General features: G+C 73.7%; 372 protein-coding genes, 10 tRNA genes, 1 other RNA gene, 2 pseudogenes and 1 riboswitch (1 of these 386 only partly in view). Of the genes and pseudogenes, 166 read left to right on the top strand and 219 right to left on the bottom strand.

What is annotated here, in order from left to right; translation table 11 throughout:
* Window positions 1-49: 49 nt before the first annotated feature.
* The 6 genes from ACFVUY_RS03780 to ACFVUY_RS03755 form a co-directional block, all read right to left on the bottom strand.
* The gene (locus ACFVUY_RS03780; protein ID WP_387686206.1) at window positions 50-1,882 is read right to left on the bottom strand and encodes an APC family permease; all 1,833 of its coding nucleotides are present in this window, start codon (window positions 1,880-1,882) and stop codon (window positions 50-52) included.
* A gap of 689 nt (window positions 1,883-2,571) precedes the next feature.
* Window positions 2,572-3,321, bottom strand: coding sequence for a hypothetical protein (locus ACFVUY_RS03775; protein ID WP_387727059.1), 750 nt, complete (start codon window positions 3,319-3,321; stop codon window positions 2,572-2,574).
* Between the two features lie 755 nt (window positions 3,322-4,076).
* Window positions 4,077-4,493, bottom strand: a complete 417-nt coding sequence (locus ACFVUY_RS03770) for an HAD family hydrolase (RefSeq protein WP_387727077.1) — start codon at window positions 4,491-4,493, stop codon at window positions 4,077-4,079.
* A 130-nt stretch (window positions 4,494-4,623) separates the two neighbouring features.
* Window positions 4,624-4,755, bottom strand: a complete 132-nt coding sequence (locus tag ACFVUY_RS03765; RefSeq protein WP_387727057.1) for a hypothetical protein — start codon at window positions 4,753-4,755, stop codon at window positions 4,624-4,626.
* The gene (locus tag ACFVUY_RS03760; RefSeq protein ID WP_387727055.1) at window positions 4,752-5,363 is read right to left on the bottom strand and encodes a GntR family transcriptional regulator; all 612 of its coding nucleotides are present in this window, start codon (window positions 5,361-5,363) and stop codon (window positions 4,752-4,754) included. Before ACFVUY_RS03760 ends, ACFVUY_RS03765 begins: the two co-directional genes overlap by 4 nt.
* Before the next feature lie 568 nt (window positions 5,364-5,931).
* Window positions 5,932-6,012 (bottom strand) — tRNA-Tyr (locus ACFVUY_RS03755).
* A gap of 217 nt (window positions 6,013-6,229) precedes the next feature.
* Here ACFVUY_RS03755 and ACFVUY_RS03750 point away from each other — a divergent pair.
* Entirely contained in the window at window positions 6,230-6,718 is a 489-nt protein-coding gene (locus ACFVUY_RS03750) for a YajQ family cyclic di-GMP-binding protein (protein ID WP_359897561.1), read from the top strand.
* Between the two features lie 150 nt (window positions 6,719-6,868).
* Here the strand turns inward: ACFVUY_RS03750 and ACFVUY_RS03745 are convergent, their stop codons facing one another.
* A complete protein-coding gene (locus ACFVUY_RS03745; protein WP_387727053.1) occupies window positions 6,869-7,429 on the bottom strand; it encodes a TetR/AcrR family transcriptional regulator in 561 nt (186 codons plus the stop codon).
* 125 nt (window positions 7,430-7,554) lie between these two features.
* On the opposite strand from ACFVUY_RS03745, the gene ACFVUY_RS03740 reads away from it, so the two are divergent.
* On the top strand, window positions 7,555-8,154 hold the full coding sequence (locus ACFVUY_RS03740) for a DUF2867 domain-containing protein (RefSeq protein WP_387686194.1): 600 nt from the start codon (window positions 7,555-7,557) through the stop codon (window positions 8,152-8,154).
* A 40-nt stretch (window positions 8,155-8,194) separates the two neighbouring features.
* On the opposite strand, the gene ACFVUY_RS03735 is transcribed toward ACFVUY_RS03740, so the two are convergent.
* Both ACFVUY_RS03735 and ACFVUY_RS03730 read right to left on the bottom strand, forming a co-directional pair.
* On the bottom strand, window positions 8,195-8,689 hold the full coding sequence (locus ACFVUY_RS03735; protein ID WP_387686192.1) for a hypothetical protein: 495 nt from the start codon (window positions 8,687-8,689) through the stop codon (window positions 8,195-8,197).
* A gap of 42 nt (window positions 8,690-8,731) precedes the next feature.
* The gene (locus tag ACFVUY_RS03730) at window positions 8,732-9,388 is read right to left on the bottom strand and encodes a helix-turn-helix domain-containing protein (protein ID WP_359897566.1); all 657 of its coding nucleotides are present in this window, start codon (window positions 9,386-9,388) and stop codon (window positions 8,732-8,734) included.
* A 157-nt stretch (window positions 9,389-9,545) separates the two neighbouring features.
* Between ACFVUY_RS03730 and ACFVUY_RS03725 the strand changes: the two genes are divergently transcribed.
* From ACFVUY_RS03725 to mug, 4 genes are all read left to right on the top strand, one after another.
* Window positions 9,546-10,979 carry an MFS transporter gene (locus tag ACFVUY_RS03725; protein ID WP_387727051.1) on the top strand — a complete coding sequence of 478 codons (1,434 nt, stop codon included), beginning with the start codon at window positions 9,546-9,548 and terminating at the stop codon, window positions 10,977-10,979.
* Window positions 10,980-11,362: 383 nt separating this feature from the next.
* Window positions 11,363-12,526 (top strand): M24 family metallopeptidase, encoded by a 1,164-nt coding sequence (locus ACFVUY_RS03720; RefSeq protein ID WP_387727049.1) that lies wholly within the window; start codon window positions 11,363-11,365, stop codon window positions 12,524-12,526.
* 147 nt (window positions 12,527-12,673) lie between these two features.
* Window positions 12,674-13,846 (top strand): phosphatase PAP2 family protein, encoded by a 1,173-nt coding sequence (locus ACFVUY_RS03715; RefSeq protein ID WP_387727047.1) that lies wholly within the window; start codon window positions 12,674-12,676, stop codon window positions 13,844-13,846.
* 14 nt (window positions 13,847-13,860) lie between these two features.
* Window positions 13,861-14,463 carry a G/U mismatch-specific DNA glycosylase gene (gene mug, locus ACFVUY_RS03710; RefSeq protein ID WP_387727075.1) on the top strand — a complete coding sequence of 201 codons (603 nt, stop codon included), beginning with the start codon at window positions 13,861-13,863 and terminating at the stop codon, window positions 14,461-14,463.
* 48 nt (window positions 14,464-14,511) lie between these two features.
* Here mug and ACFVUY_RS03705 read toward each other — a convergent pair whose 3' ends face one another.
* Window positions 14,512-15,447 carry a LysR family transcriptional regulator gene (locus tag ACFVUY_RS03705; RefSeq protein WP_387727045.1) on the bottom strand — a complete coding sequence of 312 codons (936 nt, stop codon included), beginning with the start codon at window positions 15,445-15,447 and terminating at the stop codon, window positions 14,512-14,514.
* A 135-nt stretch (window positions 15,448-15,582) separates the two neighbouring features.
* On the opposite strand from ACFVUY_RS03705, the gene ACFVUY_RS03700 reads away from it, so the two are divergent.
* A complete protein-coding gene (locus tag ACFVUY_RS03700; protein ID WP_387727043.1) occupies window positions 15,583-16,587 on the top strand; it encodes an NADP-dependent oxidoreductase in 1,005 nt (334 codons plus the stop codon).
* 85 nt (window positions 16,588-16,672) lie between these two features.
* On the opposite strand, the gene ACFVUY_RS03695 is transcribed toward ACFVUY_RS03700, so the two are convergent.
* Window positions 16,673-17,698, bottom strand: a complete 1,026-nt coding sequence (locus tag ACFVUY_RS03695) for a sigma-70 family RNA polymerase sigma factor (protein ID WP_387727041.1) — start codon at window positions 17,696-17,698, stop codon at window positions 16,673-16,675.
* Window positions 17,699-17,772: 74 nt separating this feature from the next.
* Here ACFVUY_RS03695 and ACFVUY_RS03690 point away from each other — a divergent pair, with 74 nt between their 5' ends.
* Window positions 17,773-18,486, top strand: a complete 714-nt coding sequence (locus ACFVUY_RS03690; RefSeq protein WP_387727039.1) for an NAD(P)H-dependent oxidoreductase — start codon at window positions 17,773-17,775, stop codon at window positions 18,484-18,486.
* Between the two features lie 19 nt (window positions 18,487-18,505).
* Here ACFVUY_RS03690 and ACFVUY_RS03685 read toward each other — a convergent pair whose 3' ends face one another.
* The 3 genes from ACFVUY_RS03685 to ACFVUY_RS03675 all read right to left on the bottom strand — a co-directional run bounded on the left by ACFVUY_RS03685 (window position 18,506) and on the right by ACFVUY_RS03675 (window position 20,932).
* The gene (locus tag ACFVUY_RS03685) at window positions 18,506-19,462 is read right to left on the bottom strand and encodes a M48 family metalloprotease (protein ID WP_387686175.1); all 957 of its coding nucleotides are present in this window, start codon (window positions 19,460-19,462) and stop codon (window positions 18,506-18,508) included.
* A 3-nt stretch (window positions 19,463-19,465) separates the two neighbouring features.
* Window positions 19,466-19,891 (bottom strand): BlaI/MecI/CopY family transcriptional regulator, encoded by a 426-nt coding sequence (locus ACFVUY_RS03680; RefSeq protein ID WP_387686173.1) that lies wholly within the window; start codon window positions 19,889-19,891, stop codon window positions 19,466-19,468.
* Window positions 19,892-20,023: 132 nt separating this feature from the next.
* Entirely contained in the window at window positions 20,024-20,932 is a 909-nt protein-coding gene (locus ACFVUY_RS03675) for a DMT family transporter (protein WP_387686170.1), read from the bottom strand.
* On the opposite strand from ACFVUY_RS03675, the gene ACFVUY_RS03670 reads away from it, so the two are divergent.
* Entirely contained in the window at window positions 20,931-22,385 is a 1,455-nt protein-coding gene (locus ACFVUY_RS03670) for a PLP-dependent aminotransferase family protein (protein WP_387686168.1), read from the top strand. The genes ACFVUY_RS03675 and ACFVUY_RS03670 overlap by 2 nt on opposite strands.
* Before the next feature lie 17 nt (window positions 22,386-22,402).
* Here the strand turns inward: ACFVUY_RS03670 and htpX are convergent, their stop codons facing one another.
* The 11 genes from htpX to ACFVUY_RS03615 all read right to left on the bottom strand — a co-directional run bounded on the left by htpX (window position 22,403) and on the right by ACFVUY_RS03615 (window position 33,609).
* Entirely contained in the window at window positions 22,403-23,266 is an 864-nt protein-coding gene (gene htpX / locus ACFVUY_RS03665; RefSeq protein WP_387686166.1) for a zinc metalloprotease HtpX, read from the bottom strand.
* A 188-nt stretch (window positions 23,267-23,454) separates the two neighbouring features.
* Window positions 23,455-24,996 carry an NADH-quinone oxidoreductase subunit N gene (locus tag ACFVUY_RS03660; protein WP_387727037.1) on the bottom strand — a complete coding sequence of 514 codons (1,542 nt, stop codon included), beginning with the start codon at window positions 24,994-24,996 and terminating at the stop codon, window positions 23,455-23,457.
* 56 nt (window positions 24,997-25,052) lie between these two features.
* Entirely contained in the window at window positions 25,053-26,633 is a 1,581-nt protein-coding gene (locus ACFVUY_RS03655) for a NuoM family protein (RefSeq protein ID WP_387727035.1), read from the bottom strand.
* Between the two features lie 53 nt (window positions 26,634-26,686).
* On the bottom strand, window positions 26,687-28,741 hold the full coding sequence (locus ACFVUY_RS03650; protein WP_387727033.1) for an NADH-quinone oxidoreductase subunit L: 2,055 nt from the start codon (window positions 28,739-28,741) through the stop codon (window positions 26,687-26,689).
* Window positions 28,738-29,148, bottom strand: coding sequence for an NADH-quinone oxidoreductase subunit NuoK (gene nuoK / locus ACFVUY_RS03645; RefSeq protein ID WP_387727031.1), 411 nt, complete (start codon window positions 29,146-29,148; stop codon window positions 28,738-28,740). Before nuoK ends, ACFVUY_RS03650 begins: the two co-directional genes overlap by 4 nt.
* Window positions 29,148-29,861, bottom strand: a complete 714-nt coding sequence (locus ACFVUY_RS03640) for an NADH-quinone oxidoreductase subunit J (RefSeq protein WP_387686155.1) — start codon at window positions 29,859-29,861, stop codon at window positions 29,148-29,150. Before ACFVUY_RS03640 ends, nuoK begins: the two co-directional genes overlap by 1 nt.
* The gene (locus ACFVUY_RS03635) at window positions 29,858-30,427 is read right to left on the bottom strand and encodes an NADH-quinone oxidoreductase subunit I (RefSeq protein WP_359897583.1); all 570 of its coding nucleotides are present in this window, start codon (window positions 30,425-30,427) and stop codon (window positions 29,858-29,860) included. The genes ACFVUY_RS03640 and ACFVUY_RS03635 overlap by 4 nt, the downstream gene beginning before the upstream one ends.
* The gene (nuoH, locus tag ACFVUY_RS03630; protein ID WP_380356089.1) at window positions 30,424-31,383 is read right to left on the bottom strand and encodes an NADH-quinone oxidoreductase subunit NuoH; all 960 of its coding nucleotides are present in this window, start codon (window positions 31,381-31,383) and stop codon (window positions 30,424-30,426) included. The genes ACFVUY_RS03635 and nuoH overlap by 4 nt, the downstream gene beginning before the upstream one ends.
* The gene (locus ACFVUY_RS03625) at window positions 31,380-32,495 is read right to left on the bottom strand and encodes an NADH-quinone oxidoreductase subunit C (RefSeq protein ID WP_387727029.1); all 1,116 of its coding nucleotides are present in this window, start codon (window positions 32,493-32,495) and stop codon (window positions 31,380-31,382) included. Before ACFVUY_RS03625 ends, nuoH begins: the two co-directional genes overlap by 4 nt.
* Window positions 32,492-33,202 carry an NADH-quinone oxidoreductase subunit B gene (locus ACFVUY_RS03620; RefSeq protein WP_387686149.1) on the bottom strand — a complete coding sequence of 237 codons (711 nt, stop codon included), beginning with the start codon at window positions 33,200-33,202 and terminating at the stop codon, window positions 32,492-32,494. Before ACFVUY_RS03620 ends, ACFVUY_RS03625 begins: the two co-directional genes overlap by 4 nt.
* On the bottom strand, window positions 33,193-33,609 hold the full coding sequence (locus ACFVUY_RS03615; protein WP_387727027.1) for an NADH-quinone oxidoreductase subunit A: 417 nt from the start codon (window positions 33,607-33,609) through the stop codon (window positions 33,193-33,195). Before ACFVUY_RS03615 ends, ACFVUY_RS03620 begins: the two co-directional genes overlap by 10 nt.
* Before the next feature lie 288 nt (window positions 33,610-33,897).
* On the opposite strand from ACFVUY_RS03615, the gene ACFVUY_RS03610 reads away from it, so the two are divergent.
* On the top strand, window positions 33,898-35,118 hold the full coding sequence (locus ACFVUY_RS03610; RefSeq protein WP_387686145.1) for a sensor histidine kinase: 1,221 nt from the start codon (window positions 33,898-33,900) through the stop codon (window positions 35,116-35,118).
* Window positions 35,119-35,253: 135 nt separating this feature from the next.
* On the opposite strand, the gene ACFVUY_RS03605 is transcribed toward ACFVUY_RS03610, so the two are convergent.
* Window positions 35,254-36,378, bottom strand: a complete 1,125-nt coding sequence (locus ACFVUY_RS03605) for a S1C family serine protease (protein WP_387686371.1) — start codon at window positions 36,376-36,378, stop codon at window positions 35,254-35,256.
* A 196-nt stretch (window positions 36,379-36,574) separates the two neighbouring features.
* Between ACFVUY_RS03605 and galE the strand changes: the two genes are divergently transcribed.
* A complete protein-coding gene (gene galE / locus ACFVUY_RS03600) occupies window positions 36,575-37,561 on the top strand; it encodes a UDP-glucose 4-epimerase GalE (RefSeq protein ID WP_359902884.1) in 987 nt (328 codons plus the stop codon).
* 58 nt (window positions 37,562-37,619) lie between these two features.
* Here the strand turns inward: galE and ACFVUY_RS03595 are convergent, their stop codons facing one another.
* Window positions 37,620-40,007 carry a PQQ-binding-like beta-propeller repeat protein gene (locus tag ACFVUY_RS03595; RefSeq protein WP_387686142.1) on the bottom strand — a complete coding sequence of 796 codons (2,388 nt, stop codon included), beginning with the start codon at window positions 40,005-40,007 and terminating at the stop codon, window positions 37,620-37,622.
* Window positions 40,008-40,455: 448 nt separating this feature from the next.
* On the opposite strand from ACFVUY_RS03595, the gene ACFVUY_RS03590 reads away from it, so the two are divergent.
* On the top strand, window positions 40,456-41,103 hold the full coding sequence (locus ACFVUY_RS03590) for a TetR family transcriptional regulator (RefSeq protein WP_224284690.1): 648 nt from the start codon (window positions 40,456-40,458) through the stop codon (window positions 41,101-41,103).
* A gap of 282 nt (window positions 41,104-41,385) precedes the next feature.
* On the opposite strand, the gene ACFVUY_RS03585 is transcribed toward ACFVUY_RS03590, so the two are convergent.
* The 6 genes from ACFVUY_RS03585 to ACFVUY_RS03560 all read right to left on the bottom strand — a co-directional run bounded on the left by ACFVUY_RS03585 (window position 41,386) and on the right by ACFVUY_RS03560 (window position 47,271).
* Window positions 41,386-42,333: a beta-ketoacyl-ACP synthase III gene (locus ACFVUY_RS03585; protein ID WP_380542063.1), complete on the bottom strand. Its 948-nt coding sequence runs from the start codon at window positions 42,331-42,333 to the stop codon at window positions 41,386-41,388.
* 122 nt (window positions 42,334-42,455) lie between these two features.
* On the bottom strand, window positions 42,456-43,709 hold the full coding sequence (locus ACFVUY_RS03580) for a L,D-transpeptidase family protein (RefSeq protein ID WP_387727025.1): 1,254 nt from the start codon (window positions 43,707-43,709) through the stop codon (window positions 42,456-42,458).
* A 127-nt stretch (window positions 43,710-43,836) separates the two neighbouring features.
* On the bottom strand, window positions 43,837-45,000 hold the full coding sequence (gene mqnE / locus ACFVUY_RS03575; protein WP_359902873.1) for an aminofutalosine synthase MqnE: 1,164 nt from the start codon (window positions 44,998-45,000) through the stop codon (window positions 43,837-43,839).
* Between the two features lie 52 nt (window positions 45,001-45,052).
* The gene (locus tag ACFVUY_RS03570) at window positions 45,053-46,015 is read right to left on the bottom strand and encodes a threonine/serine dehydratase (protein ID WP_387727023.1); all 963 of its coding nucleotides are present in this window, start codon (window positions 46,013-46,015) and stop codon (window positions 45,053-45,055) included.
* A gap of 3 nt (window positions 46,016-46,018) precedes the next feature.
* Window positions 46,019-46,477 (bottom strand): Lrp/AsnC family transcriptional regulator, encoded by a 459-nt coding sequence (locus tag ACFVUY_RS03565; RefSeq protein ID WP_030055719.1) that lies wholly within the window; start codon window positions 46,475-46,477, stop codon window positions 46,019-46,021.
* Between the two features lie 119 nt (window positions 46,478-46,596).
* Window positions 46,597-47,271, bottom strand: a complete 675-nt coding sequence (locus tag ACFVUY_RS03560; protein WP_359902867.1) for a UbiX family flavin prenyltransferase — start codon at window positions 47,269-47,271, stop codon at window positions 46,597-46,599.
* A 91-nt stretch (window positions 47,272-47,362) separates the two neighbouring features.
* Between ACFVUY_RS03560 and ACFVUY_RS03555 the strand changes: the two genes are divergently transcribed.
* The 5 genes from ACFVUY_RS03555 (at window position 47,363) to ACFVUY_RS03535 (ending at window position 51,262) form a co-directional block, all read left to right on the top strand.
* Window positions 47,363-48,106, top strand: coding sequence for a cyclase family protein (locus tag ACFVUY_RS03555; protein WP_359902864.1), 744 nt, complete (start codon window positions 47,363-47,365; stop codon window positions 48,104-48,106).
* Between the two features lie 67 nt (window positions 48,107-48,173).
* Complete coding sequence (locus ACFVUY_RS03550) at window positions 48,174-48,890, top strand: MOSC domain-containing protein (protein ID WP_387727021.1); 717 nt, start codon at window positions 48,174-48,176, stop codon at window positions 48,888-48,890.
* A 109-nt stretch (window positions 48,891-48,999) separates the two neighbouring features.
* Window positions 49,000-49,392: a GntR family transcriptional regulator gene (locus ACFVUY_RS03545; protein WP_387686130.1), complete on the top strand. Its 393-nt coding sequence runs from the start codon at window positions 49,000-49,002 to the stop codon at window positions 49,390-49,392.
* Window positions 49,389-50,273, top strand: coding sequence for an ABC transporter ATP-binding protein (locus ACFVUY_RS03540; protein ID WP_387686127.1), 885 nt, complete (start codon window positions 49,389-49,391; stop codon window positions 50,271-50,273). The genes ACFVUY_RS03545 and ACFVUY_RS03540 overlap by 4 nt, the downstream gene beginning before the upstream one ends.
* Window positions 50,270-51,262: an ABC transporter permease subunit gene (locus ACFVUY_RS03535; RefSeq protein WP_387686125.1), complete on the top strand. Its 993-nt coding sequence runs from the start codon at window positions 50,270-50,272 to the stop codon at window positions 51,260-51,262. The genes ACFVUY_RS03540 and ACFVUY_RS03535 overlap by 4 nt, the downstream gene beginning before the upstream one ends.
* Before the next feature lie 56 nt (window positions 51,263-51,318).
* Here the strand turns inward: ACFVUY_RS03535 and ACFVUY_RS03530 are convergent, their stop codons facing one another.
* Window positions 51,319-52,128 (bottom strand): TetR/AcrR family transcriptional regulator, encoded by an 810-nt coding sequence (locus ACFVUY_RS03530; protein WP_387727019.1) that lies wholly within the window; start codon window positions 52,126-52,128, stop codon window positions 51,319-51,321.
* A 101-nt stretch (window positions 52,129-52,229) separates the two neighbouring features.
* On the opposite strand from ACFVUY_RS03530, the gene ACFVUY_RS03525 reads away from it, so the two are divergent.
* The 3 genes from ACFVUY_RS03525 to ACFVUY_RS03515 all read left to right on the top strand — a co-directional run bounded on the left by ACFVUY_RS03525 (window position 52,230) and on the right by ACFVUY_RS03515 (window position 55,258).
* Entirely contained in the window at window positions 52,230-53,456 is a 1,227-nt protein-coding gene (locus tag ACFVUY_RS03525) for an FAD-dependent oxidoreductase (RefSeq protein ID WP_387727017.1), read from the top strand.
* Between the two features lie 145 nt (window positions 53,457-53,601).
* Window positions 53,602-54,357 (top strand): alpha/beta fold hydrolase, encoded by a 756-nt coding sequence (locus tag ACFVUY_RS03520; RefSeq protein ID WP_387727015.1) that lies wholly within the window; start codon window positions 53,602-53,604, stop codon window positions 54,355-54,357.
* A 106-nt stretch (window positions 54,358-54,463) separates the two neighbouring features.
* Window positions 54,464-55,258: a hypothetical protein gene (locus tag ACFVUY_RS03515; RefSeq protein WP_387727014.1), complete on the top strand. Its 795-nt coding sequence runs from the start codon at window positions 54,464-54,466 to the stop codon at window positions 55,256-55,258.
* 62 nt (window positions 55,259-55,320) lie between these two features.
* On the opposite strand, the gene mqnP is transcribed toward ACFVUY_RS03515, so the two are convergent.
* Window positions 55,321-56,217 carry a menaquinone biosynthesis prenyltransferase MqnP gene (gene mqnP / locus ACFVUY_RS03510; protein WP_387686112.1) on the bottom strand — a complete coding sequence of 299 codons (897 nt, stop codon included), beginning with the start codon at window positions 56,215-56,217 and terminating at the stop codon, window positions 55,321-55,323.
* Window positions 56,214-57,671, bottom strand: a complete 1,458-nt coding sequence (locus ACFVUY_RS03505) for a menaquinone biosynthesis decarboxylase (protein WP_387727013.1) — start codon at window positions 57,669-57,671, stop codon at window positions 56,214-56,216. The genes mqnP and ACFVUY_RS03505 overlap by 4 nt, the downstream gene beginning before the upstream one ends.
* Before the next feature lie 92 nt (window positions 57,672-57,763).
* Between ACFVUY_RS03505 and ACFVUY_RS03500 the strand changes: the two genes are divergently transcribed.
* The 4 genes from ACFVUY_RS03500 to ACFVUY_RS03485 all read left to right on the top strand — a co-directional run bounded on the left by ACFVUY_RS03500 (window position 57,764) and on the right by ACFVUY_RS03485 (window position 61,386).
* Window positions 57,764-58,186, top strand: coding sequence for a PLD nuclease N-terminal domain-containing protein (locus ACFVUY_RS03500; RefSeq protein WP_387727012.1), 423 nt, complete (start codon window positions 57,764-57,766; stop codon window positions 58,184-58,186).
* 452 nt (window positions 58,187-58,638) lie between these two features.
* Complete coding sequence (locus ACFVUY_RS03495; RefSeq protein ID WP_359902830.1) at window positions 58,639-60,240, top strand: acyl-CoA carboxylase subunit beta; 1,602 nt, start codon at window positions 58,639-58,641, stop codon at window positions 60,238-60,240.
* A gap of 104 nt (window positions 60,241-60,344) precedes the next feature.
* Window positions 60,345-60,554: an acyl-CoA carboxylase epsilon subunit gene (locus tag ACFVUY_RS03490; protein WP_359902827.1), complete on the top strand. Its 210-nt coding sequence runs from the start codon at window positions 60,345-60,347 to the stop codon at window positions 60,552-60,554.
* A 220-nt stretch (window positions 60,555-60,774) separates the two neighbouring features.
* Window positions 60,775-61,386, top strand: coding sequence for a ScbR family autoregulator-binding transcription factor (locus ACFVUY_RS03485; RefSeq protein WP_359902825.1), 612 nt, complete (start codon window positions 60,775-60,777; stop codon window positions 61,384-61,386).
* A gap of 74 nt (window positions 61,387-61,460) precedes the next feature.
* Here the strand turns inward: ACFVUY_RS03485 and ACFVUY_RS03480 are convergent, their stop codons facing one another.
* Window positions 61,461-62,105 carry a ScbR family autoregulator-binding transcription factor gene (locus ACFVUY_RS03480; protein WP_387686103.1) on the bottom strand — a complete coding sequence of 215 codons (645 nt, stop codon included), beginning with the start codon at window positions 62,103-62,105 and terminating at the stop codon, window positions 61,461-61,463.
* Window positions 62,106-62,454: 349 nt separating this feature from the next.
* On the opposite strand from ACFVUY_RS03480, the gene ACFVUY_RS03475 reads away from it, so the two are divergent.
* Window positions 62,455-63,588, top strand: coding sequence for a ScbA/BarX family gamma-butyrolactone biosynthesis protein (locus tag ACFVUY_RS03475; RefSeq protein WP_387686100.1), 1,134 nt, complete (start codon window positions 62,455-62,457; stop codon window positions 63,586-63,588).
* A 77-nt stretch (window positions 63,589-63,665) separates the two neighbouring features.
* Here ACFVUY_RS03475 and ACFVUY_RS03470 read toward each other — a convergent pair whose 3' ends face one another.
* From ACFVUY_RS03470 to hemL, 7 genes are all read right to left on the bottom strand, one after another.
* Window positions 63,666-64,052: a hypothetical protein gene (locus ACFVUY_RS03470; RefSeq protein WP_359902817.1), complete on the bottom strand. Its 387-nt coding sequence runs from the start codon at window positions 64,050-64,052 to the stop codon at window positions 63,666-63,668.
* Window positions 64,053-64,190: 138 nt separating this feature from the next.
* Window positions 64,191-65,318 (bottom strand): c-type cytochrome biogenesis protein CcsB, encoded by a 1,128-nt coding sequence (ccsB, locus tag ACFVUY_RS03465; RefSeq protein ID WP_387686097.1) that lies wholly within the window; start codon window positions 65,316-65,318, stop codon window positions 64,191-64,193.
* 3 nt (window positions 65,319-65,321) lie between these two features.
* A complete protein-coding gene (locus ACFVUY_RS03460) occupies window positions 65,322-67,121 on the bottom strand; it encodes a cytochrome c biogenesis protein ResB (RefSeq protein WP_387727011.1) in 1,800 nt (599 codons plus the stop codon).
* 2 nt (window positions 67,122-67,123) lie between these two features.
* On the bottom strand, window positions 67,124-67,894 hold the full coding sequence (locus tag ACFVUY_RS03455; protein ID WP_387686369.1) for a cytochrome c biogenesis CcdA family protein: 771 nt from the start codon (window positions 67,892-67,894) through the stop codon (window positions 67,124-67,126).
* Window positions 67,895-67,896: 2 nt separating this feature from the next.
* Entirely contained in the window at window positions 67,897-68,514 is a 618-nt protein-coding gene (locus ACFVUY_RS03450) for a TlpA disulfide reductase family protein (RefSeq protein WP_359902808.1), read from the bottom strand.
* A gap of 164 nt (window positions 68,515-68,678) precedes the next feature.
* Window positions 68,679-69,329, bottom strand: coding sequence for a histidine phosphatase family protein (locus tag ACFVUY_RS03445; RefSeq protein ID WP_387686367.1), 651 nt, complete (start codon window positions 69,327-69,329; stop codon window positions 68,679-68,681).
* Window positions 69,330-69,403: 74 nt separating this feature from the next.
* Complete coding sequence (hemL, locus tag ACFVUY_RS03440) at window positions 69,404-70,732, bottom strand: glutamate-1-semialdehyde 2,1-aminomutase (protein ID WP_380351288.1); 1,329 nt, start codon at window positions 70,730-70,732, stop codon at window positions 69,404-69,406.
* 439 nt (window positions 70,733-71,171) lie between these two features.
* On the opposite strand from hemL, the gene ACFVUY_RS03435 reads away from it, so the two are divergent.
* On the top strand, window positions 71,172-71,654 hold the full coding sequence (locus tag ACFVUY_RS03435) for a hypothetical protein (RefSeq protein ID WP_078589103.1): 483 nt from the start codon (window positions 71,172-71,174) through the stop codon (window positions 71,652-71,654).
* A gap of 58 nt (window positions 71,655-71,712) precedes the next feature.
* Here the strand turns inward: ACFVUY_RS03435 and ACFVUY_RS03430 are convergent, their stop codons facing one another.
* The 5 genes from ACFVUY_RS03430 to ACFVUY_RS03410 all read right to left on the bottom strand — a co-directional run bounded on the left by ACFVUY_RS03430 (window position 71,713) and on the right by ACFVUY_RS03410 (window position 77,456).
* Window positions 71,713-73,161, bottom strand: coding sequence for a DHA2 family efflux MFS transporter permease subunit (locus ACFVUY_RS03430; RefSeq protein ID WP_387686088.1), 1,449 nt, complete (start codon window positions 73,159-73,161; stop codon window positions 71,713-71,715).
* A gap of 94 nt (window positions 73,162-73,255) precedes the next feature.
* The gene (locus ACFVUY_RS03425) at window positions 73,256-73,747 is read right to left on the bottom strand and encodes a MarR family winged helix-turn-helix transcriptional regulator (protein ID WP_359902797.1); all 492 of its coding nucleotides are present in this window, start codon (window positions 73,745-73,747) and stop codon (window positions 73,256-73,258) included.
* Window positions 73,748-73,810: 63 nt separating this feature from the next.
* Window positions 73,811-75,100 carry a glycosyltransferase family 39 protein gene (locus ACFVUY_RS03420; RefSeq protein WP_387727009.1) on the bottom strand — a complete coding sequence of 430 codons (1,290 nt, stop codon included), beginning with the start codon at window positions 75,098-75,100 and terminating at the stop codon, window positions 73,811-73,813.
* A 199-nt stretch (window positions 75,101-75,299) separates the two neighbouring features.
* Window positions 75,300-76,973 carry an RICIN domain-containing protein gene (locus ACFVUY_RS03415; RefSeq protein ID WP_387727007.1) on the bottom strand — a complete coding sequence of 558 codons (1,674 nt, stop codon included), beginning with the start codon at window positions 76,971-76,973 and terminating at the stop codon, window positions 75,300-75,302.
* Between the two features lie 243 nt (window positions 76,974-77,216).
* Window positions 77,217-77,456 carry a chaplin gene (locus ACFVUY_RS03410; protein ID WP_387686081.1) on the bottom strand — a complete coding sequence of 80 codons (240 nt, stop codon included), beginning with the start codon at window positions 77,454-77,456 and terminating at the stop codon, window positions 77,217-77,219.
* A gap of 496 nt (window positions 77,457-77,952) precedes the next feature.
* Here ACFVUY_RS03410 and ACFVUY_RS03405 point away from each other — a divergent pair, with 496 nt between their 5' ends.
* The 3 genes from ACFVUY_RS03405 to ACFVUY_RS03395 all read left to right on the top strand — a co-directional run bounded on the left by ACFVUY_RS03405 (window position 77,953) and on the right by ACFVUY_RS03395 (window position 79,066).
* Complete coding sequence (locus ACFVUY_RS03405) at window positions 77,953-78,195, top strand: chaplin (RefSeq protein ID WP_359902786.1); 243 nt, start codon at window positions 77,953-77,955, stop codon at window positions 78,193-78,195.
* Between the two features lie 110 nt (window positions 78,196-78,305).
* Entirely contained in the window at window positions 78,306-78,575 is a 270-nt protein-coding gene (locus ACFVUY_RS03400) for a chaplin (protein ID WP_387727005.1), read from the top strand.
* A gap of 113 nt (window positions 78,576-78,688) precedes the next feature.
* A complete protein-coding gene (locus tag ACFVUY_RS03395) occupies window positions 78,689-79,066 on the top strand; it encodes a hypothetical protein (RefSeq protein ID WP_380351282.1) in 378 nt (125 codons plus the stop codon).
* A 72-nt stretch (window positions 79,067-79,138) separates the two neighbouring features.
* On the opposite strand, the gene ACFVUY_RS03390 is transcribed toward ACFVUY_RS03395, so the two are convergent.
* On the bottom strand, window positions 79,139-79,807 hold the full coding sequence (locus ACFVUY_RS03390; protein ID WP_387727003.1) for a hypothetical protein: 669 nt from the start codon (window positions 79,805-79,807) through the stop codon (window positions 79,139-79,141).
* Window positions 79,808-80,106: 299 nt separating this feature from the next.
* On the opposite strand from ACFVUY_RS03390, the gene ACFVUY_RS03385 reads away from it, so the two are divergent.
* From ACFVUY_RS03385 to ACFVUY_RS03375, 3 genes are all read left to right on the top strand, one after another.
* Complete coding sequence (locus ACFVUY_RS03385; RefSeq protein WP_359902775.1) at window positions 80,107-80,451, top strand: rodlet layer protein; 345 nt, start codon at window positions 80,107-80,109, stop codon at window positions 80,449-80,451.
* 85 nt (window positions 80,452-80,536) lie between these two features.
* Window positions 80,537-80,881, top strand: coding sequence for a rodlet layer protein (locus ACFVUY_RS03380; protein WP_359902772.1), 345 nt, complete (start codon window positions 80,537-80,539; stop codon window positions 80,879-80,881).
* A gap of 212 nt (window positions 80,882-81,093) precedes the next feature.
* Entirely contained in the window at window positions 81,094-81,363 is a 270-nt protein-coding gene (locus tag ACFVUY_RS03375; RefSeq protein WP_359902770.1) for a hypothetical protein, read from the top strand.
* 79 nt (window positions 81,364-81,442) lie between these two features.
* On the opposite strand, the gene hemB is transcribed toward ACFVUY_RS03375, so the two are convergent.
* The 7 genes from hemB to ACFVUY_RS03340 form a co-directional block, all read right to left on the bottom strand.
* The gene (hemB, locus tag ACFVUY_RS03370) at window positions 81,443-82,423 is read right to left on the bottom strand and encodes a porphobilinogen synthase (RefSeq protein WP_387727001.1); all 981 of its coding nucleotides are present in this window, start codon (window positions 82,421-82,423) and stop codon (window positions 81,443-81,445) included.
* 68 nt (window positions 82,424-82,491) lie between these two features.
* Complete coding sequence (locus tag ACFVUY_RS03365; RefSeq protein ID WP_387686070.1) at window positions 82,492-84,141, bottom strand: uroporphyrinogen-III synthase; 1,650 nt, start codon at window positions 84,139-84,141, stop codon at window positions 82,492-82,494.
* Window positions 84,138-85,145, bottom strand: coding sequence for a hydroxymethylbilane synthase (hemC, locus tag ACFVUY_RS03360; RefSeq protein ID WP_387686069.1), 1,008 nt, complete (start codon window positions 85,143-85,145; stop codon window positions 84,138-84,140). Before hemC ends, ACFVUY_RS03365 begins: the two co-directional genes overlap by 4 nt.
* Window positions 85,146-85,186: 41 nt before the next feature.
* A complete protein-coding gene (locus tag ACFVUY_RS03355) occupies window positions 85,187-86,551 on the bottom strand; it encodes a glutamyl-tRNA reductase (protein ID WP_387686067.1) in 1,365 nt (454 codons plus the stop codon).
* 25 nt (window positions 86,552-86,576) lie between these two features.
* Window positions 86,577-87,479, bottom strand: coding sequence for a redox-sensing transcriptional repressor Rex (locus tag ACFVUY_RS03350; RefSeq protein ID WP_359902755.1), 903 nt, complete (start codon window positions 87,477-87,479; stop codon window positions 86,577-86,579).
* Window positions 87,480-87,580: 101 nt separating this feature from the next.
* Complete coding sequence (locus ACFVUY_RS03345; protein ID WP_387726999.1) at window positions 87,581-88,336, bottom strand: exonuclease domain-containing protein; 756 nt, start codon at window positions 88,334-88,336, stop codon at window positions 87,581-87,583.
* 173 nt (window positions 88,337-88,509) lie between these two features.
* Window positions 88,510-88,803 carry a glutaredoxin family protein gene (locus ACFVUY_RS03340; protein ID WP_387686064.1) on the bottom strand — a complete coding sequence of 98 codons (294 nt, stop codon included), beginning with the start codon at window positions 88,801-88,803 and terminating at the stop codon, window positions 88,510-88,512.
* Window positions 88,804-88,907: 104 nt separating this feature from the next.
* Between ACFVUY_RS03340 and ACFVUY_RS03335 the strand changes: the two genes are divergently transcribed.
* From ACFVUY_RS03335 to ACFVUY_RS03325, 3 genes are all read left to right on the top strand, one after another.
* Entirely contained in the window at window positions 88,908-89,972 is a 1,065-nt protein-coding gene (locus ACFVUY_RS03335; protein WP_387726997.1) for an HAD family hydrolase, read from the top strand.
* A gap of 675 nt (window positions 89,973-90,647) precedes the next feature.
* Window positions 90,648-91,457: an ECF subfamily RNA polymerase sigma factor, BldN family gene (locus tag ACFVUY_RS03330; RefSeq protein ID WP_387686365.1), complete on the top strand. Its 810-nt coding sequence runs from the start codon at window positions 90,648-90,650 to the stop codon at window positions 91,455-91,457.
* 265 nt (window positions 91,458-91,722) lie between these two features.
* Entirely contained in the window at window positions 91,723-93,012 is a 1,290-nt protein-coding gene (locus tag ACFVUY_RS03325; protein WP_387726995.1) for a DUF5667 domain-containing protein, read from the top strand.
* 160 nt (window positions 93,013-93,172) lie between these two features.
* Here ACFVUY_RS03325 and ACFVUY_RS03320 read toward each other — a convergent pair whose 3' ends face one another.
* From ACFVUY_RS03320 to ACFVUY_RS03300, 5 genes are all read right to left on the bottom strand, one after another.
* Window positions 93,173-94,180 (bottom strand): lysophospholipid acyltransferase family protein, encoded by a 1,008-nt coding sequence (locus ACFVUY_RS03320; RefSeq protein ID WP_387686058.1) that lies wholly within the window; start codon window positions 94,178-94,180, stop codon window positions 93,173-93,175.
* A 7-nt stretch (window positions 94,181-94,187) separates the two neighbouring features.
* The gene (locus ACFVUY_RS03315) at window positions 94,188-95,309 is read right to left on the bottom strand and encodes an NAD-dependent epimerase/dehydratase family protein (RefSeq protein ID WP_387726993.1); all 1,122 of its coding nucleotides are present in this window, start codon (window positions 95,307-95,309) and stop codon (window positions 94,188-94,190) included.
* A 148-nt stretch (window positions 95,310-95,457) separates the two neighbouring features.
* The gene (locus ACFVUY_RS03310) at window positions 95,458-95,556 is read right to left on the bottom strand and encodes a 30S ribosomal protein bS22 (RefSeq protein ID WP_003948845.1); all 99 of its coding nucleotides are present in this window, start codon (window positions 95,554-95,556) and stop codon (window positions 95,458-95,460) included.
* 190 nt (window positions 95,557-95,746) lie between these two features.
* Window positions 95,747-95,956, bottom strand: a complete 210-nt coding sequence (locus ACFVUY_RS03305; protein WP_045699258.1) for a helix-turn-helix domain-containing protein — start codon at window positions 95,954-95,956, stop codon at window positions 95,747-95,749.
* A gap of 214 nt (window positions 95,957-96,170) precedes the next feature.
* On the bottom strand, window positions 96,171-97,367 hold the full coding sequence (locus ACFVUY_RS03300) for an acetoin utilization protein AcuC (protein ID WP_387726991.1): 1,197 nt from the start codon (window positions 97,365-97,367) through the stop codon (window positions 96,171-96,173).
* Window positions 97,368-97,545: 178 nt separating this feature from the next.
* Between ACFVUY_RS03300 and ACFVUY_RS03295 the strand changes: the two genes are divergently transcribed.
* Window positions 97,546-98,067 carry a hypothetical protein gene (locus tag ACFVUY_RS03295; RefSeq protein WP_359902736.1) on the top strand — a complete coding sequence of 174 codons (522 nt, stop codon included), beginning with the start codon at window positions 97,546-97,548 and terminating at the stop codon, window positions 98,065-98,067.
* A gap of 28 nt (window positions 98,068-98,095) precedes the next feature.
* Here ACFVUY_RS03295 and ACFVUY_RS03290 read toward each other — a convergent pair whose 3' ends face one another.
* Both ACFVUY_RS03290 and proC read right to left on the bottom strand, forming a co-directional pair.
* Window positions 98,096-99,322: an MFS transporter gene (locus tag ACFVUY_RS03290; RefSeq protein WP_387726989.1), complete on the bottom strand. Its 1,227-nt coding sequence runs from the start codon at window positions 99,320-99,322 to the stop codon at window positions 98,096-98,098.
* A 115-nt stretch (window positions 99,323-99,437) separates the two neighbouring features.
* On the bottom strand, window positions 99,438-100,265 hold the full coding sequence (proC, locus tag ACFVUY_RS03285; RefSeq protein ID WP_387686051.1) for a pyrroline-5-carboxylate reductase: 828 nt from the start codon (window positions 100,263-100,265) through the stop codon (window positions 99,438-99,440).
* 168 nt (window positions 100,266-100,433) lie between these two features.
* Here proC and ACFVUY_RS03280 point away from each other — a divergent pair, with 168 nt between their 5' ends.
* Entirely contained in the window at window positions 100,434-100,883 is a 450-nt protein-coding gene (locus tag ACFVUY_RS03280) for a hypothetical protein (protein ID WP_359902728.1), read from the top strand.
* A 124-nt stretch (window positions 100,884-101,007) separates the two neighbouring features.
* Window positions 101,008-102,303: a hypothetical protein gene (locus ACFVUY_RS03275; RefSeq protein WP_387726987.1), complete on the top strand. Its 1,296-nt coding sequence runs from the start codon at window positions 101,008-101,010 to the stop codon at window positions 102,301-102,303.
* Between the two features lie 17 nt (window positions 102,304-102,320).
* Here the strand turns inward: ACFVUY_RS03275 and ACFVUY_RS03270 are convergent, their stop codons facing one another.
* The 8 genes from ACFVUY_RS03270 to ACFVUY_RS03235 form a co-directional block, all read right to left on the bottom strand.
* A complete protein-coding gene (locus ACFVUY_RS03270; RefSeq protein ID WP_359902722.1) occupies window positions 102,321-102,851 on the bottom strand; it encodes a hypothetical protein in 531 nt (176 codons plus the stop codon).
* Window positions 102,852-103,006: 155 nt separating this feature from the next.
* Complete coding sequence (ilvD, locus tag ACFVUY_RS03265) at window positions 103,007-104,851, bottom strand: dihydroxy-acid dehydratase (protein WP_387726985.1); 1,845 nt, start codon at window positions 104,849-104,851, stop codon at window positions 103,007-103,009.
* Window positions 104,852-104,991: 140 nt separating this feature from the next.
* Complete coding sequence (locus ACFVUY_RS03260; RefSeq protein WP_387726983.1) at window positions 104,992-105,798, bottom strand: class I SAM-dependent methyltransferase; 807 nt, start codon at window positions 105,796-105,798, stop codon at window positions 104,992-104,994.
* A 46-nt stretch (window positions 105,799-105,844) separates the two neighbouring features.
* Window positions 105,845-106,648, bottom strand: coding sequence for a sugar phosphate isomerase/epimerase family protein (locus ACFVUY_RS03255; RefSeq protein ID WP_380542246.1), 804 nt, complete (start codon window positions 106,646-106,648; stop codon window positions 105,845-105,847).
* Between the two features lie 683 nt (window positions 106,649-107,331).
* Window positions 107,332-108,294 carry a Ppx/GppA family phosphatase gene (locus ACFVUY_RS03250; protein ID WP_387686041.1) on the bottom strand — a complete coding sequence of 321 codons (963 nt, stop codon included), beginning with the start codon at window positions 108,292-108,294 and terminating at the stop codon, window positions 107,332-107,334.
* A 249-nt stretch (window positions 108,295-108,543) separates the two neighbouring features.
* On the bottom strand, window positions 108,544-109,854 hold the full coding sequence (locus ACFVUY_RS03245; protein ID WP_387726981.1) for an SUKH-4 family immunity protein: 1,311 nt from the start codon (window positions 109,852-109,854) through the stop codon (window positions 108,544-108,546).
* A 673-nt stretch (window positions 109,855-110,527) separates the two neighbouring features.
* Complete coding sequence (locus ACFVUY_RS03240; RefSeq protein WP_387726979.1) at window positions 110,528-113,269, bottom strand: toxin glutamine deamidase domain-containing protein; 2,742 nt, start codon at window positions 113,267-113,269, stop codon at window positions 110,528-110,530.
* Window positions 113,270-113,295: 26 nt separating this feature from the next.
* A complete protein-coding gene (locus ACFVUY_RS03235) occupies window positions 113,296-113,799 on the bottom strand; it encodes a hypothetical protein (RefSeq protein WP_387726977.1) in 504 nt (167 codons plus the stop codon).
* 272 nt (window positions 113,800-114,071) lie between these two features.
* Between ACFVUY_RS03235 and ACFVUY_RS03230 the strand changes: the two genes are divergently transcribed.
* Window positions 114,072-114,983, top strand: coding sequence for a hypothetical protein (locus tag ACFVUY_RS03230; protein ID WP_387686033.1), 912 nt, complete (start codon window positions 114,072-114,074; stop codon window positions 114,981-114,983).
* 55 nt (window positions 114,984-115,038) lie between these two features.
* Here ACFVUY_RS03230 and ACFVUY_RS03225 read toward each other — a convergent pair whose 3' ends face one another.
* Window positions 115,039-116,208 (bottom strand): NADH-quinone oxidoreductase subunit D, encoded by a 1,170-nt coding sequence (locus ACFVUY_RS03225; RefSeq protein WP_387726975.1) that lies wholly within the window; start codon window positions 116,206-116,208, stop codon window positions 115,039-115,041.
* Entirely contained in the window at window positions 116,205-117,221 is a 1,017-nt protein-coding gene (locus tag ACFVUY_RS03220; protein WP_387726973.1) for an SAM-dependent methyltransferase, read from the bottom strand. Before ACFVUY_RS03220 ends, ACFVUY_RS03225 begins: the two co-directional genes overlap by 4 nt.
* A 165-nt stretch (window positions 117,222-117,386) precedes the next feature.
* Between ACFVUY_RS03220 and ACFVUY_RS03215 the strand changes: the two genes are divergently transcribed.
* From ACFVUY_RS03215 to ACFVUY_RS03180, 8 genes are all read left to right on the top strand, one after another.
* Window positions 117,387-118,583 (top strand): sensor histidine kinase, encoded by a 1,197-nt coding sequence (locus ACFVUY_RS03215; protein WP_387686362.1) that lies wholly within the window; start codon window positions 117,387-117,389, stop codon window positions 118,581-118,583.
* A gap of 87 nt (window positions 118,584-118,670) precedes the next feature.
* On the top strand, window positions 118,671-119,360 hold the full coding sequence (locus ACFVUY_RS03210) for a response regulator transcription factor (protein WP_359910511.1): 690 nt from the start codon (window positions 118,671-118,673) through the stop codon (window positions 119,358-119,360).
* Between the two features lie 111 nt (window positions 119,361-119,471).
* On the top strand, window positions 119,472-120,449 hold the full coding sequence (locus ACFVUY_RS03205) for a DUF2520 domain-containing protein (protein ID WP_359910508.1): 978 nt from the start codon (window positions 119,472-119,474) through the stop codon (window positions 120,447-120,449).
* Window positions 120,450-121,355, top strand: a complete 906-nt coding sequence (gene panC / locus ACFVUY_RS03200) for a pantoate--beta-alanine ligase (protein ID WP_387726971.1) — start codon at window positions 120,450-120,452, stop codon at window positions 121,353-121,355.
* Between the two features lie 95 nt (window positions 121,356-121,450).
* Window positions 121,451-121,900: an aspartate 1-decarboxylase gene (panD, locus tag ACFVUY_RS03195; RefSeq protein ID WP_387686024.1), complete on the top strand. Its 450-nt coding sequence runs from the start codon at window positions 121,451-121,453 to the stop codon at window positions 121,898-121,900.
* A 15-nt stretch (window positions 121,901-121,915) separates the two neighbouring features.
* Window positions 121,916-123,586 (top strand): L-aspartate oxidase, encoded by a 1,671-nt coding sequence (locus ACFVUY_RS03190; protein WP_387686022.1) that lies wholly within the window; start codon window positions 121,916-121,918, stop codon window positions 123,584-123,586.
* 4 nt (window positions 123,587-123,590) lie between these two features.
* On the top strand, window positions 123,591-124,559 hold the full coding sequence (nadC, locus tag ACFVUY_RS03185) for a carboxylating nicotinate-nucleotide diphosphorylase (RefSeq protein WP_387686020.1): 969 nt from the start codon (window positions 123,591-123,593) through the stop codon (window positions 124,557-124,559).
* Between the two features lie 46 nt (window positions 124,560-124,605).
* Window positions 124,606-125,394, top strand: a complete 789-nt coding sequence (locus tag ACFVUY_RS03180; protein WP_387686018.1) for a type III pantothenate kinase — start codon at window positions 124,606-124,608, stop codon at window positions 125,392-125,394.
* 7 nt (window positions 125,395-125,401) lie between these two features.
* On the opposite strand, the gene ACFVUY_RS03175 is transcribed toward ACFVUY_RS03180, so the two are convergent.
* Together ACFVUY_RS03175 and ACFVUY_RS03170 are read right to left on the bottom strand one after the other, a co-directional pair.
* Window positions 125,402-126,325: a hypothetical protein gene (locus tag ACFVUY_RS03175; RefSeq protein WP_387726969.1), complete on the bottom strand. Its 924-nt coding sequence runs from the start codon at window positions 126,323-126,325 to the stop codon at window positions 125,402-125,404.
* Between the two features lie 85 nt (window positions 126,326-126,410).
* Entirely contained in the window at window positions 126,411-126,965 is a 555-nt protein-coding gene (locus ACFVUY_RS03170; RefSeq protein ID WP_387686014.1) for a SigE family RNA polymerase sigma factor, read from the bottom strand.
* 162 nt (window positions 126,966-127,127) lie between these two features.
* On the opposite strand from ACFVUY_RS03170, the gene ACFVUY_RS03165 reads away from it, so the two are divergent.
* The 8 genes from ACFVUY_RS03165 to ACFVUY_RS03130 all read left to right on the top strand — a co-directional run bounded on the left by ACFVUY_RS03165 (window position 127,128) and on the right by ACFVUY_RS03130 (window position 139,180).
* Entirely contained in the window at window positions 127,128-127,874 is a 747-nt protein-coding gene (locus ACFVUY_RS03165) for a hypothetical protein (RefSeq protein WP_387686012.1), read from the top strand.
* Window positions 127,875-128,158: 284 nt separating this feature from the next.
* Window positions 128,159-129,952 (top strand): hypothetical protein, encoded by a 1,794-nt coding sequence (locus ACFVUY_RS03160; RefSeq protein ID WP_387726967.1) that lies wholly within the window; start codon window positions 128,159-128,161, stop codon window positions 129,950-129,952.
* A gap of 96 nt (window positions 129,953-130,048) precedes the next feature.
* Complete coding sequence (gene lysX, locus ACFVUY_RS03155; RefSeq protein WP_387686008.1) at window positions 130,049-131,605, top strand: bifunctional lysylphosphatidylglycerol synthetase/lysine--tRNA ligase LysX; 1,557 nt, start codon at window positions 130,049-130,051, stop codon at window positions 131,603-131,605.
* A 297-nt stretch (window positions 131,606-131,902) separates the two neighbouring features.
* Entirely contained in the window at window positions 131,903-132,340 is a 438-nt protein-coding gene (locus ACFVUY_RS03150) for a BlaI/MecI/CopY family transcriptional regulator (protein ID WP_387686007.1), read from the top strand.
* Between the two features lie 11 nt (window positions 132,341-132,351).
* Window positions 132,352-132,888, top strand: coding sequence for an amino-acid N-acetyltransferase (locus tag ACFVUY_RS03145; protein ID WP_359910474.1), 537 nt, complete (start codon window positions 132,352-132,354; stop codon window positions 132,886-132,888).
* Between the two features lie 91 nt (window positions 132,889-132,979).
* Window positions 132,980-133,333: an Lsr2 family protein gene (locus ACFVUY_RS03140; protein ID WP_387686004.1), complete on the top strand. Its 354-nt coding sequence runs from the start codon at window positions 132,980-132,982 to the stop codon at window positions 133,331-133,333.
* Between the two features lie 637 nt (window positions 133,334-133,970).
* Entirely contained in the window at window positions 133,971-136,490 is a 2,520-nt protein-coding gene (locus tag ACFVUY_RS03135; protein WP_387686001.1) for an ATP-dependent Clp protease ATP-binding subunit, read from the top strand.
* Window positions 136,491-136,834: 344 nt separating this feature from the next.
* Window positions 136,835-139,180, top strand: coding sequence for an immune inhibitor A domain-containing protein (locus tag ACFVUY_RS03130; RefSeq protein ID WP_387685999.1), 2,346 nt, complete (start codon window positions 136,835-136,837; stop codon window positions 139,178-139,180).
* A 100-nt stretch (window positions 139,181-139,280) separates the two neighbouring features.
* Here the strand turns inward: ACFVUY_RS03130 and ACFVUY_RS03125 are convergent, their stop codons facing one another.
* Window positions 139,281-140,507, bottom strand: coding sequence for a threonine aldolase family protein (locus ACFVUY_RS03125; RefSeq protein WP_387726965.1), 1,227 nt, complete (start codon window positions 140,505-140,507; stop codon window positions 139,281-139,283).
* 357 nt (window positions 140,508-140,864) lie between these two features.
* On the opposite strand from ACFVUY_RS03125, the gene ACFVUY_RS03120 reads away from it, so the two are divergent.
* Complete coding sequence (locus ACFVUY_RS03120; RefSeq protein ID WP_387726963.1) at window positions 140,865-141,890, top strand: M23 family metallopeptidase; 1,026 nt, start codon at window positions 140,865-140,867, stop codon at window positions 141,888-141,890.
* Window positions 141,891-141,905: 15 nt separating this feature from the next.
* On the opposite strand, the gene ACFVUY_RS03115 is transcribed toward ACFVUY_RS03120, so the two are convergent.
* Window positions 141,906-142,538, bottom strand: a complete 633-nt coding sequence (locus ACFVUY_RS03115) for a TetR/AcrR family transcriptional regulator (RefSeq protein WP_387685993.1) — start codon at window positions 142,536-142,538, stop codon at window positions 141,906-141,908.
* A gap of 221 nt (window positions 142,539-142,759) precedes the next feature.
* Here ACFVUY_RS03115 and ACFVUY_RS03110 point away from each other — a divergent pair, with 221 nt between their 5' ends.
* A complete protein-coding gene (locus ACFVUY_RS03110; protein ID WP_387685991.1) occupies window positions 142,760-144,355 on the top strand; it encodes an MDR family MFS transporter in 1,596 nt (531 codons plus the stop codon).
* Window positions 144,356-144,420: 65 nt separating this feature from the next.
* On the opposite strand, the gene ACFVUY_RS03105 is transcribed toward ACFVUY_RS03110, so the two are convergent.
* Window positions 144,421-145,356 carry an A/G-specific adenine glycosylase gene (locus ACFVUY_RS03105; RefSeq protein ID WP_380554610.1) on the bottom strand — a complete coding sequence of 312 codons (936 nt, stop codon included), beginning with the start codon at window positions 145,354-145,356 and terminating at the stop codon, window positions 144,421-144,423.
* 193 nt (window positions 145,357-145,549) lie between these two features.
* On the opposite strand from ACFVUY_RS03105, the gene ACFVUY_RS03100 reads away from it, so the two are divergent.
* Window positions 145,550-146,389 (top strand): hypothetical protein, encoded by an 840-nt coding sequence (locus ACFVUY_RS03100; RefSeq protein WP_387726961.1) that lies wholly within the window; start codon window positions 145,550-145,552, stop codon window positions 146,387-146,389.
* Between the two features lie 188 nt (window positions 146,390-146,577).
* Here the strand turns inward: ACFVUY_RS03100 and disA are convergent, their stop codons facing one another.
* Complete coding sequence (gene disA, locus ACFVUY_RS03095; protein WP_188306273.1) at window positions 146,578-147,636, bottom strand: DNA integrity scanning diadenylate cyclase DisA; 1,059 nt, start codon at window positions 147,634-147,636, stop codon at window positions 146,578-146,580.
* Window positions 147,637-147,836: 200 nt separating this feature from the next.
* Entirely contained in the window at window positions 147,837-149,360 is a 1,524-nt protein-coding gene (gene radA / locus ACFVUY_RS03090) for a DNA repair protein RadA (protein ID WP_359914589.1), read from the bottom strand.
* A gap of 150 nt (window positions 149,361-149,510) precedes the next feature.
* Here radA and ACFVUY_RS03085 point away from each other — a divergent pair, with 150 nt between their 5' ends.
* Complete coding sequence (locus ACFVUY_RS03085; RefSeq protein ID WP_387726959.1) at window positions 149,511-151,535, top strand: sigma-70 family RNA polymerase sigma factor; 2,025 nt, start codon at window positions 149,511-149,513, stop codon at window positions 151,533-151,535.
* A 335-nt stretch (window positions 151,536-151,870) separates the two neighbouring features.
* Here ACFVUY_RS03085 and ACFVUY_RS03080 read toward each other — a convergent pair whose 3' ends face one another.
* Window positions 151,871-153,205: a DUF1254 domain-containing protein gene (locus ACFVUY_RS03080; RefSeq protein WP_387726957.1), complete on the bottom strand. Its 1,335-nt coding sequence runs from the start codon at window positions 153,203-153,205 to the stop codon at window positions 151,871-151,873.
* Window positions 153,206-153,540: 335 nt separating this feature from the next.
* Between ACFVUY_RS03080 and ACFVUY_RS03075 the strand changes: the two genes are divergently transcribed.
* Window positions 153,541-154,581, top strand: coding sequence for an NAD-dependent epimerase/dehydratase family protein (locus ACFVUY_RS03075; RefSeq protein WP_387726955.1), 1,041 nt, complete (start codon window positions 153,541-153,543; stop codon window positions 154,579-154,581).
* A 158-nt stretch (window positions 154,582-154,739) separates the two neighbouring features.
* Here the strand turns inward: ACFVUY_RS03075 and ACFVUY_RS03070 are convergent, their stop codons facing one another.
* Window positions 154,740-155,789 carry a family 2 encapsulin nanocompartment cargo protein polyprenyl transferase gene (locus ACFVUY_RS03070; protein ID WP_387726953.1) on the bottom strand — a complete coding sequence of 350 codons (1,050 nt, stop codon included), beginning with the start codon at window positions 155,787-155,789 and terminating at the stop codon, window positions 154,740-154,742.
* A 230-nt stretch (window positions 155,790-156,019) separates the two neighbouring features.
* Window positions 156,020-157,438 (bottom strand): family 2B encapsulin nanocompartment shell protein, encoded by a 1,419-nt coding sequence (locus tag ACFVUY_RS03065; protein ID WP_387685977.1) that lies wholly within the window; start codon window positions 157,436-157,438, stop codon window positions 156,020-156,022.
* A gap of 330 nt (window positions 157,439-157,768) precedes the next feature.
* Between ACFVUY_RS03065 and ACFVUY_RS03060 the strand changes: the two genes are divergently transcribed.
* Entirely contained in the window at window positions 157,769-158,851 is a 1,083-nt protein-coding gene (locus ACFVUY_RS03060) for an ATP-grasp domain-containing protein (RefSeq protein WP_387726951.1), read from the top strand.
* Between the two features lie 96 nt (window positions 158,852-158,947).
* Here ACFVUY_RS03060 and ACFVUY_RS03055 read toward each other — a convergent pair whose 3' ends face one another.
* From ACFVUY_RS03055 to ACFVUY_RS03045, 3 genes are all read right to left on the bottom strand, one after another.
* Window positions 158,948-159,496: a methylated-DNA--[protein]-cysteine S-methyltransferase gene (locus tag ACFVUY_RS03055; protein ID WP_387685973.1), complete on the bottom strand. Its 549-nt coding sequence runs from the start codon at window positions 159,494-159,496 to the stop codon at window positions 158,948-158,950.
* Window positions 159,497-159,699: 203 nt separating this feature from the next.
* Window positions 159,700-159,933: a hypothetical protein gene (locus ACFVUY_RS03050; RefSeq protein WP_359914569.1), complete on the bottom strand. Its 234-nt coding sequence runs from the start codon at window positions 159,931-159,933 to the stop codon at window positions 159,700-159,702.
* A gap of 168 nt (window positions 159,934-160,101) precedes the next feature.
* A complete protein-coding gene (locus tag ACFVUY_RS03045; protein WP_387726949.1) occupies window positions 160,102-161,394 on the bottom strand; it encodes an MFS transporter in 1,293 nt (430 codons plus the stop codon).
* A gap of 202 nt (window positions 161,395-161,596) precedes the next feature.
* Between ACFVUY_RS03045 and ACFVUY_RS03040 the strand changes: the two genes are divergently transcribed.
* From ACFVUY_RS03040 to ACFVUY_RS03015, 6 genes are all read left to right on the top strand, one after another.
* Window positions 161,597-162,406, top strand: a complete 810-nt coding sequence (locus ACFVUY_RS03040; RefSeq protein WP_387726947.1) for a hypothetical protein — start codon at window positions 161,597-161,599, stop codon at window positions 162,404-162,406.
* A 345-nt stretch (window positions 162,407-162,751) separates the two neighbouring features.
* Entirely contained in the window at window positions 162,752-163,195 is a 444-nt protein-coding gene (locus ACFVUY_RS03035; protein WP_387685964.1) for a sortase-dependent protein, read from the top strand.
* Between the two features lie 82 nt (window positions 163,196-163,277).
* Window positions 163,278-164,021, top strand: a complete 744-nt coding sequence (locus ACFVUY_RS03030; RefSeq protein ID WP_387726945.1) for a class F sortase — start codon at window positions 163,278-163,280, stop codon at window positions 164,019-164,021.
* Window positions 164,022-164,261: 240 nt separating this feature from the next.
* The gene (locus ACFVUY_RS03025; protein ID WP_387726943.1) at window positions 164,262-165,119 is read left to right on the top strand and encodes a hypothetical protein; all 858 of its coding nucleotides are present in this window, start codon (window positions 164,262-164,264) and stop codon (window positions 165,117-165,119) included.
* Window positions 165,116-165,922, top strand: a complete 807-nt coding sequence (locus tag ACFVUY_RS03020; protein WP_387726941.1) for a response regulator — start codon at window positions 165,116-165,118, stop codon at window positions 165,920-165,922. Before ACFVUY_RS03025 ends, ACFVUY_RS03020 begins: the two co-directional genes overlap by 4 nt.
* A complete protein-coding gene (locus ACFVUY_RS03015; protein ID WP_387726939.1) occupies window positions 165,919-167,124 on the top strand; it encodes a sensor histidine kinase in 1,206 nt (401 codons plus the stop codon). Before ACFVUY_RS03020 ends, ACFVUY_RS03015 begins: the two co-directional genes overlap by 4 nt.
* A gap of 63 nt (window positions 167,125-167,187) precedes the next feature.
* Here ACFVUY_RS03015 and ACFVUY_RS03010 read toward each other — a convergent pair.
* A tRNA-Thr gene (locus ACFVUY_RS03010) sits at window positions 167,188-167,261 on the bottom strand.
* Window positions 167,262-167,545: 284 nt separating this feature from the next.
* On the opposite strand from ACFVUY_RS03010, the gene ACFVUY_RS03005 reads away from it, so the two are divergent.
* The 3 genes from ACFVUY_RS03005 to ACFVUY_RS02995 all read left to right on the top strand — a co-directional run bounded on the left by ACFVUY_RS03005 (window position 167,546) and on the right by ACFVUY_RS02995 (window position 170,164).
* On the top strand, window positions 167,546-168,637 hold the full coding sequence (locus tag ACFVUY_RS03005) for a sn-glycerol-3-phosphate ABC transporter ATP-binding protein UgpC (protein ID WP_359915308.1): 1,092 nt from the start codon (window positions 167,546-167,548) through the stop codon (window positions 168,635-168,637).
* Between the two features lie 163 nt (window positions 168,638-168,800).
* Window positions 168,801-169,256: a hypothetical protein gene (locus ACFVUY_RS03000; protein ID WP_387726937.1), complete on the top strand. Its 456-nt coding sequence runs from the start codon at window positions 168,801-168,803 to the stop codon at window positions 169,254-169,256.
* Between the two features lie 107 nt (window positions 169,257-169,363).
* Window positions 169,364-170,164, top strand: a complete 801-nt coding sequence (locus tag ACFVUY_RS02995; protein ID WP_387685914.1) for an NDP-sugar synthase — start codon at window positions 169,364-169,366, stop codon at window positions 170,162-170,164.
* Window positions 170,165-170,359: 195 nt separating this feature from the next.
* On the opposite strand, the gene ACFVUY_RS02990 is transcribed toward ACFVUY_RS02995, so the two are convergent.
* From ACFVUY_RS02990 to ACFVUY_RS02960, 7 genes are all read right to left on the bottom strand, one after another.
* Window positions 170,360-172,021 carry a DoxX family membrane protein gene (locus tag ACFVUY_RS02990; protein WP_387726935.1) on the bottom strand — a complete coding sequence of 554 codons (1,662 nt, stop codon included), beginning with the start codon at window positions 172,019-172,021 and terminating at the stop codon, window positions 170,360-170,362.
* 252 nt (window positions 172,022-172,273) lie between these two features.
* Window positions 172,274-173,266, bottom strand: coding sequence for a 23S rRNA (guanosine(2251)-2'-O)-methyltransferase RlmB (gene rlmB, locus ACFVUY_RS02985; protein WP_387689137.1), 993 nt, complete (start codon window positions 173,264-173,266; stop codon window positions 172,274-172,276).
* 136 nt (window positions 173,267-173,402) lie between these two features.
* On the bottom strand, window positions 173,403-174,797 hold the full coding sequence (gene cysS / locus ACFVUY_RS02980; RefSeq protein WP_387689134.1) for a cysteine--tRNA ligase: 1,395 nt from the start codon (window positions 174,795-174,797) through the stop codon (window positions 173,403-173,405).
* A gap of 94 nt (window positions 174,798-174,891) precedes the next feature.
* Entirely contained in the window at window positions 174,892-175,287 is a 396-nt protein-coding gene (locus ACFVUY_RS02975; RefSeq protein WP_387689131.1) for a PPOX class F420-dependent oxidoreductase, read from the bottom strand.
* A 141-nt stretch (window positions 175,288-175,428) separates the two neighbouring features.
* A complete protein-coding gene (gene ispF / locus ACFVUY_RS02970) occupies window positions 175,429-175,932 on the bottom strand; it encodes a 2-C-methyl-D-erythritol 2,4-cyclodiphosphate synthase (RefSeq protein WP_359913742.1) in 504 nt (167 codons plus the stop codon).
* Window positions 175,922-176,677 (bottom strand): 2-C-methyl-D-erythritol 4-phosphate cytidylyltransferase, encoded by a 756-nt coding sequence (ispD, locus tag ACFVUY_RS02965; protein WP_360343805.1) that lies wholly within the window; start codon window positions 176,675-176,677, stop codon window positions 175,922-175,924. The genes ispF and ispD overlap by 11 nt, the downstream gene beginning before the upstream one ends.
* Before the next feature lie 297 nt (window positions 176,678-176,974).
* The gene (locus ACFVUY_RS02960; protein WP_014136563.1) at window positions 176,975-177,457 is read right to left on the bottom strand and encodes a CarD family transcriptional regulator; all 483 of its coding nucleotides are present in this window, start codon (window positions 177,455-177,457) and stop codon (window positions 176,975-176,977) included.
* A 428-nt stretch (window positions 177,458-177,885) separates the two neighbouring features.
* Here ACFVUY_RS02960 and ACFVUY_RS02955 point away from each other — a divergent pair, with 428 nt between their 5' ends.
* Entirely contained in the window at window positions 177,886-178,539 is a 654-nt protein-coding gene (locus tag ACFVUY_RS02955; protein WP_387726934.1) for a DUF461 domain-containing protein, read from the top strand.
* A 102-nt stretch (window positions 178,540-178,641) separates the two neighbouring features.
* Here ACFVUY_RS02955 and ACFVUY_RS02950 read toward each other — a convergent pair whose 3' ends face one another.
* Window positions 178,642-179,337, bottom strand: a complete 696-nt coding sequence (locus ACFVUY_RS02950; protein ID WP_031069385.1) for a response regulator transcription factor — start codon at window positions 179,335-179,337, stop codon at window positions 178,642-178,644.
* Between the two features lie 2 nt (window positions 179,338-179,339).
* On the bottom strand, window positions 179,340-180,779 hold the full coding sequence (locus tag ACFVUY_RS02945; protein WP_387726932.1) for a sensor histidine kinase: 1,440 nt from the start codon (window positions 180,777-180,779) through the stop codon (window positions 179,340-179,342).
* Between the two features lie 306 nt (window positions 180,780-181,085).
* On the opposite strand from ACFVUY_RS02945, the gene phoU reads away from it, so the two are divergent.
* Together phoU and ACFVUY_RS02935 are read left to right on the top strand one after the other, a co-directional pair.
* Window positions 181,086-181,775, top strand: coding sequence for a phosphate signaling complex protein PhoU (gene phoU, locus ACFVUY_RS02940; RefSeq protein WP_359830323.1), 690 nt, complete (start codon window positions 181,086-181,088; stop codon window positions 181,773-181,775).
* A gap of 169 nt (window positions 181,776-181,944) precedes the next feature.
* Window positions 181,945-182,124, top strand: a complete 180-nt coding sequence (locus ACFVUY_RS02935) for a hypothetical protein (RefSeq protein WP_387689121.1) — start codon at window positions 181,945-181,947, stop codon at window positions 182,122-182,124.
* 109 nt (window positions 182,125-182,233) lie between these two features.
* Here the strand turns inward: ACFVUY_RS02935 and ACFVUY_RS02930 are convergent, their stop codons facing one another.
* Together ACFVUY_RS02930 and ACFVUY_RS02925 are read right to left on the bottom strand one after the other, a co-directional pair.
* The gene (locus tag ACFVUY_RS02930; protein WP_359913730.1) at window positions 182,234-182,830 is read right to left on the bottom strand and encodes a lytic polysaccharide monooxygenase; all 597 of its coding nucleotides are present in this window, start codon (window positions 182,828-182,830) and stop codon (window positions 182,234-182,236) included.
* Between the two features lie 290 nt (window positions 182,831-183,120).
* Window positions 183,121-183,879, bottom strand: a complete 759-nt coding sequence (locus ACFVUY_RS02925; protein ID WP_359913728.1) for a phosphoglyceromutase — start codon at window positions 183,877-183,879, stop codon at window positions 183,121-183,123.
* A 176-nt stretch (window positions 183,880-184,055) separates the two neighbouring features.
* Between ACFVUY_RS02925 and ACFVUY_RS02920 the strand changes: the two genes are divergently transcribed.
* Window positions 184,056-185,318, top strand: a complete 1,263-nt coding sequence (locus tag ACFVUY_RS02920) for an MDR family MFS transporter (protein WP_387726930.1) — start codon at window positions 184,056-184,058, stop codon at window positions 185,316-185,318.
* Between the two features lie 23 nt (window positions 185,319-185,341).
* On the opposite strand, the gene ACFVUY_RS02915 is transcribed toward ACFVUY_RS02920, so the two are convergent.
* Both ACFVUY_RS02915 and mshA read right to left on the bottom strand, forming a co-directional pair.
* The gene (locus ACFVUY_RS02915) at window positions 185,342-185,878 is read right to left on the bottom strand and encodes a YbjN domain-containing protein (RefSeq protein ID WP_387726928.1); all 537 of its coding nucleotides are present in this window, start codon (window positions 185,876-185,878) and stop codon (window positions 185,342-185,344) included.
* Between the two features lie 130 nt (window positions 185,879-186,008).
* Window positions 186,009-187,379: a D-inositol-3-phosphate glycosyltransferase gene (gene mshA / locus ACFVUY_RS02910; RefSeq protein ID WP_380633278.1), complete on the bottom strand. Its 1,371-nt coding sequence runs from the start codon at window positions 187,377-187,379 to the stop codon at window positions 186,009-186,011.
* 217 nt (window positions 187,380-187,596) lie between these two features.
* On the opposite strand from mshA, the gene ACFVUY_RS02905 reads away from it, so the two are divergent.
* Entirely contained in the window at window positions 187,597-188,430 is an 834-nt protein-coding gene (locus ACFVUY_RS02905; RefSeq protein WP_380553414.1) for a class I SAM-dependent methyltransferase, read from the top strand.
* Between the two features lie 253 nt (window positions 188,431-188,683).
* Here the strand turns inward: ACFVUY_RS02905 and ACFVUY_RS02900 are convergent, their stop codons facing one another.
* Window positions 188,684-189,247: an O-acetyl-ADP-ribose deacetylase gene (locus tag ACFVUY_RS02900; protein ID WP_387689112.1), complete on the bottom strand. Its 564-nt coding sequence runs from the start codon at window positions 189,245-189,247 to the stop codon at window positions 188,684-188,686.
* Between the two features lie 240 nt (window positions 189,248-189,487).
* Here ACFVUY_RS02900 and ACFVUY_RS02895 point away from each other — a divergent pair, with 240 nt between their 5' ends.
* Entirely contained in the window at window positions 189,488-190,984 is a 1,497-nt protein-coding gene (locus ACFVUY_RS02895; RefSeq protein ID WP_387689109.1) for a PP2C family protein-serine/threonine phosphatase, read from the top strand.
* 112 nt (window positions 190,985-191,096) lie between these two features.
* Here ACFVUY_RS02895 and ACFVUY_RS02890 read toward each other — a convergent pair whose 3' ends face one another.
* From ACFVUY_RS02890 to ACFVUY_RS02855, 8 genes are all read right to left on the bottom strand, one after another.
* On the bottom strand, window positions 191,097-191,450 hold the full coding sequence (locus ACFVUY_RS02890; RefSeq protein WP_387689106.1) for a DUF2516 family protein: 354 nt from the start codon (window positions 191,448-191,450) through the stop codon (window positions 191,097-191,099).
* Window positions 191,451-191,567: 117 nt separating this feature from the next.
* Window positions 191,568-192,128, bottom strand: coding sequence for a hypothetical protein (locus tag ACFVUY_RS02885; RefSeq protein ID WP_387689103.1), 561 nt, complete (start codon window positions 192,126-192,128; stop codon window positions 191,568-191,570).
* A gap of 2 nt (window positions 192,129-192,130) precedes the next feature.
* Window positions 192,131-192,538, bottom strand: coding sequence for a helix-turn-helix domain-containing protein (locus ACFVUY_RS02880; RefSeq protein ID WP_387689100.1), 408 nt, complete (start codon window positions 192,536-192,538; stop codon window positions 192,131-192,133).
* Between the two features lie 104 nt (window positions 192,539-192,642).
* Window positions 192,643-193,545 (bottom strand): alpha/beta fold hydrolase, encoded by a 903-nt coding sequence (locus ACFVUY_RS02875; protein WP_387726926.1) that lies wholly within the window; start codon window positions 193,543-193,545, stop codon window positions 192,643-192,645.
* 37 nt (window positions 193,546-193,582) lie between these two features.
* A complete protein-coding gene (locus ACFVUY_RS02870; RefSeq protein ID WP_387689094.1) occupies window positions 193,583-194,680 on the bottom strand; it encodes a MerR family transcriptional regulator in 1,098 nt (365 codons plus the stop codon).
* Window positions 194,681-194,714: 34 nt separating this feature from the next.
* A complete protein-coding gene (locus ACFVUY_RS02865) occupies window positions 194,715-195,710 on the bottom strand; it encodes an RNA polymerase sigma-70 factor (protein ID WP_387726924.1) in 996 nt (331 codons plus the stop codon).
* A 33-nt stretch (window positions 195,711-195,743) separates the two neighbouring features.
* A complete protein-coding gene (locus ACFVUY_RS02860; protein ID WP_387689088.1) occupies window positions 195,744-195,947 on the bottom strand; it encodes a hypothetical protein in 204 nt (67 codons plus the stop codon).
* Window positions 195,944-199,192: an SNF2-related protein gene (locus ACFVUY_RS02855; protein WP_387726922.1), complete on the bottom strand. Its 3,249-nt coding sequence runs from the start codon at window positions 199,190-199,192 to the stop codon at window positions 195,944-195,946. Before ACFVUY_RS02855 ends, ACFVUY_RS02860 begins: the two co-directional genes overlap by 4 nt.
* A gap of 183 nt (window positions 199,193-199,375) precedes the next feature.
* On the opposite strand from ACFVUY_RS02855, the gene ACFVUY_RS02850 reads away from it, so the two are divergent.
* Complete coding sequence (locus ACFVUY_RS02850) at window positions 199,376-199,990, top strand: YceI family protein (protein WP_387726920.1); 615 nt, start codon at window positions 199,376-199,378, stop codon at window positions 199,988-199,990.
* 83 nt (window positions 199,991-200,073) lie between these two features.
* Here ACFVUY_RS02850 and ACFVUY_RS02845 read toward each other — a convergent pair whose 3' ends face one another.
* Window positions 200,074-201,054, bottom strand: coding sequence for a LysR family transcriptional regulator (locus ACFVUY_RS02845; protein ID WP_359910417.1), 981 nt, complete (start codon window positions 201,052-201,054; stop codon window positions 200,074-200,076).
* Between the two features lie 114 nt (window positions 201,055-201,168).
* Here ACFVUY_RS02845 and ACFVUY_RS02840 point away from each other — a divergent pair, with 114 nt between their 5' ends.
* Together ACFVUY_RS02840 and ACFVUY_RS02835 are read left to right on the top strand one after the other, a co-directional pair.
* Complete coding sequence (locus tag ACFVUY_RS02840) at window positions 201,169-202,503, top strand: MFS transporter (protein WP_387726917.1); 1,335 nt, start codon at window positions 201,169-201,171, stop codon at window positions 202,501-202,503.
* Window positions 202,504-202,512: 9 nt separating this feature from the next.
* Window positions 202,513-202,992 (top strand): macro domain-containing protein, encoded by a 480-nt coding sequence (locus ACFVUY_RS02835; protein WP_387689074.1) that lies wholly within the window; start codon window positions 202,513-202,515, stop codon window positions 202,990-202,992.
* Window positions 202,993-203,065: 73 nt separating this feature from the next.
* On the opposite strand, the gene ACFVUY_RS02830 is transcribed toward ACFVUY_RS02835, so the two are convergent.
* On the bottom strand, window positions 203,066-203,647 hold the full coding sequence (locus ACFVUY_RS02830; protein ID WP_387689071.1) for a GNAT family N-acetyltransferase: 582 nt from the start codon (window positions 203,645-203,647) through the stop codon (window positions 203,066-203,068).
* Window positions 203,648-203,827: 180 nt separating this feature from the next.
* On the opposite strand from ACFVUY_RS02830, the gene ACFVUY_RS02825 reads away from it, so the two are divergent.
* Window positions 203,828-204,646, top strand: a complete 819-nt coding sequence (locus ACFVUY_RS02825; RefSeq protein WP_380355401.1) for a TetR family transcriptional regulator — start codon at window positions 203,828-203,830, stop codon at window positions 204,644-204,646.
* 61 nt (window positions 204,647-204,707) lie between these two features.
* Here the strand turns inward: ACFVUY_RS02825 and ACFVUY_RS02820 are convergent, their stop codons facing one another.
* Both ACFVUY_RS02820 and ACFVUY_RS02815 read right to left on the bottom strand, forming a co-directional pair.
* Window positions 204,708-205,988 carry a GNAT family N-acetyltransferase gene (locus ACFVUY_RS02820; RefSeq protein WP_387689067.1) on the bottom strand — a complete coding sequence of 427 codons (1,281 nt, stop codon included), beginning with the start codon at window positions 205,986-205,988 and terminating at the stop codon, window positions 204,708-204,710.
* 41 nt (window positions 205,989-206,029) lie between these two features.
* A complete protein-coding gene (locus ACFVUY_RS02815; RefSeq protein WP_387689064.1) occupies window positions 206,030-206,551 on the bottom strand; it encodes a GNAT family N-acetyltransferase in 522 nt (173 codons plus the stop codon).
* A 124-nt stretch (window positions 206,552-206,675) separates the two neighbouring features.
* Here ACFVUY_RS02815 and ACFVUY_RS02810 point away from each other — a divergent pair, with 124 nt between their 5' ends.
* Window positions 206,676-206,999 carry a hypothetical protein gene (locus tag ACFVUY_RS02810; RefSeq protein ID WP_387726915.1) on the top strand — a complete coding sequence of 108 codons (324 nt, stop codon included), beginning with the start codon at window positions 206,676-206,678 and terminating at the stop codon, window positions 206,997-206,999.
* A gap of 176 nt (window positions 207,000-207,175) precedes the next feature.
* Here ACFVUY_RS02810 and ACFVUY_RS02805 read toward each other — a convergent pair whose 3' ends face one another.
* From ACFVUY_RS02805 to ACFVUY_RS02775, 7 genes are all read right to left on the bottom strand, one after another.
* Window positions 207,176-208,453 (bottom strand): C40 family peptidase, encoded by a 1,278-nt coding sequence (locus ACFVUY_RS02805; protein ID WP_387726913.1) that lies wholly within the window; start codon window positions 208,451-208,453, stop codon window positions 207,176-207,178.
* 275 nt (window positions 208,454-208,728) lie between these two features.
* Entirely contained in the window at window positions 208,729-209,802 is a 1,074-nt protein-coding gene (locus ACFVUY_RS02800; protein WP_387689055.1) for a hypothetical protein, read from the bottom strand.
* A 108-nt stretch (window positions 209,803-209,910) separates the two neighbouring features.
* A complete protein-coding gene (locus tag ACFVUY_RS02795) occupies window positions 209,911-211,746 on the bottom strand; it encodes a threonine/serine exporter family protein (RefSeq protein ID WP_387726911.1) in 1,836 nt (611 codons plus the stop codon).
* Between the two features lie 119 nt (window positions 211,747-211,865).
* A complete protein-coding gene (locus ACFVUY_RS02790; RefSeq protein ID WP_387726909.1) occupies window positions 211,866-212,519 on the bottom strand; it encodes a DedA family protein in 654 nt (217 codons plus the stop codon).
* 198 nt (window positions 212,520-212,717) lie between these two features.
* On the bottom strand, window positions 212,718-215,099 hold the full coding sequence (locus ACFVUY_RS02785) for a hypothetical protein (RefSeq protein ID WP_387726907.1): 2,382 nt from the start codon (window positions 215,097-215,099) through the stop codon (window positions 212,718-212,720).
* Window positions 215,100-215,160: 61 nt separating this feature from the next.
* Entirely contained in the window at window positions 215,161-217,065 is a 1,905-nt protein-coding gene (locus ACFVUY_RS02780; protein WP_387726905.1) for an ATP-binding protein, read from the bottom strand.
* A 165-nt stretch (window positions 217,066-217,230) separates the two neighbouring features.
* Complete coding sequence (locus ACFVUY_RS02775; protein WP_387726903.1) at window positions 217,231-218,460, bottom strand: TetR family transcriptional regulator; 1,230 nt, start codon at window positions 218,458-218,460, stop codon at window positions 217,231-217,233.
* Between the two features lie 295 nt (window positions 218,461-218,755).
* On the opposite strand from ACFVUY_RS02775, the gene ACFVUY_RS02770 reads away from it, so the two are divergent.
* Window positions 218,756-219,913: an acyl-CoA dehydrogenase family protein gene (locus tag ACFVUY_RS02770; RefSeq protein WP_387689043.1), complete on the top strand. Its 1,158-nt coding sequence runs from the start codon at window positions 218,756-218,758 to the stop codon at window positions 219,911-219,913.
* A 78-nt stretch (window positions 219,914-219,991) separates the two neighbouring features.
* Here the strand turns inward: ACFVUY_RS02770 and ACFVUY_RS02765 are convergent, their stop codons facing one another.
* On the bottom strand, window positions 219,992-220,258 hold the full coding sequence (locus ACFVUY_RS02765) for a hypothetical protein (protein WP_359910370.1): 267 nt from the start codon (window positions 220,256-220,258) through the stop codon (window positions 219,992-219,994).
* A 131-nt stretch (window positions 220,259-220,389) separates the two neighbouring features.
* Between ACFVUY_RS02765 and ACFVUY_RS02760 the strand changes: the two genes are divergently transcribed.
* Window positions 220,390-220,707, top strand: a complete 318-nt coding sequence (locus ACFVUY_RS02760; protein WP_359825923.1) for a cupin — start codon at window positions 220,390-220,392, stop codon at window positions 220,705-220,707.
* Here ACFVUY_RS02760 and ACFVUY_RS02755 read toward each other — a convergent pair.
* Window positions 220,697-221,356 carry a TetR/AcrR family transcriptional regulator gene (locus tag ACFVUY_RS02755; protein ID WP_387726901.1) on the bottom strand — a complete coding sequence of 220 codons (660 nt, stop codon included), beginning with the start codon at window positions 221,354-221,356 and terminating at the stop codon, window positions 220,697-220,699. The genes ACFVUY_RS02760 and ACFVUY_RS02755 overlap by 11 nt on opposite strands.
* Window positions 221,357-221,469: 113 nt before the next feature.
* On the opposite strand from ACFVUY_RS02755, the gene ACFVUY_RS02750 reads away from it, so the two are divergent.
* From ACFVUY_RS02750 to ACFVUY_RS02725, 6 genes are all read left to right on the top strand, one after another.
* Window positions 221,470-223,032, top strand: a complete 1,563-nt coding sequence (locus tag ACFVUY_RS02750) for an MFS transporter (protein WP_387726899.1) — start codon at window positions 221,470-221,472, stop codon at window positions 223,030-223,032.
* A 287-nt stretch (window positions 223,033-223,319) separates the two neighbouring features.
* Entirely contained in the window at window positions 223,320-223,889 is a 570-nt protein-coding gene (locus ACFVUY_RS02745; RefSeq protein ID WP_387689036.1) for a methyltransferase family protein, read from the top strand.
* Window positions 223,890-224,100: 211 nt separating this feature from the next.
* Entirely contained in the window at window positions 224,101-224,409 is a 309-nt protein-coding gene (tatA, locus tag ACFVUY_RS02740; RefSeq protein WP_359910355.1) for a Sec-independent protein translocase subunit TatA, read from the top strand.
* A gap of 192 nt (window positions 224,410-224,601) precedes the next feature.
* Complete coding sequence (locus ACFVUY_RS02735) at window positions 224,602-225,978, top strand: hypothetical protein (protein ID WP_387726897.1); 1,377 nt, start codon at window positions 224,602-224,604, stop codon at window positions 225,976-225,978.
* A gap of 128 nt (window positions 225,979-226,106) precedes the next feature.
* Window positions 226,107-226,628: an ion channel gene (locus tag ACFVUY_RS02730; RefSeq protein WP_359910349.1), complete on the top strand. Its 522-nt coding sequence runs from the start codon at window positions 226,107-226,109 to the stop codon at window positions 226,626-226,628.
* 325 nt (window positions 226,629-226,953) lie between these two features.
* Window positions 226,954-227,664: a class I SAM-dependent methyltransferase gene (locus ACFVUY_RS02725; protein ID WP_359910346.1), complete on the top strand. Its 711-nt coding sequence runs from the start codon at window positions 226,954-226,956 to the stop codon at window positions 227,662-227,664.
* A gap of 281 nt (window positions 227,665-227,945) precedes the next feature.
* Here ACFVUY_RS02725 and ACFVUY_RS02720 read toward each other — a convergent pair whose 3' ends face one another.
* The 3 genes from ACFVUY_RS02720 to ACFVUY_RS02710 all read right to left on the bottom strand — a co-directional run bounded on the left by ACFVUY_RS02720 (window position 227,946) and on the right by ACFVUY_RS02710 (window position 231,896).
* Window positions 227,946-229,535 carry a protein kinase gene (locus ACFVUY_RS02720; protein ID WP_387689031.1) on the bottom strand — a complete coding sequence of 530 codons (1,590 nt, stop codon included), beginning with the start codon at window positions 229,533-229,535 and terminating at the stop codon, window positions 227,946-227,948.
* Window positions 229,536-229,896: 361 nt separating this feature from the next.
* Window positions 229,897-230,997, bottom strand: a complete 1,101-nt coding sequence (locus ACFVUY_RS02715; RefSeq protein WP_387726895.1) for a hypothetical protein — start codon at window positions 230,995-230,997, stop codon at window positions 229,897-229,899.
* Window positions 230,994-231,896 (bottom strand): RNA polymerase sigma factor, encoded by a 903-nt coding sequence (locus ACFVUY_RS02710; protein WP_387726894.1) that lies wholly within the window; start codon window positions 231,894-231,896, stop codon window positions 230,994-230,996. Before ACFVUY_RS02710 ends, ACFVUY_RS02715 begins: the two co-directional genes overlap by 4 nt.
* A 276-nt stretch (window positions 231,897-232,172) precedes the next feature.
* Here ACFVUY_RS02710 and ACFVUY_RS02705 point away from each other — a divergent pair, with 276 nt between their 5' ends.
* The 4 genes from ACFVUY_RS02705 (at window position 232,173) to ACFVUY_RS02690 (ending at window position 235,735) form a co-directional block, all read left to right on the top strand.
* Entirely contained in the window at window positions 232,173-232,988 is an 816-nt protein-coding gene (locus ACFVUY_RS02705) for a hypothetical protein (protein ID WP_387726892.1), read from the top strand.
* A gap of 158 nt (window positions 232,989-233,146) precedes the next feature.
* A complete protein-coding gene (locus tag ACFVUY_RS02700) occupies window positions 233,147-233,926 on the top strand; it encodes a VC0807 family protein (RefSeq protein WP_387726890.1) in 780 nt (259 codons plus the stop codon).
* A 186-nt stretch (window positions 233,927-234,112) separates the two neighbouring features.
* Window positions 234,113-234,856, top strand: a complete 744-nt coding sequence (locus ACFVUY_RS02695; RefSeq protein ID WP_387726888.1) for a tyrosine-protein phosphatase — start codon at window positions 234,113-234,115, stop codon at window positions 234,854-234,856.
* Between the two features lie 120 nt (window positions 234,857-234,976).
* Window positions 234,977-235,735: a Clp protease N-terminal domain-containing protein gene (locus ACFVUY_RS02690; protein WP_387726886.1), complete on the top strand. Its 759-nt coding sequence runs from the start codon at window positions 234,977-234,979 to the stop codon at window positions 235,733-235,735.
* Between the two features lie 53 nt (window positions 235,736-235,788).
* On the opposite strand, the gene ACFVUY_RS02685 is transcribed toward ACFVUY_RS02690, so the two are convergent.
* Window positions 235,789-236,280, bottom strand: coding sequence for an NUDIX domain-containing protein (locus ACFVUY_RS02685; RefSeq protein WP_387726884.1), 492 nt, complete (start codon window positions 236,278-236,280; stop codon window positions 235,789-235,791).
* A gap of 86 nt (window positions 236,281-236,366) precedes the next feature.
* Here ACFVUY_RS02685 and ACFVUY_RS02680 point away from each other — a divergent pair.
* A pseudogene (locus tag ACFVUY_RS02680) lies at window positions 236,367-236,564 on the top strand (STAS domain-containing protein); the annotation flags it as partial.
* A gap of 45 nt (window positions 236,565-236,609) precedes the next feature.
* On the opposite strand, the gene ACFVUY_RS02675 reads toward ACFVUY_RS02680, so the two are convergent.
* The 3 genes from ACFVUY_RS02675 to ACFVUY_RS02665 all read right to left on the bottom strand — a co-directional run bounded on the left by ACFVUY_RS02675 (window position 236,610) and on the right by ACFVUY_RS02665 (window position 238,584).
* Window positions 236,610-237,653 carry a sigma-70 family RNA polymerase sigma factor gene (locus ACFVUY_RS02675; protein WP_387726882.1) on the bottom strand — a complete coding sequence of 348 codons (1,044 nt, stop codon included), beginning with the start codon at window positions 237,651-237,653 and terminating at the stop codon, window positions 236,610-236,612.
* 197 nt (window positions 237,654-237,850) lie between these two features.
* Entirely contained in the window at window positions 237,851-238,123 is a 273-nt protein-coding gene (locus ACFVUY_RS02670; protein ID WP_387726880.1) for a hypothetical protein, read from the bottom strand.
* Between the two features lie 194 nt (window positions 238,124-238,317).
* Entirely contained in the window at window positions 238,318-238,584 is a 267-nt protein-coding gene (locus ACFVUY_RS02665; protein ID WP_359902101.1) for a UBP-type zinc finger domain-containing protein, read from the bottom strand.
* Between the two features lie 197 nt (window positions 238,585-238,781).
* Here ACFVUY_RS02665 and ACFVUY_RS02660 point away from each other — a divergent pair, with 197 nt between their 5' ends.
* Together ACFVUY_RS02660 and ACFVUY_RS02655 are read left to right on the top strand one after the other, a co-directional pair.
* Window positions 238,782-239,555: an SDR family oxidoreductase gene (locus tag ACFVUY_RS02660; protein ID WP_387726878.1), complete on the top strand. Its 774-nt coding sequence runs from the start codon at window positions 238,782-238,784 to the stop codon at window positions 239,553-239,555.
* Between the two features lie 67 nt (window positions 239,556-239,622).
* Entirely contained in the window at window positions 239,623-242,373 is a 2,751-nt protein-coding gene (locus tag ACFVUY_RS02655) for a lysylphosphatidylglycerol synthase domain-containing protein (protein ID WP_387726876.1), read from the top strand.
* Between the two features lie 133 nt (window positions 242,374-242,506).
* Here ACFVUY_RS02655 and ACFVUY_RS02650 read toward each other — a convergent pair whose 3' ends face one another.
* On the bottom strand, window positions 242,507-242,707 hold the full coding sequence (locus ACFVUY_RS02650; RefSeq protein WP_380541579.1) for a hypothetical protein: 201 nt from the start codon (window positions 242,705-242,707) through the stop codon (window positions 242,507-242,509).
* Window positions 242,708-242,918: 211 nt separating this feature from the next.
* Between ACFVUY_RS02650 and ACFVUY_RS02645 the strand changes: the two genes are divergently transcribed.
* The 3 genes from ACFVUY_RS02645 (at window position 242,919) to ACFVUY_RS02635 (ending at window position 244,814) form a co-directional block, all read left to right on the top strand.
* Entirely contained in the window at window positions 242,919-243,413 is a 495-nt protein-coding gene (locus ACFVUY_RS02645) for a carboxymuconolactone decarboxylase family protein (RefSeq protein WP_387689006.1), read from the top strand.
* Between the two features lie 163 nt (window positions 243,414-243,576).
* A complete protein-coding gene (locus ACFVUY_RS02640) occupies window positions 243,577-244,221 on the top strand; it encodes a methyltransferase (RefSeq protein WP_359902088.1) in 645 nt (214 codons plus the stop codon).
* The gene (locus tag ACFVUY_RS02635; RefSeq protein WP_387726874.1) at window positions 244,218-244,814 is read left to right on the top strand and encodes a TrmH family RNA methyltransferase; all 597 of its coding nucleotides are present in this window, start codon (window positions 244,218-244,220) and stop codon (window positions 244,812-244,814) included. The genes ACFVUY_RS02640 and ACFVUY_RS02635 overlap by 4 nt, the downstream gene beginning before the upstream one ends.
* 166 nt (window positions 244,815-244,980) lie before the next feature.
* On the opposite strand, the gene ACFVUY_RS02630 is transcribed toward ACFVUY_RS02635, so the two are convergent.
* Genes ACFVUY_RS02630 through ACFVUY_RS02620 form a run of 3 tightly spaced genes read right to left on the bottom strand, consistent with a single transcriptional unit; the run spans window position 244,981 to window position 247,951 of the window.
* Window positions 244,981-246,657: an ABC transporter permease gene (locus tag ACFVUY_RS02630; RefSeq protein ID WP_387726872.1), complete on the bottom strand. Its 1,677-nt coding sequence runs from the start codon at window positions 246,655-246,657 to the stop codon at window positions 244,981-244,983.
* On the bottom strand, window positions 246,654-247,556 hold the full coding sequence (locus ACFVUY_RS02625; RefSeq protein ID WP_387689157.1) for an ABC transporter ATP-binding protein: 903 nt from the start codon (window positions 247,554-247,556) through the stop codon (window positions 246,654-246,656). The genes ACFVUY_RS02630 and ACFVUY_RS02625 overlap by 4 nt, the downstream gene beginning before the upstream one ends.
* An 11-nt stretch (window positions 247,557-247,567) precedes the next feature.
* Window positions 247,568-247,951 carry a hypothetical protein gene (locus tag ACFVUY_RS02620; RefSeq protein WP_387726870.1) on the bottom strand — a complete coding sequence of 128 codons (384 nt, stop codon included), beginning with the start codon at window positions 247,949-247,951 and terminating at the stop codon, window positions 247,568-247,570.
* A 239-nt stretch (window positions 247,952-248,190) separates the two neighbouring features.
* Between ACFVUY_RS02620 and ACFVUY_RS02615 the strand changes: the two genes are divergently transcribed.
* Window positions 248,191-249,582 carry a sensor histidine kinase gene (locus ACFVUY_RS02615; RefSeq protein ID WP_387726868.1) on the top strand — a complete coding sequence of 464 codons (1,392 nt, stop codon included), beginning with the start codon at window positions 248,191-248,193 and terminating at the stop codon, window positions 249,580-249,582.
* Window positions 249,546-250,190: a response regulator transcription factor gene (locus ACFVUY_RS02610; RefSeq protein WP_359902074.1), complete on the top strand. Its 645-nt coding sequence runs from the start codon at window positions 249,546-249,548 to the stop codon at window positions 250,188-250,190. The genes ACFVUY_RS02615 and ACFVUY_RS02610 overlap by 37 nt, the downstream gene beginning before the upstream one ends.
* Window positions 250,191-250,565: 375 nt before the next feature.
* Here ACFVUY_RS02610 and ACFVUY_RS02605 read toward each other — a convergent pair whose 3' ends face one another.
* Both ACFVUY_RS02605 and ACFVUY_RS02600 read right to left on the bottom strand, forming a co-directional pair.
* The gene (locus ACFVUY_RS02605) at window positions 250,566-252,689 is read right to left on the bottom strand and encodes an AIPR family protein (protein ID WP_387726866.1); all 2,124 of its coding nucleotides are present in this window, start codon (window positions 252,687-252,689) and stop codon (window positions 250,566-250,568) included.
* Between the two features lie 154 nt (window positions 252,690-252,843).
* Window positions 252,844-253,293 (bottom strand): hypothetical protein, encoded by a 450-nt coding sequence (locus tag ACFVUY_RS02600; protein ID WP_387726865.1) that lies wholly within the window; start codon window positions 253,291-253,293, stop codon window positions 252,844-252,846.
* On the opposite strand from ACFVUY_RS02600, the gene ACFVUY_RS02595 reads away from it, so the two are divergent.
* Entirely contained in the window at window positions 253,250-253,660 is a 411-nt protein-coding gene (locus ACFVUY_RS02595) for a tyrosine-type recombinase/integrase (RefSeq protein ID WP_387726863.1), read from the top strand. The two genes, ACFVUY_RS02600 and ACFVUY_RS02595, sit on opposite strands and share 44 nt — an antisense overlap.
* Before the next feature lie 208 nt (window positions 253,661-253,868).
* Here the strand turns inward: ACFVUY_RS02595 and ACFVUY_RS02590 are convergent.
* The 12 genes from ACFVUY_RS02590 to bldG form a co-directional block, all read right to left on the bottom strand.
* Window positions 253,869-253,942, bottom strand: a tRNA-Thr gene (locus ACFVUY_RS02590).
* Window positions 253,943-254,024: 82 nt separating this feature from the next.
* The gene (leuE, locus tag ACFVUY_RS02585; RefSeq protein ID WP_387688992.1) at window positions 254,025-254,675 is read right to left on the bottom strand and encodes a leucine efflux protein LeuE; all 651 of its coding nucleotides are present in this window, start codon (window positions 254,673-254,675) and stop codon (window positions 254,025-254,027) included.
* 108 nt (window positions 254,676-254,783) lie between these two features.
* Entirely contained in the window at window positions 254,784-256,505 is a 1,722-nt protein-coding gene (locus tag ACFVUY_RS02580) for an alpha/beta hydrolase (RefSeq protein WP_387726861.1), read from the bottom strand.
* 177 nt (window positions 256,506-256,682) lie between these two features.
* Window positions 256,683-257,873, bottom strand: a complete 1,191-nt coding sequence (locus ACFVUY_RS02575; protein WP_387726859.1) for a hypothetical protein — start codon at window positions 257,871-257,873, stop codon at window positions 256,683-256,685.
* 321 nt (window positions 257,874-258,194) lie between these two features.
* Entirely contained in the window at window positions 258,195-259,406 is a 1,212-nt protein-coding gene (locus ACFVUY_RS02570) for a DNA polymerase III subunit delta' (protein ID WP_380541612.1), read from the bottom strand.
* 179 nt (window positions 259,407-259,585) lie between these two features.
* On the bottom strand, window positions 259,586-263,146 hold the full coding sequence (gene tmk / locus ACFVUY_RS02565; protein ID WP_387726857.1) for a dTMP kinase: 3,561 nt from the start codon (window positions 263,144-263,146) through the stop codon (window positions 259,586-259,588).
* Between the two features lie 155 nt (window positions 263,147-263,301).
* The gene (gene topA / locus ACFVUY_RS02560) at window positions 263,302-266,184 is read right to left on the bottom strand and encodes a type I DNA topoisomerase (protein WP_387726855.1); all 2,883 of its coding nucleotides are present in this window, start codon (window positions 266,182-266,184) and stop codon (window positions 263,302-263,304) included.
* 352 nt (window positions 266,185-266,536) lie between these two features.
* Window positions 266,537-266,995 (bottom strand): DUF3592 domain-containing protein, encoded by a 459-nt coding sequence (locus ACFVUY_RS02555; protein WP_387726854.1) that lies wholly within the window; start codon window positions 266,993-266,995, stop codon window positions 266,537-266,539.
* 288 nt (window positions 266,996-267,283) lie between these two features.
* Window positions 267,284-268,816 carry a methyltransferase gene (locus ACFVUY_RS02550; RefSeq protein ID WP_387726852.1) on the bottom strand — a complete coding sequence of 511 codons (1,533 nt, stop codon included), beginning with the start codon at window positions 268,814-268,816 and terminating at the stop codon, window positions 267,284-267,286.
* Window positions 268,817-269,166: 350 nt separating this feature from the next.
* Complete coding sequence (locus tag ACFVUY_RS02545; RefSeq protein WP_387726850.1) at window positions 269,167-269,949, bottom strand: hypothetical protein; 783 nt, start codon at window positions 269,947-269,949, stop codon at window positions 269,167-269,169.
* Window positions 269,950-270,474: 525 nt separating this feature from the next.
* Window positions 270,475-270,894, bottom strand: coding sequence for an ATP-binding protein (locus ACFVUY_RS02540; protein WP_359902044.1), 420 nt, complete (start codon window positions 270,892-270,894; stop codon window positions 270,475-270,477).
* Window positions 270,895-271,053: 159 nt separating this feature from the next.
* Window positions 271,054-271,395, bottom strand: coding sequence for an anti-sigma factor antagonist BldG (gene bldG / locus ACFVUY_RS02535; RefSeq protein ID WP_049659132.1), 342 nt, complete (start codon window positions 271,393-271,395; stop codon window positions 271,054-271,056).
* 222 nt (window positions 271,396-271,617) lie between these two features.
* On the opposite strand from bldG, the gene ACFVUY_RS02530 reads away from it, so the two are divergent.
* Window positions 271,618-274,083, top strand: a complete 2,466-nt coding sequence (locus ACFVUY_RS02530) for a DEAD/DEAH box helicase (RefSeq protein WP_387726848.1) — start codon at window positions 271,618-271,620, stop codon at window positions 274,081-274,083.
* On the opposite strand, the gene ACFVUY_RS02525 is transcribed toward ACFVUY_RS02530, so the two are convergent.
* The 8 genes from ACFVUY_RS02525 to ssd form a co-directional block, all read right to left on the bottom strand.
* Window positions 274,078-274,611 carry an Rv3654c family TadE-like protein gene (locus ACFVUY_RS02525; RefSeq protein ID WP_387726846.1) on the bottom strand — a complete coding sequence of 178 codons (534 nt, stop codon included), beginning with the start codon at window positions 274,609-274,611 and terminating at the stop codon, window positions 274,078-274,080. The genes ACFVUY_RS02530 and ACFVUY_RS02525 overlap by 6 nt on opposite strands.
* The gene (locus ACFVUY_RS02520; protein WP_387726844.1) at window positions 274,599-275,099 is read right to left on the bottom strand and encodes a TadE family type IV pilus minor pilin; all 501 of its coding nucleotides are present in this window, start codon (window positions 275,097-275,099) and stop codon (window positions 274,599-274,601) included. Before ACFVUY_RS02520 ends, ACFVUY_RS02525 begins: the two co-directional genes overlap by 13 nt.
* A 133-nt stretch (window positions 275,100-275,232) precedes the next feature.
* Window positions 275,233-275,505 carry a DUF4244 domain-containing protein gene (locus ACFVUY_RS02515; RefSeq protein WP_387726842.1) on the bottom strand — a complete coding sequence of 91 codons (273 nt, stop codon included), beginning with the start codon at window positions 275,503-275,505 and terminating at the stop codon, window positions 275,233-275,235.
* 53 nt (window positions 275,506-275,558) lie between these two features.
* Window positions 275,559-276,209, bottom strand: coding sequence for a type II secretion protein F (locus tag ACFVUY_RS02510; protein ID WP_387726841.1), 651 nt, complete (start codon window positions 276,207-276,209; stop codon window positions 275,559-275,561).
* A gap of 122 nt (window positions 276,210-276,331) precedes the next feature.
* Window positions 276,332-277,366: a type II secretion system F family protein gene (locus ACFVUY_RS02505; protein ID WP_387726839.1), complete on the bottom strand. Its 1,035-nt coding sequence runs from the start codon at window positions 277,364-277,366 to the stop codon at window positions 276,332-276,334.
* Window positions 277,363-277,509 carry a hypothetical protein gene (locus ACFVUY_RS02500; RefSeq protein WP_387726837.1) on the bottom strand — a complete coding sequence of 49 codons (147 nt, stop codon included), beginning with the start codon at window positions 277,507-277,509 and terminating at the stop codon, window positions 277,363-277,365. Before ACFVUY_RS02500 ends, ACFVUY_RS02505 begins: the two co-directional genes overlap by 4 nt.
* Entirely contained in the window at window positions 277,506-278,843 is a 1,338-nt protein-coding gene (locus tag ACFVUY_RS02495) for a TadA family conjugal transfer-associated ATPase (protein ID WP_387726835.1), read from the bottom strand. The genes ACFVUY_RS02500 and ACFVUY_RS02495 overlap by 4 nt, the downstream gene beginning before the upstream one ends.
* Window positions 278,843-279,967: a septum site-determining protein Ssd gene (ssd, locus tag ACFVUY_RS02490; protein WP_387726833.1), complete on the bottom strand. Its 1,125-nt coding sequence runs from the start codon at window positions 279,965-279,967 to the stop codon at window positions 278,843-278,845. The genes ACFVUY_RS02495 and ssd overlap by 1 nt, the downstream gene beginning before the upstream one ends.
* 807 nt (window positions 279,968-280,774) lie before the next feature.
* Here ssd and ACFVUY_RS02485 point away from each other — a divergent pair.
* Window positions 280,775-281,593, top strand: coding sequence for an HAD-IB family hydrolase (locus ACFVUY_RS02485; protein WP_359902135.1), 819 nt, complete (start codon window positions 280,775-280,777; stop codon window positions 281,591-281,593).
* Between the two features lie 379 nt (window positions 281,594-281,972).
* Here the strand turns inward: ACFVUY_RS02485 and ACFVUY_RS02480 are convergent, their stop codons facing one another.
* Window positions 281,973-282,863, bottom strand: coding sequence for an oxidoreductase (locus tag ACFVUY_RS02480; protein ID WP_387726831.1), 891 nt, complete (start codon window positions 282,861-282,863; stop codon window positions 281,973-281,975).
* A gap of 216 nt (window positions 282,864-283,079) precedes the next feature.
* Here ACFVUY_RS02480 and ACFVUY_RS02475 point away from each other — a divergent pair, with 216 nt between their 5' ends.
* The 7 genes from ACFVUY_RS02475 to ACFVUY_RS02445 all read left to right on the top strand — a co-directional run bounded on the left by ACFVUY_RS02475 (window position 283,080) and on the right by ACFVUY_RS02445 (window position 293,753).
* Entirely contained in the window at window positions 283,080-284,087 is a 1,008-nt protein-coding gene (locus tag ACFVUY_RS02475; RefSeq protein WP_387726829.1) for an ATP-binding protein, read from the top strand.
* 482 nt (window positions 284,088-284,569) lie between these two features.
* On the top strand, window positions 284,570-287,002 hold the full coding sequence (locus ACFVUY_RS02470; RefSeq protein WP_387726827.1) for a SulP family inorganic anion transporter: 2,433 nt from the start codon (window positions 284,570-284,572) through the stop codon (window positions 287,000-287,002).
* 241 nt (window positions 287,003-287,243) lie between these two features.
* Entirely contained in the window at window positions 287,244-289,208 is a 1,965-nt protein-coding gene (acs, locus tag ACFVUY_RS02465; protein ID WP_359902006.1) for an acetate--CoA ligase, read from the top strand.
* Window positions 289,209-289,717: 509 nt separating this feature from the next.
* Window positions 289,718-291,124: a Na+/H+ antiporter NhaA gene (gene nhaA, locus ACFVUY_RS02460; RefSeq protein ID WP_387726825.1), complete on the top strand. Its 1,407-nt coding sequence runs from the start codon at window positions 289,718-289,720 to the stop codon at window positions 291,122-291,124.
* A 434-nt stretch (window positions 291,125-291,558) separates the two neighbouring features.
* Window positions 291,559-292,035, top strand: a complete 477-nt coding sequence (locus tag ACFVUY_RS02455) for a phage holin family protein (RefSeq protein ID WP_387688951.1) — start codon at window positions 291,559-291,561, stop codon at window positions 292,033-292,035.
* Window positions 292,036-292,189: 154 nt separating this feature from the next.
* Complete coding sequence (locus tag ACFVUY_RS02450) at window positions 292,190-293,320, top strand: alpha/beta fold hydrolase (RefSeq protein ID WP_387726823.1); 1,131 nt, start codon at window positions 292,190-292,192, stop codon at window positions 293,318-293,320.
* A gap of 223 nt (window positions 293,321-293,543) precedes the next feature.
* On the top strand, window positions 293,544-293,753 hold the full coding sequence (locus tag ACFVUY_RS02445; RefSeq protein ID WP_359901994.1) for a hypothetical protein: 210 nt from the start codon (window positions 293,544-293,546) through the stop codon (window positions 293,751-293,753).
* 120 nt (window positions 293,754-293,873) lie between these two features.
* On the opposite strand, the gene ACFVUY_RS02440 is transcribed toward ACFVUY_RS02445, so the two are convergent.
* From ACFVUY_RS02440 to nth, 4 genes are all read right to left on the bottom strand, one after another.
* Window positions 293,874-294,575 (bottom strand): metal-dependent hydrolase, encoded by a 702-nt coding sequence (locus tag ACFVUY_RS02440; RefSeq protein ID WP_359901991.1) that lies wholly within the window; start codon window positions 294,573-294,575, stop codon window positions 293,874-293,876.
* Window positions 294,576-294,806: 231 nt separating this feature from the next.
* On the bottom strand, window positions 294,807-295,994 hold the full coding sequence (locus ACFVUY_RS02435; RefSeq protein ID WP_387688946.1) for a MarP family serine protease: 1,188 nt from the start codon (window positions 295,992-295,994) through the stop codon (window positions 294,807-294,809).
* Between the two features lie 46 nt (window positions 295,995-296,040).
* The gene (locus ACFVUY_RS02430) at window positions 296,041-296,814 is read right to left on the bottom strand and encodes an NUDIX hydrolase (RefSeq protein WP_387688944.1); all 774 of its coding nucleotides are present in this window, start codon (window positions 296,812-296,814) and stop codon (window positions 296,041-296,043) included.
* Window positions 296,811-297,689, bottom strand: a complete 879-nt coding sequence (gene nth / locus ACFVUY_RS02425) for an endonuclease III (RefSeq protein ID WP_387726821.1) — start codon at window positions 297,687-297,689, stop codon at window positions 296,811-296,813. The genes ACFVUY_RS02430 and nth overlap by 4 nt, the downstream gene beginning before the upstream one ends.
* A gap of 123 nt (window positions 297,690-297,812) precedes the next feature.
* On the opposite strand from nth, the gene ACFVUY_RS02420 reads away from it, so the two are divergent.
* Window positions 297,813-298,427, top strand: a complete 615-nt coding sequence (locus tag ACFVUY_RS02420) for a response regulator (RefSeq protein WP_387726819.1) — start codon at window positions 297,813-297,815, stop codon at window positions 298,425-298,427.
* 258 nt (window positions 298,428-298,685) lie between these two features.
* Complete coding sequence (locus tag ACFVUY_RS02415) at window positions 298,686-301,214, top strand: FtsX-like permease family protein (protein ID WP_387726817.1); 2,529 nt, start codon at window positions 298,686-298,688, stop codon at window positions 301,212-301,214.
* A gap of 15 nt (window positions 301,215-301,229) precedes the next feature.
* Here the strand turns inward: ACFVUY_RS02415 and ACFVUY_RS02410 are convergent, their stop codons facing one another.
* The 3 genes from ACFVUY_RS02410 to ACFVUY_RS02400 form a co-directional block, all read right to left on the bottom strand.
* Window positions 301,230-302,489, bottom strand: coding sequence for a sensor histidine kinase (locus tag ACFVUY_RS02410; RefSeq protein WP_387726815.1), 1,260 nt, complete (start codon window positions 302,487-302,489; stop codon window positions 301,230-301,232).
* 140 nt (window positions 302,490-302,629) lie between these two features.
* Complete coding sequence (locus ACFVUY_RS02405) at window positions 302,630-303,130, bottom strand: MarR family winged helix-turn-helix transcriptional regulator (protein WP_387688936.1); 501 nt, start codon at window positions 303,128-303,130, stop codon at window positions 302,630-302,632.
* 42 nt (window positions 303,131-303,172) lie between these two features.
* Window positions 303,173-304,966 (bottom strand): FUSC family protein, encoded by a 1,794-nt coding sequence (locus ACFVUY_RS02400; RefSeq protein ID WP_387726813.1) that lies wholly within the window; start codon window positions 304,964-304,966, stop codon window positions 303,173-303,175.
* Between the two features lie 163 nt (window positions 304,967-305,129).
* Between ACFVUY_RS02400 and ACFVUY_RS02395 the strand changes: the two genes are divergently transcribed.
* The 3 genes from ACFVUY_RS02395 (at window position 305,130) to ACFVUY_RS02385 (ending at window position 307,697) form a co-directional block, all read left to right on the top strand.
* Window positions 305,130-305,918, top strand: a complete 789-nt coding sequence (locus tag ACFVUY_RS02395) for an alpha/beta fold hydrolase (RefSeq protein WP_387726811.1) — start codon at window positions 305,130-305,132, stop codon at window positions 305,916-305,918.
* 120 nt (window positions 305,919-306,038) lie between these two features.
* Window positions 306,039-306,656, top strand: coding sequence for an RraA family protein (locus ACFVUY_RS02390; RefSeq protein ID WP_387726809.1), 618 nt, complete (start codon window positions 306,039-306,041; stop codon window positions 306,654-306,656).
* A gap of 366 nt (window positions 306,657-307,022) precedes the next feature.
* Window positions 307,023-307,697 carry a Crp/Fnr family transcriptional regulator gene (locus tag ACFVUY_RS02385; protein WP_030288117.1) on the top strand — a complete coding sequence of 225 codons (675 nt, stop codon included), beginning with the start codon at window positions 307,023-307,025 and terminating at the stop codon, window positions 307,695-307,697.
* Between the two features lie 99 nt (window positions 307,698-307,796).
* Here the strand turns inward: ACFVUY_RS02385 and ACFVUY_RS02380 are convergent, their stop codons facing one another.
* The 5 genes from ACFVUY_RS02380 to ACFVUY_RS02360 form a co-directional block, all read right to left on the bottom strand.
* Complete coding sequence (locus ACFVUY_RS02380) at window positions 307,797-308,630, bottom strand: MBL fold metallo-hydrolase (protein WP_387688928.1); 834 nt, start codon at window positions 308,628-308,630, stop codon at window positions 307,797-307,799.
* A complete protein-coding gene (locus tag ACFVUY_RS02375) occupies window positions 308,627-308,800 on the bottom strand; it encodes a hypothetical protein (RefSeq protein ID WP_387726807.1) in 174 nt (57 codons plus the stop codon). The genes ACFVUY_RS02380 and ACFVUY_RS02375 overlap by 4 nt, the downstream gene beginning before the upstream one ends.
* Window positions 308,801-308,903: 103 nt before the next feature.
* The gene (locus tag ACFVUY_RS02370; RefSeq protein ID WP_387726805.1) at window positions 308,904-309,770 is read right to left on the bottom strand and encodes an NUDIX hydrolase; all 867 of its coding nucleotides are present in this window, start codon (window positions 309,768-309,770) and stop codon (window positions 308,904-308,906) included.
* Between the two features lie 115 nt (window positions 309,771-309,885).
* Complete coding sequence (locus ACFVUY_RS02365; protein ID WP_380541469.1) at window positions 309,886-310,353, bottom strand: RidA family protein; 468 nt, start codon at window positions 310,351-310,353, stop codon at window positions 309,886-309,888.
* Window positions 310,350-310,508, bottom strand: a complete 159-nt coding sequence (locus ACFVUY_RS02360) for a DUF4177 domain-containing protein (RefSeq protein WP_094743074.1) — start codon at window positions 310,506-310,508, stop codon at window positions 310,350-310,352. The genes ACFVUY_RS02365 and ACFVUY_RS02360 overlap by 4 nt, the downstream gene beginning before the upstream one ends.
* Before the next feature lie 244 nt (window positions 310,509-310,752).
* On the opposite strand from ACFVUY_RS02360, the gene ACFVUY_RS02355 reads away from it, so the two are divergent.
* Together ACFVUY_RS02355 and ACFVUY_RS02350 are read left to right on the top strand one after the other, a co-directional pair.
* Entirely contained in the window at window positions 310,753-311,826 is a 1,074-nt protein-coding gene (locus tag ACFVUY_RS02355) for an ArsA-related P-loop ATPase (protein WP_359905701.1), read from the top strand.
* A complete protein-coding gene (locus ACFVUY_RS02350; protein ID WP_359905699.1) occupies window positions 311,823-312,995 on the top strand; it encodes an ArsA family ATPase in 1,173 nt (390 codons plus the stop codon). Before ACFVUY_RS02355 ends, ACFVUY_RS02350 begins: the two co-directional genes overlap by 4 nt.
* A 47-nt stretch (window positions 312,996-313,042) precedes the next feature.
* Here the strand turns inward: ACFVUY_RS02350 and ACFVUY_RS02345 are convergent, their stop codons facing one another.
* Complete coding sequence (locus ACFVUY_RS02345) at window positions 313,043-313,366, bottom strand: WhiB family transcriptional regulator (RefSeq protein WP_030240986.1); 324 nt, start codon at window positions 313,364-313,366, stop codon at window positions 313,043-313,045.
* A gap of 423 nt (window positions 313,367-313,789) precedes the next feature.
* Here ACFVUY_RS02345 and ACFVUY_RS02340 point away from each other — a divergent pair, with 423 nt between their 5' ends.
* Window positions 313,790-316,150: a transglycosylase domain-containing protein gene (locus tag ACFVUY_RS02340; protein WP_387726803.1), complete on the top strand. Its 2,361-nt coding sequence runs from the start codon at window positions 313,790-313,792 to the stop codon at window positions 316,148-316,150.
* Window positions 316,151-316,391: 241 nt separating this feature from the next.
* On the opposite strand, the gene ACFVUY_RS02335 is transcribed toward ACFVUY_RS02340, so the two are convergent.
* Window positions 316,392-316,844 carry a GatB/YqeY domain-containing protein gene (locus ACFVUY_RS02335; protein ID WP_359905693.1) on the bottom strand — a complete coding sequence of 151 codons (453 nt, stop codon included), beginning with the start codon at window positions 316,842-316,844 and terminating at the stop codon, window positions 316,392-316,394.
* Window positions 316,845-317,588: 744 nt separating this feature from the next.
* Here ACFVUY_RS02335 and ACFVUY_RS02330 point away from each other — a divergent pair.
* The 7 genes from ACFVUY_RS02330 (at window position 317,589) to ACFVUY_RS02300 (ending at window position 324,365) form a co-directional block, all read left to right on the top strand.
* Window positions 317,589-318,881: a helix-turn-helix domain-containing protein gene (locus tag ACFVUY_RS02330; protein ID WP_387726801.1), complete on the top strand. Its 1,293-nt coding sequence runs from the start codon at window positions 317,589-317,591 to the stop codon at window positions 318,879-318,881.
* A gap of 207 nt (window positions 318,882-319,088) precedes the next feature.
* Window positions 319,089-319,853 (top strand): CGNR zinc finger domain-containing protein, encoded by a 765-nt coding sequence (locus ACFVUY_RS02325; protein ID WP_387726799.1) that lies wholly within the window; start codon window positions 319,089-319,091, stop codon window positions 319,851-319,853.
* On the top strand, window positions 319,853-320,797 hold the full coding sequence (locus ACFVUY_RS02320; protein ID WP_380358346.1) for a metallophosphoesterase: 945 nt from the start codon (window positions 319,853-319,855) through the stop codon (window positions 320,795-320,797). Before ACFVUY_RS02325 ends, ACFVUY_RS02320 begins: the two co-directional genes overlap by 1 nt.
* A 100-nt stretch (window positions 320,798-320,897) precedes the next feature.
* A tRNA-Pro gene (locus ACFVUY_RS02315) sits at window positions 320,898-320,971 on the top strand.
* Window positions 320,972-321,275: 304 nt separating this feature from the next.
* Entirely contained in the window at window positions 321,276-322,373 is a 1,098-nt protein-coding gene (locus ACFVUY_RS02310) for a DNA cytosine methyltransferase (protein WP_387726797.1), read from the top strand.
* 72 nt (window positions 322,374-322,445) lie between these two features.
* Window positions 322,446-323,309 (top strand): NgoMIV family type II restriction endonuclease, encoded by an 864-nt coding sequence (locus ACFVUY_RS02305; protein ID WP_387726795.1) that lies wholly within the window; start codon window positions 322,446-322,448, stop codon window positions 323,307-323,309.
* Window positions 323,310-323,369: 60 nt separating this feature from the next.
* A complete protein-coding gene (locus tag ACFVUY_RS02300) occupies window positions 323,370-324,365 on the top strand; it encodes a NaeI family type II restriction endonuclease (RefSeq protein WP_387726793.1) in 996 nt (331 codons plus the stop codon).
* A 48-nt stretch (window positions 324,366-324,413) separates the two neighbouring features.
* Here ACFVUY_RS02300 and ACFVUY_RS02295 read toward each other — a convergent pair whose 3' ends face one another.
* Window positions 324,414-327,230 (bottom strand): ATP-binding protein, encoded by a 2,817-nt coding sequence (locus tag ACFVUY_RS02295; RefSeq protein ID WP_387726791.1) that lies wholly within the window; start codon window positions 327,228-327,230, stop codon window positions 324,414-324,416.
* 202 nt (window positions 327,231-327,432) lie between these two features.
* Here ACFVUY_RS02295 and ACFVUY_RS02290 point away from each other — a divergent pair, with 202 nt between their 5' ends.
* The 3 genes from ACFVUY_RS02290 to ACFVUY_RS02280 all read left to right on the top strand — a co-directional run bounded on the left by ACFVUY_RS02290 (window position 327,433) and on the right by ACFVUY_RS02280 (window position 330,693).
* Window positions 327,433-327,810: a nuclear transport factor 2 family protein gene (locus tag ACFVUY_RS02290; RefSeq protein ID WP_387688912.1), complete on the top strand. Its 378-nt coding sequence runs from the start codon at window positions 327,433-327,435 to the stop codon at window positions 327,808-327,810.
* A gap of 352 nt (window positions 327,811-328,162) precedes the next feature.
* On the top strand, window positions 328,163-330,019 hold the full coding sequence (locus ACFVUY_RS02285; RefSeq protein WP_387726789.1) for a S9 family peptidase: 1,857 nt from the start codon (window positions 328,163-328,165) through the stop codon (window positions 330,017-330,019).
* Window positions 330,016-330,693: a hypothetical protein gene (locus tag ACFVUY_RS02280; RefSeq protein WP_387726787.1), complete on the top strand. Its 678-nt coding sequence runs from the start codon at window positions 330,016-330,018 to the stop codon at window positions 330,691-330,693. Before ACFVUY_RS02285 ends, ACFVUY_RS02280 begins: the two co-directional genes overlap by 4 nt.
* Before the next feature lie 27 nt (window positions 330,694-330,720).
* On the opposite strand, the gene ACFVUY_RS02275 is transcribed toward ACFVUY_RS02280, so the two are convergent.
* The 10 genes from ACFVUY_RS02275 to ffs all read right to left on the bottom strand — a co-directional run bounded on the left by ACFVUY_RS02275 (window position 330,721) and on the right by ffs (window position 341,123).
* Entirely contained in the window at window positions 330,721-331,500 is a 780-nt protein-coding gene (locus ACFVUY_RS02275; protein WP_387688906.1) for an SURF1 family protein, read from the bottom strand.
* A gap of 153 nt (window positions 331,501-331,653) precedes the next feature.
* Entirely contained in the window at window positions 331,654-333,045 is a 1,392-nt protein-coding gene (locus ACFVUY_RS02270) for a hypothetical protein (RefSeq protein ID WP_387726785.1), read from the bottom strand.
* The gene (locus ACFVUY_RS02265; RefSeq protein WP_387688902.1) at window positions 333,038-333,676 is read right to left on the bottom strand and encodes a SigE family RNA polymerase sigma factor; all 639 of its coding nucleotides are present in this window, start codon (window positions 333,674-333,676) and stop codon (window positions 333,038-333,040) included. The genes ACFVUY_RS02270 and ACFVUY_RS02265 overlap by 8 nt, the downstream gene beginning before the upstream one ends.
* A gap of 197 nt (window positions 333,677-333,873) precedes the next feature.
* A complete protein-coding gene (locus ACFVUY_RS02260; protein WP_387726783.1) occupies window positions 333,874-335,019 on the bottom strand; it encodes an aspartate-semialdehyde dehydrogenase in 1,146 nt (381 codons plus the stop codon).
* Window positions 335,020-335,065: 46 nt separating this feature from the next.
* Window positions 335,066-336,346 carry an aspartate kinase gene (locus ACFVUY_RS02255; RefSeq protein WP_359905659.1) on the bottom strand — a complete coding sequence of 427 codons (1,281 nt, stop codon included), beginning with the start codon at window positions 336,344-336,346 and terminating at the stop codon, window positions 335,066-335,068.
* Between the two features lie 347 nt (window positions 336,347-336,693).
* The gene (locus ACFVUY_RS02250) at window positions 336,694-337,407 is read right to left on the bottom strand and encodes a DUF5063 domain-containing protein (RefSeq protein ID WP_387688898.1); all 714 of its coding nucleotides are present in this window, start codon (window positions 337,405-337,407) and stop codon (window positions 336,694-336,696) included.
* Window positions 337,400-337,999: a recombination mediator RecR gene (gene recR, locus ACFVUY_RS02245; protein WP_316522617.1), complete on the bottom strand. Its 600-nt coding sequence runs from the start codon at window positions 337,997-337,999 to the stop codon at window positions 337,400-337,402. Before recR ends, ACFVUY_RS02250 begins: the two co-directional genes overlap by 8 nt.
* 269 nt (window positions 338,000-338,268) lie before the next feature.
* Window positions 338,269-338,607 (bottom strand): YbaB/EbfC family nucleoid-associated protein, encoded by a 339-nt coding sequence (locus ACFVUY_RS02240; protein ID WP_359905653.1) that lies wholly within the window; start codon window positions 338,605-338,607, stop codon window positions 338,269-338,271.
* A 177-nt stretch (window positions 338,608-338,784) separates the two neighbouring features.
* Window positions 338,785-340,962, bottom strand: coding sequence for a DNA polymerase III subunit gamma and tau (locus tag ACFVUY_RS02235; RefSeq protein WP_387726781.1), 2,178 nt, complete (start codon window positions 340,960-340,962; stop codon window positions 338,785-338,787).
* A 70-nt stretch (window positions 340,963-341,032) separates the two neighbouring features.
* Window positions 341,033-341,123, bottom strand: an RNA gene (ffs, locus tag ACFVUY_RS02230) — signal recognition particle sRNA small type.
* 110 nt (window positions 341,124-341,233) lie between these two features.
* On the opposite strand from ffs, the gene ACFVUY_RS02225 reads away from it, so the two are divergent.
* Both ACFVUY_RS02225 and ACFVUY_RS02220 read left to right on the top strand, forming a co-directional pair.
* Window positions 341,234-341,318, top strand: a tRNA-Ser gene (locus tag ACFVUY_RS02225).
* Window positions 341,319-341,643: 325 nt separating this feature from the next.
* Window positions 341,644-343,626, top strand: a complete 1,983-nt coding sequence (locus tag ACFVUY_RS02220; protein ID WP_387726779.1) for a protein kinase — start codon at window positions 341,644-341,646, stop codon at window positions 343,624-343,626.
* Between the two features lie 66 nt (window positions 343,627-343,692).
* Here the strand turns inward: ACFVUY_RS02220 and ACFVUY_RS02215 are convergent, their stop codons facing one another.
* Complete coding sequence (locus tag ACFVUY_RS02215) at window positions 343,693-344,397, bottom strand: hypothetical protein (RefSeq protein ID WP_387726777.1); 705 nt, start codon at window positions 344,395-344,397, stop codon at window positions 343,693-343,695.
* A gap of 182 nt (window positions 344,398-344,579) precedes the next feature.
* On the opposite strand from ACFVUY_RS02215, the gene ACFVUY_RS02210 reads away from it, so the two are divergent.
* Window positions 344,580-344,981 (top strand): VOC family protein, encoded by a 402-nt coding sequence (locus ACFVUY_RS02210; RefSeq protein ID WP_387726775.1) that lies wholly within the window; start codon window positions 344,580-344,582, stop codon window positions 344,979-344,981.
* 7 nt (window positions 344,982-344,988) lie between these two features.
* Here ACFVUY_RS02210 and ACFVUY_RS02205 read toward each other — a convergent pair whose 3' ends face one another.
* Together ACFVUY_RS02205 and ACFVUY_RS02200 are read right to left on the bottom strand one after the other, a co-directional pair.
* Window positions 344,989-345,738 (bottom strand): helix-turn-helix domain-containing protein, encoded by a 750-nt coding sequence (locus tag ACFVUY_RS02205; RefSeq protein ID WP_387726773.1) that lies wholly within the window; start codon window positions 345,736-345,738, stop codon window positions 344,989-344,991.
* A 92-nt stretch (window positions 345,739-345,830) separates the two neighbouring features.
* Window positions 345,831-347,345 (bottom strand): MFS transporter, encoded by a 1,515-nt coding sequence (locus tag ACFVUY_RS02200; RefSeq protein WP_387726771.1) that lies wholly within the window; start codon window positions 347,343-347,345, stop codon window positions 345,831-345,833.
* 338 nt (window positions 347,346-347,683) lie between these two features.
* Between ACFVUY_RS02200 and ACFVUY_RS02195 the strand changes: the two genes are divergently transcribed.
* Window positions 347,684-348,448 (top strand): TetR/AcrR family transcriptional regulator, encoded by a 765-nt coding sequence (locus ACFVUY_RS02195; RefSeq protein WP_387726770.1) that lies wholly within the window; start codon window positions 347,684-347,686, stop codon window positions 348,446-348,448.
* Window positions 348,449-348,506: 58 nt separating this feature from the next.
* On the opposite strand, the gene ACFVUY_RS02190 is transcribed toward ACFVUY_RS02195, so the two are convergent.
* Together ACFVUY_RS02190 and ACFVUY_RS02185 are read right to left on the bottom strand one after the other, a co-directional pair.
* Window positions 348,507-349,280: an isocitrate lyase/phosphoenolpyruvate mutase family protein gene (locus ACFVUY_RS02190; protein ID WP_387726768.1), complete on the bottom strand. Its 774-nt coding sequence runs from the start codon at window positions 349,278-349,280 to the stop codon at window positions 348,507-348,509.
* Window positions 349,277-350,824 (bottom strand): hypothetical protein, encoded by a 1,548-nt coding sequence (locus ACFVUY_RS02185; RefSeq protein WP_387726766.1) that lies wholly within the window; start codon window positions 350,822-350,824, stop codon window positions 349,277-349,279. Before ACFVUY_RS02185 ends, ACFVUY_RS02190 begins: the two co-directional genes overlap by 4 nt.
* A gap of 187 nt (window positions 350,825-351,011) precedes the next feature.
* Here ACFVUY_RS02185 and ACFVUY_RS02180 point away from each other — a divergent pair, with 187 nt between their 5' ends.
* Window positions 351,012-351,707 (top strand): ArsR/SmtB family transcription factor, encoded by a 696-nt coding sequence (locus ACFVUY_RS02180; protein ID WP_387726764.1) that lies wholly within the window; start codon window positions 351,012-351,014, stop codon window positions 351,705-351,707.
* Between the two features lie 77 nt (window positions 351,708-351,784).
* On the opposite strand, the gene ACFVUY_RS02175 is transcribed toward ACFVUY_RS02180, so the two are convergent.
* From ACFVUY_RS02175 to ACFVUY_RS02140, 8 genes are all read right to left on the bottom strand, one after another.
* Window positions 351,785-352,288, bottom strand: coding sequence for a DinB family protein (locus tag ACFVUY_RS02175; RefSeq protein WP_387726762.1), 504 nt, complete (start codon window positions 352,286-352,288; stop codon window positions 351,785-351,787).
* A gap of 36 nt (window positions 352,289-352,324) precedes the next feature.
* On the bottom strand, window positions 352,325-353,122 hold the full coding sequence (locus tag ACFVUY_RS02170) for a VOC family protein (RefSeq protein WP_387688866.1): 798 nt from the start codon (window positions 353,120-353,122) through the stop codon (window positions 352,325-352,327).
* Between the two features lie 161 nt (window positions 353,123-353,283).
* Window positions 353,284-355,773, bottom strand: coding sequence for a germacradienol/geosmin synthase (locus ACFVUY_RS02165; protein ID WP_387726760.1), 2,490 nt, complete (start codon window positions 355,771-355,773; stop codon window positions 353,284-353,286).
* Between the two features lie 222 nt (window positions 355,774-355,995).
* Window positions 355,996-357,072 (bottom strand): hypothetical protein, encoded by a 1,077-nt coding sequence (locus ACFVUY_RS02160; RefSeq protein WP_387726758.1) that lies wholly within the window; start codon window positions 357,070-357,072, stop codon window positions 355,996-355,998.
* A gap of 50 nt (window positions 357,073-357,122) precedes the next feature.
* On the bottom strand, window positions 357,123-358,745 hold the full coding sequence (locus tag ACFVUY_RS02155) for a hypothetical protein (protein ID WP_387726756.1): 1,623 nt from the start codon (window positions 358,743-358,745) through the stop codon (window positions 357,123-357,125).
* A 311-nt stretch (window positions 358,746-359,056) separates the two neighbouring features.
* On the bottom strand, window positions 359,057-359,827 hold the full coding sequence (locus tag ACFVUY_RS02150; RefSeq protein WP_387726754.1) for a toll/interleukin-1 receptor domain-containing protein: 771 nt from the start codon (window positions 359,825-359,827) through the stop codon (window positions 359,057-359,059).
* 72 nt (window positions 359,828-359,899) lie between these two features.
* The gene (locus ACFVUY_RS02145) at window positions 359,900-361,219 is read right to left on the bottom strand and encodes a helix-turn-helix domain-containing protein (protein ID WP_387726752.1); all 1,320 of its coding nucleotides are present in this window, start codon (window positions 361,217-361,219) and stop codon (window positions 359,900-359,902) included.
* 266 nt (window positions 361,220-361,485) lie between these two features.
* Window positions 361,486-361,833, bottom strand: coding sequence for a DoxX family protein (locus ACFVUY_RS02140; RefSeq protein ID WP_380551875.1), 348 nt, complete (start codon window positions 361,831-361,833; stop codon window positions 361,486-361,488).
* A gap of 263 nt (window positions 361,834-362,096) precedes the next feature.
* On the opposite strand from ACFVUY_RS02140, the gene ACFVUY_RS02135 reads away from it, so the two are divergent.
* Window positions 362,097-362,741 (top strand): HhH-GPD-type base excision DNA repair protein, encoded by a 645-nt coding sequence (locus tag ACFVUY_RS02135; protein WP_359905604.1) that lies wholly within the window; start codon window positions 362,097-362,099, stop codon window positions 362,739-362,741.
* A 129-nt stretch (window positions 362,742-362,870) separates the two neighbouring features.
* On the opposite strand, the gene ACFVUY_RS02130 is transcribed toward ACFVUY_RS02135, so the two are convergent.
* Entirely contained in the window at window positions 362,871-364,349 is a 1,479-nt protein-coding gene (locus ACFVUY_RS02130; RefSeq protein WP_387726749.1) for an MFS transporter, read from the bottom strand.
* Between the two features lie 112 nt (window positions 364,350-364,461).
* On the opposite strand from ACFVUY_RS02130, the gene ACFVUY_RS02125 reads away from it, so the two are divergent.
* Window positions 364,462-365,487, top strand: coding sequence for a helix-turn-helix transcriptional regulator (locus tag ACFVUY_RS02125; protein ID WP_387726747.1), 1,026 nt, complete (start codon window positions 364,462-364,464; stop codon window positions 365,485-365,487).
* Here the strand turns inward: ACFVUY_RS02125 and ACFVUY_RS02120 are convergent.
* Together ACFVUY_RS02120 and ACFVUY_RS02115 are read right to left on the bottom strand one after the other, a co-directional pair.
* Complete coding sequence (locus ACFVUY_RS02120; protein ID WP_387726746.1) at window positions 365,484-366,380, bottom strand: hypothetical protein; 897 nt, start codon at window positions 366,378-366,380, stop codon at window positions 365,484-365,486. The genes ACFVUY_RS02125 and ACFVUY_RS02120 overlap by 4 nt on opposite strands.
* 3 nt (window positions 366,381-366,383) lie before the next feature.
* Window positions 366,384-366,902, bottom strand: a complete 519-nt coding sequence (locus ACFVUY_RS02115) for a YbhB/YbcL family Raf kinase inhibitor-like protein (protein ID WP_387688854.1) — start codon at window positions 366,900-366,902, stop codon at window positions 366,384-366,386.
* Window positions 366,903-367,012: 110 nt separating this feature from the next.
* On the opposite strand from ACFVUY_RS02115, the gene ACFVUY_RS02110 reads away from it, so the two are divergent.
* The gene (locus tag ACFVUY_RS02110) at window positions 367,013-367,672 is read left to right on the top strand and encodes a rhomboid family intramembrane serine protease (RefSeq protein ID WP_387688852.1); all 660 of its coding nucleotides are present in this window, start codon (window positions 367,013-367,015) and stop codon (window positions 367,670-367,672) included.
* Window positions 367,673-367,773: 101 nt separating this feature from the next.
* Window positions 367,774-368,940, top strand: a complete 1,167-nt coding sequence (locus ACFVUY_RS02105; protein ID WP_387726744.1) for a hypothetical protein — start codon at window positions 367,774-367,776, stop codon at window positions 368,938-368,940.
* Window positions 368,941-369,004: 64 nt separating this feature from the next.
* Here ACFVUY_RS02105 and ACFVUY_RS02100 read toward each other — a convergent pair whose 3' ends face one another.
* The gene (locus tag ACFVUY_RS02100; protein WP_387688848.1) at window positions 369,005-370,573 is read right to left on the bottom strand and encodes a helicase HerA-like domain-containing protein; all 1,569 of its coding nucleotides are present in this window, start codon (window positions 370,571-370,573) and stop codon (window positions 369,005-369,007) included.
* Window positions 370,574-370,765: 192 nt separating this feature from the next.
* On the opposite strand from ACFVUY_RS02100, the gene ACFVUY_RS02095 reads away from it, so the two are divergent.
* Window positions 370,766-371,062, top strand: a complete 297-nt coding sequence (locus ACFVUY_RS02095) for a type II toxin-antitoxin system VapB family antitoxin (RefSeq protein ID WP_030061387.1) — start codon at window positions 370,766-370,768, stop codon at window positions 371,060-371,062.
* 270 nt (window positions 371,063-371,332) lie between these two features.
* Window positions 371,333-372,007, top strand: coding sequence for a LytR C-terminal domain-containing protein (locus ACFVUY_RS02090; RefSeq protein ID WP_387689148.1), 675 nt, complete (start codon window positions 371,333-371,335; stop codon window positions 372,005-372,007).
* A 99-nt stretch (window positions 372,008-372,106) separates the two neighbouring features.
* Here ACFVUY_RS02090 and upp read toward each other — a convergent pair whose 3' ends face one another.
* Entirely contained in the window at window positions 372,107-372,742 is a 636-nt protein-coding gene (upp, locus tag ACFVUY_RS02085) for a uracil phosphoribosyltransferase (RefSeq protein WP_049650159.1), read from the bottom strand.
* Window positions 372,743-372,938: 196 nt separating this feature from the next.
* Between upp and ACFVUY_RS02080 the strand changes: the two genes are divergently transcribed.
* From ACFVUY_RS02080 to ACFVUY_RS02045, 8 genes are all read left to right on the top strand, one after another.
* Complete coding sequence (locus ACFVUY_RS02080) at window positions 372,939-373,142, top strand: hypothetical protein (RefSeq protein WP_387689145.1); 204 nt, start codon at window positions 372,939-372,941, stop codon at window positions 373,140-373,142.
* Between the two features lie 315 nt (window positions 373,143-373,457).
* The gene (locus ACFVUY_RS02075; RefSeq protein WP_387688845.1) at window positions 373,458-374,015 is read left to right on the top strand and encodes a tRNA adenosine deaminase-associated protein; all 558 of its coding nucleotides are present in this window, start codon (window positions 373,458-373,460) and stop codon (window positions 374,013-374,015) included.
* A gap of 50 nt (window positions 374,016-374,065) precedes the next feature.
* Complete coding sequence (gene tadA, locus ACFVUY_RS02070; protein WP_387726742.1) at window positions 374,066-374,593, top strand: tRNA adenosine(34) deaminase TadA; 528 nt, start codon at window positions 374,066-374,068, stop codon at window positions 374,591-374,593.
* A gap of 95 nt (window positions 374,594-374,688) precedes the next feature.
* Window positions 374,689-374,775, top strand: a tRNA-Ser gene (locus ACFVUY_RS02065).
* A 478-nt stretch (window positions 374,776-375,253) separates the two neighbouring features.
* Window positions 375,254-375,394 (top strand): hypothetical protein, encoded by a 141-nt coding sequence (locus ACFVUY_RS02060; RefSeq protein ID WP_359913966.1) that lies wholly within the window; start codon window positions 375,254-375,256, stop codon window positions 375,392-375,394.
* 79 nt (window positions 375,395-375,473) lie between these two features.
* A complete protein-coding gene (locus ACFVUY_RS02055; protein WP_360351558.1) occupies window positions 375,474-375,767 on the top strand; it encodes a Dabb family protein in 294 nt (97 codons plus the stop codon).
* A 255-nt stretch (window positions 375,768-376,022) separates the two neighbouring features.
* On the top strand, window positions 376,023-376,940 hold the full coding sequence (locus ACFVUY_RS02050; protein WP_380358919.1) for an RNA polymerase sigma factor SigF: 918 nt from the start codon (window positions 376,023-376,025) through the stop codon (window positions 376,938-376,940).
* A 144-nt stretch (window positions 376,941-377,084) separates the two neighbouring features.
* Window positions 377,085-377,990 carry an RNA polymerase sigma factor SigF gene (locus ACFVUY_RS02045; RefSeq protein WP_380550902.1) on the top strand — a complete coding sequence of 302 codons (906 nt, stop codon included), beginning with the start codon at window positions 377,085-377,087 and terminating at the stop codon, window positions 377,988-377,990.
* Here the strand turns inward: ACFVUY_RS02045 and ACFVUY_RS02040 are convergent.
* On the bottom strand, window positions 377,977-378,963 hold the full coding sequence (locus ACFVUY_RS02040) for a tyrosine-protein phosphatase (RefSeq protein ID WP_387726740.1): 987 nt from the start codon (window positions 378,961-378,963) through the stop codon (window positions 377,977-377,979). The two genes, ACFVUY_RS02045 and ACFVUY_RS02040, sit on opposite strands and share 14 nt — an antisense overlap.
* Before the next feature lie 353 nt (window positions 378,964-379,316).
* On the opposite strand from ACFVUY_RS02040, the gene ACFVUY_RS02035 reads away from it, so the two are divergent.
* From ACFVUY_RS02035 to ACFVUY_RS02000, 8 genes and pseudogenes are all read left to right on the top strand, one after another.
* Window positions 379,317-381,683 carry a hypothetical protein gene (locus ACFVUY_RS02035; protein ID WP_387726738.1) on the top strand — a complete coding sequence of 789 codons (2,367 nt, stop codon included), beginning with the start codon at window positions 379,317-379,319 and terminating at the stop codon, window positions 381,681-381,683.
* Between the two features lie 114 nt (window positions 381,684-381,797).
* Window positions 381,798-383,315, top strand: a complete 1,518-nt coding sequence (gene pelF / locus ACFVUY_RS02030) for a GT4 family glycosyltransferase PelF (RefSeq protein ID WP_387688836.1) — start codon at window positions 381,798-381,800, stop codon at window positions 383,313-383,315.
* Between the two features lie 100 nt (window positions 383,316-383,415).
* Entirely contained in the window at window positions 383,416-384,942 is a 1,527-nt protein-coding gene (locus ACFVUY_RS02025; RefSeq protein WP_387688834.1) for a hypothetical protein, read from the top strand.
* A 136-nt stretch (window positions 384,943-385,078) separates the two neighbouring features.
* Window positions 385,079-386,071 (top strand): SDR family NAD(P)-dependent oxidoreductase, encoded by a 993-nt coding sequence (locus tag ACFVUY_RS02020; protein WP_380547479.1) that lies wholly within the window; start codon window positions 385,079-385,081, stop codon window positions 386,069-386,071.
* A 75-nt stretch (window positions 386,072-386,146) separates the two neighbouring features.
* Window positions 386,147-386,848 (top strand): annotated as a pseudogene (locus tag ACFVUY_RS02015) (NDP-sugar synthase); the annotation flags it as partial.
* 125 nt (window positions 386,849-386,973) lie between these two features.
* Window positions 386,974-387,891 (top strand): NAD-dependent epimerase/dehydratase family protein, encoded by a 918-nt coding sequence (locus tag ACFVUY_RS02010; protein ID WP_380630565.1) that lies wholly within the window; start codon window positions 386,974-386,976, stop codon window positions 387,889-387,891.
* Complete coding sequence (locus ACFVUY_RS02005; RefSeq protein WP_387688830.1) at window positions 387,888-388,583, top strand: spherulation-specific family 4 protein; 696 nt, start codon at window positions 387,888-387,890, stop codon at window positions 388,581-388,583. The genes ACFVUY_RS02010 and ACFVUY_RS02005 overlap by 4 nt, the downstream gene beginning before the upstream one ends.
* Before the next feature lie 22 nt (window positions 388,584-388,605).
* Window positions 388,606-389,637, top strand: a complete 1,032-nt coding sequence (locus ACFVUY_RS02000; protein WP_387726736.1) for an endo alpha-1,4 polygalactosaminidase — start codon at window positions 388,606-388,608, stop codon at window positions 389,635-389,637.
* A gap of 54 nt (window positions 389,638-389,691) precedes the next feature.
* Here ACFVUY_RS02000 and ACFVUY_RS01995 read toward each other — a convergent pair whose 3' ends face one another.
* Window positions 389,692-389,892, bottom strand: a complete 201-nt coding sequence (locus tag ACFVUY_RS01995) for a hypothetical protein (RefSeq protein WP_359913925.1) — start codon at window positions 389,890-389,892, stop codon at window positions 389,692-389,694.
* Between the two features lie 154 nt (window positions 389,893-390,046).
* Here ACFVUY_RS01995 and ACFVUY_RS01990 point away from each other — a divergent pair, with 154 nt between their 5' ends.
* Entirely contained in the window at window positions 390,047-391,000 is a 954-nt protein-coding gene (locus ACFVUY_RS01990; protein WP_387726734.1) for an aldo/keto reductase, read from the top strand.
* Between the two features lie 99 nt (window positions 391,001-391,099).
* Here the strand turns inward: ACFVUY_RS01990 and ACFVUY_RS01985 are convergent, their stop codons facing one another.
* The 6 genes from ACFVUY_RS01985 to ACFVUY_RS01960 all read right to left on the bottom strand — a co-directional run bounded on the left by ACFVUY_RS01985 (window position 391,100) and on the right by ACFVUY_RS01960 (window position 397,580).
* Entirely contained in the window at window positions 391,100-392,119 is a 1,020-nt protein-coding gene (locus tag ACFVUY_RS01985) for a C40 family peptidase (RefSeq protein ID WP_387726732.1), read from the bottom strand.
* Entirely contained in the window at window positions 392,116-393,327 is a 1,212-nt protein-coding gene (locus ACFVUY_RS01980; RefSeq protein ID WP_387726730.1) for an SPFH domain-containing protein, read from the bottom strand. Before ACFVUY_RS01980 ends, ACFVUY_RS01985 begins: the two co-directional genes overlap by 4 nt.
* A 257-nt stretch (window positions 393,328-393,584) precedes the next feature.
* On the bottom strand, window positions 393,585-396,716 hold the full coding sequence (locus tag ACFVUY_RS01975; RefSeq protein ID WP_387726728.1) for an Ig-like domain-containing protein: 3,132 nt from the start codon (window positions 396,714-396,716) through the stop codon (window positions 393,585-393,587).
* 361 nt (window positions 396,717-397,077) lie between these two features.
* Window positions 397,078-397,153, bottom strand: a tRNA-Arg gene (locus ACFVUY_RS01970).
* A gap of 31 nt (window positions 397,154-397,184) precedes the next feature.
* Window positions 397,185-397,260, bottom strand: a tRNA-Arg gene (locus ACFVUY_RS01965).
* Between the two features lie 226 nt (window positions 397,261-397,486).
* Window positions 397,487-397,580, bottom strand: a tRNA-Ser gene (locus tag ACFVUY_RS01960).
* Window positions 397,581-397,757: 177 nt separating this feature from the next.
* Between ACFVUY_RS01960 and ACFVUY_RS01955 the strand changes: the two genes are divergently transcribed.
* On the top strand, window positions 397,758-401,297 hold the full coding sequence (locus tag ACFVUY_RS01955) for a PAS domain-containing protein (RefSeq protein ID WP_387726726.1): 3,540 nt from the start codon (window positions 397,758-397,760) through the stop codon (window positions 401,295-401,297).
* A gap of 100 nt (window positions 401,298-401,397) precedes the next feature.
* Here ACFVUY_RS01955 and ACFVUY_RS01950 read toward each other — a convergent pair whose 3' ends face one another.
* The 3 genes from ACFVUY_RS01950 to ACFVUY_RS01940 all read right to left on the bottom strand — a co-directional run bounded on the left by ACFVUY_RS01950 (window position 401,398) and on the right by ACFVUY_RS01940 (window position 405,461).
* Window positions 401,398-403,059 carry a long-chain fatty acid--CoA ligase gene (locus ACFVUY_RS01950; protein WP_387688816.1) on the bottom strand — a complete coding sequence of 554 codons (1,662 nt, stop codon included), beginning with the start codon at window positions 403,057-403,059 and terminating at the stop codon, window positions 401,398-401,400.
* 228 nt (window positions 403,060-403,287) lie between these two features.
* The gene (locus ACFVUY_RS01945; RefSeq protein ID WP_387726724.1) at window positions 403,288-404,544 is read right to left on the bottom strand and encodes a hypothetical protein; all 1,257 of its coding nucleotides are present in this window, start codon (window positions 404,542-404,544) and stop codon (window positions 403,288-403,290) included.
* A 44-nt stretch (window positions 404,545-404,588) separates the two neighbouring features.
* Complete coding sequence (locus tag ACFVUY_RS01940; RefSeq protein WP_387726722.1) at window positions 404,589-405,461, bottom strand: DUF1906 domain-containing protein; 873 nt, start codon at window positions 405,459-405,461, stop codon at window positions 404,589-404,591.
* A gap of 152 nt (window positions 405,462-405,613) precedes the next feature.
* Here ACFVUY_RS01940 and ACFVUY_RS01935 point away from each other — a divergent pair, with 152 nt between their 5' ends.
* Window positions 405,614-406,681, top strand: a complete 1,068-nt coding sequence (locus ACFVUY_RS01935; RefSeq protein WP_387726720.1) for a DMT family transporter — start codon at window positions 405,614-405,616, stop codon at window positions 406,679-406,681.
* A gap of 97 nt (window positions 406,682-406,778) precedes the next feature.
* Here the strand turns inward: ACFVUY_RS01935 and ACFVUY_RS01930 are convergent, their stop codons facing one another.
* A complete protein-coding gene (locus ACFVUY_RS01930) occupies window positions 406,779-407,567 on the bottom strand; it encodes a pyridoxal 5'-phosphate synthase (RefSeq protein ID WP_380547511.1) in 789 nt (262 codons plus the stop codon).
* Window positions 407,568-408,033: 466 nt separating this feature from the next.
* On the bottom strand, window positions 408,034-408,363 hold the full coding sequence (locus ACFVUY_RS01925) for a hypothetical protein (RefSeq protein ID WP_387726718.1): 330 nt from the start codon (window positions 408,361-408,363) through the stop codon (window positions 408,034-408,036).
* Between ACFVUY_RS01925 and ACFVUY_RS01920 the strand changes: the two genes are divergently transcribed.
* Window positions 408,362-408,517, top strand: a complete 156-nt coding sequence (locus ACFVUY_RS01920; protein ID WP_387726716.1) for a hypothetical protein — start codon at window positions 408,362-408,364, stop codon at window positions 408,515-408,517. The genes ACFVUY_RS01925 and ACFVUY_RS01920 overlap by 2 nt on opposite strands.
* 304 nt (window positions 408,518-408,821) lie before the next feature.
* Here the strand turns inward: ACFVUY_RS01920 and ACFVUY_RS01915 are convergent, their stop codons facing one another.
* The 5 genes from ACFVUY_RS01915 to ACFVUY_RS01895 all read right to left on the bottom strand — a co-directional run bounded on the left by ACFVUY_RS01915 (window position 408,822) and on the right by ACFVUY_RS01895 (window position 414,571).
* On the bottom strand, window positions 408,822-410,186 hold the full coding sequence (locus tag ACFVUY_RS01915) for an FAD-binding oxidoreductase (protein WP_387726714.1): 1,365 nt from the start codon (window positions 410,184-410,186) through the stop codon (window positions 408,822-408,824).
* A gap of 126 nt (window positions 410,187-410,312) precedes the next feature.
* Entirely contained in the window at window positions 410,313-411,536 is a 1,224-nt protein-coding gene (locus ACFVUY_RS01910) for an MFS transporter (protein WP_387726712.1), read from the bottom strand.
* A gap of 45 nt (window positions 411,537-411,581) precedes the next feature.
* The gene (locus ACFVUY_RS01905) at window positions 411,582-412,409 is read right to left on the bottom strand and encodes a MerR family transcriptional regulator (protein ID WP_387688793.1); all 828 of its coding nucleotides are present in this window, start codon (window positions 412,407-412,409) and stop codon (window positions 411,582-411,584) included.
* A 163-nt stretch (window positions 412,410-412,572) separates the two neighbouring features.
* Window positions 412,573-412,660, bottom strand: a tRNA-Ser gene (locus ACFVUY_RS01900).
* A 63-nt stretch (window positions 412,661-412,723) separates the two neighbouring features.
* Window positions 412,724-414,571, bottom strand: a complete 1,848-nt coding sequence (locus ACFVUY_RS01895) for a S1C family serine protease (protein ID WP_387726710.1) — start codon at window positions 414,569-414,571, stop codon at window positions 412,724-412,726.
* Window positions 414,572-414,815: 244 nt separating this feature from the next.
* Window positions 414,816-414,960, top strand: a riboswitch (TPP riboswitch).
* Between ACFVUY_RS01895 and ACFVUY_RS01890 the strand changes: the two genes are divergently transcribed.
* From ACFVUY_RS01890 to ACFVUY_RS01875, 4 genes are all read left to right on the top strand, one after another.
* Window positions 414,953-416,371 (top strand): purine-cytosine permease family protein, encoded by a 1,419-nt coding sequence (locus ACFVUY_RS01890; protein WP_387726708.1) that lies wholly within the window; start codon window positions 414,953-414,955, stop codon window positions 416,369-416,371. Its footprint overlaps the riboswitch before it by 8 nt.
* A 142-nt stretch (window positions 416,372-416,513) precedes the next feature.
* Complete coding sequence (locus ACFVUY_RS01885) at window positions 416,514-417,338, top strand: glycerophosphodiester phosphodiesterase (RefSeq protein ID WP_387688787.1); 825 nt, start codon at window positions 416,514-416,516, stop codon at window positions 417,336-417,338.
* 347 nt (window positions 417,339-417,685) lie between these two features.
* Window positions 417,686-418,261 (top strand): ATP-binding protein, encoded by a 576-nt coding sequence (locus ACFVUY_RS01880; RefSeq protein WP_387726706.1) that lies wholly within the window; start codon window positions 417,686-417,688, stop codon window positions 418,259-418,261.
* 69 nt (window positions 418,262-418,330) lie between these two features.
* Window positions 418,331-419,314 (top strand): DUF5926 family protein, encoded by a 984-nt coding sequence (locus tag ACFVUY_RS01875; RefSeq protein WP_387688783.1) that lies wholly within the window; start codon window positions 418,331-418,333, stop codon window positions 419,312-419,314.
* A gap of 299 nt (window positions 419,315-419,613) precedes the next feature.
* Here ACFVUY_RS01875 and ACFVUY_RS01870 read toward each other — a convergent pair whose 3' ends face one another.
* Entirely contained in the window at window positions 419,614-420,258 is a 645-nt protein-coding gene (locus ACFVUY_RS01870; RefSeq protein WP_387688781.1) for a bifunctional DNA primase/polymerase, read from the bottom strand.
* 617 nt (window positions 420,259-420,875) lie between these two features.
* Here ACFVUY_RS01870 and ACFVUY_RS01865 point away from each other — a divergent pair.
* Both ACFVUY_RS01865 and ACFVUY_RS01860 read left to right on the top strand, forming a co-directional pair.
* Window positions 420,876-422,327, top strand: coding sequence for a PP2C family protein-serine/threonine phosphatase (locus ACFVUY_RS01865; protein ID WP_387688779.1), 1,452 nt, complete (start codon window positions 420,876-420,878; stop codon window positions 422,325-422,327).
* A gap of 126 nt (window positions 422,328-422,453) precedes the next feature.
* A protein-coding gene (locus ACFVUY_RS01860; protein WP_387726704.1) for an aminopeptidase P family protein crosses the window boundary here: on the top strand, window positions 422,454-423,765 show its 5' portion. 188 nt of this gene lie beyond the right edge of the window; the window shows 1,312 of its 1,500 coding nt (coding positions 1-1,312); it begins with the start codon at window positions 422,454-422,456; its stop codon lies off the right edge, out of view.

Here is a 423,765-nt window from a genome sequence, read left to right as displayed (position 1 = left end):
GCCCCGGACGGCGGTCTGCCGTCCGGGGCCGCTCCGTTCCCGCGCCTCATCACATCCGCATGCGCAGCCGGCAGACCACCGCGTCGGTGTGCCGCCGCAGGGCACGGTCGATCACGGCACCGCGCCGGTTCTGCAGCGCCCGCTGCCACCAGCGGGCCGGCTCCACCTCGGGGATCAGCACGGTCAGCCGGTCGTAGGCGTGCTCCGCCCCCAGCTCGTTGACGAAGTCGGCGATCGGCCGGCCCAGCCGGCGGTGGACGTCCGGGATCTCCACCAGCGGCACGCCCGGACGCCACAGCTCCCAGTCCCGGCGCAGCGCCTCCGCGGCGGCCGGCTCGTGCACCACCGTCACCGCCATCACCTCGTCACCGAGCGAGAGCGCCGCCGACAGGCCGTCCCGGGTCAGCCGGGTGATCGCGGTCACCGGGACGACGACCAGGCTGCGCTGCCTGGTCACCGGGCCGGGCACCCGGCCCAGCTCCAGCCGCTCGCCGATCCGCGCGTAGCTGCGGTGGACCGCCTCGAACAGCACCACCAGCAGCGGCAGCGCCACCACGATGCCCCAGGCGCCCTCGGTGAACTTGGTGCCGGTGACGACCAGCGCCGCGACGCCGGTGAGCAGCGCGCCGAAACCGTTCAGCGCGGCCTTCCACCGCCAGCCGGACGGCCGGTGCAGCAGCCAGTGCCGGACCATGCCGACCTGGCAGACGGTGAAGCCGACGAACACGCCGATGGAGAACAGCGGCACCAGGCTGTTGACGTCCCCGCCGGAGCCGACCAGCAGCGCCGCCGACACCGCGGCCAGGAACAGCACGCCGTACCGGTACACCTGGCGGTCGGCACGCAGCGCGAACACGTGCGGGAGGTGGTTGTCCCGGGCGAGCAGGTCGAGCAGCACCGGCAGCCCGCCGAAGGAGGTGTTGGCGGCGAGCCCGAGCAGCACCACGGTGGCGAACTGGACGACGTAGAAGCCGAACCCGTGGCCGAGCGAGGCGTCGGCGAGCTGGGCGAGCACCGTGACGCCCTCGACCGGCTGGAGGTGGAAGCGGCCGATCAGCACGGCCAGCCCGATCAGCATCACGCCGAGCAGGGCGCCGAGCGCGACCTCGGTGTGCTGGGCGCGCCTGACCCGCGGGGTGCGGAAGGAGGGGACGGCGTTGGCCACCGCCTCCACGCCGGTCAGCGCGGAACAGCCGGCCGCGAAGGCCTTGAGCAGCAGCAGCGCGCCGACGGCGGTGGCGTTCTCGGCGAGCGCCGAGGCGTGGCCCGCGGCGGCCGCGGTGCTGGCCGGGCCGTCCCGGAACAGCCCGACCACGACGATCGCCAGGATGGAGAGCACGAAGACGGCGGTCGGCGCCATGAACCAGCGCGCCGACTCGGCGATCCCGCGCAGGTTCACCGCGGTGACCAGCGCGAGCACGCCCAGGCAGAGCCAGACCCGGTCGTCGTACAGGCCCGGGACGGCCGAGGTGAGCGCGGCGACGCCGGCGGTGACCGAGACCGCGACGTTCAGGACGTAGTCGACGACCAGCGAGGCGGCCGCGGTCAGCGCGGTCCGGCGGCCCAGGTGCGCCTTGGCCACCGCGTAGGAGCCGCCGCCGTCCGGGAAGGCCGCGATCACCTGCCGGTAGGAGGCGACCAGCACCGCCAGCAGCAGGGCGATCGCCGCGGTGACCGGCAGCGTGAAGCCCAGCCCGTACGCCCCGGCGGCGGCGAGCACCAGCACGATCGACTCCGGCCCGTACGCGACCGAGGCCATGGCGTCCAGCGAGAGCGCGGCCAGCCCGCCGAGCGCGCTGAGCCGGTGCCGCTCGTCGCCCGTACCGGTGTCCGGCGGCTCGGGTTCGGCCGTGACGGCCGGGGTGGTGGTGGCGCTGGACATCGGACGGACCTCCGCAGTCGGTAGTTGGTCCGATCCTGCGGTCCGCGCACCCGCCGCCCCGGCGGGCCCTACGCGTTCCTGACGCCGCCACGAGCGCCCTTGACGCGCCCTTGACGCGGCGCCCGCGCCACGCCGGCCCCGTCCGGTGGCTGTTGGCGGGGGTGGGGCGAGCCGTTGTCCCGGCGGTCGCCGGCTGGGAAGACGATCAGCTCTGTCGAAGGACTCCCACCCCCGGCCCCCACTCTGCTGCCTGGCACATGTAATTGCAAGCAATGTGCAATAAGTAGCCCGGCCGGCCCCGCCCCCACGGAACCGCCGGAACACAACGAAGCAGCCCCCGATCCGCGTCTCCGCAGATCGGGGGCTGCTTCTCCACCCTGTGGCTGGTGCAGGGTTCGAACCTGCGCAGCTTGCGCGACCGATTTACAGGCCGCTGGCCAGGCACGTTCTGACCTGCGGGTTCTCGACCCCAGACTGGATCTGGTCCGCCCCTGGTCCAGATCATGGTCGGCGGCCCCAGTCGACGGGCGCGTGCAGGCGGGACAAGGGCGGACTGTTACGAGGTTCCCTACTTCAAACAAGGCTCACCGCACTTGCGGCGTCGGCCGTGCCAGCTTCTGGCGGGCGGGGCACCTGAGGCTCTAGACCCGCTGCGGCCCGGGGCGCACACTCCCGGCTGCCGGCCAGAGCTAGACCGGTGAGCCAAGAGGCGTCGAGGGCAGCTTCAGCCGCGAAAGTTCAACCCAGTACGTGTTTCTCAGCCGCTGATAGTCGAAGTCACTCCCCTGCGGCACCCTCCGTACGGTCAGAAGCCCTTGGCCCTCCAGCTCCTTTCGCGCCTTCGTCCACGTGTCCGGCGAAAGTCCATAGAGGTCTCGCCGATGCCGAGTCACGTATTGCGGTTCCGATTGACCGCCCTGCCTCTCCAGAAGTACAAGCAGGAGGGCCAGGGCCGTTGGCGAGAGGTCGAGCAGCCAACCGTTCTCCCACAGTTCAGCCGGCACACCGACATACCGCCCCAGCGGCCGAACGTAGGGGGCACCGGTTCCTGCCGGATCCAGCAGAGTGATCGCCGGAGGCCCTCCCCATCTCCTTGTGAGCGAGATCAGTCGGGCGTCGGCAAGCCACTTCAAGTTGCTCGTCACCCGTCGAGGGCCACCGTCTTCCGGCAGGCCGAGCAGCCTGCACCACGTCGACCCAGTTGGCGGCCTTTGCAGGTCATATGGGGCACTGGTGGCCATCATCGTGATGCACAGGTAGAGCCGCAGCCTCACCGCACCGCCCCGGCCTCCGTGAACGAGGCGGGCCAGTGGCGGGCGGCCGTCATCCGCCTTGATGAACTCATGAGGGAACGCGACCGACGTCCGCTGCGCCTTCTGGACCGCGCTCTTCAGCCGCGCGCGTGCAACCTCTCTGCGCTCCACCTCTGCTAGATCCACGAAAAGAATCTACCTTCTTGCAGGAGAAACAGGGGTACGGGGGTGCCGGGGGTACTGGGGGTTCTTGGCTTTACTACCCTTTCCGTCGCTAGCGCCAACCTAGCCCTTCACAAAGGCCTGCAGCCTGCTCCACAAGCGCAGATTTGCCCAGTTCCAATCGCATATTCCCCCCTTCACAAAGGCATTACAAGCCGTTTGACCTGCGATTTTACCGATGCAAGGCTGAGAACAGAGGGGGAGGTCGCACCAAGCGACCGCCATCGACACCGGGCCGTGGCAGGGCAGCGCGGCCCAGTTGGGGAGTGACATGAACGCGTTGGACGCATCTCTGCGTGGCCTCTGGTTGGCTGTCATCGCCCTGGGGGCCGCCTTCGCCGCAGTGATCGCGGGCAGCCTCCTCCGCATGGCTGGCGCCGATCTGCCTGCATCAATCTGCGCAGGTGGAGTCGTCTTCATGGGGGGCTGCACCCTGGGGCTCACGGCTCACCGGTTCTTGACCACCCCGAGTCCGACGTCTAGCGACGACAGCCCGGGAGCATGATCCATAGCGCCCCATAGCCGGTCAGCCGCGGTCCCCAAGGGATTGGCAGAGCCGACGAAGACCCCAGCACGAGAATCCCGAGGCCATATCTGGGCCATGTGAGGTCAGCCAGCACCAACCAACGTTGACAACTGACGCCGGCTTTCGAGCTGGTCAGTGGGATGAAGGAGCGCCCGCCCACTGGCCAGCCCGGCGGTTGACCAGAACTTGAACGTCAGGTCAAGGCATCTGAGATGAGCTCCATCGAGTCCACGATCACCACAGCGCCTGCGGCGGCCAGCTTGGCATCCTTCCCCGACTTGTTGGCGTAGCCGATCGTCGGGATGCTGGCGGCCTCAACGTCGCGAGCCGCGTCGCCGATGAAGATGCAGTGCGCCGGCCAGGTGCCTGCGGCGTCCATGGCTTCGACCAGGAGGCGCGGGTTCGGCTTCATGGAAGAGGGGTCACCCGGAGTGCGGCCGAAGACGCCGGCCACGTAGGCGCTGAGGCCATGCTCGGCGAGGTAGACCTCAATAGCCCCGCCTGCATTGTTGCTGACCACGGAGACCAGTCGACCAGAGCGGCCGGCAGCCCACAGAACCGATTCTCCGCCCGGGGTCGGGCGAGCGGCCCGGACAGCTTCAGTCTCCAGCGCGGCCAGCGCTGCGTCCGTGCTCTCAGTGAGGTCGGACCGGGCATCCGAGATCAGCCGGAGCAGGGCGAGCGGGTCGCTCTCCTCCTCCGCCCCGGCCAGGACCGGCTCGCCGGTGGCGAGTCGGTCCTCACGGAGTCGGCGCGCTACCTCCGGGGCGGGCAGGGCCGGCGAAGACCGAGCACACCGGGCCGTCGAAGTCGAGGAGCACGTGCTTCACCGGCCGCAGGACGTCGGCGAGTTGCTGAGACATGGCGGTCATGACTGCCGCTCGTAGGCGATCGTGCTCCACACGCTGTCGAACCACATCTGGGCCTGCTGGACGTACTGCGATCCGAGTGAGGCGTCGTCCGGGCCGGCGGCGTGGTGGAACAGGGTGGTGTCCTTGCCGGTCACGTCGTAGAAGGTGTGGGCGGTGTCGTCGATGGACACGGTGCGCTCGCGGAGCGGGTAGAAGCCGAAGAACGCCTCCGACCGGTTCAGGGTATACAGCTTGAACCGGCTGGACGCCCGGTGGACCTTGACCTCGACGCTCGCCTTCTGGACGAGACCCAGATCGGCCAGCATCTCCACCGAGTGTGCGATGCCGCCGGCGTTCGTCAGGGCGATGTTGCGGGCGTGCTGCCGGAGGGCGGCCTCGTCCTGGAGCTTGTCGAGCGGCTCCTGGAGCGCATCGTGCAGCGTCTCGCTGGAGAACCCGGCGAAGTCGAGGGTCACCTGTTGCTGCTCGAAGGCCGCTTGGAGGTGCGGCCGCAGCCCGACCGGGCGTGAGGTGCGCTCCCGGACGAAGGAGCCGCTCCCCTTCCGGGTCACGATCAGCCCCTCGGTGCGGAGCAGGTCGAGCGCCTTGTCCACCGTGCCACGCGCCACGCCGAAGTGCTTTCGCCAACTCGGGGCCGGAAAGCAGCTTGTCGCCGGGCTCGAACCCTGGCTGCCCGAGCTGGTGAAGCTGCTGCGGGAGCAGATCGAGCTGTACGGCACGGCGCCCGACGGGCGGCTGTCTGGCAGCGGGCCCGCACCGAGGTGCTGTCGCCGGCCGACTGCGCCACGAAGCTCGGCAAGCGGCCGTACGACCTGCGGCACGCCGGGATCTCGCTTGGGCTGAACTCCGGGGTCGACCCGACGGAGGTCGCCCGGCGGGTCGACCCCGGGGCGCAGCGTGGCCGTCCTGCTGCGGGTCTACGCGAAGTGCCTGCACGGCAGCGTCGAGTACGCGAACGAGCTGATCTCGAAGCGGCTCAACCGGAACCGTCCGACGCCGTCGGCTCCGGATCCTGGTCCGCCGCTGGTCCGTATGAGGTGGTCAGCGGTGGGATTCGAGTGGCGCAAAGTGCGACAAGCCACCTGAACGGGGCACTGCAACCACCTAGTTGCAAATAAACGAAGAAGCGGCCCCTCACCTACGTTTCCGCAGGTCAGGGACCGCTTTTCTATCCTGTGGCTGGTGCAGGGTTCGAACCTGCGTAGCTTGCGCGACAGATTTACAGTCTGCTCCCTTTGGCCGCTCGGGCAACCAGCCAGGATCTTTGTTTCCCGGGGTGTTCACCCCGTTCGACTTGGTAAACCATACCCGATGCCGGGGGGTGCTCCGCCACTCGATAGATCACGCAATGATCAAGGAACCGCGGGCGGGCGGTACGGGCGGGGCCGGTGTGGCGCTGGATAGGCTGGGACTCCGGACGCCCGCGAGGGCGGGCCGTGCCAGTGAAGCCAGAGCATCAAGGAGACCAACACCCATGGCCGACTCCAGTTTCGACATCGTCTCGAAGGTCGAGTGGCAGGAGGTCGACAACGCGATCAACCAGACCTCCCGTGAGATCGCCACGCGCTTCGACTTCAAGGGCGTCGGCGGCGAGATCAGCCGCACCGCCGAGAAGATCGAGATGAAGGCGAACGGCGAGGAGCGCGTGCGCGCCATCCTCGACGTCCTGCAGACCAAGTTCATCAAGCGCGGCCTGTCGCTGAAGGCTCTGGACGCCGGCGAGCCGCAGCTGTCCGGCAAGGAGTACAAGATCTTCGCCAACGTCAAGGAGGGCATCACCACGGAGGACGCGAAGAAGGTCGCGAAGATCATCCGTGACGAGGGCCCGAAGGGCGTCAAGGCGCAGGTCCAGGGCGACGAGCTGCGCGTCAGCTCGAAGAGCCGCGACGACCTCCAGGCCGTGCAGGCCCTGCTCAAGGGCAAGGACCTGGACTTCGCGCTCCAGTACGTGAACTACCGCTAGCACCGGCCCCGGCCTGCGGCGACGCAGGCTCCGAGCGGCTGCGGGACACAGCGGGGGCGCGGCACCGGACCTTCTTCGGTGCCGCGCCCCCGTTTTCCGTGCCCGCTTTCCGTGTGCCCGGCCGGCCGTCCGGCCGGCCGGAGACAAGCTCTAGCGCAGGAGCCAATCGCGGGTCAGTTCCATCACCTCGGCGCGGCTGCGGCCCTCGTGGTCGACGGCGAGGAGGTGGTGGCCGATCCGGAGCGAGAAGCTGATCAGGCTGCGGACCTCGACGTCGTCCGGGTCGGGGCAGAACGACGCGTAGAGCGAACGCAGGTAGGCCATCCGGCGGTTGTCCACGCGGCGCAGGCGTTCGGCGACCGCTTCGTCGCGCCGTGCCCAGTCGCGGATCGCCAGGTCGACGGTGGTGCCGGTCACGGGCCCGTCGCCGCTGGTGGCGGCGATCGCGAAGAGTCGCCCGAGCCGGGTCCGGGCGTCGCCGCCCTCGTCCTCGACCTGGGCGATCACTCCCTCGGTGACTTCCCGCTCCCAGGTGTCGAGCATCTCGTCGAGCAGCGCGCCCCGGTTGCGGAAGTATCCGTAGAAGCCGCCCTTGGTGACGCCGAGCGCCTGGGCGAGCGGCTCGACGCGCACCGCCTCCGGGCCGCCGGCCGCGAGCGCCCGCAGTCCCTCCTCGATCCACCGGGCGCGCGGCGTCCGCGTCACGCCCATGCCGGGCCCCTCGCCGCGTCTCGTTCCACTGTGTCGCTCCTCACGCTCACGCCCTTGCGTATACGCCACCGTACACACGGGTCTAGCCTGGATCTATACGGCACCGTACAGACAGGGGCACGCAGATGAGACTCCCCCGCACGGCACACACCTCCCGCCCGTGGCGGATCCACGAGATCGCCCCCGACTTCCGCCTGGAGGACGTGTGGGCCCTGCCGACCCCCGGCGGCCCCGACGATCTCGCCCGCCTGGTCGAGCAGTTCGCCAGCGGCACCGGCGCCCCGATGTCCGCCTCCCCCGTCGTCCGCCTCCTCTTCGCGGCCCGCTGGAAGCTCGGCGCCCTGCTCGGCTGGGACAAGCCCGACGCCGGCCTCGGCACCCGCGTCCCCACCCTCCGCGACCGCCTCCCCGCCGATCTCCGGGACGCCCCGCGCGGCCCCGACACCCGCTCCGCGCCGTTCCGCTCCGTCTACCTGCTCCACGACGAGTGGACCGCCGAGACGGCCAACCGCACCGTCCACGGCATCCTCCACCTCGGCTGGGTCGAGACCGCTCCCGGCAGCGGCGCGTACCGCGCCCAGATGGCCGTCCTGGTCAAGCCCAACGGGCTCCTCGGCCACCTCTACATGGCCGCCATCAAGCCCTTCCGGTACCTCGGCGTCTACCCGGCCCTGCTGCGCTCCATCGGCCGGCGCTGGCAGGCCGACTCACCCACCCCGCACTGACGGCACGGCACGGGCGCGGGCACGGACTGCGGCGGCGGGGTCAGTCGGCCGGCTCCGCCCAGCCGCCGGTGCTGCGGTGCCGGCCCAGGCCGACCGACTCGAACTCGTCCGTCCGGCCCTCCTCGGTACGGGCGCCGATCTGCCGCAGGGCACGGGAGATCGGGGTGCCCTCGGCCGGGGCGGGCTCGAACTCGCCGATGGTGAGCGGGCCGAGGGTGACCGCGCCGTCCACCCAGACGGCCGCGCGCTGGGTGCCGCCGCCACCGAAGTACCGCGCCTCGACGCGGGCGATCGGCCCGGCCTTCGACCAGGCGGCCAGCCGGAGTTCGAAGCCGTCCGCGTACCGGCCGGGCCCGGCCCCGCCGCCGGGCCTGCGCAGGACGCCGTCCCCCTGGAGCGCGGTGAGGACGGCGGAGGTGACCGGGATCAGGGCCAGCCCCTGCGCCAACGGCACCACCCGGGCCGCCGGAACCTCCGCCGCCGCCACCGTCAGCAGCTCCCGTGTTCCTATCAGCGCCTGGAGTTCGTAGGACATGGCGGACATGGTGTCCCACCGCACCGACAGACGACCCGGAATTTATGATTCCGTGCCCGGTCGGAGACCGTAGAGCAGGGTAAAGACGGTCACATCCAGCGCATCCTCGGCCGCACTCGGCCCTTCTTCGTTCAGTTCGTCGAAGATTTCGGCCAGTTGGGATCGCAGCCGGTCCAGTCGGTCCGGGCTGAGCCGCAGCGCGAAGTCCGCGAACAGTCCGGACGGCGGGCCCGAACCACCGGGCGGCCGGCCGAAGTCCAGCCGGCCTTCGGCGATCCTGGCGCGGAAGTCGGACCGCACCCGGTCCATCGCGGCCACGACGGCCTCGTACGCCTCGGAGCGGGCCGGGGAGTCGGCGGTGAACATCTCCGGGGCCAGCCGGATCGCCCCCTGGGCGACCCGGTAGCGGCTCTCCACGATGCCCGAGACCAGCCGGGTGCCGGCCACCAGGACCAGCCCGGCCTTCTCCAACTGCTTGATGTGCCGGTAGAGCTTGGTCTGCGGCTCGTCGAGCGTGGCGGCGAGCTCCTTGGCCGTCAGCGGGCGGTCCTCGGAGGACTGCAGCGCGCCGAGGATGGCCAGGCGCAGCGGGTCGGCCAGGGCCTTGAGCACCGCGACGTCGGACACCTGGCGTTCCTTGACCCAGGTGACGGGCTGCTGCTCGCCGCTGTCGGCGGCCTCCGGTGTGTGCTCGACCACGGGGCCACCCTTCCAGATCGGCCGCTCCGTTCGCAATCACGCCCCGGTGAGCGCTCACCACTGAGCCATCAATCACCCTTGCGAAACCAATGACGCCTACGACATCATTCATGCAGACGTGAATGATTGCGGCAATCGCGAACGATGGGGGCGGGACATGACGGATCAACCGACGACGACAGCGGCGATGGAGCACCCCGGACCGGCCGGCGCCCCGCCGGCCGTGCCCTCGCCGCCCGCGCCTTCCCCGTCCGTTCCTTCGTCGCCCGCACCGCCGCCGCTCGTACCGCCGTCGCCCGCACCGCCGCCGCTCGTACCGCTGCGGCGCAACCTGCGGTTCCAGGCCCTCTGGGCCGGTCAGGCCTCCGCGACCCTCGGCATGGTGATCGGCGACACCGCCTTCCCCCTGCTGGTCCTCGCACTCACCGGTTCCTCCACCTCCGCCGGAGCCTTCGGCGCCGTGCAGATGGCCGCCACCCTGCTGCTGGGCGTCCACGGCGGCGTCGTGGCCGACCGGGTGAACCGCCGCCGGGTACTGATCGCCGCCGACAGCGCCCGGCTGCTCGCCCTCGCCAGCGTCCCGGTGGCCCTGGCGTTCGGCCCGCCGAACCTGGTCCACCTGCTGCTGGTCGCCGCCGTGATCGGCGCGACGATCGCCTACGGCGGCCCGGTCCGGCTGCTCGCGCTGCGCTCGGTGGTCCCGCCGGAGCAGCTCTCCCAGGCCCTGGCCCAGGACGAGGCCCGGATGAGCGGGGCCTCGCTGGCGGGACCGCCACTGGCCGGGTTCCTGTTCGGGCTCGGCCACGCGGTCCCCTTCCTCGGCGCCGCGCTCGCCTCCCTGCTCGCGGTGACCGCCGCCGTCGCGGTGCGCTTCCCCAGCCCGCACGAGTCCGGGGATGCCGACCCGTCCACCGGGAACAGCGCCCTGGCGGGCTTCCGCGTCCTCGCCGCGTCCCCGCTGCTGCGGCCCGCTCTGGCCGTCCTGCTGGTGATCAATCTCGCCGGGACCGCCCTGCTGCTGCCCGTCATGGTGCTGCTGCGCGAGCACGGCACCGGCGGCACCGGGATCGGCCTGGCCCTGGCCGGCGAGGCGGTCGGGGCGCTGGCCGGCACCGCCCTGGTCACCCGGCTGCACCGGCTGGCGGGCCCCGGCGTGCTGCTGCTGGCGGTGGCCTGGAGCGCCGTACCGGTCCCGCTGGCGCCGCTGCTGCCCGGCGGGGCGCCGACCGTCTTCGCCGCGCTGTTCGTGTTCGGCGTGGGCGTCCCGACCCTGCGGGTGATGCTCGACCTGCTGGTCTTCCGCCAGGTGCCGGACGCGCTGCGCGGCCGGGTGATCGCGGCGACCATGACGCTGCTCGCCGCCGGCATGCCCGCCGGGAGCTTCGTCACCGGCCTGCTGCTGGACCGGTCCTCCCCCGCCACCGTGCTGGTCGGGATCAGCGCCCTGCTCGCCGCCGCCCTGCTGGCCGCGACGGCGAGCCGCACGCTGCGGCGCGCCGTGTGGCCCGCTGCCGAGTCCGCCGGATCCGCCGCATCCGCTGAATCCACCAAGTCCACCGAGTCTGCCGAGTCGGCCGACCGGCAGGACTGACGCCCCGGGTCGGCCGCCGCTCACCCGCACGGCCGTCCGCCGCATGCGGCGGGCCCGGCAACCGAGTGAACTGGCCGGGTACGGCCCTCCCCCGAGGGCTTCCCGGGGCGGGCCGCGGACCCACCGCGCCGGACCCCGCGCCGCCCGCGCGACCAGCGCGCGGCCCACGCGGCTCACGCGGCCCACGTCCTGAGCCACTACGGCGCCGCACCGGAGGAGGACCGGAGGAGGAGGACTGGAGGAGGACCGGATGCGTTCCACGGACACGCCCCCGCCCGCCCGCGCCTCGCCGCCCGGAGAGCGTTCCGCAGCGCCGTCCGGATCGCGCCGGTTCCTCCCCGAGAGCTTCGCCAACTCGGCGAGGAAGTGATGGAGTTGACGCGATGGAATCCCAGCAGCGCCCGTCCGGCCCCCGAGGAGGAACCGCCGTGCCCCGCCCCTTCACCGTCGAGGACCACACCGCCCGGATGTCCCGCGCCACCGCCGAGGCGACCGCCGCCGGTCTGGCCGGCCTGGTCGTCGCCCCCGGTCCCGATCTGGCCTACCTGTGCGGCTACTCGCCCACCGCGATCACCGAGCGGCTGACCGCCCTCGTCCTCACCGCCGGAAGCGAACCCGCTCTGGTGGTGCCCAAGTTGGAGCGCCCGGATGCCGAGAAGGCGGTCGGTGCCCCGGCCGTCGGGCTGCTCGACTGGTCCGACGGCGAGGACCCGTTCGCCACCGTCGGCCCGCTGCTCGACCCGGCCGGACGGTACGGCGTCTCCGACAACACCTGGGCACTGCACCTGCTCGGCTTCCAGGCCGCGCTGCCCGGCGTCTCCTTCGTCTCGCTCACCGACTGCCTGCCGATGCTGCGCGCCGTCAAGGACACCGAGGAGCTGGACCGCCTGGCCGCCGCCGGCGGCGCGGCGGACGCCGCCTACCGGGGCATCCTGGAGGTCGAGTTCGCCGGCCGCCGGGAGACCGACGTGGCCGCCGACCTCGGCGCGCTGCTCATCCAGTACGGGCACAGCCAGGTCGACTTCACCGTGGTCGGCTCGGGGCCGAACGGCGCCAACCCGCATCACGAGGCCGGTGACCGGGTCATCCGTACGGGTGACACCGTGGTGCTGGACTTCGGTGGTCTCAAGGACGGCTACGGTTCCGACACCACCCGGACGGTGCATGTCGGCACGGACGTCCCGGACGAGGTGCGCAAGGTGCACGAGCTGGTCCGACTGGCCCAGCAGACCGCCTTCGAGGCGGTGCGCCCCGGGGTAGCCTGCCAGGAGATCGACCGGATCGCCCGCCGGGTGATCACCGAGGGCGGGTACGGCGAGTACTTCATCCACCGCACCGGCCACGGCATCGGCACCACCACGCACGAACCTCCGTACCTGGTCGAGGGCGAGGAACGGCCGCTGGTGCCGGGCATGTGCTTCTCGATCGAGCCGGGGATCTACCTGCCCGGCCGGTTCGGGGTGCGGATCGAGGACATCGTGACCGTCACCCCGGCCGGCGGCCGACGCTTCAACAACACCCCGCACGAGCTGGGCATCGTGGCCTGACCAGCGCCTGACCGTGCGTCGAACCACCTGTCGAACCAACAGTCGAATTCACCTGTCGAACCGGGTGTCGACCGGATCGGACGTTCTTACGATCCAGTCATATTTCACCCAGAGTCCTCCAAGTTTGGGTTGCTAGTTTCGGTGCGCATGACCAAGACCCTCCCCCCGGCCCCGCACGACGCGCGGGCCGGGCAGCCACGCCCGGTGCCTCCGCCCCGCCCACGCGTGACGGGCTGGTCGAGACTCCGGTGGCTGGCCTGGCCGCTCTACCTGACGTGCCTCCTCTGGTTCCTGAGCACCGAGGGCATCCCCGCGGCCAACGACGTGCTGTTCCTCTGGCTCATCGCCGCCCTGCTGACCGCCGCCGTGCACAGCGGGCACGGCCCCCGCGGCTTCCTCCTGGTCCTGCGCGACTGGGTCCCGGTGATGGCCGTGGTGTGGGCGTACTCACTGCTGCGCGGCTACGGCGCCCACACCCCGTGGGCCCCGCACTGGCTGCCCCAGCTGCGCTTCGACGAGGTGCTCGGCCTCGGCGAGACCTGGACCGTCCGGCTCCAGCACGCGCTCTACTCCGCCGGCTCACCGCATTGGTACGACTACGCCGCGGTGGCCGTCTACCTCTCGCACTTCTTCGTGGTCTTCCTGCTGCTCGCGGTGCTCTGGCGGCGCGCGCACCACCGCTTCCGGCAGCTGCTCGCCGCCTACCTGACGCTCACCTTCGCCGGCTTCGCCACCTACCTCCTCTACCCGGCCGACCCGCCGTGGCTGGTGTCCCAGGAGGGCAACCTGCCGCACCTGTCCCGGGTGGTCTGGGAAGTGATCTCGGTGAGCGGGCTGCCGCAGGCCGACTCCCTGCTGGAGAACGGCAGTCAGTTCGCCAACGACGTCGCCGCGATGCCCTCGCTGCACTCCGCCTACCCGGCGATGCTGCTGTTCTTCTTCTGGCCCACCGCCAACCGCTGGCTGCGGGCCGTGCTGGTCGCCTACCCGCTCGCGATGACCTTCACCCTGGTCTACGGCGCGGAGCACTTCATCATCGACGTCTTCGTCGGCTGGGCCTACGCGGCCGTGGTGGTGTTCGGCCTGCGCCGGCTGCGCAACCGCCGGGCGGCCGCCGCGACTTCGGGGCCGACCCAGGCCCAGACCCCGGCCCCGGGCCCGGCGGAGGACACGGCCGAGCGCGCGGTCGAGCCCATCGCCGAGGACGCAGCCGAGGAGATCGTCAGGGACACCGCCGGGCGCGCGGCGAAGGAGGCGAAGGACGCGGCCAAGGACGCGGCGAAGGCCGTGGCCAAGGGCACGGCAGACTTGGCCGGGTGAATCCGAGCGCACCGATGAAGCCCACCGCCGAGCAGCTGCTGGCTGCCAAGGACACCACCATCCCGGACGTCTCCGGTCCCGGGCTGCGGGTGCTGTTCTGCGGCATCAACCCGGGCCTGTGGTCCGGCGCCACCGGTCATCACTTCGCCCGCCCGGGCAACCGCTTCTGGCCGGCCCTGCACCGCTCCGGTTTCACCGGGCGCCAGTACCGCCCGGACGAGCAGCGGGAGTTGCTCGCACTCGGCCTGGGCATCACCAACGTCGCCCCGCGCACCACCGCCAAGGCGGACGAGCTGACCGCCGAGGAGCTGCGCGAGGGCGGCGCCGCGCTGCGCGCACGGGTGCTGCGGCTGCGCCCGCGCGTCCTGGCCGTGCTCGGCATCGGCGCCTACCGGACGGCCTTCGGGCAGCGCCGGGCCGTGCCGGGGCGGCAACCGGAGGGCATCGGCGGCACCGAGGTGTGGGTGCTGCCGAACCCCAGCGGCCTCAACGCCCACTACACCCTGGACGGGCTGGCCGAGGAGTTCCGCAGGCTCCGGGAGGCCGTCGAGGACCGGCCCGTCGAGGACCGGTCCGTCGAGGGCCCAGCCGCCGGAGACCGGTCCATGGAGGCCTGAGCCCGCGGGGCTTGGGCCTCCATGGACCGGGTCCCGCGGGACCCGGCCCTACGGGGCCTGAACCGTCGCGGACCGGCCGGCCGGGGGCCGGGCCGCCGACAGCCCAGCCGGCAGCGGCAGTTCGCGCAGCTCGCGGATCAGCGCCCGGACGGCGGCCGTCCCGGCCAGCTCGGACGTGGTGACGTACCCGACCGAGCGGCTGGGCGGCCGCGGCCCGAGGTCGGTGACGGCGAGGCCGGCCGGGGCGCCGAGCAGGGCGGTCCGGGGCATGATCGCCATGCCGAGGCCCTGGGCGACCAGCGAGAGGGCCACCGTGTCGTCCTCCACGTCCACGGTCGCGGGCGGGATCCAGTCCTGCCGCTGCCACCAGTCCCGGGTGTACGAGCCGCAGTTCTCGTCCCAGTCGACCAGCGGGAGCTCGCGCGGCGCCGGATGGCCGTGCGGGTGCGCGAGCGCGTACGACTCCTCGTACAGCCGCACCGCGACCAGGCCCGGGGCGGGTGGCGGGCCGCCCGCGTCGAGCGTCGCCAGCCCGAGGTCGGCGCGACCGTCGGCGACCTCCCCGGCGGTGCCGCGGCCGAGCTCCCGGACGATCCGGACGTGGGTGCCGAGGCCGGGGTGGCGCTCGGCCAGCCGGGCCAGGACGGGCGGCAGCAGGTGGGCGGCGGCACTGCGGAAGGCGGCGATCCGCAGGGTGCCGGTCAGCGGCCCGTCCGCTCCCGCGCCGCGCACCTCGGGGCCCATCGCGTCCAGCAGCCGCAGGATCCGGCGGGCGTATGCCACCGCTCGCGCGCCGCCCTCGGTGGGGCGCGCGCCGTGGCGCCCCCGGTCGAAGAGCACCGTGCCGAGCTTCCGCTCGCAGGCGCGGACGGCGTGCGAGACGGCGGACTGGGTACTGCCCAGGCGTGCGGCGGCCGCCGTGAAGCTCCGCTCCTCCTCGACGGCGACCAGGGTCCGCAGCTCGTGCGGGGCGAGATCGGTCATGCGGCCGAACCTATCCCGCGATCCATCGATCCTGCTCATGGATGCCGCCGTTCCATCGACCGGCGCCCCTGCCCGGCGGCTCCCGCGCTTCCTACGGTGATCACGTCCGCCCGTCCTCACCCGTCCGGAGCCCTGATGTCCCGCCCCACCACCCGCGCCGTCCACCTGGTCTCCCGCCCCGACGGGGCGCCGACCGCCGCGAACTTCGCCTTCGTCGAGGAGACCGTCCCGGCCCTCGCGGCGGGCGAGGCCCTGGTCGAGAACCTCTACCAGTCCGTCGACCCGTACATGCGCGAGGAGATGGAGGAGGGCGGCTGGGAGCTGCACGCCCCGCTGGAGGGCCGCGCCCTCGGCCGGGTGGTGGAGTCCCGGGCCGACGCCCTGCCGGTCGGGGCACTGGTCCAGCACCGCCAGGCCTGGCGCGCCCACGCGGTGGTCACCGCCGAGCGGGCGAGCCTGCTGCCCGAGCTCGCCGGCGTCCCGCTCAGCTCCCACCTGTCGGTGCTCGGTGGCACCGGCCTGTCCGCCTGGGTCGCGCTGACCAGGATCGCCCGGCTCCAGCCCGGCGAGACGCTCTTCGTTTCGGCGGCCGCCGGCGGCGTCGGCACCGCCGCCGGGCAGCTCGCCCGGCTGCTCGGCGCCGGACGGATCGTCGGCAGCACCGGCTCCGCCGCCAAGGCCGCCCGCCTCACCGAGCGGCTCGGCTTCGACGCCGCCTTCGACTACCACGACGGCCCGATCGCGGACCGCCTGCGCGAGGCAGCCCCCGAGGGGCTGCACGCCTACCTGGACAACGTCGGCGGCGACCACCTGGAGGCCGCCATCGGCGCCCTGCGCGAACACGGCCGGATCGCCTGGTGCGGCGCGGTCGCCCAGTACAACCGGCTCGGGAACCCGCCGGCCGCCCCGCGCAACCTGTTCGACGTGGTCGGGAAGAGCCTGCGGCTGGAGGGCTTCCTGGTCCGCGACCACCTCGACGCCCGGCCGGAGCTGTACGACTTCCTGGTCCCGCACCTGCGCTCGGGCGCCGTCGTCCCGGACGAGACCGTCGTGGACGGCTTCGACCGGGTGGTGGACGCCTTCCTCGGCATGCTGCGCGGCGCCAACACCGGCAAGATGCTGGTCCGGATCGCCCACTGACCCGGCGCCGGCCGGCCCGGCGCGCCCACCGGGCAGGACTCGCCCGGGCGGGACACGGTCCGGCAGCCCCCGCCCGGGCGAGGGCTCACTCCGGCAGGACGGCCAGGTCCAGCGCGGCCAGCCGGGCCGGGTCCGCCACCACCTCGTAGCCGGCCACCCGGCCGTCCGCGACCGCCACCCGCAGCACCAGCCGCAGCCGCCCGTCCGGGGCGATCAGGATGCCGGGCGCCCCGTCCACCAGGGCCACCGCGCCGTAGCGGGCCCGGCGGCCGAAGACCGTGGTCTCCCGGGCGACGGCCCGCGCGCCCCGGGCCACCGGGTCGCGGCCGGGCCCCAGCGCCACCGGATCGGCCCGGCGCACCACGTCGGGAGCCAGCACGGACAGCAGTTCGGCCAGGTCCCCGCCCCGGGCGGCGGCCAGGAAGGCCTCCACCACCCGCCGGTGCCCGGCCAGCGGCTCCGGAGGCAGCGCGGCCGTCCCGCGGACCCGCTGCCGGGCCCGGCTGGCCAGCTTCTTGGCGGCCACCGGGGTCCGTCCGAGGATCGGCCCGATCCGGTCGAAGGGCACCGCGAAGCCGTCGTGCAGCACGAAGGCGACCCGCTCGGCCGGGCCCAGCCGGTCCAGCACCACGAGCAGCGCCCGGCCCACCGACTCGACCAGCAGCGCCTCCCGCTCCGGCTCCGGGCCGCCGCCCGAGCCGTCCGGCAGCGCCTCGTCGGTCGGCTCCTCGCGGCGCGCGGCACGGGCCCGCAGCAGGTCCAGGCAGATCCGGGAGACCACCGTGGTCAGCCAGCCGGGCAGGTTGCCGATCTCCGCCGGATCGGTGCGGACCAGCCGCAACCAGGCTTCCTGCACGGCGTCCTCGGCCTCGCCGGTCGAGCCGAGCATCCGCTGGGCGATCGCCCGCAGCCGGCCGCGCTCGGCCTCGAAGCGCTCGGCGTTCACGCGCTCGGCGTCCGAGCACGCAGCGTTCACCCGCACGGTGGCCGAGCGCACGGCGTCCGAGCGCACGGCCTCGAAGCGTTCGGCCTCCGGGCGTCCCGCCCCCGAGGCCGCTCCCCCGCTCCGCTCCCGCCCGTCCGCCGCCCCCGGCATCGCGTTCCGGTCCATCGGTCACCTTTCCTCGGCGCGGCTCGTCACCGCTATGACGATCCGTCCCCCTCCGAGGTGACCAGGAGACCGCCATGACCTCCACTACGCTGCTCCACCTGGATTCCAGCATCAGCCCGTCCGGTTCGGTGAGCCACGCCCTGACCGCCCGCTTCGCCGACGCCTGGCGCGCCCGCCACGGTGCCCGCGTCCAGCACCGGTACCGCGACCTCGCCGCCGACCCGGTGCCCCCGGTGCGCGCCGCCTACGACGCCCTCGGCCGCCGCACCGAGCGCAAGGGGGTGCTCCCGCTGGACGACATCGGCCGCCTCGCCGAGGGGCCGGACGAGGCGCGGGAGTGGGCGCTCAGCCGTCCGCTGATCGAGGAGCTGCGGGCCGCCGACGTCCTGCTGGTCGGCAGCCCGATGTACAACTACACCGTCTCGGCCGGCCTCAAGTCGTGGATCGACCGGGTCACCTTCCCCGGCGTCCACCACGATCCGGAGACCGGCGAGCCGCTGCTGCGCGACACCCGCGTGGTGGTCGTCGCGGTCCGCGGCGGCGGCTACGGGCCGGGCACGCCGCGTGCCCACTGCGACTTCCAGGTCCCGTACCTGCGGGCGTACTTCGACCGGATCGGGGTGGCGGCGGAGCACCTGCACGTGGTCACCGCCGAGCTCACCCGGGCCGCGGACATCCCGGCGCTGAACGCCTTCCAGCCGCTCGCCGCCGAATCCCTGGCGGCGGCCGAGGCCGCCGTCGACGAGCTGGCCGCGACGCTCCAGAGCCCACCGGCCGCAGCGGGGTGACGCTCCGGAGCCCCGCCGGCTACAGCGGGGTGACGGCCTTGAGCACCACCAGCAGGGCCACGGCGGCGTTGAGCGCGCACAGCGCCGACGCCGCCGTACCGATCGCCGCGACCATCGCCGCCAGGCCCGCCGGGGTCTTCGCCGGCGGCCAGTTGCGGGAGGTCGGCACCGGGCCGAGCAGCGCGGCGACCCGGCGCGGCACCGGGCCGGCCGCCGCGGCCGGGGCGGCGAAGGCCGCGAAGCCGGGGGCCGGGGCGGCGTGCGAGACCAGGGCCGCCCGGGCCACCGCCCGCGCGGTGATCCGGCGGTCCCCCACGGCCTGCGCCGAGTCCTCGTCCGCCCACCGCTCCGCGCTGTACGCCACCGCGTCCTGCAGCGGCCGCAGGAACGGGTTGACGCAGGCGGCGAGCTGGGTGGTCAGCAGGTACCGGTGGTGGCGGTGGCGCAGGTGCGCCCGCTCGTGGGCGAGCAGCGCCTCGCGCTCGTCGGCGGCCAGGCCGGCCAGCATCCCGGTGGAGACCACGACCCGGCCGGGCGAGCCGGGCAGCGCGTAGGCGTACGGGCTCCGGTCCGGCAGCACCGCGAGGTCGCCGGCCGGTCCCGTCCCGACGGGCAGCCCGCTCAGCGCCCGGCGGGCCCGGGCCCGCACCCGCAGGTGCCGCACGAGCGTCCGGGCGCAGGCGAGGACCACCAGGGCCAGCAGCCACATCGCGGCCGTGCCGACCGTCTCGTGGTACGGCAGCGCGGCCCGCACCTCCGGGTCGGACCAGCTGTCCGGCAGCGGGTTGCCGGGGATCTGCGCGGTGCCCACCACGCCGATCAGCCCGAGGCAGAGCGCGCTGCACACCGCCATCACCGCGCTGATCACGGTCATCAGCCGGGCCGCGCCGCGCGGGTGCAGGTGCTGTTCGGTCAGGCGCGCGATCGGGACCGCGGTGAGCGGCAGGACGAGCGGGAGGAAGACGAAGAGGCCCACGGGTCAGCTCTCACGGTCGGGCACTGCCGGATCGGCGGACGCGGCGTCCAGCAGCGCCCGGAGCAGTTCCTCGTCGTGCGGCAGCAGCGCGCTGACGAAACTGGCCAGGACGGCGTCCCGGTCCGCCTCCCCGTCGAGCATCCGGCGCATCCGCAGCGCGGCCAGCCCGGCGGCGTCCGAGGAGGCCTGCCACAGGTAGGAACGCCCGGAGCGGGTCCTGGTCACGGCGCTCTTGGCGTGCAGCCGGGACAGGATGGTCATCACCGTGGTGTAGGCCAGGTCGCCCTCCAGGCGTTCCTGGACCCATCCCGCGGCGGCCGGGCCGGGCGCCTGCTGGAGCACCGCGAGCACCTGCGCCTCCAGCTCCCCCTGACCGCGGCGCCGGGTCGGCGCGTCCCCGGCCGCCGGGGCGTGCCTCTCGTCTGCCATGACGGCCCACTCCCTCCGGATGCCTCGCCCGGACCGACGGGCACGGGTTCATCCTAACGAGCAAGGGGCCGCGCCGAACCGGTCGGAGCGGGGGTTCGGGGACGTACGGCGCGGCCCTGCGGCGCCCGCGGGTCAGGTCCGGGCCCGCTGGGTCACCGCGATGCAGACCAGCACCACCACCGCGGTGACGGGCGCCGCGGCCGGCAGCCGCTCGCCGAGCAGCAGCACCGACCAGACCAGTGTCAGCAGCGGCTGCGCGAGCTGGAGCTGGCTGGCCCTCGGCACCCCGATCGCGGCCATCCCCCGGTACCAGAGCACGAACCCGCCGAGCTGCGAGACCGCCGCCGTGTAGGCCAGCCCGACCAGGGCCTGCGCCCCGAACCGCACCGGCTCGGCGCCCAGCCCGAGCGCCGCGGTCAGCAGCGTCGCGGGCAGGGCGGCGACCACCGCCCAGGCGATCACCTGGGCGCCCGGCAGGTCCCGGGAGAGCCGCCCGCCCTCGGCGTACCCGGCGGCGCAGAGCAGTACCGCCGCGAACAGGTAGAGGTCGGCGACGGTCGGCCGGCCGTGGCTCTGCACCAGGGTGAAGGCGAGCACGGCGGCGGCCCCGGCGAGCGCCGCCGCCCAGAACGCCCCGGACGGCCGGCGGCCGGTGCGCAGCGCCGCGACCGTCGCCGTGGCCAGCGGCAGCACGCCGATGACCACCGCCGAGTGGGCGGTCGAGGAGGTGCGCAGGGCGAGCGTGGTCAGCAGCGGGAAGCCGAGGACGCAGCCGCCGGAGACCACCAGCAGTCCGGGCCAGTGCCGCCGCTGCGGCAGCGGGGCGCGGACGGCCGCCAGGTGGAGGACGGCCAGCAGACCGGCGAGGGCGCCGCGCAGGCCGGTCGCGGACCACGGGCCGAAGCCGGTCAGGGACCACGCGGTGGCCGGGAAGGAGAGCGAGAAGGAGGCCACGGCGAGGGCCGCGAGGGCGGTGCCGGACGTGGGGGCCTGGCGAGGTGCTACCGCCCGAGGCCGGGTAGCGCTATCTTGTGCCGTCATGAACGAGCGTAGCAGTGTGACCGAACTCGCCGACATCCTGCGGCGGGAGGTCGAGCGCTACCCGGAGGGACGGAAGCTGCCCTCCAGCCGGGCGCTGGTGGACCGTCACCAGGTCAGCCCGGTGACGGTCTCCCGGGCCATCGCGGTCCTGGTGGCCGAGGGGCTGGTGGTCTCCCGGCCCGGCGCCGGGGTGTTCCGGGCGGCGGCCTTCGCCGCGGCCCCGGCCGTCCCCGCCGCACCGTCCGGCCGCACCGGCGACCTCTCCTGGCAGCAGATCGCGCTCAGCGCCGACTCCGGCCCGCGCGACCTGCTCGCCGCCCCCGTGTTCGCCACCCTCCGGGTGCCGCCGCCCGACGTCGTCGACCTCAACAGCGGCTACCCGCACGCCTCGCTGCTGCCCGAGCGGCTGCTCGCCGCCGCGCTCGCCCGGGCCGGCCGGCGACCGGGCGCCTGGGACCGCCCGCCCACCGACGGCCTCACCGAACTGCGCGGCTGGTTCGCCCGGGACATCGGCGGCCACGGCGGGCCGATCGGCGTCGGGGACGTCCTGATCACCTCCGGCGGGCAGAGCGGGCTGACCGTCGCCATGCGGGCGCTCGCCGCGCCCGGCTCGCCGGTGCTGGTGGAGTCGCCGACGTACGCGGGCATCCTGGCGGTCGTCCGGGCGGCCGGGCTGCGGCCCGTACCGGTCCCGGTCGACGCCGACGGCCTGCGCACCGACCTGCTGGCGGACGCCTTCGCGGCCACCCGGGCACGGGTCCTCGTCTGCCAGCCGCTGTTCCAGAACCCCACCGGGGCGGTGCTGTCGCCCGAACGGCGGGAGGAGGTGCTGCGGATCGCCCGGGCCGCCGGGGCCTTCGTGGTCGAGGACGACTTCGCCCGGCTGCTGGTCCACGCGGACGCCCCCGCGCTGCCGCGCCCGCTCGCCGCCGACGACCGGGACGGGGTCGTGGTGCACCTGCGCTCGCTGACCAAGGCGGCCTCCCCCAACCTGCGGGTCGGCGCCCTCACCGCGCGCGGACCGGCGCTGGCCCGGCTGCGGGCCACCCAGGTGGTGGACAGCTTCTTCGTGCCCCGGCCGCTCCAGGAGGCCACCCTGGAACTGGTCGCCGACCCCGCCTGGGCCCGTCACCTGCGCACCCTCGGCGCCGAACTGCGCGACCGCCGCACCGCCGCCGTCGCCGCCCTGCACCGCGAGCTGCCCGGCGTCCTCGGCACCCACCGCCCCGGCGGCTACCACCTGTGGCTGCGCTTCCCGGACGGCGTCGACGACACCGCCCTCGCCGCGGCCGCGCTGCGCGCCGGCGTCCAGGTCTCCCCCGGCCGCCCCTACCACCCCGCCGAACCCCCGGCCCCCCACCTGCGCCTCAGCTACGCCGCGGCCGAGAGCCCCGCCCAGGTCGCCGAGGGCGTCCACCGCCTGCGGCTCGCGTACGAGGAGGAGACGGGCTGACCCCGGACGGCGGTGCGCTACCGCCCGTGTCCCGCCATCCGCTCCAGTCGGGCGACCCGCTCGGCCATCGGCGGGTGGGTGGAGAAGAGCTTCGCGCCGGCCTCGCCGGGACGGAAGGGGCTGGCGATCATCATGTGGCTCGCGGTCTGGAGCTGCGGCTCGGGCGGGAGCGGCAGCCGGCGGGTGCCGGCGTCCAGCTTCCGCAGGGCGCTCGCGAGGGCGAGCGGGTCGCCGGTGATCCGGGCGCCGTCGGCGTCGGCCTGGTACTCGCGGGAGCGGCTGACCGCCATCTGGATCAGTCCGGCCGCGAGCGGGCCGAGGATCATGATGGCGAGCATCCCGAACAACCCCGGGCCGTCGTCGTCCTCGCTGCGCCCGAACGGGATCAGCCAGGCGAAGTTGACCAGGAACATCACCACCGAGGCGAGCGCCCCGGCCACCGAGGAGATCAGGATGTCCCGGTTGTAGACGTGGCTCAGCTCGTGCCCGAGCACGCCCCGCAGCTCGCGTTCGTCCAGGATCCGCAGGATGCCCTCGGTGCAGCAGACCGCCGCGTTGCGCGGGTTGCGGCCGGTGGCGAAGGCGTTGGGCGCGGGGGTCGGGGAGATGTAGAGGCGGGGCATCGGCTGGCGGGCGGCGGTGGAGAGCTCGCGGACGATCCGGTACAGCTGGGGCGCCTCGAACTCGCTGACCGGCCGGGCCCGCATGGCCCGCAGCGCGAGCTTGTCGCTGTTCCAGTACGCGTAGGCGTTGGTCCCCAGGGCGACCAGCAGGGCGATCACGAAGCCGGTGCGGCCGAAGAGGCTTCCGATCACCAGGATCAGCGCCGAGAGGCCGCCGAGCAGGACGGCGGTCCTCAGTCCGTTGTGCCGACTGTGCACGTCAGGCCCTCCAGTGGTGCGGTGGGGAAGCCCTTTCTGCCTCGTCCCTCGTGCCCGGTCAACGGGTGGGGCCGAGGGCCTTGTTCCCTTGTGACCCGACACGGTGACCGACGCGACACCGCAGCGCCGCACCACCGGCGCGGCCGCGACGGCCCCGGACCGCACCACCGGGGTGGTCCGGCGCCCGCTCAGAACAGCGAGCCGCCCGCCACCTGGAGGACCAGCTGCGGCGCCACCGAGAGGACCACGGCGGCCGAGGCGGTGAGCCCCAGCGTCGCGGTGAGACCCACCGGCAGACGGCTCCCGAGGGCGGCCTCCCCGAGGGGCTCGTCCCCCGGGGCGAACAGCCGGGCCGTCCACAGCAGGTAGTAGTACAGGGCGATGACCACGTTGACGGCCATCACCACGGCGAGCCAGCCCAGCCCGGCGTCGACCGCCGCGCGGAACACCACGACCTTGCCGAACAGGCCGATCACGCCCGGCGGCAGCCCGGCCAGGCAGAGCAGGAAGAAGGCGAGCGCCAGCGCCGTCCAGCGGTTGCGGGCGAACAGGCCGCGGAAGTCGTCCACGCTGGTCCCGGGCCGGCGGCCGACGGCGGCGACCACCCCGAAGGCGCCGAGGTTCACCACGCCGTAGATCAGCGCGTACGCGGCGGTGGCACCGAGCGGGTCGACGCCGGTCGGCGCGTAGCCGGCCGCGGCAAGCGGAACCAGCAGGTACCCCGCCTGGCCGACCGAGGACCAGGCGAGCAGCCGCACCGCGCTGTACCGGGTGTCGAAGCGCTGGCGCAGCGCGCCGACGTTGCCGGCGGTCATGGTGACGGCGGCCAGCACCGCGAGCACCAGGCCCCAGGTGTGGGCGTACGGGCGGAAGGCGACGGTGGTGGCCAGCGCCAGCCCGGACAGGCCGGCCGCCTTGCCGACCACCGAGAGGTAGCCGGCCACCGGCAGCGGCGCGCCGGTGTAGGTGTCGGGCACCCAGAAGTGGAACGGGACGGCGGCGACCTTGAAGGCGAAGCCGACCAGGGTCAGCACCGCGCCCGCCTCGGCCAGCGGCCTGAGCTGGCCGGGCGCGTGCTCCAGGCCCTGGGCGACGGCGCCGAGGTGCAGGCTGCCGCTCGCCGCGTAGACGAAGCCGACGCCGAGCAGCATCACGGCGGTCGCGGTCACCGAGGAGACGAAGAACTTGAAGGCGGCCTCGGCGCCCCGGCCGTCCCGGCGCAGCGCGACCAGGGCGAAGGCGGGCAGCGAGGCGACCTCCAGGGCGATCACCATGGTGGCGAGGTCGCGGGAGGCGGGCAGCAGCGCGGCGCCGGTGGCGCTGGAGAGCAGCAGGAACCAGTACTCGCCGCGCGGCAGCCGCTCGTCCTCCACCGTGTGCGCCGACAGCAGCGCCGCGATCAGCGCGCCGCCGAGGGCGAGCAGCTGGAACACCAGCGCGAAGTGGTCGGCGACGTACGAGCAGCCGCCGTTGTCGGACCCTCCTGCTACGTTCTGCACACAGAAGGTCGCTCGGGGTGATCCACCGGTGAGGGGGAGGAGTGCGATGAGGGCGAGGGCGAGTCCGGCCGCGGTGAGGCGGCCGAGCCACTTCTTGTGCCGCTCGGGCAGGAACAGGTCCGCGAGCAGCACGGCGAGGGCGGCCACGGCGGCGATCAGCGGCGGTGCGATCGCCACCCAGTCCACGGACTGGATCAGGCTGCCCGGGTTGGCTACGGCGAGGGAGGTCACAGTGTGCTGCCCCGTGGAGTGAGGTCCGAGTGCGGCGGTCTGGGCTGCGAGCACGGTCAGCCACCCCCGAGGAGGTGCTTGACGGCGGGATCGGAGAGGCCGAGCAGCAGCGCGGGCCAGAGGCCGGCGAGCAGCGTCAGCGCGGCCAGCGGCGTCCAGCTGACGGCCTCGTACGGGCGCAGCTCGGCGACCTCGGCCACCGGTGCGGGCTGCTCGGGGTCCCCCATGCAGACGCGCTTGACCACGATCAGGAGGTACGCGGCGGTGAGGAGGGTGCCGAGGCCGGCCAGGACCATGTAGGTGACGAACGCGGGGCGCGACAGGCCGTCGGCCGGGTCGAACGCGCCGAACATGGCGAGCAGCTCGCCCCAGAAGCCGGCCAGGCCGGGCAGGCCGAGGCTGGCGACGGCGGCGAAGGCGAGCAGCACGCCCAGTCGCGGGGCCCGGCCGTACAGGGCTGCGCCGGTGGCCCCGGCGAGGGTGTCGAGGTCGGCCGTGCCGTAGCGGTCCTTGAGCGCGCCGACGACGAAGAACAGCAGGCCGGTGATCAGGCCGTGGGCGATGTTGGCGAACAGCGCGCCGTTGACGCCCACCGGGGTGAGGGAGGCGATGCCGAGCAGCACGAAGCCCATGTGGCCGACGGAGGAGTACGCGATCAGGCGCTTGAGGTCGCCCTTGGCGCCGGGGCGGGAGAGCGCCAGGCAGGCCAGGGAGCCGTAGACGATGCCGACGGCCGCGAAGGCACCCAGGTAGGGGGCCAGCGTGCTGGCGCCGTCCGGCACGACCGGGAGGAGGACGCGGACCAGACCGTAGGTGCCCATCTTCAGCAGCACGCCGGCGAGCAGCACCGAACCCACCGTCGGGGCGGCGGTGTGGGCGTCCGGGAGCCAGCTGTGCAGCGGCCAGGCCGGGGCCTTGACCGCGAGCCCGACCAGGATCGCCAGCGCGGCGACCACCTGGGTGGTGTGGCTCAGGCCGCTGCCGTGCGCGGCGGCCAGGGCCTGCATGTCGAAGGTGCCGGCCTTGCTGCCGATCAGCAGGAAGCCGAGCAACATCACGGCCGAGCCGAGCAGGGTGTAGAGGATGAACCGGTTGGCGGCCGGCACCTTCGCGCCGCTCCCCCAGCGGGCGATCAGGAAGTACATCGGGATCAGCACGATCTCGAAGGCCAGGAAGAAGAGCAGGAGGTCCAGCACCGCGAAGGTGGCGAGCATGCCGACTTCGAGCAGGAGGAACAGCCCGACGAAGGCCTGCGCCGACGGACGTGGCTCATCGGGGGCTCCGCCCCGGGTGTCCCCGCCCGGCAGCCGCTTCTCCGAGTAGAGCGCGCAGAGGAAGGTGAGCAGCGCGGTCAGCACGATCAGCGGCAGCGAGACGCCGTCCACCCCGAGGTGGAGGCGCACGTGCAGGGCCGGGATCCAGGACACGTCGGTGGTGGCCTGCATCCGGGCGGGCTCGTCCTGGTCGAAGCCGGCCGCGAGGGCGACGGTGAGCAGGAACACCGCGCCGGTGACGACGGTGTTCAGCCGCAGTGCCCGCCGGCCGGCCACGGCCCGGTCCGGCCCGAACACCGGCGCCAGGGTGAGTGCGGCGCCGAGCAGCGGCAGCACCAGGAGGGCGATGAGGACTGCGTTCATCGGGGGCTCCCAGCAGCGGTCGAGGGGACGGAGGTGGAGAACAGCAGCACCGGCTACACCGCCACCAGGACGGCCAGCAGGACGACGGCGGCCAGCAGGGCGCTGAGGTAGGTCTGCGCGTTCCCGGTCTGCGCGAGCCGGACGGCCCGGCCGAGCAGGTTGGCGCCGATGCCGCTGCCCTGCACGTAGCCCTCGACGACCTCGCGGTCGAGGAATCGGACCAGCTTGGCGGCGGCGACCACCGGGCGGACGAACAGCGACCGGTACAGCCGGTCGACGCCGAAGCCGTGCCGGGCCGGGCCGAACAGCGGGCCGAGCAGGGTGCGCCCGGGGTCGGCGACGATCACCTCGGTGGCCGGTGCCCCGCCCTGCCCGGGCACCCGGCCGGCCGGTGCCGGGCGGCCGGTGCCCAGCCGGGCGGCCGCCGAGCGCCAGGCGCCGTACGCGGCGAGCGCGCCGACCACGGCGAGCCCGGTGCCGGTGACGGCGGTGACGGCGGAGGGCCGCAGCGAGCCGCCGTCCAGGAGCGCGGGCAGCCAGTCCGAGCGCAGGCCGGCGATGCCGAAGCCCATGGTCGGCACGGCCAGCACCCACAGCGGCCAGCGCATCGCGGGCGGCTCGGCCGTGGCCGGGTCGGCCTCGTCGAGTTCGGGCGAGTACGGCGCGCCGGCCTCGTGGTCGGCCACGACGGTGCCCCGGTCGGCGGCGGGCAGCACCTGCGGTGCGGCCGCGGCGGCCCCGGCCGGGCTGTGGAACGCGACCAGGAACAGCCGGGCCGCGTACGCGGCGGTGAGCAGCGCGGTGAGTCCGGCGGAGATCAGCACGATCCACCCGGCCGCCTGCGGCACCGCCGAGGCCGGGCCGAGGCCGTTGGTCAGCGCCTCGCCGTTGGCGGCGTGCTCGGCGGCGGTGAGCACCGCCTCCTTGCTGAAGAAGCCGGAGAACGGCGGCAGCCCGATCAGGGCGACGAGCGCGATGCCCATCGTCCAGTAGGCGTCGGGGACGCGTTTGCGCAGCCCGGGGATGCGGGACATCGCGGAGATCGAGTTGGTGTGCGCGGCGTGGATCACCACACCGGCGGCCAGGAACAGCAGCGCCTTGAACGCGCCGTGGCTGACCAGGTGGAAGACCGAGGCCTCGCGGTCACCGGAGGCCAGCGCGCCGGCCATGTAGCCGAGCTGGCCGACGGTGGAGTAGGCGAGCACCCGTTTGAGGTCGTCCTGGGCGAGCGCGCAGAGCGCCGAGCCGATCATCGTCACGGCGGCCATCACCGCGAGCACGACCAGCGCCGCGCCCGACAGCAGGAAGACCGGCAGCAGCCGGGCGACCAGGTAGATGCCGGCCGCGACCATGGTGGCGGCGTGGATCAGCGCGGAGACCGGGGTCGGGCCGGCCATCGCGTCCGGGAGCCAGGTGTGCAGCGGGAACTGCGCGCTCTTGCCGGCCACGCCGGCGAGCAGCAGCAGGGCGGTCAGCGTCGGGTGCCCGAGCCGGCCCTCCGACGCGGCCGCCAGCACGTCCGGGATGCGGAAGCTGCCGGCGTCCGCGCCGAGCAGGAAGATCCCGAACAGGAACGGCACGTCACCGAGCTTGGTGACCAGGAAGGCCTTCAACGAGGCCGAGCGGGCGTCCGCCGTCTCCCAGTGGTGGCCGATCAGGAAGTACGAGCACAGGCCCATGACCTCCCAGCCGACCAGCAGCACGATCAGGTCGCCCGAGTAGACCACCAGGAACATCGCCGCGGTGAACAGCGAGACCAGCGCCGCGTAGGACGGGTAGCGCGGGTCCTCCTTGAGGTACGCGGTCGAGTAGACCTGGACGCAGGTGGCGACCAGTCCGACCAGCACCGAGATCAGCGAGCTGTAGCCGTCCAGGTGGAGGGCGAGGGCGATGTCCGGGCCGCCGGTCGGGGTGAGCCGGGTGGCGGCGTCCAGGGTCTGGCCGGTGCCCAGCTGGAGGGCGACCACCAGGGCGAGCACCGCCGAGACGGCGACCGGGACGACGGCCAGCGGCCGGGCCAGCCCGGGCGCCTTCCGGCCGACGGCCAGCGTCGCGGCGGCGCCGAGCGCGGGCAGCGCCGGGACGAGTACGGGAAGGGCGAGGTTCATGCGGCGGCCCGGCCCTTCAGTGCCTCGGCGTCGACCGGCGCCCCGGAGTCGACCGGCGTCTCGGCGTCGACCGGCGTCTCCTCGACGGCGAGCGCCTCGGCCGGGTCGCCGAGCGCGGTGGCCCGGTCGATGTCCGCGGTGCCCCGGGCCCGGAACAGCAGCAGGACGATGGCGAGCCCCAGTCCGATCTCGGCGGCGGCGACGGTGATGGTGAACAGGGTGAGCGCCTGCCCGGCGTGCAGCGAGTCGCGCAGCCAGGCGTCGAAGGCGACCAGGTTGAGGTTGACGGCGTTGAGCATCAGCTCGACGGACATCAGCACCAGGACGGCGTTGCGCCGGGCGAGCACGCCGTACACGCCGACGCTGAACAGCAGCGCGGCGAGGACGGCGGGGTAGGCGAGGTGCATCAGCCCTCCTGCTCAGAGGTCGACTGCTCGGAGGTCGCCTGCTCGGAGGTCGCCGGAGCCGGCTTCGGCGCGGTCGCGGCGACCGTCCCGTTGGACCCGACCGGCCGCCCGGCGCGCAGCCGGCCCGCCCGGGGCGCCGGCACCCGCCGCTTGGAGCCGCGCGACAGCACGATCGCTCCGACCAGCGCCGCCAGCAGCAGCACGGACAGCGCCTCGAAGGGCAGCACCCAGTGCCGGAACAGGCTGGCCCCGGTGACGGCGGCCGAGCCGCCGCCCTGGCCGAGGTCGATCCAGGAGGTCCGGAAGGCGTCGACGACCAGCGTGACCAGGGTCCCGGCCGCGGCCAGCGCCACGACCAGGGCCACCCAGCGGTTTTTGGAGTCGGCGTCCGGCGAGCGCCCGATCGGCGCCTTGGTGAGCATCAGCCCGAACAGCACCAGGACGACCACCGAGCCGAGGTAGATCAGCACCTGCACCCAGGCGATGAACTCGGCCGTGAGCAGCAGGAACTCCACCGCCAGCCCGCCGAGCGCGACCACCAGCCAGAGCGCGGCGTGCACCAGCTGCCTGGTGGTCACCGAGACCACGGCCGAGCCGAGCACGGCGATGCCGACCAGCAGGAAGACGATCTCCTGGCCGGTCGGGGACAGGAACGAACGGGCGGCCGGCTCCAGGGAGCCGGTCGCCGCGAGAAGCGTGGTGGCACCGGTCACGCGTCGTCACCCTTCTCGTCGGTGGCCGATTGCGCGGCCGCCGCGGCGGCCGCGGCCAGCTTGTCCGCCGCCTTGCGCGCGGTGGCGATCTCCTTGGGCTCCTCGGCCGCCGGGTCCAGCGCCGGCGGCGCGGGGACGGTCCACATCCACTCGCGGAGCTTGTCCCGCTCGTGGGTCAGCTCGTGGATGTCGGTCTCCGCGTACTCGAACTCCGGCGACCAGAACAGCGCGTCGAAGGGACAGACCTCGATGCAGATCCCGCAGTACATGCAGAGCGAGAAGTCGATGGCGAAGCGGTCCAGCACGTTGCGGGTGCGGGCCCGGGCGTTCGGCTCGGCGGCCGGCAGCGTCTCCTTGTGGGAGTCGATGTAGATGCACCAGTCCGGGCACTCGCGCGCGCAGAGCATGCACACCGTGCAGTTCTCCTCCAGCAGCGCGATGACGCCGCGCGAGCGCGGCGGCAGCACCGGCTGGACGTCGGGGTACTGCGCGGTGACGCTCTTCCTCGTCATCGTCCGCAGCGTCACGGCCAGGCCCTTGGCGAGGCCGATACCGGGGAAGCTCATGAGATCGCCACCTTGATGATGCCGGTGAGGGCCAGCTGGACCAGCGCGAGCGGGATCAGCACCGTCCACGCGAAGCGCATCAGCTGGTCCTCGCGCAGACGCGGGTAGGTGACCCGCAGCCAGATGACCACGAAGGCCAGCGCGAAGGTCTTGAGGATCATCCAGAGCCAGCCGAGCTGGTCCGGCAGCGGTCCGTGCCAGCCGCCCAGGAAGAGCACCGCGGTCAGCGCGGACACCACCAGGATGCCCACGTACTCGGACAGCAGGAACAGGGCGAACCGCAGACCGGTGTACTCGGTGTACGCGCCGAAGATGATCTCCGAGTCGGCGATCGGCATGTCGAACGGCGGGCGCTGGAGCTCGGCCAGGCCGGCCGTGAAGAAGACGAACGCGCCGATGACCTGCCAGGGCAGCCAGTACCACTCCCAGGCGTCCACGATCCCGGGCAGCGACAGCGTGCCGGCGGCCATCGCCACCGAAGCCGCCGCCAGCACCATCGGCAGCTCGTACGACATCAGCTGCGCGGCCGTGCGCAGGCCTCCGAGCAGCGAGAACTTGTTCGCCGAGGCCCAGCCGGCCATCAGCTTGCCGATCACGCCGACGCCCATCACGGCCAGCACGAAGAACAGGCCGGCGTCGATCGCCTGGCCGACGAAGCCGTTCGGGCCGACCGGGATCGCCAGCAGCACGAAGAGGTACGGCAGCAGCGAGACGGCGGGCGCCAGCTGGAAGATCCGGCGGTCCGCCCCGGCCGGGACGATGTCCTCCTTCTGCGCGAACTTCACGCCGTCCGCGACGAGCTGCGCCCAGCCGTGGAAGCCACCCGCGTACATCGGACCGAGCCGGCCCTGCATGTGCGCCATGACCTTGTGCTCGGTCTGGCCGATGACCAGCGGGAAGACCAGGAAGACGACGAGGGTGGCGACGCAGCGCAGCACCGTGTCGAGCAGGTTCACGCGCCGTCTCCGTCCTGGTCGGCCGCTCCGGCCGAGGTCTCGTCCTTCTGCTCGCCCGGTTCGCCGGGTTCACCCGGCTTCTCGCCCGAGGACTTCTCGTCGTGGGCGGGCACCGGGTTGTGCCAGGGCGCGTCGGAGGACCGGGGCCGTACGGGAGCCGCGGGCTCGGCCGTCGGTTCGCCGGCCGCCTGGCTCGCCGACCCCTCGGACACCGACCGGGTCCGCCGCGGCTTGTCCGTCCGCACCGGCGGGGCGCCCTCGGCGGCGGGAACGGCGGGAACGGCGGGAGCATCGGGAGCCGCAGGAGCATCGGGAGTGGCGGCGGCATCGGCGCCCGCCTGGCTCGCCGACCCCGCGGACACCGACCGGGTCCGTCGCGGCCGGTCCGCCCGCACCGGCGGGGCGCCCTCGGCGGCGGCAGCAGCACCGGCGGCAGCAGCACCGGCACCGGCACCGGCGGCACCGCCGGCCGCGCCCGCCCGGGGCGTCCGCGCCGCCGCGCCCGCCGCCCGCGCACCGCGCGCGGGCCGCTCGGCGACCGGCGGCAGGGTGCCCTTGAGCGGCCCCCACTCGTTCGGGTCCGGCACGCCGGCCGGCTGCATCTTGCGCCGGGCCGGCCCGCCGCCGTGATCGGACTCGCCCGGCTCCTTGGCGCCCGGCCAGTCCTTGGCGACCCGCGCCGCGAGCACGAACTCCTTGCGCAGCGGGTTCCCCTCGAAGCCGTCCGGCAGCAGCAGGGTGGCGAGGTAGGGGTGCCCGGGGAAGTCGATGCCGAACATCTCGTGGGTCTCGCGCTCGTGCCAGGCGGCACCGGCGTAGACGGCGACGGCGGTCGGCAGCGCCGCCTTGTCGCGCGGCACCCGGGTGCGCAGCGCGAGGTGCCGCACGCCCGGGGCCTCGACGGCGGCCAGGTGCGCGACCACGGAGAAGCCCTCGGCGAGCTCGTCGACGGCGCTCAGCCAGTCGAAGAAGCCCAGCCCCAGGACGTCCCGGGCGTTGGTGAGCGCCTCGATCCAGTTCTCGGCCGGGACGTCGACGGTGATCAGCCCGTACGCCTCGGCGCCGGTCGCCCACTCCCCGACCGACGCCGCGCACTGCTCGGCGGAAGTCACGAGACCCCTCCCTCGGTCGAAGAGCCGGCCTGCGCCCCGGTCGGGGATCCGGCCTCGGGAACGTCCCCGGAACCCGTCCCGGTGCCGTGCGAGGGCCCGGTCACCAGCGGACGGCGCAGCGCCGACGCGGGCGCCGCGTAGCGGTCCGGCAGGGACTCGGCGGCGATCTTCTCCTGGAGCTTGAGGATGCCCTGGAGCAGCGCCTCCGGCCGCGGCGGGCAGCCGGGTACGTAGACGTCCACCGGGATGATCTGGTCCACGCCCTTGGTGACCGAGTAGGAGTCCCAGTACGGGCCGCCGGAGTTGGAGCAGGCACCGAAGGAGATGACGTACTTCGGCTCGGGCATCTGCTCGTAGAGGCGCTTGACGGCGGGCGCCATCTTGTCGGTCACCGTCCCGGAGACGATCATCAGATCAGCCTGCCGGGGTCCGGGCGCGAACGGGATGACACCCATCCGGATGAAGTCGTGCTTGGCCATGGACGCGGCGATGAACTCGATCGCACAACAGGCCAGGCCGAAGTTGAAGCACCAGAGGCTGTAGCGGCGGCCCCAGTTGAGCACCACCTTGACCGGGTCCGGCGCGAGCCGGGCCAGCGGGCCGATGCCGCGGCGCTCGACGGCGCCGGGGCGCGCGGGGTCCGGCAGGCCGAGCGGAACGGGACCGCCCTCGGCGCCGCCGTGCGAGTGGGAGTGCGTCACGTCCATTCCAGAACGCCCTTCTTCCAGGCGTAGAGCAGCCCGACCGCGAGGAAGCCGATGAACAGGAACATCTCGATCAGGGTTCCGGCGCCGTACCCGGCGGTGGCGAAGACGGTCGCCCAGGGGAACAGGTAGATCGCGTCCACCGCGAAGATCACGTACAGGAAGGCGTACACGTAGTAGCGGATCTGGGTGTGCGCCCAGTCCTCGCCCACCGGGTCCACTCCGCACTCGTAGGTGAGGAGCTTCTCGGGCGAGTACACCACGGGTCGCAGCAGCCGGTTGGCGGTGAACGCCACGGCGACGAAGAGCACCCCGACGACGGCCAGCAGACCCATCGCGGCGTACGCGTCGAAGTAGCCGCTGCCGACCGCCGGGTCGGCCACGACGGCAGCCGCGTGCTTCCCCTCCATGCCTTCGCCTCCACCTCGGCCGAGAACCCGCCCTAAGGACAGTTCTACGACGTTTACTCTCACGGGCCTAACGATGGCCAAAGCGTGAGTCTAAGGGGACCTCTCCGCTCCGCCCGAAACCTGCTCGGTCCGCAAGACGGCCGGTGGACACCGTGGCGGACCGCCGGCGACCGGGCCCGGGGGTGGGGTTAACCCCCGGCCGGGAAGATGTATCACCCCCATGGCATCCCCCGCCCGCCGTTCGGGAAGCTTGGTCCAGCCGCACGACGAAGAGGGACGGTAGATCCGATGAAGCCGCTGCACCGCGCCGTGGACGCCATCAAGGAGCAGGACGCTCGGATGGAGCGCCCGCCGCTGTACGGCAGGAGGATGTGGCACCAGGTCGGACGACTGCTGCTCAACCTGCCGCTCGGCATCTTCGGCTTCGTACTGGCCGTGGCCACGCTCTCGGTCGGCCTGGGGCTGTCGATCACCGTGATCGGCCTGCCGCTGCTGGCCGGCGGCCTGGCGCTCTCGCGCTCCCTGGGCGCGCTGGGCCGGCGGCGGGCACGGTCGGCCTACGACTCCGGGATCGACGAGCCGCAGCCGGTGGAGCCGCGCCGCCCGGGGTTGGTCGGCTACACCATCGCCCAGCTCACCGACCTGCTGAACTGGCGCTCGGCGCTCTACAACGTACTGATGCTGCCCTGGGGCGTGCTCAGCTTCGCGCTGACCCTGATCTCGGTGATCGCGCTCTGGCCGGTGCTGCCCTGGGTGGTCCGCGGGCTGGCCGCGGTGGACCGCATCCTGATCGAGTCGCTGCTCTTCCCGGGCGCCCTGGCCGAGCGGGTGCGCGAGCTGGAGGACGACCGCGGCACCGTGGTCGACACCGCCGCCGCCGACCTGCGCCGGATCGAGCGCGACCTGCACGACGGGGCCCAGGCCCGGCTGGTCGCGCTGGCGATGGACCTCGGCATGGCCAAGGAGCGGCTGCGCGAGGTGGAGTCCGAGGACGACATGGCGGCCGCCACCAGGATGGTCGACAACGCCCACGGCGAGGTGAAGCTGGCCCTCCAGGAGCTGCGCGACCTGGCCCGCGGCATCCACCCGGCGGTGCTCACCGACCGCGGCCTGGACGCCGCGCTGTCCTCGGTCGCCGCCCGCTGCACCGTCCCCGGCGGGGTCCGGGTGAACGTCGACCTGACCGGACCGGACGGGCAGCCCGAGCGCCCCGACTCGGCGGTCGAGGGCATCGCCTACTTCACCGTCAGCGAGTTGCTGACCAACGTCTCCAAGCACGCCGGCGCCCGCTCCGCCTCGGTCGAGGTCTGGCGCTCGGAGCACCAGCTGATGGTGCTGGTCCAGGACGACGGCAAGGGCGGCGCGGCCCCCTACCCGGGCAGCGGACTGGCCGGGCTGGCCGAGCGGATCCGCGCGGTGGACGGGGTCTTCCTGGTGGAGAGCCCCGAGGGCGGCCCGACCACCGTCACCGTCGAGCTGCCCTGGCGCACCCGCGCCGCCCGCCGCTGAGCGGCCCCTCCCCCGGACACGGCAGGGCGCCGGGACCTCGTCGAGGCGGAGACGAGGTCCCGGCGCCGGTCCGGTACGGCACCCGGCCCGCTGAGCCCTTGCGCGGCGGGCGGCCCGGCGTCCCCGTACCGGGGCTCAGGGCGAGGTCTGGGCGGCTGCCAGCTCGCCGAGGGTGACGTCGGCGGTCTTGGTGGCTCCGTTGCGGGTGTAGGTGACGGTGACCTTGGTGCCCGGGCTGAGCGAGGCGAGCGCGGTGGTGAGCGCGTTCAGCGAGTCCACCTGGGTGTCGCCGATCTTGGTGATGACGTCCCCGGCCTGGAGCCCCGCCGAGGCCGCCGCCCCGCCCGGGGTGACCGTCACGATGACCGCGCCGGAGGGCTGGAACTGCTGGTCGAAGCTGGTCCGGGCGGTGATGCCGAGCGCGGCCCGGCCGGAGTTGGTGACCTTGCCCTGCTTGATCAGCTGGTCGGCGATGTTGGTGATGGTGCTCGCCGGGATGGCGAATCCGATGCCGGGGGCGGCCGCGCCGTTGGTCTGCGGCTCGGTCGCGGCGAGGGTGTTGATGCCGATCACCTTGCTGTCCAGGTCGGCCAGCGCACCGCCGCTGTTGCCCGGGTTGATCGCCGCCGAGGTCTGCACCATGTTGCTGATCGTGGCGCCCGGCGACCCCGGGCCCTGGGGCTCGGAGACGGTCCGCCCGATGGCCGAGACGATGCCCTGGGTGACGCTGCTGGAGAGGCCCAGCGGACTGCCCATGGCGAGGGTGATCTGGCCGATCTGGACCTTGCCCGAATCGCCGAAGCTGGCCGGCTTGAGACCGCTCGGCGGGTTGTTCAGCCGGATCACCGCGAGGTCGGAGTCGGGGTAGCTGGCGACCAGGCCGGCGTCCAGCGCCGTGGTGCTGTTGGCGAGGGTCACCGTGAAGGTGGTCGCGGTGCCGACCACGTGGGCGTTGGTGACGATGTCGCCCTTGTCGTCGTAGACGATCCCGGACCCGAGGCTGTCGCCGGTGGTGATCTGCACCACGGAGGGCAGCACGTTGGCGATCACCGCCTGGTAGGCGTCCTGCAACTGGATCCCGCCGTTCGTCTGGCCGGACGACGAGGCGGCCTGCGGGGAGCCTGCGGCCGGGGACGGACCGGTGGCGGCGACGGTGGACGAGGAGGACGTGCCGCTGCTGCACCCGGCCAGTGCCAGCGCGGCCGCCAGCGCCACCGCGACGGCCCCCGGCAGCCGCCCGCCCGGCGGCTTCGGCCCGATCGGCCGCGGCCCGGCGGGCAGGGGGTTGGCGTGTTCCTTGTGACGGCGCACCTGGCTGCCTCCGATTCGTCACCGCGCCGAACGGGCGCAGGTGTGGACGCACGGAAATCCTGCTCAGCTTTTCACCGTTTTGTCCGCTTTGCGGCCCCGGCTCGCCCGAACGTGGCGATCGAATCCGAACGCCTAGGATCGGCACATGACTTGGTTGATCACCGGCGGTGCCGGATACATCGGCGGACACGTCGTCCGACAGCTGCTCGACGCCGGGGAGCGCGTCGCCGTCCTGGACGACCTCAGCACCGGCGACGCCTCCCGGCTGCCGGCCGGCGTCCCCCTGATCGAGGGCTCCACCCTGGACCGCGCCGCCCTGGACGCCGCGATCCGCGAACACGGCGTCGAGGGCATCCTGCACTTCGCCGCCAAGAAGCAGGTCGGCGAGTCCGTCGAGCAGCCCTTCCTGTACTACCGCGAGAACATGATCGGCCTCCAGACCGTCCTGGAGGCCGCCGCCGAGGGCGGGGTGAAGCGCTTCCTCTTCTCCTCCTCCGCCGCGGTCTACGGCATGCCGGACGTCGACCTGGTCACCGAGTCCACGCCCTGCGCCCCGATGAGCCCGTACGGCGAGACCAAGCTGGCCGGCGAGTGGCTGGTCGCCGCGGCCGGCAAGGCCCACGGCATGTCCACCGTGGCCCTGCGCTACTTCAACGTGGCCGGCGCCGCCTCCCCCGAGCTCTCCGACGCCGGGGTCTTCAACCTGATCCCGATGGTCTTCGAGCGGCTCACCGCCGGCGAGGCCCCGCGGATCTTCGGCGACGACTACCGGACCCCGGACGGCACCTGCGTCCGCGACTTCATCCACGTCTCCGACATCGCCTCGGCGCACGTGGCGGCCGCCAAGCGGATGGCCGCCGACCCGGCCGGCGCGACCTCCCTGGTGCTGAACATCGGCCGCGGCGAGGGCGTCAGCGTCAAGGAGATGCTGGAGGTGATCGGCAAGGTCACCGGCTACGACACCGCCGCCGAGGTGACCCCGCGCCGCGCCGGCGACCCGGCCCGCGTGGTGGCCTCCGCCGACCTGATCCACCGCGAGCTGGGCTGGACCGCCCGTCACGACGTGACGGAGATGGTCTCCTCCGCGTGGGACGGCTGGTGCAGCCGCCACCCCGGGGCCCGCAAGGCCTGAGGCCCGACCCGGCGCCGCCGCTCCGGCGGCGCCGACCCGGCGGTGTCCGCCCCGCGGTTCAGCGGGCGGGCACCGCCGTACCGTAGAAGGCGTCCAGCGCGTACACGCAGCGGTCCTTGGAGCCGACGAAGACCCGGCCGCCGACCGCCACCGGCGAGCCGGTGAGCTCGCCCTTGGTGCCGAGCTCCCAGCGCAGCTGACCGCTCGCCAGGTCCAGGGTGTGCAGCGAGTGGTCCCGGCTGCCCAGGTGCACCAGGCCGTCGGCCACCGCCGGGGAACCGACGATCTCCCCGCGGGCGGTGTAGCGCCAGCGCTCCCGGCCGCCGGCCGCCTCGAAGGCGTACAGCACCTCGCCGTTGCCGACCAGCACCATGCCGTCCGCGACCACCACCGGGTCGGCGCCCTGGCGGCGGCCGGTGACCCCGCGCCAGCGGTCCAGGCCGGTGGCCGCGTCCAGCGCGTAGACCGTGCCCAGGTAGTCGGCCACGTAGACCGCGTCGGCGTCCAGGGCGGGCGGGGTGAACAGCACCACCGGGGCCTCGAAGCGCCAGCGCTCGACCCCGCTGGCCGCGTCCAGCGCGTACACCCGGGTGCCGGCCGACACGTACAACACGCCGCCGCGCTCCACCGGGTGCGAGGGCACGTCCTCGCCGACCGGGAAGGACCAGCGCAGGCCCGCGCCGCGCGGGTCGACGCAGCGCAGCCGCCCGCCGCCGTAGTAGTAGGCGGCGCCGCCCACCAGGACCGGGCCGGACTGCGGGTTCTCGTAGTCCTGCTGGGCGTCGTCCGCGCGCCACAGCTCGGCGCCGTTGGCGGCCGAGCGGAGCTGGACGCCGCCGCCCCTGATGCCGCAGCAGAGCACGCCGTCGGCGGCGGAGAGCGAGTAGACCCAGCCGTCCAGCGAGGTGCGCCAGCGCTCGGTGCCGTCCGCGGCGTCCACGGTGTACAGGTGCGGGCCGTCCGCCGCGTGCACCCGGCCGGCGTCCACCGCGAGCGCCCAGGCGACGTCCCGGGTCTTGTAGCGGCGCTCGCCGGAGGCAATGTCCAGCGCGTGCACCTCGAAGCTGGAGACGAAGAGCGTGCCGTCCGCGACCACCGGGGTGCCCCAGACGTCGTTGGACATCCGGAACCGCCAGGGGCGCCAGCGGGCGACCGGCGCGGGCGGCGGGGTGGGGGCCCGGCGGACCCAGTCGGTCGTGGCCGGGGCGGTGCTCGGGCCGGGCTGCTCGTACTCGGCCCGCGGCCCCGGGCCTATCCGCACCGAGGCACCGGACAGCTGCACCTCGACGGAGCCGCCGGTCGGCGCCCGGTGCCGGTTCGGGGAGGCGATCTTCGCGGTCGGGATCTCGGCGTCCGAGTGCGGGCCCGGCTGCGGCAGGCTGTGCACCGGCCCGGCCGGCGACTGGGCGTGCCGCCCGCCCGGGTTGGTGCGCGGGTCGGCCGGTCCGAGGTGCTGCGGCGGGACGTGGGCGGGCGGGACGTGCGCGGGCGGGCCCTGGGGATGCGGGGGCGGCTGGGCCGGGCCGGCCGGCGGGCGCGACGGCGGGGCGGCCGCACGGCGGCCCCGCTTGCGCTCGATCAGCTCCAGCGCGTTGGCCGGCAGCCACTCCCCGGCCTCGCCGGAGGCGTCGTCCCGCGAGAAGAGGTGCGGGGCCAGCTCGGTCTGGATCTGCGCCGGGGTGGGCCTGCGCTCGGGGGCCTGCTGCATGCAGGCGCGGACCAGGTCCATCAGCTCCGGCGGCATGCCGGTCAGGTCCGGCTCCTCGCGGAGCAGCTGGAACACCGTCTCGACGGGGTTGGAGCCCCGGTAGGGCGGGTGCCCGGTGGCGCAGAAGACCATCAGCGAGCCGAGCGAGAAGACGTCGCTGGCGCCCCGGACGGTACGGCTGTCCCGGGCCTGCTCGGGGGACATGTAGGCGGGGGTGCCGACCGCGACGTTGGTCATGGTGAGCCGGGTGCTGGACACCCCGGCCGCGATGCCGAAGTCGATCACCTTCGGGCCGTCCTCGACCACCAGGACGTTGGAGGGCTTGAGGTCGCGGTGGATCAGCCCGGCCGCGTGGATGGACTGGAGGGCCTCCGCGATGCCGGCGACCAGCCAGCGGGTGGCCTCCACCGGCAGCGGGCCGCAGTCCTCGACCAGGTCCTCCAGCGAGGGGGCCGGAATGTACGCGGTGGCCAGCCAGGGCACCCGGGCGTCCGCGTCCGCGTCCACCACGGCCGCCGTGTAGAAGCCGCCGACCGTCTTGGCCGCCGCGATCTCCCGGGCGAAGCGGACCCGGAACAGCTCGTCCTCGGCCAGCTCACCCCGCACGGTCTTGATGGCCACCCGCCGCCCCGACGCGGAACGCGCCAGGTAGACCAGCCCCATCCCACCCGCGCCGAGCCGCCCCAGCACCTCGAAGGGCCCGATCCGCCTCGGATCGTGCGCCGTCAGCTGGTCCACTCCGCTGCCACCTCCCCGTTGTCCGCACCCGCCGCGTGGTGCCGGACCCGATTCTCCAATGCCGTCCTACGCATATCCAACCTCCCCCATCCCCCGGAACCCGTCGTCCGGGCCCGGACGACGCCCCGGACAGCCCTCTGACCAGCGAGGACGGAACGGCCGGATCCCGACGCCCGCTCCGGGGGCGGCTTGCGCCCGGAGCCCCGGACCGTCCACTTCCGGACGGGACCGCACCCTTCGGCCGTCGTCACGCTCTGTCACCCAACCACCCCTCAGCGGACTCGCCGTCACGCTGTGAGGTCAAAAGCACACGGGGGGGCTTCAACAGGGGCTTCGAAGCCCGGTGAATATCCGTCCGAAGTGGTTCATGCCGCTATACCAACCCCCGTGCGGAGTAATAGTCGCATCACCGAATCGCGCCAAGATCGTGCCACGGTAAGCTGACGGCATGACAGGACAAGTTCGCACCGTCGACGGTCGCGTCGCCGGGCGACGCGGACAGGAGACGCGGCAGAAGCTGCTCGATTGCCTCCGCGAGATGCTCAGCACGTCGCCCTATCGGGACGTCAAGGTCATCGACGTCGCCCGTATGGCGGGTACCTCCCCCGCGACCTTCTACCAGTACTTCCCGGATGTCGAGGGCGCTGTCCTCGAAATCGCCGAGGAAATGGCCAAGGACGCCGACCAGCTCAAAGAGCTGGTGGCCGGAAAGTCCTGGGCAGGGAAGTCCGGACCGACCACTTCGGAAGAACTGGTCGACGGATTCCTCGCCTTCTGGCGCAAGAACGACGCCATTCTCCGAGTGGTCACGCTCGGTGCCGCCGAAGGGGACAAGCGGTTCTTCAAGATCCGCATGACGGTCCTCAACGCGGTCGCCAAGCCACTCGCGGAGGCCGTCAAGGAACTCCAGGCGAAGGGTCAGGCCGACAAGTCGCTCGATCCGAACGCCGTGGCCGGGGCCCTGGTCTCGCTGCTCGCCTCGGCGGCCGAGCACCAGAAGGCCTTCACCTCCTGGGGCGTCAAGGTCAAGGACCTCAAGCCCAACCTCGCTCCCCTGGTGTACCTGGGCGTCACCGGCAAGAAGGCGCCCAAGTAGGACCGTTCTCCGACCCATCATCCGCTCCGCGCGCAGCCCCGGCCTCCTGTCCGGGGAACGACGGACGGCGGCCGTGTCCTCGGGGGAGGTCCGCCGACGTACCGCACGCGCGCCAGACATGCCGGTGGGCGGGCACCCGGGACAGGGTGCCCGCCCACCGGCGTGTCCGGGGTTCGGACGGGGTGCGGCCCCGGGACGGCGTCGTGGTGCCGTCCCGGGGCCCTTGCGGAGCCGTTCAGGGGGCCGTGCGGCGCCGTTCGGCGGCCGCGCGGCGCCGTGGGGTCAGGGGCAGCGCACGACCTGGCCGGCGTAGGCCAGGCCCCCGCCGAAGCCGAAGAGCAGGACCGGGTCGCCGGGCGAGAGCTCGCCGCGCTCGACCAGCTTGGAGAAGGCCAGCGGGATGGAGGCGGCCGAGGTGTTGCCCGAGTGGACCACGTCCCGGGCCACCACGGCGTCCTCGCCGAGCCCCAGCTTGCGGGCGATCGTGTCGATGATCCGCAGGTTGGCCTGGTGCGGGACGAAGCCCTTGAGCTCGGACGGGTCGATCCCGGCCCGCTCGCAGGCCTGGCGGGCCAGCGGGGCGAGCTGGGTGGTGGCCCAGCGGAAGACCGCCTGGCCCTGCTGGCTGATGACCGGGTCCCAGCCGGTGATCACCACGGCGTCGCCCCGCTCCGGCTCGGAGCCCCAGACCACCGGCCCGATGCCGGGCTCGCCGCCCTCCTCCTGGGCCTCGATCACCGCGGCGCCGGCGCCGTCGCCGAAGATCACGCAGGTGGAGCGGTCGGTCCAGTCGAGCGTGTCGGACATCCGCTCGGCGCCGATCACCAGGGCGCGGCGGGCCGAGCCGGCCCGGATCGCGTGGTCGGCGGTGGCCAGGGCGTACGAGAAGCCGGAACAGACCGTGTTGATGTCGTACGCGGCGGGCGAGCGCACGCCCAGCCGGGCGGCCACCGCGGCGGCGGTGTTGGGGCTGCGCTCGATCGCGGTGCAGGTGGCGACCACGACGAGGTCGATCTCCGCGGCGGTCCGGCCGCTGTTGGCGAGGGCCTTCTGCGCGGCCTCGGTGGCGAGGTCGACCAGGCTCTCCTCCTCGGCGATGTGCCGGGTGCGGATGCCCACACGGGTGCGGATCCACTCGTCGTCGGTGTCGACGAGCCCCGCCAGGTCGGCGTTGGAGAGGACCTTGGGGGGCTGGTAGTGCCCGAGTGCCACAATGCGAGAACCGCTCATACTGCCATGGAACCGGGTTACCCGCTGGTCAGCATGGTATGACCGGCGACAGGATCCGCCCCCTCGATCTGTAGGAGGTGGACAAGGGGCCTTGGGGGGCCCGGGTTCCGCGTACGCCGAGGTCAGGCGGCCAGCGCGGCGGTGTCGCCCATCACGATGACCGGGTGGGCCGCCGGGTCCAGGGTGCGGATCAGCTGGGCCATCTTGTCCTCGGGGATCGACACGCACCCGTGGGTCGGCCCGTCGTGGTCCACGTGGAGCCAGATGCCGCCGCCCTTCTTGGAGCCCATCGGGCGGCGCGTGTCGAGCGGGGAGTTGCCGGGGACGCGGTTGTAGTTGATCGCGACCACGTAGTCGAAGGAGCCGGCCAGCTGGTCCCCGAAGAAGCCCGTGCCGGAGACCACGAAGCTCGGGTCCTTGTCGTACGGGAGCTTGCTGCCCGGGTCCGCCTTGCGGCCGCCCGCGTCGGTGAGGTTGAACACACCGATCGGGCTGCGCAGGTCGCCCTCGTTGTGGTCGGTGGTCCAGCCGTTCTTGCCGTTGTGGCCCTGCCAGGTCTCGCCGGCCAGCCAGCGGCCCTCGGAGGTGCGGGTCCAGAGGGTGACGGCGTTCTTGTCGGTGTTCTTGTCCTGGCCGGAGGCGACCACGACCTGGGTGGTCTCGGCGGGTATCTGCGCGGTGAACTTCGCGCCGAGGCCGGGTATCGCGGCGACCGAGCCGTCCGTACGGGTCTGGCTGCGGTCGGCGGCCGGGGCTGCGGCCTGCCGGTCGGAGGCGGCCTGGGCGGCCGCGGGGGCCGAGCCGGGCTGGTCGGGCTTGCTGACGCCCTCCGGGCCGGGGCCGTCGGCGGCGGCGATGCCGGGCTTGGCGCCGTCCTGGCCGACGGCGTACCAGCCGGCGGTGGCGGCGACCAGCAGCGCGGTGCCGGCCATCACGGCCTTGCCGTGACGTTTCTGCTTGGCCTTGCGCCGCCGTCCCCGCGCGGCCGTCCGGCCACCCGCCACGGGCGCGGCGGCGAGCACCACGGGCGCGGGTTCGTGGACGGGCTCGTAGTGGGCGTAGGGCACAGGCTCGTAGCGGGCCTCGGGCACGGCTTCGTGAACGGGCTCGGCCCGGTAGACGGACTCGGCCTCGTAGCCGGGCTCGGCCGGGTACTGGACGGGTTCGGCCTCGTACGGCTGGAACGGCTGCCGGTACGCCTCGTAGTACCCGTCAGGGGCCTGCTCGTACGGCTGGTACCGGTCGTAGTAGGCGTCCTGCTGAACCGGCTGCTGGTACGGCTGGAAGCTCTCGTACTGCTGCTGCGGCATCAGGTCGACCGGCTCCTGCGTCGGCTGGTGCGGCGGGTACGCGGTGGCACGATCAGAACCGGACATGCCGTCGATCCTGCCAAACGCCGTACCCGTTGGTAAACCCGGGCCCCGTGCGGAGGCCGTGAAGACAACCGCCGCCCGGGCCGACGGACGGCCGGGGCGGCGGAGGACTTCGAGGACCGGAACGCCGTCAGAGGCGCATCGCCTGCGGGGACTCACGGCGCATCGGGTCCGGGCCGTCGTACTCGCGGATGACCTCGTAGCGGGTGTTGCGCTCCACCGGGCGGAAGCCGGCGTCGCGGATCAGCCCGAGCAGGTCGTCGCGGCCGAGCTTGTTCGGGGTACCGAAGTTGTCCGCGTCGTGGGTGATCTTGTACTCGACCACCGAACCGTCCATGTCGTCCGCGCCGTGGCTGAGCGCCAGCTGGGCGGTGGCGACGCCGTGCATCACCCAGAAGACCTTGACGTGCGGGACGTTGTCGAAGAGCAGCCGGGAGACCGCGAAGGTCTTCAGCGCCTCGGCGCCGGTGGCCATCTCGGTGCGGGCCATCAGCTTGTTGCGCACGACGCCGTCCTTGGAGTCGTGGAAGTCGTGCTGGTAGCGCAGCGGGATGAAGACCTGGAAGCCGCCGGTCTCGTCCTGGAGCTCGCGCAGCCGCAGCACGTGGTCCACCCGGTGGCGGGGCTCCTCGATGTGGCCGTACAGCATGGTGGCCGGCGTCTTGAGGCCCTTGCTGTGCGCGAGGCGGTGGATCCGCGACCAGTCCTCCCAGTGGGTGTCGTGGTCGACGATGTGCTGGCGGACCTCCCAGTCGAAGATCTCCGCGCCGCCGCCGGTCAGCGACTCCAGGCCGGCGTCGATCAGCTCGTCCATGATCTCGTCGGCGGACAGGCCGCTGATCTTCTCGAACCAGTGGATCTCGGTGGCGGTGAAGGCCTTCAGCGAGACGTTCGGCAGCGCCGCCTTCAGCTCCCGCAGCGAGCGCGGGTAGTAGCGCCACGGCAGGGTCGGGTGCAGGCCGTTCACGATGTGCAGCTCGGTGAGGGACTCGACCTCCATCGCCTTGGCGAGGCGGACGGCCTCCTCGATGCGCATCGTGTACGCGTCCTTCTCGCCCGGCTTGCGCTGGAACGAGCAGTACGCGCAGGACGCGTTGCACACGTTGGTCATGTTGAGGTGGCGGTTGACGTTGAAGTGGACGACGTCGCCGTTCTTCCGCGTCCGCACGTGGTGGGCCAGCCCGCCCAGCCAGGCCAGGTCGTCGCTCTCGTAGAGCGCGATCCCGTCCTCGCGGGTCAGCCGCTCACCCGCGTAGACCTTCGCCTCCAGCTCGCGCTTGAGCCCTGCGTCCATGCGGTGACCCGCCTCCTCCGACATTCGATTCCTTGCCGGAATGAGCGTACGCCTATGCCGAGAGCAGCTCTGCGAGCAGTGTCGGGTCGATGTTGCCGCCGCTGACCACGGCCGCCACCGCCTGGCCCCCGGTCTCGGCGGCGCGGTGGAAGTAGGCGGCCGGGGCGACCGCCCCGGAGGGCTCGGCGACCAGCCGGCCGCGGCGGGCCAGCACGGCCACGGTGGCGCGGATCTCGTCCTCGGTGACGGTGACGATGTCGTCCACGTAGGCGGTGACGTGCTCGAACGGCAGCACGCCGAGCGACGGGGTGCGCAGCCCGTCCGCGATGGTCCGGTAGGTGTCGGCGACCGGCCACTCGACCCGTCGGCCGGCCCGCAGGCTGGCCCGGGCGTCGGCGGCCAGCTCGGGCTCCACGCCGATCACCCGGATGCCGGGGCGGGTGAGCTTGAGCGCGGCCGCCGTCCCGCCGATCAGGCCGCCGCCGCTGACCGGCACCAGGACGGTGTCCAGCTCGGCCGGGGCGTCCTCGGCGATCTCCAGGCCGACCGTGCCCTGGCCCGCGATGATGAACGGGTCGTCGTACGGCGGGACCCAGACGTAGCCGTGCTTCCCGGCCAGCTCGGCGGGCAGGGTGTCCCGCTCCTCCGGCGGGACCAGGATCACCTCGGCGCCGAACGAGCGGGTGGCCTCCACCTTCACCGCGGGCGAGGTGTCCGGCATCACGATCACGGCCTTGATGCCGAGCGTCCGGGCCGCGTACGCCACCGCCTGCGCGTGGTTGCCACTGGACTGGGCGACCACGCCCCGGGCGCGCTCGTCCTCGGTGAGCGCGGCCAGCCGGTTGTAGGCGCCGCGGGTCTTGAACGCCCCGGTCGGCTGGAGGCTCTCGGGCTTCAGCCAGAGCCGCCGTTCCCCCTCGGCCGCCCAGGGGGCGGGAACCAGGGGGGTGCGCACGGCGACCCCCGCGATCCGCTGCCGAGCCGCCCGCAGCTCCTCCAGACCGACCAGCGCCATGCGTCACTCTCCTACAGGAGGAAGTTCACTCACCCGGTTTTCCCACTTCGTGGAGAGTACGACGGTGGTGCGGGTTCGGGCCACGCCCTTCGTGCCCGAGATCCGCTTGACCACCGATTCCAGGCCGGCCACGTCGGCCACCCGGACCTTCAGCATGTACGAGTCGTCACCGGCGATGAACCAGCAGTCCTCGACCTCGTTGAGGTCCTTCAGCCGGAACGCCACGTCCTCGTGGTCCGCGGCGTCGGTGAGCTGAAGGCCGATCAGGGCCGTCACGCCGAAGCCGAGCGAGGCCGGGTTGACCGTCGCCCGGTAGCCGGTGATGACCCCGGCCTGCTCCAGGCGGTTGATCCGGTCCGTGACGCTCGGGCCGGAGAGCCCGACCAGGCGGCCCAACTCGGCGTAGGACGCGCGGCCGTTCTCCCGGAGCGCCTGGATGAGCTGTCTGTCCACCGTGTCCATATACCGTCCGCGTCCTTCCGAACCTCGCCAGACCCACAGATCATTATCCGGATTCAAAGGCGCCCTGCGCCGACCGACCCGGATATCGCAGAGAAGATACTCTCCCGCCCCCGGTCTCCTTACTCCCCCTCAGCCGGAGCGCCGTCGCCGCCGGCCGTCCTGCGGGCGGCCGCGCCCAACTCCCCTTCCCAGCGCAGGTACAGGGAATGCGGCACGTCGACGGCGTCCAGCACCCGCCCGGCCACGAAATCCACGAGCTCGCGCACGGTGGAGCCGCCGGCGTAGAAACCGGGCGAAGCGGGCAGGACGACCGCCCCCTGCGCGTCGAGCTCCACCAAGTGCTTCAACGTCACCCCGTTGAGTGGTGTCTCGCGCACGCAGACGACGAGCGGGCGGCGCTCCTTGAGGGTGACGCTGGCCACGCGCTGCAGCAGGTCCTTGCTCAGGCCGAGCGCGATCCCGGCCACCGCGCCGGTGGTCGCGGGCACCACGAGCATGCCCTTGGCCGGGTAGGAGCCGCTGGACGGGCCGGCCGCGAAGTCCCCGGCGGGCCAGTAGCGGACGTCGTCCAGGCCCCGGTCGCTCCCGAGCCAGGCGGCCAGGTCGGCGCGCCAGTGGGCGTCCCGGAAGGAGATGCCGGTCTCGTCCAGGATGGTGAGCCGGGCGGCGCGGCTGACGATCAGGTCCACCGCCTCGCCGGCGGCCAGCAGCGCGCGGATCACCGAGGCCGCGTACGGCGTCCCCGACGCACCCGAGACCCCGACCACCCACGGCTGACGCTTCGCAGTTCCCATGGGGCAATTCTGACCCGCCTCGACCTGCGCGTTCGGCCCGGGCCGGCCGGGAGGGGGTCCAGGAGCCCCGACCCCTGGAAGGATGGGCCGCATGGCAGCGACCCTCGTCGACCTCACCCATCAGGTGACCACCGCGATGCCCGTCTACCCCGGCGACCCGGCCGTCCTGCTGGAGCCCGCGCTCACCACCGCCACCGCCGGGGTGAACGTGCTGGCCCTGCACCTCGGCTCGCAGTCCGGGACGCACGTGGACGCGCCGTACCACGTGGACGTCACCTGGCCGACCCTGGACGGGCTGCCGCTGGAGCGGTTCACCGGCCCGGCCGTGGTCGCCGACCTGCGCGGGCTGGAGCCCCGGACGGCCGTCACCCCCGAGTTGCTGGCGCCCGCGCTGGAGCGGGCCGCCGAGGGAACCGTCCTGCTGCTGGCCACCGGCTGGGCCCGGCACTGGGGCACCGACGCCTACCTCGCCCACCCCAGCCTGACCCCCGCCGCCGCCGAGGCGATCGTCGCCGCCGGGGTGCGGACGGTCGGGGTGGACGCGCTCAGCGTCGACCCGACCCCCGACCCGGGCCCGGGCGATCCCACGGTGGCCGCCCTGCTCGCCGACCTCACCGACGAGCACGACCACGGCACCGCCGAGGAGCCGACGCTGGCCGCCCACCGGGTGCTGCTGGGGGCGTCCGGCGGCGGGGTGATCGCCGAGAACCTGACCGACCTGCGGCCGCTGCTGGCGGCCCAGGAGGCCGGACTGCCGGTGGAGGTCTCGCTGTTCCCGCTGCGGCTGGTCGCGGCGGACGGCGCACCGGTGCGGGCGGTGGCCCGGCTGGGCTGAACCGGCGGGTGGACTCCCGGGACTTGGTCTAGACCATCCCCCGTCAACGCCAGTACGCTTTCCGGCCATGGCTGAGATCATCGGAGTGATCGAGCGACTCTGGCGCTACCCCGTGAAGTCCACCGGCGGCGAGCGGCTCGACTCCGTCGAGGTGGACGGACGCGGCCTGGCCGGCGACCGCCTCTACGCCGTCCGCGACGCGGCCGGGAAGCTCGGCTCGGGCAAGAACACCCGCCGCTTCCGCCGGATGGACGGCCTGCTCCGCCTCTCCGCCCGGCTCGGCCACCGGATCGACGGCCCCGAACTGTTCGATCCGCTCGGCCGCCCGGTCGACCGGCCGAACGCCTTCCTGCGCGCCTACCTCCAGCGCGAGGACGTCGAACTCGCCCGCGAGGACGCCGTGTCGCACTTCGACCGGCTGCCGGTCAGCGTGCTCAGCACCGCCACCCTGGACTGGGTCCGCGAGGCCGTCCCCTTCGCCGTGATCGACGAGCGCCGGTTCCGCCCCAACATCGTGCTGCGCACCCCGCCCGGCACCCCGCCGTTCGTCGAGGACGCCTGGCTCGGCCGCCAGGCGTCCGGCGAGGCCCCCGGCAGTGCCCGGCTCTCCTTCGTCGCCTCCAGCGAGCGCTGCGCGATGACGGGTGCCCCGCAGCCCGGGCTTCCGCACGCGCCCGAGATCCTCAAGGCCGTCGTGCACGCCCACGACGGGCGGCTGGACGCGCTCGCCGAGGTCGCCGCCCCGGGTCGGCTGCGGGTCGGCGACCGGCTGATCCTGGGCTGACCACGGCCTTTCGCGCACAACCTGCCGATCGTCAACACCTTTCTCCGGTTGACGACTTGACCTTCGCTCGCCCATCCTGTCTTACTGTCATAAGACAGGAGAACAACTAGTGATCGAGTTCGTCCTCGACAGCCGCTCGCGGGTCGCCACCTACATGCAGCTCGTGCTCCAGGTGAAGCAGGCCCTGCGGGTCGGACTGGCCCGGCCCGGCGACCAGCTGCCGAAGGTCCGCGAGGTGGCGCGCGCCCTGGCGATCAACCCCAACACCGTCCTCAAGGCCTACCGGGAACTGGAGTTGGAGGGGCTCGCCGAGGGCCGGCCCGGTGTGGGGACCTTCCTGGTCGGCACACTGGCCGGCCCCGCGCTGGCCAACCAGGCCGAGTTGCGCGAGGACCTGGTGGCCTGGCTGCGCAAGGCCGAGACCGCCGGGCTCACCCACGAGGACATCGCCGCGCTGATCGACACCACGATGCGGGCAACACTCAACAGGGGGAAGACATGACGGAAGTCGCGCTGGAAGCACGCGAATTGGGCAAGCGGTACGGCAAGGCCTGGGCACTGGAGGGCTGCTCGCTCCAGCTCCCGGCCGGACGGATCGCCGCACTGGTCGGCCCGAACGGGGCGGGCAAGTCCACCCTGCTGCACCTGGCCGTCGGACTGCTCGAACCGGACGCCGGCGAGGTCCGGGTGTTCGGCCGCGACCCCCGGCAGGGCGTCGCGGCGCTGGCCGGGATCGGATTCGTCGCCCAGGACACCCCGCTCTACCCGGACTTCACCGGGGACGAGCTGATCACCATGGGCGGCAAGCTCAACCACCACTGGGAGGCCGCCCCCGCCCGCGACCGGCTGACCCGCCTCGGCATCCCCCTCGACAAGCCGGTCGGCCGGCTGTCCGGCGGCCAACGCGCCCAGGTGGCACTGGCCCTGGCGCTCGCCAAGCAGCCCCGACTGCTGCTGCTGGACGAGCCGGTGGCCGCCCTCGACCCTCTGGCCCGGCACGCGTTCATGCAGGAACTGATGGGCGCCGTCGCCGAGAGCGGCACCACCGTGCTGCTCTCCTCGCACCTGCTCGCCGACCTGGAACGGGTCTGCGACCACCTGGTCGTCCTGAACACCGCGCAGGTCCAACTGACGGGTGCGGTGGACGACCTGCTCGCCGAGCACTGCCGGATCACCGGCCCCCGGACCGGCACGGAGTCCGTACCGGGAGTGGCCGCCGTCATCCAGGCCAGCCACACCGAGCGCCAGTCCACCCTGCTGGTGCGCACCGACGGGCCGGTGGACGAGAGCGTCTGGACCGTCCACCCGGTGACCCTGGAGGACCTCGTCCTCGCCTACCTGGGCGCGGGCGACACCCGGTTCTCCCCGGAGGTGGCGGCATGACCTGGCTGATCTGGCGCCAGCACCGCAAGCAACTGTTCTGGACGCTCGCCGCCCTGGCCGCGCTGGCCGCCGTGATGGTGCCCACCGGCCTCGCGATGCGCGGCGCCCTCGACCGCAGCGGCCTCGGCTCCTGCCTCGCCAAGCTCGGCCACGAGAGCCTGCTGACCGGGGCCGGCGGCTGCGAGGGCCTCAACCAGCGCTTCCAGAACCAGTACGGCGGACTCCTCTACGTCGCCGTCCTGTTCGTCCTGCTGCCGGTGCTGGTCGGGCTGTTCTTCGGCGCGCCGCTGGTCGCCCGCGAGGTGGAGAACGGCACCCACCGCCTGGTGTGGACCCAGGGGATCAGCCGGCGGCACTGGGTGCTCGCCAAGTTCGGCCTGGTGGGCGGCGCCGCGGTGCTGCTCGCGGTCGCGTACGCGCTGGGCGTGGCCTGGTGGTTCGGCCCCTTCGCGGCCACCGGCCAGGGCCGGCTGGGCTACCTGAGCTTCGACGTCCAGGGCGTCGCCCCGATCGCGTACACCCTGTTCGCGGTGGCGCTCGGCGTGTACACCGGCACGGCGGCCCGCAAGGTGCTGCCCGCGATGGGGATCTCGCTCGCCGCGTTCGCCGCGGTGCGCGTCCTGGTCGAGACGGCGGTCCGCCCGTACCTCCTCCCCGCGAAGACGGCCTCGTACGCGGCGGAGAGCGGACTGCTCCCCAACCGCTATGCCGGAGACTGGGTCTTCGACCAGGTGGTGCGCAACGGCGCCGGCGAGACCGTGCTGCACGACGGGCAGATCGGCTGCCCGCCGGCCACGGACCCGGGGGCCGCCGACTGCGCCAGGAACATGGCCGAACACGGCTTCGGCGCCGGGCCGTACACCAACGCGATGGAGTACCAGCCCGCCGACCGGTTCTGGACCTTCCAGGGGATCGAGTCGGGGCTGTTCCTGGCCCTGACCGCGCTGCTGGTGTTCCTCGCGGTGCGGCGGATCCGGCGGATCTCCTAGGGCCTGGTGGGCCGGGTGGCCGCGGGCCGGGCGCCGCGGCCTGCCGATCACGGTCCTCATCGGGGGGTGTCGCCGTCGCTCCCGGATGCTGCCGCGGGGACGGCGACCGCCCGCAGGTAGGCGTCGACGAAGATGTCGACGATCTCGTCCATCGAGGGCAGCCCGGCCCCCAGGGCGGGCTCCAGCACCGGCCGCATCAGGACGTGGTTGAGCAGCGGGCCGAGCAGCAGCTGGATCAGCACCGGGGTGGGCAGCGGTCTCAGCCGGCCGGCCCGCACGTGCGGCCGCAGCAGCCGGTCGAGGCTGTCGAGCGTCCGCGGCAGGTTGGCGGCCATCACCCGGGCGGCGGGGCCGTCCGGCCGGCCGAGCAGGTCGGCGAAGACCGCCGGGACGATCCGCGGCTCGTGCGCGAAGGCCGCGGCGAAGGTGGTGTGCAGCGCCCGGACGGTGTCCTCCAGGCGCTCCGGCGGGTCGGCGGCGAGGGCCTCCAGGCCGGGAAGCGCGGAGTGCCGCTCGAAGACGGCGGCGAGCAGGCCGTCCCGCCCCTCGAAGACGGTGTGCAGGCTGGGCAGCGAGCAGTCCGCCCGGTCCGCCACCGCGTCCAGGGTGACCCCGGCCAGGCCCCGCTCGGCCACCAGCAGCGCCGCCGCCTCGATCGCGCGCTCGCGCACCGGCGGCCGTCCGCCCGGGTCGACCCCCGCCTCCCGGACCGCCTCGTCCAGCGCGGCCCGGGAGCCGCCGAGCCGGCGCAGCAGCGTGCTGCGGGAGATCCCGGCCGTCGTGGCGATCGCCGTCAGCGGGACGTCGGCGACGTCCTGGCCCCGCTCCTTCGCCGCCGTGAGGGCGGCCGTCACCAGCTCCTTCATATGGAGCATCGTACTGCTTGACATCTGGAACGGTTCCAGAGACTCTGTAAAGGCAGGTTCCACACGGACAGTGATCGATCGAGCACTGAAAGGGGAGAGCCATGAGCGTCGTGATCTCCGGGGGCGGGCCGGCCGGAATGATGCTGGGCCTGGTGCTGGCACGCGCCGGCGTCGAGGTGACCGTGCTGGAGAAGCACCGGGACTTCCTGCGCGACTTCCGCGGCGACACCGTCCACGCCTCCACCGTGCGGCTGATGGACGAACTCGGCCTCGGACGGAAGTTCGCCGCCCTGCCGCAGAGCCGCCTCGGCAACCTGGTCGTCCGGACGCCCGACGCCGGCCCCGTCGCACTGAGCGCCTACGAGCGGCTGCGGCCCCCGTACAACTACATCGCCATGATCCCGCAGTGGGACCTGCTGAACTTCCTGGTCGAGGAGGCCGGGCGGGAACCCGCCTTCACCCTGCGGATGAACACCGAGGCGACCGGCCTGCTCCGGGACGGCGCCGGCCGGGTGACCGGCGTCCGGTACCGCACCCGGGACGGCGAGGAGGGCGAGCTCCACGCCGACCTCACCGTCGCCGCCGACGGCCGGCACTCCACCCTGCGCCGGGCGGCCGGCCTGGTGCCCGAGGAGTTCCCGGTGCCCTTCGACACCTGGTGGTTCCGGCTGCCCCGGCACACCCACGAGCAGAGCCTGCCGCCCAGCCTCGTCCCCGGCTTCGGCCACGGCGACCTGGCGTTGAGCTTCGCCCGGGCCGACTACTTCCAGATCGCCTACTTCCGCGCCAAGGGCGCCGACCCGCAGCTGCGCGCCGAGGGCATCGAACGGTTCCGCGCCCGGATCGCCGAACTGCTGCCCCAGTACGCCGACCGGGTCGACCAACTGGCCGGCCTCGACGACGTCCACCTGCTCGACGTCAGGCTCAACCGGCTGAACCGCTGGCACCGGGACGGGCTGCTGCTGATCGGCGACGCCGCCCACGCGATGTCCCCGGCCGGCGGGGTGGGCATCAACCTCGCGATCCAGGACGCCGTCGCGGCCGCCACCCTGCTCGCCGGACCGCTGCGGCGCGGACGCCCGACCGTGGCGGCCCTGGCCCGGGTCCAGCACCGCCGGTGGCGGCCGACCGTGATCATGCAGGGGGTGCAGCAGGTCCTGCACCACGTGATGTTCGAACCGGTCCTCACCGGCCGGCAGGCCGGCCCGCCCACCCGGCTGGTGCGGCTCGCCCGGTACGTCCCCGGCTTCCCGCTGCTGCTGTCCCGCCTGATCGCCTTCGGCCCGCTCCCCGAGCACGCCCCGGCCTTCGCCCGGCGCGACGCCTGAGTTCACTCGACCTGCGTTCACTCGACCGGCGAGACCCACGGCGCGGGGCACCGCCCGGCACCGGGACCTCCCGGCGAGCGGCGGCCGCCCGTCCCCCCGCGCACTGTCCGTTCGGGCGGGCGGTTCGCGGGGAACGACCGTTGGCATGACGATCCCTCACCGCTCGACCGGCACCGGCGACCACCACGTCCTGGTCCTGCACGACTGGTTCGGCACCAGCGAGGGCTGGGGCCCGTTCCTCGACTACCTCGACGGCGACGCCTTCAGCTACGCCTTCCTCGACTACCGCGGCTACGGGCAGCGCAAGGACGTCCCCGGCGCGTACACCCTCGCCGAGATCGCCTCCGACGCGCTCGCCCTGGCCGACCAGCTCGGCTGGGACCGCTTCTCGCTGGTGGGCCACTCGATGGGAGGCAAGGCGGCCCAGCAGGTGCTCGCCGAGGCGCCGCTGCGGGTGCGCAAGCTGGTCGGCCTGGCCCCGGTGCCGGCCGGGGCGTACCCCCTGGACGAAGCGGGCGAGGCGCTGTTCTACGGCGCCGCCGAGGACCGGGAGAAGCGCTTCGCCATCCTGGACCTGGTCACCGGACAGCGGGCCGGCCGGGTCTGGCTCGACCGCATGGTCGACCAGTCCCTGCGGCTGTCCACCCCGGAGGCCTTCGGCGGCTACGTCCGCGACTGGGCGACGGCCGACCTCCAGCGCCGGATCGACGGCAACCCGGTGCCGGTCAAGGTGATCGTCGGCGAGCACGACCTCGCCCTCACCGCCGAGGTGATGCGCGGAACCTTCCTCGCCCACTACCCCAACGCCGAGCTGGAGGAGCTCGGCGGCAGCGGGCACTACCCGATGTACGAGGCCCCGGTGGCCCTGGCGATGTCGCTGGAGGGCTTCCTGCACAACTGAGCCGGGGCCGGCGTGCACCTGGATGGACGCGCCGGGTAGACGCTGACGCATGGACCCTAGACCCGCACGCATTGGGCGTCTCATCCTTCTCGCTTACGTTCGACGCATGACAGATGAGCGAGTTGACGGCACGTCCCGGGTGCTGGTGATCGGCGTCTCCGGGGCGGTCGGACGGCACGTCGGGCTGCAGCTCGCGGCCTCCGGAGTACGGGTGCGGACGCTGCCCCCGCGGGACCTGCTCGCCCCGGCGTCGCTGGAGGCGGCGGTGCGGGGCGCCGGGGCCGTCCTGCTGGGGTGGCCGTTCCCGACGGCGGACGGGGCCACGGAGGCGGTGGGCGTGCTGGCCCGGGAGGTCGGGCGGGTGGTGCTCCTGTCGCCGGCCGGCCCCGGCCGGCCGGCGGGCGGGGTCGAGGCGCTGCTCACCGGCAGCGGGGTACGGCACACGGTGCTGCGGGCGCACGGCTTCGCCGCCGCGCTGCAGTGGGCGGAGGAGATCAGGGCCGAGGGCGTGGTGCGGGGCTACGGCGGCGCGGCCGGGCTGAACCCGGTGGACGAGCGGGACATCGCGGCGGTCGCCGTCCGCACCCTGGTCGAGGACGGCCACGACGGGGCCCGGTACATCCTCACCGGCCCGGAGTCACCCACCCAGGCGGAGCAGGTGGAGATCATCGGCGCGGCCGCGGGCCGCCCGGCCACCTGGCATGAGGTCCCCCGCGAGACCGCCCGCCGCCGGCTGTCGGCCACCGGCCGGGCCCCCGCCGCCGTCGACGGCGCCCTGGACCTCGTCCACGCCCGCCTCTCCGCCCCCGAACCGGCCACCACCACGGTCCGGGACGTCACCGGCCACCCCGCCCGCAGCTTCCACGCCTGGGCGACGGACCACGCCGCCCTGTTCCGCTGAACCGGCCCGCCCGGCCCGGCGGTTCAGTAACGCCGGTACATCTCGCGGCGGTTGCCCGGGCGTCAGATCCCGAGGCCGCGGACGGCCAGGTCGACCAGGGCGAAGAAGAACAGCGAGATCCCCACGAAGCTGTTGGTCTGGAAGAACGCCCGGTTGAGCCTGGACAGGTCGTTCGGCTTCACGATGGTGTGCTCGTAGACGAACGCGCCCGCGACGACCACGAGGCCGAGCCAGAAGGCCACGCCGGCGTCCGTCAGGAACCCGAACCAGCCCAGCAGGAGGGTGGTCAGGAGGTGGCACACCCGCGCGCCGCGGATGGCCGCCGGGACGCCGTAGCGCGCGGGCACCGAGCGGACCCCGTTCTCGCGGTCGGACTCGACGTCCTGGCAGGCGTAGATCAGGTCGAAGCCGCCGATCCAGATGCCGACCGCCACACCGAGGACGACCGCGTCCCAGGACCAACTGCCCGTCACCGCCAGCCAGGCGCCGACCGGCCCCATCGCCTGGGCCAGGCCGAGGATCGCCTGCGGGAAGTTCGTGAACCGCTTGCCGTACGGGTAGACCACCATCGGCACCACGGCGATCGGCGCGAGCGCCAGGCAGAGCGGGTTGAGCATCGCGGCCGCGCCGAGGAAGACCACCAGCGCGACGGCCGAGCCGACGTACGCGGTCCTCAACGACACCGCTCCGGTGACGAGTTCACGCGTGGCGGTGCGCGGGTTCCGGGCGTCGATCTCGCGGTCGATGATCCGGTTCGCCGCCATGGCGAAGGTCCGCAGCCCGACCATGCAGACCGTGACGACGAACAGTTCGCCCCAGTGCACCCGCCCGTCGGCGAGGAACATGGCCGTCAGCGCGGCGATGTACGCGAACGGGAGCGCGAAGACCGAGTGCTCGAACGCCACCAGGCGCAGGAACGCCTTGGTGCGCCCGGGGGTCTCGGCGGCGGCCGTGCTCACAGTCCGTACTCCTTCCAGCGGCGCGACACCAGCGCGGCCGTGGCCGGGTCCGAGGAGACCATCTCCGGCCAGCCGCCGTCGCGGGTGTAGCCCTCCTCGGGCAGCTTGCGGGTCGCGTCGATGCCGGCCTTGCCGCCCCAGAACTGCTGGTACGAGGCGTGGTCCAGGTGGTCGACCGGGCCTTCGACCACGGTGAGGTCGCGGCTGTAGTCGACGTTGCCGAAGGCCCGCCAGGCGACTTCCTGGTAGTCGTGCACGTCGCAGTCGGAGTCCACCACGATGATCAGCTTGGTCAGCGACATCATGTGCGCGCCCCAGATCGCGTGCATCGTCTTCTGGGCGTGCTTGGGGTACTTCTTGTCGATCGAGACGATCACGCAGTTGTGGAAGCCGCCGGCCTCGGGCAGGTCGTAGTCCACGATGTCCGGGATGATGATCTTCAGCAGCGGCAGGAAGAACCGCTCGGTGAACTTGCCCAGCGGGCCGTCCTCCGTCGGCGGGCGGCCGACCACGATGGACTGGAGGATCGGGCGGCGGCGCATCGTCACGCAGTCGATCTTCAGCGCCGGGAACGGCTCCTGCGGGGTGTAGAAGCCGGTGTGGTCGCCGAACGGGCCCTCGGGCAGCATCTCGCCGGGCTCCAGCCAGCCCTCCACGACGACCTCGGCGTCGGCCGGGACCTGGAGCGGCACCGTCTTGCAGTCGACCATCCGGACCCGCTCCCCGGCGATGAAGCCCGCGAAGAGGTACTCGTCGATGTCCCCGGGCAGCGGCGCGGTGGCCGCGTAGGTGACGGCCGGCGGGCAGCCGAAGGCGATCGCGACCGGGAGGCGCTCGCCCCGCTTGGCCGCCACCGCGTAGTGGTTGCGGCTGTCCTTGTGGATCTGCCAGTGCATGCCGATGGTGCGGCGGTCGTGCCGCTGGAGCCGGTAGAGGCCCAGGTTGCGGATGCCGTTGTCCGGGTCCTTGGTGTGGGTCAGGCCCAGGTTGAAGAAGGACCCGCCGTCCAGCGGCCAGGTGAACAGGGCGGGCAGCGCGTCCAGGTCGACGTCGTCGCCGGTGAGCACGACCTCCTGCACCGGGGCGTCACCGGGCTTCACGTGCCGGGGCGGGACGTGCGCCATCGAGGCGAGCTTGCCGAAGGCGTCCCGGAAGCCGGTGAAGCCCTGCGGCAGCTCGGGCTTGAGCAGGCCGGCGATCTTCTCGGAGATGTCGTCCGGGCCCTTGAGGCCGAGCGCCTTGGCCAGCCGCCGCTCGGTGCCGAAGACGTTCATCGCCAGCGGCATCGACGAGCCCTTGACGTTCTCGAAGAGCAGGGCCGGGCCCTTGGCCTTCTGCACCCGGTCGACAATCTCGCCGATCTCCAGGTGCGGGTCCACCTCCGCCTTGATGCGCTTGAGGTCGCCCTCGCGGTCGAGGGCCCGGAGAAACGAGCGGAGATCGTCGTATGCCATGCCTGTCAGTATCCGCCACCCGATAGCCTGGCCCGGTCAAGGGCCCCTGGAAGGCGCCCGCCGCCGTCGTCGCCCGGGGGGAGATCCCAGCCGTGCCGAGGATTCTTCTGACCATCGTCCTTCCGCTCGCGCTCTGGGTCTGGGCGTTCGTGGACTGCCTGACCACGCCCGAGGACGAGGTGAAGCACCTGCCCAAGGTGGTCTGGGTGCTGATCGTGCTGCTCTTCCCGCCGCTGGGCCCGATCGCCTGGCTGATCGCCGGCAAGCAGCGCGGCTTCCTGCGGACCGCGCCCGCCGGGGCCGGGCCGGGTTACCCGGCCGAGGACCGCCCGGGCCGTCCCGCCCCGCGCGGCGGGCGCCCGCTGGCTCCGGACGACGACCCCGAGTTCCTCGCCTCGTTGAAGAAGAGCAACAAAGACCACGAGGACATGCTCAAGCAGTGGGAGGCCGACCTGCGCCGCCGCGAGCGCGAGCTGCGCGACGGCGACGAGCCCGAGGACGGCCGCAAGGGCTGATCGGCGCAGGTCCGCCCGCTCGCTCGGACAGCCCACCCCCACCGCGCGGGGTGGGCTGCGGCATTTTTGGCGCTTCCCTACGACTGCGCAACCCCTAACCCGAACGGCGTCCCCCTGCCCGCCGGGCTTGAGCGGACCTTGAGCGGGGCCCAAGAGGACCGGCCTACATTACTGGAAGACGGCCCTGACCTGCGCTTTTCTTCATGCTCAGATCATCGGACCATCATCTGTCCGACAACCCCCGGTATCCAACCGAACACCGAGCGCTCAGTGACCGAACCGACAGCTTCTGTACAGGCCTGACAGCTAAACGAACCCGACCTTGTACGGAATCGACGCCGAAACCAGCGCACGGCCCCTCGTACAGTCATAAGTGAAGAAAGTGATTCGCAGCCGGGGGCACAGCAGACGTTGGCTGTCGGACAGTTCCCTCACCCTTGGAGTGGTTCGAGATGACGGTTGTGCATGAGGCGCCGGTCGACGGCGAGGTCCCCGAGGTCCCGGCCGACGCCCGCGGGCGGGTCGCCGAGCTGCACGAGCTGCGCGAGAAGGTGCGCCGCGGCCCCAGCGACAAGGCCACCGAGGCCCAGCACGCCAAGGGCAAGCTGACCGCTCGCGAGCGCATCGAGCTGCTGCTGGACGAGGGCTCCTTCCAGGAGGTCGAGCCGCTGCGCCGGCACCGCGCCCAGGGCTTCGGCCTGGAGGCCAAGAAGCCGCACACCGACGGCGTGATCGTCGGCTGGGGCACCGTCCACGGGCGCACCGTCTTCACGTACGCGCACGACTTCCGGATCTTCGGCGGCGCGCTGGGCGAGGCCCACGCGCAGAAGATCCACAAGATCATGGACATGGCCATCGCGGCCGGCGCCCCGCTGGTCTCGCTGAACGACGGCGCCGGCGCCCGCATCCAGGAGGGCGTCACCGCCCTGGCCGGCTACGGCGGCATCTTCCAGCGCAACACCAAGGCCTCCGGCGTCATCCCGCAGATCTCGGTGATGCTCGGCCCGTGCGCCGGCGGCGCCGCGTACTCCCCCGCGCTGACCGACTTCGTCTTCATGGTCCGCGAGACCTCGCAGATGTTCATCACCGGCCCGGACGTGGTCCAGGCGGTGACCGGCGAGAAGATCACCCAGAACGGCCTCGGCGGTGCGGACGTGCACGCCGGCGTCTCCGGTGTCGCCCACTTCATCTACGACGACGAGCAGTCCTGCATCGAGGAGGTCCGCTACCTCCTGTCGCTGCTGCCGCAGAACAACCGCGAGATGCCGCCGTCCGTGATGAGCGAGGACCCGGTCGAGCGGCGCAACGACAGCCTGCTGGACCTGGTGCCCGCCGACGGCAACCGCCCGTACGACATGCGCAAGGTCATCGAGGAGATCGTCGACCACGGCGAGTACCTGGAGGTCCACGAGCGCTGGGCCACCAACGTGCTCTGCGTGCTCGCCCGGATCGACGGCCACGTCGTCGGCATCATCGCCAACCAGCCGCAGTCGCTGGCCGGCGTGCTGGACATCAACGCGAGCGAGAAGGCCGCCCGCTTCGTCCAGATGTGCGACGCCTTCAACATCCCGCTGGTCACCCTGCTCGACGTCCCCGGCTTCCTGCCCGGCGTCGACCAGGAGCACGGCGGCATCATCCGGCACGGCGCCAAGCTGCTGTACGCGTACTGCAACGCCACCGTGCCGCGCATCTCGCTGATCCTGCGCAAGGCCTACGGCGGTGCCTACATCGTCATGGACTCCCGCTCCATCGGCGCCGACCTGTCCTACGCCTGGCCCACCAACGAGATCGCCGTCATGGGCGCCGAGGGCGCGGCCAACGTCATCTTCCGGCGCGAGATCAACGCCGCCGAGGACCCGGACGCCATGCGCGCCCAGAAGATCAAGGAATACAAGAACGAGCTGATGCACCCGTACTACGCGGCCGAGCGCGGCCTCGTGGACGACGTCATCGACCCGGCCGAGACCCGCCAGGTGATCTCTTCCGCCCTGGCCATGCTCCGCACCAAGCACGCCGACCTGCCCAGCCGCAAGCACGGCAACCCGCCGATGTAGCGGCGCGCTCCGCCGCACGTGCGCACCGCACGCGCCCCGCAGCAACCGCCCGTACACACCGGGCACCCACCTCAGACCGCAGCAACCGGGGGAGAAACCAGGACATGACCGCTTCCGCCGAACCCCTCGTCCGCATCGTCCGCGGCAGTCTCACCGACGAGGAACTCGCCGCCCTGACCGCCGTCCTCGCCGCGCGCGCCGCCGCCGCGCAGCAGGCCGCCGCCGCCGCGCCGATCGAGCCGATCGCCAACTGGCAGCGCCTGGAGCGCCGCCCGGCGTACTACTCGCCGTTCAGCTGGCAGCAGGCCGCCTGACGGCCCACGGCCCGAGCCGACGGCCGGTCACCCCGCCCGGGTGACCGGCCGTCCGGCATTGCCCGGGGCCGCACCGGAGCGGCCCCCGCCCGGCCGCCCGGGGCCGGAAGGGCCCGCGGAGGGCTCGGTAGGATGCCTACTGGACGGTATGCGTCCGCCGCCCCGTCCGCCCCCATAGGATCGGCCGCTGCCGAGACCAGAACACTCCAGGGAGGCTGCGATGGCCAGGCAGGCCCGCGCACTGGCGACCCGCCAGGCGGTACTCGTCGCCGCGGCCGAGGTGTTCGACGAGCGGGGCTACGCCGCCGCCACGATGTCCGAGATCCTGGACCGGGCCGGCGTCACCAAGGGCGCGCTGTACTTCCACTTCCGCTCCAAGGAGGAGCTGGCGCTCGCCGTCATCGAGGGACAGGGCGTCTTCATCTCCGGCTGGACACCGGCCTCGGACAGCCCGGTGCAGAACCTGATCGACCTCGGCTACGCCTTCGCCCGCGCGCTCCAGACCGACCCGCTGGTGCGCGGCAGCATCCGGCTGACGATCGAGCACGGCAGCTTCACCCAGCCGCAGCTCGCGGCCTACCAGGGCTGGATGGACACGGTCCGCGAACTGCTGGAGCACGCCCGGGAGGCCGGCGACCTCCACCCGGGCGTCGACCTGACCGCGGCCGCCGGGGTGATCACCGGGGCCGTCACCGGCATCCAGCTGAGCTCCCAGGTGCTGGCCGACCGGCAGGACCTGGTCCAGCGGCTGTCCGACCTCTGGACGCTGCTGCTGCCCGGCCTGGTCCAGCCGCACGCGCTCGCCCGGCTGAGCGTCGCCGAGCGCGCCTGAGCCGCCAGGTGCGGCCGGGCCGCCGGGCTCGACCGGCCGCGGCCGCCCCGGGCGGGGCGGCCGCGGCGGCCGGCTCAGACCCGGTAGCCCTCCCGCCGCTCCGCCGCCACCAGGGCCGGCAGCGCCGCCGTCCAGAGCCTGCTCACGGCCTCCGGACCGGGCCGGCCGGTCTCCTCGCCCGCGAGCAGCACCTGGCCGGCCGCCACCGCGGTGAGCAGTTCGGCGGCGGCCCGCCGGTCCACCCCGGGGCACAGCTCGCCGGCCTCGGCGGCCCGGTCCAGCAGCCGGTGGACGACGGCGGTGAGGCTGCGCCAGGCGACATCGGGGGCCACCGGAACGGGCCGGCCCTCCGGCCCCTCCTGGGCACCGTCCCGGCGCGGCCCCGGCCGGCCGAGCCGGACGCCGGCCCGCACCACCACGTCCTCGCGCAGCATCCGGGCCAGCTCGTGCGTGAAGTCGATCAGGCCCTGGAGCGCCGGGCCGTCGGCCCGCAGCGCGCGCAGCGCGGCCGAGCCGACCTCCCGTCCGGAGGCGCAGCGCACCCCGTCGGCGAGGGCCTGCTTGGAAACGAAGTGGAAGTAGAGGGCCCCCTTGCTCACCCCGGCCCGCCGGCTGATGTCGACCAGGCTGGCGGCCTCGAAGCCCACGCGCGCGAAGGTCTCCGCGGCGGCGAGCAGTACGGCCTGCCGGGTCCGCCCAGCCCGTTCCTGCTTGACCACTGGCCCCCTCCGGACTCGGCCGGGCGCGATCCCCGCCCCACCCGGCTGCTGTCGGCGCGGCCCCTGCGGAGGCGGCGCTCGCATGCGGACGGCACCCTCCGAAACCGCATGGTTGGTATCTAATCTAGCGCCTGCTTCGCCCCCGCCGTCCAGCGGGGACGGACCCCCATCGATGGTCCGGGACCCCCTCAACGGGCATTCCCCCAGCCCACGGGGCAGGTAGCGTGATCGGGCCGGAGAATGCGGCCCGGGCACCCCCAGTCGCAAAACACAAACCGGGTGGTATGTATGTTTTGCTCGGACGGCCGTGGCGGCCGCTCCGACCGACACCCTGAAGCGGGGGCCCGTCATGCCATCGATCGTAGAGCCGGACCCGCACGGCCCGTACGCCCGCCCCGGCCCGGGCAGCGGTGGCGGCTTCGACTTCCACGACGGCCCTGCGACCGGCTACGACTTCCACGACCGGACCGTCTCCCGGCACCTGGTGCACCGCGCCTCGGTGTCCGAGGTGTTCCTCACCGGCTGGCAGGCCACCGGCCCGTACGACTTCCTGCTCGGCGCCCAGTGGCCCCGGCTGCACGGCTTCTACCGGCTGCCCGGGGACCGCTACCACGACCCGGTGCTGCTCGCCGAAACGATCCGGCAGACCGGACTGCTGATCGGCCACGCCGGGTTCGGGGTGCCGCGCGGCCACCACTTCGTGATGGAGGACCTCTCCTACGCGCTCCACGAACCCGGACTGCCGGGCCTGGCCGTCACCGCCGGCCCCGCCTCGCTGATGCTGACCGTCGGCTGCGAGGACGTCCGGATGCGGCACGGCGAACTGGTCTCCCTGCGGGTCCGCGTCGACGTCACCCGGGACGGCCGGCCGATCGGCCGCGGCAGCGGCCGGCTGCGGGTGCTCTCCCCCGCCTCGTACGCCCGGCTGCGCGGGCCCGCGCGGCGCACCGCCCCGCCGCTCCTGCCGGCACCCGCCGCACCCGAGCTGGTCGGCCGCGCGCAGCCCGCCGACGTGGTGCTCGGCCCGACCCTGGCCCCGGACACCTGGCTGCTGCGGGCCGACGCCACCCACCCGGTGCTGTTCGACCACGAGCTGGACCACGTGCCCGGCATGCTGGTGCTGGAGGCCGCCCGGCAGGCCGCCCAGCGGCTGCGCCACCCCGAACCGGTGGTGCCGGTCGAGCTGGTGACCTCCTTCGACCGCTACATCGAGCTGGACCGGCCCTGCTTCGTCCGGGCGGTCCCCGAACCGGTCCCCGAACCGACCGCCGGGCCGGCTGCCGGGCCGACCGCGGCGGACGGCCGGCTGGCGGTACGGGTCCAGCTGCTCCAGGACGGCCGGCCGGCGGCCGAGTGCCTGCTGCTCACCGCACCCCTGGACGGGCCGGCCGAGGGCCCGAGGGTGCCGGCCCGGCGGGAGGCCTACGAGGGCCGCCCCGCCGCGCCGGGCCTCGGCGGCACCCGGCTGCCGCTGGCGAGCTGATCCCCCGCCGGGTGGCCGGTCCGCGACGGGCGGCTCGTCCCCGTCAGGGGCTCGTCCCCGTCAGGGGCTCGTCCCCGTCAGGCGGCCACCAGTGCGGCCGGCCGGCCCGCGTGCATCACGCTGAGATTGGTCGCCAGCCGGACCGGGTCCTGGGCCAGCCACAACCGCAGCGCCGCGCCCAGGGCGGCACTGGCCGACTCGACCCGGACGTCGGTGATCTGCGCGATCCGCGCCGCGCCCGGCACCAGCAGGTCGGCCAGCGCGGTCGGCAGCCAGACCGTCAGGGCGCACGGCGCGGGCATGGCCAGCGCCCCCAGCAGCCGGTAGGCGTCCCCCGGTGCGCTGAGCGTGGGGATGATGTCCAGCAGCGCGTCGGACACCACCTCGGACACGTCGCTCCGGTGTCCCTGGGCGAGCCTGCGGAGCAGCATGCGCTCGGCGGCGGTGATTCGGACGGTCAGCATGACCTCGTCGCACTCCATTGCGCGATTTCCTCCTCAATTCCCTCTCGCACCGACCGGCGGCCGGCACGCACTACCCCTGCACATCGGCCCGGCTACCTGTGGGAGAGAGCCGGGCCGGTGGGTCATCGTGTGCCCCGGTCAGATCCCCGCGTAGGAGTGCTTTCCGGTGACGAAGATGTTCACGCCGTAGTAGTTGAAGAGCCAGCAGGCGAACGCCGCCAGCGCCAGGTAGGCGGCCTTGCGGCCCTTCCAGCCGGCCGTCGCGCGGGCGTGCAGGTAGCAGGCGTAGGCGACCCAGGTGATGAACGACCAGGTCTCCTTCGGGTCCCACTCCCAGTACTTGCCCCAGGCCGCCTCGGCCCAGATCGCGCCCGCGATGATGGTGAAGGTCCACAGCGGGAAGACCAGGGCGTTGATCCGGTAGGACAGCTTGTCGAAGGTCGACGCGGCGGGCAGCCGGCGCCAGATCGAGGCCGAGGTGCCCAGCGGACCGGTGGTCAGGCCGGCCGCCATGCGCTTGTCGAACGAGTCCTTGCCGAGGTACAGCAGCGTCGCGATGAACGCCGCGTAGAAGGCGCCGCCGCAGAAGATCGCGGTGGACACGTGGATCGCCAGCCACGGCGAGTGCAGCGCCGGGACGAGCTGCTCGGAGTCGGTGTACAGCACCGTGGTGGCGATGCCGAGGGTCAGCAGCCCCGCGAGGACGACCGGCAGGCCGAGCCAGCGGACGTTCTTCTTCGTGGCCAGCAGCACCAGGTACGCCGCCGTCATGGCGAAGGCGAAGGCGCAGGAGAACTCGTACATGTTGCCCCACGGCCAGCGCGAGACCGAGAGGCCGCGGGCGACGATCCCGCCCGCGTGCAGCGCCGCGCCGAGCACGGTGAGCGAGACGGCGATCCGGCCGGCCAGGTCGGCCCGCTCGTTGCTGCCGGCCGCGCCCGGACCGTCCTCCTCCTCGACGCCGCGCCCGCTGGTGACCACCGTCGCGCCCTCGCCCGCGACCGCGGTGCGGGTGAGTGTGGTGGTGCCGCCGCCGGCCCCCGCCACGGTGACGGTGACCTTCCTGGCCTTCTTCTCGGCCGTGGCGGCGCTCTCGCCGAGGCTGCCGGCCTGGACCTTCGAGCGGACGGCGACGGCGCCCTTGCTGCCGAAAGTCCACTCGATCATGTGGGCGAACATGGCGAGCGTGTAGACCACCATCGCCGAATAGATCAGCTTGTTGGAGAGGTCGGCCAGCTGTGGGTCGACCGCCGAGGCGAGTTGCACCGTCTACTCCTTGGAGTTCTGGTCGGCAGGGACTGCGGGGGCTGAGGCCTCGGCCTCGGGGTCGTGGGGTGTCGCTTCGGACGCGGTGTCGGCTTCCCCGGCGCCGTCCTCGGCGTCCTCATCGGAGGCCGGGGCGTCGTCATCGGAGGCCGGGATGTCGTCCTCGGAGGCCGGGGCGTCGTCCTGGAGGTCGACCGCGAGCTCCGCCAGCTCCTCGGCGATCTTCGCCGACTCGCTGCGGGCCAGGCCGGCCAGCTCGACCTGGGTGCCGCCGCCGGGCAGGGCGACCGCCCGCACCCAGATCCGGCGGCGCTGGATGAACAGCGAGCCGATCAGGCCGAGGATCGCCAGCACGCCGCCGACCAGGGCGATCTCGTTGCCCGGGCGGTGCGTGATGTTGAAGCTGGCCCACTGCTTGTAGCCGTCGAAGGTGATGGAGCCGTAGCCGTCGGGGAGGTTCCAGCCCTCACCCGGCTTGAGCCTGGCCTTGGCCGGCTGGCCGTCCTGGGTCAGCTGGGTGAGCTTGCGGGTGTTGAGCTGGTAGACGTTCTGCGGCAGGCCGGAGTCGGTGCCCAGGTCGCCCGCGAAGGCGTTCAGCACCAGTTCGGGGGCGGCGTCACCGGGGAACAGCGAGACCGGGCCGGTGCCCTCGAAGCTCAGCGGGGCGGTCGGCAGGAAGAACCCGGAGAAGCCCATCTGGGTCTTGTTGCCGTCGGGGCCCACGCCGTAGTCGGAGGCCTTCACCACGCCGGTGGAGGTCAGGTTGCCGTCCTGCGGCAGGAACGGGACGGCGCCCTGGTAGACGATGTCGCCCTTGCCGTTCTTGAGGGTGATCATCGGGGCGTAGCCGTGGCCGATCAGGTAGACCTTGCTGCCGCCGACCTCCAGCGGGTGGTTCACCTCGATCGTCGACTTCTTCAGCGCGGACGGGTCGCCGCCCTCGGAGTACTGGACGTGCGCGGTGAACTGCCGGGCGGCGCCGATCTGGTCGCCCTTCTCCTGGAACTTCGAGGTGAAGCCGTCCAGCTTCAGGTAGAAGGGGTCGAGGTCCTGGCTGCCGTAGAACCGGGTGCCGGTGAAGTCGTCGAGCTGGGTGATGGTGTTGGAGTAGGCCTCGCCCTCGATCATCAGCTTGCCGCCGGTGCCGGCGGCCAGGCTGGACCAGGCGAAGCCGCCGAGCAGCGCGAACAGCGACAGGTGGAACAGCAGGTTGCCGACCTCGCGCAGGTAGCCCTTCTCGGCCGCGACCGCGCCGCCGGACAGGTGGGCGCGGAAGCCGCGCTTGCGCAGCAGCCGGTGCGCGGCGGCGTTCACCTGGTCGGCGTCCGCCTCGGTGCGCCAGACCGCGTGCACCGGCATCCGGGTCAGGTTGCGCGGCGCGGCCGGCGGCCGGGAGCGCAGCACGCCGACGAACTGCCAGGTGCGCGGGACGATGCAGCCGGCCAGCGAGACGAACAGCAGGATGTAGATCGCGGAGAACCAGACCGAGCTGTAGACGTCGAACAGCTGGAGCTTCTCGTAGATCGGCGCGACCGCGGTGTGCTGCGCCTTCCAGGTCTGCACCTTGAACTGGTTCTGCCCGTTCTGCGGGATCAGCGAGCCGGGGATGGCGGCCAGCGACAGCAGGAACAGCAGGATCAGGGCGACCCGCATCGAGGTCAGCTGGCGCCACATCCAGCGGGCCCAGCCGAACGGCCCTATGCCGGTCGGGCCCTCGGACTCGACCGGGGCGGTGCTGAGCCGCTCGGCGGCACTGTCGTCCGGCGCCGGCGGCTGCTCGGTCTCGGTCGTGGTGTTGCTCACGGTCAGATTCCGATCTGGAAGTCGGCGGTCCAGGACTGCAGCTGGCTCATCATCGAGTCCCAGATCCCGGTGACGAGCAGCAGACCGACCGCGACGAGCATGCCGCCGCCGATCCTCATGACGAGCGGGTAGTGCCGCTTGACCCAGCCGAAGGCGCCCAGCGCCCGGCGGAAGGCCACCGCGGCCAGGATGAACGGTACGCCGAGGCCCAGGCAGTAGAAGGTGGTCAGCAGCGCGCCACGCTGGGCGTCGGCCTGGTTGAGGGCCAGGTTCTGCACGGCGGTCAGGGTCGGGCCCATGCACGGGGTCCAGCCGACGCCGAACACCACTCCGAGCATCGGGGCGCCCAGCAGGCCGACCGCCGGGCGGCGGTGCGAGCGGACCTCGCGCATGCTCAGCCCGGGCACCAGGCCCATGAACGCCAGGCCCATCACCACGGTGAGCGAGCCCAGCACGATGCTGATGATCCGCTTGTAGTCCTGGAGTTCCTGGCCGAAGTAGCCGAACAGGGCGCCGGTGGAGACGAACACCGCGGTGAAGCCGAGGATGAACAGCACCACGCCGAGCAGCATCCGGCCGCGCCGCGAACCGCGGGCGTCCGCGAGGTCGGCGGCGGAGAAGCCGGTCACGTACGACAGGTATCCGGGGACCAGCGGCAGCACGCACGGCGAGAAGAACGACGCCAGCCCCGCCACCAGCGCGACCGGGGCGGCGGCCAGCAGCGCGCCGCTCTGGACGGTCGAGGTGGCGTCGGCGAGGTACAGGGGCGGCAGGCTCACTGCTTCTGCTCCGCGACCACCGGCTGGAGGATCGACTCCAGCGCGTCCTCGGTGGTGCCGCCGACGGCGCGGGCGGCCAGCTTGCCGTCCCGGTCGACGATCAGGGTGGTCGGGATGGACTGCGGGTTGAGGCTGCCCTTGGGGAACTTGAGCAGCTGGGTGCCGGCCGGGTCGAAGAGGCTCGGGTAGGTGACGCCCTGCTCCTGCTCGAAGCGGACGGCGTTCTGCTTCTCGGTGTCCCGGGTGTTGATGCCGAGGAACTGGACGCCCTGGTCCTTGTACTTCTCCGAGACGTTCTGGAGGCTCTTGGCCTCGGCCCGGCACGGGCCGCACCAGGAGCCCCAGACGTTCAGCACGACGACCTTGCCCCGGTAGTCGGAGAGCTTGGCCGCGGTGCCCTCCAGCGTCTCGCCGGAGATGTCCGGCGCGTCCCCGCGCTTGCCGGCCTCCGCCTTCGACAGGTTGGTGCCCTTGACCGTGACGAAGCCGACCTGGCCCTCGCCGCCGCCCGACGAGCCCGAGGAGGAGCAGCCGGTGAGGGCGAGCGCAGCGGCGGCGACGGTGGCGGCGGCTGCTGCGGCGACACGGGGACGGGGGCGCGTCATGGCAGACATGTGAAAAGTTTCGCATGGAGTTCCGGGCCGGTTCGCCGGGGTCCTGCCTTGCGCGTCGCACCCACTCTGACCTGCGACGAAATCGGGTCACCCGGCACCTGCCGGGTGACCCGAAGTCATACTTACACGCCGCTTACGGAGGCGGGGCGGCGAAGGCGCGGAGGCTAGGCGCCGAAGCTCTTGCCCACCGGCTTGTCGCCCTTGCGGCCCTTGCCCACCAGGTGCGCGGGCAGCAGGTCGCGGGCCGGCTCGCGGTAGCCGACCGAGACGATCCTGTCGCCCTCGAAGGTGAAGCTGGTCAGCGAGGCCAGCGAGCACTGCCGGTTGCGCGGGTCGTGCCAGAGCCGGCGGCGCTCCACGAAGGAGCGCAGGGTCCAGATCGGCAGCTGGTGGCTGACGCAGACCGCCTCGTGCCCGCGCGCGGCGTCCCGGGCCGCGCCGAGCGCGCCCATCATCCGCACCGCCTGGTCGAGGTACGGCTCGCCCCACGAGGGCTTGAACGGGTTGGTGAGGTACTTCCAGTAGCCCGGGTTCCGCAGCGAACCGTCGCCGACCCCGAAGGTCTTGCCCTCGAAGACGTTCTCCGCCTCGATCAGCCGCCCGTCCGCCGCGACGTCCAGGCCGTGCGCCTCGGCGATCGGCGCGGCGGTCTCCTGGGCCCGCTCCAGCGGGGAGGCCACCACGTGGGTGATGTCCCGGTCGGCCAGGTCCTCGGCGACCCGCTCGGCCATCTTCCGGCCCAGCTCGGACAGGTGGTAGTCCGGCAGGCGCCCGTACAGGACGCCCTCCGGGTTGTGCACCTCGCCGTGCCGCATCACGTGGACGACGGTGATCTCTTTGGCGCTCACTTCTCGACTACTCCTGGGAATCGGGTTCGGGCCGCGACGGGTCAGGCCGTGGCGGCGGCAGCGGCGCGCGCGGCGGCCGGCAGGGCGGCGGCGATCCGCTCGATCGCCCGCTCGTCGTGGGCCGCCGAGACGAACCAGGACTCGAAGGCGGACGGCGGCAGGTAGACGCCCGCGGCCAGCATCGCGTGGAAGAAGGCGGTGAAACGGTACGCCTCCTGGGTCCTGGCCTCGTCGTAGTCGGTGACCGGCGCCTCGGTGAAGAACACCGAGAACATGTTCCCGGCGGTCTGCAGCCGGTGGGCCACGCCCTCCTTCGCGAGCGCGTCGGTGACCAGGCCGGAGACCTCGGCGGCGACCTTGTCCACCGTGGCGTACACCTCGTCGGTGCAGCCGCGCAGCTGGGCCAGGCCGGCCGCGGTGGCGATCGGGTTCCCGGACAGGGTGCCCGCCTGGTAGACCGGGCCGGCCGGGGCCAGGTGCGCCATCACGTCGGCGCGGCCGCCGAAGGCCGCGGCCGGGAAGCCGCCGCCCATGACCTTGCCGAAGGTCAGCAGGTCCGGCGCCCAGCCCTCGTTCGCCGCCTCCAGGCCGTACCAGCCGGCCTTGGAGACGCGGAAGCCGGTCATCACCTCGTCGGAGATGAACAGCGCGCCGTTCTCCCGGCAGAGCCGGGCCAGGCCGCCGTTGAAGCCGGGCAGCGGCGGGACGACGCCCATGTTGCCGGGCGAGGCCTCGGTGATCACGCAGGCGATCTCGCCCGGGTGGGCGGCGAAGGCCTGCTCGACGGCGGCCAGGTCGTTGTACGGCAGCACGATGGTGTCGCCGGCCTGGGCGCCGGTGACGCCCGGGGTGTCCGGCAGGCCGAAGGTGGCCACGCCGGAACCGGCGGCGGCCAGCAGGGCGTCCACGTGACCGTGGTAGCAGCCGGCGAACTTGACCACCTTCGCCCGGCCGGTGAAGCCGCGGGCCAGCCGGATCGCGGACATGGTGGCCTCGGTGCCGGAGGAGACCAGGCGGACCTGCTCGACCGGGGCGACCCGGCCGACGATCTCCTCGGCCAGCTCGACCTCGCCCTGGCCGGGGGTGCCGAAGGAGGTGCCCTTGGAGACGGCCTGCTGGACGGCGTCGATCACCGCGGGGTGCGCGTGGCCGAGGATCATCGGACCCCACGAGCACACCAGGTCGACGTACTCGCGGCCGTCGGCGTCGGTCAGGTAGGGGCCGGTGCCGGACACCATGAAGCGCGGCGTGCCGCCGACCGCGCGGAAGGCGCGCACCGGGGAGTTGACGCCGCCGGGCGTCACCACGGAGGCGCGGTCGAACAGCGACTGGGACTGGGGGGCTTCGTAGGGGTAGCTCACAAAAGACATGGTCTCAAATCGTGTCCTCACGCTCTGCATGTCCGACCCGATCATCTGGAACGATGATCCGGGCACCGTTGTCTGTACGGTTGTCCGTACAGCAGGGGCCGCCGACTGCGCCGGACCGGGGACCAGTCAGACTGTGTACACAGAGTGCACGGGCGTTCCGGTTTGTGTGCAGGGGTGTGGAGAGGACTGCCGCGTACCGCGATTGGGTACGGCGGCGCATGACGGGTAAGGAGCACGTCCGGTGGGCGCCGGATGTGCGGGGGTCTGTCGATTCCGGCGAATTCCGGTGAGGATGGTCCGAGTGTCCGAGGCGCAGGACGGCTACGACGAGGCTGCGGGGGGCTCCCGCAGGCCCGCCGAAACCGCACGCGGGGGTACGGGAGCGGGTACGGGTCGTGGTCGTCGCGGCGGTGAGAGGCGGGGTGAGGGACGCGTGGGGGTGACCTACAAGTACTTCGGGGCCCCGGACCGCGCGACCGCCGCCAGAGTCCCCACCGCCCTCGGCCCGGGCGGACTCGGCCTGGACGCCGGCGAGCTCGGCTCGCTGGGACGGCTCGGCGACCTGATGGAGACCAGCGGCTCCCCCACCGGCCACCTCTCCACCAAGATCAAGCCGGAGACGATGAGCGCCATGGTGCTCACCGGCATCCAGGGCGTGCCGCTGCACCAGGTGCCGCCGCTGGAACTGGTCGTGCTGCACCCCGACTACGCCGTCGTCCAGTTGCCCCACAACGTCGTCGAGCCGTTGCGCAAGGCCGACGAGACGGAGCTCGGCGCCGCCGCCTTCATCTGGTCCACCGTGCCGGACCGGCGCGGGCCGCGGGACGCGTTCGTGATCTACAGCATGCTGCACGAGTGGCAGGACTTCGCCAACCGGCTGCACGAGGCGGGGCACCAGCTGTACTGCCTGGTCTGGCCGTGACGCCCGGCCCCGGCGCGCTGTTCGAACGCGGGCCGGGGCAAAGCGGGTTGGCGGGCCGTCAGTTCTGACGTCCGGTCGGCCGCAGGACGGTGGCGGCGAGCAGCAGGGCCACCGCGAGCAGTCCGGCGGCGACCGCGAAGGCGAGGCGGAAGCCGCCGGCCAGGGCGTCCGCGGCAGGGTGCCCGGCCGCGGTCAGGGCGGCGGTGCGGCCGCTCGCGAGGGTGCCGAGGACGGCGACCCCGAGCGCGCCGCCGACCTGCTGGGTGGTGTTGAACAGGCCGGAGGCGGTGCCCGCGTCCTGCGGTCCGGCGCCCGACATGCCGAGGACCGCGAGCGTGGACAGCACCAGGCCGCCGCCCGCGATCAGCAGCATGGTCGGCAGCAGGTGGACGACGTAGTCGGCGTCGGCGGGCAGCCGGACCAGCAGTCCGAGCGCGGCGAGCAGCATGGCGAGCCCCGCGAGCAGCACGGCGCGCTCGCCGAACCGGGCGCTCAGCCGGGCCGAGAGCAGCAGCGACACCGCGCCGATGGCGGCCGCCGCCGGCAGCATCGCCAGGCCGGTGGCGGCGGCGCCGTAGCCGAGGACCTGCTGCAGGTAGAGCGCGACCATGATCTGGAAGCCGAACATCCCGGAGATGGTCAGCACCTGCACGGCGTTGGCGCCGGAGACGTCGCGCGAGCGGAACATCCGCAGCGGGAGCAGGGGTTGGGCGGCCCGGGCCTGCCGGAGCAGGAAGCCGGCCAGCAGCGCGAGCGAGAGCGCGCCGAGGCCCAGGGTGCGGGCCGACGTCCAGCCGTGCTCGCCGGTGCCGACGATGGTGTAGATGCCGAGCATCAGGGCGGCGGTGATCAGCACGGCGCCGAGCACGTCGGCGCCGGCCCGCAGGCCGGGGCCGCGGTCGGACTCCAGCAGCCGCAGGGAGAGCAGGACGGCGGCCAGGCCGAGCGGCAGGTTGATCAGGAAGATCCAGTGCCAGTTGAGCGCCTGGGTGAGCACCCCGCCGAGGACCTGGCCGATCGAGGCGCCGGCCGCGCCGACGAAGCTGAACGCGCCGATCGCCCGGCCGCGCTCGGCCGGCTCGGGGAAGAGCGTGACGATCATGCCGAGGCTGACGGCGGAGGCCATCGCGCCGCCGACGCCCTGGAGGAAGCGGGCGGCGATCAGCGCCTGCTGCCCGGTGGCGACGGCGCAGAGCAGCGAGGCGGCGGTGAAGAGGGTGAGCCCGGCGACGAACATCCGCCTGCGGCCGATCAGGTCGCCGAGCCGGCCGGCCAGCAGGAGCAGGCCGCCGAAGGCGATCAGGTAGGCGTTGACCGTCCAGGTGAGGCCGGCGGGCGAGAAGTGCAGGTCGCCCTGGATCGCGGGCAGCGCCACGGTGACGATCGAGCCGTCCAGGACGATCATCAGCATTCCCGCGCAGAGCACCGCGAGGGCGAGGGTGCGGGAGCGGGCGGTGGCGGGGGCTGCGGAGGCCGGCGTGGGCGCGGCCGGGGCGTGCGTGGTCATGGCGGTTCTCCCGGTTCGTCGAGTACCGGGTAGGACGCTATCAGATCGTTTTGTTCGGGACTATCTATCTCGGGAGCAGCTTGAGGTCAGGCGGTCAGCCCCGGGAGCGGCGGGCACGGCGGACGGTGCGCTCGACCTCGACCGGCTCCGCGAGATGGCCCTCCACCAGGCGGGTCAGGGCCGAGACGAACACCTCGCGCTCCGGCTGCGGCAGCGCCTCCAGCAGTTCGCGGTGCACCCGGTCGGCGATCGCGGTGCCCTGCACCACGGCCCGCTCGCCCGCCTCGGTGACCGAGACGATCCGGGCCCGCCGGTCGGTCGCGGACGGGCGGCGCTCGGCCAGGCCCGCCTTCTCCAGCTCGTCGACGGTGACCACCATGGTCGTCTTGTCCAGGTCCGCCAGCTCGGCCAGCTGGATCTGGGTGCGTTCGGACTCCTGCGCGTGGAACAGCACGCAGTAGGCGCGCGGGGTGATCCCGAGCTCGGTGAAGGCGGCCGCCATCCGGGTGGCCAGCACGTGGCTCGCGTGGTCCATCAGCCCGGAGATGTCGCGGATCTGGCGCACGGGCGGCGGGGTCGTCGTCATACGTCCGAGGTTAGCAACGGCCCGTCTGCTCCCGGATGATCCCGTAGCCAACCAACGCCGGGTCTACGGGATGCCCAACTCGAACAGCGCATAGCCCGCGTACCAGCCCGCCGCGAGGACCGGCATCCCCAGCAGCCAGGCCAGCGAGGAGAGCCGCACCCGGCGCAGCGCCACCGCCAGGCCGATGCAGAGCGGGAAGGCGGGCAGCAGGTAGCGCGAGATGTTGCCGAAGATCTGGTTGGTGCTCAGCGCGGTGAAGATGGTGAGCCCGGTGTAGATCCACAGCACCAGCGGCGGCCGGGTGCGCCACAGCAGCAGCACCAGCCCGGGCAGGGCGATCAGCAGACCGATCGCGATCAGGTCCGGGACGGGGTTGGCCTGCCAGTAGGTCCAGTGGCCGGTGATCACGTCCCTGATCGTGCGCAGGGTGGAGGAGCCGCCGTCGAAGTAGCGGTTCCAGGCGCCCTGCTGGAGCTTGAAGTAGCCGCCCCAGTCGCCCATCTTCCAGCCGACCCAGGCGACGTAGCCGAGCAGGCCCCAGGGCGTGATCAGCATCGCGGTCAGCGGACGGGCCACCCCGTCGGTGCGGCGGACCAGCGCGACCAGCGCGGCGATCGAGACGGCGGCGATCAGCACGGCGGCGGTCGGCCGGTTGAGGCCCGCCACCAGCGTCAGCACACCGGCCGCGAGCCAGCGGCGGGTCATCACGCAGTAGCAGGCCCAGGCGGACAGCGCGACGAACAGCGAGTCCGAGTAGACCGCCCACTCCACGCCGGAGCCCGGGAACAGGCCCCAGAGCACCGCCGCGATCACGCCCGCCCGGAAGCCGCCGAGCCGCTCGGCGATCGCGAAGATCCCCGCCGCCGCGACCAGCGAGGCCAGCACCGAGACGACGATCCCGGAGCCGTACGGGCCGAGCCCGGTGACCGCGCCGACCAGCCGCATCAGCCAGGGGTAGAGCGGGAAGAAGGCGGCCGAGTTCTCGTAGTAGGTCGCCAGCGGGAAGCCGTGCAGCGGGATCAGCTGCGGGTTGTACCCGTTCTCGGCGATCCGCTGGTACCAGACGCCGTCCCAGGTGCCCAGCACGTCCCAGGGCTTGGCAGCGCCCCCGCGGCCCGGCTGCTTGGTCAGGTAGTCGCCGGTGTGCGAGAGCAGCAGCATGAAGACGGTCACGCCGATGGCCTTGACCGCCGCGTACGCGCCCAGTGCGGGCCCGAAGCGGTCCACCAGCGCCCCGAACCGGCCGGGCTCCCGGCCGGTCCGTTCCTCGGGGGTCTCCGCCGACTCCGCTGCGGGCGCCGCGGGCGCTCCGGACTGGGTGCTGGACGACTCAGTGCTCGATGCCGTGCTCATCTGGTCTGGGTACTCCCCGCCCCGCTCGTGGTCCGCGCGGCTCCGGCGCAACGATTTTCCCGTGAGCCTACGGCACGCCCCCGAACCGAGGCCCCCTGGTGCCCCCGGAGCCCTGTCCGGCGCCGTGCCACCCGTGCCGAAAACCAGGCCGTCGCCGCCCGGTCGGGGGCGGCGACGGCCTGGGCGCGTGCAGGGTGGATCAGCCGTGGACGTAGACGATGCCGAGCTTGGTGAGCTGCCAGAGCTGGTTGGCGGCGCCGGTGTCGGTGGCGAGTTCGACGTACGGGTTGCCCTTGGCGTCGAGGGTGCTGCCGGCGGCCAGGACCTTGCTGCGGTCCTGGGAGTCGGCGATCTTGTAGCGGCCGTCGCCGGCCGGCGTGAACACCCAGTGCTGGTTGCCGCCGCCGTTGCAGCCCCACTGCTGGATCCGGGTGCCGGGGGCGGTGGAGCCGGCGTTGGCGTCCAGGCACATGTTCCGGTTGCCGCTGAAGTCGAGCTCGTAGCTGCCGCCCGCCTTGGCCTCCAGGACGAAGGACTGGTTGAGCCCGCCGGTGGCCGGATAGGTGATCGCGGGCCGCCCGTTGGTGGAGTCGCCGTAGCTGCCGCCGCCGGTGAGGTCGAGCGCGTTGCCGCTGGCGGCGTTGGTCAGCTGGTACCAGGCGCCGTCCTCGGGGACGTCCCCGAACGGCTGTCCGGGCGTGAGCGGCTGGATCGAGGTGGTGTTCTGCTGGTTGAGCGTGCAGTACGCCTGCGCCAGCTCGGTCCGGGCGTAGAACTGGCCGAGGCAGACGCCCTCGCCGCGGTAGCCGGCCACCCGCAGGTGGTACGACTGGCGGATCATGTTCATGCACAGCCCGGGGATGCCGATCTGCGAGTCGCAGCCGTTGCGCACCCACTCGGAGAGGTTGATGACGTCCCCGTTGGAGTACTCGTACGGGGAGGACGTCCACTCCGCGCAGACCTCGTGCCCGAAGGCGACCCGCCGCTGGTCCAGGTACCGGACGCCGGGCACCTGCTCGGCCGCGCCGCGCAGCGCGTCACTGAGTGTCGGCACCACCCAGTTGTGGCCCCAGGCGAGGTCCTCGGGGAAGGCCGGGCAGCCGTCGGCGATCTTGCCGAGGTAGTCGTTGCGCCGGATGTCCGGGGTGATCGGGTTGAAGTACGACTGGTAGACCAGCTGGTACGAGGAGTCGGCGTAGCCGGCCCTGCGCATGGTCTGACGGATGTTCTGGAGCGCCGCGACCACCTTGGGCTGGACGCCCTTGGCGCGTCGGCGGATCTCGTCGCTGCCGATGGTGTCCCGGCAGCCCTGGTCCTTGGGGATCGGGAAGTACTGCGCCAGGCAGTGCATCATGATCCCGCTGAAGTCGAAGTCGTCGTTGGCGCCGATGGTGACGACGACCATCCTGACGTCGTACTTGGCCGCCGTGTCCGCGAGTTTGACGTCCTGCTTGGGCTCGCCGAAGTCGCCGCTGCCGGGACCGGTGACCTTGGCCAGTTCCGGGTCGCTGACCAGGTCGCCGGTCTGGGCGCCGGAGCAGGCCAGGTCGATCGGGGTGACCCCGGGGATGTCGGTGACGAAGATCTCCGACTTGGGGTGGCGGTGGCAGTAGTTGGTGGGGCTGTCCGTCTCCGGGAAGTAGCCGTCGTTGGTGTCGGTACCGGCGCCCTCCCCGGAGATGGCGCTGTCGCCGAGGGCGACGATCGCGGCCGGACGGGTGGCCGCGGGCGCGGCCGGGGCGGGGTCGGCCAGGGCGGCGGGGGCGCCGGCCAGGCCGAGGGTGGCGAGGAGGGCTCCGGTGGCGAGCAGTGCCGCGCACCGGGACGCACCCGTACGCGTTCGCCGTGCCACCGGCAGGGATGACCTGATCACACGCGACTCCTTGCGGGGGTGGGGGACCGCCCTGGCGGGGAGCCGAGCGGTGCGGAGCAAGAGAGGAGCAGGAAAGGTGAGCAGGTCTCGCATTCTAGGTACTGACAAGTAACGCAACAAGACTCGTGACACCGCCGGGAACCGACGGACCGACACGTTCACGGCACAACGAAGAGCCGCCGCCCCGCGCCCCAGGAGGGAGGCGCGGAACGGCGGCTCGCACCGGCCGAACCGGGTGCGGGCTCAGCCCACGTTGGCGCACTTGTTGCCGAACGCCGGGTTCAGCAGGCCGATGATGTCGATGGTGTTGCCGCACAGGTTGACCGGAACGTGCACCGGGACCTGGATCTGGTTGCCGGAGACGACACCGGGGGAACCGGCGGCGACGCCCTGGGCGCCGGAGCTGGCCATCGCGGAACCGGCGCCGGCGGCCACGATGCCCACCACGGCCGCGCCGACGGCGGCGGTCTTCTTGATGCTCATACGAGCCTCCTGACTGTTCGACAGATATGCACGGGGAGTGCGACATCTAGAACGAGACCCCACCGGACCGGTTGCGACGGTCCCGGCACTGTCACCCATCCGGCGCAACGGCGCCGCGGACCGGGCATTCGGGTGATCGGAGGGTCGGACCGTTTCCCCCCGCGCGGTGCCTCGTTCTCCCTCACGGAACCCGGTTTCCACCGGCCCCCGCGCGGCGGGCCTCCCAGAACCCGGCGTCCGGCAACCCGTGCCGGAACGCCCGACCGGAATTCCACCTGGTCGCGCCTTTGTCCGAAGCCTTTCCCGGCCGTGCGGGAATCGTTTCGGGAGGCACCGCGACCCGGCAGCCACGGCCACGCCCGAGCCATGGGCGGAACACGCCGATATGCGCCGACCGAGTGACAATCACGGCAATCCCTGAAGCCTTCGGGTGAGTATTCGCGCTCGCCCGACTCCCGACATTCCCATTCCGTCGGGCAGAAATCGGAGGAATGACATGCGCAACTTCAAGAAGGCCGCCGTCCTGTCCCTGGCCGCCAGCGGCCTGGTGCTCGGTGCCGCCGGCGGTGCGGTCGCCAGCTCGGGCGCCGAGGGCGTCGCCGCCGGTTCCCCCGGCGTGCTCTCCGGCAACCAGATCCAGATCCCGCTGCACATCCCGATCAACCTGTGCGGCAACAGCATCGACATCATCGGCCTGCTGAACCCGGCCTTCGGCAACCAGTGCGCCAACATCGGCTGAACCCGCGGTCGCCGCACCGGCGACAGCCGATTCACCGAGCCCGTGCCGCGCCCCGCAGCGCCGGGGCGCGGCACGCTCCACCCGTGTGTGATCGAGGAGATCAACCCCCCATGCAGAACATGAAGAAGGCCGCCGTCCTCTCCGCCGCCGCTGCCGGCCTGGTGCTGGGCGCGGCGGGCTCCGCCGCCGCCAGCGCGGGCGCCGAGGGCGCGGCCGTCGGTTCCCCCGGTGTCATCTCCGGCAACCAGATCCAGGTCCCGGTGCACGTGCCGATCAACCTGTGCGGCAACTCCATCAACGTGGTCGGCCTGCTGAACCCGGCCTTCGGCAACGCCTGCGCCAACGTGGAGCTGCCCCCGCCGCCCGCGGACGACTGCTGATCCCCGATCGGCACGTGTTCCGGCCGTCCTGCCCCCCGACCAGTCGGCCGGGGGGCAGTTCGGCGTCCCCGGACAGCCGTCCGGGATCCCCGATCCACCGAAGGGTGATCACGATGGTTTCGAAGAAGAACGCGGCCGGACTGGCCGCCGCCGTGGGTGCCGCGGTGCTGCTCGGCGCCGGTTCGGCGCAGGCCGCCACCGCCCCGGGCGAGGCCCCGGCCGGCCCGGCCACGCTGACCAAGACCGACCTCGGCCAGGCGCTGGGCGGGACCACCACCGGCCTCGGCTACGGCATCGCGCCGATCAAGAGCCTGCGGCTGGACCCGTGGGCCAACTCCTCGGCCGACTTCCTCAACAACGGCGCGGCCCTCCAGCCCGACCAGGGCCTGCCCGCCGTCGGCACCGGGACGCTGACCGGCCCGCTGAGCGCCGGCGGCGGCGTCAAGGACCTCCCGCTGGTCGGCGGGCTGACCGGCCTCCTGCCGGGCTGAGCCCCCGGGCTCTCGTCCCGGGCTCTCGTCCCGGGCTCTCGTCCCGGGCGCGGCGCCCGGGTCGGAGCCGGGTCAGAGCTGGGTCAGGCCCGCCAGCCCGGTCGTCTGCACCACGCCGGTGGCGGTCCCGGTGGTGGTCCCGGCCAGGGCGGCCGCCGTGTCGGTGACGGAGAGCCGGCTGTCCTCGCCCCCGAGGCTGGCCTTGGCCCCGGGGACCACCTGCACCGCGCCGGAGATCAGGCGCGGGTCGATCTCGTCCACCTTCAGCCGGCCGTCGGCGAGCTGGCCGGCGCCGTCCTGGGCGAGCGAGAGCGGCTCGCCGAGGGTGAGCCCCGGGGTCTTGGCGTGCAGCGGCGCGGCCGGGGCGTCCAGCAGCACCTTGCCGAGGTCGGCGCCCTGGTCGACCAGCGGGAGCGGCAGATCGGCCTTGGCGCTCGGGCCGACCTTGCCGGTGGTCAGCTGGGGGAGGATCTGCTCCGGGAGCAGCGCGCCGCCGCCGCTGGTGGTGGTCCGGTCGGGCGCCGGCGGCATCACCAGCGAGGTCGGGATGCCGGCCGTGAGCCGGCTGCCCAGCGGGGCGAGCGGGATGTCCGCCGGGACCTGCTGGGTGGCCAGCGCGTCCTCCAGCGCGCCGACCTGGTCGGGGCCGATCGGGGTGGCGGCGCCGGCCGCACCTTGGGAGGCGAGCACACCGGCACCGACCGCCAGCAGCATCGCGCCGGCCCGCTGGGAGAACTTCATGCTTTTCACCGTTCTGCTGTCCGTACTGGGGATCACTGGGAAGGGCTGCGGGGCCGCAACCGGAAAGCGATCTGCTCAACGAGTGACCGGGAGTGCGGATTGCGGCCGTTAACCGGTTCGGAGTAATAATCCGATCGGATTCCCCCCGCCGTCGCGCCTCCGGGACTCTTTTCAAAAATCCCCGTAACCTTCCGTGCCGTCGTTCTTTGATCTGGACGTCAGTGACTGCAGACCGGGTCTGAGCGTTCTCAGCGTTGTACGCACGGAATCCAAAGAGCATTTCAGAGAGGGATCTCGCCATGATCCAGAAGTCCTTCGCCGCCGCCGGCCTGGCCGTCGCCGCGCTGGCCGGTGCCGCCGCGCCCGCCTCCGCCATCGGTGACGCGGACGGCGCCGCCGCCTCCATCGAAGGCAACGGCGGTACCAACTTCACGGGCACGGTCGGGAACAACAGCCCGAACTTCCACTTCCTGGACAACCCGAACATCTGCCTGCCGGAGATCCACAACATCGCGGTCGGCGTGCTCGGCGTGGCCGTCCCGGTCGAGGTCCCGATCGCCAACAACGGCGGCAGGCAGTACTGCACCGTCGGCCAGGGAACCCAGAGCCAGGGCGACGGCGGCGTGTCCCACCTGATCGGCTGATCGGTCGCCGCTCCGCTCTCCCTGCACCACCCTCACGATCCACCTACGAATCGCTCCCCGATTCACCCCGAGAGGAAAACCAGAGATGATCAAGAAGTCCCTCGCCGCCGCCGGCCTGGCCGCCGCCGCCTTCGCGATGTCCGCCGGCTCGGCCTCCGCCATCGTCGACTCGGACGGCGCCGCCACCTCCGTCCAGGGCAACGGCGGCACCAACCACACCGGCACCGCCGGCAACGGCAGCCCGAACAGCCACGTTCTGGACAACCCGAACATCTGCCTGCCGGAGATCCACAACGTCGCCGTCGCCGTCATCGGCATCGCGGTTCCGGTCGAGGTCCCGGTCCTGAACAACCAGCCGAAGCAGATCTGCAACGTCGGCCAGAACACCCAGTCCACGGGCGACGCGGGTGTCTCACACCTGATCGGCTGATCAAGGGGCACAGCACGGTCGGAGGGCCCGGGGAGGAACACCTCCCCGGGCCCTCCGGGCTGTGCGGGCGAAGTGTCCGGCCGGCCGCGCCGCAGCGCGGTCCGGACGGGTGAGCGGCGGGCCGGTCCGGCGCGTGGATCGCCGATCAGGACCGCCGGTTGTGATCACGTGTCAGAGCGCCCGCGGGGCGCTCCCAGAGAGAGGGCAGTTCCATGAAGAGCAAGCTGGCCAAGGCCGCCCTGACCGCCGCCGCCGCACTGGCGCTCGCGGGTGCCGCCACCCCGGCCTTCGCCCACGTCGGCCTGGCCGGCGGCGGCGAGTTCGTCGCCTCCGCCGACCAGCCGTTCGTGGCCGGCGGGGGCTTCGGCGTCGCCCACGCCGGTGACGTCGTCGCCGGAGGCTTCGGCGGCGGTGCCGCCACCTCCACCGACGTGATCGGCGGCGGCGCGGGCTTCGCGCACGCCGGCGACGTGGGCATCTGAGTCCACGGCCCGACAGAAACCCGGAAGGCCGGGTCGCTCCCCCACGGGAGCGGCCCGGCCTTCCGCCGTACGGGGTCCGCTACTTGAGCATCGCGGCGGCTTCGAGGGCCCAGTAGGTGAGGATCTGCTCGGCGCCCGCGCGGCGGATCGAGGTGAGCGTCTCCATGATCATCCGCTCCCGGTCGATCCAGCCGTTCGCGGCGGCCGCCTCGACCATCGCGTACTCGCCGGACACCTGGTACGCGGAGACCGGCACCGGGGAGGCGTCGGCGACCTGGCGCAGGATGTCCAGGTAGGCCATGGCCGGCTTGACCATCACCATGTCCGCGCCCTCGGCGAGGTCCTGCGCCAGCTCGCGCAGCGACTCGCGGGCGTTGGCCGGGTCCTGCTGGTAGGTCTTGCGGTCGCCCTTGAGCGAGGAGCCGACGGCCTCGCGGAACGGGCCGTAGAAGGCCGAGGCGTACTTGGCGGTGTAGGCGAGGATGCCCACGTCCTGGTGCCCGGCCTCGTCCAGCGCCCGCCGGATCACGGCGATCTGGCCGTCCATCATGCCGGACGGGCCGACCAGGTGGACGCCGGCGTCGGCCTGCACCCGGGCCATCTCGGCGTAGCGCTCCAGGGTGGCGTCGTTGTCGACGCTGCCGTCCGCGGCCAGCACGCCGCAGTGGCCGTGGTCCGTGTACTCGTCCAGGCAGAGGTCCGACATGACCACCAGGGAGTCGCCGACCTCGGAGACCACGTCCCGGATCGCCTGCTGGAGGATGCCGTCCGGGTTGGTGCCCTCGCTGCCGATCGCGTCCTGCACCTGCGGGACGCCGAACAGCATGAGGCCGCCCAGGCCCGCCTCGGCCGCCTCCACCGCGGCCTTGCGCAGGGTGTCCCGGGTGTGCTGGACCACGCCCGGCATCGAACTCACCGGGACGGGCTCGCTGACGCCCTCACGGACGAACAGCGGCAGGATCAGCTCCGCCGGGTGCAGCCGGGTCTCGGCCACCAGGCGGCGCATCGCCGGGCTCCGGCGCAGTCGGCGCGGGCGTACGTACGGGAATTCAGCGGACACGGCTTCTCTCTCCGAACGGTTGTGCAGTGCCGGGGGCGACGGTCGGCCGCCCCCGGCCATGAGGGGTGTCAGCGGGCCTTGCGGCGCGAGCCGGGACGACGCTCGCTGGGCCGGTAGACCGGCTCACCGGCGGCCGTCGCGGTGTCGCGGCGCTTGGCCCCGAAGTCTGCCAGCGCCTGGGCCAGCGCGGCCGCCGACGGCGCCGGGGCCATCACGTCGACCCGCAGGCCGTGCTCCTCGGCGGTCTTGGCGGTGGCCGGGCCGATGCAGGCGATGACGGTCACGTTGTGCGGCTTGCCCGCGATGCCGACCAGGTTCCGGACGGTCGAGGACGAGGTGAACAGCACCGCGTCGAAACCGCCGCCCTTGATCGCCTCACGGGTCTCGGCCGGCGGCGGCGAGGCGCGCACCGTCCGGTACGCCGTCACGTCGTCGACCTCCCAGCCGAGCTCGACCAGGCCGGCCACCAGGGTCTCGGTGGCGATGTCGGCGCGCGGCAGCAGCACCCGGTCGATCGGGTCGAAGACCGGGTCGTACGGCGGCCAGTCCTCCAGCAGGCCGGCCGCGGACTGCTCGCCGGAGGGCACCAGGTCCGGCTTCACGCCGAAGTCCACCAGGGCCTGCGCGGTGGTCTCGCCGACCGCCGCGACCTTGATCCCGGCGAACGCGCGGGCGTCCAGGCCGTACTCCTCGAACTTCTCCCGGACGGCGCGCACCGCGTTCACCGAGGTGAAGGCGATCCACTCGTAGCGACCGGTGACCAGGCCCTTGATGGCCCGCTCCATCTGCTGCGGGGTGCGCGGCGGCTCGACCGCGATGGTCGGCACCTCCTGCGGCACCGCGCCGTACGAGCGCAGCTGCTCGGACAGGCCGGTGGCCTGCTCCTTGGTGCGCGGCACGAGGACGTTCCAGCCGAACAGCGGCTTGGTCTCGAACCACGAGTGCGAGGCCCGGTGGGCGACCTGCTCGCCCACCACGGCTATCACCGAGGTGGCCGGGTCGACCGGGGCGGAGACCGGCGAGGGCAGCACCCGGGCGGCCTTCAGGTCGGCCGCGATGCCGGACAGGGTGGAGGTGAAGGTCCGCTGGCGGGTGGTGGTGCCGGAGAGCGTGGCGCTCAGCGCCGACTCCGGCTTGCGGCCGCACGCGACCAGCGCGGTGGCGGTGGCGGGCAGCTGGCCCAGGGTGGTGCGGACCACCAGGGTGGTCTCCGGCGCGCCCAGGTCCACCGGGCTGCCGGCCAGCAGCGCGGCGCCGTCCACGAAACGCACGTCGGTGCCGGACCCGCCGCGCAGCGGGACGCCCGCGTACGCCGGGACGCCGACCGACTGGGCGACGCCCGGGATCACCTCGAACGGGATCCCGTCGCCCGCGCAGCTGAGCATCTCCTCGGCGGCGCAGCCGTCCAGGCCGGGGTCGCCGTCGACGGTGCGGACCACGTGCTTGCCGGAGCGGACGGCCTCGGCGACCAGCTTGGCCAGGTCGAAGTCGGTGCCCTCGGCGGCGGGGGCGTGCACCTGCACGCCGGCCGGACAGTGGCTGCGCACGGCGGCGGCGGTCAGCGGGTCGGCGACCAGCACGTCGGCGGTGGACAGCACCTCGACCGCGCGCAGGGTCAGCAGGCCCGGGTCCCCGGGGCCCGCGCCCAGGAAGGTGCACCGTCCGGTGGCGGGCTGTCCCACCGGGAACAGGGCATCGGTGGCGGTGGTGGGGCTCATCGGGCTCGCTCCCCCATCAGGGCGGCCGCGCCCGCGGCGAGCAGCCGGTCAGCCAGCGCGCGGCCGAGGGCCACCGCCTGCTGCTCGGCGGTCTCGTCGAGGACGATCGGACCGTTGGCGGACATCTTCAGCAGGGCGGTTCCGTCGGGGTCGCCGACCACGCCGTCCAGCCGCAGTTCGTTCTCCCGGCCCCAGGTGGCCAGCGCGGCCACCGGCGCCGAGCAGCCGGCCTCCAGGGTGGCCAGCAGGGCGCGCTCGGCGGCCACGGCGACCCGGGTGGGGGCGTGGTCCAGCGCCGCGAGCGCGGCGGTCAGCCCGGTGTCGGCGGTGGCGCACTCGATCGCGAGCGCGCCCTGGCCGGGGGCGGGGACCATCACCTCGGTGTCGAGGTGCTGGGATATCTCGGCGCTGCGGCCGAGCCGGTTCAGGCCGGCCGTCGCCAGCACCACCGCGTCCAGCTCGCCGCTGGTCACGAAGCCGATCCGGGTGTCCACGTTGCCGCGGATCGCGACGGTCTCCAGCTGCGCGCCGCGGGCGTTGGCCCAGGCGTTCAGCTGCGCCATCCGGCGGGGCGAGCCGGTGCCGATCCGGGCCGGGCGGCCGGCGCCGGCCAGCTTCTCCACCAGCTCCTCCAGGGCCAGGCCCTCGGTCGCGACCAGGGCGTCCCGGACGTCCTCGCGCTCGGGGACGGCGGCCAGCGCCAGCCCCCGGGGGGCGGCGGTGGGCAGGTCCTTGAGCGAGTGCACGGCGAAGTCGATCCGGCCCTCCAGCAGCGCGTCGCGCAGCGCGGAGACGAACACCCCGGTGCCGCCGATCTGCGCCAGCGACTCCCGGGAGGTGTCGCCGTAGGTGGTGATCTCGACCAGCTCGACGGCGCGCCCGGTGACCCTGGTCACCTCGCGGGCCACCATGCCCGACTGCGCCATGGCGAGGGCGCTGCGCCGGGTGCCGAGCCGCAGGGCCGCGGTGGCCGAGGGCTGCTCCGTGATCGGTTGACCATTCATGAGGTGATCGTCCCGGTGGTACTCGTGGGATGGCTGACGGTTCATCTGGTGCCCCCGGCCGAGGGCTGGGGCGCCCCGCCGACGGGCGTGCCCGACACGGCGTGCACGGCCGCCGGGTCGAGGTCGAACAGTTCGCGCAGCGCCTCCGCGTAGGAGGCGCCGCCCGGCTCGGCGGCCAGCTGCTTCACCCGGACGGTCGGGGCGTGCAGCAGCTTGTCGACGACGCGGCGGACGGTCTGGGTGATCTCGGCACGCGAGCGCTCGTCCAGGTCGGGCAGCCGGGAGTCCAGCCGGCCGAGCTCGGCGGCGACCACGTCGGAGGCCATCGAGCGCAGCGCGACCACGGTCGGCGCGATCCGGGCGGCCCGCTGGGCGGCGCCGAAGGCGGTCACCTCGTCGGAGACGATCCGGGTGACCTGGTCGACGTCGCCGGCGCCGGGGCTGGCGGCGTGCGCGTGGGAGAGGCTCTCCAGGTCGACCAGCAGGGCGCCGGGCAGCTCGTGCACGGTGTGGTCGACGTCGCGCGGCATGGCCAGGTCGAGCAGGGCGAGCGGCTCGGACGCCCCGTGGCGGAGCCCCTGGGCGTCCCGCCGGGAGGCGACCGCGGCGGCCACGTCCTCGGCCTTGATCACCACACCGGCCGCGCCGGTGCAGGAGATCACCAGGTCCACCTCGGCGAGCGCCTCCGGCACCTTGGCCAGGTCCAGGACCGAGGCCACGTCCGGACCGAGGATCTCGACCAGCCGCTCGGCGCGGGCCGGGGTCCGGTTGGCGATCAGCAGCTCGGTCACGCCGGAGCGGACCAGGGTGGCGGCGGCCAGCGAGCTCATCGAGCCGGCGCCGACCACCAGCGCGCGCTTGCCGGCGATCTCGCCCGCGCCCGCCGCGACCTGCTCCAGGCCGAAGGTGACCAGCGACTGGCCGGCCTTGTCGATGCCGGTCTCGCTGTGCGCGCGCTTGCCGACCCGCAGGGCCTGCTGGAACAGCTCGTTCAGGCCGCGCCCGGCGGTGTGCTCCTCCTGGGCCTTGGCCAGCGCGTCACGCAGCTGGCCGAGGATCTGGCCCTCGCCGACGACCATCGAGTCCAGGCCGCAGGCCACCGAGAAGAGGTGGTGGACGGCGCGGTCCTCGTAGTGGACGTACAGGTGGGAGGTCAGCTCCTCCAGGTCCACCCCGCTGTGGTGGGCCAGCAGCAGCGACAGCTCGGCGACGCCGGCGTGGAACTTGTCCACGTCCGCGTACAGCTCGATCCGGTTGCAGGTGTTCAGCAGCGCGGCCTCGCCGACCGTCGCGGTGGCGGCCGCGTCGTGCAGCAGCCGGGTCGGTACGTCACCCGTCAGCGCGGCGCGTTCCAGCACCCCGACCGGGGCGGTGCGATGGCTCAGCCCTACGACGAGAAGGCTCATGCCCGCCCCCCACAGCTCTCGGTGTTCATGCGGGCATCACCGCGGAGAGATCCCCGTCGCCGCCCTTGGCGGACTTTCCCTTGGCCTGCTCGGCCTGGTCCTTGGCCGCCGACTCGACGGTGCCCCGGGGCTTGCCGCTGCCGCCGGCCGCGCGGCGCAGCTTGGCGGCGGCCGCCCGGACCGGACCGGGGGCGCGGTCCAGCACCGACTCGGCACGGTCGTCCGGCTCCTCGCCGGCCTTGCGCTGCTCGTGGAAGGCGAGGATCTGGAGCTCGATGGAGAGGTCCACCTTGCGCACGTCCACGCCGTCCGGGACGGTCAGCACGGTCGGGGCGAAGTTCAGGATGCTGGTGACGCCGGCCTCCACCAGCCGGTCGCACACCTGCTGGGCGGCGCCGGGCGGGGTGGTGATCACGCCGATGGAGACGTGCTGGCTCTCGACGATCGACTCCAGCTCGTCCATGTGCCGCACCGGCAGTCCGGCCGCGGTGGAACCGACCACGTTGGGGTCGGCGTCCAACAGGGCGGCCACCCGGAAGCCGCGGGAGGCGAACCCGCCGTAGTTGGCGAGCGCGTGGCCGAGGTTCCCGATGCCGACGATGACGACCGGCCAGTCCTGGGTCAGGCCGAGCTCGCGGGAGATCTGGTAGACGAGGTACTCGACGTCGTAGCCGACGCCGCGGGTGCCGTAGGAGCCGAGGTAGGAGAAGTCCTTGCGCAGCTTGGCCGAGTTCACGCCGGCCGCGGCGGCCAGCTCCTCGGAGGAGACGGTCGGCACCGAGCGCTCGGAGAGCGCGGTGAGGGCCCGCAGATAGAGGGGCAGGCGGGCGACTGTCGCCTCCGGGATGCCCCGGGCACGCGACGGTCGGCGCGCGGCGCCCTGGTCGGGCGTCTGCGAACTGCTCTGTGGTGATCGGCCGATTGCCACGGTGCTCCTGTGGGTGAAGCTGGGCTTTGGCAGCCAGGCTATGCGTTTGTGAACGTGTGCACAAAGATGGTGTCCGTTTTGTCCCTACACAGTGATGCGCATCACGCCATCGACCGCATAGCACCGGCCCGGGTCAGCACGACCTCCGGGGCTCGCGAACCGGGCAGCCAGGGGCCGTACGGGGCCTCCCTGCGCAGCAGCGGGACGCCGGCGCCGGACGAGTGGGAACGGGCCCACCCCAGCCGGGGCCAGGGCACCTCGGCGGCCTCGCGCAGCGGGCCGGTCCAGTCGCCCGGCGGGCAGGACGGGGCACCCAGGCAGTGCCGCAGCAGCTCGGCGGTCACCCGGGCGTCGCCCAGCGCGGTGTGCGCCGGATACCAGCCGAGGTCCGCCGCCTCCGCGCAGGCCGCCAGGCCCTGGCCGCGGGCCTGCGGCAGGTGCGCGCGGGCCAGCAGCATCGTGCACAGCAGCGGCACGGGCGGCAGCGGCACCCCGATCCGGGCGAACTCGCGATCCAGGAAGGCGTGGTCGCAGCTGACGTGGTGACCCACCAGCACCCGGCCGGCCAGCAGCTCCAGCAGCCGCGGGGCGATCTCCCGGAAGCGCGGGGCGCCCTCCACGTCGCACTGGCGTATCCGGTGCACATGGGTCGGACCGACCGGGCCCAGCGGATCCAACAGGGTGGCGAACTCGCCCTCGGGACGCAGCCGCTCGTCGAGCAGCACCACGGCCACCTCGACCACCCGGTGCCGCCACGGGCTGCGGCCGGTCGCCTCCACGTCCACCACGGCGAAGCCCCGGGGGACCGTCCGGGGCTCCGGAGCTCCGGACACCCCGAGGGCAGGACCGGGAAGCATGGCGCACTCCTCGTGTGCTCGGCCCCCCACAGGCGCAAACGCGTTCGATCGTAAGCCGACCAACCCGCCCCGCCCCACGCCGGAACGGCGTGTCTTTGGCAACGATTCGGCGAACCTCCCCCGCCGATCGGCGGGGGGGTCGGTACACGGACGAACGCCCGGTCAGGCCCCGCTCAGCCGCCGAGGGCAGTGCGCAGACGGCGCTCGTCGACCCGCCAGAAGTCGTGCTGGCGACCGTCGATCAGGGTGACCGGAATCTGCTCCCAGTAGCGGCGGTACAGCTCCTCGTCCTGGGTGATGTCCCGCTCCTCGAAGGACGCCCCCAGCTCGCCCGTCACCCGGAGGATCACCTCGCGGGCCTCGTCGCACAGGTGGCAGCCCGGCTTGCCGACCAGGGTCACGGTCCGGTCCGCGGGCTCGGGGTTCTTACGTCGCAGCAGTGGGCTCACCACCCCATTCTCCGCCATGGCACCCGCCCGCCCGGGGGCGCCCGGCACCCGGTGGAGCTGTTCACCTCGCGGGCACGGCTCCGTCACGGTCGCCGCGCGCCCGGCTGGCTATCCTCGGTGACATGGCCGTGCTCAGAAGGCTCACCCAGGCAAGGCGTTCCAGCAGCGAGCGGAGCGCCCTGGCCGGCGAAGCCGCGGCCGAGGCGGCCGAGGCCGCGCTGCGGGCCGAGCCCGGGCCGGGCGGCACCGCGGGGCCGGACGGCACCACCGGAACGGACGGCAGTACCGGAACGGACGACACCACCGGAACCGACGGCAGCACCGGGCCGGACGCGCCGGCCGCCGCGAAGCCCGGCAAGGCCCCCAAGGCCCCCAAGGCCTCGGCCGAGAACCACACCCCGGACCCGGACGACCCCCGCGCCGCCGCCTTCTTCGACTGCGACAACACCATCCTGCGCGGCGCCGCGATCTTCTACCTCGGCGTCGGCCTCTACCGCCGCGGCTTCCTCACCCGCCGCGACATCGCCCGCTTCGCCTGGCAGCAGGCCTGGTTCCGGCTGCACGGCACCGAGGACCCGGACCACATCTCCGACGCCAAGCAGTCCGCCCTCGGCATCGTGGCCGGCAAGCCCACCGCCGACCTGGAGGCGATCTGCGAGGAGATCTTCGAGGAGGTCGTGGCGGACAAGATCTGGCCCGGCACCCGCGCCCTGGTCCAGATGCACCTGGACGCCGGCCAGCGGGTCTGGCTGGTCACCGCCGCCCCGCTGGAGGTGGCCAGGATCATCGCCCGGCGGCTCGGCATGACCGGCGCGCTGGGCACCGTCGCCGAGGCCCGGGACGGCCTGTACACCGGCCGGCTGGTCGGCGACCTGCTGCACGGCCCGGCCAAGGCCGCCGCCGTCCGCGCGCTGGCCCGGCGCGAACGCCTCGACCTCGACCGCTGCGCCGCCTACAGCGACTCGGCCAACGACATCCCGATGCTCTCGCTGGTCGGCCACCCGTACGTGGTGAACCCGGACGGCGCGCTGCGGCGCCACGCCCGGACCCAGGGCTGGCGGGTGCGGGACTTCCGGACCGGGCGCAAGGCGGCCCGGGTGGGGCTGCCGGCCGCGGCCGCGCTCGGGGTGCTGGCCGGCGCGACGGCGGCCGGGGTGGCGCTGAACCGGCGCAGGCGCCGCTCCTGAACCTCCCGCGCCGGGGGCCGCGCGGGCTCCCGAAGGTCGCCGGGGGCGCGCCCGAGGTCCGCCCCAAGACGGTCGGGAGGTCGCCGGCGGGTCGTCCGCGGGTCGTCGGGAAGCCGCCGGAACGCCGTCGGGACGCCGTCCGGACGGGCTCGCCCCGGCGGGTGAGCAGGCGTCAACAAGGCCTCTGACCTGGCCCCTCTTACGGGCGAACTCCCCTGCACCGCCGGGTGGTCCGAGTCACCTGCACGAACCTGTCGCCCGGTGACCGGTTCTGATCGTTCGCCAGGCCGGGAAAGTCAGGGGTTGCCGAGCCCCAAGGCTGGGAAACCGCCCCCCAGGCCGCCGAATTGGTCACCCTGAGCGCCTGTTCGATCACGTTGAGCCGGATGAACGATGACAGCTCCGGTCAGTGTCAGCCGAATATGCACAACAAATGGATCCCAAACGACCACTTCGACCACACGGTGTAGCTGTCATTGCACAAAGCGTTATTCTCTCCTGGATGCACGTCACCACGCGTCCCGCTCGAACGGACGCTTCGGGGAGTGCTCTCCGCGCAGGCGGAGGTGATCCGTCCACAGTTCTGCCTCTGGGAGTCCCGTGTACCCACCCGTCCGGAACGACGCGCCTGCACCCTCCCGCCCGTCGTCCGCGCCCCTGCGCCCCCGCACCGGCCTGCGCGGTCGGCCGACCGCCGAGCGGCAGATCTCCACCGGCCTGACCCTGTTGCGCACCCTGCTCCGCAGCCAGTTCGCCGTCCTGCCCCAACTCGCGCCGGCTGGAGGATCGTTCGTCCAGCCCCAGCCCCAGCCGCCCGGCCCGGCACTGCGCACCACCGCCGCCGGCTCGGCCGGCACCGGCTCGCGCGGCCGCACCGGCAGCACCGGCACCGGCCGGGGCCGCGCCCGGACGGCGCCCAACCCCGGCTACGAGACCGAGCACAACCCGATCATGGAGCTGGTCGAGCGGGCCCAGGCCGGCGAGAGCGAGGCCTTCGGCCGGCTCTACGACCACTACGCGGACACCGTCTACCGCTACATCTACTACCGGGTAGGCAGCCGGGCCACGGCCGAGGACCTCACCAGCGAGACCTTCCTGCGCGCCCTGCGCCGGATCGGCACCTTCACCTGGCAGGGCCGGGACTTCGGCGCCTGGCTGGTCACCATCGCCCGCAACCTGGTCGCCGACCACTTCAAGTCCAGCCGCTTCCGGCTGGAGGTCACCACCGGCGAGATGCTGGACTCCAACGAGTGCGAGCGCAGCCCGGAGGAGTCGGTGCTGGAGTCGCTCTCCAACGCCGCCCTGCTGGACGCCGTGCGCCGGCTCAACCCTCAGCAGCAGGAGTGCGTCACCCTGCGCTTCCTGCAGGGGCTCTCGGTGGCCGAGACGGCCCGGATCATGGGCAAGAACGAGGGCGCCATCAAGACCCTCCAGTACCGCGCCGTCCGCACCCTGGCCCGGCTGCTCCCGCCCGACGCGCGATGAACCGTGCCGAGGACGACCCCGGTGCCATACGGCACGGCCGTCCGTCACCGTTCGCGCCCGGCCGACACGTCAGGGTGAACGGTCGGTCCGATGATCAGCCGTGCGTAACCGACCGCCCGCACCACTCGTTGGCCAACGTGCAAGCCCCCACCAGGCGTACGGTCAAGTCGAATTGCGGCCTATCACCCGATGGAGTGGCTTTGGCCAGCCAGGGCAACCGTCCGGCAGGCCAGGGTGTCGACAACGACGAAGGGAGGTGTGGCCCGTGACGGCAAACGTGCTGGAGCACCGGCGGGCGAAGGCCTTCGCCGAGGCGCTGGAGGCCCACCAGGCAGAGCAACGCGCTGCGGCCAACGCCGAATGGGACAACGCCGCCGCCACCGGCGCCGGTCCGGTCGCGATGGCCGAACTGGTCGGTCTGACCGACGCGCTGGGGGCGCTGCCCGGGCCGGTGCTGGACCGGGAGGTCCGCACGGTCCAACGCGCCCAGCTGATGGCCGCGTTCGAGCAGGCCTTCGCCGGCGGGACGGGCACCCCGGTGCCCCGGCAGCGCCGCCACCGGGCGATCCGGACGGCGCCGCGCGGCCGCTGGAGCCGCCGGTTCGCGATCGGCGGGCTGGTCGCCGGGCTCGCCGTCGGCAGCCTGACCGGCGCCGCCGCGGCCAGCGCCCACGCCCTCCCCGGGGACACGCTGTACGGCCTCAAGCGCGGGTTGGAGGGACTCCGGCTCGACTTCGCCGGTTCCGACTCCGAGCGCGGCGAACTGCTGCTCGACAACGCGGCCACCCGACTCGGCGAGGCCAAGACCCTGGTCGGCCGCACCGGCCCGGCCGGCGGCCTCAGCCCGGCCACCGTCGAACAGGTCCGCCGCGCCCTGGACGACATGCACGCCGACGCCCTCAGGGGCCGCGAGCTGCTGCGCTCGGTCTACCGCAGCAACGGCTCGCTCGACCCGATGCGGGCGCTGGCCGGCTTCGCCCACGACGAGGACGGCCGCTGGAGCGAGCTGCAGGGCCGGCTGCCCGTCCAGCTCACCCAGCAGGCCGACCTGGTGAACCGCCTCTTCGACGACATAAGCGAGGACGTCGCGCCCCTGCGCCTGGTCCTGCCCCCCGCTCAGAGCGGTGGCGCGGCCGGCTCCGGAGCGGGCGACGGCTCCTCCCACTCCACCGACGGCTCCCCGGCCGGCTCCCCCGCGGCCGGATCCGGCACCACGGCCGGCGCCGACCGGGCCCCGGGCTCCGCCGGCAACCGCCCCGGCGCCCCCGAGCACGCCCCGGCCAACCCCGGCTCCGGCGCCTCCGGGACCGGGGGCAAGGGCGGCGTCCTGCCGGACACCCTGCCCAGCAGCGCCCCCGACGCCGTCAACGGCCTGGTCGGCGGCCTCACCAGCGGCCTCACCGGCACCAAGCCCTCGCCGAGCGCCGACGCGGCCCCGCAGCAGGCACCGCAGCAGGCCACCCCCGGCGCCCCGAACGCGGCCCAGCCGCAGGGCGTCGAGGTGCCCCCGCTGCTCCCGGACCTGTTGCCCGGGCTGCGCATCCTGGGCGGCTGACGGCAGGGCGGTGGGGGCCCGGCGGAGTGCGATATCCGCCGGGCCCCCGCCGTACCCGGGTCCTTCCGTGGAGCCCCGGCCCAGCGGAAGGACCCGGGCCTCCTCGGCCGGGCACCCGCCGGAAGGACACCGCCGGCGGAGCACCGTCGGAAAGGCACCGTCAGAAGAACACCGAACGCCGCTGCACCAGCAGCTGGTAGAGGGTGTGCTGGATGGTCTCGCGCACCTCGTCGGCGAGGTCGAAGACCAGCATCGGGTCGTCCGCCGCCTCCGCCGGGTAGCTGTCGGTGGCGATCGGCTCGCCGAAGCGGATCGTCCACTTGGTCGGCAGCGGCAGCACCCCGAGCGGGCCCAGCCACGGGAAGGTCGGGGTGACCGGCACGTACGGCAGGCCCAGCAACCGGGCCAGGGTCTTCACGTTGCCGATCATCGGGTAGGTCTCCTCGGCCCCGACGATCGAGCAGGGCACGATCGGCACCCGCGCCCGCAGAGCCGAGGCGACGAAGCCGCCGCGGCCGAACCGCTGGAGCTTGTAGCGCTCGGAGAACGGCTTGCCGATCCCCTTGAAGCCCTCCGGCCAGACCCCGACGACCTCGCCGCGCTCCAGCAGGGCCTGGGCGTCCTCGTTGCAGGCCAGCGTGTGGCCGGCCTTGCGGGCCAGCTCGTTGACGCCGGGCAGTACGAAGACCAGGTCGGCGGCGAGCATCCGCAGGTGCCGCCGGGCGGGGTGGTGGTCGTGGATGACCACCTGGGTCATCAGGGCGTCCAGCGGGATCGTGCCGGAGTGGTTGGCGACGATCAGCGCGCCGCCCTCGGCCGGGATGTGCTCCACGCCCTGGACGTCGATCCGGAAGTACTTCTCGGCCAGCGGGCGCAGCAGCGAGAGCAGCACCTCCTCGGTGAGCTCCCGGTCGAAGCCGAACTCGTCCACCTCGTAGTCGCCGGTCACCCGGCGGCGCAGGAAGGCCAGCCGCTCGGCGGCACGGCCCTCCCAGCCCTTGCCGAACAGCCCGGTGGCGGCCGGGCCGAGCGGCCCGGACAGCACGCCGCCGACGGCCTCGGCGAGCCGGTCGGCCAGTTTCGGCCCCTCGGGTGAGGTCCAGCTGGGGGCGGACTCGATCGGGATGACCTTGGCCTCGCCCGACGCGTTCTCGGCTGCGGCACTCATCGCGGGTTCAGCTCCTCGGTCGGCGGGGGCGGTTCGGTACGGAGTCCGGTCCGGCGGCCGGCCCTGCGGGGGCGGCCCCTTCCGGGCCGAGCAGGGCCGTCAGCCGGTCGGTGACGGCGGCCAGCCGCTCGGGCGGCAGCAGCCCCGGCCCCTGTGCGGCGGCGAAGTCGGCGAAGGCCTCCGGGGTGCCGAACGCCGGGCGGTAGCCGAAGGTGTCGCGCAGCCGCGCGGTGTCCACCACCCGGCCGTGGGTGAGCAGCCGCAGTTGCTCGGGCGAGACGTCGACCAGCCGGGTCTGCCGGGCCAGCACGGCCATCCAGCTGACCGCGGGCAGCAGCAGCGGCAGGGTGGGCCGGCCCAGCCGGCGGGCGCACTGGGAGAGCAGCAGGACGCCCTCCCCCGCCACGTTGAAGGTCCCGGTGTTGACGGTGCCCGGCGCGGGCTCGTCGGCGGCCCGGCAGAGCACCGCGACGGCGTCGTCCTCGTGCACGAACTGCAGCCGCGGGTCGTAGCCGAGCACGGTCGGCAGCACGGGCAGCGCGAAGTACTCGCTGAGCGGGGTGTCCGCGTCCGGGCCGACGATGTTGGCGAAGCGCAGCACCGTCACCGCGACGTCCGGGCGGCGCCGGGCGAAGCCGCGCACATAGCCCTCGACCTCCGCCGCGTCCTTGGCGAAGCCGCCGCCGGGCGGGTCCTTGGGCTGCATCCGCTCGCTGAACACCGCCGGGTCGCGGGGCGCGGATCCGTAGACGCCGGTGGTGGACTTCACCACCAGCCGGCGCACCCCGGGGGCCTTCTGGCAGGCGCCGAGCAGCTGCATGGTGCCGATCACGTTGGACTCCTTCACCGCGGAGCGGTTGGTGGAGCCCAGGCCGGTGGCGCTGACGCTGAGGTGCACCACGGTGTCCACCCGGTGCTCGGCGAGCACCCGGGAGAGCGCCGGGCGGCGCAGGTCGAGCTGGTGGAAGCGGTACGGGGCGGCCGGACCGGCCGGCTCCTCGGGCGGCAGTCGGGGCGGCTGCACGTCCACGCCGACCACCAGGTCCACGCCCGGCCGGCGGCGGACCTCGGCGACGAAGCGGGCACCGAGATGGCGCGCCACGCCGGTGACGAGTACGACCACGCCCACGGTGCTGCCCCCGTTCCCCGGCCCGAGCGGCCTGCGTGCACCGTACCGCGCCACGCTGCCGGGCCGTGAAATGACACCGCCCGCCCAGGCCACGAGGGGCTGGGCGGGCGGTGGAAGCGCTGGGCGCGCTAGGCGCGGCCGGGGGCGCTTACTTCTTGTTGCGACGCTGAACGCGGGTCCTCTTCAGAAGCTTGCGGTGCTTCTTCTTGGCCATACGCTTGCGACGCTTCTTGATGACAGAGCCCACGGAACAACCCTCGCTCACTGAGACTCTCGCCCGTGAGAGACGGAGTCCATACGACTGACGTGAGGGCCTAGCCTACCGTCCATGGTGCTAAGGCCGTAATCGTGCTCCCCGATACCGGGAAACTCGGGGGAAATCCCCGACGAACGGGTGCGGTGCCCACCGGTGTGGACCCCGCACCCGCGCGCCGCCGCTACGCGCTCTCGAGCCGCACGTAGGACTCCTTGAGGTACTCGTGCACCGCCTGCTGGGGCACCCGGAAGGACCGTCCGACCCGGATGGCCGGCAGCTCTCCGCTGTGCACCAGTCGGTACACCGTCATCTTGGACACCCGCATGACCGCGGCGACCTCCGCCACGGTCAGGAAGACGACTTCCTGAAGGGGGCGCTCGACGGAACTCATGACCATCACCCGACCCTTACCCGTGTGCAAGGCACCGGCTTCCCCTCCGGTGACTCCACCGGCACACGTGTATCCCCAGAGTAGTTATGGGTGGTACCAGTGGGAAGAGGGGAAGTGCAGTCCTCGTACGGTGAGAGATAGGACCGTTGCAGTACGTAGCCGATCGGCCGATGGCACCGCCCGGCGTACGCACGGCCTGACCAGGGCGGCGGGTTCAGGCCAGCAGTCCGTGCTGGGGGAACACCGCCCGCCGGGTGGCGAGGATGGCCTGATCGAGCCGGTCGGCCGGATCGTAACCCGAGTCGAAGTCGCGCCAGGCGGGGCGGGCGCCGTCGGTCATCCGCAGCGGGGCCGGGCGGCGGGTGCGGCGGTAGACCTCGGCGCGCCAGGACTCGGGGGTCTCGGTGGCCGGGTCGACGGGCCGGGCGGCGGCGGTGGCGACCAGGTGGGTCCAGGTGCGCGGGACGACGTCCACCACGGCGTAGCCGCCCCCGCCGGTGGCCACCCAGCGACCGCCGGCGTACTGGTGGGCGAGGTCGTGCAGCGCCTCGGCGATCAGCCGCTGGGCGTCCACGGTGACGGCGAGGTGGGCGAGCGGGTCCTCCAGGTGGGTGTCGGCGCCGTGCTGGGTGACCAGGACCTGTGGCCGGAACGCGTCGAGCAGTTCGGGCACCAGGGCGTGGAAGGCGCGCAGCCAGCCGGCGTCGCCGGTGCCCGCGGGCAGCGGCAGGTTGGCGGCGGAGCCGGGGGCGTCCACGCCACCGGTCTCGATCGACCAGCCGGTCTGCGGGAAGAGCGTGGCTGGGTGCTCGTGCAGCGAGACGGTGAGCACCCGGGGGTCGTTCCAGAAGGCCGCCTGGACGCCGTCGCCGTGGTGGACGTCCACGTCGACGTAGGCGACCCGCTCGGCGCCGAGTTCGAGCAGCCGGGCGATGGCCAGCGCCGGGTCGTTGTAGACGCAGAAGCCGGAGGCCTTGCCGGGCATCGCGTGGTGCAGCCCGCCGCTGAAGTTGACGGCGTGCGGGGTCTCGCCGCGCCAGACCGCCTCGGCGGCGGCCACGGACTGGCCGGCGATCAGTGCCGAGGCCGAGTGGATCGCCGGGAAGGACCAGTTGTCGTCGGTGCCCAGTCCGTGCAGCGGGTCGGAGCGCTCGGGATGGGCGGCGGCGTTCCGGACCGCCTCGACGTACTCCCGGGTGTGCACCAGCCGGAGGGTGGACTCGCCGGCGGGCGGCGCGGAGCGGACGGTCACCCCGGGCCCGGTGCTCAGTCCGAGGGCCTCGACCAGGCGCATGGTGAGGGCCAGCCGGGTCGGGTCCATCGGGTGGCCGGGGCCGAAGTCGTAGGCGGTGACAGCCTCGTCCCAGAAGAGGTGCAGGCCGCAGGGGGTGTCACGCTCGGCTTCGGGCATGGCCTCCACCGTAGCGGGTGGCGGTGGCCGGACCGCCGTCAGGGCGCGCCGGGGCGGCACTCGCGGGAGCTGCCGGGCCCGGGGTGCGCAATGAAACTACGGAAGTTGTGGGGCAGCTGTGGAGGCGGGTGTTGAGGCGGTGCAGACAAACGCTTTGCGACTCCATATCCTCTCCGCCATGAAGCCATTCAGCGTGCAACGCCTTGGGGTAATTCTCGCTGCAATACTGGGTTTTGGCGTCTTCTTCGCCGCCCAGCCGGCCTCCGCCGCGGTCAGCGGCACCACGTTCGCGGTCGACAAGTCGACGGCGAAGGCGGGAGACCAGCTGACCCTGACGCTGTCGCTCACCAACAGTGAGACCAGTCCCATCTACTTCGCCTACGAGGCCGTCCAGCCGACCTGGCCGGCCAACACGCAGGCCGGAGCGTTCACCGTGCTCAGCTGCACCGGTGACACCTCCGACTGCGCGATCAACGGGAACAGCGCCAACTTCCACTTCAACGCGCCGATCGCGCCTGGGGCGACGAAGAGCGTCACGCTCACCGTCAAGATCACCGACACCCCGGCGTGGGGCACCGCGCCGTACACGCTGAACTGGGCGCCGTACGTCTACTACGAGTTCGGCCAGGTCGGCAACGGCACGGCCAAGGACCAGGGCTGGACCTACGGAGTGCCCGAGCTCCAGACCGTGATCAGCTGACCCCACGTCCCGTCGACCGCCCCCGCCGTCACCCGACGGCGGGGGCCCGGGCGGGTTCCGGGGCGGGCTCCGGGGCGAAGCGGTCGGCCAGCGGCAGGACGGCGAGCACCAGCAGCATCGGGGCGAGCAGCGCCCAGCGGTACGAGGCGGCGTCCGCGATCGCCCCGACCAGCGGCGAACCCAGCAGGAACCCCACGTAGTTGAAGAGGTTGAGCCGGGCCACCGCGGCGTCGGAGTCGGCCGGGAAGAGCCGGCCGCCGGCCGCGAACACCTGCGGGATGATCGCGCAGATGCCGAAGCCCAGCACGGTGAAGGCGGCGATGCCCGCCCAGGCGTCGGGCGCGACCGCGGCCAGCCCGAAGCCGAGCGCGGCCAGCGCGGCACCGGCACGGACCACCGGGACGGCGCCGAAGCGCTGCACCGCGCGGTCACCCAGTGCCCGGCCGAGCAGCATCGCGACCATGTAGCCCAGGTAGGAGAGCTTGGCGAGGTCCTCCCGGCTGCCCAGCCCGTCGGTGAGGTACTTGACGCTGTAGTTGGAGACCGAGGCGTCCGCGATGTACGCGAAGGCCATCGCCAGGCAGAGCGGCAGCAGCGGACGCCAGGGGACGGACCGGGCGGCGGCCTCCGCGGCCTCCCGGACGGCGTCGCCGAGTTCGGCCGGGCCGGCGAGCAGGCCGCCGGTCAGCAGGGCGAGCGGGGCGATCACCGCGGCGGCCGTGCCGAACAGCACCGGCAGCCCGAGGTCGTAGTGCGAGCCGAGGCCCGCCAGAGCCGCGCCGAGGATGCCGCCGAGGCTGAACGCCGCATGGAAGCCGATCATGATCGAGCGGCCGTAGCGGTGCTGGAGCCCCACCCCGAGCATGTTCATACTGGCGTCCAGCGCGCCCACCAGCAGCCCGAACGCGCCGAGGGCCAGGGCGAGTTGCCACAGCGTGCCACCCAGTCCGGCGGCCGCCAGGCTGAGGCAGACGGCGGGCTGGACCACCCGCAGCACGGTCCGTGCGCCGGTGCGCTTCACCAGCTGCTCGGAGACGATCGAACCGACCCCGGCCAGAACCGGCACCGCGGCCAGGAAGACCGGCAGCAGCCCGTCGCTCAGCCCGTACCGGTGCTGGATCTCCGGGATGCAGGTGACCAGCAGGGCGAAGGTGACGCCCTGGAGCAGGAAGCTGACGGCGAGCGCCGCCCGCCCGACGCGCAGACCGGGCGCCGTGGCGGACGGGACGGGCCCTGCGGACGGTGCGGCACTCAAGCGGACCTCCAGGCGGACTCCACACGGACCTCGCAGACCTCGCTACCGGCCGGTAGGACGATGTTGGCGAGAGCGTAGGGGGTGCGCCGCGATTACGGGAGGGGTCGCGCAGCGGTCATTTCCCGCCGGAGGCCAACTCCCGGGAACGGTCCCGCGCCGCCTCCAGGGCGCCGAGCAGCGCGGCCCGCACCCCGTGGTTCTCCAGCTCGCGGATCGCCGCGATGGTGGTGCCGGCCGGGGAGGTGACCGCCTCGCGCAGCTTCACCGGGTGCTCGCCGGAGTCGCGCAGCATCACCGAGGCGCCGATCGCGGACTGCACGATCAGGTCGTGCGCCACCTGCCGGGGCAGCCCGAGCAGGATGCCGGCGTCGGTCATCGCCTCGACCAGGAAGTAGAAGTAGGCCGGACCGGAGCCGGAGAGCGCGGTGGCCGCGTCCTGCTGGGACTCGGGCAGCCGCAGCGCCTTGCCGACCGAGCTGAAGATCTCCTCGGCGCGCACCAGGTGCTCCTCCCCCGCGTGCGAACCGGCCGAGATGACGCTCATCCCCTCGTCCACCAGGACCGGGGTGTTGGGCATCACCCGGACCACCGGGGTGCCGGCCGCCAGCCGCTCCTCGAACCAGGCGGTGGGGACGCCGGCCGCGGCCGAGATCACCAGCCGGTCCGCGCCGACGTGCGGGGCCAGCTCCTCCAGCAGGGCGCCCATGTCCTGCGGCTTGACCGCCAGGATCAGGGTGTCGGCGAGCTTGGCGGCCTCGGCGTTGGAGACGGCCACCACGCCGTAGCGGGCCGCGAGTTCGGCCGCCCGCTCCGGGCGGCGGGCGGTCACCAGGACATCGGCCGGATCCTTGCCCGCCCGCAGCAGACCGGAGAGCAGGGCCTCCCCGATCTTGCCGGTGCCCAGGAAGGCGATCTTCTGTCCGCGTGCTGCGCTGCTGCCCATCGTCCGCTCCTTGCCTCGGTACTGCGGCCATCCTCGCACCGCCCACCGGCACACGCGGGGACCGTCCGACCCGTGGTCGCCACGGACCCGAACGACCCTTGCCCCTAGGGAGAGAACTCCGGGGTTTCCCCTATGGCCTCCCGGCTCCGGGGAGCGCACCGTGGAGTCATGGCACACGACGAAATGTCCCGACGTGAGAACCGGCAACTCGCCGTCGCCTCGGCGACCGTGGGCCCGTGGCGGACCGCCGCGGGGGTCGGTGCGGTGGTGGGGGCGACGGCCCTGGGGATCGAGGCGATCTCCGGGAACTGGTCGCTGAGCATGCTGGCCTCACCGGCCGGCTGGGGCCTGTTCTTCTTCTTCCTGGTCGGCACCGTCGGCGGCCAACTGCGGCGCGACACCACCGACCGGCGACTGCGCCGCTGGGCGAACGAGCACCCGTGGCAGTCCGCGCTCCCGGCGGCCGGCGGCCTGCTGGCGCTGAACACGCTGGCCCAGCTGTTCCTCGGCGACGAGGGCCTGTTCGGCGCCTTCTTCCTCTCGCTGCTGCCGGCCGGCCTCCTGCTGGCGATCGCCGGGGTGGTCGGGTCGGTCAAGCAGGCCCGCGGCAAGGGCTGACGGCCACCCGCGACCTGCCCGTTTCCGGACAAACGACACCGCTCCCACGGATCACGCACACGCGTTCACCACGAAGTGTGCCCCCGATCAACGGATCGTCACACCCTGTCGGCATACTGGCGCGATGCCGACAGCCGAAGATCCGCAACCGCGCCCCGAGACGGGCCGCGAGGCGGGCGGGAAGGACCCGTTCGCCGACCTCGTCCTGGACGAGGAATTCGTCCGCGGGGCCACCGTCAAGGAGCAGAGCGGGCGCACCCGCATGCTGTCCGCCCGGTGGAAGCACACCCCGCCGGTCGACCCGGGCGGCCGCCGCTCGGTCAACGACGGCCCGTCCGCGTCCAAGGGCCGGTTCGGGCGCAAGCCGAAGCCCGCCGCGCTCGACCCGTGGGGCAACCCCCGCCCCCGCCCGCGCCGGCGCGGCTGGCGCACACCGGTGCTCGTGGTGCTGACCATCGCGGTGGTGCTCTCCGTCCTGAACGTCGACGGGCTGCGCACATGGTTCTCGGACCACGTCTGGAAGAGCTCCTCCGCCGGCCCGGTGCCCACCGTCGCCCCGGAGACCGCCAGGCCGACCTCGGCACCGCCGGCCACCCCCGACGACCAGCCGACCGTGGACCACCCCTGGAAGGGCTCCCCCGCCGAGGGCTGGCCGAACGGCCCGGAGGCCTTCGTGCTGCCCGAGGCCAAGGCCGTCGGCGTCTTCTCGGCCGACGAGGTCGCCGCCCAGCTCCAGTCGGTCAAGGACTACCTGACGGCCTCCAACCTCGACCCCCGGGTGATCGCGGGGGCCCGTCCGGACGCCGCCCTGGCGATGCTCGACCGCCAGGAACGGGCCAACGCCGTCGCCGCCCTCGACCACCCCGCCAAGGAGACCGACCCGACCAGCTGGTTCACCCGTTTCGACCCGCGCGAGGCCGCCCTGGTGGGCACCACCGTCAAGGTCCAGGGCCGGATCAGCTTCGAGGAGGACGGTGACGGCGGCGTGCTGGTGCACACCGACTTCACCTTCGTCTACCCGCTGCAGCCGGGCCCGGACGCGGAGAAGCTGGCCTCGTCCCGCCGCCGCACCCCGGACACCGCGCCGGGCGGCACCGCCAAGCCGGTCGGCCTGGTCACCCGGACCGCCGCCACCGACAACGGCGACACCTGGACGACCCGCACCATCGTGCGCAAGGTCGACGACGTCCGCTTCTACGACCCGAAGCACTACAAGGTCGACGCGAAGAAGCTGGTGTTCGCCAAGACCCAGTGGGACGCGGGCAACAGCGCCTGCGACGTCTACGACGGCTTCCTGCACCCGCAGTTCCAGCAGTTCACCAGCCACGACCCGGCACCGACCGGCCCGACCACCGACCCGTACGACCGGAGCAAGGACATCGCCCCGGCCGACCAGTGCGGCAGCGTCAGCCGGACCTAGGGTCTCATCGGGAGGCGTCAGCGCTTGCGCTTGGCCCGGCCCGGCGCCTTGGCGTCGGGCCGGCGGCTGCGGCCCGCCTGGCGCTTCTCGTACTGGGCGACGGCCCGCTCGTAGGCGGCCCGCCGGACCGCCTCGCCGGGGGCCTCGACCAGGCTGCGGGCGAAGTAGGCGAGCAGCGATCCGGCCCCGCCGATCAGCCAGACCGCGCCGAGCGACTTCTCCTCGGCCATCCAGCCGGTCAGCTGGTCCTTGCCCTCGGTGAGCACCTTCCAGGTGCGCCGCACGGCCATCATCGAGCAGACCGCGATGGCGGCGGTCAGCAGCCCGTTGAGGAACGTGCCGTTGTCGGAGAGGGCGATGCCCTCGATTCCGAAGCGCAGCAGCAGCACCACGGCGGCGGCCGCGACCAGGGCGCCGATCGACACGGCGACCCGGCGCGGCCAGTAGCCGTTGTCCCGGTTCAGCCAGCTGGTGCCGAACCAGCGGATCGGCTCCGGCTCGGGGGCGCCGACGGGAGTGGGGGCGGGGGTGGGGGGCTGCTCGCTCACGCCGTCGATTATCACCCGACCGCCGCACACGGCGGAGGAGCCGTCCCGGCCGGTGGGACGGCTCCTCCTCGTTCCGTGCGGGCCCGGCCTCGTTCCGTGCGGGCCCTGTGCCGTTCTGTACGGGCCCGGTGCCGTTTCGTGCGGGCCCGGCCGGGTCAGCCGAGCTTGGACACGTCGCGGACGGCGCCCTTGTCGGCGGAGGTGGCCATCGCGGCGTAGGCGCGCAGGGCCTGGCTGACCTGCCGGTCGCGGTTCTTCGGCCGGTAGCCGCCCGCGGCCTCCAGGGCCCGGCGGCGCTCCGCCAGGACCTCCTCCGGGACCTCCAGGGAGATCCGGCGGCCGGGGATGTCGATGGCGATGGTGTCGCCGTCCTCGACCAGCGCGATGGTGCCGCCGGACGCCGCCTCCGGGGAGGCGTGGCCGATGGACAGGCCCGAGGTGCCGCCGGAGAAGCGGCCGTCGGTGACCAGCGCGCAGGCCTTGCCCAGACCCCGGCCCTTGAGGAAGGAGGTCGGGTAGAGCATCTCCTGCATGCCCGGGCCGCCCTTGGGGCCCTCGTAGCGGATGACGACGACGTCGCCCTCCTTGACCCGCTTGGCGAGGATCGCCTCGACCGCGTCCTCCTGGGACTCGACCACGACGGCCGGGCCGCTGAAGGTCCAGATCGACTCGTCCACGCCGGCGGTCTTCACGATGCAGCCGTCCTCGGCGAGGTTGCCGTACAGCACGGCCAGGCCGCCCTCGACCGAGTAGGCGTGCTCGACGCTGCGGATGCAGCCCTTGGCGGAGTCGGTGTCCAGCGACTCCCAGCGCTCGGACTGCGAGAAGGCCTCGGCGGAGCGGACGCAGCCGGGGGCGGCGTGCCACAGCTCGACGGCCTCCGCGGAGGGCGAACCGCCGCGCACGTCCCAGGTCTTGAGCCACTCGGCGAGCGAGTCGGCGTGCACGGTGTGGACGTCCTCGTTGAGCAGCCCGCCCCGGTACAGCTCGCCGAGGATGGCCGGGATGCCGCCGGCCCGGTGCACGTCCTCCATGTAGTACGAGCCGTTCGGCGCGACCTTGGACAGGCAGGGCACCTTGCGGGAGATCGCGTCGATGGCCCGCTGGTCGAAGTCCAGCTCGGCCTCCTGGGCGGCGGCGAGCAGGTGCAGGATGGTGTTGGTCGAGCCGCCCATGGCGATGTCCAGGGCCATGGCGTTCTCGAAGGCGGCGCGGGTGGCGATCGCCCGGGGCAGCACCGAGGCGTCGTCCTGGCCGTAGTGGCGGTTGGTGATCTCGACGACGGTCCGGCCGGCGTTCTCGTAGAGGGCGCGGCGGGCGGTGTGGGTGGCGAGCACCGAACCGTTGCCCGGCAGCGAGAGGCCGATCGCCTCGGTCAGGCAGTTCATCGAGTTGGCGGTGAACATGCCGGAGCACGAACCGCAGGTGGGACAGGCGTTCTCCTCGATGATCGCGATGTCCTCGTCGGAGACGTTCTCGTTGACCGCCTGGGAGATCGCGTCGACCAGGTCGAGCTTGCGCACGGTGCCGTCGACCAGGGTGGCCTTGCCGGCCTCCATCGGGCCGCCGGAGACGAACACGGTCGGGATGTTCAGGCGCAGCGCGGCCATCAGCATGCCCGGGGTGATCTTGTCGCAGTTCGAGATGCAGATCAGGGCGTCGGCGCAGTGCGCGTTCACCATGTACTCGACCGAGTCGGCGATCAGGTCCCGCGAGGGCAGCGAGTAGAGCATGCCGCCGTGGCCCATCGCGATGCCGTCGTCCACGGCGATCGTGTTGAACTCGCGCGGGATGCCGCCCGCCTGCTTGATCGCCTCGGAGACGATCCGGCCGACCGGCTGGAGGTGGGTGTGCCCGGGCACGAACTCGGTGAAGGAGTTGGCGACCGCGATGATCGGCTTGCCGAAGTCCTCGCGGGCTACGCCGGCCGCCCGGAGAAGCGCCCGGGCGCCTGCCATGTTGCGACCGTGGGTGACCGTACGGGACCTCAGCTCGGGCACTGTGCTCCACTCCTTCGGGGCTCTCGCGGGCACCCCGCTGCTGGGAGGGTCCGGGGGCCGCTGTGGGTACCGAGCCTACGCCCGCCGTCCGGCCGGCGGACGCTCCGTCCGCGATGCGGGCAGGCGGCGGGCCTCCCCGGTCAGTCCCGCCTGACGGCCACGGTGAGGTCCAGGACGTACGGCTCGACCACCTGCCCGTCCGGGAACTCGGCCAGCAGCGCCGCGCGCTCGGCGGCGAGCAGCGGTTCGCGCCGCTCCGGGGCCAGCGAGGCGAAGTAGGAGCGCGAGGTGAGGTTGTCGACCACCTGCTCGACCGGCACCTGCCGCTGCCAGCGCAGCTCGGCACGGGAGACCTCCAGCCCGGCGGCGGCGAAGGGCGCCGTCAGCTCGGCGATCCGGCGGTAGCCGTGGTACCGGCCCGACAGCGCCGCCCACAGCCGCTCGTCCCGGGCGCGCACCCACGGGACGCTCTCGTCGAAGACGTTCCACCAGGCCGCGACGGCGCCGCCCGGCCGCAGCACCCGCAGCACCTCGGGGACGGACTTCTCGGGGTGCGTCCAGTGGAAGGCCTGGGCGTAGGTGACCAGGTCGGCGGAACCGTCGTGGAACGGCAGGTCGTCGCCGACGCCGCGGACCAGCGGCAGGTCCGGCGACACGGCCTGGAACTGCGCGGCCATCCCGGCGGAGGGCTCGACCGCGACGACGTCCGCGCCGCGGGCGGCCAGCAGACGGGTGGCGATGCCGGTGCCGGCGCCGACGTCCAGAACCCGGGCGCCCTTGAGCCCGCGACCCCAGAGCCGCTCCAGCTCGTCGAACAGCCCCTCCGGGTAGCCAGGGCGGCCGCGGTCGTACGCGGCGGCCACTGCGCCGAAGCTCCCGGCCAGCTCGCGGAAGTTGCGGACCTCACTGAAGCCGCCGGCCTCGCCGGCGTTCTGATCGTTCGTCACTTCTCCCCCTCGACAGGGCGGTTCGCGCCCGATCCGGCCGGACGGCTCAGCGTACGCGCGAGGGGGTGGCCAGGTGCAAGCGGGTAAAAGCGAGGGCCTCGGCCAGATCGGCCTCGCGTTCGGCGGGGGAGGCCGAGCGCCGGGTGTTGACCTCCAGCACCACGTGGCCGTCGAAACCGGTGCGGGCGAGGTGCTCCAGCAGCTCGGCGCAGGGCTGCTTGCCGCGGCCGGGGATCAGGTGCTCGTCCTTGCCGGAACCGCTGCCGTCGGCCAGGTGGACGTGGGCGAGCCGGTCGCCCATCCGCTCGACCATCGCGAAGGTGTCGATCCGGGAGGTGGCGGCGTGCGAGAGGTCGATCGTGAAGTGCCGGTAGTCCTCGTCGGTGACGTCCCAGCCCGGCGCGTACGCGAGCATCTCGCGGTCGCGGTAGCGCCACGGGTACATGTTCTCGACGGCGAAGCGGACGTCCGTCTCGCCCGCCATCCGGTTGATGCCCTCGACGAACTCCTTGGCGTACTGGCGCTGCCAGCGGAACGGCGGGTGGACGACCACCGCGCTCGCGCCCAGCTTCTCGGCCGCCGCCCGGGCCCGGACCAGCTTGGTCCACGGGTCGGTGGTCCACACCCGCTGGGTGATCAACAGGCACGGCGCGTGCACGGCCAGGATGGGCAGCCGGTGGGCGTCGGAGAGCCGGCGCAGGGCGTCGATGTCCTGGCTGACCGGGTCGTTCCAGACCATCACCTCGACCCCGTCGTAGCCGAGCTTGGCGGCCAGCTCGAAGGCCACGGCGGTGCTCGCCGGATACACCGAGGCGGTGGACAGCACCACCTTGGTGTCGGGGATGTGCAGGGCCGGGTGCCGCGGCAGCACCAGCCGGTCGGTGGTGCGCAGCAGCGGCGGGCGGGCGGCGTCGCGTTTGGCGGCCTTGACCGAGCGGACGGACTGGACGGCGGCCTTGGCGGCGCCGGCGGCCCGGGCGGTGCGGGTCTCCTTCGGGACGGGCTTCGCGGCGGCTCTGTTCGGGGTGGTCCTCCCGGTGGCGGACTGCTGCGCGGTGTGCTGCTGTGCGGTGCGCTTCCGTTCGGTGGCTGTCTTCGCCGTGTCCGCCGTGTCCGCTGTGTTCGCCGTCTTCGCCGGACCTGCCGCGGTCGGCTTCGCGGTCTTCGCCGCTGCCGTCTTCGCGGTGCGCTGGGCGGCCTTGACGGCCTTCGCGGCCTGCTTGGCGGCATGGGCGGCGGTGGCGCCCGTGACCGCCTTGCCGAGCCGGCGGCGCGGACCGTCCGGCCGCGACTGCCCGCTCCCGGGAGTGCGGCCCTCCTGCGTTCCGTCCTCGCCCGCTGGTTGCACCACGGGAGACAGCGTAAGCGGATCACGCCGCGAACGGGGCGGGATGACCGGCGCAGTGACCATCGGCACGTTGACCCGGCACGTTGACCCGGCACGTTGACCCGGCACGTTGACCCGGCACGTCGCCCGGGCGCGGTCGGTCGGCGGTCGGCCGGTGGGTCGACCGGCGCCCAGGCGCGGCCGGGCTACGGGGTGAGCGCCGGGCGGCGGCGGTCGGCCGGGCTGTCCATGGCGTCCAGGCGGCGCAGGATGATGCCCTCGCGCAGCGCCCACGGACAGACGTCCAGCTCCTGCAGGCCGAACAGGTCCATCGCGGCGTCGGCGACCAGCGCCCCCGCCAGCAGTTGCTTGGCCCGGCCCTCGGAGACGCCGGGGATCCGGGCGCGCTCGGCGACGGTCATCGCGGACAGCCGGGGCAGCCAGGAGGCCAGCCCGCTGCGGGTGAGCCGGCGGTCGGTGTACGGGCCCGCGTCGGCGGGGGCGGCGCCCGTCATCCGGGCCAGCTGCTTGAAGGTCTTGGAGGTGGCGACCGCGTGCCGCGGCGGGCCGAGACGGTTGATCTCGCCGACCACAGCGGCCAGCTCGGCCCGGATGTGTCGTCTCAGCTCGCGCAGCACCTCCGGGTCGGCGACGTCGCCCGGCAGCCAGCGGGCGGTCAGCCGGCCGGCGCCCAGCGGCAGCGAGCAGGCGACGTCCGGCTGCTCGTCCAGGCCGCAGGCGATCTCCAGCGAGCCGCCACCGATGTCCAGGTTGAGCAGCCGGCCCGAGGACCAGCCGAACCAGCGGCGGACGGCCAGGAAGGTGAGCCGGGCCTCGTCCTGTCCGGAGAGCACGCGCAGCTCGACGCCGGTCTCGGCGGCCACCCGGCGCAGCACCTCCTCGCCGTTCGCCGCCTCGCGCACGGCGGAGGTGGCGAACGGGAGGATGTCGACGACGCCCTTGTCCTCGGCGACCCGCAGCGAGGACGCGACATGGCCGACCAGCCGCTCGACGCCGGCCGCGCTGATCGAACCGTCCGCGTCCAGGAGCTCGGCCAGGCGCAGCTCGGCCTTGTGCGAGTAGGCCGGCAGCGGGGCAGCGCCCGGATGGGCGTCCACCACGAGGAAGTGGACCGTGTTGGAACCTACGTCGAGCACACCGAGTCGCATAACTCTCCACGCTACGCGATGCGGACCCTGGTGAGAGGGGGTGCGACGGTATTCGCGCTGGTCCGGGACCGGGCGGCGGGGCCGACGGCGATCCGGCCGCCCGGGTCGTCCGCGCCCGGACCACCCGGACCGCCCGGGCACTCAGTGGCCGCGCGGGCGGGCGGGGTGACGGCAGGGTGGGCGACGGCGACGACGGTGTGGGTGGGCGACGGTGACGGCACGGGCGCAGCCCGTTGTGGCGGCCGACCGTCACAACAAGCCGTCCCACAGCTGCTCCACGATGACGGCCCACCAGTTCTCCGGGTCGGCGAACACCGTGCCGTCCACCTCCGCCAGCGCACGTTGCAGGGCGTCCACCGCCCCGCCCGCGGCCACCGGGTCGAGCCCGCGCAGAGCGGGCCACCAGCCGGCGAACACCTCCAGGCAGCGGACGAAGGCGCGCAGGCTCGCATTGCAGTGACGGACGGTCGCGTAGTCCGGGTCCACCGCCCGGACGGCGCCGTCCACCGGGCCGAGGGCCAGCAGCGCCCAGCCGTCCGTCCCCAGCACCAACTGCCCGGCGAGCGCCAGGCGCTCCCGCTCGGCCGCCCTGGTGCCGCGCCCGGACTCGGCCAGCTGCGCGGCGAGCTGGGGCAGGACGGTGCCCTGGCGGGTGCCGTCGGCGATCGCCTCCGTGCCCGGGTGGTGCAGCGCGAAGAACCCGGGCACCGCCACCGGGACGCCCACCGCCAGCAGCAGCGCGGCCGCGTCCCCGGGCAGTTCGGCGCGGGCGACGTCCGCCGGCTCGAAGCGCTGGACGCCCGCCAGGCCGAACCGCTCCGCGAGCCGGGCGGCGAGCGCGGTGTCGGACTCGTCGGCCGCCTCGCCCTCCGGGTGTGCCCTGCCCGGTGCGCGGGGGAAGGGCACCCGGTTGCGGGCCGGACCGTCCGGCGACGCGGGCAGCGCCCGTACGGCGGCGGCCCGGTGGTCGAAGCGCGGGCCGTACGGGAGCTCGAAGTCGATCCGGGCACGGGGCAGTTCGGCGCTCAGCGCGTACGACCAGTAGCCGCCGGGCAGGGCGCTCATCCGCAGGTCGGTCCGGACGGCGAGCACGTCCTCGGCCGCCACACCCTGCTCGCGCAGCCACCACCAGCCGCGCAGTGCCGGGTGCGGCAGGCCCGCCGCGGAGCGCAGGGCCAGCGACCGTTCCTCACCCGTGTCGTCCCGGTAGGTCAGCTCGGCCCGGGCACCCCGGCCGGTCACCGGCGGGAGGGTCGGATCGTAGCCGCCGGCGCCCACGAAGTCCCGGTACAGCCCGACCACTTCGTCCACCGGCACCGAGGGCCACACCGTGAACCGTCCGCTCTCCCGGTCCACCACGGCACAGGCTGCCCCCACCTCCTCGGGCGCCCGCCGCTCCCCCGTCCGCGGGTCGACCACCACCCGTGCGGGCTCCGCCCACACCACCCAGCCGAGCTCGAACTCGTGGGTGCACACCCGCCGCACCGCCCCGGCACCCTGCGGCAGATCCCCGTTGACCCACCGGTGCCCCGCCTCCACCGCCTGCGCCCGCGAAATCACCCGGCCACCCCCGTCCCGTCCACTCCCCGCCGCCCATCCCGGCCCGACCCGCGACCCTACGCCCGCGCCCCACGCCCGCACCAAGCACCGGAGGCGCACCCCCCTCATGCCTCATGCACGAGAAGTCGGCCCCGCCGACTTCCCACGCGGGCGTCCACATCCCCTGCCGCCCCGCAGCCGGACCCGGAAGAAGGAATATGACGTCCGGTCTACATATTCACGCGCAGACCCAAGCCCGCCCGGACCGGATCCGCGTGAGAAGTCGGCCCGGCCGACTTCTCACGCACCCCCTCCCCTTCCAGCGCCACCCTGGCGAACTGCCCGGGCCCCTGCCACTCCCCCACACCCCAGCACGCGAACGCGAAAAGTCGACCCAGCCGACTTCCCGCGCATCACCCTGGTGAATATGTCGGTCGGTCTACATATTTCTGCCAGACCCGAACTCAGCCGCCCCGAATGCGCACAGGAAGTCGGCCGGGCCGACTTCTCGCGCAGGCCCCTTCCACTGCCCCGCGCGCCACCGCCCAGAAAAACCACCGCGGCCCGCCGCACAGGAAGTCGGCGGGACCGACTTCCCACGCGGACCCCTCCGCAACCGCGCATTCCACCGCTGAGGGGCAGCGTGGCGGGCCGCACAGGAAGTCGGCCTGGTCGACTTCCTGCGCCCTGGGGGTCAGGGGGTGGGGGTGAGGGGGCGGCCTTCGGGGGTGAGGGCGATGGCCCAGAGGCCGTGGGTGGCGGGGTGGAGGGGGGTGGGGGCCCGGCGGGCGAGCTGGTGGTCGAGGTAGGTGACGGTGTCCTGGTGGTTGACGGCGTTCCAGGCGTGCGGGCGGCCGTAGGCGTCGAGGGTGAGGAGTAGCGCCTGGGAGCCGTGGCCGGCGCGGCGGAGGCCCTCGGCGAGGCGGTCGAAGGCCCGGCCGCCGTCGCCCAGGTCCCGGAAGGGGGCGCCGAGTTCACGTTCGGCGCGGTCCCGGCCGCCGCGTTCGCCGGCGTCGCCGTCGGTGGGGATGCGCGGGGCCGCGCAGGTCGGGCGGCCGGTGTGGCACTCGACCGCCGAGAGGGCGATCTCCAGACTGTTGTTGGCCCGGCCCGGTTCGCGGTAGCCGCCGTCGTTGACGGCCTCCGCCCAGCCGCCGGCCGCCGGGTCGGGATGACGGACGGGCAGGCCGTCCTCGTCCCGGGGCGCGCGGCGTTCGAGTTCGGCCTGGTGCTGCGGGTCGACCGGCGCGAGCCCGCCCGGCAGGCCGTACGGACGGCTGTCGGCGATGCTGCGCGGCCGGACCGCCGGGTCGTCCGGCCGGGCTCCGCGCCGTGCGCGCAGGGCGAGTTGGAGGGCCATCGCGTGGGCGGTCGCAACCGGGACCGCGCCCCAGGCGAGGGTCTGGTCGGCGAGTCCCGCCGCGTTCTCCCGCCTCCGGGCCTCCACCGGGTGGGTTTCGGGCCGGCCGACCACCGGGGTGGTCCCGACGATCGGGGGTGCAGCCGGGGCCGGCGGCGCGGCGTGGACGGGCGGTGGTCCGACGACCGGGTACGGTGCCGCACCGGCCGGGGTCCGGGCCACCGGCGCGCCGGGCTGCGGCCCGCCGACGGCCGGCCCGCCGCCCGCCCCGACACCGCTGCCGAACGGCGCCGCCACGTTCACGGGCCCGCCGGCGGCGCCCGCCAGCGGCCCGGGCCCGACGGTGCCGACAGGCCCGGCCGGTCCGGCCGGCTGGTACCCGCCGTACACCGGCGTCCCGAACTGCCCGGGCACTGCGACCGGACGGACCGGCGGCGGAGCGTCCGGCGCCGAGCCGGACGCGGGGCCACCGGCGGACGGCGCGGTGACGGGCGCGGTCGGCGCACTCACCGAGTCCGTCCGTACGGTCACCGGCCCACCTCCGCCACCACCACCCGCACCACCCGCACCGCCACCGCCACCGCCACCGCCGTGCGCGGGGGCCGCGGGCGCCTGGAGCGGGTAGTCCCCGTCCGCCCGGACCGCCGGCCCGCCGCCCTGCCGGACCGGCGCGACCGCGGACGGCGCCGACGGCGCCGGTGGCGACCAGTCACCGCCCCCGCTCCCCGTCGCCCGGTGCTGCCCCGGCGGGCCCCCGGCGGCGGCGTACCCGCCCCCGGCCCCGCCCGCAGGCGCCCCCGCGGACGCCCCGGCCGTCACGTTCGCCGCGACCGCCACGTCCGGCCCGCCGACGACCGCCCCCGGCTCCGCCACCGCGGCCGAGGCCACCGTCACCACGCCCGGCGTCCTCGGATCCGACGGCCCGCCGGGCTTGTCACCTCTTGGCCCACCTGGCCCATCCGGTCCCCCCGGCCCGTCCGCCCCCGGCGTCAGCCCGGCGAGCGGCACCCCGCGGACCGCCTTGCCGTTCTCGTCGGTGAGCACCGGCTGCCCGTGCTCGTCGAGCCGGACCGCGAGGTCCGCCACCCCGACCACCGGCTTGCCGTCCGGCCCGGGGACGACCAGCAGCCCGGTGGCGTCGGCCACCGGTGTGCCGTCGGCGCGGAGGATGACCGGCTGCCCGTCCTGGCCGAGGACGGGCGTGCCGTGCTCGTCCACCTTGACCGTCAGCCCGGGCACGCCGACCAGCGGCTTGCCGTCCTTCCCGGCGAGCAGGACCAGTCCGGAGCCGTCCGCGCCGAGCACACCCGGTTCGCCGAGGGCGGCGGGCAGCCCGGCGGCGAGCGGGTCGAACGCGCCGCCGCGGTACGAGGCGGCGGTGATCCCCGTCCCCTGCGCGGTGCCGAGCTTCAGCAGGGCGACGGCGGCCGGTTCCTTGAGCACGCCGGACAGGGCGTCCTTCATGGCGCGGCCGAGTTCGGCGAGCAGTCCGCCGATCTTCAGCCCGGCGGCCTCGACGGCGACGGCCGCCACGCCCGCCGCGACCTGCTCGGTGGCGGTGTTCCTCAGCTTGGACGCGAAGCCGCCGACGGCCTTCTCCAGTCCGCCGACCACCCCGCTCCGCGCCGGGTCATCGCCTGCCGCCGCGGCGACCTCGGCGACCTCGGCGGCCGTCTGCTTGGCCTTGGCCGCCTGCTCCTCGGCCTGCCGGAGGTCGGCGGCGAGCTGCTGCAGGGTTGCGACGATCTCGGCCTTGCAGGTGTCCACGGCGCGCGCGGCGGTGTCGAAGGCCCCGGCGACCAGCCCGACCGCGCTGTGCGCGTCGTCCAGGTGGCCCTTGCCGCCGGCGCTGAAGCTCTGCCAGTACGTGCCGAAGGCCTCGACCGCGTGGCCGGAGTTGTCGGCGGTGACCCGCCGGACGGACTCGCCGCAGCGGCGGGTGAGCCGGTCGGCCTCCTTGCCGAACTCGCGCCAGACCCCGGCGGCCCTGCGCAGGCCCTCCTCGTCGGCCTGCGGCCACTGCTGGCCGGTCCGGGCCAGCACCGGGACCAGTTCCTCGGGCAGTTTCCGGGACACGCGCTTCCCCCTTCGAGCCGGGTCCGTCAGACCGACATGTCCTTGGGGACGGCGGGAGCCGCCCCCGGGGTTGCCCCCGGCGCCGTGGAGTACACCGCGGGCACCACCGGCGAGGCCCCCGGCACCCCTGGAACCGCCGCACCTGCCGCCGCCCCCGGCACCGCCGAACCTGCCGCACCCGGCACCGCCGTAGCCCCGAACCCGCTCGCCGCCGAGCTGTCCGCGTCGGCCGTCCGCGCGGCCATGGTGTGCAGCCCGGCCCCGACCCCGGTCACCCTCTCGGCCAATCCGCTCAGCCCGCCCACGAGTTCACCGCGCGCCTGCCCGTACACGGCGGCGAAGCCGCTGCCCGGCCGGTCCGTCCCCCAGGGCGCGCCGAGCGCGGCGAGGCCCTGCTCCAGGGCGGTGACGGCTTTCGCCAGCTCGCCGCCGAGCTTCTCGAACTCCCGTCCCTCGCCGTGCAGTTCCCACGGCTTGAGGACGAACTCCCCGCCCGCGCGGCCGGACGCCCCGGTGCTGCCGCCTGCCATCCCCGTACCTCCCCGTCACGGGCCGGTGGCGGCCCGGTAGCGGCCCGTGGCGGACCGGCCGCCATCGTAGGCCCGCCTCCGGCCCCGCCCGCAGGGCCCGCCGGAGCTCTTCACCCCGCCTTCACGCCGCTCGGTCCCGCCGCTCCGGCCCCGCTTCGGGCCCGTTTCGGCCCCGCCTCGACCTCGTTTCGGCCCCGCTCCGGCCCCGCTTCGGGCCCCCGTCACCGGTCCCGCCACCGCGCTCCCGCCGCCGAAAGCTCTACCCTTGCCGGGTGGCACCAGCAGAAACGTCCAAGAAGAAGTCCAAGGCGAAGCCCGAGGCCGCCCCCGCCCCCGTCGATCTCGCGATGCCGACGCTGCGGCGCGAGATCCCGCGCGACGAGGTCCCGCTCGACTTCCCCCGCGCCTGGGTCGAGTTCGCCGACCCCGCCGACGAGGAGCAGGTCTTCCGCTGCGACCTCACCTGGCTGACCTCCCGCTGGTCCTGCGTCTTCGGCCAGGGCTGCCACGGCATCCGCGAGGGCCGCGGCGAGTCGGACGGCTGCTGCACGCTCGGCGCGCACTACTCGGACGAGGACGACGAGAAGCGCGTCCTGGGGCACGCGGCCCGGCTGACCCCCGAGCTGTGGGAGAACTTCGCCGAGGGCACCGACGCCGAGGGCCGGATCACGTCCGACGGCGGCATCACCATGCTGGACGAGGACGGCGACCGCCAGACCCGCCGGGTCGACGGCGCCTGCATCTTCGTGAACAGCCCGGACTTCGCGGGCGGGGCCGGCTGCGCGCTGCACGCGCTCGCGCTCAAGGAGGGCCGCGAGCCGCTGGAGACCAAGCCGGACGTCTGCTGGCAGCTGCCGGTCCGCCGCACCTACGACTGGATCGACCGCCCCGACGACAGTCGCTACCTCCAGGTCACGATCGGCGAGTACGACCGCCGCGGCTGGGGCCCGGGCGGCCACGACCTGCACTGGTGGTGCACCGGTGCCCCGGCGGCGCACCAGGGCGCGGAGGCGGTGTACGTCAGCTACCGCCCCGAGCTCACCGAGCTGATGGGACGGAAGGGGTACGAGGTGCTGGCCCGGCTGTGCGAGGAGCGGATCGCCACCAAGGGCGACCGCAGGGTGGCCCCGCACCCGGCGGACCCGGTCAGGAAGTCCAAGAAGGACCGACCGGCGAAGGACTGACCGGCCCCACCGGTCGGCACCGGCCCCCCGGTACCGGCCACTCCCCGGCACCGCCCTACTTGTCGATGTCGCCGACCACGAAGAACATCGACCCCAGGATCGCCACCATGTCCGCGACCAGCGTCCCCGGCAGCAGTTCGGTCAGCACCTGGACGTTGTTGAAGGACGCCGAGCGCAGCTTGAGCCGCCACGGCGTCTTGTCGCCGCGCGAGACCAGGTAGTAGCCGTTGATCCCGAGCGGGTTCTCGGTCCACGCGTAGGTGCTGCCCTCGGGCGCCTTGAGCACCTTGGGCAGCCGCTGGTTGACCGGACCGGGCGGCAGCGTGGCGAGCTTGTCGAGGCAGGCGTCGGCGAGGTCCAGCGAGTTGAGGGTCTGCTCCAGCAGGCACTCGAAGCGGGCCAGGCAGTCGCCCTCCTCGCGGGTGACCACGGTGAGCACCTGTCGCAGTTCCTCGGAGCCGTACGCGAGGTACGGCTCGTCGCGGCGCAGGTCGAGGTCGAGGCCGCTGGCCCGGGCGATCGGGCCGCTGACGCCGTAGGCCTCGGCCTGTGCCCGGGTGAGGATGCCGACGCCGGCGGTGCGGGCGCGGAAGATCTCGTTGCCGAGGACGAGGTCCTCGAAGGCCGGCAGCTGCGAGCGCACGGTGGCGACGGCGGTGCGGACCCGGCCGAGCCAGCCGGCCGGCAGGTCCTCCTTGAGGCCGCCGACCCGGTTGAACATGTAGTGCATCCGGCCGCCGGAGGCCTCCTCCAGCACGTGCTGGAGGTCCTCGCGGCCGTTGAAGGCGTGGAAGACCGGGGTGATCCCGCCGAGTTCCAGCGGGTACGAGCCGAGGAACATCAGGTGGTTGAGCACCCGGTTGAGTTCGGCGAGCAGGGTGCGGATCCACACCGCCCGCTCGGGGACCTCCATGCCGAGCATCCGCTCGACGGCCATGACGACGCCGAGTTCGTTGGAGAAGGCGGAGAGCCAGTCGTGCCGGTTGGCCAGCATGATGATCTGCCGGTAGTCCCGGGCCTCGAACAGCTTCTCGGCGCCCCGGTGCATGTAGCCGATCACCGGCTCGGCGCTCACGATGCGCTCGCCGTCGAGCAGCATCCGAAGCCGCAGCACGCCGTGGGTGGCCGGGTGCTGCGGGCCGATGTTGAGCACCATGTCGGTGGTGCCCGCCGCGCCGGTGAAGTTCTCGGCTCCCGCCCCGATGCCGACCGTGGTCTCCCTCATGCCCCCAGAGTCTGCCATCCCGGCAGGGGCGCCAGGCTCTCAGGTTCCGACATCCGGACGGCCTGTACCAGCCACCCGAACCCGCCCAGCCCGCCCGGGTCGGTCAGTTCGGCCCCTTCCCCCGCCCCGCTCAGCGCCCGCAGGTAGCCGGCCGGGTCGCTGGTGGCCAGCGCGAGCGCCGGGCGCCCGCCGCTCACGCCGAGCGCGCGCAGGGCCTCCCGCTGGGTTGTCCACAGGCTGTGGAGAGCGGGCGCGGCGACGGCGTCCAGCGCGACGTGCGCGGTGACGTCGCAGGAGCCGTCCGGCACCGGGGCCACCTCCCGGCCGTCGCGGAAGCCGGCGTACGTGCCGAACGGCGGCCGCCGCCCGGCGGTGTGCCCGTAGTCGACGGCGACGGCCAGGCCGCGCTCCAGCCCGGCCACGGCCCGGGCCCAGGCGGCGTCCCGGGGGCCGCCGAACTCCACCACCTCGCCGGGCTCCGCGACCGGCCACCAGCGGGCGGCCCAGGCCGCGTCGGCCTCCGACACCGGCTCGCCGAGCCGCTGCTCCCCGGTCGCGGTGTCCACCTCGACGTAGCGCAGCACCCCGTCCTCGTCGACCTCGCCGGCGTCCAGCGGGACGTTGTCCAGCCACTCGTTGGCGAACAGCAGCCCGGTCACCCCGCGCGGCGGCTCGTCCGTCCACAGGACTGTGGACGGCAGTCCGGCCGGGCGGTCGGCGATCTCCACGCCGTACGGGCGCAGCCGCGCCAGCACCTGCGCGGGCAGCTCGGCCAGGACGCCGGTGAGCAGTTCGCCCCGCCCGGCCCCCAGGTCGACCAGGGCCAGCTCCTCCGGACGACCGAGGGCCGCGTCAACCTCCAGCAGCAGCCGGGCCACCGCACGGGCGAACCTCGGCGAGGCGTGCACGGAGGTGCGGAAGTGCCCGGCGGGGCCCTCCGGCCTGCGGTAGAAGCCCCGCCCGGGGTCGTACAGGGCCTGTTCCATGGCGGGCGCCCACCGCATCCAAGTCATGGGGTGGGACGCTACCCGGCGCCGGACCGCCCCTCCCCATCGGATCAGGTGCTTCTCCGACCTACGGAGTAGGACGGATCGCCCTACCGGCGGACCTGGGCACACCGGGCGACTGCCTACGCTGGACACGTGCATCGACTCAACGCCTGGCTCCGCCGTCACCCCATGGTGGTCGACGCCGCCTGGGCGTCGATTGTGCTGTTCTTCGGCCTGCTGCCGAACGACGCCTCCCTCGACGAGGGCTGGCGCTTCGACGCCTCGATCCTGGTCGCGGTGCTGCTGCCGCTGCTGATGGTCTTCCGGCGGCGCTACCCCGACTTCACGGTGGCCGCCGCCGCGGGCATCGGGGTCGGCCAGGTGGTCGCGAACGTGTCGCCGGGCGGCTCCTCGATCGCCTACCTGGTCTTCGCCTACACCGGCGCCGCCTTCGGCCAGAAGTGGACCTCCCGGCTGGCCCTGGTGGCCGGCCTGGCCGCCGGGCCGCTGGTGTTCTGGCAGATGAAGCCGGTGAAGACGGTCTTCGACCGGGCGGGCGACGCGCACACCCGCCCGTACACCTTCGGCGAGGCGGCGCTGATCACGCTGCTGATGAGCACGCCGTTCATCCTCTGCTGGGCCTGGGGCCGGCTGACCAGGGTGCGCCGCGCCTACCTGACCGAGCTGGAGGACCGCGCCGCCCGGCTGGAGCGCGAGCGGGACGCCCAGTCCAAGGTGGCGGTCGCCGCCGAGCGGGCCCGGATCGCCCGCGAACTGCACGACGTGGTCGCGCACAACGTCTCGGTGATGATCGTCCAGGCCGACGGCGCCGCGTACGTCCTGGACAACTCCCCGCAGCAGGCGAAGGAGGCGCTCGGCACGATCGCCTCCACCGGCCGCCAGGCACTGGTCGAGATGCGCCGTCTGCTGGGCGTGCTGCGCACCTCCGACACCAAGGCCGAGGAGTACGTGCCGCAGCCGGGCGTCGAGGAGCTGCCGGAGCTGCTGGAGCAGGTCCGCACGGCCGGACTCGACGTGGACTACGCCACCTCCGGGCAGCCGCGCGAGCTGCCGCGCGGCGTCGAGCTGACCGTCTACCGGATCGTCCAGGAGGCGCTCACCAACGTCCGCAAGCACGGCGGCCCCGATGTCCACGCCCGGGTCGCGGTCGACTTCGGCGAGCGCGAACTGGCCGTCCTGGTGGAGGACGACGGGCGCGGCAGCACCCACGAGCAGCTGGTCGCCGGCGGCGTGGACGGTCTCGGCCACGGCCTGATCGGCATGCGCGAGCGCGTCGGCATGGTCAGCGGCAGCCTCGACGTGGGCCCCCGCCCCGGCGGCGGCTTCCGGATCCGCGCCGTCCTGCCGCTCAGGACGGCCCACTAGCCCCTCCGTCCAGCCCCGCCCCCAGCCCCCAGCCCCCGTCCGGTCCTCATCCCCCGTCCGCCGTCCATCCCCCCAAGGAGTCCCACCTTGACCATCCGCGTGATGCTCGTCGACGACCAGGAACTGCTGCGCACCGGCTTCCGGATGATCCTCCAGTCGCAGGGCGACATCGAGATCGCCGCCGAGGCGGGCGACGGCGCGCAGGCCCTGGAGCAGCTGCGGCGCACCGAGGTGGACGTGATCCTGATGGACGTCCGCATGCCGCGGCTGGACGGCGTGCAGGCGACCCGCCGGATCTGCCTGGCCGAGGACGGCAGCCCGCTGCCGAACGCCCCGCACGTGCTCATCCTCACCACCTTCGACCTGGACGAGTACGCCTTCGCCGCGCTCAAGGCCGGCGCCAGCGGCTTCCTGCTCAAGGACGTCCCGCCGACCGAGCTGGTGGCCGCGATCCGCGCGGTGCACGGCGGGGACGCGGTGGTCGCCCCGACCACCACCCGCCGGATGATCGACCGCTTCGCCGAGGTGCTGCCCACTCCGCAGAGCGCGCCCGGCTCGGACGTCCTCGGCCCGCTGACCGAGCGCGAGCGGGAGGTGTTCCTGCTGGTCGCCCAGGGGCTGTCGAACGGCGAGATCGCGGCCCGGCTGGTGCTCTCCGAGGCGACCGTGAAGACCCATGTCGGCCGGATCCTGGCCAAGCTGGGCCTGCGCGACCGGGTCCAGGCCGTGGTGCTGGCGTACGAGGCCGGGCTGATCCGGGCCGGGGCCACCGACTGAGCCGCCGAGGCGTATCCGCTCCGGCGTTCGGGCGCGCCCGTAGACTGGGGCGGTACGTCCGGTACCCGTCGAGTGGACTGGAACGGTCATTCAGGACAAGGCAGGACAAGGGTGGACGTGAATCCGTCCGGCTTCGCCGACTCCGGCGAGTTCGCCCCGCTCGCCGACGGTCTCGGCGACCAGGTCTTCGGTGCTCCCGGCGACCCCGGCAACCGCCCGGCCCGGCTGGCCGTCGGCGTGGTCGGCACCGGCCGGGTCGGGCCCGCGCTGGGCGCGGCGCTGCAGCTCGCCGGGCACACCGTGGTCGCCGCCTCCGGGGTGTCCGCCACCTCCCGCCGCCGCGCCGAGGCGCTGCTGCCGGGCGTGCGGATCGTCACCCCGCCGCAGGTGCTGGCCGCCGCCGACCTGGTGCTGCTGACCGTGCCGGACGACGCGCTGGCCGATCTGGTGACCGGGCTGGCCGCCACCGGCGCGGTCCGCCCCGGACAGCTGCTCGTGCACACCTCCGGCGCGCACGGCGTCGCCGTCCTGGAGCCCGCCACCCGGGCCGGGGCGCTGCCGCTGGCCCTGCACCCGGCAATGACCTTCAGCGGCACCTCGGTGGACCTGGCCCGGCTGGCCGGCTGCCCGTTCGGGGTGACCGCCCCCGAGGAGCTGCGGCCGGTCGCCGAGGCGCTGGTGGTGGAGATGGGCGGCGAGCCCGAGTGGGTGCCCGAGGAGGTCCGCCCGCTCTACCACACCGCCCTCGCCCACGGTGCGAACCACCTGGTCACCCTGGTCGCGCAGGCGATGGACCTGCTGCGCACGGCCGGTGTCGCCGAGCCCGGCCGGATGCTCGGCCCGCTGCTCGGCGCCGCCCTGGACAACAGCCTGCGCTCCGGCGACGCGGCCCTCACCGGCCCGGTCGCCCGGGGCGACTCGGGCACCGTGCGGCGCCACCTGGCGCAGCTCAGTACGGTGTCCCCGGACATCCCGGCGGCCTACCGTGCGATGGCCCGCGCCACCGCGCAGCGGGCGCTCGCCAACGGGACGATCGACGAAACGTCGGCGGCGGCGCTGCTGGACGTACTGAACGAGGAGAAGCGCTAGATGGCACGCGGTAAGCAGTCGAACAAGCCCCAGCGGACGCCCAAGGTCCACCGGGCCGTCGTGACCCGCACCGTGGACGAATTCGAGGCCGCGTTCTGGCCGGACGAGCAGCCGGTGGACAACGCCGTCGTGATGACCATGGGCGCGCTGCACGAGGGCCACGCCGCGCTGATCCGGGCCGCCCGCAAGCAGGTCGGCCGGGACGGCCGGGTCGCGGTGACGGTCTTCGTCAACCCGCTGCAGTTCGGCGCCGGCGAGGACCTGGAGCGCTACCCGCGCAGCCTCGACGAGGACGTGCGGCTGGCCGAGGAGAACGGCGCCGACGTGGTCTTCGCGCCGTCCGTCGAGGAGGTCTACCCGAACGGCGAGCCGCAGGTGCGCATGGCGGCCGGCCCGATGGGCGAGCGCTACGAGGGCGCCACCCGGCCCGGCCACTTCGACGGCGTGCTGACCGTGGTCGCCAAGCTGCTGCACATCACCGACCCGGACTTCGCCTTCTTCGGCGACAAGGACGCCCAGCAGCTGGCGATCATCCGGCGGATGGTCGCCGACCTGGACTTCGACGTGGAGATCGTCGGCGTGCCGACCGTCCGCGAGGAGGACGGCCTGGCGCGGTCCTCGCGCAACCGCTACCTCTCGGAGCAGGAGCGCGCGCAGGCGCTCGCCCTGTCCAAGGCCCTGTTCGCCGGCCGGGACGCCGCCGCGCAGGGCCCGAAGGCCGTCCGCGAGGCCGCCTCGGCCGCCCTGGACGGCGCCGAGGGCATCACCCTGGACTACCTCGCCCTGATCGACCCGCACGACTTCTCGGAGGCGGCGGACGACTTCCAGGGCGAGGCGGTGCTGGCCGTCGCCGCGAAGGTGGGCGCGACCCGCCTGATCGACAACGTCCACGTCATCTGCCGCTAGGCGGACGACCGTCGAGCACGGAATCGTCCGCTGAACCGCTGAACCACCGGCACCACCCCCCTTCCGGCATGCACTCACAGGAGGCGTGACCCGCAATGCTCCGCACCATGCTCAAGTCCAAGATCCACCGGGCCACCGTGACCCAGGCCGACCTGCACTACGTGGGATCCGTCACGGTGGACGAGGACCTGCTCGACGCCGCCGACCTGCTCCCCGGCGAGCTGGTCCACATCGTCGACATCAACAACGGCGCCCGGCTGGAGACGTACACCATCGCCGGCCCGCGCGGCTCCGGCGTGATCGGCATCAACGGCGCCGCCGCCCGGCTGGTCCACCCGGGCGACCTGGTCATCCTCATCGCCTACGGGCAGATGGACACGGCCGAGGCCAAGGGCTACGAGCCGAAGGTCGTCTTCGTGGACGAGCGGAACCGGATCACCGGCCTGGGCGGGGACCCGGCCGAAGCCCAGGAGGGCACCGGACTGCTGCGCGGCGACGCGGCGTACCGTGGCGGCAACGGCGCGGCCGACGCCGCCTCGCGCTGAAGGAGCCACCCACCGATGTCCACGCACCGCCTCACCGCCCCGGCCCCCGGCTGGACCGCCACCACCGACGTGGTCGTGGTCGGTTCCGGGGTCGCCGGCCTCACCGTCGCGCTCAACGTCCGCAAGGCCGGCCTGCGGGCCATGGTGGTCACCAAGGCCGTGCTGGACGAGGGCTCCACCCGCTGGGCCCAGGGCGGCGTCGCGGCCGCCCTGGGCGAGGGGGACACCCCCGAACAGCACCTGGACGACACCCTGGTGGCCGGCGCCGGCGTCTGTGACGAGGAGGCCGTCCGCACCCTGGTCACCGAGGGCCCGGACGCCGTCCGCCGGCTGATCGCCACCGGCGCCCTGTTCGACCGGGGCCAGGACGGCGAGATCCTGCTGACCCGCGAGGGCGGCCACCACCGCCGCCGGATCGTCCACGCGGGCGGGGACGCGACCGGCGCCGAGATATCGCGCGCCCTGGTCGCCGCCGTCCGCACCGACCCGGACATCGAGCTGATCGAGCACGCGCTCGTCCTCGACCTGCTGACCGACGCGGCGGGCCACGCCGCCGGACTGACCCTGCACGTGATGGGCGAGGGCCAGCGCGACGGCGTCGGCGCCGTCCGGGCCCGCGCGGTGGTGCTCGCCACCGGCGGCATGGGCCAGGTCTTCTCCGCCACCACCAACCCGGCGGTCTCCACCGGCGACGGCGTGGCACTGGCCCTGCGGGCCGGCGCCGCCGTCACCGACCTGGAGTTCGTCCAGTTCCACCCCACCGTGCTCTGGCTCGGTCCGGAGGCCGAGGGCCAGCAGCCGCTGGTCTCCGAGGCGGTCCGCGGCGAGGGCGCCCACCTGGTGGACGCGGACGGCGTCCGCTTCATGGTCGGACAGCACGAGCTGGCCGAGCTGGCCCCGCGCGACATCGTCGCCAAGGCGATCACCCGGCGCATGCAGGAGCAGGGCGCCCAGCACATGTTCCTGGACGGGCGGCACTTCGGCGCCGAGATGTGGGAGCAGCGCTTCCCGACCATCCTCGCCTTCTGCCGCGCCAACGGCATCGACCCGGTCACCGAGCCGATCCCGATCGCCCCGGCCGCGCACTTCGCCTCCGGCGGCGTCCGCACCGACCGGCACGGCCGCACCACCGTCCCCGGCCTGTACGCGTGCGGCGAGGTCGCCTGCACCGGCGTGCACGGCGCCAACCGGCTGGCGTCCAACTCGCTGCTGGAGGGCCTGGTCTTCGCCGAGCGGATCGCCGCCGATCTGGCCGGCCGCGACCGGTCCGGCGAGCTGCCCGAGCGCGTGGTGGACGTCGCCGCCGCGCGCGCCGCGCAGCCCGTCCCACTGCCCCCGTCCGAGGCGCGCGCCGAGATCCAGCGGCTGATGTCGCGCGGCGCGGGCATCCTGCGCTCGGCCGCGTCGATGGCCGACACCGCCGCCGGGCTCGCACTCCTCGCCGAACAGGCCTACGCCCACGTCGCCGAGGAGAAGCCGGCCGACCCCCGGGTGGAGACCTGGGAGGCCGCCAACCTGCTGCTGGTCGCCACCGCCCTGGTCGCGGCCGCCGCGCAGCGCGAGGAGACCCGCGGCTGCCACTGGCGCGAGGACTTCCCCGAGCGCGACGACGCCCACTGGCGGCGCCACCTGATCACCACCCTCGCCGCCACCGGCGGTCCCGTCAGCACCCCTGAGGAGCAGTAGAACCATGACCCACTCCCACGAGGAACTCCCCCTGGCCGACCAGGGCGGCTGCGGCGACGGCTGCGCCTGTGGCGACGGCGAGGGCTACGAGACCGGTCTCGACCCGCAGCTGGCCGAGCTGCTGGAGCAGGCCGGGCTGGACCCGGTCGAGGTCGAGGACATCGCCACCCTGGCGCTGGCCGAGGACCTGGCCGGCGGCGAGGACGTCACCTCGGTGGCGACCGTGCCCGCCGACGCCGTCGCCACCGCCGACTTCACCGCCCGCCAGGCCGGCGTGGTGGCCGGTCTGCGGGTCGCCGAGGCGGTCGTCTCGCTGGTCTGCGAGGAGGAGTTCGAGGTCGAGCGGCACGTCGAGGACGGCGACCGGGTCGAGGCCGGCCAGGTGCTGCTCTCGGTGCGCTCGCGCACCCGCGACCTGCTGACCGCCGAGCGCAGCGCGCTCAACCTGCTCTGCCACCTGTCGGGCATCGCCACCGCGACCCGCGCCTGGGCGGACGCCCTGGAGGGCACCGGCGCGGTGGTCCGGGACACCCGCAAGACCACTCCGGGCCTGCGCGCGCTGGAGAAGTTCGCGGTGCGCTGCGGCGGCGGCGCCAACCACCGGATGGCGCTCTCGGACGCCGCGCTGGTGAAGGACAACCACGTGGTCGCGGCCGGCGGCGTGGCCGAGGCCTTCCGGGCCGTCCGGGCCGCGTACCCGGAGCTGCCGGTCGAGGTCGAGGTGGACACCCTGGAGCAGATCACGCCGGTGCTGGAGGCCGGGGCCGACCTGATCCTGCTGGACAACTTCACCGTCGGGCAGCTGAAGGAGGCCGTCGCGCTGGTGGCCGGCCGGGCGAAGCTGGAAGCCTCCGGCGGACTGACCCTGGCCAGCGCGCGCGAGGTCGCCCAGACTGGTGTCGACTACCTGGCCGTGGGCGCGCTCACCCACTCCTCGCCGATCCTGGACATCGGCCTGGACCTGCGCGCCTGACCGTCCGGACCCGCTCGGCCCCGTCCCGACTCGCAGAAAGCGGCCCATGCTCCTCACCATCGACGTCGGCAACACCCAGACCACGCTCGGCCTGTTCGACGGCGAGGAAGTGGTGGAACACTGGCGGATCTCCACCGATCCGCGCCGCACGGCGGATGAACTGGCGGTGCTGCTGCAGGGGTTGATGGGCAACCACACCGCGGTCAAGGAGGCCGCGGTGGAGGGCCTGGCGATCTGCTCGTCCGTCCCCGCCGTGCTCCACGAGCTCCGCGAGGTGACCCGCCGCTACTACGGCGACGTCCCCGCGGTGATCGTGGAGCCCGGCGTGAAGACCGGGGTGCACGTCCTGATGGACAACCCCAAGGAGGTCGGCGCCGACCGGATCGTCAACGCGCTGGCCGCCAACCACCTGTACGGCGGCCCGTGCATCGTGGTCGACTTCGGCACCGCGACCACCTTCGACGCCGTCAACGCGCGCGGCGACTACGTCGGCGGCGCGATCGCCCCCGGCATCGAGATCTCGGTCGAGGCGCTCGGCGTCCGCGGCGCCCAGCTGCGCAAGATCGAGCTGGCCCGCCCGCGCAACGTGATCGGCAAGAACACCGTCGAGGGCATGCAGTCCGGCATCCTCTACGGCTTCGCCGGGCAGGTCGACGGCCTGGTCGAGCGGATGGCCCGGGAGCTCTCCAAGGACCCGGACGACGTCCAGGTGATCGCCACCGGCGGTCTCGCCTCCCTGGTCCTCGGCGAGGCCGCCACCATCGACGTGCACGAGCCCTGGCTGACCCTGATCGGCCTGCGCCTGGTGTACGAGCGCAACCGCCCCGCGAGCTGAGCGGCGCTCAGCGGCCGGGGGTCGGGAGGCCCGGCAGGGCCGACGCGGCCCCCGCCACCGCGTCGGAGGGCAGCAGGGTGGTCAGGCCGGTCGGCGCGGGCGTCGGGACGGTGAGCAGAGTCGTGCCCGGCTGCGGGATCGGGAGCGGTTTGCCCGCCCGCGGGTCCTTCGGGATGGCCGCCACGACCTTCTTCCAGCGCGGGTCCTTCACCACCGCGGCGAGCCCGTCCGGCGTCAGCGGCGGGTCGGTACGGGTGATCGGCGTGCCCTGATCCAGCGGCTTGCGGTTCCACTCCTGGAGCATCAGCTCGTACCCGGTCCCGGACAGCTTGGCGGACCAGGTCTTGGAGCCGGCCGGCTCGCCGCCGCGCGTGCCGGCCTGGTAGATGCGCAGGTGCTCACCGCCCGGGAGGTCGGCCTCGGTGCAGGTGTCGTCCGGGATCGTCGTGGGCGGGCAGGTGGTGTCGCCGACCCGGCGCATGATCCAGAACAGGTACTGGACCGGGCCGTTCCCGTCGTCCAGCACCAGCCGCAGCTGCGGGGTGTCGCTCTCGGTCCCCCGCGCCTCGCCCACCTCCACCGTCCCCGGCGGGAGCAGTTCGGTGAGCATCCGCTGGAACTCCGGGCCGGAGACCGGCGGGCCCACCGCCGCGCCGGAGGAGGCCGGGCCGGCGGACGCCGGGCCGCTCGTCACGGGGCCGGGCCCGGGCAGCAGGCTGCCGATCCCGGCCGCGCCCACCCCGGCCAGGGCCAGCGCGGCGACGCCCGCCACGGTGCCGATCCGCCGCCTGCGGCGCAGCCGGCGCCCGTACGACCAGCCGGTGTCGACCAGCCGGGTGGCCTCGGTGTCGTAGGACCCGCCCGCCCGGCCGAGGGCCTCGGTGAAGGACTGTTCGAACCGCTCGTCGGGCCCGTCGTGCTCAGCGGACATGCTGAACCAACCTCTCTACCAATCGAGTTGACGTGAGTAGTGCACGTGAGTAGTGCGGAGACGCCGCCGTGCCGTGCCGGCCGGCTCAGCGCTCGGCCAGCTCGTCGAGACCGCCGCCGAGCAACGTGCGGATCCGGCCGAGCGCCCGGAAGGACTGGGTCCGGACGGCCCCCGGGGTGAGCTGGAGGATCGCCGCGGTCTCCTCGACGCTGCGGTCCTCCCAGTAGCGCAGGACCAGCACCGCGCGGTCACGCGGCGCGAGCCGGCCGAGCGCGTCCACCAGGGCCAGCCGCAGTTCCGGGTCGCCCTGCGGGGCCTCGCCGTCCGGCACCGCGTCGACCGGCCGCTCGCCGCTGGAGCGGCGGCCGCGGTGCGAGAGGAAGACCCGCACCAGCACGGTGTGCGCGTACCCGGCCGGGTTGTCGATCCGACGCTTGGCCCCGAACGGGAAGGTGCGGTGCCACTGGACGTAGATCCGCCCGAACGCCTCCTGCACCAGGTCCTCGGCGAGGTGGGTGTCCCCGCCGGCGAGCAGGCAGGCCGACCGGTAGAGCGGTCTGGCGCGGGCGGCCGCGAAGGCCTGGAAGTCCTCGTCCCGCCGCCCGCCCCGGGACGCCTTCCCCTGACCGTCCGGTTGCATCCTGCCCGGCCCCCTCGCTCGTTCTCCCCTGACATCTGGATGACCAGCTGGCCCCCGGATGGCGTTACAGGTGGCGACGAAAGGTTTTTTCACCAGGCCGAACATGGGTGGTTCGGCGCGACGTTACCGACAAATCGGATATTCCTCACGTAGTGTCAGCCCATGCCTACGCCACACGGATCGCGCGGCGGTATGGCCTTCAGCGCCGACGAAGTCCGCGTGTTGCGCCGAGCCCTCGCCCAAGCCCTGCACCCCGCCGTCCCCGTCCACCTCCGGCCCGACCGGCCGGCCCTCGCCGGGCCGGGCGCCGAACTCTGGGCGGAGGACGTCCAGGACGCCCTGCGCCTGACCGAGGCGATCGACGAGGCCGTCCAGGAGGGCGGCCGACTGCGCGCCTTCCTGCTCGCCGACCTCGGACGCTACCGCTCCGCCCTGCCCGGCAGCGCCCCCGGCTACCTGGAACGGCTGGAGGACGCGGTGTCCGACGGGTACCTGCCCGGGCCCGAGGACCTCACCGCGCTGCGCGGGCTGAGCCGCCAGCCCTGCGGCCAGGGCGAGCGGGCCCGCCGCTCCCGGCTGGCCGGGCGCTGCCACGCGCTGGCCGAGGCCGCCGTCCGCGAACGGCTCGCCCTCCACACCGGGCAGCCCCGCCACCTGGTGGCCGTACCGAGCCCCGCCGCACCGCCGCACAGTCACCCCACCCCCGTAGGAGGACGGACCACCATGAGCAGCACCGAGTCCCGCCCGGAGCAGCCCGCCGCCGCGAAGACCCCGCCCCGTCCGCACCGGATGCCCACCCCCGCCGAGCTGTTCGGCCGCCGCCCCAAGCCCCCGGCCCGGCCCGTCCCGCCCGCCGACCTGTCCCCCGAGGAGACCGAGGACGTCGAACTCGCCACCGGCACCGGCTGAACCGGCCCGTCCGCCGAACGGAGGGGAGACCGCCACCGCGGTCTCCCCTCCGTTCGTGCGCCGGCCCTCCGCCGGCAGGCCGCTCCATCGCCCGCAGGCCGGTCCATGTGTCGACAATGCCGTGATCCCGCCGGCCGCCGTCGATCACGTCTTCATAACCTTCACCCCGATGACCAGGCCGTTCGATCCCGTCCTGGGCGAATTGGCCACGGATCAACCGGGTTGACGACTGTTCAACAATCCCTAGGGTGCGGAGCCTCACCACTCCAACACGGGGGATTCACATGCTTTCGACTCGCACGCGCCGGATCCTCGGCGCGGGCACGGCCACGATCGTGGCCGCCCTGGCCGCCGGCACCGCGGCCGTCCCGGCGCACGCCGCCGGCACCCAGCTCCGGATCTTCCCGACCGGCACGATCCAGATCTCGACCCAGCCGGCCCCTCAGCCCCAGTTCGGCGAGAACATCCACCTGCGGATCGGCCGGTCCGGCACCGACGTCGTGACCGGCGCCAAGCTCGCGTTCGACACCACCGGCATCGACGGGCTGGCCACGCTCAGCGTCCCGGGCTGCGCCACCGCGGGCAAGGTGATCACCTGCGACATCTGGCGCCTCGACCTGGAGAACATCAACATCACCAGCCACCCGTGGCTGAGCGCCGTCGCGGGCGTCCGCCCCGGCTCCACCGGCACCGTCCACGCCACCCTCAGCGCCCCCGGCGCCGAGACCGCCGAGGCCGACATCCAGGTGGAGATCGGCGGTGCCGGCTTCCGCACCAAGGAGCCCTCGGAGCAGCGTGACGTCAAGGTCGGCAGCACGCTCCCGTCGACTCTCGCCTTCGCCAACCACGGCGAGGTCGCGGCCCGGCGGGCGGTCGTCGAGGTCTACCTGACCCCGGGCCTCGACGTGGCCACCTGGCCCTCCAACTGCGAGTACGCGAAGGACAAGGGCGACTGGGCGGGCCACGGTTTCGGTTCCCCGATGCCCACCGTGCACGGCATCTGCACCATCGACGGCGAGATCGCCCCCGGCCAGGCCGTCAAGCTGAACGGCCTCGACCTCACCGTGGGCGCGGACGCCCGCTACGCCTTCGCCGACTACGCCGTCTTCCCCGACGAGGGAGCGAGCGGCAGCAGCGCTGCGGACCTGCGCCGGCGGATGTCGTTCCAGCGCGGCACCGGCGCTCCCGCCGTGCTGGTGCCGACCTCCGGCGAGGGGATCCCGGACGGCCTCGACATGAACGCCTACTCCACCGAGCAGGAGGTCCTCGCCGACAACTACGCCGACTTCGCGGTGAACGGCTCCTGGGCACCGGACGCCTCCGGCACCACCGGCACCTTCACCCTCGGCGCCGTCAGCGGCGGCCCGGCCTCGATCATGGACCGCAGCGGCGGCGAGAGCGCGCCCGAACTCCAGGTGCAGTTCCCGGAGGGGGTCACCGTCACCGGCCTGCCGTCGACCTGCCAGCCGTACGACTACGTCCTCGGCCAGAAGTCCGACAAGCCGCTCAACAAGTTCAACTGCGAGGGGCTGGGCGGGTTCTTCATCCCGGCCGGCGCCACCAACTCCCACAAGCTGACCCTCTCGGTCCCCGCGGGCACCGACGAGCTCACCGCGACGGTCTCGCTGCAGAACATGGCGAGCTCCTACGAGCCGGGCCACCCCAGCGCCGTCATGAGCTGGGACCGCAACCCCGCCAACGACCTGCTGAAGGTCGCCCTGCGGGCCACCCCGGCCACCACCCCCGGCACCGGCGGCACCCCCGCCCCGACCCCGACCGGGACGCCCACCACCGCGCCTGTCACCGACCCCTCCCCCGCGCCGACCACCGCCGTCGTCCCGGCCGGCCTCAGCGACAAGGACTCCGCGAGCCCCGTCCGGGAGACCGGCACGGGCACCGGCGGTACCGGCGGCACCGGCACCGGCGGCTCCGGGAGCGTCCGGGCCTCCGACGGCCCGCTGGCCGCCACCGGCAGCTCCGCCGCCCTGCCGCTGGCCGCGACGAGCGCCGCCGCCGTGGTGCTCGGCGCCGCCGGTCTGGTCACCGCCCGCCGGCTCCGGACCCGCCGCAACGGCTGACCCGACCGGTCCGTTCCCCGGGGGAGGCCGCCGTCACGGCCTCCCCCGCGGGAATCCCGGCGCGGAGCACCGTGTGTGGCTGGCTACCCTTGTGGGGTGAGCGATCAGAGCCTTGTTCCCGCGACCGACGACCTTCCCGAGCAGATGCGCGTCCGGCGCGAGAAGCTGGACCGGCTCCGGGCGGCCGGCGTCGACCCGTACCCGGTCGGATTCCCCCGCACCACCACCATCGCGGACCTGCGTGCCAAGCACCCGGACCTGGAGCCGGACACCGCGACCGGCGAACGGGCCGGTGTCACCGGCCGCGTGATCCTCTCCCGCACCGGCGGCAAGCTCTGCTTCGCCACCCTGCGGGACGGCACCGGCGACCTCCAGGTGATGTTCTCGCTGGACAAGCTGGGCCCGGAGCGGCTGGCGGCCTGGAAGACCGACATCGACCTCGGCGACCAGGTCGGCGTCGAGGGCGAGGTGATCACTTCCAAGCGCGGCGAGCTGTCCGTGATGGTGGACCGCTGGGAGCTCACCGCCAAGTGCCTGCGTCCGCTGCCGGACAAGCACAAGGGCCTGACCGACCCGGAGGCCCGGGTCCGCCAGCGCTACGTGGACCTGATCGTCAACCCCGAGGCCCGCGAGATCCTGCACCTGCGCAGCAAGGTCGTCCGCTCGATCCGCCGCACCTACGAGGACCGCGGCTACATCGAGGTCGAGACCCCGATGCTGCAGCCGGTGCACGGCGGCGCCAACGCCCGTCCGTTCAAGACGCACATCAACGCGTACGACATCGACCTCTACATGCGCATCGCCCCCGAGCTGTACCTCAAGCGGCTGGTGGTCGGCGGCGCCGAGAAGGTCTTCGAGATCAACCGCAACTTCCGCAACGAGGGCGCGGACTCCACCCACAACCCGGAGTTCACCTCGCTGGAGTCGTACGAGGCGTACGGCGACTACGACACCCAGGCCGAGCTGATCCGCGAGACGATCGTGAACGCGGCCCGGGACGCGCTGGGCACCACGGTCATCAAGGGCGTGGACGCGCACGGCGTCGAGCACGAGATCGACCTGGCCGAGCCGTGGGAGGAGGTCGCGGTCTACCCGGGCATCTCCGCCCACCTGGGCGTGCAGGTCACCCCGGAGACCGGCGTCGAGGAGCTGCGCAAGCTGGCCACCGAGCACGGCATCCCGTTCGAGAAGGACTGGGGCCACGGCCAGATCGTGCTGGAGATGGTCGAGCGCCTGCTGGAGGAGAACGCCGTCCGGCCGACCTTCATCAAGGACTACCCGACCGAGGTCTCCCCGCTGACCCGCCAGCACCGCTCGCAGCCCGGCGTGGCCGAGAAGTGGGACCTGGTGATCTTCGGGACCGAGATCGGCACCGCCTACTCCGAGCTGGTCGACCCGGTCGAGCAGCGCGCCCGCCTCACCGCCCAGTCGCTGCTGGCGGCCGGCGGCGACGTCGAGGCGATGCAGGTGGACGAGGACTTCCTGCGCGCCCTGGAGTACGCGATGCCCCCGACCGGTGGCCTCGGCCTCGGCGTGGACCGCCTGATCATGCTGCTGACCGGCAAGAACATCCGGGAGACGGTGCTCTTCCCGCTGGTGAAGCCGGAGCCGAAGGCTTCCGCCGCGACGGCGGAGAAGACCGAGGAGGAGTGACCTGATGGACTACGTCAGCGCGATCGTGCCGCCGCTGGTCATGGCGATCGGCTTCGGATTCCTGGTGCGGGCCATCGTCCGCAGCCAGGGCGGGGCCCAGCGGGCCAAGGAAGACGTCGACTGATCCCGCGCGGGCCGACAGGCCCCGCGAGGACCGGCGGGCGGAACCCGCGACCGACGCCGTCAGCCGCCCCGAACGACCGGCGCGCCGCCATTCCCGATTCCCGGGGGTGGCGGCGCGCCGGTTTGGCGTACTTCACAAGATTTGCCCCATTCACTCCCTATCCTGGCCGCACTATGGTCCGGCAACTCGGCGAACTTGAGAACGCCATCATGACCCGGGTGTGGCAGTGGAACCGACCGGTCACGGTTCGCGAGGTTCTCCTGGATCTGCGGTCGGAACGCGAAATCGCGTACACCACGGTGATGACCGTCCTGGACAAGCTCCACAGAAAGGGCTGGCTGCGCCGCGAGCGGGTCGGCCGGGCCTATCGATATGAACCGGTCTCCTCGCGCGAGGCGTACACGGCGGCGCTGATGAACGACGCCTGGGCCACCAGCGACAATCCGGCGGCGGCCCTGGTGCACTTCTTCGGCCTGATGTCCCCCGAGCAACGCGAAGCGCTCCGGGACGCCTTGCGGGTGGCGGCTCTGTTCCCGTCCGATCCGACCGGGGCGGATTCCGCGGACGACGGACCCGATACCGGTGCGACGGAACCGGGAGCGGCGCGATAACGTCCGGGACCATGGAGGTCACCATCCGCCGGGCGCGGACCACGGACGTGCGGGCAGTGCGCAGGCTCATCGACACCTACTCGCGCGACGGCATTCTGCTGGACAAGCCCACAGTCACACTGTTCGAATCCGTCCAGGAGTTCTGGGTCGCGGAACGCGACGACAACGGCGTCGTGGTGGCCTGCGGCGCGCTGCACGTGATGTGGGAGGACCTCGCCGAGGTCCGCACGCTCGCGGTGGATCCGGTCGTCCGGGGCACCGGGATCGGGCACCTGCTGTTGGAGAAGCTGGTGCAGACCGCACGCTGGCTGGGCGTCCGTCGGATTTTCTGCTTGACGTTCGAGGTCGCGTTCTTCGCGAAACACGGTTTCGTCGAGATCGGCGAGCTCCAGGAAACCGATGATGGTACGACAGACCCGGCGGCGATCGCTACGGATGTCTATGAAGAACTCCTCCGCTCGTACGATGAAGGCGTCGCCGAGTTCCTCGACCTGGAGCGGGTGAAGCCCAACACACTGGGCAACTCGCGCATGCTGCTGCACCTCTGAGCCGGTCCACCCGGGTCAAGGGTTTGTGTTTTCCGGAGAAAGGCGCTTTCCTTTCCTTAGGCAATGGGTCGTTTAGCGGAAAGGGAAGCCCGTGGCACAGAGGGTGCAGGTCATTCTTGAAGACGATCTCGACGGCGGTTCGGCGGACGAGACGGTGACGTTCGCGCTCGACGGCGTTGCCTACGAGATCGACCTGAAGAGCGCCAACGCGGACAAGCTGCGCGGTCTGCTGGCGCCGTACGTGGAGAAGGGCCGCAAGCAGAGCGGCCGGCTCGCCGGTGCCCGTCGCCCGGGCCGCAGCGCCGCGGCGCGGCCGGCCGGCGGCGGCGCCCCGGACACCGCCAAGATCCGCGCGTGGGCCAAGGAGCAGGGCCTGGAGGTCAACGACCGCGGCCGCGTTCCGAGCAACGTCCGCGAGGCCTACGAGAAGGCCAACGCGTCCTGATCCCGGCGCCGCAGGCCCGCCGGAGCGGGTGCGGGGCCCCGGCGGCCGGAGGCGGCGCCGCCATCACACGCACGGGGCGCGGAGGAGTCTCCTCCGCGCCCCGCGGCGCGTGCCCGCGGGGCCGCGGCACCGGGGGCCTGCGGGGCACGGGCTCGGGCGGCGGAACAATCACGGGCTGTGCAACGCTGTAAGGGCGAAGCGGTAACGAGGACACCCGGGACGACGTACCCGGCCCCGGCCGCCGTTGAACCGCCGTCACCACGGCCCGACTTCTCGCCAGGCGAACACCGCCACCGCGGAAACTGCGCGAGAACCGCCCCGATACCGGGTATGAATGCAGGTGGACGGGTTCTTCGGCCCGTCCAGGGGCAGTATGTGCGACCGGCCCGACGGTTCCGGCCGCGCCCCGGCGGCGCGTGTTCGCCGATGGCGTAGCGGAATCCGGTGCATCCGGCCCGCCTGCGGGAACACCGTTTCCCAGCATCAGGTTGGGATTGGTGTCGGCTGGTCGCGCAGCATCTCGCTCCTCTACCGGGGAGTGAATCCGTGGGCCGCGCCGCTGAGCGGGACTAGCATGCGGAAGGACAGGGCGGGGACGGACCCCGAACTGCCCGACCGCTCTGAGGAGCGATAAACGATGTTCGAGAGGTTCACCGACCGCGCGCGGCGGGTTGTCGTCCTGGCTCAGGAAGAAGCCCGGATGCTCAACCACAACTACATCGGCACCGAGCACATCCTCCTGGGTCTGATCCATGAGGGCGAGGGCGTCGCCGCCAAGGCCCTGGAGAGCCTCGGGATTTCTCTTGAGGCCGTTCGCCAGCAGGTCGAGGAGATCATCGGCCAGGGCCAGCAGGCCCCGTCCGGTCACATTCCCTTCACCCCCCGGGCGAAGAAGGTGCTGGAGCTGTCGCTCCGCGAGGCCCTTCAGCTCGGCCACAACTACATCGGCACCGAGCACATCCTGCTCGGCCTGATCCGCGAGGGCGAGGGCGTCGCCGCCCAGGTCCTGGTGAAGCTGGGCGCCGACCTCAACCGGGTGCGCCAGCAGGTCATCCAGCTGCTCTCCGGCTACCAGACCGGCGGCGGCAAGGAGTCGGCCACGGCCGGCGGGCCCGCCGAGGGCACCCCGTCGACCTCCCTGGTCCTGGACCAGTTCGGCCGCAACCTCACCCAGGCCGCCCGCGAGGCCAAGCTCGACCCGGTCATCGGGCGCGAGAAGGAGATCGAGCGGGTCATGCAGGTGCTGTCCCGCCGCACCAAGAACAACCCGGTGCTGATCGGTGAGCCCGGCGTCGGCAAGACCGCCGTGGTCGAGGGCCTGGCCCAGGCGATCGTCAAGGGCGAGGTCCCGGAGACGCTCAAGGACAAGCAGCTCTACACGCTGGACCTGGGCGCCCTGGTGGCCGGCTCGCGCTACCGCGGTGACTTCGAGGAGCGCCTGAAGAAGGTGCTCAAGGAGATCCGCACCCGCGGCGACATCATCCTGTTCATCGACGAGCTGCACACCCTGGTCGGCGCGGGCGCCGCCGAGGGCGCCATCGACGCCGCCAGCATCCTCAAGCCGATGCTGGCCCGCGGCGAGCTGCAGACCATCGGTGCCACCACCCTGGACGAGTACCGCAAGCACCTGGAGAAGGACGCCGCGCTGGAGCGCCGCTTCCAGCCGATCCAGGTCGCCGAGCCCTCGCTGCCGCACACCATCGAGATCCTCAAGGGTCTGCGCGACCGCTACGAGGCCCACCACCGGGTCTCCATCACGGACTCCGCCCTGGTCGCCGCCGCCACCCTGGCCGACCGGTACATCTCGGACCGCTTCCTGCCGGACAAGGCGATCGACCTGATCGACGAGGCCGGCTCCCGGATGCGCATCCGCCGGATGACCGCGCCGCCGGACCTGCGCGAGTTCGACGAGAAGATCGCCGACGTGCGCCGCGAGAAGGAGAGCGCGATCGACGCGCAGGACTTCGAGAAGGCCGCGTCCCTGCGCGACGACGAGAAGCAGCTCCTGCAGGCCAAGGCCAAGCGCGAGAAGGAGTGGAAGGCCGGCGACATGGACGTCGTCGCGGAGGTCAACGAGGAGCTCATCGCCGAGGTCCTGGCCACCGCCACCGGCATCCCGGTCTTCAAGCTGACCGAGGAGGAGACGTCCCGCCTGCTGCGCATGGAGGACGAGCTGCACAAGCGCGTCATTGGCCAGAAGGACGCCATCAAGGCGCTCTCCCAGGCCATCCGGCGCACCCGTGCGGGCCTCAAGGACCCGAAGCGCCCCGGCGGTTCGTTCATCTTCGCCGGCCCGTCCGGCGTCGGTAAGACCGAGCTGTCCAAGACGCTGGCGGAGTTCCTCTTCGGCGACGAGGACGCGCTGATCGCGCTCGACATGTCCGAGTTCTCCGAGAAGCACACCGTCTCCCGGCTGTTCGGCTCCCCGCCCGGCTACGTGGGCTACGAGGAGGGCGGCCAGCTGACCGAGAAGGTCCGCCGCAAGCCGTTCTCCGTCGTCCTCTTCGACGAGGTCGAGAAGGCCCACCCGGACATCTTCAACTCGCTGCTGCAGATCCTGGAGGACGGTCGCCTGACCGACTCCCAGGGCCGCGTGGTCGACTTCAAGAACACCGTCATCATCATGACGACCAACCTCGGCACCCGGGACATCTCCAAGGGCTTCAACCTGGGCTTCGCGGCCACGGGTGACACCCAGACCGGGTACGAGCGGATGAAGGCGAAGGTCGGCGAGGAGCTCAAGCAGCACTTCCGCCCCGAGTTCCTGAACCGCGTCGACGACATCGTGGTGTTCCACCAGCTGTCCGAGGACGACATCATCCAGATCGTCGACCTCATGATCGACAAGGTGGACGAGCGGCTCAAGGACAAGGACATGGGCCTGGAGCTCAGCGTCGAGGCCAAGAAGCTGCTGGCCAAGCGCGGCTACGACCCGATCCTGGGTGCCCGTCCGCTGCGCCGCACCATCCAGCGCGAGATCGAGGACCACCTCTCCGAGAAGATCCTCTTCGGTGAGCTGCGGGCCGGCCACATCGTCGTCGTCGACGTCGACGGTGAGGGCAAGGAGGCCAAGTTCACCTTCCGCGGCGAGGAGAAGTCGGCCGTCGCGGACACCCCGGCCGCGGTCGCCTCGTCCGGTCCGGACCTGACGAAGTAACCCAACTTTTAACAGACAACTTCACAGCCACCGAGCCCCCGGCGTTCGCGCCGGGGGCTCGGTGCGTTCCGGCCCCTCCGCGGTCGGCACCGGTACGGACCGGGACGGCGGCTTCCGCATGGGCTGGTGCGGGTGCGCTCGGTTTCTCAGCGAGCTTTAACCAACATACGGTTGACAGACGGTCAGGTGATAGGGAGTCGCGGAGGATAGCGCCGTGACCATGTCACGGTCAAGGTCTATCTTTTCTGTGCACGCTTGTATCAAATGACGTCCACCTGTCTTTCATTTTGGTTTGCCGGGCTTTGGCCAAGAGCTGGGCCCCGGTCGGGGAGGACGTCACAACGTTGAAGAGCACCAGGAGAACCGCTGCGGCTGCCACGGCCGCAGCGGTCATAGTCACGCTCGGCGCGGGCCTGTTCCCGGGCACCGCCGTCGCCGCCGGCTCGGCCCCGGTCCCGCGGGACCCGGCCGAAGCCGTCCAGAACACCGAGCACAACCTTCCGGGCCCGCTGACCGCGAAGGTGGAGGCGGAGCAGAAGGCCGCCACCGAGAAGCTGCTCAACGGCACCGCCGAGGTCGAGCAGCACAACGGCAGCACCAGCGTGAAGCTCGGCAAGGACAAGTACGTGGAGCTCGCCCGCGAGCGCACGGACAAGATCTTCACCATCCTGGTCGACTTCGGTGACCAGGTGGACAACACCACCAAGACGCCGGACGGCAAGGTCAAGTACGGCGGCGAGGCCGGCCCCAAGCACAACGAGATCGAGAAGCCGGACCCGGCCACCAACAACTCGACCCAGTGGCAGGCCGACTACAACCAGCAGCACTACCAGGACCTGTACTTCGCCAAGGACAAGCCCTCGCTGAAGACCTACTACGAGAAGCAGTCCTCGGGCCGCTACTCGGTCGACGGCGTGGTCCAGGACTGGGTCCGCGTCCCGTGGAACGAGGCCCGGTACGGCTCCGACTACTGCGGCTCCAACGTCTGCGCCAGCGCCCAGGACCTGATCCGCGACGCCGTGGACATCTGGTATAAGGACCAGCAGGCCAAGGGTCAGACCGAGGCGCAGATCAAGGCGACCCTGGCCTCGTACGACCAGTGGGACCGCTACGGTTCGCACCACGACGGGAACTTCAACCAGCCCGACGGGTACATCGACCACTTCCAGATCGTGCACGCCGGCGAGGACAAGTCGGCCGGTGGCGGCAAGCAGGGCACCAAGGCCCTGTGGGCGCACCGCTCGTACGTCTACGGCAACCTGCAGGGCTCGGCCGGTCCCGAGGGCAACAAGCTCGGCGGCGTCCAGGTCGGCAACAGCGGCCTGTGGATCGGCGACTACACGATGCAGCCCGAGAACGGCGGCCTCGGCGTCTTCGCCCACGAGTACGGCCACGACCTCGGTCTGCCGGACCTCTACGACACCGCCGGCAAGGGCATCGACAACTCGGTCGGCTTCTGGTCGCTGATGTCCTCCGGTTCCTGGCTCGGCGAGGGCAAGAACAGCATCGGCGACATGCCGAACGACCTCGACGGCTGGAGCAAGTACCAGCTCGGCTGGCTGAAGGCGGACCGCGCCAAGGCCGGCACCGAGTCGACCCACCACATCGGCCCGGCGGAGTACAACAGCAACCTGCCGCAGGGTCTGATCGTCGACCTGCCGAAGAAGAGCATCACCACCGACATCAACAAGCCGTTCGGCGGCACCGGTGAGTGGTGGAGCGGCAGCGCCGACAACCTGAACGTCACGCTCACCCGCGACATCGACCTGACCGGCAAGGCCAAGGCCAGCATCAACGCCAAGGCCTGGTACGAGCTGGAGCAGGACTTCGACTACGCGTTCGGCGAGGTCTCCACCGACGGCGGCAAGAACTGGACCGTCGTGGACGGCACCTGGAACGGCACCGCCCTGCCGCGCGAGAACGGCCGTCCGGCCCTCAGCGGCCAGGTGGCCGCCTGGGGCGACCTGTCGTTCAACCTGGACGCCTTCGCGGGCCAGAAGATCAAGTTCCGCTACCGCCACACCAGCGACGGCGGCCTGCACTTCCGCGGCCTGACCCTGGACAACGTCGCGGTCGTCGCCGACGGCGCCACCGTGTTCAGCGACGACGTCGAGAACGGTGACAACGGCTGGGTGGCCGACGGGTTCTCCCGCTTCAGCGGCTCGTACACCAAGGACTACGCGCAGTACTACATCGCGGAGAACCGGCAGTACGTGTCCTTCGACCAGACCCTGAAGACCGGCCCGTACAACTTCGGCTTCGCCGACAAGCCGGGCTGGGTCGAGCACTACTCGTACCAGCCCGGGCTGCTGATCTGGTTCTGGGACGAGTCGCAGACCGACAACAACGTCAGCGCCCACCCGGGCCACGGCCTGGTCCTGCCGGTCGACTCGCACCCGACGCCGCTGAAGTGGTCCGACGGCGCCCTGATGAAGCCGCGCGTCCAGGGCTTCGACTCCACCTTCGGTTCCCGTCGCGTCTCCCCGCTGACCCTGCACAAGGCCGGCGTCGAGACCGTCATCCCGAAGGCCAAGGGCGTCGACGAGTTCAACGACCTGAAGTCGTGGTGGAGCAAGGACAACCAGTACGCCGGTGTCGACGTCCCGAAGACGGGCACCAGCATCGAGGTCGAGAACGAGTCCTCGAACTACCTGGAGACCTGGATCCGGGTCCGCCCGGTCGACAACTGATCGTCACCCCCCGGGTAGCGATCGGCCTGTGACCAGGCAGCTCTGACAACTCCACGTCCGGCCCGTCCCCGCAGCGCGCGGGGGCGGGCCGGACGCTTTGTCAGGCCCGGACGGCCGCCAGCCGGTCCAGGAAGGCGGCGGCCGCCACCGTGACGTCGGCGGCGGTCCAGTCGAGGGCGGGCGCCGCGACCGTGACCTCGGTCATCGACAGCCCGGGCGGCCCGCCCGCGCGCCAGGCGCCGAACAGCCCGATCCCGGTGTCCTCGGCCAGCCCCAGTGCGGCCTCCTCCAACTCGCCGACCGGGTGCGGCAGCCAGAGCTGGAACTGGTGGGTGTGCGGCGGGGCCGGGTGCACCCGGGCGCCGGGGACGGCGGCGAACGCCCAGTCCAGCGCCGCGGCGACCGTCCGGGCGTGCGCCACGTACCCGGGCAGCCGCGGCAGTTCGCGCTCCAGTCCGGTCAGCGCGGCCAGCGCGAACGGCCACTGCTGGTAGAGCTGCCCGCCGTAGCGGTGCCGCCAGGCCCGGGCGGTGCGGACGAAGCCGCCCGGACCCGCCAGCGCGGCGCCGCTGATCCCGCCGAGCGTCTTGTAGAAGGAGACGTAGACCGAGTCGGCCAGGGCGGCGACCTCCGGCAGCGGCCGGCCGAGGGCGACCGCGGACTCCCAGATCCGGGCGCCGTCCAGGTGCAGCGCCGCACCGTGCTCCTCCCGTACCACCGCGGCCAGCTCCACCAACTCCGCCCAGTCCGGCAGCACGAACCCGGCGTCGCGCAGCGGCAGCTCCAGGCTGAGCGCGGCGTACGGCTCGTCCAGGGCGCGCAGCTCCTCGGCGGTGGGCTGGCGCGGCTCGGTCGTCGGCCAGAGGCTGCGCAGGCCGGACAGGACGCCGAGCGCGTGCCGCTCGTGCCGGTCGGTGTGGGCCAGCGGGTGGGTGACCACGGTGCGCGGGCCGGCCGCCTCGGCGTGGATCCGCAGGGCGATCTGCTGGGCCATGGTGCCGGTCGGGAAGAAGGCCGCGTCCTCGGTGCCGAGCAGCTCGGCGACCCGGTGCTCCAGGGTGCGGACCACGCCGTCGCCGTACTGGTCCGGGCGGCCGTCCAGGTCGGGGACGGCGTGCGGCCCGGCGTCGGAGCCCGGCCCGGGAGCGGTGTCCGGCCCGGGGCCGGCGTCCGGGAGCGGGCCGGCCAGGTCGGCGAGGCGTTCGCGGATGCTCTGCGGCCGGACGCCGGACAGCAGCCGCTCGCAGCCGCGCAGGGCGGCGAAGCGGCGGTCCGGCAGGCTCGGGCGGTCACTGGCGTCGGGGTCTTCGCTCCTGTTGCCATACATGGCTCGATGGTGCCGCAGCGGGCCGGACCGGTCAGCGGTCCGCACGAAAGCGGTTCGAGCCCGCCAAACCCGGGCCGCGCGTGGCGCTGGTCACAGGCCCGCGGCCCGGTACGACCGGCGGTAGTAGCGGGCCCGAGGGGACCGACGGGCGCGCCGGAGCGGACCTGGACGATCGGATCTCATGATCGGTACTCCATCGGTTTGAATCTCCGGCGCCACGCCGACTACACGCCGTAGTACGTCAGCCCGTTTGGGACTCCGCTCGGTGACCGTTAAACCTGAGTGGTCCCCCGCTCAGCACGCGCCCGAACGGGCCCTTCGTGCTGCCCTCGTACGACCCGTGAGGTACGGCAAGCGATGTCCAACGTCCCGCCCCTGGCGCCGGCCCTGCGCCGGCTCGCCGCCCGTGCGGCGGCCCAGGCCGCGGCCTGGCAGCCCCGGCTCGACCACGCCGTCCGTACCCACGCCGCGCCGCTGCGCACGCTCGCCGCCCGTACGGCGGCCCAGGCCGCGGCCTGGCAGCCCCGGCTCGACCACGCCGTCCGCACCCACGCCGCGCCGCTGCGCACGCTCGGATCGCCCCGGCACACCACGCTGCCCGGCAGCCGGCAGCGGGCCGAGCACGACCACGCGCTGGTCTCGGCCGGAGCGGCCGCCGTGCTGCTCGCCGGCGTGCTGCTGGTCGCCACTCCGGGCTCGGCCTCGGCGCAGACCGTGCTGCCCACCACCCCGGGCAGCTCGGCCTTCACCGTGCCGAAGGTGGACGTGCCGAGCGCGGGGCTGGTCCAGGTGGCCGGACCCAGCGCCTACAAGCTGCCCGACGACGGCGACTCCGCGCAGCAGTCCGTGGCCGTGGCGGCCAACCTGCTGCCGTTCGACCCGCCGGCACCGGAACCGGCACCGGAACCGGAAGGCGCCGCCGAGCCGGCTCCCGAGCCCGGACCCGCGCCCGACCCCGGGCCGGCCCCGGTTCCCGGATGGTCGGCGCCGGTGCCGAACGCACCGACCAGCAACCCGTACGGGAAGCCCAACCGCAGCTACGCGGCCGGGTACCACACCGGGGTGGACTTCGCGGTCGCCCCGGGCACGCCGCTGCTGGCGGTCGGCGACGCGACCGTGGTGTCGGCCGGCTGGGACGGCGCGTACGGCAAGGAGGTCGTGCTGCGGCTGGCGGACGGGCACTTCGCGCAGTACGCCCACATGTCCTCGGTCGCCGTCTCGGCCGGCGAGCGGGTGTCGGCGGGCGAGCGGATCGGCATGTCCGGGAGCACCGGCAACTCGACCGGGCCGCACCTGCACTTCGAGATCCGCACCAGCAACCGCTACGGCGCGGTGGTCAACCCGATCGCCTACCTCGCGGGGCACGGCGTCACGAACTTCTGAGCCGCCCCGCGGCGCTCAGCCGGCGCCGGGCGCGGGGTGGCTGATCCGGGCGCCGATCTCCAGCGCGATGTCCCGGGCCGCGCGGATCGCCTCGTCCAGGTCGGCGGGGGGCAGCCGCTCGCCCCACACGTTCGGGGCGTGACCGCAGTCCGCGTTGTCCTGCTTGACCAGGAACAGCGACGAATGGACGGTGAACAGCGCCATCGCGGCCCGCAGCCGGTCGTGGAAGTCCGCGTCCGGCCCGTGCACCAGCTGCATCATGGTGATCATGCGATCCCTGAAGGCCAGCCCGGCCGGGGACTCGCGCAGCGCGGGCTGGTTCTCGTGGAAGAAGCGCAGCAGCGGGGCCCGCTCGGCCATCCCGTCCGCGAAGCGGCGGATCAGCTCGTCGCGCACCTCCGGGCTCCAGACCTGCTGACGGCCCCACGCGACGGTCTCGTCGATCGGCGCGGCCATCCGCTCGACGATGCCCAGGACGATGTCGTCCTTGGTCTTGAAGTGGTAGTAGAGCGCGGCCTTGGTGACACCCAGGCGGTCGGCGATCTCGCGCAGTGAGGTCTGCTCGTAGCCCTGCTCGGAGAAGAGCTCCAGCGACACCTCGATGATGCGAGCCCGGGTGTCGCTGCGGGGGCTGTGCGGAGTGCCCATGGCCTGCCTCATGACTGCGTCGGTGACTACTGCGGACCCCGGGACGGCGGCCGCCCCGGACTCATTCTCCCTGCCCAGAAGGCCGGTCGGGAAACTGGCTTGACGACCGGCTAGTAAACAACCTACCGTGCCGACGGTCGATAAACTAGCCGGGCGACAAGTAAGTGAGCCGCCGCACGGCACGACGCTCCGTCCGAACCACCCTCCGGGAGACCCCTCTCATGTCACAGCCCAAGACCACCGGCCCGGCGCCGGAGGACAGGACGGCCGAGGAGGAGCAACCGCGGTCGCCCCGCGAGATCCGCCTCGTCATGGTCGGCCTGGTCGTCACCATGCTGCTGGCCATGCTCGACAACCTGATCGTCGGCACCGCGATGCCGACCATCGTCCACGACCTCGGCGGCGGCGAGCACCTGTCCTGGGTGGTCACCGCCTACACCCTGGCCACCGCCGCCTCCACCCCGGTCTGGGGCAAGCTCGGCGACATGTACGGCCGCAAGGGCACCTTCCTCACCTCGATCGTGATCTTCCTGGTGGGCTCGGCGCTGTCCGGCCTGGCACAGAACATGAACGAGCTGATCGGCTTCCGCGCCGTGCAGGGCCTGGGCGCCGGCGGTCTGATGGTCGGCGTCATGTCGATCATGGGCGCGCTCGTCCCGCCGCGCGACCGCGGCAAGTACCAGGGCATGTTCGCCGCGGTGATGGCCCTCGCCACCATCGGCGGCCCGCTGGCCGGCGGCTTCATCACCGACCACCTGAGCTGGCACTGGACCTTCTACATCAACCTGCCGCTCGGCGTGATCGCGCTCGCCGTGGTCGTCGTCACCCTGAAGCTGCCGAAGGTCCGCAACACCGCCAAGATCGACTACGCGGGCGTCGTGCTGCTCACCACCGGCATCACCTCGCTGGTGCTGATCACCACCTGGGGCGGCCAGCAGTACGCCTGGGGCTCCAAGGAAATCCTGGGCCTGACCGCGCTCGCCGCCGCCTCGCTGATCGCCTTCTGCTACGTGGAGCAGCGGGCCGAGGAGCCGATGCTCCCGCTGAGCCTGTTCCGGAACCTGAACTTCACCCTGGTCTCGATCATCGGCTTCATCGTCGGCTTCGTGATGTTCGGCTCGACCGTCTTCCTGCCGCTCTACCAGCAGACGGTCCAGAGCGCCTCGGCGACCAACTCCGGTCTGCTGCTGATGCCGATGATGTTCGGCATGCTGATCGTCTCGCTGGTGGTCGGCCAGGCCGTCACCAAGACCGGCAAGTACCGGATCTACCCGATCATCGGCACCATCGTGATGACCGCCGGCCTGATCCTGCTATCCACCATGGGCATCGGGACCAGCAGGTTCACCTCGGCCTGCTGGATGGTCGTGCTCGGCGCCGGCATGGGCTTCCTGATGCAGATCACCATGCTGGTCGCGCAGAACAGCGTCGAGCTCAAGGACATGGGCGTGGCCAGCTCCACCGCCACCCTGTTCCGCACCATCGGCGGCTCCTTCGGTGTCGCGCTGTTCGGCGCGCTGTTCAACAACCGGGTGACCGACACGATGGCGGAGATGCTGGCCGGGAAGCCGATGCCCCCGGGCGGCATGAAGGACCCGCAGCAGAGCAGCCTGGAGGAGCTGCACAAGCTGCCGGACTACGTCCAGGACGCCTACAACCACGCGGTGTCCAACGGCATGCACACCGTCTTCCTGTGGGGCGCGGGCGTGGCCGTGATCGCGATCGCCGCGGCGGTGTTCCTCCGCGAGGTGCCGCTGCGCGGGACCGGCAAGGGCGAGAAGCCGGCCGAGGCCTCGCTGGAGGCGGCGGCCGTCTGACGGTCCCCGCACACGACGGCGCCCCCGGGAGGTCCTCTCCCGGGGGCGCCGTCGTGTTCCGCCGCTTACTGGGGCAGCCGGTAGACGCCCTGCTCGACCGGCTCGACCAGGCCGTCCGCCACCAGGCCGTCCAGCGCCCGGGCCCGCTGCACCGCGTCCGGCCAGACCACGTCCAGCCGGGCCTGCGGCACCGTCCCGTGCGCCTCGCGCAGCACCGCGAGCAGCTTGCCGCGCACCTGGCGGTCCGTCCCCTCGTAGGACTGACCGCGCCGCGCCGGGCCCTCGTACGGCGGGCGGCCGGCCCGCTGCCAGGCGCAGGCGGTGAACAGCGGGCAGTCCCCGCACTCCGGGCCGCGCGCGGTGCAGACCAGCGCGCCCAGCTCCATCACGCCGACCGCCCAGGTGGCCGCCGTCTCCGCGTCGTCCGGCAGCAGCGCGGTGGCGGTGCGGCGCTCGGCCGCGGTGGTCGCCTGGGGCGGGTACTCGACCCCGGTCACCGCACGGGCGAAGACCCGGCGGACGTTGGTGTCCAGCACCACGTGCCGCTGGCGGAAGGCGAAGGAGGCGACGGCGGCGGCGGTGTACTCCCCCACCCCGGGCAGCGAGAGCAGCGTGGCGTGGTCGTCCGGGACCTCGCCGCCGTGCTCCTCGGTGATCGCCACCGCGGCCGCGTGCAGGCGCAGCGCCCGGCGCGGGTAGCCCAGCCGGCCCCACATCCGGACCGCCTCGCCGGACGGCTCGGCGGCGAGGGCGGCCGGGGTCGGCCAGCGGGTGAGCCAGGCCTCCCAGGCGGGCAGCACGCGCTTGACCGGGGTCTGCTGGAGCATGAACTCGCTCACCATGACCGCCCAGGGCGTCGCGTCGGGGGTCCGCCATGGCAGGTCCCGCTTGCTCGCCTCGTACCAGTCCAGGACGGTCGAATGGAACAGCGGCAAGGGCATCGGCAGCCGGGCGGCGTCGGCGGCGGAGACAGGGACGGCGGGGGTGGTGATGGCAGTCATGGCCCTTCGATCCTCCCATGCCCGCCGACCGGGCCGAAGTGGATCAGGCCACTCCGGATCCTCCCGGGGCAGCTCCGGAAATCGTCCGATTGGAGCTCGCTCGAACGGATCAAATGGCGGATCATGTGAAAGAAGGGGCGACTGTGCGGTGTTGGTGAGTCAATCGCCACACACAGTCTCGTAGAGTTTGATCGTGCCTTCTCTGCGTCAACCCGTCGGACCACTGCCGGCCTCGATCTACTGGCGTCGGCGCATCGTCGTGCTCGTCGCCGCCGCGGCGGTCGTCGCCCTGATCGCCTGGCTGATGATCGACCCGGGCGGAGGCGGTGACGGCGGCTCACCGGGCAAGGCCGCACAGGCCGTTCCGTCCCAGTCCCAGAACCAGACCCCGGCCCAGGCCATCACGCCCGGCGCCTCCCCGAGCGGCCCCGCGGCGCGTCCTGGCGGCGGCACCGGCGGCCCGGTGGCGGGCGGCGGCGGCACCGAGGTCAACCTCAGCGGCGGCACCGGCACCGGCGGCGCCAACCCGGCCCCCGGAGGCGGCGCGGCGCCGGCGACCGGCGGCGGTACGGGCGGCGGCACGGGCGGTGCCCCGGCCGTGAACACCCCGGAGATCATGGCGCTGCCGGTCTGCGCCTCCTCGCAGGTGGCGCTGGAGCTGGCCGGTACCCAGAACTCGTACCAGCCCAAGGACAAGCCCCGGCTGGCCCTGACGGTCAAGAACTCCTCCGGCACCAACTGCCGGGTGGACCTGGGCCGCACCGCCTCCGTGATCACGGTGAGCGGAAGCACCAACGACCGGGTCTGGTCCTCCGGCGACTGCCCGGCCGACAAGGGCAACATCTGGGTGCAGCTCGGCGCGAACGGCAGCCAGACCGAGACCTTCACCTGGGACCGCAGCCGCAGCAAGCCGCAGTGCGCGACCGCCGACCAGACGCCGCCGCCGAGCGGCACCTACGTGGTGCTCGCGGAGCTCACCGGGCTCTCCGGGGACAAGGTCTCGGCGCGGGCCTCGATCCGACTGGACAGCTGAGAACCGGTCAACTTCTCCTGGAGCCCCCGGCCGCCGCGCGGCCGGGGGCTCCGCCGCGTCCGGGGGCGGGTCGGTGCGGCTCCGGTTCGGTGCGGCTCCCGTTCGTGCGGACGTGCGAGGGCCCCCGGGGAGGTCTGTACCCCGGGGGCCGTCGCCGAGTTCGGGCGTCCGTACGGCTGCGCGTCAGGTCAGACGTAGCGCTCCAGGATGGACGATTCGGCAAGGCGGGACAGGCCCTCGCGGACCGAGCGGGCGCGGGTCTCGCCGACGCCCTCGACGGTCTGCAGGTCGTCGATGCTCGCGGCGAGCAGCTTCTGCAGGCCGCCGAAGTGCTCGACCAGGCGCTCTATGACCGTGTTGGGCAGGCGCGGGATCTTCGCCAGCAGGCGGTAGCCGCGCGGCGATACGGCGGAGTCCAGCGACTCCGGCGAACCCGAGTAGCCGAGCGCCTTGGCGACGGTCTGGAGGTCCAGCAGCTCGGCGTGGGTGAGCGCCTCCAGGTCGGCCAGCACCTCGGTGACCGTCCGGCCCTTCTTGGCGGCCCGCTCCGGGAAGTAGTCCCGGGCGACCAGCTCGCGCTCCGGCTCCACGCCCGCGATCAGCTCGTCCAGCTGGAGCGAGAGCAGCCGGCCGTCGATGCCGAGCTCCAGCACGTAGCCGGCGATCTCGGTGGCGATCAGCCGGACCATCTCCAGGCGCTGGGCCACGGCGGTGACGTCCCGGACCGTCACCAGGTCCTCGATCTCCAGCGCGGAGAGCGTGCCGGCCACCTCGTCCAGGCGCAGCTTGTAGCGCTCCAGGGTGGCCAGCGCCTGGTTGGCGCGGGACAGGACGGTGGTGGAGTCCTCCAGCACCCGGCGGGTGCCGTTGACGTACATCGCGATCAGCCGCATCGAGTGCGAGACCGCGACCACCGGGTAGCCGGTCTGCCGGTTGACCCGCTCGGCGGTGCGGTGGCGGGTGCCGGTCTCGTCGGTGGGGATGGTCGAGTCCGGCATCAGGTGCACGCCGGCCCGGACGATCTTGGTGATGTCCTTGTCGAGCACCACCGCGCCGTCGAGCTTGCACAGCTCGCGCAGCCGGGTGGCGCTGAACTCGACGTCCAGGACGAAGCCGCCGGTACACAGGGACTCGACGGTCTTGTCGAAGCCCAGCACGATCAGACCGCCGGTGTTGGCCCGCAGGACCCGCTCCAGGCCGTCACGAAGCGCGGTACCGGGCGCGATGGCGGTGAGGGAGGCCCGCAGCAGGGCCTCCTCGCGGGAGGCCTTGTCCGCCCCCCGGTCGCTGGCTGCCACGTGACTCCTCCGGTCGACCCGTGCCGCGCGCCTCACGCCGTGCGCCGGTCCGCGGTCTGTTGCTCTGTCGCTCAGTACCGCTCGGTACTGCCTTTTGGCCAATGAGACTGGGGAAAGTCTAACTGTGTGTGGCTTCGGCAGGGCTTGGGTCAGCGCAGTTCGTCGGAGTCCAGCGGCTCCCAGCCCTCCATCAGCTCCTCGGGGTACGCCGCGGGGCGGTCCGCGGCCCGGGCGGAACGCGGGGCCGGCGGCGCCGACGGTGCCTCACCGCGCGGCTCGGTGCGCGGCTTGGCGGCCGATCGGCGGCGGCCCGGGATGGCCCGCAGCGCCTCGCCGATGTCGGCCACCTCGACCACCTTCATGCCCGGCGGCACCTTGCCCGGGTCCGGCGGGACGAGGGCGTGGGTGAAGCCCAGCCGGTGCGCCTCGGCGAGCCTCCGCTGCACACCCGTCACCCGCCGCACCTCGCCCGCCAGGCCGACCTCGCCGATCGCCACCAGGTTGCTGGGCAGCGGGGTGTCGGTGGAGGAGCTGGCCACCGCGAGCGCCACCGCGAGGTCCGCGGAGGGCTCGGTCAGCTTCACCCCGCCGACCGTCGCGGTGTAGATGTCCTGCTTGCCGAGCTTCACCCCGCCGTGCCGCTCGACCACGGCCAGGATCATCGCGATCCGGGGGGACTCCAGGCCCGAGGTGGTGCGCCGCGGCGAGGGGATCTGCGAATCCACCATCAGCGCCTGCACCTCGGCCACCAGCGGGCGCTTGCCCTCCAGGGTGACGGTGAGGCAGGTGCCGGGGACGGGCTTGTCACGCCTGGTCAGGAAGAGGCCGGACGGGTCGGCCAGGCCGACGATGCCCTCGTCGTGCAGCTCGAAGCAGCCCACCTCGTCGGTGGCGCCGTAGCGGTTCTTGACCCCGCGGATGAGCCGCAGCCGGGCGTGCCGGTCACCCTCGAAGCTCAGCACCACGTCCACCAGGTGCTCCAGCAGGCGCGGGCCGGCGATCTGGCCGTCCTTGGTGACGTGGCCGACCAGCAGGGTGGCCATGCCGCGCTCCTTGGACGCGCGGATCAGCGCGCCCGCCACCTCGCGGACCTGGGCCGGGCCGCCGGGGGCGCCGTCCAGCTCCGCGGAGGCGATGGTCTGCACCGAGTCCAGGATCAGCAGGCCGGGGTTGACCGCCTCGATGTGCCCGAGCACCGCGCCGAGATCCTGCTCGGCGGCGAGGTAGAGGTGCTCGGAGAGGGCGTTGATCCGGTCCGCGCGCAGCCGGACCTGGCCGGCCGACTCCTCGCCGGTGACGTAGAGCGTGCGGTGCTGCGCGGTGGCCGCCTTGGCGGCGACGTCCAGCAGCAGGGTGGACTTGCCGACGCCGGGCTCGCCCGCCAGCAGCACCACCGCGCCGGGCACCAGGCCGCCGCCGAGCACCCGGTCCAGCTCCGGCACGCCCGTCGAACGGGCCGTCGCGACCTGGCCGTCCACCTGGGCGATCGGGCGGGCGGGCGCGCTGACCGGACCGGCGGCCGTCGTGCGGATCGGCACCGCGCCGTACTCCTCGACCGTGCCCCAGGCGTTGCACTCCGGGCAGCGGCCGACCCACTTGGGCAGCTGGTTGCCGCACTCGGTGCATCGGTACGCCGGGCGGGGCTTGGCGGTGGTCTTGGAACGCGGAGGCATGCGGCCCACCGTAGCGCCTGGGTGTGACAACGACGGGCCGACGGCGGGCCCGCCGCGCATCCAGACAGATGGACGATGTTGTTACCCGAAAGAAGTACATACGCGGCGAATGGTCGGAGTCAGCCGTCCGCGTTCTCTACCGTCGGACGGGTGACGACGAGAACTGTTGGGCCGACCGGGGCGGTCGGGCCGGGGTGGTCGGGCCGGCCGGGGAGGTCCCGGTGGCTGACCGGACCGGTCGGGCCCGCCGAGTCGGCCGGGGCCACGGGATCGGCCGGGGCCGCAGGCTCGGCCGATCCCGTCGAGCAGCGGACCGGCGCCGCGCTCGCGGCGTACGACCGGCAGGTGGACGGCCTGTTCACCTACTGCCTCTCGGTGCTCTGCGAGCACGACGCGGCCGCCGACGCCCTGCGCGAGGTCCGCGAACTGGCCCGGCGGCACGGCGCCCGGCTCGCCGAGCCCGGGCTGCTCCGCGCCTGGCTGTTCTCACTCGCCCGGTACTGCTGCCTGCGCCGGCTCGCGGACGGTGGCCCGGCGGTGGCGGGTGCCAGGTCCGGGACCGGGCGGGCGGCGGCAGCGGCCGGCGCTGCACCGGACGAGGCCGAGGCGGACGAGACCGAGGCCGAGGCGGCCCGGCGGCGGCGCGAGCTGTCCTCGCTCGCCTGGCCCGAGGCGGCCGGCACCGACCCGGAACAGCGCGAGGCACTGGAGCTGTCCGTCCGGCACCGGCTGACCCCGCTGGAGGTGGCGGCGGTACTGGGCCTGCCGTTCGAACGGACCCGCGCGCTGCTGGCCGGAGCCGAGGCCGAGGTCGCCCGGACCAGGGCGGCACTGCTGGTGCTCGGCGTGGGCAGCTGCCCGGAGCTGGACCGGCTCGGCGGCGCCGGGGCGGAGTCCTGGCGGGACTGGGTGCTCGGCCCGGCCCTGCGACGGGAACTCGTGCAGCACGTGCTGGACTGCCCGACCTGCCGGGGTACGGCGGAGCGGGTGGCCGCGCACGAGGCCGCCGAGGGTGCGGCCGGGCTGTCGGGGCTGGCGCTGCTGCGCGCTCCGGTGGACGCCTCCGGGACCGGCGCGGTCACCGGCGCGGCGACCGCCCGGGCTGCTGCCGTTCGGGCGGCGGATGCTCCGGCGACGGATGTTCCGGCGACGGCGGCTCGGGTGGCGGCGACTCGGGTGGCGGAGCCGGGGCTGCGGTTCGACCAGAGCGGCTTCCCCCGGCACCGGGCGCCGGACGCGGGGCGCGGGCTTGCGGTGCGCCGGCGGGTGGTGACCACCGGGGTGCTCGCGGCCGTCCTGGCGGCGCCGGTGATCGCGCTCTGGGCCGGGCACCGGGGCGGTGGCGGCTCGGGTTCCGCGGCCTCGGTGTCGGCGGTGCGGGTGGACGGGGCCGGGCGGCCCGCCGGGCAGGGGCCACGGCCCGCGGTGGACGGCCCGACGGGCTCGGGTGCGCCCGGCGTGCCCGGGCTGGAGCTGGCGGGAGCCGGGGCCGGGATGGTCGCGGATGGTGCCGGTGTGGACGGTGCAGAAACGTTGCTTCCTGGGTTTCCGCGGCTCACCTTCCAGGGCTCGGTGATCCCGGTCCCGGCCCACGGCGCGACCCCGCTCGACAGCCCGGCCCTGGTCGCCGCACCGGCCCCATCCGTCGACCGGGCCTCCGCGACGGGCACCGGAGAACCCGCCCCGGCCGGGCTGCTCACCGTCGAGGCCGCCGAGTACGGCAGCCGGACCATCCTCACCCTCACCAACTCCGGCACCACCGAGATCCGTTGGCACGCGGTGACGGAGGCCGGCTGGCTCCGGCTCAGCCGCGACTCCGGCACCCTCGCGCCAGGCCAACGGATCACCGTGATCGTCACCGTGGACGAGGACCAGGCGCCGACCGCGCACTGGACCGCCCGGATCGCGCTGCCGCCCTCGCAGGCGGTGGTCACCCTGGAGGGCGGGCCGCACAATCGCGGTGGCTCCGCCTCCTCCCCGGCCGATCCGTCGCCGTCCTCGGCACCGGCACCGGCACCGACGCCGACACCGACCGGTTCCGCTGGCACCTCGCCCACGGCGGCCCCCGCCACGTCGAGCCCGCCCACGTCGTCCCCCTCGCCGTCCGGCTCCCCGTCCTCCTCGGGCACGGCCACCACCGCCCCCGGTCCGAACACCCCACCGCCATCTCGCTGACGCCACAGCCCGCCGGGGCACCCGGGCGTGTGAGAAGTCGGCCGGGCCGACTTCTCACGCCCAACGCGTCGGGCACTGGGCGGCCATGCAGACCGGCCGCCCAGTGCCACCCCCAGAAGCCGGACCAAGGGCGCCCGAAAAGTCGAGCGGGCCGACTTCCTGCGGGCAACAGGGTCAGCCCAGCAGCGCGCGCGTGGACCGGCCTGCACGTCCCGGCCGCGAGCCCGGGCGGGGAGGGATGCGTGAGAAGTCGACCAGGCCGACTTCCCGTGCGAGGTGCGGAGCCAGCACACCAGCGGGAGAGGCCGAGAGGGCGGTGGGCGGGTTGCGGGGAGTCAGGCCCGGTGGATCGGCGGGGGCTGGTAGCTGCCGTCCAGGACGGCGGGCTCGGGCTGGTAGATGCGGAGGATGGGGCGGAACTCGGCGGACGGGGTGGGGAGCCAGTTGGCGGCGGCGGCCGGGTCCTCGGGCTGGTCGTGCTGGAGGGTCAGGGTGAGTGAGCCGTCCTCGCCGTGCACGAGGCCGGGGGTGCGGTCGCCGATCGAGTAGCGGTCGATCGGGTTCTCCACCAGGTAGTAGTCCGGGACGGAGTACATCGTGACGGACCAGAAGGCCCCGGCCGGGGGCGGCTGGTCGAAGCGCAGGGTGTAGTCGTGGGCCCCGGTGAGGGGTCGGCCGTCGGAGTCGTCGTAGGTCATCGCGTACGAGGCCTCGTAGGCGTGGTTGCCCCAGAGGCCGGCCCGGGCGGCGGCGGCCCTGCTGAGGTAGGCGGCGCGACGGTCGGGGATGCGCCACTCGGGGTCGTCCAGGGTGCCGGGGCCCAGGTGGTCGGTGTTGTAGTCGAACAGGTGGAGCGTGCTGCGCCACTCGCCGGGCGGGTGGTCCTCGGGCGGGCGGGTGGCGTCCTCGACCCGTTCGCGGCCGGCGGCCAGGCCCTTGGCCAGCGTCAGCGTCCATTCGGGGGCGGCCGAACGGTACGGCGAGGCGCCGTCGTCCAGCAGGCCGAGCGGGGCGAAGCGGCGCTGGTACTCGATGTCCGCGGTGGCGGGCGGGAAGGCCTGCATCCAGACTCGCAGCCGTTCGAAGAAGGCCAGCCGCTCGGGGACGTCCCCGTCCGGCTCGGGGAGTCCGGCGACCAGGCCGCCGGGTTCCAGCGGCTCCAGTTCCAGGGCGGACTGGAGGGCCCGGACCCGGGGCAGGTCCTCCGGCCCGGTGCAGGCGAAGCGGCCGACGAGGGTGCCGACGGTGGTCGGCAGCTCGATCACCCGGTTCGGGTCCGGCGGGGTGCCGTGCCAGCCGGGTGGGACGATCAGCCAGGTCTGCGCGCCGGTGCCGGTGGCCCGGCGGCCGAGGTAGGCGACGTTGTCCGTCCAGGCGTCGATGATCTGCAGCACGTAGTAGGCGCCCGCGGTGTCCGGGACGCGCAGCACCTGGGGGCCTTCGGAGAGGTCGAGCTGGGCGATCGAGTAGATCGTGTCGTTGTTGACCGAGACGAAGCGGTCGGCCGGACCGGCCAGCCGGGTGGCGTGGCTGATGTGGTTGAACGGCGCCGCCGGCAGGGTGCCCAGGCCGCCGCGGGCGAAGCGCTCGACCATGGTGAGGCCGGCGACCAGCGGGTAGCCGTAGACGTACGCGTCGGCGGCCAGGGCCTCCAGCTCGGGCTGGTTCATCGCGGGTCCTTCGTCCGGGGCGGGCAGCCGGTCGGCGGAGTGCTCGGCGTCGGCGGGCCGTTCGTCACCGGCGGCGGCCGGCGGGTCCGCGGTCCGGGCCGTGCTCCGGGCGGGCGCCGGACCGGGGTTCGGTCGCCGACCGCGGTACACCTCGGATGCTAAGCGGGGCCGGGTGGGGCGGCATGTCGGACCGGACGCCCCGCGGGCATCCGGCGAACCGACTCCCGTGACCCGACTTCTGCGGCCCGACTTCTGCGGCCCGACTTATCCGGCCCGGCATCTGCTGACCGCGAATCCGGGCGTACGGGCGGTGCGGCCGGGAGAGGGTCCTCGGTATGAAGATCCTCTTGCTTGGGGGCTCGTCCTTCCTGGGACGGGCCTACGCTGCCGAGGCCCTCGCCCGGGGCCACCGGGTGACCACCTTCAACCGCGGTCGCAGCGCCACCGACCTGCCCGGCGTCGAGGCGGTCCGGGGCGACCGCGACAGTGCCGGGGACCTCGCCCGGCTGGTGGACGGCCGCAGCTGGGACGCCGTCGTCGACACCTCCGCCCAACAGCCCGCCCAGGCCGCGCTCAGCGCCGGGCTGCTGCGCGAGCGGGCCGGCCACTACACCTTCGTCTCCTCCGTGCACGCCTTCGCCGACTGGCCCGCCCGGGCGGTCGACGAGGACTCCGCACTGCACCCCTGCCCCGCCGACACCCCGCCCGGCCAGCCGCCCGGTACCGCCCTGAAGGCCGGCTGCGAGCGCGCCGTGCTGGCGGGGTTCGGCGCCGGGCGCACGCTGGTGCTGAACAGCGGACTGCTCGTCGGACCGTACGAGTTCGGCGGCCGACTGCCCTGGTGGCTGGAGCGGATGGCGCGCGGTGGGCGGGTGCTGGCCCCGGGGGATCCCCGGCGGACCATGCAGGTGATCGACGTCCGGGACTTCGCCGGCTTCGGGCTGGACCTGCTGACGGCCGGGACGGCGGGGCGCTGTATCACCACGGCGCCGCCCGGGCGGCTGAGCTTCAGCGAGTGGCTGGCGACCTGCCGGGAGGTCGCTGGGGCCGCGGACACCGAGCTGGTCTGGGTGCCGGACGAGCCGCTGCTCGCCGAGGGGCCGGACCAGGTGGGCGCGTGGACCGAACTCCCCCTCTGGGCACCGGACCTGCCCGAGATGGCGGGCGCCTGGCTGGCCGACACCGGCCGGGCGGAGGCGGCCGGGCTGCGCTGCCGCCCGTTCGCCGAGACGGCGCGGGACACCTGGGAGTGGCTGCGGCAGCGCGGGCCGGTCGAGGACACCGACGCCGAGGGTCGCAAGGGGCGGCCGGGGGCGGCGGTGCGGCAGGGCATCGAACCCGCCAAGGAACGGCGGCTGTTGGCCGCCCTCGGCTGACGGCGGCGCCGGTCGGCAGCGGCGCCCGGGCACCGGGGGTGGGAAGTCGGTCCGGCCGACTCCCCACGCCCAGCGCCACGCCCGGCAGGACTCCTTGGGACGCTCCTCAGGGCGCTCCTCACAGCGCCATGGGGACGCGTTCGGCGCGGGTGCCCCGTTCAGTGCGTGCGGCGGGTGACCAGCTCGGCGAGCGCCAGCAGCTCGTCCGCCGCGGCCGGCTCCGGGACGGCGGCGGCCAGCTGCGCCATCGCCGCAGCCATCCGCTCGCAGGACTCGCCCTGCGCCCAGCCGCGCCCGCCGGCCGCCTCGACGGCCGCCGCGCACTGCGCCAACTCCTCGGCGTCCAGCGGGCGTTCGATCGCGTACAGCTCGGCCAGCAGCTTGCCCTCGACGGTGCCGGATCCCAGCGCCGCGACCACCGGCAGCGACTTCTTCCGGGCGACCAGGTCCGCGCCGACCGGCTTGCCGGTGACCGCCGGATCCCCCCAGATGCCGATCAGGTCGTCGATCAGCTGGAAGGCCAGGCCGATCTCCCGCCCGAAGCAGTCCAGCGCCTGCGCCGCCTCCTCGGAGGCGCCCGCGTACAGGGCGCCCATCGCGCAGGCCGCGCCCAGCAGCGCGCCGGTCTTGGCCTCCGCCATCGCCAGGCACTCGGGCAGCGAGACGTCGTTGCGCCGCTCGAAGGCGCAGTCGATCTGCTGGCCCTCGCAGAGCTCCACCACGCAGTCGGCGAGCCGGCGGATCGAGCCGTGGGCCGCCGGGTGGTTGTCCTCGGCGAGCAGGCGCAGCGCGAGGGAGTGCATGGCGTCCCCGGCCAGGATGGCCTCGGTGGTGCCGAACACCCGCCAGGCGGTGGGCCGGTGGCGCCGGGTGTCGTCCCGGTCGATGACGTCGTCGTGGAGCAGGGTGAAGTTGTGCACCAGCTCCACCGCGGCCGCCGCGGCGACGGCCTCGTTGGGCTTGCCGCCCAGGGCCTGGGTGGCGGCGAGGACCATGGCCGGTCGGATCGCCTTGCCTGCGGAGGCCTGGGCTGGGGTGCCGTCCGCCTCCCACCAGCCGAAGTGGTAGCCGGCCACCTTGCGCATGGTGCCGGGCAGCGAGTCGACGGCGGCCCGCAGGACCGGGTCGACCAGGGCGCGGGTCCGGGCGAGGATGTCGGCCGCCTCGTGGCCCTCTTTGTGGTCCCGCTCCAGCGTGGGACTGGTCATGGGTGGTTCCCCCTGTCGGGCGCCTGTCGTGGGACGGCCCGCCGGCGGCGGGCCGGGGTTGCGCTGTGCCGGTGCGCGCCGTACCGCTGCGCAGCGGTACGCGCCGGGCCGCTGCGCAGCAGGTACGCGCCGGGCCGGTACGCACCCGCCCGGCCGGGGCCGGTGGACGGCCCCGGCGGACGGCGCGGCTCTGCGAGCGGCCCCGCGAACCGTCGGTACTGCGCGATCCGTCAGTACTGCGCGATGTCCACGTTCTCCAGGACACCGACCGCGTCCGGCACCAGGATCGCGGCGGAGTAGTAGGCGCTCACCAGGTAGGAAATGATGGCCTTGTCGTCGATTCCCATGAACCGCACCGAAAGGCTGGGCTGGTATTCATCCGGAATTCCGGTCTGGTGCAGGCCGATGACGCCCTGGTTGTCCTCCCCGATGCGCATCGCGATGATCGAGCTGGTGCTCCCGACGATCGGGATCTTGTTGCACGGGAAGACCGGGACGCCGCGCCAGGACATGATCTGCTTGCCCTCGACCTCGACCGTCCCCGGGTAGAGGCCGCGCTTGTTGAGCTCCCGGCCGAAAGCGGCGATGGCCCTGGGGTGGGCCAGGAACATCCTGGTGCCGCGGCGGCGGCTGAGCAGCTCGTCCATGTCGTCCGGGGTGGGCGGGCCGGAGTGGGTCTGGAACCGCTGCTCGTACGCGGCGTTGGCGAGCAGGCCGAACTCGGGGTTGTTGACGAGCTCGTGCTCCTGGCGCTCGCGCAGGGCCTCGATGGTCAGCCGCAGCTGGTGCTCGGTCTGGTTCATCGGCTGGTTGTAGAGGTCGGCGACCCGGGTGTGCACCTTGAGGATCGTCTGCGCGACGCTCAGCTCGTACTCGCGCGGCTTGAGCTCGTAGTCGACGAAGGCGCCGGGCAGCTCGTACTCGCCCTGATGCCCGGCGGCGAGGCCGATCGCGGCCTCGCCGTGCTTGTTCTGCGCCTGCTGGAAGCCGTTCAGGTACTCGATGACCTGGAGCTGCAGCGCCTCGGAGCGGTCGTGCAGCTCCTGGAAGGAGGGCCAGGACAGCGTCAGTACGGTGCCGGAGGTCGCGGCGCGGACGGTGTACGGCCAGTCGCCGCCGTCCTGCCGGATCGCCTCGTCGCCGAGGTGGTCGCCGTCGGCGAGGGTGCCGACCACCGTCTCCTCGCCGTACTTGCCGGTGCCCAGCCGGTCGAGCTTGCCGTGGGCGATCAGGAACACCTCGGTGATCGGCGCCCCGGCCTGGACCAGGACGTCGCCCGCGCCGAAGTCCCGCTGCACGAAGCGCGAGGCCAGCTCCTCCAGCACGGCCTCGTCCTGGAAGCCGCGCAGCACCGGCACCTCGGCCAGCGTGGGCGGGACGATCCGCACCTCGGCGCCGGTCTTGACGAAACCCACCCGGCCGCGGCCGACCGAGTGGCGCAGGCGGCGGTTCACCCGGTAGGTGCCGCCGGACACCTGCACCCAGGGCAGCCTCCTGAGCAGCCAGCGCGGGCTGATGCCCTGCATCTGCGGCGCGGACTTGGTGGTCGTCGCGAGGTTCCGCGCGCCCGCCGTGCTCAGACTCTGCTGCTGCCGGATCTCCGGTTGCGCACCGGGCGCGGGAATACCGGCATTCGTTTCGGTCGACATGAGGGGAGCCCTTCGCATATCCCAATGAAGCGTCGCCTTGCACATGCGTGTTGCAGCTTCATGGTGGGCCCATTCAGGGGCGCCCCGCAATCACTCGTTCGAGTGGTTCCGAATGGCCGAACAAATAGTACGAATGGATCACCCGATCGATATTTGTTCGACTATTTATTCGAACATATCGGAGTGCCGCGCCCCATCCTCCCCCATCGAAGCCCCGGCGCGCGCCACCCCGCGCCACCATCCGCCCACGGTGCCCCTGCCGTCCGGGCCGTTCGAACAGGCCGCTAGGGTGCCCTGACCCTTCGTCAACTTCCCTCCCGGGAGGGTCACATGAGTGCACCCGTACGTGTCTGGCTGAACCGCACCTACGCCGAGAACGTCTTCTTCATCGAGCAACTGCGCGCCGCCCCGCGCCCCGTCGTGGTCCACGCGACCCACGGCGACCCGGACTCCCCCGTGCTCGCCGCCGCCGACCACGGCACCCCGGAGCCCGCCGGCCTGGCCGCGGACGGCTACGTCGGATACGCCCTGGACTACTGCGCCCGGCACGCGATCGACGTCTTCGTCCCCCAGCTGCACCAGCTCGCCATCGCCCTCGCCCGGCCGGAGTTCGAGGCGATCGGCACCACGCTGCTCTGCCCGCCGGCCACCGCGATAGCCGCCTTCACCAGCAAGGCGGACGGCTACGCCACGATCGCCGGGGCCGGACTGCCCACCCCGCCCTGGTGGCGGGTCCGCACCCCCGCCGAGCTGTGGCACGCCGTCGAACGGATCGAGGACACCGGCCGCACCGCCTGCCTCAAGCCCACCACCGGCGCCGGCGGCGCGGGCTTCCGGGTACTCACCCGGGAGCCCTACGACGCACGGCGGCTGGCCGGCTGGGACCACCGGGTGCAGGTCGAACAGGTCGCCGCGGCACTGGCCGGGGGCGGCCCGGACGGCGAGCCGGTGGACCTGCTGGTGATGCCCCACCTGGACGGGCCGGAGGTCTCGGTGGACTGCCTCGCCGACCGGGACGGCAGCCCGCTCGCCGCGGTCGGGCGCACCAAGGAGGGCCGCCGCCGGGGCTTCACCACCGAGGAGTGCTACCTGGAGCCCGTCCGGCGGCTGGTCCGGGCGACCGGGATGGCGTACCTGTCCAACGTCCAGTTCCGCCGCCTCGACGGCCTGCCGGTGGTCATCGACGTCAACACCCGCCCCGCCGCCGGGCTCCACCAGCTGCGGCTGTGCGGACTCAACCTGCCGTGGGACGCGGTGCGGCTGGCGCTCGGCGAGCGGCCGGAGTGCTCGGGGGCGGAGCCGGACGTGCGCGGCATCGAGTACACCCTGGTGCCCGGCATCCGGCCGGTGCACCCGCAGCAGGGGCCCGGGAGGGTGTCTCCGGGGGCGCATCCGGCGGCGGCCCGGGTGTGACGGCCGGCGGGAGCGGCGGCCCGGGCGCGACGACCGACATGGGCGGCGGGCCCACCGCCGGCCGCGGGCCGCTCGCCGCCGCCCGCACCCCCGCCGCTACAGCGGGCCGTTCCAGTCGAGGGTCGGCTCCAGCACGCCCTCCAGGGTGAGCAGCCAGCGCTTCACCTCGATGCCGACCCGGCCGCCGCCGAAGCCGCCGATCCCGTCCGCCGCCACCACCCGGTGGCAGGGCACCAGCAGGGGGACGGGGTTCGCGGCCATCATCTGCCCGACCGTGCGGGCGGCCAGGCCGGGCTCCGTGATGTCCTCGAAAACCCCGCTGCGGGCGGCCAGTTCGCCGTAGGTGATGGTCCGGCCGTACGGCACCTCGCGCCAGAGCGTCTGCAGCACCGCCCGGTGCGGGCCGGAGCTCAGGCTCCAGTCGACCGGCAGGCCCAACTCGCGGGTGCGGCCCGCCAGGTAGGCGCCGATCCGCTCGGTGACGGCGGTGATCTTCGACTCGTCGGTGCACGCCGGCACCTCGCCCTCGCGCGACCCGGTGTAACCGGCCGACGCCACGCCGAGCGGAGTCACCGCGATGCGCATCGGCCCGCTGGGCAGCGGCGTGGGCACGGTCAGCCAGGACATCGACCAGGACTGCGACACGCTCGGGCCCCCACCCTCCGCCGGACCGGCCGCCGGCCACCCCGGCACCCGGGGGGCGTCCCCGCCCCGCGCGCCATCGTACGGCGGGCGGTCGCGCGCCGGGCCGTCGTGCGGCGGGCCGTCGCGCGACGGGTGCCGGGGTGGCCGGCGGCCGCGCAGCGGTCCGCCGTACGACGGCCCGCCTGCGGCACGGGCGGCTCCGGTCAGAGCTGCGTCTTCAGCCCGCGGGCGAGCGAAGCGCACCAGTGCACCAGATCGGCGCGGTCCGGGGACCGTCCCTCGCACAGCACGGCCAGCTGGTCGTCACTGAGCCGGTTCGACCCCGGGATCTCCAGCAGGTACGCCAGGTCCGCCAGTACGGTGGCGAGCCGCTCCGCGTCCGCGTGGTCCAGGGTGACCGCGGTCCCGTGATGGCTGATGGTGAGCGAGCCGGGCATGATCGACCTCCTCCGTCTCCCCCGCTCTCCACCGTACGACCGGGTCGGCCGCCCCGCCCGCCGCGGAGGCCTGCGTGCGCGGGAGGGGCAGCCGGTTGCGCTCCGGGGCCGGCCGGGCGCGGTGCGCGGTGGGCCGGGGGTGCGCCCCGAAGCCGTCCGAGGGGTTGGTCAGCTGTCCGGGCCCTCCTCCCATCGGCGGTTCCGTACCGCCGGTACGGCCAACACTACGGCCCCGGCCGCCAGTTGCCAGACCGCCCCGACGAGCAGCACGGTGTCCGCGCCGAACCGGCCCGCCAGCGGCCCGGCCGCCGCCAGTCCGAGCGGGCCGAGGGCGAAGGCGCCCAGGACGCCGAAGGCCGTCATCCGGCCGAGCAGCTCCACCGGCACCCACTTCTGCAGGGTGGTGTTGTAGAGCGTCCCGCAGACCGCCGAGCCGGCCCCGGCCACCAGCGCGCCGGCGGCCACCCAGGGCAGCCCCGCCCCGGCCGCGAGCGCCCCGGAGGGCAGCGCCCAGGCCAGCGCCGCCGCGGACGCCACCGCGAGCGGACGGGCGGGCGCCCGGCCGAGCATCAGCAGGCCGCTCAGCACCGCCCCGGCGCCGTACACGCCCATCACCAGGCCCCAGGCCCGGGCGCCGCCGAGGTCCCGCTGCGAGAGCAGCGGGCCCAGCACCAGGAAGGGGGCCCAGACCAGCAGGTTGAACAGGCCCATCTGCGCGGTGGTGATCCACAGCCACGGGCGGGAGGCGAACTCCGACCAGCCGGCCCGCAGGTCCCGGATCATCGACTCCTCGCCGCCCGCCGCCGCCCGTACCGGCAGCCGCAACCTGGCCAGTGCGAAGGCGCCGACGCCGTACGTCACCGCGTCGGCCAGCAGCACCGTCGCCGGCCCCCAGGCGGCGGTGACCAGCCCGGCGGTGGCGGGGCCGACCACGGTGGACACCGAACGGGCCAGTCCCAGCAGGGTGTTGGCGTCCGCCATCAGCTCCTTGCGGCGCACCAGATCGGGCACGATCGCGCCGAAGGCCGGCATGAACAGCCCCTCGCCGACCCCCCAGAGCGCCACCAGCGCGACCATCGCCCAGACCGGCGCGTGCCCGGCCGCCAGCAGTCCGGCGAACAGCGCCTGGACCAGGCCGCGCAGCAGGTCCGAGCCCAGCATCACCCGGCGGCTGCCGAGCCGGTCCGCGATCACCCCGCCGGCCAGCAGCACCAGCACCACCGGGAGGATCCGGGCCGCCATCACCCACCCCAGGGCGGTGCCGCCGCCACCCCCGGCTCCCCCGGAGCCGCCCTCGCCGTCGAGCACCGCGAAGGCGACCGCGACCGGCGCCATCGAGGAGCCGATCAGGGAGGTCGTGTATCCGATGAAGAACCACGTGAATTCGCGCTCGCCGAGCACGGCGAGACGGTCTCCCAGTCGCCTTCTGCGGGCCGGGATCCGTTCGGTCTGCATTGCCATGTGCAGCAAGTCTGCGGTCCGACAGGGAGCGCTTCAAGGGATTCCGGCGAAAAAGTTGAGCCTTTTGGAGTCAATTTTCCGAACGGAGCGAACTGCCGCAGTAAATTCGTCATTCAATGGCTCCCGACCTGCCCTTTACTGCGATTCCTGGCTAGGGTTCGAGCAGCTTGGCGGAATTGATTTACTGCGGAAGAAGGCGATCGTGACAGAAACTGCGGCAGGACTCCCACCGGTCGAGTACGCCGTCGCCGTCGAGCACTACCTGGCCGCCTCCGGGCTCGCCGACGGCTCCCGGCGGATCTACCGGATCGCGCTGGACACCTGGGCCTGGGCGCTCGCCGACCGGCCCTCCCCCACCGGCCCCGAACGGCGGCGGGCCCGGCCGCCCGTCCTGCCGCTCGCCCTGCTCGACCACCCGGACGCCGCCGAACGACTGCGCGACGCGGCCGCCCGACGCGCGGCCGACACCGACCCGCGCACCCTCAACCGGGAACTCTCCACCCTGCGCGCGGCCGTGGCCTGGTGGCGGGCCAGGGGCTGGCTCGACGGCGACCCGACCACCGGCCTGCTCGCCCGCCCGCTGCCCGAACCCGCAGCGGCCGCAGGCCCGTTGACCCCCGAGGAACTGCACGCCCTGTTCACCCTCCGCGCGCCGCTGCGCGAACAGGCGCTCTGGCACCTGCTGCACGAGTCCGGCGCCGCGATCGAGACCGTCCTCGCCCTGGACGCCGACCACCTCGACCTGCCCCGCCGCCGCACCCGCCCCGGGCAGGCCACCGTCCACTGGCAGTCGGGCACCGCCCGGCTGCTCCCCCTGCTGGTGGCCGGCCGCGCCACCGGCCCGCTCTTCCTCACCGACCGCCGCGCCCCCGCCGGCACCCCCGCCCGCGACCGCTGCCCGTACACCGGCCACGCCCGCCTCTCCTACCGCCGGGCCGCCGAGCTCTTCACGGCCCACACCCGGCCGCTCGGCCCGGGCTGGACCCTCCGCCGACTGCGGGCGGCGCGGTAGCCGCGGGGCGGCGGCGCGCGGCGCGCGGCGGGGTTGCGGGCCCCCGAGTGACGTCACGGGCGGCGGCCGTTACGCAGCCGATGGGCGGCCGTGACACGACCGGCCGAGGACCGCGACACGGCCCTCCTACCGTCGTCCTCGACGCCACCGGCCGAACCGATCGAGCCGGCCGGAGGGCGTCCGCGACGAGGACGTACGCGTCCGGCGCCGACGACGGACGTCCCGCGACACCAGCACACCGGGGCCCGCGAAGCGCGGAGCGAACGCGGTGCCAACCGCACCGCGCACCGCACCGCGGACCGCCGGCCGCCCAGGTACCGACCGATGCAGATGGAGACACCCCGCATGAGCAGGAGCCGTACCCACCACTCGCCCGCCCGCCGCGTCCTGGCGGTCTGCGCCCTGACCGGCGCCGCGCTGCTGGCCACCATCAGCGGCGGGCAGGCCTGGGCCGACGGCGTGCCGAAGCCGGCCGCCCCCAGTGTCGCCGCCCCGAGCGGCGACGCGGCGCCGAGGACCGCCGTGCCCACGCCGTCCGCCGCCCCGAAGGCCGACGCCTCGCCGGCCGTGGCCGCCCCCAAGGGCGTCGCCTCGCCCGCCCCGGTCGCGCCCGGTGGCGCCCAGCCGCAGGTCCGCGAGGTGCCCAAGGGCGCCGCGCAGGCCGGTGACGGCTCCGCCGCCTCCGAGGGTTCCGGCCTGATGCTCGCCGGCGGCGGCACCGTCGCGGCCGTCGGCGCCGCGGCCCTGGGCTTCGCCGTTCTGCGCCGCCGCTCCGGTGCGCGCGGCTGACACCGGTCCCGAGTCCGCCGGGCACCCCGGCGCCGCTTCCCCGAACCCGGCCGGGCGGGGAAGCGGCGCCGGGGCCGTCCCGGTGGCGGGGACCGACACCCGCCGTCGCGCCAAGGACCACCGGCGGGGCCGCCGACGCGCCGCCCGGCCCGCTCCGGGCCCGCTGCGCCGCACCGCCTTCGGCACCGCGGGCCTGCTCTGCCTGGTGCTCGGCACCTCGCTCGCGCTGTCCGGCCGGGAGACCCCGGTGGTGCGGGTCGAGACCTCCGGGCACGGCACCGGCACCGGCACCGGCACGGACGCCCCGGCGATGACCCCGGGCCCCCCGGCCACGACCGGCGCCGCGTCCACCTCCACGTCCACCGCCCCGAAGCCGTACGCGTCCTCGCCGCCGACCCGCCTGCTGGTCCCCTCCGTCGGAGTGGACGCACCGGTGACCGACCTCGGCCTGAACGCCGACGGAACGGTCGAGGTGCCGCCGGCCGACCGGGGCGAGGAGGTCGGCTGGTACCGCAACGGCCCCACACCCGGCGAGAACGGCCCGGCCGTGCTCATCGGGCACTACGACACCGCGCACGGCCCGGCGGTCTTCAAGCAGCTGCCGAAGCTGCGGCCCGGCGAGCTGATCCGGATCCGGCGCGCCGACGGCAGCACCGTGGACTTCAAGGTCCGCACGCTGCTCCAGGCCGCCAAGGACCACTTCCCGACCGAGCAGGTGTACGGCGACACGCCCGCGCCCGCACTCCGGCTGATCACCTGCGGCGGGCGGATCGGCTCGGACGGCCACTGGACGGACAACATCATCGTGCTGGCGGATCTGGCCTGACGGCCGGGACGGGTCGTACGGACCACATGAACCACATGAACCACGTGGACCGTACGAGCCGTACGACCCACGTGGTCCGGACTACCCGAACAGCCCGCACAGCCCGCACAGCCCGCACGAAGTTACCGTCGCGGAACCGCCGACCACCGACCGCGCGACCTACCACCGGGGCGGTGACGGGAGCGACGACCGGAACGACGACCGGAGCGACGCCGCAGAGCAGGAGGACGAACACCGACCGTGGCAGCGACACCACCACCCCGCCGCCGGCCCGGCGCCGTCCAGGTGGCCACCCTGGCCGGCCTGGTCGTCGTCCTCGCCCTCGCCGGCCTGGCCTTCGGCCGCGCCACCCCCGGCGACCTGCGCGACCAGGGCCCGGTCCGGGCCGTCACGCCGCCGCCGGTGCCCCAGCCGCTCTGGCCGAAGCTGCCCACCTCCCCGCCGCCGTCCGCGGCCGCGGCCGACGTCACCCAGGAGCCGCCGCAGCCCGTACCGGACGTGACCGTCCCCGGGCACGACATCACCGCGGTCGACGTGCGCACCGTCCTCGCCAAGGACCCGAACGTCGGCCCGGAGGAGCGCCAGGCGCTCGGCTCCTGCGCCGGGTGCGAGGTCCGCGCCCCCGAGTTCCGCGACCTCTCCGGGGACGGGCAGCCCGAGCTGATCACCGTCGTCACCACCCCCGGGCGGGTCGTGCTGCACGTCTACGCCCTCGCCGAGGAGCACCTGCTGCCCGTCCTCCAGGTACAGGTCCTGCCGGCGTTCAGCGCCGCCACCGTCGGCACCGACCTGCGGCTGTTCGAGCCCACCAGCGCCTACGCCCGGACCACCAGCCTCTACCAGTGGAAGGACAACAGGCTCGTCCTGAAGGAACGCAAGGACGAGGGCGTCGGCCTGCTCCCGCACACCGGCGCGGACACCGCCGCCCCCGAGTCCGGCCCGGCAGTGGCACGCCCCACCCCGTTCGCGCCGAGGCAGGCGGCCCCCGAGGCCGCCGTCCCGTCCCCGCGCCCCGTCCGGCCGTCCTCCGGGCCCGCCGCGCCCTCCACCCCCTCGGGGCCCTCCGTCCCCGCCGTGCTCCCGGAAGCCAAGCGATGACCCCCGCCACCGCCCCCGCCCACCCGCACATCCTCCTGGTCGAGGACGACGAGGTGATCCGCGAGGCCACCCGGATGGCCCTGGAACGCTACGGCTTCCCGGTCACCACGGCGGCCGACGGCCTGGAGGGGCTGGAGGCGTTCCACGCCGTCCGGCCCGACCTGCTCCTGCTGGACGTCATGCTGCCGCTGCTCGACGGGGTCGGCCTCTGCCGCCGGATCCGGGAGGAGAGCCAGCTGCCGATCCTGATGATGTCCGCCCGGACCGACCCGGTGGACGTGGTCTCCGGGCTGGAGGCCGGGGCGGACGACTACGTGGTCAAGCCCTTCGAGAGCGCCGTCCTGGTCGCCCGGATCCGTACGGTGCTGCGCCGCGTCCGGGTCGTCCCGGCGACCGACGCCCCACCGCCCCCGGACGCCCCGGCGGCCGACGCCCCGCCGCTCCCCGGCACCCCCGGAGTCCCCGGGGTCCCGCAGCCGGTGGTCCCGCCGACCGCCCCCGCCCCCACCCCGTCCGTCCGCAGCTTCGACGGCCTCCAGGTGGACACCGACAGCATGGAGGTCCGGGTGGACGGCCGCCTCGTCCCGCTCACGCCCACCGAACTGCGGCTGCTGCTGGAGTTCACCGCCGCGCCCGGGATCGTGCTGGAGCGCTCCACCCTGCTCGAACGCGTCTGGGACTACGAGTGGGGCGCCGACACCCGGGTCGTGGACGTCCACGTGCAGCGGCTGCGCGCCAAGATCGGCTCCGGCCGGATCGAGACCGTCCGCGGGTTCGGCTACAAGCTGCGGCGCCCGGCATGACCCTGCGCCGCCAGATCGCCACCGCCGTCGCCGCCATCGCCGTCCTGGTCGCGGTGGCCGTCGGCCTGCTGGTCCACCAGGCGATGATCCGTCAGCACGTGGACCAGGCCCGCTCCTCCGCACTCGCCGCCCTCGACTCGGCCCTGGCCGGCTACGGGCGCGACGGCGAGGTGGCCGGCCACGGCGCCGCCGTGAACGACCCGGCCCTGCCCGACCGGCTGCGCGCCCTCGCCGACGGCGGCCGGCACGGCTCGCTGCTCGCCGCCGACGGCACCGGCGAGTCCATGTGGGCGGCCGGCCCGGTGCAGAACGGGGTGCTGTCCGTCCGGGTGGACTTCACCCAGGACCGGCAGGCCATCGCCGACCTGGACCGGATCATCCTGCTCACCGTCGTCGCCGCGGTCTTCACCACCGTGCTGGCCGGCGTGCTCGTCGCCGACCGGATCAGCCGCAGGCTGCGCACCGCGGCCACCGCCGCCCGGGGCATCGCGGCCGGCGGGACGGACACCCGGATCGGCGAACTCATCGACGGCAAGGACGAGGTCGCCGACCTCGCCGCCGCCGTCGACCTGATGTCCCGCACCCTGCACCGGCGCCTGGAGGACGAGCAGCGCTTCACCGCGGACGTCGCCCACGAGCTGCGCACCCCGCTCACCGGGCTGGTCACCGCCGCCGAGCTGCTGCCGCCCGGACGCCCCACCCAGCTCGTGCAGAACCGGGTCCAGGCACTGCGCGGCCTGGTCGAGGACCTGCTGGAGGTCTCCCGCCTGGACGCCGACGCGGAGTCCCCCGACCTCTCCGCCGTCCCCCTGGAGCGCGCGGCACGCCGCACCGTCTCCCTCACCGGCCTGGATGTCACCGTCGACATCACCGCCGACCGGCAGGTCCGCACCGACCTGCGCCGGCTGGACCGCATCCTCGGGAACCTGATCCTCAACGCCCACCGCCACGGCGCCGGCCCGGTCCACCTGCACGTCGACGGCCTGCGGATCACCGTCCGCGACCACGGCCCCGGCTACCCCGAGGACCTCCTCCGGCACGGCCCGCAGCGCTTCCGCACCAACGCCCCCGAACGCGGCCGCGGGCACGGCCTCGGCCTCACCATCGCCACCGGCCACGCCCGCGTCATCGGCGCCACCCTGACCTTCACCAACCACCCCGAGGGCGGCGCCGTCGCCACCCTGGCCCTTCCCCCGGACTGAGCCCGCCCACGCGAAAGGGCCGGCCCGACAACCCGTCGGACCGGCCCTTCCCTCGCATACCTGAGCCCCCTGTCGGGTTCGAACCGACGACCCCCGCTTTACAAGAGCGGTGCTCTGGCCAGCTGAGCTAAGGAGGCACGGTGGCCGTCCGCGATGGATCACGGCGGCACCGGGGGCAGTCTACCGGGCCCGGGTGACGGGATGGGGGGATATCCGGGGCTTGGTGGGATGGGTGGGCGTGATGGAACCGATGCCGAAATCGGGGCGGGTGGGGGCTGACAAGTCACGGAACCGCAGGTAGCGTCGCCGGGAGTCGGTTCGAGCAGTGGTTCAGACCACTGGCGGCCCGGCGGAACCCTGACAAACCCCCCTTTACTCGGATCGTCCGGCACGTTCCTGCCGGTGAAGGAGAGCGACAACCATGGCTTCTGTCACGTACGACAAGGCGACCCGCGTCTACCCCGGGGCGGACAAGCCCTCGGTGGACGCGCTGGAGCTGGAGATCGCGGACGGCGAGTTCCTCGTGCTGGTCGGCCCCTCGGGCTGCGGCAAGTCGACCAGCCTGCGCATGCTGGCCGGTCTGGAGGACGTCAACGCCGGTGCGATCCGGATCGGCGACCGCGACGTCACCCACCTGCCGCCGAAGGACCGGGACATCGCCATGGTGTTCCAGAACTACGCGCTCTACCCGCACATGACCGTCGCCGACAACATGGGCTTCGCGCTCAAGATCGCCGGCGTGAACAAGGCGGACATCCGCACCAAGGTCGAGGAGGCGGCGAAGATCCTCGACCTGACCGACTACCTGGACCGCAAGCCGAAGGCGCTGTCCGGCGGTCAGCGCCAGCGCGTCGCGATGGGCCGCGCGATCGTCCGCCAGCCGCAGGTCTTCCTGATGGACGAGCCGCTGTCGAACCTGGACGCCAAGCTCCGCGTCTCGACCCGCACCCAGATCGCCGGACTCCAGCGCCGCCTGGGCATCACCACGGTCTACGTCACCCACGACCAGACCGAGGCCCTCACCATGGGCGACCGGGTCGCGGTGCTCAAGGACGGTCTGCTCCAGCAGGTCGACACCCCGCGCAACATGTACGACAAGCCCGCCAACCTCTTCGTGGCCGGCTTCATCGGCTCGCCGGCCATGAACCTGGTCGAGGTGCCGCTGGTGGACGGCGGCGTGAAGTTCGGCGGCTCGGTCGTCAACATCTCCCGCGAGGACCTGTCCGGCGCCGGCACCGACAAGACGGTGACCGTCGGCATCCGCCCCGAGCACTTCGAGGTCGTCCCGTCGGGCGGCATCGAGGGCGTCGCGGTGACCGTCAACGTGGTCGAGGAGCTCGGCTCGGACGGCTTCGTCTACGGCACCACCCAGATCGGCGGCAAGGACCACGAGCTGGTCGTCCGCGTGCCCGGCCGCCAGATCCCGGCCCGCGGCGAGACCATCCACGTCGTGCCGATCGCCAACGAGACCCACGTCTTCTCCACCAGCTCCGGCCTGCGCCTGAGCAACTGACGCGACCTCGCGCCTCCCCGGAGCCCGTCGGACCCCCGTGGTCCGGCGGGCTCCGTCCGTGCACCCCCGCGTCAACACGGCGGAGGGACGAAACCGGACAGTGTGTCACTCGATGGTGTAACGGAGGGCGATCCTGCCCGTACCCACCGCTACTCTCCTGAGGGTGAAGCAGCTAGTGCGCCGTATCGGCCAGACCGTCGCCCTGACCCTGCCGGTCGTCCTGGTGACCACCGGCACCCTCGCCGTGACCCGGGTCCCGTGGGCCCCGCCGACCGGGCTCGACCAGCAGGTCGTGGCGGCGTCGAGCGGCGACGGCGCCGGGATCGGGCGTTCCAACAACGCGACCGGCGCCGCGGCCAGGACCTCGGACGGGCTCGCCCCGCAGGACTCGCTGCGGGTGGCGCTGCTCGACGAGCTGCGCGCGAAGAACCCCTCCGCCGCGCTGGACCTGCTGGAGCGCTCGATGCGCGAGCAGCCCTCGCTGACGCCCTACTGCACGTCGCTGGCCGGTGAGCTGGGCAAGGCGGCGGTGCGCAAGTACCAGGGCGACGTCCAGCGGGCCCGCTCCTTCGCCCGCCCGGTCTGCGACGGCTCGTTCGCGGCCGGCGTCGTCGGCTGAGGAAGGCCGGAGACGGTCGGAGAAGGCCGGAGACGGCTGCGGAAGGCCGGGAGGACCCCGGTCCCCGAGGCGGCGGACACCCCCGTCCGCCGCCTTATTGTTCAGGCATGACCGCTGACTCCGGCCCCACCGCCGACCTCCCGTCCGCCCGGCCCCCGCAGCCCCACCCGCCCCGGCCGACCACGACGCCCGTCACCCAGGCCGTCATCCTGGCCGGCGGCCAGGGCTCCCGGCTGCGCCCCTACACGGACGACCGCCCGAAGCCGCTGGTCGAGATCCCCGGGACGGGCACGCCGATCCTCGGCCACCAGCTGGCCTGGCTGGCCGAGGAGGGCGTCACCGACGTCGTGATCTCCTGCGGGCACCTCGCCGACGTGCTGGAGGAGTGGCTGGACAAGGCGGACCTGCCGCTGCGGGTGCGCACGGTGGTCGAGGCGGAGCCGCTCGGGCGCGGTGGCGGGCTCAAGTACGCGGCCAAGGCGCTGCCCCGCCCGGACGAGCCCTGGTACGCCACCAACGGCGACATCTGGACCCGCTTCAGCCTGCGCGAGATGGCCGCCTTCCACCACGAGCGGGACGCCGTCGCGACGCTCGCGCTGGCCCGGCCGCGGATCCCCTGGGGCGCGGTGGAGACCGACCAGTTCGGCAACGTGCTGGACTTCATCGAGGCCCCGCCCTCGCCCTTCCTGATCAACGCCGGCCTGTACGTGTTCAGCCCGGAGTTCGCCGAGCTGCTGCCGGACGTGGGCGACCACGAGCGCACCACCTTCCCCCAGCTGGCCCGCGGCAAGCGACTGGCGGGCTACCAGCTGCCGCAGGGCGTGTACTGGCGGGCCATCGACACCGCCAAGGACCTCACCGAGGCGGCCAAGGAGCTCGCCTCCGGCGCCGGCCGGGCGCCCCGGTAGCCGACGGGCACCGCAGGCCCGTCCGCGCCGCGACCGGACAGTCGCAGGCCCCGCCCGACTGCCCACCGCACACGGACGCGGACGCGCTCGCCCGACCCGGCGCGAACGCGGACGCCCCCGCCCCACCGCACGCGCACGGCGATCGGCCGGGTGCTCCCCCACGGAGCACCCGGCCGATCGCCGTTACTGCGGGCGTCAGGTCGCGGTCGGCGCCCCCGGGTGGGAGGCCCGGCCGCCCGACAGATCGGCCAGCGGCGCGCTGCCCAGCACCCCGCCGAGCAGGCCGCCGGAGCTCGGGCTGGACTTGGACCCCGGCCCCGCGCCGCCGGCACCCGGGGTGCTGCGCGACGCGGGTGCCGTGCCGCCCGGGCCGGTGGGCGGCGCGGGCGCGGCCGGGGAAGCGCCCGACCCGGCCTCCGCCCTGCCCGAGTGCCCCTTGCCGCTCGGCGTCGGGGTGGCGGGCTTGGCGGGCGGCGTGGTGGCCGGGGTGGTCGCGCTCGGCGTCGGGGTGGCCGGGCGCGGGGCGGCGGGCGGGGGCGTGGTGGACGTGCCCTTGCCACTGCCGGGGGTGCCGGACGGACTGCCCGACGGCCAGACCGGGGTGCCGTAGTCGGTGGCCGGACGGTCCGGCGCCTGGTGCGCCCGGGCGCCGGTGCGGACGGCGGCACCGAGCATCGAGCCGAGCAGCAGGGTCAGGCCGACCACGACCGTGGTGACCACGGCGCCGCGGCGCAGCACCCGGCGGCGCAGTGCCCCGGTGGTGTCCGCGCCGAACCGGCGCCAGGCCTCCAGGCCGAGCCGCCCGTCCAGCGAGGCGAACGGCGCCCCGGCGATCAGCAGCGGGCTCCACGCCGCGAGGAAGATCAGGTCCGGGGTGTCGTAGACCGGGACGGCCCGCCAGCTGACGGTGAACAGCAGCGCGGCGGAGAGCGCCATCGCGGCGCCGGCGGCGAGCCGCTGCCAGAGGCCGAGGACGGTCAGCACGCCGACCACGATCTGGGTGAACGACACCGCCAGGCCGGCGCCCACCGGGTGCGCCATGGCGAAGGCCAGCAGCGGCTCGGCGACCCTCCAGGGGTGCAGCGAGGAGAGCCAGCGCATCATCGAGCCGCGCTCGCCGCCGTCGAAGTACACCGGGTCGCAGAGCTTGCTGAACCCGGCGTAGACCGAGAGCGAGCCGAGGACGGCGCGCAGCGGCAGCAGCACCAGGCCGAGGTCGACCCGGCGGCCGGGGTACCAGGGCTGCTTGCCCGCGGCGTCGGCGGCGGAGACCTCGGGCAGCTCGCCGCTCGGGGTCCAGCCGTGCGGTTCGCCGACCGGGCCGACTCCCGCGTCGGTGGCGGTGCCGGCGCCCTCGCGGGGCTGGCGCGGGACGGCCCGGGCGCCCGCGAGGGAGGGGAGCGCCCGGGTGTCCGGCTCGACCAGGCGGACGCCGCCGGCCGGGGTGCCGCCGAGGCGCACCGCTTCCAGCAGCTGGGTGGCCGCGAGGTCCCCGGGGGGTGCCTGGCCGGTCCAGGTGACGGCGGTGACCCGGCCCTTGCGGCGCGGCGCGCCGCCGGCCCCGGCCAGCGCCGGGACGGCGGAGGCGGGCACGACGACCTGCGGGGTGACCAGCGGACGGCGGATCAGGCCCTGGTTGGCGTACGGGTCGCCGAACGCGGCGCCGGTGGACAGCAGTCCGGCCGGGGCCTCGATCAGCGGCGCCGTCGGGGCGCCGAGCCGCAGCCGGAAGCTCGCCTGGGTGCTGCTGAGCCGCGAAGGGTCCGACTCCACCTTGACGGTGTTGAGGGCGGGGCCCGCGTCTATCCCGGAACTGCCGTTGCCGAACAGGGGGCGCCGAAGTGTTCTGGTGTCCACGCCCGTCTAACCGGGTGACGGCCGCTTAGGACACTCTGCCGGGTGGATGTCCGGCGCACACTTGAAGTGATCATGAAAAAAGCGATCGGGCCCGATCGGGCCCGATCGCCTTCCACTCGGATTGCGGGGAATTCGGAAGATCGCCTGCGCTCCGCACCCCCGCCGTGCTCAGCACCAAGCGCTCGGCACCAAGCGCCAAGCGCCAAGCGCCAAGCACCAAGCGCTCAGCGCTCAGCTCTCAGCTCTCGGCACTCAGCGCTTGGCGCGCAGCCGCGCGGCCTCGTACAGCACGATGCCCGCCGCGACACCGGCGTTCAGCGACTCGGTCAGGCCGGACATCGGGATCCGGACCCGCATGTCGCAGGTCTCCGAGACCAGCCGGGACAGGCCCTTGCCCTCGCTGCCCGCGACGATCACCACCGGACCGGTCAGCAGCGCCAGGTCGCCGATCTCGGCCTCGCCGTCGGCGGCCAGGCCGACCACCATCAGGCCGGCCTTCTGGTAGGCCTCCAGGGCGCGGGTCATGTTGGTGGCCCGGGCGACGGGCAGCCGGGCCGCGGCGCCGGAGGAGGTCTTCCAGGCACCGGCGGTCATGCCGGCCGCGCGGCGCTCGGGGATGACCACGCCGTGCGCGCCGAAGGCGGCGGCGGAGCGGACCACGGCGCCCAGGTTGCGCGAGTCGGTCACGCCGTCCAGCGCGATGATCAGCGCGTCCTGGCCGGCGTCGGCGGCATCCGCCAGGAGGTCCTCGGGGTGCGCGTACTCGTACGGCGGCACCTGGAGCACCAGGCCCTGGTGGTTCATCCCGCCGGTCATCTGGTCCAGCTGGGGCCGCGGGGCCTCCATCAGCGGGATGCCGCGGTCGTTGGCGGCCTGGAAGGCGTCACGGACCCGGTCGTCGGTGTCGATGAACTGCTGGACGTACAGCGCGTTGGCCGGCACGTCGCCCTGCAGGGCCTCGACCACCGAGTTGCGGCCGAAGACCAGTTCGGCGCTGCCCGCGCCGCCGCGGCCGCCGCGGCCGCCGCCGCCGGCCCGGCGCATGCCGGCCCGGGCCTTGGCGTCCCGCTCGCGCTTGATCGCGGCGTTGGCGGCGCGCTGCTTGGGGTGACCCTTGCGCTCCGCACCGGGCGGGGTCGGACCCTTGCCCTGGAGCGCCTTCCGGCTGTGCCCGCCGGTACCGACAGACGCGCCCTTCTTCGATCCGGGGTTGCGGCGGTTCCTGCGCTGGCTGTTGCCGGCCATGGCTGTACTTCCTGTCTGTCCGGCATGCCCCGACCGCCCCGGTCTGCCCGGTGGCCGCCGACGACATGCGTACGTCATGCGGGAGGGCCGTACCGGTCCGGTACGGCCCACCCATCACCCCGATCGTCGGATGGGGTTACTGGCTGTTGATCGTCCAGCGCGGGCCGGACGGGGTGTCCTCGATCGCCAGCCCGGCCAGGCCGAGCTGGTCGCGGATGGCATCCGCGGTGGCGAAGTCCTTGCGCTCGCGCGCCGCCTGCCGCTGGTCCAGGACCAGGCGGACCAGCGAGTCGACCACGCCGTGAAGGTCCTCGCCGCGCTCCGTCCCGGCCCAGTGCGGGTCGAGCGGGTCGAGGCCCAGTACACCGAGCATCGCACGGACCTCGGCCAGTCGCGCCACCACGCTCTCCTTGTCGTCCGCGTTCAGGGCGCTGTTGCCCTGGCGGACGGCGGTGTGCACGACGGCCAGCGCCTGCGGGACGCCGAAGTCGTCGTCCATCGCCTCGGCGAAGGCCGGCGGCACCTCGGGCGCCGCGTCGACCGTGCCGCAGCGCTCGACGGCGCGCTGGATGAAGCCCTCGATCCGGCCGAAACCGGCCTCGGCCTCGCGCAGCGACTCCTCGCTGTACTCGATCATCGAGCGGTAGTGCGGGGCGGCCAGGTAGTAGCGGAGCACGATCGGCCGCCACGCCCGGACCATCTCGGAGACCAGCACCGAGTTGCCCAGCGACTTGCTCATCTTCTCGCCGGCCATGGTGACCCAGGCGTTGTGCACCCAGAAGTTGGCGAAGTCGTCACCGTAGGCCTTGGACTGGGCGATCTCGTTCTCGTGGTGCGGGAAGATCAGGTCCAGCCCGCCGCCGTGGATGTCGAAGGCCGCGCCCAGGTACTTGTGGGCCATCGCCGAGCACTCCAGGTGCCAGCCCGGACGGCCGGGGCCCCACGGGGTCTCCCAGCTCGGCTCGCCCGGCTTGGCGGCCTTCCACATCGCGAAGTCGCGCTGGTCCCGCTTGCCGGTCTCGCCCTCGCCCTCGGGCTGGCGCAGGTCGTCCAGCTTCTGGTTGGAGAGCGCCAGGTAGTCGGGGTACGACCGCACGTCGAAGTAGACGTTCCCGTCGGCCGCGTAGGCGTGGCCCCTGGCGATGAGGCCCTGCATCATCGCGATCATCTCGGGGATGTGCCCGGTGGCCCGCGGCTCGACGGTCGGCCGCAGGCAGCCGAGCGCGTCGTAGCCGTCGTTGAAGGCGCGCTCGTTCTCGTAGCCGATCTGCCACCACGGCGTGCCGAGCTCGCGCTCCTTGGCGATGATCTTGTCGTCGATGTCGGTGACGTTCCGGGCGAAGGTCACCTGGTAGCCGCGGTAGGCGAACCACCGCTGCATGATGTCGAAGTTGAGGTACGACCGGATGTGCCCGATGTGTGGCGCCGACTGGACGGTAGCGCCGCACAGGTAGATCGAGACACAACCCGGTACAAGCGGGACGAAGTCGCGTACCTGGCGGGTGCTGGTGTCGTACAGACGAATGCTCACAGCGTCAAGCGTAGTGGGCAGCAGGGGGTGCCCCGCCACATTCCCCGGGACAACGGGGGCGTGATCCCGGGGAAACAGTGGCCCGCGGGCGGGGTCAGATGCTGCCGAGCACCTTGCGCGGGGCGAGCCGGACGACCACCCGGACGTCGTCCGGACCGTCCCAGGTGTACTTGTCCACGCCGCGGTACTTGGCGGCCAGCTCGTCGATCAGCTCCCGGCCGCCCTCGGTGGTCAGCGAGACCTCACCGCGGGCCTCCAGGTACTCGTACGGGTCCTCCGACGGGTTGACGAGGATCGAGACCCGCGGGTCCCGCTCCAGGTTGAGGTGCTTGCGGCGGCCCTGGACGGTGGAGAACAGGATGTCGTCGCCGTCCCGCTTGACCCAGACCACCGAGGACTGGGGGCTGCCGTCGGGCTGGATCGTGGAGACCACGGCGAAGCTCTTGTCGTCGAGCAGCGCCTTGGCACGGTCGGAGAGCTGGGCGGTCACGGATTACCTCTTCTCGTCGGCGGTTCGGCCCGAGCGGAAGCCCGTACGGGCCCGAGCCGAACAGTAGCGACTCGGGCCCCGCGGACACCGGGTGAACACCCGTCAGAAGCGGTTTCTTCCCGCCCGCTCACCGCGACCGGCTCAACGCCGTTCGTACACCAGGGCGGTGGCGATCGCGGCCAGCCCCTCGGCCCGGCCGGTCAGGCCCAGTCCGTCGGTGGTGGTGCCGGAGACGGACACCGGGGCGCCGACCGCCCCGGACAGCGCCGCCTGCGCCTCGTCCCGCCGCTTGCCGATCTTCGGCCGCACGCCGATCACCTGGACGGCGACGTTGCCGATCTCGAAGCCCGCCTCGCGGACCAGCCGGGCCGCCTCGCCCAGCAGCTTCACCCCGGACGCGCCGGCCCACTCCGGGCGGTCGGTGCCGAAGTGGGCGCCCAGGTCGCCGATCCCGGCGGCCGAGAACAGCGCGTCGCAGGCGGCGTGGGCGGCGACGTCGGCGTCCGAGTGCCCGGAGAGCCCGGCCCCGGCGTCCGGCCAGTCCAGCCCGGCCACCCGGAGCGGGCGGCCGGCCTCGAAGGCGTGCACGTCGGTGCCGATCCCCACCCGGGGGATCACGGGGGCGGTCTGCGGGTCAGTAGGCATCGGCGGCCCTCCTGCGGGCGAGTACGGCCTCGGCGAGCACGAGGTCCAGTGGACGGGTGACCTTGAACGCCTCCTCGTGGCCGGGCACCACGACGACCCGGCCGCCGTAGCGCTCGACCAGGCCGGCGTCGTCGGTGACCGGCGGCGCGTCGGCGGTGCCGTCGCTCTCCTCGGCCAGCGCCTTGGCGTGCACCTCGACCAGGGTGGCGCGGTCGAAGCCCTGCGGGGTCTGCACCGCGCGCAGGGTGGCGCGCTCGGGCGTGTCGAGCACCGGCTCGGGACCGCCCGGGTTCGGCTCGACCCGCTTCACCGTGTCGGCCAGCGGCACCGCGGGCACCACGGCCCGCGCCCCGGCCCGGACGGCGGCCGCGACGGCGTCCACCACCTCGACCGGGACCAGCGGGCGGGCCGCGTCGTGCACCAGCACGATCCCGACCTCGTCCGGGATCGCGGCCAGGCCGAGCCGGACCGACTCCTGGCGGGTCGCCCCGCCGGCCACCACCCGGATGTCCTTGTCGTCCAGCCCGTGGCTGTCCAGCAGGGCGACCACCTCGGCCACCCCGTCGGCGGGCGCGGCGACCACGACCAGGCCGACCGCCCGGCTGCGGGCCAGGGCCCGGACGGCGTGCACCAGGAGCGGCACACCCCCCAGTTCCCGCAGGGCCTTCGGGGCCCCCGGCCCCAGCCGCTCACCGCGTCCGGCGGCGGGCACCACTGCTGCTGCGACTGCTCCTGACGCGTTCAGGTTTCACTCCTTCGGCGAAGTGGGTATGGCCATGGCGTGCCCGGCGGGCGCACCGGGCCCCTTCCGAAGAACCACGGTCCACCGCCCGCCGCACAGCTCCGCAAGCTCCCCGCAACAGCGGGGGCCGAAACGGTCTTGCCGGCCTCGGCCGGCCAGGGCGGGTGGCGTGGTCCGGACATGCCTCAGCGCCCGAAGTGCCAATGCACCACTCCCGGACGGTTCGTCCGAGGAGCGGCGCGCCGGCACCGGGCGCTGTGAGCGTTGGGCGGCAGCCCGACCGCACTGCGGTGGCGCGCGCTACGAGGCGAGGACCTCGTCGAGCAGCGTCTCCGCCTTGTCCTCGTTGGTGTTCTCCGCCAGCGCGAGCTCGCTGACGAGGATCTGGCGCGCCTTCGCGAGCATTCGCTTCTCGCCGGCCGAGAGGCCGCGCTCGCGCTCGCGGCGCCAGAGGTCGCGAACGACCTCGGCGACCTTGATGACATCACCCGAGGCGAGCTTCTCCAGGTTCGCCTTGTAGCGACGGGACCAGTTGGTCGGCTCTTCCGTGTACGGTGCCCGCAGCACCTCGAAGACCCGGTCCAGACCCTCCTGGCCGACCACATCGCGCACACCGACGAACTCCGCGTTCTCGGCGGGCACGCGGAGCGTCAGGTCTCCCTGCTGCACCTTGAGCACCAGGTAGGTCTTGTCCACACCTTTGATCTGGCGGGTTTCGATGGCCTCGATCAGCGCGGCCCCGTGATGGGGGTAGACCACCGTGTCGCCAACCTTGAACGTCATGTGACAGGACCCCTTCCGTGGCTTTCCAGAATAACACGCTTCTCGGCACACTCGAAGGGCGTTTTCGCAGGTCAGGGCCGGTCTCGGGGCTTGACAACGACCCCCATGACGTGCTGCGACCGATGTTCGAGAGCGGCTTCCCGCAGGTCGGAGGCGGTTCCGGGGTTGGACGAAACCCTTGCGCAACACCCCCGCAACCATGATTGGATCTTGAGCTTTCACCCCTTTTCGGGTCGCGACCGAATCGTTATTCGATCTTGGTCGAACCTTGTCCGTCGAGTGACCTGGACACGTCGAGCGTGCCGCCGGACGGCCCCCCGGCGGCCCCCGGGAGTGCGACACGGGGGCCACCCCGTGAGGAGCGCATAAGTGAGGTCGATAATCTGAGACCTGACCTACCGACACGTGACTTAGGAGAAGCCGCCGCCGTGAGCCGCAGCCTTCGACGCGGCAGCATCGCCGCCATCGCCGCCATCGCCATCGCCTCGCTGTCCTCCTGCGCCGCCGGCAACACGCCGGATACCTTGCAGATCAAGCCCGACAACGCTGCGGCGACCCTCGGGACCAACCTCCGGCTGAACAACATCGTGGTCGTCACCGGGGAGAACACCGCGGGCGACTACACCGGTGCCGCCAGCGTGGTCGTGAACATCGCGAACACCGCGAACATCCCGGCCGAGCTCCAGTCCGTCACCGTCGGCGGTGCCGCTGCCACCTTCGCGGACGCCGCCGGCGCTCCGCTGTCCAGCATCGTCGTCCCGGCCGGCGGCGCGGTCGCGATCGGCGGTCAGGGCAACCCGTCCGCCACCGTCGCCTCCGCGACCGTCCACGTCGGCGGCTTCGCCCCGACCGTCTTCACCTTCAAGGACGGCCAGAAGGTCGAGGCCCAGGCCGGCGTGAACCCGGACCTCGGCCTCTACAACGGCTACGGGCCGACCCCGTCGCCGACCGCCACCCCCGCCAAGACCGCCACCCCCGGCGCCACCGCCCCGGCCACCGGCGCCACCACCCCGGGGGCGCCGACCACCGGCGCCGCCGTCCCGGCCGGCACCACCGCTCCGGCCGTCCCGGCCGCGCACTGACACCGCACCCCGCCCCCGGCGGGCCCGCCAGGGCCCGCCGGAGCGACGCGAAGGCCCCCTCCGGCTGCTGCCGGCGGGGGCCTTCCGCGTGGTCGGGACGGTTTACGGCTCGAACTTGTAGCCCAGGCCGCGGACGGTGACCAGGTAGCGCGGCGCGCCCGGGTCCGGCTCGATCTTGGCCCGCAGGCGCTTCACGTGGACGTCCAGGGTCTTGGTGTCGCCGACGTAGTCCGCGCCCCACACCCGGTCGATCAGCTGCATCCGGGTGAGCACCCGGCCCGCGTTGCGCAGCAGCATCTCCAGCAGGTCGAACTCCTTCAGCGGCAGGTCGACCTTGGCGCCGTCCACGGTCACCACGTGGCGGTCCACGTCCATCCGGACCGGGCCCGCCTCCAGGGCACCCGGGCCGCCGCCGTTGTCGCCCGCGCCGCCGTCCTCGCCGCGGCGGCGCAGCACCGCGCGGATCCGCGCGACCAGCTCGCGGGTGGAGTACGGCTTGGTGACGTAGTCGTCAGCGCCTATCTCCAGGCCGACGACCTTGTCGATCTCGCTGTCCTTGGCGGTCACCATGATCACCGGGACGTTGGAGCGCACCCGGAGCTGGCGGCAGACCTCGGTGCCGGGCAGGCCCGGCAGCATCAGGTCGAGCAGGACGAGGTCGGCACCGTTGCGTTCGAACTGCTCCAGGGCGTCGGGGCCGGTGGCGGCGACGGCCACCTCGAAGCCCTCCTTGCGGAGCATGTACGAGAGGGCGTCGCTGAACGACTCCTCGTCCTCGACCACCAGTACTCGGGTCACGATCAGGCCTCCGGGGCAAGCTGAGGGGTTGTGTCTGACAGGTGTTGTTTCCGTTCCCCGGCGGGGAACGGACGGTCCGTACGGGCCGTGGTGAGGGTTCGGGGTGCGGCGGCGGGCCCGGCGGGGTCGCCGCCCGGCGCGCGGTCCGGCGCGCGGTCCGGCGCGTCAACGAGACCGTCGAACGCGTCGGGCTCGTCGTCGAACGCGTCGTCGGGCTCGTCCTCCGTGGGTGCCTGCCCGGCGGGCAGGCGGACGGTGAAGGTCGAACCCTGGCCCTCGACGCTCCACACCGAGACGGTGCCGCCGTGCGAGGCCGCGACGTGCTTGACGATGGACAGGCCCAGGCCGGTGCCGCCGGTCGCCCGGGAGCGGGCGGGGTCGACGCGGTAGAACCGCTCGAAGACCCGCTCGCGGTCCTTCTCGGAGATGCCGATGCCCTGGTCGGTGACCGAGATCTCGATGAGCTCGCCGTCCGCCTCCCCGAGCGCCGCGGCGCTGGAGATCCGGCGGGTGGCGATGGCCACCCGGGTGCGGGGCGGGCTGTAGTTGACGGCGTTCTCGACCAGGTTGCCGAGCGCGGCGGCGAGCTGGCCGCGGTTGCCGTGCAGGTAGAGGCCGGCGATGCCGCCCGCCGCGATCAGGATCTGCTTGGCGGCGGCCTGCTGGCGGCAGCGGTCGATCGCCTCGGCGATCAGCTCGTCCACCGCGACCGGCTCCGGGTCGACCATCAGCCGGTCGTCCTGGACCCGGGAGAGGTCGATGATCTCCTGCACCAGGCTGGCCAGCCGGGCCGCCTCGACCTGCATCCGGCCGGCGAAGCGCTGCACCGCCTCCGGGTCGTCGGACGCGTCGACGACCGCCTCGGAGAGCAGCGACAGGGCGCCGACCGGGGTCTTGAGCTCATGGCTGACGTTGGCCACGAAGTCCCGGCGGACGGCTTCCACGCGGCGCCGCTCGGTCTGGTCCTCGACCAGCACCAGCACCAGTCGGGAGCCCAGCGGGGCCACCCGGACGGAGACCGCGAGCGGCTCCGCCGCGCGGGCCGCGCCCGGCCGGGGCACCTCCAGCTCGACCTGGCGGATCTCGCCGTCCCTGCGGGTGGCGCGCGCCAGCCCGAGCATCTGGTCCACGGCGACGGCGCCACCGCGCACCAGGCCCATCGCGTACGCCGCCGAGCTGGCCTTGACCACCTCGTCGCCCTCGCCCAGCACGATCGCGCAGGAGCGGAGCACGGAGAGCACGGTGTCGACCCCGGGCGGCAGCGGCGGCTCGGGGTTGCCGGTGCCCAGTGACTGGTACCGGCCGGGGTTCCTGCCGCCGGTTGCGCTGTACCTGCCCCTGGCCTGCTCGCGCTCGCTCCAGCGGAAAGCGATGGAGGCGGTGAGGCCGACGCCGAGCCCGGCTATGGCACAGGCAGCGGCGGCGGCCACGTTCACGTCCATGTGGCCAGCGTAAGCGCACGACCAGGGCAGTCCCCATGCACTGGGTCAAGGCATCCACCACGCGTTGCCGAGAATTCACCTTCAGGTAGCTGTCGATTCACCGTAGCGGCCGTGCACCGTCGCCCTGGCGGCGGAAAGTTGGCCGGGCAGCCCGTGTGGGAGAGATCGGTGTGCCGAACAGCGGCCATCGGCTCGGGTGTGCGCGTACGATGCGCGCCACCAGCAGCGGTCACCCGGACGCCGGAACGGCGGTCGTACGGGCCGGCCGGTCGGCACCGCCACCGACACAGCTACTGAGGAGAGAACATGCGCGACGCGTACCACGAGGAACTCGATGCGATCGGCGACAGCCTGGTCGAGATGGCCCGGCTGGTCGGATCGGCGATGGGCCGGGCCACCACCGCCCTCCTCGACGCGGACCTGGCGCTGGCGGAGAGCGTGATCGCCGCCGACGAGAAGGTCAACGAGCTCCACCACGAGCTGGAGAACCGGGCCATCGACCTCCTCGCCCGCCAGCAGCCGGTCGCCACCGACCTGCGCATCGTCGTCACCTCGCTGCGGATGAGCGCCGACCTGGAGCGCTGCGGCGACCTCGCCCGGCACGTCGCCAAGGTCGCGCGGATGCGCTACCCCGACACCGCCGTGCCGAGCGACCTGCACTCCACCGTCCTGGAGATGGGCCAGCTCGCCCAGCGCCTGGTGGCCAAGGCCGGCCTGGTCATCGCCACCAAGGACGTCGACAAGGCCCTGGAGATGGAGCAGGACGACGACGCGATCGACACCCTGCACCGCGAGCTGCTGTCGCACCTGATCGACGAGCGCTGGCACCACGGCATAGAGACCGCCGTCGACATCACCCTGGTCGGCCGCTACTACGAACGCTTCGCGGACCACGCGGTGTCGGTCGCCAAGCGCGTGGTGTACCTGGTGACGGGCGAGCACGTGGCCGAGTTCGTGGCCGCCACCGAGGCCGCCGAGGCCGCGCCGGTCGACTGACCGCCGGTCCGGGCTCACCCGAGGGGTGAGTAAACCTGTGGCAAGGGTGGTGCGGGCGCACGGACTTCCGTGCGCCCCACCACTGCGCGCCCGTTGACGCTCATCCGTTCGACGGCTTCACTCGACGTTGGGGGCACAGGACTGTGCCCGTCACAAGGAGGGAAGCTCGATGAAGGCCAACCCGTCCCGACCGGCAACCGCCCACGACTCCGTCGAGCCACCCGCCCCGAAGCTGCTTCCCGTCCTCGCGGCCGGCTGCGGCTGCGGCCCGGGCTGCGGCTGCGGCTGCCAGTCCGGCGCGCCCTGCCAGTGCGGAGGCGCCGACGGCGGCTGCTGCGGCGGCCACTGAACGCGGCACCGCCCGAGGAGCTCCCCGAGGTGCACGGCCCACCGGCGACCGTGCACCTCGCGCGTTCCGGCCTGCTCGCCCGCTCACCCTCCCGCGGGCCTTCCGCAGGTCAGAACCGGACGTCGGAGCAGGAGTAGAAGGCGTTCCCGGTGTCGGAGATCGTCCAGACCGCGACGACCACCTGGTGCCCGGTGCGCCCGCCCGGGACGGTCGCGGTGTGGCTGAGCGTGCTCGGCACCTGCTTCCCGCCGTACGGGACGGTCAGGAAGGGCGTCAGGTCCAGGTTGGCGCGGGTGACCGGCTGGCTCGCGTCGTAGCCCGGCTTGGTCATGTAGTACCGGAAGTCGGCGGTCGCGTGCCGGGCGGTGAACGTCCAGGTGAAGGTGAGCTGCTGGCCCGCCGTCACCGGCGTGGTCGGCCAGGCGCCGCCGTGGGGGTCGTCCAGCTCGGCGAAGCGCGCGTTGCCGCCGGCGCAGATGGTGCCGTCCGAGGGGCCGAGGGCCGGGAAGCCCTTGGGGCCCTCGACGCTCTGCGGCTCCCACTGGATGTCACCGCAGTCCCACGGGACGCCGTCCACGTGGGTGTCGCAGAGCGCGGCCCGGCTGGGCGGGGTCGAGATCCAGCCGTGGGACGAGGCCGGGAAGGCGAGGGTCAGCGGGATCGCCAGCGCGGCGACGGCGGCCCCGACGATGTGACGTGTGCGCATGGTGCTCCTCCGTGGGGGTGGATGGAGTGTGCGCCGGGGGCGCGGACGCGCGCGCGTGGGGGTGCGGCGGCCCGGACGGGGAGATCCCGGCATGCCTGCGCCAGTCCGGTGCCCTCACGGTAGGAGTGGCCGACCGAGCCCGTCAATGGTCTGAACCAGTTTCCCATGCACTGCCCAACTCCCCTCCCGCACAGTCAGGTTGAACCCGAACCGACCGAGAACGAACCGACCGAAAACGAACGAGCCCCGCCCCCGGTCGGACCGGGGGCGGGGCCGTAGCGGCAAGCGGCTTACTTCTTGCCCTGGTTCTTGACGGCCTCGATGGCGGCCGCGGCGGCGTCCGGGTCGAGGTAGCGGCCGCCCGGGGTGACGGGCTTGAAGTCGGCGTCCAGCTCGTACACCAGCGGGATGCCGGTCGGGATGTTCAGGCCGGCGATGGCCTCGTCGGAGACGCCGTCGAGGTGCTTGACCAGCGCGCGCAGGCTGTTGCCGTGGGCGGTGACCAGCACGGTCCGGCCGGCGGCGAGGTCCGGGACGATGGCGTCGTACCAGTACGGGAGCATCCGCTCCACGACGTCCTTCAGGCACTCGGTGCGCGGACGCAGCTCGCTCGGGATCTCGGCGTAACGGGCGTCGCCGGCCTGCGAGTACTCGGAGTCGTCGGCCAGCACCGGCGGCGGGGTGTCGTACGAGCGGCGCCACAGCTGGAACTGCTCCTCGCCGAACTCGGCCAGGGTCTGGGCCTTGTCCTTGCCCTGGAGCGCACCGTAGTGGCGCTCGTTCAGCCGCCAGCTGCGGCTGACCGGGATCCAGTGCCGGTCGGCCTTGTCCAGGGCGATCTGCGAGGTGCGGATGGCGCGGCGCAGCAGCGAGGTGTGCAGCACGTCGGGGAGCAGACCCTCGGCGGCCAGGAGCTCGCCACCGCGGGCGGCCTCCTTCTCGCCCTTCTCGTTGAGGTCGACATCGACCCAACCGGTGAACAGGTTCTTCTGGTTCCACTGGCTCTCGCCGTGGCGGAGCAGGATGAGTCGGTACGTCGTGTCAGCCATGGCCCCCAGCTTAGTAGGGGCCCGGAAAACCCCTGGTGGGGACCTTCGCCCAATGTGTAATGTGTGCCTCGCGCATCTGACACTTACAAGCGTCGGCTGACCGGGCCTGCCGCACCGATCGGCGGACGCCTGCCCCCGGGAGCCCCCACATGCTCGTCACCGCCGGTTTCCGAAGAATGATCCAGGAGACGGCGGGCGGGCTGCCGCGCCAGTTCTGGTGGCTCTGGGTCTCGACCCTGGTCAACCGGCTCGGCGCCTTCGTGGTCACCTTCCTCGCGCTCTACCTCACCAGCAGCCGCGGCTACTCGGCCACCTACGCGGGCCTGGTCGCCGCCCTGTTCGGCCTCGGCTCGGCGGCCTCCGCGATCATCGCCGGCGTGCTGACCGACCGGGTCGGACGCCGTCCGACCCTGCTCGCCGCCCAGCTCGGCACCGCGCTGTTCACCGCCGTGCTCGGCTTCACGGACGGTCAGGTCGCGATCGCGGTGGTGGCCTTCCTCGTGGGCTTCTGCAACAACGCCACCCGGCCGGCCATCTCGGCGATCATCGCGGACATCGTCCCGGTCGCCGACCGGGTCCGCGCCTACTCGCTGAACTTCTGGGCGATCAACCTGGGCTTCGGCCTCTCCTCGGCCGTCGCCGGCCTGATCGCCAGCCACGGCTACCTCACGCTCTTCCTGCTGGACGCGCTCTCCACGGCGCTGTGCGCGGTGGTGATCTTCGTCAGGATCCCGGAGACGAAGCCCGACGTCCGGACGGCGAAGGCCGACGAACCGGCGGTCGGCCTCGGCACCGTGTTCCGCGACCGCCGCTTCATGGCCGTGGTCGGCCTCACCCTGCTGCTCGCCCTGGTGCTGCAGCAGGGTGCCACCACCCTCGCGGTGGACATGGGCCGCCGGGGCATCACGTCCACCGAGTACGGCCTGGTCATCGGCCTGAACGGGCTGCTGATCGTGCTGCTGCAGATCCCGCTCACCCGGTGGGTCGAGAGCCGCAGCCGGTCGGCCATGCTGGCGGCGGCCTCGCTGTTCATCGGCTGGGGATTCGGGCTGACGGCCCTGGCCGGGTCGTCCGCGTGGTTCTACGCCGGCACGGTGGCGGTCTGGACGGTCGGGGAGATCCTCTACACGCCGACCCTCATGGGCCTGATCGCCGAGCTGTCGCCGACCCATGCCCGCGGGCGCTACCAGGGCGTCTACTCGCTCGCCTGGTCGCTCGCCTCGTTCCTCGGCCCGGCCGTCGGCGGGGTGCTGCTGGAGCGGGCCGGCGGCGGGGCGCTGTGGGGTGCGTGCGGAGTCTGCGGCACGGTCGCCGCGGTCGGTTACCTGCTGCTGGGCAAGCGGACCGGCGCCGCGCAGGGCATCCGGCCCGGCGGGACCGTCGTCACGGTCCCGGTGCCCGCGGCGGAACCCGCCGGGAAGACCCCGGCGGGCGCCTGACCGAACGGGTCGGTCCGCACGGGTCAGTCCGCGTCCGGGGCGCCCGCCGGCGGCTCCTTCGGGGCAGCCAGGTGGGCGAAGGCGGCCAGGTTGCGGGTGGACTCCCCGCGCTTGGTCCGCCACTCCCACTCCCGGCGGATCGCCGTGGCGAAGCCCAGCTCCAGCAGGGTGTTGAACGGCTCGTCCGCGTTCTCCAGCACCGTCCCGAGCAGCCGGTCCACGACCTGCGGGGTGAGCGCCTCCAGCGGCAGCCGGCCGGCCAGGTAGACGTCGCCGAGCGCGTCGACCGCGTAGCCGACGCCGTACAGCCGGGTGTTGCGCTCCAGCAGCCAGCGGTAGACGGCCTCGTGGTTCTCGTCCGGACGGCGGATCACGAAGGCGTTCACCGACAGGGTGTGGTCGCCGACCCGCAGGGCGCAGGTGGTGCTCAGCTTCCGGGTGCCCGGGAGGGCCGCCACCAGCGTGTACGGGTCGGTGGCGGCCGGTTCCCAGGCCACCCCGGCGTCGTCCAGGGCGGTGCGCAGGAGGGTCAGGGCCTCGTCCTTGGTGCGGATTGCCATGGGGGTGACGTTACTCGCCGGTACCGGGCGGGCGCAGCCTCGGCCGGCCGGCGACGGGCCGCGCGACGTTCCGCCGGGCCGCCCCCGGGCCGGTCGGCGACGGGCCGACCGAGGCCGGGCCGTCCCGCGCTCAGGCCAGTCGGCGACGGGCCGCGGCCATCCGGCCGGCCGGCCGGGCCATGCTGCCGGCGTACACCTCGGCGGTGGTCGCCGCCGCGGTGTCCCAGCCGAAGCCGGCCGCGTGCCGGGCCGCCGCCGCGCCGCGCCGCGCCACCAGGCCCCGGTCGGTGATGTACGGCTCCAGCGCGTACGACCAGTCCAGCGGGTCGTGGCCCTGCACCAGGGTGCCGGTCTCGCCGTCCCGCACCGCGACCGGCAGACCGCCGACCGCGGCCGCCACCACCGGGGTGCCACAGGCCTGCGCCTCCAGCGCGACCAGCCCGAAGGACTCGCTGTACGAGGGCATCACCAGGGCCGTCGCCGCCCGGTACCAGTCGGCGAGCAGCTCCTGGCCGACCGGCGGGTGGAACCGCACCACATCGGAGATGCCCAGCTGGGCGGCGAGCTTGTGCAGGCTCTCCGGCCGGGCCAGCCCGGTGCCGGACGGCCCGCCGACCACCGGCACCACCAGGCGCTCGCGCAGCTCCGGGCGCCGGGCCAGCAGCGCGGCGACCGCCCGCAGCAGCACGTCCGGGGCCTTCAGCGGCTGGATCCGGCCCGCGAACAGCAGCACCGCGGCGTCCTGCGGCAGGCCCAGCCGGGCCCGTGCGGCGGCGGGCGTCCGCGGCCCGCCGGGACGAAAGACGTCCAGGTTGACCCCGGGGTGGACGACGGCCAGCTGGTCCGGCCGGGCGGCGTAGTGCAGCGCCAGCTCGGCGGCCTCCTCGGTGGTGTTGGCGATCAGCCGGTCGGCCGCCTCCACCACCTGGGTCTCCCCGATCACCCGGGCCGCGGGCTCGGGCGTGTCGCCCGCGGCCAGCGCGGCGTTCTTGACCTTCGCCATGGTGTGCATGGTGTGCACCAGCGGCACCCCCCAGCGCTGCGCGGCCAGCCAGCCGACCTGCCCGGAGAGCCAGTAGTGCGAGTGCACCAGGTCGTAGTGGCCGGGGCGGTGGCCCGCCTCCGTCCGCAGCACCCCGTGGGTGAAGGCGCACAGCTGGGCCGGCAGGTCCTCCTTGATCAGGCCCTCGTACGGCCCGGCGGTGACGTGGCGGACCAGCACGCCCGGGGCCAGCTCGACCGTCGGCGCGTCGTCCGAGCAGATCGACCGGGTGAACACCTCGACCTCGATGTTGAGGTCGGCCAGGCGCTTGGCCAGCTCGACGATGTAGACGTTCATCCCGCCGGCGTCCCCGGTGCCGGGCTGGTGCAGCGGCGAGGTGTGGACGCTCAGCATGGCGATCCGGCGCGGACGGCGGCGGCCGGGGACGAGCGACTGGAGCCGGCCGCGCGCGGGGGCGGCCGACTGGGCACGGCGGACCGAACGGACGGGGTGCTGGATCACCTGGCTGAAGCCTCCTCTGTGCTGCCCGTCGAGGCGGTCCGTACCGGGCCGCCCGTTGTCCGGTGTGCGCTGCCCCGTCCCGGGCACACATCACCACCAGTCTGCCAACCACACGGACCGCGCTCGGCATTCCCGCCCCGGCCCACCGGCCGGGGCGGTCGCCATCGCCCCAGGTCAGCGCGGTGCCGCCGACGGCCCGACTACCCTTCTGGGCATGGCTGCCTCCTTCGAACCCGTTCCCGCCGCGCCCGCCCGCGGACGGACCGGGCGACCGGTGGGGACGGTCACCCGGGGCACCACCAACACCAACCGGCTGCGCCGGATGGACCGCTGGATCGCCCACACCCTCGGCCGCGCGCTGCGCGCCGCCGAGCGCCCGCCGGTCGCGGTGGACCTCGGCTACGGCGCGGCGCCGTGGACCGCCGTCGAGCTGGCCGGGCGGCTGCGCACGGTGCGGCCGGACGTCCGGGTGGTCGGGATCGAGATCGAGCCGGAGCGGGTCGCCGCCGCGCTGCCGTACGCCGAGCCGCCGCTGCTCACCTTCCGGCGCGGGGGCTTCGAGGTGCCGCTGGACGGCGGCGCGCCGGCCCAGCTGATCCGGGCCGCCAACGTGCTGCGGCAGTACGACGAGTCGGCGGTCGCCGGGGTGTGGGAGCGGCTGTGCGCGCGGCTCGCCCCGGACGGGCTGCTGGTCGAGGGCACCTGCGACGAGATCGGGCGGCGGCACGTCTGGGTCGCGCTCGGTCCGGAGGGGCCCCGGACGGTGACCTTCGCGGCCCGGCTGGGCGGCCTCGGCCAGCCCTCCGACCTGGCCGAGCGGCTGCCGAAGGCGCTGATCCACCACAACGTCCCCGGACGGCCGGTGCACGCCTTCCTGACCGACTTCGACCGGGCCTGGGCGGCGGCCGCGCCGTACGGGGCGTTCGGGGCGCGGCAGCGCTGGGTGGCGGCCTGCACGGCGCTGGCGGGCGGCTGGCCGCTGGTGGACGCGCGCGGACGGTGGCGGCAGGGCGAGGTCACGCTGCCCTGGTCGGCGCTCGCACCGTAACGGCGGGCCGGCGCGGCAACGACGGGCCGGCGCGGTAACGGCTGGTCGGCGCGGTAACGGCTGGTCGGCGCGTGCTGCCGGGTTCGGGGCGCGCGCATGCCCGCGAGCGCCGGAGCTGGTGACCGACCCGATGCATTCACTCGAACGAGTTATCGAATATCTCTGGCGTGTTGACGCCCCGGCACGCCACCATGGACCCGGCCGAGCGGCGACACCACACGCCACCCGGCCGGCACCACGCCCCACCAGGCCGTCAGGCGTCCCGCTCGGACAGCTCCCGCCGAGCCCGTTCGAACACCCCGTACATCTCCGACCCGAACAGCACGAACCGCACCTCCGCCAGCTCCGCACCCGCCTCCGCGTCACCGCCGTCCAGCACCTCCGCGACGGTGCCGAGCGCGATCCGGGCCGCGTCCGCCGGCGGCCAGCCGTAGATCCCGGCCGACACGGCCGGGAAGGCCACCGTGCGCGCGCCGAGCGCCACCGCGGTGCGCAGCGACTCGCGATAGCAGGAGGCCAGCAGCTCCGCCCGCTCCTCGTACTCCTCCGCCCGGTAGACCGGCCCGACGGTGTGCACCACCCACCGGGCCGGCAGCCGTCCGGCCGCCGTCGCCACCGCCCGTCCGGTGGGCAGCCCCCTGCCCCAGTGCGAGGCGCGCAGCCGGCGGCACTCCTCCAGGATCTGCGGCCCGCCCTTGCGGTGGATCGCGCCGTCCACCCCGCCACCGCCCAGCAGGGACGAGTTGGCGGCGTTCACCACCGCGTCCACCGGCTGTTCCGTGATGTCGCCCTCCACCAGGGTGATCCGCTCCACCATCGCCCGCTCCCGCTCCCTCTCCCGGGCCGCCCGGCATCCGCCGGGACGGAACCGAGTCGTCGTCCGAGTCCAGTCACCGCACCGCCACCGGCGTGGCAATAGCCACAACGGCGCCGGTCGGCCGGAGAAATCCCCGGAGATCACGTTATGGTCGCGAGAAGTTCCCCGACGCGCGGTGCCAGGCGGGCACTGCGGACGGACGCCGGCCGTTACGCAGTCGGGGAAAGGGAGGAACCACCGATGCCCGCAACGGGAGACGGGCGGGCACCTGGTGCCGCGGACCTGCCGGGCGCCCATGACGGCGCCCGTGTCGGCCATGCCCGCGGCCGTGCCACGACCGGACCGGCCACGGCGACTTCCCCGATACCTCACCCCCGTTCACGGGCCGCGCACGCCTCCCACCCGTCCCACATCCCCGACCCGGACGGCCCCGCCGCGGCGGACGGGCCCGCCGACGGCACGCCACTGCGGCTGCTGGTCATCGAGGACGACGCCTCGGACGCCCAGCTGATCAAGGCCGCGGTGGCCGACAGCGGCACCTCGATCGAGATCCACTGGGCCCGCGGCCTGGACCAGGCCACCGAACTGCTCGCCCCGCCCGCACCCTGGGCCCGGCGCGGGCGATCCCGCACCCCCGAGTTCGGCTGCGTGCTGCTCGACCTCGCCTCGCCCGCCGACCTGCCGCACCCGTCCGACCCCTCGGACGGGCTGGAGGGCCTGCACGAACTGCTCCGCCGGGCCCCGCACACCCCGGTCGTGGTGCTCACCGACGCCGCGGGGGCCGAGCTCGGCGCGGCCGCCGTCGCGGCCGGCGCCCAGGACTTCCTGCTCAAGCACGAGACCGACGGCCCGCTGCTCGCCCGTGCCCTGCGCTACGCCGTCGAGCGCAAGCGCGCCGACGAGTCCCAGCGCCGCCTGGTCGAGGCCGAGTTGCGCGGCCAGGAGAACGCCCGCCTCCAGCGCCACCTGCTGCCCACCCCGCTGCTCGACGGCGCCGGGCTCTCCTTCACCCGGCGCTACCGCCCCGGCCGCCGCCGCGCGCTGCTCGGCGGCGACTTCTACGACGCCGTGCGCACCGACGACGGCACCGTTCACGTCGTGATCGGCGACGTCTGCGGCCACGGCCCGGACGAGGCCGCGCTCGGCGTCGCGCTCCGGATAGCGTGGCGCACCCTGGTCTTCGCCGGCCTCACCGGCGAGACCCTGCTCACCACCCTCCAGCACGTGCTGGAGCACGAGCGGCGCAGCGACGAGATCTTCGCGACGCTCTGCATGCTGGTCATCGAGCCCGGCGGCAGCGGCAGCGACCTCGGCTCGCTCGGCGCCGGCGAGCGGGCCCGGCTCTACCTCGCCGGGCACCCGGCGCCGCTGCTGCTCGGCCGGGACCACGATCCGATCTCGCTGCCCTCCGACCTCGCCGGCCCCGCGCTCGGCCTGCTGCCGTGCCACGACGGGCAGGCCGCCTGGCCCGCCCACGAGGTCGAACTGCGGGCCGGCTGGCGGCTGTTGCTCTACACCGACGGGCTGATCGAGGGCCGGGTCGGGGCCGGGTCCCGCCGCCTGGGCCAGGACGGGCTCGCCGACCTGGTCGGCGACCACCAGGCCGCCGGGCTGACCCGGGGGCGGCTGGTCGACAGCGCCATCGCCGAGGTCGAGGAGCTGAACGGCGGGGCGCTGACCGACGACGTCGCGGTGCTGCTGCTGGAGCGCAACCCGGTGCAGCTGATCCTCGGCTGACGGGCCGGGCTTCCGCGCCGCCAGCCGGGCATGCGCCGGGTACGCGGCGTGCACGCGACGGCCCGGGCGGGTGAACTCCCCGCCCGGGCCGTCGCGTCGTCCGCCGCCGGGGCTACCAGGGGCCGTACGGACCGGTGTTGCTCCGGCCGCCCCGGCCGCCGCTGCCTCCGGTCAGTGCCCGGATCGCCGGGCGGACGTCCACCACGTAGACGATCGAGGCGACCAGACCGGCCAGGGTGCCGATGCCGGTGAAGAAGTTCACCCCGAACAGGAAGTCCCAGCCGAAGGAGATCGCCAGGATCGCCACCCAGAAGCCCTTGGTCTTCTTGTCGGCCGCCCGGTAGGCGTCCTCCCGGCGGGTGACCGCGTCGACCAGGGCGAACAGCTTGTAGCCGAGGATGGCGATGGTCGCCCACCAGATCGGGTTCAGATAGGAAAAGGCCAGAATCTGCAACACTCCGACCATTTCGATCTCCTCTGCTCTCGACTCCGGCACTGCGACCGCCGCCCATCCTGGCACGACGACCGTCCGCAACGGGGTCAACGTCCTACGGTCACCTACTGTGCCCCTCGGGGCACCACGTCACTCCGCGGCGTCGGCGGCGCCCTTGCGGGCCCGGGCGGGCTTCTTCGGGGCGGGCTCGGCGCCGCCCTCCGCGGCCGGGGCGGGCTCGGCCGGCTCCGCGACCCCGACCGGCTCCGCGACCTCGACCGGCTCCACGGTCAGCTCGGGCCGCTCGGACGGCTCGCCCTCCTCCGAGGCTCCCGGGCGGGCCTTGTCCACCACGACCTTGCCGCGCTCTGCCAGCTCGTCGTAGGTCTCCTTGGCCTTCACCGCCAGCTCGACCGCGCGGGCCACCTGCTGCAGCGCGAAGCCCTGGGCCCGCTCCTGCAGGGCCTTGAGGTCGGTCGGCATGCTGGTGACGGTCTCGGTGACCTTGGCCTGCGCCCCGGTCAGCAGCGACTGCGCCTCCTGGAGCGTGGCGGTGGCCTTCTCCTGAGCGCCCTTGCGGTCCGCCGCCAGCGCCTCGACCCGGCCCGGCACCTCGCGCAGCTTCTCGTACGCGAGGTCCCCGGCGCCGGCCAGGGCGTACAGCGGGGTCGGGTCGCTGAAGGTCTTCTTGATCTCGTCGGTGATGGGCATGGTTACCGGTCCTCCCGGTGGGTGTTCTGGGTGGCTGGGCCGTCGGCCGTCGGAGTGGGGGCCGACGCGGCGTTCTCCTTGAGGAAGGCGTCGTAGACCGCGAGCAGCGCCTGCTTCTGCTGCTCGTTGATCAGCGGATCGGCCAGGATCGAGGCCCGCAGTTCCAGGCCCTCGCCCCGCCGCTCCTCCAGGATCCCGGCCTGGACGTACAGCGTCTCCGCCGAGATCCGCAGCGCCTTGGCGATCTGCTGGAGGATCTCCGCGCTCGGCTTGCGCAGCCCGCGCTCGATCTGGCTGAGGTACGGGTTGGACACGCCGGCGACCTCCGCCAGCTGCCGCAGCGAGTACTGGGCGTTGCGGCGCTGCTCGCGGATGTACTCGCCCAGCGAGCCGACGTTCAGTGAGGCCATGCGGACAGCCTGCAACACCCTGCTTGCAAATGCAAGCAGGGTGCTAGCGGCAGCAAACGCGCGCGCCCCGTCGGGGCACGGCCGGGGCCGGACGGACCGGGCGGTCAGGCCAGATGGGCGAGGAGGAGCTCGATGAGCCGTTCGGGGGTGCGCAGCGGGAGGTAGTGGTCGGCGTCCGGGACGAGGTGGCCGCGGGCGCCGGGGATGTCGTCGGCGAGCCGCCGGGCGATGGCCGCGATCTCCGGGTGGTCGCGGTCGCCGTGGACGACCAGGGTGGGCGCGGCGACCGTGCCCAGGAGCGGCTCGGCCGCCCGGGCCGGGGCGCCCGCGAGGTGGTGCTCGCTGACGATCCGGCGGGCCGCGTTCTCCTCGACCATCGCCGCGATCAGCTCGCCGCCCGGTGCGCCGCGGCCCAGGGCGGCCCAGACGGAGAGCTCCAGCCCGGCCAGCTCCGCCGCGTCGCCACGGCGCCGGGCCTCGGCGTAGGCGGTGGTCTCCGGGGACGGCGGCCAGTCGTGGCCGCTGACCGAAGCGCCGACCAGGCCGAGCGCGGTGACCCGGCCGGGGTGGGCGAGGGCGAAGTCCAGGGCGGTCTCCCCGCCCATGCTCAGACCGACCAGCGCGGCACCGGGCAGACCGAAGTGGTCCAGGACGGCGCCCAGGTCCGCGACGTCGTCGAAGGCCCGCTCCGGCGTGCTGGAGCGACCGAGGCCGCGGGCGTCGTAGCGGATCACGTCGTGGTGGCGGGCAAGCACCGGGGCGACGGCGTCCCACAGCCGGGAGTCCATGCCGGAGCCGTGCAGCAGCACCACCGGGCTGCCGGCTCCTCGGCGCTCCGCCCACAGCCGGCCGCCGCCGGGGGCCGGAACGTGGACCGCGCGGACCTGTTCCGCGGAAACGTGCTCCGCGGAAACGTGCTCCGCGGGGACGTGGACCCCGGAGCCGGTGGCTTCGAAGCCGGGGGCGTCCGGGGCAGGGGCGTCGGGGGCGTCGGCGTGCGGGCTCATGCGGTGATCCTTCCAGAGCCCCGGCGAGGCCCGCCGGTCAGCCGGACTCGGGCAGCCGGACCGGCATCAGCACGGAGAAGGTGCCCGAACGACCGGGCGTGCGAACGGCCAGCGGGGCGATCGGGCCGCCGAGTTCGAGGAGCAGCTGCCCGGGGCGGCCGGCGTCGAGGGCCTCCAGCAGGAAGTCCCGGTTGACGGCCAGTCGGTAGCCCTCGGGGGCCGGGTCGTCGGCGACCGTCAGGCGGCCGTCCCCGGTCAGGGTCAGGACGGTGACCTCGCAGTCGGCGCCGTCCGGGCCGGAGGGCAGGGTACGGGTGGCCCCGGCCGCCACGGCCGCCCGCAGTTCGGCGGCGGAGAGGGTGATCCGGTGCTCCGGCACGAGCCGGGTGACGGCCCGGTGGTCGGGGTAGTCGAAGTCCAGCGCGGCGCCCTCGATCCGGTGCTCCCCGACCTCGGCCCGGACCGGACCGCCGCCGAGGGTGAGCGCGACCTCCGCCGCCCCCGAGCCGAGCAGCGCGCGCAGCGCGTCCACCAGCGCGGTCGGGACGACCGTGCCCGCCACCGGCCGCTCGGACGTGTCACCGGCGGCGGACACCTCGGCGAGGGCCATCCGGTAGCGGTCGGTGGCGACCAGGCGCAGCACCGGGCCGTCGGGCTCGAAGAGCACGCCGGCGAGCAAGGGCAGCTCCGGGTCCCCGCAGACCGCGAAGCGGACCGCGTCCAGGGCGGCCGCGAGCTCTTCGGCCGGGACGGTGAACCGGAGTCCGGCGGGGGTGGTGGTCATCGGCTGCTCCCTCTGGTCGATCATCGCGTGGATCAGGGAGAGCTCGCGGCGGGCGTCGGCGAGGCCGTCCTCCAGCCGGCGCAGGTGCGCGTCGAGCACCCGCCGGGCCTCTTCGCCGCCGGGCGCGGCGCCGAGCACGGCGCGGACGTCCGCCAGCGGCAGGCCGACCCGGCGCAGCCTGGCCAGCAGCCGGGCGTCGGCGAGCTGGCCGGGCCGGTACCAGCGGTAGCCGGTCTGCGGATCGACCCAGGCGGGGGTGAGCACCTCGGCGCCGTCGTAGTAGCGCAGGGTGCCGACGCCCAGTCCGCTGGCGCGGGCCAGTTCGCCGATGCTGTGCAGCTCGCTCTCCATGCCGGTGACTCTGCGGGCTCGACCTGGTCGAGGGTCAAGCCGGGTCGGGCCGGTCGGCGCCGTCGCCGGGGGCGGGAGCGTCGACGGCGGAAGGGACGGGGGCCCAGCGGGGCGCGGGGCCGGCGAGGTGGGCCAGCTTGTGCGGATTGCGGACGCTGCGGATCCCGGCGATCCGCACGGTGCCGTCGGGCTGTTCGGCGAATTCGAACACCGACACGGAGTCGACGGCTCCGTCCACGGTGACCAGCACACCGGGGTCGCCGTTGACCAGGACCGGACGGGCACCGGCACCCGCGCCGAGCTGCCCGAGCACCCCGAGGACGAAGCGGGCGACGTTCTCGGCACCGACGACCGGCCGCAGCGCGGCGCGGATCACCCCGCCGCCGTCCGTCCAGGCGGTGACGTCGGGGGCGAGCAGTTCGAGCATCCGGTTGAGGTCGCCGCCGGCGCAGGCCGCCAGGAACTCGTCAGTGGCGCGGCGGCGCAGCTCGGGCGGGGCGTCGTAGCGCGGCCGGCCGGCGCGCACGTGCGCCCGGGCCCGGCTGCCGACCTGACGGCAGGCGGCCTCGGTGCGGTCCAGGGCCTCGGCGATCTCCCGGTAGGAGAATCCGAAGGCCTCCTTGAGCACGAACACCGCCCGCTCCAGCGGGGACAGGCTCTCCAGCACCACCAGCACGGCCACCGAGACCGTCTCGGCCCGCTCGACGCCCTCGGTCGTGTCCGGCTCGGTGACCAGCGGCTCGGGCAGCCAGGGGCCGACGTAGGACTCGCGGCGGACGGCGGCCGAGTCCAGCTTGTTGAGCGCGAGGTTGGTGACCGTACGGGCCAGGAAGCCGCCGGGACCGGCGACCGGGCCGGTGACGCCGCTCCAGCGCAGCCAGGTGTCCTGGACCAGGTCCTCGGCATCGGCGACGCTGCCGAGCATCCGGTAGGCGATGCCGAAGACCGTCCGCCGGTGCTGCTCGAAGTCGGCCAACCGGGAGTCGGCCAACGGAGAGTCGGCCGACGGCGCGTCGTGGGTGTCGGTCACCCGCGCGACGCTACCGCACGGTAGCCGCCGTGCTCAGCCCCGGAAGGCCTCGTAGGCGGGGGCGAGCACGACGGCGAGATCGCGGCCGTGCACGGTGATGCCGGAGCGGCCGAGGCGGCGCAGCGAGGACTCGTCCGGACCGTCCTCCTCCGCGGCCGCCGGCGCGCGGCGCAGGGTGAAGTCGCCGCACCAGTAGGCGGCGACGTTGACCACGGGCGGTTTCGGTTCCTCGCTCACGCGTCCTCCTCGGCCACGGCGTCCTCCCGGGTGAGGGCGACCAGTTCGCGCAGCGCCTCGACCGGCAGGTCGGTGAGCCAGCGCTCCCCCTCCCCCACCACCGCCTCGGCCAACGAGCGCTTGGCTGCGAGGAGTTCGTCGATCCGCTCCTCGACGGTGCCGACGCAGACCAGCCGGCGGACCTGGACGTCCCGGCGCTGGCCGATCCGGAACGCCCGGTCGGTGGCCTGCTCCTCGACCGCCGGGTTCCACCAACGGTCCAGGTGGATCACCTGGTTGGCGGCGGTCAGGTTGAGGCCGGTGCCGCCGGCCCGCAGCGAGAGCAGGAACACCCCCGGCCCGTCCGGGGATTGGAAGCGTTCGACCAGCTCCTCACGGCGCGCCCGGGGCAGGCCGCCGTGCAGGTAGAGCACCTCCTCGCCGAGCCGGCGCTCCAGGTACGGGCGGAGCATCGCACCGAACTCCGCGTACTGGGTGAAGACCAGCGTCCGGTCGCCCTCGGCCAGCGCCTCCTCCAGCAGTTCGGCCAGCCGGGCGACCTTGCCCGAGCGCCCGCCCACCGCCGAACCATCGTGCAGCAGTTGGGCCGGGTGGTTGCAGACCTGCTTGAGCTTGCCGATCGCGGCCAGCACCGTGCCGCGCCGCTCCACGCCCCGAATGCCCTCGACCCGCCGCAGCAGGTCGGCGACCACGGCCTGGTAGAGGCCCGCCTGCTCGGCGGTGAGGTTGCACCAGACGGTCATCTCCTGCTTGGCGGGCAGCTCGGCCGCCACCGCCGGGTCGGACTTGACCCGGCGGAGCACGAACGGTGCGGTGCGGCGAAGGAGTTCGGCGGTGCGTTCGGGACTGCGGTGCAGTTCGACCGGGATCGCGTAGCGCTCCTTGAAGCGCTCGGCCGGGCCGAGCAGGCCCGGGTTGGCGAAGTCCAGGACGGCGTGCAGTTCGGCGAGCCGGTTCTCCACCGGAGTGCCGGTGAGCGCGATCCGGTGCCGGGTGACGGGAAGCGCGCGGATCGCCCGGGACTGCGCGGTGCCGCTGTTCTTGATGTGCTGGGCCTCGTCGGCGACCACCCGGCGCCAGCGGATCGCGCGCAGGGCGGCGAGGTCGCGCTGGACCAGTCCGTAGGTGGTGATGACCAGGTCCACGCCCCTGACGGCCGCGGCGAGTTGCTCCGCGCCGAGGCGGCCGGCGCCGTGGTGGACGTACCGTCGCAGACCGGGGGCGAAGCGCTCGGCCTCGCGCTGCCAGTTGCCGACCAGGGACATCGGGCAGACCAGCAGGGTGGGGCCGGCGGTGTCCTCCGCCCCCTTCGCCGCCCCCTTCGCCGTCCCCTTCGCCGCCTCCGGCTCGTCCGCCCTCTTCAGCCCGTCCGCCGCCTTTGCCGCCTCCGCCGCCTCCGCCTGCTCGGAGGCGAGCAGGGCGAGGGTCTGGACGGTCTTGCCGAGACCCATGTCGTCCGCCAGCACGGCGCCGAGGCCGAGTCCGGACATGGTCCGCAGCCACGCCAGCCCGCGTTCCTGGTACGGGCGCAGCTCGGCCCGGAAGTCCGCCGGCAGCTCCGGGGCCGGGGCGGCGGCGGCCTGCCCGGCGAGCAGCTCGCCGAGCGGGCCGTCGGCGCGCACCGAGGTGACCGGCAGCCCGGCGACCGTCGCCTCCGGGTCGAGGGCGAGCCGCAGCAGCTCTCCGGCGGCGAGCACCCCGTCGCGCCGGTCGGCGAGGAAGGCGAGCGCGGCGGCGATCTGGGCCGGGTCGGCCTCCAGCCAGGTGCCGCGCACCCGGACCAGCTCCTGCTTGGCCGCGGCGAGTTCGGCCAGCTCCCGCTCGGTGAGCGGCTCCCCCTCCGGGCCGAGCGCGACCTGCCAGCGGAAGGCGACCACGGCGTCCCGGTCCACCTGGGCGGTGGCCGCGAGCGAGCCGGGTGCGGGCGGGGTGGTGGCGCGCAGGGCGAGCCCGAGCCGGGGGCGGCGGCGCCACCAGGCGGGCAGCAGCACCCCGAAGCCGCCCTCGGCGAGGGCGGGCGCGGCGGTGCGCAGGAAGTCGAGCGCGCCGGCCCGGCCGAGCGGCAGGGCGGACGGGCGGGAGCGGTGGCGCAGCCCGTCCAGGGCGGGCCAGCGGTGGGCGGCGCGGGCGAGTTCGGCGACCAGCACGTCGACCGGGTCGGCGCCCTTGCGGGCGAGCGCGGCGTGGGCGGCGCCGCCCTCGTGCAGGTCGGCGGCGCGGACCAGCAGGGAGGGCTCCTCCACGGCCTGGAGCAGGAACTCCAGCTGCCACGCGTCGTCGGAGGGCCGGCCCTCCGGGTCGTCCTGGTCGGGGCCGAGCGGCTCGACCAGGCGGAAGCAGAGCCGCAGCGCCGGATCGACGGGCTCGGCGGCGGCGTACCAGGCGCCGAGCCCGCGGCGCAGTTCGGCGAGTTCCTCGGGCGGGGAGCCGTCGAACCCGCCGTCGGGGGTGGTGAGGGCGTGCAGCCAGCGCTCGGCGACGGCCGCACCCGGTCCGGCGCCGCCGTCGACCGGGAAGGGGGGCGGGGCGTCCGCCAGTGCGGCGCGGGCCTCGGCGTCCACCAGTGCGCCCAGGGCCGCGCCCAGCAGCGCGTCCCCGTCGTCGGCGCCGTGCGGCCACTCCCCCAGCAGGACGGGCGGGCAGCCCGCGGCCAGGGCGGCGGCCTCGCGGCGCCCGGCCGGGGTGAGGTCGGGCCGCCACCGGGCCTGCGGGCGGCCGTCGGCGGCGGTCACGGGCAGCGGCTGGACCCGGCCGCGGCCGACCGTCCGCCAGGCGAGGTCGTGCACTCCGGTGAGCCAGCGCAGCGAGGGGCCGTGGACCACCTCGACCCGTCCGGCGCCGGGCAGATCGCTGCTGGTGACGGCCCAGACCGGGTCGAAGACCTCACCGAGCAGCTGGGCGGCGGCCCCGGCCCCGAAGAGCAGGGCCGGCACCCGCCAGGGCGTGAGCACGGCGCCGCCGCGCGGCGGGGCGACCGGAAGGTCGGGCGAGGGCGCGGGGACGGTGCCGACGGTCGGCAGCAGCAGGGTGGCCCAGCGCTCGGGGGCCTGTCCGGCGAGCCAGCCGAGGCCCGGACCGATGCCGCCGAGCACGGCGGCCAGCTCGCCGGCCGGGCAGGCGTAGGGGTGGGCGCGCGGGGCGGGCCGGTCGGGCTGCGGTTCGGCGGCGCCGGGGTGGGCGCGGGCGTCCTCGGCCCAGAGCACCAGGTGCCCGTCCGCCCGCCAGAGCGCGTGCAGGACGAACATCGGGGGCCTTCCGGGCGGGGTGGGACCGTCCTTCGCAGCCTATCCGGGAGGTCCGACAGGGCGGGTCCGCTGAGCCGTTCGGAGGAACCCGGAACGCCATGGTTGAAAGTTGAACGAAGTTGCCCTACGCTGGAGCCAACAAGTTGAAGCCTAAACAACTGGCTTCGAACCAAGGAGGAAGCCATGGGCCTGTTCAACCGCACCAAGACCGTCACCGCCCCCGCCGCGACCACCGTCCCGACCCCGGCCGGCCCGGACCTCGCCCACCTGACCGGCGACTGGACCGTCGACAACACCCACAGCGAGATCGGCTTCTCGGTCCGCCACGCGATGGTCACCAACGTCAAGGGCCGCTTCACCGAGTACGACGGCAAGCTGCACCTGGACGGGACCCACCCGGGCAACTCCTCGGCCGAGCTGGTGATCAAGGTCGCGAGCGTCGACACCAACCAGGCCCAGCGCGACGAGCACCTGCGCACCGGCGACTTCTTCGCCGTCGACGCCCACCCGGAGATCAGCTTCCGCAGCACCTCCGCCCAGCTGATCGGCGGCGACTCGTACCGGATGACCGGCGACCTCACCATCAAGGGCACCACCCGCCCGGTCGTGCTGGACCTGGAGTACACCGGCAGCGCCACCGACGCGTACGGCGCCGACCGGGTCGGTTTCGAGGGCAAGGCCGTCGTCGACCGCACCGAGTTCGGCCTGACCTACAACGCCGCGCTGGAGACGGGCGGCGTGCTGATCGGCGAGAAGGTCAAGCTCAGCTTCGACATCTCCGCCGTCAAGGCGGCCTGAGCCGGCCGTCCCCCCGAGCACCGCCCCTGCCCTTCCCCCCGGGGCAGGGGCGGTCTTCACATGACGGCCGCCCGCGTCCGCCCCTACCGCAGCAGCGCCGCGTCCGCCTCGGGAAGCCAGCTGCCCGGCGGACGGCGCAGCCAGCCCTCGGCCGCGCCGAGCGCACCGGCCGCGGCGGCCAGCGCCCGCAGCCCCGGGTGACGCTCCCCCGGCCGGTGCACCAGGCTGACCAGGCTCAGCGGCACCGGTTCCACCAGCGGCACGTTCACCGTCCCCGGGATCCGCGGGCCGCCGACCGTGGTCAGCATCGGATCGCCGTGCCGGGCGAGGTAGCGGGCCGTCTCGTCCACGCCCACCGGCGGCACGTACGGCGCTGCCGCCGTCAGACCGTGCTCCCGCAGCAGCCGGGTGCCGAGGTCGGCCCACTCGGTGGTCGCCGGGTTGCCCGCGCAGACGTCGACGGGGTGCCCCGCCAGCTCGGCCGGGCGCAGCACGGAGCGGTCGGCCAGCGGATGGGTGTCCGCCATCATCACCGAGATCCGTTCCAACCGCACCGGCAGCTGGACGAGTCGACCGCGCACCGGGGCGGGCAGCCCGGCGAAGCGGCCGAAGGAGGCGTCCAGCCGGTGGGCCAGCAGTTCGGCGGCCGCCGCGGCCAGTCCGCCGTGGAAGCGGGCCAGCAGTTCGCCCTCCGGCCAGGCGGCCCGGGCCCGTTCGAGCACCCGGTCGGCGGTGAGGTCCGGGCCGGTGACGTCACTGTTGAGGTCGAGCAGCAGCGGCCGGGCGGCGGCCCCGGATCCGGCCGCGGCCTCGGCGAGGATCTCGTCGTGCAGGGCGAGGAACCCGCGCGCCCGGGGCAGCAACCGCCGCCCGGCCGGAGTGAGTTCGACACTGCGGGTGGTGCGGGTGAACAGTGCTTCGCCGAGCTGCCCCTCCAGGGTCCGGACGTCCCGGCTGAGTGCCTGCTGGGCGGTGTGCAGCCGCTCCGCGGCCCGGCCGAAGTGCAGGGTCTCGGCGGTCGCGACGAAGCCGCGGAGCAGGCGGGGGTGCAGGTCACGGGGCATGGGCGGCAGATTAACAACAGCGTGTTGTGAGTGCGGCGAAACAGGTGTTGGACGGCCGCCCGCCACCGGCACCAGGCTGTGAGCACCCCCCTTCCCCCTGCTCACAGGAGCCCGATGCCCCCGCGCGCCGTCCTCACCTCCTACCGGCGGCTGTTCGCGGCCCCCGGCGCCGTCGCCTTCACCCTGACCGGGCTGCTCGGCCGGCTGGCGCTGTCGATGAACGGCGTCGCCCTGGTGGTGCTGCTCTCCGAGCGGCGCGGCTCGTACGGGCTGGCCGGGGCCGTCTCGGCGGCCGGACTGGTCGCCGGCGCGGTCGGGATGCCGCTGATCGGACGGCTGGTGGACCGGTACGGGCAGGCGCGGGTGACGGTACCGGCCGCGCTGTACAACGCCGTTCCGCTGACCGGGCTGCTGCTCTGCGTCCGGCTCGGCGCACCCGACTGGACGCTCCTCCTCTGCTCCGCGGCCGGCTCGGCGGCACCCAACCTCGGCGGCATGGCCCGCTCCCGCTGGGCGCACCTGTACCGGGACGACCCGGCCGCCCGGCACCTGGCCAACTCCTTCGAACAGGCCCTGGACGAACTCTGCTTCATGGCCGGCCCGGTGCTCGCCATGCTGCTCTGCACCACGCTCGCCCCGGAGGCCGGACTGATCACCGCCGGGACCCTCGGCGCCACCGGCGCCCTGCTGTTCGCCGCCCAGCGGCGCACCGAACCCCCGCTGCCCCCCGCCCCGGCGCAGGGGCGGGAACCGGCCGGACCGCGGCACGGCTCCCCGCTGCGGGTGCCCGGGCTGCGGGTGCTGGTGCTGACCTTCCTGGCGACCGGCACGGTCTTCGGCGCCACCGAGATCACCACCGTGGCGTACGCCGACGCGCTCGGCCACAAGGCCTCCGCCGGGCTGCTGCTGGCCCTGTTCGCGGCCGGTTCCTGCGTCGCGGGGCTGCTGTTCGGGCTGCTGACCCCGCGCCGGGCACCGGGCACGCGGTTCCTGCTCGGCGCCACCGCGATGGCCTCGGTCCTGCTGCTGCCGCTCGCCGCCGGACTGGGCGGGGCCGGACTCGGGCTGCTCGGGACGGCCCTGTTCGCGGCCGGTACCGCCACCGCGCCGACCATGGTGACCGGGATGACGCTGGTCCAGGAGCTGCTGCCGCAGCGGCAGTTCAACGAGGGCATGGCGATGGCAGTGTCCGGCATCGTGGTCGGCATCTCGGCCGGGGCGGCGCTCGCCGGGGCGGTCGCGGAGCGGGCCGCTCCGGGCACCGGCTACCTCCTGCCCGCCGCGGCCGCCGGGCTCGCGCTGCTGATCGCGCTGGCGGGGCGCCGGCACCTGACGGCGCGCGGGGCGGCGGCGGCCGCACCGCCCGAGAGGGTGCCGGGTGGAGTGCCGGGCGGGGCGTCGAGTGGGGCCCCGGAAAATGCCGCGCAGATTGTCAGTCCCACCCTCTAACGTCGAGGCATGGGGGAAATCACGTACGTCCGAGGCGATGCCACCACGCCCCAGGGCAAGGGCGTGAAGGTGGTCGCGCACGTCTGCAACGACCTCGGCGGCTGGGGCAAGGGCTTCGTGCTCGCGCTCTCCAGACGCTGGCCCGAACCCGAGGCCGCGTACCGGCGCTGGCATCGAGAGCGGGCGAAGAACGACTTCGGCCTGGGCGCCGTCCAACTGGTGGCGGTCGATCCGCACGTCTGGGTGGCCAACCTGGTCGGCCAGCGCGGCATCCGCACGGGGCGCTCGACCGGGGTGCCGGTGCGGTACGAGGCGATCGACACCGGACTGGCCGCGCTCGGTGAGCACGCGCTCCGGCTCGGTGCCTCCGTCCACATGCCGCGGATCGGCTGCGGCCTGGCGGGCGGGCGATGGGACCGGGTCGAACCGCTGGTCACCGCCCGGCTGACGGCCCGGGGCGTACCGGTGACCGTCTACGACGTCGACTGACGGCCTGCTCCAGCAGGTCCTGCCCTTCCACCGATCCGCCTTCGCGCCTCTCCACCGTCCCGTCGACCGGTTCCTACCGGTCAGCCGGCTCCGCCCGGTCGGACCCGACCGCCACGCGCGCGGCCGGCCAGGCGTACACGTACTCGGGCAGCAGGAACCCTCCGGGGAACTCGCCCTCCTGTGCCCGGACCCGCTCGGCGCCCTCGCGCTCGTAGAAGGCGATCGCGCGGGTGTTGTCCCGCAGCACCTCCAGGGAGAGTCCGGCCCCGGGGTGCCGCTCGGCGACGTGGGTGCGGCCCGCGGTCAGCAGCTCGCGCCCGATGCCGCCGCCGTTCAGGCCGGGGCGGACGTGCAGGTTGTCGATCAGCACTCCGCCGTCCGGCTGCGGGACGAGGTAGATGAATCCGACCATCGCGCCCGCTCGTTCGGCGATCAGCAGTTCGGGCGTGTTCTCCGGCCCGCCGTAGTCGGCGCAGTCGGTGTCCAGGCGCAGGGTCCACAGCTCGCGTCGCTGGGCGACCATCCCGTCACCCAGTCCCGCGTCGGGGACGATTCCCCGGTAGGTCGTGCGCCAGCTGTGGGCGTGCAACTCGGCGACGGGCTCGGCGTCCTGCACTCCGCCGCGCCGAATGACGGTCCGTCCTGAACTGATCATGTGACCAGCCTCCCACAGAGATGGAGTTGAACATGTTCAACCGATACGTCTACAGTACCGCTCAGCTTTTGAACGCGTTCGAAATAAGGGGGGTCGCCGTGGCACCGGATGCGGAGGGGGCATCCGGTGCCACGAACACCGACACCGGATGGAACGTCGTCTCCGGCTAGGCTCGTGCTCGTGGACGACCTGGCAGCGACGAACCGAACGGACGGCGAGAACGGCACGGCCGGGGCTCCGGCCGCGCCCGACCCGGGGAGCGGGACCGGGCCGGAGGGCGGAGCACTGCCCGGCGGCCGGGCCCGGCCCAAGACCGACAAGAGTGAGGCGACCCGTGCCCTGATCCTGGAGACCGCCATGCGGCTGTTCCAGGAACGGGGCTACGAGAAGACCACCATGCGCGCCATCGCCACCGAGGCCGGCGTCTCGGTGGGCAACGCGTACTACTACTTCTCGGCGAAGGAATTCCTGATCCAGGGGTTCTACGACCGGATGACCTACGAGCACGCGGCCGACGCCAAGCGCCGGATGTCCCACACCCGGGACTTCTCCGAGCGGCTGGAGATCGCACTGACCTCCTGGCTCGACACGGCCGCGCCGTACCACGAGTTCGCCGCGCAGTTCTTCAGGACGGCAGCCGACCCGACCAGCTCGCTGAGCCCGTTCTCCAACGATTCCCACCCGGCCCGGGCCACGGCGGTCGAGCTGTTCCGCGACGTCCTCCAGGGCTCGGAGCTGGCGCCCAAACTGGACGCCGAACTGGTCGAGCTCCTGCCCGACGTGCTCTGGCTGTACCTGATGATCGTGGTCCTCTACTGGGTCTTCGACCGGACCGAGGACACCGAGCGCACACGGGAGTTCGTCCGCCGGTCCACCCCCATGGCGGCCCGGGTGATCAACCTCTCGCGCTACCGGGTGTTCCGGCCGATCGTCCGCGACGCCAAGGGCCTGATCCAGGACTTCATCCTGCCCACCATCGGTAAGACGGCGGTCAAGTAGCGCCCGCGGCAATACCGGAGGCCGGCCCGCGAACGGGCCGGCCTCCGGTGTCGGAACGGGCTCAGAACTCGGTCGGCGTCCAGGCCCGCACCGGGGTGCGCAGCAGCAGGTCCACGGCGGCCGCCGCCCCCGGGCGCAGCTCGCCGACCAGGGCGGCCGCGGCCAGCCTCGACGCCGTCTCCGCGCCCAGGTAGAGCGAGCCCAACTCCGAGGCGCCGAGCGCGAGGTCGGCGTCGTCCGTGGTCCGGGTGCAGCGGCCGGTGCCGTCCTCGGCCGCCTCCAGCGCCCAACGGCCGGAGGCGTAGCCCAGCTTGTCGTCGACCTCCAGCACCACCCGGCCGGGGGCGCCGTAGCTGCGGGCGCGGAACGCGGCCTCGACGTCCAGCACTCGCACCCAGACGAGGTCTCCGTTGTCCTCGTGCGGGGTGGCCGCGCGCGGGTCCTGGAGCAGCAGCGGCAGCGGGTCGTCCGGGCCGAGGTTGCGCACCTCGACCCGGGCCACCCAGTCCACCGACAGCACCAGGCGCCAGAGTTCGACGGCGGTGGGCAGGTCGAGAGCGATGAACTCGTCCACGGAGAGCGTGCCGTCGGGGTAGGCGCCGTCCCACTTGGGGTCGATCCGGTAGAGCACCAGGCCGGTGACCGTGCCGGCGGCATCCCGGTGGACGGCGGCGAACGGCTCCTTGAAGTCGTCGCCGGGCGTGCGGACTTCGCCGCTGGTGCGCTCCCACCAGAGCGCGTCGCGCTCGATCGCGCCCGGCTGGGTGCGCCGCCAGCGCTCGTACAGGTCCGCGCCCAGCTCGCGCAGCTCCGCCATGGTCACGAAGTCGATCCGGCCGCCGGGGACGCCCGGCAGGCCCTCGCGCAGACCGCGGGTGCGGCGCAGGTCGATCCTCCAGCCGCTGCCGTGGGTGGCCGGACCGAAGCCGAACCGGCCGTAGATGTTGTACTCGGCGGCCATCAGGACGGCGACCGCGCAGCCGCGCTCGGCCGCGGCCGCGAGGTCCCGGCGCATCATCGCGCTGAGCAGGCCGCGCCGGCGGTGGGTGGAGCTCACCGTGACGTTGGTGACGGCGTCGGCCGGGACGACGGACCCGCCGGGGACGGTCAGTTCGGTGTCGAAGCTGCGGTAGGTGGCGATCTGGCGCTCGCCGTCGAAGCCGGCCAGCATCCGGCCCGGCTCCCACTGCCGGCGGCGCAGGTCCTCCGCGACGGGCACGTGGGGGCGCAGGAAGCCGAAGTTGAGCGCCCGGTTCCACTCCGCCACCTCGTCCACCGAGACGGCCCGGACCTGGAGCCCGCTCACGCTGTCGACGTCCGTGTGATCGATGCTGTTGCCCATGGGGCCACCGTACGGCGGCCCTCCGGGGGGTGGCATCCGAATTATTCCGTGCCCGACCCGTGGTGCTCGCCGGGCACCACCACCCAGTGGTTGGTGCGCAGGACGCGGTCCGCGAAGTCCAGGTCCCGCTCGCCGACCAGCCGGAAGCCGAGCGCCCGGCAGATCCCGTTGGACGCTCCGTTGGTCGTCCCCGGGTTGGCGTGCACCTCGCCCCAGCGGCCGTCCTCGGCGGCGGCGTCCAGCACGCTGCGGACCGCCGCCTTGGCGAGGCCGCGCCCCTGGTGCTCGGGCAGCACCATCCAGCCGATCTCGGAGACGCTCTCGCCGTCCTCCTGGTCCGACCAGAGCGTGACGATGCCCGCCGCCTCTCCGTCCTGCGCGCCGTCCGGCACGATCATCCTGATCCAGGAGCTGTCCCCGGCCACCAGGGCCAGGTCCGCGCGCAGCCGCTCCTCCACCCGCGCCCGGGGCAGCGGGCCGCCGAGTTCGGCCATCATCACCGGGTCGCAGCGCATCCGGACGTACGCCCCGACGTCCCCCGCCCGAACATCCCGCAGTCGCACGACGCCTCCTCAGTGCCGGTCCTCGCGGTCACGCTAGCGCGCCCCACCGACAGTGGCGCCCGGGCCGGCCCGCCTGGCATCCTCGTGCCGGTTCAGGTACAGACGATCCGCTTCGGGGGGCACCATGGAGGACGAGTACGTCCGCAGGCTGAAGGAGTACGAGAGCCGGGCGCTGACGGCGAAGCTGGTCGGCGGGCTGACCGTGGCCGGCTGGCTCTGGGCGCTCTGGCTGGTCCTCGCGCCGGGCAACGGGCTGTGCGGCTCACCGGCTTTCTACCAGCCGACCGGCTTCCACCTGGCCGAGGCCTGCGACTCCGAGATGATCGGCCGGGTCGGCGGCGCGTTCGCCGTCTTCCTCGTGTCGCTCCCGGTCGCCGCGCTCTGGGGCTGGACAGTGGTGCGGCTGCGCGACAGCCGCCGGGCGGTGGCCGCCGTGGCCGGCCGGTAGCCGGGTGGGACGGCGGCCGGCTCGGCCTCCCGGACGCCCTCGGTGCCGAGTGCCTCGCGCCGACCCGGCCCCGCGGGACGCCCCGGTCGCGCCCGCCCCGGTCCTCGCGGCCGCCGCGCAGGGGGCGGGGCCGGTCGCACCCGTGAGGTGCTGACCGGCACCCGCCGGCCCGGGCGTCAGGGGCGGGCGTAGAAGTCCGGGGTCCCCATGATCCAGAGGCTGGCCTGCTTGACCGGCATGCCGACCCGCGGGGCCTCGATCATCTGGTCGTCGCCGATGTAGAGCCCGACGTGGTGGATGTCGGCGGCGCGCCCGGTGTCGGTCCAGAAGACCAGGTCGCCGGGGCGCAGCTGGCGGTAGCCGATCGGGGTGCTCTGGGCGTACTGGTCGGCGGCGAAGTGGTTGAGCTGCCGGCCGCCCTCGCGCCAGGCCATCATCGTCAGCCCGGAGCAGTCGTAGCCGCCCGGGCCCTCGCCGCCCCAGACGTAGGGCAGGCCGATCTTGGACTTGGCGAAGGCGATGGCGGCGGCCGCGCCCTCGGCGGACCACGGGCGGGCGAGGGGCGGTGCGGGGTGGGCCCTGGTGGCAGCGGCGGCCGCTGCCGCCGCCGCGGCCTCGGCCTCCCGGGCGGCCTGCTCGGCGGCGGCGCGGGCGGCGGCCTCGGCCTCGCGGGCGGCGATCTCCTCCAGGGCCTCGCGGCGCCGGCGCTCCAGCTCGACGGTGGTGTTCCGGGCGGCGGCCAGCTCGGCCAGCAGTTGCTCGCGGCGCCGCCCGGCGGCGGCCACCTCGTCCTGCTGGGCGGCCAGCCGCCGCTCCGCCCCGACCTTGGCCGCGCCGACCTCGGCGGCGGCCTTCCCGGCGGCCTCGGTGGCGGCCCGGGCGGCGGCGGAGGCACCGCGGGCGGCGGCCGCGGTGGAGGTGGCGGCGTCCAGGATCTGCCGGGTGCGCTCGCTGACCTGGCCGACCGCGGCGGCGCGGTCGCCCGCGTCGCGCGCGCCGTGGGCGCCGAGCAGGGCGTTGAGGGCGGACAGTTCGGCCCCCGCGCCCTGCCGGTACGTCTCGGCCGCGAGCCGGGCCGCGTCCTCGGCGGCGGCGGCCCGCTCGGTCTCGGCGGCGGCGGCGCGCCGCGCGGCGGCGACCTCCTCGGCGCGGGCCCGGGTGAGGGCGAGCCGGGCGCCGTTGTAGGCCTCGACGGCCTGTTCGGCGGTGCGCCCGGCCCGGTCCAGCTCGGTGCGGGCGGCGGTGAGCGCGGTCTCCAGAGCGGCGGCCGAGGAGGCCTTGCCCTCGGCCTCGGCCCGGGCCCGGTCGATCTCCTCGGTGGTCGGGTACGGGTCCTCGCCCACGGCCCGGCCGGCCGTCGGTTCGGGGTCGGCCGGGGCGGCCTGGGCGGCGGGGAGCAGCCCGAGCAGGGCGGTGAGGGACAACAGGAGGGTCGGCAGGATCCTGCGCGCCACGCGACATCCCTTCTGACGGGTCCGGAGGGGACGGCGTCGGACGGCGCGCGGCGTACGGGCGGTCGGCGGCCCGGGGGTCGGCGGGGGTCCGATGAATCATCCCATCACGTGACAGAACGGTCACATGATGCTCATGTTCTCAATTCCGGCGGCCTTCACACCCGGAAAGTGCTCCGCCGGTCGGGTGACCATCGGATGATCTGACCAAGCCTCGGCTCCGGCCGGACCGCGGGGCGGGCGGGGACACGGACCGGGACCCGCGCGCAGGAGGCGGGCTACCGGCCGATCCGACGGGTGTGGGTGCGCAGCCGGTGGTGCCGCTCCGGCCGGCTCTCCAGCCCGGTCGGCCCCACGGCGAAGACCCGGCTGCGCCCGGCCCGGACCGTACGACGGCGCTGCTGCGCCAGGCGGGAGCGGTCCGGACCGGCCTCGGCCGATCCGAGCGCCGGGTCCGCCGCGCCCCGGGCCGTCCCGGCGGCGGCCGCCGAACGACGGTCGGCCAGCCGGGCCTGACGGCGGGCCAGCGCCCGGGCGGCGTGCGCGTCGAGGTGGGCGCTGGCCCGGGCGGCCATCCGCTCGGCCACCCGGTGCGCCGCCGGGTGGTTGGCGGGCACCTTGTCGGGGGCGCCGGCGATCAGGTCGAAGAGCCAGGTGCGGGCCCGGTCCGCGCGCCGGTGCAGCAGGCGCTCGCGCCGCAGCGCACGCGCCCGGCGGCGGGGGCGCGTGGCGTACCGCCAGCGGGCCCACGGGCTGCTCGGGCGGGCCAGCCGGATCGCCCCGATCCAGGACAGGCCGGGGACCATGATCCCGAGCAGGCCGGTCCACACCTTGCCCTTGAGCAGGGTGATCACCGAGGCCAGCGAGTTCACCGAGATGATCGTGATCAGGCCCCACCTGGTCTCCTCGCCGGGCACCACGCCGAGCGGCACGTACCCGACCAGCAGCAGGGAGGTGAACAGGATGCCGAAGATCACCGCGTCCACCGATTTGCGGCCCTGTTCGCTCCAGTACACGTCGTCCAGGTGCAGGATCAGCGCGAACTCGTCCAGCACCAGACCGCAGCCGATGCCGAAGGCCAGGCCGAACACGTCGATCCACGGGTGCCCGCCGTAGGTGGCGAACACCCCGATGCCGCCGAGCAGCAGGAAGCCCAGGCCGAACACCATGTGGTGGATGTGCAGGCCGCCCGGGGTCACGTTGCCCGGCCACCAGCGCACCTGGGCGCGGATCATCCGGACGCTGAACCGGATGAAGACGAAAGAGGTGATGAATCCGACCAGCAGCAGGAACAGCGGTTGCTTGTGCGCGGCGACGATGTGCTCGCGGTAGCCGTCCAGCAGTGTCGTCATGGGTCTTACCTTCGTTCCTGGTCCTGCGTCCTGCCTGCCGTGACGTGGCCCGGTGGCCGGGGCCTGGGCCCGGGGACCGCATCGCCCCGGCACCGGCCCGACGTCCGGTCAGAACCCTCGAGTGCGCTTGGCCGCCCGGCGCGGCACGACCGGGTAGAGCGACGGGCGCTCGGCGCCGACCGGCAGTTTCAGGAACAGCCGGGCGATCTCCCCGCCCAGGTTCACCCCGACCGCCAGCGCCATCGCGATCGCCGCCGCCCGGAAGACCGACACCAGGCCGGCGCTGGAGTGCCCCTGGGCGAAGGCGAGCATCCCGAGGTAGAGCGCCGAACCGGGCATCAGCGGACCGATCGCGGCGGTCACGTACGGCAGCGCCGACCCGTTGCGGTAGCGCGCCATCAGCTGGCCGAAGAGGCCGACCAGCCCGGCCGCCACGCCGGTCGCCGCGATCGGGTTGACGCCCGCGTTGTACACCAGCGCACCGTAGCTGGCCCAGCCGATGCCGCTGTTGACGGTGACCAGGGCCAGCGTGCGGCGGTCGGTCTGCAGCAGCGTCGCGAAGGCCAGGGTCAGCAGCATCGCGGCGACCATCTGGACCGGCGGGTAGTTGACGCCCACCAGGCTCTCGTCCGGGCGCAGGTTCGCCTCGAAGCCGACGCCCAGGTAGAGGATCACCATCACCCCGATCACGATGCCCGCGACCAGGTAGATCACTTCCAGCAGGCGGGCCGCGGCGGTGATGTAGAAGCCGGTCAGGCCGTCCTGCACGGCGGCGACCAGGGCGCGCCCGGGCAGCAGGGCGAACAGGCCACCGGTGATCACGACCGAGCCGCGCAGGCCCCAGTCGTTGAGCGAGAGGATGATGCCGGAGGCGGCGGCCGGCATCGCGGCCGCCACGAACTGGTAGAACTCCGGCAGCCGGCGCCGGGCCAGCGCGGAGGCCAGCCGGTCGCCGAGGACGGCCGCGACGAAGGCGCTCGCGAACACCAGCCAGGCCTTGTCGTCCACCCGCCCGCCGACCAGGAAGGTCGCCGCGCCGGCCAGCAGGCCGGTGGTCAGGGCGAGGAACCAGGCGGGGTACGGGTGCCGGTTGCGGCGGATCAGCGCGAGCCGGCGGTAGGCGTCGTTGACCGTCACGTTCTCCGCGGTGATGTCCGCGACCAGCGCGTACACCGCGTCGAGCCGGGTGTAGTCGGAGGTCCGGCGGCGCACCACGCGGTCGGCGGTGACCGGCGGCTCGACCAGCGAGGGCTGGTACGAGATGCCGATCAGGGTGAAGGTGACCTGCGGCTCGCAGCGGTCCAGCCGGTAGGCGTGCGCGATGCCGAGCATCGCCGCCTCGACGTCCTCGGCCGCCTCGCCGCTGGCCAGCAGCAGCTCGCCGATGCGCAGCGTCAGGTCGAGGATGCGCGGGACGTTGCGGGTGACGGACGCGGAGGGGTGCATTTCGCGGGCGGTGCGCTCGAAGGCGGGCCGCTCGGACATCGGGGTGCGCAGCAGGGTGCGCATCCGGTCCGGCCAGGGCGCCTCGCCGGGGGCGCCGGCGGTGAGGTCCGGGACCGGGATGCCGGTGGGCGGGGTGTAGCCGGCCGCCCGCCACTCCTCGGGGGTGAGGGTGTCCTCGGCGACCGAACGGCGACGGGCCGGGCGCTCGGTCCCGGCCGGTCCGGTCGCGGCGCGGACCGCCGGCCCGGGTACCGGCTCGGGTACCGGCTCGGGCTCGGGCTCGGGCTCGGGGGCCAGCAGGCCCTTGGTCTCCGGAACGGGCAGCGCGAGCGGGACGACGGTGGTGGGCTCGACCGGCGGGGCGGGGTAGCCGAGCAGGCCCTCGGTGGGCGGGGCGTCGGCGGGGTGCACCGGCTTCGGGGGTGCCTGCCGCGCCTGCCGGACCGCCCTGCCTCCCCTGGCCCGCTTGCCCGTACCCGGTCGGCCCCGCTTAGGCACTTCCGCTCCTTGCCACCCCTGGCGGCCTCCGGCCACCGCTCGATCTCGGGTTACACCTTGCCTGATCGAACAGCCGGACGCACATGTACGCGGCGTCCCGTGGCAGGAGCGGCGGACGCCTACCCGGCGCGGTGGCGGGTGGCGGACGCCGCGCCGGAGCGGCGCGCCCGCAGCAGCTCGATCGCCACCGGGATCACCGAGACCAGCACGATGCCGACCAGGATGGCCTCGATGTTGTCCCGGACGAACGGGATCTGCCCCAGGAAGTAGCCGAGCACGGTGACGCCGCCGCCCCACAGCACGCCACCGACCAGGTTGAACACCACGAAGCCGCGGTAGTTCATCCTGCTCACCCCGGCGACGATCGGGGTGAAGGTGCGCACGATCGGCACGAAGCGGGCCAGCACGATCGCCTTGGGGCCGTGCCGGTCGAAGAAGGCGGCGGCCTTCTCGACGTTCTCCTGCTTGAAGATCCGGGAGTCGGGACGGCGGAAGAGGCTCGGGCCGACCTTGCGGCCGAAGAGGTAGCCGACCTGGTCCCCGGCCACCGCGGCGACCACGATCAGCGCGCAGACCAGCCAGAGCGGCTGGTGCAGGTAGGTACCGCCGGCCACCAGCAGGCCGGTGGTGAACAGCAGCGAGTCACCCGGCAGGAAGAAGCCGATCAGCAGACCGGACTCGGCGAAGACGATGGCCAGGATGCCGATCAGGCCGAAGGTGGAGATCAGGGTGGTCGGATCGAGCCAGGACGGGCCGAGGGCGAGGCTGGTCACGGTGCGGGCACTCCGGGAGGTCGAGTCTTGGCAATGAAACAGTAAAGCATTGACAAAGACTCGGCTGGAGGCGGAATGGTTCCCGGGCCGGGCCGCACACGGCGGGGCGCGGAGCGCGCGGGACGACCGGGAACGCGCGCGGCCCCGGCGGGGGGCCCGGGAGGGGCCGGCCCGCCGGGGCCGCGCGGTCGAGGACGGTCAGAGCCCGTAGCGCTCGACGATCTCCTCGTGCCGGGCGGGGGCCGCGCCGGCCGCCTTGGCCAGCTCCGCCCAGGCGAGCGGGTGGGCCCAGCCCTCGGTCAGCCGCAGCAGCAGGGCGTCGGCCTCGGCGGCCGAGGCGGTCGGCGGGACGCCGAGGGCCGCGTAGACACCGGGCAGGGTGTCGCCGCCGTCCGCCGGGTCGGTGATCCGGTACTGCTCCCCGCTGTACACCCAGACCGCGTACCCCGCCCCGTGCAGCTCCTCCCGCAGGGCTGACCACGGCTCGTCGCCGGGCCAGCCGCCGTCGATCCAGTAGGTGGTGTACCCGGCCGGGTCGAGCAGGGTGAGCAGCTCGAACACCGGGCGCCAGCGCTGCCGCTCCTCCTCGGGGGCGTCCTCGGCCGGCGGGCGCTCCAGCAGGGCCGGGGCGAAGACCACCACGTCGCCGTGGTTGAGCGTCAGGTCGTCCCCGAGCACGGGCAGGATGCGGGCGGTGGCCGGGCCGGTCCGCAGGGCGGGCAGGTCGGACGTCGCGCCGTTGGTGCGGGTGGCCCGAATGGTGACCAGCTGCCACTCCTCGTCCACCGGGCCTTCGGGCTCGTCGAACTCGATGTCGAGCAGCGCGCCGGTGGAGCGGACCACCGCCCAGTCCCGGTTGGCGGTGGCCGCGGTGATCAGGTGCCACAGGTCCGGCTCCCGGACCGCCCGGTGGCCGTCCTCCTCAGCACTGTCCTCGGTGCTGTCCGCGGCGGAGTCCGCGGCCGGCGCCGCGCGCTCCAGCAGTTCCAGGTACATCCGCTGCGCGGTGGCGTGGTCGCCCAGCTCGGTGGCGGCGTGGGCGGCGAGGCGGCGGGTGTTGATCACCTCGTCGTCCAGCGCCAGGATCGCCCGGCACTGCTCCAGCGCCTCGGCCCAGCGGCCCTCGGCGGCGGCCCAGCGGGCGCGTATCCAGTGTCCGTCGGCCGGGGCGGAGGCGGCCACCCGGTCGGCGAGGCGGCGGATGCCCTCGGCGTCCCGGGCCTCGATCAGCATCTCGCCGAGCGCGCCGGTCAGCTCGCGGTCGGCCGGGTCGTCCTCCAGGTACCGCCACAGCAGGTCGGCCGCGGCGCGGGCGTGGCCGAGGCCGCCCAGCACGGTGGCCAGGAGCACCGCCAGTCCGGTGGCGCCGGCCTGCTCACCCCGGTACCGGTCCAGGGCGACGGAGAGCAGGTCGGCGCCGGTCTCGTAGGGCACCCGGACCTCGGCCAGGTGCGCCGTCAGCTCGCCCGGCGGGACGGGCAGCTCGGGCTCCGGCAGTGCCTCGGCGGCCGCGCGCAGCGCCGCGACCTGCTCCGACACGCCGTCGGTGCGCCGCAGCCGGGTGAGCTTGCGCTCCCCGGTCGCGGCGAGGGTGAGCGCCACCGTACGGGCACCGCGGGCGAGCGCGAGCCGCCCCGCCGCCAGCAGCAGGTCCACGCACGGGCGGTGCGCGCCGACGCCGTCCAGGTAGCCGACCCAGCCGGCCAGGACGGCGCCCAGTTCGGCGTCGTTCTCCCGGGCCCCGGCCGCGACCAGCAGCTCGACCGTCTGCGTCCAGGCGGTGCGCAGGTCGGCGTGCCGTTCGGCCTCGGCCCGCTCGGGCAACAGGGCGAGCGCCTCCTCGGTGCGGCCGAGCGAGGCGAGCGCGCGGGCCCGCAGCAGGGCGCCCCAGCGCTGGTCGCGCTCGTCCAGCCGGCGCCCCTGCGTCTGCTCGGCCCGCTCGGCGGTCGCCAGCAGCTCCAGCACCTCCTCGTGCCGGCCCAGCAGGTGCAGGGTGCCGGCCCGGGCCTGGTGGAAGCGGAGCGAGACCGGCTGGCCGGCCGCCCGCATCCGGTTGGCCGCGGAGTCCAGGTGGTCCAGCGCCTCGGCCGCCCGGCCGTCGTCCTCCAGGGCGTCGGAGTACTCGCGGGACAGGCAGTCGTAGCAGGCCCGGTCGGGCTCGATCCGGTCCAGCGTCTCGCCGACCACGGCGAGCCGCTCGGCCACGTACCCCGGCCCGTCGACCCGGGCGTGGCAGATCGCGAAGTCCTGCACCACGCAGACGGACTGCGGGCAGTTCGCCGTCTCCTCCCGGTGCGCGAAGTCCAGCAGGTCGACCGCCTCGGGCAGCACCGCCTCGCCCTGCTGGCGCTTGTTCAGCAGGTTCTGCATCCGCCAGTGCCGCAGGTAGACCTCGACCCAGGGCAGGCCGAGCGCCCGGGCGGCGGCCACGGCCTCCGGGTAGAGCGCGTCGAGCTGCTCGTTCCGCCCCTCGGTGGCGTGCTCGGGCAGCTCGACGATGGCGTCGGCCAGCCGGTGGTGGCCGGCCTCGGCCAGCTGCCGGTGGGTGTCGCGCACCCAGGCCCAGATGTCGGTGGTCATGCCTGCTCCCCCTGCGTCGTGCTGATGAGGTGTCTACCGCACCCCACTGACAATCCGTCCGTCACCGCTCCTCCGAGAGCGCGCCGGGGCTGTCCGGGACCTCCGGCAGACCGGCCGGGACGGCGGCGGTCAGGGCGGAGACCGCGGTGCCGATGCCGGCCAGCGCGGCGGTGAGGTCGCCCTCGGACGGTCCGGACGAGGCCGCGGCCATGATCACCTTGATCGAGCGGAGCAGCCCGGCGGCGGTCGCGCTGCCGGTGTGCCCGCCGCGGTAGGCGGCCAGCAGGTCCTGGACCGCCGGGCTGGCCAGGTTGAGGTAGAGCCGGGCCCGGACCTCGCCGTCGGTGCGGGCGGTGAAGGCGCGGGCCAGCCGCAGGGCGGCCGAGGGTATCCGGGCGTCCGCCCGGTCGTCCTCGATCCGGGCCTTCAGCTCGGCCTCGCGGTCCGGCACCAGCACCAGCGGCAGGCCGGGCGGGTCGAAGCGGGCCGGGACGAGCTGCTCGCCCGGGTCGGCGAGGGCGCCGGCCAGCCAGGCCGACTCGTGCTCCGGCAGCGGGCGCTCCGGGTCGCGGAACAGCTCGCGGTCGCCCTGCTCGCTGCCCAGCTCGACCACCCGGCAGCCGCGCAGCTGGGCGTAGCGGCGCAGGAACGGCAGGACGGCGTAGCGGTCGCCGCGGGCGATCGGCACCCGCATCGCCCGGTACAGCATCTCCTCGAAGCCGCCGCCGCTGCCGAGCGCGACGTGCACCGCGCCGCCTCCCGCCGCGCGCAGCGCGCCGGCCGTGAGGTCGCCCTGCGAGGTGGGCACCGGGACGTCGTCGGCGAGCAGGGTGAACAGCCGGTCGTCGCAGAGCGCGGCACCGAGCAGGTCGTTGCCGTGCCGGGCGAGGATGCGGCGCCACGCGGCGGGCCGCAGCCGGGCGGTCTCGTAGAGGCCGTCCACGATGGCGTCGGCGAGGGCCTTGCGCAGCGCGTGGTAGTGCTCGTCGCGCTGGAGGTCCTCGCGGCTGGCGGTGGGGGTGAGCCGGTTGGACTCGACCACGCCGCCGATGAACCCGGCCCAGCGGGGCAGCAGGTCGCGGGCGTCCTCGGCGAGCAGCATGCCGCGCAGGTAGACGGCGAGGTCGCGGTTGTCGCTGCTGCCGTAGGTGCCGCCGTCCTGGACCCAGAGCAGGCCGACCGCGTCGGTGACGTCCTCGACCGGGTGGACCGGGAAGGCGGTGAGCGGCTCGAAGCGGCGGCCGAAGGCGGCGGCGAAGCGCATCCGGGCGGCGTACTGGTCGCCGTCGGAGGGGTGGCGCCAGGGCACCTCGACGGAGTTGACCGGCTGCTCGTCGTCCCCGAGGTGGACCGGGACCGGCAGCAGCACGCAGTAGCGGGTGAGCACGTCGCGCAGCACGTCCTCGTCGGCGAGGTGGGCGTGCTCGGCCTTGAGGGTCAGCTCGACCACCGTGCCCGGGCGGGGCCGGGCGGGCACCGGCTCGACCCGGTACTGCTCGCCGCCGCGGCTGCGGTAGCGGTGGCCGAGGTGCGGTTCGCGGTGCGAGGTGGTGGTGACGGTGACCTCGTCGGCGACCGAGAAGGCGGAGAGGAAGCCCAGGCCGAAGGCACCGATCAGCTCCTGGTTGCCGGTCAGTTCGCGCAGCATCCGGGTGTAGCCGGTGCCGACGGTGGCCAGGTAGGAGTGGATCTCGGGTTCGGTGAGGCCGGCGCCGGTGTCCTCGATGGCGACGGTCCGCCGGGCGGCGTCGGCGCGCACCCGGATCAGCGGGCGGTGGTGGCCGTCCGGGTCCTCCAGGAGCCGGCGGGTGTGCGAGTCGTGCGCGTTCTGGACGAGTTCGCGCAGGGCGACCAGCGGGGTGGAGTAGAGGTGGGTGGCGAGGACGTTCACCAGGCCGCCGAGATCGACCTCGGTCGTGCGCAGCTCCTCGGCGGGGGTGGGCTCGGGCGGGGCACCATCAGACATGGGTCCCCAGTGTGCCAGTGCGACTATCTGGCGACCATTTCTTTCTTCTTCGGCACCGTCCTGACGGAATGACGGAATACCGTCAACTCCGAATTGACCGATCCTCCCCCATCGGGGGAATTGCCACCCGTTCGGTGGAGTTCGTCCACCGCACTGGTGAAACCGCTAGAGCGCCCCTCCCCCGGACGTCCCCAGCACCGCCCGGCCGAGCCGCAGCAGGCAGTCCCCGAGGTCCGGCCTGGTGCTGTGGGGACGGTTCCGCACCCCGTCGTTGACCAGCGCGAACAGCGCGTGCACCCGGATCCGGGCGGCCGCCGGGTCGAGCCCGGGGTGCACCTGCCGCAGCAGGCCGACCCAGGTGCGCAGGAAGTCCCGCCGGAAGTCCACCGCGGCCCGGCGGTCCGGCGGGGCCAGCCGCTCCGTCTCGCTCAGCATGGCGCCCAGGTAGTCCCCGTTGCGCAGCGCGAAGCCGACGTACGCGCCCAGCCCGGCCTCCAGCGCCTCCCCCGGCCCGGCGGCGGCCGTGATCGCGCCGTCCACCTCGTGCCAGAGCCGCTCGCGGCTGCGCACCAGTGAGGCGGCGAGCAGCTCGGCCTTGCTGTCGAAGTGCCGGTACACGCTGGGGCCGGATATGCCGACGGCGGCGCCGAGTTGGTCGGTGCTGACGTTGTCGAAGCCGCGCTGGTGGAACAGCCGGACGGCCGCCGCGAGCAGCTCCTCCCGGCGCGCCCGCGGCCTGGGCTCCGGCACCGGCCCCGAGGCGGTCTCCGGCGCCACCGGCACTGCCCCGGAGGCGGACTCCGGGGCCGCCGGCACCGGCCCGGCGCAGGGCCCCGCGTCCGTCCCGTCCAGGGGGACCGCCAGGACGGCGGCGACCATCCCGCGCAGCAGCGCCTCGGCCCGTCGGGGCTGCGGCACCGCCGACTGGTAGGACAGCCCGGCGCAGGCCGAGAGCGCCGACCAGCAGAGCAACTCGGCGTCCCCGGCGGCGAGTTCCGGCCGTTCCACGCGCAGCACCGCGACCATCAGGGCGACGTCGGCGCGCAGTTCACGGCGCAGCGCCGCCCGCCGGGCCGGCGGCAGCAGCCGGGCGTCGCGCTGCACCAGGGTGCCGAGCGGGCGGTGGCCGACGGCGACGGCGGCCAGCGCGGCGCCGAGGTCGGCGGTGGTGCGGGCCGGGCGCAGGCCTTCGGCGAGTGCGTCCAGGCCCAAGCGGACGGCCCGGTCCAGCAGTTCGGGCTTGCCGCGGAAGTGCCGGTAGAGCGCGGGCGCGGTGATGCCGACGCCGGCGGCGACCTCGGTCATCGAGACCTGGTGGTAGCCGCTGCGGTGGAAGCGGTCGGCGGCCACGGCCAGGATCTGGGCGCGCCGCCCGGGCGGCCGTCGGACGACCATGGCGAGCCTCCCTCCCCTTCGGCCGGGCACCGGCCCGGCACTGGTCCCGCACCGGCCCGGCACCACGCCGGCCTCCGGAACGGCGCCGGCCTCTGGAACTGAACCGTGACCGGCGTCGACGGAAGGCTAGCAAGGATTCACTTCGCACCCCCGCAGACCGTGCTCCCCACCGGCTTTCCGTGCCCGGCCGAGTCTGGACAGCCGAAGCTACCCCGGATTAACTTGTGGAGCCACCACCAGGCAGGTTCCGCCCCGGCCGGCAGCCCCGGCCGGCGCCGTCGAAGGGAGCACCGCCGTGCGCCGCACCGTGTTCAACGAGGACCACGAGGCCTTCCGGGAGACCATCCGGGACTTCATCGCCAACGAGGTCGTCCCGGTCTACGAGAGCTGGGAGGCCGACGGTCACCCGCCGCGCGACTTCTACCGGCAGCTCGGCGAACTCGGCGTCTACGGCATCGAGGTGCCTGAGGAGTACGGCGGCGCGGGCGAGAGCGGCTTCAAGTACCAGGCGGTGATCGCCGAGGAGACCGCCCGGGCGGGCGTGAGCTTCGGCTCCTCCGGCGTGCACACCGGCCTGGTGCTGCCGTACCTGCTGGAGTACGCGAACGAGGAGCAGAAGCGGCGCTGGCTCCCCGGTTTCGTCTCCGGCGACATCATGACCGCGATCGCGATGACCGAGCCGGGCGCCGGCTCCGACCTCGCGGGCATCTCCACCACCGCGCGGCTCTCCGAGGACGGCACCCACTACGTCCTGAACGGCGCCAAGACCTTCATCACCGGCGGCGTGCTGGCCGATCTCGTCCTGGTGGTCTGCCGCACCGCCCCGTACGACCCGGAGAACCGTCGGGCCGGGCTGTCCATCCTCTGCGTGGACACCGCCTCCGCGGGCTACACCGTCGGCCGCAAGCTCCAGAAGATCGGCCTGCGCACCTCGGACACCGCCGAGCTGGCGTTCAGCGACGTCCGGGTGCCGGTGGAGAACCTGCTCGGCGAGGAGGGCAGGGCCTTCTCCTACCTGACCCACAACCTGGTGCAGGAGCGGCTGGCGATCGCCGTCGGCGCGTACGCGGCGGCCGCGGCGGCGGTGCGGTTCGCGGTCCAGTACGTCAAGGACCGCAAGGTGTTCGGCAAGGCGGTGGCCGAGTTCCAGAACACCAAGTTCACCCTGGCCGACTGCGAGTCCCAGGTGGTGGCGCAGCAGTCGATGGTGGACCGGGCACTGGAGCTGTACCAGCAGGGCGAGCTGACCGTCGCGGACGCGGCCGCGGCGAAGCTGTTCTGCACCGAGTCGGCCTCCACGGTGATCGACAAGTGCCTCCAGTTGCACGGCGGTTACGGCTACATCCTGGAGTACCCGATCGCCCGGCTCTACACCGACAACCGGGTGTTCCGGATCTACGGCGGCACCAGCGAGGTCATGCGCAGCATCATCGCCAAGTCGCTGGGCCTGTAGGGCCGTTCGGGTCCGACGGCACGGCGGGCCGCCCTTCCGCGGCGGCCCGCCCCGCTGTTCGCCGGCCCGGCGGGCGGGCTAGTTCGGTGAGCTGTGCTCGGCGCGCCAGGCCTCCCAGCCCGCGTTGGACGCCACCTTCGCCTCCCGCAGGGCCCGCTGGGCGAGCGCGGTCGGCGGGGTGTCCAGACCGCGCACCCAGCTGCGGCCGGCCGCGATCAGCGCCGCGCACACCACCACTGTCCCGGTCGCGCTGAGCAGCGTGCCGATCGCGGTGAGCGCCACGCCGCCGGTCAGCAGCGGGCGGTTGACCTGGAACCCGGAAATGACTCTGTCGTTGGTCGCCATGCCTCCACGATGCGGGCAGTCGGCGGAGCCTGCACCTCGGACCGCCCGGCCGCGTTACCTCCGGGTGCGGGGCGCGCGGGCGTCCGCGACCCTGGGCTCACGGAGTGCGCCCGGAGCCAGGAGGAGGCACGGTGCCCGATCTCGAACAGCTCGCCGTGGAGCACGCCGCCCGGGCGGCGGAGAGCCCGCACGGGCGCAGCGCCCACTTGGTCCTGCACGACGGGATCCTGCGGCAGACCGTGATCGCGCTGACCGCGGGCACCACGCTGGACGAGCACAACCCGCCCACCGCGGGCAGCGTCCAGGTGCTGCGCGGCCGGGTGTCACTGACCATCGCCGGCCGGCGGCTGGAACTGCCGGCCGGGCACCTGGAGCCCGTCCCGCAGGAGCGGCACGGGCTGCTGGCGCACGTCGACTCGGTGGTGCTGCTGACCGCCGTCACCGCGTAGCGGGAGAGGACTCCGTAACGACTGAGGGCTCCGTAGCGGGCGAGGGCTCCGTAGCGGGCGAGGGCTCCACGGGGGCGAACACGCTGTCGCTGACCAGCCGCAGTCCGCGCAGGAAGTCCTGCCCGCCGGGCGCGAGCTCGGGCGCGGCCAGCCACTGGGCGCAGTAGCCGGCCAGCAGGGTCTGGTAGAAGGATCCGCGGGCGACCTCCTCCGCGGTGTCCGGCACCTCGGGCAGCCCCTGGAACACCGCGGCCAGTCCGAGCCGGCCCTCCTTCTGCGCCGCCGCGAAGGCGTCCGCCAGGTCGGGGGCGTGCCCCGCCTGGGCGAGCGCCTCGAACTGGGCCGCCCAGAGCCCGCGGTGCTCGACGAAGACGTCCCGCAGGCCGTCCCAGACGGCCGCGAAGCGCACCTCCGGGTCGTCCGACACCTGGTTGGCGGCGATCACCACCGCGCCCAGGGCCTCCCCCATCTCCCCGATCGCCTCGATCATCGCCGCGTTGAGCAGCGCGTCCTTCGAGCCGAAGTGGTAGCCGATCGCGGCCAGGCTGACGCCGGAGGCGGTCGCGATGTCGCGGGCGGTGGTGCGGCCGTAGCCCTTCTCGTACAGGCAGCGCTTGGCGCCGCCCATCAGGTCTTCGCGGTTTCCCATGCCCCGATCCTACGGAAGCCATGGACGAATGTCTCGCACATTCGTCTTACTCGCTCGTCCGTCTTGTACATACGTACTAGACAAGCGTCTGAGTCATCCGTACCGTCTTCCCCATGACCGCAACCACCGGCCGCGCAGGCCGTCGCGAATGGATCGGCCTGGCCGTCCTCCTGCTCCCGACCCTCGTCCTCACCATGGACATGGGCGTGCTCTTCTTCGCCGTCCCGTACATCTCCACCACGCTGGCGCCGAGCGGCACCCAGCAGCTGTGGATCATGGACATGTACTCGTTCCTGCTGGCCGGACTGCTCATCACGATGGGCGCGCTGGGCGACCGGATCGGCCGCCGCCGACTGCTGATGATCGGCGCCGCCGGCTTCGCGGGCGCCTCGCTGCTGGCCACCTGGTCGCACGACGCCGACCAGCTGATCGCGGCGCGTGCGCTGCTCGGCGCCGCCGGGGCCACCGTGATGCCCTCGACCCTCGCGCTGATCCGCAACATGTTCCACGACCCCAAGCAGCGGCAGATCGCGCTCGGCGCCTGGGGCGGCATCCTCACCGCCGGGGCCACCCTCGGCCCGGTCGCCGGCGGGCTCCTGCTGGAGCACTTCTGGTGGGGCTCGGCCTTCCTGCTCGCCGTCCCGGTGATGGCCCTGGTGCTGCTGGCCGCGCCCGTCCTGCTCCCCGAGTACCGCTCCACCGGCCGCACCGGCCGCTTCGACCTGCTCGGCGCCGTGCTGTCGCTGGCCGCGATCCTGCCGCTGGTCTACGGAGTCAAGACGATCGCCGTCGAGGGCTGGAGCCTGCTGCCCGGACTGGCCGTCGCCGCCGGACTGCTGCTGGCCGGCGCCTTCGTGCGGCGCCAGCGCACCGCCGCGAACCCGCTGCTCGACCTGAGCCTGTTCCGGATCCGCACCTTCAGCGGCGCGATCAGCGTCAACAGCATCGCGATGTTCGCGATGATGGGCTTCTCCCTCTTCACCTCGCAGTACCTCCAGCTGGTCAAGGGCATGAGCCCGCTGACCGCCTCGCTCTGGTCGCTGGTGCCGAGCCTGGGCGTCGGCGCCGCGGTCGGGACCAGCTCGGCGCTGGCCGGGAAGGTCCGCCCGGCGGTACTGATGGGCGGCGGCTTCCTGGTCGGCTCGGCGGGCTTCGCGATGATGACCCTGGTCGGCCCGCACTCCCCGCTGGCGCTCATCCTCACCGCGGCCGGCGTGCTGGCCGCCGGGACGGTCGGCACCATGACGATGACCGCCGAGATGGTCGTCTCCGCCGCCCCGGTCGAGCAGGCCGGCGCCGCCTCCGCCACCTCCGAGACCGCCGTCGAGCTCGGCAGCTCGCTCGGCATCGCCCTGCTCGGCGCGGCCGGCGCCGCGGTCTACCGCCACCGGCTGGACGGCGCCCTCCCGGCCGGCGTCGACGGCGAGGCCGCCCGGACCGCCCAGGACACCCTCGGCGGAGCGGTCACCGTCGCCGCCCACCTGCCCGGCCGGCTCGGCGCCGACCTGCTGGAGACCACCCGCGCCGCCTTCACCGACGGCCTGCACGTCGCGGCCGTGGTCGGCCTGGTCTTCGCCCTGGGTGCCGCCGTCCTGGCCTACCGCCTGATGCGCCACCTCCCGGCCGCCGCCCCCGCCGCCGCCCCGGAACCCGCTCCGGAGCCCGCCGCCGCCTGACCCGTCCGACCCGTCCGGCCCGTCCGGCCCGATCCACGCGAGTCATCGAGAGCCCCCGCCCATCCCGGGCGGGGGCTCTCCGCCGTCCAGGGAGCCGCTGCCCCGGGAGCTGTCCCGGGAGTCGCCCCCCGCCCCCGCGCAGCGGTCCCGCCGAACGCCCGCGCGGCCCCGCGCCGCGCCTCCACCCGGGGGTGGACCGCGCCGGGTCCACCCCCGGGTGCGTGTACCGGCCGCCCGCCGGGAGGACCGTGGAAGCACACCTCGGATCCGACCGCCGGGAGCCCCTCATGTCCCTGCCCGCCCTCCTCTCCCTCCTCGGCGTCCTCTGCTGGGTCGCCTACGAGCTGCTGCTGCGCCGACGCGAGGACACCGCCGCCGGCACCTGGCACGCCGACCGCCGCGACCGCGGGTCCACCCGGCTGCTGCTCGGCTGCTACGCCCTGTCGGTCCTGGTCGTGGTGCTGTTCGACCGCGCCGGGATCGGCGAACTGCCCTCCTGGGCCGCCTGGTTCGGGGTGGCCCTGGTGGTCGCCGGGCTGGCGCTGCGGGCCTGGGGCATGCGCACCCTGGGCCGCTACTACACGCGCACCCTGCGCACCGTGGACACCCAGTGCCTGGTCCGCACCGGCCCGTACCGGCTGATCCGGCACCCCGGGTATGCCGGCAGCCTGCTGGTCTGGGTCGGCTACGCGGTCGGCACCGGCAGCTGGGCGGCCGCCCTGGTGGTCGCGGCCCTGCTGCTCGCCGCGTACGGCTGGCGGATCTCCGCCGAGGAGCGGCTGCTGCTGGACGCCTTCGGGAGCGAGTACGCGCAGTACCGCCGGGTGACGAAGCGCATGGTGCCGTTCGTCCACTGAAGGCCCCGACGCGGTCGGCCGGGTGTGAACTTCGGCACCCGCGTCCGGCCGGGCCGGTGCCGCCGCGCTCGCGATCCGCTCGAACGGCACCTGGTTTTTGGCCAGCGTTTCCCGGCTGGTGTATCCGTTCGCCGTCAGGTACAGGCATACTGGCCAGCACGGGCGCTAGCGCCCGCCATGACTCCTGACAAGAAGGGACCGGTGGCCAGGGATGCTGCGGAACGGTCTTGAGCCCTGGCACATTCTCGTGGTGCTGGCGGTCGTAATCCTGCTGTTCGGATCGAAGAAGCTGCCCGAGATGGCCCGTGGCCTGGGCAAGTCCATGCGCATCCTGAAGGCCGAGACGAAGGCCATGCGCGAGGACGACACCCCGGCGGACGCCGCGGCCGGCACCGCGCAGAGCACCGCCGCTCCTCAGCAGGGCGCCACCGCTCCCCAGCAGAGCGCCGACCGCCCGGCCGTCACGCCGACCAACGTGACCAAGGCGACCGAGACCAAGCGGCCCGAGACGACCGCCTGAGTCCGCCCCCTTCCTCCGGAAAGCCCCTGGTGAACCACCAGGGGCTTTCCGCGTTCCGGGGCCGTCCTGAGCCGTTCCGGGGCCGACCCGAGCCGTTCCGGGCCCGCTCCGGCCACCGCCCTTCCCGACTGGCCGTCCGATCTGATCCGTTGTCTCCTGGTACGCACCCACCGGAGGAACGGAGCGCCCGGCATGCCGACCGACCGACCCGGCGCCGGGCCCGAGGGCGGGCCCGGTGACGAACTGGCCGAGCTGCGGGCCCGGCTGAGCGCCGTCGAGGCCCAGGAGGCACGGCTCGCCGAACAGTTGGCCGCCGGGCCGGCCGCGCCCCCGGCGGACCGCCCACCGCCCCGGCACCGGGTGCGCTCCTTCCTCGCCGCCCTCCTGATCGTGCTGGCCTGCGCGCTCACCCCGCTCGGCGCCCTCGCGCTCTGGGCACGGTCCGAGATCAGCGACACCGACCGCTACCTCGCGACGATGGCCCCGCTGGCCGAGGACCCCAGGATCAAGGCGGCCGTCACCGACCGGGTGACCGCCGAGATCATGAAGAAGCTCCCGCTCGACTCGCTGCTCGACGGCCTCGCCCCGGACGACCGGCCCAAGCTCGGCGCCCTGCTGGGCGGCATCGGCCAAGCCCTGGACGACGGACTCGGCAGCCTCGTCCACGCCCAGGTCGAACGGCTCGTGAACAGCGACGCCTTCGTCACCCTCTGGACGGACGTCAACCGGGACGCCCACGCCGCGGTCGAGAAGATGGTGACCGGGCAGGGCGGCGGCGCCGTCGAGGTGCACGACGACACCGTGGTGCTCGACCTCGCCCCGGTGATCGCCCGGGTGAAGTCCGCGCTGGTGGACCAGGGGCTCCCGCTGGCCTCCCGGATCCCGGAGATCCACACCTCCTACCCGCTGGTGCGGTCCGACGCCCTCCCCGAGGTCCGCACCACCCTGCGGGTCCTGGACCTGGCCGGCTTCTGGGTGCCGGTGCTGGCCGGGGCCTGCGCGCTCGGCGGTGTGCTGCTCGCGACCCGGCGCCGCCGGGCGGTGGTGGCGACGGCCCTCGGCATGGCGGGCGGGGCGCTGCTGCTGGGCATCGGGCTGAGCGCGTTCCGGGCCGTCTACCTGGACCGGCTCCCGGCCGATGTCGACCAGGCGGCCGCCCGGGCGGTGTACGACACCCTGGTACGGTACCTGCGCTCGGCCGTCCGGGTGGTGGTCACCCTCGGCCTGCTCGTCGCCCTCGGCGCCTGGGTGATCGGCCCCGGACGGTGGGCGCGCACCGTCCGGGGCGGCTGGCGCGCCGGGCTGGGCGCGGTACGGCGGGTGGCCGCACGGGCCGGACTGCGGCTCGGGCCGGTCGGCCGGTTCGTCCACCGCTGGAAGGCCCCGCTGGGCTGGCTGGCGGTCGCCCTCACGGCGCTGGCCTTCGTGCTGTGGAGCCACCCGACGGTGCTGGTGACGCTCTGCCTGGCGCTCGGGCTGCTCGCCGTCCTGGCGGTGCTGGAGCTGCTGGACGCGCCGGGGCAGGACCGGGCGGGGCAGCCCGGGGAAGGAGCCGGGGCCTCGGCCTGAGGGGCGGCCACCCGGGGCGCGGGGCCTGCCGGGGCCTGCGGGGCCTTCCGGCGTCGGCGGCGCGGGGGCTCGCCCGATCGGACCAGGCGGGCGAGCGGACGGGCCCGGGCCCGGGGAGGCTGGGCGGGATGTCCGAGAACCCTCCACCCCCTGCCGACCTGCGGGCCTGGCTCTGGCTGCTGATCGCGTCGACGCTGCTGATGGTCGGGTACTTCACGCTGCCCCTGGAGTGGCTCGGCGAGCGCCGGCCGGTGCTGAGCTGGCTGGTGTTCGCGGGGGCGCTGGTCGGGCTGACCTGGCTGATGCTGGCCAAGATCGTCGGGGTGATGCGGGGAACGGCCAAGCGGCCGGTGGTCTGGCTGGCCTTCCTCATCTTCCTGGCGCTGACCATCTTCGCGGGGACGTACTACGTGATGGGCGCGCACAAGTCGGAGTTCGCCGGGCTGGAGACCCGGCTGGACGCGCTGTACTTCACCGTGGTGACGATGGCGACGGTCGGGTACGGGGACATCACCCCGGCCGGGCAGACGGCGCGCCTCGTGGTGGTGCTGCAGATCGGGTACAACTTCGTGTTCCTCGCGGCGGCGGCCGGAACGGCGTCCCGGGCGGTCCGGGGGAACGTGGAGCGACGGATCCGACGGCAGGACTGAGGCCGGCGCGGACGGCAGCGGGCGTCCGCCCGGCACCCCTGTGCCCACCCCGTCGGCACCCCTGCACCCACCCCACCGAAATGCCTTTCCGACAATCCGTCAAAATTCTTTAGTTCTTTGGTAGTTGGCTCCACACCGGCCGCCCCGCCGAGGGCAGCGGGTCGAGCGCCGGCACCCGGCCGGCACCACGCTCCGGCCAACCGGGCTGCCCGGATCCGCGAGAACGCCGTACCCGTAAAGTGACCTCACAAAATTCTCATGTTTTCGCTCGGCCGGACGACGCGTTCCGCGGCGGCCAGGGAGACGAAGAAGTCCGGGAGGGTCCGTGGAAGGTCATGAGGTACGCAAGCTCGCCGAGCTCGAAGACCGGCACTGGTGGTACAAGGAGCGGCGGATACTGCTGGGCCGGGAGCTCGCCAAGTTCAGCAAGGCGGGCACCGCGCTGGACATCGGGGCCGCGGGCGGTGGCAACACCCGGGTGCTGAGGGCGAACGGCTGGAAGCCGATCGCGATCGAGTACGGGGAGGAGGGCGCCCAGGTGGCCCGCGACCGCGGGCTCACCGTGATGCGGGCCGACGCCCGCAGGCTCCCGGTCGCCGACGGCGCGATCGACCTGGTGGTCGCCTTCGACGTGCTGGAGCACATCGAGGAGGACGACGCGGCGATGGCCGAGATCCACCGGGTGCTGCGCCCCGGCGGGGTGGCACTCATCGCGGTGCCGAGCGACATGAGGCTCTGGTCGGCGCACGACGTCGCGGTCGGCCACGTCCGCCGCTACACCCGCGACACCCTGCGCGAGGTGATCGTCGGCAGCGGCTTCACCATGGAGACCCTGGACAGCTGGAACGTCCTGCTCCGCCCGGCCGCCGCCTGGCGCCGGAAGAAGAGCACCGGCAGCGACCTGGACGACGTTCCGGCCTTCATCAACACCGCGCTCAGCACGGTGATCGCCGCCGAGCGCTACCTGCCCGTCCAGGGCCTGCCGGGCGTCTCCCTGCTGACCCGGGCCCGCAAGCCCGTCACCGCCGCCCGGTAGGCGCCCCCGGGGGTTTCCGCCGGCCGGTTCGCGGGGCCTCCGTCGCACGGGAAGTCGGCCGGGCCGACTTCCCGTGCCCTCGCCCCTCGGCTGCCGGGGCCGCCGCGGTCGGTGCGGTCGGCGTGGTCGGCGTGATCGGCCCACAGCACTGTCCACAGGCTGTGGACAGTGCTGTGCACTCACGATGGAACCCTCACCCGCGGCGAAGGACACGAGTCCGCCTCCGCGAAGCCGGCAGCTGACGGCCGGAGCCGGTAGCCGGTGGCAGGCGGCCGGGCCCGTCAGTCGTCCTGGAGATCGACGGCGGTGTGCAGGGTGGCGAACAGGGCCGAGAGGCGGGCGTTCCAGTTGGCGTACGTCGGGACGTCGATGGCGTGCTTCTTGCCCATGTCCTTGACCACCTTCTGGGCGTCCTTGAGCTCCTGCGCGGCGTCGTCCGGGTTGCCCTCGTTGAGGCGCGCGGCGGTGGTGTCGAGGATCCTCAACAGGTCGGTCTGTTTGTCCCGCTCCCTGCCGACCTGGGCCTGGGCGACGGCCTGGCGGAAGGCCTGGATCTGCAGCGCTGCGGGCTGGTTGCGCGGGACGGCCTGAGTGGGGGCCGGGGGCGCGGACGGCGCCGCCGAGCTGCTGGTGGGCGCCGCCGAGGCCGCGGAGGCCTTCGGGGTGGGCGTCGCGACCGGGGCGGTGGACGGGGCGGTGGCCGCGGCGGGCTTGGCGGCGGCCGCGTTGCCGGCCGGCTCGTCGAAGGCGGTGAGGGCGAGCGCGGTGACGCCGGCCAGGCCCACCACGCCCAACGCCCCGAACACCAGCGGCTTCCGCCTGCTGCGGGCAGCCGTGTTCCCGGGCGCGGGCCCGGGCCTCGGGACCGGGACGTAGGCGGGAGCCGCCGGGGCGGGGATCGGCGCCATCACCGAGGTGGCGGCCGGCGGCTGGGGCGGCAGCACGGTGGTGTGCTGCTGGTTCGGCGCCGGGAAGTGGGGCACCGGCGGCAGCAGCTGGGTGGCGGCCCCGCCCGCGTTCGCGAGCAGCTCCGCCGTCGGGTCGGCGACCATCAGCCCCGGTACGGTGCCGAGGAGTTCGGCCCGCGCGGTGGCCGCGTCGGCCGGGCGGTCGGCCGGGTTCTTGGCCAGCAGCCGCAGCACCGCCGCGTCCAGCGCGGGCGGCAGGCCCTGGCGGCGAACGGACGGCGGCAGCGGCTGCTCGCTGACGTGCTTGAAGGCGATCGCCACCGGGGTCTCGGCGGTGAACGGGGTCGCGCCGGTGAGCATCTCGGTCAGCACGCAGCCGACCGCGTACAGGTCCGTCCGCCCGTCCAGTTCCGAGGCGGTGGCCTGTTCGGGCGAGAGGTAGGCGGCCGTGCCGAGCACGCTCGCGGTCTGGGTCAGGTTGCTGGAGGACCCGGCCCTGGCGATGCCGAAGTCGACGACCTTCACCCCGCCGTCATCGGTGATCATGATGTTCCCGGGCTTGATGTCCCGGTGCACCAGCCCGGCCGCGTGCGCGACCGACAGCGCCTCGCAGACCGCCGCCGCGATGCCCACGGCGCGCTCCACCGGCAACGCCTGCTGCTCCGCCAGCAGGGCGGCCAGCGAACGACCGCTGACCAGCTCCATGACGATGAACGGGGTGCCCTGGTCCACGCCCGAGTCGAAGACCATGACGATCCTCGGGTGCGCCAGCATGGCCGCGTGCTGCGCCTCGCGGCTGAAGCGCTCGGCGAAGCGGGGGTCGTCGGCGAGTCCGCCGTTGAGGACCTTGACGGCCACCTGACGGCCCAGCACCCGGTCCGTCCCGCGCCAGACGGTGGCCATCCCGCCGACGCCGAGCAAGTCGACGAGTTCGTAACGCCCGTTCAGCGCCCGTCCGATCACCTGGAGCTCCCCTCACGTGCCCTGCCCGGGGTCCCGGGCCGCCTCGTGCACCTGTGCACGATAGCCGCCCCGCCGAACGCGCCGACCAGGGGCGGAGGGTGGCGGTCGGGGGACCGGGCAGCGGTCCCCCGGCCGCCGGCACGGGGGTGCGGCCCGCCCTGACTGCGGGCGGGCGGGCCGCACGTTTCCGGGCCGGCCGGGCGGCCGGTGGGCACGGGGGAGCCGACCGGCCACCCGGGGTCTTCGGGTGGTACTGCTTCCTGCGGGTGGTGCGGTCCTACGGGTGGTGCGGGTGGTGCTGTTCCGGGTGGGCGGCGAGCCCGGGGGGAGTCGCTCGCCGCTCACCCGGAGTCCTGGGGGGCTACCTCCCGGCCGACTGTTCGTTCTCGGTCCGGTCGGGCTTGTCCGGGCGGCCGTCCTGCGCGTTGGGGACGGCCGGGGCGGTCACGCCGGACTTGCCCGGTCTGGTACCGGCGCCGCCGGTGTCCTCGCCGTCGCTGCCGCCGTTGGCGTTGCCGCGCCCGTTTCCGCTGCCGCTTCCGCTGCTGTTGCCGCTTCCGTCGGTCCGGCCGCCGCCGGTGTTCCCCTTGCCGGATCCGGCGTTCGCCCCGCTGCCGCTGCCGGTGCGGCCGGGGTCGCGCGCCGGGCCGGTGGCGCCCTGGTGGTCGCCGTCCTCGCCGTCCTCGTCGTCGATAGCGGCCCGGCAGTAGTCCGTCACGCGGTCCGCGCCACCGGCCGCGGCGACCAGCGGGCCGTACAGCGATTCGCCGGCCAGTCGGCTCGGGCGGTCGCCCTTGGCCGTACGGTCGGCGAAGCCGGTGCAGAGGCCGAGCAGTGCGGGCGGGACGGCCGAACGGCCACCGCGCCCCTCGGGCGAGGGGGTGCCGGGCGTCGCGGGGCCGGACGGGACGACCGCCTGCGGTCCGGCGGAGGCGCTGCCGGACGGACGGGCGGAACCGGACGCCACGGCACCGAACGGGGCCGCGCCCGCGGACGACCCGACGGCCGCCGGGCCGGACGCCGGGCCGGTGACCGCGTCCCGGCCCGAGAGCCTGTGCTCCGGCGCGGACGGGCCGCCGCCCAGCGCGGGCGGCAGGTTGCCGGTGCCGGCGGCGACGGCGACACCGCACAGCGCGGTGGTGCCGAGCACGACGGCGGTGGCCTTCGTACTGAAGGCCCTGGCCAGCACCGCGGTTGCCATCGATCGTCTCCGGACGGGGGTCACTGTCGGGTCGGGCGTGAGACTCGCCTTCCGGAACGCGGCCAGGGCGGCCTCCTCCCCGGCCAGTTCGCCGGCCGTCGCGGGGGCGGCGGCCGCGGCGAGCACCCGGGCGAGTTGCCCGGGACCGCCGTCCGGTCCGGTGAGCGAGGCGTCCTGCCCGGCCGACGGGCCGCCCACGGCACCACCGAGCAGCTGCTCGGCGGCATCACGGTCGATCCGACGGGATCGGTTGGTGCTCATCTCATGTCCTTCAGCGTCGCGGCCCGGCGTTCTGTCACACCCTGCGGAGAACTTTTTCTCGCGGGTTTCCCCACGGGTCGCCCGACGGCCTCGCCCCCGCTCACTCCGGCCGCCGCCCCGGCGGCGTTCCCCGCGGCCCCGGCGGCGTTCCCCGCGGCCCCGGCGCCCGGTCCGGTCTGGGCCCCGGCCTGGGCGCCGCCCGTCGCCGCGCCGGTCCGGGCCGCCGGGATGCCGATCCCGGAGGCGCGCGGCTCGACCAGCTTGGCCAGCCGCCGCAGCCCCCGGTGGGCGGCCATCCGGACGCTGCCGGCCCGCTTGCCGAGCACCCGGGCGGCGCTCTCCGCGTCCAGCTCCATGACCACCCGCAGCAGCACGGCCTCGGCCTGGTCGCGCGGCAGCCGGGAGATCAGGGCCAGCGCGTCGGCGGTGCCGACCGTGGTCAGCGCCGCACGCGCGGTGTCGTCCCCCGCCGCCAGCTCGACCAGTTGCTCGAACGGCAGGTCGGTGACCGGACGGCGGCGCCGGGCGCGCAGGTGGTCAAGGGCGCGGTGGCGGGCGACGGTGGCGGCCCATCCGCGGAAGCCGTCCCCGTCGCCGGAGAAGCCGCGCAGGTCGCGGGCGATCTGCAGCCAGGTCTCGGAGGCGATGTCCTCGGCGTCCTGCGCGTCCTCCGGCCGGCCGCCGACCAGCACCCGCAGGTAGCGCAGCAGGCCCGGCTGGACGGTCCGGAACAGCAGCCGGAACGCCTGTTCGTCCCCGGCCTGCGCGGCCCGGACCGCCTCGGTCAGGTCGGGGGGAGGAGCGGGGGCCGGGCCCGGCGGCGGGCCGGCGGGTGGGACTGGTCCGGACCGGCCGACGGGTCCGTCGGTGCCCGCTCCGGGGCGCTCTGCACTCTGCACCCGCCACATGATGCGCCATTCGGGCGAACACTTCGGCTCCGGCCGAACGACCGCCCGCGACCGGGGCCAAGGTCCCGAGGACTGCTGTCGTTCGCCCACGGCCCGGGCAGGCCCGTCCGGCCTACGTTGTCGGTAGGCGAAGCAGTCCGGGCCGACGGTCCGCCCCGATGCCGGGTCCGCCGAAGCACCCGGTCGGCCGCCGTACCCCCGCCGTGTCCGAGGGCGCACGCACGACCCGCGCGGGCCCCGGTCGCACGACCCCGCCTGGTTTGAGCCGTGCCGCTGGGGACCAGCACTGACGGGGACCACCACCGGCACCGGGCCCGGCACACCGCCCCCGGCGCACCCGTCCGGCACCACGACCAGCAGGGAAAGACCGCGATGACGACCGCCCACGAGCTCCACGGGCTCCACGAGCTCCATGCGAAGGGCCTGCGCGAGCACCTCGCACCCGCCCTGCGCGCCCTGGGCCTCATCGGGTGGCGCCGGACCTTCAGCCTGCCGGACGAGACCCACTGGCTGCTGGTCGGCCTGGTCGAGCGCCCCGCCGCCGACCGGGTGCCCTTCACCTTCGAGCTCAGCGTGGTCCGCCGCACCGACTGGAGCGTCGCGGCCCTCCCCGGCCACCGCCCCGACCCGCGCACCCGGTACGGCGTCGAGACCTGGCGGGCCCGGATCGGCGAGGTGCTGCCGGTCGGCGAGGACGTCTGGTGGGAGGTGCTGCCCGGGCCGCGCTGGCAGCTCCCGCTGGACGACGCGGTCGCCGCCGTGCACCGTTACGGCCTGCCGGAGCTGCGGCGCCGGGCCGAGGCGGACCGCACCTCCACCGGGGAGACCTACCTCCTGCCCGCCGAGCTGGAGGCGGTCAACGCCGCACTGCCGACCGCTGCGGTGGCCCGGGTGCAGCGCGCCGAGCTGGCCGACGGGGCGCTGGTGCTGACCGGCGCCTGGACCCGCGGCGACGGCGTCGCCCGGACCGTTCTGGCGGGTGTCGCGCAGGGCTTCCTGTCCGCCGGCGACGAGCGCTTCGGCACCGCCCGCTGCCTGGACACCCTGGGCCGCGCGCTGTGGACCTTCCCCGACGAGGGGTAGGAAATCCGCAGGTCGGAGGCGGTGTCACGGGGCGCACCATGACAACCGTCACGCGGATGACGCAACGGACGGCACTGCTCTGACGGAGGGTCGGACGGAAAGACTGGAGGCACGACGCGGGCAGCGGCCCGCGGCCACCAGCCGGGGAGGAACCCACCGTGAGCCAGACCGTCAGTGCCGCCGCCGTCACCAGCGCCGCCGCCCTCACCGGCACCGCCCCGGCCGCGTCCGCGTCCGCCACCACGTTCCCCGCCACCGGCGCCGCCACCCGCGCCAAGGCCCCCAACCCGCTGGTCTCCGGGCTCCGCCCGCTGGCCCTCGACGTGGCCGCCCCGCTGGCCGGCTACTACCTGCTGCACTCGGCCCTCGGCCTGAGCGAGTTCGCCGCACTGGCCTGGAGCAGCGCCTTCCCGGCCGCCCGGACCGTCCTCGGCCTGCTGGTCGAGCGCAGGCTCAACCTGTGGGCCACCCTGATGCTGACCGTCAACCTGGCGGGCCTGGCGCTGACCTTCGTCACCGGCGACGCCCGCCTGATGATCGCCAAGGACGGCGGGCTGAGCGGCACCGTGGCACTGGCGATCCTGGTCTCCGCGCTGGTCGGCCGACCGGTGATGACCCCGATGCTGATGCCCTTCCTCACCAAGAGCCGGCCGGAGCGCGCGGCCGCCTGGCAGCGGCTGGTCGAGGGCCGGGCGGCCGGAGCGTGGGCCTTCCGCCGCCACGAGCGCCGGTTCTCGGGCATCTGGGGCACCGCGCTGCTGGCCGAGTGCGCGGCCCGGGTGGTCGGCGCCTTCACCCTGCCGGTGTCGACCATGGCCTGGCTGTCCACCGTCGTCCTGATCGGCGCGATCGTGGCCGGTTCGCTGCTCGGCCAGATCGCGGTCGAGCCGATGGAGCGGCTGGTCCGCGCCGAGGCCGAGGCCCCGACCGCCGCCTGAGCACACGGCCCGCCGCTCTCCCGAACACCCGGTTCCCCGAACAGCCGCCTCCCCGAACACTTCCCCGAACACTTCCCTGAACGGCCGGTTCCCGGGACTCGAACGGCGAGGAACCATCCGGATCCCCCGGGAGTCGTTCATAACGAGGGGGTAACGGGACCCCCGCCGAAGAAAACGGGGACCCCCATGTACCGGACGACGCACGCGCCGAGCAGCACCGAGGACCGCACGCTCGTCTGGGACGGCTGCCTGAACGTCCGCGACCTGGGCGGCCTGCCCACCGCCTCCGGCCGGCCCACCGCCCACGGCGCGATGGTCCGGGCGGACAACCTGGACCGCCTCACCGCCGAGGGCTGGGACGCCCTCCTCGACCACGGCGTCCGCACCGTGGTCGACCTGCGCAACGCCGAGGAGTACAAGCCGCTCCTCCCGCTCCCCGAGGACGTCGAGCTGGTCCGCGTCCCGCTGGACGAACTGGCCGGCCCCGCCTGGTGGGAGGCCCACGGACGACTGGACGGCACCCCGCTCGCGCTCCGCCCCTACCTGGACCACTGCCCGCACGCCGCCGCCGCGCTGGTCTCCGCGCTCGCCGACGCCCGCCCCGGCGGCGTGGTCGTGCACTGCGGCGCCGGCCGCGACCGCACCGGCCTGGCCGTCCTGCTGCTGCTCGCCCTGGCCGGGGTCGACCGGGCCGCGATCGCCGAGGACTACCTGATGAGCGGCCCCAACGTCCGTCCGCTGTACGGGATGCTGGGCCTGCCGGACCCGTACCGCCGGATCGACGCGGTGCTCGCCGAGGCCGGGACCACCGCCGAGGACGCCCTGGCGGCCGCGCTCGACGACTTCGACCCGGTCGGCTACCTGCTCACGGCGGGCGTCGCACCCGAGCGGATCGCCGCCGTCCGGGAGCGGCTGCTGCCCACCGAGTAGCGCGGCCCCCGGAGCCGCCGGGGCTCCCGAAAGGATCCCCCGGGACGCCCGGGAAGAACTCCGCAAACCATCGTCAACCGATGGTTGACGATCCCCGGATCGACAACCTACGGTTGACGCATGGAGAATCCCGTTGTTCCCAACAGCACTCCGCTGCGCCTCGACGACCTGATCGCCGCGATCAAGAAGGTCCACACCGACGCGCTCGACCAGCTCTCCGACGCGGTCATCGCCGCCGACCACCTCGGCGAGCTCGCCGACCACCTCATCGGCCACTTCGTCGACCAGGCCCGCCGCTCCGGAGCCTCCTGGACCGACATCGGCCGCAGCATGGGCGTCAGCAAGCAGGCCGCCCAGAAGCGCTTCGTGCCCAAGGATCCGGGCGCCCCGAACGACCTCGACCCCAGCCAGGGGTTCAGCCGGTTCACGCCCCGGGCCCGCAGCGTCGTGGTGGCCTCCCAGGAGGAGGCCCGCAAGGCGGGCAACGCCGAGATCACCACGGCGCACCTGGTGCTCGGCCTGCTCGCCGAGCCCGAAGGCATCGGCATGAAGGCGCTCACCGCCCAGGGCGTCACCCCGGAGGCCCTGCGGGCGGTGGCTGCCGCCGCCCTGCCGGCCGCCGCCGACGACCTGCCGGCGCTGATCCCGTTCGACGCCGAGAGCAAGAAGGCGCTGGAACTGACCTTCCGCGAGGCGCTCAAGCTCGGGCACAACTACGTCGGCACCGAGCACCTCCTGCTCGCCCTCCTGGAGCTGGAGAACGGCCAGGGCGTGCTGGCCGGGCTGAAGGTGGACAAGCCCGCCGCCGAGGCCTTCGTCTCGGAGGCGATCGCCGCCATCGTCGCCGCCCGGGACGCGGAGGCCGAGCCGCAGCAGTGAGGCCCCGTGCCCTGTCCCGGACGGAACTCCCGCCCGGGACGGGGCACGTGCGATCAGAACCCGGAGACGCGGGTGGTGACGATCCGCACCCGGCCGTCCCCGGCCGCCTCCAGCGCCGCCCGCAGCCGGGCCGACCGGGCCGGGCCGAGCAGCTCCAGGGCGTCCCCGACCGACGCCCAGCGGTAGTCGTCCAGTTCGCCGGCCGGGACGGTCACGGGGGTGCCGTCCGGGACGGCGCCGAAGTCGAACATGAAGTGCTGGGCGGGGTGGTCGAGTTCGGCCGAGGCGTGGGTCCAGGAGATGGCCAGCAGCTCGCCCGCCCGCCGGACGAGGCCGGTCTCCTCCTGCAGCTCCCGCTCGGCGCACTCCACCGGGCCCTCGCCGAGGTCGATCGTGCCGCCCGGGAACTGCCAGTGCTCGCGGTACCCGGCCTTCACGATCAGGATCCGGCCGGACCCGTCCCGCAGCAGGCACCCCGCCGCCGCGTAGATCCGGGGCAGGGAGGCCAGCCATTCCTCGCGGGACTTCAACGGCTCAGCCGTCACGGTGCTCCTCCTGGGACGGGGCGGGTTCGGTCGCCCCCACTCTGCCACCAGCCGACGACCGATGAGTCGAGGCCGCCCCGACGGTCCTATCCGGCATGAACACCGTGGAAGCCGAACCGGAACGCCCCGTACTGACCTGCGACCTGGGCGCGCTGACCGCCCCCGACCTGGCCGTCGTCGACGCGCTCGCCCGGCTGCGGCTGGCCGCCGCCCGGCACGGAGTGACCGTGGTGCTGCTGAACGCCGGCGGCCCGCTGCGCGAACTGCTGGCGTTCAGCGGCCTGTCGGCGCTGCTGCCGGGCGCGGCCGACCCCCCGGCCTTCGCGGAGCTACTCGGCGACGGACTCCACGGCGGGCTCGACGGGCTCGGCAGCTTCGACGGCGGACTCCGCGACGGGATCGGCCTCCAGTCGGGGCGAGAGGCCGAAGAGCGGGAAGAGCACGTCGGTGTCCAGGAAGTTGGTGAAGCCGGTGATCCGCCCCTCTGACACCTCCGGCACGATCAGCGCCCACGGCTCGAACCCGCCCGCCGGACTCGGCCGGTACTGGCCGAAGGCCGGACCTCCGTTGGCCGTCACCGGGAGCAGCCGGGAACCGCGGCAGCCGTGACCGGGGCCCAGCATCCACGCCCGGAGTTCGTCCCGCCCGCGCAGCCACATCGAGAACGGCGGCATGTTGAGCGTGACGTCCTCGTGCAGCAGCGCGGCGAGACCGTCCATGTCGTACGCCTCGAAAGCGCGGACGTAGCCGTCCAGCAGCGCGCGCCGGCCCTCGTCCAGCTCGGGGGCCGGCCGGGCCGCCGAGGCGTCGACGGCGAGCACCGCCCGGGCCCGCTGCAGCGCGCTGTTGACCGAGGCCACCGTGACGCCGAGCAGTTCGGCCACCTCGGCGGCCTTCCAGCCGAGCACCTCGCGCAGGATCAGCACCGCCCGCTGCCGGGGCGCGAGGCGCTGCAGCACCGCGACGAAGGCCAGCTTCACCGACTCCCGCTGGACGGCCACCTCGGCCGGGTCCCCCGTCTCGGGCAGCACCCGGCCGTCCGGCGCCGGACCGATCCACGTCACCTCGGGGAGCCGGGTGTCGTGCGCCGCGGCCACCGTGACCGGCCCGGCCAGGTCCATCGGCCGGGCCCGGCCGTTGCGGCCGTTCAGTGCGTCCAGGCAGACGTTGGTAGCTATGCGGTACAGCCAGGAGCGCAGCGCGGCCCGCCCCTCGAAGCCCCGGTGCCCGCGCCAGGCGCGGACCATGGTCTCCTGCACCGCGTCCTCCGCCTCGAAGACCGAGCCGAGCATGCGGTAGCAGTAACCGGTCAACTCGGTGCGGTACCGCTCCAATTGGAGCTCGACCGGCTCCTCCGTGATCACGTCGGTCATCGTGCGCCCCGCCCCCGTCGTCCTGCCCCGTACCTGCGCCTGTACCTGCGCCCTGGTGAACGGGACGAACGTAGCGCACACCACTGACACCGACCGGCTTCCGCAGGGGAAGGGGAACGTCTGACGACGCGCCAGGAACGGTCCGGTGCAGTGCACTGCGGCACGGTGCGGTGCGGTGCGGCACGGTGCGGCACGGCTCAGTGGGCGGAGTGCTTCTCCGCGCCACGGTGCCGGTGCCCCTTGAGCTCGGCGTGCATCGCCGGGGCGGCGTGCATCGTCGCGCCCGGCGCTTCCCTTCCACCGTGCCGGAACGATTCGCCGGTACCGTGCCCGGCGGCGGCGTAGGACATCGCGCCGACGCTCGGCATCGGCGCGAACCGGGCGGGCGGGCTCGCCATGCCCCGGCGTTCCAGCAGTTCCTGGGTGCCCTGGCGGAGCTTGGCGGTGCTGCCGGGCGTTCGCTTGGTCATCGTCGGCCTCCCTTCGTCGGCCACCGGCCGGACGGATGCCGGCCGGTGGGGCCGAACGGGCTTTATGTCCGGATTTTATCCGGATTGCAGGTCCGTGCCAGTGCGGAAGGGATGTGCGGGCGCCACACCCGGGAGACGTCCGCGGGAGCCTGCGCGAGCGCCGGTACGCGGGCCCCGTCACACGCGTGACCGGCTCAACCCATGACCTCGTGGACGAAGCACCAACGCCAGTCCTCCCCCGGCTCGTACGAGCGGATCACCGGGTGGGAGGTGTTGTGGAAGTGCGCGGTGGCGTGCCGTTGCGGGGAGAAGTCGCAGCAGCCGATGTGGCCGCAGTCCAGGCAGATCCGCAGGTGCACCCAGTCCCGGCGGCCCTGCTCCAGGCAGTCGGCGCAGCCGTCGGCGGGCGGCCGGGGCTCGATGTTCTGAGGGGCCAGAGCGAGGTCTTCGCAGGCGCTCATGACTGAAAGGCTATGCCGCCCCGGCACGGAACGCCCGCTCAGGGCGGCCATGGACGGGCGTCCCGAGGGTGGCACTGCCGTTCCCCGGTTCCCCCGTCCCAGGAAGGGAGTTCCCGGGAAAAGCGCAACCCTGGGTAACCGCTCGCAGCCCGCGCAGAGTGGTCGGCACCGGCCCGACCGAACCTCTGGAGCCCCCGATGAACCACCCGTCCACCGCCGCCCGCACCGCCGACCGCACCGCCGTCGTCACCGGAGCCGCCAGCGGCATGGGCGCCGCCACCGCCCGGCTGCTCGCCGCATCCGGCGCCCGGGTCGCCCTGCTCGCCCGCCGCACCGAGCGGCTGGACGCCCTCGCCGCCGAGATCGCCGCCGCGGGCGGACAGGCGCTCGCCGTCACCACCGACATCACCGACCAGGCCTCGGTGGACGCCGCCGCGAAGGCCGTCCACGACGCCTACGGCCCGGTCGACCTGGTGGTCAACAACGCCGGGGTGATGCTGCCCAACCCGCTCGCCGACGGCCGGATCGACGAGTGGACCCGCATGGTCGACACCAACCTCACCGGCGCGCTGCGGATCGTCCGCGCCTTCGGCTCCGACCTCACCGCGGCCGCCGCCGAGGGCCGCACCGCCGACCTGGTCAACGTCTCCTCGATCGCCTCGCACGTGGTCTTCCCCGACTACGCGGTGTACGGGGCCACCAAGGCCGCGCTCACCCAGCTGTCCGCCGCCCTGCGCAGCGAGTTCGGCCCGCGCGACGTCCGGGTCAGCGCGATCGAACCCGGACTGACCGACACCGAACTCGCCGAGCACATCGACAACCCGGTGCTGCGCGAACAGCTCGGCGGCATGTTCACCGCCATCCCGGCGCTCGCGGCCGAGGATGTCGCCGACCTCGTCGCCTACACCGTGAGCCGCCCCCGGCACGTCAACCTGCGCCACCTGGTCGTCCTGCCGACCCGGCAGGCGTAGGGCCACGTCGTCCGGCGCTGCCGAATCCCCGCCCCTCGCCCGCGGGCGGCATGGGAGCATGCCATCCGTGGCGATCGTGACGGGGAGAACGAACGGCGACACCGGCGGGGCCGACCCCGGCGGTGCGCCCGCGCAACGGAAACGCGGCACGGGGACGCGGGACACCGGCGGCAGAAGCGGCACCGACAGCGGCAGCAGCAGCGGCGACGGCACCGGGGCATCGGCCGCCGGCACGGGAGTGTCCGCCGACGGCACCGGGGTGCCGGCCGACGGCAGCCCCGGAACGGCCCCCGCCCGGATACCCGAGCAGGCCGGCCCCGGCCGGTTCCGGGCCCGTCCGCTGCCCGCCACCGACCGGGTCCGGCAGCCCGTCGCCCTGATCCGGCTGCTCGGCGGCCTGTTCACCATCGCCCTCACCCTGCTGCTCGCCGACTACGCCCGCGCCACCACCGGCGGCATCGCCGCCGACGTCGCCGAGGCGGCCTCCCTGGTGCCGCGCCCGCTGGCCGGACTGGCCGGCGGTCTCACCACCGCCGCCGTCCTGCTGCTCCCGGTCGGCCTCGCCGTCCGCCGGGTGCTCGGCCCCGACCGGCGACGCGCCCTCCAGCAGGTCTCCGACGGACTGCTCGCCGCCGTCCTCGCGTACGGCGCCACGCTCGGACTGGACCTCTGGGCCGACAGCCTCGCCCCGCCCTCACTGCTCTCCGCGCTCACCCAGCCGCTGCCCGGCAGCGGCGGGCTCGGGCACACCGAGTCCGTCTACGGCTACCTCGCGCCGGCCCTCGCCTTCATGACCGCCTCCGGCAGCCGGGAACGCCGCCTGCCCTGGACCGTCCTCGCCCTCTCCGGCCTGGCCGGGCTGACCGGCGGGTACGCCACCCCCACCGCGCTCCTGCTCGGGCTGCTGATCGGCTGGACCGGCGCCCACGGCACCCTGTACGCGGTCGGCACCCCCGACCCCTGCCCCCGGCCCGGCGAGGTCCTGCGCGCCCTGCGCGACAGCGGCCTGCGCCCGGTCGAGGCCCGGCCGGCCGGCCCCGACCGCTACCGGGTCCGGCAGGCCGACGACCGCCCCGACCTCGACGTCCAGCTCCTCGACCGGCAGGCCGTCACCGCCGCCGCCGTCCAGCGCGCCTGGCGCCGGCTGCGCCTGCGCACCGCCCCCGACCCGCGCGTCCTGCGCTCCCCACGTACCGGCCTGGAGCACGAGGCCCTGGTCACGTACGCGGCCCTCGCGGCCGGCGTCCGCACCCGCCGCATCGCCGCCACCGCGGGCATCGGCCAGGACACCGCCCTCATCGCGTACGAGCGGCTGGCCGGACGCACCCTCGACGAACTCTCCGACGAGGAGATCACCGACGAACTGCTCACCGACACCTGGCGGCAGTTCGCCCTGCTCCAGCGCCGCGAGATCGCCCACCGCGCCCTCGTCCCCTCCTCCCTGCTGATCGACGGCTCCGGCGCCGTGCACCTGGTCGACTTCGCCGACGGCGACATCGCCGCCACCGAACTCGTCCTGTGCTGCGACCTCGCCCAGCTCCTCACCACCCTCGCCCTGCGCGCCGGCGCCGCCCGTTCGGTCCGCACGGCCACCGCCGTCCTCGGCCCCGACCCGATCGACGCCGCCCTCCCGCTGCTCCAGCCCATCGCCCTCACCCACACCACCCGCCGCGCCCTCAGGCAGCACGCCAAACGCACCACCGCCCGAGCCGCCGCCGCGGCCGGTGACGTGGCTCCCCCGCCTGCCGCCGCAGCCAGCGGCGCCACCACCCCCGAGCCGGGGACCCCGCACGACTCCCCCGCCCCCGGCGGCCTCCTCGACGAGATCCGCGCGGAGGTCCTGCGCACCCGCCCGCAGGTGGTGGGCCGCCCGGTGCGGCTGGAGCGGCTGCGGCCGCGGACCCTGCTGGTCGTCGTGGGCGGCGTGGTGGCCGGCTGGCTGCTGATCCCGCAGCTGTTCGCGGCGGAGGACAATCCGGTCTCCGCGCTGGCCGACGCCGACCCCTGGTGGCTGCTGCTGGCGCTGGCGGCGGCGACGACGAGCCACGTCGCGGCGGCGATGGGCTTCGTCGGTTTCGTGCCGGAGCGGCTGAACTTCCGCAACGCGGTGCTGGCGCAGGTGGCCGGGTCGTTCGTGAAGCTGGTGTCGCCCGGCGGCGTCGGCGGGGTCGCGCTGAACACCCGCCTGTTGCAGCGGGCGGGCATTCCCACCGCGCAGGCGCTGTCCAGCGTCGGCGTGGGGACGCTGATCGGCCTGGTGCTGCACCTGCTGCAGCTGGGGGCCTTCGTCTATCTGCTGGGCTTCGAGCCGGGCGGCTCCGAGCTGGACGCGCTGCCCGCGGTGGTCGCCGGGCTGGCGGGGGCGGCGGCACTGCTGGCGGTGGTGTCGGCGATCCCGGTGGCGCGCCGGTGGCTGGCGACGCGGCTGCGGCCGCTGACGGCCGAGGTGCTGCCGCGGCTGCTGGACCTGCTGCGCAGCCCGACCCGGCTGGCGGTGGGCGTGACCGGGCAGCTGCTGGTGTCGATCTGCCTGATCGCCTGCCTGTACTGCTGTGCCCGGGCGATCGGCCCGGAGCCGTCCTTCGCCGCGGTCGCGGTGGTGTTCCTGGTGGGCAACGCGGTGGGCAGCGCGGCGCCGACCCCGGGCGGGGCCGGCGCGGTGGACGGGATGCTGCTCACGCTGCTCCAGCAGACCGCCTCGATGGAACAGGGCGGCGCACTGGCCGCGGTGGCGCTGTACCGCCTGCTGACGCTGATCCTGCCGGTGCTGCCGGGCTGGGCGGCCTTCGTCTGGCTGCAACGCCGCCGGGCCCTGTAGCCGGGACGGCCGGTCCGGGCGGGCGGCGGGCCCAGGGTGGGGCGGGGGCTCGGGGCGGGGCGGCGGCCCGGGGCGGGGCGGGGCGGGGCGGGGGGCTGCGGGCCCGCAGCCGGTCCCGTCGCCCGCCCGTCGGCTACTCCCGGTACTCCTCCTCGTCGTGCCGGACCGGCCGGGTCTGTTCCACGACGTCCGCGACGTTGGTCGCCGGGTCAGCGCCGAGAGCCCGGCGTTCGGCCACCTCGTCGTAGGTGTCGCCCTCGGGTGCCTTCTCGTCGGTCTCGACGGTCTCGGCGGTCTCCTCGATCAGGTATTCCTCGTGCTGTTCCTGCGGCATGGCATCCGTCCTCACTGTTCGGAGGCCTTCACGGGCCCGGCTGGCGTACTGGCAGTATCCGCCGCCCGGCGCCGGGACGCGAAGTGCCGACGCCGCTCCGGCGTGTTGCCGGGACTGTCGCGAACCCCTTGCCGACCCGCCGGATTGACCCATGGAACAGAGCCCCGAATGGCCCAGGGAACAGGTTCATTCCGCCCCTAGGGTCATAGCCATGACGACGAACGAGAGCGCCCTGACCACCCCGACCACCGACGCCGCCGAGGCCCCCGCCCGCCTCGACCACGCCCGCACCGCGCCCAAGGTGTTCCGCGCGATGATCGCCCTGGACGCCGCCGCCCGCGAGGGCCTGGACCCGGCCCTGGTCGAACTCGTCCAGGTGCGCACCTCCCAGCTGAACGGCTGCGCGTACTGCCTGGACATGCACGTCAAGGACGCCCGCAAGGCCGGCGAGACCGACGAGCGGATCTACCTGCTGCCGGTCTGGCAGGAGGCCCCGGCCGGGGTCTACAGCGAGCGCGAGCGGGCCGCCCTGGCGCTGGCCGAGGAGATCACCCGGATCCACGGCGGCGTCTCGGACGCGGTGTACGCCCGGGCCGCCGCGCACTTCGCGGAGGCCGAGCTGGCGCAGCTGATCTCGGTCTGCTTCACCATCAACGCGTGGAACCGCATCAACGTGGCCACCCGCAAGACCCCCGGCGCCGCGTGACCGCACCGCTGTCCGGAGCGCCGTCCCCACCGCCGGCCTGAACGCCGTCCGCACCGCCGTCCGCACCGCCGTCCGCACCGCCGGGGGTACGATCGGTGCCGTACAAAGGGCTAACCCACACCCACCCGGTGGCCCCGAGGCCCATACGAACGACGGGGAAATCATGTCCGGCTCGCACTACTTCACCGGTGCACCCGAGGTGGCCAGCGACCGCCGGCCGATCACGGTCTCCCTGCCGGACCTCACCCTGGAACTGACCACCGACACCGGGGTGTTCTCCCGCAGCCGACTCGACCCGTGCACCCGGATCCTGCTGGAGCACGCCCCGCAGCCGCGGGTGCGCGGCCCGATCCTGGACATCGGCTGCGGCTACGGCCCGATCGCCCTGACCTGGGCGAGCCGCCGCAAGCGCCTCCCGGTCTGGGCGGTGGACGTCAACGAGCGCGCCCTGGAGCTGGTCCGGCTGAACGCCGAGGCGCTGGGGCTCGGCAACGTCCGGGCCGCCCTGCCCGACGATGTCCCCGAGGACGTCCGCTTCGCCACCATCTACTCCAACCCTCCGATCCGGATCGGCAAGGCCGCGCTGCGCCGCCTGCTCACGCACTGGCTCGACCGGCTGACCCCGGACGGCTCGGCGTTCCTGGTGGTGCAGAAGCACCTGGGCTCGGACTCACTCCAGAAGTGGCTGAACGAGCAGGGCTACCCGACCACTCGGGTCGCGTCGGTCAACGGGTCCCGGATTCTGGAAGCGCGGCCCCGCCCCGAGGTGGGCGAGGGCTCCGAGAGCGGACGAGGTACGACGACGTGAAGCAGCTGCGCGGGACCGAACTGAAGCGTCTGCACCGCACCTGGCGGCGCAGCAACGAGTTCCGGCTCGCGATGATCCTGGAGAACCTCCAGTCGCCGTTCAACGTCGGCTCGGTGGTCCGCACCGGCGCGGCGATGGGCGCCGAGAAGCTGTACCTGGCCGGGGACACCCCGTCGGTGCGCTCCTCCGGCGCGCAGAAGGCCGCGATGGGCACCGACAAGTACCTGAAGGTGGAGCACTTCCCGACCGTCACCGAGGCCGTCGCGGCGGCCAAGGCGGACGGCTTCAAGGTCGTCGGTCTGGAGCTGGCGGACGAGGCGGTGCCGATGTTCGCCGCGGAGCTGACCCCGGCGGTGGCCTTCGTGCTCGGGCACGAGGACCGCGGGATCACGCCCGAGGCGCTTGCCCTGTGCGACCAGGTGGTGTTCGTGCCGCAGCTGGGCCGGGTCGGCTCGCTGAACGTCTCGGCGGCCGCCACGGTGGCCTGCTACGAGGCGCGCCGGCAGGGCTACGCGATCAGCGGCACCCCGGACGGCGACCTCGCGGGCGACCTCGCGGGCGACCTCGCGGGCGACCTCGGCGACGACGAGTAGCCGAGCAGCGCCCCCGAGGTGCGACCCGAAGCGCGAGGGGAGCCCGGTCCGTCCGCCGACGGGCCGGGCTCCCGGCTTCGCACGGCGTCCGACCCGGCCCCGGCCTCCGACCCGGGCCTGAAGCCGTGCCCCGACCCGGGCCTGAAGCCGTGCCCCGACCCGGGCCTCAGCCCTTGACGTTCCGACGGGCCGCCCCGGCCAGGAACACCACCGCGAGCATCGCCGCGGACAGCGCCCCGACCAGCAGCGGGCCCGGACCGGCCGGACTGCCGTCGACGCGCACGGCCCCCATGAAGTCGACGGCGGCGACATTGTTGACCAGCACCCACCAGAGCGGCAGGTAGACCGCCTGGAAGAGCCGGTGGCTCCGGCTCACCACCCCGAGCGCCATGGCCAGCGACGGCACGAACAGCGCGCCGCCGAGCCAGCCGGCCGTCCCCGCGCCGTCGCCCGCCACCAGCATGCGTATCAGCGGGGCGGCGCCCGTCACCGCCGTGAGCACCAGCCCGGACGCCCATTCGGCGAGCAGCCGGCGCCGGGCCGACGGGTAGGCGCCCAGCAGCACCTCCAGGCCGTTCTCCACCTGCCGGCTGCCGAGCCGGGACCAGATCAGGACCGGCCACAGCCACACCAGGGGCAGGAGCAGGCCGGTGACGACGTCCGTCGGCAGCACGAACCCGGCCGCCGTCAGCCCGGCCGCGACCAGCCACCACCACCGGGAGACGCCCTGCACCAGGATGCGGACCTCACCCGCCAGCAGCCGGCCGAACGCCCCGGCCCGCCGCGGTTCGGTCCGTGGCAGGGCACCCCGCGCGGTCGTCCGGCGCGCCCCCGCGGGCTCCGTCCCGTGGAGCCCGGACAGCCGGCCCGCGAGATCCGTCCCGTCGGGCCCGGACAGCCGGCCCGCCGCCCCGGCGGCCGTCGGAACCTCGGCCGGCTCCCGCAGCGCGGCCGGCTCCGGCAGCGCGGCCGCCCCGCCGGACCCGCGTGCGGGATCGAACCTGCCGAACCACAGCGCCGGCAGCACCGCCACGGCGAACGCCGCCAGCACCAGCGCCAGCCGGCCGAGGAGGAACCCGGAGGACGGGTCGAACCCGTCCCAGCGGAAGGTGCCCAGCGGCCTGTCGACCTTGGTCAGGCCGAGGCTGAACCCGCCCGGGTCGGCCGTCCCGTGCTGGGCCTCCAGCGCCGCGCCCATCGACCGCGCGATCCGGTGCACACCGAGGCCGTCCAGCGGCGCGGAGGCCGACTGCCCGCCGATCGCGAGCACCATGGCCAGCACGAACCAGACGACGTTGCCGAAGCCGCCCCGCAGCAGCGGCACCGTCTCGAACAGGAGCGCCGCCGCCGCGGTGACGGCCATCAGGGGCAGCGAGAGCAGCAGGAACGGCTCCGCCAGGGCTGCCGGGTCGACCGCGCGGTCCTCACCGCGGGCGAGCTGCATCAGCAGCGCGGTGACGGCCAGCACGCCGACCATGGAGGCGAGCACCAGCAGGTTGCTCAGGAACTTGGCCAGGAGGTACCGGGAGGTGCGCAGCGGGGTGGCGGCGAGGATCTGTCCGACCCCGGTCGTCTCGTCCCGCGCGATGCCGCTGCGCACCACGTAGAAGCCGCCGAAGGTGAGCCACAGGGCGCCGGCCAGGGCGGTGACCGCACCGACGTAGGCGCTGTTGTAGACGCCCCGGTTCCCGCCCACGTCCATGATCGTCCAGTGGCCGCCCGCGTCCGGTACGGCCAGGTGGCCGAGCCCGACCGCGGCGAGCAGCGTCACCGCGTACACCGGCCGGCGCACCCGGTCGCGGAAGTCGCCGACCACCAGCCCGGCGAGCACCGACCCGGTCACCGCCGCACCGCCCGCGGCTCGGCCCCGTCCCGCTCCCCCGGCCGGTGGATGACGTCCAGGTAGGCGTCCTCCAGGTCGGGCGGCACCGGGACCGCGTCGGGCCGCGGCGGCTCGGCGGCGAGCATGCGCAGCCGCACGCCGCTCCCGGTCCGCACCATCCGGCTGACCACGTGGCGGGCCTGCACCTCCAGGAGGTCGGCCGGATCGACCACCGCCTCCCACACCCGCCCGTCGACCTCCCGGAGCAGTTCGTCCGGCGCGCCCCGGCGCAGCAGCCGCCCCCGGGCGACCACCGCGATGTCGGAGGCGACCGACTCCACGTCGGAGACGATGTGGGTCGACAGCATCACCACCCGGTCCGCCGCGAGCTCGCTGAGCAGGTTGCGCAGGCGCACCCGCTCCTCCGGGTCCAGGCCGGCGGTCGGCTCGTCGACCACGATCACCCGGGGGTCGGCCAGCAGCGCCTGCGCGATGCCGACCCGGCGGAGCATGCCGCCCGAGTACGCGCCGAGCGGGCGCTTGACCGCCTCGGTCAGGTTGACCAGCTGGATCAGCTCGTCGATCCGGGCCCGGGCCGAGCGGGCGCCGATCCCCTTGGCGGCCGCCAGGTAGGACAGGAACTCCCGTGACGTCAGGTTCGGGTAGACCCCGAAGTCCTGCGGCAGGTAGCCGAGTTCCCGGCGCAGCCGGTCCGGCTCGGCCACCACGTCGGCACCCCGGTAGCGGACCTGGCCACCGGTGGGCCGGGTGACCGTCGACACGATGCGCATCAACGAGGACTTCCCGGCGCCGTTCGGCCCCAACAGCCCCACCATTCCCGGACCGAGCCGCATCGTGATGCCGTCGACGGCCCGCTTTCCGCCCTTGTAGACCTTGGTGACATCCACCAGTTCGAGCACGCTCTCCGTCCTCACCCCTTGAGCTCCGTCCCACGCCCGTCCCGCAGCACCACGACCCCCCGGGGCACCTCGACCCGGTACTTCGTGTCGCAGTTGGCCAGCCCCGAGCACCCCGCCCTGAGTTCGAGCACCCCGTCCTCGAGCGTCCAGGACTCCTCGGCGCTGCCGATCTTCCCGCTGGTGTCGAACCAGCGGGTGACCTTGACGTCCTCGCGGTCGACCGCGACCAGGTCGGCCGGCGCACCGTGCGACTTCACGTCCAGGCTCCTGCCGGCGAACTCGAAAGTCCTGTCCTCGGGCGCGGCGTCCATGGCGTCGGCACAACCGGCGAGCGACACCAGCGCGGCCACCACGAGAACGACCGTCCCGTATCCGGATCTCGCACGTCGCTCCACCTCATCCTCCTTGCGGCTGTGATCGGATGCACCGTTCCGGGCCCGTCCCTCGGGGCCCGTGAACACGCTCGCAAGCCTGGCCGATCCGAGGACTCCTGCCATCTGCCGTTCGGCAGATATCCCGTAGGGCCGAAGGGGGAGTTTCTCCCACCGACAACACCCTCCCGCCGTCGCCAGAATGGCCTCACGGCCGGTACGACCGGGCCGTGCGACAGCACCACCGGGAGGGGACCACATCCATGGACAGCACGACGCGACCCGCACAGAGCCCGGCACCGGCCGAGCCCACCGGGCTCTCCGAACCCGCCGGATCCGCCGTACCGGCCGACTCTTCCGCACCTGCCGGATCCGCCGTACCGGCCGGGTTCTCCGTACCGGCCGGGCTCACCGCCCTCCGCCGGAGCCTGACCCTCACCCGGCTCTCCTGCGTCGCCCTCGTCCACTCCCTCGGTGTCACCGGCGCGCTCTCCCTCGCCGGCCCGGGCCTCGGACTGGTCCCGCGGGCCATGGCCCGGGTGCGCGCGCTGACCGACCGTCAACGCGCCCTGGCCGCCGACTGGTCCGGCATTCGCTTCCCCGGGACGACCGGCCCGCTGCCCCCGGTGCCCGAGGGCGCCTCCGGCGCATTCGCCCGCTACCGCTGGATCACGGGCGACCCGCAGACCCGCCGCGAGTTCCGCTGGGTCCTCGCCGAGCCGTTCCTCGGCAGCGTGCTGGCCTTCCTGCCGATCTCCGCCCTGCTCGCCGGCCTCTGGGGCGTCTTCCTGGCCTTCTTCGGCGTCCCGCTGTCCGCCGAATGGGACGGCCTCTGGTTCGAGTTCATCCCGATCGAGGGCACCGTCACCGCCGTCCTCGCCGGGGTCCTCGGCCTGCTCCACCTCCCGTTCGCGCTCTGGCTCGCGCCCCGCACCGTCCACCGGCACGCCCGCCACGTCCACTCGATGCTCGCCCCGGGCGAGCAGGAGCTGCTGGCCGGCCGGATCGCCCACCTGACCGCCACCCGCAGCACCGCCGTCGACACCCGGATGGCCGAGATCCGCAGGATCGAGCGCGACCTGCACGACGGCGCCCAGGCCCGGCTGGTCGCGATGGGCATGACCCTGGACGCCGCCGAACACCTCCTGGAGAGCGACCCGCAGGCCGTCCGCGCCCTGCTCGTCGAGGCCCGCCAATCCTCGGCCAAGGCCCTGGAGGAGCTCCGCGACCTGGTCCGCGGCATCCACCCGCCGGTCCTCGCCGACCGCGGACTCACCGACGCGGTACGGGCGTTGGCCATGGTCTGCCCGGTCCCCACCGAGGTCTCGGCGGACCTGCCCGGCCGCCCCGAGATGCCCGTCGAGTCCGCCGCCTACTTCGCGGTCTCGGAGCTCCTCACCAACGTCGTCAAGCACTCCGACGCCGGCCGCGCCGGAATCGAACTCCGCTACGATCGCGGCGTGCTGCGCATCACCGTCTCCGACAACGGGCGCGGCGGCGCGGACGCCCGCCGGGGCACCGGGCTGCGCGGCGTCGAACGACGGCTCGCCACCTTCGACGGGGTCGTCTCCGTCAGCAGTCCCCCCGACGGCCCGACCACGGTGACCATGGAGCTTCCTTGCGCATTGTCCTCGCCGAAGACCACTTCCTCCTGAGGGACGGCCTGATCCGCCTCCTCCAGGCCCACGGCCACGAGGTGGCGGCCGCCGTGGACAACGGCCCGGACCTCCTCCGGGCCCTCACCGAGCAGCGGCCGGACGTCTCGATCGTCGACGTCCGGCTGCCGCCGACCTTCACCGACGAGGGCCTGCGCGCCGCCCTCACCGCCCGCCGCACCACCCCCGGCCTCCCCGTCCTGCTGCTCTCCCAGTACGTCGAACCCCTCTACGCCCGCGAACTCCTCACCACCGGCGGCCGCGGCATCGGCTACCTGCTGAAGGACCGCATCACCAACGGCGCCCAGTTCCTCGACGCCATCCGCCGCGTCGCCGCCGGCGGCACCGCCATGGACCCCGAGGTCGTCACCCGGCTCCTGGCCGCCAAGGACCGCGACACCGCCCTCGCCACCCTCTCCACCCGCGAACGCGACGTCCTCGAATCCCTCGCCCAGGGCCGCTCCAACGCCGGCATCGCCCAGGCCCTCTTCATCACCGAGAAGGCCGTCGCCAAGCACATCACCAACATCTTCACCAAGCTCGGCCTCCCCCCGACCACCACCGACAACCGCCGCATCCTGGCCGCCCTCACCTACCTCGACCAGTGACCCCCGCCCGCCGGCGCACACCAAAAGGCCCGGACCGGATCCAATCCGGCCCGGGCCTTCCACTTCTGAGCCGCCTGCGGGATTCGAACCCGCGACCTACGCATTACGAGCCCGAGAGTGATCATGCTGGCTGCTGCCAGCATCGATCAGCTGGTGACGTTTCTACAGGTCAGGACGTTGCTCCGTGATCGACGATCCCACCGGAACCGGCACGTGCTGCCTCGTCCGCTCACGCATCGCTCACGCAGCTCGGGTCCTGCTCGGCTCCAGCACGGCTCGAGTCGAGCAGTCGATGGCACAACGCCTGGCCACCGCCGGGCAAGACCGTCTGTGCTGAAGCACGCGGACTGACCAGTGTCGATCGGGGCGGTCCGGTTAAGACTGACTGCCTTCCTCCGGTTCTTGTTCCGTATCCAGCCGCCGCCACAGTCGTTCCGCGATCTCCACCAACGTCCCCTCGCCGGGTACCCGCCACTGCTTGGGCCCTTGGACGGCACTCCACTGTTCCCGCCACTCAGCCTGCTGCCAGATGCGGATCACCAGTCCACTCGGCGAGTAGCGCTGGCCGTCCGCCTCCCAAAGGATCGGTGCCTTGCGGTCGTTGAGCCAACTGGCCCGGCGGCGGCGCGGGTCCTGGTCGAGCCAGGCCCCAATAGCCCGCTCTTCCGTGTCGCTGGCTGCGTATGCCAACGGGGTGCCGTCAGGAATGAGGTCGTGGTCCACGAGAAGGTGGATTGTCGGCGGACGCTTCGGACGCTTCTTGCTGGCTGCCGTCACGAACGCCGATAGATCAGGGGTGCCGCTCCCTGCGTCGAGCGTCAGCAAGACCGCCTGGACCAGCTGCTTGGACTTCTCCTCGCTGGCGAAGATGCTGGTGATGTAGCTCTTGTTGGTGAAGAGCTTGTCGACCATGTCGATCAGGCAGGCCAGGACACTTCGCACCTGGTCGGGCACGCGCCGCAGAATCGTGTCCCAGTCGCTGTCGGGCTCTTCAACCGCCTCGCTGCCGATGCGCTGGAACACCACATGAGCGGCCAGCAGTGCCCCACTGTCCGCGATGGACGCTGCCCTCCCCGACAGGGTCGACCGGAGCTTCGTCAGCTCGTCTCGGATTTCCCGCAGGACCTGCACGGAACGCCAGATCTGGTGGGCGCTCGGCTGTTGCCCGAACAGGCGGGTATAGGCACCGTCAGCGCCTTCCTTCCACAGGGCCTCGGTCGATCCCTTGACCCGGACTGCGAAGGTCGGGTCCCGATACGCACAGGCGAGGGCGGTGGCCGCCTCGGTGACCGAGCAGCCGGATTCGGGCGCCGGGTCCATCTCCCCGCGTCGGAAGACGTACTCCTTGTCGAGTGAGAGCTTGAAGTCCTTCTGGATTTCGCTCTGGACCGGATCGATGGCAATGAAGTCCCGCCGCTCCATGTGGTTCTGAGTGTTGGTGGCCTTGGTAATGCTCTGTGCGAACCCCTCGGGCGCCCCCTGGATCGAGACGATCCGTACGGAGACATAGGCTTCCGCCACCGCGTCGGGATCCTTCTCGAAGGCCCGGTTCGCTGACGTGACGGTCTGCGCCCCGTTCACGACACTTGCGTTGCGGAGGGTCAGGGAGATAGGCGCGCCGGTCGCGCGCTTCGCAAAGAACTCCCTCTCGATGGTGTCACACTGCACCGTGATGCCATTGTGCCGGTAGAGGAAGCCGTCAGGATCCTCCAACATGCTATCGACCAAGGTCTTATTGACTCCGGTGAGCCCGAGCGACTTGCGGACGTTCCGGTCGTAGAGACGCTCGCCGTTGTCCGCGTACCACTGGGCAAGCTCCGCGGCACTCACCTCACCAACGATAGCCTTGTACGGAGTTTCACGGTCGTGCCAACCCTCGGTCATCTTCGCGGTGAGCGTGATCGGCTCCGGCTCCAGATCTTCCCGGATGGCCCGGTGGAAGTCAGCCTGATCCACCACTCGGTATTCGACAGTGCGGCCGAGGCCACCGAATTCGCGGGCCGCCTCATCCAGTATGGTGCGCGTCTCGAGCGAGAGTCGGCCGTCCCCCATGAGGGCGATGACCAGGTGCACCTTGCAGGTGGGTAGTTTGAGGACACCGTGGACCCGGTCTCCAAGGAGCCGCAGACGCTCGTTGAAGTGGTCGAGATCCCGGTTGTCGAGCTTCTTGAGGCCATGGATGAGCTTTAGTGCTGCCTCGGTGTCGAAGCCGGCTGTCCCCGAGTTCTTCCACTTCGCCTGGATCAGCCAGAGTTCTGTGCCGGAAGCGGAGAAGGCCACGGAGTCGATGCCAAAGTCGTCCCGGCCATCGATCACCCCAATGGCTGCCTCGTCCGAGGTGCAGTCAGTCAGGATGCGAGCCGCCTTCGCCGATAGTGCCCGGGACAAGAGGGCAACCTCGCGCTCTTTGGGATCCTTCTTCTCAAAGTCATCCATGGAAATCCGGTCAGCGAACTCCCGCAGCAGCGCCTCGCGAACCTGCCGCACCTCCAGCGGCATCCCCTGTGCACTCTTCCCCATCTGATCCCACTCCCAGGCTCGCCCTAACTGCCCAGCCTACCCGGGCGGTTCAGCGTATGAGGAGTGACCAAGTGAGCAGCTCGACGCTGCCCGGCAACCGCCACAGGTTGCCGGGCCTCCATGCATTCGTCAGTCAACGAGTTCCACGCAGCACGTCGAGGATGAACCCCTCCTCGATGGCCTGCCGCATTGTGTACACGTCGAACGACTCGGGCTTGCCATCGGCGCTGGGACGCCCGAATAGGGTCTTCGTTTTGTGCTTCGGCGTGGCGGTGAACGCGAGGAACGACACGTTCGGTGACGCGGCTCGCGCAGCCGTTTCGGCGGAGATCCGCTGCTCGCGCTTGGCACGCTCGTCATCGGCGGAGAGGAGCTCGTTGACGACGTCCTGGGTGTCGACCGGCTCGTCTTCGGCGACCTGCCCGCCGTCGGTGATGACCTGCTTCAGGGCATTGGCCGTCTTGCCGGACTGGGAGGTGTGGGCCTCGTCGACGAGGACGGCGAACGCTCTGTCGCCGAGCGTCGTGTCGATCAGGCCCTTGACGCAGGGGAACGTCGGGATCGGCGACCGGCACGCCAGCACCTGCCCGAAGCGGCACGGTGGCGGCCTCGCGTTCACCCGTCCGAAGACCAAGGGCAGTCGCCGCACGACCCCCCTGCTTCCGCCGCTGATCCCGCTCCTTCGCGAGCAGCGCCAGCAGCAGGAGGAGTGGAGGGCGGCGGCCGGCGAGGAATGGCAGGACTACGGCCTGGTGACATGCCGCCCCGATGGTCAGCCGGTCGACCCCCATGCCGACTGGGAGGAGTTCAAGGAGCTGCTGGCCGAGGCGGGGATCGAGGACCGGCGGCAGCACGACGGCAGCCGCCACTCGGCCGGGACGATCCTCAATGAGCTGGGGGTGGACCCGTTCACGATCATGGAGATCCTCGGCCACTCGCGATCAGCATGACCCGCCGCTACGTCAAGACGACCACCCCGACGACCCGGGAAGCGGCCCGGCGGATGGGCAACGCGCTCTGGCCCCAATCGGCCGGAAGTGAGACCACAACTGAGACCGCGAACACGAGGGCGGCCCGCGCGCGACGGCGGCGACGGCGACGGATGCAGTAAAGGCAAAAGCCCCAGGTCACGGCGAGTGAGTCCTGGGGCTTCTACAGAGCCGCCTGCGGGATTCGAACCCGCGACCTACGCATTACGAGTGCGTTGCTCTGGCCAGCTGAGCTAAGGCGGCACCGTCGCCGCGTGTGGCGGCAACGCGGGCCAGTCTACACAGGTTCGCGGGTGATCCGTTACCCGGTATCCGGGGGCGGGGGTCAGGCGGAGGAGACGGCGAGTTTGGCGGCGAAGCCGGCGAAGAGGACGGCGACGCCGCTGGTGAGGGTGGCGGAGAGGCGCTTGCGGCGGCGGAAGGCGGTGGCGAGGGTGGTGCCCGCGAAGATCAGGAGGGAGAGGTAGAGGAAGCTGAAGGTCTGGAGGATGCCGCCGAGGAGGGCGAAGGAGAGGGCGGGCTGTCCGTAGGAGGCGTCGACGAATTGGGTGAAGAAGGAGAGCAGGAAGAGGATCGCCTTCGGGTTGAGGAGGCTGATCACCAGGGCGCGGCGGAAGGGGTTCTCGGTGCTTTCGGGGGTCTGCTCGGTGGTGGGGTCGGCCGCGGCGCGGCGTTCGCGCCAGAGTTGGCGGGCGGCGCGGAGCATGCCGTAGCCGATCCAGAGGAGGTAGGCGGCGCCGCCGAACTTGACCACGGCGAAGACGGCCGGGTTGGCCTTGAGCAGGGAGGCCGCGCCCAGCGAGGTGAGGCTGATCAGGGTGAGGTCGCCGATGAAGACGCCGGCCGCGGCCCGGTAGCCGGTGCGGATGCCCTTGCGGGCCGCGACGGACAGGACGTACAGGGAGTTGGGGCCGGGCAGCAGGATGATGACGAGGGCGCCGAGGACGTACGTCGCCAGGTCGTTGACTCCGAGCACGATGAGCTCCGGTGCAGGGGAGGGTGGCAGGGGGCGCTCATCGTAACGTCGTACCGGCAATCGGTTGAAGTGAAAACCACCTGTCGGTCGGCCGGCGCCCGGCCCGCCCTACCGCTCGCAGCGCTTGCCCTGCTCCGGGGCCTCCCCGGTCAGCAGGAAGCGGTTCACCGCGCCGTCCACGCAGGTGCTGTGCCGGCCGTACGCGGTGTGGCCGTCGCCGTCGAAGGTGAGCAGGCGGCCGGACTCCAGCTGGCCGGCCAGCGACTGCGCCCAGGCGTACGGGGTGGCCGGGTCGCGGGTGGTGCCGATGACGACGATCGGGGCGGCGCCGGCGGCCCGGACGGTGTGCGCCGCACCGGTGGCCCGGACCGGCCAGTAGGCGCAGGTCAGGGCCATCCAGGCCATGTCGCGCCCGAAGTGCGGCGAGACCCGCTCGAACTCCGGTACCGCCCGCTGGACGTCCTCCGGGCCGTGGAACGGGGCGGGCAGGTCGAGGCAGTTCACCGCGGTGTTGGCGAACATCAGATTGGGGTACGAGCCGTCCGGCTCGCGCCCGTAGTAGTCGTCGGAGAGCTTCAGCAGACCGGTGCCGTCGCCGGCCTCGGCCTCGGTGAGCGCGGCCCGCAGCTTGAGCCAGAGGAAGTCGGCATACATGGCCTGGATGACGCCGGTGGTCGCCTGGGACCCTGTCAGCCGACGGCCGGCGTCGGTGGTGGGCAGCGCGGCGGTGCGGACCCCGCCGAGCAGGGCGGTGAGCCGGTCGCCGACCTGCTGCTCGGTGCGGCCGAGCGGGCAGTCCTCGCGCTTGGCGCAGTCCTGCGCGAAGGCGGCCCAGGCGGTCTCGAAGCCGCCCGCCTGGGTGCGGTTGCCGGTGACGGAGTCGAGCGCCGGGTCCATCGCGCCGTCCAGCACCAGCCGCCCGACCCGGCTCGGGAACAGCCCCGCGTAGGTGGCGCCGAGGAAGGTGCCGTAGGACTTGCCGACGAAGTTCAGCTTCTCGTCGCCGAGCAGGGCGCGCAGCACGTCCATGTCGCGGGCGGCCTCGACGGTGCTGAGGTGGCCGAGCGCCGCCCCGGCCCGCGTCCGGCAGCCCTCGGCGAACTCCTTGTCGGCCGCGACCAGCGCGTCGACCCCGCCCTGGTCGCCGGGCGCCAGGCCGACGGCGGTGTAGGCGTCCATCCGGTCGCCGCTGAGGCAGCTGACGGGGCTGCTGCGGCCCACCCCGCGCGGGTCGAGGCCGACCAGGTCGTAGCGGGCCCGCACCCCGTGGTCGTACGTCCGGGCGGCGGCCTCCAGGTACTCGATCGCGGAGCCGCCGGGCCCGCCCGGGTTGAGCAGGAGGGAGCCGAGCCTCGTGTCCTGCGAAGCGGAGGCGGCAGAGGCGGAGGCGGAGGCGGAGGCGGAGGCGGACGGGTCGGAGGAAGCGCTCCCCGGCCCCGCCGGTTCCGCCGCGGCCCGGGCGGCCGCGAGGGTGAGGTCCCCGTCCCCCGGGTGGTCGTAGTCCAGCGGCACCCGGAACGTCGTGCACTCGAACCCGCTGTCGCAGGGCTGCCAGACCGGACGTTGCGCGTAGTACGGAGCGAGCGCGGCCGGGACGGCGGCGGGCAGCGGCTCCAGCGGGGTGGCTCCGGCCCTCGCGGCCGTCGGGGCCGAGGACGTGCCGGAGGCGGCCGGGTCCGGGGAGGGGGCCGCCGGTGGCCCGGACGGATCCGCGCTGCAACCGCCCGCCAGCAGCCCGACGACGACCAGCGCCGCGGCCAGCACCTGTGCCCGCGCCCGCACCGATGCCCGCGCCGATGCCCGCACCTGTGCCCGCTCGAAGGCCCTCATCCGCCACCTCTCCGCAACCGACCAGCACATGGAAGAACCCAAGGAACACCGGGGAACACCGGGGAACACCGGAGGAACACCCGCAGTGGGAACAACCCTCGAAGCACCCCGGAGGAAACGCCGCTGCCCGGCACCCACTCCGGGGTACCGGGCAGCGTAGCCCCGCCGGACCTGCCCTCAGGACGCTCTGGCCAGCGCCTCGGCCAGGAACTGCGCCGCCTGGCGGACCAGCCGCAGCCGCTCCCGGTCGGGGGTGAAGTCCTGCACGTTGTCCGAGATCCGCACCTCGGCCTTGGCCGCCGCTCCGGGGCCGGCCTTCAGAGCGGCCTGGAGCTTGCGGGCCGCGTCCAGCCCGGCGGAGTCGCCCCTGGCGGCGGCCAGCAGCAGCTTGGCGGCGCTGCCGGCCGGGGCCTCGGCACCGGTCTGGGTGAGCGCGGTGGCGTCGTACCGGCCGGAGACCGCCGCCGCCGCGCCGTACAGGTCGGGCCGGGAGAGCCCGGCGGCGGCCGCGCAGGGCGCGCCGGCCTCGACGCCGAGGGTGCCCCAGGAGGCCGGGCCGGGCGGCAGGGTGCGGAAGGAGGTCGCGATGGTGGTGCGCAGCGTCGCGTCGTCGGCGACGGCGGCCGGGGCGGCGGCGACCAGTTCGCAGGGGTGCGCGGTGCCGTTCGGCGCCTCGGGGGCGACCAGGATGAACGGGTGGGACTTGCCGGTCTGGAGGGCCGAACCGATGCCCTCGAAGACGTCCGGGACCTCGGCGTCGGCGGTCTTCTGGGGCGTGGCGGCCTGCATCACGACGACCGGGAAGCGGGCGTTCGGCTCCTTGGCGTACTGCGGCGGAAGCCAGACCCGGATGTTGCGGGGGTGGCCGTCGGGGCCCAGTACGGCGGACTGGAGCAGCTCGCCCCCGCCGGGGTGGCCGACGCTGTCGAAGCGGCTGACCACGGCGGGGGCCGCGGCAGCTGCGACGTCGGCGGGGGCAGCGGGGGCGGGGGCGGTGGCCGACTCGGCGACCGCGGGCGGCACCGCCTGCTGCTGCCGGACGGCCGTCCCCGAACCGGTCCCGGCACCCGTGTCCGCGCCCGGAGCCGAGCCCGCCGTGTCCACGAACGGCTCCGCCCGGTCCGGCTCCTGGGTGCCCCGGCCGAGACCGCCGAAGGCGCCCAGCGTGGTGAGCACCGTCAGCGCGGTGACGCACACCCCGCAGACCATCGCCCCGGCCGCCCGCAGCAGCATCGGCCAGCGGTCGCCGGCCAGCTCGTAGGTCTCGGCGGCGCGCAGGTCGCGCCAGCGGTGTTGGGCGCCACGGGCCAGCCAGATACCGCCGAGGGCGGCGGCCAGCAAGGGGATGACGAGGAGCGAACGAACCACGGGACGCACCACCTCTGGAGGGGGTCGCGCCGAACCGGACCCGGCGCGCACGGAAGGCGACCGCCCCGGCAGCGGGCGCAGTCGGCCCCCAGCGTGCACAACGGGTGGACAGTCACACGACGGTGTGCCCGGCGAGTGTCGCTCGTTCACTCGAAGGTGGGATGGCGCACCGGCTCCGGGAGGCGTACAGCCGCCGCCCGCCGGAGCGACGCCCGGGCGGACGGCCCGAGGGCCCGGAGCCGGACGGCCCCGGACCGGACCGCCCCGCTCCCCGATCGGCAATCGGCCATCGGCCATCCCCGATCGGCGCTCAGCCCGCGCTCAGCCCGCGCGCAACGCCACCGTCATCGCCTCGACCGCGAGCAGCGGGTCGACGTTGCGGTCCAGCGCCTGACGGCAGGCCAGCACCGCCTCGATCCGCCGCAGCGTGCTCTCCGCCGGCCCGGCCTGGGCCACCCGGTTCAGCGCCTGCCGCTGGTCCTCGTTGGCGAGCGCGCCGGTGGAGCCGAGCTGGATGGCGAGCACGTCCCGGTAGAAGCCGAGCAGGTCGAGCAGGGCGACGCCGAGGGTCTCCCGGCGGGTGCGGGTGGCCCGGCTCTTCTGCCGCTTCTCCAGCTCCTTGACCGCGCCGGCCATGCCGCGCGGCACCTTGCCGCCCTCGTAGGCGCCGTAGGCGGCCTTGAGGTCGTCCGTCTCCTTGGCGTCCTGGGTCTCGGCGAGAGCCTCGGCGTCGGCCTTGGCGGTGTCGACCAGGCGCTGGGCGGCGGTCAGGCAGCCGCCGATGTCTCCCACCTCCAGCGGGATGCGCAGCACCTCCGTCCGGCGGGTGCGGGCCTGTTCGTCGACGGCGAGGCGGCGCGAGCGCTCGATGTCTCCCTGCCCGGCCAGCGCGGCGAGCCGGGCGGTTTCCGGGTCGACGCCGTCACGGCGGACCAGCGTGTCGGCGACCGCCTCGGCCGCGGGGGTGCGCAGCACCAGCAGGCGGCAGCGTGAGCGGATGGTCGGCAGCACGTCCTGGACGGAGGGGGCGCACAGCAGCCAGACGGTGCGCGGGGAGGGTTCCTCCACGCCCTTGAGCAGCGCGTTCGCGGCGGCCTCGGTGAGCCGGTGGGCGGCGTCCACCAGGATCACCGACCAACGGCCGCCGGTCGGGTAGCTGGAGGCGCGCATGACCAGGTCGCGCATGTCGCCGACGCCGATGGAGAGGCCGTCGGTACGGACGTACTTCACGTCGGCGTGGCTGCCGGCCAGCACGGTGTGGCAGCCGTCGCAGAACCCGCAGCCGGGCGTGCCGCCGAGCGCGAGGTCGGGGCTGGTGCACTGGAGGGCGGCGGCGAAGGCGCGCGCGGCGGTGACCTGCCCGGCGCCGGGCGGGCCGGTGAACAGCCACGCGTGCGTCATGAGGGAGGCGTTCGCGCCCTCGACCGGGGCGGTCCCGCGACCGGCCTCGATCGTCGCCCCGGCCGCCCGGGCGGCGGCGGTCAGCTGCTCGACCACCCGCTCCTGGCCCACCAGGTCGTCCCAGACGGCCACTGCTGCTCCCAAGCTCAGTACGGCAGCGCTCGTGGCGCCTCTTCCCCGCCGTCGAGCATACGTCTCCGCTCCGACACCCACTGCTCCGTCCGGGTCACGGCGGGGCGAGGAGGCGGCCCTGCGGAACGCGGCGGCGCCGCCGGGGACCTGCCCCGACGGCGCCGCCCACACGTGTCCGGTCAGCCCCGGCGGCCCCAGCGACGGCCCTTGCCCTTGCCATCGCCCTTGCCATCGCCCTTGTCCTGTGCGTCCCCGCGGCCCTCGGGCCGCTCCGCGCCGCCCTGGGGGCCGCCGTACGGAGCGCCCTGGCCCTGACCGCCGTGCTCCCAGCGCGACCACTCGTCGTGCGAGCCCAGCAGGGTGTCGGTGAGGCTCGGCAGGTCGTCCAGCGGCGTCTCCTCGGCCCACTCCGGCCTCGGCCGCTCGGCACCGGGCTGCGACCGCTCGGCCGTCGGCCCGGCGTCGACCACCGGCAGCTCGCGGGTGCTGTCCACCGGCTCCGCGCGCCGCGGCCCCTGCGCCGGCCGGCCCTCGGTACGGCCTCCGGTACGGCCGTCGGCACGCTCCTCGGTACGGCCCGGCTCGATCCGCGGCAGCACCTCGGTCCGGTCGGCCTCCGCCGGGACCCTCGGCAGCACGGCCGTCTCGTCCACCGCCGAGGCCGGCACCACCGGCAGCTTGGCGGTCTCGTCGACCGCACCGGCGGTTCCGCCCGCCGCCCGGCGCGCCTCGGCGGCCTCCGCGGCCTTGCGCGCCTCGGCGGCCTCGGCAGCCCGGACGGCCGCCTGCCGGTCCCGCAGCGAGAGCTCGCGCGTCGCCTCGTCCCCGAGTCCGCCCACCGGAGCCTGCGCCGCCGGCTGCGCCGCGTCCTGCGGGGTGTCCTGCGGGACACCCTTCGGAATGTCCCGGACCGCCCGCAGCTCCGTGGTCGTCTCCGCGGCCGACTCCCCGGCCACCGAACCCGAACCCGAGGCCGAGCCAGGACCCGACGCCGTGTCGGACGCCGAACCCGAACCCGGCCGCGCCTCGGCCCGGCCCTCCGCGGACTCCGCCGCCGCAGCCGCGGCCGCGAGCGCGGCGGCCTGCGCCAGCCGCGCCTCCTCCGCCCGCTGGAGCGCCTCCTCCGCCCGGCGGCGCTGCTCCTCGCGGGCCAGCTCGCGCTGCCGCTGGAGCTCGGCCTGGGCGGCCGCCTCGTCGGCGATCCGCTTGCGCTCGGCGGCCTCGGCGGCCAGCCGGGCCTCCTCGGCCCTGCGCCGCTCGGCCTCCTGCTCGGCGCGACGCGCTGCGTCCTCCTCGGCCCTGCGGCGCGCTTCCTCCTCGGCCTTGCGCCGGGCCTCGGCGGCGGCCCGCTCGGCCTCCTCCTTGGCCAGCCGCTCCTTCTCCGCCTGCTCGGCCCGCAGCTGCGCCAGCACCTCCTGCCGCTTGCGCTCGGCGGCCTCCTCCTCGGCCTTCTTGCGGGCCTCCTCGGCGGCGCGGCGCTCGGCCTCCTCCTTGGCCAGCCGCTCCTGCTCGGCGCGGGCGGCCTTCTCCTGCTCGGAGAGCGGCAGCTCGCGGTCGAGCCGGTGCCGGATGGCGGTGGTGACGAAGCCGGGGGCCTGGCTGCCGTCCACGACCAGGTAGCGCGCCGGGTCGGCGGCGGCGAGGGCGAGGAAACCGGCCCGGACCCGCAGGTGGAACTCGGTGGGCTCGGACTCCAGCCGGTCCAGCGCCTCGGTGAAGCGCTCGCGGGCCTTGGTCGGGTCGACGTCCAGGACGACGGTCAGGTCGGGCAGCAGCCCGCCGGTGGCCCAGCGGGAGATCCGGGCGACCTCGGTCGCGGCCAGGTCGCGACCGGCGCCCTGGTAGGCGATGGAGGAGTCCATGTACCGGTCGGTGATCACCACGGCGCCGCGGGCGAGGGCCGGCCGGATGACGTTCTCGACGTGCTCGGCGCGGTCGGCGGCGTAGATCAGCGCCTCGGCGCGGTGCGACAGGCCGGTGTTGCCGACGTCCAGGACGAGGCCGCGCAGCCGCTGGCCGACCGGGCTGCCGCCGGGCTCGCGGGTGAGCACGACCTCGTGCCCCTTGCCGCGGATCCACTCGGCGAGCGCCTGGGCCTGGGTGGACTTGCCGGCGCCGTCGCCGCCCTCCAGGGCGATGAAGAAGCCGGTGCCCGCGCCGAGGCGCGGCGCCGGGCCGCCCGGGCCGCGCACCGAGTCCACCAGGTCCCGGACGAACGGCGCGGTGCCGCGTCGGTCGTCGGTGCGCAGCAGCACGACCGCGGCGAGCACCAGCGTGAGCAGCCCGGAGGTGGCGACGGCCAGGGCCGCGCCGCCGTGGATGAAGGTGAAGGAGCCGGGCTCGACGGTGCCGTACTCGACGTCCCCGTAGGCGGCGGCGATCAGCGGGACGACGACCAGCGCGGCGGCGACCACGGTCCGGAGCACCGCGAACAGGTGCTCGGTGACCTTCGGCAGCCGGGCCTCCTCGACCTCCTGGGCGAGCAGGGTGCGTCCGGCCGAGATCACGATCCCGGCGGCCAGCCCGGCCAGCACGGTGAGCAGCAGGACCAGCACGAAGTCCAGCACCAGCCCGGCCAGGATCAGTGCGACGCCCTGGGTGAGCAGCGCCAGCGCGAGCAGCCGGCGGCGGGACAGCGAGGGCAGCGTGGCCCGGGTGAGCCGGGCGCCCAGGGCGGGCGTCCCGGCGGCGGCGAGCACCAGCAGGCCGTAGCCGATCGGCCCGGCGCGGTGCTCGGCGGCGGTGAGCAGCGCGAGCGCGGCGACACCCGCCATCGCGGCGTAGCCGGCCGCGACGGCGAAGGTGAAGTACGGGGCGCCGCCGGTTCGGCCCTTGCTCAGCGCGGGGCCGGGGGCGGCGTCGGTCGGGGCGCGCAGGCCCTGGAGCGGCGAGACCGGGGCGACGGACACCGGGCCGCCGGGCAGCTGCTGGAGGTGGTCGCGGACCGCCGCGGCGGCGAACAGCCCGGCCGCGCCGAGCGCCGCGAAGGTGAGCTGGTGGGCGCGGAGCCAGTTGGAGCCGAGGGCCGCGCCGATGTTGTTGAGCAGGGTGAAGGCCACCAGGCCGAGCGCGCCGAGCGGCACGGTCACCCAGCCGGTGAAGCGGTCGATGCTCCGGACGCTCTCCAGGTTGGCCGCGGCCGGGCGCTGCTCGGCGACCGGCAGGTGCGGGTTGGCCGGAGGCAGCAGGCCGGGAACGGCGGCGGCCCTGGTGATCCCCCGGACCCGCTCGGCGGCACCGGTGACGAACACGGTGGCGAGCAGGGCGTAGGTGGCGGCCCCGGAGGGCTCGGCGGCGGAGCCCAGCCAGACGCTCCACCAGGGGGCGAGGCCGATCAGCAGGGCGCGCAGCACGTCGGCGCCGAAGAGCGTCCAGCGCCGGTCCAGTCGGCCGGTGACCAGCCGGTGCACCGGGCCGAGCAGTGCGACGCCGACCAGGCCGGTCGCCAGCACCCGGACGGCGAGGACCGCGGCGAGGGCGAAGGCGAGGCTGCGCGGCAGGCTGCCGAACCGGCCGTCCTGGGCGGCGGCGATCACGGTCAGCGCGAGCAGCACCAGCAGACCGAGCCGGTCGGCGGTGCCGCCGATCAGCTGGGTGGTCCACAGGCGCCGGTAGGCACGTGTCCGCAGCAGCGCCCGGGCCCGGTCCACCGGAGTCCCGGCGGGCGCGACCTCGGGCAGGTCGGACACCCCCGCTCTGGCGGCCGGGGCGCTGGGGGTGGGCTGCTCCTCGCTCGTCATACGGTCAGCGTAGCGGGCTGGGCCTGGCCGGAATGTGGCGAACGCGCTTCCGGATCGTGCTCATCACCGGGTTGTGACGTACCCCGCACAGACCCGACGGGCCTCGGGCCCGCCCCCCGGGATCGGGGGTGCGGGCCCGGCCGCGGGACCGCGGATCAGCCTTCTTCGGTGGCCGAGGCCTTGTCGGCCGCCGTCCTGCTCGTGGCGGTCTTCTTGGCCGCCGTCTTCTTCGCCGCCGCCGTCTTGGTGGTGGTCTTCTTCGCGGCGGTCTTCTTCGCGGCGGCGGTCTTGGTCGCCGCGGTCTTGGCGGTGGTCGTCTTCTTGGCCGCGGCCTTCTTCGCCGGGGCCTTCTTCGCCGCCTTCTTCACCGGTCCGCGCGCCCGCTTCTCGGCGAGCAGCTCGTACCCGCGCTCCGGCGTGATGGTCTCGACGTCGTCGTCCTTGCGGAGCGTGGCGTTGGTCTCGCCGTCGGTCACGTACGGACCGAAGCGGCCGTCCTTGACCACCACCGGGCGCTCGCTGACCGGGTCGTTGCCCAGCTCCTTGAGCGGCGGGGCGGCGGCCGCCCGGCCGCGCTGCTTCGGCTGGGCGTAGATCGCCAGCGCCTCGTCGAGGGTGATCGTGAAGAGCTGGTCCTCACTGGTGAGCGAACGGGAGTCGGTGCCGCGCTTGAGGTACGGGCCGTAGCGGCCGTTCTGCGCGGTGATCTCCGCGCCCTCGGCGTCGGTGCCGACCACCCGGGGCAGCGAGAGCAGCCGCAGCGCGTCCTCCAGCGTGACGGTGTCCAGCGACATCGTCTTGAACAGCGAGGCGGTGCGCGGCTTGACCGCGTTCTTGCCGGTCTTCGGCGTGCCCTCGGGCAGGATCTCGGTCACGTACGGGCCGTAGCGGCCGTCCTTGGCGACCAGCATGTTGCCGCCGACCGGGTCCGGGCCGAGCTCGAAGTCGCCGCTGGGCTTGGCCAGCAGCTCCTCGGCCAGCTCGACGGTGAGCTCGTCCGGCGGCAGCTCGTCCGGGATGTCGGCACGCTGGCCCGGCTCGCCCTCGACGGTGGAGGCGCGCTCGACGTACGGGCCGTAGCGGCCGACCCGCAGGGTGATGTCGTCGCTGACCCTGAACGAGCTGATCTCCCGGGCGTCGATCGCGCCGAGATCGGTGACCAGTTCCTTCAGGCCGCCCAGGTGGTCGCCGTCGCCGTTGCCGGCCTCGGCGGCGCCGCCCGCGGCGTGGCCCTCGCCCTCGCCGAAGTAGAAGCGCTTCAGCCACGGCACGGACTGCGCCTCACCGGCGGCGATCCGGTCGAGGTCGTCCTCCATCCTGGCGGTGAAGTCGTAGTCGACCAGCCGGCCGAAGTGCTTCTCCAGCAGGTTGACCACGGCGAAGGAGAGGAAGGACGGGACGAGCGCCGTCCCCTTCTTGAAGACGTACCGGCGCTGGATGATCGTGTCGATGATCGACGCGTAGGTGGAGGGGCGGCCGATCTCCCGGTCCTCCAGCTCCTTGACCAGCGAGGCCTCGGTGTAGCGGGCCGGCGGCTTGGTGGCGTGGCCCTCCGGGGTGATCCGCTCGGCGGCCAGCGGGTCGCCCTGGGCGACCTGCGGCAGCCGGCGCTCGCGGTCGTCGAGCTCCGCGTTCGGGTCGTCGGCGCCCTCGACGTAGGCCTTGAGGAAGCCGTGGAAGGTGATGATCTTGCCGGTGGCCGAGAACTCGACGTCCCGGCCGTCGGCGGAGGTGCCGCCGACCCGGACGGTGACCGACTGGCCGACCGCGTCCTTCATCTGGGAGGCGACGGTGCGCATCCAGATCAGCTCGTACAGCCTGAAGTCGTCACCGGTCAGGCCGGTCTCGGCGGGGGTGCGGAAGCGGTCGCCGGACGGGCGGACGGCCTCGTGCGCCTCCTGCGCGTTCTTCACCTTGCTGGCGTAGGTGCGCGGGGCGTCAGGCAGGTAGTCGGCGCCGTACAGCTGGGTGACCTGGGCCCGGGCGGCGGTGATCGCGGTGTCCGACAGCGTGGTGGAGTCGGTACGCATATAGGTGATGAAGCCGTTCTCGTACAGCTTCTGGGCCACCTGCATGGTCCGCTTGGCACCGAAGCCCAGCTTGCGGCTGGCCTCCTGCTGGAGCGTGGTGGTGCGGAACGGCGCGTACGGCGAGCGGCGGTACGGCTTGGACTCGACGCTGCGGACGCCGAACGCCGTCTGCTCCAGGGCGGCGGCCAGCTGACGGGCCGCCTGCTCGTCCAGGTGCAGGGTGTTCGCGCTGGCGGCCTTCAGCCGGCCGTCCTGGCCGAAGTCGCGGCCGCTGGCGATCCGCTTGCCGTCGACGGAGGCCAGCCGGGCGCCGAAGGTCTCCGGGTTGGCGGCGTCGGCCGGGGTGCGGCCGGTACCGAAGGTGCCGACCAGGTCCCAGTACGAAGCGGCGCGGAAGGCCATCCGCTCGCGCTCGCGCTCGACCACCAGCCGGGTCGCGACGGACTGCACACGGCCCGCCGACAGCTTCGGCATGACCTTCTTCCACAGCACCGGCGAGACCTCGAAGCCGTACAGCCGGTCGAGGATGCGGCGGGTCTCCTGGGCGTCGACCAGGCGCTGGTTGAGCTCGCGCGGGTTGGCCACGGCCTCCTGGATCGCCGACTTGGTGATCTCGTGGAACACCATGCGGTGCACCGGCACCTTGGGCTTGAGCACCTGCTGGAGGTGCCACGCGATGGCCTCGCCCTCGCGGTCCTCATCGGTGGCGAGGAAGAGCTCGTCGGACTCCGCGAGCAGCGACTTCAACTTGCTGACCTGGGACTTCTTGTCCGCGTTGACCACGTAGATGGGCGCGAAGTCATGGTCGACGTCCACCCCGAGGCGCCGCACCTCGCCGGTGTACTTGTCCGGCACCTCGGCCGCGGTGCTGGGGAGGTCGCGGATGTGCCCGACGCTCGCCTCGACGATGTAGCCGGGGCCCAGGTAGCCCTTGATCGTCTTCGCCTTGGCCGGCGACTCGACAATGACGAGTCGCTGTCCGTGCGCGGTCTCGCTGCTCGGGGACACCTTCGCTCTTCTCTCCCGGTCCTTATGTGGCTGGTCGGCGCCGGCAGCACGGGCTGCACTCCGCCCGACCCCTCCACCGCCCCGGGGCTGCCGCGGCACGACACCCCCACCAGCGGAGTGTGACCGTACCCCGGCCACCCTTGTCAAACGGACGGATCCCGCTTTTTCACTTGCCGGGCTCACCGACGCCACTCGAACGGTAACCCGATGACGGAGGTTCGCGCCCCGCGGAGGGGGGCCTTCGGCAGGTTCCGGAGGATGGAATGACGGATTTCAAGATCTGTCAACGGAAAATCGACGGGTTCTTGCGGGGCGGGGGTGGAGCGGGCGCGGGGCGGGGGCGGAACGAGGCTCAGCCGCCGGCCACGGCCAGGAGCCCGGCGCCCGCCGCCAGGCAGCCCGCGCCCAGGACGCTCCACAGCAGGTCCACGACGGCAGCCCGACCGACCTCCCCCGCGGCCAGCACCACCCTGCTCGGGCGCCGCGGGTCGTAACAGATCCGCACCGAGGCTCCGGGCGCGAAGCGGTCCGGACGGCGCAGCGGGGTGTGCCCCCGCGGACGGGCGATCACCAGCCCGGCGATCCCGCACGCGCCGGCGCCGCCGACCGAGGGCGGCACCGAGAAGGAGAGCAGCGGAGCACTGTCCAGCTGGCCGTGCACGTCGTCCTCGGCCATCACGGTGGCCACCGCCGACGCCCCCCGGCGGCGCACCCGCAGGCGCAACCCCACCTCGGCGGCGCACCAGAGCAGCAGCACGCCACCGAAGAGGGCGAGCACCGACCCGCCCACCATCGCCGTCGTCGTGTCCACCCCTGGCCCCCGGCTCCCCAACTCTGTCCACAGCCTGTGGATAGAGCTTCACAGCGGAGAGCCAACGGGAGACAGCCACCCGGCGGCGGCCGGACGAACCAGGGGGTACGGGCGAGTGAACCGGTCAGTCCCGGCGGGTGAGCCGGTCAGGTCCCGGCGGGTGCGGTCACGGAGGGCCGGGCTCCGGACACGGTGAATCCGGGCACGGCACAACCGGGCGGGGTGAATCCGGCCACGGAGGGCCGGGACGGGTCAGGACGCGTCGGGTCGGATGTGGAACGTCGGGCCTCAGCGGACCGGGTCGATGAACCCCTGCTCGGTCAGCAGGCGCAGCGACTCCGGCACCCGGTCCCGCAGGACCACCCGGTCCTCGCCGAGCAGCTGCGCGATGGCGTCCACGATCTCGCCCGCCGACAGCGTCCCGTCGCAGACCCCGACGAACCCGGCGCCCACGGTGTCCACCTTGGTGGCGCGCCGCATGCCCCGGTTGTGACGCAGGATCACGTGCTCCGGGTCCTCCGCGCCCGGCGCGCCGACCTGCTCCTGGACCACCTCGTCGGCCAGCACGTAGCGGGCCGCGAGCAGGCCCGCGTCGTCGTGCGAGCGGAGGAAGTCCTGCCGGTCGAACCAGGCCTCGATGTGCGGGCCCAGCGGCTGCTCCACCGGGTGCGGCCACTCCTCCACCCGGATGGTCGGACGCTCGGCGCCGCTCGCCCGCAGGGTGATCCAGCCCATCCCGATGCCCTCGACCCGGCCCGCCTCGAAGGCGTCCAGCCACTCGCCGTACCGGGCCTGGTAGTCGCCGCCGGGGCCGCGGTGGTCACCGCCGTCGCGCAGCCACAACTCGGCGTACTGGGCCACGTCCTGGACCTCGCGCTGGACGACCCAGGCGTCCAGGCCGGTGCCCGCGACCCAGCCGGTCAGCCGCTCCTGCCAGTCCTCGCCCTGGACGTGCTGCCAGTTGGCGAGCAGCTGGCAGTAGCCGCCGGGCTCCAGGTGGTCGGCGGCCGAGCGGACCAGGCTGCGGCACAGGTCGTCCCCGGCCATGCCGCCGTCGCGATAGGTGAACCGGCCGCCCGGCGAGATGACGAACGGCGGGTTGGAGACGATCAGGTCGAACTTCCGCTCCCCGACCGGCTCGAAGAGGCTTCCGGTGGACACCTCGGTGTTGTCGAAACCGGACAGCGCCAGGGTCAGCTCGGTGAAGCGCAGCGCGCGCGGATTGAGGTCCGTGGCGGTGACGGTCCCGGCGTGGCGGGCCGCGTGCAGCGTCTGGACACCGGAGCCCGAACCGAGGTCCAGCGCGGCCCGGACGGGACGGCGCACGGTGATGTTCGCCAGCGTGGTGGAAGCACCGCCGACGCCCAGCACCAGGTCCTTGCGGGCCACCCCGTGCGCGGTCTCGCCGGAGCCGATGCCGCCCGCGCCGCCCACCGCGCAGCCCAGGTCGGAAACCACCCAGGCATCCGAACTGGGCATCCCGGCCACCTCGTTGGCGTACGGCCGGACGTCGACAGTGGCGCGCACCAGATCGCCGTCGGGGCGCAGCCAGCCGTCCGCCAGGCAGTCCTCCACCGGCAGCGCGGCGGCGGCCGCCCGGTACGGGACCGGCTGCTGGAGCAGGAACAGCCGCACCAGCGTCTCCAGCGGGCTGCCACCGCGGGTCGCCCGCAGTGCCGGGACCGCCTCGCTGCGGGCCAACGCCGAATAGCCGGTGGGCCCGAGCAGGTCCAGGCACCCATCGGCGGTGAACGAGGCGGCGAGCAGCGCCTCGCGGAACTTGGCGAGGCGGGTCGGGTCGAGAACGGGGCTACTGATCACCCCGCCATTGTCCCCCGGCGCCCACCCCGCGGCCGCCGCTGCGCCCCGCGGCCATCAAACGGAAGCCCGCACCACCACGCACGCCCCCGGGAGCCACCGCGCGCCGCCCTGCCGGGGGCGCCGAGTCGCTCAGCGGCGGCCGGCGGCGGCTCGCAGCGGCTCGCGGAGGCGGCTCGCGGTCACGGGGGCCGGCGGCGGGCAGGGCCGGCGGCTCCACGAGGGCGCCCCCGCCCGCGTGACTTCGTCACGGCCGACGCGCCGCCCATCACCAGCCCGGTCCGGGCCGGGGACGGGCCGGGGACGGGCCGGTTTCGGGGGCGGGCGCGTCGGATCGTGCGGTCCGCCGGGGCTCAGCTCGCGCTGGGAGCGGGGTTCGCCGGGGTGCCCGCCGGGGCGGACGGAGCGGTGGTCGCACCGGCAGCGGCCGGGCTCGCACTGTCGGTCGCGCCGGGCGCCGGGGTGGTGGCCGGCGCGCCCGGGGTGTCGGTGGCGCCGGGGGCGGGGGTCGTCCCCGCACCGCCCGGGGCCGGGGTACCGCTCGCGCCGGCACCCGCACCACCGGTGGCACCGCCGGTCGGGGCGGTGGTCGGGGACGGCTTGCAGCCCTCCTGCTTGGCCATCGCCGCGCCGAGATCGCCGCGCTGGAGCTTGCTCTGCGCCTGGGTGGAGAGCGAGGCCAGCTGCTGCACCTGGTCGGCCACGCTGCGCAGCCCGTCGGCGAACTTGGCCTGGTCGGTGTTGGGCAGCGCGTCCAGCTTCTTCTGGACCTCGACGTAGCCGTCGGCCGCCTTCTTCAGCTCGTCGACGGTGTCCTTCTGGAGGGTCGCGCCGTCCTGCACCTTGGGCGCCCCGGCACCGTCGATGGCGGCGGCTATGTCCTGGTTGGTCTTGGCCAGCCGCCCGATGTCCGTGGAGAGCCGCTTCTGGAGGTCGGCGGGGACCTCGCCGGTCTTCACCTGGCCGGTGTCGGCGAGCGCGGCCTGCGCCTGGGAGATCGGGTCCTTGGCGGCGCCGCAGACGGTCGACGCCCAGGACTCCAGTTGCTTGCTGTTGTTGTCGTCGCCGCCACAGCCGACGGCACCGAACGCGAGCAGCACGCCGAGGGCGGGTACGGCCAGCAGTCGCTTGTTCACCGGGAGGAGCCTTTCGGTTTCGGTCGTCATCGGTCGTCGAACCTACACGGCCGGTGTCCGTTCCCCGATTTCCGGTTTCCCTCCCCCGCTGCCTGCCGCCCGCTGCCTGCTGCCCGTGCCGATGTTCGATGTCGTGCGGGATCGCTGTCGAGCGGAACGACGGGCGAGGTCGGCCGCTGCTGCTGCGCCGACAGGGGAGGGCGCGTCCTCGCACAGCCGGCCTACGGGCATGCAGACGCGGACCTCCTCGCCCCGGGTGCCCGCCGACGGCTGGCCGGCAGCTCGGCCCGGAACGCTTCGCAGGTCGAGGCGCCTGGCGATGTCCCGGTGGCCTGCCCGGTCGTCCGGGTGACGGGATGCGAACCCACCCGGACGCCGTCCATCGCGACGAGGCCCGATCGACGAGCGGACCCGGTCGTCCTGGAGCAGCCGACCGCCGGGATCACCACGTGTCGGCGTCTGCCCGGGAACCGGACTCCAGTCCTCGGGGGCGTGCGGAAACGCGAAAGCGGCGCCGGCGGCGCCTCAGACCGCGACGGAGGGGACCGAGACCGGCCAGCTCATCCGGATCAGGCCACCGTCCGTGCCGTTGGTGACCTCCAGGTCCTCGACCAGGCCGGTGATCACGGCGAGGCCCAGGGTGTCCTCGTCCGGGTCGCCGCCCTCGGCGGCGCCGGAGGCCGGGACGGCGGCGGGGCCGGCCTCGTCCTCGACCTCGATGAGGAAACGCTTCTCCTGATCGGTCAGCGCGACCCGGACCGTGCCGCCGATGCCGCCGCGCTGGTGCAGCCCGACCGCGCGGGAGCACGCCTCGCCGACCGCGAGCCGGACCTCGTCGAGCACCGACTCGTCGACCCCGGCCCGTCTGGCGACGGCCGCGGCGACCAGTCGGGCCGTCCGCACATGCTCGGGAAGCGCGCTGAATCGAAGTTCGACGGTTGCCATCTCTCCCCCTCGGGGTGCTCCGACCGGGGCCGGAGGTCCGGCCCCTGCGGGCCGGCGGAACCGGCCCAGGGGCGTCCGAGGACGCACCGGGCCGCACGGGCCCGGGCTCCCGGACGCGAGGAAACGAGCGGGCCGGCCACCCGGGCCGGCCCGGCCGCGTCAGTCGGTCGCGTTGACCGCGTCGTCCACCGAGGTGTGGATCGGGAAGACCTTGGTCAGGCCGGTGATGCGGAAGATCTTCAGGATGCGCTCCTGGTTGCAGACGAGGCGCAGCGAGCCCTCGTGGGCGCGCACCCGCTTCAGACCGCCGACCAGCACACCGAGGCCGGTCGAGTCGAGGAAGTCAACGCCCTCCATGTCGACGACGAGGTGGTACTTGCCGTCGTTGACGAGCTCGACCAGCTGCTCCCGCAGCTTCGGGGCGGTGTACACATCGATCTCGCCGCCAACCTCGACGACCGTACGATCGCCGACTGAACGGGTCGACAGGGACAGGTCCACGGAACCTCCAGCACCTTGCCTTGCTACGTCATGTGCGATCCTCGGCCGGACGGCCGCCACCGCATGGTCGCGAGCCCGGGCGCGCCCAGCCAACGCGTGGCAAGCCTCAGCGCTGCGACCCACGGCCATACGGCCGTCACGGCCACATTCAACCACCTGCGGCCATGCCCGCACGATGGCTTACGACGATTCTCCGTCACGCCGGTGACACACTGGGTCCCCATGCCGCCCCGACACAGCCCGCCCGAGGCACTGCTCACGACCCTGGCCACCGGCCGGGGGCGGTCCGACCGGCTCACCCATACGGAGCACCTTCCCGCCCGACCTGCACGTTATTCACCGTGGCCGGACTCGATCCGTCCGGAGGTCGTGGCCGCGGCACGCGCCCTCGGGGTGGAACAGCCATGGGCGCACCAGGCAGAAGCGATGAATCTGGCCAAAAGCGGCCAGACTGTGGTGATCGCCACAGGCACCGCCTCGGGCAAGTCGCTGGGCTATCTGGCACCGGTGCTCACCGATCTCCTCGACGGCACCGAGGCCCGCAACGGCCGCGGCGCCACCGCGCTCTACCTGGCTCCGACCAAGGCGCTCGCCGCCGACCAGCGCCGCCGGGCGGCCGAACTCGCCCCGCCGAGGGTCCGCGCCGCCCTGTACGACGGCGACACCCCGACCGAGGAGCGCGAGTGGGTCCGCCAGTACGCCTCCTACGTGCTCACCAACCCGGACATGCTCCACCGGGGCATCCTGCCCGGTCACGCCCGCTGGTCCTCCTTCCTCAAGGCGTTGCGTTACGTGGTCGTCGACGAATGCCACAGCTACCGGGGCGTGTTCGGCTCGCACGTCGCCCAGGTGCTGCGGCGGCTGCGTCGCATCTGCGCCCGTTACGGCTCGTCACCCACCTTCCTGCTGGCCTCCGCCACCACCGCCGACCCGGCCGCGACCGCCCGGCGGCTGACCGGCCTGCCCGCCGTCGCCGTCACCGAGGACGCCTCGCCGCGCGGGCCGATGGTCTTCGGCCTCTGGGAGCCGCCGCTCACCGAGAACGTCGGCGAGCACGGCGCGCCCGTGCGCCGCACCGCGACCGCCGAGGCCGCGCACCTGCTGACCGACCTGGTCGAGCGGGAGATCCGCACCGTCGTCTTCGTCCGCTCCCGGCGTGCCGCCGAGCTCGTGGCGCTCCAGGCCCAGGACCAGCTCGACCGCCCGCTCGCCGGACGGGTGGCCGCCTACCGAGGCGGCTACCTCGCCGACGAACGCCGCGCCCTGGAACGCGATCTGCACACCGGCCGACTGCTCGGCCTCGCCTCCACCTCCGCTCTCGAACTGGGCGTCGACATCTCCGGCCTCGACGCCGTCCTGATGGCCGGCTACCCCGGCACCCGGGCCTCGCTCTGGCAGCAGGCGGGCCGGGCGGGCCGGGAGGCCCAGGGCGCGCTGGCCGTGCTGATCGCCCGGGACGACCCGCTGGACACCTACCTGGTGCACCACCCGGAGGCGCTGTTCGCGGCGCCCGTCGAGGCCACCGTGCTCGACCCCGACAACCCGCACGTGCTCGCCCCGCACCTGTGCGCGGCGGCAGCCGAACTCCCGCTCACCGATGCCGACCTGGAACTGTTCGGGCCGTCCACCGCACCGCTGCTCCCGGTCCTGGAACGGCGCGGCCTGCTGCGCCGGCGCAGTGACGGCTCCTGGTACTGGACCCGTCGCGAGCGCGCGGCCGACGCGGTGGACCTGCGCGGCAGCGGCGGCAGTCCGGTTCAGATCGTCGAGGCCGACACCGGCCGCCTGCTCGGCACGGTGGACGCCGCGGCCGCCCACACCAGCGTCCACACCGGGGCCGTCCACCTCCACCAGGGCCGCACCTACCTGGTCCGGGAGTTCGACCTGGAGAACTCCGTGGCCCTGGTCGAACCGGCCGACCCGCCGTACACCACGGCCGCCCGCGACATCACCTCCGTCTCCGTCCTGGACACCGACACCACCGTGGAATGGGGCGAGGGCCGGCTCAGCTTCGGCTCGGTGGAGGTGGTCAACCAGGTGGTCGGCTACCTCCGCAAGCGGATCTCCACCGGGGAGATCATGGGCGAGACCAAGCTCGACCTGCCGCCCCGCACGCTGCGCACCCGTGCGGTCTGGTGGACCGTCACCGAGGACCAGCTGCTCGACGCGGACATCCCGCCCGACCAGTTGCCCGGCGCCGCCCACGCCGCCGAGCACGCCTCGATCGGACTGCTGCCGTTGTTCGCCACCTGCGACCGGTGGGACATCGGCGGCGTCTCCGTTCCGCTGCACCCGGACACCGGCCTGCCGACCGTGTTCGTCTACGACGGCCACCCGGGCGGGGCCGGCTTCGCCGAACGGGGCTTCCGGCGGGCGGTCCAGTGGCTGACGGCCACCCGGACGGCGATCGCCTCCTGCGAGTGCGAGCGCGGCTGCCCGTCCTGCGTCCAGTCACCCAAGTGCGGCAACGGGAACGACCCGCTGGACAAGGCCGCCGCCGTCCGGCTCCTGGACGTCCTGCTGGCCGGGGCCGCCGGAACCGCGGAGACGCAGGACGGACGGGAGGCGCCCGACGGCCCGGAGACTCCGAACGCTCCGGACGCTTCGGAGACGGGCGCCGGTCCGGAGGCGCCGGACTCGCCGGAGGCGGCCCCGGGACCGGACGGTGGAGCGCCGGCCCGTTCATGAGACCGCCGCCGCACTCGGGGCTCCGCCCGGAGCTTCGCTCGGATCCCCGACCGGCCCGGCGTCCGGCACGTCCTCGGGGCCGGTGACCGGGGCCCGTACCGGCCCGGCCCGGGCCCTCGCCCGCGCCGGGCCGACCGGCAGCCGGGCCGGGAGCCCGCGGACGTCCGCCTCGGCCACCACCTCGACGGCGTCCGCCGACCGGTCGACCGCACAGGACACCAGTCCGGCGCCCTGCGCGGCGGCGATCGCGGCGGCCCGGGCGCAGCCGCCGTCCCGGTCCAGCAGCAGCCGGTCCGCCGCGGCGAGGGCCGCGAGGTCGGCCGCCGACTCGGCCCGGTGCCGGGAGGCGACCACCGAGCCGACCGCGATCGTCCCGGCGAACACCGCCGTGCCCAGCATCGCCAGGGCGAGCAGCCAGACCGTCGCCGAGCCGGCGTCCGGCCCTCGCCCACCCGCCGCGACGGCTTGGGCCGCACGGGCGCGTGCCACCCGCTCCGCCGTCTCCCGCAGCCCGGTCAGGACGGCCATGGACCACCACCTCCCGTCGTGACCGCCACCAGGACGTCCTCCCGCGCCGCCACGGCCGCCGCACTGAGCCGGACGGCGAGCAGCCCGCCGAGCCTTCCCGGCCCCGCGCACGGCGCCTCCACCTCGACCCGCACCGTGTCGGCCGCCAAGGCCACCCGGACCTGCGCGCCCGCCGGTGCCGCCGCGCGGGCGAGTTCGGCGGCGTCCGTCTCCCCGCGTGCGGCCGCCCTGGCGCCGACCCGGGCGGCGTCCACGCAGCGGATCTGCGTGGCCGCCGCGAGCACGCCCCAGATCAGCATCGCCGCGAGCAGGACGAGCGCTGGCAGCGCCACCGCCGTCTCCGCGGTCACGAAGCCCGCGTCGCCGCGCGGCCGCAGCGGCCACGCCCGACTGGCGCCGCGCTCCCCGGCCCGGCCGGAAGCCGTCCTCAGCCCCCGGTCACCCACCGGGAGCGCGGGCGGGGCGGCGTCGAGGAGCGTGCCGCGCAAGGCGGTGGCGGGAGCGACTCCCGGCCGCCGGGCCGGGGACCGTCGGCGGTCGACGACCGCCCCACGGGGTGCGCCTGCGCGCCGGGGCCTCCCGGCCCCGGCCCGCCGACCGGCAGGGGTTCGACGGTCTGTCCTAGGTGGCATGGAGCGCCCGCACCAGCATGTCGGTCAACGCACCCGTGATGGCCTCGCTGGTCACCACCTTGTACAACCCGGCCGCGAGGGCGCACGCGCCCAGCGTCCCGACGGCGTACTCGGCCGTGGTCATCCCGGCGTCCGAGCGGCCCCGGAGCCGGGCCACCCTGCGCACCCGCCAGGCTGCCCGACGGCTCCTCCGCCGCCACGCCCCGGCCAGCGGGCGGAGCGACCGCCCGGTACCGGTCCTGATCGCGATCACTGCGGTCATGAGATCCTCCTGTTCGATCGTTGTCCGTCGATGTCCGTACATCCGGCTCTTGTTCACATCGCCTGCGCGAAGCGGCTGGTGAGGCCGACGACCACCGGCACCACGCCGATCAGGACGAAGGCCGGGAGGAAGCAGAGCCCCAGCGGCGCGGTGGCGAGCACCGCCGCCCGGCGGACCCGGGCGTGGGCCGCGCGGGCAGCCGCCGTGCGCTGCCCCTGGGCCAGCCCGATCAGCGGGCCCGCGGCGGGGACACCCCCGAGGCTGCTGCGCTCCAGGCAGCGCGCCAGCGGCGCCAACGGCGGGTGCTGCTCACCCAGTCGGCTCCAGCACAGCTCCGGCGGTGCGCCCAGGGCCAGTTCGGCCCCGATCGCCACCAGCCGGGGACCCAGCGGCGCACCCACACTCCGGCCCACCGCCGACACGGCGTCCGAAGGCAGCGCCGCCGACCCGAGGCAGGCCGCCAACAGCTCGGCGCTCAGTGGGAGTTGCCTGGTCAGCAGTTCCTCGTCACGGGCCTCCCGGCGGTCGACCGGCGACCGCGCCCGGACCGACCACCGGTGAACGCCCACCGCCAGCAGCGCCCCGACGGCCAGTCCGGTGCCACCACCGAGCAGCACCGCCGCCGCGAGCCCGGCGACGGCCGCTGTCACCACCCGGCGTCGGCGCCCAACGTCCGTGGCCGTCAGCCCGGTTCGCCTTGCCACCCCCTTTCCGTCCCGGGTCCGGGCGAGCACCCGCCGGCGCCTCACCCGGCCGCGCACCGATGTCCACCCCACAGCGGCCGCGCCCACCGGGAGGGCGAGTGCGACCCACTCGATGCCCCGCATCACCTCGCCACCGCCCCGAGCGCCCGTGCGCGCACCCGCGACAGCCCGCAGACCCGCCCGCTCGCCCAAGGGCCGGGCACCGTACGGCCGGAGGCTCGAATTCGCTCGCGCCGCCCCGGGGAATCCTCCAGCCCTCCGTGGGCCGCCGCACGGACGATGCGTGCCGTCCAGAGCACGCCCAGGCCCTCCAGAGCTGCCCCCGCCACGAGGCAGCCCAGCCCGGCCGGGGTGTGCAGCAGGACCTCCAACGGGTGCGCCCCGAGCGCCGCGCCGAGGAGCAGCCCGATGCCCGGCAGCGCTGCCAGGACGGCGATCGTCGCGCGCGGCCCGGCCAGTTCCCCGGCGATCTCCTCCGCCAGCGCCCGCTCGCCGCGCAGCGCCTCGGCGACCCGGTCCAGCGCGGCGGCGAGCCCCGACCCGCTGTCCGCGGCCACCCGCCAGCAGGCCGCGATGGCCGCGGCCCCACTGCCGCCCGGCAGTTCGGCCAGCAGGTGCAGCGCGGCGGGCACGTCCCCGCCGTAGCGGCCCGCGGCCAGCCGGGCCACCGACTCCTCGCCGAGCCCGCGCAGCCCCGCCGGGTCGGCGGCGAGCCGCGCGGTCACCAGGTGCAGCGCCTGCTCCGGTGTCGCCCCGCCGCGCAACTCCCCCGCCAGGCCGGCGCAGAGCTCCACGACGGCCGCGGCCCGCTGTCGAGCCTCCGCCGCCAGGCGTCTGCGCGACCGCCACCTGCGCAGCGGCAGGACGGCCAGGGCCGCCGCGAGCACCGGCACCGGCGAGGCGGTGGCCTGCCCGGCGGCCAGTCCCGCCGGCAGGAGCAGCAGTTCGGGTGCCAGGAACCCCGGCAGCCGACCCCGGGCCCGCACCACCGTCTCCGGGCCAACCCTTGGCACCGGCGGCCCGCTGCCCGCCAGCACCAGCCTGGAGCGCCGCCCGCCCGGCAACTGCTCCTGCACCGCACGCCACGCCGCGACGGCCACCAGGCACAGCACCGCGGCCCAGCAGAAGTCGGGCCGACTCTGCGTCACATTGTTCACTTCCGTCCTCCTCGATCCTTGCGCCCCGCAGCGCCTAGCAGCAGCAGGGCGCCCACGGCGCACCCGCTCAGCAGCAGGGCGAAGGCGAGTTCCACCGCCCGCGCGTCCGCACTCGCCGACCCGGCCACCGTCACCGCGATCACGGCCGCCCCGGCCCGAGCGACACCCCGCGTGCCGCCAGCAGTCCGATCAGCCGCTCCCAGCCCGCACCGGGACGCAGGCCGCCGGCCGCCGGGAAGGCCACCGCGGGCATGGTCACGGCCGACCCGTCACCGGCTCCGGTCAGCGTGTGGATCTCCGCCACCCGGCGCCGCCCCGAGCCCGGGTCGCGGACCAGGTGCACCACCACGTCGAGCGCGGCCCGCAGTTGGCTGTGCAGCGCCGGCCGGTCGAGACCGGCGAGCGAGCCCAGGGCCTCCAGTCGGACCGGCACGTCCGCCGCCGTGTTGGCGTGAACCGTGCCGCAGCCGCCCTCGTGCCCGGTGTTCAGCGCGGCCAGCAGGTCCGACACCTCGGCGCCGCGGACCTCGCCGATCACCAGCCGGTCCGGGCGCATCCGCAGCGCCTGGCGAACGAGGTCCCGCAGGGTGAACTCGCCGAGTCCCTCCTGGTTGGGCGGCCGGCTCTGCAGGCGGACCACGTGCGGGTGGGCCGGCTGCAGCTCGGCGGAGTCCTCGGCGACCACGATCCGCTCGTCCGGCCCGACCAGGCCGAGCAGGGCCGACAGGAGCGTGGTCTTCCCGGAGCCCGTCCCACCGGACACCAGCAGCGACAGCCTGGCCCGCACGATGCCCGCCAGCAGCTGCGCGCCTTCCGGCGGCAGGGACCCGCCCGCCACCAACTCGTCGAGTGTGAAGGGCCGGGGACGGCAGACCCGCAGCGAGATGTGCGTGCAGCCGGCCGCGATCGGCGGCAGCACGGCGTGCAGCCGGGTGCCGTCCGGCAGTCGGGCGTCCACCCACGGGCGGGCGTCGTCCAGCCTCCGGCCGGCCGCGGTGGCCAGCCGGTGGGCCAGCCGCCGCACCGCCGCGGCGTCGGCGAAGCGGACTCCGTCGGCTCGCTGCAGGCCGCCGCCACGGTCGACCCACACCTCCTCCGGACCGTTCACCAGGACGTCCGTGACGTCGGGCGCCGCCAGCAGCCGGTCCAGCGGGCCCGCACCCACCAGTTCGGCGCGCAGCGAGCGCACGGTGTCCAGGACCTCGTCCCCGCCGAGCGGCGGGCGGGTGGCCCGCAGCGCGGCGGCGACCGAGCCCGCCGTCGGGGCGGCCCCCGACTCGGCCAGCCGCAGCCGGACCGCGTCCACCAGCGCCGCCGTGCGCTGCTCGCGGGCCGTCCGGCCGTACGGGCAGGGCTCGTGCGCGGGCTCGGGCGGCCCGCCGGGCGGCGGCACGCTCCGCAGCGGCCGGTGCTCCCGCGCACCGCCGCCCGGTTCGGGCGAGCCGGTCCGGAGGACCGTTCTGCGCAGACGGACCATCAGTACACACCTCCTCCGACCGCCGGCACCGGCGGCAGCACCTCGTTCAGGAAGCTCGCGCAGAAGCGCGCGAGCGGGCCGCTCTCCCGGCTCCCGGGCGGGACGCCCTTCACGACGTCCTGGGCCAGGCCCGGCTCCGGCTCCAGCTCTCCCGCCAACGGCAACCGCAGCCCGCGGACGATCTGCCGGGCCGGGAGTCCGCCGGCCCGTGCCGGGCGCACCACGGCCCGGACGTCCCCGAGCCTCATCCGGGCCGCCGCCGCGACCCGGTCGGCGGCGGCCACCGCGCGCAGCTCGGCCGACACCACCAGCAGCGCCAGGTCGGACTGCTCCAGCGCCTGCCCGGCGGCCGCGTCGAGGTGGCGGGGTACGTCGACCACCACCAGCCCGCCGCGCCGTCTGGAGGCGGCCAGCACGCTGCGCATGGCCTCCGGCGGCACCGTCAGGGTGTCGCCGCGGTCCCAGGACAGGCAGGACAGCGAGGAGAGCCGTTTGAGCGCCGGCAGTGCCCGGGCCAGCTCGGCCCCGCTGACCCGCCCGCGGGAGCCGGCCAGATCGGGCCAGCGCAGCCCGCTGACCCGCTCGCCGCCGAGCAGGATGTCCAGGCCCCCGCCCAGCGGATCGCCGTCCAGCAGCATCGTCCGCCGGCCCGCCCGCGCGGCCGTGACCGCCAGCGCGCAGGCCAGGGTCGAGGCTCCGGCCCCGCCGGACCCGCCGAGCACCGCGACGGTGACCGCCGGGCAGCCGACGCCCTCGGCCGCGTCGGCGATCCGGTCGAGCAGCCAGGCCTCGGCGTCGGGCAGGAACAGCACGTGCTCGGCCCCGAGTTGGACGGCTCTGACCCACACCCCGGGGTCGTCCAGGTCCAGCCCGAGCAGCAGCACCCCGCCGCGCCGCCCCAGCCCGGAGCAGCGGACGGCCTGGTCGTCCCCGACCAGGACCAGTGAGGCCCCTTCCCAGAGCTCCCGCGTCGGCGGAGCGCCCCGGACCAGCCTCGGCTCGGTGCCCGCCGCCGCGCAGATCCGCAGCAGGTGCTCGGCCAGGCCGTCGTCCTCGGTGACGACGAGCGGCCCGGCGACCGCGGGGCCCTCGGCGGTGATGTGGTCGGCGATCGGCGTCGACATGGATTCTCCCCTCCGCGCCGCCGGCCACCGGGGTGGCCGGCGGCGCACGTCGGACGGTTCCGGCGGACGGCCGCCCGACAGATCCTCTGGGGATGGAAGGGGTGAGGCCCTGTCCGGCGACCGCCGCCGGACATCACGGTGGGGGGAGATCCGGATTCCGTCATCCGAGTTCCGATTGCCTGTGGATAACTCGTGGCCTGTGGAGGAAAACGTTCACCCGGGCGGGGGGTTAATCGGTGAAGAATTGACGAAAAGAGGTCACCGAGATGAACCGGCGACCCTCCGCATCCCGTTCGAAGGCACTCCCGACGAGTGCTCGACACCTTCCCGAGACCGCTTCCGAGCGGGCCCGCGGCACCGATCGGAACCAGCCGTTCGATCTCCGACGAACCTGAGCAAATGGCAACGCAGAGTGACGAAAGTCGATCGGCGGGCCGAGGTGACGACACCCCCTGGAACCCGTCGGCACGACGGCGGCGAACGCGCCGCGAGGGGCGTTCAAGCCCTGAAAATGGCCCCGGACGTGCGACGACCCCCGCCGGGGGGGAGAGCGGGGGTCGTCTATCCACAGCCCGGCTCGGGGGGGAGGAGCCGGACCGGGTTAGCACGGTCGCGAACGATCCGTGACTTCCATGGTGTACCCGAGCGGCCAGAAACACAAACCCGCACGCCCACGAGTACGCCGAATGGCGGGGTGTTTTGCGGCTCCCTCTATCCTCGGTTCCCGTGGACACCACCGAGAACGCCGACGAGTACGCCGACGAGTCCCAGGGCGACACCACCGGGCCCGGAGAACTCCGCCCGCCCGTGCGCCCCCGACCCGGCGGGCTGCGCACGGCGGCCTTCTTCGACCTCGACAAGACCATCATCGCCAAGTCCAGCGCACTGGCCTTCAGCCGCCCCTTCTACCAGGGCGGCCTGATCAACCGTCGGGCGGTCCTGCGCAGTGCGTACGCCCAGTTCGTCTTCCTGGTCGGCGGCGCGGACCACGACCAGATGGAGAAGATGCGCGAGTACCTCTCCGCGCTCACCCGGGGCTGGAACGTCCAGCAGGTCCGCGAGATCGTCGCCGAGACGCTGCACAACCTGATCGACCCGATCATCTACGACGAGGCGGCCTCGCTGATCGAGCAGCACCACGCGGCCGGCCGGGACGTCGTGATCGTCAGCAGCTCCGGCTCCGAGGTGGTCGAGCCGATCGGCCGCCTGCTCGGCGCGGACCACGTCATCGCCACCCGGCTCAAGGTCGAGGACGGCTGCTACACCGGCGAGATCGAGTACTACGCCTACGCCGAGAACAAGGCCGCCGCCATCCGGGAGTTGGCCGCCACCGAGGGCTACGACCTGGCCGCGTCCTACGCCTACAGCGACTCCTCCACCGACCTGCCCCTGCTGGAGGCGGTCGGCCACCCGTCGGCGGTCAACCCCGACCGGGCGCTGCGGAAGGAGGCGCAGGCGCGGGAGTGGCCGGTGCTGGTCTTCGACAAGCCGGTGGAACTGCGGCGCCGGCTGCCCGAGTTCTCCGCTCCGAGCGGCTCGGTGCTGACCGCCGTGGCGGTCGGGACGGCCGCGGTGACCGCCGGGGTGATCTGGTACCTGGCCCGCCGGCGGCGCCCCGCCGCCTGAGGCCGCACCGCCCGGCACCCCTTGGACAAAACGGTCAACCGGGACAGACTTCTCGTTTCGGGTTCCCCTTTCGCCCGAAACGCGATACAAATGAAGCACGGCCCGCGAGACCCGGTCAGGACCTAAGAGGTCAAACCGACAACGCAGTTCAGGCCCCACGGACCGCACGTACAGATATCCGGGCACCCACATGCAGCCGACCCGCTGTCGGGCCGCCGGACCAGACGAACGGGCAGGATCCCCGTCTGATCGGCACTTCCGGTGCATGCATGGTCACCCGGTATCTGCACCAGCGGCGGCACCCGGCAGGATCAGGTGCCGCCGCATCCGCGTCTTCGCGCGCCCCCTCGCGGAGCGCGCGCCGCTCCGGTCCGGCCGCTCAGACCATCCCGCGCTGCATCGCCTCGCAGACCGCCGTGCTCTCCCGGACGCCGAGCCGCAACGCCCGGCCGCAGTGCGCGATCCAGGCCGCCATCCCCTCGGGAGTGCCCGCCAGGTAGCCGGCCAGGGCCCGGCGGTAGGCGGCGGTGCCGAGCTCCGCCAGGCCGACCTCGGTCGGACAGATCGACTTCGGGTCGAGCCCCTCGGCGATCAGCACGATCCGCTGGGCGGCCCGCGCGATCACCCCGTTGTGGGTGCCGAACGGCCGCAGCGCGAGCAGCTCACCGTGCACCACCGAGGCCACGACGAGGGCCGGCGTGCCCACCCCCTGGCCCTCCGCGCGCGCCACCAGCAGCCGGGAGAGCTGGTCGAGCCGGGCCGCGACCTCCTCCGCACCCGGAGCGGGCGGCAGCACGGGCAGCGGCCCGTCCACGGCGTCGACCTCGACGCTCTCCACCGGCTCCAGCTCCAGCGGGAACAGCTCCTCGGCGCCCTCGCCGGCCCGTCGCGGGCGCCCGGCCGCCGGATCGCCGTCGCCCGCCGCGAGCAGGTGCAGCCGGGCCAGCACCTGGAGCGGCGAGTGCCGCCAGATGCTGAGCAGCTGGCCGGCCTCGGCGGCGATCCGCAGGGCCGCGCCGACCGTCCGGGCTTCGGGGTCCGCGCCGAAGTCGCTGCGGCGGCGGACCTCCTCCAGCGGCCAGTCGGCCCCGGCCAGGGCCGCCGACGCGCGGGCGCCGCGCAGCGCGGATTCGGAGGTGACCTCGGCCGCCCGGCGTCGCATCACCCGGTGGCCGTAGAGGCGGTCGACGGCCTTGCGCACCTCGGCCACCGCGTCGGGCACCCCGGGGAGCTGGGCCAGCGGGGCGAGGGGATCAGTTCCAGTGCTCACCTACCCGAGAGTAATGAACGGGCCGCCCCTCCCGGAACAGCAACCCCGCATCACCCATTAGAGGCAATCCTCACTTCCCGCCCGCGGCGGAACCCAAACCCCGGCTAGCATGGCCACTATCGGAGACGATAACGATTTCCAACTAGGGGTCGCGGCACACGCACCCCGGGCAGGCGGCCCGCAGCGAGGGCCCTGAGCGAGAGCCGGAGTCCCCAGATGAAGATCGCCTTCGTCGGCAAGGGCGGCAGCGGGAAGACCACGCTGTCCGCGCTGTTCATCCGCCACCTGGCGGCCATGGGCCGGCCGGTCGTCGCCGTGGACGCCGACATCAACCAGCACCTGGGCCCCGCCCTGGGACTGACCGACGATCAGGCCGCCGAGCTGCCCCCGCTGGGCGGACACCTGCCGGAGATCAAGGAGTACCTGCGCGGCAGCAACCCGCTGATCCGCTCCTCCGACGAGATGATCAAAACCACGCCGCCCGGCCGCGGTTCGCGGCTGCTGCGGATCGTCGAGGAGAACCCGGTCTACGCCTCCTGCGCCCGCCCGATCGCGCTGGACGAGGGCTCGGTACGGCTGCTGGCGACCGGCGCGTTCACCGAGGAGGACCTCGGGGTGGCCTGCTACCACTCCAAGGTCGGCGCGGTGGAGCTGCTGCTCAACCACCTGCTGGACGGCCCCGGCGAGTACCTGGTGACCGACATGACCGCGGGCTCGGACTCCTTCGCCTCCGGCCTGTTCACCCGCTTCGACCTGACCTTCCTGGTCGCCGAGCCGACCCGCAAGGGCGTCTCCGTCTACCGCCAGTACAGGGACTACGCCCGCGACTTCGGCGTGCAGCTGCGAGTGGTCGGCAACAAGGTGCAGGGCCCGGACGACCTGGCCTTCCTGCGCCGCGAGGTCGGCGCCGACCTGCTCACCACCTTCGGGCAGTCGGACTGGGTGCGCCGCCTGGAGCAGGGCGCCGAACCGCCGCTGAAGTCCCTGGAGCCGGCCAACCGGGCCGTGCTGGAGGAGCTGCGGCTCGAGGCCGACGCGGCGTACGGGCGGCGGGACGCGCGCCGCTACACCGAGCAGGCGGTGCTCTTCCACCGCCGCAACGCGGAGAGTTGGGCCAACTCCAAGGTCGGCATCGACCTCGCGACACAGGTGGACGAGGAATTCGTCCTCGGCGGCTTCGCGGACGACGGCGGGCGCACGGCCCCGGCGGGCGCCCACGCCTGACCCGCACCACCGCAGCCGAACGGGCCGCGGCCCTCCCCACCCCGGGAGGCCGCGGCCCGTTCGCCGTGCCTGCCTCCGCTCCGGGACCACCCCCGATCCGGCCCCGCGCCCGACCCCGGCCGGCTGGTGCCACGACCCCTGCCACCAGCAGATTCCCGACCGTTCGGCCACCACCCATTGGGGTGAATCAGGGGGTTTTCCGCTTCCCTCCCGGAACCACGCTGTGCAAAGCTTTCATTACCCTCGGTTTACCGAGTCTTGATGGTTCGCCCGGCGGCCCCCGGTGAGACGTCCCGCACCTCGCCCGGAGCCCTGGCGGGCCTGATGGTCAACGCCGGCCGGTGACACCCGCACTCCCCCGCCGCGCCCACGCCATCCCGCCACACCGTCGCGACCCACGACAGCCGATCCGCCCCGGAGCCCCACCCCGGACTCACCGCCGGACCTGACTGCGTTCGCTCCCCCGGACAGACGGGAAGACAATGACCCTCGACATCTCCAGCGCCCCCATCGCCTCCGACACCACCGACCACGCGCCACCGGGCCCGGCCCCCCGGATCCGGTGGGCCCAGGACCTCTCCGCGTCCCTCGTGGTCTTCCTCATCGCCGTGCCGTTCTCCCTCGGCATCGCGCTCGCCACCGGCGCCCCGCTCACCGCCGGCCTGGCCGCCGCGGCCGTGGGCGGGATCGTGGTCGGGCTGTTCGGCGGCACACCGCTCCAGGTCAGCGGCCCCTCGGCAGCACTGACGGTGATCACCGCCGGGCTGATCGCCCGGTACGGCTGGCAGGCCACCTGCGCCATCACCATCGCCGCCGGCCTGCTCCAACTCCTCCTCGGCGCACGCCGGGTGGCCCGGACGGCGCTCGCCGTCTCACCCGCGATCGTGCACGGCATGCTGGCCGGGGTCGGGATCACCATCGCGATCGCGCAGCTCCACGTCGTCCTCGGCGGCTCCCCGCAGAGCTCCGCGATCGCCAACATCCTGGCCCTTCCCGGCCAGTTGTCCGGCCCGCACCCGGCCGCGGTGCTGGCCGGCACGGTGACCGTCGCCGTCCTGGTCGGCTGGCCCCGGCTCGGCCGACTCCCCGGCCGTGCCGGCGAGTTCGGCGCCCGGCTGACCAAGGTGCCCGGCCCACTGGCCGGGGTCGCGCTGGCCACCGCCCTCGTCCTCGCCCTGGACCTGCGGCTCGCCCACATCGAGCTGCCCGCCTGGCGCCCGCAGTCGCTCCTGCCCGCGCTTCCGCACGGCCCGGTCCTCGGGCTGCTCGCCGCCGTCCTCACCGTCACCGCCGTGGCCAGCGTGGAGTCACTGCTGTCCGCCGTCGCGATCGACCGGATGTCCCGGCGGACCGGCGACCTCGACCGCGAACTGCGCGGCCAGGGCCTCGCCAACCTGGTGAGCGGCCTGGTCGGCGGGCTGCCGGTCGCCGGGGGCGCGGTGCGCAGCACTGCCAACGTGCGAGCCGGTGGCCGGACCAGGTGGGCCTCGGTACTGCACGGCGTCTGGGTGCTGGCCGCCGCGCTGGCGCTGACCGGCGGGCTGCGCCACATCCCGCTGGCCGCGCTCGCCGCGCTGGTGCTGGTGGTCGGGCTGCAGATGGTGAGCTTCGCGCACATCCGCAGGGTGCACCGGCACCGCGAGTTCCCCGTCTACCTGATCACCGTGCTCGGCGTGGTGGCCGCCGGCGTGCTGTGGGGCGTCGCGATTGGCGCCGGCACCGCCGTACTGCTCGCGCTCTACCGGCTGACCCGCGCCCACGTGGATGTGGAGACCGGCCCCGACGGGACGGTCACCGTCCGGACGCACGGCCCGCTCACCTTCACCGCCGTACCCCGGCTCAGCCGGGCGCTGGCCGGCATCCCCGCCGGGGCCGGGGTCACGGTGATCCACGACGGCTCCTTCCTGGACCACGCCGCGTACGAGACGCTGCACACCTGGCGGGCCGCGCACCAGGACGCGGGCGGCCGGGTCTCGATGGTGACGCGCCGCCAGGACGACGAAGTGCTGGACCCGGACGGCACCGTGCGCGCGGGCAGTTCACCGGGCCCGCACCGGTGCCGGGCCTGGACGCCCTGGGTCGGCCACCACTGCATCGATCAGCAGGAGGACCCGCACGGCCGACTGCTGGACGGCGTCCGGGTGTTCCAGCGGCACACCGCCCCGCTGATCAGGCCGGAACTCGCCCGGCTGGCCCGCGAGGGGCAGGCGCCCTCCCAGCTCTTCCTGACCTGCGCGGACTCCCGGATGGTCACCAGCATGATCACCAACAGCGGCCCCGGCGACCTGTTCACCGTGCGCAACGTGGGCAACCTGGTGCCGGCCCCGCACGAACCCGGAGCGGCCGACGACTCGGTGGCCGCCGCGGTGCAGTACGCGGTCGAGGTGCTGGAGGTCCGCTCGATCACGGTCTGCGGCCACTCCGGCTGCGGCGCGATGAAGGCCCTGCTGGACGGCGTGCACGAGCGCCCCGGGCCGCCCACCCCCCTGGCCCGCTGGTTGCGCAACGGCCGCGGCTCGCTGGACCGGCTCCGACGCGTCCCGGCGGAGTTCGCCGCCCGGCCGGCGGTGGACGTCGTGGAGCAGCTCTGCATCACCAACGTGGTCCAGCAGCTGGACCAGTTGATGGCGAACCCGGCGGTGGAGCGCCGGGTCGAGGAGGGCACCCTGCGGCTGGTCGGGATGTACTTCGACTTCGCGACGGCCCAGGCCTATGTCCTGGACCGGGCCGCCGGGACGTTCAGCCCGATCGAGGCCCGCACCGGCAATCGCACGAACGGAATCGAACACCACGCCGAGAACCCCACCGGAACCGGCCCCGGGGACCGGCCGGACACAGCATCGGCCGAACGGGTGAATACGGATGATCGACTTCCGGCCGGGGACGGCGGGGAGGGCCCCCGACTGGCCGCCTGAGAGCCGGGTCCGTGTCCCGCCGGGCGGGCCGGGGCACGGGCCCACCCACCCCCGAACGGCCGTCCGGTCCGCCACGGTGGATCGGACCGGAACCCGACCGGTCATCGGTCAAAGGTCTACACCAATTCCCAGGAGCCTCTTGTCAACTGCCCCGTTCGCCTGGTGAGCTGTGCGCTGGGACACACGGGACAATCCCCACGCACGGGAACGCCCCCGATCATGACTCGATGAGGAGTGCGCGTTGAGCAACGAGAGCCTGGCCAACCTGCTCAAGGAGGAGCGGCGCTTCGCCCCGCCGGCAGAGCTCGCCGCAGCCGCCAACGTCACCGCGGCCGCGTACGCGCAGGCCTCCGAGGACCGTCTGGGCTTCTGGGCCGAGCAGGCCCGTCGCCTCACCTGGGCCGTCGAGCCGACCGAGACCCTCGACTGGTCCAACCCTCCCTTCGCCAAGTGGTTCGCCGACGGCAAGCTCAATGTCGCGTACAACTGCGTCGACCGCCACGTGGAGAACGGCCTGGGCGACCGGGTCGCGATCCACTTCGAGGGCGAGCCCGGCGACGGCCGTTCGATCACCTACGCCCAGCTCAAGGACGAGGTCTCGCAGGCGGCCAACGCACTGCTGGAGCTCGGTGTCCGCAAGGGCGACCGGGTCGCCGTCTACCTGCCGATGATCGCCGAGGCGGTCGTCGCGATGCTCGCCTGCGCCCGGATCGGCGCCACCCACTCGGTGGTCTTCGGCGGCTTCTCCTCCGACGCCGTCGCCTCCCGCATCCAGGACGCCCAGGCCAAGCTCGTCATCACCGCCGACGGCGGCTACCGCCGGGGCAAGCCCTCCGCCCTGAAGCCGGCCATCGACGAGGCGCTCACCAAGGTCGACGGCGTCGAGCACGTCCTGGTGGTCCGCCGCACCGAGCAGGACGTCCCGTGGACCGAGGGCCGCGACGTCTGGTGGCACGAGATCACCGCGCGCCAGTCCACCGAGCACACCCCCGAGGCGCACGACGCCGAGCACCCGCTGTTCATCCTCTACACCTCGGGCACCACCGGTAAGCCCAAGGGCATCCTGCACACCTCGGGCGGCTACCTCACCCAGGCCAGCTACACCCACCACGCGGTCTTCGACCTCAAGCCGGAGACCGACGTCTACTGGTGCACCGCCGACATCGGCTGGGTCACCGGCCACTCGTACATCGTCTACGGCCCGCTCTCCAACGGCGCCACCCAGGTCATCTACGAGGGCACCCCGGACACCCCGCACCAGGGCCGGTTCTGGGAGATCGTCCAGAAGTACGGCGTGACCATCCTCTACACGGCGCCGACCGCGATCCGCACCTTCATGAAGTGGGGCGACGACATCCCCGCGAAGTTCGACCTGTCCTCGCTGCGGGTGCTGGGCAGCGTCGGCGAGCCGATCAACCCCGAGGCCTGGGTCTGGTACCGCGAGCACATCGGCGGCGGCACCTGTCCGATCGTGGACACCTGGTGGCAGACCGAGACCGGCGCCATCATGATCAGCCCGCTGCCGGGCGTCACCGAGACCAAGCCGGGCTCGGCCCAGCGCGGCCTGCCGGGCATCGCGGCCACCGTGGTGGACGACAACGCCGTCGAGGTGCCGAACGGCTCCGGCGGCTACCTGGTGCTCACCGAACCGTGGCCGTCTATGCTCCGCACCATCTGGGGCGACGACCAGCGCTACATCGACACCTACTGGTCGCGCTTCGAGGGACGCTACTTCGCCGGCGACGGCGCCAAGAAGGACGAGGACGGGGACATCTGGCTGCTCGGCCGGGTGGACGACGTCATGCTCGTCTCGGGCCACAACATCTCCACCACCGAGGTCGAGTCGGCCCTGGTCGGCCACCCCTCGGTGGCCGAGTCCGCCGTGGTCGGCGCGACCGACGCCACCACCGGCCAGGCCATCGTCGCCTTCGTGATCCTGCGCGGCGGCGTCACCGAGAGCCCCGAGCTGGTCGAGGAGCTGCGGGCGCACGTCGGCCGCACGCTCGGCCCGATCGCCAAGCCGAAGCAGATCAAGGTGGTCGGCGAGCTGCCGAAGACCCGCTCCGGCAAGATCATGCGCCGCCTGCTGCGTGACATCGCCGAGGGCCGCGAGGTCGGTGACACCACCACCCTGGCCGACAGCACGGTGATGAGCCAGATCCAGGCCCAGCTGCCGCCCTCCGACAACAGCAACGGCAACGGCTGAGCCCACGACAACGGCTGAGCCCGCGGCGCCGGCAACCGCCGAGCGCCACTGAGACGACGACTGTGCCCCGGGCGGTGATCACCGCCCGGGGCACAGTCGTCCCGTCGGTCACCCGTTCGGACAGCGAGGCCCACCCGGGCATCCCGCCTTCTCCCAGCGACCCGGCCGCCGTCCGGTGCCGAGCCGCCGTTCGAGCACGGGGCCGCCCGTCGGGTACGCGGCCGCCGTTCCGGGTACAGGCCGCCGTTCGCGTACAGGCCGCCGTTGCGAGGACGCGGCCGCCGTTCCACGTACGGGCCGCTGCTCCCCCGGAGTGCGAAACCAGCCCGCAGGGATTAAGTCCTTTGTTAGGACAATCCGGATGTCACCCAAACGTCCCGCTAGACTATTAAGGACGCATCAAGATCCCTTGACGGGAGTCGCGGGCGTCACAGGGCGCGCCGGGAAGTCTGGTCGGCAACTGCACCACACGTGCATCCATTGCCGCTCCCAGCCCCAGGAGGTCCCCCGTGACCGACCAGCCGCCCGTCCATGAGCCGACGACCCGCCGCCGGCAGTTCCTCGGCCGGCTGTCACTGCCCGAGCGCACCTTCATCACCGACGCCCTGCGCACCGAGACGGTCGGCGGCATGCTGCTGCTGGGCGCCGCCGTCGTCGCACTGATCTGGGCCAACGCCTGGCCGCAGGCCTACCAGAGCGTGCTCGACTACACCGTCGGCCCCTCCGCCCCGCTGCACCTGAACCTCTCCCTGGCCACCTGGGCCAAGGACGGCCTGCTGGCGATCTTCTTCTTCGTCGCCGGGATCGAGCTCAAACGCGAGTTCGTCGCGGGTGAGCTGCGCACGCCCAGTGCCGCGCTGCTGCCCGTAGTCGCCGCCGTCTGCGGGGTGGCGCTGCCCGCGATCCTCTTCGCCCTGGTGAACTCCGGCAGCGGCGGGCATCCCAGTGGCTGGGCGATCCCGACCGCCACGGACATCGCCTTCGCACTCGGCGTGCTGGCCGTGGTCGGCAGCCACCTGCCGTCCCCGCTGCGCGCCTTCCTGCTCACCCTGGCGGTGGTCGACGACCTGATCGCGATCCTGATCATCGCGATCTTCTACAGCCACGGCATCAAGTTCTGGGCGCTCGGCCTCGCCTTCGTCGGGCTGGCGCTGTTCTGGTTCCTGCACCGGCGCGGCGTCCACGGCTGGTACCTCTTCGTGCCGCTGGCCTTCGTGACCTGGGCACTGATGCACGAGAGCGGCATCCACGCCACGGTGGCGGGCGTCGCGATGGGCCTGATGCTGCGCTGCCACCGGGAGGGCGACGAGCAGCACTCCCCCGGCGAGCACATCGAGCACCTGGTCCGCCCGCTCTCGGCCGGCCTCGCCGTCCCGCTGTTCGCGCTGTTCTCGGCCGGGGTGGCCGTCTCCGGCCCGAAACTGCGCGAGGTGTTCACCCAGGCCGCCCCGTTGGGCATCGTGATCGGCCTGCTGGTCGGCAAGTCGGTGGGCGTGTTCGGCGGGGCCTGGCTGACCGCCCGGTTCACCAGGGCCGAGCTGAACCCGCGGCTCAAGTGGGCCGACATGGTCGCGGTCTCGGTGCTCGCGGGCATAGGTTTCACCGTCTCGCTGCTGATCAGCGAGCTGGCCTTCCCGGACGACCCGGCGCTCGCCGCCCGGGCCAAGACGGCGGTGCTGGTGGGCTCGGTGCTCTCCGCGGTCGTCGCCACGGTCCTGCTGAAGCTGCGCAACCGGCACTACCGCGAGCTGTGCGAGGAGGAGGACCGGGACGTGGACGGGGACGGCATCCCCGACATCTACCAGGAGGACGACCCGGCCTGGCAGGCCAGGGTCGGCGAGTCGCCCCGCCCGGCGACCGGTGAGGAAGGCGACCCCGGCCCCGGCCACCAGGGCCGGCCCGGCCGCACCGACTGAGACGCCCCGGCTGAAGCCCTGCCCGACGCCCCTGACCGAATCCCTCCCCCGACGCCCCTCCCCGACGCCCCTGACCGAAACCCCGGCTGGGGCGCCCCAGCCGGAAGCCCCCGGCCGGGGCCTCCCTGCCGGGGCCGCGGAAGGCCTTCGGCCGGCACCCGGAGGACCGGGGCGGGGAACGGTCCGGCGGGCCCGACCGAGGCACCCGGGGACCGGGGACGACGACCTCCGGCAGGCCCCGGCGCAGGCGCCCGGAGCACCCCCGCCGCCGGGACACATCCCTCCGGCGGGGCCCCGGAGTGGTGTCCGACTGACCGGTAGGGGCATGATTCTGAACTGTCGACAACCCACAGACGCCTCCGGACCCCCCAGCGGCCCCGGAACCGCACACCCGCGGCGGCGTCACGCCGCACAGCCGCAGAGGAGAACCGCTGATGCCCGCAGGAGCCGCAGACCCGTCCAGCAACGGCCGGGTGCCCTACGAGGGCGAGCGTTCGGTGGGGCAGCTGTTCGCGGCGGCCACCGCCGACCTGTCCGCGCTGGTCCACGACGAGATCGCGCTCGCCAAGGCCGAGATCCGGGCGGACGTCAAGCGCGGCGTCTCCGGCGGCGTCTCGCTGATCGTCGCCGGTGTGGTGGCGCTGTTCTCCATCCCGATGCTGAGCGCCGCGGCGGCCTTCGGCATCCACGCGCTGGGCCTGTCGCTGGGCTGGTCCTTCCTGGTCGTGGCGGGTGCCTACCTGCTGCTCGCGGTGCTGCTCGGGATGCTGGCCTGGCGCTCGTTCAAGAAGATCGAGAAGCCGGTGCGCAGCATCGAGGGCGCCCAGAAGACCGCCGACGTGCTGAAGAACGCCCGGCCGCGGCCGGCCACCCAGGAGGAGATCGACCGGGCCTTCGGCCGCATCCCGTAACCGACCCGGTGTCGGCGGGGCGCCGGTGACCGGCCCGGGCGGGCGGGGACGGCGCCGCGCCGTGAGCGGGGAGGGGCCGCCCGGGCGCGCTCCGAACCCGCCGACCACGAGTGCCGGGCACGTGTCCGGCGCCGGGATGTGACACGCTCTCGGTATGCCGCTTGACCAGAAGCCCGTGCCCGCGCAGCCGTCCGCCGAATCCGGCCCCGACTCCGGCGCCGGACTCACCCCCGAAGGCCCGGCCGGTCCCGAGGACCCCGGCGCCGCCCCCGGGGGCACCGGCCCGGCACCCGCGCGCAAGCCTGGGCGGGAGAGCGGGCGGGAGACCGGTCGGGAAGCCTTCGCGGCGGCCTCCTCCGGGGGCCCGGCCGCGGGCGACGCGGAGGCCTGGAGCATCCGGCAGACCGGCCCGTGGACGCACCGCGACCTCGCGGCCAACGGCGCCCGCTTCCACATCGCCGAGCTGGGCTCCGGCCCGCTGGTGCTGCTGGTGCACGGCTGGCCCGAGTACTGGTGGGCCTGGCGCCACCAGCTGACCGCGCTCGCCGAGGCCGGCTACCGGGCGGTGGCGCTCGACCTGCGCGGCATCGGCGGCAGCGACCGCACCCCGCGCGGGTACGACCCGGGCAACCTCGCCCTGGACATCACCGGGGTGATCCGCTCGCTCGGCGAGCGCCGGGCGCACCTGGTCGGGCACGCCTCCGGCGGCACCCTGGCCTGGGTGGCGGCCGTGATGCGGCCGTCCGTCATCCAGAGCCTCACCGTGGTCTCCGCCGCGCACCCGCGGGACCTGCGCCGGGCGCTGCTGACCGACCGCCGGCAGTTCGCCGCCTTCGAGCACGTGCTGGGCTTCCAGCGGCCGTGGATACCGGAGCGCCGCCTGGTCGCCGACGACGCCGAGCAGGTCGGCCGCTACCTGACCTCGTGGACCGGTCCGAACGGCCTGGACGAGGCCGCGCTGCACGCGTACCGGCAGGCGATCCAGATCCCCAGCACGGCGCACTGCTCGATCGAGCCGTACCGCTGGCTGCTGCGCTCCTTGGCCCGGCCGGACGGCATCCAGTTCGCCCGGCGGATGAAGAAGCCGATCACCGCGCCGACCCTGCACGTCCAGGGCGCCGCGGACCCGGTGCTGCTGTCGCACACCGCGCTCGGCGGCGGCGAGTACGTGGCGGCGCCGTACCGCTGGCGGCTGCTGCCGGACGTCGGGCACTTCCCGCACGAGGAGGCGCCGGAGGAGTTCACCGCCGAGCTGCTGGACTGGGTCGGCCGCCACAAGGAGTGACCCCGGGCGCGACCGGACGCGACCGGACGCCACCGCACGGGCGCGCGGAACCGGGATCCCGTACGCCGCCGGACGCGGCCGTACGTGCGGTCGGACGCTCGGCCGACCGGGAGGGCCCTCGGGCCCAACTCCCTTATGTTGACGCTCATATGACAACCGCATAGGCCAATTTCGGCGCGGCCCGGGCGGTTACCTCCACCGGCCCAGGGGCATCCATTCCGGTATGAGTTGGATGCCCGAAAGCGGCGGCGCCCCGCGCGGCCGACGTCACAACAGCCCCCAGCGCTCCGCCCACCGGCCCGACCGGGCGGACGACCTCGGCTTCGACGGCCCCGACGGCCGCCGGCGCACGGAACGGCGGCAGCTCGGCATCCCCCGCATCCTCGGCCGGCGCGCCCGCTGGGTGGGCGCACGGCTGCGGCGCGAGACCTGAGGCCCCGCGCCGCATCGCATCGGCCGGCACAGCGAGCACCGGTACACCGAGCACCAGTGCGCCGAACACCGGCACACCGAGCACCAGTGCGCCCGGTGCCGGCCGACCGGCACGGCCCGTTCAGTTCACGATCGTCGGCGACAGCGCGGTGAACCAGAGCAGGACGAAGGTCGCGACCGACATGATCGGCACCAGCACCTTGGTCTCGACGCTGTTGCCGCTGCGCTTGATCAGCACGACCTCGTAGCGCTCCTTGTGCGGCCAGAGCAGCGGTGCGCCCTTCTTGGTCAGGCAGTCGCCGAGCAGGTGCGCCAGCGTGCCCAGCGCCACCGCGTACGGCAGCCAGCCGGGCGAGTTGGGCATCCAGGTGTTCATCCCGAAGGTGCCGAGCGCGGCCAGGCCGATGACGGTGATCCAGGCCTCCGGTCCGTCGCCCGGCGGGCAGAGCCGCAGGGCCCGGATCGCGAGCGCCAGCAGGAAGAAGGTCAGTCCGAGGGTGAAGTTGCGCCCCAGGTAGGTGACCCCGGCCCAGGTGCCGGCGCCCATCAGCGCGACGAACAGCAGCGAGTGGGTGGCGTGCCGGTGGCCGCCGGAGATCCAGGCCACGAAGCGGCAGAGCACCTTGGAGACGGGGCCGAGGAAGTTGGCGATCGAGCCGTCGTGGTGGTCGAGGTCCGGCAGCAGGGCCGCGCCCGCGCACAGCACCGTGCCCATCAGTATGTCCGCCGGCTGCAGGGTGGTGTGCAGGAGCAGCGGGGGCAGGAAGGGAGCCGAGGCCGCGTACAGCATCGCCCCGCTCACCGCGTGCGAGTGACCCATCATCGGACTGCCACGACCTCTCGTCGGGCCCACGCCGGGACGGCGCCCGGTTGAGCCGAACGGGTGAGCGCGGCCGAGGCTACCAGGGCTGCCTGACGGGGCGACGGATATCGGACGGACCGGCCCGGCGCGCCCTCCAGGCCACAGCCCGACCCCAGCCCCAACCCGACCTCACCCCAGCCCCAACCCCACTCCGGCCCCGCCCCTCGCCGGCCCCGCCCCCGCCGGCACCCGTCAGAGCGCGCACCCCTGGGTGTCCGCCCGGACGGTCGCGGCGCCGCCCTGCTCGACGTCCTCGCGCACCTCGGCCGCGGTCAGCACGTAGCCGGTGTCCGCGCTGTCCAGCGACTTGGCGAAGACCACGCCGTACACCTCGCCGTCCGGGGTGAGCAGCGGGCCGCCGCTGTTGCCCTGGCGGACCACCGAGCGCACCGAGTAGACGTCGCGGACCACCTGGCCGCGGTGGTAGATGTCCGGGCCGTTGGCCTGGATCCGGCCGCGGATGCGGGCCGGCTGGACGTTGAAGGCCCCGTTCTCCGGGAAGCCCGCCACGATCGCGCTGTCGTTGGTCTTCGCCTCGCCGGCGAAGGTCAGTGCGGGCGCGTTCAGCTTGGGCACGTCCAGGACGGCGATGTCGCGCTGCCAGTCGTAGCGGACCACCGTCGCGTCGTACAGCTGGCCGACCCCGCCGATCTGCACGGTGGGCTCGTTGACCCCGCCGACCACGTGGGCGTTGGTCATCACCCGGTGCGGGGCGAAGACGAAGCCGCTGCCCTCCAGGGTCTTGCCGCAGGAGGTCGCCGTGCCGACCACCTTGACCAGGCTCTGCCGGGCCCGCGTCACCGCCGGGCTGTTGGCCAGCGCGGGGTCGGGGGTGTCGACCTGGGTGATCGGCTCGTGCTCGAAGGGGTTGAAGACCTGCGGGAAGCCGTTGCGGGCGAGCACCTTGGAGAAGTCCGAGAACCAGTTCGGCGCGTCGCCGGGCAGCGCGTTCTGCACCCCGCCGAGGACCGCCGAGGAGCGCACCTGCTTGGAGACCGTCGGCAGCGACGCCCCGGCCAGCGCCGAACCGATCAGCCAGGCCACCAGCAGCATCGAGACGACGTTCACCACCGCGCCGCCGCTCGCGTCCAGCACCCGGGCCGGGCGGCGCCCGATGTGTCCGCGCAGCTTCCAGCCGAAGTGTGCGGTGATCGCCTGGCCGATCGCGGCGAGGACGATCACCACCACGACGGCCACCACCGAGGCCGTGGTGCCCGGGCCGATGTGGTCGAGCACCAGCAGCGGCAGCAGCTCGACGGCGAGCAGGCCGCCGCCGAGGAAGCCGACCAACGAGAGCACGCCGACCACGAAGCCCTGCCGATAGCCCGACACGGCGAATGCCACGGCCGCGGCGATCAGCAGCACATCCAGGACGTTCACTCGGACACCCTCCCACGGTCCGCGCGCCGCACGCGCCGACGTCCGGTCACGAAGCGTCGGCGTCGCCGCCCGGCAGCACCCGGGAGTGTTCGAGGTCTCCCTGGACCAGGGCCAGCGCGTCGTCCGAGAGATCGACGATCCGGGACGGATCCCAGGGCAGCTCCAGGCCGCCGTGGTGCAGCACCCGGTCGATCACCCCGGCGGTGAAGCCCCAGACCAGCCGCCCGGCGACCGCGAAGGCCGGCCCGATGTGCCCCGACGGGTGGCGCAGCCGTACCCGGTTCGCCGGGTCGGCCAGCTCCGTGATCGTGACCCGGAACACCGCGCCGGTCTCGGCCGCGTCCACCGGGCGCACCGGCGTCTCCTCGCGCCACCAGCCGAGCACCGGGGTCACCACGAAGCTGCTCACCGGGATGTACAGCCGGGGCAGCTCCGCGAACACCTGCACCCCGGCCGGGTCCAGGCCGGTCTCCTCCCAGGCTTCGCGCAGCGCCGCCGCGATCGGGCCCGGGCCGTTCGGGTCGCCGTCCTCCGGGTCCAGCACGCCGCCGGGGAAGGACGGCTGGCCGGCGTGCGAGCGCAACGAGCGGGCCCGCTCGATCAGCAGCAGGTCCGGACCTTCCGGTCCCTCGCCGAACAGCATCAGCACGGCCGCCGGCCGGCCGCCCTCGGCCGGTGGCAGGAAGCGGCTCAGCTGTTCCGGCAGCACCCGCTCGGCCGCCTCCCGGACCGGTTCCAGCCAGCCCGGCAGCCCGTCCGGCTCGATGCCCCGGGCGACTCCCCCGGCCTCCGGCCCGGGGTGGCCCCACCGCCCGCTCATGCGTCCACCGCCAGGTCCGCGACGTGCCCGTGGTGGTCGGCGGCGTCCGCGCGGGCGGCCGCCTCGCCGGGGAAGTCGGCCGGCGGCCGCAGCCGCTGCCCGGGCCGGCCGCCCATCTCGTACTTCAACAGCTTGCGTGCCTTCTCCGGGTCGGTCTCCCCCTCGCCGTACGAGGGGCAGAGCGGCGCGATCGGGCAGGCGCCGCAGGCGGGCTTCTGGGAGTGGCAGATCCGGCGGCCGTGGAAGACCACCCGGTGCGAGAGCATCGTCCACTCCGACTTCGGGAAGATCTCGGCGACGGCCGCCTCGACCTTCACCGGGTCCTCCTCGGTGGTCCAGCCGAACCGCCGGACCAGCCGCCCGAAGTGGGTGTCCACCGTGATGCCGGGGACCCCGAAGGCGTTGCCGAGGACGACGTTGGCGGTCTTGCGGCCGACGCCGGGCAGGGTCACCAGGTCGGCCAGCCGGCCGGGGACCTCGCCGCCGAACTCGTCGCGCAGCGCTATCGAGAGGCCCAGGAGCGACTTCGCCTTGTTCCGGAAGAAGCCGGTCGGGCGGATGATCTCCTCCAGCTCCTCCGGGTTCGCCGCCGCCATGTCCTCCGGCGTCGGGTACTTCGCGAACAGCGCCGGAGTGGTCTGGTTCACCCGCAGGTCGGTGGTCTGCGCCGACAGCACGGTGGCCACCAGCAGTTGGAACGGGTTCTCGAAGTCCAGCTCCGGATGCGCGTACGGGTACAGCTCCGCCAGCTCGCGGTTGATCCGCCGGGCCCGCCGCACCATCGCCAGGCGCGATTCCGGCTTCCTCGGCTTCACCGCCGCCTTCTTCGCTACCGGCTCCTGCGCCGCGGCCTTCCGGACCTTGCTCTCTGCCATGCACGAAGGCTACGCCGACCGGCGGACCGCTCGCGGCCGATCAAGCACGGAAACCGGCCCTGGCAAGGCCTGTTGTCTAATGAAGTCCGCCCGTGGCCGTCACCTGACAGGGGGAGAGTACGGATGATCAGAGTCCTGCTGGCAGAGGACATGAGCATGGTGCGCGGCGCGCTGGTGGCCCTCCTCGCGTACGAGGAGGACCTGGAGGTCGTCGCCGACGTGGAGCGCGGGGACCTGGTGGTGCCGACCGCCCTGGAGGTGCGCCCGGACGTCGCGGTGCTCGACATCGACCTGCCCGGACTGGACGGGCTGCGGGCGGCGGCCGAACTGCACGAGAAGCTCCCCGGGTGCCGGACGCTGGTCCTCACCGGACTGGTGCGACCCGCCCACCTGCGCGCCGCGTTCTCCGCCCGCGCGCTCGGCTTCCTCGGGAAGGACGCCCCGGCGCAGGAACTGGCGGCGGCGATCCGCAAGGTGGCCGCCGGCGAGCGCGTCGTCGACCCGGAGCTGGCGCTGGCCGCCCTGGACACCCGGGAGAACCCGCTGACGCCCCGGGAGTCGGAGGTCCTGCGGCTCGCGGCGCAGGGGGACTCCGCCACCGAGATCGCCGGCCGGCTGTTCATCTCCACGGGCACCGCGCGCAACCACCTGGCAGCCGCGGTGGCCAAGACCGGGGGCCGCGGCCGGGTCGACGCGATCCGGATCGCCGAGGAGATGGGCTGGCTGTCGACGGCGTAGCCCCCGGCACTCCCCGCGTCCCGCGCCCCGCGCCCCGCGCGCCCCGAGCCGCGCGCTTTCGGCGACCGGCGCCCCAACACCCCGGCAGGACGGCCCCGCCGGATCGACGGACCGTGCGTTTCGCATGGATCCGCCCGTGGACGGCCCACGGACCGCCTCAACCAGGCCTCCCTTCGCCGACGAACCGAAATCCGGCCGATGCCCCCGGAGCTAGGCTCGCGATGTCATCGAGGGCGAACCACCGGGGGGTCGAGCCGCGTGTTGAAGCTGGCCTGGCGAACGGTGCGGGCCCGGAAGGCGGGCTTCGCCGGCGCCTTCACCGCGCTCGTCTGCGCCCTGGTCCTGACCGTCGCCTGCGGGGTCCTGCTGGAGTCCGCCCTGCGCGCGGGCACCCCCACCGAGCGCTACGCCGGGGCCCCGGTGGTGGTCGGCGACAGCACCCGCATCCCGGACGCCGGACCGCTGACCGCGGAACTCGCCCGGCTGCCCGGCGTCACGGCCGCCGTCCCGGAGGTCTCCTTCCCGGCCGCCGTGGTCACCGCCTCCGGGCAGGTCCTCACCGGGCCGCAGGGCGGCCCCTCGCTCGGGCACTCCTGGACGAGCGCCGCCCTCACCCCGTTCCGGCTGACCGCCGGCCGCGCCCCGACCGGGCCGGACGAGGTGGTCCTCGACACCGCGACGGCCGCCCGCGCCGGGGTCACGGTCGGCGACACCGTACGGCTGGCCACCACCGAGGCGCCCCGCGGCTACACCGTGACCGGACTGGCCGCGGCACCGCAGGAGTTGGCCCGTCAGAGCGCGCTCTTCCTCAGCCCCGGGCAGGCCGCCCGGCTCGCCGGGACGGCGGCCGGCGCGGACGCGATCGGGCTCACCGTGCGGGAGGGGACCGACCTGCGGGCACCGGCCGAGCAGGCCCGGCAGGTGCTCGCCGCGGCACGGGACCGCGCCGGCGCGCCGGACTGGTCCGGACCCCGGGTGCACACCGGCGACGAGCGGGGCGAGCTGGAGTTCTCCGGCGCTCCCGGGCCCGGCGACGGCCTCTCCTCGCTGGCCGGGACGACGGGCGTGCTGTCGCTGTTCGTCGCGGCCTTCGTGGTCGCGGGGGCGCTCGCGCTCTCCGTCCAGCAGCGGCTGCGCGAGATGGCCCTGCTGCGGGCGGTCGGCGCCACCACCGGACAGGTGCGGCGGATGATCGCCCTGGAGACGCTGGTGCTGACCCTCGCGGCCGCGGTCGTCGGCCTCCCCGCCGGGACCGGCCTCGCCGCGCTGCTGCGGGGCGAACTGGTCGACCGCGGGGTGGTCGGCTCGGACGTGCCGCTGCACATCGGGCCGACCGCCCCGCTGATCGTCCTCGGCGGCGTCGTCGTCACCGCGCAGCTGGCCGTCGCGGCCGCCGCGCGCCGGGCCTCCCGGGTCGAGCCCACCCGGGCGCTGCGCGACGCCTCGGCTCCGCCGCCCGGCATCGGCCGGATCCGGACCGGGCTCGGGCTCGTGACGCTCGCCGGGTCCGGCGCGGTGCTGGCCGACTCGACCGACGGCCACCGCGGGGCGGGGACGGCCGAGAGCATGGTGCTGGTGCTGCTGCTCGGGGTGGCCCTGCTCGGACCGCTGATCGGCCGGGTCGCCAGCGTGGCGATCGGCGGGCCGGTGGGCCGGCTCTTCCCGGCGGCCGGCTTCCTCGCCTCGGCCGCGCTGCGGGCCCAGCCGCGCCGCTTCGCCGCCGCCGTCACCCCGCTGGTGCTGGCGGTGGCCTTCACCGGCACGGTGCTGTTCGTCCCGGTGGTCAAGGCCCGGGCCACCGCGGCCGAGGACGGCCGACGGCTGCTGGCCGACCACGTGGTCCAGGCCGTCGGGATCGGCCTGCCGCCGGAATTCGCCGCCGCAGTACGACGGTTGCCGGGCGTCGCGGCGGCCGACGGCACGGTCTCCACGACCGTCCGGGCCTCCGCCGGGGACGCCGACGAGTACGGGCTGAACGCCCGGATCGTCGAGCCGCGGGGGCTGGCGGAGCTGGTCGACCCGGGGGTGACGGCCGGCTCGCTGGACGGGCTGCGCGACGCGGACATCGCGCTGGGGCAGCGGACGGCCGCCGCGCTCAAGGCCGGCGTCGGCACCACCGTCCGGATCGAATGGCCCGACGGCACCGGCAGCACCGCGACGGTGGCCGCCGTGTACGACCGCGACGCGCGGTTCGCGGACGCCCTGCTGCCCGCCCCCTTCGCCGCCGCCCACGCCCCGGACCCGCTCACGCCGACCGTCCTGGTCCGTTCCGCCCCCGGAACCGACCCGCGGCAGGTCGGCCGGGAACTCCACGACCTCACCGCGGCCTACCCGATGGCCCGGGTCGGCGACCGGGCCGAGTACGACGCGGCCCGCCGGCAGCGGCAGGAGTCCGCCACCGCGGTCGGACGGCTGCTGCTCGGCATGATCGGCCTGTTCACCGCGATCGCCGTGGTCAACACCCTGGTGATGGCCACCGGCGAGCGGCGGCGCGAGTTCGCGCTGCTGCGGCTGGTGGGCACCACGCGGCCGCAGGTGCTGCGGATGGCGGCCTGGGAGGGCGGGATCACGGTCGCGGTGGCCCTCGCCCTCGGTACGGCGGTCACCGCCGCCGTCCTGGTCCCGGTCAGCCTGGCGCTCACCGGGACGGCCTGGCCCGCGCCGCCCGGGAGTTGGGTGGCCGCGGTGCTGGGCGGGGCGGCGCTGCTGGGGATGGGCACCGTCCTGCTGACCACCCGGCTGGCGCTGCGCCGGAAGCCGATCGAGACGATGGGGGCGCGCGAGTAGCGGCCCGGCGCCCGGTCAGGCGGCGCGGGCGGCTTCCCGGGCGGGCTCGGCCTCGACGACGGCCGTGAGGTGGAACCAGCCCGCTCCGTCCCGCTCGGCGGTCAGCCGGCCGCCGACGGCCCGCAGCCGCACGGTGAGGTTCCCGATGCCGTGGCCGCCGCCCTCCGATCCGGGCCCGCCGCCCTCCTCGCGCGGTGCGCCGCCCGGTTCGGGCGGCACGCCGTCGTTGGAGACCACCAGGCGCACCGCGCCGAACTCGTCCCGGCCGGCCCGGATCCCGCAGCGCCGGGCCGCGCTGTGCCGCAGCAGATTGGTGACCGCCTCACGCAGCACGGTGGCCAGCACCGCGTCGAGTTCGGGCCGCAGCCCCTCGCAGTCCAGTTCGACCTCGACCCCGATCCCGGCCGACCGCAGCGCCGAGACCGCCGAACGCGCCTCCCGCGCCAGGGACATCCCGAGGTCGCCACTGGGGAGCCGGCGGGCGTCCGCCATCGCCTGCCGCACCAGTGCCAGCACCTCGGCGATCTCCGCGCGGGCGCGTTCCGGCTCCTCCGCGGCCAGCCGTTCGGCGAGCTGGCACTTCAGCGCCGCCACCGAGAGGCTGGAGCCGAGCAGGTCGTGCAGGTCGCGCGCGAAACGCAGCCGCTCCCGGTCCACCGCGAGCTCGGCCAGCTCGGTCCGGGCCGCCCTCAACTCGGCTGTCAGATCGGCGAGTCGGGCCACCCCGTAGACCACGATGCCGCCCACGGCGGTGGACACCGACGCGTTGACGCACTGGCCGGGGTTCCCGCCCAGCGCCGCGCAGAGCGGGTACTGGGCGGCCACCAGTACGACGAACAGAACCCAGGAACGCGGCAGTGCGACGGTCAGCAGCACCGAACCGGCGAACGACCCGGGGATGCCGACCCACGCCCCGTCGAAGAGCAGGAACGGCAGGTAGGTGAGCACCCCGTGGACGACCAGGCTCCACGGCCACCAGCGCCGCGCCAGACGCCACGGACCGGCGTGTCCGATCTGCAGGCCGAGCAGGACCAGCAGCAGTGCGACGGCGGGCAGTTGGTAGGCCAGGCCGTCGTGGTTGCGGACCGTGGCCACCACCGAGGCGGCGCAGAAGCCGACGGCGACCATGGCCACGATGCCCCGGGTGAGCCGCGCGAGCGGGTCGCCGGAGCTGCCAAAGCCGCCGGAGCCGCCGGTGCTGCCGGGGCTGCCGAATCCGCCGGCGTGCTTCGGACGGGAGCGATCGGCGTCGGTTCGGTCCGCGCTGTGGCCCAAGGGGAACTCCCGGTAGACGGCTCGACACACCGCGCGCCCAGCGGGAGCCCGCCGCGCACCCGGCGCCCCCGTACGCCCGCACCACGAGCATAGTTTCCCGCCGGAGCACCACCGTTGACGCTCCGCCACGGTTCGCCGGCTCAGGCCGGGGTGCGGCCGATCGTCCCCTCAAGGCTGTTCAGCAGGCCGCTGAGGGCCTCGGCGAGCCGGTCCTGCTCGGCGGGGGTGAGTCCGGCCAGCAGGGCGCGGTCGTAGGCGACGAGCTCCTGGATCAGACCGTCCACCAGCGTCCGGCCCTCCTCGGTGAGCGCGAGGTGGGCGACCCGGCGGTCCCGGTCGTCGGTGCGGCGGCTGACCAGGCCGCGCTCCTCCAGCAGCCGCAGTCGCTTGGTGACGGCGGCCCCGGAGGCGAAGCTCTCCCGGGCCAGCTGGGTGGGGGTCAGCTCGCGGTCGAGGCGGCGCAGGGCGCCGAGGATGTCGAACTCGGCGCGGGTGAGGCCGGCCCGGGTGAGCGGGTCGGGGGTCTGCTGGAGCAGCGCGGCGCAGCGGTTGATCCGGCCGAGGACGGCGATCGGAGCGGTGTCCAGCCCCGGGTAGGCCCGCTCCCACTGGCGCAGCACACCTGCGACGACGTCCTCCACGTGTGCTGCTCCCGTTCTGCGGCCTGCCGTTCGGCTTCGATCCTAGGCCGTGCCGGTCGCGGCCCCGGCCGTGCCGGTCGCGGCGCCGGCCGTGCCGGTCGCGGCCCGGGCCGTGTCCGGCAGGGCCGGGCCGGGATCGGACAGGCCGCCGCGGCCGCGGTGTTCCAGCAGCGCGGCCAGCAGGTGGTGGGCCTGCTGCTCGGTGGCGGTGGCGCGCTGGTGCGGGAGGGCGGGCCGGCGCCACTCGCCGGCGGCGGTGTCGGTGGCCTCGCGCAGTTCCAGCAGGGCCGCGGCGAGGCCGGTGCGGGCGGCGAGGGCGTCCGGGGTGCTCGCGGCGAGGGCGCCCGCGACGGCCCGGACGCCCGGGGCGGGCGCGACGGGCAAGGCGAGCGAGGAGGGCGCGACGGGCAAGGCGGCGCGGACGGCGGCCGACGCGCGGTGGCCGGCCGCTTCCGCTCCGGCGAGCGCGCGGGTCAGCCGGGCGGCGGTGCGGCGGTTGGTGACCAGCAGGCAGGCCGTGAGGCCGGCAAGCGCCCCGACGCAGGTGTCCAGCCAGCGGTCGGCGATCAGCGCCCCGGCCGGCTGCGGGCCCGCGAACTCCGTCATCAGCAGCGCCATCGGGGTCACGAAGACCGTCGCCAGCCAATAGCTGCGGGCGATCGTCGCCTCCGCCCCGAACTGGCAGACCAGTCCGAGCCCGATCAGCGCCACCGGGCCGGTGTGCGCGACGGGCAGCGCGGCGGTGAACAGCAGCAGGCCGAGCAGGTTGCCCAGCACCCGCTGCAGCGCGCGCTGCCAGGACAGCGTGCTGTTGGCCTGGAACACGGAGGCCGCGGTGACCACCGCCCAGTACGGCCGGCCGACGCCGAGCGCCAGCGAGATCCACCCGGCACCGGCGCAGCCGACGGCGACCCGCAGCGCGATCGGCAGCAGCGCCGAGCCGGGCCGCAGCGCCCGCCGGAGCGGCGGCCGGGGACCGGAACAGCGGGCGGAAGGCTCGGCCGCCTCCGCCTCGGTGAGGTCGAGCGTCGGCAGCGGGCGGCCGCGCCGCAGGTCGCGGGCCAGGTCGAGGTACCGCGCGGCGTCCTCGGGCCGGGCCGGTCCGGCCAGTGCTGCCTCCGCGCGCACCAGCAGCCGCTCGGGCGCGTCGCCGAGGGCGCGCCGCCGGGACGGGGTGGAGAGCGCGAGGCTCTGCCAGGCCGTCTCGACCGCGCCGACCAGGGCGGTTCGGGCGGCGGCGTCCGGCTCCGGCCGGTCGGGCCCGGTCCGCAGCAGCCGGGCGGCGGCCTCCAGGGCGCGGGCGGTGGCGATCCGCTCGGGCCCGTACGGGCGCACCAGGGCCGGGGCCATGCAGACCAGCCAGGCCAGCGCGGCGCCGAGCGCGGTGAGCGCCAGGTGCGGCGGGACCTCGGCGAGCCGTTGCGGGAGGAAGGCGCAGCTGGCGGAGGTGAAAGTGATGATCAGACTGCCGGGCGGGCCGATCCGGGCGGCGTCGCAGAACAGCTTGTGCAGGGCGGCGAGCACCGCCGCCACCGCGACCAGGACGGCGGCGTCGCGGGTCAGTGCGGCGGCGGTGAGGGCGGCGCCGGTGCTGAGTACGGTGCCGAGCAGCACGCCGGCCAGCGTCCGGGCCCGGGCCCGGTAGGGCAGGCCGTGCCCGTACAGCGCGCCCAGGCCGCCGGCCGAGGTGTAGAGGGCCAGGTCGAGCCGGCCGAGGCCGAGCAGGGTGAGGTTGAGCGCGCCGAGGGTGACCACGGCGCTGAGCGCGGGCTTGTGCCAGCCGTCCCCGGCCGGACCGACCCGAAGTGCCTGGCGGAACTGGGCGGTTGTGACCATGCAAAAAAGGTTAGCAGGTAATTTACCCGTGAAACATATGCGCTCGGACACCTCCCCACAGGGGTCCGGAGGGTCCGGAAGAAAATTTCGGCCGGAGCGATGAGTTCTGCGGCGAACCCCGGTCTACCTCCACGACCGACTCGTACGACAGTAAGGAACACCCATGAACACCGTGGTCTCCACCGACGGCACCGTCCTCGCGTGCTCCGTCACCGGATCCGGCCCCGCCGTCGTCCTGGTCGACGGCGCGCTGTGCCACCGCGGCATGGGGCCGAGCGCCTCGATCGCCGAACAGCTGGCGGCGCGGCACACCGTGTGGACCTACGACCGGCGCGGTCGCGGCGACAGCGGGGACACCCCGCCCTTCGCGGTGGAGCGCGAGATCGAGGACCTGGCCGCCGTCATCGCGGCGGCGGGCGGCTCGGCCCACGTCCTCGCCCACTCCTCCGGCGCCGCACTCGCGCTGCGGGCCGCCGCCGCGGGTACCGGCATCACCCGACTCGCCGTCTACGAGCCGCCGTTCAGCGCCGGGGAGGCGCAGAGCGAGCGCTTCCGCCAGTACGTCGCCGAGCTGACGGCGGCGCTCGCCGAGGGGCGCCGCGGGGACGCGGTCGCGGCCCTCATGGTCTACGCCGGATCGCCGGCGGAGATGGTGGACGGGATGCGCGGCGCGCCGGTGTGGCCGCTGTTCGAGGCGGTCGCCCCGACCCTGGCGTACGACGCGGCGGCGCTCGGCGACCGGACCGGCGCGGTCGTCCCGGTCGACCTGCTGGCCACGATCGCCGTGCCGACCCTGGTCCTGGACGGCGGCGCCAGCCCGGAGACGCTGCGGGCCCCGGCCCGCGCGGTGGCGGCGGCCGTGCCGGACGCCGAGTACCGGACGCTGGACGGCCAGACCCACGAGGTGTCCGCCGAGGTGCTGGCGCCGGAACTGCTGAAGTTCTACGCCTGACGCGCGGCCCGGGGGCACCGTCCGGTCTTCCGACGATCCCCGGCGTCGCATCTCCGGCGCGCACCCACCCGACGGACAAGCAACGACGGACAACCAACGACGAACGACCAACGAGGAAGCATGGACGAGGACTTCAAGGACATCCCCACCACCACCCTGGCCGACGTCCTGGGCCGCGCCCAGGTCATGGACGCCGGCCTGCGCCCGCTGTGGACGGGCATGCCCCGGGTGGCCGGACCGGCCTTCACCGTGCGGTGCCCGCCCGGCGACAACCTGATGCTGCACGCGGCGATCCACCGGGCCGGGCCGGGCTCGGTGATCGTGGTGGAGTCCGGCGACCTGGACCACGCGCTGGCCGGCGGCAACGTCTGCGCGGTGGCGCAGCGCCGGGGCGTGGCGGCCTTCGTGGCCGACGGCCTGATCCGGGACCTCGCCGAGGTGCGGGAGCTGGCCTTCCCGGTCTTCGCCCGCGGGGTGATCCCGATCCCCGGGGCGAAGGAGCGGCTGGGCACCCACGGCGCCCCGGTGACCTGCGCCGGGGTGTCGGTGGCGGCCGGCGACATCGTGGTGGCCGACGAGGAGGGCGTCGTGGTGGTGCCCGCCGCCGAGCGGGCGCGGGTCCTGGAGGCGGCCCGGGCGAAGCTGGCCAAGGAGGCGGCCGAGACCCTGGACGACTGGGAGGCCGCGCACCGCGCCCGGATCGACCGGGCCCTCGCCGAGCTGGGCTTCACCGGCTGATCGCCCGGCTCCGGTACGGTCCGCCCGGACCCTGAGCCGGGCGGACCGGGGGCCGACCGGGGGCGGACCGAGGGGCTCCGCCGGCGCTCGTCGCCGGGCGGTCCGGCGGCGGGACACGCCCGCACGACGGGGTCCGTTTCCCTGTTCGAATCGAATGGACAAAGGTTCGATCGGTGGCCTCCCCCAGGCTCCCGTCACCGGGTCCGGCCGGTGACCCCCCGGTACGAATGGCCCCGCACGGCGCACCTCGGCACACCCCCTCCTCATATGATCGGAGCGACATGCGCCATGCTTGGTGATGCAGAACACTGAACGGAACTTGCGCCGGACGGCCCACCCGCCGTACGGCCGAGAAGGAGGAAGCACGTGGACGACGTTCTGCGGCGCGCCGCACTCTTCGCGGCACTCGACGACGAACAGGCCGGCGAGCTGCGCGCTTCCATGACCGAGGTCACCCTCGCCCGTGGGGAGTCGCTGTTCCACGAGGGCGACCCGGGCGACCGGCTGTACGTCGTGGCGGAGGGCAAGGTCAAGCTGCACCGCGCCTCGCCGGACGGCCGCGAGAACATGCTGGCCGTGCTCGGCCCCAGCGAGATGATCGGCGAGCTGTCGCTGTTCGACCCGGGTCCGCGCACCGCGACCGCCAGCGCGCTGACCGAGGTCAAGCTGCTGGGTCTCGGCCACGGCGACCTCCAGCCCTGGCTGCACGCCCGCCCCGAGGTCTCCATCGCGCTGCTGCGGGCCATCGCCCGCCGCCTGCGCCGCACCAACGACGTGATGTCCGACCTGGTCTTCTCCGACGTGCCCGGCCGCGTCGCCAAGGCCCTGCTGGACCTCTCCCGCCGGTTCGGCGTGCAGTCCGAGGAGGGCATCCACGTCGCCCACGACCTCACCCAGGAGGAGCTGGCCCAGCTGGTCGGCGCCTCCCGCGAGACGGTCAACAAGGCGCTCGCCGACTTCGCCGGCCGCGGCTGGCTGAAGCTGGAGGCCCGCGCGGTGGTGCTGCTGGACGTCGAGCGGCTGTCGCGCCGCTCGCGCTGACGCCGGTGAAACGCCGCTGACGCCCGCGAACGCGGAGGGGCCCGTCCGATCCGGACGGGCCCCTCCGCGTTCACTCCCGCGGTTCCCGCGGTCGGGGGATCACTCGGCGCCCGGGATCAGCCCGTGGTCCTCCAGGTAGTCCAGCTGGGCCCGCACCGACAGCTCGGCGGCCGGCCACAGCGCCCGGTCCACATCGGAGTAGACCCGGGCCACCACCTCGGGCGCGGTCCGGCAGCCCGCCTCGACCGCGGTCTCCACCTGGGCGAGCCGGGTGGCCCGGTGGGCCAGGTAGAAGTCGACGGCGCCCAGCGCGTCCCCGAGCACCGGGCCGTGGCCGGGCAGCACCGTGCGCACGCCGTGGTCGGAGGCCATGGTGTGCAGCCGGCGCAGCGAGTCCAGGTAGTCGCCCAGCCGGCCGTCGGGGTGCGCGACCATCGTGGTGCCGCGGCCGAGCACGGTGTCGCCGGTGAGCACCGCGCCGTCGTCCGGCAGGTGGAAGGTCAGCGAGTCCGAGGTGTGCCCCGGGGTGGCCACCACCCGCAGGTCGAGGCCGCCGACGTCCAGGCGCTGGCCGCCCACCAGGCCCTCCGAGCCCAGCCGGTGCGCCGGGTCCAGGGCCCGCACCTCGGAGCCGGTCAGCTCGGCGAAGCGGGCCGCGCCCTCGGAGTGGTCGGCGTGGCCGTGGGTGAGCAGGGTCAGCGCGATCCGCTTGCCCCGCTCCCGCGCGAGGTCGACCACCCGGCGCAGGTGGCCCTCGTGCAGCGGGCCCGGGTCGATCACCACCGCGAGGTCCGAGCCGGGCTCGGAGAGCAGCCAGGTGTTGGTGCCGTCCAGCGTCATCGGCGACGGGTTCGGTGCCAGCACGCACAGCGCCCGAGGGGTGGCCTCGCCGCCGACGGCGGCGGCGGGGTCGCCCGGCAGGAGTCCGCTCACCGGCCGCCTCCGCCGTCTCGGTGCAGGGCCCGCAGCGGCAGTGCCCGGACGAGGGCGCGCTGCGCCACCTCGACGAACGGGACCTGGCTCTCGCAGGCGGGGTTACGGGGAGTCAGACGGCGGGCGGGCATCTCGGGCGCCGTCCGGCGAGCCACGTCGTTGTGGGTCATCGGGCGTCGGTCCTCTCTCTGCGTCGGTACGGGAAGGTCGCGTCCTGCGGGGTGTACGACCCGCAGCCGGTACGGGGCCCGGGTGGCCCCACCGGTGGAACGGTCAGGAGCCCTCGGGGAACTCCCCGTCGATGGTCAGTTCCTGGTAGCCGGGCCAGCGGACCGTCAGGCGGTCGCCGCGGATCTCGGCCCGGCCCAGGACCGGCGTCAGCGGGCGGTCGGCGGCCGCGGCCAGTGCCTCGGCCGCGGTCCGGACCGAGGACAGCTCGCGCAGCACCGTCACGGTCGGCGGCAGCATGCCGAACCGGCCCTCCCGGTGGCCGCGCACCGCCTCGGCGGGGGTCAGCCAGGCGACCCGGTCGGCCTCGCCGACCTCCAGGGCCGCGCGCTGGCCGGCCGGCAGCGCGGCGACGAAGAACCAGGTGTCGTAGCGCCGTTCCTCGAACTCGGGGGTGATCCAGCGGGCCCAGCCGCCCAGCAGGTCGCTGCGCAGCACCAGGCCGTGGTCGCGGAGGAACTCGGCGAAGGACAGCTCGTGCGCCTCCAGCGCGGCCCGCTCGGCGGACCAGTCGCGCGGCGCGGCGACGCTGTCGGCGTCCGGGCCGGCCAGCAGCACGCCGGCCTCCTCGAAGGTCTCCCGGACGGCCGCGCAGACCACCGCCCGCGCCGTCCGGGCGTCCACCCCGAGCCGTCGCGCCCATTCCCCGGGCGTCGGCCCGGCCCAGCCCGGCTCGACCTCGGCGTCCCGCGGGTCCACCCCGCCGCCGGGGTAGGCGTACATCCCGGCCGCGAAGGCCATCGAGGTGCGCCTGCGCAGCAGGTAGGCCTCCGGCCCCCCGGCGGCGTCGCGCAGCAGCACGACGGTCGCGGCGGGCCTGGGAACCGGCGGGGTCACCGCGCCGGATGCGACCGCCCGGATCCGGGCGGGCCAGCCGGGCGGCATCGGGAGCGTCGTCGCTCGATGGTCCATGCCCGGATGCTAGGGCGTGCCCGGCGATTCCCGCCAGGCTCACGGATCGATCGGACACACTCCGGCCACACGGGGGCGGGGCCGGACAGTCCCGGCCCCGCCCCCGCGATCACGTTCAGACGGTCTTGACGCGCACCACGAGCTCGACCTCGACCGGGGCGTCCAGCGGCAGTACCGCGACGCCGACGGCGCTGCGGGCGTGCACGCCCGCGTCGCCCAGCACCTTGCCGAGCAGCTCGCTGGCGCCGTTGACGACGGCCGGGACACCGATGAAGTCGGGGGCGGCGGCGACGAAGCCGACGACCTTGACGACCCGCTCGATCCGGTCGAGGTCGCCGATCACGGACTTCACGGCGGCCAGGGCGTTCAGCCCGCAGATCTGCGCGAGGTCCTTGGCCTCCTCCGGGGAGACCTCGGCACCGACCTTGCCGGTGGTCGGCAGCTTGCCGCCGACGACCGGGAGCTGGCCGGAGGTGAACACGAGGTCGCCGGAGTGCACGGCCGGCACGTAGGCGGCGACCGGGGCGGCCACCGGAGGCAGGGTCAGGCCCAGCTCGGCGAGCTTCTCCTCGACCTTGCTCATGCGTTCTTCTCCCGCTTGAAGTAGGCCACCAGCTGCTCCGGGTTCGGGCCGGGCACGACCTGGACGAGCTCCCAGCCGTCCTCGCCGAAGTTGTCCAGGATCTGCTTGGTGGCGTGCACCAGCAGGGGCGCCGTCATGTATTCCCACTTGGTCATGGCCAGACTCTAGACGAGCCGTCGCGGTGATCCGCTCCGACGGCCGCGAGGCGTGTGAGGTGGGGCACAAAGAGGGCATGATCCGGCCTGACGGCCCAGGTGCTCCGGGCATCCGGTGCGCTCCCTGGTTACCCTCGCGAGAGGGCACCCTGGTGAAGGGCACCCCCGTCGGGAGGGGACCCTGGTGAGGGGCACCCTCGTCAGGAGGGGACGCCCGTAGGACGGAGACGGACGGAGACGGAGCGTGGCACGCACCCCCGGCCAGGCGGCCCGGCGCGACCCCGACTGGGAGGGCGTCCGGCTGCACGTGGTCAGCGGCAAGGGCGGCACCGGGAAGACCACGCTGGCCGCGGCGCTGGCCCTGGCGCTCGCCGCCGACGGCGGACGGGTGCTGCTGATCGAGGTCGAGGGCCGGCAGGGCATCGCCGAGCTGTTCGGGATCGCCGCGCTGCCGTACGAGGAGCGCCGGATCGCCTCGGTCTCCCGCGCCCAGCTGGGGCTGGCCGCCGGTGGGGGCGGGCCCGGCGAGGTCTTCGCGCTGGCGATCGACACCGAGCTGGCGCTGCTGGAGTACCTGGAGATGTTCTACAAGCTCGGCCGGGCCGGGAAGGCGCTCCAGAAGGTCGGCTTCGTCGACTTCGCCACCACCATCGCGCCCGGTGTGCGGGACGTCCTGCTCACCGGCAAGGCCTGCGAGGCGACCAGGCGCAAGGACCCGGACGGCCGGCGGCGCTACGACGCGGTGGTCATGGACGCCCCGCCGACCGGGCGGCTGACCAGGTTCCTGAACGTCAACGCGGAGGTCGCCGGGCTGGCCCGGATCGGCCCGATACACACCCAGGCGCAGGCCGTGATGCGGGTGCTGAAGTCGCCGGAGACCGCGGTGCACCTGGTCACCCTGCTGGAGGAGATGCCGGTGCAGGAGACGGTCGACGGCATCGGGGAGCTGCGCGAGGCCAAGCTCCCGGTGGGCGGGGTGATGGTCAACATGGTCCGGCCGCCGGTGCTGGACGCGGCGGCGGTGGCCGCGGTGGACGGGGACCACCGCGAGGAGGTCGCCGTGGCGCTCGGCGAGGCCGGACTCGGCGGCCGCACGCGCGCCGCGGAGAAGGTCCGGGCGGCGGTGGAGCCGCTGATCGACCCCCTGCTGGCGCAGGCCAGGGAGCACGCCGAGCGGGTCGAGCTGGAGCGCGCGCAGCGCGCCGACATCCAGCAGCTGCGGCTCCCGACGTACGAACTGCCGCTGCTGGGCGAGGGCGTGGACCTCGGCGGGCTGTACCGGCTGGCGGGCGAACTGAAGCGGCAGGGGGCGGCATGACCTCGAACAGCGGGGTGCGGAGCACCGGGCGGCGACTCGCGGTGGACGAGCTGATCGACGACCCGAAGACCAGGATCATCGTCTGCTGCGGCTCCGGCGGCGTCGGCAAGACCACCACCGCCGCGGCGCTCGGCCTGCGGGCGGCCGAGCGCGGCCGCAAGGTCGTGGTGCTGACCATCGACCCGGCCCGCCGGCTCGCCCAGTCGATGGGCCTGACCGAACTCGACAACACCCCCCGGGTGGTCAAGGGGGTCACCGGCGACGGCGAGCTCCAGGCCATGATGCTGGACATGAAGCGGACCTTCGACGAGGTCGTGCTGGCCCACGCCGAGCCCGAGCGGGCCAAGGCGATCATGGAGAACCCCTTCTACCAGTCCCTGTCGGCCGGCTTCGCGGGCACGCAGGAGTACATGGCGATGGAGAAGCTCGGTCAGCTGCGCGCCGCCGAGGAGTGGGACCTGATCGTCGTGGACACCCCGCCGTCCCGCTCGGCGCTGGACTTCCTGGACGCGCCCAACCGGCTCGGGTCCTTCCTGGACGGCCGGGTGATCCGGATCCTCACCGCCCCGGCCAAGGTCGGCGGACGCAGCGCGATGCGCTTCCTGAACGTCGGGATGGGACTGCTCACCGGCACCCTGGGCAAGATCTTCGGTGCTCAGCTGCTGACCGACGTGCAGACCTTCGTCAGCGCGATGGACTCGATGTTCGGCGGCTTCCGGGAGCGCGCGGACCGCACGTACCAGCTGCTCAAGGCGCCGGGCACGGCGTTCCTGGTGGTGGCCGCGCCGGAGCGGGACGCGCTGCGCGAGGCGGCGTACTTCGTGGACCGGCTGGCCGCGGACCGAATGCCGCTGGCCGGGCTGGTGCTCAACCGGGTGCACGACACGGGGGCACCGCAGCTCACCGCGGAGCGGGCGCTGGCGGCCGCCGAGGCCCTGGAGGAGAACGGCTCGGAGCACGCCTCGCCCGCTGCGGAACTGCTCGCGGCCGGGCTGCTGCGACTGCACGCCGAGCGGATGCAGATCATGGGGCGCGAACGCCGCACCCGCGACCGCTTCGTCTCGGTGTACCCGGACGTGCCGATCGTGGAGGTGCCGGCGCTGCCGGGCGACGTGCACGACCTGGACGGGCTCCGGGCCATCGGGGACCGGCTCAACGGCGCGGTGTAGCCCGCGCCCGGGGGCCGACCGGCCCGGACCGCGCGGTGCGGCCGGGCTCAGCCCGCCTGGGCGTAGTCCGTCAGTATCACTCCGGTCGCGAGGGACTCCTCGTACTCGGTGCGTGCCGTCTCCAGCAGCCTCCGCCACGAGATGACGGTCGGGCGTCGGCGCAGCAGCGCACGGCGCTCGCGCTCCGTCATCCCTCCCCACACCCCGAACTCCACCCGGTTGTCCAGGGCGTCCGCGAGGCACTCCGTCCGGACGGGGCAGCCGCTGCACACCGCCTTCGCGCGGTTCTGCGCCGCCCCCTGGACGAACAGTTCGTCCGGATCACTCGTGCGGCAGGCGGCCTGCGCACTCCAGTCGTCAACCCAGCCCATGCCGGCGCCGTCCTCTCCCGTTTCGAGGCTCCCCCACGGCGGCAACGGCATATTCACCGTTGCCAGTTGAGGACGTTACGGAAGAACGACAGCTTGCAACAGCCCCTTCGGGCTCAATCTCGAATGACCCGATTGGACTATGGGTATCGATCAGCTCACTCGTTGGAGTGATCGCAGGTCGCACGCCTTGCCAAAAGCGGAGCCCGCACTCTCGCCACAGGAGTCACCACGGAGCGTGACTGAACACACGGGTACAGCAGGCCGCAGCTGCCTCAAAACCCGGCCATCACGGGGCATTTCGGGCAAGTCTCCTCGCCCACAAGAGTGAGCGATGTTGACGCACCGAAGCTGTCGCAAGCTTGTGACAAGCCTAGGCGAACGCCTGCCGCTGTGTGCGGGAATCCGCGACGTAGGGTTCTCCCCATGGCACCGAAGCGCCCACAGGCACCCCAGCCCCCAGGCAACACCGGAGCTCCGCGCGGCAGGACCGGCGGATCACCGTTGGAGCACGCCGGCAACGGCGTGAAGTTCCTGGGCGTCAGCGTGCTCTCCGGAGTCCTGCTGGCCGGTCTCGCCCTGCCCGCCGTCGGCGCCATCGGGCTGACCGCCAAGGACACGGCGGAGAGCTTCGACAACATCCCGGACGACTTCAAGACCCCGCCGCTCACCCAGGCCACCCAGATCTTCGACGCCAAGGGCGGGCTGATCGCCAAGGTCTACGAGCGCGACCGCACGGTTCTGACCGCCGATCAGATGTCGCAGTTCATGCGCCACGCCCAGGTGGACATCGAGGACGCCCGCTTCTACGAGCACGGCGCCGTCGACCTCAAGGGCATCCTCCGGGCGGTCAGCAAGAACGCGGAGAGCGGCACCGCCTCCCAGGGCGCCTCCACCCTGACCCAGCAGTACGTGAAGAACGTCAACGTGGAGAAGGCCGGCGACGACCAGGCGGCCGTCCTGGAGGCCCAGCGCAAGACCCTGGGCCGCAAGATCCAGGAGCTCAAGGTCGCCATCAAGCTGGAGGAGGACCTGTCCAAGGACCAGATCCTCACCAACTACCTCAACATCACCTTCTACGGCCACCAGGCCTACGGGGTCGAGGCCGCCTCCCAGCGCTACTTCAGCAAGAGCAACAAGGACCTGACCGTCGCCGAGGCCGCCACCCTGGCCGGCATGGTGCAGAACCCGTCGTCCTACGACCCGGTGCGCTACCCCGAGAACACGGTCAAGCGCCGCAACGTCGTGATCGACAAGATGCTGGAGAACAAGCACATCACCGCCGACCAGGCGAAGGAGGCGAAGGCCGCCCCGCTGGGCCTGAAGTACAAGGACCCGCAGAACGGCTGCATCACCGCCCAGGCCGGCATGGGCTTCTTCTGCGACTACGTCCGCCACGTGGTCAAGCAGGACCCGGCCTTCGGCAAGAACGCCGACGAGCGCAAGAAGGTGTGGAACACCGGCGGCCTGAACATCTACACCACGCTGGACCCGGACAAGCAGGCCGCCGCGCAGAACGCCGTCACCAAGAAGGTCAACGTGACCGACACGGTGTCGGCCGCCGCGACCATGATGGAGCCGGGCAGCGGCAAGATCCTGGCGATGGCCCAGACCCGCCCGTACGGCCTGGACCCGAACAAGAACCAGACCGTCGTCAACCTCAACGTGGACGCCGCGATGGGCGGCGGCAACGGCTTCCAGACCGGTTCGACCTTCAAGCCGATCCTGGCCACGGCCGCGCTGGAGTCGGGCATGTCGAACACCCAGGCGTTCCCGTCCGAGAACAAGATCGAGTACCCGCAGATGTCCACCTGCTCGGGCACCTGGAAGAACACCGTCAAGCCCAAGGAGACGGTGAAGAACGAGCAGGACAGCGAGGTCGGGCCGTACCAGCTGAAGGAGGCCATGGCCCGCTCGGTCAACACCTACTTCGTGCAGATGGAGCAGCAGGTCGGCCTCTGCGCGATGAAGCAGATGGCGAACAAGCTGGGCATCACCCAGTCCGCCAAGGGCGACGCCTTCCAGGAGGTGCCCTCGATGGTCCTCGGCACCCTGGAGCTCTCCCCGCTGACCATGGCGAACGTCTACGCGACCTTCGCCGCCCGCGGCAAGTACTGCACCCCGATCGCGATCAACAAGATCACCACGGTGGACGGCAAGGACATCCCGGTCCCGCAGTCCCAGTGCAGCCAGGCCTTCTCCGAGCAGACCGCGGACTCGCTCAACGCCGTCCTGCTCAACGTGACCGAGAAGGGCACCGCGGCCGCCCTGACCATGGACGACGGCCGCAAGATCGCCGGCAAGACCGGTACCACCGACGAGAAGAAGGCCGCCTGGTTCAGCGGCTACACCCCGTCGCTGGCCGCCGCGGTCTGGCTCGGCGGCCCGGCCGGCGGCGTCAAGATGAAGAACATCACCATCGGCGGCAAGTACTACCCCGAGGTGTTCGGCGCCGACGGCCCCGGCCCGATCTGGGCGATGGCGATGAACCAGGCGCTCAAGGGAACGCCGCTGGAGCCGATCCAGACCGCCAACATCCCGGACCCGCTGCCGGCCACTCCCCCGGCGGGCGCCACCGCACCGGCCACCGACCCGAACGCCCCGCAGCCCGGCGGCAACCCCCCGCCGCCGCAGCAGGGCGGCAACCCCGGTCAGCCCGGCGGCCAGCCCGGTGGGCTCCCCGGTGGACTGCCCGGCGGCTTCCCCGGCGGATTCACCTTCCCGCCCTTCCCCGGCAACGGGAACGGGAACGGCGGCCGGCACGGCGGCGGCAACGGGAACGGCTGATCCGTCCCGGGCCGCGAACGGCCGGCACGGCGAAGGGGCGCCCTCCAGTGCGGAGGGCGCCCCTTCGGCGTTGTCGCCGGGCGGCGCATCGCCGGGCGGCGCATGACCGAGGCGGGGCGTCACCGGGGCGGCGCGTCACCTGGGGGCGTCACCTGTCCCGTCACCTGTCCCGTCACCTGGGCGACGGGACAGGACCGGCGGACCGGCGGACCGGCGCCCACTGGGGCGTCCGGCACCCGGCTCAGGCCAGGGCGGCCTTCACGGCCGCGGCGACCCGGCCGCCCTCGGCCAGGCCGTCGACCTTGGGCTTCACCAGCTTCATGACGGCGCCCATCCCCTGCGGGCCGCTCGCACCGCTCTCGGCCACGGCGGCCGCCACGATCGCGGCCAGTTCCTCGTCGGAGAGCTGCTTGGGCAGGTAGGTCGCCAGCACCTCGCCCTCGGCCCGCTCCCGGGCCGCCTGCTCCGTCCGGCCCGCCGTGTCGAAGGCCTCGGCCGCCTCCCGGCGCTTCTTCGCCTCGCGGCCGATCACCTTCAGCACATCGGCGTCGGACAGCTCGCGCTTCTGCTTGCCCGCCACCTCCTCGCTGGTGACGGCGGCGAGCGTGAGCCGGATGGTGGACGCGCGCAGCTCGTCCCGGTCCTTGATGGCAGCCGTGAGGTTCTCGTGCAGCTGCTCCTTGAGCGTTGTCATTTCCTCTTCTTATCCTTCGGCTGTGGGTGGGCTCAACCGGGTTTCCCTGGGCGTCCACCGGGGTTTCCGCAGTTGAACGAGTATCCCCCGAGAACCCCGGCCGGCATCCCCGACAACCCCGGCCGAGGGCGCCCGACAGCCCGCCGGACGGCACCGATCCGACCCGGGAACGGGCGGCGGTCGATTCCATGAACAATCGATGCCCGACTCCGGGAACAAGCGACGGGATTCGGCCACGGTGGCCGATAATGCTTGCACAATATCGGCCGCAATGCCGAAAATTGCCGGATCCGGAGCGAAGTTGCCGGTCCCGGAGGGGCAAATCGAACGCTGTGACCGCTTCGCCGAAAATAGTCCGCGTAGTACACTCGTTCGCGCGTCGCTTGAGCAGCCGATGGCGGCGATCACCTCACCTCGAATCACCGTCGAATCATCGCCGAAGACCGCCACGAACAACTGCGACAACCCGTCATCACGTCCCCGATTCATTATTCCACGGCACTGGCACACTGCCGCCCAGGCACCTGGCGGCCCTGACACCTGGCGGCCCGGGTCCCTTGCGCCCCCTGCCGGAACGAGCGCGCACACCTGCGCTCCGCCCGGCTGCCCGACCGCCCGGCGACAGTGATCGCTTTACGGAGCGATGGGCGCCGTAAAAGCGGCGCATCGAGTTCTGACTTTTATTCTGCTCACAACAGCAGGAAGCGCGGGGGAATGGACAACAATCAGCTTCGATCGATGTTGGTGACCCAACGGAAGATGGTCGGCTGGAGCCAGGAGCAATTAGCCGAACACTCCACTGTCAGCGTCCGCACCATTCGCAACCTGGAAACCGGCGCCATCAAGAATCCGCGCCGCAGTTCCGTGGAACTCCTGGTGGGCGCGCTGTTCGCCGCGGCGACCAACCGGGACGACACCCTGCTCTCCCAGGTCGTTCACGCGGGCGCCCCGGCCGGGCTGCCGCCCACCCGGCCGGAACCCGGATTCCCGGCCCGCGTCGCCGAGCTCCCGGACAACGCGCGGTGGCGGGGACTGCGGCCCAAGACGGACATCACCGTCGGCCGACGGGCCGACCTGCTGCACGTCGTGACCGCCCTGCGACCGGGCCGTCCGCTGGTGCTCACCGGACCGGCCGGCGTCGGCAAGACCCGGCTGGCGCTGGACTCGGCCGCCCACCTGCTGGACCGCTTCCGGGACGGCGTCGTGGTCCTGGAGCTCGGCTCGGTCACCCCCGAGGCCGTCGACCCGGCGGCCGCCTCGGCCCAGGCCCAGCGCGCGCTCGACGCCCTCCTCCGGGGCTTCGGCCGCGACCCGCGGACCGGCCCCGAGCTGCAGCTGCTGCTGGTCGTCGACAACGCCGAGCACGTCATCGACACAGTGGCCCGGCAGGTCAGGACACTGCTGTCGCGGCACCCGGCACTCCACATCATGATCACCTCGCTGCGGGCGCCCGCCGGGGTCCCCGCCGACCTGTGGGAGGTCTCGCCGCTGTCGGTCGACCACCCGGACGGCCCCTACGGCTGCCCGCCGGCCGCCGAGCTGTTCTGCCACCGGGTGCACTCGGTCGCCCCGACGCTCGACCTCGGCGACCAGATGCCGCAGGTGGTCGAGCTCTGCCGACGCCTCGGCGGCCTGGCGCTCGCGATCGAGAACGCCGCGGTGCGGATGCGCTCGGTGCCCCTGCACGTCCTGGTGGACGAGTGCCGGGTGCTGCCGATCCTCGGCCAGGAGGAGGTCGGCGGGCTCTCCCACCACCGCTCGCTGCACCGCAGCCTCGCCTGGGCGTACGGACTGCTCGACGAACGGCAGCGCCGGGCACTCAGACGGCTCTCCCGGTTCCCCGAGGAGTTCTCCATCGACGACATCCGGCAGGAGCCCGTCGACGGCGGCGGCCCGGCCGGCCGGGAGCCCTCCCGCAACCTCGACGTCCTGGCCGAACTGGTCGACTTCTCCGTCGTCCAGGTGAATCGCGGTCACCAGTACGCGTACCGGGTCCCCCGGATGATGCGCGAGTACGTCAACGCCATTCCGGCCTGAGGCCGGCCCGCACCCCCGTCGCCCGGAGTGCCGCTCCGGGCGACGGGGGCGCCGGGCGACGGGGTGCTCCGCACCTCCGGGCGGAACCTCCTGACCAAGGGTCAGCCCTTCCGCCCGGCAGCGGCCCACCCCTCCCCCGTTCCCTTTTCCCCCTTCCCCCCTCCGGCCCCGTAACCCGTCTTCCCGGTTACACCTATCCTGGGGCGCATGACCGACGGAGACGACCCGGTCCCCCGGAACGCGGCCGACGCGACCGGCCCTGCCGACCCGGCCGCCGCACCGCCCGACGGCACGGCCGGCCGGCACACCCCTCCCGGGCTGGTCCTCACCACCCCCGGAGGCAGCCGCTTCCACTTCGACCCCGGCGCCCTCTGCCTGGAACTGCTCACCACCGGCGGACCCGGCCCGTACGCCCGGTACGAGGTGCTGCACCGGCCCGCCGACCTCGCCGCCTGGCTCCCGCCGTCCCGGCTGCGGCTGCCCGCCGACGCCGTACGGATCTCCCCCGCCGAGCTCACCGCCACCCGCACCCTGCGCGACGCCCTGTGGCACCTGGCCGCCGCCCGCGCCCACGGCCGCCCCGGCGAACCCGAGGACTACACCGTCCTCAACCGGGCCGCCGAGCACCCGCCGCTGGTCCCCCGGATCGCCCCGGACGGCACCGCGGCCGCCCCGCCACCCGCCGACGGAGCCCAGCTGGCCTCCACCCTCGCCCGGGACGCCATCGCCCTGCTCACCGGCCCGTACGCGGACCGGATCCGGGAATGCGGCGCCCACGACTGCCGACTGATCTTCGTCGACACCTCGCGCCCCGGCCGCCGGCGCTGGTGCTCGATGGAACGCTGCGGCAACCGCCACAAGGTCCGCTCCCTGCGCGCCCGCCGGGAGAGCGAGGAGACGCCCCCGGCCGCCGCCCTCCCCGCCGACTCCGGGCGTGCGCCCGCTGATCCACCGTCTGAGAGCATGGGCTGATGCGACCGCTGTACTCCGTTCCCCTCGGCATCGCCGCCGCCGGCACCGCCTGCCTCGCCTACTCCGTCGGGTACGAGGTCCGGGCCTTCCGCCTCCGCCGGATCGAGGTCCCCGTCCTCCCGCGCGGCGCCCGCCCGATCCGGGTCCTCCAGGTGTCCGACATCCACATGGTGAGCGGGCAGGGCAAGAAGCAGCGCTGGCTGAAGAGCCTGGCCGGCCTGCGCCCCGACCTGGTGGTCAACACCGGCGACAACCTCTCCGACCCGCTCGGCGTCCCGGCCACCCTCGACGCGCTCGGGCCCCTCATGGAGTTCCCCGGCGTCTACGTCTTCGGCTCCAACGACTACTACGGCCCGGCCCGCAAGAACCCGGCACGCTACCTCCAGGCCATGCGCAGCGGCGCCCACGGCATGAACAACCCCGACGGCACCGCCCGCCGCGGCATCACCGGAGCCGTCCACAACCCGTGGGAGAAGCTCCGCGACGGCTTCGACGGAGCCGGCTGGCTCGACCTCACCAACACCCGCGGCCGGCTCACCGTGAACGGGCTCGACCTGGAATTCACCGGCCTCGACGACCCCCACATCCGCCGCGACCGCTACAGCGACGTCGCCGGCGGCCCCTCCGCCGACGCCGACCTCTCCCTCGCCGTCGTCCACGCGCCCTACCTGCGCGTCCTCGACGCCTTCACCGCCGACCGCTACCCGCTGATCCTGGCCGGCCACACCCACGGCGGCCAGCTCTGCATCCCCTTCTACGGCGCCCTGGTCACCAACTGCGACATCGACACCCGCCGGGTCAAGGGCCTCTCCACCCACACCGCCGGCGGCCACCGCTCCCACCTCCACGTCTCGGCCGGCTGCGGCACCAACCGCTACACCCCCGTCCGCTTCGCCTGCCCGCCCGAGGCCACCCTCCTCACCCTCGTCCCGGCCCCCCGCTGACCCCCGCCGGACGCCCGCCCGAAACCGGATTTCGTGTCTCGGCGAGCGTCCGGTAGAGTTCTACTCGTCGCGAAGGAGACGGAGCGACAAACCGCAAGACCGGGGTGTGGCGCAGCTTGGTAGCGCGCTTCGTTCGGGACGAAGAGGCCGTGGGTTCAAATCCCGCCACCCCGACCCAGTAGGACCAGCTCAGGGCCGGTCTCCCGTAAGGGAGACCGGCCCTGAGTGGTTATCACGTCCTTTCGGGAGACTTCGGCCTGGCATTCGCCCTAGACCGGTCATAGGCGGGGACCCAAACCGCCGACCGGTGGTGACCTGCGCAGAGGCATTCGCCCCCGGCGCCGGGCAACGGTGCACAACCTACGTTGTCAGTGCATCGAGGTACGCTGCATGGTCGCCAGCAAGCGGCCGTCAAAGCGGGCACCCAGGCTCATCGAGCCACGTACCGTCGCCCCGTTACGACAATCAGGAGAACCAAGTGCAGCCCACCAAGATCGTGGATCTGTTCGCCGGCCCCGGGGGGCTCGACGTGGCGGCAGACAAGCTCGGCATCCCCACGGTGGGCATTGAATGGGACTCCGCCGCGTGCACCACACGCCGAGCCGCCGGCCTGGAGACGTGGGAAGGCGATGTCCGCATGTTCGGACCCTCGAACTGCCCCGAGGCCGATGTGCTGGCCGGAGGTCCTCCCTGCCAGACCTTCACCGTCGCGGGCTCGGGCGCCGGGCGCCGGGCCCTCGATCAGGTGTTGGAATTCGTCGAGCGACTCATCGCCCGGGAGGATCGCGAAGAGATCCAGAGGGACCTGGCCAAGCTCGACGACGAGCGGACGGGTCTGGTGCTGCAGCCCCTCATGTGGGCTCTCGACGCAATCGACTCCCCCGACCGAAAGCCCTACAAGGCAATTGTCCTCGAACAGGTACCGGCCGTGCTTCCGGTGTGGACGGCCTACAAGAAAGCATTCGAGGGCGAGGGCTACCAGGCGGATTGCGGCATCCTGCACACCGAGGCGTTCGGCGTCCCACAGACCCGCCGCCGGGCCGTGTTGATCGCCCGGTACGGCGACGAACCTGTCAAGCTCCCGACACCCACCCACCGCGTCTACCGCAAGGGCGTCGGGCGCGACGAGGGAGACGAAAACCTTCTGGAGTGGCGGACCATGGACGAAGTGATCGTCCGCGAAACCGACTTCGAAGTGATCTCCAACTACGGCACCGGCGGCGATCCCAAGGCCCGCGGTCGACGCCGCTCGACCGAGCCGTCGGCCACGGTCACGGGCAAGATCTTCCGCAATCGTGTGGTCGGCCCCGGCGACGTGGAGCTCGAACGTTTCACGTATTCCGAGGCCGGTCGTCTGCAGACCTTCCCGGCCGACTACCCTTGGCGCGGCCGCGATGTCGGTCAGCAGATCGGCAACGCGGTTCCTCCACGTCTCGCCATGCACGTCCTGTGCGCCGCCTTCGGATGGGCCGCACCGTCCGACGCCATGCTGCGGGACCTCTACTCCTGGGGTTCGCGGGGCACCGACAAGCCGGACGTCGACGACCCGACGGGCAGGGACCAGCAGAGCACCTGAGCGGGGCCGGAGAGAACAGCCAACGGCGAGCGTCCGCGTCGCGTACGAACATCGACGATCCGAGGGGGAGCGATGCCTGCGTCCTTTGTCACCGACCTGTGCGGATACCGGAACGGCAAGCCGAACACCAGCGACAGCAGCAAAGCCGATTCCATCGAGCTGGGTCGGCTCTTCTTTGAACAGCTCGGAGTGCCCAAGGAGAAGGACGCCGAGAAGAACGACCACACATGGAGCACGGCCATGGTCGCCGATCTGAACGGAAAGCTGGAGAAGGTCGCTCCGCATCTCACGGTCGAACGGGAGCGGCACGCCCACGACTTCGAACAGTACGCGCACCTGGGGGCCATACAGCGGCTGGCCGACGAAGACTCGCTGCCGCTCGACAACGCCGTGAAGAATCTGCAGAACCACCTGCCGACGGCCGAGGAAGGCGGGGAGGAGACGTCCGTCCTAGTGAAGGCCCTGCTCAAGGCCCTCGACGAATCCCGGGCCAGGCGTCGTCCGTTGCTCGATGCCCTGGGTGACGAGTCACTGCCGAAGCTGGACATATCTGTCCACCGGCCGCTCGACGACGCGGCGATCGGCCAGCCTCACCTAGTGGCGGGGTTCTCACTCAAGTGGTCGCTCAGGACCGACCGGCTGCAGGATCCGCGCACCCATGGTGCCAAGATGGCCACCCTCCGCCGAGGGCGCATGCCTCACTTCGCAGCCGTCACGATGGAACCTCGTCCGTACTTCCTGGCACGACTCGGGCAGGGCACGGGGGATCTCGACTGTGTCTACCACCTCCATCTCCCGGCTCTCACCGTCGCAGTGGACGAGTACTACTCTGCGACGAAAAATCGCCTGAAGACGCGCGACACCTTCCACCGCATGGTGGAACAGCGCCGCTTGCGCGACTACGACGATCTCGTCGCCTATCTGGGAACGCTCTAGCCACGCGATCCGACAGGACTGCCTCCTGACAGCACGGTTCGCGCCCCATATGGTCGATCCGTGACCTACGAAGCACCGCTCTTCCCCCTCCCATCCGACGGCGCCCCCCACTCAGATCACCTCGACGACCCCGGCCTCAGCGCCGTCGAGGAATGGTTGCTCGACCAGAGGGACCACAGAAGGCGATTCGGGCAGGTCTTCCGCAGGGCCATCGACGAGGTCTTGGACGGACAGCGCACGGGCCGGTATGACCTCTACATCAAGGAAGGCCCGGGCCGGGTCGAGAGCACCGAGAAGACGTATCTCGGCACCAAGGTGGAGATCGTCACCCGAGCCGAGTTCGACCTCGGCTACGGAAATCCCATGGACTACGTCATCGCCGATGAACACGTCGACGCGAAGTTCACCGTAGGCGGGACCTGGATGATCCCGAAGGAGGCCATGAACCACATTTGCCTCCTGATGCGTGCCGACGACCGAACAGGAGCCTTCCAGGTCGGGATACTCCGGATTAAGCCCGAGGTCCTCACCACCGGGCCGAACGGCGATCAGAAGAGAAGCGTTTCGGTCGCGGGCAAGGCCCGGATCCGCTGGATCGTCCAGAATGGCGAACTACCGGACAACCTCCTACTCCGTCTCCGGGAGGCCGACCCCAACATAGTCCGGTCCATCTTCCGCGCCTCGGACGGTTATCGCGGATCCGGCAATGGCGGCCAGCTGCGCGTCAACGAACTCTTCCGTCGGGTACGGGGACGAATCGTCGACCGCACCACCGTGGTCACCGTCGCCACCCAGCACGACGGTCTCAAGCGCGCACGGGACTCGCGCAAGCACCTCAGGCCGGAAGGCATCATCGTGATCGGCCATCTGAAGCCCTACCCGCAGATCGCGGAAGAACTGGGCCTGCCCGTCCCGGAAAAGGGCTCCTTCGTGTCGGTGAAGCTGACAGAGCTGGACGAGTTCAACACCCGCCGATCGACCGTCGTCGACGGTGTCCGGTACGGGATCTGGGCCGAGGGCGACCCGGCCTGCGAAGCCCCCGAGATCAAGGGATAGAGCCCGGAGCCCAGTGCTATTCGGCGACACGCCAACGTCATTCGCGGGTCAGAGGACGGTGGTCAGTTCGGTGCGGGAGGTGATGTTGAGCTTGGGGTAGGCCTTGTAGAGGTGGTGGGCGACGGTGCGGGGGCTGAGGAAGAGCTGGGCGGCGATGTCGCGGTTGGTGAGGCCCTGGGCGGCGAGGCGGGCGATCTGGAGTTCCTGGGGGGTGAGGGGGGACTGCGGGGTGCCGGTGGGGGTGGCCGGGGCGGGGGTGCCGGTGGCGGAGAGTTCGGTGCGGGCGCGGGCGGCCCAGGGGTGGGCGCCGAGGCGGTCGAAGGTCTCCAGGGCGGCGCGCAGGTGGGGGCGGGCGTCGGTGCGGCGGCGGGTGCGGCGCAGCCATTCGCCGTAGAGGAGGGCGGTGCGGGCCTGTTCGAAGGGGCGGTGGGCCGTCGCGTGCCGGGAGAGGGCGGCGCGGTAGGCGGTCTCGGCGAGTTCGTCGGGGCCGAGCAGGGCCTGGCAGCGCAGGCGGAGGGCCTCGGCCCAGGGGCGGTCGGCGGCGGCCGTCCAGCGGGCGAAGCGCTCGTAGGGTTCGGCGGCGCGTTCGGGGGTGCCGAGGCGGACGGCGGCCTCGACCAGGTCGGGGACGGCCCGGGTGGCGCTGATGTGGTGCCGGTGCGGGCCGGTGGTGAGGGTGTGCAGCCGGTCGGCGGCGTCGCCGGCGCGGCCCTGGCCGAGGTCGAGCAGGGCGAGCGCCCACTGGACCCAGGCCAGGCCGGCCGCGGGGGCGGCGGTCTGCGGGCCGGTGGTGGCGAGGGCGGTCGCGGCGAGTTCGGCGCAGCGGTCGGTGCGGCCGTCCAGCGCGGCCAGGCAGGCGAGCAGCGCGGTGAGTTGGCTGACCCACTGGTGCTGGCCGGTGTCCCGGGCGAGGCCGAGGCCTTCGGTGGCGGTGAGTTCGGCGTCGCGGTGCCGGCCGTGGAAGAGTTCGGCCTCGGCCAGGAAGAACTGCAGGGTGGGCATCACTCCGACGGTGCCCTTGGCGCGGGCTTCGGCGATCAGTTCGGCGGCGAGTTCGGCGGTCTCCTCGTCGCGCCCGAGGACCAGGGTGGCGCCGCACAGTTGGACCAGGTCGACCGGGCTGTCGGCCCCTGCCCGGCGGGCGGCCTCCACGGCCTCCCGGACGGGCCGAAGCGGCGTGGCGGGCCGGCCGAGCGCGGGCAGGACGGCCGCGGGCAGGTGGCGGGCGAGCGGGGCGAGGGGGTCGTCGGCGGCGAGCGGCAGGACCGCCAGGCGGTCCAGGACGGCGACCACCGGCTCCTCCCCCGCGTACCAGGCGGCGTGGAAGGCCTGGAGCAGCATCCGGGCGGCGTGCATCGGGTCGATGTCGGTGCCGGCGGCGTCGAGCAGCAGCCGGTGGGCGGTCGGGTGCGCGCCGCGCCAGAAGTGCGCGGTGGCCCGGACCTGGTCGAGCAGGGCGTGCGCCAGGACGTTGTCGGTCCGGCCGGAGGCCTCGTCGGCGAGTTTCTCCGCTCGCTCCAACTCGCCTTCCTCGGTGGCTGCTTCGGCGGCCAGGACGAGCCGGCGGGTGGCGCTGTCGCGGTCCGGGGTGAGGCGGGCGGCGCGCTCGTACGCGGCGGCCCCGCCGTGGCCGCCGCGGCGCTCGGCGCGGACGGCGGCGCGCTCCAGCGCGTCGGCGAGGCCCGCGTCGGGGCCGGTGGCGGCCAGCGCGAGGTGCCAGGTGCGGCGGTCGCCGTCCGGCAGGGCCCTCGCCACGGCCTGATGGGCCGTCGTCTTCTGGTGGTGCGGGGCGCGCTGGAGGATCGCGGAGCGCAGCAGGGGGTGCCGGAAGGCGATCCGGCGGTCGGCCGTGACCGTCGCCAGGCCGGACTCCTCGGCGGGCGCGAGGTGTTCGGCGGTGACGCCGAGGGCGGCCGCTGCGGGCAGGACGACGTCCAGCGCCCCGCTCTCCTCCGTGGCGGCGACCAGCAGCAGCGTCTGGGTGGCCGCGGGCAGGCCGGTGACCTGACCGTGGAAGGCGATCAGCAGCCGGCTGGTGAGCGGCAGGCCGCCCGGCGCCGACATGTGCGGCCCGACGGCGACCGGGAGTTCGGTGAGCGCGAGCGGGTTGCCGGCCGCCTCGGCGAGCAGCCGGTCGCGCGCGGCGGCGGGCAGGCCGGGGCCTGCCCGCCGGGCCAGCAGCCGGGTGGCGTCGGCCTCGGACAGTGCGGTCACCTGTCGTTCGGGCAGCCCCAGCGGGCGCTCCGCCGCGCCGCCGGTGGCCCCGGGGGCACCGGCGGCGCGGGCGGCGAGCAGCAGGGCCACCCCCTCGGCCTGGAGGCGTCTGGCGGCCAGCAGCAGCGCCTCCAGTGAGGCCCGGTCCAGCCACTGCACGTCGTCCATGACGCACAGCAGGGGCCGGTCGGCGGCGAGTTCGGCGAGCAGACCGAGCGTGGCGAGTCCGACGAGCAGCCGGTCGGCGCGCCCTTCACCGGCGGCCGGCTCATCGGCGGCCGAGCCACCGGCGACCGAGCCACCGGCGGCCGGAACGCCGTCCGCCCCGTGGCCGTCCGGCCGGCCCTCGTCGGAGAGCCCGAACGCCGCCTCCAGCGCCCGCCGTTGCGGCCCGGGCAAGGCGTCCAGCCGGTCCAGGCCGGGTGCGAGCAGCAGGCTCAGCCCGGCGTACGGCAGCTCGGCCTCGTACTCGACGCCGGCCGCCCGGATCACCCGGAACGACTCCCCGGCCCGCGCCACCGCGTCGTCCAGCAGCGCGGTCTTGCCGATGCCGGCCTCGCCCCGGAACAGCAGCACCCCGCTGCGGCCGGCCCGCGCCGCGTCCAACAGGCCCTCCACGGCGGCCTGTTCGCCTTCCCTCCCGTACAGCATGCCCCGACCCTACCCACCCGGGCCCGCACCGCCTTCGGCACCGGCAGCGACGCCACTACCGGCACCGGTACCGGCACACCCCGGCGGAGGCTACGTACCCCCATGCCCATACGTGACGGATTCGCCGCCCGCCGCCCGTCCGTACCGTGGTGAGCACCGGGAACGACCCGGCCAACCACCCACCGGAACACGGGAGATGACGATGACCGAGATCACCACCGCCGCCCTCCAGCAGCTCGCCGAGCGCTACCTCGCGGTGTGGAACGAGACCGACCCGGCGGCCCGCCGCAAGCTGGTCGACGAGGTGTGGGCCGAGGACGGCCGCTACACCGACCCGCTGGCCGCCGTCACCGGCCGGGACGCCGTCGACGCGCTGATCGGCGCCGCCCAGGCCCAGTTCCCGGGGCTGGAGTTCACCCTCGGCCCGGTCGACGCCCACCACGACGTCGCCCGCTTCACCTGGAACCTGGGCCCGGCCGGCGCGGAGCCGGTGGTGATCGGCTTCGACGTTCTGGCGGCCACCCCGGACGGCCGGATCGGCGCGGTGTACGGCTTCCTCGACCGCGTACCGGGCGCCTGAGCCGCAAACCCGCGTACCGGGTGCCGGGCGCCGGACGCCTGAGCCGCAGACCGCCGCGCCGCCCGAGGGCGGGCCGCCCCCACCGCGCCCGCCCCTCGGCGCCGGACTGCCCCTCGGCGCCGGACTGGCCCTCGGCGCCGGACGGGCCCTCACCGCGTACGGCGCCGCGGACGGCAGTGTCCGGTGGCCGGTGCCCGTGGGCCCGGTCCGGTCCCTGCCGCTGGGAACGCCGCCCGGGGGCCGGTCCCCGCCCGCCCCGGAGCGGCCGTGGCGGGATCCCGGCACGCGGGGCGGGTGGCCGAAGCCCACCCGCCCGTTCCCTTCCCTCCCCCCGATCGGGTTGGATGGTCGGATGAGCGAGGAGAAGAGCGCCGTACCGGCGTGGGAGCAGCGGTTCAGGGCGGCCCGGGTGTCCCTGCCCGACTGGGCCGAGGACGCCCCCGACCGGGCGTTGTACGTGTCCAACGCGACCGGCACCTACGAAATCTACGCCTGGGACCGCGCCACCGGCGCCCACCGCCGGGTGACCGACCGTCCGAACGGCACCACCGACGCCGAGCTGTCCCCCGACGGCGACTGGGTCTGGTGGTTCGACGACCACGACGGTGACGAGTTCGGCGTCTGGCGCCGCCAGCCGTTCGCGGGCGGCCCCGACGAGGAGGCCGTGCCCGGCCTCGCCGCTTCCTACTCGGCCGGCCTGGCCCTCGGCCGCGACGGCACCGTGGTCGTCGGCCGCTCGACGGACGAGGACGGCACCACCCTGCACCTGCGCCGCCCCGGCAGCGCCGAGCCGGTCGAGATCTACCGGCACGAGGAGTACGGCGGCATCGGCGACCTCAGCCACGACAGCACCCTGCTCGCCATCGACCACACCGAGCACGGCGACGCGATGCACTCCGCGATCCGGGTCGTCCGCGTCACCGGGGACGGCGGGGTCGAGACCATCGCCGAGCTGGACGAGGTCACCGGCCGGGACGAGCCGCGCGGCGTCGCCTGCCTGGGCTTCGCGCCGGTCGAGGGCGACACCCGGCTGCTGGTCGCCCACCAGCGCACCGGCCGCTGGGAGCCGATGATCTGGGACGTCGCCACGGGTGCCGAGACCGCTCTCCCGCTGCGTGACGAGCAGGGCCGCGAACTGCCCGGCGACGTCTCCGCGCAGTGGCGCCCCGGCGCCGGTGAGCTGCTGGTGGAGCACGAGTACGAGGCGCGCAGCGAGCTGTTCTCGTACGGGCTGGCCGACGGCCGGCTGACCCGCCTGGACACCCCGCGCGGCACCGTCGGCGGCGCCACCGCCCGTCCGGACGGCACCGTCGAGTACCTGTGGTCCTCCGCCGCCGAGCCCTCCGCCGTCCGTTCCACCGCCGGTACGGTCGTGCTGCGGGCGCCCGGCGCGGTGCCGCCCGGTTCGGTGCCGGTCGAGGACGTCTGGGTGGACGGGCCCGGCGGGCGGGTGCACGCCCTGGTGCAGCGGCCGTCGACGGCCGGGCCGGGCCCGTACCCGACCGTGTTCGAGATCCACGGCGGCCCGACCCACCACGACAGCGACTCCTTCGCCGCCGGTCCGGCCGCCTGGCTGGACCACGGCTTCGCGGTGGTCCGGGTCAACTACCGCGGTTCGACCGGCTACGGCCAGGCCTGGACGGACGCGCTGCACGAGCGGGTCGGCCTGATCGAGCTGGAGGACATCGCGGCGGTCCGCGCCTGGGCCGTCGACAGCGGCCTCGCCGACCCGGCCCGGCTGGTGCTCACCGGCGGCAGCTGGGGCGGTTACCTGACCCTGCTCGGCCTCGGCGTCCAGCCCGACAGCTGGGCCCTCGGCGTCGCCGCCGTGCCGGTCGCGGACTACCACACCGCGTACGCCGACGAGATGGAGGCGCTCAAGTCGCTGGACCGCACGCTCTTCGGCGGCACCCCGCAGGAGGTGCCGGAGCGTTTCACCGCCTCCTCGCCGCTGACCTACGTCGAGCAGGTGCGGGTGCCGGTGTACATCAGCGCCGGGGTCAACGACCCGCGCTGCCCGATCCGGCAGATCGACAACTACGTCGAGCGGCTGGAGCAGCTCGGCAAGCCGCACGAGGTGTACCGCTACGACGCCGGGCACGGCTCGCTGGTGGTGGAGGAGCGGATCAAGCAGCTGCGGCTGGAGATCGAGTTCGTCCGACGGTACCTGGGCGCGGCCGGGAGCGACGCAGACGGAGGGGCGGCGTGAGACGTCTGCTGCTGCTCGCGGGGGTGGCGGTGGCCGGGGCCCTGGTGCTCAGCGGCTGCTCGGGGTCGCGGCCGGCGGTCGCCTCCTGCCCGCCTCCGGCCGGCCCGCCGGCGCCGAGCTCCTCGGCCGTCGCGCCCAAGCCGGCCGTGCCGCCCACCACCGCACCGCCGACCGGCGCCGTCCCGCCCGCCGGCGCCGTCCCGCCCGCCGGTGCCGTCCCGCCCGCCGGTGCCACGCCGCTCGCCACGGCGACCAGGGCGAGCGCACCGGGCGCGGGGAGGGCAGACGGGATCGCGGGCGGGATCGCGGGCACGGCCGTCCTGGCGGCGGCCTACGAGTCGACCGACCCGGACGGCACCGTCGAGCTCGCCAAGGGTTCGAAGGGGTCCGGCGGCTCCTCGGGCTCCTCGGGTTCCTCCGGCTCGAAGGGCTCCAAGGGGTCGAAGACCGGTCGCACCGTGCACCACCACATCGACCACTACGACAACGACGACCACAACGGCAGCGGCAACGGCAACGGCCACTGCCACAGCGACCCGACGCCGCTGCCCACCGGCTCGTCCTCCCCGACCCAGCAGCCGCTCCCGACGCCGACACCGGCGGCACCGACACCGACGGCGCCCCCGCCGGCGGTCAAGCCGACAGCGGCACCGGCCCTGCCGACCAAGCGCTGAGAGCGGGGTCGGACCAGGACGCGCCGGTCAGTCCAGGACCGGGTCCAGCCCGAGGGCCCGGTCCTGCTCCGCCTCCGCCTCGCGGCGCACCAGGCGGAACCACATGAAGACCACGAACCCGGCGAAGACGAACCACTCCAGGGTGTAGCCCAGGTTCTGGAACGCGCGCAGGGTGAGCCCGTCGCCGCCCTGCGGCTGCACGGTCGGTACCGGGGCCAGCCCGGCGGGCGCGTCGTCGACGGCCACCCAGCCGTCGTACCAGCCGTCGTACTCCAGCACGTTCAGCAGCGACGCCCGGTTGATCATGCCGAGCTGCCCGGTCGGCAGACCGCCCGCCACCGCGCCGTTGCTGCCCACGGCCTCGTTGGCCTGCAGGCGCCCGGTCACCGTCACCTCTCCGCCCGGCGGCGGCCCGGCGGCGGCCGGGTCCCCACCCGCCCAGCCGCGCACCACGGCGACGGCGTGACCGTCGGCGGTGCGCAGCGGGGTGAGCACGTAGTAGCCCTGCTTGCCGTCCACCACCCGGTTGGGGACGAGCAGTTGGTGCTCGCTGTCGTAGGTGCCGGTCACCGTGACCGTCCTGCCGACGGTCTCCGTGCTCACCTGCGGAGTCGCCTGGTTGAGCAGTGCGTCGATCGGCCGGGCGTCACTCGAAGCGGTGACCGCCTGCTTGGCCTCCTGGTGCGTGGACACCCGGTCCTCGAACCGGCCAAGCTGCCAGGAACCCAGCCACAGGCACACCGCCACGGCCGCCACGGCCACGACGGTGCCGCCGAGCCAGCGCGAAGTCAGGAGGAACCGGTACACACCCCCACGGTAACCACTCCTCACACCCGCCCGGCCCCCGGGCCCCGGGCCACGGCCCCGGCCGCGGCGGCCGCCGGCCCGCCGCGGCCGCCCGTCGTCACCGCTGTCCGTCGTCACCGCTGCCCGTCGTCACCGCGTCGCCGCCGCCCGCGGTCACCCCGCCGTCGGCGAGCCCGACGGCTGCGGCACCGAACCGCCCAGGTTCTGGACGCCGCCGCGGTAGACGGTGCCGCTGCACGCCACGGGCAGGGTCGCCGTGGCGGCCGCCGGACTGCCGGGGGCGGGAGTGTGGGCGATGGTCACGGTGGACGGTGCGGCGGTCGGGCCGCCGGTCGGGGTCGGGGTCGGGCTGGGAGCCGTGCTGGGGCCCGCCGACGGGGACGAGGAGGCCGGCGGGTTGGCGCTGGCCTCGCTGGAGGGGACGGAGGCCGGGGCGCCGGACTCGATGGCCGGGACGTCCGAGCGCAGGGCCACCTGGTTGACGCCGCTCGACGGGGTGGTCAGGCTGCCGGAGCCGGCACAGGTCCGGTCGGGGACCCAGGCGAACTGCACCCGGTACCCGGCCCGCGGCGCGAGCACCGGGGGCTCCCCGTCCATCGCGGGCAGGCCGGCCGCCGGGTCGCCCGGCGCATGGTCGGCGGTGCGGATGCGGCCGCGGTCGCCGCCGCTGACGGCGGTGACCGCCACCGAGCCCGGCCCGCCGAGCCGGCAACTGCGCACGGAAACGTTGTAGACGGTGAACGAGCCGTAGATCCGCCCGTCGCCATCGGCTGTCCCGACCTGCGCGACGCCTTCGCCGAGGTCCGTCCGGGTGCAGAGCGGGACGATGCCGCCGTCGCCGGCCCCGGAGGTCCCGGAGGGCGCGACGCCGCCGTCGGTTTGCGTCAGCCCGCCGCCGGGGGTGTGCGGTGCCGCAGCCGTACCGGTCGGCGAGGTGGCGGCGCCGGTGCCGCCCGCGCCCGTCTGCGCGGCCGCCCCGGTACCGCCGGCGGTACCGGCGGCACCGCTGGGGGACGCGGCAGCAGGGCTCTTGGCGTCGGCCGAGCCGGGACCGCCGGAGAGCCCGAGGTGCTCCCCCTCGTGCAGGACGGGCAGGCCGATCGCGACGGCGAAGGCGAGTGCGGCCGCCCCGGTCCAGGCGCCGCGCCGGGCGGCCCGGCGGCGGGGTACGGCCCGCCGGATCCGCGGCAGCCCGCCCACGGCGGGCTGGATGCCGGAGACGGCGCCGTGCAGCCGCTCGCGCAGCGCCCGTTCGTCGGCGGACAGGTCCAGGAGCTCCGGGACCTCACCCGCGGGGCCGTTCGCACCGGGCTTCCCGGCCGCGTTCGGACCGGACGCGTGCGCACTGGACGCGTGCGGACTCGGTGCGTTCGGACTCGGTGCGCGCGTACCCGGTGCGCGCGTACCCGGTGCGCGCGTACCCGGCGAACTCGACTCGGGCGCCGTCGACTCGGGCGCGTGCGGCTCGGACGTGTTCGGCTCGGACGCGTTCGGCTCGGACGCCCCGTCGACCGGTCGCCGACGGCCGTCGTCCGCCTCAGCCATGTCCGGCCTCCATCTGGACGCGCAGGGCGGCGAGTCCGCGGGAGCCGTAGGCCTTCACCGAGCCGAGCGAGATGCCCAGGGTCTCGGCGACCTGCGCCTCCGTCATGTCCACGAAGTAACGCAGCACCAGAACCTCCCGCTGACGGCGTTGCAGACCACGCAGCGCGGCCTTCAACTGGTCGCGCTCCAGGGCATCGTAGGCACCTTCTTCTGCACTGGCCATGTCAGGCATGGGCTTCGGCAGCAGTCGCAGCCCGAGGATGCGGCGGCGCAGCGTGGAGCGGGACAGGTTGACGACCGTCTGCCGCAGGTAGGCCAGGGTCTTCTCGGGTTCGCGCACCCTGCGCCGGGCGGCGTGCACCCGGATGAACGCCTCCTGGACGACGTCCTCGCACGTCGAGAGGTCGTCCAGGAGCAGTGCCGCGAGCCGCAGCAACGAGCGGTAGTGCGCCTGGTAGGTCTCGGTGAGCAGGTCCTCGCTGGTACCCGCGTCGGTACCGGCGCCGGAGTCCGCCGCACCGCGTGCGGCCGCCGTCATCTGGTCTTCTTCCGGCCTACTCGCAGCCCACGGGGCGCGCGACGGGAAGGGCACCGCGGCTCTCGCCGGGATGCCCGCCCTTGCCCCCACCATCACGTTCGCCACGCACGTTGGACACTCGATCCCCTGTCATGGTTGCCCGGCTCGGGGCCCATTCTTCCGCATCGGCGGAAGAGGCCTCCAGGGGATTCCCCCGGGATTCCGGACAGATTGTGTCGAGGAGCGAACACAGGTATGGACACAGCTGTGGACACAAGCGGGCACTTCGGAACGCGCGAGGCCCCCGGGGCCTAGTACTCCGGCTTCTCCGGCCCCATCGGCCCCGTCGGCTCAGCCGTCGCCGCCGCGTCCAACTCCCCGTCCGGCTCCGCGTCCACCGGCTCGCCCGCCGTCAGCTCCGCCGCGACCAGCTCGGCCAGCTGCACCAGGTTGAGCGCCGACCCCTTGCGCAGGTTGTCCCCGCACAGGAAGAGGTCCAGCGCGTCCGGCTCGTCCAGCGCCCGCCGGACCCTCCCGACCCAGACCGGGTCCGTCCCGACCACGTCGTTCGGCGTGGGGAACTCGCCGGCCGCCGGGTCGTCGTAGAGCACCACGCCGGGCGCGTCCCGCAGGATGTCCTGCGCGTGCTCCTGGGTGACCTCGCGTTCGAACCGCGCGTGCACGGCCAGCGCGTGGGTGCGGACGACCGGGATGTGGACGCAGGTCGCCGAGACCTTCAGGGCGGGCAGGCCGAGGACCTTGCGGGACTCCTCGCGGATGCCCGTCTCCTGGGCGGACCAGCCGCCCTCGCGCAGTCCGCCGGTCCAGGGCACCGCGTTGAGTACCAGCGGGGCGGCGAACGGCCCCTGATCGGCGATCAGCGCGCGCAGGTCACCGGTCTGCCGGCCGACGGCGGCACCCGCCACCAGCCCGGTCTGCGCGCGCAGCGCCGCCTCGCCGTCGCGGCCCTCGCCGTCGGCGGCCTGGTAGGAGGCGACCACGAGCTGCGCCAGCCCGTACTCTGCGTGCAGCGCCCCCACCGCGGCGATCATCGCGAGGGCGGTGGCGGCCGGACTGGCGACGATGCCGCGCGGGCGGATCCGCAGCGCGGCCGCGTTGACCTCCGGGACGACCAGCGGCACGTCCTCGGCGGTGCGGAAGACGGCCGAGCCGTCGATCACCACGACGCCCTTGGCCGCCGCGATCGGCGCCCACTGCGCCGAGACCGGGTCGGGGACGGCGAACACCGCCACGTCGATGCCCGCGAAGGCCTCCTCGGCCAGCGGGACGACCTCGACGGCCTCCCCGCGCACCACCGCCTTGCGGCCGGCCGAGCGCGGGGAGGCGACGAGTCGGATCTCGCCCCAGACGTCCTGGCGGAGGGAGAGCAGCCCGAGCAGCACCTCGCCGACCGCGCCGGTGGCGCCGACGACGGCGAGGTTCGGACGCCGGGTCATCGCCCGGCGCCCCGGCAGGACCCGGTGATCCGGCCCCGCGTCCGGGTCATCGCCCGGTGCCGCCGTAGACGACGGCCTCGTCGCTCTCGCTGTCCAGGCCGAAGGCGCTGTGGACGGCGCGGACGGCCTCCGGCACGTCGTCGGCACGGGTGACCACCGAGATGCGGATCTCCGAGGTGGAGATCAGCTCGATGTTGACGCCCGCGGCGGACAGCGCCTCGAAGAAGGTCGCCGTGACGCCCGGGTTGGAGCGCATACCGGCGCCGACCAGCGAGATCTTGCCGATCGCGTCGTCGTAGCGCAGGGACTCGTAGCCGATGCCCGCCTTGACCCGGCCCAGCGCGTCGATGGCCTTCTGGCCCTCGGTCTTGGGCAGGGTGAAGGAGATGTCGGTCAGGCCGGTCGACGCGGCGGAGACGTTCTGCACCACCATGTCGATGTTGACCTCGGCGTCGGCGATGGCGCGGAAGATGCGCGCCGCCTCGCCCGGCTTGTCGGGCACGCCGACGACGGTGACCTTGGCCTCGGAGGTGTCGTGGGCGACTCCGGAGATGATGGCCTGCTCCATCTCGCCCCCTTCGGGCTTGTTCGGGTTGTCGTTGCTGACGATCGTCCCGGGAAGACCCGAGAAGGACGAGCGTACGTGAATCGGGATGTTGTAGCGACGGGCGTACTCGACACACCGATCGAGCAGCACCTTGGAACCCGACGAGGCCAGCTCCAGCATGTCCTCGTAGGCGATCCAGTCGATCTTGCGGGCCTTCTTCACCACGCGCGGGTCGGCGGTGAACACGCCGTCCACGTCGGTGTAGATCTCGCAGACCTCGGCGCTGAGCGCGGCGGCGAGCGCCACGGCGGTGGTGTCCGAGCCGCCCCGGCCCAGCGTGGTGATGTCCTTGCTGGTCTGGGAGACGCCCTGGAAACCGGCCACGATCGCGATGTTGCCCTCGTCCAGGGCGGTGCGGATGCGGCCGGGCGTCACGTCGATGATGCGCGCCTTGTTGTGGACGGAGTCGGTGATGACACCGGCCTGGCTGCCCGTGAAGGACTGTGCCTCGTGCCCCAGGGATTTGATCGCCATGGCCAGCAGCGCCATGGAGATGCGCTCTCCAGCGGTCAGCAGCATGTCGAACTCACGGCCGGCAGGCAGCGGTGACACCTGCTCCGCGAGTTCGATGAGCTCGTCCGTCGTGTCGCCCATCGCGGACACCACGACGACGACCTCATGGCCGGCCTTCTTGGTGTCAACGATCCGGCGGGCCACGCGCTTGATGCCTTCGGCATCCGCAACGGATGAGCCGCCGTACTTCTGCACGACAAGGCCCACGTGCGCTCCTCGACTCGAAGTCTTTTCCGGGGGCTCCGGGCCCCCGTACCCCCCTGGGGAGAGGGGGGTGCGGTCGTCGTCAGTCTACCGAGCAGGGGTGCTCCGACCGGCGCTTTCCATATGGTGAGACGGTAGTTTCAGCACGTGAGCGGCCGTGCGGGTGGCTCCGCCGTCAGGTCTGCGGGCGATTCGGTACGGCTCCGAAGAATCGGCGGATCGGGGGACGGCGATCCGGCCGGATTTCTTTTCCGGCCGGGCCACTGAGGCATTCATCACAATCCGGGAGGGCCGTCGCGGAATACCGCCTACCGCCTACCGGCTGCCGCCGACCGACCACCGGCTGCCGCCTACCGCCCGAGGCCGAGCTCGGCCGCCATCAGGTCGCCCGCCTGCTGTTCGAGCTGCTCGTCGGTGAGCCCGTCGTCGTCGGTGTCCGCGCCGTCCGGCACCGCGCCGAGCGGGCTGTCCAGCCGGACGTGGGCGATCAGCGACTGCAGGGCCCGCAGCACCGCCGTGCAGGTCGTGCCCCAGTTGGAGAGGTACGAGAACTGCCACCACCACAGCGCCTCGCTGATCCGGCCCTCGCGGTAGTGGGTCAGCCCGTGCTGGAGCTCGCTGACCACGCCGGCCAGGTCGTCCGAGATCCGGAAGGCATTGGGCTTCTCCGGCGGGCCGTACGGGTCGAAGACCTCGTGGTAGACGTCGATCGGCGCGAGCAGCTCGGCGAGGCGCTCGCGCAGCTGCTCGCCGTCCGGCTCGGGACCGGCGTCGGGCTCGAAGCGGTCCTCCGGGACGACGTCCTCGATCGCACCCAGCCGGCCGCCGGTCAGCAGCAGCTGCGAGACCTCCAGGAGCAGCAGCGAGACCGCGCTGCCGGGCTCGTCGCCCTTGGCGACCTCGGTGACGGCGAGCACGAAGCTCTCCACCGAGTCGGCGATCTGCACGGCGAAGTCGTCCGGCTCCGAACCGTGACCGTGGATGTGCGGGGCGTGCGCCCCCGGTTCCCCGTGGGACTGCTGGTGGGGGGTGTGGGGCTGCTGGTTGATCGTCCGGTCAGACATCGAGCAGTCGTCTCCCTTCGAAGGCGCGACCGAGGGTGACCTCGTCCGCGTACTCCAGATCCCCGCCGACGGGCAGGCCGCTCGCCAGACGGGTCACCTTCAGGCCCATCGGCTTGCAGAGCCGGGCCAGGTAGGTGGCGGTCGCCTCCCCCTCCAGGTTGGGGTCGGTGGCCAGGATCAGCTCGGTGACCGTGCCGTCCGCGAGGCGCGACAGCAGTTCGCGGATGCGCAGGTCGTCCGGGCCGACGCCCTCGATGGGGCTGATCGCGCCGCCCAGCACGTGGTAGCGGCCGCGGAACTCGCGGGTGCGCTCGATGGCGACGACGTCCTTGGACTCCTCGACCACGCAGATGACGGCGAGGTCGCGGCGCGGGTCCAGGCAGACCCGGCACTGCTCGGCCTCCGCGACGTTGCCGCAGACCGCGCAGAAGCGGACCTTGTCCTTGACCTCCAGCAGCGCGTGGGCCAGCCGGCGCACGTCGGTCGGGTCGGCCTGCAACACGTGGAAGGCGATCCGCTGGGCGCTCTTGGGCCCGACGCCGGGCAGCCTGCCCAGTTCGTCGATCAGGTCCTGAACCACGCCCTCGTACAACGTCGCGCCTTCCCTCGGATGGTCGATGGTGCCGTATGCCCGGTGGTGGCCGGTGACGGCCGGTGGTGGCCTGCTGGTCCGTGGTGGCCTGGCGGCCGGGTGGCGGACGACCGGTGGTACCGGACGGCCGGTGGTGCTCCGGTGCCATCATCCAACGAATCGGGCGTCGGACACAGCGCCCGACGCCCGACTCCCACATAAATCACATAGGTCCGTCGTCTGAACTTCAGACCTTCTGGAACGTAGAGCCGACGTTAGAACGGCCGACGCTAGAACGGCAGACCGGGGATGCCGCCGCCCAGGCCCTGGGTCAGCGGGCCCATGCGCTCGGCCTGCATCTTCTGCGCGGTCTGGTTGGCGTCCCGGACGGCCGCCAGGATCAGGTCGGCCAGCGTCTCGGTGTCCTCCGGGTCCACGGCCGCCGGGGCGATGGTCAGCGCCACCAGCTCACCGGCGCCGGTCACCGTCGCCTCGACCAGGCCGCCGCCCGCCGAACCGTTCACCTTCGTCTCGGCCAGCTCCTGCTGGGCCTTGGCGAAATCCTGCTGCATCTTCTGCGCCTGCTTCAGCAGCTGCTGCATGTTGGGCTGGCCACCACCGGGGAACACGGCTGTCTCCTTGCTGTCACGGCTGTCATGCGGTGCTTCGTTCGTCACCGCCGAGCCTACGTGCTGCCCACCGCTCCGGGGCCCGGCTCCGGGGCGGCTCAGGGTCGACTCGGGGACGGCCCCGGGGCTCGGGCCCGGACCGGTGCCGTTGCACGCGGGCGGGGCCCCGGGCCCGGCTCAGGAGCCTTGGTGGTGGATCTCCTCCAGCACCGTCGCGCCCAGTTCGCGGATGATCAGCTCCTGCCCGGAGAACACGTCCTCCTTCAGGTCCGGATCGTCCGCCTCCGGGATGTCGTCCTCCGGGGCCACCGACCGCACCGGACGGGCCTGCGCGGCCTGGACCGGCGGGGCCTGCACCGGTGCGGGCTGCACGGGCGGCGCCTGGACGGGCGCCGGCGCGGCCTGGACCGGCGGAGCCTGCACGGGCGCCGGCGCGGGCGCGGGCATCGACGGCGCGGCCGCCACCGGGCGCGCCGGGGCGCCCCAGCCCCCGCCGCCCTGGGCACCGCCGCTCGGCGCCCCGCCACCCGGGCCGCCGGCACCGCCGGACGGGTCGACGATGCACTCGATCCGCCAGTCCACGCCCAGCGCCTCGGCCAGCGCGGCGCGCAGCACGTCGTCGCTGTTGCTGCCGACGAAGCTGTCCCGGGCACCGGCGTTGATGAAGGACACCTGGAGCACGCTGCCGTCGAACCCGGCCACCTGGCCGTTCTGGCTGAGCAGGATCCAGGTGAAGCGGCGGCGGTTCTTCACCGCCTCCAGGATCTGCGGCCACAGCTGCCGCACCTGCGCGGCGCCCTGCTGCGCGGACGCCGACGGCTGCCCGCCGGGGGCCGCCGCCGGGGCGGCGGCCGGCGCAGGGGCCGGAGCGGGCACGGAAGCAGGAACCGCCTGGGCCGGGGCCGCCTGCGGCTGCGCCACGGGGGGCGTCGCCGGAGCCGCGGCGGGGGCACCACCGGCGGGCGGGAAGCTGCGCGGGATCGGCCAGGCACCCGGCGCCGACCCGGCAGGGGCGGCGGGCGGCGCGGCCTGCACGGGCGGCGCGGCCGGGACGGGAGCGGCCTGCACGGGGGGCGCGGCCGGGACGGGCGCCACCGGCACCTCGCCCACCGGCGCAGCCGCCGCCGGGGCAACCGCCGCCGGGGCCGCCATCGGCATGCCCACCGGGGCCGCCATCGGCGCGGCGAACCCGCCCGCCGCCGCCCGCCGCTCCAGCTTGTCCAGCCGTGCCTGCAGCGACAGCTCGTCGCTGTAGGCGCCCGGCAGCATCACCCGGGCGCAGATCAGCTCCAGCTGCAGCCGGGGCGCCGCGTTGCCGCGCATCTCGGTCAGCCCGGTGTTGACGATGTCGGCGGCCCGGCTCAGCTCGGCCGCGCCGAACGCGTCCGCCTGCGCCTGCATCACCGCGACCCGGTCGGCCGGGGCGTCGATCAGCCCCTTCTCCCCGGCGTCCGGCACGGTGGCCAGGATCACCAGGTCGCGCAGCCGCTCCAGCAGGTCGGTGACGAAGCGGCGCGGGTCGTGCCCGCCCTCGACCACCCGGTCGACCACCTGGAACACCGTCGCCCCGTCGTGCGCGGCGAAGGCGTCCACCACCTCGTCCAGCAGCGCCGAGTCGGTGTAGCCGAGCAGCGACGTGGCCATCTGGTACGTGACGCCGCCCTCGGCGGCCCCGGCCAGCAGCTGGTCCATCACCGACATCGAGTCACGCACCGACCCGGCACCCGCCCGCACCACCAGGGGGAACACGGTGTCCTCGACCTGAATCCCCTCCCGGCCGCACACCTCCGCCAGGTAGTCGCGCAGCGTGCCGGGCGGGACCAGCCGGAACGGGTAGTGGTGCGTCCGGGACCGGATCGTCCCGATCACCTTCTCCGGCTCGGTGGTCGCGAAGATGAACTTGAGGTGCTCCGGCGGCTCCTCGACGACCTTGAGCAGCGCGTTGAAGCCGGCCGAGGTCACCATGTGCGCCTCGTCCAGGATGAAAATCTTGTACCGGCTGTGCACCGGCGCGAAGAACGCCCGCTCGCGCAGCTCGCGCGCGTCGTCCACACCACCGTGCGAGGCGGCGTCGATCTCGATCACGTCGATCGACCCGGGCCCGCCGGTCGCCAGGTCCCGGCAGGACTGGCACTCCCCGCAGGGCGTCGGCGTCGGCCCCTGTTCACAGTTGAGGCAACGGGCCAGGATGCGCGCGCTCGTCGTCTTTCCACAGCCACGCGGCCCGCTGAACAGGTACGCGTGGTTGACCCTGTTGTTGCGCAGGGCCTGCTGGAGCGGAGCGGTCACGTGCTCCTGCCCGATGACCTCCGCGAAGGTCTCGGGGCGGTAGCGGCGGTACAGGGCTAGGGACACACCCCCGACGATATCGGGACGGACCGACAAACGCGTCGCCCCTCACCCCTCACCCCGGCCCCGGGAACGCAAAGACCCCCCGTGCACCCGCCAGAGCCCTCCTACCCTTGCTGCCTTCCGGCCCTGGGGGGGTTCAGAGAGATGACGCCACACGAGGGGCTGACCCCCACAGTACCGGATCCCGGCCCCGACGATCCACAGGCCACCCCATCCCTCCGCCTGCGGGACAGGTGGTCGCGACCACCCCGAAACATGTACTAAGCTCTCCCACGGAGGATTCGCCTAGAGGCCTAGGGCGCACGCTTGGAAAGCGTGTTGGGGGCAACCCCTCACGAGTTCGAATCTCGTATCCTCCGCCGGCAGAAGGCCCGGACCGCACAGCGGTCCGGGCCTTCGTCGTCTCGCGGTTGCCGTTCCGGTTGAGGACGGACGCGCCTCCCGCACCCGCCTGGCGGAGGCCAGCGGTTGGCCGGCGCTCGGTCCCGAGAGGGGCGACGGGTGGGCGCGATGGGGAGGCGGGCTGTCGCGGGGCCGTGGGCCGTGAGAGCCAGGGGCGGTGTGATCGTCTGATGATGATTCCGTGACCGTGATCCCGTCCCACGGGTGCTCCCGGACCGATAGCGTCTGCTCCGGACGCGAGGGGTGGGGACGGCCGCGCCCGGCGTCGAGGGGAGCGTGGGCATGCAGCCGCTGGCAGCGGACGATCCGCGGCGGGTGGGCGAGTACCGGCTGCTGCGGCAGCTCGGGGCGGGCGGGATGGGCCGGGTCTACCTCGGCCGGACGTCGGGCGGGCGGACCGTCGCCGTCAAAGTGGTCCGTCACGACCTCGCCGGGGACCCCGAGTTCCGGGCCCGGTTCCGCCAGGAGGTGGCGGCCGCCCGACGGGTCGGCGGCACGTGGACGGCACCCGTCCTGGACGCGGACACCGAGGGCGACCGCCCCTGGGTGGCCACCGGCTACGTCGCCGGCCCCGCGCTCAACGCCGCCGTACGGGAGTTCGGGCCGCTGCCCGAGCCGGCCGTGCGAACCCTCGGAGTCGGTCTCGCCGAGGCGCTCACCCATGTGCACCGCCTCGGCCTGGTGCACCGGGACGTCAAGCCGTCGAACGTGCTGCTCAGCCTGGACGGCCCCCGGCTGATCGACTTCGGCATCGCCCGCGCGCTGGACGCCACCACCGTGCTCACCCAGTCCGGCCAGGTGTTCGGCTCGCCGGGCTTCATGTCGCCGGAGCAGGTCAACGCGCTGCCCGCCGGGCCGGCCGGCGACATCTTCTCGCTCGGCGCGGTACTCGCGTACGCGACGACCGGCAGGCTGCCGTTCGGCTCCGGGGTGAGCGCGCCCGTCCTGCTCTACCGGGTGCTGCACGAGGAACCCGACCTCTCCGGACTGCCCGGCCCGCTGCACTCGATCGTCCGTGACTGCCTGTCCAAGGACCCGTCCGGCCGCCCGACGCCCGAACGGCTCCGGGAACGGCTGGACGGCGACGGCGCGGCCGCCGCGCGGCTGGGGCAGGGCCACTGGCTGCCGCCGGCCCTGGCGGCGGCGGTCGGGCGCAGCGCCGTGCAGCTGCTGGACCTGGAGGGGGAGCGGGAGGCCCGGGAAGGGACGGCCCCGGAGGGGAGGGCCGCGGAGGAGAGGGCCCCGGAGGAGAGGACCGCCGCCCCCGGTGCGGAGCCGGTGGTCGCGGCCCCGGATGCCACCGGGCGCTCGGTGGTCGCCGAGGTGGCGAGGGCGCAAACGGGCGAGGCCGCGAAGGCCGTACCGGGCGGCGGTGCGTACGCGGTTCCCGGTACGGCTGCGGTTCCCGGTACAGCTGGGGTTCCCGGTACGGCTGGTGCAGCCGGGGCCGGGATGCCGGCCCCGCCGGGTTTCGGCCCACCGCCCGTAGGGCTCGTCCCGCCCGTCGAGCCCTGGACGCCGGCCCCGGCCCCGGCCCCGGTCCCGGTGCCACCGGCACCGCTCACGGCGCCGACGGCAGTGCCGGGCTACGGGCCGCACCCGGCGCGGCCACGCGGCCGACGGAGGTACGGCGCGCTGACGGCCGTGCTGGTCGGCGCACTGCTGCTGGGCGGCGGGTACCTGATGGTCGAACAACTACGGAAGGCCGACGGGGACACCGGCACATCGAACGCCGGGCGGACCGCCCCGACCGGGGGTGGGGCGGCACCCACCGCCCCGGTTTCGAAGAGCCCGGATCCGAAGAGCCCGGATCCGAAGGGCCCGGAACCGACCGGCGCTGCCTCCGCTCCGGCCGACGACAGCCCCTCGCCCGGCGCACCCCCCTCGGACTCGGGGCCGGGCGTCGTCCCCGCGAAGTTCCTCGGGACGTGGGTCGGCGAACGCACGGCCGCCGGCGGGGAGGTCACCACCGTCGTCCTCACCGTCGTCCAGTCGGCGGAGAGCGAGGAGAAGAGCAGGATCCGCACCGAGAGGCCGCAGTCCGGCACCTGGTGCGAGGGCGCGTGGACGCTCTCCCAGGCCAGCGAGAACCGGATCACCTACGCGCACCGGGTGACCGGCTCCTCCCCCGGTACGAAGTGCCTCGCCGACGAGGACCACGGGGTGGTCTATCCCGCGATCACGATGCTGCCGGACAACACCCTCCGGTACAGCATGGACCTGATCAAGCCGGACCAGTTCATGGTGCTGCGGAAGAAGGGCTGAGGCCGACGGCGGCCGCGGCCGGTATCCGGGCGGCCCGCCCGGATACCGGCCGCGGGTCTGCGCGGGCTACTGGAGGATGTTGATCGCGCGGGCGATCACCAGGGCTCCGACCATCAGTGAGACGGCGGCCTGGGCCATCATCAGCGTCTTGGCCCACCTCCGGATCGCGGAGACGTCGGTCGGGCTGAAGGCCGTGGCCGTCCAGAAGGACAGCGAGAGGTAGTCCGCGAAGATCGGCACCCAGTCGGGCGGTGCGTGGTGCGAGTGCTGCATCTCCGGGAAGACGAACGCGGGGTCGGCGAACGGACGGTACGCCCGCGCGGCCGCCCCGCCCCGGTCCAGGTCCCAGTACCAGAGCGCGAACGCGATGACATTGGTCGCCCAGACCACGCCGCCGGTCGCCAGCAGGCCGGTGGCGTTGTTGGCGTAGATCTTGTTGCCGGTCAGGATGTCGGCCACCAGCCGCCCGGCGGCGAACAGGTTCGCCAGCGTCACGAACGCGATCACCAGGTCGGTGACCACGCGCAGCCACCGCCGCCGGCGGTCGATGCGACCGGGGTCACCGACGACCAGCACGACGAGCAGGACGAGCAGGACCGCCGGCAGCACCCACGGGGGGCTCTCCCGATAGGTCTCGGGGAGCAGGACGTGCAGCACGGCGGCGATCAGCACCGCGGAGACGACCGGCCACCACCGCTCTCCGGCCCGGGCGGGGGCCGTGCCGGGCGATGGGTGCTCGGGTGGCGGCCCCGAGGAGTCCGGTGTGGGCATGACCCATTCTGATCCGGCGCCGCGACCCGCGCGGGGAGCGAGCGCGTCGGGGTGTCGGTGCCGCTTCGGGGCGGGCCCGCCCAGGCGGACCGGGCGGGCGGACCGGGCGGGCGGACCGGGCGGGCCCCGGGTGTCCGATTCGTTCAAGACCGGGTGCGTGGGGGGTGTCTAGCGTGGCAGGCATGAACAGCACATCTGCACCGCAGTTCGCCTTCGTCGGGCTGGCCGTTTCGGACATGACCGCCTCGGTCGCCTTCTACCGGAGGTTGGGGGTGGAGTTTCCGGCAGGGGTCGAGGGGGAGCCGCACGTCGAGGGCACGTTGCCGGGCGGGCCGCTGCTGGTGCTCGACGCCGAGGCCACCATCCGGTCGTTCCATCCCGGGTGGCAGCCGCCGAGCGGCGGTACGCGCACCGCGCTGGCGTTCCGCTGCGCGAGTCCCGCGCAGGTGGACGCGGTGTACGAGGAGTTGACCGGCGCCGGGTACCACGGGGAGCTGAAGCCCTGGGACGCCTTCTGGGGGCAGCGGTACGCGGTGGTGCACGATCCGGACGGCAACGGGGTGGATCTGCTCGCGCCGCTGTAGAAAGAGGCTAGGGGAGCAGTAGCGCGGTGACCGGCATGCCCGTCAACTCCCGTACGTCGCGGGCCAGGTGGGCCTGGTCCGCGTAGCCGGCCCGGGCGGCCGTTTCGGCCAGTGGGACGCCGGCGCGGGCGAGGGCCAGGGCGCGTTGCATGCGCAGGATCCGGGCGAGGGTCTTGGGGCCGTAACCGAAGGCGGTCAGGGAGCGGCGGTGGAGTTGGCGCGCGCCGAGGCCGACCGTCCCGGCCGTCGCGGCGACGGACCGCCCGGCGGCGAGCGAGGCGGCCACCGCGCGGATCAGCGGGTCCTCGGGCGGTGCCTCGGCCGCCAGGCGCAGGGCCAGGGCTTCCAGTGCGGCGGCCGGGTCGGGGGCCGCGTCGACGCGTTCGGTGAGGTGTCGGACCTCGGCGGCTGGCCGCAGGTCGGCCAACTCGACGCGGCGGTCACGGAGTTCGTGGGCGGGGACGCCGAGCAGGGCGGGGGCGGCACCGGGGCGCAAGCGCACGCCGACCCATGGGCCGCGCAGTCCGGGGCCGGGGCGGAAGGCGTGGGTGTCCGGTCCGGCGACCAGCAGCCGGCCTTCCGTCCACAGCAGGTCCATGCAGCCGTCGGGCAGGACGGCCCCGGCCGAGGCATCGCCCGTACGTCCGGCATCCGCGCCCGTACGTCCGACATCCGTACGGCCGGGGGCCCGCTTCGTCCACACGACCGCGCCGGGCAGTCGGGACGCGCGCTCCAGGTACGGGGAGGACGGGTCCATGAGGTGAGGCTACGCGTCCCGGGAGGCGAGCGCGCGGGCGCGTCGTTGGCCCCGGCCGCTCGGGGCGGCCGAGGCCAACGGCCCGGAGGGGGTCAGCCGACCCGCTCGGCCGTGGGCTCCGTCGGGGTCCCGGCCGTCCCGTCGGCGGTCTTCCGGCCGTCGCGCATCAGCACCAGGGTGAGCGCCGCGGCCGCGACGACCGCGATGCCGCCCACCGTGAAGGTGGTGGAGGTGGCGGTGTTGAACGCCTCCCGGGCGGCCGCGACCAGTCCGCCGTCCCCGGTGGAGCCGCCCAGCGCGAGCGCGCCGGTGATGTCGTGGCGGGCGGCGGTGGGGGCGGCGTCGGGCATCGCACCGGTGTAGGTGCTGGAGAGCACGGTGCCGAGGATGGCCACGCCGAGCGCAGCGCCGGACTGCTGGATGGTGTCGTTGAGCGCGGAGCCGACGCCGGCGTGCTCGCTCGGGATGGCGCCCATGAGCGCGTTGGCGGCGGCCGGCATGCCGAGGCCGGAGCCGACGCCGAGCACCAGCATGGCCAGGGCGACCTTGGTGAAGCCGTCGCCGACCGAGAGGGTGGCCAGCAGCCCGAAGCCGCCCGCGATGATCAGCATGCCGATCGAGGTGAGCACCCGCGCCGGGACCTTCTTGCCGAGCACCGCGCCGAGCGCGTTGAACACCAGCGAGGCGATGGCCAGCGGGATGAAGGCGAGGCCGGTGTCGGTGGGCGAGAACTCCAGCACGAACTGGAGGTACTGGGTGAGGACCAGCATCAGCCCGCCGGTGGCGAAGGTCAGCAGGACGAGCGAGAAGCTGGCGCCGGTGAAGACCCGGTTGCGGAACAGGTTGAGCGGGACCATCGGCGAGTCGGTGCGGACCTGCCGGACGGCGAAGCCGGTCAGCGAGGCCACCGCGAGCAGGAACGCGCCGAGGGTGCTCACGCTGGTGAAGCCGTCCCGGGGCAGCACGATGATCGACCAGACCAGCGCCGTCATGCCGACCATCGACAGCACCATGCCCGGCAGGTCGGGTCGGCGCCACGGTCCCTTGGACTCCGGCATCAGCAGCACCGCGGCGATGATGGCGACCGCCGCGATCGGCACGTTGAGCAGGAAGACCGCGCCCCACCAGAAGTGCGCGATCAGCGCGCCGCCCAGCACCGGACCGCCGACCAGGCCGATCATGGCCACGGCGGTCCAGGCGGCGATCGCCTTCGGGCGTTCCTCGTCGTCGAAGACGGTGATCAGGATGGAGAGCGTGCTCGGCATGACCAGCGCGCCGCCGACGCCCATCAGGACGCGCCCGGCGATCAGCTCACCGGAGCTGCCGGCGTAGGCCGCGACCAGTGAGGCCGCGCCGAACAGCGCGAGTCCGACGATCATCACCTTCCGCCGCCCGAAGCGGTCGGAGAGGCTGCCCGAGGTGAGCAGCAGGCCGGCGAAGACCAGGATGTACGAGTCGATGATCCACTGGATGTCCTGCGCCCCGGCCTTGAGGTCCTCCGCGATCGGCGGGATGGACACCGTGAGCACCATGTTGTCGATCACCAGCACCAGGCTGCTGAGACAGAGCACGACCAGAATGAGCCAGCGCTGCGGATGACGTTGCACGGCGTTTTCCCCCTTTGAACTTCTCGCGTCGAACCCGGGTCGAGCTTCTCGCTGCGAACCCGGGCTTCGGGCTTCGGGCTTCGGAATGAGCGCGCGAGCCGTGGCCGTGGCCGGCCGGAGCCGCGCGGAAGTCGTCGCGGGCACACCGCCCTCCATCCCCAGGGGTACGGTGTGCGCCGCTCCGAACACTGTACGGACACCGCACACTGTTCGCAATGCCGCACGCCGTTCGATCTCCGCACACTGTTCGCTGGGCCGTACACTGTTCGCAGCGACCTGTGGCAAGCTGCGCCGCACCGGACCGGGTCCGGCGATCGACGACTGGCGAGGAGGGCCCGATGGCGGCCAAATCAGAGGACGGCACGACCCCGGGCATCCCCCTGCCGTGGAGCCGCCCCCAACGACGGCGGGAGCAGCCCTCCCTCAGTCGCGAGCAGATCGTCGCCGAGGCCTTCGCGCTGCTGGACTCCGACGGCATCGACGCGCTGAGCATGCGCAAGCTCGCCGCCCGGCTGAACGCCGGCGCGACCTCGCTCTACACCCACGTCGCCAACAAGGAGGAACTGCTCGCCCTGGTCGTCGACCAGGTCTTCGGTACCCTCCCGCAGCCGGAGGCCGAGGGCTCCGAGGACCCGAAGGTCTGGCGCGCGAAGGTCATGGAGTGCGCCGAGAGCATGCGCGCGACCATCATTCGCTACCCGTGGATGGTCTCGGTGATCGGCGACGTCGGGATGATCTACCTCGGCCCCAACTGGATGCGCATCTCCGAGTCCCTGCTGGCCGTCCTGGACACGGCCGGCTTCGAGATGGGCGACGCGAACGACGCGATGAGCGCCGTGATGGGCTACACCATCGGAACCGCCTGCGTGGAGGCCTCCTGGGTGAGCTCGCTGGCCCGCAGCGGCCACGACGAGCAGGAGTGGATCAACCGGCTCCTGCCCACCGTCATCGAGGCCACCAAGGAGTTCCCGCGACTGCACCGGCTGTACACCACCGAGGTTCCGGGCGAGGTCGAGGCGGGCCGGGACAGCAGCTTCGCCCGGGGCGTCAACGTCATCCTGGACGGGATCGAGGCGGCCCGCACCGCCCGCCACGGGGCCTGAGGGCGCCGGCCCAGGGGCGCCGGCCCAGGGCCGCCCGTCACCCGCTCCCCGGAGATGCTCAACTCCCGCTGAGGGCCTGCACTTCCGCGTACCCCGGCACCGGACCGACCGGCTCGCCGGCCGCGACGGCCGCCGCCGTGGCCACCGCCGCCGCCAGTGCCGCGCGGTACAGCAGCGAGCCCAGGCTGACCCGGGCCACCCCGAGCGCGGCCAGCTCGGCGAGGCCCGGGCCGGCCGGCGTCCAGAGGATGTTCAGCGGGACGGAGAGCGTGCCGACCAGCCGGCCGATGGCCGCTGGATCGGCCAGTCCGGGCACGAACACGCCGTCCGCGCCCGCCTGCTGGTAGGCGTCCAGGCGCCGGAGCGCCCCCGCCTCGGGGGCGTCCTGCCCGCACCAGTAGGTGTCGGTGCGGGCGTTGACGAACAGCTCCGGCACGGCCGCCTTCACCGCCGCGATCTTGGCGGCATGGCGGTCGACGGGGGTCAGCGAACCGTCCGCCCGACCATCCTCCAGGTTGATGCCGACCGCTCCGGCCTTCGCCAACTCCACGGCCAGTTCGGCGACTTCGTCCGGATCGTCGCTGAAGCCGGACTCCGCGTCGACACTGAGCAGGAAGCCGACCCGCCCGAGCCGGTGCGCCAGCCGTACGGTCTCCGCGCGGGTGGCGGCGGCACCGTCGGGCAGGCCGGCGACGGCCGCCACGCCCAGGCTGGTGGTGCCGATCGCGGGGTGCCCCTGGGCGGCGAGGGCGACGGCCGAGGCGTGGTCCCAGGCGTTGGGGAGCAGCAGCGGACGGCCGGGGCGGTGGTGCAGGGCGGCGAAGGGGGTCATCGGGTCGTCTCCGTCGGGTCGTTCGTGAGGTTTCCGGTCGCGTTCGCCGGGGTGTCCGTCGCACCCTCCGAGTGGTCGGTCGCACCCTCCGAGTGGTCGGTCGCACCCTCCGGGTGGCCGGTCGCACCCTCCGGGTGGCCGGTCGCACCCTCCGGGTGGCCGGTCGCACCCTCCGGGTGGTCGGTCGCCCCCGCGGGGCTGCCGAGCGCGCCGACCGAGTCCGCGTAGTAGTACCCGGCCCCGGAGACGTGCCGGACGATCTGCCGGAAGCTCCAGCCCGTCCCCGGCGAGTCGTCCAACCACTCGTCCGGCAGTGCGGTGATCCGCCGGGACCAGATCCCGGCCAGCCGGGTCAGCCGGCTGCGGGCCTCGTCCAGGTCGGCGGTGGTGAACGGGGCCAGATCGGCCGGGGTGGTGACCCCGGAGGCGTGCCAGTGGTCGGGCTCGGTCGGCTCACCGGCCACCCGGGCCTCCAACTCGGCGAGGTGGTCGACGAGATGGTCGGCGATACGGCGAACAGCCTTGTGCGGCGTGTAGGTTCGGCCGTCGGCGTTGAGGATCGGGCGACCGTCCCAGGCGGTCCAGCCGGCCGCCAGGGCAAGCACGCGCTCGACCATCTCCGCTACCAGGGAGGCGAGTTCGACCTTCCCTCGATCCGGCGCGGGCGGCATGTCCGGAGCCCCGGTGTCCGCCGGATCGGAGGCGCCGTACAGGATGCCCTCGGCGATGACCAGCGCCTGCGAGCGGCCCGGGCAGCTCCGGGGCGGAGCGCCGAAGGTGAGCGCGACGCCCTCCGGCGCCCCGGACTGGGCCGCCGCGATGTCGAGCAGGACCCGCGTCCCGGCCGGTACCGCGACCCGGCCGACCTCGGTCGCCCGGGCGGCGAGCCGACGCATCGTCCGGACCGGCGGGTCCGCGCGCAGCACGCCGGCCAGACCGTCCTCGTGCCGGCGGGCGCCCTCGACCAGCGCGGCGGTGGCGTCGCAGGCCTGGACGAGCAGGCCGATCCGGTTCGCGGCCGTCCCCTCGTCCCGGTCCCCCGCCGCCTCGTCCCCGTCCCCCGCCGCGTCGTCCCGGCCCCCCACCACGGACAGCAGCCGGGCCACCGCCGCGTCCGCCGCCGGGTCGGCCGCCACCTGGTCGGCCGGCGCATCGGCGAAGTACGCCCGGGACACCGTCGCGACATCCCGCGCCACGGCCTCCGGGTTGGCCAGGCCGAGCTCCGCCGCGAGCACCCGGACCACCCGCAGCCGGACGTCGGACTCGAAGCCGGCGGCCGCGGCCACCCGCAGCCGGTCCGGGTCCAGCCGCTCCAGGTCCGCCAGCACCAGCGCCCGGCGCCGGGCGTGCGGCTCGCCGGAACTGAACCGGGCGACGGCGGACCGCAGCCAGGCCACCGTGCCGGGGGCGGCACCGGGCGCTCCGGGCGCGGACGGCCCGACGGGCAGCGGGACCAGCGCCGGGTCGGCCAGCGCCGCCGTCACGTCCTCGTAGCGGGAGAAGGTCATCGTCGCGGGGCCGGAGGCCACCGTGGTTTCGCTCATGCCGTCATCGTGGCCCCGGGTCGTTTCGGCCCCGGCCGAACCGTGCGGGGGCGACCCTGGGGGCATGTCCCCGGCTCCGCTCCCCCACGCGGCCCCGCCGCCGCGACCGCCCCGTCCTCCGTGCGCCGCTCCGCCCCGGTACGCGACTCGGCGCCCGCACGCTCCCCTGTGCCCCGACCATGGAGGCATGACGCTCGCCGCCTTCGCCGCCCTGCTCGCCGACCCCACCCGCGCCGCCATCTGCACGGTGCTGCTCGACGGTCGCGCCTGGACCGCCGGTGAGCTGGCCCGCCACGCGCGCGTGGCGCCGTCCACGGCCAGCGAGCACCTGTCCCGGCTGATCGCGGGCGGGCTGCTGGCCGAGGAACGACAGGGCCGGCACCGGTACGTCCGGCTGGCCACGCCCGCGGTGGCAACGCTGATCGAGGACCTCACCGTCTTCGCCGAGTCCGGCACCGGCACCGCGACCGCGCCGCGCAACCTGACCGAGGCCACCCGGCTGAGCGCCGAGGCCCGGGCCCGTACCTGCTACGACCACCTGGCCGGACGCCTCGGCGTGGCCGTGTCGGACGCGCTGTTCGCCCGCGGCCTGGTTACCGAGGAGGGCGGGCTGGCCGTCACCGGGCACGGCCGGGACTGGCTGGCCGCGCAGGCGATCGAGCTGCCGCCGCGCGCGGGCCGCCGGGGCGGACGCCCGGTCGTGCGCGGTTGCCTGGACTGGACGGAACGCCGCACCCACCTGGGCGGGGCGCTCGGCGCGGCACTCTGCCGGGCCGCCCTGGACCGCGCCTGGGTGGAACGGATCGGCTCCGGCCGGGCCCTTCGGGTCACTCCGGACGGCGGCCGGGCGCTGCGCGAACTCCTCGGCGTGGAGCTGCCCTGACGGCCGTCCCCGGCGCCACCCGATGCGCCGCTCGAACCGCCACTCGATGCGCCGATCGAGTGCCGGGCGACCGCCGCTCAGCCCATCGACTTCGCCCCGTCCAGCGCCTCCCGGATGATGTCCGCGTGCCCGGCGTGCTGCGCGGTCTCGGCGATGAGGTGCAGCAGCACCCGCCGGGCCGACCAGGCCGTGCCCGGCGGGAACCAGGGCGCGGGCGGCAGCTCGTGGGCGAGGTCGAGGTCGGGCAGGGTCCGGACCAGCTCGTCCGTCCCACGCGCCGTCCGCTCGTACTCGGCGAGCAGCCCGGCCAGGGTGTCGCCCTCCGCCATCCGGAACTGGGCCGCCCAGGCGTCCGGGTCGGCGGCGCCCCCGTCCCCGCGCCGCATCGCCTCCGCGCCGCCGGTCATGAACCGCGCCCAGCGCGCCTCGACCGCCGCCACGTGCTTGATCAGGCCGCCGAGGCACAGCTCGCTGACCGTGGTGCGCTCGGCCGCCTGCGCGTCGGTGAGGTCCCGTACGGTGCGCCGCAGCAGTTCGCGGTGCTTGTCCAGCGTTTCGACGAGTTCCTCGCGCTCACCCATCGGCCACCCCTGCCGGTCGTCGTCCCGTCGGACGCATCAGACGTCCACCGTCTCCGGCTGCTCCCCTACCCGCCGACCGATGTCGATCAACCCGAAGGCCGCCCCCTGCGGGTCGCCGACCGCCGCGAACCGGCCGAACGGGCTGTCCATCGGCCCGAAGTACACCTTGCCGCCGCGGGCCGTCAGCCGGCCGATCGCGGCGTCGGTGTCGTCCACCGCGAAGTAGACGCTGATGTACGAGGGCGCCTCGGGCGGCAGGAAGTCCCCCTCCGCGCCCATCCGGCCGAGCACCGGCCGGTCGTCGACCTGGAACATCCGGTAGTCGAAGTCCCCGCCCGCCATCTTCTTCACGCCGAACGGGAAGACCGCCGGGAAGAAGGCGTCCGCCTTCGCGGGCTCGCGGGTCACCACCTCGGCCCAGGTGTAGGCGCCGGGCTCGCCCTGCTTCTCGAAGCCCTCGTGCCGGCCGGCCTGCCAGACGCCGAACACCACCCCGGCCGGGTCCTTGGCGATCACCATCGTGCCGAAGTCGCCGACCTGCATCGGCCCCATGACCACCTCGCCGCCGTTCGCGCGGATCCGCGTCGCGGTGGCACCGGCGTCCGGCGAGGCCAGGTAGAGGCACCAGGCGGACTGGGCCTCCGCGCCCGGCATCGGCGGCACGATCGCGGCGACGGCCTTGCCGTCCGCGTAGGCCTGGGTGTAGTTCCCGAACTCCGACGAGCTCTCGCCGAAGGTCCAGCCCAACACGTCGCCGTAGAAGGCCTTCGCGCCCTCCAGGTCGGTGAACATCGCGTCGGCCCAACAGGGTGTGCCCTCAGGTAGCGCAGCCATCTCTCTGCCCTCGTGTGTGGCGAAAGTGCGCGCGCCGGGGGGCGCACGCCGACCCCCGGTTCGCCAGCCTAGCCACGATGCGGCACACCCGCGCGGGCTGGACCCGCGCGGGTGCGACCCGTCGACGTCACCCGCCCGCCGACGTCAGCAACCCTCCGACGTCAGCCGCCCGCCGACAGGCGCAGCGAGGCCGTCCCCAGGCCGGTCGGGCCGAGCGGCACCGGGGGCGACGGGACCGACGGGACCGGGGCGGTGGCGGACGCCGGAGCCTCGGCGGCCGCCGCCGTGGCCGCCCGACGGGCCTGCGAGGCCTCCACCAGGTCCCGCTCGGCGCCGAAGTGCCGCTCCAGGTCGGCCGTGGCGTACCGGAGGCAGCCCTCGTGCCAGTTCAGGATGCCCGCGAGCCAGTTCTCCAGCTCCCCCACGTACCCGTCGAGCATCTCCCTGGCCGCCTGCTCCAGCCCGAAGTCCTCGTACATGACCGGGAGTTCCTTCTGCACCACGTGCTGGAACTGGCCCAGCCGCGAGTGCATCAGGTCGTCGACGATCCGGACCGCCGACTCGTAGTCGCAGCCGAAGAAGTTCTGCACCACCAGGACGGCGTTGTGCAGCTCGCCCTCGTACTCGATCTCCTTCTGGTACGAGAAGAGGTCGTTCATCATGCACGCGTAGTCCATCGCGGAGTTCTCCAGCGCGCGCATCGACCCGTGGTCGTACACCTCCGGCGGCACGGTCTGCCCGTGGCCGAGGCGGGAGAGGCTCGCGGTGAGCTCGGAGCCGAAGGTGGAGCGGCGCATCTCCAGGTAGTCCACCGGGTCCGGGATCCGGTTCTGGATCTGGTTGCTCAGCTCCCAGATCCAGCTGTCCAGCATCGCCTCGACCGCCACCCGGAACCGGCCCCTGGCCTCGACGGTCATCGGGCCGGCGGTGCGCTCCCAGATGTCGGCGAGGCCGCGCTCCAGCGCGTTGACGGGCTCCGCCGTGGGGGCGCCGTCCACCGGCATGAACAGGGAAAGCCTCGCGTTGGCGGCCTTGGCGCCGCCCAGGTCGCGGGTCCGCCCGAAGGCCCGGGGGTAGTAGTCGTCGGCCCAGGTGCCCCAGGCCAACCAGGCCGAGGAGATGTCGAGTTGGTCGGCCGTGGCGTCCGGGTGGAGGCCGGCCGCGCAGAGCGGGAGGTCGTAGTCGCGCATCGACTCGGCGTCCCAGATGCCGGATCCGGGAACGCCCGGCTCAGCCGCCAGCAGTCCCATCCGCTCGGCCCACGCGATCACGCGTTCCCGGGCACCGTCCAGGTGCGGGCTCAGCCGGAGCTCGTACGGCAGCTTGAACTCGGGCAGCAGGGACGGCCCGACGGCCTGGTACGGCACGTGGCCGTGCGACCGTGCCCGCCGCGCGGCCGGGCCCGCCGCGCCCTTGGCCGCCGGCGTCGAGCCAGTCGCCGCCGCCTTCGCCGTCTCCGCCGTGGCCGCCGTGGCCCCGGCGGCCGTGCTGCGCAGGATGTCCAGCGCCGAGGTCCCGATGCCGCCGATCGCGTACTGGTCCCACCAGTTGCCGCCTCCGGGCCCTCCCGGCAGACCCGGCAGGCCCGGCAGGCCCACCGGTCCACCGCCCGAGCCGGGAGCGACCTCGCCACCAGGACCGCCCGAACCCGCGGCCGCCCCACCGCCGTTCATGTACCGGCTGGACCGCAGGTGCCACTCGTGCCCGCCGGACTGCCAGTCCTGCAGGCCCTTGACGTACGCCGTGACCCGGGCGCGCCCCGCCGGGTCCAGCCCGGTCTCCGCGAACAGCACCGGCAGTTCGGTGAACACGGTGTTCTCGAACTGCTGGAGCCGCGAGGTGAGCAGGTCGTTGACCGCGTCCGCGGCCTCCTGGGTGGAGCACTCCAGGAACCGCTCCAGCACCAGGACGCCGTTGCTCAGCTCGCCCTCGTCCTCCACCTCCCGCTGGTACGAGAAGATGTCGTTGCGCAGGTGCACCCCGTCGGAGAAGGCGTCCATCAGCACCCGCAGCGCCCGCGAACCCGACACCTCCTTCGGCACCTCGGCGCCGGCCGCGTACTCGACCAGCTGCGCGGACCAGGGCGCGCCGCCGACCTTGCGGCGCATCTCGATGTACTCGACCGGGTTGGCCACCCGGCCCTCGTTGATGTTGGCGAGCTCCCACAGCGACTCGTTGAGCAGGTTCCGGGTGCTCTCGGCGAACCGGATCCGCCAGTCCTCGCCCATCACCGGAACGGTGCGCCGCCACAGGTCGGCCAGGCCCGCCTCGACCGGGTTCTCCGGCTCGGGCAGCTCGGCGGCCGGGTCGGCCGGCATGAACAGCGGCAGCCGGTCGAGGTGGGCCTTGCCCGCACCGCGGTCGTTGGTGCGCTTGAACATGTCGAGGAAGTGGTCGTCGAAGAAGAAGACCCACACATACCAGTCGGTGACCAGCGACAGCGCCTCGGCGGAGGCGTCGGGGTGGGTGTACGCGCAGAGCAGGCCGTAGTCGTGGGCTTCCAGGTCGGCCTGATCCCAGATTCCGGAACCCTCCAGCATCCCCATCTCCCGGGCCCAGTCGGTGGAGTGGGCCCGTGCCTCGTCCAGATGGGGGTTGAGGCGTGCCGGGTGCGGCACGTAGAAGGACGGCAGTTCGAACGGCTGGGTCACGGCGGGCGAGCCTTTCTGGACGCGTCGATTGGACCAAGAATGACCCGTCGTCAGCTCGCCGCACCGGCACAACAGAAACAGTCATATGAAATGACTCGTTCCCCCCGTTCGAAGCCACCCGCCCAGCCGAGCGCCCTCCCCCACCACGCACGCCCCCATACCCGCCCCGCGCACTCCTCCCCCGCGCACGCCGCCCACTCGCCCCGTGTAGCCCTTCAACGGTTACTCCTCGGCCTCGCCACTTCCCGAGAAGGTGCCGTTCGTGGCGTGGCCGTTCACCGCTCCGTCGAACTTCTCGAAGCGCCCGCCACGTTCGTCCGCCGCACGCTCCTCCACCGGCCCCGGCTGGCCGGGCACATTGCCGTCCTCTGCCAGCAGCTTCTCCCGGATCAACCGGGCGAACTCCGGCCGGCCGGCCGCGGCGGTGAAGTCCGCCACCCGGTGCGTATAGACCTTCCGCTCGACGGAATCCTCGTCCAGCTCGACATCGTCCAGGAATTGCCTCAAAGGCCCGATCACGACGGGTCCCCCCGCCGGACCGGACGGCCCCGGCATCCCGTACTCGTCATCGTTCCCGGAGTCGTCCGGGAACGGCCCCACTCCCGGCACCAGGTGCGCGTACAGGTCGCTCACGGCCTGGTCGTTGGCAGCGGCAGAGAGTTGTGCGAGTGGACCGATCAGGTCGACCGCCTCCCTGATCTGCTCGTCGTGGCGGGCCAGCCACCACACCATCGCACTGCCCGGCGACTTCAGGACGTCGTCGCCGAGATAGGCCCGCTTGCTCTGCTCGTAGCGCCGTTCGTGCTCCCAGACCTCCTCGGTCTTCCGCACCTCCGACAGCTTCCCGAGCCGGTGCCGGTCGTCCTCCGACAGTCGGAGTTCGACCCGCCCACCCATGGCTTCCACCAGTCCCGCCCGGTCCTGGCTCTGCGTCCCGAGGACCCCGTTCAACCGGTGCTGCACCAAGCCCAGCCGCCCCGGGACCTCGTACGCCGTCACCTCACGGGCCCGCTCCAGCACCGTCTCGACCGCAAGACCCGCCGGGTCCGCGTGGACCAAGCCGGTGTTGTTCGGAATCGGACGCCACCACACCGTGGCCGAGAAGTGGAAATCGTAGTCCGGCACCAGGCTCGGCAACGCCACTCCGGCCACTCTGGTCTTCTCCCACGGCGGCTCCTCGGATACCGGCTTCGGAGTCCTCATCGATGCCTGCATGATGGCCAACAGGAGGGCCATCGCGGCCGGTACCGCCCACAGCCAGACCGGCCACCTGGCCAACAGCCCGAGCACCACGGTCACCGAACCCGCCGCCAGCGCCAGCCCGACCAGCGGCGTCGTCCCTGCACCCTTCACAGCCCTCTCCCCCCGTTCGCCCCGACGAGCGGTCCGATCCCCTGTGCGTGGTCGATCCTTCGGCAGAAGCGCGCCGCGACGTCCGCCCGGGTTGGCAACCCTGGAGCATCGTCCGGCTCGGTCGCCCAGTCGTGCGCCAGCAAGTAGTAGTGGCTCAGCAGGGTGATCCTGCCGTCGGCAGCGTCGATCAGTATTCCCGCCAACCGTTCACCGCTGTCGCATTCTTGGCGCGCGGCAGACAGCCAAGCTCCGACACCGGAAGCCCACTTCGTCGGTGGTACCAGCCCCAGTACCGATCGCCATCCCCGCACGACGTCCTGCGACCGCACCCACTCGGGCAAGTGCGAGACCAAGGACAGGAAGATCTCCACGTCTGGCAGCCAAGGATTCTGTTTTTCCATCCCTTCGCACACCCGAGTGAGCAACCTCAGATACAACCAGGCCTCCGAACGACCCATCTCGAGGAGTGGTCCCCGGGCCTTCGGGGCCCGCCGTGCCATGTGGTGGATTCGGACGAGTGCCTGCTCGGGGTGACTCGGCGCCAACACCTCCGTACAGACCCGGACGAGAGTCTGAACCGTGGAGGGCTCCAGCGTTCCCTTCGTGACCTGTTCGTAGATCCATCCGCGGAAGCTTGCGCCATGGACTTCGTGCGACAGCACACGCTCCAGGACCAGCATTGCCTCGTCCTGAAGAGCAGAGTCCGCGGCCCACGTTCCGGCAAGCTGTTGCAACACCCCAAGCTCGCCGACGCGAAGGCTCTGATCAGTGAACCGACCCAGGAACTTGGCACGGTCTTCCAGATCGAGGCACCTTCTCTGGTCCTTGACCGTGTCTGCCACCCATGCCCCGAACTGCTTGCGAAAGCCCGGGAAGTACGACCAGAAGTGTGACCGGACCGCTCCGCCGTACGCCAGCGATGTGAAACGGATCCGCCCGGTGGAATCCACATCCACGGGAAGCTCCGCCAACCGCTCGGCAAGATCGGGACGTTCGAAACCTGGCTTTTCATCAGGAGTGTGCTCGACTTTCCCGAGCAGAGCCTCGGCGTGTCGGAAGACCGCATCTGTCGGAGCCCCTTCGAGCATGGCCGCTGCCAGGAGCAGCGCTCGCTGCCGACCTGAGTCGATGGCAGCCACCACCTGTGCCACGTCTCCGCTACGGTTGCTCCACGCCGCGAGCGCGGTCGTAAGCCAGTCATGAATCCCAGCTGGCCCATCCAACGCCCGGGCCTGGCCGGTGAGAATCGCAAGGCGCTGAATGTCGCGCATCGCCAAATTGGCGAGCTGATCGAGAAAGTCGAACTCCCGAAGCTCCTCCGGGTCGTACGGCACCCCTTCGGCATCAAGATGACGACGAAGTACCGCCAGTTCACGGGGGCGCCCGATCTGTGCCACCAGTGTGCGGAGCTGCGGTGAAACCAGGTCGTCGTTCACTGAGGGAAGCACGGCGGCGAGCCGGGCTTTCCCATCCTCTGTCCGTCCCCAGAACTCGCTCAGCAAGTCCGCCGCTTTGGGGTAGGAATCCTCCGAAACCGAGGACAGATCGAGTAGACAGAAGTCGTCCACGCCCAGATCCGGGTAGTCTTCCCGGTCGACGGGAAAGGGGATCTCGACCACCCGTCCGCCGCCGTCCGCTGCCCGATGGAGTGCCATCACAGCGGCTGTCCGACGTCCGCTGCCTCGCGGCCCGTCAACCAGCACCACCCTGCCCGACTCGGCGAGGTCCGCCTTCAACCCACCGAACCCGATCGGCGGAACGAATCGAGCACTTAGACGTCGGCGTTGGTCCAGTGCCACCGACCTCGGGTCCGGCACTGGCTTTCGTCCCCGGAACGGATCGCCGCCGAGGAAGACGTTCTGGGGACCAGTCCCGGTATGAGTGGGCCCGGAGGCCTCTCCGATACGGGTTCCGCTTCCGGAATGACTCACTACCGCCGGCCCTCGCGGTCACCGAAGGTGTTGTTGACGGTGCCGCGTTCGACGTAGTTGCTGCCGTCGCCGTGGAACTCGACGCCGCCGTTCCGGGTCGTGTTGTTCTGCGTGCCGCTGCCGGTGTGGACCGGGCCGCTAGCGTTGTTGATGAACGTCCCGACGTCGCCGCCCACGTTGCCGATCCCTCCGCTCTGGTCGTGCCGGTAGTCCCCGGCCTGCACCACGCTGCCGTTCACCCGGCCGACCTCGTTGCGGGTCTCCGTCACCCCGTTCGCCTTGGCGTTCCGCTGCTCCGCTTCCGCGAGCCGGGGGACCGCCTCGGCCAGGTCGTCACCGAGGCGCAGGAGGCAGTGATCGGCGTCGCGATTGTCATACCGGCGGTACTGGCAGTCGGCCAGCTCGGCGATCTCGGGCGGGAGGGCGTGCCGGTCGAGTCGCGTCGTGCGGCCGACGAGTACCGGAACAACCAGGGCTCCGCTCTCGAAGGCCTCGACGATCTCCCGCCTGGTCCAGTCCTCCGGGTCGTCCAGCGCGCGTCGGCCGTCCGCCGTCCGGGCGTCGGCCCAGTGCGGGCCGATGACCGCGATGAGCACACTGCTGCTGCGGACGGCGGTCAGCAGTTCCCGGGGGAAAGGCCTGCCGATCTTGATGGACTTGCTGGCACGGAACACCCGATCGGTTCCGAACCGCTGGGAGAGCGCGCGCTCGATGACCGTGGCGGCCGTGTCCTCATCGCTGGTGCGGTAGTTGACGAAGATCTCGGGCATGACGGAATCACCTCTCCAGGTGAGTGAGGGGGATGCTTCGGCGGCCCCGGACGGTCCGGGGGCTTCGGACGCCTACGGGTGCAGCGACTGGGCGAGCAGCGGCTGGAGGTCCTGCACGGGTCGGTCCGCACGGAATCGGTGCAGCTCGCGGGCGAGCCTGTGGACGTCGGACCGGATGGTGGCCGACCGCAGGGCCGGGATCAGTGGCAGGAGCTCCGCTGCGAGCTCGCAGGCGTGTTCCGGTTCGCCGGTGGCCGCATGGGCAAGGGCGCGCCGGATGCCGTACCGGGCTCGGCTGCGGACGGCGTGCCCCGGGATCCTCGGATACTCGCGGTCCAGCACTTCGGCGGCCTGGCCCGGACGGCCGAGGTCGTACAGGCACCAGCCGGTGACCACGGCCGCCGGGTCGGCCAGGTTGGTGGTGCCGAGGACAGGAGTGGCCCCGTTCTCGGCTTCCGCCCTGGTCAGCAGTTCACGGGCCCGGTCGAGGCTGCGCAGGCAGGCGGTGCGGTCGCCCGCGAGGGCGTGGCCCTGAGCCTCTCGCTGTGCCGCGAGACCGCGGATCCGTGGTGGTAGGGCATCGTCCTGCGCCGCTTCGACCAGTTGTACGGTCTGGGCCGCGTCGCCCGCGTAGAGGGTGATCAGGGCCCGCCGAACCAGCGCGTACGACGCCAGGTCGCGGTCTCCACCGGCCTGGGCGAGTTCGACCGCCCGGGCGGTCCACCACAGCGCCGAGGCGTTGTCGTCCGCTTCCTGGGCCATCCAGCCCGTGTACTCGGCGTACCGCGCGGCCAGCACGAGCAGCCGGTCCCGGTTCGCCGAGTCGGCCCGGGCGGCGAGCTCCTGCAGGGTGTGGGTCTGGACGGTGAGCAGCGGGATCAATGTGCCGGGGTCGCCGGACTGGCCGAGCTGTCGCATCTGGTCGAACTGGGCCCGGAAGATCTCGACCGGGGCCGACTCCGCCATGACGGTCGCCGAGGCCGCCGTCGGCACGGCCGCGGCCAGCCCGCCGCCGAGCAGGGAGGTGGCCCCGACGGCGAGCAGCTGTCGCCGGCCGAGCGCCCCGGGCCGGCGGACGCCGTCCCGGTCGCTCCCGAGCCGTGGTTCCACGTCGTCGCCGGTTCCGCTCCGCGCCGGGCTGCCGGACTGCGACGGCTCGGTCCCGTCGTGCCCCGCCAGGAGCCGCTCCAGCTCGCCACCCGCGTCGAGCTGGACGTCACACCGACGGGCCAACTGGGGCGGGGGCGGCTTGTGCCCGCGTTCGATCTTGCTCAGGTGACCCTTGCTGTAGCTGAGCAGTTCGGCCAGCCGGGTGAGGGTCAGCCCGGCGGCGATCCGACGTCTGCGCAGTTCCGGTCCGAAGTCGCCGGACGACAATCTGGACGCGCTCATGCCAACCCCCGTTCTGGATCCGATCGCCCTGGCAGCTACTGCGTCACGGGCCGGAAGCGGTCACCCCTCGCTTCCGCCTGGAATCTTGGCATGCGATCGAGCCGGTCAAACGGGGATCGGCGGGGTTTCCCGTTTCCTCTTTCCCCCTCGAATGACCATGCGAACAAAACGAGTTGCCGACATGTCCATGCACCGCAACGGCACACCGGAGCACACGTCCTCCATTGGGGCGCCCCCGCCGGGCCCGGCTGCCGGACAGCCCCGGCTCAGGCCGCGAGGGCGAGGACGAGGGAGGCGGCGGCGGGCGCCATGTAGACGAGGGGGAAGGGGACGTGGGCGTAGGCGCGGGCGCGGAGGACGGTGATCACGGCGCCGAGGAAGTAGAGGATCACGCCGACCGCGGCCGCGTAGCCGACGGCCGGGACGGCGAGGCCGGCCAGCAGGCCGAGGGCGCCGGCCGCCTTGGCGACGCCGAGCCAGGTCCACCAGGCGCGCGGGACGCCGTAGTCGGCGAGCGGCTTCACGACGTACTCGGCGCCGGCGAAGACGGAGTAGGCCGAGAAGCCGACCATGAGGGCGGCGAGGACGGTGACGACGGTGTGGGCGACGGACATTGGAGCGCTCCCATTCGACGGCTGTTCGGTTCGGCACTCCCCTGACCCGGGGCATCCGCCGCATGTGACAGGCGCGGGCAAAAAATTGTCCGCGACACCCCGCCGCTACCCCCGGCAACCGCTCCGCCAACGAACAATGCAGCTCTGGCAAGGCCTTGAACAGAGACGACTTCCCCGGCTACGGGCGTGTTGATCCTGTGCGCCAACGCCGCGTCCACCAGACTGGGCGCCGACCAGACGTCAACTCCGAGGAGGGCAAGCCCGTGAACGTCACCGTTCGGCTCGCACAACAGCCCGAGGCCGACGAACTGCTCGGACGGAGTGCGCTCGCCGCGCTCGTCGGCATGCTGCTGGACCAGCAGGTCCCGATGGAGTGGGCGTTCACCGGCCCGCTGACCATCGCGCAGCGCCTCGGCCACGACGACCTGGACGCCCACGAGATCGCCACCTACAACCCGGAGGAGTTCGTCGCGCTCCTCTCCGCGAAGCCCGCGGTGCACCGCTACCCGGCCGCGATGGCCAAACGGGTGCAGCAGCTCTGCCAGTTCCTCGTCGCGCAGTACGACGGCGACGCCGCCGCGCTGTGGAAGAACGTCCGCACCGGCAAGGAGCTGCTCAGCCGGCTCAACGCCCTGCCCGGCTTCGGCAAGCAGAAGTCGCAGATCTTCCTGGCCCTGCTCGGCAAGCAGTACGGGGTGCGGCCGGAGGGCTGGCGCGAGGCGGCCGGGGCGTACGGCGAGGAGGGTGCGCACCGCTCGGTCGCGGACATCACCGGCCCCGAATCCCTCACCCTGGTACGTGAGTTCAAGCAGGAGATGAAGCGCGTCGCGAAGGAGGCCAAGGCCGCCGCCAAGCCGCGCACCACCACCCGTACGACCGCCGCCCCCGCCCCGACCGGTGCGCGCTGACCGACGGCCCGGCCGCCCGTACCGGCGGTCGACCCACCCGGCCGACCGCGTCGGGGCCGGGCCCTCCCAGAGCGCGACGCGGGCCCCGGCCGCGCCGCGCGACCGGGGCCCGCGAACGGGAGCACTCCGTCAGATCAGGACGGGCTCCCGCTCCTCGGCGGTGGAGCCGGCCACGGCCCCGGCCGCCTTGCGCCGCCGCGGCAGCGCGAACATCAGCAGGAAGACGGCGAGCAGCACCCCGACGACCCACCACATCGCGTTCACGAAGGCCCCGCCGAACGCCGCCCCGACCGCCTCCGGCGCGACCACGTCGTCCATCGCCCCGAAGAAGGCCACCGACACCAGGCCGAGCCCGAGCGCGTTGCCCACCTGCTGCACGGTGTTGATCAGCCCGGACGCCGAACCGGCGTGCTCGCGCGGCACCTCCGCCAGCACCGCGTCGGTGATCGGCGCGACGATCAGACCCATCCCGAGGCCCATCACCACCAGCGGCAGCACCATCTGCCAGGTCGTGATCGCCGTCCCGTACCGGTCCGCCTCCCAGATGTAGACGAGCACGCCCGCCGCCATCACCAGCGCTCCGGTCTGCAGGACCTTCCGGCCGAACCGCGGCACCAGCTTCTGCACCGACAGTCCGGCCGCCGTGGAGACCGCGATCGAGAACGGGATGCCGGTCGCGCCGGCCTTGAGCGGGCTCCAGCCCAGGCCCACCTGCATGTAGAGGGTCCAGACCAGGAAGTAGATGCCGAGCGCCACGCCGAAGGCCAGCTGCACGCAGATGCCGGCCGCGAAGGACTTCACCCGGAACAGCGCCAGCTCCACCAGCGGCGAGCCGTCCCGCCGCGTCTTGACCTTCTCGTACACCACGAACAGCGCGAACACCGGCAGGCTCCCGGCCATCGACAGGTAGCCCCACAGCGGCCAGCCGGCCTCCCGGCCGTGCGTCAGCGGGTAGATCAGCATCAGCAGGCCGAGGCTGGCCAGCGCCACGCCCACCAGGTCCAGCTTCAGCGCCTGGTCGGCCTTCGACTCGTCGATGAAGCGGCGGCCGAGCAGCAGGCCGGCGATGCCGACCGGCAGGTTGATCAGGAAGATCGGCCGCCAGGCCAGACCGAACAGGTCCCACTCGGTGAGCAGCGCGCCGATCAGCGGACCGGAGACCGCGCCCAGCCCGACCACCGCGCCGAACAGGCCGAACACCTTGCCGCGCTCCTCCGCCGGGAAGGTCGCGTGGATGATCGACAGCACCTGCGGCACCATCAGCGCCGCCGTCCCGCCCTGGAGCAGCCGGGTCGCGACCAGCATCTCCGGGCCGGAGGCCAGCCCGCACAGCGCCGACGCCAGCGTGAAGCCGCCGATCCCGATCAGGAACACCCGCTTGCGGCCGTGGATGTCGCCCAGCCGGCCGCCGGTGATCAGCCCGATCGCGAAGGCCAGCGCGTAGCCGCCGGTCACCCACTGGATGGCGCTGAAGGAGGCGCCGGTGTCCTGCTGGATGCTCGGGATGGCGATGTTGACGATGGTGACGTCCACCAGGTCCATGAAGGAGGCCACCATCACGATCGTCAGCGCGATCCACCTCCGCCGGTCCGCTGCCGCGGTACTCATTGCGGTCTCCTCTTTTTTCTTCTTCACGTCCACACCGCTCTTCTCCACGTCCGCGACAGTAACGGCCGTATAGGTCAGAACCTGTCCCAGTTGGTCGGGCATGCTGGAGGCCATGAGCGACACCCCGGCCCGGCTGCTGAGCCTCCTGTCCCTGCTCCAGACCCCGCGCGAGTGGCCCGGCAGCGAACTCGCCGAGCGGCTCGGCGTCAGCCCCCGCACCATCCGGCGCGACATCGACCGGCTGCGCGAGCTCGGCTACCCGGTGCGGGCCAGCATGGGCCCGGACGGCGGCTACCGGCTGGTCGCGGGCACGGCGATGCCCCCGCTGCTGCTGGACGACGAGGAGGCGGTGGCCATCGCGGTCGGGCTGCGCGCCGCGGCCGGGCACGCCGTGGTCGGCATCGAGGAGGCCTCGGTACGGGCGCTCGGCAAGCTGCTCCAGGTGCTGCCGGGCCGGCTGCGGCAGCGGGTCGGGACGCTCAACTCCGCCACCGTGCCGCTGCTCACCGGGGACGGCCCGACCGTCGACCCGGAGGACCTCACCGTGCTCGCCCGCGCCGTCACCGCCCGGGAGCGGCTGCGCTTCGGCTACCGGGCGTACGACGGGGCCGAGACCAGGCGGCAGGTCGAGCCCGAGCGGCTGGTCTCGGTCGGCCGCCGCTGGTACCTGGTGGGCTACGACCTGGACCGCGAGGACTGGCGGCTCTTCCGGGTCGACCGGCTGAGCGGCCCGGCCGCCACCGGCGTCCGCTTCACCCCGCGCCCGCTCCCCGCCGAGGACGCCGCCGCCTACGTGGCGGGCAAGCTGCACCGCCCGTCACCGAGCGGCACCGTGGTCGCCACCGTGCACGCCCCGGCCGAGCGGGTCCGCCGCAGCCTCCGGCCGGGCGACTCCGAGGTCGAGCCGATCGACGAGCACAGCTGCCGCCTCCGCTCCCGCACCGACTCCCTGGAGTGGACGGCGATGCGGCTGCTCTCGCTGGACTGCGCCTTCGAGGTGCACGAGCCGCCCGCGCTGCGCGAGCATCTGCGCGAACTGGCGGCCCGCGCCGAGCACGCGGCGGGGGCGCCGGACCGGGGCGGGCCTGACCCGTCCCAAGGCCGCCCGTCCCGGGGCCCGCGCCAGGGCCCTTCCTAGACCTCGACCCGGTACCAGCCGTTGCCGGACCGGAACCACAGCACGCCGTCCCGGCCGTAGGCACGGCGGCGGTCGAGCTCGCCGGGCACGTCCGGCCTGCGCTTCCCGGTCTGCTTCCACTTCTTGCCGACCAGCAGGTGCCAGGTCAGCTCCCCGCCCTGGGACAGGAAGACGCCCTCGCGGGCGCGGACCGCGAAGCCGACCGGCATCCGGACCGGGCAGGGCACCGTGGACGAGGTCCCGCCGGCCGCCTCGATCCGGGTGAGGTAGCTGCCCGAGGAGCTCGGGTACCAGGCCAGCCAGGCGTACCGTCCCTCGGTGGCTCCGGCCAGGCCCTCCAGGGGGTACCCGGGCAGGTCCTTCCGGTGGTCCGGGCTCCACACCACCCGGCCGTGGGTGTCGGCGCCCCGGAGTCCCGCGCAGGACATCGGGTGGTCGCCGTAGATGCCCTCGTCCCCGTAGGCCATCCAGATCCGGCCGTCCCGGTCGGTCACCAGCACGGGCGTGTCGTCACCGAGGAGGAGCTCCCGGCCGCAGGTCCCGTCGGGGCCGTACACGAAGCCGTTGGGCCGCCACTCCTCCCCGTCCTGCTCGGCCCGGGCCTCGACCAGCAGCAGCCGGCCGCCCGGCAGCAGCGCCAGGTGGTCCGGCGAGCAGTCGACCCCGGACAGCGGCACCCGCCACTCCCCGCGGGGGCCCATCACGACCACCTCGGCCTCGTACGGGAACCGGACCTCCGGCCAGGACCCGGCCGGTGCCGTGTACTGCTCCGGCACCACCAGGACGGCCAGCTCCCCGTCCGGTCCCACCGTCCAGGTCACGGCCCGGCGGCCGGCCTTCCACTCCTCCTCGGGCAGTCGCCAGACCTCGACCGGACGCTCGGATATCGCCAAGGGTCAGACCCCGTACTCGGCGGTCAGCAGCGCCCGGCCCAGGGTGTGGAAGGTGAGGTTGAAGCCCACCTGGGCGGGCGGGGCGTCGGCGGCGACGTCCAGCTTCTCGACGTCCAGCGCGTGCACCGCGAAGACGTAGCGGTGCGGGGCGCCGGGCGGCGGGGCGGCGCCGTCGTACTGGTTGCCCGGGAAGTCGTTGCGGCCGTGGAAGGAGGCCTCGCCGGGCAGGTCGGCGTCGGAGGAGCCGGCGCCGCGCGGCAGCCCGGTGGTGTCGGCGGGCAGGCCGAGGGCGAGCCAGTGCCACCAGCCGGAGCCGGTCGGCGCGTCCGGGTCGTAGCAGGTGACCGCGATGCTCCGGGTGCCCTCCGGCAGGCCCGACCAGGCCAGCTGCGGCGAGAGGTTGCCGCCGGCGTGGATGAACTCCCGGCCCAGTGTGGCGCCTTCGGTGATGTCCTGGCTGGTCAGCGGGAAGGACGGCACCTGCGGAAGGAACTCGTACGGCAGCGGCGCGCGCTTGCTCATGGGCTGGTCACCTCTCACGGTCGGATCTCTCGGGCGGATCTCACGGGCGGAACGACACGAGTCACTGTAATGGGGTGCACGTACGCTTCCGGCGCCCCTAGAGTCGGGGCATGGCCGCCAAATTCGCCCAGTTGTTCGCCGACTCCCGCCGTGCGCTGCTCACCATGCTCGGCATCCAGGCCGTCATCTGGTCGGTGCAGGTGCTCAACTGGCTGGACGACTACGGGCTGTCGCGGGAGTTCGGCCTGCGCACGGAGCAGGTCGGGGACCTCCCGGAGATGTTCACCTCGCCGTTCCTGCACTTCAGTTGGGGCCACATCGAGGCCAACTCCTGGCCGCTGTTCGTGCTCGGCTTCCTGTCCGCCTACCGGGGCATGCGGAAGTTCCTGCTGGCCAGCCTGGTGATCGTGGTGTCCGGCGGGCTGCTGGTCTGGCTGCTGGAGAGCCCGAACACGGTGACGGCCGGCGCGAGCGGCATGGTCTACGGCTACCTCGGCTACGTGGTGCTGCGCGGGCTCCTGGACCGCAACGTGCTGGACGCGGTGGTCGGCGTCGTCGTCGCGGTGGTCTACTCGACCATCCTGATCGGGGTCCTGCCCGTCACCCCGGGCGTCAGCTGGCTGGGCCACCTCGGCGGGCTGATCGGCGGACTGGCCGCCGCCGTCCTGCTCCGCGACCGGCCGGCCGCGAAGCCCGCCGCGCCGCAGGGGACCGCCCCGAGCAGCCCCGGATCCGACCTGCTCAAGCAGCTGGACGAGCTCGGCCTGTAGGGCGTGTCCGACGATTCCCGTCCGGACCATCAGGTATAGACCAACCCCACCCCTGCGGCTAGCGTGGACGGCTCACCCTCCCCCAGCTCCGGAGCCGCACCGTGGAGTCGTCCGTCCTCGCCTTCGCCACCGACCTGCTCGACGAGGGCGCCGACACCTTCTTCGGCAACCTCACCGACCGCGCCGGGGTCGGCGGCGTCACCCTCGCCTCGGTCTACCACGAGGCCCGCGACGTCTTCCCGCACAACCCCCGCCGGGTGGTCCGCTACCTGGAGCCGGGCGCGGCGTACTTCCGCCCCGACCCGGCCGCCTGGCGGGGCCGCCGGCTGGCCCCCGCGCCGTCCACCGCGATCGGCGACCGCGACCCCTTCGCCGAGGCCGCCGAGGAGGCCCGCCGCCGCGGTCTGAAGCTGCACGCCTGGACGGTCTTCTGCCACAACGACCGGCTCGGCTTCACCCACCCCGACTGCGCCCCGGCCAACGCCTTCGGCGACCGCCACCTCACCGAACTCTGCCCGGCGAACCCGGAGGTCCGGGAGTACGCGCTGACCCTGGTCGCCGAACTGGCCCGGTACGGCGTGGACGCGATCCGCGCCGAGTCCCTGCACTTCCACGGACTGCGCCACGGCTACCACCACGAGCGCTACTTCGAGGAGTTGGGCCCGACCACCGAGGCCCTGCTCGGGGTCTGCTTCTGCCCGCACTGCCGCTCCGCCGCCACCCGCGCCGGGGTCCCGGCCGAGGCGGTGGCCGCGGCGGTCCGCGCCGAGCTGCGCCGCCGGCTGGCCGACGAGTCCGCCGCCGCCGAACCCGCCGACCTGAGCACCCTCGCCGACGGCGCCTTCGCCGCCTACGTGGACGCCTCCGCCACCACCGTCACCGCACTGGCCGCCGACCTCGCCGAGCAGGCCCGCCGGCACGGCATGCGGCTGACCTTCATGGACGGCGGCGGCCCGGGCACGGGCTGGCTCGCCGGCATCGACCTGCCCGCCCTCGCCGGGGCCGTCGACCGGATCGAGACCCTCGGCTACGCGAGGACCCCGGAGGCGGTCCGGGAGAAGGTCGCCGCCTTCGCCCTGCACGGCGTCCGTCCGCAGTCCATGGCGGTGATCCTGCGCCCGATGTCCTCCGACTGCGACGGCCCGGAGAACCTCGCCGCCAAGATCGCCACCCTGCGCGAACTCGGCGTCCCCGAGGTGGAGTTCTACAACTACGGCCTGATGCGGCTGTCCTCCCTGGACCGGATCGGCGCCGCGCTCTCCGCCTGACCGGCCGGCGCCACGCCCCACCGACGGGCGCACCCCGCCCCACCGGCCGGCCCCGCCCGACCGGTCAGCGCCGCCGCTTCGACGTCCCGAACAGGCTGCGCGAGATCTCCTGCCCGAGCTGCTTCCCGGCCGAGCGCGCGAAGGACTTCACGGTCGGGTTGCTCAGCAGCGACCCGAGCAGCCCGCCCGCACCCTCCTTCTCCCTCGGCGCCTCCCGCCTCGGCGCCCGCTCGGCGGGCGCCGAGGGAGAAGGCCCGGTGGGCGCCGCCTGGGGCCGCGGGGCACGCGCCGCCAGCTTCTCGTACGCCGACTCCCGGTCGATCGCGTCCCGGTAGCGCGCCGTCAGCGGCGAGGCGTCCACCACCGCCTGCAGGGCCGTCGCCCCGATCGGCCCCATCAGCGACTGCGGCGCCCGCAGCCTGGTCGCCGCGACCGGCGTCGGCGCGCCCTTCTCGGAGAGGACGGTGACCACGGCCTCGCCGGTGCCCAGCGAGGTCAGCACCGCGCCGAGGTCGTACGAGGAGCGCGGAAAGGTCGAGACGGTGGCCTTGAGCGCCTTGGCGTCGTCCGGGGTGAAAGCGCGCAGCGCGTGCTGCACCCGGTTGCCCAGCTGCGCCAGCACGTCGGACGGCACGTCCCGCGGCGTCTGGGTCACGAAGAAGATGCCGACGCCCTTGGAGCGGATCAGCCGCACGGTCTGGGTGATCGCCTCCAGGAAGGCCTTGGAGGCGCCCTTGAACAGCAGGTGCGCCTCGTCGAAGAAGAACACCAGCTTGGGCTTGTCGAGGTCGCCCACCTCGGGCAGCTCCTGGTAGAGGTCGGCGAGCAGCCACATCAGGAAGGTGGAGAACAGCCGCGGCCGGTCCTGCACGGCGGGCAGTTCCAGCACCGAGACGACGCCCCGGCCGTCCGGAGCGGTCCGCAGCAGCTCGGCGGTGTCGAACTCGGGCTCGCCGAAGAACGCCCCGGCCCCCTCGTTCTCCAGCACGGTGAGCGCGCGCAGGATGACCCCGGCGGTGGCCGCCGAGAGCCCGCCGATGGTCCGCAGCTCCTCCTTGCCCTCGGGCGAGGCGAGGAAGGCGATCACCGCGGTGAGGTCCTTGAGGTCGTAGAGCTCCAGGCCCTTGCCGTCGGCGTAGTGGAACACCAGGCTGAGCGAGGACTCCTGGGTCTCGTTCAGGTCGAGCACCTTGCCCAGCAGCAGCGGTCCGAAGCTGGTGACGGTGGCCCGGACCGGGATGCCGGCGCCCTGTCCGCCGAGCGAGTAGAACTCGGCCGGGCAGCCCTGCGGCGACCACCGCTGCCCCACTTCGGCGGCCCGGGCGCCGGTCCGCTCGCTCGGCGCCCCGGGCGCGGCGATGCCGGAGACGTCCCCCTTGATGTCGGCGAGGAACACCGGCACGCCCTGCCCGGAGAGCTGTTCGGCGATCAGTTGGAGGGTCTTGGTCTTCCCGGTGCCGGTGGCCCCGGCGACCAGCCCGTGCCGGTTGAGCACGCCCAGCGGGATGCGCACCTGGGCGTCCGGGTACGCGGTGCCGTCCAGCAGCACGGCGCCGAGGTCGAGGGCGGGACCGGTGAAGGCGTACCCGTCGGCGATCTCCCGGACGGCCGGCGGGGTGGGGTCGGAGGACATCGGTGCACACTCCTGAGCGGATCGGAACGCTTCGGAACGCTTCTGCATCGGCGCGGAACCCGATCGGCGCCGGGCGATGTTCGCGACATTTCCCATCAAACAGCTGCATTCGTCCATGCGCAGTTCACACCGGCGCGCGTGGCGGCGTCGCGGCTGCTGCGCCATCCGCCGTCCGAACGGTAGGCTTTCCGTGTGATCTTCAAGCGCATCGGCAATGGGCGGCCGTACCCGGATCACGGCCGGACGAGCACCCGCCAGTGGGCTGACGTCGCCCCGCGCCCGGTGCGGCTCGACCAGCTGGTGACCACCAAGGGCCAACTCGACCTCGAAACCCTTCTGGCCGAGGACTCGACGTTCTACGGGGACCTCTTCGCCCACGTGGTGAAGTGGCACGGCGACCTCTACCTGGAGGACGGCCTGCACCGGGCCGTCCGGGCCGCGTTGCAGCAGCGCCAGGTGCTGCACGCCCGCGTCCTCGAAATGGAGTGACGGACCCGGTCATCGGGCCGTCGGGCCGCCACGGGCTTTCCGGACCGCCCCTCGCCATCCGGCGAAGGGCGGTCCGCGCGTACCCCGGTACCCCCTTTCGGGTACCGGGGTACGCCAGATGATGATCGTTTAGTACCTTCGAGGCCGTACGGCACTACGCTGCTGACTACGGCCGCGACCAGGGGATTCCGCCCGCACCGGGGAAGTCCCCACCCGGCCGATCCGTCATCCCGACCCCGCCCTGGTACGAGGGGGAGACAAACCGTGAGCATGTTGACTCCCCAAGGCCTCAAGGGGAAGCAGTACCGCGTCACCGGCAACACCTACCCGCGGTTGGGCCGGCCTCCGAAGAAGAGCCGCAAGGTGATCGCCGCGCTCGCCGGCCTGCTCGCCCTGGCCCTGATCGCGCTCGGCGGCGTGCAGCTGTACGACATCTTCACCGGCAGGAACAAGAACGCCTCGGCACAGGCCTGCGCGACCCCCTCCGGCAAGGCGCTGGCGGCCCCGACGCCGGGCGCCACCCCGGGTGCCGCCGACGCGCCCGCCGCCGCGCAGGGCGACCCGCACGCCGTCCCGCAGGCCACCGCGGTCACCGTGAACGTCTACAACGCCACCACCAAGGCCGGTCTGGCCGGCCGGACGGCCGAGGAGCTCAAGAAGCGCGGCTTCGTCATCGGCAAGGTCGGCAACGCCCCGGCCGAGCTGGACAAGAAGGTGCCCGGCACCGCCCAGGTGATCGCCGGTCCGGCCGGTGCCGGCGCGGGCACCCTGGTCGGCTCGCAGATCGCCGGTGCCGCCGTCACCGCCGACGCCCGCACCGACCTCACCGTGGACTTCGTGATCGGCGACAGCTACAACGCCCTGCTGGACGAGACCCAGGCGGCCGCCGCCCTCGCCCTGGCCACCAAGCCCTCCCCCACCCCGACCGCCACCGGCAGCTGCTGAACCGCGACCGGACACCGGAGCCGAACACCGAGAGCCCCCGGCAGACGCAGTGCCGGGGGCTCTCGGTGTTCGGTGGTTCGGGTGGTTCGGGTGGGGGGCTCAGCCGGCCGTGCCGTACAGCCGGTCGCCCGCGTCGCCCAGGCCGGGGACGATGTAGCCGTTCTCGTTGAGCCGCTCGTCCACGGCGGCGGTGACCACGGTGACCGGCAGACCTGCCAGCTCCCGCTCCATCACCTCGACGCCCTCGGGCGCGGCCAGCAGCACCACGGCGGTGACGTCGGTGGCACCGCGCTCGATCAGCATCCTGATCGCGGCGACCAGGGTGCCGCCGGTGGCCAGCATCGGGTCGAGCACGTAGACCTGGCGGCCGGAGAGGTCGTCCGGCATCCGGGTGGCGTAGGTGGAGGCCTCCAGGGTCTCCTCGTTGCGGACCATGCCGAGGAAGCCGACCTCGGCGGTCGGCAGCAGGCGGGTCATCCCGTCCAGCATGCCGAGGCCCGCCCGCAGGATCGGGACCACCAGCGGGCGCGGGTAGCTGAGCCGGGTACCCAGCGTGACCGCGACGGGCGTGGTGATCTCCACCTCGTCGGTGCGGACGTCGCGGGTGGCCTCGTAGGCGAGGAGGGTCACCAGCTCGTCGGTCAGGCGACGGAAGGTCGGCGAGTCGGTGCGCTCGTCGCGCAGGGTGGAGAGCTTGTGGGCGACCAGGGGGTGGTCGACGACGTGGAGACGCATGTGTCGAGGTTAGCCCGGGTCCGGAGGGGTGTACGACTCGCCGTGCCCCAGCCGGGCGGCGGTCCGGGTGACGTGCCCGTGACACGCCGTGACCTGTCGCGAATGTCCGGACGGAAGTGCCTCCTGTGGTATCAACCGGGCCGTTCTGGGAATGTCACCTCTTATGACGAGCAACCCGAACGCCGGGGACGGCTCGATGGACGAGCCCGTCGACGGGTCGGGCCGGAGCCCGGGCCCGCCGCACGACCACCCCGAGACCGAGGCGGAGCGCCGCAGGCGGCGGGCCGTCTTCCTGCGCGAACTCACCGAGGCGCGCGAGCTGCGGGAGCGGGTCCAGCCCCGGCGGACCAAGGAGCGGCGGATGCGCGAGGCCATGCGGATGCGAACCTTCCGGATCTGACAAGGCCCGGACGGCCCCGCGCCGCCCCGCCGCGCGCCCGGGGGCGAACCCCGGGCGCGGACCCGGGAACGGCCCGAGGCGGCCCCCGGCGGGCGTTCGGAGCAAATTTCGACCGGCTTCGGACCGCCACGCCCGACTTCGCCGTCCGCCACCCGGCCCTTCCGACACGACCTGCAAAGACGCGCTGCCGAACACCCCCCGCGAGGGCGGGCTTTCTGTCACGATTCCGATGGGACGGTCCGAACAAGCGGACCGCCCCTGGCGCGGGGGCGGCCAGATTTTCGCGTCGCCCGTGCGCGCCGGCAGCCGAGACCGATGATCTTGGGAGTGTCCCTGGTGGCGTACTTCGCTGCAGTGCTTGCTCGCACTGAGGACGGGTGGGATGTGAGCGAGACGGAGCTCGACGACGTCGAAACCCTGGCCGATCTGGCCGACCTGGCCCGCGACTCCGCCCAGGACGACGACAGCGTCCTGATCTTCATCGAACAGGAGGACGCCTGGTTCGCCGTCGTCCGCGTGGACGGCGAGGAGGACCCGCGGATCTTCGTGTCGGACGGCGCCGCGGCCGCCCGCAGCTCCTACGGGTCCGTCCTCACCGACGAGTTGGTCGACCAGGCCGGCGAGAGCGAGTTCGGCGACCTGGACCACCTGCTGGACGAGACCGAGGAGGCCGAGGAGCAGGACGAGGAGGACGCCGACGCCCGCGGCGGCGTCCCGGTCGGCCCGCTGGGCGACGCCCACCTGCTCACCGAGTTCGGCCTCGCCTCCGAGGCCCTGCTCGCGCTCAGCGGCGAGGGCGCGGTGCCGGGCGACGCCCTGGAGGAGATCGCCGAGGCCCTGGGCTGCGGCGAGGTCCTGGAGGCCGTCCGGTAGAGGGGTCGGTCGTACCGGTGCCCGCCGCCGGATACCCGACACTGGATGCCATGCAGCCCGCATCCACCCCGCTGACCGTTCCGCGCGTCCCCCCGTTGCCCGCCCCCGTCCGCCCCGACCCGGTCCGCGACCGCTGGGCGGCGCCGATGCGCCTGGCCATGGCCGAGGCCGCGCTGGCGCCGGCCACCAGGGACGTGCCGGTCGGGGCGCTCGTCCTGGACCCGGACGGCGAGGTGATCGGACGCGGCCACAACGAGCGCGAGGCGGTCGGCGACCCGACCGCGCACGCCGAGGTGGTCGCGATCCGGCAGGCGGCCGAGAAGATCGGGGAATGGCGACTGAGCGGCTGCACACTGGTCGTCACCCTGGAGCCGTGCACCATGTGCGCGGGCGCCATCGTGCTGTCCCGGATCGACCGGGTGGTCTACGGCGCCCTCGACGAGAAGGCCGGCGCGGCCGGCTCGCTCTTCGACGTGATGCGCGACCGCCGGCTCAACCACCGCCCCGAGGTGATCTGGGGCGTCCTCGCCGACGAGTGCGGCGAACAGCTGCGCGCTTTCTTCGGCACCCACCGCTGAGAGCCCACCGCTGAGAGCCCGCCGCCGAGAGCCCGCCGACCGCCGTGGCGATACGGATTTCGTGACTGCGCCACCCCTCCGGTAGAGTTCCTCTCGGTAGCGTGTCCGAGCGGCCAAAGGAGCACGCCTCGAAAGCGTGTGTGGGGGCAACTCCACCGTGGGTTCGAATCCCACCGCTACCGCTCGAAAGCCCGAGGGCCCGTCCGATCCGGACGGGCCCTCGGCGTTTGTCCGGCCGGTGTCCGGGCACGAAAAACGGCTCCGTACCCCGGGCCGATGACCACCGGTGCCCGGTCCGTACGGAGCCTGGAGGGGGAGCGGCTCGGGGGGACTGACCGCTCCCCCGGCGGAGTCCCACAACCGGCGCCGCGTCGGGGGAAGCCGCGGCGACCGGTCCCACAGCGGGGAGCTCCGGATCCACGCACCGGGGATTCCTGCCAGATCCTCGGTACGTCCTCCATCCTGCCGCCCGGCCCGCGACGGGGCATCCGGAGAAAGGCCCCACTCGCGGGGACCTTCGTCCCGCCGGCCGAACGCGTCGCACACTTGATAGCCCGTCCGGGTGGATAAGCTGCCCCCTGCAGGCCGCTCGGGGACCGGATGACGGCGGCCCACGGCTGGGAGGCAGGTCACCCGATGGCGCAGGCGAAGAGGATCGGCATGGCCCTCCTGCTCATCTTCGTGCTCTACTCGATCATCACCTCGCCCTCCCGGTCGGCGGAGCTGGTGCAGCTCGGGTTCGAGGGGATCTCGAACGCCGCCAAGGCGGTCGGCACCTTCATGACCGGTCTGATCAAGTGACGGACGGCCCGCGACCGGCCCCGGCGCACCGGCTACGGTGAGCGGGACCCTCTGTCCCCGTCCGCGAGGAGCGGCAATCGTGATCCGCCACCTGGTCCTGTTCAAGCTCAACGAAGGCGTCAGCAAGGACGAAGAGCGCGTGCTCGCCGGCGCCAAGGCCTTCGACGCGCTCGGCGCGGTGATCCCCGAGCTGCGCGAGTGGGAGTGCGGCTGGAACACCACCGAGCGCGACATCGCGTACGACTACGCGATCAACAGCCTGGTCGAGGACCGCGACGCCCTCCAGGCCTACCTGACCCACCCGGACCACCAGGCCGCGGCCGGCCTCTGGCGCGAGTTCGCCACCTGGGTGATCGCCGACATCGAGGTCTGAGCACCCGTCCGGCACCCGTCCGGTCCCCGTCCGTCCGACCCCGCGCGTCCGGAACCCGCCCCGGACGCGTCCCCCGGACGGACCGTCGCGCCCCGCCCGGCCTCCGGGCGGGGCGCCCTTGCTCCGTCCCGGAACGATCCGTGCGGCACTTCGTCGGCCGGCCCGGGAAAGGTTGAACAGCCCACCAACACACCTCCGTCGGGTGCTTGCCCGATGTGTGCCCACCTTGTGATGCTATGACCGGTTTTGCCGGACATGGCGAGATACCGAGCCAGCCGCGACACCCGATCCGCAGGGCCCGCCGTTGACGACTTTGGGAGGGGTGAGGTGTCCGTGGACGAAGTGCTGGCTGCGATCACCAGCCCGGCCGGCGAGCTCCGCCCGGACCGGCTGCGCGGCCCCGGCGGCCGCCCCGCCGTGGACGTCCGGACGCTGACCCGGGTGCTGTTCGAACGGCTCGCCGAGCTGCCCCCGGACGCCCCCGAGCGGGAGCGGGTGCGGGCCGCCCTGATCGAGGTGAACATCCCGCTGGTCCGCTACGCGGCCACCCGCTTCCGCAGCCGCAGCGAACCGATGGAGGACGTCGTCCAGGTCGGCACCATCGGCCTGATCAACGCGATCGACCGCTTCGACCCCGGCCGCGGCGTCCAGTTCCCCACCTACGCGCTGCCGACCATCCTCGGCGAGATCAAGCGCTACTTCCGGGACAACGTCCGCACCATGCACGTCCCGCGCCGGCTCCAGGAGCTGTGGGTCCAGGTCAGCGGTGCGATGGAGGAGCTGACGGTGCTGCACGGGCGGGTGCCCAAGGTGCCCGAGATCGCCGCCAGCCTGCGGATCCCCGAGGAGGACGTGCGGGCCTGCCTGGACGCCGGGCGGGCCTACAACGCGGCCTCCCTGGAGGCCGCGCAGGAGCACGAGGGCGGGCTCGCCCTGCTCGACCGGCTCGGCTACGAGGACTCCGCGCTGGCCGAGGTCGAGCACCGGGACATGGTCCGCCACCTGCTGGTCCAGCTCCCCGAGCGGGAGCGCCGGATCGTGATGCTGCGGTTCTTCGCCAACCTGACCCAGTCCCAGATCAGCACCGAGCTGGGGATGTCCCAGATGCACGTGTCCCGGCTGCTCTCACGGATCCTGACCAGGCTTCGGACCGGCAACTCCTGGGAAGAGTGAGATTGCAGCCAGTTACCCCGGCGTGACATCTTGCGACGTTCGGGTTTGCCGTGGACCGTGTTCCGGTATGGAGGGGGAAGGCCCTCGCCGGGAACCACCGCGCGACGGCCCCCGTTCAACCGACAGTCACAAGGGGGTGGGTGCATGTCCGGAGAGCTGGGCACTGCGGAGATCCACGCCGGCCGGGCCACCGGCACGGCCGTCGCCGAGGACCTGGTCCCGCTGCAGCGGGTCGAGACGGTCCGGCCACCCGGCCCCGCCGCGGGAACGCAGACGCCGCCCGGCTCCGGGCTGGACACCCGGACGCTCTCCCGCTCGCTGTTCCTGCGGCTGGCCGCACTGGACCCGGGCAGCGCGGAGCACACCTACGTCCGCGACACCCTGATCGAGCTCAACCTGCCGCTGGTCCGGTACGCCTCGGCGCGCTTCCGCAGCCGCAACGAGCCGATGGAGGACATCGTCCAGGTCGGCACCATCGGCCTGATCAAGGCGATCGACCGCTTCGACCCGGAGCGCGGGGTGGAGTTCCCCACCTTCGCGATGCCCACCGTGGTGGGCGAGATCAAGCGCTTCTTCCGGGACACCAGCTGGTCGGTCCGGGTGCCGCGGCGGCTCCAGGAGCTGCGGCTGGCGCTCACCAAGGCCGGCGACGAGCTCTCCCAGCGGCTGGACCGCTCCCCCACCGTCGCCGAGCTGGCGGCCTGCCTGGGGGTCAGCGAGGAGGACGTGGTCGAGGGCCTCGCGGTCGGCAACGCGTACACCGCCAGCTCGCTGGACTCCAGCACCGGCGAGGAGGACAGCGACGGGCCGCTGGCCGACCGGCTCGGCTACGAGGACCTCGCGCTGGAGGGCGTCGAGTACCGGGAGTCGCTCAAGCCGCTGCTGGCCAAGCTGCCGCCGCGCGAGCGCCGGATCATCATGCTGCGCTTCTTCGGGAACCTGACCCAGTCGCAGATCGGCGAGGAGATCGGGATCTCCCAGATGCACGTCTCCCGGCTGCTGACCCGGACGCTCACCCAGCTGCGCGAGGGGCTGATCAACGAGGGCTGAGCCCGCCACCGGGGGCCGGGCCCCGCCCGGCCCCCGGCTCGTCCAGCAGGTTGGCGCGCAGCCCGGCCAGCACCTCGTCGTCCAGCCCGAGCCCGTCCCGCCAGAACGCGTCGAACCCGCCCCAGCCGGCCTCGACCTCCGCGAAGGCCGCGTCCAGGTAGCCGCCGTCGGCCCGGAAGACCGGCAGGAGCAGCTCGGGCTCGCGCATCAGGCCACGGGCGGCGAAGTCGCCCAGCACCCCGCGCACGACCGGAGCCGAGCGCTCGTTGGTGAGCAGGTAGTCGGCCAGGACGGTCCCGCGGTCCACCCCGAGGGCGGTCAGCAGGAGCGCGGCGGCCCAGCCGGTGCGGTCCTTGCCCGCCGAGCAGTGGAACAGCAGTGGCGGGCCCTGCGGGGCGGCCAGCAGGCGCAGCAGGGCCGCGAAGCGCTCGCGCGCCACCGGATCCGTGACGAACCATCGGTAGAGACCGGCCATCAGGGCGGAAGCCCGGCCGTCGCCGAGCAACGCCCGCTGGCGCTGCGGACTTTGGTCGGCCAGCGCGTCGCGGACCAGCAGCGAGATGTCGAAGTCCGCGGCCAGCAGCGGTAGATGATGCAGCGTCACACCGCCTGGCAGGCGGTCCAGTCCGGCGCCGCGGACCTCGTCCATGCTCCGCAGGTCCACCACGCTGCGCAGGCCGAGTGCGCCGAGCGGGCCGAGGTCCTCGGTGGTGACATGGTTCAGGCCATCGCTGCGCAGTGCCACCCCGCGGCGCAGAATCCGCCCGTCAGCCGCGCGGTACCCGCCCAGATCCCGGGCATTCAACGCGCCGCGCAAACCGAGACTGCGTCCGACCAGCGGCGTTCCGGAGGGCTTCGGTGACGCATTCCGTACGCTCAGGAATCCCTCCGGCTCGGTATGCTGATCGACCACGCGAGCGCCTCCATTGCATATTCGGACTGTCACATGGCACAGCGGTGCCCGATATTGCATGAACCTGCCCAACGGGGCGGCGGGATGTGCAAGAGTGTCATGCGCAACGACGACAGTGTAGGTGCCCCGCCCACCCCACCGGGCACACCCTCGGTAACCACGTGTAGCACTCAGCTTCCGGTTTTTCATTTTCAATTCACTATTTGCGCCGCCGGGACGGTTCCGGTCACAATCAGCGCCTTCGTGGCTTCGCCATGAACGTTGGTAACAGGTTCGCTGCACTCTCGCCCAATTGGTCCCTCGCACCGCCGTCCCTCGACCAGGATGGGCCCGGGCAGCCTGCTGCCCGCGAACAGCTACACGGGCAGGCGAGCGCCGAGGAGCGCCGCGCCGGCCCCAAGGGGAGGATCACCATGGGTCGAGCGACCCGAAGAGTCGCCGCGTGCGCGGCGGCAGTCCTGCTGGCCAGCGGCTTGCAGACCACCCTGGCCCACGGCGACACCACGCCGCCCAGGATCGACCTCACCGTCCTGGTCGTCGACGACGGCGGCCCGTCCGTCGCCGCCATCACCGCCGAGCTGAAGAGCCAGGGCACGCCCTACAAGGTCGTCAGCCTCAATGACCCCAACCGTCCCGTGATCAACTCCGCTTTCCTGAGCGACACGGTGAACGGCCTGCCCCGGGGGAAGTTCCAGGGCATCGTGCTGCCCAACGAAAACCCCTTCCCCAACAGTGCCGCCGAGATGACGGCGATCGCGAGCTACGAAGCCGCATTCAACGTCCGTCAGATCGACGCGTACACGTGGGCCAACCCCGCGGTGGGTCTGAACTACGCTCAGAATCCCGGATTCGTGGGCACTCTCGACGGATTCCAGGGCGCCACCACCGCGGCCGGCACTTCGGGCCCGTTCGGGTACCTCAAGGGCAGCGTCCCGTTCGAGGACAACGACACGAACGTCAGCGAGAGCTACGGCTACCTGGCGACCCCGCTCGCCAGCCTGCCGGCCGGCGCCTCGTTCGTCCCGCTGGTCGACGCGCCGATACCCAATGCGACCGCCCGCGGTTCGCTGGTCGGCGAGTACACCCACGACGGCCGCAAGGAACTGGTCGTCACGTTCGTCTACAACCAGTACCAGCAGCAGTACCGGCTGCTGGCCCGCGGCATGGTCGACTGGCTCACCCAGGGCGTCCACCTCGGCTACGACCGCAACTACTTCGCCACCCACGTGGACGACGTCTTCCTGGCCGACGACCGCTGGGACACCACGCTCAAGTGCACCCCCGGCGACGTCACCTGCCCGCCCGGCACCCCGGACACCGCCAGCCCGATCCGGATGACCGTCGACGACGCCGACCACCTCAAGCAGTGGCAGGCCGCCAACAACTTCACCCTGGACATGGTGTTCAACGGTGGCGGCAGCGAGGACTGGAAGGCCGACCACGAGACCACCGCCGATCCCACGGCGGACCGGATGATCGCCGACCAGAGCAGCTACCGGTGGGTCAACCACACCTACACCCACCCGTACCTGGGCTGCGTCCAGAACGTCACCGTGGTGCCGTGGGTCTGCTCCAAGAACAGCGCGGGCGGCACCGTCTGGGTCGACCAGAACACCATCTCCACCCAGATCAAGAACAACGCCGACTGGGCCACCGCGCGCGGCCTCCAGTTCGACGCGCAGACCCTGGTCACCGGTGAGCACTCCGGTCTGCTGACCGCCCCGCAGGAGACCAGCGACAACCCGTACCTGGCCCCGGCGCTGGTCGCCAACGGCATCAAGTTCACCGCCAGCGACGCCTCCCGCGAGACCGGCCAGCGGACCGTCGGCTCGTCCGTGCTGACCGTGCCGCGGTACCCGATGAACGTCTTCTACAACGCCGCCACGGCGAAGGAGGAGACCGACGAGTACAACTGGATCTACACCAGCAAGGCCAACGGCGGCAGCGGCGTCTGCGAGAACAACGCCAACTCGACCTGCCTGCCGCAGCCGCTCGACGTCAACACCGGCTACCAGTCGTACATCGTGCCGCTGGAGGCCCGGATCGACCTCGGCCACGTGCTGAACAACGACCCGCGGCCGCACTTCGTGCACCAGTCGAACCTGTCCGAGGACCGCATCCTGTACCCGGTGCTGGAGAAGATCCTCGGCACCTACCGCTCGCTGCACGCGGACAGCGCCCCGATCGTGAACCTGAGCCAGCGCGAGATCGGCCAGGAGTTCCAGCGCCGCGCGGCCTGGAACAACGCGGTCGCCGCCGGCCAGGTCACCGCCTACCGGGTCGGCAACACCATCACCGTGAACGCGCCGTCCGGCGTTCAGGTCCAGGCCACCATGCCGACCGGAACTGCTCAGAAGCTGGCCATCGGAACGGGCGGGTTCGGTTCGTCCTACGCCGGTACGCTCTCGGGTTGGGTGTCCCCGGGCGCGCTGCAGAGCAGCGTCACCCTGCAGCTGCCGTCCGCGCCGGCCGCCCCGGCCGCCGTCGCCCCGAGCGTCGCGGCCAAGTCCGTCCCGGCCCCGGTGCCGGCGGACAAGAAGGTCGTGCCGCAGGGCGTCGCGACCCCCGTCCCGGTGGGCCCGAGCGACACCACGCGCAAGCCCGCCCCGTCCCTGGTCCCGGGTAGCGGAACCCCGGTGCCGGGCAAGGACGTCACCGCTGGCACCATCGGTCAGGGCGGCGACGGCCGGCACGACAGCACCGCTGCGACGAAGAACGGCAAGCCGTCTGGGGGGACGGCCACGCCGAGCAGCACCACCGGACGCTCCGGCAACCGGTAACCGGTACGATCCGCCGCCGGCGGGGTCGGGCCGGTCACCCGGCCCGACCCCGCCACGGCTCCCGTTCCGGCCATCCAGGCCGGAACCGACGCAAGAACAGGAGGGGGGACAGGAATGCGCGTCACCCTGCTCACCGAGGGGACGTATCCGCACCAGCACGGCGGCGTGAGCGTCTGGTGCGACCAGCTCGTTCAAGGCATGCCGGACGTCGAGTTCGACGTCATCGCCGTCACCGGAACCGGGCACGAACCACTGGCCTGGGAGCTGCCCGCCAACGTGCGGTCGGTCACCACCGCACCGCTGTGGGGGCCGGCCTCGGAAGGCCGACCGCCCCGTGGCAAGGAGATGCGGCGCTTCCTCAACGCGTACGAGCGCTTCCTGCACTCCATCCTCGATCCGGTGTACACCACCCACTTCGGCACCGAGCTGTACAACTTCGCCGACCTCGCCCGGCACGGGCTGCTCAGCCCGGCGCTGCGCAGCGAGCGCGCGCTGCGCACCCTCCAGCACGTCTGGACCCGCGACTACCTGCCGACCGCCGTCTCCCGGCCCACCCTGCACGACGCCCTGAACGCCACCGACCTGCTGGAGCACGCCCTGCGGCCGCTCTCGGTCGAGCCGCCGAAGGACGGCGTCGCGCACGCGGCCAGTGGCGGGCTCGCCACCCTGCCCGGGCTGATCGCCGCCCAGCAGTACGGCGTACCGTTTCTGCTCACCGAGCACGGCATCTACCTGCGCGAGCGCTACCTCGGCTACCGCACCGGCCCGTACCGCTGGCCGGTCAAGGCACTGCTGCTCGGCTTCTACCGGATGCTCGCCGAGGAGAGCTACCGGCAGGCCGCGCTGGTCACCCCCGGCAACCGGTACAACCGGCGCTGGGAGGAGCGCGGCGGCACGCCGTCCTCGCACATCCGCACCGTCTACAACGGGGTGGACCCGGCCGCCTTCCCGCCGGCCGGTCCCGAGCCCGAGACGCCGACCCTCAGCTGGGCCGGCCGGGTCGACCCGATCAAGGACCTGGAGACGCTGATCCAGGCCTTCGCCATCGTGCAGCGCGAGATCCCCGAGGCGCGGCTGCGGCTCTTCGGCGGCACTCCCAAGGGCGGCGAGGGGTACCGGGACCGCTGCATAGCCCTGGCCGCCGAGCTCGGCATAGCCGAGTCGGTGGCCTTCGAGGGCCGCGTCGCCGACATCACCGACGCGTACGCGGCGGGCAACGTGGTCATGCTCTCCAGCATCAGCGAGGGCTTCCCGTTCACCCTGATCGAAGCGATGTCCTGCGGCCGCGCGACCGTCTCCACCGACGTCGGCGGCGTGCGCGAGGCCGTCGGCGACACCGGACTGGTCGTCCCGCCGCGCGAGCCCGAGCCGATGGCGGCCGCCGCGATCGAGCTGCTGCGCGACGCCGAACGGCGCGCCCGGCTCGGTGAGGGCGCCCGGCTGCGGGTGATCGAGCAGTTCACCCTCCGCCAGAACATCGACGGCTTCCGCGGGATCTACACCGAACTCCTGGGCACCGCCCGCTGGATGCCCGGCGGCATGGTCGCCGTCACCGACCAGGTCCCCAGCCCCGACTGGGACCAGCAGCTGGCCTCCGCCGCCCGCCCCGAGCCGAGCGAGGTCGGAGCGTGAACCGGCGTCCGGAGCACCCCCGGCCGGAGGCCGGGGGAGAGAGAACCATGGAGAAGCGCGTGTCCCGCGAAGCGGCCGCCGAGCACAACGAGGTCGGAGCATGAGCGGTCCATTGCGACTGGTTCCGGACGAAGCCGGACCCGAGCACACCATGCAGCTGCGCACCCTGCCGCTCAAGCGCCGCCGCCCCGCCCCGCCGGAGCAGGAGCCGGAGCCCGAGGAGTCGCTCCACCTCTCCGCGGACCCGCTGGACGAACTCGCCGAGCGCCTGCGCGACGTCTGCGCCGACGCCGTCCACCCGTACGAGATCGCGGCCTTCCTGGAGTCCGACGGCCTCTCGGACGAGCAGGCCGCCCTGCTGTACGGCCGCCCCGACGCGTTCACCGTCGCCGAGGAGCTGTTCGAGAAGGTCCAGCGCCGCTACCCCGGCCCGAGCTCCGAGTTCGCCAACCCCTGGCGGGCCGATCCCTGGCGCTGCGTGGTGCGCGGCCTGGTGTTCGCCCTGCCGGGGCTCGGCTACCTGCTCGGCGCCAGCCTGTTCGCGACCACCCGGATGCGCTTCGGCCTGCCCTCGGGCATGCTCGCGCTGTCCGTCGCCACGCTGGTCAGCTGGGGCTTCAACCAGGCGCTGGCACACCGCTCCTACCGCTGGCTGGGCCGGATGCGCCGCCGTGAGGCCGCGGTCTGCCTGGCCGTCGGCGCCCCGGTCGGCGCGCTGGTCGCGTCCGCCGCCGCGTACGTGGTCGGCGGGCCGCTCGGCGCGCTGTCCTTCGCCGCCGGGCAGTCCTGCTACCTGGGCGCGGCCACCGTGCTGCTGGTGCTCGGGCGGGAGAAGTTCCTGCTGCTGGCGCTGGCCCCGGCCTCGGTCGGCGCGGGCGTGGTGCTGGCGGTGGACGTTCCGCAGCTGGTCCGCACGGTCGTGCTGCTCGCCTCGGTGGCACTGGCGGTCGGACTGGCCGCCCGGGAGCTGCTGGTCTGCGTCCGCGGCGGCGAGCGCGAGTCCGTGGAGCTGAGGCTGCCGGTCCGCCAGGAGATCCCGCACCTGCTGTTCGGCCTGGCCTGCGGCGCGCTCACGCTGATCGCCGGCCTCGGCGGGACCATCCACCAGGCCGTGCAGTCCGGCGGCCACCCCGCGCAGGAGACCTCGACCACCCCGACCGGACCGGCCATGATCGCGCTGACGCTCAGCCTGGGCCTCGCCGAGTGGCTGCTCTTCCGCTACCGGGCACTGGCGGTCGCCGCACTGCGCACCAGCCACACCAGCGGCCAGTTCTCCCGCCGCACCGGCGCGATCCTGCTCGGCTGCCTGTTCATCTACCTCACCACCGTGGCCGCGCTGGACGCCGCCGCGACCGTGCTGTGGCCCGGCGCCCCCGCGCTCGGCGTGCCGCAGCTCGGCGCGATGCTGCTCCTCGGCGGCTCGCTCTGGCTGGCGCTGCTGCTGAACGCCTTCGGGTTCAGCTGGAGCACCGCCCTCGTCTGTCTGGCCGCCGCGGTCGCCGAGAGCGCCGGGCTGCTGACAGGTGCGGACCCGATCGTCCTGCAGCTGATCGGCTGCGGGGCGGCCGCCGGTGTCCTCACCGCACTCGCCGGGCCCGCGCTCGGCCGCACCACCCAGCACCGCTGAACACATCGAATATCCCGCACGCCTCCATTCGCGTGCACCGCCGTACCCGTTTCACCTGAGACACCCACCGGGCCTGCGGCGGCCGGCCAATGCAGGGCGTCCGGCCGCCCCGGCAGATCGAGAAAGCGAAATCCGCATGAGCAGCGTCGCGGTTACCGGAGCCGAGGGCTTCATCGGCTCCCACCTCGTCGAGACCCTGGTCGCCGACGGGCACCACGTCCGCGCGATGGTCCAGTACAACTCCTTCTCGTCCTTCGGCTGGCTGGAGACCCTGTCCGAGGAGGTGCTGGACTCGGTCGAGATCGTCCTCGGCGACGTCCGGGACCCGGGCTCGGTCAACGGCCTGGTCAAGGGCACCGAGGCGGTCTACCACCTGGCCGCCCTGATCGCGATCCCGTACTCGTACCGCGCCCCCCACTCGTACGTCGACACCAACGTCACCGGCACCCTGAACGTGCTGGAGGCGGTGCGCCACCTGGAGATCCCCCGCCTGGTGCACACCTCCACCAGCGAGACCTACGGCACCGCGCAGACCGTGCCGATCACCGAGGACCACCCGATCAACACCCAGTCCCCGTACGCCGCCTCCAAGGCCGGCGGGGACCGGCTGGCCGACAGCTACCACGCCAGCTTCGAGACCCCGGTCGTCACCCTGCGCCCGTTCAACACCTTCGGCCCGCGCCAGTCGATGCGCGCCGTCATCCCGACCGTGATCGCCCAGGTCGCGGCCGGCCAGACCGAGATCACCCTCGGCGACCTGCGCCCGACCCGCGACTTCACGTTCGTCAAGGACACCGCCAACGCCTTCCGCACGGTGGGCACCGCGCCCGCCGAGTCGGTGGTCGGCCGGACCTTCAACGCCGGCACCGGCGGCGAGATCTCGGTCGGCGACCTGGTCACCCTGGTCGGCAAGCTGATGGGCGTGGACCTGGTGGTCAAGGAGGACGAGCAGCGCATCCGTCCGACCAACTCCGAGGTCATGCGCCTGGTCGCGGACGCGACCCGGCTGCGCCGGGCCACCGGCTGGGCCCCCGGCTTCAGCCTGGAGCAGGGCCTGGAGCAGACCATCGAGTTCTTCCGCGACCCGGCCAACCTGGCCCGCTACAAGACCGACATCTACAACGTCTGACCCGCCGTAACCGAGCTTGCTCGTCCTGGTAACCAAGGTTCGTGTCCTGCACATCCTTTCCGTGGGGGAAACACCATGCACGCAGTGATCCTGGCCGGCGGTAAGGGCGTCCGTCTCCGCCCGTACACCACCGCGCTTCCCAAGCCGCTCGTTCCGATCGGCGACCAGCACGCGATCCTGGAGATCGTGATGCGTCAGCTCGCCGCCGCGGGCTTCCAGAGCGTCACCCTGGCCATCGGCCACCTCGGCCACATCATCCGCGCCTACGTCGGCAACGGCTCCCAGTGGGGCCTGCGGGTCGGCTACGCCGTCGAGGACAGCCCGCTCGGCACCATGGGCCCGCTGCTCACCATGCAGGACCGCCTGCCCGAGCACTTCCTGGTGATGAACGGCGACATCCTGACCGACCTGGACTTCGCCGGGGTGCTCAAGCACCACGAGGCGTCCGGTGCCCCGCTGACCATTGCCACCTACGCCCGTCAGGTCAAGATCGACTTCGGCGTGCTGACCGCCGACGAGGGCACCATCACCGGCTTCCAGGAGAAGCCCAGCATCGACTACCGCGTCTCGATGGGCGTGTACGGCGTCTCCCGCTCGGCGCTCGCCAAGTACACCCCCGGCCTGCCGCTGGGCTTCGACGAACTGGTGCTGGACCTGCTGGCCGCCGGGACCCCGCCGTCCGCGTACGAGTTCGGCGGCTACTGGCTGGACATCGGCCGGCCCGACGACTACGACCGGGCCAACGCCGAGTTCTCGACCATCCGCCCGGTCCTGATGCCCTTCGAGTCGACGGCCACCACGCCGAGCGTCGCGGAACTGCCGATCCCGGCCGCCCGCACCGCCCCGGACGACGAGCACGCCGAGCCCGCCACCGCGGGCGCCGAGAGCGACGGACGGGCCGCGTGAGAATTCTGCTCCTCGGCGGCGACGGCTTCCTCGGCCGTCACGCCACCGCCGTCCTGCGGTCACTGCCCGGTGCCACCGTGCTGACCGCGGGGCGGCGGCCCGCCCACGATCTCCGGCTGGACCTGGCCACCGCCCAGGCCGGCCCGCTCGGCGAGGAACTGTCCGCGCTGGCCCCCGACGCGGTGGTCAACTTCGCCGGCGCGGTGGCCGGCAGCGCGGTCAAGCTCGCCGAGGTGAACGCCCGCGGCCCGGCGGTGCTCTGCGAGGCGCTCTCCCTCGGCGCCCCGAAGGCCCGCCTGGTGCACATCGGTTCGGCCGGCGAGTACGGCGTCTGCGGGCAGGGCGAGTCCCTGACCGAGGACGCCGACGCGCGCCCGGTCGGCGTGTACGGCGCGACCAAGCTGGCCGGCTCCCTCGCGGTGGCCGGCTCGCCGCTGGACGCCGTGGTGCTGCGGGTGTTCAACCCGGTCGGCCCCGGCGCCCCGGCGGGTTCGCTGCCCGGCCGGCTGGCCGCCGAGCTGCGCCGGGTGGCGCCCGAGGGCGCCGACGGCGTGATCACGGTCGGCGACCTCTCCGCCTACCGCGACTTCGTCGACGCCCGGGACGTGGCCGGGGCGGTCGGCCTGGCCGTCACCGCCGAACGTCCGCTGCCCCGGGTGCTCAACCTGGCCTCCGGCCGGGCCCGGCAGGTCCGGGCGATCGCCGACGGGCTGGTCGCCGCGGCCGGCTTCACCGGACGGATCGACGAGAGCGGGGCGGGCTCCGAACGCTCGGCCGCGGTCTCCTGGCAGCAGGCCGACGTGTCGGCCGCCGCCCGGGAGCTCGGCTGGCGACCGGAGACGGACCTCGCCGACACCCTGCGCGACCTGTGGCTCGGCACCGCCGGGCCCACGCCCGACCCGGTGGTCGCATGACCACCGGGCACACCCCCGACGGCCGCCTGCTGGTGCCGCTGTACGTCCACCCCGCGGTGGACCCGGCGGCCTGGCAGGCGGTCGCCGCCGCCGACCCCGCCCGGATCGCCGCCGTCGTGCTCAACCTCGCCGACGGTCCGGGCGAGGTCCCGGACCACGTCTTCGCCGAGGCGGCCGACCGACTGCGCTCCGCCGGACTGCCGCTGGTCGGCTACACCGACACCGACTACGGCCGCCGGCCGCACGCGGCCGTGGTGGCCGACATCCTGACCTACCGTCAGCGCCACGGCATCACCGGCGTCTACTTCGACCAGGTCACCACCCACCCGGGCGCGCTCGCGCACTACCGGCGGCTGGCCACGGCCGCCCGCGCGGCCGGCTGCGGCACCGTGGTGTTCGGCCACGGCGAGCACCCGGACCCGGGCTACGCCGAGGTCGGCCTGGCCGACCTGCTGGTGACCTTCGAGGGCGACTGGGACGCCTACCGCGACATGACACTGCCGCTGTGGACCGGCCGGCACGCGGCCTCCCGCTTCTGCCACCTGGTCTACGACGTCCCGACCGAGAACGCCCAGGACGCCGCCGCCCTGATCGCCGCCCGGCGAGCCGGCGTCGGCTGCGCCGTACCGGGAGCCGGGGAGAACCCCTGGCGCACCCTGCCGTACGGCCTGAACGCCGCTGAACTGACCTGACCCGATCCGGAGTTCGACTACCGTGAACCGTCGCAACCGGCTGCTTCCGGCCACCCTGGCCCTCGCCACCGCCACCGCCCTGCTGGTCAGCTCGTGCAGCAGCTCGGGATCGGAGGACGACCAGGACTCGGCCGACGGCACCCCGAGCAACTCCCCCGCGGCCACCGCCCCGAGCACCCCCGGCACCCCCGGCACCCCCGACGCGGCCACCACCGCCCCGGACACCCCGACCCCCGGGCCCACCACCCCGGGTACCGGCGCGCCGGCCCCGGGCACGCCCGCCGGCAGCCCGCCGCCCGTCACCCCGCCCGGCACCGGCACCCCGCCGGGCAACCCGGCACCGCCACCAACCGGCGCCCGCTGGCAGCCCACCCCCGGCCTGGCCTGGCAGTGGCAACTCGGCGGCGCCGTCGACCAGTCGGTGGACGTCCCGGTCTACGACATCGACGGCTTCGAGAACGACGCCTCGGTGGTGGCCGCGCTGCACGCCAAGGGCCGCAAGGTGATCTGCTACATCAACGCCGGCTCCTGGGAGAACTTCCGCCCCGACTCCGCCGCCTTCGCCAAGTCCCTCCAGGGCTCGGACACCGGCTGGAAGGGCGAGAAGTGGTTCGACATCCGCAAGCTCGACCAGCTGAGGCCGCTGATGGCCGCCCGCTTCGACATGTGCCGGAGCAAGGGCTTCGACGCCATCGAGCCGGACACCATCGAGGCCTACAACCAGAACAGCGGCTTCCCGCTGACCGCCGACGACCAGCTCAAGTACAACCGGATGCTGGCGCAGCTCGCCCACGAACGCGGCCTGGCGATCGGCCTGAAGAACGACCTGGACCAGATCCCGGCGCTGCTCGCGGACTTCGACTTCGCGGTCAACGAGGAGTGCTCGCAGTTCGACGAGTGCGACCGCGTCGCCCCCTTCGTCAAGGCGGGCAAGGCGGTCTTCCACGTCGAGTACAAGCTCGACACGGACCGGTTCTGCGGCAAGGCCAAGTCGCTGGGGTTCAGCTCGATGCGCAAGAAGCTCGAACTGGACGCCTGGCGCAAGCCCTGCTGAGGAGCTCAACTCCCGTCGCGCGGGTGACCCGGACGAGGGTCACCCGCGCGAGGGTCACTTGACCGCCAGCCAGATCACGCCGCCCAGGGCGACCAGCACGACGACGGCGATCAGCGCGATCACGCCGGTGCGGCTGCCGCTCTTGCTGCTGCCGTAGGTGGAAACGTTGCCCGGGGCCTGGGGCGCCGGGCTCTCGTCGACGAACGCCCGGAACATCTGGGTGCTGCCGGCGGGGTCGTAGTCGTTGTCAGCCATGGCACGGACTCTAACGAATCCGCCCACCTCGGGCACACCCCGGACCCCCGTCGCGCGGAACACACCACCCCCGCGTGCGACAGCGGTACGACGGCTCCGTGAAGACCGCGCGGTTCACGGAATGCCCAGCCGCGCAATCCGGTTGACTTCTCCCATGACCGGAAACCACAGCCGGGTCCGCCTCGGCACCTCCGACCTGTCCGTCTTCCCGCTCTCCCTCGGCGGCAACGTCTTCGGATGGACGGCCGACGAACAGCAGTCCTTCGCCGTCCTGGACGCCTACGCGGCAGCCGGCGGCAACTTCGTCGACACCGCCGACGTCTACTCCGCCTGGGCCCCGGGCAACACCGGCGGCGAGTCCGAGACCGTCCTCGGCAACTGGCTGCGCAGCCGCGGCAACCGCGAGGACGTGGTGATCGCCACCAAGGTCGGCATGCACGCCGAGCGCAGCGGCCTCGGCGCCGCCAACGTCAAGGCCGCGGCCGAGGACTCGCTGCGCCGCCTGGGGGTCGAGCGGATCGACCTCTACTACACCCACCGGGACGACGACACCCCGGTCGAGGAGTTCGTCACCGCGCTGGACGAGCTGGTCCGCGAGGGCAAGGTCCGGGCGGTCGCCGCCTCCAACATCTCCGCCGAGCGGCTCACCGAGTCGCTGGCCTTCGCCGAGCGCGAGGGCCTGGCGAAGTACGTCGCCGTCCAGCCGCACTACAACCTGGTCTCGCGCGGCACCTTCGAGGGCCCGCTGGCCGACGTGGTCGCCGAGCACGGTCTGGCCACCGTCCCGTACTACGCGCTGGCCTCCGGTTTCCTGACCGGCAAGTACCGTCCCGGGGTCGACGGCGTGGACAGCGCCCGCGCCGAGGGCGCCGCCCGCTACCTGGCCGAGCCGCGCGGCCCCAAGGTGCTGGAGGCGCTGGACTCCGTCGCCGCGGAGCTGGAGGTGGAGCTCGCCTCCGTCGCCCTGGCCTGGCTCGCCGCCCGTCCGACGGTCGCCGCCCCGATCGCCAGCGCCCGCACCGTCGAGCAGCTCCCGCCGCTGCTGGCCGGCGCCACCCTGGAGCTCACCCCGGAGCAGACCGCCCTGCTGGACGCCGCCTCCGCCTGAGCCGGCCCGGCGCCACGGCTGCTCCGCCCCGCAGCCGCCCTGAACACGGTCCGGGCCCCGACAGTGGCGCGCTGTCGGGGCCCGGTTCGGGTTCCGCGGCTACGGCCGCCCGAAGTGGGTCGGGTAGTAGCCCGGGCTGAGGGTCGAGATCCGGACGGTCGTCCCCGGCCGGGGCGCCTCCACGAAGGTGCCGCCGCCCAGGTAGATCCCCACGTGGTGGATCCCCGAGGCCCGGCCGCTGTCGGACCAGAACACCAGGTCGCCGCGGCGCAGTTGCCCGGCGCTGATCGGCGTGGTCGCCGCGTACTGGTCGTCGGCCACCCGCGGCAGGCTGATCCCCGCGCGCCGGTAGGCCTGCTGGACCAGCCCCGAACAGTCGTAGCCGGACGGGCCGTTGCCGCCCCAGACGTACGGCTTGCCCAGTTGGGCGAGCGCGTAGTCGATGGCCGCCTCCATGTTTCCGGGGGCCGGCGAGGACTTGGCCGACGGACGGCTCGCGGGGGGCGCGGGCTGCGCGGGGGCCTGGGCCGAGCCGCCGGACTGCCCGGTGCGGCTCGCGTAGACGTCGTAGTGGCTGGTCCAACGCCACTCGCCGCTGCCGCTCTTGAACCAGTACTTCGACCCGTCCCAGCCCTGGCGCATCCCGGCGGAGGAGGCCGAACCGTTGGAGGCGGCCTGGGCGGTGGCGCCGGCCCGGGCGGAAGCGCCGGCCGAGCCGGCGGACTGACCGGTGCGGCTCGCGTAGACGTCGTAGTGGCTGGTCCAACGCCACTCGCCGGAGCCGTTCTTGAACCAGTACTTGGACCCGTCCCAGCCCTGCTTCCCGGCCGCGGCGTGCGCGGATCCGGCGCCGGCCGTCAGGCCGACGACGCCGGCGCCCGCCAGCACGGTGGTGGCCAGACAGGTGCTCCGCACGGCCCGGTGTATTCGGCTGCCGCCGGCCGCCGCCGCGGAGCGGGCGGCGCGCGGCCGGACGACGCAGTTCGGGCAGCCGCAGCCCGCGATCGCGGGGATGCTGCCGAGTCGCTCCTCGAAGCCGATCAGACCGGGATCACCGTCGGGACCGCCCGAGCCGATGGCGACGACGGGTTCGGCGTACGCGCCGGTGGCTATCCTCATGCGGGTCGTCCTTCCTTCCGCCCGGCGCGGGCGGCCGGGGACGGTACCGAGGCGGCCACTCCGGCCGGGGCGACGAAGGCGACCAGCAGCTGTTCCATCAGCGCGCTGCGGGCGGCCTCGTCCAGTTCGTGCGCGGTCGCCCGCTCCAGACGGCGGACGGCGAGCGCCGCCGCCTCCACCGCGTCGTCCACCAGCACCGTGCGCAGGCCCGCGTCCAGGTCGGCCAGCCGGCGCCGGCGCATCGACTCGGCCACCTCGGGCGCGTACTCCAGGGCCAGCGGCTGCACCGAGTAGACCTCCAGGCCGGCCGGGGCCGCCTCGGCCGCCAGCGCCCTGGTCATCTCGTCGGCGAACCACTGCCCGTCGCGCAACGCGGGACCGGGGGCCGCGTTGCTGTCGCACGGCAGGGTGGACGCGGTGCGGGTGAGCACCGCCTGTACCTGCTCGCGCAGGTAGCTCTCGTGGTCCTCGATCGCCAGCAGCGCCCGCGCGGTGTCCTTGACCCGCCAGACGATCAGCAGCCGGACCACGATCGGCGTGCCGGTGCGGTCCACCACCTTGACCGGTTCGCTGCGCCAGTGCCGCAGCCGCACGTCCACCCGACGACGGCGCAGCAGCGGGTTGACCCAGACCAGACCGGCCCGGCGGACGGTGCCCCGGTAGCGGCCCCAGCGGGTCAGCACCCGGGTCTCGCCACCCGCGTTGGCCAGCAGTCCGGCGAGCGCGAGCAGCACCAGCAGGCCGGCCGCGGCCGCCGCGACGATCCACTGCGCGTCCGCCTCCACCCGGCCGCTCTCCTGTGCGGCGGTGCCGCGCAGGTCGGGCAGCGCGTCCCAGTACGGGATGACGCCGGTGCGCAGCAGCACGAACAGCACACCGGCCGTGCCGATCAGCACGGCCAGCAGGGCGATCCAGCCGGGCAGCGCGGCGGCGCGGTGCTCGCGCAGCGCCTGGTCGGCGCGCGGCGGGCGCCGGGAGGTGGTGACGGTCGCGGTTCCGGCCGCCGTGGCGTCCAGCAGCTCGACGGTCTCGGGGGCGGCCGTCTCCAGCGGGTCGCGCCGGTCCGCCGGGCCGCCCTGCGCGGGGCTCGGGACGACGGCCAGCGGGGTGGTCGCCGGCCCGCTGTCGGCCGGGCCGTCCGCCGTGACGGTCCTGATGGCCGTGGTTCTGGCCAGCGGGCTGGAGCCGAAGGCGGAACGTTCCGGCACTGCCGGCGGAAGCACCTTGGGCAGATTGTCGGGTCGCTGCGAAGAATCGCGGGTGACGTCCATGCACGGATCCTCTGGGTCGGTGTGTCGCGCAACGGGCGGCCCGGATCTGACGGGCAGTGCCAGGGTCAGGCTAAGTTCATACGTCATCAAATGCGACATTTGAACCGAGGTGTGTCGACATTTACTGACGAATCATCCAAAGCCGACCTGACGCGCAGGCACATGAGCGGATGGTCGGGACAGTTCGGCGCCAATCAGCGTCGAGGAGCACCGGCCCTGCGGGCGAACACCCGACGGGTGATCAGCCCCAGGCCGGTGAGCACCAGCAGGACTCCGGCGAGTCCACCGCGCCGGCCGGCCTCCCCGGGCGGTCCGGACGCGCCCTGCGACGCCTCCGCCGGAGGCGCCGCCAACGGCCGGGCCGCGTCCCGGGTGGACGCGACGGGTTCGGCGGCGGCTCCGGCCGAGTCGGCAGCTCCGGCGGTTCCGGCGACCGTTCCGGCGGTTCCGGCGGTTCCGGCGGTTCCGGCGGTTCCGGCGGTTCCGGCGGTTCCGGCCGGCGAGGGCGCGGACTGCACCGCGGCGACGGCAGCCGGCAAGGCGCCGACACCGTCGGCCGGGGCCGGGGCCGGAGGCGGAGCCGGCGAGACGGTCGCGGTGGGCAAGGGGATCGGGGCGACGGGCCCGGTGGACGCGACGGACGCGGTGGTCGCGGTGGCCGCCGCCGGGACCGAAGCGCTCGGACGCGACTTCGCCGCCACCGACGACGCCGTCACCGGACCTGCCGTCACCGGCCGGGCTCCCGCCGACGGAACCACGATCGGCAGCGCCGCGGGCACCTCCGAAGGCACCGCCGCGACCGACGGACTCGGCGAGGCCACCGCCGAACCCTGAGCGCTCGGGCCCGACCCGGCGAGGTGCGACGGCACCGCCGACGCACCGGCCGCCACCGGGCTCGGCGCCGCCGACCCGGGTGCCACAGGACTCGCCGCCGGACCGGACGCCGTCACCGTCGTCGCTGCCGTCGTCGGGCCGGGCCGGGCCGAGGCCGACCGGGTCGGGCTCCCGGCCACCGGGCTCGACACCCCCGCGGCCGGAGCCGAAGCCGTCGGACCGACCGCCGCCGAACTCTGTGCCGTCGGACTCGGCGACACCGACCCCGGCACCGCGGGGCCCGACGCCGCCGGACCGGGCACCGCGGGGCCCGACGCCGCCGGACCGGGCACCGCGGGGCCCGGCGCCGCCGGATCGGGCACCGCCCCCGCGGCGGCGACCCGTACCGGCACCGGCTCCGCCGCGACCTCGTTGCCCGCCCGGTCGGTCGCCGTGACGAGCAGCCACTGGTCCCCGTCCGTCAGGTCCCGGTTGGCCGTGCAGTTCCAGCTCCCGTCGAACGCCGCCGTGGCCCCGCAGAGCACCGTCCGCCGTTCCGTCTCCGAGGACGCCCCGGGCCGCACCGTGACCAGCACGTTCCCTCCCGGCTCCGCCCGGCCGGCCAGCTTCGGCCGACTGACCCGCACGGTCTCCCCGGGGGCCGGGGAGGTGAGCACCGGCCGCTGCGGCAGGCCGGTGTCGACGACCAGCTCCACCGGCGGCCCGGCCGTCCGGTTCCCCGCCGCGTCGACCGCGACCGGGGTGAGCAGGTGCTTCCCGTCCGTCAGGTTCTCGACCGGCAGGCACGACCACCTGCCGTCCGCCGGCACCCCCGTGATGCACAGGTCGTCGCCCGAGCCCCGTTCGGCCACCGAGACGGTGCTGCCCGCCTCGCCGGTGCCGGTGAGCCGGAGCCCCGGGTCGTTGGTGTAGGCGGGGACGGTGAGCGTGGGGGCGCCCGGCGGCGCGCTCTTCACGCTGACCCCGACCGGCTCGCCGCGCAGCACCACACCGCCGATGGTGGTCTCCACCGGGGTGAGGGCGTGCGGACCGGCCGCCAGCCCGGCGTCGGGGCGGCAGGACCAGTCGCCGCCGCGCAGGACCTTGGCCTTGCAGAGCGCGGTGTCGCCCTCGACGACCTCCACCGTGGCACCGGACACCGCGCCCCCGCCGGCGATCCGCGGGCGGGCGTCGGCGAGCACGGCCCCGTCGACCGGCTCGGCGATCTCCGGCAGGGCCGCGCCGACGGTCAGCTCGATCCGCTGGTCGGTGACCTGTCCGGAGTCGGCGAACCCACCGGAGGAGACGAGCTGGCCGGCGTCGCGGCCGATCCGCAGCCGGGCCCAGGTCCCGCCGGAGGCCGCACCGGCCGGGACGGTCCACTCCAGGGTGGCGGTGTCGGCGCCCGGCGGGACCTCGGTCTGCACCCGCTCGGCGGGGTCGAACCGGCCGGTGCGGTCGAAGTCGATCCAGCCGGCCAGGGTCGCGGGCTGGTCGCCGACCGCGACCGGGACGGTGAGCCGGTAGTAGCTTCCGATCGCGGCCTCGGCGGGGAAGACGATCGCCGGGTCGGCGCCCTGGTACTCGCCGCGGCCGGGCTGGAGCCCGGCCCGGGGGCTGTCGAACGGGCTGTGCGGGGCCGCCCCGTGGTCGGGCCGGACCTGCGGCCCGCTGCCCGGGTCCTTGGCGGAACGACTGCCGGCGGTGCGCGCCGGACCGGCCGCGTCGGCGCCCAGGAAGAGGTCGGTGACCACGTGCGAGGCGTTGCCGTAGTCCTGCGGGGCGGTGCCGAGGCCCTCGTCGACGGTGACGGTGTAGGCCTGACGCAGGACGGGCGGGGCGGTGGTGCTGCCGGCCCGGGCGACGGAGCGCTGCTCGACCCGGAACACCGCGGTGCGGACCGTGCCGGCCAGCTCCAGCGAGCCCTCGGCCGCCGAACCGGGATCGCCGTCGGACGCCCCGTCCGGGCTCGTGGGGGCGAGGACGTTGCCCTCGACCGTCCAGCCGGGCCAGTCCGTGCGGTCGACCAGGGCGGGGGCGGCCGGCGAGCCCCCGGTCACGGTCAGCCGGGTTGCCGTGCTGGTGCTGCCGGAATTCCCGATGGCGAGCGCGGCCAGGCCGCTGAGGTGCAGCCGGGGATTGCGGACCGGGCGGGAGAAATCCAGCCGGAGCGTTCCCACGGTGCGCCAGGAGCCGTCCGCCTGCGGGCGGTCGGGGGCGAGGTCGAAGGTCTGCGCGGGATCTCCCGGCCGCATTCCGTCGGCATAGCGGGCGGCGGGGAGAGCGGCGGCGGAGCGGTCCGCCAATTCGCCCGGTGCGGCGGTGACGCCGGTGCCCGGGGCGGCGTCGAGGTCGAACCGGACCGAAAGCCCGGAGGGCAGCACCGCCCGGTGCTCGGCGGACCAGGTGTCGGGGGACTGGCGGGCCTCCGAGAGCGGGGCGTTCCACGTGGTCAGCAGCCCGGTCGCGAGGACGGCCAGGGCGGCAGCCGTAAGGGAAAACTGTCGGCTCATCCGGCTCTCCTTCGCGGTCGGCTGCCGGGCTGGCGGGCAGGCGGGCAGGCTGCACAAGATCCGACAAAAAGGAATCACGACCCTGGGCCGGGCATACGGCGACACCTGTGCTTTTGGCCGTGTCCCACCCGATCGGCGGTCATTCGGGCGGCAGGACGGGATGTACCCGAAACAGCTGCATTTCATCCATTAGGCGGCAATCGGCACCACTCGAACGGACGCAAGAACGGGAACTCCGGACCCATCCGGGGGACACCGGCCTCCGGGACGGAACCATCCACCGCAAGGCTCTGTTCGAATCAGAGGTTCGGCGCGCCGGGGAACGGAAGAAGCCCCCGGCCGGTGGCCGGGGGCTTCTCGATGGTGCGCTCAGCAGGATTCGAACCTGCAACCTCTTGATCCGTAGTCAAGTGCTCTATCCGTTGAGCTATGAGCGCAAGGAACGGGCGAACCCGATCTTGCGAAGGTTGGTGCGCTCAGCAGGATTCGAACCTGCAACCTCTTGATCCGTAGTCAAGTGCTCTATCCGTTGAGCTATGAGCGCTCGCCCTGGCGAACGTTGTCTCCGGGGCGTTGCGGGGACAACATTACATGACCTGCGGCGTAGGACGAAATCGGTTGATCCGGGCCCCCGCCGGCCCCCTCCGGCCCCGCCGCGGCCGCGCTCGGGGCCCCGCTCCGGGCCGCACCCGCGCCCGCACCCGTACCCGCACTGTGTCCGGGAACGCGAAGAGCCCCCGTCGACGAGATCGTCGACGGGGGCTCCCGACTGGCGGAGGCTGAGGGATTTGAACCCTCGATCAGGAATAACCCCGAAACCGCATTAGCAGTGCGGCGCCATAGACCGGACTAGGCGAAGCCTCCCCACATGGATCGCATCCGCGCGAGCGGACCCGTTCCGTGTGTCAGTGATGATGCCACAACCGTGGGGCTCGGCACCAACCACCGCCAACGTTACTAGGCGGGTCGACCCCGCCGCAAAGAAGAATGAGATACTGCCGTCTCCGGAGGAGCTGCCCCGAGCCGAGGAGACCTGTCGACGTGAGCAGCAGGCCGATCCGAGGCGCTGCTCGCCTCGCCGCCATACTCGACGCCCTGCCCGACGCGTTGCTGCTGGTGAACAGCAACGGCACCGTCGTGGACGCCAACAGCGCGGCGGTCCAGGCGTTGCAGGCGCCGGGCACCTCACTGGTCGGCATGGGCGTGCTGGGTCTGCTGCCGGAGTTCGACCCCAGCCGCATCCCCGGCTCGATGCGCCCGGCCACCCGCGACGACGAGGCCCTCGACCGCCCGGTCCGGATGACCGCCCACCGCACCGACGGCACCACCTTCCCGGTCGAGGTCTCCGGCAACGACTTCGCCGACGACGGCGACGGCCGCGGCTACGCGCGCTCCCCGTACGACTCGTACCGCGAGAACTCGCCCTCCTCCTCCGACCTGCTCCTGCTGCTGGTCCGCGACCTCTCCGGCCGGCTCGGCGTCGAGGCTGAGCTGCGCCGCCAGCACAAGCAGACCGAGATGATCCTGCGCGCCGCCGCCGAGGGCGTGCTCGGCGTGGACCTCGAAGGCCGCTGCGTGCTGGTCAACCCGGCCGCCGCGCACATCCTGGAGTACCGGGCGAGCGAGCTGGGCGGGCGCGAACTGCACCCGCTGATCCAGCACTCCCGGGCCGACGGCACCCCGCTGGCGCTGGAGGAGTCGGCGCTGCTGGACACCCTGACCTCCGGCCGCAAGCACCGGGTGCGCGGCACCGTGCTGTGGCGCAAGGACGGCCGGCCGGTCACCGTCGACCTCACCACCGCCCCGGTCCGGGACGGCGACCAGCTGGTCGGCGCGGTGATGACCTTCACCGACCGCAGCCGCGAACTCGCCCTGGTCGCCCGCAACGAGCACCTCACCGCCGTCCTGGAGAGCGAGCTGGGCGGCGCGCTGAACGCGCTGAACCAGCGGCTCGACGCGCTCGCCGCCGACCCGGCCGGCCAGCTCTGGCCGGAGGCCAACTGGACACTGCGCCGGCTGGCCGCCGAGTGCCGCCGGTTCGGGAAGCTGATCGACGGGGTGCTCGACCACCAGCGCTGCGAGGCCGGCGAGAGCGCCGGCAGCGAGGCCAAGGACGGCAAGGACAACAAGGACGGCAAGGAGCCCAAGGCCGGCAAGGACGCCAAGGACGGGCGGACGCCCGCGCCCCGGGTGCCGGTCGGCCTGGACAAGGTGGTCCGCCGGGCCGTCGACGTGGCCGGCGAGCTGGTCGGCCCCGGCCGGGTGCGGTTCTCGGTGCACGCCGCCGCGGTCGAGGTGATCGCCGACGAGCGGCGGCTCGCCCAGGCACTGGCCCACCTGGTCGCCGACGTCAGCGGCATCGGACTGGCCCTGGACCCCCCCGACGCCCCCTCCCCCGGCCTGGCCGTGCCCGGGCTGAACGGCGCCGCCACCCCCGCGCTGCCGCCCGTACCCGACCTGCCGACCGTCGTGCTGGCCGCCGCCCAGCGCGGCGAGGTCGCCCGGGTCGAGATCCGCGGCCCCGGCGTCGGCGGCAGCCCCGTCCACCTGCCGATAGCCCGCGCGGTGGTCGAGCGCCACGGCGGCGTGCTCCAGCCGCACGAGCTGCCCGGCAAGGCCGGCACCACGTACGTCGTCGAGCTGCCGCTGGACCCGGTCGCCGCGAAGGCCGCCGCCGAGCGCGCCGCCGCCGAAGGCCGCTCCGACCGGCCCAAGGAGAGCGACAGCGCCGTCCTGCCCGAACTTCCGGGCATCCCGCAGCTGCCCAGCAGCGGTGAGAGCGCCGAGCCCGCGGCGACCGCCGAACAGCCCGGCGCCGAGGCCCCCGCAGCCCCCGCCGCGGAGCGGGCACCCGCCGAGGAGCCCCCCGCCGAACGGCGCGGCCGCCGAGGCCGACCGGCCGCCGAGGCCCCGGAGTCCGACACCCCCGGCACTCCCGGCACTCCCGATGCCCCCGACATTCCGGCCGACCAGTGGCCGAACGCCCCCGCCCGGGTCGAGCGGGCCGTCCCCGAGCAGTGGAACGGCACCGGCAACGACCCCGCGTACGGCCGCCAGGGCCTGCCCGGACCGGACGGCGCCCAGAGCGACCCGTGGGGCAAGGACGACGGCCGCTCCGGCCCCGCCTACGCCGTGCCCGTCGAGGGCCACCGGGCGCCGCCGAACCGCCCCGGCGGGCGCGAGCCGCTCGCGCTCGGCCCGGCCCCCGCGCCCACCGCCCCGGACGGCACCCCGCCGACCGGCACCCCGACCGCCCCGACCACCGAGGCCGGTCAGGAGCAGGCCCCGGGCGAGACCAAGCACCGGCGCCGCCGCGCGCTGCCCTCGACCGAGGAGTCCTCCGGCGGCTTCGCCCTGCCCGGAGCGGCCGACACCCCGGTCTACCCCGGCCTGGAGCACGCCCTGCCCGCCGGTCCCGCGCCCGCGCTGCCCGAACCGGGCGCCGCCGCGCCGACCGGACGCCGCCGCCGACTGGCCGTCCCGCCGGGACCGGACCCGGAGGCCCTGGTGAACGCCTCCGTTCCGGCCGGTTCGGTCGGCCAGGTCGAGCACGTCGGCCAGGTCGGCCAGGTCGGCCAGGCACTGCCCTCCCCCGGCACCGCGCTGGCGCCCGCCCGCGCCGCCCTGCCCGCCGCCGAGGAGCCGTCCGGCCCCCGCCCGGTCGGCACCGGCCTGGGCGAGCTCGCCCCGCCGCGCCAGCTCGGCCCCGCGCCCGTGCCCGCCACCGCGCCGCAGCCGCCCGTACCGGCCGAGGCCCACCGGACCGCGCCGCGCGCGATGGCCGAGCTCCCGCCCGCCGACGAGCGGCCCGCAGACGAGCAGCCGTCCGCCCCGACCGGCGAACTGGCCAACACCCGCCGGCTGCTGGTCTGGCCCGAGCCCGACCCCGCCACCAAGCAGGCCCTCCAGGCGCGCGGCTACCTGCCGGTGATCGTCCGCTCCCGCGAGGAGGTGGACGCCCAGGTCCCCGGCTTCCCCGCCGCCCTCTTCGTCGACCCGCTGACCGGTCCGATCACCCGCACCGCGCTCCAGTCGCTGCGCACCGCGGCGCTCAACCGCCGGGTCCCGGTGCTGGTCACCGCCGGCCTCGGCCAGGCCACCCGGGACGCGGCGTACGGGGCCGACCCGGCCGTCCTGCTGCGCGCCCTCGCACCGCGCGACGGCGAGCACCACGCTCCGCGGGTGCTGCTGGTCGAGGGCGACCCGGACATCGCCGCCGCCATGATCAGCAGCCTGGAGCGGCGCGGCATGCACGTCGAGCACGCGGTGGACGAGAACGACGCGGTGGCCCGGGCCAGCAGTGTGCAGCCCAACCTGGTGGTGATGGACCTGCTGCAGATCCGCCGTCGCCGGGTCGGCCTGCTGGACTGGCTGCGCGCCAACGACCGGCTGCACCGCACCCCGCTGGTGGTCTACACCTCCGTGGACCTCGACCCGCGCGAACTGCCCCGGCTGCGCACCGGCGAGACCGTGCTCTTCCTCGCCGAGCGCTCGACCAGCGAGGACGTCCAGTCCCGGATCGTCGACCTGCTCGGGCGGATCGGTGCGATGGGCGAGGCGGGCGTCGCCGCCGCGGGCTGACTCCGCCGCGGGTCGGCTCTCTGCGACTCCCGGGCACTCGGGCACGTGAAAGGGCCGGCCGCCCCCGTTCCGTACGGGGGCGGCCGGCCCTTTCGGCCGGTCACTCCTTGCCGAGCACCGTGACGTCCAGCTCCTGCGCCGCGTAGCCGGCCCGGATCACCTTCTTGTCGAACTTGCCGACCGAGGTCTTCGGCACCGACTCCACGATCGCCCAGCGCTCCGGCAGCTGCCAGGAGGCGATCCGCTCGCCCAGGAAGGCCCGCAGCTCCTTCAGACCGACGGTCGCGCCCGGGCGCAGCACCACGGTCGCCAGCGGGCGCTCGCCCCACTTCTCGTCCGGGACGGCGACCACGGCGGCCTCGGCCACGTCGGGGTGGGCCATCAGGGCGTTCTCCAGCTCGACCGAGGAGATCCACTCGCCGCCGGACTTGATGACGTCCTTGGCCCGGTCGGTGAGGGTCAGGTAGCCGTCCGCGGTGATCGTGCCGACGTCGCCGGTGCGCAGCCAGCCGTCCTCGGAGAACTTGTCGTCCGGGCGGACCGGGTCCTGGCCGGCGCCGCCGTAGTACGCCCCGGCGATCCACGGGCCGCGCACCTCCAACTCGCCCGCCGAGACGCCGTCGTGCGGCATCCGCTCGCCGCCCGGGCCGATCAGCCGGGCCTCGACGGAGGCCGGGAAGACGCCCTGGGTGACCCGGTACGGCCACTCCTGCTCGGGGGTGAGGCCGCCCGGCGGCTGGGCGAAGGAGCCGAGCGGGGAGGTCTCGGTCATGCCCCAGGCGTGCAGCACCCGGATGCCGTGGCGCTCCTCGTAGGCCTTCATCAGCGACGGCGGACAGGCGCTGCCGCCGATGACCACCATGCGCAGGCTGGAGGTGTCGTAGTCGCCCGCGTCGAGTTCGTCCAGCAGGCCGGCCCAGATGGTGGGGACGGCGGCGCTGACGGTCGGGCGGACGGCGGCGATCATCTCGGCCATCGGCTTGGGCTGGAGGAAACGATCCGGCATGAGCAGGTTGGCGCCGGACATGAAGGCCGCGTGCGGGATGCCCCAGGCCTGGACGTGGAACATCGGCACCACCGGCAGCGCGGTGTCGCGCGGGGTGAAGGCGAAGTTGTCGCCGGTGTTCACCTGGAGGCAGTGCAGGTAGACCGAGCGGTGGCTGTAGAGCACGCCCTTCGGGTCCCCGGTGGTGCCGGAGGTGTAGCAGAGCACGGCGGCCCGCCGCTCGTCGATGTCGTGCTGCCACGGGTACTCGGTGGGCCGGCCGGCGATCAGCTCCTCGTAGTCGTGCACGGCGCCCGCGAAACCGGCCAGCACCGACCGGTCGCCGGGGCCGCTCACCACGATGTGCCTGAGGGTCGGCGCGAGGTCCGGGAGGACGGCGGCGAGCAGCGGCAGGACGGTGCCGTTGACGATGATCACGCGGTCGGCGGCGTGGTTGACGATGAACGACAGCTGCTGGGAGGGCAGCCGCAGGTTCAGCGTGTGCAGCACGGACCCCATCGCGGGGACGGCGAGGTACGCCTCCAGGTGTTCGGTGTTGTTCCACATCAAGGTGGCCACCCGGTCGTCCGCGGTCACCCCCAGCTCGTCGCGCAGCGCGCACGCGAGCTGCGCGGCCCGCGCGCCGACCTCGGCATAGGTCCGGACGACCGGCCCGGTGCCGTCCCAGGTGGTCACGGTCGAGCGGCCGTGGATCGTCGACCCGTGCTCCAGGATTCGGGCGACGGTGAGCGGTACGTCCTGCATCGTGCTGAACACGGGTCCTCCTCGACCTGGCGGCACTGGGGGCTGCGCCTGCGGCACCTACCGGGCGGTAATGCGCGCGGACGTGCCCGATTGTGCCGCCCCCACCCCCCGCTGTCAGTATCCCGGCCCCGTTGCACGGATCACGGATTCGTCCCGGTTCCGCCCTCCGCCCCGCGGGGGCGGGCAGACGTCGGCGGCCCGACGGTCACCGGAGCCCGGCGGCGGGGAGGTCAGGGGAGGTCAGGGGAGGTCGGGGCGGGTGAGGCGGAGGGAGTTGGCGGGATCGGGGAGGTAGGCCGGGTCGAGGGTCCAGCCCTGTTCGGCGGCGATGCGCAGGGCCTGGTGGGCGCCGGCGCCGCGGTAGGTGGCGCGCTTGAGCTGGATGCGGTGCGCGGGGGTGGTGCCGGGGGTGCGGGCGGCGGCGCGGATGCGGGCGGCGTCGCGTTCGAGGATGCGGCGGATGTGGCGGTCCCAGGCTGCGGGGCTGTTGGTGAACTCGGCGCGGAAGGCGCGCGGGCCGACGGTCCAGCGGGCGCCCCAGCGGTCCCAGTGGTCGGGCTCGGGGCGGCTCACCCAGCAGGTGAGCAGGCCGTACACCGGGACGTAGAGGACCTGGAGCAGGAGGACGAACGGCAGCAGCGGCGCGAAGCGGACCGGCTGCGGGCCCCACGGGGTGCCGGGGGCGGCGGGCGGGTCCTGCGGGGAGGGGGCGTTCAGGGCGGCCGGGGCGGGGAAGTGGCGGGCGAGGCGGACGTGCCCGGTGTCCGTCCCGGACGCCACGCCGTGCCAGCCGTGCCGCTCCGCGAGCCGGACCACGCCGGCCGCGCCGAGACCGCGGTAGAACCGCAGCGGGAGTCCGACCCGCATCACCCGGCCGAGGTCGGCCCGCACCTCGCCGTCGCCGGCCGCGTGCGCCGCCTCGGCGGCGGCGATCCGGCGGGCCAGGATCGGGGCGACGTAGCGCTCCCAGTGCTCCGGCCTGCCGGAGAGTTCGGCTCGCAGCCGGCGGGGCGGGACGAAGCTGCGGTTGACCTTCAGCCAGCCGTCGGAGTCGGGGCCTCCCCCGTTGTAGTCCGCGAGGAGCAGGACGGCGAAGAGCAGCACCAGGCCGAGGATCCAGAGCGGCGCGTAGATCCACTGGAGGACGAACTGGACCAGCACGGCCAGGCGGTTGCGGCGCGGCGCGGGGCCGGGGAAGCCGCCGGGGCGGGCGGCTCCGGGCTCCGGCGGGGCGTCGAACCGGTCGGCGGCGTACGGCTGTTGGGGGGCGGGGTGGACCGGGTGGGCCTGTTGCGGCGGGACGGCCTGCGGCTGCCGGGGCGGGTAGGGCTGCGGCGGCGGCACCGGCTGCGCGTACGGGTTCCGCGCGTACGGGTTCTGCTCGTACGGGTTCTGCGCATAGGGGTGCTCTCCGTACGGCGGCTGTCCGTACGGGTTCTGCGGCGGCGGCGCGCCGTACCCGCCGGTGCTGCCGCTGTGCCCCTGCCCGTTCGCCATGCCGTTCCCCCGTGCTCGATCGGGGGCCACCCTACCGGCGGGGCTCAGTGGGCGGTCGGGCCGTCCACGTGGTTGCGGTCGACGGTGAGGGTGGCGCCGCCGAAGGTCTCCTCGACGTTCCCGTGGTACTGGTGGACGCGCTGGTGCAGGCTCCAGAGGTCGGGGGCGAGGCTGCCGGAGCCGTCGGTGTCGGCCCGGTCGTCCCAGCGGGCGTACCAGAGCGCGTCGGGCAGCGGGGAGCTGCCGGCGCGGGCGGCGGCGGCGAGGTCCGCGATGCCGGAGTCGAGGCTGGAGTAGAAGCCGGAGCGATAGTCGGCGTCGTGCAGGGCCGCGGTCCAGCCGAGGGTGAAGTCGACCACGGCCTGGCCGCACGCCGGGTCGCCCACCGGGTAGGCCTCGATGTCCAGGTAGACCGGGCTGCCCTTGGCGAGCCCGAGCGCGCGCAGGGCCCGGGCGGCCTCGTCCGCCTCCTCCCGGCCCTGCTCGGCGGCCTTCGCCGGGTCGATCCGCCGGGGCTTGTGGCTCAGCTCGGCGCACGGCGCCTGCAGTCCGACGTGCACCGGCAGGAACCGCCAGCCCAGCGCCCGCGCCTGGAGCACCCACTCGGCGGTGAGCCGGGGCTGGTCGCAGCCGCGCTGGGAGCCGCTGGTGTAGATGCCGACCGCCCCGTACGGGGAGGCGTCGCGCCAGGTCTTCAGGGTGTCGAGCGACGGTGCGGTGCAGGCGTCGAAGGCGGGGCCGCTCCAGGTGTCGCGGACCCGGGGCGGGCCGGACCGGTCGGGCAGCGTGACGGCCCGGACGCGGGGGGCGGCGACGGCGGCCGGGACGGTGGCTTCGGCGTTCACGCCCGTCCCGTCGGTGGCCAGCAGGAGCACGAGGGCGGCGGCGAGGAGGGCGGCGGGGCGGAGAAGGCGCACCCCGCCTTGATACTGACGGTCCGTCGGGGGTTTGCCGCAACCACGCCGCAGCGCCCGCGCGAGCCCACCCTTTCGGACGCACCCGTCCGCATCCGTCCCGATTTTTGTAACGAGCTTGCCCGTTCATCACTCCTTACGGCAAACTCACAAATATGCCCACCTCCCATACCAGCGAAACCCCTGCCGCCTCGTCGTCGGCCGCCGCCGTCGCCGAGGCCCTGGCCATGCCGCCCGCCCCCAAGGGCGAGCCTGCCGGCGAGCGGGGAAGCTGGCGACGAGGTGGGGCCTCCGGCCCCTCGGCGCCACCCGGGATCGACCCCGGCCGGTCCACCGGCCGGTTCGGCAAGGCCCTGCGGCGCCCGGAGAGGATCCCGGCGCCGCTTCTCTGTCTGACCGCGATGTTCCTGGTGCAGACCGGCATCGCCCTGTCCAAGCCGCTGTTCGGCCCGCTCGGCGTCAGCGGCACGACCTTCCTGCGGCTCGGCTTCGCCGCCGTCATCCTGCTCGCCGTCACCCGGCCCAAGCTCCGCGACAAGCGCCCGCGCGACCTCGTCGCGGCCGCACTGCTCGGCGTGGCCTCGGCCGGGATGACCTTCCTGTTCGCCGGGGCGATCGACCGGCTGCCGATGGGCACCGCCGCCACCATCGAGTTCCTCGGCCCGCTCGCGGTCGCCCTGGTCTTCGCCCGGCGCGCCAGCCACCTGCTCTGGGCCCTGCTCGCGGCCGCGGGCGTGGTGCTGCTGACCCTGCTCGGCGAGGGGGACGGCGGCGGGTCGCTCGACCCGGTCGGCCTGCTCTACGCCTTCGGGGCGGCCGCCTGCTACGCCCTGTACATCCTGTTCACCGACAAGGTGGGCGCGACCTTCCAGGGCTTCCAGGGCCTGGCGGTGTCGATGACGGTCGGCGCGCTGGCGCTGGCACCCTTCGGGCTCGGCCAGGCCTGGGACGGGCTGACCGCGCCCGGCGCCTCGCCACTGGGGCTGCTCGCCGCGGTGGCCGGGGTGTCGCTGCTGCTGCCGGTGATCCCGTACGCGCTGGAGATGACCGCGCTGCGACGGATGCCGCAGCGGGTGTTCAGCGTGCTGGTCAGCCTGGAGCCGGCGGTCAGCGCGCTGGTCGGGCTGGTGGTGCTGGGCCAGCTGCTGGGCGTGCCGCAGCTGGCCGGGATCGGCTGTGTGGTCGCGGCCAGCGTGGGCGCCACGCTGACCGGGCGGCGGTAGCCGCGCCTCCCCGGAGGGATCCTCCGCCGGGGAGGCGCGCCCCGGGACGGCCTGTTCCGGGGCGGCCTGCTCCGGAACGGCCTGCCCCAGGGACGCCCTACGGCCAGAGCAGGGTGCGCGACCACTCCGGGGAACTGACCGGGCCGGTACGGGTGTAGCGCAGCCGGATGTGCCGGCGCTGGGCGTCGCCCTGCCAGAACTCCACCTCGTGCGCCCACAGGGTGTAGACCGCGTGCCCCGGCGCGACCGCGTCCGGGTACGTCTCCAGCCGGCGGCGGGCGACCGCCTCCGCCTCGTCGTACTCGTCGACCGAGCCCAGCGGCTCGCTTTGCCGCCCGACCAGCGCGCCGACCCGGGCGGCGGGCGAGCGGGTGGCGAACTCGGCGGCGGCGACCAGGTCGGCGGCCCGCTCGACGGTGCCGCGCACCCGGACCTGGCGGCCCAGCTGCGGCCAGTAGACGGTCAGCGCGGCGGCCGGGTGACCGGCGAGCTGACGGCCCTTGGGGCTGTCGGCGGCCGCGGAGAAGTTCCAGCCGGTGCCGGCCGCGTCGACGTCGCGCAGCACCAGCACCCGGGCGTCCGGCATGCCGTCGGCGTCGACGGTCGAGAGGGTGAAGGCCTGCGGGTCCAGTACTCCGGCGTGCAGCGCGGTGGCGAGCCAGTCCACGAACAGCGGCCCGGGCTCGGTGGGGGCGGCCGCATGGTCGAAGGAGGGCAGCGGGCGGGCCATCGGGGGGCGGCCGAGCAGCAGCTCGGGGACGGACCTGGGCCCGGACCGGTGCTCGTGGACCGGCTCGGCGGACGGCTCCGGGCGCGTGTCCGCCGCGGGCTCCGGTGCAGGCCTGGCCTCGCCCGGGCCCGTCAGGCCCTCCTCCTCCGCCGCCATCGCGCGCCCTTCCTTCCGATTGCCGCGGTCGCCGCCCCGGCCGGGCCGGCCCTTCGGGCCCGGGCACGTGGTGCGCTGTCGGAGCGCAACCGTACCGCCGTACGCCCACGGCTCCGGGCGCGGGCCCTCCGTGGACGGATCCGGGCCGGTCGGCGGGCGGTTCCGGGGCGGGCGGCGGGCGGTTCCGGGGCGGGCGCCGGACGTGCCGGCACCGGACACGCTTGTGGGCGGTGCCGGTGTCGGCACCGCCCACGAGGCCGGTTTCGCGGTGACCCTTTCCGCGGCCGGTCGAACGCGCTGTTCCCTCTGCTGTCCTGCGGTGGTACCTCGGTTTCCGTTACAACCGTTCCAACCGATCCGGCCGTTCCGACCCGGTCCGGGCCCGTCCGCGGCTGCTCAGCTCAGCCGCGGCCACCCACGTCCGGCGCCCCCGCCTTCCGTGGTGCCCGGTGCCGCATCACGGCGGTCAGTTGAAGGTCGGGGCGACGACGACGTTGACGTCCTTGTTGCCCTGACCGGCCTGGACGTTCCCCGCGTTGTCCTTCACCGCGACGGTGTTGTCCTGGTTCGAGCCGCCGGAACCGGTGGCGGTCTGCTGGGTGGAGACGTAGTTGCCGTCGACCCCGCCGAACACGTTGCCGGTACCGGTGGTGGAGACCGCTCCGGCGTTGGAGCCGCCCTCGGCACCCGCACCGTCGTCGGCGGCGGCACCACCGGCACCGGCCAGCAGCAGACCGGCCGCGAGTGGGCCGGCGAACAGTAGTCCGACTGTTCGACGGGTATGGATGCGAGCCATGAATGCCTCCAAGGAGCTGTTCACCGGGCAATGGTCGATCAAGGTGTGCAAGGTTCGTCGACCGGACGAACACCTGCGGGCTGCGACGCCGGAACACAGCCTTCCGCAACAAATCGACAAAGCACTAGCTCCCACAGTGATTTTCCCCCGTTAGCGTGATATCCAGCCGAGCGGCGCATGGCGGGCCGCAAAACCGGACCATGCGTCGATGCACCCCTTCCAAGCTGGGAATTCACCCGGACGGCCGAGGATCGGGGCGCCTCGGCGAGCGGCGCAAACGGCGTCACACGGTCCGCCGGTCGCACCACCCCGGCGCATGCGAACCCATGAACGCGCCCCCGAAAAGTTCGGTCACCCTTCCATGTCGACTTTCCGACCATTCACCGACCATCGGAATGTCACACCAGGGCAGCAGGAGTGAAGACTTCGCCCGATCCGACGAGATGACTCAGTGGAAATCAGATCATCTTGCCGGGATTCAGAATTCCCAGCGGATCGAAGACCGCCTTCAGCTGCCGCTGCAGGTCCAGTGCCACCGGGCCCAGCTCACGGGCCAGCCAGTCCCGCTTCAGCAGCCCCACCCCGTGCTCCCCGGTGATCGTGCCGCCCAGCTCCAGCCCGAGCGCCATGATCTCGTCGAAGGAGCGCTGGGCACGGGCCGTCTGCTCCTCGTCCGAGGCGTCGAAGATGACGATCGGGTGGGTGTTGCCGTCCCCCGCGTGACTGACCACCCCGATGGTCAGCCCGTGCCGCTCGGCGATCGCCGCGACACCGTTCAGCATCTCCGCCAGCCGGGAACGCGGCACGGCCACGTCGTCGATCATCGTGGTGCCCAGCCGGTCCAGCGCGGGCAGCGCCATCCGCCGGGCGGCCAGCAGCAGATCGGACTCCGCCTGGTCCTCGGCCGGCACCACCTCCGCCGCCCCGGCCTCCCGGCACAGCTCCGCGACCCGCGCCAGCTCGGCCACCCGGTCCGGCCCGTCGAAGGCCACCAGCAGCAGCGCCCGGGTGGACTCCGGCAGACCCATCCGACCCAACTCGTTGACGGCCCGCACCGAGACCGCGTCCATCAGCTCCATCAGCGACGGGGTCAGACCGCGCGCCATCACCTCGCAGACCGCCGCACCGGCAGCGTCCGCGCTCGGGAACTCCGCCGCCAGCGCCAACTGCGGAGCGGGCGCCGGCCGCAGCGACAGAACCGCCCGGACCACCACACCGAGCGTCCCCTCCGAGCCGACGAACAGCCTGGTCAGGTCGTACCCGGCCACGCCCTTCGCCGTCCGGCGCCCGGTGGACAGCAGCCGCCCGTCCGCCAGTACCACGTCCAGCCCGAGCACGTACTCGCTGGTGACGCCGTACTTCACGCAGCAGAGCCCGCCCGCCCCGGTACCGATGTTGCCGCCGATCGTGCAGGACTCCCAGCTGGACGGGTCCGGCGGATACGAGAGCCCCAACTCCTCGACAGCACGGGAGAGTTCGGCGTTCACCACGCCGGGCTCGACCACCGCGATCCGGTTCACCGGGTCGATCTCCAGGATCCGGTTCAGCTTCACCAGCGACAGCACGACGCAGCCGTCCACCGCGTTCGCCGCACCCGACAACCCGGTCCGGGCCCCCTGCGGCACCACCGGCACGCGCAACCCGGTCGCGGTGCGCAGCACGTGCTGCACCTGCTCGACCGTCTCCGGGAACACCACCACCGCGGGCTGCCCGGCCGCGCAGAAGCCCGCCATGTCGTGGCGGTACGCGGCGGTCACGTCCGGATCCACCACGACGGCCCCCTCCGGGAGGCCCTGCGCCAGTCGGTCCGTCAGATCACTCATCGCCGCCTCCACTCGCCGCCCGCCCGCCTCCACCTCCGCACTCTGCCCGGACGACCGGGGCCGGGCAAGTGGGCCGCGGGGCGGTCGGGGAACAGGAGGCGAACGGACCGGGGAACGCGGGGTGGCTCAGGCCCGGCGGAGAGCCGGGGCGGCCAGGGCGGTGAGCCCGGCGGCGGCGGTGGCCAGGGCGCAGAGCAGGGTGGGCAGGGCCGCGCCCGCCGCGTCCGCGAGCAGGCCCAGCAGGGAGTTCGAGAGCACCAGCGCCAGGCTCTGCACGAGCGTCAGCAGTGCCTGGACCCGGGAGAGATGGGTCGGCGGCGCGCCGGCCAGCACGAGCGGGCCGAGGTGGCAGGCGAACAGCCCCGAGCCGAGGCCCGCCACCGCGCTGCCGGCCACCGCCGCCACCGGCCCCGCGGCCGACGCCAGCAGCGCGATCCCCACCGAGGCCACGCAGAGCCCGGCCGCCGCCCCCACCCCCGCCCGGGGCAAGGTGCCCCGCCGGGCGATCAGGCCGGCCACCGCCAGCACCCCGGCCGCCTGGCCGCCGCCCACCAGTCCCGCCGTCCCGGCCGCCCAGCCGTGCGTCCGGGCGAGCAGCGGACCGAGCAGCGACACCACCGGCAGCAGCGCCCCGGCCGCCGCGCCGGTGAGCAGCAGGGCGGCCCGCAGCAGCGGGTCGGCCACGGCGAGCCGGACGCCGGACGCCGCCTCGCGGAGCAGTCCGGCCCGCGGACCGGACGGCCCGTCCTCCGGGGGCCGCACCCGCAGCAGGACCAACAACACGACCCCGAAACTCGCCGCGTCCGCGAGCGCCGCGCAGGACAGCCCGCCGGCCGCGACCAGCAGGCCGCCCAGCGGTGCGCCGAGCAGGACGGCGCTCTGCCCGCCGGCCTGCCGCAGGGCGAGCGCGCGGGGCAGCCGGTCCGCGGGCACCAGCCGGCGGGGCATCGAACCGCCGGCCGGGAGGTAGAAGGCGTCGACCGTCCCGATCACGGCCGCCGCCGCGACCAGCAGCCACAGCGGCGTCCCCCGGGAGGCCGCCACCAGCGCCAGCGCACCGGTCGCGACCAGCATCACCGTGTCCCCGGCGAGCATCACCCGACGGGCGCCGAAGCGGTCCGCGACCGCGCCGCCCAGCAGGACCAGCGCGGTGCGCGGCACCGTGATCGCCGTCAGGACCAGCCCGGCCGCGCCGCCGCCGTGCGCGGAGGCGGCCCAGCCGAGGGCGAAGTACAGCGCGGCGTCGCCCAGCAGTCCGGCCTGGACACCGGCCAGCCAGAGCAGGTACCTCCGCGGCAGCGCGGCCCGCGAACCGACAGTGGCAGTGGCAGTGGCAGTGGCAGTGGTCATGCCGGGCGACGCTAGGGCCCTCGACCCGGTCGAGGGCAAGCGCGGCTACCGCCGGACCACCGGCTCCTGCAGCTCGGTGACCCACCCGGCCCGGTCCTCCGGGCACTCCAAGTACAGCTCCCGGGCGTAGCCGGCCGAGCGGTAGCCGTTCTCCTCGATGAAGCGGGCCAGTTCCTGGCCGGTGCCCAGCACGTCGTCCATCGGGCCGCGGTGCACGATCGTCGCCGCCTCCTCGATCGGCGGCAGGTCGAGCACCTCGAAGTCGTGCTCACCCGGCCGCACCGACGGGCCCACCGGGACGGCCACCAGGACCAGCACCGAGCCGTTGCCCTCCGGCGCGTCCTGGTAGCGGGCGACGGACGGGCCGGCCGCCTCGACCCCGGCCGCGGCCAGCCTCCGGCACAGTTCGGCGAACAGCGGCCCGATCACCGGGCCGATGTCCTCCGGCTCGTAACTCGCGGCCGCACCGGCCAGTTGGGCCACCCGGACGGACGGCACCGGCTTCACCACGACATCGTGTGCGGACATGGTCCCCTCGCTCTCGATCGTTCGGAGCCTCGCCTCCACCCGGGCGAGCCGCAGCTCGTCGGCGGCGATCGCCTCGGCGAGCTGGGCCCGCCGCAGCCGCAGCATGCCGCGCAGTTCGGCCGCGTCCACCTGCTCGTCCAGGACGGCGCGCACCTGCTGCAGGGTGAAGCCGAGCTCCTTGAGCGCGATCACCCGGTTGAGCCGGGCCAGTTGGGACGCCTCGTAGGAGCGGTACCCGCTGACCGGGTCCACCCGGGCGGGCCGCAGCAGCCCGATCGCGTCGTAGTGGCGCAGCATCCGTACCGACACCCGGCCGTGGCTGGCGAAGTCTCCGATGTTCAACATGGTGCGACCACTCCATCCCCTGCCACCGTGTCAGGGTCAACCCGGCCGCCCGCATCCGTTCCACGACGGTTCCGCGGCCTGCGCCCGCGACCGCCCGGGAAACACCGAGGGCGGGTGCCGAGCGAACTCGGCACCCGCCCTGAGCAGGTGGTTCTCCTACCGGCGGAGAGCGTGGGATTCGAACCCACGGTACGGGGTCACCGCACGACAGTTTTCAAGACTGTTCCCTTAGGCCGCTCGGGCAGCTCTCCAGGCGGAGGTCAGCCTAACGGGTCCGGCGGGGTTCGGCGCACACGTTTCGGTGCGGGCGGGGGTCACGGCTGGTCGCCCTCGCGCTGACCGAGGGTGACCTTGGTGTTGAGGGTCTGGCCGTTGCGGGTGTACTCGACGTCGACGGTCTCGCCGGGCTTGTGCGTCCAGATCCGGCTGACCAGGGCCGGGCCGTTGTCGATCGGCACGCCGCCGAGCTTGGTGATGACGTCGCCCGGCTTGAGGCCGGCCTTGTCGGCCGCACCGCCGGGGGTGACGGCCGGCTGGCCCTGGATGTCCTTGGTCTGGATCTGCGCGCCGTCGCCCTTGTAGTCGTCGTTGCGCAGCACGTCGAGCTTGGCGTAGACCGGCTTGCCGGTCTTGATCAGGGTGTCCGCGACCCACTTGGCCTGGTTGATCGGGATGGCGAAGCCCAGGCCGATGCTGCCGGCCCGGCCGTTGGCGGAGGCGTTGGACTGGATCGCCGAGTTGATGCCGACCACCGCGCCGCCGGAGTCGAGCAGCGGGCCGCCGGAGTTGCCGGGGTTGATCGAGGCGTCGGTCTGCAGGGCGTTCATGTACGAGGCCTGCGAGCCGGTGTCGTCGCCGGAGGCCACCGGGCGGTCCTTGGCGCTGATGATGCCGCTGGTGACGGTGGACTCCAGGCCGTACGGCGCACCGATCGCGACGGTGGCGTCACCGACGTTGACCTTGTCGGAGTCGGCCAGCGGCAGCGGGGTCAGCTTGCTCTTCGGCGGGTTGTCGATCTTGACCACGGCGACGTCGTAGCCCTCGGCGTGGCCCAGCACGGAGGCGCTGTAGGAGCTGCCGTCGGCGAACTTGACGGTCAGTTTGCCGCCGTTGAGGGTCGGCGCGACCACGTGGTTGTTGGTGAGGATGTGGCCCTCGGTGTCGAAGACGAAGCCGGTGCCGGTGCCCGACTCGCCGTTGCCCTGCGCCTTGATGGTGACGACGCTGGGCAGCGCCTTCTGCGCGATGGCGGCGATCGAGCCGGGGGCGGGCTCGTTCTTCTGGGTGTCGCTGGCCTGCACGGTGGTGCTGCGGTGGTCGTTCGCGGAGCTGTCGCGGTCGGCGTTGTCGGTGGCGGTCACGCCGAGCACGCCGCCGGCCACACCGGCGACCAGCGCGACGGCCGCGATCAGGGCGACCAGGCCGCCGCGCTTCTTGCGCGGGCCGCCGGGGCCGGCCGGACCGCCGGGGTAGTCCGCCGGGTAGCCGAGCGGGCCCGCCGGGCCGCCGGGGTAGCCCGCGCCGCCGGAGGTGGAGTCGTGGGTGGGGCCCCAGCCGCCGAGCGGCTGACCGGCCCCGAAGGGGTGGTGGCCGTGCGCGGCGGGGGCGGCGGGCGCGACCGGAGCGGCGCCGTAGCCCTCGTGCGCGGCGGGGGCGGCGGGCACGGCCGGAGCGGCGCCGTAGCCCTCGTGCGGGCCGGCCGCCGGGACGCCGTGGGTCGGGGTGGCGTACGGGTTGTCGGCCGTCGGCGGCAGCGCCGGGGCGGGCGCGGCGGCCGGGGCCACCGGAGCCTGCGGGGCGGGCGGCAGGACCGGCGGCGGCGCGTCGATGTAGCCGGTGACCGGGTCGACGGCCGGCTGCTCGGCGGCGGGCGCCGCAGGGGCCGCGGGGGCCTCCGGTGCGGGCACCTTGGTGAAGGCGACGGTGGGCTTGTGCCCGCCCTCGGCCGGGACACCCTCGGCCGCGACGGCGTCGACGGGCGGCGCCGCCTCGACGGGGGCGGCCTCGACGGCGCCCGACTCCGGCTCGGGCACCCGCCGGAAGGCCATGGTCGGCTGGTGCCCACCCTGAGCGGGGCCTTCGGAAGCGGACTCGGCCGCCCCCGGCCCGGCGGGCTGCTCCCCCTGCGGCCCGGTGGGCCCAACCTCGCGCTCGGTGCTCACGGACGACCTCCATAGCTGGCAGAACCAAGGACCATAGTTTTTCGCACTGTCGATTCGATTGCCGTAAGGACCCCTCTGAAGAACTCATAAGAATCCTTAGCCGACGCAGACGCCGACACCCGACACCGGCACCGACGCCAGCACCGACGGCCGAGGCTCCCCTCCCCCGCCGGGCGTCCCGCGATGCGGACCGCGCACCCTCGGCCTTGGGCGATCGCCCCCGTGCCGGTTAGCCTGTCGCTCCAAACTGACACGCGGGAGCTTGGACCCACCAGGCTGAGAGTGCGCATGTCGACCGTACGCCACACGAGTGACGGACGGTCGAGGGGGCGCTGACCGCCGGAACCTGTCCGGGTAATGCCGGCGTAGGGAGTATCGGCCATGCCGCCTGCTTCGCCATCCTCTTCTTCGGGCGCGAACGTTCCCGCCCCCGGCGCGGACGCCTCCGCCGCGGGCGCGACCGCCGTCCTGGAGCGCCCCGAGCACGTCGAAGCGCCCCTGGTGCTGGACACCGAGCCGCCGCGCACGCTCCGCTTCCGGGACCACTTCGCGCTCTGGATGAACCTGGGCGTCAGCCTGATCGGCTTCTCCACCGCCGCTACCGTGCTCGGCGCCCCCGGCAGCGAGCTGTCGCTGGCCGCCGCGGTGACCGCGATCACGGTCGGTACGGCGGTCGGCACCGCGATGCTCGGCGTGGCCTCGCTGATCGGCGCCCGCACCGGCGCCCCCGCGATGGCGAACCTGCGCGGGCTGTTCGGCACCCGGCTGTCGTACCTGCCGACGGTGCTGAACATCGTGCAGTGCATCGGCTGGGGCGTGTTCGAGCTGCTGACCATCTCGGCGGGCGCGCAGACCGTCGCGCACACCACCGGCTACCGCTGGCTGTTCGTCCTGCTCGCGGGCGCGCTGACCACGGCGCTGACCATCTGGCCGCTGGGCTCGATCGCGGTGCTGCGCCGCTTCGTGGCCGGGGCGGTCGCGGTGGCGATGGTGTACTTCACCGTCCAGCTGGGCCGCCAGGGCGTGCCGGACCCGGGGGCGGGCAACTGGCACGGCTTCCTGGGCGCCACCGACGCGATGATCGCGGTGTCGGTCTCCTTCGTCCCGCTGGCCGCCGACTACACCCGGCACTCGCGCACCCCGCGCTCGGCGTTCTGGGGCAGCTTCTCCGGCTACACGATCGCCCAGGTCTGGTGCTACGTGCTCGGCCTGATGGCGCTGCTGCAGTCGGACGGCGATCCGAACCGGATCTTCGACTCCTTCCTCGGGGTCTGGGCCGGCTGGCTGTTCCTGCTGGTGCTGGTGCTGCGCGAGACGGACCAGTCCTTCGCCAACGTGTACTCGACGGCGATGTCGGTGCAGAACCTGCTGCCGAAGGTGGACCGCCGGGTGCTCTCCGGCGCGATCGGCGTGCTGATCACCGTGCTGGCGCTGCGGATCGACGAGTTCACCGACACCTACTACGGCTTCCTCGGTCTGATCGGCTCGGTGTTCGTGCCGCTGCTGGCGGTGCTCGTGGTGGACTACTTCCTCGGCGCCGGGCGGCGCGGCTGGGACCTCTCCGCCGACGCGCCGTCCCGCTGGCCGATGCTGCTGCCGTGGGCCCTGGGCTTCGCGGTCTACCAGTTCATCGCACCGACCAAGGTGGCCGGCTGGTGGACGGACTTCTGGACCTCGGCCCAGGAGTCGCTGCACTTCACCCCGCAGGAGTGGACCTCCGCCTCGCTGTTCGCCTTCCTGGTGCCCGCCCTGGTCACCTGGGCGCTCACCCCGCTCTCCCGCCGCGCCGACCGGCACTGAGCGCCCCCGCCCCGCGCCGGGCGAAGCGGGGGCGGCCCGGCCCCGCGGGCCCGGCCGGGACGGCCCCGCGGGAAGGAAGACGGCCCCACAGGTTGGGGCCGTCTTTGTCCGCGCTTCACCTGTGCCGCCTATCGTTGGGCCTGTGACCAGCCCAGACCTGTCCTCGCCGGCGGCGCGCACCGTGCCGTCCGTCCAGGTGATCGCCCACCGCGGTTCCTCCCACGCCCTGCCCGAGCACACCCTCGCGGCCTACCGGCGCGCGCTCGACGAGGGCGCCGACGCGCTGGAGTGCGATGTCCGGGTCACCGCCGACGGCGCGCTGGTCTGCGTGCACGACCGCCGGATCGGCCGGGTCTCCAACGGCCGGGGCACCGTCTCGGCGATGACCCTCGCCGAGCTGGAGGCCTACGACTTCGGCGCCTGGAAGACCGGCCGCCCCAGCGTCGACCCGGAGCTGCGCGGCGTGCTGCGGCTGGAGCGGCTGCTGGAGCTGGTGGTGGAGTGCGGCCGCCCGGTGGACCTGGCGATCGAGACCAAGCACCCGGTGCGTTTCCGCGGCCGGGTGGAGGCCGAGCTGCTGCGGACGCTGGAGCGGTTCGGGATCGGCGCGACCCGGGGCGGCGACCGCCCGTCCGCCCGGATCATGAGCTTCTCCTCGATCGCGCTGAACCGGGTGGCCGCCGCCGCGCCGCAGTACCGGCGGGTGTTCCTGTTCGAGCGGACCCTGCCGCTGCTCGGCCGGCTGCGCGAGGGTTCGCCGCTGCCGGGCGGGGCGCGGATCGCCGGCCCGGGCATCGAGCTGGTGCGGGCCCGCCCGCAGCTGGTGACCAGGCTGCGCGAGCTGGGGCACGAGGTGCACGTGTGGACGGTGGACGAGCCGGCCGACGTCGAGCTCTGCCTGGAGCTCGGGGTGTCCGCGATCATCACCAACCGGCCCGCGGAGGTGCTGGCGCAGCTCGGCCGGTGATCCGCCGGCGCGTCCGGGGCCGCACCCGCCCGAACCGGTCGCCCCGAACCGGTCGCCCCGAACCGGTCGCTCCGTCCGGTCACTTGCGTCCGGTCGGCCCGGTCGGATCCTCCCGATCCGATCACTCCGGTCCGATCACTCTGGTCGGCAGTCAAACCTTCCTTGCGCGAAATTGCCGGAATTCTTGCACCCGGGCGACAGAGGGTGAGCACGGAATGACCTGATGTCGACCGTCGGTCGCCGCACTCGAAATGGGCTCGCGGGATCGTCCGGTGCTCGTTTCCGACGCATTACCAAGGGGCATCTCTCCCTCGGCATACGCTGAAGGAGGTCCGGGGGTGGCGTTGATGGTGGCGCGTGAAGTGCCGACTTCATCGACCATGGCAGTGCCGCACGGCCCAGCGAGTGTCGGGGTCGCACGGCGCCGACTGCGTCGAGATCTGGGTGACCGGCAGATACCGGAACCGGTCATCGATGATGCTGTTCTGATCCTTTCCGAGCTGTTGAGCAACGCCTGTCGATACGCCCGTCCGCTCGGCCCGCTGCCGGCCCTGGGCCGCAGCGGCCGGGCCGAGGTGCTCGGGCAGGTGCTGGTCGGCGTCCCGTCCGGGACGCGCGCCGCACCGGGCGGCCGGGAGTCCGCCGAGGGCTCGGACGAGCCGGACGGCGGCGTGCTGGTCCGCTGGCAGATGCACGCCGACGGGGTGCTCACCCTGGAGGTCACGGACGGCGGGGCGGCCACCCGGCCGCTGCCCGCGAGTCCCTCGCTGACCTCGCGCGGCGGCCGCGGCCTGAGCATCGTCGACCAGCTGGCCAGCGACTGGGGCGTGCGCGACGCCCCCGGCGAGGTCACGGTCTGGGCGGCGCTGCCCGCCCGGGCCCGGCACGCCCGGCGCACCGGGGGCGATGCCCGTAGCGCGTGAGCCGGGCGCGGGGAATGTGTCGTTAGGCTTCCCGGAACACAGGACCACCGTTTCCGGGAGAGCCGCAGCATGGGCAAGAAGGCCGCCAAGAAGGCGCCGCAGCGCCAGTCCACCACCGCCGTCACGGGCGAGATCCCCGTGGTCGGGGCCCGCGAGGACTGCCCCTGCGGCTCCGGCCGCCGGTACAAGGCGTGTCACGGCCGGGAGGCCTCGCACGCGGTGCAGGAGCTGGTGCACCGCCCGTTCGAGGGCCTGTCGGGCGAGGCCGACTGGGTGGCGCTGCGCGAGCTGGTGCCCGCCGCCACGGTGCCGCTGACGCTGGCCGCCGGGGTGGCGGACGGCGCCACCGGTGACGTCCCGTCGGTGACCCTGGCCACCGTGCTGCCGCTGGCCTGGCCGGCCCTGCGCCGCCAGGACGGCTCGATCCTGCTCGGCCTGCAGACCCAGTCCGCCTCCGGCGACCTCAGCCGCGACCTCGCGGACGCCCTGGAGCTGGCCCTGGCCACCGAGCCGGGCAGCCCGGTGCCGGCCCGCCGGACCGTCCCGGGCGGGCGCCGCCTGCAGGACCTGCTGGACGCCGGGGCCGCGTTCACGCCCACCGTGCACACCGGCTTCGAGTTCTGGCTGGAGGACGCCGAGGCCGCCACCGGCGAGGTCGCCGCCTCCCTGGAGCGCGCCAACGCCTCGGCCATCCCGACCGAGAAGCTCGCCGGCGTGGACTCCGCCTACTGGTGCGGTACTCCGGACAAGAACCACCTGCGCTGGGTGATGACCGTGCCGGAGGAGCAGCTGCTGGACGCGCTGGCCCGGCTGAACGCGGCCGGCGAGGCCTCGCTCGGCGCGGACACCCGCCTGGTGGGCTCGTTCCGCGCGCACGGCCTGACCGTCCCGGTGTGGGACCTCCCGCTCGCGATGACCGCCGACGACTGCGAGAAGCCGGCCGCCGAGTTCGCCGAGCGGCTCGCCGCCGTGCTCGCCGACGGGACCCCGCTGACCGCCGAGGAGCGGCGCGCCCGCGCGAACCTGGTGAACCGTCAGGTCACCCTGAACTAAAGCGCGCAGGATCCGCGTGATACGCGTCACATTGTCGCGGTGAACGCGCAATTTCCGGGCGTGGAGGGCGTCTTGGAAATTGGCGCGGGCGCAGATCCTTGTTACTGTCTAAAGAGTCCGGCCGCTGGTGCATCCCCCGTCGCCAGCGGCCGGATCTTTTGTTTTTCCGGAACGCCCCGGTGAAGGCCCCGGCGGAGGTCCCGGCGCGAGCCCTCGCACAGGCCCCGGACCCGCCCCACGCACAGGCCCCGGACCCGTCCCGCGGACGGCCCCGGCGCCCCGCCCGGCACCCGCGGTCCTCAGTAGGCCGAGCGTCCGCTGTCCAACCGGACCGCCGCCTCCACCAACTCCCCCAGCAGCGGCCCGACCTGCGGCAGCCAGACCCCGCCGCCGGCGCCCGGCCGCGGTGCCAGCACCCAGCGCACCCTCCCCCGGCCCCCGGCCGCGCCGCCGGGCGGCAGCGCCAGGAAGCCACCCGGCCCGTGATAGCGCAACGAGCCCGGAACCCAAGGGAGTTGGGCGAGCATCTCACCGAGCACGTCCAGCGAGTACGGGGCCACCAACAGCGCGTAGCGGCCCGGCATCGCCAGCACCGGTCCGAGCGGCAGCCGCAGCGCTCCCAGGTAGACCAGCGCCCGGGCGCCGGCCGCCGCGGGCAGGCTGACCGCCGAGACCGTGGAGCCGGTGGCGGCCAGCACCGGCGCGTCCGGGCTCTGCCGCTCCCACCACCAGCGCACCATCCGGGCGTCCGTGGTGGCGGCCAGCAGCGAGGGGTCGTGGGGGTGCGCGCCGGGGACGGTGCAGTCCAGGTCGCCGCAGGAGCACCGGCCGTCGCGCAGCACGGCGCCCGGCACCACGGGCCAGCGGTGGTCGACGGCGGCCGCCAGGGCCGCGGCGAGCCGGGCGGAACGCTCCTCCGACCGGTCCTTCGGATTCTCACGCATGGCGCTCGTTCCTTTCCCTGACCGCTCGGTTCGCTCCGCCCCGCCGGCGTCCGTCGGGATCCTCCGTGCGGGCCCGCCGCGGCACGGTTCCCGGGCGGCGCGGCGCGGGGCGGGCGGCAGGGCGGGCGGCGCGGCTTCGACGTGGAGCGGGTGTGGAGCACGACATGAAAGGGCCGCGCACCAGCACAGCCCTTGGAACGAGAATCCCGTACGCGACGGATGGACGCCGCCCGGGCACGCTTGGTTCCACCGTACGAGTGAGAGAGTTCCGGCCAGCCCGGCTCACGGGCGGCACGGACATACGATCCGGACGGCCGCCCGGGCCGTCCTCCCGGTTCTGCCCGTTCGCGGCCCGCTCCATGCCTCCCGGCCCGACCGGCGCGCGTACCAACCCCGCGCGCCCCCCGACCGGGTCGCGATGGATGTGGAACAGGCCACCGCGTCGTCCTGGATCTGGACATGCCCCGAATGGCCTGTGTAGAAGTGGTGGCATTGCTGTCGATCAATGACGAGTAGTAGCGAATCGAGGCGAAACGCGCCCTAAGGCCGTGCTCGCTCCACATTGGCCGTATCTGGGGGTTTCGCATGGCACGTAGCACCGCGTCAGGAGTGACGGCATGAACGAGTCCCACCCGTCGACGGCCCTCCCGTCGACGACGACCGCCGAGCCGGGCGAACCCGGCTGCGCAGGCGGGCTCACCGTCCTCGACCTGCCGGACCTGCCCGGCCCCGTCGACGCCCTGGACGGCACCACGGACGCCCGCACGGCGCCGTCCGCCGCCGTGCAGGACCGTTTGGCCGGACGCCTGTCCGAAATCACCAGCCTGCACGAGCACACCGAGCGGCTCGCCCGCACCCGCGGCCTGGCCGCCACCCTGGACACCGTCCTCGCCTCCGGCGCCGCCCTGCTCGGCGCCCGGCGCGGCGTGCTGGTCACCAGGCGGCCCGGCGGCGGTCCCGGACAGCCGGTCGGCTTCGGCCTCGACCGCGCCAGCCTCGGCGCCCTGGAGACCGTCCCGACCGAGCAGAGCCTGCTGGCCCGGCTGCTGCGCGAACGGGACCGGCCCGCCCGGCTGCACTCCCGCGACCTCGCCGAGGACCCGGCCATCGGCGCCCGGCTGCGCGAACTCGCCGTCCACCTCGGCCTCGGCGGCGCCTACGGCCTGCCGCTCGCCACCGCCGAGGACGGCCCGCTCGCCGCCGCCCTCTGGTTCTACGACGAGCCCGCCGAACCGACCGAATGCCAGCGCGAACTGGCCCGCCACTACTGCGAGATCGCCGCCCCGCTGCTCGCCAAGCAGTTGGAGGCGGACCGGATCGCGCGCACCACCGAGGCGCTGCGCCGCGGCCTGCTGCCGGACCGCCTCCCCCAGGCCGCCGGGCTGCGGCTGGCCGCCCGGCTCGTCCCCGCCGGGCTGGAGCGCTCCGCCGGCAGCGACTGGTACGACGCGATCCCGCTGCCGGACGGCACCATCGGCCTCACCGTCGGTTCCGTCTCCGGCGACGGCCCCGGCGCGGGCCCCGGCTCCGCCCCCGGCGCGGCCGCCGCGATGGGCCGGGTCCGGGCCGCGCTGCGGGCGTACGCGGTGCTGGAGGGCGAGGACCCGGTCTCCGTCCTGGGGGACCTGGAACTGCTGCTCAAGACCACCGAGCCGAGCCGCTCCGCCACCGCCGTCTACGCCTGGGTCGAGCCCGAGGAGCGCCGGGTCACCCTGGCCGGCGCCGGGCACTGCCCGCCGGTCCTGGTCGGCCGGCACGGCGCCGAGTTCGTCGAGACCTCGCTCTCCGCCCCGCTCGGCATGCTGGCCTGCTGGGAGGCCCCCGGGGTCGAGTTCACCGCCGAGCGCGGAGACACCCTGCTGCTCTACACCGAGGGCCTGGCCCGCCGCTTCGGCCCGACCCTGCACGCCGGGCAGGCCAACCTGCGCCGCGCCGCCGCCGACGCCCCGCGCGACGTGCGGATCGACCCGGACCGGCTCTGCGCCCACCTGCTGGCCGTCTGCCCGGCCCCGCCGGCCGCGGGCACCGCCACCGACGACCTGATGCTGCTGGCGGCCCGCTTCGAGTGAAGGTTCGGACCCGAAAGGGGCGGGCGGCCCGGCGTCCGTACCATGGACGCACGGCCGCCCGCGCGTGTCGCGATCCGACACCTCCCCCGAGGGGCGGCGGTACCACCCCCCAAGGAGGCGTTGCACGTGACCGAGGACCGTACCCCCGCGGTGGCCGAGAACCCCGAGGCCGAGGGCGGCGAGGAGCCCGAGCAGCACAAGGGCCGCAAGAACGGTCTCTACGGCGAGATCTCCGACGAGCTGGCCGCCTCGATGAAGTCCGGCTGGGCCGACACCGAGCTGCACGGCCTCTCCCCGGTCGCCCAGGCCCCGTACGCGGCCGAGCGCCGCGCCGCGCTCTCCGCCGCCTTCCCCGGCGAGCGCCTGGTCGTCCCGGCCGGCAACCTGCGGGTCCGCTCCAACGACACCGACTACGCGTTCCGCGCCTCCAGCGAGTACGTCCACCTCACCGGTGACCAGACCGAGGACGCGGTGCTGGTCGGCGAGCCGACCGGCGAGGCCGGCCACGCGTTCGTGCTCTACCTGCTGCCCCGCTCGAACCGCGAGAACGGCGAGTTCTGGCTGGACGGCAACGGCGAGCTGTGGGTCGGCCGCCGGCACAGCCTGAGCGAGCAGGAGCAGCTGCTCGGCCTGCCCGCCCGCGACGTGCGCCAGGCCGCCGAGGAGCTGGCCGCGAAGGCCGCGGACCCCGCCGTGCCGACCCGGATCGTCCGCGGCTACGACGCCGGCCTGGAGGCCGCGCTCGCCGACGCCCTGGACGAGGACAAGGACGCCGGCTTCAAGGAGTTCCTGAGCGGCCTGCGGCTGGTCAAGGACGCGTGGGAGATCGGCGAGCTGCGCGCCGCCTGCGACGCCACCGTCAAGGGCTTCACCGACGTGGTCCGCGAGCTGGGCCAGGCCGTCGCCACCTCGGAGCGCTGGATCGAGGGCACCTTCTGGCGCCGCGCCCGGGTCGAGGGCAACGACGTCGGCTACGGCACCATCGCCGCGGCCGGCCCGCACGCCACCACCCTGCACTGGGTGCGCAACGACGGCGACGTGCGCCCCGGCGAGCTGCTGCTGCTGGACGCGGGCGTGGAGACCAGCACCCTCTACACCGCCGACGTCACCCGCAGCCTGCCGATCAACGGCCGCTTCACCGGGCTCCAGCGCCGGATCTACGACGCCGTGTTCGACGCCCAGGAGGCCGGCATCGCCGCGGTGCGGCCCGGCGCCCGGTTCCGCGACTTCCACGAGGCCTCGCAGCGCGTCCTGGCCGAGCGGCTGCTCGCCTGGGGCCTGCTGGACGCCTCGGTGTACGACGTCGAGAAGGTCCTGGAGCTCGGCCTCCAGCGCCGCTGGACCCTGCACGGCACCGGCCACATGCTCGGCCTGGACGTCCACGACTGCGCCCACTCGCGCCGCGAGGAGCACGTCGACGCGCTGCTGGTCCCCGGCA

Origin of the sequence: Kitasatospora sp. NPDC058063, from assembly GCF_042885395.1 — a bacterium.
Lineage (GTDB): Bacteria > Actinomycetota > Actinomycetes > Streptomycetales > Streptomycetaceae > Kitasatospora > Kitasatospora lactacystinica.
This window is presented reverse-complemented; position numbering and strand designations above follow the sequence as displayed.

Bases quoted from the DNA above. Each gene is read 5' to 3' on its own strand.
- ACFVUY_RS03780 (WP_387686206.1), bottom strand. From the start codon at position 1,882: ATGTCCAGCGCCACCACCACCCCGGCCGTCACGGCCGAACCCGAGCCG.
- ACFVUY_RS03765 (WP_387727057.1), bottom strand. From the start codon at position 4,755: ATGACCGCCATGTCTCAGCAACTCGCCGACGTCCTGCGGCCGGTGAAG.
- ACFVUY_RS03750 (WP_359897561.1), top strand. From the start codon at position 6,230: ATGGCCGACTCCAGTTTCGACATCGTCTCGAAGGTCGAGTGGCAGGAG.
- ACFVUY_RS03745 (WP_387727053.1), bottom strand. From the start codon at position 7,429: ATGGGCGTGACGCGGACGCCGCGCGCCCGGTGGATCGAGGAGGGACTG.
- ACFVUY_RS03740 (WP_387686194.1), top strand. From the start codon at position 7,555: ATGAGACTCCCCCGCACGGCACACACCTCCCGCCCGTGGCGGATCCAC.
- ACFVUY_RS03735 (WP_387686192.1), bottom strand. From the start codon at position 8,689: ATGTCCTACGAACTCCAGGCGCTGATAGGAACACGGGAGCTGCTGACG.
- ACFVUY_RS03725 (WP_387727051.1), top strand. From the start codon at position 9,546: ATGACGGATCAACCGACGACGACAGCGGCGATGGAGCACCCCGGACCG.
- ACFVUY_RS03720 (WP_387727049.1), top strand. From the start codon at position 11,363: ATGGAATCCCAGCAGCGCCCGTCCGGCCCCCGAGGAGGAACCGCCGTG.
- ACFVUY_RS03715 (WP_387727047.1), top strand. From the start codon at position 12,674: ATGACCAAGACCCTCCCCCCGGCCCCGCACGACGCGCGGGCCGGGCAG.
- mug (WP_387727075.1), top strand. From the start codon at position 13,861: ATGAAGCCCACCGCCGAGCAGCTGCTGGCTGCCAAGGACACCACCATC.
- ACFVUY_RS03705 (WP_387727045.1), bottom strand. From the start codon at position 15,447: ATGACCGATCTCGCCCCGCACGAGCTGCGGACCCTGGTCGCCGTCGAG.
- ACFVUY_RS03700 (WP_387727043.1), top strand. From the start codon at position 15,583: ATGTCCCGCCCCACCACCCGCGCCGTCCACCTGGTCTCCCGCCCCGAC.
- ACFVUY_RS03695 (WP_387727041.1), bottom strand. From the start codon at position 17,698: ATGGACCGGAACGCGATGCCGGGGGCGGCGGACGGGCGGGAGCGGAGC.
- ACFVUY_RS03690 (WP_387727039.1), top strand. From the start codon at position 17,773: ATGACCTCCACTACGCTGCTCCACCTGGATTCCAGCATCAGCCCGTCC.
- ACFVUY_RS03680 (WP_387686173.1), bottom strand. From the start codon at position 19,891: ATGGCAGACGAGAGGCACGCCCCGGCGGCCGGGGACGCGCCGACCCGG.
- ACFVUY_RS03670 (WP_387686168.1), top strand. From the start codon at position 20,931: ATGAACGAGCGTAGCAGTGTGACCGAACTCGCCGACATCCTGCGGCGG.
- ACFVUY_RS03675 (WP_387686170.1), bottom strand. From the start codon at position 20,932: ATGACGGCACAAGATAGCGCTACCCGGCCTCGGGCGGTAGCACCTCGC.
- ACFVUY_RS03655 (WP_387727035.1), bottom strand. From the start codon at position 26,633: ATGAACGCAGTCCTCATCGCCCTCCTGGTGCTGCCGCTGCTCGGCGCC.
- ACFVUY_RS03650 (WP_387727033.1), bottom strand. From the start codon at position 28,741: ATGAACCTCGCCCTTCCCGTACTCGTCCCGGCGCTGCCCGCGCTCGGC.
- nuoK (WP_387727031.1), bottom strand. From the start codon at position 29,148: ATGCACCTCGCCTACCCCGCCGTCCTCGCCGCGCTGCTGTTCAGCGTC.
- ACFVUY_RS03635 (WP_359897583.1), bottom strand. From the start codon at position 30,427: ATGAGCTTCCCCGGTATCGGCCTCGCCAAGGGCCTGGCCGTGACGCTG.
- ACFVUY_RS03620 (WP_387686149.1), bottom strand. From the start codon at position 33,202: ATGGACGTGACGCACTCCCACTCGCACGGCGGCGCCGAGGGCGGTCCC.
- ACFVUY_RS03615 (WP_387727027.1), bottom strand. From the start codon at position 33,609: ATGGAGGGGAAGCACGCGGCTGCCGTCGTGGCCGACCCGGCGGTCGGC.
- ACFVUY_RS03610 (WP_387686145.1), top strand. From the start codon at position 33,898: ATGAAGCCGCTGCACCGCGCCGTGGACGCCATCAAGGAGCAGGACGCT.
- galE (WP_359902884.1), top strand. From the start codon at position 36,575: ATGACTTGGTTGATCACCGGCGGTGCCGGATACATCGGCGGACACGTC.
- ACFVUY_RS03590 (WP_224284690.1), top strand. From the start codon at position 40,456: ATGACAGGACAAGTTCGCACCGTCGACGGTCGCGTCGCCGGGCGACGC.
- ACFVUY_RS03585 (WP_380542063.1), bottom strand. From the start codon at position 42,333: ATGAGCGGTTCTCGCATTGTGGCACTCGGGCACTACCAGCCCCCCAAG.
- ACFVUY_RS03580 (WP_387727025.1), bottom strand. From the start codon at position 43,709: ATGTCCGGTTCTGATCGTGCCACCGCGTACCCGCCGCACCAGCCGACG.
- mqnE (WP_359902873.1), bottom strand. From the start codon at position 45,000: ATGGACGCAGGGCTCAAGCGCGAGCTGGAGGCGAAGGTCTACGCGGGT.
- ACFVUY_RS03570 (WP_387727023.1), bottom strand. From the start codon at position 46,015: ATGGCGCTGGTCGGTCTGGAGGAGCTGCGGGCGGCTCGGCAGCGGATC.
- ACFVUY_RS03565 (WP_030055719.1), bottom strand. From the start codon at position 46,477: ATGGACACGGTGGACAGACAGCTCATCCAGGCGCTCCGGGAGAACGGC.
- ACFVUY_RS03560 (WP_359902867.1), bottom strand. From the start codon at position 47,271: ATGGGAACTGCGAAGCGTCAGCCGTGGGTGGTCGGGGTCTCGGGTGCG.
- ACFVUY_RS03555 (WP_359902864.1), top strand. From the start codon at position 47,363: ATGGCAGCGACCCTCGTCGACCTCACCCATCAGGTGACCACCGCGATG.
- ACFVUY_RS03550 (WP_387727021.1), top strand. From the start codon at position 48,174: ATGGCTGAGATCATCGGAGTGATCGAGCGACTCTGGCGCTACCCCGTG.
- ACFVUY_RS03540 (WP_387686127.1), top strand. From the start codon at position 49,389: ATGACGGAAGTCGCGCTGGAAGCACGCGAATTGGGCAAGCGGTACGGC.
- ACFVUY_RS03535 (WP_387686125.1), top strand. From the start codon at position 50,270: ATGACCTGGCTGATCTGGCGCCAGCACCGCAAGCAACTGTTCTGGACG.
- ACFVUY_RS03530 (WP_387727019.1), bottom strand. From the start codon at position 52,128: ATGAAGGAGCTGGTGACGGCCGCCCTCACGGCGGCGAAGGAGCGGGGC.
- ACFVUY_RS03525 (WP_387727017.1), top strand. From the start codon at position 52,230: ATGAGCGTCGTGATCTCCGGGGGCGGGCCGGCCGGAATGATGCTGGGC.
- ACFVUY_RS03520 (WP_387727015.1), top strand. From the start codon at position 53,602: ATGACGATCCCTCACCGCTCGACCGGCACCGGCGACCACCACGTCCTG.
- ACFVUY_RS03515 (WP_387727014.1), top strand. From the start codon at position 54,464: ATGACAGATGAGCGAGTTGACGGCACGTCCCGGGTGCTGGTGATCGGC.
- ACFVUY_RS03505 (WP_387727013.1), bottom strand. From the start codon at position 57,671: ATGGCATACGACGATCTCCGCTCGTTTCTCCGGGCCCTCGACCGCGAG.
- ACFVUY_RS03495 (WP_359902830.1), top strand. From the start codon at position 58,639: ATGACGGTTGTGCATGAGGCGCCGGTCGACGGCGAGGTCCCCGAGGTC.
- ACFVUY_RS03490 (WP_359902827.1), top strand. From the start codon at position 60,345: ATGACCGCTTCCGCCGAACCCCTCGTCCGCATCGTCCGCGGCAGTCTC.
- ACFVUY_RS03485 (WP_359902825.1), top strand. From the start codon at position 60,775: ATGGCCAGGCAGGCCCGCGCACTGGCGACCCGCCAGGCGGTACTCGTC.
- ACFVUY_RS03475 (WP_387686100.1), top strand. From the start codon at position 62,455: ATGCCATCGATCGTAGAGCCGGACCCGCACGGCCCGTACGCCCGCCCC.
- ACFVUY_RS03470 (WP_359902817.1), bottom strand. From the start codon at position 64,052: ATGCTGACCGTCCGAATCACCGCCGCCGAGCGCATGCTGCTCCGCAGG.
- ACFVUY_RS03450 (WP_359902808.1), bottom strand. From the start codon at position 68,514: ATGTCTGCCATGACGCGCCCCCGTCCCCGTGTCGCCGCAGCAGCCGCC.
- ACFVUY_RS03445 (WP_387686367.1), bottom strand. From the start codon at position 69,329: ATGCGGCACGGCGAGGTGCACAACCCGGAGGGCGTCCTGTACGGGCGC.
- hemL (WP_380351288.1), bottom strand. From the start codon at position 70,732: ATGTCTTTTGTGAGCTACCCCTACGAAGCCCCCCAGTCCCAGTCGCTG.
- ACFVUY_RS03430 (WP_387686088.1), bottom strand. From the start codon at position 73,161: ATGACCACGCACGCCCCGGCCGCGCCCACGCCGGCCTCCGCAGCCCCC.
- ACFVUY_RS03425 (WP_359902797.1), bottom strand. From the start codon at position 73,747: ATGACGACGACCCCGCCGCCCGTGCGCCAGATCCGCGACATCTCCGGG.
- ACFVUY_RS03420 (WP_387727009.1), bottom strand. From the start codon at position 75,100: ATGAGCACGGCATCGAGCACTGAGTCGTCCAGCACCCAGTCCGGAGCG.
- ACFVUY_RS03410 (WP_387686081.1), bottom strand. From the start codon at position 77,456: ATGAGCATCAAGAAGACCGCCGCCGTCGGCGCGGCCGTGGTGGGCATC.
- ACFVUY_RS03405 (WP_359902786.1), top strand. From the start codon at position 77,953: ATGCGCAACTTCAAGAAGGCCGCCGTCCTGTCCCTGGCCGCCAGCGGC.
- ACFVUY_RS03400 (WP_387727005.1), top strand. From the start codon at position 78,306: ATGCAGAACATGAAGAAGGCCGCCGTCCTCTCCGCCGCCGCTGCCGGC.
- ACFVUY_RS03395 (WP_380351282.1), top strand. From the start codon at position 78,689: ATGGTTTCGAAGAAGAACGCGGCCGGACTGGCCGCCGCCGTGGGTGCC.
- ACFVUY_RS03390 (WP_387727003.1), bottom strand. From the start codon at position 79,807: ATGAAGTTCTCCCAGCGGGCCGGCGCGATGCTGCTGGCGGTCGGTGCC.
- ACFVUY_RS03385 (WP_359902775.1), top strand. From the start codon at position 80,107: ATGATCCAGAAGTCCTTCGCCGCCGCCGGCCTGGCCGTCGCCGCGCTG.
- ACFVUY_RS03380 (WP_359902772.1), top strand. From the start codon at position 80,537: ATGATCAAGAAGTCCCTCGCCGCCGCCGGCCTGGCCGCCGCCGCCTTC.
- ACFVUY_RS03375 (WP_359902770.1), top strand. From the start codon at position 81,094: ATGAAGAGCAAGCTGGCCAAGGCCGCCCTGACCGCCGCCGCCGCACTG.
- ACFVUY_RS03365 (WP_387686070.1), bottom strand. From the start codon at position 84,141: ATGAGCCCCACCACCGCCACCGATGCCCTGTTCCCGGTGGGACAGCCC.
- hemC (WP_387686069.1), bottom strand. From the start codon at position 85,145: ATGAATGGTCAACCGATCACGGAGCAGCCCTCGGCCACCGCGGCCCTG.
- ACFVUY_RS03355 (WP_387686067.1), bottom strand. From the start codon at position 86,551: ATGAGCCTTCTCGTCGTAGGGCTGAGCCATCGCACCGCCCCGGTCGGG.
- ACFVUY_RS03345 (WP_387726999.1), bottom strand. From the start codon at position 88,336: ATGCTTCCCGGTCCTGCCCTCGGGGTGTCCGGAGCTCCGGAGCCCCGG.
- ACFVUY_RS03340 (WP_387686064.1), bottom strand. From the start codon at position 88,803: ATGGCGGAGAATGGGGTGGTGAGCCCACTGCTGCGACGTAAGAACCCC.
- ACFVUY_RS03335 (WP_387726997.1), top strand. From the start codon at position 88,908: ATGGCCGTGCTCAGAAGGCTCACCCAGGCAAGGCGTTCCAGCAGCGAG.
- ACFVUY_RS03320 (WP_387686058.1), bottom strand. From the start codon at position 94,180: ATGAGTGCCGCAGCCGAGAACGCGTCGGGCGAGGCCAAGGTCATCCCG.
- ACFVUY_RS03305 (WP_045699258.1), bottom strand. From the start codon at position 95,956: ATGAGTTCCGTCGAGCGCCCCCTTCAGGAAGTCGTCTTCCTGACCGTG.
- ACFVUY_RS03300 (WP_387726991.1), bottom strand. From the start codon at position 97,367: ATGCCCGAAGCCGAGCGTGACACCCCCTGCGGCCTGCACCTCTTCTGG.
- ACFVUY_RS03295 (WP_359902736.1), top strand. From the start codon at position 97,546: ATGAAGCCATTCAGCGTGCAACGCCTTGGGGTAATTCTCGCTGCAATA.
- proC (WP_387686051.1), bottom strand. From the start codon at position 100,265: ATGGGCAGCAGCGCAGCACGCGGACAGAAGATCGCCTTCCTGGGCACC.
- ACFVUY_RS03280 (WP_359902728.1), top strand. From the start codon at position 100,434: ATGGCACACGACGAAATGTCCCGACGTGAGAACCGGCAACTCGCCGTC.
- ACFVUY_RS03275 (WP_387726987.1), top strand. From the start codon at position 101,008: ATGCCGACAGCCGAAGATCCGCAACCGCGCCCCGAGACGGGCCGCGAG.
- ACFVUY_RS03250 (WP_387686041.1), bottom strand. From the start codon at position 108,294: ATGCGACTCGGTGTGCTCGACGTAGGTTCCAACACGGTCCACTTCCTC.
- ACFVUY_RS03235 (WP_387726977.1), bottom strand. From the start codon at position 113,799: ATGGCAGGCGGCAGCACCGGGGCGTCCGGCCGCGCGGGCGGGGAGTTC.
- ACFVUY_RS03225 (WP_387726975.1), bottom strand. From the start codon at position 116,208: ATGAGGGAGACCACGGTCGGCATCGGGGCGGGAGCCGAGAACTTCACC.
- ACFVUY_RS03220 (WP_387726973.1), bottom strand. From the start codon at position 117,221: ATGACTTGGATGCGGTGGGCGCCCGCCATGGAACAGGCCCTGTACGAC.
- ACFVUY_RS03215 (WP_387686362.1), top strand. From the start codon at position 117,387: ATGGTGGTCGACGCCGCCTGGGCGTCGATTGTGCTGTTCTTCGGCCTG.
- panC (WP_387726971.1), top strand. From the start codon at position 120,450: ATGGCACGCGGTAAGCAGTCGAACAAGCCCCAGCGGACGCCCAAGGTC.
- panD (WP_387686024.1), top strand. From the start codon at position 121,451: ATGCTCCGCACCATGCTCAAGTCCAAGATCCACCGGGCCACCGTGACC.
- ACFVUY_RS03190 (WP_387686022.1), top strand. From the start codon at position 121,916: ATGTCCACGCACCGCCTCACCGCCCCGGCCCCCGGCTGGACCGCCACC.
- nadC (WP_387686020.1), top strand. From the start codon at position 123,591: ATGACCCACTCCCACGAGGAACTCCCCCTGGCCGACCAGGGCGGCTGC.
- ACFVUY_RS03180 (WP_387686018.1), top strand. From the start codon at position 124,606: ATGCTCCTCACCATCGACGTCGGCAACACCCAGACCACGCTCGGCCTG.
- ACFVUY_RS03175 (WP_387726969.1), bottom strand. From the start codon at position 126,325: ATGTCCGCTGAGCACGACGGGCCCGACGAGCGGTTCGAACAGTCCTTC.
- ACFVUY_RS03170 (WP_387686014.1), bottom strand. From the start codon at position 126,965: ATGCAACCGGACGGTCAGGGGAAGGCGTCCCGGGGCGGGCGGCGGGAC.
- ACFVUY_RS03165 (WP_387686012.1), top strand. From the start codon at position 127,128: ATGCCTACGCCACACGGATCGCGCGGCGGTATGGCCTTCAGCGCCGAC.
- ACFVUY_RS03160 (WP_387726967.1), top strand. From the start codon at position 128,159: ATGCTTTCGACTCGCACGCGCCGGATCCTCGGCGCGGGCACGGCCACG.
- ACFVUY_RS03150 (WP_387686007.1), top strand. From the start codon at position 131,903: ATGGTCCGGCAACTCGGCGAACTTGAGAACGCCATCATGACCCGGGTG.
- ACFVUY_RS03145 (WP_359910474.1), top strand. From the start codon at position 132,352: ATGGAGGTCACCATCCGCCGGGCGCGGACCACGGACGTGCGGGCAGTG.
- ACFVUY_RS03135 (WP_387686001.1), top strand. From the start codon at position 133,971: ATGTTCGAGAGGTTCACCGACCGCGCGCGGCGGGTTGTCGTCCTGGCT.
- ACFVUY_RS03125 (WP_387726965.1), bottom strand. From the start codon at position 140,507: ATGTATGGCAACAGGAGCGAAGACCCCGACGCCAGTGACCGCCCGAGC.
- ACFVUY_RS03120 (WP_387726963.1), top strand. From the start codon at position 140,865: ATGTCCAACGTCCCGCCCCTGGCGCCGGCCCTGCGCCGGCTCGCCGCC.
- ACFVUY_RS03115 (WP_387685993.1), bottom strand. From the start codon at position 142,538: ATGGGCACTCCGCACAGCCCCCGCAGCGACACCCGGGCTCGCATCATC.
- ACFVUY_RS03110 (WP_387685991.1), top strand. From the start codon at position 142,760: ATGTCACAGCCCAAGACCACCGGCCCGGCGCCGGAGGACAGGACGGCC.
- ACFVUY_RS03105 (WP_380554610.1), bottom strand. From the start codon at position 145,356: ATGACTGCCATCACCACCCCCGCCGTCCCTGTCTCCGCCGCCGACGCC.
- radA (WP_359914589.1), bottom strand. From the start codon at position 149,360: ATGCCTCCGCGTTCCAAGACCACCGCCAAGCCCCGCCCGGCGTACCGA.
- ACFVUY_RS03080 (WP_387726957.1), bottom strand. From the start codon at position 153,205: ATGAACCAGCCCGAGCTGGAGGCCCTGGCCGCCGACGCGTACGTCTAC.
- ACFVUY_RS03075 (WP_387726955.1), top strand. From the start codon at position 153,541: ATGAAGATCCTCTTGCTTGGGGGCTCGTCCTTCCTGGGACGGGCCTAC.
- ACFVUY_RS03070 (WP_387726953.1), bottom strand. From the start codon at position 155,789: ATGACCAGTCCCACGCTGGAGCGGGACCACAAAGAGGGCCACGAGGCG.
- ACFVUY_RS03065 (WP_387685977.1), bottom strand. From the start codon at position 157,438: ATGTCGACCGAAACGAATGCCGGTATTCCCGCGCCCGGTGCGCAACCG.
- ACFVUY_RS03060 (WP_387726951.1), top strand. From the start codon at position 157,769: ATGAGTGCACCCGTACGTGTCTGGCTGAACCGCACCTACGCCGAGAAC.
- ACFVUY_RS03050 (WP_359914569.1), bottom strand. From the start codon at position 159,933: ATGCCCGGCTCGCTCACCATCAGCCATCACGGGACCGCGGTCACCCTG.
- ACFVUY_RS03045 (WP_387726949.1), bottom strand. From the start codon at position 161,394: ATGGCAATGCAGACCGAACGGATCCCGGCCCGCAGAAGGCGACTGGGA.
- ACFVUY_RS03035 (WP_387685964.1), top strand. From the start codon at position 162,752: ATGAGCAGGAGCCGTACCCACCACTCGCCCGCCCGCCGCGTCCTGGCG.
- ACFVUY_RS03020 (WP_387726941.1), top strand. From the start codon at position 165,116: ATGACCCCCGCCACCGCCCCCGCCCACCCGCACATCCTCCTGGTCGAG.
- ACFVUY_RS03015 (WP_387726939.1), top strand. From the start codon at position 165,919: ATGACCCTGCGCCGCCAGATCGCCACCGCCGTCGCCGCCATCGCCGTC.
- ACFVUY_RS03005 (WP_359915308.1), top strand. From the start codon at position 167,546: ATGGCTTCTGTCACGTACGACAAGGCGACCCGCGTCTACCCCGGGGCG.
- ACFVUY_RS02995 (WP_387685914.1), top strand. From the start codon at position 169,364: ATGACCGCTGACTCCGGCCCCACCGCCGACCTCCCGTCCGCCCGGCCC.
- rlmB (WP_387689137.1), bottom strand. From the start codon at position 173,266: ATGGCCGGCAACAGCCAGCGCAGGAACCGCCGCAACCCCGGATCGAAG.
- ispF (WP_359913742.1), bottom strand. From the start codon at position 175,932: ATGCCTACTGACCCGCAGACCGCCCCCGTGATCCCCCGGGTGGGGATC.
- ACFVUY_RS02960 (WP_014136563.1), bottom strand. From the start codon at position 177,457: ATGACGTTCAAGGTTGGCGACACGGTGGTCTACCCCCATCACGGGGCC.
- ACFVUY_RS02945 (WP_387726932.1), bottom strand. From the start codon at position 180,779: ATGGACGTGAACGTGGCCGCCGCCGCTGCCTGTGCCATAGCCGGGCTC.
- phoU (WP_359830323.1), top strand. From the start codon at position 181,086: ATGCGCGACGCGTACCACGAGGAACTCGATGCGATCGGCGACAGCCTG.
- ACFVUY_RS02935 (WP_387689121.1), top strand. From the start codon at position 181,945: ATGAAGGCCAACCCGTCCCGACCGGCAACCGCCCACGACTCCGTCGAG.
- ACFVUY_RS02930 (WP_359913730.1), bottom strand. From the start codon at position 182,830: ATGCGCACACGTCACATCGTCGGGGCCGCCGTCGCCGCGCTGGCGATC.
- ACFVUY_RS02925 (WP_359913728.1), bottom strand. From the start codon at position 183,879: ATGGCTGACACGACGTACCGACTCATCCTGCTCCGCCACGGCGAGAGC.
- ACFVUY_RS02920 (WP_387726930.1), top strand. From the start codon at position 184,056: ATGATCCAGGAGACGGCGGGCGGGCTGCCGCGCCAGTTCTGGTGGCTC.
- ACFVUY_RS02915 (WP_387726928.1), bottom strand. From the start codon at position 185,878: ATGGCAATCCGCACCAAGGACGAGGCCCTGACCCTCCTGCGCACCGCC.
- ACFVUY_RS02905 (WP_380553414.1), top strand. From the start codon at position 187,597: ATGGCTGCCTCCTTCGAACCCGTTCCCGCCGCGCCCGCCCGCGGACGG.
- ACFVUY_RS02900 (WP_387689112.1), bottom strand. From the start codon at position 189,247: ATGGTGGAGCGGATCACCCTGGTGGAGGGCGACATCACGGAACAGCCG.
- ACFVUY_RS02895 (WP_387689109.1), top strand. From the start codon at position 189,488: ATGCCCGCAACGGGAGACGGGCGGGCACCTGGTGCCGCGGACCTGCCG.
- ACFVUY_RS02890 (WP_387689106.1), bottom strand. From the start codon at position 191,450: ATGGTCGGAGTGTTGCAGATTCTGGCCTTTTCCTATCTGAACCCGATC.
- ACFVUY_RS02885 (WP_387689103.1), bottom strand. From the start codon at position 192,128: ATGCCCATCACCGACGAGATCAAGAAGACCTTCAGCGACCCGACCCCG.
- ACFVUY_RS02880 (WP_387689100.1), bottom strand. From the start codon at position 192,538: ATGGCCTCACTGAACGTCGGCTCGCTGGGCGAGTACATCCGCGAGCAG.
- ACFVUY_RS02875 (WP_387726926.1), bottom strand. From the start codon at position 193,545: ATGAGCCCGCACGCCGACGCCCCCGACGCCCCTGCCCCGGACGCCCCC.
- ACFVUY_RS02870 (WP_387689094.1), bottom strand. From the start codon at position 194,680: ATGGAGAGCGAGCTGCACAGCATCGGCGAACTGGCCCGCGCCAGCGGA.
- ACFVUY_RS02855 (WP_387726922.1), bottom strand. From the start codon at position 199,192: ATGTTCGTCCTGCACGCGCTCTGGCGGGCGGACGGGCACCTGGTGCTC.
- ACFVUY_RS02850 (WP_387726920.1), top strand. From the start codon at position 199,376: ATGGGCCTGTTCAACCGCACCAAGACCGTCACCGCCCCCGCCGCGACC.
- ACFVUY_RS02845 (WP_359910417.1), bottom strand. From the start codon at position 201,054: ATGCCCCGTGACCTGCACCCCCGCCTGCTCCGCGGCTTCGTCGCGACC.
- ACFVUY_RS02840 (WP_387726917.1), top strand. From the start codon at position 201,169: ATGCCCCCGCGCGCCGTCCTCACCTCCTACCGGCGGCTGTTCGCGGCC.
- ACFVUY_RS02835 (WP_387689074.1), top strand. From the start codon at position 202,513: ATGGGGGAAATCACGTACGTCCGAGGCGATGCCACCACGCCCCAGGGC.
- ACFVUY_RS02830 (WP_387689071.1), bottom strand. From the start codon at position 203,647: ATGATCAGTTCAGGACGGACCGTCATTCGGCGCGGCGGAGTGCAGGAC.
- ACFVUY_RS02820 (WP_387689067.1), bottom strand. From the start codon at position 205,988: ATGGGCAACAGCATCGATCACACGGACGTCGACAGCGTGAGCGGGCTC.
- ACFVUY_RS02810 (WP_387726915.1), top strand. From the start codon at position 206,676: ATGGAGGACGAGTACGTCCGCAGGCTGAAGGAGTACGAGAGCCGGGCG.
- ACFVUY_RS02800 (WP_387689055.1), bottom strand. From the start codon at position 209,802: ATGACGACACTGCTGGACGGCTACCGCGAGCACATCGTCGCCGCGCAC.
- ACFVUY_RS02785 (WP_387726907.1), bottom strand. From the start codon at position 215,099: ATGACCACCGACATCTGGGCCTGGGTGCGCGACACCCACCGGCAGCTG.
- ACFVUY_RS02780 (WP_387726905.1), bottom strand. From the start codon at position 217,065: ATGTCTGATGGTGCCCCGCCCGAGCCCACCCCCGCCGAGGAGCTGCGC.
- ACFVUY_RS02775 (WP_387726903.1), bottom strand. From the start codon at position 218,460: ATGGTCGTCCGACGGCCGCCCGGGCGGCGCGCCCAGATCCTGGCCGTG.
- ACFVUY_RS02765 (WP_359910370.1), bottom strand. From the start codon at position 220,258: ATGGCGACCAACGACAGAGTCATTTCCGGGTTCCAGGTCAACCGCCCG.
- ACFVUY_RS02755 (WP_387726901.1), bottom strand. From the start codon at position 221,356: ATGGGAAACCGCGAAGACCTGATGGGCGGCGCCAAGCGCTGCCTGTAC.
- ACFVUY_RS02750 (WP_387726899.1), top strand. From the start codon at position 221,470: ATGACCGCAACCACCGGCCGCGCAGGCCGTCGCGAATGGATCGGCCTG.
- ACFVUY_RS02745 (WP_387689036.1), top strand. From the start codon at position 223,320: ATGTCCCTGCCCGCCCTCCTCTCCCTCCTCGGCGTCCTCTGCTGGGTC.
- tatA (WP_359910355.1), top strand. From the start codon at position 224,101: ATGCTGCGGAACGGTCTTGAGCCCTGGCACATTCTCGTGGTGCTGGCG.
- ACFVUY_RS02735 (WP_387726897.1), top strand. From the start codon at position 224,602: ATGCCGACCGACCGACCCGGCGCCGGGCCCGAGGGCGGGCCCGGTGAC.
- ACFVUY_RS02730 (WP_359910349.1), top strand. From the start codon at position 226,107: ATGTCCGAGAACCCTCCACCCCCTGCCGACCTGCGGGCCTGGCTCTGG.
- ACFVUY_RS02715 (WP_387726895.1), bottom strand. From the start codon at position 230,997: ATGAGCACCAACCGATCCCGTCGGATCGACCGTGATGCCGCCGAGCAG.
- ACFVUY_RS02695 (WP_387726888.1), top strand. From the start codon at position 234,113: ATGTACCGGACGACGCACGCGCCGAGCAGCACCGAGGACCGCACGCTC.
- ACFVUY_RS02690 (WP_387726886.1), top strand. From the start codon at position 234,977: ATGGAGAATCCCGTTGTTCCCAACAGCACTCCGCTGCGCCTCGACGAC.
- ACFVUY_RS02675 (WP_387726882.1), bottom strand. From the start codon at position 237,653: ATGACCGACGTGATCACGGAGGAGCCGGTCGAGCTCCAATTGGAGCGG.
- ACFVUY_RS02670 (WP_387726880.1), bottom strand. From the start codon at position 238,123: ATGACCAAGCGAACGCCCGGCAGCACCGCCAAGCTCCGCCAGGGCACC.
- ACFVUY_RS02665 (WP_359902101.1), bottom strand. From the start codon at position 238,584: ATGAGCGCCTGCGAAGACCTCGCTCTGGCCCCTCAGAACATCGAGCCC.
- ACFVUY_RS02660 (WP_387726878.1), top strand. From the start codon at position 238,782: ATGAACCACCCGTCCACCGCCGCCCGCACCGCCGACCGCACCGCCGTC.
- ACFVUY_RS02650 (WP_380541579.1), bottom strand. From the start codon at position 242,707: ATGCCGCAGGAACAGCACGAGGAATACCTGATCGAGGAGACCGCCGAG.
- ACFVUY_RS02645 (WP_387689006.1), top strand. From the start codon at position 242,919: ATGACGACGAACGAGAGCGCCCTGACCACCCCGACCACCGACGCCGCC.
- ACFVUY_RS02640 (WP_359902088.1), top strand. From the start codon at position 243,577: ATGTCCGGCTCGCACTACTTCACCGGTGCACCCGAGGTGGCCAGCGAC.
- ACFVUY_RS02615 (WP_387726868.1), top strand. From the start codon at position 248,191: ATGGACAGCACGACGCGACCCGCACAGAGCCCGGCACCGGCCGAGCCC.
- ACFVUY_RS02605 (WP_387726866.1), bottom strand. From the start codon at position 252,689: ATGCCGCTGGAGGTGCGGCAGGTTCGCGAGGCGCTGCTGCGGGAGTTC.
- ACFVUY_RS02580 (WP_387726861.1), bottom strand. From the start codon at position 256,505: ATGAGGGCCTTCGAGCGGGCACAGGTGCGGGCATCGGCGCGGGCATCG.
- tmk (WP_387726857.1), bottom strand. From the start codon at position 263,146: ATGACGAGCGAGGAGCAGCCCACCCCCAGCGCCCCGGCCGCCAGAGCG.
- ACFVUY_RS02540 (WP_359902044.1), bottom strand. From the start codon at position 270,894: ATGGCAACCGTCGAACTTCGATTCAGCGCGCTTCCCGAGCATGTGCGG.
- ACFVUY_RS02530 (WP_387726848.1), top strand. From the start codon at position 271,618: ATGCCGCCCCGACACAGCCCGCCCGAGGCACTGCTCACGACCCTGGCC.
- ACFVUY_RS02525 (WP_387726846.1), bottom strand. From the start codon at position 274,611: ATGGCCGTCCTGACCGGGCTGCGGGAGACGGCGGAGCGGGTGGCACGC.
- ACFVUY_RS02515 (WP_387726842.1), bottom strand. From the start codon at position 275,505: ATGACCGCAGTGATCGCGATCAGGACCGGTACCGGGCGGTCGCTCCGC.
- ACFVUY_RS02495 (WP_387726835.1), bottom strand. From the start codon at position 278,843: ATGGTCCGTCTGCGCAGAACGGTCCTCCGGACCGGCTCGCCCGAACCG.
- ssd (WP_387726833.1), bottom strand. From the start codon at position 279,967: ATGTCGACGCCGATCGCCGACCACATCACCGCCGAGGGCCCCGCGGTC.
- ACFVUY_RS02475 (WP_387726829.1), top strand. From the start codon at position 283,080: ATGAAGATCGCCTTCGTCGGCAAGGGCGGCAGCGGGAAGACCACGCTG.
- ACFVUY_RS02470 (WP_387726827.1), top strand. From the start codon at position 284,570: ATGACCCTCGACATCTCCAGCGCCCCCATCGCCTCCGACACCACCGAC.
- ACFVUY_RS02455 (WP_387688951.1), top strand. From the start codon at position 291,559: ATGCCCGCAGGAGCCGCAGACCCGTCCAGCAACGGCCGGGTGCCCTAC.
- ACFVUY_RS02450 (WP_387726823.1), top strand. From the start codon at position 292,190: ATGCCGCTTGACCAGAAGCCCGTGCCCGCGCAGCCGTCCGCCGAATCC.
- ACFVUY_RS02445 (WP_359901994.1), top strand. From the start codon at position 293,544: ATGAGTTGGATGCCCGAAAGCGGCGGCGCCCCGCGCGGCCGACGTCAC.
- ACFVUY_RS02440 (WP_359901991.1), bottom strand. From the start codon at position 294,575: ATGATGGGTCACTCGCACGCGGTGAGCGGGGCGATGCTGTACGCGGCC.
- ACFVUY_RS02430 (WP_387688944.1), bottom strand. From the start codon at position 296,814: ATGAGCGGGCGGTGGGGCCACCCCGGGCCGGAGGCCGGGGGAGTCGCC.
- nth (WP_387726821.1), bottom strand. From the start codon at position 297,689: ATGGCAGAGAGCAAGGTCCGGAAGGCCGCGGCGCAGGAGCCGGTAGCG.
- ACFVUY_RS02420 (WP_387726819.1), top strand. From the start codon at position 297,813: ATGATCAGAGTCCTGCTGGCAGAGGACATGAGCATGGTGCGCGGCGCG.
- ACFVUY_RS02400 (WP_387726813.1), bottom strand. From the start codon at position 304,966: ATGGTCACAACCGCCCAGTTCCGCCAGGCACTTCGGGTCGGTCCGGCC.
- ACFVUY_RS02395 (WP_387726811.1), top strand. From the start codon at position 305,130: ATGAACACCGTGGTCTCCACCGACGGCACCGTCCTCGCGTGCTCCGTC.
- ACFVUY_RS02390 (WP_387726809.1), top strand. From the start codon at position 306,039: ATGGACGAGGACTTCAAGGACATCCCCACCACCACCCTGGCCGACGTC.
- ACFVUY_RS02375 (WP_387726807.1), bottom strand. From the start codon at position 308,800: ATGACCCACAACGACGTGGCTCGCCGGACGGCGCCCGAGATGCCCGCC.
- ACFVUY_RS02370 (WP_387726805.1), bottom strand. From the start codon at position 309,770: ATGGACCATCGAGCGACGACGCTCCCGATGCCGCCCGGCTGGCCCGCC.
- ACFVUY_RS02365 (WP_380541469.1), bottom strand. From the start codon at position 310,353: ATGAGCAAGGTCGAGGAGAAGCTCGCCGAGCTGGGCCTGACCCTGCCT.
- ACFVUY_RS02360 (WP_094743074.1), bottom strand. From the start codon at position 310,508: ATGACCAAGTGGGAATACATGACGGCGCCCCTGCTGGTGCACGCCACC.
- ACFVUY_RS02350 (WP_359905699.1), top strand. From the start codon at position 311,823: ATGACCTCGAACAGCGGGGTGCGGAGCACCGGGCGGCGACTCGCGGTG.
- ACFVUY_RS02345 (WP_030240986.1), bottom strand. From the start codon at position 313,366: ATGGGCTGGGTTGACGACTGGAGTGCGCAGGCCGCCTGCCGCACGAGT.
- ACFVUY_RS02340 (WP_387726803.1), top strand. From the start codon at position 313,790: ATGGCACCGAAGCGCCCACAGGCACCCCAGCCCCCAGGCAACACCGGA.
- ACFVUY_RS02335 (WP_359905693.1), bottom strand. From the start codon at position 316,844: ATGACAACGCTCAAGGAGCAGCTGCACGAGAACCTCACGGCTGCCATC.
- ACFVUY_RS02325 (WP_387726799.1), top strand. From the start codon at position 319,089: ATGACCGACGGAGACGACCCGGTCCCCCGGAACGCGGCCGACGCGACC.
- ACFVUY_RS02320 (WP_380358346.1), top strand. From the start codon at position 319,853: ATGCGACCGCTGTACTCCGTTCCCCTCGGCATCGCCGCCGCCGGCACC.
- ACFVUY_RS02305 (WP_387726795.1), top strand. From the start codon at position 322,446: ATGCCTGCGTCCTTTGTCACCGACCTGTGCGGATACCGGAACGGCAAG.
- ACFVUY_RS02295 (WP_387726791.1), bottom strand. From the start codon at position 327,230: ATGCTGTACGGGAGGGAAGGCGAACAGGCCGCCGTGGAGGGCCTGTTG.
- ACFVUY_RS02290 (WP_387688912.1), top strand. From the start codon at position 327,433: ATGACCGAGATCACCACCGCCGCCCTCCAGCAGCTCGCCGAGCGCTAC.
- ACFVUY_RS02285 (WP_387726789.1), top strand. From the start codon at position 328,163: ATGAGCGAGGAGAAGAGCGCCGTACCGGCGTGGGAGCAGCGGTTCAGG.
- ACFVUY_RS02270 (WP_387726785.1), bottom strand. From the start codon at position 333,045: ATGGCTGAGGCGGACGACGGCCGTCGGCGACCGGTCGACGGGGCGTCC.
- ACFVUY_RS02265 (WP_387688902.1), bottom strand. From the start codon at position 333,676: ATGGTGGGGGCAAGGGCGGGCATCCCGGCGAGAGCCGCGGTGCCCTTC.
- ACFVUY_RS02260 (WP_387726783.1), bottom strand. From the start codon at position 335,019: ATGACCCGGCGTCCGAACCTCGCCGTCGTCGGCGCCACCGGCGCGGTC.
- ACFVUY_RS02250 (WP_387688898.1), bottom strand. From the start codon at position 337,407: ATGTCTGACCGGACGATCAACCAGCAGCCCCACACCCCCCACCAGCAG.
- ACFVUY_RS02220 (WP_387726779.1), top strand. From the start codon at position 341,644: ATGCAGCCGCTGGCAGCGGACGATCCGCGGCGGGTGGGCGAGTACCGG.
- ACFVUY_RS02215 (WP_387726777.1), bottom strand. From the start codon at position 344,397: ATGCCCACACCGGACTCCTCGGGGCCGCCACCCGAGCACCCATCGCCC.
- ACFVUY_RS02210 (WP_387726775.1), top strand. From the start codon at position 344,580: ATGAACAGCACATCTGCACCGCAGTTCGCCTTCGTCGGGCTGGCCGTT.
- ACFVUY_RS02205 (WP_387726773.1), bottom strand. From the start codon at position 345,738: ATGGACCCGTCCTCCCCGTACCTGGAGCGCGCGTCCCGACTGCCCGGC.
- ACFVUY_RS02195 (WP_387726770.1), top strand. From the start codon at position 347,684: ATGGCGGCCAAATCAGAGGACGGCACGACCCCGGGCATCCCCCTGCCG.
- ACFVUY_RS02190 (WP_387726768.1), bottom strand. From the start codon at position 349,280: ATGACCCCCTTCGCCGCCCTGCACCACCGCCCCGGCCGTCCGCTGCTG.
- ACFVUY_RS02185 (WP_387726766.1), bottom strand. From the start codon at position 350,824: ATGAGCGAAACCACGGTGGCCTCCGGCCCCGCGACGATGACCTTCTCC.
- ACFVUY_RS02180 (WP_387726764.1), top strand. From the start codon at position 351,012: ATGACGCTCGCCGCCTTCGCCGCCCTGCTCGCCGACCCCACCCGCGCC.
- ACFVUY_RS02175 (WP_387726762.1), bottom strand. From the start codon at position 352,288: ATGGGTGAGCGCGAGGAACTCGTCGAAACGCTGGACAAGCACCGCGAA.
- ACFVUY_RS02170 (WP_387688866.1), bottom strand. From the start codon at position 353,122: ATGGCTGCGCTACCTGAGGGCACACCCTGTTGGGCCGACGCGATGTTC.
- ACFVUY_RS02150 (WP_387726754.1), bottom strand. From the start codon at position 359,827: ATGCCCGAGATCTTCGTCAACTACCGCACCAGCGATGAGGACACGGCC.
- ACFVUY_RS02145 (WP_387726752.1), bottom strand. From the start codon at position 361,219: ATGAGCGCGTCCAGATTGTCGTCCGGCGACTTCGGACCGGAACTGCGC.
- ACFVUY_RS02140 (WP_380551875.1), bottom strand. From the start codon at position 361,833: ATGTCCGTCGCCCACACCGTCGTCACCGTCCTCGCCGCCCTCATGGTC.
- ACFVUY_RS02130 (WP_387726749.1), bottom strand. From the start codon at position 364,349: ATGAGTACCGCGGCAGCGGACCGGCGGAGGTGGATCGCGCTGACGATC.
- ACFVUY_RS02125 (WP_387726747.1), top strand. From the start codon at position 364,462: ATGAGCGACACCCCGGCCCGGCTGCTGAGCCTCCTGTCCCTGCTCCAG.
- ACFVUY_RS02115 (WP_387688854.1), bottom strand. From the start codon at position 366,902: ATGAGCAAGCGCGCGCCGCTGCCGTACGAGTTCCTTCCGCAGGTGCCG.
- ACFVUY_RS02110 (WP_387688852.1), top strand. From the start codon at position 367,013: ATGGCCGCCAAATTCGCCCAGTTGTTCGCCGACTCCCGCCGTGCGCTG.
- ACFVUY_RS02100 (WP_387688848.1), bottom strand. From the start codon at position 370,573: ATGTCCTCCGACCCCACCCCGCCGGCCGTCCGGGAGATCGCCGACGGG.
- ACFVUY_RS02090 (WP_387689148.1), top strand. From the start codon at position 371,333: ATGTTGACTCCCCAAGGCCTCAAGGGGAAGCAGTACCGCGTCACCGGC.
- upp (WP_049650159.1), bottom strand. From the start codon at position 372,742: ATGCGTCTCCACGTCGTCGACCACCCCCTGGTCGCCCACAAGCTCTCC.
- ACFVUY_RS02080 (WP_387689145.1), top strand. From the start codon at position 372,939: ATGGACGAGCCCGTCGACGGGTCGGGCCGGAGCCCGGGCCCGCCGCAC.
- ACFVUY_RS02075 (WP_387688845.1), top strand. From the start codon at position 373,458: ATGATCTTGGGAGTGTCCCTGGTGGCGTACTTCGCTGCAGTGCTTGCT.
- tadA (WP_387726742.1), top strand. From the start codon at position 374,066: ATGCAGCCCGCATCCACCCCGCTGACCGTTCCGCGCGTCCCCCCGTTG.
- ACFVUY_RS02060 (WP_359913966.1), top strand. From the start codon at position 375,254: ATGGCCCTCCTGCTCATCTTCGTGCTCTACTCGATCATCACCTCGCCC.
- ACFVUY_RS02050 (WP_380358919.1), top strand. From the start codon at position 376,023: ATGGCGAGATACCGAGCCAGCCGCGACACCCGATCCGCAGGGCCCGCC.
- ACFVUY_RS02045 (WP_380550902.1), top strand. From the start codon at position 377,085: ATGTCCGGAGAGCTGGGCACTGCGGAGATCCACGCCGGCCGGGCCACC.
- ACFVUY_RS02040 (WP_387726740.1), bottom strand. From the start codon at position 378,963: ATGCAATATCGGGCACCGCTGTGCCATGTGACAGTCCGAATATGCAAT.
- ACFVUY_RS02035 (WP_387726738.1), top strand. From the start codon at position 379,317: ATGGGTCGAGCGACCCGAAGAGTCGCCGCGTGCGCGGCGGCAGTCCTG.
- pelF (WP_387688836.1), top strand. From the start codon at position 381,798: ATGCGCGTCACCCTGCTCACCGAGGGGACGTATCCGCACCAGCACGGC.
- ACFVUY_RS02025 (WP_387688834.1), top strand. From the start codon at position 383,416: ATGAGCGGTCCATTGCGACTGGTTCCGGACGAAGCCGGACCCGAGCAC.
- ACFVUY_RS02020 (WP_380547479.1), top strand. From the start codon at position 385,079: ATGAGCAGCGTCGCGGTTACCGGAGCCGAGGGCTTCATCGGCTCCCAC.
- ACFVUY_RS02005 (WP_387688830.1), top strand. From the start codon at position 387,888: ATGACCACCGGGCACACCCCCGACGGCCGCCTGCTGGTGCCGCTGTAC.
- ACFVUY_RS01995 (WP_359913925.1), bottom strand. From the start codon at position 389,892: ATGGCTGACAACGACTACGACCCCGCCGGCAGCACCCAGATGTTCCGG.
- ACFVUY_RS01990 (WP_387726734.1), top strand. From the start codon at position 390,047: ATGACCGGAAACCACAGCCGGGTCCGCCTCGGCACCTCCGACCTGTCC.
- ACFVUY_RS01985 (WP_387726732.1), bottom strand. From the start codon at position 392,119: ATGAGGATAGCCACCGGCGCGTACGCCGAACCCGTCGTCGCCATCGGC.
- ACFVUY_RS01975 (WP_387726728.1), bottom strand. From the start codon at position 396,716: ATGAGCCGACAGTTTTCCCTTACGGCTGCCGCCCTGGCCGTCCTCGCG.
- ACFVUY_RS01945 (WP_387726724.1), bottom strand. From the start codon at position 404,544: ATGGCGAACGGGCAGGGGCACAGCGGCAGCACCGGCGGGTACGGCGCG.
- ACFVUY_RS01935 (WP_387726720.1), top strand. From the start codon at position 405,614: ATGCCCACCTCCCATACCAGCGAAACCCCTGCCGCCTCGTCGTCGGCC.
- ACFVUY_RS01930 (WP_380547511.1), bottom strand. From the start codon at position 407,567: ATGGCGGCGGAGGAGGAGGGCCTGACGGGCCCGGGCGAGGCCAGGCCT.
- ACFVUY_RS01920 (WP_387726716.1), top strand. From the start codon at position 408,362: ATGAATGCCTCCAAGGAGCTGTTCACCGGGCAATGGTCGATCAAGGTG.
- ACFVUY_RS01925 (WP_387726718.1), bottom strand. From the start codon at position 408,363: ATGGCTCGCATCCATACCCGTCGAACAGTCGGACTACTGTTCGCCGGC.
- ACFVUY_RS01915 (WP_387726714.1), bottom strand. From the start codon at position 410,186: ATGAGTGATCTGACGGACCGACTGGCGCAGGGCCTCCCGGAGGGGGCC.
- ACFVUY_RS01910 (WP_387726712.1), bottom strand. From the start codon at position 411,536: ATGACCACTGCCACTGCCACTGCCACTGCCACTGTCGGTTCGCGGGCC.
- ACFVUY_RS01905 (WP_387688793.1), bottom strand. From the start codon at position 412,409: ATGTTGAACATCGGAGACTTCGCCAGCCACGGCCGGGTGTCGGTACGG.
- ACFVUY_RS01890 (WP_387726708.1), top strand. From the start codon at position 414,953: ATGCCGCCTGCTTCGCCATCCTCTTCTTCGGGCGCGAACGTTCCCGCC.
- ACFVUY_RS01880 (WP_387726706.1), top strand. From the start codon at position 417,686: ATGGTGGCGCGTGAAGTGCCGACTTCATCGACCATGGCAGTGCCGCAC.
- ACFVUY_RS01875 (WP_387688783.1), top strand. From the start codon at position 418,331: ATGGGCAAGAAGGCCGCCAAGAAGGCGCCGCAGCGCCAGTCCACCACC.
- ACFVUY_RS01870 (WP_387688781.1), bottom strand. From the start codon at position 420,258: ATGCGTGAGAATCCGAAGGACCGGTCGGAGGAGCGTTCCGCCCGGCTC.
- ACFVUY_RS01865 (WP_387688779.1), top strand. From the start codon at position 420,876: ATGAACGAGTCCCACCCGTCGACGGCCCTCCCGTCGACGACGACCGCC.